Genomic DNA, 461,373 nt, shown 5'->3' on the forward strand with positions numbered 1-461,373 from the left:
CAGCTCCGGCACAGACAGCTCCTGCAAAAGAAGTGAAAGCAACTAAACATCACAAAAACAAAGCCGATAAAAAAATGAAATCGCAAAAAAGCGAAGCTCCAAAAGCAGAAACAACCAAAATGAAATAGGAAAAATTGTTTTCGTTTTGCTTTCAAAGAATTGTAGATGGGGCAAAACAGAAGTAATGATTATGAGAATGCGGTTGAAGAGAGCCGGTAAAGAAATTTACTGGCTTTTTTTATTCGTTAATTTTTTTAATAATGCGCAGCAATACTTTTTATAATTGCTTAAATTTAGTTGCGCTTAAAAGCTATACTATGAATATTTTGATTGTTGAAGATACAAAAGAACTTGCAGCAGAAGTTTATGATTTTCTGTGTAATGCAGGCTACATCTGTAAAATAGTTCACAACTGCAGTGATGCTTTGGAGGAGGTAAACAGTAATGATTATGATGCTATGCTGCTGGATCTTGGTCTGCCAGACGGAGATGGATTTGAAGTATTGAAAACAGTTCGCAAAACGAAATCGAAAATGGCCGTTATTGTACTTACAGCCCGTGGAGAACTGGATGACAGGATAAACGGTTTGCATCTGGGCGCCGATGATTATCTGACCAAACCGTTTGCTCTCACAGAACTTAGTGCGCGATTGTTTGCGGTTATTCGCAGGATGCATGGTTTTACTTTGAATAATTTAAGCATTCATGGTTTTTTATTGCAACTTCAGGATTATAAGGTAAGTTATAATGAAACGCCCATTAATCTAACCAAAAAGGAATTTGATATTTTTCAGTATTTAGTCCTTAATAAAAACAGAGTAATTACAAGGTTGCAATTGACAGAACATATTTGGGGAGACATTCTCGAGGTCAATTCCGACTCTAATTTTATTGACGTCCATGTTAGAAATCTTCGAAAAAAATTAGACAAGCATACAGAAATTGATTGGTTTGAAACCGTTAGAAATGTAGGATATCGTATAAACGAATAAATAATACAGGCTGTGAAGATAAAACATCAATTGGCTATTTTTAATGCGCTGACAAGACTGTTGGTTATTTTTATTTTATGGCTGATGCTGCCTATTTTGGTAGAAAATGTGGTGTACAGACATATCAATAACGGACTGCTCGAAAAGAAACAGAAGTTTATTGAACATCTGAATCAGAATGAAATTGATGACTTTATTGAAAATTCAGGTGATTCGACCGAAACCTATTCACAGTTTTCAACCCTTCATAGTGAGTTTTTGGTGCTCTCAAAATCTTCTCTAAAACACGACCAGAAAAAACCTGTTTTTAGTAATGACTACCGAATTATTGAAGGAGAAGAAAACGAATACAGAATCTTGCAGTATCATTTTACCTTCGGAAATCAGGGATATCAACTCGAAATAGGAAGCAGTTTGGGAGAAGTAAAAGACCTTACTTTTATCATTCGGTTTTTTATTATTATCGTTTTTGTGGTGATATTATTGATTACTTTTTTGGCAGATACTTTTTATATCGAATACTTGTTAAAGCCTTTTTATAAAATTATTGATACCAAGATAAGGCGGGTCAATGAGCCTGAAGCTTTTGATCATACTCCAATCAAAGTCAGGTCTCATGATTTTAGAGAACTCGATTCTGTTTTAAATCAAATGATGGATCGTATTGCGGAGCTTTTTAAAAAGGAAAAACAGTTCATCTCAAATGTTTCCCACGAGCTGCTAACGCCAATTGCATTGCTCAAAAGTAAATTTGAGAACTTATTGCAAAATGAATCTTTAGATGATAATGCCATTGATAAAATTGCAGGATCATTGAAAACATTAGATATGCTCAAAAAAATCATCAATAATTTATTGTTGATTTCCAGAATCGAAAACAACCAGTATGAAGCCAACGAGAATATAAATTTTCATGAAATGGTTACCGATTTGCAGGAAGACTTACAGGATCGTATCGATGACAGAGAAATTCAGTTTTGGAATAAAATGCAGCATCATTATGTTTTTACGGGAAACAAAACGCTGATTCATATTCTAATTTATAATTTGGTGACCAATGCCATAAAATACAATAAGCCTCAGGGCAGTATAATTGTTACGGATGGTTTTGAGGATCATAAGTATTTTATTTCAATAGCCGATTCAGGAGTTGGGATGAATGATTTTCAGATAGAACAGATATTCAACAGATTTGCCAGACTTAGTTCAGATCAGGAAGGGCAGGGGTTAGGGCTTGCTATTGCGGAGAGTATTGCTTCTTTTCATCATATCGAGATTAAGGTCGCGTCTGAGACTGATAAAGGAACCATCTTTACATTATTGTTTCCGGAGGTCGTAAAACATAATTAAAAGTTAAATTTTTCAGATAGGCCTAATCTTCATTTTATCTTCATTTTGTGAGAATATCTTTGGGGTATAATAAATGAAGATAATAATAATCATAAAAACTAAAATCATGAGAAAATTAGTAATGTTAGCTGTAGCTGTTTTAGGAACAGTTGCTATGGTAAACGCTCAAACAACCCCAGCTCAATCAGCCCCTGTAAAAGAAGCAAAAGCTCCTAAAAAAGAGAAAAAAGCGGATAAAAAAGCGAAAAAAGAAGCGGCCGCTAAACCGGAAGCAGCAAAAACACAAAAATAAAAAGGTATAGTTTACTTCGGTAAACACATGTTGTGGATTTTAAAAGGTTTTAAAAATTTGGTAGAAAAAAGCTGATAGAGTAATCTGTCAGCTTTTGTCATTAACAGCGTTAAATTTATGATAATAAAAAGCCATAAGATTTTCATTCTTTGTTACTTTGCTTAAAAACTAAAAAATAATGATCCTTAAGTTTGTAATTGTTTGTGCTCTTCTTTTGTTTATTGAGTTCTATTCTTACCAGGCCTTTCGAGCCTTGATCAAGTTAAGATGGGTTCTGATTAGTTATCAGGTCATAAGTTTATTAATTCTGTTTTTCATCATTTATTCTTTCTCGCAAATTGAACGATCTGTTGGGCAAACCAAACAATTTATGACTGCAACAGGATTAATGCTGTTGGTTTATGTGCCAAAAATTGTTCTTACGCTTTTTATGTTTAGTGAGGATATTTTTAGAATAGGAGCAAGTATCGTCAATTACTTTGTGTATAATGTTCCGAAAAAGGAAATGATGCCCGAAAGAAGAAAATTTGTAAGTCAGATCGCTTTAGGATTGGCTGCAGTTCCTTTTCTATCCTTGATTTATGGAATATTTGAAGGGAAATACAATTTTAAGGTAATCAAACAAACGGTCTTTTTTCCGGATCTTCCGGATGCTTTTGATGGATTTAAAATTACTCAGATATCTGATGTTCACAGCGGAAGCTTTGACAATCCCGATAAAATAAATTATGCTATTGATTTGATTAATGCTCAGGAATCTGATTTGATTTTGTTTACAGGAGATATTGTCAATACACATGCTAAAGAAATGCATCCCTGGCTGGAGACTTTTAAGAGAATAAAAAACTACAAATACGGAAAGTTTTCTGTTTTAGGCAACCATGATTATGGCGAATATGTAACCTGGCCTTCTGAAAAAGAAAAAAAGGAAAATTTCGAAGAAATTAAAAGCCTTTACGGGCAAATTGGATTCGAACTTCTGTTAAACGAACACCGATACATTCAAAAAGGAGATGACAAAATTGCACTGATTGGTGTAGAAAACTGGGGAAAGGATTTTGCGAAGTACGGAGATGTAGATAAAGCCTCTCAGAATGTGTCTCAGGAGGATTTTAAAGTGGTCATGAGCCATGATCCGACGCATTGGGAATATGTCATTAAAAATCATCCGAAAAATTTTCATTTAACCTTGTCAGGTCATACGCATGGCATGCAATTTGGAATAGAAATTCCGGGTTATTTTAAATGGAGCCTGGCACAATATATGTATAAACAATGGGCAGGCTTATATGAAAATGCAAGTCGCTACGTTTATGTAAATCGTGGATTTGGTTTCCACGCATATCCGGGGCGTGTAGGGATTATGCCTGAAATAACCGTGATTGAACTAAAAAAGGGGAACAATGTGGCTTAATTCGTTAAAAATGCTACATTTGTATATAATTACCTCTTTTTAAAAGATTAAAAAAGAATTAAATTTTTGGTTTTATGTCAAAATTTGGAGAACTTATAAATGCACAAGTTCCAGTGTTGATTGATTTTTACACCGATTGGAACGAATCATCTGTATCAATGCATCCTGTAATTAAGGATGTTGCGGCTGCACTTGGCGATAAAGCCAAGGTGATCAAAATTGATGTGGATAAAAATCAGGAATTAGCAGAAGCACTACGTATTAAGGGACTTCCTACTTTAATGATTTATAAAGAAGGGCAGATGATTTGGAGACAATCCGGCGAACTGGATGCGAATACAATTATAGGAATTGTTCAGGAACAATTTAATTTATAGAATACTACTTCTTAAGGATGTTATTTAGTGAATAATATCAAATGTATACCCATTTTCTTTTAAAAAGTGTAAGGTTTTAGGCAAGGCAAATTTTAAATTTGGCGAGGCTTTTATGCTGTCGTGAAATACAATTACGCTTCCTGATTTTACATTTTTAGTTACGTTTTCAAGGCATTTCTCAGGAGTGATACTCTGGTCAAAATCGGCGCTTAAAACGTCCCACATGATAATTTTATACCCTAATTTTCGAAGGATTTTAGACTGTGCCTTTTTGATTTTTCCATAAGGCGGACGAAAGATAAGGTTGCATGTTTTCTCTTCTTCCAAAACAGCGGCACAATTTTGTACGTTTTTAATATAATCATCAGTGTGGCTTTTCCAGCCATTAACGTGATTCATGGTATGGTTACCAATAGAATGTCCTTCTTTGATTAGTTTTTCAAACAAAGAAAGGTTGGCTTTTATGTTTTTTCCAATACAGAAGAAAGTGGCTTTTGCATCAAATTTTTTCAATTCAGACAGGACCCAGTCTGTAATCTCGGGAGTTGGGCCATCATCAAAGGTGAGGTATATTTTCTTTTCGTTGTTTGGAATGTCCCAACAATATTTAGAAAACACCTTCTTGATGAATGAATTTGTTTTTACCCAATAAAAGCTCATTTTGTTTTGGTTTACAGATATGTAAAATTAAAAAATGCAGCGCTACTAATCAAGCGGCGCTGCATTTTTTTAATTGCTATGTTTTTCGTATCTTATTATTCTTTTTCTCTTCCAAAACGTTCGAAAACATTTACATAAGTATTAAACGTTACTTTGTGTTTTTCGTAAAAAGTAAGATCGTTATTTTCTTTCATCACTTGTAATAGGCTTCTGTAGCGTTCGATGTCGGTAATGATGTCAATCGCTAAGTCAGTTTGATCACCAGGAGTCAGAGTGGCATAATAGTTTAGTTCCTCTTTGTATTTCTGAACCAGTTGGTTTAGTAAATTATGCGCTTTGGCAGTTTCTCCAACTTTGTAGTATCCTCCTGCAAAAGGTTCTACCAATGAGTAGTAGCCAAATTTATCTACTGGCATTTTTGTCATTGCCAGTTCGATCACTTTTTTAGCTTTATCTGTTTTGCCTTCAGCAATTAACTGATCCATTAAACGGGATAAATTAGTACGGTAGGTAATGCTGTTTCTTCTGGTTTCAGGATCGTGATAAATATTACCATTGCTATTACCCCAGTCCCATTTCATTACAATATCGTACGATTTGTCAGCGTCCATTTGTCCCATATCCATAGGTCCTCCGTCTTTTGAAGGTACATTTTTAATAGGAACTAATTTGTAAACCATTCCGTCCAATTGCAGATAGTTTTTCAGCCATAAGTAATCTTCGTCGTCAAAAGCTCCTCCGCTAAAATAAATTGGTCTTTTCCAGTTATTGTTGGCCAGAATGTCCAGCATCATTAAGCGATTTTTGTATAAAGCACTTCCTTTGATGTCGATATCCATATAAGGAACAATAGAGTCGTTGTATTTCGGATTAACTACTTTGTTTTTGATAATCACATTTTTGTCAATAGGAACTCTGATTTTGTTCGTAGGATAGAAATGGATCGTTTGTCCGTTTTGTAAGCCTACAGTTGATTTAGGATTTTTAATAAAATCAATAAAATCTTTAATGTTCCAGCGTGTCTCAATTTTAGGGATGTGAGCTACATAATCCAGTTTGTCCCCCACATATTCATCATGGGTAAAGGATATTGGTAACGGATCAGATTCGTAAGCTTTTGCTTTCATTTGATCAATGTACCAGTCGGTCATAAATAAGCTGGTGTTTACGATTTTAACATCGGTTCTGATGCCTTCAATCTCCTGAGCATACCAAAGCGGGAAGGTGTCATTGTCTCCAATAGTAAATAAAATAGCATCTTTATCGCACGAATTTAGATATGCTTTTGCCATTGCCACTGCAGTATATCTTCCGGATCTGTCATGATCGTCCCAGTTTTGAGAAGCCATTAAAACCGGTGCAGCCAATAAACTTGCGGCAATAATAACCGGACCTGCAATTTTAGGGGCAATATATTTTTGAATGCTTTCGTAAAGTGAATAAACACCAAAACCAATCCAGATGGCAAATACATAAAATGATCCTACCAGGGCATAATCTCTTTCGCGAGGCTCAAAAGGTCTTTCGTTTAAGTATATTTTTAAAGCAATTCCGGTAAATAAGAATAAGGCCAATAGTACATAAAAGCTTTTTAAGTCCTTATTAGCATGATACATTAAACCGATAAGGCCAAGAATAAATGGCAGGAAATAATAAACATTTCTTCCTTTATTATTGATAACATCAGAAGGTAAATTATCTTGTGAACCAAGGTGTAAGGAATCAAGTGCTTTGATTCCGCTAATCCAGTTTCCGTCAATATTATCGTATTTTCCCTGAACATCACTCTGGCGTCCAACGAAGTTCCACATCAAATATCTCCAGTACATATATCCGAATTGGTATTCAAACATGAAACTGAAATTGTCTACAGCAGATGGTTTTTCGATAATCAGGTAATCGCCATAGCTTTTTAGGAATTTCACATAACCTTCGTTATCAATTTGTTTTTGAGCATAAGCTTTTCTGAATTCTGAAATTGTTTTTTCAACTTCATTTCGCAATTGAGCTGTAGCTTTGTTGTATTCTTCTTCAGTTAACTGACTGGCGTCAATTCCGTATTTTCCTAAATCCTGCTCGTAGTCATAATTAGGGTTTATTCTGAAGTTAGGCGGAGTTGTAAAGTTGATATAGTTCTGAATGTGCCCCATTTCGGTACTCCACATTCTTGGAAGAATCGTTTTTTGGTTATCGTCAGAGTTTTGCTGAGCGTTTTTGAAATTATTGGTAATGATGTATTTACCTGTTTTGTAATCTCTTTCGTAGTTAGGAGCTTTGTCTGAATAAGGATTTTTTGCATCAAGACCTGCGAAATACTCCGTGTACTGAGGTCCATAAAAAAGAGGATTTACTCCATATTGTTCACGATTGTAGTACGCCAGTACTTCCGCGGCATCCGAAGGTTTGTTTTCGTTGATTACGGTGTTGGCATTGGCACGTACAGGCAGCATGATCCAGGTAGAGAATCCAATAAATATAAAAAGAACACAAAGAATAATAGTGTTGTAAAAAATCAATCCTTTTTGTTTGGTATATTTTAATCCAAAATAGAAGAAGGCAATTAGAAGCAGCGTTACGAAAATCGTTCCCGAGTTAAATGGTAATCCAAAACTATTTACCATAAAAACTTCAGTATCAGCGAAGGCTTCCATTGTTAAAGGTAAAAGCAATTTGAAGATGAAGAGAAGAACACCAATTACAACAACATTGGCAATAAGAAAATTTTTGATGGTAACTTTTTCGTAATGTTTAAAGTAGTACAGAAAACCAATAGAAGGAATGGTTAACAAAGCCATAAAGTGAACTCCAAACGATAGTCCGATAACAAGAGAAATGATCAATAACCATTTGTTTCCTTTTGGTTTGTCCATGTCCTGTTCCCAGCGTAAACCAAGCCAGAAAAGCAAGGCGATTAAAAGAGAGGCCATGGCGTAAACTTCCGCTTCAACGGCATTAAACCAAAAACTGTCTGAGAAAGTATAGGCAAGGGCTCCAACAAAAGAACTTCCTAAAATAACAATTGAATTGTTTTGGTCGATTTCGGCAAAACGTGCTACAATTTTTTTCAAAATCATAGAAGAAGACCAAAACATAAATAGAATAGTAAAGGCACTTGAAAAAACCGACATCATATTAACCATTACCGCTACATGTTGTGCATCTGTCGCAAACATCGCGAAAAAAGCCCCCATCATTTGAAATAAAGGAGCTCCGGGAGGGTGTCCTACTTCCAGTTTAGCGGCTGTAGCTATATATTCTCCACAGTCCCAAAAACTCATTGTAGGTTCAACAGTTAAGGTATAAGTAATTAAAGCGATTGCAAATGCAAACCAACCAATAATAGTATTCCATTTATTGAAATTGAATTGTGCCATATTTAGGTGTTAAAATTTCGTATTTTTTATATCCTACAAAGAAAATGTTTTTTTGCGGAAAGAAACGAGCATTAACAAAAAAATCTGTAAAAGTATTTGGTTGTATTAAGGTGTTGTCTGTGAAATACTTGTGGATTTACTAGTGATTTTGAAGAGAAAAAAACAGTAAAAAATGATTTTTTTTGCTCAAAAAGTTTGCACAAACTAAATAAAGCTCTAAATTTGCACTCGCTTAACAGCACTGCTGGTCTATGGTGTAATGGTAACACAACTGTTTTTGGTGCAGTCTTTCTAGGTTCGAGTCCTAGTAGACCAACATAAGAAGCCTCTCAATCGAGAGGCTTTTTTTATGCGCTGATGTTTCGGTTAGCATAAGATTTTGTTGGGGTTTTAAGATTTTGTTGGATTGACCGGGTAGGGGGTGGTTAAGTGTATTTAGGCTTTAAGGTAAAAAATATAGTACTTACTGAGTGTTATTTGTAGGTTTTTGTGTATATTTGATGGTAGAATAAGTTTTTTGTTATAGCTAATTAATAATTCTAAAAAATTAAAATTATGAAAACTATTAAAGAAATGAATTTTACAGAGTTAGATTCTACTCAAATGAAACAGGTAAAAGGCGGAGGCCTTTTGAGTGATGCTTTAGCCTTGCTGAATGAGGGTAAGACAATATGGGAGGTAGCACGAATTCTAGGTGTAACTGTTCAGCAATTACTTGCTGTACTTGTCTAGTTTTGTGAAAAAAAAGAAACGTTGTTGAATTTTTAAGTTCAAAAATGTTTGAAAATAAAAAGAGAAAGTTTTGCGTTGTGAAACTTTCTCTTTTTTTTGATTTTTTTTGATTTTTGGTCTTTATGAATGGGTGTTGTTCAAATGGGGTATCTGCTGAGAAAAAAAAATACTGGGGTGTGTGAAAAAAAATCAAAAAATTTGTGCTTCGTTTTTTTTGGAGTTAATAACTGGTTTTGTGAGGTTTGTGTGGTGTTTTAGGGTTGGGAAAACGGTTTGAGGGTAGGGAGGCTGGGGGGTTACGATTTATTAATTCTGAAATATTGATATTTTTGTTGAGAAAAAGTTTGTGTAAACTAAAAAAAGTTTTAAATTTGCACTCGCTTAACAGCACTGCTGGTCTATGGTGTAATGGTAACACAACTGTTTTTGGTGCAGTCTTTCTAGGTTCGAGTCCTAGTAGACCAACGTAAAAAGCCTCTCAATCGAGAGGCTTTTTTTATGCGTTTATTTTTTTTAAATTTTAAAAGTAAGTACCGGTCTGATGGCATGATTTACAAGTCCTTCGCTGATACTGCCGTTGAAAAAATGAGCAAAGCCAGTTCTTCCGTGTGTGCACATTCCTATAATGTCGGCATTGATGCTGTTGGAGAAGTTGAGGATTCCTTTTTCGATATTGGTGTCGTTGTAGATGTGGGTAGAGTAATGGGTCAGGTTAAATTCGGTTACAAAAGAGTCTATTGTTTTCTGTAATTCGTGAGTTGGTTTAAAGCTGTTGGGGGTGCAGATGGTGACCAGGTGTATTTTTGAGTCAAAAACCGGGGTTAATTTTAGGAATTTTTTGAAAGGTTTTTTGGCTTCTTCCGAGAAGTCTGAGGCGAAAACAATAGTGGAAGCATTGAAATTTACAGTGTCTTTTTTGATCACTAAAACCGGGATTTCTGAATTTCGAACTACTTTTTCGGTATTGGATCCTATTAATAGTTCTTCTACGCCGGATGATCCGTGTGATCCCATTACGATTAAATCAATTTCATATTCTTTGCTTACCTGAGTGATGCCGTGTATGGGTTTGTCTATTTTTACAATTTCCGTAATTGAAATTCCGTCCAGATAAGGTCTTGATGAAACCTGATCCAGCATTTCGTTGGCTTTTTTCATGAAAAGCATTGTTTCGGGGATGCTTGCGCCTCCTAAAACAGCATCGTTCATTTGGCTGGGTAATTCGAGCATGTGTAAAATGATTATCTCAGAATTGTTTTTCTTTGCAATTTGAGAGGCGACTTTTAAAGCGTTCTCTGCGTGTTCGGAGAAATCAGTAGGTACTAGGATTCTTTTCATGGTGTTTTGGGGCTTGAATAGTTAAAAAATCGATCGTTTTGATGCTATTATAAAGATAAGAAATATTTTTAGGTTAATCTATTTATTTTGATTTATAAAAAAAACACTATATTTGCACCGTTATTTATTAAAATCTAAATAATGAGGGGACTAAGTGTCCCCTCTTTTTATAAAATTATGACATTTAAAGAAAAAGTAAACGGATTAATTACAGAAGCTCTTCTGGAGAAGCCATCGATCTTTTTGATTGATCTGGCTGTGTCAGACTCTTTTAAGATTAGTGTTGGTTTAGATGGTGATAATGGAGTGGCGCTGCAGGATTGTATTGACATAAGTCGTGCAATCGAGAATAATCTGGATCGTGAAGAGCAGGATTTTTCGCTTGAAGTAGCATCTGTTGGAGTAGGGTCACCTTTGAAAATGACAAGACAATACATTAAAAATATTGGTAGAACGTTGATTGTTACTACAAATACTGAAAAAATTGAGGCAGAATTGGTGGAAGCTAACGATGTTTTTATAATTTTGTCTTGGAAAGCAAGAGAACCGAAAAAAGTAGGAAAAGGAAAAGAAACAGTTCAAAAAGAGCAACAAATACCTTATACAGAAATTAAAGAGGCAATTGTTACAGTAACATTTTAATTAAAGAATTCGCATGGAAAATTTAGCATTAATCGATTCATTCTCAGAGTTTAAAGATAATAAACTTATTGATCGTGTAACGCTTATGGCAATTTTAGAGGACGTGTTTAGAAATGCATTAAAGAAAAAATACGGTTCTGATGATAACTTTGACATCATTATAAATCCTGATAAAGGAGATATGGAGATCTGGAGAAGAAGAGTAATTGTTGCTGATGAAGATCTGGATTTTGAAAACGAAGAGATTACTTTGACGGAAGCAAGAATGATTGAAGCTGATTTTGAAATCGGTGAAGAGGTTTCTGAAGAGGTAAAATTGATTGATTTAGGAAGAAGAGCTATTTTGGCTTTGCGTCAAAACTTAATATCTAAAATTCACGAACACGATAATACAAATCTTTACAAACAATTTAAAGATATTATCGGTGATATTTATACTGCCGAAGTGCACCATGTACGTCCAAGAGTTGTAATTTTGGTCGATGATGAAGGAAATGAAATTGTACTTCCAAAAGAAAAACAAATTCCGTCTGACTTTTTCCGTAAAGGAGATAATGTACGCGGAATTATTGAAAGCGTTGAATTAAAAGGAAACAAACCTCAGATCATTATGTCCAGAACTTCTGAGAAGTTTTTGGAGAAATTGTTTGAACAGGAAATTCCTGAGGTGTTCGACGGTTTGATTACTGTTAAAAATGTAGTGCGTATTCCTGGAGAAAAAGCAAAAGTAGCGGTAGATTCTTATGATGACAGAATTGATCCTGTTGGAGCTTGTGTAGGGATGAAAGGATCTCGTATTCACGGAATCGTTCGTGAGTTAGGAAACGAGAATATCGATGTAATTAATTATACAAACAATATTCAATTGTTTATTACAAGAGCTTTAAGCCCCGCAAAAGTTTCGTCTATTAAAATCGACGAAGAAAACAAAAGAGCTGAAGTTTTCTTGAAATTAGAAGAAGTTTCTAAAGCAATTGGTAGAGGGGGTCACAATATTAAATTAGCAGGTCAGTTAACAGGTTACGAGTTAGATGTTATTCGTGAAGGAGATGTTGCTGGAGCAACGGCGGATGAGGATGATGTTGAATTAACAGAATTCTCAGATGAAATCGAAGGCTGGGTAATTGAAGAATTTGCTAAAATTGGTTTGGATACAGCAAAAAGTATTCTGAAGCAAGAAGTAGAAGATTTAGTAAGAAGAACAGATTTAGAAGAGGAAACTATTCTTGATGTTATGAAAATACTAAAAGAAGAGTTTGACAGTTAGTTGTCGGCTCTAACAACACAACGAAAAAGGTAATAATAAAAAGGTTATATGTCTGAAGAGAGAGTAATAAGAATAAACAAGGTTTTAAGGGAATTAAATATTTCGTTAGAAAGAGCTGTTGATTATCTAAAAGATAAGGGTATTGCTATTGATGCAAATCCAAATGCGAAAATTTCTGATAGCGAATTTAATATCCTACAAAGCCAATTTGCGGGCGATAAGGGGAATAAGGAAGCTTCTAAAGAGGTAGGAGAAGAGAAAAGAAAAGAGAAAGAAGCATTACGTGTTGAACGTGAGAAAGAAATTGAAGACAAACGCAGACAAGACGAAGAGCGCCAAAAACAACAAGAAGTTATAAAAGCGAGAGCTGTTGTAACAGGACCTGTTCAAGTAGGTAAAATTGATTTAAACCCGAAGAAGCCTGCAATTGTTTCTACTCCTGTTGAGGAACCAGTGAAAGCTGAAGAACCAAAAGTAGTTGTTACTCCAACTCAGCCAGAAAAACCTGTTCAGAAAGAAATTGTACAGCCAGAGCCGGTAGTTGCTCCTGTAGTTTCTGAAGAGAAAAAGGTAGAAAAACCTATTATTACAGAGAAGAAAGAAGTAAAAGTGGAGTCTCCAAAAGTAGCGCAGGAACCGATTGTTTCGACTGATCCTACAACTGCTGAAGAGATAATTACGACGCAATATCAAAAATTATCAGGAACTACTCTTACCGGGCAGACAATTGACTTATCTCAGTTTAATAAGCCTAAGAAAAAGAAAGAAGATCCAAAGATAACTCCTAATAAACCGGGAGCTCCGGGAGCCGGAAATAACGCTAATAAAAACAAGCGTAAAAGAATCGCTCCTAAACCGGGAACTCCGGGTGCGCCAAAACCTGCAACAGGTAATGCGCCGGGAACTCCAAATCCTAATAAAATTACACCAAATACTGGTGGTGGAGGTTTTAATGCGAACAGAAGTGCAAGACCTGGTTTTGTAAAAGGAAACCGTCCTGCAATTGTTGCAAAAGTAGAGCCTACTGAAGAGGAAGTAAAAAACCAAATTAGAGAGACTCTTGAAAAACTTCAGGGTAAAGGTGGGAAATCTAAAGCTGCTAAATACAGAAGAGATAAAAGAGAAACACACCGTCAGAAATCAGATGACGAGCAAAGAGCGCTTGACGAAGGAAGTAAAACAATTAAAGTTACGGAGTTTGTTACAGTAGGTGAAATTGCAATCATGATGGATGTGCCAATTACAAAAGTAATTGGAACGTGTATGTCGCTTGGTATCATGGTTACCATGAACCAGCGTTTAGATGCTGAAACTTTAACAATTGTAGCGGATGAGTTTGGTTACGAAGTAGAGTTTATCACAGTTGATATCGAAGAAGCTATCGAGGTAGTGGAAGATAAAGAAGAAGACTTAGTGGTTAGAGCACCGATTGTTACGGTAATGGGTCACGTGGATCACGGTAAAACCTCTTTATTGGATTATATCCGTAAGGAAAATGTTATTGCCGGAGAGTCTGGAGGTATTACACAGCACATTGGAGCCTATGGTGTGACTTTAGATAATGGTCAGAAAATAGCATTCTTAGATACTCCGGGTCACGAGGCGTTTACCGCGATGCGTGCACGTGGAGCTCAAGTTACCGATATTGCTATTATTGTAGTTGCGGCGGATGATGATATCATGCCACAAACCAAAGAAGCGATTTCTCACGCACAAGCTGCGGGAGTGCCAATTATATTTGCAATCAATAAAATTGATAAACCAAATGCGAATGTTGAGAAAATCAAAGAGCGTTTGGCTAGCATGAATTTACTTGTTGAAGACTGGGGTGGAAAAATTCAATCTCATGATATTTCTGCAAAAGTAGGAACAGGGGTAAAAGAGTTATTGGAAAAAGTATTATTAGAGGCTGAGATTTTGGATTTAAAATCAAACCCTAATAAAGCAGCGCAGGGAACTGTTGTTGAGGCGTTCTTAGATAAAGGAAAAGGATATGTTTCTACAATCTTAGTTCAACACGGAACTTTAAAAGTTGGAGATTATATGTTGGCTGGTAAACATCATGGTAAAATTAAAGCTATGCATGATGAACGCGGACATATTGTTAAAGAAGCTGGACCTTCGACTCCGGTATCTGTTTTAGGTCTTGACGGAGCTGCAACTGCAGGTGATAAGTTTAATGTTTTTGAAGACGAAAAAGAAGCGAAACAAATTGCCTCTAAACGTTCTCAATTAATGCGTGAACAGTCTGTACGTACACAACGTCATATTACACTTGATGAGATTGGACGTCGTATTGCTCTTGGTCAGTTTAAAGAATTGAACGTAATCCTTAAAGGAGACGTGGATGGATCTGTTGAAGCGTTATCAGATTCGTTCTCTAAATTGTCTACAGAAGAAATTCAAATTAATATCATTCATAAAGGTGTTGGAGCAATTACTGAAACTGACGTTATGTTGGCTTCTGCATCTGATGCGATTATTATCGGATTTAACGTTCGTCCTGCTGGAAATGCAAGACAGCTTGCTGATAAAGAAGAAATTGATATCCGTTACTATTCTATTATCTACGCTGCAATCGATGACTTGAAAGATGCAATGGAAGGAATGTTAGCTCCTGAGATGAAAGAAGAAATTTTAGGAACTGCTGAAATTCGTGAGATTTTCAAAATTTCTAAAGTGGGTTCAATCGCTGGTTGTATGGTGATGGACGGTAAGATTATGAGGTCTTCTAAAATTAGAGTAATCAGAGATGGAGTAGTGGTGCATACGGGAGAGCTTGTGGCATTGAAACGTTTCAAAGACGATGTTAAAGAAGTTTCTAAAGGATACGATTGTGGTATTCAGATCAAAGGTTACAATGATATCGAAGAAAGAGATGTTATTGAGGCTTACCATGAAGTGGCAATCAAAAAGAAATTGAAATAATAGTCAATATTTATATCAAAAGTCCCAACGAGAGTTGGGACTTTTTTTGTGGGAATATTTAAACGAAGATTGTGGTGTTTAAAAAAATGAGGTAAGATTAATATTTTCGTTTATTTCAATTTTAATGCTATTTTTGATTAAAAAATATTTAATTATGAGAAAATTTATATATGCAATCGTTCTTTCTGTGAGTTTTTCTTCAGTGTCTTTTTCGCAGGAAGCAGTTGAAAAGAGTGCTCCTCCGGCAGGAAATGCTGTAGTGGGAGATCATTACGGTGCCGATGTTTCGAAAATTTCAGAAAGCAAAGCGATCACGGTTGAGAAGTTAAAAAGTGAATTAGAAAAGACTAGTAAAGCTGAAAATATTTCGGTAAAAGGAGTAGTGACGGATGTATGTCCAAAAAAGGGATGCTGGGTTACTGTTAAAACAGAAGACGGTTCTCCTTTTTTTGTAAAAATGAAAGATTATGCTTTTTTTGTGCCAACAGCATTAAAAGGTAAAAGTGTGGTGCTGGAAGGTACTGCTGAGAAAAAAATAACGTCTGTAGAAGAGTTGAAGCATTATGCTAAAGATGCTAAAAAATCAAGAGCTGAAATTGATGCAATCACCAAGCCGAAAGAAGAAATACGGTTTATGGCGGATGGAATTAAAGTGGTCAATTAAAAAGTCTTTTCGATTTACAATTCGTATTTAAAATTTAAAGTCTCAGCTAAAGTTGGGACTTTTTTATTGGAGTAATTCTCAAACGGAAATTACAGATCAGGATGAAGTGGTTCGGCAGGAAATTTTAGAGATTAGGTGTTATTTTGTTTTTATTGATAAAATGAAGTAGTATGCTGGAATATTTAGGAGGGTTCTGTTTGGTGGAATTGATTTCTTTGTAGGATTATTTTTTGTTTTAGTGATGTTGAATATAGCTGTATTGATTGTATATTTTGTGTGGGACCGAAACTATTTCATATGATGACTGGTTTTTTGGGTAAAAGATTCAAGTCTGGGAGGGTTATGCACAAGTTTACAAATGTGGAAGGGATGAGAATGGTAATGCCGGATTTGCTGTACGGTTGTCTTTCTGATGAAGAATTACTAAATGGTTTACTGCTGTTGATTCCACCTCGCGAACCGGCTTCTGATATTTTTATGTTTGATTTGGAGTATGCTAGAAGAGTGTCGGAATCTAAAGATCAGGTTCGTTTTTTACAGGCAGTTAGTGATGCTAGTTTGTCTTTTCTGCATGCGGTTCGATCGTTTGAGACTACTTTGGAAATTGAGATCAATGAGGCATTTACGCTTAAGTTGTATACGCTTATGCGTCGGGTGATGACAGGTGCAGGATTGTCAGTGTATACGGCGAAGAATTTTTACAATCATGAACGACCATTTGTGTTTAATAAGAAAAAAAACTGTGCTCCCGAGTAGGAGGAAGTACTGCGTAAAGTTGGCTCTTTTCCGTCTGGACATGCTGCTGTAGGTTGGGCATGGGCTTTGGTGTTTAGTGAAATCTTGCCGGATAGAGAAGAAGTGATTTTTAAGAGAGTACATGATTTTGGTAAAAGCCGGGTGATTTGCAATGCGCGCTGGTATAGTGATGTCGTGAAGGGCAGGGAAATGGGGGGGGGTACTGTTGTGAGTTGTCTTCGCGTCAATTTTGCTTCCAATGCCAGTTTAATGCAGGCTAAGGAGGAGGTATTTTTGCTCTTGAAATCAATTAGTAAAAAGAGCTTGAGTCGACTTGTTTTAGGACGGGACGATCAAAAAAAAGGCAACTTCGATTGTGAAGTTGCCTTTTTTTTGTGTTGTTTTAGGGATTACTTCCCGGGTTTTAATAGAAATACGCTTTTATGTCTCTTTTTAATCTCTGCCAGATTTCTCTCGGCTTCTATTCTGGTCTTAAAATTTCCCACAATCACTTTGTAGTTTGGGGTATTGAAGATTATAGTTCCATCGATGTTGCTGTATTCTCTTTTGAAATCCGATAACGTTTTCTTTGCCTCTTCGCTTTTACCACTGAAGATTTGAATTTTATAGGTATCGTTTGTACTTATTGATGTGTTAATTTTGCGTTTGTCATTCAATAATTGCTCAAATTTTGGATCTTGATTTAGTGTTAAATTTTGATCCTGAGCCTGAATGTTATAAGCTAAAGTAATCATTGTTAGCGTGAAGAAAACTCGTTTAGAAGGGGTTAAAATTCTCATAATGTGGTGGTTTTTGAGCAAAAATACTATTTAAAATTTGTATGCGAAAATTTGATATTATTTAGAATTGATATAAATTGATATTTAAGACTATTTTAAGGTTTTGAGAATAACACATAAGTCGTATTTTTGTGCAAGTTTTAAAAGAAGGTATTAGTTTTTTGTTGATTTACTACAGAAAAAATCATACCAAAAATTAGTAGATAATTATTATACTATATGAAAAAGGTGGGTAACCATAATTCGATCTCAAGAAAATTGCTGCTTAGCTTATCGCTAACGCTGATTTTCTCCCTAACTTCATTTGCTCAAGATCCAGCTGCTCCTGCAGCGCCTGAAGCTGCTGCTGCTCCGGCTGCAACTGCTGGTGGCGATCCGGTAAAAGGGAAAGAACTTTTTAATGCAAATTGCGCTGCATGTCACAAATTAGATGCCAAATCAACAGGTCCTGCTTTAAGAGGAGTTGCTGGAAAGCATGATATTGCTTGGATCTACAAATGGGTTCACAACAGTTCTGACATGATTAAGTCAGGTGATCCTGTAGCAGTAAAACTTTTTGAAGAAAACAACAAGTCAGTAATGACTTCTTTTCCTCAATTATCGACAGGAGATATTGATAATATTATCGCGTATACTTCTGAAGTAAAAGCTGAGCCGGCTGTTGCTGCTGGTGGGGCTGCAACTCCTCCCGGAACTAATGTTGACGGTGGTGGAATTTCAAACAATATTATTTTAGGTGCACTTGCACTTGTAATGGCTATCCTGGTTGTGATGTTGTTCATGGTGAACAAAGTATTGACTAAAGTAGCTAGTAATAACGGAATTGTAGTTGCTCCTAAAGAAGCTACGACTCCTATCTGGAAAGCATTCGCCAGAAACCAGTTCTTGGTATTAGTTACTGCAATATTCTTGCTATTGGCAAGTGGATATTTTGTATACGGATACTTAATGCAAGTTGGTGTGGATCAGAATTATGAGCCAATTCAGCCAATTCACTATTCTCATAAAATTCACGCTGGTGATAACGAAATCAATTGTAAATATTGTCACTCTGCTGCTCGTGTAAGTAAGACTGCTGGTATTCCATCTTTAAATGTTTGTATGAACTGTCATAAAAACATCTCTGAAGTTGCTGAAACTACTGCTACTCCTGAGTACAGCAAAGCATTTTACGACGCTCAGATCCAAAAATTATATGATGCAGTTGGTTGGGATAAGGCAAAACAAGCTTATACCGGAAAAACGCAGCCTGTAAAATGGGTTCGTATTCACAACTTACCTGATTTTGTTTACTTCAACCACTCTCAACACGTTACTGTTGGAGGTATCGAATGTCAAACTTGTCACGGTCCTGTGGAAGAATTTGAAATCATGAAGCAATACTCAAAATTAACAATGGGATGGTGTGTTGATTGCCATAGAAAAACTGATGTTAAGATGGAAGGAAATGCATACTATGATAAAATTCATGCTGAACTTTCTAAAAAATACGGTGTAGAGAAATTAACTGCAGCGCAAATGGGAGGTTTAGAATGCGGTAAATGCCACTATTAATCGAATTATTAAGATTTTAATATTTATATACAATGTCATCAAACAAAAAATACTGGAAAAGTGTTGAAGAACTAGAAAATAGTTCTATTGTTGAGGCGCTTAGAAATAACGAGTTTGTTGAAGAGATTCCTACAGATGAATTCTTAGGGAATGCAGATGCTTTAGCTTCATCTGGAACTTCACGTCGTGACTTTTTAAAGTACGTAGGATTTAGTACTGCGGCAGTTACACTTGCTGCATGTGAAGGTCCTGTGCACAAGTCTATCCCTTATGTTTTACAACCAGAGCAAATCATTCCTGGTGTTGCAGATTATTATGCAACTACTGTATTTGATGGTTTTGATTTTGCTAATCTTTTGGTAAAAACTCGTGAGGGTCGTCCAATTAAAATTGAAAACAATGCAATCGCTGGTGCTAAATTTGCAGCCAATGCAAGAATTCACGCATCTATCTTAGGATTGTATGATAGCGCTCGTTTAAAAGAGCCAAAAGTAGATGGTAAACAAACTACTTGGTCAGCTGTTGATTTAAAAATTAAATCAAGTTTAGCTGAAGCAAAAGCTAAAAACCAACAGGTTGTATTATTAACAAATACACTTGCAAGTCCATCTACTGAAAAATTAATCGCTGAATTTATTGCTAAAAATCCAAATGCTAAGCATGTTGTTTATGATGCAGTTTCTTCATCTGAGGCTTTAGATGCTTTCCAGGCTGTTTACGGTCAAAGAGCTTTAGTTGATTATGATTTTTCAAAATCTAATTTAATTGTATCTGTTGGTGCTGATTTCTTAGGAGACTGGCAAGGTGGTGGGTACGATAGTGGATATGCAAAAGGACGTATTCCTCAAAACGGAACAATGTCTCGTCATTTCCAATTCGAATCAAATATGACATTATCCGGAGCCGCTGCTGATAAGCGTGTTCCAATGACTACTGCTGTTCAAAAACAGGCTTTAGTTCAAATATATAACATTATTGCAGGTGCTTCTGTTCCTGTTACTTTAGATGCTGCTTATAAAGCTGAAGTAGTGAAAGCTGCTCAGCAATTAAAAGCTGCCGGATCTAAAGGGGTTCTGGTATCCGGAATTGAAGATAAAAATGCTCAGTTATTAGTTTTGGCTATCAATCAAATATTGGCGAGTGAAGCTTATACTACCGCAGGAGCAAGACAAATTAGAAAAGGATCGAATGCTGTTGTTTCTCAATTAATTAAAGATCTGAATGCTGGAAGTGTTCATACTTTAATTATGAGTGGAGTTAATCCTGTTTACACTTTAGCTGATTCAGCTGCTTTTGTTTCAGGATTGAAAAAAGTTAAAACATCTGTTGCTTTTTCATTAAAAGAAGATGAAACTGCTTCAATTGTTACTGTTGCTGCTCCGGCTCCTCATTATTTAGAGTCTTGGGGAGATTTAGAAATAACAAGCGGAACTTATAGCTTAACGCAACCAACGATTCGCCCTATTTTTAATACCAAACAATTTCAGGATGTTTTATTGTCATTAAATGGTGCCGGTGGTGCTTTTTATGATTATTTAAAAGTTAATTCTTCAGCATTTACTGCAGGATCTTCTTGGAACAAGGTATTACATGATGGTGTTGCAGTAGTTGGATCTTCTGCATTGTCTGGAGGTGCTGTTGATGCTGCTACCGCTGCAAATGCACTTGCAAAATCTAAAGCTGCCGGTGATTTCGAATTGGTATTATATACTAAAACCGGTTTAGGAGATGGACAACATGCTAATAACCCTTGGTTACAAGAGTTCCCGGATCCAATTACAAGAGTTTCATGGGATAATTACGTTACCGTTTCAAATGCTGATGCTAAAAAATTAGGATTATCAAATGAAATCGTTGCTAACGGTGGTTTGAACGGAAGTTATGCTACTATTACTACTGCTGACGGTGCTAAATTAGAAAATGTACCGGTAATTGTTCAGCCAGGACAAGCTGTTGGTACAGTTGGTTTAGCAGTTGGTTACGGTCGTAAGGCAGCGTTAAAAGAAGAAATGCAGGTAGGTTTAAATGCTTACGCTTTATATAAAAATTTCAATAGTGTTCAGTCTGTTTCTATTGCGAAAGCAAATGGAGAGCATGAGTTTGCTTGTGTTCAGGGACAAAAAACATTAATGGGTAGAGGAGATATCATTAAAGAAACTACCCTTGATGTATTTAACAAAGAAAATGCTGAACATTGGAATCCACAGCCAATGGTATCTTTAGATCACCAAGAGGTTAAAGCTACAACAGTAGATTTATGGGAATCATTTGATCGTTCTACAGGACATCACTTTAACCTTTCTATCGACTTAAATGCTTGTACAGGATGTGGAGCTTGTGTTATTGCTTGTCACGCTGAAAACAACGTTCCTGTTGTTGGTAAAGCAGAGGTAAGAAGAAGCCGTGATATGCACTGGTTACGTATCGACAGATACTATTCTTCTGAAAGCACTTTTGAAGGTGATAACGAAAGAAAAGAGGGAATTGCAGGTTTATCAAGTTCATTATCTACATTTAATGAAATGGAAAAACCAGGAGACAATCCGCAGGTTGCGTTCCAACCAGTAATGTGTCAGCACTGTAACCACGCTCCTTGTGAAACAGTTTGTCCGGTTGCAGCAACATCTCACGGTCGTCAAGGTCAAAACCACATGGCATACAACAGATGTGTTGGTACTCGTTACTGTGCAAACAACTGTCCATACAAAGTACGTCGTTTCAACTGGTTCTTGTACAACAAAAACAGTGAATTCGATTATCACATGAATGATGATTTAGGTCGTATGGTATTAAACCCAGACGTAAACGTTCGTTCTCGTGGAGTTATGGAAAAATGTTCATTCTGTATTCAAAGTACACAAGCTGTTATTCTTCAGGCAAAACGTGAAGGAAGAGTTGTGGCGAAAGATGAATTCAACAATGCTTGCGCGTGTTCTGCAGCTTGTTCTTCTGGAGCTATGGTGTTTGGAGATGTAAATGATAAAGAAAGCGAAGTTGCTAAGTTAGCAGAAAGCGAAAGAATGTATCATTTATTAGAGCATGTTGGTACAAAACCGAACGTTTTCTATCATGTAAAAGTTAGAAATACTTAGTAAAATTATTAATTAGAAACAATATAAAGGATTATGTCGTCTCACTACGAAGCACCCATTAGAAAACCTTTAGTTATAGGTGATAAATCTTATCACGATGTAACAGTAGATGTAGCTGCACCTGTTGAGGGGCCTGCAAACAAACAATGGTGGATTGTATTTTCAATCGCATTAATAGCCTTCCTTTGGGGATTAGGTTGTATAATTTACACTGTATCTACAGGTATCGGAACATGGGGATTAAATAAAACAGTTGGTTGGGCTTGGGATATCACGAACTTCGTTTGGTGGGTTGGTATTGGTCACGCCGGAACATTAATTTCTGCGGTATTATTACTTTTCCGTCAGCGTTGGAGAATGGCTATTAACCGTTCTGCTGAAGCGATGACTATCTTCTCAGTAGTTCAGGCAGGTTTATTTCCAATTATTCACATGGGTCGTCCATGGTTGGCTTACTGGGTTTTACCTATTCCAAATCAATTTGGATCTTTATGGGTAAACTTTAACTCGCCATTACTTTGGGACGTATTTGCAATTTCAACGTATCTTTCGGTATCATTAGTTTTCTGGTGGACTGGTTTATTGCCTGACTTTGCGATGCTACGTGATAGAGCAATAACACCTTTCAATAAAAGAGTATATTCTATCCTAAGTTTTGGATGGAGCGGTAGAGCAAAAGACTGGCAGCGTTTTGAAGAAGTATCTTTAGTACTTGCAGGTTTAGCTACTCCACTTGTACTTTCTGTACACACGATTGTATCGATGGACTTTGCTACTTCTGTAATCCCAGGATGGCATACCACGATTTTCCCTCCTTACTTCGTTGCAGGAGCGGTATTCTCAGGATTTGCAATGGTAAATACCTTGTTGATCGTTATGAGAAAAGTTTCTAACCTTGAAGCTTACATTACACTACAACATATCGAATTGATGAACATTATTATCATGATCACTGGTTCTATCGTAGGTGTTGCTTACATCACTGAGTTATTCGTAGCTTGGTATTCAGGTGTAGAGTATGAGCAATATGCATTCTTAAACAGAGCTACCGGACCTTACTGGTGGGCATATTGGTCGATGATGACTTGTAACGTTTTCTCTCCACAGTTCATGTGGTTCAAAAAACTAAGAACAAGTATCATGTTCTCATTCATTATTTCGATTGTAGTAAACATCGGAATGTGGTTTGAAAGATTCGTAATTATTGTTACTTCTTTACATAGAGATTACCTTCCATCTTCTTGGACAATGTTCTCACCAACATTCGTTGATATTGGAATTTTCATCGGAACAATTGGTTTCTTCTTCGTATTGTTTTTATTATACTCCAGAACATTCCCTGTAATTGCTCAGGCGGAGGTGAAAACAATTTTGAAAGGAACAGGAGATAATTATATTAGAGAAAGAGCAGCAAATAAAGATTCACACCATGAGTAATAAAGTAATATACGCCATTTATAATGACGATGATATTTTGATGGATGCAGTAAAGAAAACCAGAGCTGCTCATCATCATATTGAAGAGGTTTTTACTCCATTCCCAGTTCACGGATTGGATAAAGCTATGGGCTTAGCACCAACAAGATTAGCAATTTGTGCATTTTTATACGGATGTGTTGGTATTTCTGTTGCAACATTCATGATGAGTTATATCATGATTCATGACTGGCCTCAGGATATTGGTGGAAAACCAAGTTTTAGTTTCATTCAGAATATGCCTTCTTTTGTGCCAATTATGTTTGAGATGACTGTATTTTTTGCTGCCCACTTAATGGTGATCACTTTTTACATGAGAAGTAGATTGTGGCCATTCAAACAAGCTGAAAATCCTGATGTAAGAACAACAGACGACCATTTCTTAATGGAAGTTGCTGTAAATGATAACGAAGCAGAATTGGTTTCTTTTTTCGAAGGAACAGGAGCTGTTGAAGTTAAAGTAATTGAAAAGAATTAATTGTAGCTATGAAAAGGATATATAAAATAACACTTTTAGTTGGTATAACTATTTTAGTTTCATCTTGCCACAATAATTCGGCACCAAACTATCAGTATTTCCCAAATATGTATGAATCTGTTGCTTACGAGCCATATACAGAAGCAAAAATATTTAAAGGAGGAAAAGAAGGACAGCTTCCTGTAGAAGGAACTATCAATAGAGGTTTTGAACCTTATGAGTATGAGAATTCAACGGCTGGTTATGAATTAGCGAAAGCAAATTTAAAATCACCTTTGACTGAAGCTGAAAAAAGTTCTGAAAAAGGAAAAGAACTTTTCGAAATTTACTGTATCAGCTGCCATGGTGCAACTGGAAACGGTAAAGGTAAATTGGTTGAAAGAGAAAAATTTCTTGGAGTACCTAGCTATAAAGACAGAGTTATCACTGAAGGAAGTATCTTTCACGTTGAGACTTATGGTTTAAATGCAATGGGTTCACATGCAAATCAATTAAGTGCCCACGAACGTTGGTTAGTTGCTGACTATGTTCTAAAACTAAAAAGCCAATTATAATTGTTGAACAAACTGATCGTAATAGATATGTATACATTTTCAAGTAAATTAAAAACTTTTTCTATCGTCCTAATGGTTCTTGGCCTATTAGGGATTGGGTATGGTTTTTTAAATGCACCTAAAGATATTCAAGAAGTTGAAAAAATACTAGCTGCAGATGCTCATGGTTCTCATGGAGCTGCACATGGTGAAGCTGCTGAAGCTTCTCATGAAACTGCAGGTCATGAAGCTACTGAAGCTTCACATGAAGGTGCTGCACATGCAGAAGCTCCGGCAGCTTCTCATGAAAAAGCAGAAGCTTCACATGATTCACTTAAAGGTGCAGCGCACGAAGAAACTCCAGCAGTTTCTCATGAAGCTGCAAAAGTTTCACATGACTCACACGAAGGTGGTGAGCATGCGAAAGTTGATGCCGCAGGTGAACATGAAAAACATTTAGAACACGTATTACACCAATTGCAAAACAAGCCTTGGTCAGCATTATATGTTGCCTCTATTTTCTTCTTGTTGCTTTCTATGGGAGTATTAGCTTTTTATGCTATTCAACAAGTGGCTCAAGCAGGATGGTCTCCGGTTTTATTCAGAGTAATGCAGGGAATCACAGCTTACTTACCAGCTGGTTCTGTAATATTCTTTATTATTCTGGTACTTTGCGGATTGCATTTTAATCACATATTTGTATGGTTAGGAGAAGGAGTTACAGATCCAAAACATGCAAACTACGATGCAATCATTGCTGGAAAATCAGGTTATTTAAACTTTCCTTTCTGGATCGTTAGAGCAGCAATCTTTTTATTAGGATGGAACATTTACCGTCACTATTCCAGAAAGAACTGTTTAGCTCAGGACGAAGCTAATGATGATCTTTACTACAAAAAGAACTTCAAAATCTCTGCGGGATTCTTAGTATTCTTTATTGTTTCTGAGTCTATCATGGCGTGGGATTGGATTATGTCATTTGACCCACACTGGTTCAGTACTTTATTTGCATGGTATGTTTTTGCTTCTTTCTTTGTAAGCGGTATTACTACAATAGCATTGGTTACTATTTACTTAAAATCTAAAGGATATTTAGAATATGTAAATACAAGTCACATTCACGATTTAGCTAAATTTATGTTTGGTATCAGTGTATTCTGGACATACTTATGGTTCTCACAATTCATGTTGATCTGGTACGCAAACATTCCGGAAGAGGTTACTTATTTTGTAACTAGAATTCAATTATACAACTTGCCATTTTTTGGAGCTGTAGTTATGAACTTTTTGTTCCCATTATTAATATTGATCAATACAGACTTCAAACGTCTTAACTGGGTTATTGTAATGGCTGGTGTAGTGATCTTGTTAGGACACTATGTTGATTTCTTTAATATGATTATGCCTGCTACAGTTGGAGATAAATGGTTTATTGGAGTTTCTGAAATTGCATCTATTCTTTTCTTCTTAGGTTTATTTATTTTTGTTGTATTTACTGCATTAACTAAAGCTCCTTTGTTAGCAAAAAGAAATCCTTTCATTGAAGAAAGTAAACATTTTCATTATTAATATTTAAAGAAGTAAACAGATGACAAGTTTGTTGGTAATTATAGTTTTAGTTTTATTAGCAGTTGCATTGTGGCAATTGACCAAGATATTCGATCTTACGCAAGTGGGATCCGCTTCTTCGGACGATTCGCAAGTGGCATCCGATAATGATAATAATGTTCAGGGGTATATCATGTTTGGCTTCTTAGCTTTCATTTATATCTTTACGATTTACGGTTTATTGAAATGGGGTAATTTAGCACTTCATACACCGGCTTCAGAGCACGGGCTTTTAGTAGATAACTTAATGAACATTACATGGGTATTAATATTCACAGTTCAGGTTATTACACAAGGATTATTATACTGGTTCTCTTTTAAAAACAGAGGACATAAAGATAAAAAAGCTTTATTCTTTGCTGATAGTAATAAATTAGAAGCAATTTGGAGTATCATTCCATCTGTAGTTTTAGCTTGTTTAATCCTTTACGGATTGTACGCTTGGAACAACATTATGTTTGTTGATAAAGACGAGGATGTAATTGAAATTGAATTATACGCTCAACAATTTAAATGGACAGCAAGATATGCTGGTCAGGACAATGTTTTAGGAAAAGCAAACGTTCGTTTAATTGAAGGTGTAAATACTTTAGGAGTAGACATGTCTGATCCTAATGCTCAGGATGATATCGTAGTTAGTGAATTGCATATTCCAAAAGGTAAAAAAGTACATTTCAAAATGCGTTCTCAAGACGTATTACACTCTGCTTACATGCCACACTTTAGAGCACAGATGAACTGTGTTCCTGGAATGGTGACTGAATTTGCTTTTATTCCAACTTACACAACTTCTGAATACAGAGAGTTACCGTTTATGGTGGAGAAAGTTGCACACATCAACAAACTTAGAGCTGAAAAAAGCGTTGAGTTAGTAGCTAAAGGTGGAACAGCTTTAGATCCTTATACATTTGACTATTTATTATTATGTAATAAAATTTGTGGAGCTTCTCACTACAACATGCAAATGAAAGTAGTTGTTGACACTCCGGAAGATTATAAAAAATGGTTAAGCGAAAAAACTACATTAGCTCAGGATATTAAAGCTGCCGCTGCTGCAGATGCTGAAAAAAAGGCTGGTGAAGAAGCAAAAGCGAGCACAGATAGCACTGCTAAAGATACTGTGAAAGCAGTTATCGATACGGTTAAGGCAGTTGTAGCTAAAGTGGCTATGAGATAATATTTATTAAGAAAATTTAAAGTACACATATATGTCAGCAGAAGCGCACGGTCACGATCACGGACACGATCACGAGCACGAACATCATCATAAAGACACGTTCATTACTAAATATATCTTTAGTATTGATCACAAAATGATTGCTAAGCAATACTTACTTACAGGTATTGTAATGGGAGTAATTGGTATTGCAATGTCGTTGCTTTTCAGAATGCAATTGGCTTGGCCAGAAGAGTCTTTTAAAATTTTTAATGTTTTATTAGGAGATAAATTTGCACCTGATGGTGTAATGGCAAATGATATTTATCTGGCTTTGGTTACCATTCACGGTACCATCATGGTATTCTTTGTACTGACGGCCGGTTTGAGCGGAACCTTTAGTAACTTATTGATTCCACTTCAAATTGGAGCGCGAGATATGGCTTCCGGATTTATGAATATGATTTCATACTGGTTGTTCTTCTTATCTGCTGTAGTAATGTTATGTTCCTTATTTGTTGAAGCTGGACCTGCATCTGCAGGTTGGACAATTTACCCTCCATTAAGTGCTTTACCACAAGCAATCCCAGGTTCTGGAACAGGTATGACTTTATGGTTAGTTTCAATGGCTATCTTTATTGCATCTTCTTTGATGGGATCTTTGAACTACATTGTAACGGTTATCAACCTTAGAACAAAAGGAATGTCTATGACAAGACTTCCATTGACAATCTGGACATTTTTTGTAACAGCTATTATTGGTGTTATTTCGTTCCCTGTACTATTGTCAGCTGCTTTATTATTGATCTTTGACAGAAGTTTTGGTACTTCATTCTTCTTATCTGATATCTATATTGCCGGAGAAGTTTTACACTACCAAGGTGGTTCTCCTGTATTGTTCGAACACTTATTCTGGTTTTTAGGACACCCTGAGGTTTACATCGTAATCTTACCAGCAATGGGTCTTGTTTCTGAAATTATGGCTACAAACTCTCGTAAACCAATCTTTGGTTACAGAGCGATGATTATGTCAGTTCTTGCAATTGCATTCTTATCTACAATTGTTTGGGGTCACCATATGTTTATTTCAGGTATGAATCCTTTCTTAGGATCTGTATTTACTTTCACAACTTTATTGATTGCAATTCCATCTGCTGTAAAAGCGTTCAACTGGATCACAACTTTATGGAAAGGTAACTTACAATTCAATCCTGCAATGTTATTCTCTATCGGAATGGTTTCTACTTTCATCACTGGAGGTTTAACAGGAATCATTTTAGGAGACAGTACTTTAGATATTAACGTTCACGATACTTACTTCGTAATTGCTCACTTTCACTTAGTAATGGGTATCTCTGCACTTTACGGAATGTTTGCTGGTATTTACCACTGGTTCCCTAAAATGTACGGTAGAATGTTGAATAAAAACTTAGGTTACATTCACTTTTGGGTAACGGCAGTTTGTGCTTATGGAGTATTCTTCCCAATGCACTTTATTGGATTAGCTGGTTTACCAAGACGTTATTATACAAACACAAACTTCCCATTATTTGATGATTTGCAAAATGTGAATGTTTTAATTACAACATTCGCTCTTGTAGGAGGTGCGTTCCAATTAGTATTCTTATACAATTTCTTCGTTAGTATTTTCTACGGTAAGAAAGCTGTTCAGAATCCATGGAAATCAACAACATTAGAGTGGACTACTCCTGTAGAACATATCCACGGTAACTGGCCAGGTGAAATTCCTCACGTATACCGTTGGCCGTATGACTACAGTAACCCAAATCACGATGTAGATTTTGTACCACAAAATGTACCGATGAAAGAAGGTGAAGAAGTTTTACACCACTAAAAATACTTTAAAAGACTGTCTGCAAAGACAGTCTTTTTTGTTTTTATAAACTGCGCGTTTAGAATGTGAATCGGATTATTTCATTTGCATAGGAAAACATTTGAATCCGGATTTCAATTGTGACAGGAGCACTATTGAAATCCGGATTTGCTTTGAAGGGCTATGGCAAAAGCCTGATCGCAAAGAAAAGTATGCGGCATATTTTGTGTGAGATTCTCTATGAGTGTTATTTTTTTATCAGAATTTGTTGGAGTTGAAAAGTGCTTTTGCCCATTCAGGGTAATTCTACACCTTAATCTAAATTATAGCGCTTCGCACTATGCCCGAGCTTTTCAGGCTTTTAGCCTTTTTCTCGCCAACTTTTGTTCTTGATCTAAAAAAGGTAATTAGATGTAGTCATAATTACCCTTAGTTTGGTATAGTTTGTAAAAGTGAGAAAAATAGCAAACTAAATAATTGACAGATAGATAATTATTGTATATTTATATAGAAACAGGTTTCATTTTTCATAAGTAAATTATTCGCTGGTAATATGAAGACACAAGTGATTTCCAATACAATTTTTAGTTTTTTTAAAGACAGAAAGGGAGTCTCTTTTTTACGTGAGAATGATAAAATTATCAGACAGTTTGTATTTACTATTTTTTTTATCGGAATTGGAATCTGGTTTATCAAACACGAACGTTCGGAATTAGTTGAAGTTAATACTGTAATTACCAATGCCAGCTTTTTTTGGGTTTCGTGCGGAATTGCTCTTGCTTTCTTGTATGTATCTCTTCAGGCGTTAATGTATTTTGCCTCTTTTAAAGCTGTTCAAAGCGGGATATCTTTTAAACAGGCCATTATTTTATTTCTCAAACGAAATTTTGTAAGCGTTTTTTTGCCGGCGGGTGGAATTTCTTCTTTAGCTTTTTTTACAAAATCCATTGAAAAGAGCGGTGTAAAACCAACTCAAATTCATTTTGCTTCTGTAGTTTATGGTTTTGTCGGGATACTCTCGGTTATTATTGTGGCAATACCGGCGTTAATCTACTCTTTATTGGAGGGAACTGCGGGATCTGGTGAAGGATATGCCTTGGGAGCGGTTGTGATCTTGGCTCTATTTCTTTTTCTGATTTATGATTCGATATTAAAAAAAGGGGCTCTGTACCGTCTCATTATAAAACTTCTTCCTTCTGCAGTTGTCTTTTTGGATGATTTACAGCAAAACAGAATCTTAAAAAAGAAATTTCTGCAAGTTGTTTTTTATTCCGTGCTCATCGAGTTTGCCGGAATAGCACATTTGTATATTGCGATGATCGCTTTGGGATTTGAGCCGTCATTGCCTGCCGCTGTAATAGGGTATATTGTTTCGGTTATTTTTTTAATCGTTTCTCCGTTTCTGCGGGGGTTAGGAGCTATAGAAATCTCAATGAGTTTTATATTAATACAATTCGGGTTTGATAATGTTAGTGCTATCGCCATCACTTTTTTGTATCGTTTCTTCGAATTTTGGATTCCATTAGTTGCAGGGGCATTCCTCTTTTTGTTTAATGCGAATACCTTATTGATGCGGGTTGTGCCTTCGTTTTTACTTTTTGTCCTTGGGTTAATAAACATAGTGTCTGTATTAACTCCGGCTATTTCAGAACGATTGCACATCCTGAGAAACATTATTCCCGTCTCGGCTATTAAAGCATCAAATGATTTTGTGATAACCGCGGGTTTATTCATGTTGGTAAATGCGACATTTATGCTCAAAGGTTTGCGAAATGCGTGGTGGTCTGCCATTTTCTTAAGTGGTATTTCTGTGATCGGACACCTCACAAAGGCAATTGATTATGAAGAAGCGGTAATCGCTCTGATTGTTTTTATCAGTTTGATTATTACCAGAAAAGAATATTATATCAAGAGCAATGCGCACCTGCAGAGTATCGGATTAAAAACAGTTTTAATCACTATGGCAGCTGTTTTAATATACAGCATTCTGGGATTCTACTTTTTGGATAAGAAACATTTTGGCATCGATTTTCACTGGCAGCAATCTATTAGATATGGGCTCCAAAATTATTTTTTGGTGGGGAGCTCTGATTTGGTTCCCCTCGACAGATTTGCAAGGCGCTTTTTACTTTCCATCAACATTAGTGGTTTTTTATCCATAGGCTTTTTGATCTTTGCCTTAATCCGTCCCTATACCATAAAAAAGGAAGCAGTAGAAGATGATTTTTTATCTGCTAATGATCTTCTGAATCAGTATGGAACTTCTGCTTTAGATTATTTTAAAACGTATGACGATAAAAATATTTTTATAGCTAAAAGTAAAAAGTCTTTTTTAGCTTATCGTGTGGGGGATAGTTTTGCGGTGGTTTTAGAAAACCCCGTGGCAGCATCGGAGGATGAATTTAAACAGTGCATTATCGAGTTTGACGAGTATTGTTACGAGAATGGCTTGCGAAGTATTTATTATCGTGTTCCCGAAGAAAATTTAGAACTCTTTGTCTCACTGCACAAAAAGAATTTGTTTATAGGGCAGGAAGCTGTTGTGGATTTATCGGTATTTACGATGGAAGGAGGTGCTAAAAAATCATTGCGTAATGCGATAAGCAAAGTCAAAGAAAAGGGTTTTAAGACTACCATTCATACCGCACCGGTTAAGGATGGATTACTGCAAAAAGTTAAAGCGGTAAGTGATGAATGGCTTGCGGGTACCGGAAGAACTGAAATCATTTTTTCGCAAGGTAAATTTGATTGGGAAGAACTCAAACAGCAAACCATCATAACAGTGGAAAATGCTGAAGAGAAAATTGTGGCTTTTTTAAATGTGATTCCGGATTATGCTAAAGGAGAAGGAACATACGATTTGATTCGGAAAACCAATGATGCGCCAAATGGCATCATCGATTTTATCCTTTTAGAACTTTTTGCTTATTTGAAAACTCAGGGCTGTACCTCAGTCAATTTAGGATTAGCTGCGATGAGTGGAATTGAAGAACCGGACACTTTTTCGGAAAAGTCAATGAAGTTTGCGTATGAAAGAATTAAGTATTTTTCACATTATAAAGGATTGCGTGATTTTAAAGAAAAATTTTCCCCGGTTTGGTATAATAAATACTTAGTGTATACACATGATTATGATTTGCTACAGGCCCCGTTAGTTTTAAATAAAGTTGTAAAACCATAATTAAGAAGATGAAGGCCGGGAAAACAGTACCGTTCAATTGGGTTAGAGTCTCAGCAGTAATCTGTATAATTACCTGTATTTCTGATTTTGTAGTACTGTTTGTCTTAGGAAGGTGTTATCAGGAGTATAGTCAGCTGCAGAACACCATTAGTTCTTTGGGAGCAACTATTAGTCCGGTATCCAAATTAATTTCTGCCTGGTGGATTTTAATTGGAATCGTATTTATTTTTTTTGGAGTCCTTTTCAGAAAAGCCTTTGATAAAGACGGGCGATATGTAAAAGTTGCTTCTTTGTTGATTATGATGTATGGATTAGGAGAAGGGATAGGCTCCGGTTTGTTTAAAGCGGATATCATAAACGGTAAAAGGACTTTCTCTTTTCTTTTACATGATATTGCAGGAGGTGTCGGAATTATTGCTGCAGTATTGTTGCCTTTAGTAATGTGCAGAGTGATTTCAAAAGGAAACAATCCCGGGTTTTACCGTTTTTCATGGATCATTTTTATCATTGGCGGTATTACACTGTTGTGCTTTGGGATTCGTTTTCCTTCTGAGGCAGGTGATTTTATTGCTTTATGCAAAGGATTATGGCAAAGGCTTTTTCTGCTGAATCTGTATGTTTATTTTATTGCAATTTCGGTCATAATGTATAATAGGAAAACTATAATTTAAGATTTCGTAATGTTAAAAAACAATCAAGATGAACAAAGTCGTAACACTTCTTCTGTCGGTTTTTATTTTTGGGACTAATGTTTATGCCGTAACAACAGATACTTTAAGGGTTGGAGCATTTGGAAAAATTATGATATACAAGCCTGGTACAGCACCAACAGCAGTTGTTTTGTTCGTTTCGGGTGATGGTGGATGGAACAGCGGTGTGGTCGATATGGCTAAAAATATTGCCGACCAGGGAGCTGTGGTTGCGGGGATTGATATTCAGCATTATTTTAAGGAAATCAAAAAAGAAAAATCTAAATGTTATTATCCTGCCGGAGACTTTGAAGAGCTTAGTCTGCTGCTGCAAAAAAAGATAAAGATGAAGCAATATCTAAAGCCAATATTGGCCGGATATTCTTCGGGTGCAACCCTAATCTATGGTATGCTGGCTCAGGCTCCCGCGAATACTTTTGGCGGAGCCATCGCTTTAGGTTTTTGTCCCGATATAGAAACTGACAGGACTTTATGTGACGGTTCCGGACTGACTTCACATGTTTTGAAAGAAGGAAAAGCTTATTTTCTGGAAAAAACCGAAAAATTATCGGCTCCTTTTATCGTCTTGCAAGGAATCACCGATCAGGTTTGTAATTATGCTGACACTAAAAAATACATGGAAGGCATGAAGCAGGGAAAACTAATAACACTGCCCAAAGTGGGACATGGTTTTTCGGTTACTAAAAACTGGCTGCCACAATTTACAGCTGCCTTCAGGGAGATTTTGAATACCCCAAATTATAGTCAGCAGAAATCAGAACAAAATCTTTTGCTTCAAGAACAGCACCTTGCACCTTTGCCTTTTGAAATGCCTTTAATTTTAATTCCGACAAAAAGTAAAAATGAATCTTTGCCTGTCGCTTTTTTAATTTCAGGTGATGGAGGATGGACCAGTTTTGATCAATCTGTCGGGGAAACTTTGGCAGAGAAAGGAATTGCCGTAATAGGATTGGATTCGCAGAAATATTTTTGGAACGCAAAAACTCCTGTCGAGACTTCGAATGCAATAGTCAAAGCGGTTGAACATTATTTACAGCAATGGAATCGAAAAACATTCCTACTTGCCGGTTATTCATTTGGTGCTTCTGTAATTCCGTTTGTAGCAGGTAATTTTCCGGAATCCCTGAAAGAAAAATTAAAAGGATTGTATTTGCTGTCTCCGGATGCAAAAGCCGATTTTGAAATTCATATTGCAGACATGCTGAGTATGGAAAGTTCGAAGGACACTTTTGATGTGATTTCCGAAATAAAAAAAATCAAGTCCTACAATCCAATTTGTTTTTTTGGAGATGAAGAAGACGCCGCAACCCGCAATCGTTTTTCAGAAGCCGGAATCAAAACTATTGCTTTGCCCGGGTCACATCACTACAACAATGACTATAATAAAATAGCTGAGAGTATTCTGAAAGAGATTAAATAACTAAAATAGCTGCGTTATTCCGTTTTTTTACGCAACAAAAACACGCGTGAAGTACCGCAGATTATGGGTTTATAATTTATTTTGAAAAAAAGTATTTTTTGAGGTAACAAATAGTATGGCACTGCATCAAAAGAGAAACTTTAAAAAATAACATTATGAAAACTAAATCAATTTTACTGATCGCATTGATGCTTCTTATTTCAAAATCTGTTTTTTCGCAAACCGCTTTTAAGGTCGACGTAAAAGGAAAAGGAGCACCTGTTTTATTATTTCCGGGTTTTGGCTGTACTGGAGAAGTGTGGAACGAAACCGTAGCTGAACTTTCTAAAAATTACGAATGCCACATTTTTACTTTTGCAGGGTTTGGAAATGTTCCTCCAATTGAAGGCCCTTGGTTGTCTACAATAAAAAATCAGGTTGTCTCTTATGTAAAGACCAAAAAACTAAAGAAAGCCACATTAATGGGGCACAGTTTAGGAGGAACTCTAAGTTTGTGGCTGGCAGCCGAAGAAACCAATTTGTTCAAAAAAGTAATCCTTGTGGACGCTTTACCTGCAAGTGCAGCTTTAATGATTCCGAACTACAAAGGAGAAGTCATTCCTTATGACAATCCGCAAAGCAAAATGATGCTGGGAATGGACCAAAAGGCTTTCAATGCGATGAATTCTCAGGCAACATCTTATATGTGTCTCAACAAAGAAAAGCAAAAAACAATCAACGAATGGATGAGTGTGGCCGACAGGAAAACCTATGTATACGGTTATATCGATATGCTTAATTTAGATTTGCGCAAAGAAATTGCCAAAATTAAAATCCCGGTAGTAATTTTAGCGGCCACAAATCCCGATCTTGCTACCGTACAAAATACTTATAAAGCGCAATATGAAAATCTGCCATCCGTTAAAATTTATTATGCAGCAAATTCAGCACATTTTGTAATGTACGATCAACCGGAGTGGTTCATGGAAAAAGTAAAATCAGAAATACGTTAAGGTGAATAAAAAAGAACAATTTAACGAGATCTATAACAAACATTATAATAAAGTGTTTCGTTTGTGCAAAGGTTATTTTTGTGGAGATATTGCATTGGCTTCTGATGCAGTTCAGGAAGTTTTCATCAAGGTTTGGGAGCATTTAGATACCTTTCGGAATGAATCGAGCATCAGCACGTGGATTTACAGGATCACCGTTAATACCTGTCTTCTTTATTTACGAAAATCATCTGTGAGAAAAGAAGTCAGAACTGATATACTGCCTAAGGTTGCTTCGGAAACTTATTCGGATGAAAAAGAAGAACAGCTTCAGCAAATGTATCAGTGCATACAAAAGCTCGAAGAAACCAATAAAATGATCATTCTGATGATCTTAGATGGTATCGAATATCCGGAAATATCAGAAGTAATCGGAATCACTGAAGAAGCACTTCGGGTTAGAATTCATCGAATTAAAAAAAGTTTAATGCAATGTGTACAAAATGAAAACATTTGAAGATTTACAAAACATTTGGGATCAGCAAGCAGCATCCAATATAAAACCAGCCGCCAATGATGTCATTGAAAAGGCAGAAGCACATACTAAAAAAATAAAGCGCAATCATCTTTGGACCAGAATAATTCTGAGTCTGACGGCAATCATACTCATCGCCTATTACATTTGGGTGGGAGCCTACAAACAAACGGTATTCAGTTTCGGATTGGGAATTATGATTACCATGCTGGTGGTTCGTATCGCTCTGGAGTGGAGGAGCGCAAGAAAATTTGAGAATTTAAAAACAGATGTTCCCTTAATCGAATACAGTAAGCAGGCTCAACGGTTTTATCAATGGAGAAAAAAAATACATTACATTTTTACGCCCATAATTTATCTGACTTATATTGTCGGATTTACCTTGCTTTTGCCCGTTTTTAAAGAAAATTTCTCCAAAGGGTTTTATCTCTATATCCTTGTCAGCGGATTTGGTTTTTTACTGTTTTTTGGAGTAATGCTGGTAAGAATCATTAAGAGGGAAGTAAAGCTCTTAGACTTCTTAAAAAACATTTCCTAAAAAGAGTATCGCAATTCAAATGGCGGATAACGAAGGGTTGTTCCGCCATTACCCCGCAAAGGAATGATTTAGAACTTGAAACCTGAAACCTGAAACCTGAAACCTGAAACTTGAAACTCGAAACTCGAAACCTGAAACTCGAAACCTGAAACTTGAAACTTGGAATTTGAAATAGAACTGTTTTACAAACTAATTTCTTTGTCTATCTTTGTAAAATGAATGAAAACTTAGATCCCACTACAAAAGGGTACAATCCGGAAGAATTAGATCTTGAAAAAAGATTGCGTCCACTGTCATTTGATGATTTTGCAGGACAAGATCAGGTTTTAGAGAACCTAAAGATTTTCGTTGCTGCCGCTAATCAGCGTGGTGAAGCACTTGATCACGCTCTTTTTCACGGACCTCCGGGATTGGGTAAAACTACTTTGGCGAACATTCTGGCCAATGAGCTTGAAGTGGGGATCAAAATTACTTCAGGTCCTGTTTTGGACAAACCGGGAGATTTGGCAGGTTTATTGACCAATCTTGACGAAAGAGACGTTTTATTCATTGATGAGATTCACCGTTTGAGTCCTATTGTCGAAGAGTATTTGTACTCGGCTATGGAGGATTTCAAAATCGATATTATGATTGAATCCGGACCAAATGCCAGAACGGTACAAATCAATCTGAATCCTTTTACGCTGATAGGAGCTACAACGCGTTCCGGATTGTTGACAGCTCCGATGAGAGCTCGTTTTGGAATCTCATCCCGTTTACAATACTACACCACTGAACTTTTGACCACGATTGTTGAAAGAAGTTCTTCTATACTTAAAATGCCAATTTCATTGGATGCCGCTATCGAAATAGCCGGCAGAAGCCGTGGAACACCTCGTATTGCCAATGCATTATTGCGAAGAGTTCGCGATTTTGCACAAATAAAAGGAAATGGAACCATCGACATCGAAATTGCACGTTATGCCTTAAAAGCATTAAATGTAGACGCGCATGGATTGGATGAAATGGATAATAAAATTTTACTGACCATTATTAATAAATTCAAAGGTGGCCCCGTAGGACTTTCGACTTTGGCAACTGCTGTATCAGAAAGCAGTGAAACCATTGAAGAAGTTTACGAACCCTTTTTGATTCAGGAAGGTTTTATTATGCGTACACCACGTGGACGTGAGGTTACGGATAAGGCCTATAAACATTTAGGAAAAATAAACACCAACATTCAGGGCGGATTGTTTTAATCCTGTTAAGCATGTCTGAAAATAAAAAATACAAGTACCCGAACAAGCTTTCGATCGTAAGGTTCTTTTTAGATGCCGAAGGAGTGCGCAGAAACCCTATTCCTTATCATAAAAGATATTTTGATCAGTTTGGGGATTCTTTTTCGCTTCAGATAGGACGTTCGAAACACTTGATTTTATCGCGTGATAATGAGATTGCCCAGCATATTTTACAGAAAAATCAAAGGAACTATCACAAATCTAAATTTCAGTCCGTTTATCTTTCAAAATACTTGGGAAAAGGACTTTTGACCGTTGACGGTGATTTTTGGCTGAAACAAAGACGACTCATTCAGCCCGCGTTTCATAAACAGAAAATGAATCAGCTGGTTGAGAATATGAATGAGACAATCGTTTCAGAATTAAAGGAATTGGAGGAAGAAAAGTGCATTGATCTCTTTCCGGTTATGAGTCAGCTTGCATTTAATGTAGTGGCGAAATCACTGTTTCATCTTTCGATTTCGGAAGAGAAATTAAATCGGATCAAATACATCATCGAAGAAGTTCAGAATTTTTTGATCAAAGAAATTCGGCTTCCCCATAAAGCATGGTGGTTTTCTGTGAGTGGTCAGGTGGCAAAACATTTGGAACTGGCCGAAGAGAACAACCGAATCATTCAGGAAATTATTGACGAGCGAACCACTTCGGGAGAGCCCGTAAACGATTTGCTTCAGCTGCTTTTAGAAACACGTTACGAAGATACCGGTGAAGGAATGTCGGTCAAACAACTGATCGATGAAATTAAAATTCTTTTTATTGCCGGACATGAAACCAGTGCCAATGCCTTAACTTTTACACTATACCTTTTGGGAAGAAATCCGGAGATACAGCAGAAAGTATTGGATGAAATTCTGGAAATCGAAGCACAAACAGAGAATGTAGTAGAACAATTGCAAAAGATGACCTATTTGAATGCCGTTATCAATGAAACGATGCGACTGTATCCGCCAGCCTGGATTACAGACCGGCAAAATGTTGAAGACGATACCATTGGATCGTATCATTTAAAAAAAGGAACATTAATTGGAGTTTCTTTTTATGAGTTGCATCGAAATCCTAAATACTGGGAAAACCCCGAAGAGTTTATCCCGGAGCGTTTTCTTGGAGAACAAAAGAAACACTCGATGCAATATTTTTATCCTTTCGGAGCCGGACCAAGAATGTGTATCGGAGCCGGATTTGCGATCTATGAAATGTGCCTTACTGTGGCTCATATTGTGAAAAAATATGTAATTAAATCGGAGACTGATACGGTTCAATTCAATCCGTTAATTACTTTAAAACCTGTTGGAATAGAAGTTTTATTCTCTAAAAGATGACAATCAATTCTAAAGAGACCTATTCAAAATTTATAAAAGCTGAAGCCAAGAGGCTTGGTTTTCTTTCTTGTGGAATATCCAAAGCAGGATTTCTGGAAGAGGAGGCGCCGCGTCTTGAAAAATGGTTAAACAACAACCATCATGGGCAGATGGGGTATATGGAGAACTATTTTGACAAACGTCTGGATCCTACTTTATTAGTAGATGATGCCAAGAGTGTAGTGTCGCTTTTACTAAATTATTACCCAACAGAAACCCAGACCGACGAAAGTTTTAAAATTTCGAAATATGCCTACGGTCAGGATTATCATTTTGTGATTAAAGAAAAATTAAAAGAATTTTTACACTCGATTCAGGAAAATATAGGAGAAGTATCAGGCCGCGCTTTTGTAGATTCGGCACCCGTTTTAGATCGGGCCTGGGCAGCAAAAAGCGGACTGGGCTGGATTGGTAAAAGCGGTAACCTGCTAACTCAAAAAGTAGGATCCTTTTATTTCATAGCCGAACTTATTCTGGATTTAGATTTAGAGTACGACCATGCTACAACAGATCATTGCGGATCATGTACCGCCTGTATTGATGCCTGTCCCACACAGGCAATAGTGGCTCCTCACGTAGTCGACGGCAGTAAATGTATTTCGTATTACACGATCGAACTCAAAGAAAACATACCTCATGAAATGAAGGGAAAGTTTGATGAATGGATGTTTGGCTGTGATACCTGTCAGGATGTTTGTCCGTGGAATCGGTTCTCAAAGCCGCATTCCGAACCTTTATTCAATCCTAATCCGGAACTACTTTCCTTTTCTAAAAAGGATTGGATCGAAATTACCGAGGAAACTTTTCGGTTAGTTTTTAAAAATTCCCCTATCAAAAGAACCAAATTTGATGGCTTAAAACGCAATATTCTCTTTCTTGAATAAAACTAAAAACAGGATGTAGTTTGTCTTGTTTTTTTGGTTTTTTAATGATTTTAGGAGCTCTAATTTAATTTTTTCATACAAATAAAATCTTTCGACAAGTGTAATTTGCTGATAATCAGTTAGTTGTGTTTTTTAATTGCTTTTGCTTTGTAACTGCTTAATAATCAGTGTATTTATTGACTTGATAAGCTTTTTTTTATTAAATTTGTGTTAAGCCGCCCCAACGTTTTTACTGTTATTTCTTTGTTTTTAATTCAAAAATTTAAATTTATGAAATTAAATTACTCTGATAAATTACATAAAGGACTAAATAAAACGCTTTTCTTTTTTTTATTTGTACTTCCCGTTTATACTTTTTCGCAGAATTGTACTGTAAATGCAAATGCAGACAGAACAATTTGTCCGGGTGGAGCAACATCTTTACCACCAGATCAGTTTTATTTACTGGGGACAGCCAATACGGCACCGGGGACTAATTTTATGGATGCTCCGAAATGGAGTCAGATAGGAGGACCAGCGTTACAAATCGATGATCCGAATGCATTGCAGACCTTAATTAAGGGAGCGGTTCCCGGAAATAGTTATACTTTTAGATTAACGGCTAAATGTGGTGACGATTCAACCATATTTGATGATGTTGTGGTGACGGTTTCGCCACTTACAAATGCAAATGCAGGGTCGGATCAAACCTATTGTCAGGGGACATATCCACTTAACGGAAACGCAGTAGGAGGAACAGAAACAGGAACCTGGAGTATTGTAGGAAATAATAGTGCCGGAGTTACAATTAACAATCCAAATTCTCCCACTAGTACTATTACCGTTTCCGGAAATAGCTCCGGTTCGACTACGCTAAGATGGACCATAACAAATGCATCCTGTACTTCAACGGATGATGTAGTTATTTCAAGCTTGGGCGGAAGAATGCCTGTTACTGCAGGATCTGACATCACGCTTTCAAACTGTTATTCTGCTACTCAGACCGTTACTCTTAATGGGAGTTTTGGCGGAAATACACCGGGACAGCAGCAAGGTACCTGGACAGTTGTTTCAGGACCAAGTATTCCAACTTTTACGAATGCCAATCAAAACAATACAACCGTAACAGGCCTGCTTGAAGGCACCTATGTTTTTAGATGGACTGTTGCCGGAACCTGTGCCAATGGAGTGGATGAAGTAACGGTAGTAGTTCCGCCGCCAACAGCCGATGTTACTAATGTTAGTGGTTCTACAGCTTTTTTTTGTGACGGACGAACCTCAACAATCCTTCAGGGAACAATACCAAGATACGTAAATGAAAGTGTGCAGTGGACACAAACCGGAGGCCCAACAGCAGTAATTCAAAATCCGACTTCTCCGGCCACAGCAGTATCAGGAATGACCACATTAGGAACCTATACTTTTTTGTACACCCTGACGAACAGCGTAACAAATTGTGTGACGACGGCTAATTATGTGGTAGTCTTAGAAGATATAATATCCATTTCAGGAGGTCCGGATCAGGTTCTGGGCTGTAATGATTCTGAAGCTATAATTCCGGTAACTTTTACAGGTAATGGGCAAATGAGCTGGCAGATCGTATCAGGACCAAGTATCAACCCCATTCTGAATCCGCCCTATCCTTCGTTCCCGACATCTCCGGTGAATTTTTCAGGAAACAGTCTTACAATTAGTCAATTGACTTTTTCAGGAACTTACGTTGTTCGGTTAATTAAGGCGCCAAATCAGGGGAGTCAGTGCGAAACCGTTTATGATAATGTGACATTGGTGGTATCTGCAACTCCTACCACCTCGAGTGCGGGAACGATGCAGATAGTACCTTGTAATTCAACTTCCGGAACATTGGCGGGAAATCTGGTCGTTCGGGGGAAAGGAAAATGGTCACAGATTTCAGGGCCCAGTACTGTCACCTTTTCTGATGTCAATAGCCCCACTACAACAGTATCTCCCTTAATTAACGGGGCATATAAATTTAGATGGACCATTTCCGGTGGAGAAGCCTGTGAAGTATCTCAAAGTACTTCTGAGGTTTTGGTATCCAGTGTCGCCCCTACAGATGCTAATGCGGGACCTGATCAGGCTGTTTGTTTCGGTGCAAAAGTTCAATTACAGGGAAATGCCATACAGAACAGCGAAAATGGTACCTGGACAGTTTCTCCCAGTGCCGGTGTCATTATTAGCGATCCGGGTGATCCAAATACCAAAGTAAGCGGATTGGCTGCCAATACAACTTATACTTTTACCTGGACTATTGCAAACGGCTGCGGTACGTCGGCAGATACAGTTGATGTTGTTACCAATGGTACAGAAGGAGCGGATGCCGATGCAGGAGCTGCTCAATGTTTTCCGACAGGTACCAGCACGATTACCTTAAACGGAAATGATCCTACTCCCGGAACTGGTCTTTGGACTCAGACAGCGGGAACATCGGTAACCATTACAAATCCAACGCAATATAATACTACGGTAACAGGATTAAGTGACGGAGATTATACTTTCAAGTGGACCGTTAGTAATGTGGGCTGTGCTGATGGCGAAGATAGTGTAGGTATAACTATAGCACCCGATATTACTGTAGCTCAGGCAGGTCCTGGTCAAAGACTATGTGCCAATAATACAACAGTAACGGGAAATGCACCAGCTTCCGGAGAAAGCGGCCTATGGGAATTGGTTAGTGGAGGAGACGGACCTGTTATTACAAATCCGACTAGTCCCACTACTACAATCACGGGACTAACTCCAGGTTCATGGGTGTTCAAATGGACCATTTCACGAGGATTCTGTGCGAGTACATCAGATACCGTACAGCTTAATGTTGACGAAGGTCCTTCACCGGCAATCGCAGGAGCAGATCAAACGGTTTGTAATCAAAATTCGGTTACTCTCGGAGCAACTCCTCCGGTGATTGGCAATGGAATATGGTCGTTGGTCAGCGGACCAAATTCACCTGTATTTTCAGATGCAAGAGCTGCCAATTCAACTTTATCCGGACTTATAACGGGAGAATATATTTTAGAATGGAGCACTTCTACAGGAATAAATTGTCCGACAAATCAAGATCAGATGACTGTAAAAGTAACGGAAGTTGCTGCTGCGGGGTCTGATTATGCCACCTGCTTAGAGGGACCATTATATTTAACGGGTAATCCCAACAGTACAGGAACCTGGTCCTATGTTTCCGGAGGAGCAGGAGCGCCAATCATTACAACAACCAGTAACAATAGCGCAGCGGTAACCAATTTAATACCGGGTGTTTACGTGTTTCGATATACTATTGCGGCACAAGGCCTTTGTCCTGAAACGTCAGATGATATTCAGGTAACGGTAAACGGTCAGATTACAACACCTCCAAATGCGGGGCCTAATCAGGAATTTTGCGATGTAGGTGCAGGGGGATTTCAGCTGGCAGCTTCGACACCTGATCCCGGAACAACAGGAAAATGGACGGTATTATTCGGCCCGGGAACAGGATCTTTTGTAAATGATACCGATCCTAATACGATGTTTATAAATCCGGGTTATGGCTTTTATGTGTTTAACTGGACGGTTAGTTCAGGAACCTGTAGTGAGTCGGATCAAATTAGGATTGAGAATTCAGAACCGCCTTCACCGGCAATTGCGGGTGGTGATCAAAGTATTTGCGGATCTGTGACAGATTTAACGGCAATTCCACCACTGGCAGGAGTGGGAAAATGGGCTCAGGTTTCCGGACCAACTACAGCGGTATTTAGTTCAGATATTATGCCTACTACAACGGTTAGCAATCTGACACAAACAGGAGGGGTATATATTTTTAGCTGGACCGTTAGCAATGGAGCACTTTGTCCGTCTACAACAGATTCGGTTCAAATTACGGTGACTGCAGATTTAACAGTTCCTAATGCCGGACCTGATCAGACGATTTGTGAATCTGATAGTGCAACTTTAGCTGCCAATGTCATTACTGTTGGAATGGGACAATGGTCAAAAACCAGTGGACCGGCAGGAGTTTTTTCTGATGCTTCGAGTCCGACTTCTACATTTACACCAAGTACTTCGGGAACTTATGTTTTGAGATGGACGGCCACAAATCTGAGCTGTCAATTTTTTGATGAGATGACTTTAACGGTTAACCCTCTGCCATCCACTTCAAATGCAGGAACTCCAATTAGTATCTGTGAATTTCAAACACTTACTCTGGCAGCAAATACACCAATAATTGGAACGGGTTTATGGACACAAGTTTCAGGGCCGGTAACAGTAGGTTTTACAGATGCCACTTCGCCAACAACAACTGTTCTGGGAACACAGGCAGGTAATTATGTTTTTAGATGGACGATTACAAGTGGAGTTTGTGCATCAAGTTCCAGTACTGTTTCGGTAACCGTAAATGCATTGCCGCCTTTAGCAAATGCAGGAGCCGATCAGACGATTTGTAATACGGGAACCGCAACCTTAAATGGAAACAATCCGATAACGGGAACAGGTGTCTGGACTTTTGTAACGAATCCCGGAGGTACGGCAGTAATCACCAATGCCAATGCTTTTAATACTACGGTAACGAATATATCAGTAGGGACAACTCGATTAAAATGGACAATTAGTAATGGTTCTTGTAATTCGTATGCAGATGAAGTCAATATAATACGACCTTCTGACTTAGCCCTTGCGGCATTAACAAGTGACACTACCATTTGCGAGGGAGGTACCACAACTTTTACGGCTAGCCCAACCGGAAGCATAACTCCTTATACCTATCAATGGCAAACTTCTGCCAATGGCGTAACGGGCTGGGCCAATATTTCAGGACAAACGAATGCTTCTTTTTCCACTAATAATGCTTTAACAAGTGGAGATTATTATTATCGAGTAATTGTTTCGAGTACTTGTACACAGGTTACGAGTAATGTGGCAAAGCTCACGATTATTGCAGACCCTGTTGTCTCCATTCAGCCCATAGGAAGTACAATTTGTTCAGGGAACACCCATACGATGACGGTCACTGCGACAACTACCAATACAGCTGCAGGAACGATTGCGTATCAATGGCAAAGTTCGGTGAATGGAACTTCGGGCTGGACTAATGTTTCAGGAGGAAGCGGAGCCAATACTGCAACTTATACTACAGCAGCCTTAACATCGAATTTGTATTTTAGAGCACAAATTACACAATCGGGAAGTGGCTGTGAAACCTTCTCAAATGCGGCATTGGTTAATGTTGCACGAATTACAACACAACCGGCCACTCCGGCAGCTATTTGCGTAGGCGGAATTGTAAGCATTACTATTGCTGCAACTTTAGACGGAGGAGCAGGAGCATTAAGTTATCAATGGCAAAGTAATTCAGGTGCAGGTTTTGTAAATGAAACCAATGGGACGGCAACAACCGCTAATTTTACGTCTGATGCTTTAAATGTTACCACTCAGTTCAGATGTCTGATAACTTCATCAACAACCAATTGTGTATTGACTTCAAATACGGTTACAGCCACTGTAGTCGCTGATCCTGCCATATCAGTTCCGCCAACAGGAGGAATTGTCTGCTCAGGCGGAGCATTTACCTTATCGGTTACAGGAACAGGCGGAACTCCATCTTTAAATTATCAATGGTACAGCAGTTCGGATAATATAAGTTTTGCGCAAATATCCGGTGCGACTTCCAGTACTTATACCACTCCGGCATTAACACAGGATACTTATTATCGTGTAGATGTTTCGGCTACCGGAAACGGTTGTGGTCTGGTATCTTCCAATAGTGTATTAGTAGATGTAATTCCTGATCCGGTTGTAAACCAGCAGCCTGTTGGAAATACAATCTGTTCCGGTGCGACACATACCATGACAGTTGCAGCTTCGGGAGATCCTTTGGGAGGAGCTTTGCTTTATCAATGGGAAAGATCGGCAAACGGTACAACAGGCTGGGCCAATACAACAGGAGGAAGCGGTGCCACAACAGCCTCTTACACCACCGGAGCATTAACTTCTACTTTTTATTACAGAGTCAGAGTGACACAAACGCCTAATGGCTGCGAAGTTTATTCGAATGCAGTACCGGTATTTGTGGCAACAATCACGACTCAGCCAGCCACTCCGGCAGCTATTTGCGTGGGAGGAATTGTAAGCATCAGTATTTCGGCTTCATTAAACGGAGGCACAGGATCACTTAGTTATCAATGGCAAAGTAATTCGGGTTCAGGTTTTGTGAATGAAACCAACACAACGGCAACTACAGCTAATTTTACTTCAGATGTATTGAATGCTACAACCCAATTCAGATGTTTAGTGACCTCATCGACAACCAATTGTATCTTAACCTCCAATACCGTTACGGCAACAGTGGTTCCGGATCCGTCCATTACCGTTCAGCCAGCAGGAGCGACAATTTGTTCGGGAGGAAATCATACTTTATCGGTAACAGGAGCAAATGGAACTCCGGCCTTAACTTATCAATGGTATAGCAGTACAAACAATGCTACTTTTACAGCCATAGGCGGGGCAACGGCAGCAACTTATGCAACTCCTGCTTTAACACAGACGACTTATTATAAAGTAGATGTTTCGGCCAGCGGAAGCGGATGTAATACCATTACTTCAAACGTAGCGACCGTGACCGTTTTGTCGGCCATTACAATAGTGACACAGCCGGTATTTAAAACAAACATCTGCAGTGGTTCAAACGCAACTTTAAATGTAGTAGTGGCAGGAGGTTCCGGAAATTATGCGTACCAATGGAAAAGCTCTGCTGCTTTAGCGGGTCCCTTTACTGATATTTCGGGTGCAAATTCGGCATCTTATACGACTCCAAACTTAACAGTGACTACTTTTTATCAGGTAGCCATTTCTGATCCTACTCAGGGATGTATACCAATTTTATCGAGTATTGCCTCAGTAATTATTCCAAGTATTACGACTCAGCCTGTTAATCCGAATACCGTTTGTGTGGGAGGAACAGTATTGATGTCAACAGCGGCTTCTGCTAACAATGGGTCGGCTTCGTTTACCTATCAATGGCAGCGTTCTCCTGACGGGGTTAATGGCTGGGCTGATATTACCGGAGAGATCAGGGCGCAAAATCCGAATTATTTGACAGGACCGCTTTCTGTTACAACTTATTATCGTTGTGTAATCACTTCGTCAAATCCAAACTGTACTCTTATTACCAATGTTGTAGTAGCAAATGTTATTCCGGATCCAACGATAGCAGTACAGCCTGTGGGAGGAAACATTTGTGAAGGAGGTGTATTTACAATGACATCCAGTGCACAAAATGGTTCCGGAAACTTTACCTATCAGTGGCAAAAATCCTTGGATGGAACAACAGGGTGGGCAAACGTAACGGATGGTTCGGGAGCTAATACAACAACTTATACGACCGGTTTTGTAAATGCAGATGCGTATTACAGATTGCATGTGACGGATTCTGGTGTTGGATGTGGAACAATAAATTCTAATCCGGCGAAAGTAGATGTTTTTGAGATTCCAATAATTACTACACAACCAAAAGATGGGGAAGCCTGTATTAATGAGACTCATACTTTCACCGTTGTGGCAACAGGAAATATTTCCGGAAGCCCAATATTGTATCAATGGCAAAGTGCTGCTGCTCTGGCAGGGCCTTATACAGACGTAACAGCTGGAGTTGGCGGTACAACAGCTTCTTATACAACACCGGCTTATGCTACAGCAGGAAACCGATATTTCAGAGTGAACATTTCTCAGGCAGAGTCCGGTTGCCGTACCCTTTCCAATCAGGTAACTTTAAAGGTTTTTGATTTGCCTGCGGCCCCGGTTGGTTCAGTAACAGAACAGCCTTCCTGTACCAGTGCTACAGGTACCATTAATATCACGAATCCGGATTTGGGTACGGGATATGAGTACAGCAGTAATGGAACAACCTTTCAGGCTAGCAACGTTTTTGCAGGTTTGCCTTCCGGAAATGTAACCATTTATGTCAGACGTGTAGGGCTGAATACTTGTATCTCATCCGGAACGACCTTTACTATTTCTAACAGAATTTGTGCAGTTTCAGAAAATTTTGCCTCCATATCAGGAGATACAGGAGGTAATACCGGAGCACAAACGATTTTAGACAGTGATACCCTAAACGGGGTCATTTTGAACCCTTCGTCAGTAAATGTTACGATCAACTCTATTTCCAGTTTCTTAACCTTTAATCCTGCGAACAATACTATTTCTGTAGCACCGGGAACTCCTCCGGGAGATTATACCTTAACTTATACGATATGTGAAATTGTAAATCCGGGAACTCCATCAGATCCTGCGAATTTTAAAAATTGTTCGACAGCAACAGAATCCATTAGTGTAACTACTGCGGGAATTGATGCCCGAATCGATATAGTGAAATATCTGGTAAACGGATACACAGGAGCTAACAATGTCATTAATGCTTTAACCAATGACAGACTGGCCAGTGCACAGGCAACCTTGTCTAATGTAACCCTTTCGGTAGTAAATCCGGCACAGCCTATTAATTCGGCCATAACAACCGTTCCGTATCTGGATATCACCACCGGAAATGTAAATGTACCGCCGGGGACCGTTAAAGGACTGTATGAAATTGAATATAGGATTTGCGAAATCGGAGCGCCTACCAATTGTGATACCGCAAGTATTCTGGTTCCGGTTGGAAATGCCGAAATTATTGCAAATGATGATCGAATAGAAAACATAAATGGCTATGTAGGACAGCTGAATGCTGGGAATGCCCTGACCAATGACACCTTAAACGGAGTACCGATAACAGGAGCAAATTTTGATGAAATAACAATTTCTCAAAATATTGCGGCGACACCTTTGTACCCTGGAGCTAATGTTCCGGTTTTTAGTGCGGCCACAGGAAGCATCAGCATTCCCGAAGGAACTCCGGCCGATACCTATTATATAACCTATACGATTTGTGAAAAATTAAACCCGACAAATTGTGCAAACGGAAGCATTGCCATTGTGGTAGATGCCGCTCCGATAATTGCAAATGACGATCAGGTCAATAATATCAATGGTTATGAAGGTGGGGTAGATGTCATTAATGTGTACACCAATGCAGCCGGAGCTGATACTTTTAACGGTCAGATTATTAATATCAATTTGGCAGATGTATTGACTCCGTCAGTGCTAACTCCGGCACAGCCTAAAACTCCGGGAGCTCCGGTTCCGGAATTGGATGTTTCGACAGGTTTTGTGACTGTTCCGTCGGGAACTCCGGCAGGTCAATATCAAATAAAGTATCAGATCTGTGAAGACCTTAATCCGGGTAATTGTGATGATGCGACTGTAATTATTAATGTAGTTGTACCAATTATTGAAGCGATTGACGATACGGTTTTAAATGTAAATGGTTATGAGGGAGCAGATGATATCATCAATATTTATGATAACGATTTACTGAACGGAGGAATGCTGGACCTTCCGGATATTACGACAACCGTTATATCAACTCCAGCCGCTATAAATGGCGGTCCGGTTCCGACACTCGACAGCGTTACCGGTTTAGTAGACGTTCCCCCGGGTACGCCAGCCGGAGAATATAAATTTGTATATAAAATCTGTGAAAATCTAAATCCAACGAATTGTGATCAGGCAGTGGTTACCATCATGGTTGTTCCGGCACCAATTGATGCTGTAGATGATGCTAATTTTGCACCAATTAATGGGTTTGTTGGAGATCCAAATGCTTTAAATGCTTTAAACAACGATACCTTAAATGGTTTGGCTGTAATTCCTTCGGAAGTAACTATTACTAATATTATACCTGCTACACCAATTAACGGAGGTTTGGTTCCGGTACTCAACGCGATAACAGGAAACGTAAGTGTACCACCAGGAACTGCAGCAGGAATTTACCTGATAGGGTATCAGCTGAATGAAAAGCTGAACTTGTCTAATAATGATTTTGCTTTTATAACTGTTGAGGTTTCGGCTCCGTTAATTGTAGCCAATGATGATACAATTGCTAATATAAACGGATATGTAACTACCAACAATGCAATTGATGTTTTATTGAATGACACCCTTAACGGAACTGCTGCTAACATCTCAAAAGTTAATATTACCGTTGATGCTGCCGCAACACCAATAAACGGAGGTCCGGTTCCGGTATTAGAACCGCTAACCGGATTTGTAAGTATTCCGGCTGGAACTCCGGCAGGGAATTATGAAATTAAATACCATATTTGCGAGAAAATAAATCCGCTGAATTGTGATAATGCTACAGTTTTCATTAATGTGACAGGAGCTCAAATAGATGCAGTGAATGATTCCGCAGCCAATATTAATGGATTTACCGGAGCAACGAATGTAGTGAATGCTTTATCAAATGATACTCTAAACGGAGCAGCGGTTATTCCTTCTCAGGTAACCATCAGTAATATAGTTCCGGCAACACCAATTAATGGCGGAGCGGTACCTGTTCTAAATCCTTCAAACGGAAATGTAAATGTACCGGCAGGAACCGCAGCAGGAACTTACACCATTCAATATCGTTTGAGAGAGAACTTAAATCCAGCCAATTTTGATACGGCAACTATAACTATTGAGGTTATAGCGCCAACTATCATCGCCAATGCAGATAATGCAGGTACGATTAATGGCTATACAGGCGGAACGAACATCATAAATGCCATTACAAATGACAGATTGAACGGTTCGGATATTCAATTGGTTAACATTGATATTACTTCCATAAGTGGAATAACTCCGACAGGATATATCTCAGGAAACCCGGTTCCGGTATTGAATACTGTTACAGGAAATGTCGATGTACCGGCAGGAACTTCAGCAGGAGTTTATGTCATTCATTATCGTATTTGCGAAAAATTAAATCCGTTAAATTGCAGTGAGGCAGATATCACCATAAATGTTATTGCCCCAATTATTGATGCTAATAATGATTTTGCCAATGCTATTAACGGATATGTTGGTGCAAACAATGTGGTAAATGCTCTAACCAATGATAGCCTTAACGGAGTAACAGCACAAGCCACTCTGATTAATATCAGTGTTTTGAGTACTACGCCACCACCAACATCAACAAACGGAATTGTTCCCGTATTGAATACCGCTACAGGAAATGTCGATGTACCGCCAGGAACCTCTGCAGGGACTTATTTCATCCAATATCAAATTTGTGAAAAACTAAATCCGACGAATTGTGATCAGGCAACGATTATCATAATTGTAAACGCACCTCCGATAGTTGCGGAAGATGATACCATCACAAACGCAAATGGCTTATCAGGAATAAATAATGTACTGAATGCTTTTACAAACAATGATACGTACAACGGAGTTCTTCTAACAGATGTGAGTTTAATTAACCCAACAATTATCAGTGGGGCAACTTCTATAAATGGCGGACTGGTTCCTACCTTAGATCTGGCGACTGGTTTTGTTAGCATTCCGGCAGGTACACCGGTGGGAACTTATCAGATTAGATATAGAATCTGCGACAAATTAAACCCAACGAATTGTGATGATGCCATTATTACTATTGTAGTAGCCGTTCCGACAATTGTTGCGAATGATGATGCCGCTGACAATATTAATGGATTAACCGGAGCAAGTAATGTTTTAAATGCGTACGCCAACGATACTTTAAACGGAACAACAATTCTGCAGACTAATATTAATAGTACGCTTATTACTGCGGCAAACTCCATAAACGGAGCAGCAGTTCCTGTTTTAAATATTCTTACCGGTGCTGTAGATGTTCCTGCGGGTACGGCTGCGGGAGTATATTCTATTGTATATAAAATTTGTGACAAATTAAATCCGTCAAATTGCGATGAAGCAGTTATCAAAATAACGGTAGCACAACCTTCCATTCAATTGCTTAAACAAGGTGTTTTCGTTGATTCCAATGGTGATGGGTATGCACAGCCGGGAGAGCAGATTCGTTATTCCTTCGTTATTACCAATACCGGAACTTTAGATTTAAATAATGTGGTAGTAACCGATCCAAAAGCAAACATTACAGGCACACCAATCGCAGTATTGGGAGTTGGGCAATCCAATACAACAAGTTATAAAGGAACCTATGTGCTGACTCAGGCAGATATTAATCTGGGGTATGTCGAAAATCAGGCTTTGGTTACAGCGCAGCCGTCTAGCGGATCAGCCATTCAGGATTTGTCAGACAGTAATGATCTTACCTTAATTGGACCTAATGATCCTACGATTACTCCTGTACCACAACATAAAGAATTGACCTTGATAAAAGGAGGAGTATTAACAGGCAATGGCGGAGTAGGTTCGATCATCAATTACAGTTTTAAAGTTAAGAATACCGGAAATGTAGTACTCACCAATTTGGTTGTAACAGATCCGATGTTAACAGCGACAACCATTGCTGTTTCCCCTAATGTACTGGCACCGGGTGCAACAGGAACGGCCACAGCATCCTATACCGTAAATATTGCAGACGTTGCCAAAGGGGTAGTAATCAATTCGGCACTTGCAATTGGAGATGACCCTCAGGGAAATCCGGTTACCGATATCTCTGATAGCGATGATCCTACTTTAACCGGTGATGATGATCCAACAGTTGTTAATTTAAGTCTTAAACCTTCTATTGCACTTATAAAAACGGCTACTTTTAATGATGAAAATAAAAATGGATATGCTGAGGTAGGGGAAACGGTTACGTATCGCTTTAGCATAACCAATACGGGAAATATTATACTTGTAAATGTTGTAGTTAAAGATCCTAAACCAGGCGTAACTATTACCGGTGATCCGGTGATTTTAAAACAAGGAGAGACAAATTCTAATAACTTTGTTGGAACCTATGTTTTAACAGCTGCTGATCTCGAGGCCGGAGCTGTCGTAAATCAGGCTGAGGTGAGTGCTGTCAGCCCGGACGGACAAATTGCAAAAGACTTGTCTGACGGAAACTCGATTTTAGGAGACAATCCTACCGTACTGCCAATAGACGCTTGTAAAATTACAGTTCACAATGCATTTTCACCTAATGGTGACGGGATGAATGAAGTTTTCAAAATCGATGGGGTCGAATGTTATCCTGATGTATATGTAGAAATTTATGACCGTTGGGGAGTTCTGGTTTATGATGCTCATGGTTATAATAATACCTCCGTAGTCTTTACAGGAATTTCAGAAGGAAGGGCAACGCTCAATAAACAAAAAGGATTACCGGTTGGTACTTATTTTTACGTGATTACGTATAAAACGTATTTAAATGAGCCGATAAGTTTAATGGGGTATTTATATTTTTCAAGATAATGTAAAATATTGTTTTTCAGATAATTAAATAAAAAAAGCGCAACATTGTTGCGCTTTTTTTATTGATTTTTTGTCACTATATTCTTTAAAACAGTAATATATGTACAATATACCTGCCAATTTTTACCACTTCGTTATCAAATAGTCATTTTTTTTGTAGTCAAAAGTGTATTATGGTCGATTGAAAAACGTCATTCATCGTTAATCTGGGTAGTTTATCGAAAAATATAGCTGATAGCCAGTTGATTGCATATTTTCGCGGCTCCAAAAACTACTAATTTAACCGAAAGACATTTTGTGTCTTGAACCTATATACCTATGGTCCAAACGCTGCCCTTTTTTGATAAAGCTTTTAAAAAGCACTTTTTAAGACTTCAAAAAACCATTTCCATTATTTTATCGTATCTGTTTTGTGTGCTGAATACCACGGTTGTTTTCTCAGCATCTGATATTTCCATTTCTAAATTCCCCATTGTTTATGTATAACTTTACTTTTAGCAAGTTTAATTTTTTAAAACAAATCTTTTTTGTTTTGTTCTTTGGACTAGTGTCATTACCTGCTTTTTCACAAGTTTGTGGAACACCCGGAGGAGATGGACCTGTTACCGTATCAAGTTCTGTAAATACTTATTTTCCTATTTCGGGAAATATAACACTGAATGCAGGAACTCAATCGATAGTTTTAGGAGGAGTACCTCCTACAGATCAGTATTCTAATAATTTTGGGACAACTGCGATATCAGTAGGAGATCTGATTTTGATTATTCAAATGCAGGATGCTACAATTGACTATACCAATACAACCAGCTATGGTTCAGGAACCTCAAATAGTGGTCCGGATAATTTAGGAGGTACCGGATTTACATCTTTGGGCAACACCGGAGTTTTTGAATATGTTATTGCAACGAATAATGTCCCACTGACTGGTGGGAATTTAACGTTTAAAGGAACGGGTGCCAATGGTGGAACCCTGAATAGTTTTTATAATGCAGATGCTACAACGACAAGAGGAAAAAGAACTTTTCAGATTGTAAGAGTACCCCAATATTCCAATTTAACACTTACTTCTTCTATAACAACACCTCCTTTTAATGGTGTTGCAGGAGGAGTTATTGCTTTTAATGTTTCCGGTACATTCAATTTTGCCGGATTTTCTATTGATGGAAATGCCCGCGGTTTTAGAGGAGGTTATAGTCCAAAAGCGGATTCTAATTTAAATGACTCCAAAACTTATGTAGGACTTTCATCCAACAACACGGTCTCAGGAAAAGGAGAAGGAATAGCGGGAACACCCCGTTATATGTGGGATGGATTTAATCAGGTTGATAATCTGGTAGAAGGAATGCCTGGAGGATCTGCAGGAAGAGGAGCCCCTGCCAACGCTGGTGGAGGTGGTAATGACCACAACTCCGGAGGTGGAGGTGGAGGTAATGGCGGATTTGGTGGCTTAGGTGGTGCCGGATGGCAAGGTGGAGGCGGTGATGTTCTTCCATTAACAGGAGGAGGAAGACCGGGTTTCAGATCTTATCTTACTGCAACTGCCTTTCCACGATTAGTTATGGGAGGTGGTGGTGGTGCCGGAGATGCCAATAATGCCTCATCTGGTGTTAAAGGTGGTGTCGGTGGTGCCATTATTCTTATCAATGCAGGGACCGTTCAGGGAACAGGTAATATTTATGCCAATGGAGGAAAAGGAGCACCAGGTGCTTTCTCAGGTTCACCGGATGGAGCAGGTGGTGGTGGAGCAGGAGGAACTGTATTATTGAATATCTCAAATAGTAGTACCGCTACGATCAGAATAGAAGCAGCAGGAGGAGCAGGAGGAAATACTGAAAACGATAATAATAATTCACACGGACCTGGTGGTGGTGGTGGTGGTGGAATAATCAGACACAACCTTACCGGTACTGTAACCTTAACGACTACTGTAGCAGGAGGTATTTCAGGAAAGTCTAATGCCGGTGCGGGAATCAGAAACGGTGCGGTAGATGGAACAGCAGGTAGTGCGTCAACTTTTACAGCACAGGATGTACCGCCAAATTTGCAGGTAAATTCTAATTGTTTTCCTGTTTTGGAAACAAAAGTAAAAGCACTTTCAACCGCATCAGCTTGTAATTCGATTGGAGAAAAGGTTTCTTATGAAATTCAGATCAAAAATACAGGAGTAGGGAATGCTGCAGGAGTATTTTTAGATTTTCTTTTTCCAACAGGTATCGAGTTCGATTCCGCGACAGCGACTTATTCTGCAGAAGCAACAGGACCTTCAGGGGCATTAACAAACACTGCTACGGCAGGTAATCCTGTATTTGGAGGCTTTAATATTGCACAAAATGGAGTGGTTACGATAACCTTAACAGGAAAGGTAGCGGCGTCTATGGCGGCAGGAACCTACAGTTCTAGTGCACAGGCTCTGTATCTTGATCCAACACGTACAACTGCTAATCCAAATAGAAGAATTACAGCCTTTACGAATGCTTATGGTTCTGCCAATAAAACCTATGAAGGAGCCAGTCAGGCAAATGTTCCCGGCACAAATTTTAAAGGTAGTGCAGAAACGGTAGATGATATTACGATTTTGGCGTTACCGGCAACTCCAACAGCTACTGTAACACAAGGGAATTGTCTTACACCAACAGGAGCAATAACAGTAAACACTCCTGCTCCTGGAGCAGGAATAAGTTATACCTTAAGAGGAACAAATCCGGTAACGGCACCAGTAAACAATACAAATGGTATTTTCTCTGGTTTAGTACCGAACAGCTACGTACTGACTACAACTAATGCTCAGGGATGTACTTCGGCTCCTACTGCAAGTATGACAATCAATCCAGTTGCGGGAGCACCGACAACTACAGGAGTTTCTATTTGTCAGGGAGGTAACGGAGCATTAACGGCTACTTCTACATGTTCAAATTCGGGGACTATACAATGGTACACGTCGTCTACAAGTTTATCACCAATATTTACAGGTTCTTCTTTTAATCCTGTAGGTGTTGCGGGGTCAGGCTTGACAAATACAAATACGCCAGGGACCACAACATATTATGCAGCTTGCTCAGGTATTGGAAGTTGTAGAACAGCTACAAATTTTGTGATCAATGCAATACCAACGATAACAGCAACAACACCTGCTTCGCGATGTGATGCAGGATCGGTAACATTAGGAGCTACAGCTTCTTCAGGAACAATTAACTGGTATGCTGCAGCTACAGGTGGTACATCATTGGCAACCGGAACCAGTTTTATTACACCAAATTTATCAACCGCCACGACGTATTATGTAGATGCAACCGGAAATAGTTGTACTACAGGAACAAGAACGGCAGTTGTAGCAACAATAAATACAAGACCAACAATAGATTCAACAACACAAGACTCCAGATGTGGTGCAGGAACATTAACATTAAATGCAACAGCATCGGCAGGAGCAACTATTAACTGGTATGCGGCTTCAACAGGTGGTACATCATTAAAAACAGGAGCGAGTTATACTACACCAAGTTTATCAACTACCACAACTTATTATGTAGAGGCTACTTCACCAGAAGGTTGTACTTCGGCATCAAGAGTTGCAGTTGCAGCAGTTGTAAACACAGCTTCTACGATTGTATTTACCAGTGGTACACAAAACCCAGCAATTTGTAATGGAACAGCTATTCCAAGTACTGTTTATACTTTTGGAGGAAGTGCAACCAATGCTACAGCATCAAATTTACCGGCTGGTTTATCGGTTTCAGTTGATTCTAGTGCAAAAACAATAACTGTTTCAGGAACACCAACAGCAAGTGGTACTTACACCATAACAACAGTTGGTCACACAGCACCGTGTACGGCGGCTACAATAAATGGGACAGTGACTGTAACTACTGCATCAAATGCAGGTACTTTATCAGGTGCCCAAAACATTTGTGTTGGGGGGACTACTACATTCACTACAAACGGAAATTCAAATGGAAGCTGGTCAAGTGGTGCTGCAGGAGTTGCAACAGTAAATGCTTCAACAGGAGTAATCATTGGAGTTGCAGCAGGTACTGCAACGATATCTTATACAGTAACCGGAACAGGCGGTTGTGGCAATGCTACAGCTACCAGAACGGTAACGGTAACAGCAGCGCCAAATGCTGGCACTTTATCAGGTACACAAAATATTTGTGTTGCTCAAAAAACAACATTTACCTCCAATGGAGCAAGTGGCGGAAGCTGGTCAAGTAATAATACAACAGTTGCTACAGTAGATGCGGCAGGAGAAATTACAGGAGTAGCGGCAGGAACCGCCACGATATCTTATACAGTAACCGGAACAGGCGGTTGTGGCAATGCTACAGCTACCAGAACGATAACGGTAACTGCTGCGCCAAATGCAGGCACTTTATCAGGAACTCAAAATATTTGTGTTGCTCAAAAAACAACATTTACCTCCAATGGAGCAAGTGGCGGAAGCTGGTCAAGCAATAATACAACAGTTGCTACAGTAGATGCGGCAGGAGAAATTACAGGAGTAGCGGCAGGAACCGCAACAATATCTTATACAGTAACCGGAACAGGAGGTTGTGGCAATGTTACAGCTACCAGAACGGTAACGGTAACAGCAGCGCCAAATGCAGGCACTTTATCAGGAACTCAAAATATTTGTGTTGCTCAAAAAACAACATTTACCTCCAATGGAGCAAGTGGCGGAAGCTGGTCAAGTAATAATACAACAGTTGCTACAGTAGATGCGGCAGGAGAAATTACAGGAGTAGCGGCAGGAACCGCCACGATATCTTATACAGTAACCGGAACAGGCGGTTGTGGCAATGCTACAGCTACCAGAACGATAACGGTAACTGCTGCGCCAAATGCAGGCATTTTATCAGGAACTCAAAATATTTGTGTTGCTCAAAAAACAACATTTACCTCTAACGGAGCAAGTGGCGGAAGCTGGTCAAGCAATAATACAACAGTTGCTACAGTAGATGCGGCAGGAGAAATTACAGGACTAGCAGCAGGAACAGCCACGATATCTTATACGGTAACTGGAACAGGCGGTTGTGGCAATGCCACAGCTACCAGAACGATAACGGTAACTGCTGCGCCAAATGCAGGCATTTTATCAGGAACTCAAAATATTTGTGTTGCTCAAAAAACAACATTTACCTCCAATGGAGCAAGTGGCGGAAGCTGGTCAAGCAATAATACAACAGTTGCTACAGTAGATGCGGCAGGAGAAATTACAGGAGTAGTGGCAGGAACCGCGACGATATCTTATACAGTAACCGGAACAGGCGGTTGTGGCAATGCCACAGCTACCAGAACGATAACGGTAACTGCTGCGCCAAATGCAGGCACTTTATCAGGAACTCAAAATATTTGTGTTGCTCAAAAAACAACATTTACCTCCAATGGAGCAAGTGGCGGAAGCTGGTCAAGCAATAATACAACAGTTGCTACAGTAGATGCGGCAGGAGAAATTACAGGAGTAGCGGCAGGAACCGCAACAATATCTTATACAGTAACCGGAACAGGCGGTTGTGGCAATGCCACAGCTACCAGAACGATAACGGTAACTGCTGCGCCAAATGCAGGCACTTTATCAGGAACTCAAAATATTTGTGTTGCTCAAAAAACAACATTTACCTCTAACGGAGCAAGTGGCGGAAGCTGGTCAAGCAATAATACAACAGTTGCTACAGTAGATGCGGCAGGAGAAATTACAGGACTAGCAGCAGGAACAGCCACGATATCTTATACGGTAACTGGAACAGGCGGTTGTGGAAATGCCACAGCTACCAGAACGATAACGGTAACAGCAGCACCAAATGCAGGCACTTTATCAGGAACACAAGAAATCTGTCCTGGAGCTACAACAACATTTACCTCAAACGGAACGAGTGGAGGAAGCTGGTCAAGTAGTGATACCGCAATTGCTACAGTTGATGCCGCTGGAATAATTAAAGGAAAAAAAATTGGAACAGCAACAATAACTTATACCGTAACAGGAGCGGGAGGTTGTGCTGATGCAGTTGCTACAAGAACTGTAACGGTAAAAGACACTCAGAAACCGACCAAACCAGTTCTGGCCGATGTAACAGGCGAGTGCAGTGCTACAGCCACAGCGCCTACTACGACAGATACTTGTTCAGGAACCATTACAGGAACGACTACAGATCCATTAACCTACAACACTCAGGGAACACATACGATCACCTGGAGTTTTGATGATGGAAACGGTAATGTAGAAACAGCCGTTCAAAAAGTTATTGTAAAAGACACTCAGAAACCAACAAAACCAGTTCTGGCCGATGTAACAGGCGAGTGCAGTGCTACAGCCACAGCGCCTACTACGACAGATACTTGTTCAGGAACCATTACAGGAACGACTACAGATCCATTAACCTATAATACTCAGGGAACACATACGATCACCTGGAGTTTTGATGACGGAAACGGTAATGTAGAAACAGCCGTTCAAAAAGTTATCGTAAAAGACACTCAGAAACCAACAAAACCAGTTCTGGCCGATGTAACAGGTGAGTGTAGTGCTACAGCCACAGCGCCTACTACGACAGATACTTGTTCAGGAACCATTACAGGAACGACTACAGATCCATTAACTTACAACACTCAGGGAACACATACGATCACCTGGAGTTTTGACGATGGAAACGGTAATGTAGAAACAGCCGTTCAAAAAGTTATCGTAAAAGACACTCAGAAACCAACAAAGCCAGTTCTGGCCGATGTAACAGGCGAGTGCAGTGCTACAGCCACAGCGCCTACTACGACAGATACTTGTTCAGGAACCATTACAGGAACGACTACAGATCCATTAACCTATAATACTCAGGGAACACATACGATCACCTGGAGTTTTGATGATGGAAACGGTAATGTCGAAACAGCCGTTCAAAAAGTTATCGTAAAAGACACTCAGAAACCAACAAAACCAGTTCTGGCCGATGTAACAGGTGAGTGCAGTGCTACAGCCACAGCGCCTACTACGACAGATACTTGTTCAGGAACCATTACAGGAACGACTACAGATCCATTAACTTACAACACTCAGGGAACACATACGATCACCTGGAGTTTTGACGATGGAAACGGTAATGTAGAAACAGCCGTTCAAAAAGTTATCGTAAAAGACACTCAGAAACCAACAAAGCCAGTTCTGGCCGATGTAACAGGCGAGTGCAGTGCTACAGCCACAGCGCCTACTACGACAGATACTTGTTCAGGAACCATTACAGGAACGACTACAGATCCATTAACCTATAATACTCAGGGAACACATACGATTACCTGGAGTTTTGATGACGGAAACGGTAATGTAGAAACAGCCGTTCAAAAAGTTATTGTAAAAGACACTCAGAAACCAACAAAACCAGTTCTGGCCGATGTAACAGGCGAGTGCAGTGCTACAGCCACAGCGCCTACTACGACAGATACTTGTTCAGGAACCATTACAGGAACGACTACAGATCCTTTAACCTATAATACTCAGGGAACACATACGATTACCTGGAGTTTTGATGACGGAAACGGTAATGTAGAAACAGCCGTTCAAAAAGTTATTGTAAAAGACACTCAGAAACCAACAAAACCAGTTCTGGCCGATGTAACAGGCGAGTGCAGTGCTACAGCCACAGCGCCTATTACGACAGATACTTGTTCAGGAACCATTACAGGAACGACTACAGATCCATTAACCTACAACACTCAGGGAACACATACGATCACCTGGAGTTTTGACGATGGAAACGGTAATGTAGAAACAGCCGTTCAAAAAGTTATTGTAAAAGACACTCAGAAACCAACAAAACCAGTTCTGGCCGATGTAACAGGCGAGTGCAGTGCTACAGCCACAGCGCCTACTACGACAGATACTTGTTCAGGAACCATTACAGGAACGACTACAGATCCATTAACCTACAACACTCAGGGAACACATACGATTACCTGGAGTTTTGATGACGGAAACGGTAATGTAGAAACAGCCGTTCAAAAAGTTATCGTAAAAGACACTCAGAAACCAACAAAACCAGTTCTGGCCGATGTAACAGGCGAGTGCAGTGCTACAGCCACAGCGCCTATTACGACAGATACTTGTTCAGGAACCATTACAGGAACGACTACAGATCCATTAACTTACAACACTCAGGGAACACATACGATCACCTGGAGTTTTGACGATGGAAACGGTAATGTAGAAACAGCCGTTCAAAAAGTTATCGTAAAAGACACTCAGAAACCAACAAAGCCAGTTCTGGCCGATGTAACAGGCGAGTGCAGTGCTACAGCCACAGCGCCTACTACGACAGATACTTGTTCAGGAACCATTACAGGAACGACTACAGATCCATTAACCTATAATACTCAGGGAACACATACGATCACTTGGAGTTTTGACGATGGAAACGGTAATGTAGAAACAGCCGTTCAAAAAGTTATTGTAAAAGACACTCAGAAACCGACTATTACCTGTCCAACTAATGTGACTGTTTTGGCGGATGCTGGTTCATGCATGGCTACCGGAGTTGCTTTAGGAACTCCAACAACAAGTGATAACTGTTCAGTAACGGTCACTAATGACGCGCCATCAAGCTTCCCAATCGGAACCACTATGGTAACCTGGACAGCTACTGATGCTGCCGGAAATACTCAGACGTGTACACAAACGGTGAAAGTAATTGGACCAATCAAAGCTATTGAAGATCGTGTAACATCTTTTAATGGAGTTTTGGGCGGAATCGCAGTTTCAAGTGTTTTGGATAATGACTCTCTGAACTGTAAAAATGTAGTGGCTAATGAAGTTATAATTACTTCGACTACAACTTTACCTTCAAATTTAAGTTTTGATACTAATACAGGAGCTGTTACAGTTCAGCCAAATACACCATCTGGAACTTATACTTTTGATTATCAGATTTGCGAAGTTGCAAATCCAACAGCAAATTGTGCAACTGCTACAGTTACTATTATTGTACAAAACCCAATCGTAGCCAATGATGACAACAGCTATCCAGTACAAACACCGGGTACAACAACAGCGACCACAGTTGGAAACGTAACGATCAACGACACCCTAAACGGACAGCCGGTAACCGCAGCCAATACCAATGTAACCCCAATCAAAACAGGTCCATTGAGCATTGATGCCAACGGAGTATTAACCTTAGATCCAAACACTGTAACAGGAACCTACCAAATCACTTATGAAATCTGTGAAGAAGGAGCAACCCCTGCCAACTGTGCAAGTGCTACGGCTACCGTTGAAGTTAAAAACCCAATCGTAGCCAATGATGACAACAGCTACCCAGTACAAACACCGGGTACAACAACAGCGACCACAGTTGGAAACGTAACGATCAACGACACCCTAAACGGACAGCCGGTAACCGCAGCCAATACCAATGTAACCCCAATCAAAACAGGTCCATTGAGCATTGATGCCAACGGAGTATTAACCTTAGATCCAAACACTGTAACAGGAACCTACCAAATCACTTATGAAATCTGTGAAGAAGGAGCAACCCCTGCCAACTGTGCAAGTGCTACGGCTACCGTTGAAGTTAAAAACCCAATCGTAGCCAATGATGACAACAGCTACCCAGTACAAACACCGGGTACAACAACAGCGACCACAGTTGGAAACGTAACGATCAACGACACCCTAAACGGACAGCCGGTAACCGCAGCCAATACCAATGTAACCCCAATCAAAACAGGTCCATTGAGCATTGATGCCAACGGAGTACTAACCTTAGATCCAAACACCGTATCGGGTACGTATCAAATCACTTATGAAATCTGTGAAGACGGAGCAACGCCTCCAAACTGTACTACTGCTACGGCCACCGTTGAAGTTAAAAAACCAATCGTAGCCAATGATGACAACAGCTACCCAGTTCAAACACCGGGTACAACAACAGCGACCACAATTGGAAACGTAACGATCAACGACACCCTAAACGGACAGCCGGTAACCGCAGCCAATACCAATGTAACCCCAATCAAAACAGGTCCATTGAGCATTGATGCCAACGGAGTACTAACCTTAGATCCAAACACCGTATCGGGTACGTATCAAATCACTTATGAAATCTGTGAAGACGGAGCAACCCCTGCCAACTGTGCAAGTGCTACGGCTACCGTTGAAGTTAAAAACCCAATCGTAGCCAATGATGACAACAGCTACCCAGTACAAACACCGGGTACAACAACAGCGACCACAGTTGGAAACGTAACGATCAACGACACCCTAAACGGACAGCCGGTAACCGCAGCCAATACCAATGTAACCCCAATCAAAACAGGTCCATTGAGCATTGATGCCAACGGAGTATTAACCTTAGATCCAAACACCGTATCGGGTACGTATCAAATCACTTATGAAATCTGTGAAGAAGGAGCAACCCCTGCCAACTGTGCAAGTGCTACGGCTACCGTTGAAGTTAAAAACCCAATCGTAGCCAATGATGACAACAGCTACCCAGTACAAACACCGGGTACAACAACAGCGACCACAGTTGGAAACGTAACGATCAACGACACCCTAAACGGACAGCCGGTAACCGCAGCCAATACCAATGTAACCCCAATCAAAACAGGTCCATTGAGCATTGATGCCAACGGAGTACTAACCTTAGATCCAAACACCGTATCGGGTACGTATCAAATCACTTATGAAATCTGTGAAGACGGAGCAACGCCTCCAAACTGTACTACTGCTACGGCCACCGTTGAAGTTAAAAAACCAATCGTAGCCAATGATGACAACAGCTACCCAGTTCAAACACCGGGTACAACAACAGCGACCACAATTGGAAACGTAACGATCAACGACACCCTAAACGGACAGCCGGTAACCGCAGCCAATACCAATGTAACCCCAATCAAAACAGGTCCATTGAGCATTGATGCCAACGGAGTACTAACCTTAGATCCAAACACCGTATCGGGTACGTATCAAATCACTTATGAAATCTGTGAAGACGGAGCAACCCCTGCCAACTGTGCAAGTGCTACGGCTACCGTTGAAGTTAAAAACCCAATCGTAGCCAATGATGACAACAGCTACCCAGTACAAACACCGGGTACAACAACAGCGACCACAATTGGAAACGTAACGATCAACGACACCCTAAACGGACAGCCGGTAACCGCAGCCAATACCAATGTAACCCCAATCAAAACAGGTCCATTGAGCATTGATGCCAACGGAGTACTAACCTTAGATCCAAACACCGTATCGGGTACGTATCAAATCACTTATGAAATCTGTGAAGACGGAGCAACCCCTGCCAACTGTGCAAGTGCTACGGCTACCGTTGAAGTTAAAAAACCAATCGTAGCCAATGATGATAACAGCTACTCAGTACAAACACCGGGTACAACAACAGCGACCACAGTTGGAAACGTAACGATCAACGACACCCTAAACGGACAGCCGGTAACCGCAGCCAATACCAATGTAACCCCAATCAAAACAGGTCCATTGAGCATTGATGCCAACGGAGTATTAACCTTAGATCCAAACACTGTAACAGGAACCTACCAAATCACTTATGAAATTTGTGAAGAAGGAGCAACCCCTGCCAACTGTGCAAGTGCTACGGCCACCGTTGAAGTTAAAAACCCAATCGTAGCCAACGTTGACAATACCTACCCAGTACAAACACCGGGTACAACAACAGCGACCACAGTTGGAAACGTAACGATCAACGACACCCTAAACGGACAGCCGGTAACCGCAGCCAATACCAATGTAACCCCAATCAAAACAGGTCCATTGAGCATTGATGCCAACGGAGTACTAACCTTAGATCCAAACACCGTATCGGGTACGTATCAAATCACTTATGAAATCTGTGAAGACGGAGCAACGCCTCCAAACTGTACTACTGCTACGGCCACCGTTGAAGTTAAAAAACCAATCGTAGCCAATGATGACAATACGTATCCAGTACAAACACCGGGTACAACAACAGCGACCACAGTTGGAAACGTAACGATCAACGACACCCTAAACGGACAGCCGGTAACCGCAGCCAATACCAATGTAACCCCAATCAAAACAGGACCATTGAGCATTGATGCCAACGGAGTACTAACCTTAGATCCAAACACCGTATCGGGTACGTATCAAATCACTTATGAAATCTGTGAAGAAGGAGCAACCCCTGCCAACTGTACTACTGCTACGGCCACCGTTGAAGTTAAAAACCCAATCGTAGCCAATGATGACAACAGCTACCCAGTACAAACACCGGGTACAACAACAGCAACCACAATTGGAAACGTAACGATCAACGACACCTTAAACGGACAGCCGGTAACCGCAGCCAATACCAATGTAACCCCAATCAAAACAGGACCATTGAGCATTGACGCCAACGGAGTATTAACCTTAGATCCAAACACTGTATCGGGTACGTATCAAATCACTTATGAAATTTGTGAAGAAGGAGCAACCCCTGCCAACTGTGCAAGTGCTACGGCCACCGTTGAAGTTAAAAACCCAATCGTAGCCAACGTTGACAATACCTACCCAGTACAAACACCGGGTACAACAACAGCAACGACAGTTGGAAACGTAACGATCAACGACACCCTAAACGGACAGCCGGTAACCGCAGCCAATACCAATGTAACCCCAATCAAAACAGGACCATTGAGCATTGATGCCAACGGAGTACTAACCTTAGATCCAAACACCGTATCGGGTACGTATCAAATCACTTATGAAATCTGTGAAGAAGGAGCAACCCCTGCCAACTGTACTACTGCTACGGCCACCGTTGAAGTTAAAAACCCAATCGTAGCCAATGATGACAACAGCTACCCAGTACAAACACCGGGTACAACAACAGCAACCACAATTGGAAACGTAACGATCAACGACACCTTAAACGGACAGCCGGTAACCGCAGCCAATACCAATGTAACCCCAATCAAAACAGGACCATTGAGCATTGACGCCAACGGAGTATTAACCTTAGATCCAAACACTGTATCGGGTACGTATCAAATCACTTATGAAATTTGTGAAGAAGGAGCAACCCCTGCCAACTGTGCAAGTGCTACGGCCACCGTTGAAGTTAAAAACCCAATCGTAGCCAACGTTGACAATACCTACCCAGTACAAACACCGGGTACAACAACAGCAACGACAGTTGGAAACGTAACGATCAACGACACCCTAAACGGACAGCCGGTAACCGCAGCCAATACCAATGTAACCCCAATCAAAACAGGTCCATTGAGCATTGATGCCAACGGAGTACTAACCTTAGATCCAAACACTGTATCGGGTACGTACCAAATCACTTATACTATTTGTGAAGACGGAGCAACGCCTCCAAACTGTACTACTGCTACGGCCACCGTTGAAGTTGGAAAAGCGGTGATTAATGCAGTGACAGAAGAAACCCTTTCCATAAACGGAAGTATTGGCGGAACTACAGCTTCATTGATTACTAATGATACTTTGAATGGAAACCCGGCAGTAATTAAAAATAGTGTTGGAGGAGTAATCTTAAAAGCAATAAATGTTCCAACAGGATTGACTTTAAATGCGGACGGAACGGTAACGGTAAAAGCCGGAACACCAATAGGCAGATACGAAGTAGAGTACAGTATTTGTGAATATCTGAATCCTACGAATTGTTCTACTGTAAAAAGTTATGTTCCGGTAACAGGAGCGGTGATAAAAGCGAATAACGATAATGCCGGAACTGTTGACAGTAGTAAAGGACAAAGTTCTCCAACAAGTATTTTCCAGAATGATACTTTAAACGGAGTATTACTGACTCCTTCAAGCGTTATCTTAACGACGATTGTGCCAAATCCGAATTTAACTTTAAAATCTGATGGTAGAATTGAAGTAAAATCGGGAACGCCTTCCGGAACTTATGAATTAACGTATCAAATTTGTGAAGCTTTAAATCCGTCTAATTGCAGTCAGGCAGTAGCGAAGATTACGGTAATCAATATAATAGACCCGGATCCTCCAGTACCTTTAGTGAAAATTGTAGTTACAAATGATGGAATTGTAAATGTAGACGGTATAAATGGTTCTCTTGAATTCATAAATGTTTTCAACAATGATTTACTGAAAGGTTTACCAATTAATCCTTCGGAAGTTATATTTACCGATCTGTCAAAAAGCCCTTATTTTGAGTTTAATTCAGACGGAACCGTAAATGTGAAACCAAACACACCGGGTGGAACTTATGCCTTAAATTATCAGCTGTGTGAAAAAGCTAATCCAACCAATTGTGGTACCGCGACATTAACTGTTTTTGTTGAAGTTCCTGCTATTGCAGTAATTAAAACAGCAGTATTTAATGACGAAAACGGAAGCGGATTTGCCAATGCAGGCGAAACCATTACGTACAGATTTAAAGTAACCAATACCGGAAACGTTCCATTAAAAGGAATCACCATTTCAGATCCTTTACCGGGAGTTGTCGTTTCAGGACAGGCAATTGATTTAGGTGTTAACGAATCTGACGAATATAATTTTAAAGCCATTTATAAAATCACGCAAAGTGATATCAATAAAGGTAGCGTAAGCAATCAGGCAAGCGTTCAGGGACGAAGTGATAAAGGAGTTGTGGTAGATGACATTTCAGATGATGAAAGTGTTCTGGAAGACAAACCAACCGTATTGGATTTAAAGGGCTGTGTTATCAAAGTCTTTAATGCGTTTTCACCAAATGGAGATGATAAAAATAGCAGATTCTATATTCAGGGCTTAGAATGTTATCCAAGTAACACGGTTGAAATATACAATCGTTGGGGAGTTCTGGTTTTCGAAAAAGATAACTACAATAACGAAGATCGTGTTTTTAAAGGTTTCTCAGAAGGACGTACTACTATAAAACAATCCGAAGGATTACCGGTAGGAACTTACTTCTACATCTTAAAGTACAAAGACAACGAATCGAATTCGCATGAACAATCAGGTTATTTATATATCAACAAGTAAAAATTACGGCGGCCTGGTAATCCCGGGCCGCTTCTTAAAAGCCATTCAAATGAAAAAAATAATTGTAATGTTCCTGTTTTTTACGGTGGTGTGTTCGGCGCAGCAAGATGCACAATACACACAATACATGTATAATACCATGGCAATAAATCCGGCTTATGCGGGTTCCCGTGGTGCGCTAAGTGTTTTCGGATTGTACCGTACACAATGGGTCGGACTGGACGGAGCACCCGAAACCAGTACCTTTGCTATAAACACACCTTTAAATAACAGCAATTTAGGATTGGGAGTTTCTTTGGTAAACGATAAAATTGGTCCAACCAACGAGAATACTTTATCAGCCGATTTGTCGTATAGTGTTCCAACCTCTGAAACCTTTAAACTTTCCTTCGGGATAAAAGCCACGGCAAATCTTTTTAATCTGGATGTAAATAAATTGAATCCTGAAAATCAGGGAGACCCGCAGTTTCAGAATCTAAACAATCGAATCACACCCAATATTGGAGCGGGGGTTTATTGGCATTCTGACAAAGCATATTTGGGATTATCAATTCCGAATTTTATCGAAACCAATCGATTCAATGATGATGATACCGCTATTTTTAAGGATAAAATCAACTACTATTTAATGGCAGGTTACGTTTTTGATCTGGATTATTACATCAAATTCAAGCCGGCATTGTTGACCAAGATGGTTCAGGGAGCCCCTTTACAGGTTGATGTTTCAGGGAATTTTATGTTCAATGATAAGTTTGTAATCGGACTGGCTTATCGTTGGAGCGCATCGGTTAGTGCAATGGCAGGTTTTCAGATTACAGATGGTTTATATGTGGGTTATGGTTACGATCATGAAACTACTAATTTAAGAAGATACAATTCGGGGTCGCATGAAGTTTTCCTGCGTTTTGAGTTCCTTAATAATTACAATAGAATTACCTCACCAAGATTCTTCTAAAAAATCCCTCCATGAAAAGCCAAAAACTACACTATACCATATTTTTTTTATTCCTCTTATTTAATGCAATTGCACAAACCGGCAGTATAAAGTATGCCGATACCAAATATGAGAAGTACGCCTATATTGATGCTATAAAAATCTATGAAAATGTAGCTGAGAAAGGATACAAAGATGAAAAAATGTTCCAGCGTCTGGGGAATTCCTATTATTTTAATGGAGAGTTGGTAAAAGCTTTAAAATGGTACGATGAATTGTTTTCCATGAATAAAGAACAAGAGTCTGAGTATTTGTACCGATACGCACAATGTCTTAAAGCTTCTGGAAATTACACCAAAGCAGATGCAATCTTAGAAAAATTCAATCAAAAACAGGCAACAGATAAAAGAGGGATCTTATTCGAATCCAATAAAAATTATTTGAACGAGATAAAAGCAAATTCAGGACGATTTGAAATTGCCGATGCCGGAATAAATTCTAAGTATTCAGATTATGGAAGTACTATTTTTGATAATAAACTAGTTTTTACATCTGCACGAGATACTGGCGGAGTCGCAAAGAAAAATTTCAAGTGGACCAACCGATCCTTTACCAATTTATACACTGCCGAATTGTTACCGGATGGAAGTTTAGGAACACCGCAGCGTTTTCAGAAGAAAGTAAATACAAAATTCAATGAATCGACACCCGTTTTTACAAAAGATGGCCGAACAGTGTATTTTACAAGAAACAATTTCTTAAACGGTAAAAGAGGCAGGGACGAGAATAAAGTCACCTTATTAAAGTTGTACAAAGCAAATTTCGTAGAAGGAGAATGGAAAAATATCGAAGCACTTCCGTTTAACAGTGATCAGTATAGTGTAGCGCATCCTACCTTAAGTGTAGACGAAAAAACGCTCTATTTTGCTTCAGATATGCCGGGAACTTTAGGGCAATCCGACTTGTTTAAAGTAGCCATAAAGGAAGATGGGACCTTTGGAAAACCTCAAAATTTGGGAGCAGCAATCAATACCGAAGGACGAGAAACATTTCCTTTTATTTCCGATGATAATGAACTTTATTTCGCAACAGACGGAAGACCCGGATTGGGCGGACTTGATGTATTTGTGACAAAAATAAAGGATCAGGGCACCTTTGAAGAAATACAAAATATTGGAGAACCAATTAACAGCCCGCAGGACGATTTTGCTTTTATAATCAATAGTAAAGACAGAAACGGATTTTTTTCTTCCAACCGCGATAAGGGACATGGATTTGATGATGTTTATCGATTTACCGAAAGACGAAAGCTAAATTGTGAACAACAATTAATAGGTACTGTCACCGATTCAGAAACCAATGTCATACTTTCAAATGCGAATGTGGCATTGTTTGATGAAAATTTCCAAACCGTTGCAGAAGTCATCACTGATGAGAAGGGGAATTATATTTTTCCGAATGTAAAATGTGGAAGAAACTATTTCGTACGAACGTCGAAAACAGATTATGAGAGCAAGGAAGTACCGGTAGCAATTAAAAGAAATTCCGGAAAAACGACTTTATTGATTCAGCTTGAAAAGAGAATTAAACCCATTGAAGTGGGAACAGATCTGGCAAAAACGCTCGATATTCCGATCATCTATTTTGATCTCGATAAAGCCACTATTAAAAAGGAATCCGCTTATCAGTTAGAGAAAATTGTCGAAATTCTAAAACAATACCCAGCGTTAAAATTGGATATCCGTTCGCATACAGACAGTCGACAAACCCAGCAGTACAATCTGGTTTTATCTGAGAAGAGAGCCAAATCAACCCGAAATTGGCTGATTCAAAAAGGAGTAGCCCCAGCCCGATTAACGGCAAAAGGATACGGCGAAACTCAATTGGTAAACCAATGTTCTGATGGTGTAAAATGTACCGATGAAGAACATGAACGCAACCGAAGAAGCGAATTTGTAATCACCAATTTGTAAATAAAAAGTAATAGTTTAAGGCCCTTTTCTAAATTTTAGAAAAGGGCTTTTTTCGTTGTTATCAAATTATTCGCAATCTTGTCATCCCGAGGAACGAGGGATCACATTAGTAATTCGACAAAGATTGGTGGCATTTGGAATGGAGTTTCGAATGTATTTACTTCGTCAGTCGTTATCGCTCGAGTTTCCTTCATTGCAAGGACAAAACGATGTGTAAAACACACATTGACAGTAACAGTCAACAATAAAAAACTTTGCGCCTTAGCGTCTTTGCGAGTAAAAAAATAGTGATTTATTCATTGGCAGGATGAGAACTAGTAGCAACCATCTGGCTAATTTCACTTAAAAACTCAAATTCATCCACAGGAAATATCTGGAGAACCATTTCTAAAATGAGACCTACATTAATGCCAGTCTCTGAATTTTCATATCAATTCTGATTCAACGCGAGAACGCATAATTTAAGCATGTCGGTAATTACACTGCCTAACTCAGAATAATTTGCAAACTTAATTTGAGTCCTATTGGCTTCTCCATTTTCATTGGCTGATTTTGAAGTGTGGAAATATCGGGCGGTTAGTTTTTGTAGTTGCTCTAGATTTTTAAATTCATTTGTTTCCATGATAGCATCTATGATATATTAAGTTCTGTTTTTTTACTAAATAAATGTATTAAACTAAAGGCGTAAATAGCACGACATTTATGTCGTGTTAATAAAATATTGTACTCTTTCTACTCTTAAGTAAGTTGGGTCTATTATTTGTTTTTTAGGTTTTTTCTTGTAAAAATTAATTAGATTTGCGATTGTAAACAGTTAGAAGTTAAAAAAGGGGCTGAAAGTCCAAAAGCATTAGCATAGTGCGTAGCGCTATGAAATTAGCGTAGTGCGATTAATTAGACAATGAGTGCCGCCCTGAAAGGGCAAAAGCAAAAGACAACAGTAAATAAAAGAACATTATGCCACAATCATTATCAAAAGTATATGTTCATTTGGTATTTAGTACTAAAAGACGTTATCCCTTTATTGACAATGTCATACAAGAGCGTTTATGGGAATATCTTGGCGGAATTTGTAAAGGATTAGAATGCAATCCAATTCAGATAGGTGGCTATCAAGATCATGTACATGTATTATGTTTATTATCTAAAAAAGTCACCCAAATGAAATTGGTCGAAGAAGTAAAAAAGCAATCCTCAAAATGGATAAAAACAATAGACGATCGTTACGCGAAATTCTATTGGCAGGATGGTTATGGTATATTTTCTGTCAATCCATCAGAACTAGAGAGAGTAATACAATACATTAAGAATCAGGAAGAACATCATAAAAAGCGTAGCTTCAGAGAAGAGTTGGTGGCATTTTTAAATAAATATCAGGTAGCTTATGATGAGCGTTTTCTATGGGATTAGTGCTTTCGCCCTTTCAGGGCTTAGGTTACAATCGTTTTTATATTCGTAGTGCGGTTCACTACGCTATTGCTAAAGCTCTTTCAGAGCATGTTCGGAACGCTTATGATTTGAAGTTCCTTTATTATAAAAACAAAATATATTTAATTGATTATTCATAATGATAGATTTATAATAATAAGTACTCAAAGCCTTTAAAAAACAGGACTGAAAGCCAAAAAAAACATTAGCTTTCAGGGCTTAAGGTAGGAGTCATTTTTTATTCGTAATGGTACATTGCGCTGTTACTAAGCCTCGTTTATTATAAAACAAAACACATTTAATTGATTTATTCATAACCATAGAGATTTATAATGATGAGTACTTAAAGTCTGTAAAAAGGGGCTGAAGGCCCAAAAGCATTAACATAGTGCGTAGCGCTATGAAATTAGCATAGTGCACCGCACTACGATTAAATAGACAATGAGTACCGCCCTGAAAGGGCAAAAGCAAATCTTCAACAGATTTTTTTATTTAGAATAAATCTGACAATCAAAAAAAACAATGCGCTTTTCGTAAAAAAAGATTAGAATTCATTCCATTCTTTAAACTAAAATTTATAAAACACAAAATATTAGTTATTTTACTTAAAATGAATGTTTTATGGTTTTAAAAAACTGTTTTTCATTGTGGTGTATCTACATTTTTTTCTAACTTTATAAATCTAAAATTTTTCAGCTATGACGGTAGAACAAATATTAAACACAAAAGGAAAAAATGTTTATTCAGTTCTTTCAACCACAACGGTTTATGAAGCCTTAAAGGTAATGGGAGAGAAAAACATAGGTGCCATTCTGGTTATTGATGGTTCCGATTTAAAAGGAATATTGTCTGAGAGGGATTATGCTCGAAAAATTGTTTTGAAAGATAAATCATCAAAAGAAACTTTTGTGCATGAAATTATGGAAAGCAATATTTTCTCGGTAAAACTTTCAAATAAAATTGAAGATTGTATGGAACTGATGAGTACTAAAAGAATCAGACATTTACCGGTTCTGGAAGATGGAATTGTAGTAGGAATAATATCTATAAGTGATGTAGTTAAGGCCATTATAGAAATTCAGAAAGATACTATTAATCATTTAAACTCTTATATTTCGCAATAAAACAACCAAAAAATAAAACATATCAAAAAAATAGTCCAAATTATTTTGGGCTATTTTTTTTTCGCTCCGAATTTATTTTTAGGAAAAGAAAGTAGCAAAAATAGGCCATTTTAAAACAAGACTTATATCTTTGTAAGCTAGAATAAAAGCTAAAAATAAATGAACAAAGAGAGTAAAAGAAGAGAAGCGTTACTGTATCATTCAGAACCAACTCCAGGAAAAATTCAGGTAGTTCCAACAAAAAAATATGCAACCCAAAGAGATTTATCTTTGGCTTATTCGCCAGGCGTTGCAGAGCCATGTTTAGACATTGCAGCAAACGTAGAAGACGTTTACAAATATACAGCAAAAGGAAATTTAGTTGCCGTGATCTCAAACGGTACAGCAGTTTTAGGACTCGGGGACATTGGTCCGGAGGCTTCTAAGCCAGTAATGGAAGGAAAAGGATTGTTGTTTAAAATATTCTCTGATATTGATGTTTTTGATATCGAAATCGGTACAAAAGATATCGAAGAATTCATTCAGACCGTAAAAAATATTGCTCCAACTTTTGGAGGGATAAATCTGGAAGACATTAAAGCACCAGAATCTTTTGAAATCGAAAGACGATTGGTAGAAGAATTAGACATTCCGGTAATGCACGACGATCAGCACGGTACTGCAATTATCTCGTCGGCAGCTTTAATTAATGCCCTTGAATTAGCAGGAAAAAAAGCAGAAGATGTAAAAGTAGTAGTTTCGGGTGCAGGTTCTGCAGCGATTGCTTGTACTGATTTATATGTTTTGTTAGGAGTTCAGGTTAAGAACATCAAGATGTTTAACAGTAAAGGACTTTTAACAAAAGATAATTCTTCACTATCAGAATTGCAGTTGAAATATGCAGTTGACGGAGCTAAAATTGATTTAGCAGAAGCAGTGAAAGGAGCAGATGTTTTCATCGGATTATCTTCAGGAGGTATTTTGTCACCTGAAATGTTATTGACAATGAACGAGAATCCAATTGTTTTTGCAATGGCAAATCCAAATCCGGAAATCGATTATAACTTAGCAACAGAAACTCGTAAAGACATTATTATGGCTACGGGGCGTTCAGATTTTCCTAATCAGGTAAATAACGTTCTTGGATTTCCATATATTTTTAGAGGAGCATTAGACGTACGTGCTACAAAAATTAACGAAGCGATGAAAATGGCTGCTGTAAAAGCATTAGCTATTTTGGCAAAAGAGCCAGTACCGGAGCAGGTTAACGTAGCATACGGAGCAACAAAATTAGGTTTCGGACAAGAGTATATCATTCCTAAACCATTTGATCCTAGATTGATTACCGTGGTTGCACCTGCAGTTGCAAGAGCAGCAATGGAATCCGGAGTAGCAAAAAATCCTATTACAGACTGGGCAGCATACGAAGATGTGCTTCGCGAGCGTATGGGGAACGACAATAAAATGGTACGTTTGATTACCAACCGTGCTAAAGTAAGTCCAAAAAGAATTGTTTTTGCAGAAGCAGATCAGTTAAACGTACTTAAAGCAGCACAGATTGTACACGAAGATGGAATTGGTCATCCAATTTTATTAGGAAACAAAGAAGTCATTTTAGAACTTAAGGAAGAATTAGGTTTTGATGCTGAACTTGAGATTATTGATCCTAAAACCAATGAAGAAGAAGGAAGACGTAACCGATTTGCTAATTCTTATTGGGAAACAAGAGGAAGAAGAGGAGTTTCGTTATTAGATTCACAAAAATTCATGCGCGAAAGAAACTATTTTGCCGCAATGATGGTGAACGAAGGAGAAGCAGATGCTTTGGTAACAGGTCATACAAGAAGTTATCCGACTGTTGTGAAACCAATGCTACAATTGATTGAAAAGGCACCGGGAGCTTCATTAGTAGCTACAGCCAATATGATGTTGACTTCTCGTGGACCAATGTTCTTGTCAGACACAGCAATCAACATCAATCCTTCAACAGAAGATTTGATTAACATTGCGATCATGACAGCTAAAACGGCTAAAATGTTTGGTGTAGAGCCTGTTATTGCAATGGTTTCTTATTCAAATTTCGGGTCTTCAACAAGTCCAAGTGCTTCAAAAGTGAGAGAAGCAGTAGCTTACTTGCATAAAAACCATCCGGAAATGATTGTTGACGGAGAAATTCAGGCAGATTTTGCTTTAAATCAGGAAATGCTTGCAGAAAAATTCCCTTTCTCAAAATTAGCAGGTAAGAAAGTGAATACCTTGATTTTCCCTAATTTAGATTCAGCTAACATTACTTATAAATTGCTAAAAGAACTTTATAAAGTAAATTCTATTGGACCAATTATGATGGGAATGGGTAAACCGGTTCACATTTTCCAATTAGGAGCAAGCGTTGAAGAAATGGTAAATATGGCTGCAATTGCAGTTATTGACGCTCAGGAAAAAGAAAGTAAAAAGATTAAATTAGCGAAATAGTAGAAATAATTAAGGTCAAATAATAATGTCGTATTTTTAATGCATTTTTGTTATATTTGACCTTAATAAATTATACTATGATAGCACATTTACAGGGGAAATTAGTAGAGAAAAATCCAACAGATGTCGTAATTGAGTGTGGCGGAGTGGGGTACCAGGTAAACATTTCTTTGCATACCTTTTCATTAATTCCCAATGTAGAAAATATAAAATTGTATACGCATCTTCAAATTAAAGAAGATGCGCATACATTATTTGGTTTTGTAGAAAAATCAGAGCGCGAAATATTCAGAATGTTATTGTCGGTTTCAGGAATTGGTGCAAACATTGCCAGAACCATGTTGTCATCAATAGAACCAAGACAAATTATCAATGCTATCGCCTCAGGAGACGTAGGCGTAATCCAGTCCATAAAAGGAATTGGGAACAAAACAGCACAAAGAGTTATACTAGATTTAAAAGAAAAAGTGTTAAAATTGTACGATTTGGACGAAGTTTCGGTTGTTCAAAACAATACAAATCGAGATGAAGCGTTATCTGCTTTGGAGGTTTTAGGTTTTGTTCGTAAAACTTCTGAAAAAGTAGTAGAGAAAATCGTAAAAGAAGACCCGGAAGCTACGGTGGAAACCATCATCAAAAAAGCATTAAAAAGCCTATAAAACCAATTTATTTAAACCAACTAGTATGCGTAAAATTTGTATTTTTTTACTGTTTTTATTTTGCGGTAATGTTTTGCGTGCGCAAGTAAATCCTACAGTTCAAGATACAACTAAAACACAATTCTCCGTTGGTAAAGTAGAAATAGGAAATCCGCCAAGCATACTTTCGGCCTATCGGTATGATCCTATAACCGATCGCTACATTTACACCAGTTCAGTAGACGGTTTTAATATCAATTACCCAATTGTATTAACGCCTAAGGAATACGAAGATTTAGTTTTGAAAGAATCCAGAAGGGATTATTTCAGAAAAAAAGCAGATGCTATTGATGGTAAAAAGTCAGGAAGTGAAGCCGCTAAAAAGAATTTATTACCGCGATATTATATCAATTCAGGACTTTTCGAAAGTATCTTCGGAAGTAATACCATAGACGTAAAGCCAACAGGGTCAGTAGAAATGGACTTGGGGATCCGATATACCAAACAGGATAATCCGGCTTTTTCACCAAGAAACAGATCCAGCCTTACTTTTGATTTCGATCAGCGAATCAGTATGAGTTTGCTGGGGAAAGTAGGAACCAGATTAGAGGTAAATGCTAATTATGATACCCAGTCTACTTTTGCCTTTCAAAATTTATTTAAACTTGCCTATACGCCTTCAGAAGATGATATTGTTCAGAAAGTGGAAGTAGGTAACGTGAGTATGCCTTTAAACAGTACCCTTATTCGAGGTGCCCAAAGTTTGTTCGGAGTTAAAACAGTCTTGCAATTTGGTAAGACAACCGTTACCGGAGTTTTCTCAGAACAGAAATCGCAAACCAAGAGTATAGTTGCAGAAGGTGGCGGTACCGTTCAGAATTTTGATTTGTATGCGCTGGATTATGATAATGACCGACATTTCTTCTTATCACAATACTTTAGAAACATATATGACGAATCATTAAGGGGTTATCCATTAATCAAAAGCCGTGTTCAGGTAACAAGAATAGAAGTTTGGGTAACCAACAAACAAAACAGAGTAGCAACCAACAACAATAACTTACGTAACATTATCGCGCTTCAGGATTTAGGTGAAGCTCAAATTACTGGCATACCTGATAATCAAGTTGTAGTTATAAGCAATTCTGTAGGTTTTTTTAATGCTAGTATTGATGCACCAACAAGAAATGATAACAATAAATACGATCCGGCTACTATTGGAAAACCAGGAGCCTACCTAAACTCTAATATTAGAGAAATCGTAACTGCAAAATCAGGATTTAATAACGCAAATACCAGCGAAGGAACAGATTATTCTGTATTAGAAAACGCCAGAAAATTAACCGCAAACGAATTTACTTTCAATCCACAATTGGGATACATTTCCTTACAGCAGCGTTTGGCCAATGACGAAATTTTAGCAGTAGCATTTGAATACACTGTTGGAGGAAAAGTATATCAGGTCGGAGAGTTTGGAAGTGATGGAGTTGACGGAACCGTAGTGACCGGAAACAACAATGCCAATAAAGCGATCATCACTCAGAGTTTAGTGTTGAAAATGCTGAAGAGTAATTTGACGAACGTTCAGAATCCGGTTTGGAATCTGATGATGAAAAACGTATACCAAATTCCTCAGGCGTATCAAATCAAACAAGACGATTTCAGACTAAACATACTTTATACAGATCCTTCTCCAATCAATTATATTTCACCGGTACCAGGAACAACATTCCCTGCAAATCCTACTGCAGATAATAAAGTAGAGCTGACGCCTTTGTTGAATGTCTTTAATCTGGACCGATTAAATTATAACAATGATCCGCAAGCCGGAGGAGATGGTTTCTTTGATTATATTCCGGGAATTACAGTAGACGTTCAGAATGCTCGAATTATTTTTAGTACCAAAGAGCCTTTTGGAGAGTTGTTATTTAAAAAGTTACAAAATACAGGTTCGGTTGAGAACTACGACGATCCAACGACCTATAATGCCAATCAGAAAAGATATGTGTTCAGAAACATGTACCGAAACACACAGTCCGGAGCTTTGCAGGACAGTGATAAGAATAAATTTTTACTAAGAGGAAAATACAAATCATCAGGAAGCAATGGTATTCCAATCGGAGCGTTTAATGTTCCGCAGGGATCTGTTGTGGTTATGGCTGCCGGAAGAAGACTGGTAGAAGGGATCGATTATAGTGTAGATTACCAATTAGGACGTGTTCAGATTTTAGATCCTTCACTTCAGGCTTCCAATACACCAATTGAGGTGTCATTGGAGAACAACTCAATTTTCGGACAACAGACCCGAAGATTTATAGGTTTCAATGTTGAACATAAAATTTCAGATAAATTTATTGTAGGAGGAACTTATTTGAAAATGAACGAAAGACCGTTTACTCAAAAATCAAGTTACGGTCAGGAATCTGTAAACAATACGATCTTTGGATTCAATGGGAATTACTCCACCGAAGTTCCTTTCTTCACCAGATTAGTTAACAAATTACCAAACATAGATACAGATGTTCCTTCCAATCTTTCGATAAGAGGAGAAGTAGCTTTCTTAAAACCGGATGCTCCAAAAGCCAGTGATTTCGAAGGTGAGGCAACCATTTATATTGATGACTTCGAAGGTTCTCAGTCTACCATCGACATGCGATCAGCGTATGCGTGGAGTTTGGCTTCGACACCATTTGTAAATTCTATCAATGACAATACTTTTAATGCCAATTCAACTACATTAGAATATGGCTTTAAACGTGCAAAATTGTCCTGGTATACTATCGACCCTGTCTTTTACGCTTCAAAACCATCGGGTATTTCAAATGATGATTTGTCATTAAATACCACGAGACGTATTTATAGCCGGGAATTATATCCAAATACAGATATTGCTCAGGGACAGATTCAGGTAGTGAATACACTAGACTTAACGTATTATCCGTCTAACCGCGGACCTTATAACAATAATCCGAATTTTGGTGCAAGTCCCGCCAGTTCTAATTTTGGAGGAATCATGCGTGCTCTAAATTCGACCAACTTCGAACAGGGGAATGTCGAGTACATCCAGTTTTGGGTGATGGACCCTTATGTAGGTAACGGAGAAGCAGCAGTTAATAATACCGGAAAAATTTATTTCAACTTAGGAGAAATCTCAGAAGACGTATTAAAAGACGGAAGAAAACAATATGAAAACGGATTAGGCCCGGATCAGATCATGGTAAACCCTAGACCGCTTTGGGGAGATGTTCCGGCATCACAATCTTTAATTTATGCCTTTGATAACAATGCAGGGAATCGTAGCAATCAGGATGTTGGTTTAGACGGTTTACCCAATGCGAAAGAAGCTCAAATATATACAAATTATGGTGGAGAGACAGATCCGGCCGGAGACGATTATACCTATTATCTAAATACTGATGGAGGCGTTTTAGAACGTTATAAAAATTACAATGGTACAGAAGGAAACTCTCCCGTAAGTATCGATTCCCCAAACCGTGGATCAACAACTTTACCGGATGTTGAAGATATCAACCGTGACAATACCATGAGTACAATTAATGCGTATTATGAATATAGCATCGATGTAAAACCGGGAATGCAGGTAGGGCAGAATTTCGTTACGGACATTCGTGAAGTAAGCAATGTTGAATTGCCAAACGGATCAACGACAACAGCAAGATGGATTCAGTTTAAAATTCCCGTTGCCCAACCGCAAAATACTATCGGAAATATTACCGATTTCAGATCGATTCGTTTCATGCGTATGTTCATGACTGGTTTTAGTAATCAGATGACTGTTCGTTTTGGAGCTTTGGATTTAGTGAGGGGAGAATGGAGAAGATTTACCGGTACACTTGATGCCAACGATACGAATCCGGCTGACGACGGAACGGAGTTTGATGTTGCAGCAGTAAACATTCAGGAGAATGGTACAAAATGCCCTGTGAATTATGTGGTACCGCCGGGTGTTCGTAGAGAGCAGCTGTATAATAACAATACCATTATCAATCAAAATGAGCAAGCCCTAGCGGTTAGAGTTAGCGGTTCAGGATTACAGTATCAGGATTCAAGAGCTGTTTTTAAGAATGTAAGTGTAGACATGCGTCAGTACAAAAAACTGAAAATGTTTTTACATGCTGAATCATTGCCAAACGAAAACACGTTACTCGATGATGAAATGGTAGGTTTTATCCGTTTTGGAAATGACTTTACACAAAACTTCTATCAGGTCGAGGTTCCTTTAAAAGTGACCAGAACCGGAGGGTCCTGTAGCATAAGTCCGGATCAGGTTTGGCTGGAAGAGAACAATATTGATTTAGCACTGGAGTTATTGACCCGAATGAAAATTAAGGGGATGACTATTGATATTAATTCTGATAAAAGAGATGTTAACGGGATTTATTATCCCGACGACGATCTAAGTGTTGGCGGAGGTGATGGAGACGGCAGATTAAGATTAGGAATCAAAGGAAATCCTAATTTTGGTTTAGTCCGAACTTTGATGGTGGGAGTTAAGAGTAGGGCAGATCATAAAACCATTAAAGGAGAGATTTGGTTCAACGAACTTCGAATGGCCGATCTGGAGAACAAAGGCGGTATGGCAGCAATTTTAAATATCGACACCAATATGGCAGATTTTGCTACCGTATCGGCTACCGGTAAAAAGAGTACCATTGGTTTTGGATCTTTAGAACAAGGAGCAAACGAGAGAAGCCGTGAAGATCTACAGCAGTATAATATTGTTACCAATTTGAATTTAGGGAAATTATTGCCACACAGATGGGGAATCAATTTGCCATTTAATTACGCAATTGGAGAAGAAGTTATCACACCGGAATACGACCCGTTCAATCAGGATATAAAATTAAAACAGCTGATTAAAGAAACGACTGATGAGGCAGAGAAAGAAAACATCAGAACCAGAGCTGTTGATTACACCAAAAGAAGAAGTATCAACTTTATCGGCGTAAGAAAAGACAGAGCACCGGAACAGAAACCGCATGTTTATGATGTTGAAAATTTCACCTTTTCACAATCGTACAATCAGGTAGAACGTCACGATTATGAAGTGGCAGATTACGTAGACGAGCAGTCGAATAGTGCCGTGAATTATGCGTACACCTTCCAGCCTAAAGAAGTGGTTCCGTTCAAGAAGACTAAGTTTATGAAGAAAAGTGAGTATTGGAAAATGCTGAGCGATTTTAATTTTAATTATTTGCCTTCAAATGTTTCCTTTAACACAAATATTTTGAGACAAAGTAACCGTCAGCAATTTAGAGAAGTGGAAGTACAGGGAATTGGTCTTGATCCGTTGTACAGACGAAACTTTGCCTTTAATTATCAGTACGGTTTTGGTTTCAATTTAACGAAATCTTTAAAAATTAACTATACAGCTGCATCCAATAATATCGTAAGGAATTTTCTAAATGATGACAATACACCAAAACAGGATTTTAATATCTGGGACGATTATTTTGATATTGGAACGCCAAATCAGCACGTACAGCAGTTAGTGTTGAATTATGATATTCCAATTCACAAAATTCCGGTACTAAGCTTCATCAAAGCAAATTATTCGTATACTGCCGATTATAGCTGGCAGCGTGCGTCGACTGCATTATCTGAATATGTGGATCCTGTCACTGGAAGTACGGTTGATTTAGGAAACACTATTCAGAATGCCAATTCGAATACGCTAACGACAACGCTTAACATGAACATGCTGTACAAGTATTTAGGATTAACTCCGGGGTCAAAAACAGGAGCAAAACCTAAAGCTGCTGCACCGCCAAAACCGGGAGAGAAAATTGTAAATACGGCAAAACCGGCTACCACTAGCAGTCCGTTTTATGACGGTATGATTGGTATTCTGACCAGTATAAAAAACGTTCAGGTCAATTATACCGTGAATAGTGGAACCGTTTTACCAGGGTATACACCGGGTATTGGTTTCTTCGGAACATCGAGGCCTACTCTAGGATTCGTTTTCGGAAGTCAGGACGACATTCGTTTTGAAGCGGCGAAAAGAGGATGGCTAACCACTTATCAGGAATTTAATCAAAGTTTTACTCAGGTAACCAATAAGCTCCTGAAAGTAACGGCGAATATCGATTTATTGCCTGATTTGAAAATTGACCTGAACATGGATCGTAATTATTCTGAGAATAATTCAGAGCAGTATAGTGTTGTTAAAAATAATGTGACAGGAGATTTAGATTATAAGGCTTTGTCACCTTATAATTATGGAATGTTCTCTATTTCGACAGTGCTTATAAAAACAGCATTTTCGACCAGCACCGCAACAGAGTCTGCCGCATTTGATGATTTTAGAAACAACCGTATGATTATAGCAAACCGTTTGGCAGAGGAGCGTTATGGTGCAGGAGCACCAATTCCGAGATACGGCGATGCCAATAATCCAATTCCGGCTCCGACAGATCCGAATTATAAAGTATATACTGCTAACGAAGGGTATCCGATAGGATTTACCAAAAGCAATCAGGCAGTTTTATTGCCAGCATTTTTAGCGGCCTATACGGGAAGTAGTGCATCAAGCAGTTCAACAGATATTTTCAGAAATTTCCCAATTCCAAACTGGAGTGTTAAGTACAACGGTTTAATGCGTTATAAATATTTCAAAGACAAATTCAAGCGTTTTTCTTTACAGCATAATTACAGAGCATCGTATACCATTAACCAGTTCAGATCGAATTTTGACTATATAGAGAAGCCTAACGGACAGGATGTCAATACTAATTTCTTTAACAAAACCATCATGTCTAATATTAACCTCGTAGAGCAGTTCAGTCCGTTAATCCGAATGGATTTTGAATTGAAAAGTTCATTACGTGTATTGACAGAGATTAAAAAAGACAGAGCTTTGTCTATGAGTTTTGATAATAATTTGTTGACCGAAGTAAAAGGAATGGAATATGTTGTGGGTCTGGGCTATCGTTTTAAAGATGTAATTTTCTCCTCAAGACTTGCCGATTCACCAACAGGAATTATAAAAAGTGATATCAATATTAAGTGTGACTTCTCGTATCGAAATAATGAAACCTTAGTGCGCTATTTAGATTATGACAACAACCAATTAGCCGCAGGACAAAATATATGGTCGTTAAAACTTACGGCAGATTATGCATTCAGTAAAAACCTGACTGCAATATTCTACTACGATCATTCGTTTTCGAAAGCTGTAATCTCGACAGCATTCCCTTTAACGAATATTAGATCAGGATTTACACTTCGATATAATTTTGGGAATTAATTTTTAATTTCTAAAGGGGATTTTATTAGAAGATTATTACATTTGTGCCTCAATTATTAAACTATCAATTTTCAAACACACAACTATTATGAGCATACCAGCAAATTTAAAGTACACAAAAGATCACGAATGGGTTAGCATCGAAGGAGATGTTGCAACAGTAGGAATTACTCATTTTGCACAAAAAGAGTTAGGAGATATCGTGTATGTTGAAGTAGAAACTTTAGATCAGAAACTTGACAGAGATGAGGTTTTTGGAACAGTTGAAGCTGTAAAGACAGTATCAGATTTGTTTTTACCATTAACAGGAGAAATCATTGCCTTCAATGAAAACCTTGAAAGCGAACCTGAAACTGTGAATTCTGATCCTTACGGAGATGGATGGATGATTAAAATTAAAATTGCTGATGCATCAGAAATTGATTCTTTATTGTCTGCTGATGCTTATAAAGAACTTATAGGTGCCTAAACAATTGCTCTTAATCTGGGCAATTATCTGCTCAGGAATCATTACTTATTTTTGTTTGACAGATTCCAGTAATATTCCGGCGATAAATTTTCCGAGTATAGATAAGATTGTCCATTTTTGTTTTCATTTTGGATTTACAATTTCCTGGATTTTGTTTTTCAAAAAAGAGCTGAAAGGAAAAGCACCGGACGATTACAAGGCCTATTTAATTTCATTTATATTTTCTGTTTTTTTCGGAATTACAATCGAAATTCTGCAAAGTGTTTTAACGGTTACACGAGCATCAGATGTAACAGATGTTTTAGCCAATGCACTTGGAGCTATTTTTGGCATCTTTGCCGCTATAGTTTTTAAAAAACAAATCGATAAAATTTAAGAATATAAAACCCACTTTGGTGGGTTTTTTTGTGCTCTAATCTTAACGCTTTCAAGGTTGGTCAGAACTTTGTGGCTTCGCGACTTTGCGAGCAATGTTATTTAGTCAGGAAAAAATGGATAAAAAGATTTCAGATTTTTGATTAACGATTTTTGATTTCAGATGTTTGAGAGGGTATAAAATTGATAATTGAACTATTGAGAAGCATTAAATCAAAAATCAGCAATCGTTAATTTTTATTCTAAAATCATCTAATTTAATGATGTTCCTTTGTTTTAGAGGAAACCTTCGTTGGCTTTACGTAAATCTTCTCAGCCTTTGTGGTTCATTCTAATTTTAAATGTATTTTTGCAGAATTCTCAGAACACGCACAAATCATGAATGTTAAGCAATATCTGGACTCTACTTATTTAAAAACAGCCTCCCAGGCAGGACTTTCGGAAGCAGAAAATACCCTTGTGGTTAAAAATGCTATTGAAGAGGCAATTCGCGAAGGTTTTAAACTCATCATGATTCGGCCCGAACAGGTGGTTTTGGCAAAAGAAATGATTCATAAAGCCAATTCGACTTTACTGATAGGTACCGTTATAGACTTTCCTGAAGGAGACTCAGATTTAGAATCTAAATTAAAAGAAGCCAACAAAGCAATAGAAGACGGAGCAGATGATCTGGATTTTGTTTGCAATTATAAGGCATTCAAAGAAGGGGATGTTGACCTGGTTAAACAAGAGATTTTAGTGGGAACACAAATTGGTCTTGCAAGCAATAAAACAGTGAAATGGATTATTGAAGTTGCCGCCTTAAATGATACACAGATAATTCAGCTTTCGGCATTGATTAAAAATGTAGTGATGTCTCATTTTAAAGAAGAAAACTATGGTTCAGTTTTCGTGAAGTCATCCACAGGATTTTATAAAACCGAAAACGATTTACCAAACGGAGCAACCCTTCCAACAATTATAATGATGCTGGAAAACGCATCGCCTTTGCCTGTTAAAGCTGCCGGAGGAGTTCGGTCTTATCAGGATGCCATAGAAATGATTCGATTAGGTGTAAAACGAATCGGAACCTCTGCTGCAAAAACAATTGCGGATGGAGGGAATACCTCAAATCAATATTAAATAAAAACCTAAATTTACGTGAATAAGATTGCCCTGTCTTTTATTTTAACCTTAACCGCTTTGTTTGCTTTTTCGCAGGAAAGTAACAATACTTCAATCAAGCCCGGTTTTACTGCAGAACAGTTTCCGGTTTTTCCAAACTGTGAAAATCTTCAATCCAAACAACTTGAAAATTGTTTTTATAAAGAAGTGCAGGATTTTGTATTTCAGAATTATCAGGTGCCTGAAAATCTAAAACAAGCCAACTATAAAGGAGAAGTAAAAGTGCTATTCGAAGTAGATGCAAATGGCGAGTTCAAAGTAATTTATGTAAACGCGTTAAACGATGCGTTATCAGAAGAAGCTAAACGTGTTTTTAAGAAGTTTCCCAAAATAAAGCCTTCGACCTATAACGGAAAAGCAACTTACTCCAAGTACACCATTTCGATCGATATTCCTTTGAAAAGTGCCGATCAGATTGCTCAGGAAGCATTGGCCGCTGCCCAAATTTTAAAGCCTATCGAAAAACCAATGACAGAATTGGATAGTATTGTGTATAAAAAATACAACAATCCGGAATTTGAAAGTCATTTGAGTATTCCGTTTTCACACAGTTATTATGCACAGTTTGATAAAGCAATGAATCAGGTGGGAAGTAATAATCATACCGCATCAAAGCCTTATACGTATGCTGAAGTTTCAAAATATTATAATTTAAAAGCAGTAAATCAATCCCTTCAAAAAAATGTTTCCACTTGGTTGGGAAGAAAATTCTGGAATGAAAATATGGTTCAGATTCAGGGAGAAGACTATTGGCTGTCCTTAAATCCTATTGTGGATTTACAAATGGGAAAAGCCTCAGATCTGGATGCTTCCTACACCTACGTAAATACACGTGCCTTAAATTTCAGAGGAGGATTAGGAAAACAAATCAATTTTACCACAACGATCTTTGAAAGTCAGGGACGATTTGCGGGTTATTATAATGATTTTGCCGAAAGCTTAAAACCGTCAGGAGGAAATCCGGCCATTCTTCCGGGAATGGGGATTGCGAAACGATTCAAAACAGATGCTTATGATTTCCCTTTAGCAGAAGCAAATATTACCTACGCACCAAGTAAATTTTTTGATCTGCAATTGGGTTATGGAAGGAATTTTATTGGTGATGGATACCGCTCATTACTTGAAAGTGACGGAGCAAGTCCGTATCCGTATTTTAAAATCAATACGACCTTCTGGAAAATAAAATACACGAATACTTACATGTGGCTCAAAGATGTTCGTCCGGATGTGACCTTGGAGAGAACTTATGCCACAAAATTCATGGCCAATCATTACCTAAGCTGGAACGTATCTAACAAACTGAACTTAGGTTTTTTTGAATCAGTAGTCTGGACCGATACAAATAATAGAGGTTTTGATATTAATTTTGTGAATCCAATTATTTTCTACCGTTCTGTTGAGTTTGCATCATCATCAAGAAGTGGAAATGCATTATTGGGAGTAACGTCTAAATACAAGTGGAGCAATAATATTAATTTGTATGCTCAGTTTTTATTGGATGAATTCTCACTAGGAGATATGAAAAGCGGAGACGGTAGTTGGAAAAATAAATTTGGATACCAGTTTGGAGCAAAATATTTCAATGCATTTGAAGTAAAAGATTTGCTGCTGCAGCTGGAATACAATCATGTGCGTCCGTATGTGTATGCACACAGTGCGGTGATCACTAATTACGGGCACAACAATCAGAGTATAGGGCACCAATGGGGAGGTAATTTTTCGGAACTGGTTGCAATCGGACGTTACCATAAAGGACGTTATTTTGCTGATGCGAAATTTACCGTTGGAAAAAGAGGTTTAGACTTTGATACCGCTGAAGATAGTTTTAATTACGGAAGTAACATTTATAAAAATTATGATGAGAAACGACCGTATGATAAAGGTGTAAAAGTAGGGCAGGGAAATAAAACAAACGTTTTTATAGCAGATATACAAGGGGGATACCTGATAAACCCGATGACTAATCTGAAACTGTTCGGAAGTTTTTTATATCGAAATTTTGATCCTACGAAAAATACACCCACAACTTTTAAGCAAAGTACCACCTGGTTTTCTATTGGATTGCGTTCCGATATCTTCAATTGGTATTTTGATTACTAGTGTTTTTAATAAGATTTTTTGATATAATAGTGTTAAAGATTTGCAAGTCCTTATTTTGTAAAGGTTTTATTGAAAAAAATCTAATTTTATAGGTCTAAATTCTACAATCTAATTTGTACATTTGCACCACTCAAAAAAAAACATACAAATAATTACTGTATTGAACACGACTAAAAATACATTTTCACTAAAATCAATATTTACCGATTTCAAAGAGATTACCAAAGCTGGTTTAGCAATCAGTGTATTGTTCTCTTCTGTAGCCGGATATTTATTGGGAGTTAATGAGGAACATCCTTTTAAATGGAGTGTTTTGGCAGTTTTGGCAATCGGTGGATATTGCATGGTTGGAGCTTCGAATGCATTTAATCAGGTGATCGAAAAAGATATCGATGCTTTAATGGACCGAACCAAAAATCGTCCGGTTCCTTCAGGGCGCATGTCTCCAAAAATGGCTTTGTTTGTGGCAAGTTTGCTTACTATTATTGGTATTGCCTTGCTTTACACCATAAATGCTAAGTCGGCTATGTTTGCCGCAATCTCCATATTCTTATACACCAGTATTTATACCCCTTTGAAAACGGTAACTTCATTGTCTGTTTTTGTAGGTGCTTTTCCGGGAGCAATTCCTTTCATGTTAGGGTGGGTTGCAGCTACGGGAGAATTTGGTATAGAAGCCGGAACACTGTTTTTGATTCAGTTTTTCTGGCAATTTCCTCATTTTTGGGCAATTGGCTGGTTTTTGTATGAAGATTATGAGAAAGCCGGAATCTTCATGTTGCCAACAGGAAAAAAAGATAAAGGAACCGCTTTGCAGGTTATTTTATATACAGTTTGGTTGATTGTTGCTTCGTTATTACCGGTTTTAGGATATACAGGGCAATTGTTTATCTCGCCAATAGCAGCAATTTTAGTGTTTTTGTTAGGTTTATGGATGTTGTTTTATGCAGTACGTCTGTATCAGTTAAGAACACCAAAAGCAGCGAGAACTTTAATGCTGGTAAGTGTTTCGTATATCTCGTTACTGCAAATCGTATTTATAGTAGATAAATTTTTAAGATAGTTATGGAAATGACAATGACAAAAACAGAAACGGCGGCTGAAGAGAAGCTAAGGGAAGCCAAATCGGCAAAACTTATCCTCTTGTTTGCAATGGTAAGTATGACCATGATGTTTGCCGGACTTACAAGTGCTTTTGTGGTAAGTAAATCAAGAGCCGACTGGTTGAAGAACTTTGAATTGCCAACGGCATTTTATTATAGTACAGCGGTTATTTTGGCTTGCAGCGTTACTTTTTACCTGGCTAAAAAAGCCATTCAGAAAGACAATAGAAGTGCTGTTACAGCTTTACTTTTGGGAACTTTAGCTTTAGGGATTTTGTTCGTGGTACTGCAATTTGCAGGTTTTGGACAAATCGTTGAAAGCGGGTATTATTTTACAGGAGAAGGTAGCTCAATTACTACAACATTTTTGTATGTAGTAACCGTGACACACTTGTTACACTTGGCTGGAGGATTAATTTCACTTTTAATTATAATTTATAATCATTTTAAACAAAAATACAATTCGACTCAAACTCTTGGTATAGAACTAGGTGCGATGTATTGGCACTTTTTGGATTTATTATGGTTGTATTTATTTTTATTTTTATATTTCTTTAAATAAGAAAAAAACGTAAATTTGGGAACTTTTTAACGAATATCTTTTATGGGAGCGACAGTAACTACTGCAAACAACGACGAAAAAACTTGGGGAGGCGGTCATGAGATCCAGCCATTAGGAGCAAGTTATGGTAAAATGATGATGTGGTTTTTTATCGTATCAGATGCCTTAACATTCTCTGGATTCCTTGCTGCTTATGGTTTTTCAAGATTTAAATTTATTGAAACCTGGCCTTTGGCTGATGAAGTGTTTACTCACTTTCCTTTTATGCATGGCGTTGCGGCACCAATGTATTATGTAGCCTTAATGACTTTTATTTTGATTTTCTCATCTGTAACAATGGTTTTGGCTGTTGATGCAGGTCACCAATTGAAAAAAACAAAGGTTGCAATTTATATGTTCTTAACTATTATTGGAGGTTTAATCTTCGTAGGTTCTCAAGCCTGGGAGTGGAAAAACTTCATTAAAGGAGAGTACGGAGCAGTTGAAACAGCAGGTGGAAGTTTATTACAGTTTGTTGATAAAGATGGTAAAAGAGTTGCTCTTGCTGATTTTGCGGTTAAATTACCGGAACAAAGAGAAGCTTTAACAAGAAGTCATTCAACATGGTTTATGGAAGATGCTCAGGCACAGCCAACCTATACAGTTGCAGAAATTCAGGCAGGTTTTAAAGCTCATCCTGAAGTTTTAATCAGAACAGAGCATCTTACAGACAAAAAGAAAAAAACAGTTTTATCAAGAGAAGAGTCTGAAGCTCGTTTAGCAAGTGCTAAATATGTTGTAGAAGGTGCTAATTTGATTAGAAACGAATACGGAAATAAATTATTTGCTGATTTCTTTTTCTTCATCACAGGATTCCACGGATTCCACGTATTTTCAGGAGTTATCATTAATATCATTATCTTCTTTAATGTATTATTAGGTACTTACGAGAAAAGAAGAAGCTACGAAATGGTAGAGAAAGTTGGTCTATACTGGCACTTTGTCGATTTAGTTTGGGTATTTGTATTTACAGTTTTCTACTTAGTTTAATTTTAGATTTTAATTATTATGTCACACGAGCACGTATCAAATACAAAAAGAATCTGGTTTGTTTTTGCATTACTATCAGTAGTAACTACAGTAGAGGTTATTTTAGGTATCTACAAACCTGCATCATTAGAGTTTAATCATTTTGTTGGCTTGAATTTATTGAACTGGATTTTTTACATCCTTACAATATTCAAAGCATATTATATAGTATGGGCATTTATGCACATGGAAGGTGAAAAAAGCAGCCTTAGATGGTCTGTTGTAGCACCGGTTATTTTCCTGGTATTATATTTATTGTTTATTCTGTTAACAGAAGGACATTATATTTATGGGGTTTTTAAAGATTCTACTATTAAATGGAATTTTTAACATGATATTAATTCGAAAAGAGTCCCGATAACATCGGGATTTTTTTATTTTTGTACCTCAATAACTTGTACAGATATAATGAAAAAAAATATAGTTCTTTTTGCTCTTTTTGTTTTGCCAATTGTAGCCTATTTGTTTTTTGCTTCAGGTGTCAACAGCTTTACTACACTTCCTGTTATAACGCCAAAAATTAAAGATTTCGGTGATTGGAAATCGCTGAACGGTAAGAAAGTTTTGCTGGATAAAAAGATTACGGTTCTTGGTTTTTCAGGATCTGAAATTTTAAGCAATCGGGGGAATTATTTTAACTTAAACGAAAAAATTTACAAACGCTATAACGGTTTTGAAGATCTTCAGTTTGTAATACTTTGCCCGTTGGGAACTGAAGCCGATGCTCAAAAAGTAGTAGATGCTCTTAAACCTTTTACAGACGTGAAAGGCTGGAACTTTGTTTTCGCTTCACCTGAAGAAATTCAAACATTCTACAATCAGCTAAAGTTAAAAGGAAAATTAGATCAGAATCTTGGAACTCCGAATGTTTTTATTGTCGATAAAGAAAGAAATCTTAGAGGAAGAAAAGATGCAGCTGAATATAAAGAAGGGTATGACACTTTTCATCCTTCAGAGTTAAGCAATGAAATGCTGGATGATTTTAAAATCATTTTATACGAATATCGTGCTGCTCTAAAAAAGAATCACAACGCAACAAAACAACTTTAATCTTTCTATCATGTTTAAGAATAAATCATATATCGGTATTTCGTTTATCATTTTAATTTTTGGAATTTATGCCGTTCCTAAAATTGTTGACAGAGTTAAAAACGGCGACATTGTAAAAGGGAACCGTCTGGACAATGTAGGATTGAAAACTTCAAAATCGGATGGTAAATTGATGAAAATTGGACCAGCGCCAAAATTTGAATTAACCAATCAGGACAATGCTAAAGTTTCGAATGATACTTACAAAGGAAAAGTGTATGTGTTAGAATTTTTCTTCACCACTTGCCCGTCAATTTGCCCGAAAATGAATTTAAGCATGCTGGAGATTGAAAAGACTTTTTTCGGAAATCCAAATTTCGGAATCGTATCCATCACAATCGATCCTAAACATGATACACCACAGGTTTTAAAAGAACATGCGAAGTTATTAGGCGTAAAATCTTCTACCTGGAATTTCTTAACGGGGGATAAAAATACGATCATGGAATTGTCTAATAAAGGATTCAATTTATATGCCGGAGAGAATGAAAAAGTGAGCGGTGGTTTTGAACATTCAGGTTTGTTCGCTTTAATTGATAAAGAAGGAAATATTCGTTGCAGAAAAGATGAATTTGGAAACCCAAATATCTATTATGACGGATTAGATAAAAAAGGAGTTAGAGACATACAGGAAGATATTAAAATATTATTAGAAGAGTAGAAATGGAAGATCATTCATTAGAGAAAAAATTCAGTAAGTTTATTGTTGCGGTTTCAATTGTAATTCCACTTGTGGTAGCCATTTTATTTGGAGTAAAATTGAAGGACTTAGGAATTGAAGTAGAACCGCTTTCGTTTCTGCCTCCAATTTACGCAACAACAAATGGTATTACCGCTGTAGTTTTAGTTTGGGCAGTACTGGCGATTAAAAATGGAAAACGTAAGCTTCATGAGCGCCTAATGACTTTTGCGATTGGACTTTCGGTAGCTTTTTTAGTAATGTATGTAGCGTATCACATGACCTCTGATTCTACTAAATTTGGTGGTGAAGGAGCAATTCGTTATATCTATTTCTTTATTTTGGTGACTCATATTTTATTGTCTATAGCCATTATTCCATTGGTATTGATTACGTACGTACGAGCATTAGCGAAACGCTTTGACAGGCATAAAAAAATTGCTAAAATAACATTCCCGCTCTGGTTGTATGTTGCGGTTACCGGTGTTGTAGTTTACTTAATGATTTCTCCTTACTATGCTTAAAATGGAAAATAGATTAAAGAATAAAGAAAATAGAAAAGCAAATAGAAGTAGGTTTGTGAATTTTTTATCAACGAAATACTTCTATATTCTGGTGTCTATTCTCTTTTCTTTGAGCGCAAATGCTCAATGTGCGATGTGTCGTGCAGCGCTTGGTGGAGATTCAAATGTTAAAAAAGCAGAAGCAGTAAATAATGGAATCGTATATTTAATGGTTATTCCGTATTTACTGGTGGCAGTAATAGGTGTTCTGATTTACAGAATGTACCAGTCAAAAAAGAAAAAAACAGATAATTAGTCAATTAGAAAATTAGATAATGTGGCAATTCTTTCATTATCTAATTTTCTAATTATCTCATTACCTAATTATTATTTCAAACCGTTAACTGAGACATTCACTGTACCGTTTATTTTGATAAAGGCAATAATGGCCTGATTGGTCAGCTGAATTTTATCAAACTGGATGTCTTCCATTTTTCCATTGACAAAAACACCCGGCATTGGAGAATAGTTTTTAAGATAAGCCGCCATGTTTTTCTTACCTTCCTCTAGATTGGGTTGTATCGAATAACGGCAACTCTCTTCCATTTTTCTTAAAACATATCCTTGACCCAGCCAGCTTGCAGTGCGCATTAACCTGCTTTTGGTATCTAAAACATAATCCAGTTTTTCAAAGTAAATTTCTTTAGTCTGAGGATTGTATTGAGGAAATCCGTTTAAATAAAGCGTTCCGTTTACAGAGCCTAAAACATCAAGAGCAATAACCATCTTTCCGTTTTTATGCCAGATGGATACATTTTTTACCGTCACTTTTTTGCTGCCCGAACCAAATTCCTGACCTGCAAAATTCTTCGTCATAATCTTTGAAGCATCAACATAGGTAGATATGGCAGCAATGTTTGCTGAAATCTGATTAGGAATTTTAGCGACAGGTTTCAATATGATTTTATTGGCACTGAATTTCGATTCAGGTTGTTTGCCTACGATGGTTTCCATGTTGCATTTCATTCCCATGTCCAGTAAAAACTGATCATTTTTTAATTTGGCATTTGTTGAATACACTTCAACAGGAACAATCCTAAGCCAGCTTTCATAAGTGTCACTCAGTTGAAAGGGAGTGCATATTTTCTCTAAAGCAGTTAAAACATTTGGTTTAAAATCCATCGATTTTTCGATAGCCTCATCTATTTTCTTTTCGATTTTTGATTTAAAAATAGAAATTGCCGGGTTTATCAGATAAGTAATAGGCATGCTTTTGCCAAAAACCTGCATGGTCGGACTTTCGCTCCAGTCTAATGATTTAAACTCCGTTTTAGTGTTTAATTTCCAATTTGTCAGCGCCACTTCACTGGAAAGGGTGATTATACCATTCAGATTAAACTCTCTGGTATCGTAAAGTTCAACACCTAGTCTTTTGGTACCGATTCGATATTTAATAGTGGCTTTTAAAGGCAGGATTGTTTTTATTTTCTTGTCTGGATTTGCGGGGTCATTTTGAATTTTTATAGGAGCCTGCTTCCAGATTTTCATTTCGATATCGTCGTCGTCGATCGTATTGTCTTCATAAATCAATCCGTTTAAAAGGGTATTGGTTTGATTTTCAATATCGCTAAGTTTTACTGTAATTGGTAAATTGATAAAGGAGGGATTTGCTTCGTAAACTAACGGACTTGCGTCATCCGGCTCCGGTTTTAGAGTTTCCAGTTTTTGGGCTGTAGAGCAGCCTGCAAGTACGGCAAGTAGCGTGAATAAGGAGATAATGGAAGAAAACTTCATCGTTATGATTTTTTTTTAGTCTGACAAAATTAAGAAAACAATTATATTATTGTAAAAATGTGTAACAATTAGCAAAGGTGTGAGTCTTATTCAGAGAAGTAGAGATAATTATTAACGTTTTCTTACCATAAAAAAGTTAAGAAAAATGTTATTATTGTTCTAAAATTTAACAAATTTTACCATGATCGAGATTAAAGATTTGCACAAATCCTATAAAATGGGTAGTTCGGAGTTACACGTGTTAAAGGGAATTAATTTTAATATTGAAGAAGGTGAGCTGGTTGCAATTATGGGATCATCAGGATCAGGGAAATCGACACTTTTGAATATTTTAGGAATTCTGGACGAGGCTGATTCCGGTAGTTATATTTTAGATAAAACCCCGATCAAAAAGTTAAACGAAACAATAGCGTCTAAATACCGCAATAAATTTTTGGGATTTGTATTTCAGTCTTTCAATCTGATCAATTATAAAACCGCTCTCGATAACGTTGCAATGCCGTTGTATTATCAGGGAATCAAAAGAAAAGAGCGTTACGACATCGCTATGAAATATTTAGAGAAAGTTGGACTTGGTTCGCATTCTCATCATTTACCCAATGAACTTTCAGGAGGTCAGAAACAGCGTGTTGCCATTGCAAGAGCTCTGGCTTCAAATCCAAAAGTTTTATTGGCAGATGAGCCAACAGGAGCATTAGACACTAAGACGTCTTATGAGGTTATGGAACTGATTCAGGGGATTAACGATGAAGGAAAAACAATCCTGATCGTAACTCACGAACCTGATATTGCCGCAATGTGCAAAAGAAATGTGGTCCTGAAAGATGGATTAATTATCGATGATAAAAAGGTAGAACAAGTTAGAGCTTCATCTTATGTTTAATATTGAGCGTTGGCAGGAAATATTCGAGGCAATCTCTAAAAACCGGTTGAGAACATTTCTTACCGGAGTTTCTGTAGCGTCGGGGATTTTTATTTTGGTGATTTTGCTCGGAGCAGGTAAAGGGCTTCAGAACGGAATCGAGAAACAATTTGAAAATGACGCAAAAGGAATAATTGAAGTCTGGTCTGAAGCAACAACTAAAGAATATAAAGGACTAAACCCGGGAAGGCAAATTCAGTTAAGAAATAGCGATTATGACCTTCCGGTTAAAAAGTTTGGTGATGAGATTGATAAAAAATCACCTGTTCGTAGTACCTGGGGTGGGATTGTGAGTTACGGGAAAGAATCAGGAAATTATCTGTTTAGAGGGATTAGTTCGGATTATGTCTATCTTGAAAATGCAACTATTATTAAAGGACGCTTCATTAATAATAGTGATATGATACATAACGCGAAAGTGGCGGCTATTGGTTTGAAGGTAGAGCAAGATCTGTTTAAAGGGCAAGATGCGATAGGAAAAGAGATTTTAGTCAATAATATTAATTTTAAAGTGATTGGGGTTTTTACAGATCCTTCAGGAGAGCGTGAAGAATCAAGGGTTTATATGCCTATGACGACGAATCAGCGCACTTATGGAGCCGGTGATAAAATAGACGCAATGCAGTTTGTTTTAAATAAAAAAATGAATTACGATGAGGCACTGGCGCAATCAAGAAAATTCACAGCAGATATAAAGGCCTTATTGAAAAGTAAAAATGTTATTGCGCCTGAAGATAATAGCGGCATAGGTGTTTATAATTCAGTGGAAGAGGCGAAACAGTTTTATGATTTAAATCTTTATATCAGATTGTTCTTTTGGTGGGTTGGTATTTGTACCATCATTGCCGGAGTTGTGGGAGTAAGTAACATTATGCTGATCATTGTAAAAGAAAGAACAAAAGAAATTGGAATACGAAAAGCACTTGGAGCCTCTCCGTTTTCAATCATTTCGATGATTCTTCATGAGTCTATTTTTATTACCACTATTGCTGGATTTACAGGCTTACTGGCTAGTTTAGCGTTATTGGAATTTGTTGGACCGCTGGTGCAAAGTGAATATTTTAGAAATCCGGAAGTCGATTTTAGTGTGGCGTTAACTACACTGGCGCTGCTCATATTTGCAGGCGCCCTAGCAGGTTTTTTTCCAGCTTATCATGCAGCCAAAATTAGACCTATTGTAGCACTTAGAGACGAATAATTATGTTTAAGAAAGATAATTGGGACGAGATTTTACAGGCTTTAACAGCCAATGTTTTTAGAACGGTGTTAACGGCGTTTGGTGTATTTTGGGGTATCTTTATTTTGGTGATATTGCTGGCTGCCGGAAACGGTTTAGAGAACGGAGTTAAGAAAGGTTTTGACGGAATTGCCACAAACACCATGTTTATGTGGAGTCAGACCACAACAAAAGCCTACAAAGGTTTGCCTAAAATACGCCGTTATGATTTCAGAAATAGCGATGTTGCAGCATTAAAAGAAGCTTTACCGGATTTAGTGTACGTCTCCCCCCGAAATCAGCTGGGTGATTTTAACGGAACCAATAATGTAGTTCGTGGTACCAAAACTTCAGCATTTACCATTTATGGAGATTATCCGGAGCTGATCAAGCAGCAGCCGATGGATATTCTTAAAGGACGATTTGTCAATCAGCAGGACATTCTCGAAAGACGAAAAGTTGCGGTAATTGGTAAAGGAGTGATCAATGAACTTTATGGAAAAGAAGAAGAAGCGATTGGAACGTATGTGAAAATCAACGGGATCAATTTCATGGTCGTGGGTGTCTATAAATCAAAACAGCAGGGAGGGAATGCAGAGCAGGAGCAGAAAAATATATTTATTCCGTTTACTACTTTTCAGCAGGCTTTTAATTTTGGAGATAAAGTAGGCTGGATGGCACTAACCGCAAAAGACGGAACATCTATTACCGATTTAAAACCAAAAATTTTAGAAAAAATAAAAGCACTTCACTCAATTAATCCTGCTGATGAAAGAGCGGTTGGGAATTTTGATTTATACGAACAGTACAATAAAGTGCAAAGTTTATTTAACATCTTAAAAATCATTGCCTATTTTGTGGGGACATTGGTTTTGATTTCGGGAGTAATTGGTATTTCAAATATCATGCTCATTGTAGTGAAAGAGCGTACCAAAGAAATAGGTATCAGAAGAGCCTTAGGAGCAACTCCTGCAGCGATTCGTGGGCAAATTTTATCGGAATCTATATTTTTAACGATTATTTCGGGAATGCTGGGCATTGCTGTAGCGACCGGAATTATCGCGCTCTTAAACATGGCTTTAGCTTCGATGCCGCCAGATAGTAATACGATGTTTGCTAATCCAAGTGTCGATTTAAGAGTCGTATTTGTAGCTTTAATAATATTAGTAGGATCTGGTTTGCTGGCAGGGTTTATTCCGGCACAAACCGCAATTAATGTGAAGCCTGTAGATGCTTTACGAACAGAATAAATTATCAATCAGAATATAATCGAATTAAACTGAAAACACAATGAAAAAAGGAGTAACCGTAACCATTTTAATCTTTATTGCTATCGTTTTCTTTGGCGCACTATATTACCTGTACGCTAAGAATCAAGAGTCTCCAATTGTATTTAAAACGGAGAAAGCAGAGATTAAAACCATCGTTAAGAATACCATTGCAACCGGTAATATTCAGCCTAATGAAGAGGTCCTAATCAAACCAAACATCTCAGGTATTATCGAAGAAGTGTATATCAAAGCGGGAGAGAAAATTAAAGCCGGCGATATGATTGCCAAAATTAGAGTTGTAGCCAATGTTTCTAACGTAAGCAGTACCCAGAATCAGGTACAGACTGCCAAAATTGCTTTAGACAATCAGGAAAAAATATATCAAAGACAAAAAACATTGTTCGATAAAGACGTAATTTCAGCAAATGATTTTGATGCAGCACAATTAGCCTACAAACAAGCCAAGCAAAACTATCTGGCAGCAAAGCAAAGTTTAGATATTGTTAAAACAGGAACAACAACTTCATTTGGAAATTATGCCAATACGTTAATCCGTGCAACAGTAAGCGGAATGGTACTGGCAGTTCCGGTTAAAGTAGGAAATCAGGTTATTGAGAGTAATAACTTTAATGAAGGAACTACTATTGCGAGCGTAGCAGATGTGGGAAGAATGATTTTTATTGGAAAAATTGACGAATCTGAAGTAGGGAAAATCAAAGTAAAAATGCCAATTGAAATCACCGTTGGAGCGATCGAGAATAAAAAATTTGAAGCTGCTCTGACCGATATTGCGCCTAAAGGAGTTGTAGAAAACGGAGCAATTCAGTTTGAAATTAAAGCAGCTTTAGTGAACAGAGATGCTACTTTTATCAGAGCAGGTTTAAGTGCAAACGCTTCAATTATCTTAGAAAAAGCAGATAAAGTTTTGGCAATAAAAGAAGCATTGGTACAGTTTGATAAAAAGACACAAAAGCCTTATGTTGAGATTGAAACTAACCCTCAGAAATTTCAAAGAAGAGATTTAGTATTAGGAGTAAGCGACGGAATTTACGTTCAGGTGAAAAGCGGAATCAAAGCTTCGGATAAAATTAAAATCTGGAATCAGGGTTTGATCAGTGAAGAAGAAAAGAAGTAATTTGAGCAAATAAAGAATTTTTGGTTTTTAAAAAATGTTAAATTTGCGTAGTAGGGTTACTATGCTTTCATTCAAAATATATGAAGATAAATAAATATAATAGTCTGGTTTTTGCGGTGTTATTCGGGTTTGGCTTGTCTGGTCAGGCGCAAACAAAGAAATGGACTTTGGAAGAATGTGTTCGTTATGCATTAGAAAATAATATCACGATAAAGTTGTCAGAACTGGATGTTCAAAATGCAGCGATTGACAAAAGGGCTGCCTTTGGAAGTTATCTGCCGTCAGTAAGCGGCAATGCATCACATTCCTGGAACATTGGTTTGAATCAGGATCTTACAACCGGTCTTTTGCGTAATCAGACAACACAGTACTCTTCTGTAGGTTTAAGTGCGGGAGTCGATATTTATAAAGGTTTGCAAATTCAAAATACGTATAGAAGAACAAAACTTGCGATCATAGCTTCACAGTATCAATTGCTGAAAATGCAGGAAGATATTTCGTTGAATGTAGCCAACGCGTTTTTGCAGATCCTTTCGAATAAAGAAGATTTAAAAATAAAAAAAGAACAGCTAACGATTGATGAAAAACGTTTGGCTCGTTCAGAAGAAATGGTTAATGCCGGGACTATTCCGAGAGGTGATTTGTTTGATTTAAAAGCAACTGTCGCGACTGATAAACAAAATATCACCGTTTCAGAAAATAATTTCTTAATCTCAAAATTGAGTTTGGCCCAACTTTTACAACTAAAAGAATTTACAGATTTTGATGTGGTAGATGATACTAACGCAAAAGATGAAAATAATATTATGGCTCAAACTCCGGATGAGATTTACAATAAAGCAAAAGAAACAAGAACTGAACTAAAACTGGCGCAAACCAATCTTGAAATTGCACAGAAAAGTGTTACCATTGCAAAAGGAGCTTATCAGCCAACATTAAGAGGATTCTATGGATTCGATACCAGAGCGAGTTACAGTGACCGAACCAGACTGGATGAAAATAATAAACCCTATTCTGTAGGGCCGGATCCGATATTTAAACAGTTCAGTGATAATAAAGGACATAACTTTGGTTTTCGTTTAGATGTGCCAATCTTTAATGGTTTTTCAATTCGAAATAATGTAGAGCGTAGTAAAGTAAGTTTAGAAAAATCTAAAATAGATTTAGAGCAAAAAAGTTTAGATTTGCAACGTAATGTTTATACCGCTTTTACAAATGCAAAAGGAGCTTTAAATACTTACGAATCGTCTACAGTAACATTAGAAGCAAGACAGCAGGCCTATAACTATGCGAAAGAAAAGTATGATGTAGGTTTAATGAATTCTTTTGATTTTACTCAGGCGCAAACATTGTTAACCAATGCGCAGTCCGATGTGATCAGAACAAAATACGATTACATGTTTAAAATAAAAATATTAGAATTCTACTTTGGAATTCCAATTGTTCCAATTGTTACAAAATAATTTATTATGTCTAAAAAAACGATTTATCTTTTAGTAGGTGGCGCAGTAGCACTTATTGCAGTTTTAGTTGGTCTTTCGAAAGCAGGAGTTATTGGGAATAAGGATGAAGGAACAGAAGTAGAAATTTCAAAAGTAATAGCTTCAACAATTGTTGAAACAGTTTCGGCAACAGGAAAAATCCAGCCTGAAATTGAAGTGAAGCTTTCGTCAATGGTTTCGGGAGAAATTATTGCGTTAAATGTAAAAGAAGGCCAGGTGGTTAAAAAAGGAGATTTATTGGTCAAAATAAATCCTGATTTGTACACCTCCGGTTTAGATCGTTCTGTGGCTAATCTGTCAGGAACTAAGGCTGGTTTAACACAGTCTGAGGCCAGTTATAATGAAGCAAAAGCAAATTACGACCGTAACAAAACGTTATACGAAAAAGGAGTAATTTCAAAATCAGATTGGGATAAGGCAATTTCGACTTATGAAGTAGCCAAGGCCACCAAGCAAAATGCATATTACAATGTTAAAAGTGCTTCGGCATCGGTTACAGAGGCCAGAGACAACTTAGGGCGTACGTTAATTTATGCTCCTGCTGACGGAACCATTTCGGTTTTAAATGTAGAACTGGGAGAGCGTGTCTTAGGAACGCAGCAAATGGCGGGAACAGAACTTTTGCGTGTAGCCAACTTAAACAATATGGAAGTGGAAGTTGACGTAAACGAAAATGACATCGTTAAGGTAAAAATTGGTGACGAAGCAAACGTTGAAGTTGATGCTTATCTGAAAAAGAAATTTAAAGGTATTGTAACCAGTATCTCTAATTCGGCCAGTACAGCACTGACTTCTGATCAGGTAACAAATTTTAAAGTTAAAGTACGTATCCTGAAAGAATCTTATCAGGATTTACTGGAAGGACAACCAAGTACTTATTCTCCTTTCAGACCTGGAATGACGGCTACAGTTGATATTCGTACCAAAACTAAAAACAATGTTTTGGCGGTGCCAATCAGTTCAGTTGTGGTTAAGTCAGATACTGCTGCAGTAAAAGACTTTAAGGTAGAAGATCCAAACGAAGATAAAAAAGCAGCTCCGAAAAGCGATAAAAAGTTTGAGTGCGTTTTTGTGAAAGTAGGAAACAAAGCCAAAATTAAAATTATCAAAACAGGTATACAGGACGATACGAATATCGAAGTAATGTCAGGATTGAAAACAGGAGATGTTGTCATCACAGGTCCTTATACCACCGTCTCTAAAGATTTGAATTCCGGAGATAAAGTAAAACTCAAAAAAGCAGATACTTCTAAGAAATAATTTGCGTCATAATAAAAATTTAAAATTACATACATTGTCTTTTATCCTCAATATTGAAACCGCTACCAAAAATTGCTCCGTATCCATTGCTAAAAACGGAGAAACCATTATATGCAGGGAAATTGCCGAAGAAGGTTATTCACATGCCGAAAAACTGCATGTTTTTATCGAAGAGGTAATTGCCGAAGCAGGTATAGCAGTTGAGGATTTAGTGGCTGTTGCCGTGAGTCAGGGACCAGGTTCTTATACGGGTCTGCGCATTGGGGTTTCGGCCGCTAAAGGATTGTGTTTTGCCTTAAATATTCCTTTGATTGCAGTTGATACTTTACAAACATTAGCTTCACAGGCTAAGGTTTCCGGTGGGAAAATTATTCCAATGCTGGATGCCAGAAGAATGGAAGTGTATAGCGAAGTATTTACAGCCGATTTAAAAGTGGAAAGAACGATTCAGGCTGAAATTATTACGGAGGATTCTTTTAAAGAGTATACAGAGACTGTGTATTTTGTAGGGGATTGTGCCGAAAAATGTAAAACAGTTTTAACCCAATCAAATTTTGTGTTTTTGGAAGAGATCAAATATCCTTCGGCTGCTGCAATGAGTACAATCAGTTATGATAAATATCAAAAAAGCGACACTGTTGATGTCGCTTATTTTGAACCTTATTATTTAAAAGATTTTATGATGGCTCCTCCATCAAAAAAAGTATAAATCTTTTTATTTTTGAAGTGTATAGGGTTGAACCGAAATTCCGGCTTCATCTAATGCTGCTTTGCAATTCTCTAAAGTCTCAGAAAAAACAGCTCCATAATTAGCGTTTTTTGCCCATGGACGTACGGCAAACTCGACAGAACTTGCGGTTAAGTTTTTTACAAAAACTTCAGGAGCAGGTTTTTTAAGTACTTTTGGATTGTTGTTTAAAACGTTCAAAAGAATGTCTTTTGCCTTTTTTATATCAGAATCATACGAAACCGCAAAAGTCAGATCGGCTCTTCGTTCTCCCTGCATCGAATAATTGATAATGGTACCGTTTGATAAAGCTCCGTTAGGAACAAAAACAGTTTGATTGTTAGCGGTTAACATCTTCGTTACAAAAATCTGAATTTCTACAACTGTTGCAATAACTCCACCCGCGGTTTCAATCGTATCGCCTACTTTGAAAGGTTTGAAAACGATAATCAGCATTCCTCCTGCAAAATTGGATAGAGACCCTTGTAAAGACAAACCTACGGCAAGACCCATTGCTCCTAATATGGCAACAAAGGATGATGTTTCGATACCCAATTTTGAAATAAAAGTCACAAATAATAAAATTCGGAGCGCCCAAATCAAGATGTCAGAGAGGAATCGGGTCAATGTGGGATCCAGATTTCTTTGAATCATTATTTTTGTGATGATTCTGCTGATTAAACGGATGGCATAGATTCCGACAAATAAAATGATGAATGCCGAGATTAATTTTGGAGAATAATCAATTAATACGTTAATAAATTTAGTAGCATAATTGCTAATCTGTTCTGAATTGTACATATTTTTAGAATAAAAAAACCTTCCCAAAGAGAAGGTATATTAGTTGTGCAAATATAAAAATATTTCCCGGGATAAGAAAAAGGAGTTTTATTCCTTGTCGGTAGTCTCATCAATAACATCATCAGCTTTAGCGACCGTTTTTTCGCTGCTATCAGTTACGGTTTCTGAAACAATTGCTTTAGTTTCTCCGGTTAGTTCGCTGGTTTTTTCTTTTACAGAATCAATTACATCACTTATAGAATCGGATGCTTTTTCAACATATTCGCTAACAATATCTTTCGCCTGATGTGCGTAATCCGTTGCCGTTTCAATCAGCGGTTCTGATGCTTCTTTGGCTTTTGCGAAAGTTTCCTCGGCGAAGGTTTCTGCTTTATCAATATAAGGAGCAGCGGCCTCTTTGGCTTGTTCAAAAGTAGTTTCGGCCTGGTGTGCCAGATCAGTAGCAGAATCTTTGGCTGTGCCAAATAAGTTCTTAAAGAATGAAGATAATCCCATAGTCTTGATATTGATTGGTTTAGAATACAATATTAACTATTTTTAAAATAGTACAACGCTATTTGGTTAATAATTTGCTGATAATTAGTGAGATATGTGTTTAAATTAAAAAAGCGCCTGCCCCAATGGCAGACGCTTTCTGTATTTTATAAAGGATAAAAAATTAAGCGTTTACAGCCTCTACTTTAATGGCTTCGTCGTTTAACATGCTTTTTAGCATATTTTCGATTCCGCTTTTTAAAGTAAAAGTGGAGGATGGGCAACCGCTACAAGCTCCTTGTAGAATTACTTTTACTGTTTTGTCCTCTTCATTATAAGAGTCAAAAGCAATATTTCCACCGTCAGCAGCAACAGCCGGTTTTACGTATTCTTCAAGAATGTTAATGATTTGTTGCGAAGTAACATCCAGTTTGTCAAATGCTTCGTCTTTTGTAATGTCATTTTTAGTAGTTGTTTCAATTAGGCTTTCATCTAAAACAGTTCCTCCGTTTTCAATAAATTGTTTGATAAAAGTTCGTACTTCAAGTGTGATTTCCTGCCAGTCATTGATGTCATATTTGGTTACCGAAATGTAGTTTTCATCAATAAAAACTTCTTTCACATAAGGAAATTTGAATAATTCTTTGGCTAATGGAGAAGAAGCAGTCTGATCGATATTTTTATACTCAACAGCATTTCTTGTCAGCATTCTGCTCACCACAAATTTTAGAGCTGCAGGATTTGGAGTGGTTTCTCCATAAACCGTAATAGGTTGTTTTTTAGCTTGGGTTTCTTCAACTTTAATGATTACGCCTCCATTATCTACAAATGAAGTAATTTGTTCCGCAACCGCATCTTTCACATCATCCCATTCTACAATACTATATCTTTCGATTGCGATAAAGTTTCCTGAAATATAAACGGTTTTTACAAACGGTAAATAGAATAATTGTTGTGCTAATGGAGAGGCTTGTGCTTCGTCAATATTTTTGAATTCGAAACTTTGATTCTGAGTAATGAAATCTTCAAATTCAAACTTTAATATCGTTGGATTTTGAGTTTCTTTTATGGTGATTTTTGTCATGATTTGTAATTTTTTACAAATTTAGTAAAGTTATTTTCTACTAATACCTATATTTGATTTTTTAATAAAATAATTAAGACTCTTTTCAAATTAATCGTATTAAATTAGAGGAGTTTAAAATATAGTCGTTCAATATTGTCTTTATGAAATTTAGAATCAGGGTTTTATTGTTTTTTCTAATTGTATCCGCTTATTCTTATTCACAAGAGGGGATACCGGTTTACTCTGATTATTTGTCTGATAATTATTACCTGATTCATCCATCGATGGCGGGAGCAGCGAATTGTGCCAAGATAAGACTGACTGCCAGAAAACAATGGTTTGGCCAGGAGGATGCTCCGTCTTTGCAAACGTTGACTTTTAATGGCAGAATAGGAGAGCGGTCAGGAGCCGGAATTATTGTTTTTAATGATAAAAACGGTTACCATTCTCAAAAAGGATTGAAACTTACCTATGCACATCATATCTTGTTTTCCAGAGATGAACTCGATTTAAATCAGCTTTCATTTGGTATTAGCGGGGGAGTGATTCAGAGTCAATTGGATGAAACTAAATTTGGAACCACTTTTGATCCTATCGTTTTCGGCTCTATACAAAAAGATTCTTATTTTAATGTTGATGTCGGGGCGTCCTACAATTACCTTGATTTTTATGCCCATGCAACCGTTCAGGGTTTGCTGGAAACCCGAAGAGAATTGTACACCGAATATGAAAGTAATAACTTGAGAAAGTTTCTTTTAAGCGCAGGATATGTTTTTGGAAAAAGAAGTAAAGTTACCTGGGAGCCATCTGTATTGTTTCAGGTGTTTGATAAAACCAAAGAAAAGACTATCGATTTAAACCTTAAAGCGTATAAAAATATGGATTTTGGAAGTCTTTGGGCTGCCTTGTCTTATCGAAAAGGTTTTAATGGTACCCAGTACGGCACTAATAGTGGAGTAGCTGCGCAAAAACTACAGTATATTACGCCAATCGTTGGGGTGAACTATAAAAATTTCATGTTTGCTTATACCTATTCTCAGGTTACGGGTGATGTGAAATTTGATACAGGGGGGTATCACCAAATTACCCTCGGAATTAATTTATTTTGTAAAAAGGAACGTTACGATTGTAACTGTCCTGCCATTAATTAAAAACTTATTATGCTGATTAAATCTGTAAACGGAAAAGCACCTTTGATTCCAGAAGATTGTTATGTGGCCGAAAATGCTACCATTGTGGGCGATGTGACCTTTGGAGATTCCTGCAGTGTTTGGTTCAATGCGGTTATTCGTGGTGATGTTAACTTTATTACTATTGGAAATAAGGTCAACATTCAGGACGGTGCCATCATCCATTGTACGTATCAAAAACACCCTACTATTATAGGCAGCAATGTTTCGATAGGACACAATGCTATTGTTCACGGCTGCACGATTCACGATAATGTTCTGATTGGTATGGGCGCTATTGTTATGGATAATTGTGTGGTTGAAAGCAACTCGATTATTGCAGCAGGTGCTGTTGTTACTCAGAATACGGTCATAACTTCAGGAAGTATTTATGCGGGTGTCCCGGCTAAAAAAGTAAAAGACATTGATCAGTCTGATTTTGCGGGCGAAATTGAGCGTATTTCGAACAATTACGTAATGTATTCCGGCTGGTTTAAAAACGAAGAATAAGCATAAAAAATCAAAAAATAGAAATTCCAAATTCCAAGGTTCGACACTTTTGGAATTTGGAATTTCTATTTTTGAAATTGAATCTAAAGGTTGATTCTTTCGAAGAAAGAAGTCTTATAGCTTTCACTAATAGGAATGCGTTTATCGCTAATTAAAACTTTATTCTTCTGAATGGATTTCACGTGTTTTATATTGATGATATAAGAACGGTGAATTCGGGAGAATCCTTTGTTCGAAAGCAGATTTTCAAGCTTAATTAAACTGATTAGTGTGAGAGTAAATTTGTTATCAATAGTATAAATTTTTACGTAATCTTTTAGTCCTTCAATAAATAGAATATCAGAGAAATTCATTTTTACATTTTCGTACTCCGCTCTTACGAACATAAAATCCTGTTCCAGTTCCGGCGCAGTAGTGTGTTCTGAAATAGCCTGAACCGTTGTGGTCGGATTTAATACCTGTTGTGCCCGTACGACCGATTTCAAAAACCGGTGAAACGGAATGGGTTTAACCAAATAATCAACTGCTCCGAGGTTAAAACCTTCAACGGCATAATCAGAAAAAGCAGTGGTAAAAATAACTAATGGTTTTTTCTCGATCGTATTTAAGAAATCGATTCCTGAGAAATGCGGCATCTGGATGTCCAGAAAAATCAAATCAACATTGTTCTGATTGATGAAAGAAATGGCATCAATGGCATTGTTAAAAGTATGGATCAATTCGAGAGCATCTACTTTTTGAACAAAATCTCCCAGTAATTCAACTGCTAAAGGTTCATCGTCTATAATTACACATTTCATCTGTTGAAGTTTTAATTTTAAAGTTTTGTTTAGCGCCAAAAGTACTTTTAAACCAATAAAATAAGTTTTAAAATTATCATAAAATACGTAGAAGAACTTTTTGGCTTTTATAGTAAAGTAACCTTAGGTAAAGAGGTCTAATCTAGCGCGGTTTGAATTTTATCCAATTCCAAATTCAAATGAACACGAAAGAACTCATCATCTTGTGTGATATCAAGTTTATGCGCATTGGGATAAAGTAAATCCAGTCGGTTTTGAATGTTGACCAGTCCAATTCCTGAGTTATCAGGATCTTTACTATAGTCTTCAATCGTATTTTCAATCCAGAAATCCAGACTGCTGTTTAGAATGAATATCTTAATTTTTACATGAGCGGCACCTTTGTAATCGGTTCCGTACTTGAATGCATTTTCGACAAACGAAATCAATAATAAAGGTTCGATAAACTTATTTCTGGTGTCTCCATGAACATTGATTACGATGTCTTCAATATTGTTTAATCTCAGTTTTTGCAATTCAATATAATTCTGGATGTAATTGATTTCTTTTTCTAAATCGACCGTTTTGTTATCGGTTTCGTACAGCATATAGCGCATCAATTCTGATAAGGTTACGATCGCATCCGGAACTAAATCTGATTTTTTGTGTGCCAGTGAATAAATACTGTTTAAGGAATTGAATAAAAAATGTGGATTGGTTTGTTTGCGCAGATAGATCAGCTCTGTATTGGTTCGGTGTGTTTCGGCGATTAATTTGTTTTGCTGATTGTTGTAAAATTCGGTCAGTGTTCGGATAACCGCACTAATAGTAATGATCAAAATATAAAAAAAAGAGGGGCCGATTTTAAAGAATAATGGCTGTTTTGTAGCCACAAAAGTCTTCAGTCTCCCACCTTTAGGGATCAATTTAAGAACTTCCGGCGGAGGTAAAGCTTTTACTACTCGTGTCTGCGCAAAATCAGGAATAAAATAATTGAGTCTGACAACCATAAAAAGTAAGATCAGGGTAGATACAAACACAAAATACAGCCAGTATTTTTTTTCCAAAAGCAAAACAGGAACCAGATAAAAATAGTTCAGATAAAACAAAACAATTCCGGTACCCCACTGCACATAAAAATCAGGACTAACTTTAAACGGACTTTCATAAAATTGAATTAATGAAGTCAGAATAAAGAAAATCCAAATGATACCGTGAAATAAAATCTTGTTTGAACTGGTATTTTTGATCGTATCTAATGTCATTTATAATTTTATTTTTAATAAAATTAAGTCATTTTTGGTTATTGTGGGCGATCTATTTTGATGGAGTCTGGTTACTACCAGCTGAGCCACTTTTAGAGCGTCATTTTTTGTACTAAAGCTTTTAGAGTCGTTTATGACCGGAATAATAGCCTGCTTGATAATGATTTTGTTCTTTAAAGCAATCGAATAACCCCAACCTGACGTAGTTTTGAAGGCTTCGATCGTAAAGGTTTCATTTTTCGCACAGGCTAAAAATTGTAAAATAAGTACGACAAGCAAGATATTCTTCCGGATGTTAGCCCGGAAGAATGGCTTTTTTATTTTAGTTGTCATTACTTGTTTGTGCTTCTAACGGTTTAAACTCCCACGCATCATCAAAATAGGTTGAACCCGTTCTTCCCAGCATGTAAAAGCCGCGATTGTTGATGGCAAAGCCAACTGCGTCTGTTCTGGTCGCACCTTCCATAGGTGTTTTTTCTGACCATAAATCGGTGGCGGGGTTATATTCCCAGATGGTTTTGATGTTATCTCCTCCCACAACATATCCCAAACCATTCATGGCAAAAGCAGAGGCATTTGAACGAACAACAGCATAATCATCATTGTAGGAGCTGTCGTCTTCGGTATCTTTATCAATGTCTCGTTTTCTCGTCCATACCTCAGTTGCGGGATCAAATTCCCAAAAATCCTCCTGATATACTCCGTTATTAATTCCCGTTCCCAAATAAACTTTATTGGCAATTACAAAAGCAGTGGCATTACGTCTTTTATTTCCGCTAAAACCATTTACAAGGGTCCAGCTATTGGCTTGATCGTTGTACTGATAGAAATCTTTTAGGTAATTTCCATCATAACCGGTTCCAAAATAGGCTTTTCCACCCGCCTGAAAACCTACCGCTGCGTAGCGGCCTGTTCCGGCAAAATCAGTCTTTTGGGCCCAGGTATTGCTGCTCGGATCGTACTGATAAAAATCTTTTAATTTATTAGTTCCATCATAACCCAAACCAATATATCCTTTTTGATTTAAGGCAAAAGCCGAGGCAGAACTTCTTCCGATACCCGGAAGATCAGCTTTTTGCTCCCAGTAATCTCCCGTTGAATTATACGACCATAGATCTTTCAAATAAACATCTCCGGTATAACCTGTTGCGACATAAGCATAATCGCCAATAACAAAACTGGTCGCGCTGGATCTTGCTGGTCCGTCGAATGCCGATTTTTTAACCCAGTTTCCTATTAGCTCCTCGCTGCTGTCATTGCTACAGCTTATAAAAAAGAGACCTGAAAACAGCGTCGCGAATAGTATTCCTTTTTTTAAATTATTCATAATATATTGAGTTTATTTATTGTTTGTATTTGATGTCAATTCCTAAGACATAGCTGTTACCGGTATTAAAATCATAAACTTTATGATTGTTTTGCATCATCCAGATGATAAAAATTACTGTTGAAACTATTGGTCAGATTGAAAGTGTTACGAATATTATTGAAAAACGAAATCAAAAAAACCGAACGAATTAGTATCCTTATTTTCATTACTTATTTATTGGTTCAAAAGTAGGAGGCTAGTGGTTTTAAAAAAAAGAAGATATATGTATGGTGATTTTTGATAGACTAAACAGCCGATTTCAAAGTCGAACGGGGTATTTGATGATGTAGATCTGTCATAGATGTTTTTTGGCTGTTTATAGTGTAAAAATGCATGACGGTATATGTTATGATGTGGCGCGAAAGAGTGCCATTTATATTTGTTCAAAAAATTAGAATATGCACAAGTATATAGGAATGTTATTTTTGGCGATGACCCTGTTTTCATGCGGAACCGACTCAGATGCAGGTGAGTTTGTGGTGGGGTCTGATTATCTGGCCGTGGGTAATAAAGTTATTTTGATTGATACGATGACTGTGGAGATGTCAACCATAAATTTTGACTCTTTGATTACCTCTGGAAAAAACCGTATTTTAATTGGAAATTATGAAGATCCTATTTATGGAAAAGTGAAATCGAAGAGTTATTTTCAGTTGGCTTCCGATTCTTATTCTTTAAAAAATGACGGTTCTGATACAGAAACCACCAATTATGTTTTTGATTCTATTTCGATGATTCTGAAATATGATAAATATTATTACGGAGATACCACGAAAGTTCAGACATTTGATATTCATCGCTTAACAGAGAAAGTAAAACCGAATACTAATGATAAAAACTTCTACAATAATTCGGTTTTAAATTATAGTGATGAGAGCCTGGGTACTATTTCGTACAGCCCCAGGCCGGCCGGGAAGGATTCTGTTACTATTAAGATGAGCCGTACTTTTGGGGCAGCTCTCTTTCAGAAACTCAAAAAAAGAGAGATCACAGATTTTGACAGTTTTAGTGAATATTTAAAAGGGCTTGTTCTGGTTCCTTCTGCTTCAAATTCGGCAAACGTTATTGGTTTTCATGTTGCGTCGAGTAAGGTACGGCTGTATTATTCCAAATATCAGGCAAATACCGAAGAAGTTCCGTATATCATAGATTTCAAGATTTCGGATGCCCAAAAGCAATTTAATTCCATCTCATTGGATAAGACAGGAACCATAATTCAAAATCTGCCCGCTTCGAATAGTAAGCTGCCAAGTGCGTTAACCAATCAGCAGGGGTTTATTCAGTCTGGTACCGGTGTTGCCTGTCGGATTGATTTCCCGAACATCAAACAACTGAAGCGTATTTCAGCTAATGGTGCAATTGTAGACGCGCAATTGTTTTTAAAACCGGTAAACAATACGTACGCAGAAAAGTATCCTCTGGAAGATTCTCTAAAAGTTTATGTAAGCGATAATTTAAACCGAATCAGTACTTCGTTGGTCAATTCGGCCGGAACTGCAGTATTTGGGATTCTCAACAAGAAGAAGGATGAATTCAATGAAAATGTTGGATACTCAGTACCGATTGGTTATTTTTTGCAGAAAGAAATGCTGAAACAATCTAGTTCCAGATCTTCTCTTATCCTCACTTTGCCGGGGATTTCTAAGACAGTTAACCGGATTGTTTTAGGCGATCAGAAACATTTGAACAATAAACTCCAGCTTAAAATTTATTATATCTCTTATTAAATGAAAAGTAAAATTGCCTGTTTAAGCTGCCTCATTTTGATGTCGCTAACGTCGTTTTCTCAAAGCATTTCAAGTTCTCCTTACTCGCTGTATGGTTTAGGAAGTGTGTATGATTCTGATTTTGGAAACATTCCTTCTATTGGATCTTCAGGAATTGCTTTGCCTTCTGCCACTTTTATCAACAATCTGAATCCGGCATCACTGGGATATTTGCCGCAGAATCATTTTATGTTTGATGTTGGAGGAAAATCCATTTCGACTGCATATCAAAGCAGTTCAAGAAGTGAAAACCGTAATAATTTTCAGTTTTCGCATTTAGCATTTGCCTTTCCGGTTACTAAGAATTCAGGATTTAGTATAGCGATTCGCCCTTATTCGAGTGCCACTTTTAAAATCTCGAATTTAAAATTACCTATCGAAAACAGCCAGGATTTTTACTATTTAACGGCGACTGGTTCCGGAGGATTAAATAATCTGGATTTGTCTTACGGCTACCGATTTGGTAAGAAATGGTCTGTTGGAGCTTCAGCATCTGTGTTGTTTGGAAATACAAAAGACAACAGAAGCTTCTTAATTATGAATTCCATTACAAGTATTCAGAAAAAGACACATTACAATGGTCTTCGGGCAACATTGGGTGCGCAGTACCAAGTTGATTCTACTCTTACCGTTGCGACAACATTTAAAGTGCCGACCCGGATTAAAGCATCCAAGGTACAAACCGTTCAAACTATTGCCGATGATGTTGTGACAACTATAGAGTCTGATGTAGCTTCAGATACAGACGATTATTATATGCCTTTAGAGATGGGGATCGGGATTAGTAAACGCTTTAAGAACAATCTAAACATGACACTGGATTACGAAAAAAGCTTGTGGGGTAGTACCAATCAATCTGAATTGTATGGCAATTTCGTAAATCAGGATCGGTTTGCCCTGGGATTTACATACAGAGGAAGGAAAAATATTCGTAAATATTGGGATAGGGTTCAGTATGCCGCAGGTGCAAACTTTGACACCGGTTATCTGGAAATTGATGGTAAAAGAATCCATAATGCCGCAATTTCAATAGGACTTAATTTGCCTCTTGAAAACACCTATTCGTCTTTAAATATTTCCTATTCGTACGGACAAAGAGGAAGGGTTTCGGATAACCTGATCAAAGAGAATTACCATAAAATATCCCTTAATTTATCCTTGGACGGAATTTGGTTCGTCAAGCGAAAATTTGAGTAACGAATTAAAAATCCTTCTCGATAACAGGATATTTATGGTCTAAAATTGATTTTAAAACTTCGGGATTTGAATTGACATAAAATACAGGTTCGCTTTTGGGATTGGCAGTAAAACCAACGGTTTCTCGCAGGATGTTTTGCGTTTGTCTGGCAACCGCTTCTCCTGAATCGATAATATGAATGTGTTCCGGAAGAATCTTTTTGATTTGCGGAATCAGATAAGGGTAATGACTGCATCCCAGAACAAGATAGTCGATATTGGCATCAATCATAGGTCGCAAATAGGATTCCAGTAACTGAGTCATTTCCGGAGAATATAAGTTCCCGTCTTCAATAAGCTGAACGAGCCCGTGACCTACTTGTTCGATAATAGTGGTATGCTGAAACATTTCGGCAGTTTTATTGAACAGTTCACTGTTCAGCGTTCCTTGCGTGGCCAATATTCCAATAACCTGCGTTTTCGAATTGTTGGCAGCCGGTTTAATCGCCGGTTCAATTCCGATAAAGGGAATATCATAATCAGCGCGAAGCTCACGAATCGCATTGGTCGTAGCAGTATTGCAGGCAACCACGATCAGTTTGCAGTTTTGTTCCAGTAAAAAATCTACATTTTTTTTACTTAGAGCAACAATCTCTTCTTTTGTTCTTTGACCGTAAGGCGCATTTTTGCTGTCGGCTAAATAAATAGTCTTCTCGTTAGGAAGCAGATCATGAATGGCGTTCCAGATGGAAGTCCCTCCAATACCGGAATCAAAAACGCCTATAGGATTGTTGTTTGTCATAGGACAAATTTAATGTTTTTTGATATAAATGTATATCCCAATTGAAAGGAAATCTTTGAATGTTTTTGTTTTTTAACGGCATTTTAACTCAGATAAAATTTTAGAGATTTAACCGCAAAGAACGCAAAGATTCCGACAAGGGGCGCTATGTTTTTGTGGATTGGGAGTTAGATATTGGAGTGATTGAAAGAGAAGTTTTCCAGAATCCTTTTTAAAAAGCATTTGGTTTACGGTTTGACTCTCAAATTAAATTATTCGAAACTCATTGCTCTGAAAGAGCCTCAGCAATAGCATAGTGCAACGCACTATCAATAAGAATAATCATTGTAAAGCCCTGAAAGGGCGAAAGTCTGATCTCTAAAGAGAAGTATTTATGCAGTTCTAGTGAAATGCATAAAAAAACGGTCCGTACTTTAAAGTGTATGGACCGTTTTTTTGTGTAAGGAATTTGTTTATTAGAATCCTAAATCTTTTTTTACATCAGCAGTAATGTTTGGACCATCAGCTAATAATAAAGTAGAACCGTCTAAAATGTATTGGAAACCTTTAGCTTTTCCAACTTTTTGGATAGAAGCTTTTACTTTTTCCATTAATGGTTTTACGATGTCAGTTTCTTTTTGTTGTAATTCTTTTTGAGCGTTGTCTCTGTAGTCAACAATTCTTTTTTGCATGTCCTGAACTTCTTTAGAACGTTCTCCGTTTACAGCATCAGTTACAGTTGCAGCTTCACCTTCGTATTTTTTGATTTTTACTTGATATTCGTCAACCATTTTTTTGTATTCAGCATCATATGTACCACTTAATTTTTGCAGTTGGTTTTGAGCGTCTAGCATTGCAGGCATTTTCGACATAATCTCGCTAACATCAACGTGAGCTACTTTAGCTTGCGCGTTCATCGTGTTACTTGCTCCTAAAACTAGTATTGCAGCAATTAGTAAAGTTTTGATTTGTTTCATCATTTTTAAAAATATTAATTAATTATTGGTCGTATTTGTTTTTTGTGTTTCGGCTTCTTTTGCTTTTTTCGCCGCTTCTCTCTCTTCTAAAATTTTCTTTCTTCTGTCTTCTAATTCTTTTTTACGCTGTTCGTAAAGCTTTTGTCTTTCTTCAGCTTTATTTACAGCAGGCTGAGCCGGTGCTGTTCCTTCGGTTGGGCTAACATTGGTAGCCGGTTTTGCTGTTGTGCCATCCGTTTTAGCAGGCTCTGTTTTGGCTCCTTCTGTTTTGACAGGTTCAGAAACCGTGCCATTTTTTTTGGCATCCCTTTCGGCGGCTAATGCTTTTCTTCTGTCTTCGTATTCTTTTTTCTTGGCTTCCTGCTCAAGTCTTCTGTCCTCAATTAATTTTGCTCTGGCGGCTTTTTTATCATCAAGAGCTTTTTGTCGGTCTGCCATGGCTGGATTCTCATCAATAGCATTTTCCAGTTTTTCTTTGGCTTCCTGATCTTTTAATTGTTTTTTAGTCAGTTGTTCACGTTTGTCCGTACGGTTTAAAATTCGGATTACCTGATCGCTGATGTCAAATTTCTTATTGCTAAAAAGCATCGTTAAATCAGATGATTTGTCAAAGACAAAGTCATAATTTTTTGCTTCAGCAATATCCTGAACCGCGGTAAAAACCTGATCTTGTATAGGCTTTGCCAAACCTGCTTTCTGATGCATCAGATTTCCATCGACACCAAATTGCTTTTGCTGATAATCCATCATTTCGGTTTCGAGAAATTTAATCTCGGTTTCTTTCTCGTCAATAAGCTCTTTTGTCAATAAAGCTCTTTCGGCTTTAAGGCTTTCTTTAAGATTATTGATGTCCAGTTTTTTGGTCTCTATTTCCTGTTTCCACTTTTGAGCTTTGAGCTCTAATTGAGCTTTAGCTTCTTTGTAATCGGAAACATTTTCCAAAATATACTCCATATCGATGTAGCCAATCCTTGTCGTTCTTGTTTGAGCCTGACTTGTATTTGCTACAATCAGGGCTAAAAATATAAATAAAAATTGTCTTCTCATAACATTACTTTATTTGAAAATTTTTAACCAACTATTGTTTTTTTAGAATTGTTGTCCGATGATAAAGTGAATTTCTTTACCATGCGCCTTAGTCTCTCCCGGTTGAGGATCGAAACCGTAACCCCAGTCAATACCCAATAATCCAAATGCCGGCATGAATACACGTAAACCAACACCCGCAGAACGGTTCAGGTCAAATGGGTTATAATCTTTAAAAGTTGGAAATGATGAACCTCCTTCTAAAAACGCCAATGCATAAATCGATGCAGAAGCTTTTAATGTAATCGGATAACGTAACTCCATAGAGAATTTGTTATAAATTGTGGCCCCAATTTGTTGGTTAAGTGCATTTGTAGGAGTTAAAGAGTTGTTTTCATAACCTCTCAACTGTACCGTTTCTCTACCATCCATCGAGTAGTTTGCCATTCCGTCTCCACCTAAATAAAAACGCTCAAACGGTACCACTCCTCTTGCCTGATCGTATGCTCCCAGGAATCCAAATTCTGTTAAAGTTCGCAGTACTAATTTACCATAAAGTTTGGTATACCACTCACCTTTGAATTTAATTTTGTAATATTCCAGCCAATTGTATCTTTTTTGATCTACTTTCCCTTGATCAGTATCTGCGCTCGCGTAATCAGAACCAACACTTACGACTGCCGGTGTTCCGTTAATGGTTTCCATTTTGGTGTAATCTCCAGTGTTCAATGGTTTACCATCTGCACCAGAAGTTGGAGCTCCTGTATATTGTGTTTTATATTCTTTTTGATTTTTTAGATCTCCATAATCAATTCCGTTAAACAAGGAATATGGAGGAGTTACTTTTGCAGAAATACTAAAGTCTGAACCATAGGTTGGGAATATTGGGTTAACCCCTTTATTACTTCTTGAAAGACCAATAGTATATGCTAAGTTTCTCGACGCTCCGTTACCAAAGGTAAACAATCCTGTGTTATAATTGTTCAAGTCATAGTGCTGGTAACTAATAGATTGTGATAATACGAAGTAATCGTCCGGCACAGTAAGTCTTTTCGCTAAACCAACTTGTAAAGTCAGGATGTTAAAACTCTTGCTTTTATCTACACGTCTGGTAGCAAAGTCGTTTAAGAATTGTTTACTGTAAGAAATAGAAGAACTAAATTGTACCGGTTTTTTTCCTCCAAACCATGGTTCTGAAAATGACACGCTATAGGTTTGGAAATAAGTACTTCCTTGTAAACGAAGTGCTACTTTTTGACCGTCACCCATTGGTAATGGCTTGTACGATTCTTTATTGAACAGGTTTCTTGCTGAGAAGTTGTTAAATGATAATCCAAGGGTTCCAATGAAACCACCACCACCGTAACCTCCCTGAAGTTCTACCTGGCTGGATCCTTTTTCTACAACATGGTACTCAATGTCAACAGTTCCTGCTGCAGCATCAACATTTTTGAATTTTGGATCAATGGCTTCAGGATCAAAGAATCCTAATTGTCCAATTTCACGAATTGTTCGAACTAACTGCTCTTTACTGTATTTTTCTCCTGGTTTAGTTCTTAATTCACGATAAATTACGTGGTCGTTTGTTTTATCATTTCCAACAACCGATATTTTATTGAAGTATGCTATAGGACCTTCTGTAACTCTGATCTCAAAATCGATGGTGTCGTTTACTGTTTTTACCTCTACAGCATTGATGTTAGAGAATAAATAACCATTGTTTTGGTATAAGTTTGTAATGTCTTCAGCGTCCGGTTTTGTCTTGTCGGCAATACGTTTTTCCAATAAAACTCCGTTGTAAGTTTCACCTTTTTTGATCCCTAAATAACGGTTTAATAGCTGATCTGAGTAGACTGTATTTCCTAAGAATTTAATATTTCCGAAGTAGTATTTGTTTCCTTCTTCTACATTAATTTTGATGGCAAGCATGTTTTTTTTCTTGTCGTATTTAACAGAATCAGAAATAATACGGGCATCACGATATCCTTTTTCTTTATAGGCAGCAACGACTTTCTCTAAGTCGGTTTTGTATTTTTCAGGAATGAATTTAGAAGATTTTAAGATACGGAGTATGTTCTTTTGTTTGGTATCTTTCATAGCAGCTCGCAGCTGATTTCCGCTAAGCTGTTTGTTTCCTGTGAAATCGATACCGCTAATCTTCACCTTATCTCCTTTATCTACCCGTACAAGCATGTTTACATGATTGCCTGCAGTACTGTCGGGAGTATTGGTAATGGTAACTTTAGTGTTGTAAAACCCTTCTTTTTTATATTTATTTTCAATATAATTCTTAGTTGTCGTGATTAAGTTCTCATTGACAATTTTGTTTTTGGTCAGATTGTTGTCTTTAATTAACCCTTCGATTTTATTTTTCTTAATACCAACAAATTTAACTTCGTTTAATTTTGGGAGTTCGACAATGTTCAGATCCAGATAGATACTGTCGTTGTCGATTTTGTTAACATAAAAAGAGATTTCATCAAAAAGGCCAAGTTTGCCTAATTTTTTAATAGCACCACTAATTTCTTCACCCGGAACGGCAATTTCCTGTCCTTTTTGAAGACCGGAAAAAGTAACAACTGTTTGTTCGTTAAAGCTTATTTTACCAACAACAGAAACTTTGGCAAGAATATATTTTTTCCCCTGATCAAAAGGAACTCTTTCTTGCGCTTTAATTTGTGAAAAACTACCCAAAAGAAGCAGGGTAAAGACTATTTGTATTCTTTTTTGCAACACTAAAAAATTATTTAATTTGTTCACTGGTTTTTCCAAATCTACGTTCTCTTTTTTGATAACTAATAATAGCCTCATATAAATCTTGGTCTTTAAAGTCTGGCCATAAGACATTAGTAAAATATAGTTCTGCATAGGCGATCTGCCATAGCAAAAAATTACTTATTCTATGCTCTCCACTTGTTCTTATTAATAAATCTACGTCAGGTAAATTTTGCGTGTAAAGATGCTCATTTATAATTGAATCGTCAATAGAGTCTATTGAAATTATATTATTTTTAACTTTATCACTGATGGTTCTAACTGCTTGTACCAATTCTTCTCTTGATCCGTAACTTAATGCTAAAGTTAAGGTCATTCGAGTATTATTTTTGGTCTTTTCTATTACATCCAACAGCTCTTTTTGAGCCGATTTTGGTAATTTTTCGAGGTTCCCGATAGCATTAAGTTTGATGTTGTTTTTTTGCAGTGTATCAAGTTCTTTTTTTAAGGAATTGATCAAAATTTTCATCAGTGCTTCGACTTCCAGTTTCGGACGATTCCAGTTTTCTGTCGAAAAAGCGTATAGTGTCAGGTATTCAATACCAAGTTTGGCACATGTTTTTATGGTGTTTTTTACAGATTTTGTTCCGTTTTCGTGACCAAATGCTCTTAAAAAACCTTGTTGTTTTGCCCAACGGCCATTCCCGTCCATAATAATGGCCAGGTGTTGAGGTAGGTTTGTATTATCTATTGATTCTAGTAAATTCATTTTTATTATTCTGCGCAATAGCAAGGTTTTTCTCCAAAGGTATAAGTTAAAGTAATACCAGAGAAGACATACCAATCATTATTATTTAAATTTCCAAACTGTAATATGTTTGTGTTTTTTGTATTTGGATTACTGGAATCCATAGCATCTGTAAAAGTATATCGTGCTCCAACTTCGGCTCCTAAAACAATACTTGGAGTTATGTTTGATTTTATTCCTAATATAATTGGTATAGCAAACGAACTTGAACTTAAAGATTGTGTTACGGTTGGACTTGATGTAAAGCGATACAATTTGTCGTACATAAAAAAGTTAAGCCCGGAGAAGATATACGGAGTTACTTTTCTGTGATAATCATGCAGATTAAAGTCGAAAAAATTGAATTCCAGACCAGCCGAAAGTTCTTTTACATTATTTTTAAAGCTATAGCCTCTTCTGTTTCTTCCTGTTTCAGATGAATCGAAATCGTTTCCTGTAACGGTTGATTGTGTATACGAGAAACGATAGGAGTGACGCGGACTTTTATTCCATTTGTACAAGACACCAAAAGCCAGTTTTTCCGGTGCAATATAGGTGGTTTTACCTACATCTCCTACAAAGTTACTTCCACCTAAAAAAACACCAATCTCATTGATTTGAGCATTTAGTGTGATAAAGGGGAAAAAACATAACAATAAATTAAAATTTTTTTTCATTTAATTCAAAATTGCGTGCAAATATAATAATTATCGATTCGAATCAAAGTTTGTTTAGCTAAATGTGCTTTTTTTTCAATTTACAATATGATTTTGAGCTATTTGATGATGATTCGCTATAGGCAGAACGGGAAAATGTAGTATTATCGTATAGTGGTAATTCAGAAAAGCGTTTAATTTCTCTTGTCTTCCCCCCAGAGCAGTTTTTTTCTCAGTGTTTTTAAGAAAGTTTCGCCCGGTATTTCCACCATTTTTATTTTGAAATCGGTTTTTTTAATTTTTAGAACAGAATCATTTTTTACAGAGGTGATTCTGGAATCTAAAGAAACTAAATACTGGTCTTCTCTTCCGGTAACGCGAAGTTTGATTTCGGTATTGTCCGGGATAACCAATGGCCTTGCGTTTAAATTGTGCGGCGCAATAGGAGTGATCACTAAGCTTTCAACATTAGGGGTCAGAATCGGGCCGCCACAGCTTAAGGAGTAGCCCGTCGAGCCTGTTGGCGTTGAAATTATAAGACCGTCTGCCCAGTATGAATTTAAGTATTCGTTGTTTAAATATGTTTCAACTGTAATCATAGACGTGGTGTCTTTTCGGCTGACGGTGACCTCATTCATTGCAAAGTTTAAGTCGTCTTCGATAGCTTCATTTTTAGGATCACAGGTTAAGCTTAATAAAGTTCTTTCGGAGATTGTGTAATTTTTGTCGATGATGTATTGTAAAAAATTATCGATACTTTCTCTGGGAACTGTTGCTAGAAACCCTAATCTTCCGGCATTAATGCCTAGTATTGGAATTCCTGAGTTGCGAACCAGCGTTGCAGCTCTTAAAATAGTTCCGTCACCACCGATACTAATGAGCATTTCATAACTATCGTCCAACGAAGTAGAGGAAGAAAAGGTTTTATATTCCTTTTTAACGAGTTCTTTTTCGTAGAGCATTTTCAGGAAGTCTTCTTCAATTACCATTTCGACATTATTGGAATTGAAAAAAATAAAGATGTCTTTAATAATGGGGCCTGTACTATTTTGATAATACTGTCCGTAAATGGCTACTTTCATTCGTTAATTAGATAATTTGTCAATGTGTTAATCAGATAATTTGTCAATGCGAAGATTATCTAATCAACTAATTTGCTTATTGACACATTAATAATTTATATGTTAAGGTATTTGTCCAGGTAATCAGAACGTTCTTTTAAGCTGTTGATATAAGCGTCTTCCTGGTGTTCGGATATGATTTCGTAATTGTATCGTCTAAAAGTCTGGATGATTTCATTCATAGGTCCTACACCAATTTTTATGGTGATCTGAACATTTTCTAAATCAGCTTCAGAGACAAAACAGCCTAGGATTTTACCGTTATTACTTTCTATAATTTGAGTGACTTGGCCCATAGAGTAGTCCAAAAGTCCTTTTTGGACAATGATAATACCGCCTTGTTCTTTTAAGAAAGGAGTTTCCTGAAAAAATTTCATGATGTCCTCCATTTCATAATAACCAATATAGGTGTTGTTTTCGTCAAGAACCGGGATTATATTGGTATGATTTTTAGCAAATACTTCGAGAACGTCAAGCCAAATCATAGATTTTCGGGCAAAAAAACGCTCCAGAGTATATTTGTAGTCAATGGCTTTTTTGTCTGTATCAAAAGTTTCGACATCATCGACGGCGATACTTCCAATAAAAATTCCATTTTCCAAAACCGGAAAATGTGAAAAGTTCAAATCAGCAAAAAAGTCCTGAACCGATGCTATCGTTTCCTGACTATCAATCGCTCTGAGATCATTGGTGATATAGTTTGTAATTTCTGTCATAAATCTATTGAAGATATTTCATGCAAAATAATCAAAAAATAGCAAAAAACGCTACGTTTTACTTTGTATTTTTGTCGTAACAAATATAGTGTTACCAGAATTAATTATCTATTTATATGACAAAGTTAAGTGTAAATATCAATAAAATTGCAACGTTGCGAAATGCACGCGGTGGAAATGTTCCTGATTTATTAAAAGTTGCGACCGACATTCAGAATTTCGGAGGCCAGGGAATCACAATCCATCCGCGTCCGGATGAGCGCCATATTCGCTATCAGGATGCACGCGATTTAAAAGCAATTGTACATACTGAATATAACATTGAAGGGAATCCGCAGCATAATTTTATCGATTTGGTTTTAGAATGTAAACCAACACAGGTGACCTTAGTTCCGGATGCAATTGGAGCGATTACCTCGTCTGCAGGCTGGGATACTGTAGCCAATCAATCGTATCTGACGGAAGTGATTCAGGAGTTTCAACGAAACGGAATCAGAACATCGATTTTTGTCGATCCGGTGCTGGAAGTTATAGAAGGAGCAAAAAAAACAGGAACAGATCGCATTGAATTGTACACGGAAGCTTTTGCGCATCAATACGGTTTAGGAAATAAAAACGGAATCGATCCTTATGTTGAAGCGGCAAAACTGGCTAATGAGTTGGATTTAGGAATTAATGCAGGTCACGATTTAAGTTTGGATAATATTCAGTTTTTCAAACAAAACATTCCGGGATTGTTAGAAGTGTCTATTGGTCATGCTTTGATTTCGGAAGCTCTATATTTGGGCTTGGATAACGTAGTAAATATGTATCTGAATAAATTGAAGTAATTGAGATTATAATTCGTGACTGATCGTAAATATTAGTCACGAGTTTTAGATAAGAAGACTGCTTGTGAAGGAGCAGGTTGAAAATGAGGGCAAATGATTTAAATTCGACCGAAAAAAAGTAACTCCCAATAGGAAATAAAATCACGCATACTCTCAAAAAACACTTTATAATTGTTTATTTTCGCACTTTTCTTATTAAAATCAAGTGCCAAAACCAATCATCCTCTTTTTTTTACTCTGTTTTTCCAGTGTATTTTCGCAATCTAAAGTCAGTATAAGCGGAAATCTAAAATCTTCTGAACGCGAGAATCTCGTTGGAGCAAGTATCTCTCTAAAAACAGAGATTCAACAGTATTATAAGTTATCTGACTCTGTTGGTAATTTCTCGCAACAGCTGCTGCCTGGGCGTGTAGCAATAACAATCAGCCAATTAGGTTATCTTACGAAAATCATTAATCTTAACTTCGAAAAAGATACGGTGCTTTCAATAGTGCTGGATAAAGATGTTTCTCATCTGAAAGAAGTTATAGTGAATAATGATAAAAAAAGCCCGATAACGACTTTGTCAGGGGGAAAACTAGCCTTTAATTTAAAAGAATTGTCCTTAGTTCCGACCGTTTTAGGGACTACAGATATTATAAAACTTTTGCAGCTGACACCCGGCGTACAAAATTCAGGAGACGCAAACGGATATTTGTATGTTAGAGGTGGAGATCCGGGGCATAATGCCATTTTGTACGATGGAACTCCTGTATATGGAATGTCGCACTTGTTGGGGATTTTTCCTTTTTATAATACCGATCATATTAAAGGTGTCGAGTTTGATAAATCAAGTTCGAATGCAAAATATGGAGGACGTTTGAGTTCAACGACACTTTTGATTCCGAATAAAAAAATACCTTCAGAATTAGGTATTCAGGGGAATGTTGGAATTTTAGCTTCACAGCTGACATTAACTGCTCCTGTGGGTAAAAACTCAGGCTTGTATATTTCAGGAAGGAAAACCTATATTGATGAGATTGTTGCGCCATTATTGCGTTCCGGTTCAAAAAACAATGATGTTCAGAATATGAAATATGGTTTCTCAGATGGAAATTTGACTTTTATTTCTCAGCTTTCTAAAAATAACCTGCTTTCTGTCGATGCTTTTGTTAGTGGTGATGAGTTGAAGATCGAGGACGGAAATCTTGCTTTGAATACTAGTTTAAAGTGGAGTAACGTCACCATTTCTCCTACTTTGGTTACTGCAATTTCTCCAAATGTAAACATGTCAAATGCGCTATATTTTAGTCAATATTCTAATGAACTGAATATGGAACAGGCAACCATTGAGTTTGGAGTTTCGTCATATGTAAAAGATTTTGGATTTAATAATGCTTTTAGATATCAGATAAAAAATGTTCCTGTAGAATCCGGAATACAATATGTACATCATAATTTGCAGCCACAAAAAGTAAATGTCGAGAATTTGACAGATGCTAATAATGCTTTTCAAAATAGCACAATCGATGCCAATGAGGCGGCTGTTTTTACGACTATAAAACCGAGGTTTACGAATCGTTTAAGTGCCGAATTGGGTATTCGGGTTAATTATTATGCTTCAGGTTCTCGTGACTCCTATTTGCATTTTCAGCCTAGAGTTTTATTGAATTATCAGTTAAACGAAAAATATTCTTTTTATGGATCTTATAACAGACAATATCAATACCTAAGTCTGATAACTACTTCAAGTGTTGGAATTCCTACTGATTTTTGGATCGCCAGTTCAGACGGCATAAAACCGCAATCGTCAGACGAGTTTTCGATTGGTTCGAACCAGAATATTTCGAAAAATTTTAGTACTTCTCTGGGAGGTTTTTATCGTTCGATGAAAAATTTGCTTGAATATCCGTACGGAATCACACAGTTTAATGAAGTAACCACATTCAAAAACGATTTGTTAGTAGGAAAAGGAAAAGCATACGGACTAGAAGTAATGCTTCGTAAGAGCAATGGAAAGTTTACCGGTTGGCTGAGCTATACACTAAGCTGGTCAGATCGTAATTTTGAGGAGCTTAACAATGGAAAAACGTATTTTGCCAAGTACGACAGACGACATAATCTGTCGATTGTTGGAATGTACGATCTGAATGCCAAATGGAATTTCGGGGTTACTCAGTTGTTTGGTTCAGGTAATCGCTTTACCATGCCAACATCGTGGTATTTCATTAACAATAATCCGGTCAAAGAGTATTCAGGTTATAACAATGCACAAATGCCCAATTATATCCGAACCGATCTTTCCGTAAATTATTTCTTTGTGAAAACGAATAAAAAAGAAAGTGCACTGAATTTTTCAATTTACAACACATTCAATATCAAAAATCCGATTTATGTGGTACTGAGTGTTAAAGAGAATAAGGATAAAAACAGTGTCACTGTAAAACAGGAAGAAAAGGTTTTGTATCGCATATTGCCTTCTGTGAGCTGGAGGTTTAAATTTTAAAAAAAAGATGAAAAAATATTTATTACTGATTGCTGTCCTGATAGTGACAAGCTGTTCCAAAGATGATTTTGGTCAGTCAGGTACAGAGTCTAAAATTGTAGTAGAAGGCTGGATTGAAGAAGGAGACTACGCTCAGGTTTTGCTATCGAGCAGTATTCCGGTTACCAATACAATTGATTCGACTAATGTGTTAAATCATGTGATACGTTCTGCAAAAATTACCATTTCAGATGGTACGACCTCAGAGGTTTTAAGGGTAAAGAATGATAAAAACAGAGTGCCTCCATTTGTGTATTATGGTACAACTCTAATGGGAGAGGCAGGGAAAGAATATTCGTTGAAAATAGAGTATCTGAACCGGGTGGTTGAAGCGACAACCAAGATTCCAAAAACAGTAGCCATAAAAAGTGCAGAATACATAAAGAAGGTCAGCACTGATACGACAGGTTACGTTTTTGTGAAATTTGATGATCCGGTAAACGAAAAAAACTATTATCAGATTGCAACCAGAATAGAAGGAGAGGAGCCTGTTTTTGTTCCTGCGTTTTATGGCAATTTAGACGATAAAAATTTTACTACCGCCGCCGTATCCGTCCAAATTAACAGAGGTATTTTACTTTTTCCTAAAACCAAGTTCACGCCTTATTTTGCAGATGGAGATTTAATACTGGTAAAATTAAGAACTCAAAATAAAGAAGCCTTAGATTTTTGGAACAGCTGGCAAAACGAAATCGTAAACAGTAGGAATCCTATTTATCCCGCAAACACAAGTTTAAAATCAAATATTAAAGGCGGAATAGGAATCTGGGCAGGCTATGGTCAAAGTATGGTTGTTGTAAAGACCGCGGAAAAAATAAAGCCGTTTTGAAACTAGTTTCAAAACGGCTTTAAGTTTATACTTTAAGATGCTTATTTTCTCTCAAAAGCTTTGATGAAATCTTGAAATTTGGCATCAAGTTTTTCGAATCCTATAGAGAAGTAAGTACTGAAAGAAACTTCAGTATTGTCATTGAATTTTAAATAATATTCTTCTTCATAGTAAGTTCTTGTAAATGATTCTCCTGTACCATTGTGTGACCAGTAAGAATTTTTGGTATCCCAAACAGGTAAAGTAGTAGCGTAATCATAGTCTGATTTTTCTGAACGCTGAACAATATCTGCAATTTTAGTTCCGTCTTTCTTAGAAACTAAAACTAATTTTATGTTTTTATTGAAAATAGTAGCTGTACCTTCAGAGTATTTTTTGTTATATGCATTTACTGCAGTGTAATATTCTTTATAGTTAGCTTTAGGGTCGTTTGAGTTTGGGTAAGTAGGGTATACCATACTTTTCTCTAATGCAGCGTCATCAGCAGCTTCAGTAGCTAAATCAGTTTCAGCAACAATAATAAAATTGTCCATTAATTTTATCAGTCCGTTTGCTTTGCCTCTGTATTGAATAAGTTTATCGTCATTGATAAGAGCATCAATATTAGCAGAGCTTCCTGCGCTGAAGTCAAGTAAAGTTTTCCCGTTGTAGGTAAAAAGGGCTTTTGAAGTATTCTCAGTTCCTTTTTTACCATTCATTTCCCAGGTATAACCATCATTTAAAACCATTTTGTAAGCAAACTCATCCGGAGATTGGTTTTTAGATGAATATTTGGCAGTTTGGGTAAAAGTAGCTGCTGTTGTATTATCGATGGTTAAGATAGCATCTGTAGATGTTGGTAAAAAGAAATAATCATATACAGATGGGCTTTGAATATATTGTTGTTTTACAGCGTCATAAGTCCATTTTCCGTAAGTATCGATACTTTTTACTTTTACATCAGAAGCAACGGCTTTTACTGAAAGAACCGCATTGTTTGTCGTTTGTGTTTTTTTAGCTGGGAAAACAAATTTTAGTTCTGTTGTAGAGGCTGTTTTAACCCAAGTTTTTGCCGTATTGTCCCAAGTATAGATACCGTAAACTCCGGAAACGTTTAAAATGTCTTCTACTTTATTGCTGTTTTTTCCGTTAGTAATGTCAACTTCACTAATCTCTAATAATCTGTTTAAGTTTTGTGTTGCTTCAATAGCACCGGAATTTTTAGATTTGTCTAATTGAACCAGAATTTCATTCGCTTCTGCCTCTAATTTTATCTTTTGATCAGCAGGAGTTAATTTAGAATAAGGCTGTTTTAAAATATCTGCAATTTGTTCATCACGAGTTTGTTCCGTTGGAGTTTCTTCTTTACTGTCATCGCTAGAACATGAAACCATAAGTTGAGAAGCAACTAAGGATACTAAGAATAATTTTTTAATCATGGTTGAGATTTAAATTAAATAAAAATTTTATTTTGATTTTTGAAGGCGCAAGTTACAGTTTGTATTTGTGCTTTCTTTACGGAAAGCCGTAAAGACGCGAAGTTTTTTTAAATAAAGCAGCTTTGTCGAGGTTAATTAGTTTAAGAATTGGTGCATAACTTTTTTTACCTTTGTGAGCAGTTTTTAAAACCCAATACAAATGTTATATTCGAAAATAGAAGGAGAAGGAAAGCCTTTCGTAATCATGCACGGATTTTTAGGAATGTCAGACAACTGGAAAACACTTGCAGGTCAATATGTAGAAGCGGGGTTTCAGGTTCATCTTCTGGATTTAAGAAATCACGGACGTAGCTTTCATTCAGACGAATGGTCCTATGAAGCAATGGTACAGGACGTGTTTGAATATTGTCAGGCCAATCAGTTAAATAAAATAGATCTGTTAGGACATTCGATGGGAGGGAAAGTGGCTATGCTTTTTGCTGCTACACATCCCGAAATAGTCGATAAATTAATTGTAGCCGATATTGGCCCTCGATTTTACAAACAGCACCATCAGGATATTTTGGCAGGATTAAATGCCGTTGATTTTTCGGTAAAACCAAGTCGAAATGATGTTGAAGCAATTGTTGCGCAATATGTTCCCGATTTTGGTACAAGACAATTTTTATTGAAGAATTTATATTGGGCAACACCGGGACAGCTGGCTTTCAGATTTAATCTGGCAGTTTTTAATGACAATCTGGATGCTATCGGAAAAGCGCTGGCAGAAGGTTTGGTTTTTGATAAAGATACCTTGTTTATAAGAGGAGGGGATTCCGGCTATATTTTAGACGCAGATTTTGATGCAATACGCAAGCATTTCCCTAAAGCTAAATTTGAAACCATTCCCAATGCAGGGCACTGGCTTCATGCCGAAAATCCAAAAATGTTTTTTGAACTGACAGCAGGATTTTTAAAAGAGTAAGGTTTGATTTAAAAGGACTAATTCTATTTAGTTTAAAAGATGAAAGTTTTAATAGTATTGGGATCACCAAATTCAGAAACAGGAGATTTAGGGCAAGTAGCTCTGGACAGGTTAAAGTACTGTTTAGATATTTTTGAATCAAAGGACAATTGCATTATTTGTACAGGAGGTTTTGGAGCGCATTTTAATACAGCGCCGCTTCCACATGCCGACTATGCCATGAAATATTTAAAAGAGAATGGACTTAGTGCTGAAAATTTTCTGGAGTCTGCCTTGTCTGCCAATACTGTCGAAGATGCAGTTTTATCAAAAAAGATAGCACGCAATCACAATTTAAACTCTGTTGTGATCATTACGTCTGATTATCATGTTGAAAGAGTGAAACTTATTTTTGATGAAATTTTAGGATTTGATCAGATGGAATATGTCGGAGTAAAACATAATATTTCTGAAGAGGAAATGGAGAAACTACTGGAGCATGAAAAAAAAGCAATCAATGCAATTTTGAGCAAAGGTTTATATTATTAAATTTTAGTACTTTTAAATAAATTTTTAAAACATACCATTATGAATTTACTACTCAGACTTCTTGTTACGGCAGGTTTAGTTTTGTTAATTGCTCACTTTTTACCTGGTGTTCATGTTGCCAGTTTTACGACCGCAGTAATTGTTGCGGTAGTTTTGGGGTTGTTAAATCTTTTTGTAAAACCAATATTGGTAATTTTAACGTTACCGGTTACACTGATTACTTTAGGCTTATTCCTGTTGGTGATTAATGCAATCATTATTTTGTTCTGTACAAATATTGTCGGAGGTTTTAAAGTAGATTCCTTTTGGACAGCATTGTTTTTTAGTGTTATATTGTCTGTTCTGCAGTCCATCACCTATAAAATTATAGGAGACGATAAATAAAACAAATAGAGAAAGCGTGATTAAAACGTATTCAAATACAATAGATTAAAAACTTGGTTGGGTTGCAAAAATTTTATAATTTTGCGACCCAATTTTATTATGTAAATTAAAGAAGAAAATGGATATTAAAAGAGTAGCAATAGACGCTGTGAATGAAACAATTGTAATGACAGTTGTTCACATGGATTATAAAGGTCAGGTAGCAAAAAGGATAAACGAAAAAATGCCATTGGCTACTGTAAAAGGTTTTAGAAAAGGACAGGTTCCTAAAGACCTGGTTGAAAAACAATACGGAAAAGCAATTAAGCAGGAAGAAGTTAAAAAAGTAGTTGATTTGGCTTTAGAGCGTTTTGTTCAAGCTGAAAGATTAAATCTTTTAGGAACTCCACTAGCTAAAGTAAACGAAAACTTTGACTGGGATGCTGAAGAATTGACATTCGAGTACGAAATTGGTTTAGTACCAAACTTCGAAATTGATTTAGAAGCTAAAAACAATATCGTAAAATACATCGTGACTGCTGATGATAAATTAATCGACGGTCAGGTAGAGCGTATCCAAAAACAATTTGGAAAAGCAATTCCACAAGAAGTGGTAGTAGCTGATTCAGATTTGACTGGAACTTTCGCTAACGAAGAAAACGGAATCAACAATACAACTACAATTGCTGTAGGTACTTTCAGCAAAGCTGCCGGAGATAAATTCATCGGTAAAAAAGTTGGAGATGTTGTAACAGTAAGCACAAAAGGTTTATTTGAAGACGATCACCAATTAATGGATTACTTAAAAGTAGGTCATGATAATGTTCACGGTTTAGATATCGAAGTAAACTTTACTATCGAGGCTATCAACGGAGCTGAATTGGCTGAATTGAACCAAGAGTTATTTGATAAACTTTTTGGTGAAGGAAAAGTAGCTTCTTTAGAAGATTTGAAATCTAAAATTAAAGAAGATGCTGAAGCTCAATTCGCGCAGCAAGCAGATCAAAAATTATTGTTAGACGTTCAGGACTTCCTGATCGAAAGCACAAAATTTGATTTACCAGCTGAATTCCTTAAAAAATGGTTGCAAACTGTTGGAGAGAAAAAACTTTCTGCAGAAGAAGCTGAAGTTGAATACGCAAGATCTGAAAAAGGATTACGTTTTCAATTAATCGAAGGAAAAGCTTTAGCTCAAAGCAACATCCAGATTAATTTTGAAGATTTGAAAGCTTTTACAACAAACGCTATCAAACAACAAATGGCTCAATTTGGACAGTTAAATCCTTCTGATGAAGAAGTTCAGACAATTGTAGCAAGAGTTTTATCAAACCAGGAAGAAGTGAAAAGACTTTCTGAGCAGGTAGTAGCGGAGAAGTTATTGGAAATCTTTAAAGAAAAAGCAAATCCAACTACAAAAGAAGTAACTTACGAAGAATTTATTGCCGCTTCATACGGAGAATAATTTCTAAAAAAATAAGTATATTTGAGCGTCAGGAGATTTTTCTGACGCTCTTTTTTGTTTTAAGTTTGTTTTGTTTCAGATTTCAGGTTTACGTTTGATCGGACTATAAGTAATCTGAAACTTGAAACCTGAAACAAAAAAGTAAGACAAATTGACATTATTGTATAAAAAGGTACGAACTTTGTTTTTACCTGCTTAAGTCGCTTAAAGACTTTAGATTTTCAAACTTTAAACTAAAAATATGAACTACGGTAAAGAATTCAAAAAATTTGCTACAAAGCACCAGGGAGTAAATGCCATGTACTATGACAAAATTATAGCGGCAATGAACCCAACGAATATGACTCCATATATTATTGAAGAACGTCAGTTGAATATTTCTCAATTAGATGTTTTTTCCAGATTAATGATGGACAGAATTATCTTTTTAGGAACAGGTATCGACGACCAGATCGCGAACATTGTTCAGGCACAGTTATTATTTTTAGAAAGTGCTGATGCTTCAAAAGACATTCAGATTTATCTGAATTCTCCTGGAGGAAGTGTTTATGCAGGATTAGGAATTTATGATACCATGCAATATATCAAACCGGATGTAGCGACAATTTGTACAGGTATGGCAGCCTCTATGGGAGCGGTACTATTATGTGCAGGAGCAGCAGGAAAACGTTCGGCTTTACCACATTCAAGAGTAATGATTCACCAGCCATCAGGGGGAGCTCAGGGAGTTGCAACAGATATGGAAATCAACTTACGTGAAATGTTGAAATTGAAAGATGAATTGTATCATATTATTTCTCAACATTCAGGACAAACTTTTGATAAAGTGCACAAAGACAGTGAGCGTGATTACTGGATGATTGCAGATGAAGCAAAAGAATACGGAATGATTGACGAAGTATTAAGAAGAAGCTAATTTTTTTTAAAGCTTCTAAGTCGCTAAGACGCTAAGATTTTAAGTGTTCTTTGTGATTTAAAATTTTAAATAAAAAAATAAAAATATTAGAGCCTGTTTAAAATTTAAACAGGCTCTTAAGCTGTAAGGAGTTAAGTTTTAAAGTTTTAGTTGAAAAACTTAGAAACTTAGTATCTTTGCAGCTTAGTAACTTAAATAAAGAATGGCAAAAGTAGTATTAGAATGTTCGTTTTGTGGAAGAAAAAAGCCAGAAACTAATTTATTGATTGCAGGTATCAATGCACATATCTGTGATAAGTGTATCGAACAGGCACATGGAATTGTATTAGAAGAATTAAAATCTAGTGGAAGCGCAAAACTTGTTGGGGATTTAATTTTAAAGAAACCAAAAGAAATCAGAGCTTTCTTAGATCAATATGTTATTGGCCAGGATCAGACTAAAAAAGTAATGTCGGTTGCCGTTTACAATCACTACAAACGTTTAATGCAACAGCAATTAGACGATGAAGTTGAGATTGAAAAAAGTAACATCATCATGGTGGGACAAACCGGAACAGGAAAAACGCTGGTAGCAAAAACAATTGCTAAAATGTTAGATGTTCCTTTGGCTATCGTTGATGCGACCGTACTTACTGAGGCAGGTTATGTAGGAGAAGATGTTGAAAGTATTTTAACACGTTTGTTGCAAGCTGCCGATTATGATGTAACCAAAGCCGAAAGAGGAATCGTTTTTATTGACGAGATTGATAAAATTGCCCGTAAGAGCGATAATCCGTCTATTACGCGTGACGTTTCCGGTGAAGGAGTGCAACAGGCTTTATTGAAACTGCTTGAAGGAACAGTTGTAAACGTGCCGCCAAAAGGAGGACGTAAACACCCAGACCAGAAATTTGTGGAAGTAAATACTCAAAACATCCTGTTTATTGCTGGAGGTGCTTTTGATGGTGTTGAGCGTATCATTTCTAAACGTTTGAACCGTCAGGCAGTTGGATATTCGACTTCTAAAAATGTAGACAATATCGATAAAGACAATTTATTGCAATACATTATTCCAAAAGATATTAAAGATTTTGGATTGATTCCTGAGATTATTGGACGTTTACCGGTTTTAACGCACATGGATCCTTTAGACAAAGAAACCTTGCGTGCAATTTTGACACAGCCTAAAAATGCTTTGGTAAAACAATACCAAAAGTTATTCTTAATGGATGAAGTTGAATTCACCATTACAGATGAGGCATTAGATTTTATTGTAGACAAAGCATTAGAGTACAAATTAGGAGCACGTGGATTGCGTTCGTTATGCGAAGCAATCTTAACTGATGCGATGTACGAATTGCCAAGTTCAGACGATAAAGTTTTAAGTATTGATAAAGATTATGCAAAACATACTTTGAATAAAAATCTATTGAAACGTATGGAAATCGCTTCGTAAGTTTCTGTAATAAGATTTAATAATTTAGAAAAAACCTGCTCGTTAGTTCGAGCAGGTTTTTTTTTGTAAAATAAAACTTATATTTAAAGTCGTTTATAAGTTGTTAATATAATATTTTTCTTATATTTATAGAAATATATTTGTATGAAAAATATTAAAAAAATGGCAATCCTCTTAATGGTTTTAGGAGTTGCAGTGTTAACAGGTTGTTGTGCTTCAGAAGAAGCAGGAAGCGAACAAAAAATAGAGCAATCTATTAAGGTTAGTCAAGCGAGGGTTTGGTTTGAACAGTATCAATCAAAAGTAAAAATTGATTCGTCGTTTAAAAGTCAGGTTTATAATTGGGATAGTGCAATCACGGAAACTTTTGAAAATAGGACTGAGGCAATTGTAGTTCCCGTTAGAGATAATAATCTGAGTGATGCTTATATAGGACAGAAAGTATTGTATTTATACCCTTTAGAAAATAAAAAGGAATTTTCGGCTACATTATATGAGATACTCCCTTTATCAGAATCTTTAGAAAAAATAAAAACTTCAGCGGATTTAGTTAACTTTAATGGGTATATCATTGTCTGGGATTTAGAAAAGGGATTTGTAAATGGGGCAAAATTTGAAAACTCCAATACGACAGCAGCGCTAACAGGACTTAGGGTAATCTCTTCGGAGGAGTCAGAACGGCTCAATAAATCGACTGCTAAGTCAGATTCAGATCCTTTTGAATTGGATGAAGTGATCATTCGCAGAGAAAAATCCGAGAATAAGCAGGAATATGGAGGAGGAGCTTATGGAGGAAGTCTAAAATCAGGATCGAAAGGTAATAGTCCAAAGGGATATGTAAAGTCTCCCGGAGGTGGAGGAAGTAGTAGTTCTACAGGATCAACGGTAACTAAAGTTATTCCGCCTAGCTGTGAGAGTTTTAATTTTACGTCGAAAAAAGGGGCTAATTGGCAAGTAGCGATGGTCAAAAATATTAATTTTAGAGTTATAGGATTGAGCCCAAAAGGAATTGAAATATTGCATGTTCTTAGTTATCCACAAGCAATATATTTTGGTACGCCAACAAATATACAGGTGGGTAATACAGATATGACACCTGGAATTGCGGCAAATGTTTCTGCTCGGGCACTTCAACAATCAATGCAGGACGTAATAGATAAATATGGAGGAACAGACGTGTCAGATTTGATACTTGATCGATATTTTAGAGAGAGATTAGTACACAATTATCCTCTTTACGTTAGTGGAGGCAGGGTAAATTTTAATTCAACTGAAAAACTTCCCGCGACTAATTATAAAACAAATACATGGACTTCAGGAAACTGTAATTAACTATTTAAATCGATTAATATGATTGAAAAGGTTTTAAAAAATGTAGTTTATTTATTCTATCCGCGAAATATATGTGCCTTTACAGAAAAAGACATTTATTTTATTTCCGAGGAGTATAAGAGATTATTTCAAACAATAAATGATTTTAATAGTGAAGAGGGTAAAGTTTTTAGGAAGAGAATTGTTGCAGAGTTTGAACACGATTACACATTAAATAAATTAAATGATCACACCTTGTTTGATTTAGGGGATAGATGCATGACTTTTAATGTGAGTATAATCGAGGATGGTGAGTTATATACAATATCATTATTTATTAGTATTATAGTCCCATATTATGTAATTAAAGTTCAAAAAAATATAATTGACTTGTATTTCTCCAAATCAGAAATAACTAATTTAGAAGAAAAAAATATAGAAAGAAGAACTATAAATGAATTAGTTATGGATATTGAAACAGTAATTGAGGATAAATTTTTGTACAAAAAATTTCCAAAAGAAATACTTAATTCAGTTGTTGAAGATATTAGTTTTCAAGATACAGAGTTTGGCTGTTTTACGATGTTTATTGCTTTTTTTAATAATGTAATTATCAAAGAAAATGAAAAGTGATTTTTTAATATTTCTGACAATTACCGGCTTATTGTTAATTTTTCTTTACTTCTTCGAGTACAATTTTAATTTTTGTATTTCCAATACATTTTATCTTGTAAGTTATTTTTTCCCTGTTTTATTAGTGTTTCTATTAGGGTTTGTATATTATTTGATAAAGTTTATAAAAAAGAAGAGAAAGTAAAAAAACAAATTTAAAAATACGAGAGCATACTTCATTTTTTTGTTTTTCTCTTTATTCGCCAATGTTGCTACTGGTCAAACAAGCAGCAAAGTTGATAACGAAGATTATGAGGTAATAAATCAAATAACAAATAGTTTAATAGAGGGTAGAAAACAGTTATATGTAAAGGATAACGATACAGCTGTAGGTCTTTATGCAAAGAGTCTGGTATTTAAAGATCAAAAAAGATTCTTCACTAAAAAAGCTTTTGAAGAGTACTTTTATACACCAATAGATTCTGTAAAAATAAAAAAGTTAATTAAATCAATGAACTTTGAATACTTAGCCAATCAAAAGAGAAAAGAAGTAAATTGGAATTTAAGTAAATTCAAATATCCTTTTATAAAATATAGTGAATCGACACCTTATGAAACTATTAGGTTTAGTGCCTCACCTCCAATCTATTCCAAAGACAAAAAAGTGGTTTTTATTTTTTTTAGTAGCGCCTGTAATTATGACGGATGTGGCGCCACTACAGTAAAAGTTTATAAGAAAGTCCATAATAAATGGGTTTGGTATCTAAACTTTCCAATTACTTTAAGTTAATATTTTTAAGTATTGGTAAAATTTTTATAAAACATACTTTGAATAAAAATCTATTGAAACGTATGGAAATTGCTTCGTAAGTTTCTATAGTAAGATTTAATAATTTAGAAAAAACCTGTTCGTTAGTTCGAGCAGGTTTTTTTATGCAGGATAACAACTTCATAACTTAGTCTGTCTTGGGTTTTTTCTTACATTTAAAAAAGTATATTTGTATGAAATGGATACGCTGGTTAGATTAATTGGCGATTGTGTTAATTACTAGTTATAATTGAGAACTATTTGATTGACATTGTCCTGAAAATATCATCTTAATTAAACATAACCGACTATGAGTAAAGTACTAATTATTTTAATCGTTTTTTTTACGGTGAGATTTGTATCGCTTGCAATATCTCTTGCAAATGAGAAAAGATTAAAAGCTGAGGGAGCAATACAATTTGGAAGACTAAACTCCTTTTTTCTATCAGTAACCCACTTTCTGTTTTACGTGTTTTCATTTTATGAAGCTTATATACAGAAAATAACGTTCAATACTTATAGTAAATACGGACTTTGTCTTATGATCTTTGGGTATACAATGCTTTTTTTTATTATGTATCAGTTAAGAGCAATATGGACTGTGAAAATATACATTGCTCCTAATCACAAAGTAGTCCGATCATTTTTGTTTCGAACGATACGACATCCAAATTACTTTTTAAACATCATTCCTGAGCTTGTGGGAGTTGCCTTATTGTGTAATGCATGGAAGACATTAACATACATTTTTCCTTTATATCTGGTCATTTTAGTGATTCGGATTATTCAGGAAGAAGCTGCGATGAAAAGAATAAATAAAGACAATTTGTAAATGGATCAGATTTATATCCTTTTTATTTATTCTTATAAAAAGGATTAAAGAGTGTAAAATTTGTTTGTTGTAATAAATGATAACTAAAGGTTTAAAAAAATTTAGCGTATTTACATTGTCCTGTTTTTTTGGTGTTTTGAAAAATGAACCTTCTATAATAGCCCTGATCGAAACAGCATCCTTTTGCTCTGGGGTTTAGAGCAAAAGATACAGTGAAGAGCAGGACTGGAGGTTCTTTTGAAAATGAAAGTTGCTGCTCCTGAAAAAATCACTGCACCCTAAACTTCTCCCGATACTCAATAGGTTTCATGCCTACCATTTTATAAAAAACTTTCCTAAAGGCTTTCGGATCATTATAGCCCGTTTTCTCAATAATTTCAGAAATCGAAAGCTGTGTTTGTTCCAGATATTTCTTTGAGCTTTCGACTCTTATATTTTGCAGGTATTCAATAGGCGGGATGCCGGTGACCTGTTTGAAGCGTCGCGTCATATTACGGGTACTGGTAGGAATGTCTTTGGTGATTTCTTCCAGTTTTTCGATCGTATGGTACTGACTTTCTATTTTTTGCTGCAGCATGGCGACCAAAGTATCATTGTGCAAATGGTTGGGTCTAAAGGTGCTGAAATAACTCTGCTTGTATCGGTTTAGGTCGATCGAAAAAATCTTTGCAATCTGAACTGCAATCTCATTTCCACAGTATTTCTGAACCAAAAGAATCAACAGGTGAAACGTTGAGGTAGAGCCTCCACTTGTATATAAACTACCGTCGGCCGTTAAAGTTTCTTCAGGCTTCAATTTTACGAGCGGGAACGCTTTGGTAAAAGCACTGCAGGCATCGACATGAGTTGTGGCCAACTTTTCGTTAAGCAAACCGGAGGCGGCAAATAAAAAGGCACCCGTACAAAAACTGGCCAGTTCGGCACCGGATTGATGGTGCTTTTTCAGCCAGGGAATAAAGTTTTTGTTTTTTGCGATCATTTCGCTCATATTATCCGTAGTAAAAGCCGGAATCAGAATAAGTTCAAGGGGGACTATAGAATCTTCAATCGGATTTACTTTATAACCGAACAAATTTGCTTCTTTGATCTGTTCTGCCAATTGAAATACCATAATCTCAAAAGGCTTTTCGTCGTCTTTAGCAAGTTTGTTGGCGGTTTCAAAAACTTCTAAAATAGCAGCTATACTTAGTAATTTATAGTCGTGCGGAACAATTAATCCTACTTTCTTAGTCATGATTGCATTGGTTTTTGGAAAAATGATAGGTTACAAAAGTAAGTATTTTGTCTTAAATGACCCTAAAAATGACTTTTAATGTAACTTAAAGCTAATCTTAAAAAATTAAATTTGCTTTAAATAATTTGTAATTTTATAAAGAAAGATCTTTGATTTTAATAAATAAACAATGATAACGGTACAAAACACAATTAACGCAGCTGTAAACAAAGTCTGGGAGTTTTGGACAGCGCCGGAACATATAGTAAAATGGAGTTTTGGTTCTCCGGACTGGTACACTCCTTATGTCGAAAATGATTTGAAGGCTGGAGGTAAATTCAAATATACGATGGCTGCGAAAGACGGAACTGCCTCTTTTGATTTTGAAGGAGTTTATATCCGGGTAGAAACTTTTGAATTAATAGAGTATAAACTATCCGATAACAGAACAGGAAGTGTTCTCTTTGAAGAAAGTGGTGAAAAAGTAATTCTCACAGAAGTATTTCAACCCGAAACAGAAAACCCTGAAAACATGCAGCAGCAATGGTGCCAGGCCGTGATTGACTGTTTTAAAGAGTATGTCGAAAATAACTAGACAAAAAACAAAACAAGAACCAATTTTAAAAATATAATTAAAAACAGAAACAAAATGATAACAGTACAAAACACAATTAACGCATCAGTAGACAAAGTTTGGGAATTTTGGACGGCACCGGAACACATTACAAAATGGAATTTTGCTTCACCGGACTGGCATACGCCTTACGCGGAAAATGATTTAAGAGAAGGAGGAAAATTTACATCGACTATGGCTGCAAAAGACGGCAGTATGAGTTTTGATTTTGGAGGGGAGTACACTTTGGTAGAAAAAAATAAAGCTATTGAATACATTTTAGACGATGGAAGAAAAGTTGAAATTACTTTTAAAGAAACGCCAAGCGGAGTTGAGGTAATTGAAAAATTTGATCCCGAAACAGAAAATCCTGAAGAAATGCAGCGTGGAGGTTGGCAAGCCATCATGGATAATTTTAAAAGTTATGCCGAAAGCAATTAATTTCTTTTAAGGTTTAGAGCAGCAAAGGGAACAGATTTTGGTAATTTTTGAAGGGATGCTATAAACTTAAAGAAACTTTGTATGGCGGTGTCTCTCAGTAAATAATAAGCTTAATTTAAATCACACGGATAGAATTTAATTTTAAAAAAAGTTAGGATGACAAAGCAAGTATGGCTGAATTTGCCGGTAAAAGAGGTGGCAAAATCAAAAGCTTTTTTTTCGGAAATAGGATTCTCTTTTAATGAAGAACACGACACACCAAAGTCAACTTGTATGGTGATTGGAGAAGGAAAATTTGTAGTAATGCTTTTTGAAGAAAAATTGTTTGTCAGTTTTTCTCATAATCAATTGACAGATACTAAAACAAGTACGGAATTTCTGATCTCGATTGATGCTGAAAGTGTTGCGGAAGTAGATGAACTGGCAAGGAAAGTCAAAGAAGCGGGAGGAACTATTTTTGCTCCGCCGTCAGAAAGTCAGGGATGGATGTACGGCTGTGGATTTGCAGATTTAGACGGTCATCGCTGGAATGTTCTATTTATGGATTTTAGTAAACTATCATGAGTATGGAAACATTAGAATTTAAAATCAGAATTAAAGCCCCGGTACAAAAAGTCTGGGCAGTTTTATGGGATGAAGAAACGTATAAGAAGTGGACAGGATCTTTTTGCGAAGGTTCATACGCCGTAAGTGAATGGAAGCAGGGCGATAAAATACATTTCTTGTCTCCAAACGGAGAAGGAATGAATAGTGTCATTGAAACGAAAATTCCAAATGAGTATATGGCTTTTAAGCATATAGGCGAAATCAAAAACTTTAAAGAATTGCCTCTTGACGAAGAAACCAAAAAGTGGACAGGTGCCATGGAAACGTATCGGTTGACTGCCGATGACGAATTTACTGATTTGGTAGCCCAGGTAGATGTAGTCGAAAAATACATCGATTATTTTAAAGAAGCATTTCCTAAAGGATTGGAGACCGCTAAAGAACTTTCAGAAAAATAAAAAACAAACAACAAACAAAAAAACAAATATCATGGCAACAGCAGTAAACCCTTATTTAATTTTTAACGGAAATTGCGAAGAAGCATTTCTGTTTTATCAATCCGTCTTTGGAGGAGAATTTCCGTTTCTTGGAAGATTTAGTGAAATGCCGGAAGGTGAGGAAGGATGCGGTGCTCCGGTATCTGAAAAAGATGCTAACCGAATCATGCACGTCTCCTTGCCAATTGGAAACACCATCCTGATGGGAAGCGATAGCAGTGAGCAATCCGGAGACGTAACCTTTGGCGGGAATTTCTCTATCTCTATAAATGTAGACAGTGCAGCAGAAGGGGACCGTATTTTCAACGGACTCTCAGCAGGAGGAACCGTTTTTATGCCAATGGCGAAAACCTTTTGGGGAGCCTATTTTGGAATGTTCAAAGATAAGTTTGATGTAAGCTGGATGGTAAACTTTGATGAAAACCAGGCAGGCTAAAAACAACTTTTTATATTTTATCACAATACAAAAGATTTCAGGGATTCACCATTTTAATCCTTGAAATCTGTGATAAAAAAAACAATTCAGAGATCGAAAAAGTTAGGTAATTCCGATCCCTGAACATTATTGTTAAATTACTCCAAAAAGCACAGTATTAGGTGCTTTTTCTCTTTAAAAAACAAGCAATATCCTTTTTTATCAACATTAGATTGCCGATTTTTGTCGCTTCGTAAAATCAATAAACATAAAATGGCAACAGAAGATAAAGAGATTATTTTATTAAAAGTTTCAGGACATGATAAAATAGGAGTAACAGCAGGTTTAACCGCTGTATTGGCAACTTATGATGCAAATATTTTAGATATTGGTCAGGCCGATATTCATGATACGCTTTCTCTGGGAATTTTATTCGAAATTCAGGCAGGTTCCTCTTCCGGCCCCGTTTTAAAAGATTTATTGTTCAAAGCTTATGAATTGGAAATTAAAGTGAAATTTATTCCAATTTCTATCGACGATTACGAAAAGTGGGTAAAATCACAATCTAAACAACGTTATATCATCAATATTTTGGGCGAAAAACTAGCTGCTTCTCAATTGGCTGCTGTGACCAAAATAATGTCAGCCCAAAATCTGAATATTGATTCTATTATAAGATTAACAGGAAGAACTTCTATTGTAGATCTGGAAGAATACCCTCGTTCCTGCATACAATTGTCTGTGACCGGAGAGATCGTTAATAAGATTGACATGACGGCAAGTTTTATGGAAATTTCCAGAACGTTAAATGTAGATATATCCTTTCAGGAAGACAATATTTACAGACGAAACAGGCGTTTGGTATGTTTCGATATGGATTCTACTTTAATTCAGACCGAGGTAATCGACGAACTGGCTGAGCTGAACGGAGTAGGAGATCAGGTTAGAGCTATCACAGAATCTGCAATGAATGGTGAGATTGACTTCAACGAAAGTTTCAAACAGCGTATGGCATTGCTCGAAGGATTGAGTGAAGATGTTCTGCAGAATGTAGCAGTCAATTTACCGATTACAAAAGGAGCGCATCGCTTAATGAAAGCCCTGAAATATTATGGATACAAAACCGCAATTTTGTCTGGAGGATTCACCTATTTTGGAGAATATCTGCAAAAAGAATTGGGTATCGATTACGTTCATGCCAATAAATTAGAGATAAAAGACGGTAAACTTACCGGTAAATATATAGGCGATATTGTAGACGGCCAAAAGAAAGCCGAATACCTAAAAGCAATCGCCGACAAAGAAGGAATTCACATCAACCAGACGATTGCGGTTGGAGATGGTGCCAATGATTTGCCAATGATCAATTTAGCAGGTCTGGGAATCGCCTTTCATGCCAAACCAAAAGTAAAGGAAAATGCAGCAACGTCAATTTCAAGTCTGGGTCTTGACGGAGTTTTATACCTTTTAGGATATCACGACAGGTATATCGATATGATGTAAATCTATTGTCGGGCTGAGCGAAGTCGAAGCCCTGTAATGCTAAAAAGAACTTTGATTTCGCTCATTTTAGTCAAGCTGAGTGAAGTCGAAGCTATGGGCATGTCCCGCTGAAAAAGCGGGTCGGGCTATCCGTTGTAATCTTTTGTGTCCGCCACGGCGGACACAAAAGGATTTCCACTTCTATCCCTCATGCAATTCGGCGATAGTATTGGTGCTTATTTTTCTCTGGACTTCAATTCCTCTTTAATGTCTTTTAAAGTTTTGAAATTTAAAAGAAGTAAAGGTAATAGAGCAATAGGGACAATCTGAGAAGCACTAAATCCTTTTTTAAAAACAAGATAGATGTTCACAATGAATAATAAAAGTAAGATTACGGCAAATGCATACGCCGCTGTTTTTGATATTTGTTGGCTTTTAAGCAGCTCTTCGGTGGTCATTTTACTAAATTTTTCGTTTTTCATTTTATTATGGTTTTGGTTAATTTGATGTTTTATGACAAGTTATCAGCTTGTAGATTTGTTTAATTTCCAGCCTTTTTCAATTAAGTATTTTTTGCATTTGAAACAAAAATCAGTTTCTTCGTCCAGATGATTTTTTCCTTCAGCATCCCTCATTAAACAGTTTTTGGTTGCACAATGAGCTAATCCTTCAGTATGGCCTAACTCATGTAAAACAACTTTATAGAATTGTATTTCTTTGTTTCTTTTGCTCAGCCTAAAATCAGAAACAACACAGGATTTACCTGGATGATACCCCAGTCCCATAACGCCCCAATCCCTGATCTTGCCTTTTGTAACGCTAATGTCGCTGTTGGATAAACCCACAATTACAGAATCTTTGCCAACATTATCCTTGATGGTTTTAATAATACTATCAGCCCTATATCTGTTTCTGGGTTTGTAGAAAGAGTTTTTTGGAAAAGGTATATTTTCCCTTAAAACAACATTTGGGTTAATAGCTTTAATTTTAGTGTGAACATTTCTCGCCTGCTCAGCTTTGAAATTTCCCAAAGGCTGAATTACAATAATTCTCTGATACTCCTTTTGTGCGTTTGTGCAGGAAATTAAAATCAAACTTAAGATAAAAAGATATTTGCTCATTTTATAAAAACCGATTGGATTTGAATTCTGCTACATTAAAGGAATAAAATTTTTCAGTAGAAGATGACATGATGCTGAAAATTTAAACTCTACATCTCCTTCAACTGCTCCAAATAATCCCTCTGATTCGAAAGTCTTGGAATTTTATGCTGTCCGCCTAATTTGTCCCGTTCTTTTAACCAATCGTAAAACAGGTTCTCACGAGCCACATTAATCACCAGAGGATTTAAAGTCATATTGTTGTGACGTTTGGCTTCGTAGTCTGAATTCAAAGTCTGTAACGTTTCATCGAGCACTTTTTGAAAAAGTCCCACATCAGCAGGTTTTTTCTTAAACTCAATCATCCATTCGTGAGCTCCTTTTTCCTTGTCCTGCATAAAAATAGGCGCAACGGTATAATCGATCACTTCAGTATGAGTGAGCTGGCAGGCCTTGGCAATCGCCTGATCGGTATTTTCGACCATTAATTCCTCTCCAAACACATTAATATGATGTTTTGTTCTGCCTGTTACTCTGATTCTGTATGGATTTAGAGAAGTAAAACGAACCGTATCCCCAATCAAGTAACGCCATAAACCCGAATTGGTCGTAATGACAATCGCATAGTTTTTGTTTAATTCAACATCAGCCAGACGAATTACTTTTTGGTTTGGAGTGCCAAACGTATCCATCGATATGAATTCATAGAAAATGCCATAATCCAGCATCAGCAATAAATCACTTGAATTGTTTAAATCCTGAATAGCAAAAAAACCTTCAGAAGCATTGTATATTTCGTAGTACCTGAAATCTTTGCTAGGTAAAATATTTTTGTATTGCTCTTTATAAGGAGAGAAGCTTACACCTCCATGGAAATACACTTCCAGATTAGGCCAGATATCAAGAAGACTTTCTTTCCCCGTATTTTCTAAAACTTTATTCATTAAAACCAGCATCCATGACGGAACGCCCGCAAAACTGGTTACATTTTCGTTTTTTGTTTCATTTATAATCGCAGCAATTTTAGATTCCCATTCGCTCATCAGAGAAGTTTTACTGCTCGGAGTACTGCTAAACTCGGCCCAGATAGGCATGTTTTCAATCAGAATAGCAGATAAATCTCCAAAGAACGTATTGTTGTTCTCGTAGATCTGAGAACTTCCGCCCAGACGAAGACTTTTACCCAGAAACAATTCCGAATCCTCATTGTTGTTGAGGTAGAGACAAAGCAAATCTTTACTTCCTTTATAATGACAATCCTCGAGGGCCTCATTACTCACTGGGATGAATTTACTTTTGGCATTCGTAGTTCCGCTTGATTTAGCAAACCATTTTATTGGTGTTTCCCAAAATACATTCTGTTCCCCCTGACGCGTACGTTCAATCAATGGCTGAAGCTCCTCATAAGTAGCAATCGGTACCCTTTCAGCAAAAGTCTGATAAGAATTAATCGATCCAAAATCATACTGTTTCCCTATAATAGTATTTTCTGAAGCGGTCAGCAAATTGTGCAACAGTTCCTCCTGAACTTCATTCGGATATTTTAGAAAAAGTTCTATTTGATGTATCCTTTGTTTTAGGACCCACGAAGCGAAAGAGTTGATTATTGATAAGGGCATGGGTGAAATTTATATTTTAGATTGCTGATTGTAGATTTTAGATTTTACAATTCGCGTAAAATCAGGAACCTTAAAATTTGAATATCGAAAGACAAATAGTAACTTTGCCGTTGTATCAAAAATAGTGTTTTTTTGTAAAAAATAACATGCTATTTTCATTAAACATTCCGGTTCAGCGGAATTTTAACTCTTAAAATTCAGAATTCTGACCGACAAATCTAAAATCTACAATCAGCAATCTAAATTCTAATGACATATCAAGGCGTACTTACAAAAATGCAAACTGAAATAGGGGCTCCGATTCAGTATTATTTGGTATTTGAAGACAGTTTTTTAAACATGAACCAATTACTGAACAAAGAAATTGAGATCAATTTCGTCGGATTTGAATGCTTGAATTGTCATAAAAAGAAAAAGATCTACCGCCAGGGATTTTGTTATGAGTGCTTTTACTCAAGCCCTGCTGTTGGTGATTGGATTATGCGACCGGAACTCAGTACCGCACACTTAGGAATTGCAGACCGTGATTTGGAATACGAACAGAAAGTACAGCTTCAGCCTCATGTTGTATATCTGGCTTTGGCAAGTGAAGTAAAAGTTGGAGTAACGCGTAAAACTCAGGTTCCAACACGTTGGATCGATCAGGGAGCTACACAGGCTATTGCGATTGTTGAGGTTCCAAACCGATATTTAGCCGGAATTACTGAGGTGGCATTAAAAGACCATTATACGGATAAAACAAACTGGAGAAAAATGCTTCAAAATACAGGTGAAAGTTTCGACCTGGTGACAGAAAAGGCAAAAGTGGAAAGTTTGATTCCGGCAGAAGTACAGGAATATTTTTATACCCAAAAAAATGATCTGTATGAATTGCAGTATCCCGTTTTAAATTATCCAACTAAAGTAACCAGTCTGAATCTGGATAAAACCCCATCATTTCAGGGGAAATTAACCGGAATCAAAGGACAATATTTAATCTTTGAGAACGGAACCGTTTTTAATGTCAGAGGTTCGGAAGGTTATGTAGTTAGTATTGCAGTTTAACATCTATAAAAAAATATGTAAGATATTAGCTGTTAATTTTTTTTATTATATTTGTAGCACAATTTTTAGCAAGTTGTATTCTGAATCCTGAAAGATTTGATTACAATTTTATAATAATCATTTGTTAAAAGATTTTAATTTTTAGTCTTAAGAGAACTTAGTTTAGTAAAAAGGTAAACGGAAGTTTTTTTTAATTTCTAAAGATAAATGTTTAATAAATAAATTAGTTAAAAGATGAGTGCTTTAAAAAGAATAAATGTGATCAGGCGCAGCGTAATGCACCGTCTCACTAAGAACATTGGAAAACCAAGATCAGAGCAGCATATTGTTTTAGTGGATAAAACAGAAATTAGGCGGGTCCTGATCTGCAGGCCAAATGCCAGACTCGGAAACTTATTATTGATTACGCCGCTGGTTCAGGAAGTCAACGATATGTTTCCAAATTGTAAAGTCGATTTGTTTGTTAAGGGAGCTTTAGCTCCAGTAATTTTTGGAAATTATCAAAACATCAATAAGGTAATTGGTTTGCCTAAAAAACCGTTCAAAAGCTTGTTGGAATATCTGAATGTCTGGATTTCAATAAAAACACAAAAATACGATGTCGCGATCAACGTAGATCAAAACTCTTCTTCAGGACGTTTAGCAGTCCAATTCTCTAATGCTAAATATAAATTTTACGGAGATTTAAATGATGAATCTCAACTTGTAAAAAAAGACTACGAACATATTGCGAAATATCCCGTTTATAACTTCCGAAATTATTTGACGAAACTTGGATTAGCAAAAAGCAACAAAATAATAGCCCCGATTGACCTTAAACTATCTTCTGCCGAAATAGCTAACGGAAAGAAAATTTTGAAAGACTTAGTGCCTAATTCTAAAAGAACCATCTGTATTTTTACGTATGCGACTGGAGCAAAATGCTTGTCGGAACAATGGTGGGAGAACTTTTATAGGCAACTTAAAGAGGAATATAAAGACTATAATATTATTGAGATTCTGCCTGTAGAAAATGTTTCGCAAATCGCATTTCAGGCACCTACATTTTACAGTAAAGATATCCGCGAAATAGGGTCGGTAATTGCCAATACTGATTTGTTTATTGGTGCTGATAGTGGAATCATGCATTTAGCCAGTGCCGTTCAGACTCCAACGATTGGGCTTTTTTCGGTTTCAAACCTTAAAAAATACGAACCTTACGACAATTGCAGCATCGGAATAGATATTAATTTGCATACTAAAAAGGATTATGTAAAAATCATAAACTCCATCCTGAACAATGGAAAGCTTAATACTATAGGACAAGCAATTTAAATTATAAGAAACAAAAAAAGGCATCCGTAGATGCCCTTTTTTTTGTTTAGTTTTTCTTCTTAAACAAGCCATTGATTAAGTCACTGGCTTTTTTAGTAACCTCCTGAGTTTTTTGCTCTTTTTCAGTAGCAGCAGCTTTAGTGGTATCTTTAGCTTTCGTATTTTTATTGATAAAATCATTAAGAGCCGAAGTTCCTTTTTGAGTCAGTTTATCTCTTTGCTGATTCGCAACCTGCGCAGCCAGACTGGTCACGGCACTTTTCATATCCGTTGATACTTTTGGATGTGAAAAATTACCTGTAAGTACCGCATTTATTGGAATGTTTTGCAGTTTTGCAGCATCTGCCGGAGACATTTTAGCAAGGAAGGCATTGGCTTCATTTCCTAAGTATTTTGCCGGAACATCTAATTTTAAATTATAGTTCATCGTTTGATCGAAACCATGAGTTCCGCCAATTGTAATTTTAATGTCCTGATATTTGATGTCAAATGGTTTTACGCTCACTTTTCCGTTATCAAATGTTAGAGCCGCTTTAATATCATTCAGATTTATTTTATTAGGATCAATAAATTTCAGGTTAGAAGTTAAGGCGTTTATAACAGTTGAATTCTTAGAATTTACAGTAGTTGAAAGCAGCTGTCCTAAAAGATCTCCTGAGATTGATTTTAGATCCGGAGTCAATTCCTTATCGTCTAAGTTTCCGTTTAATTTTATAGTCGAGTTTAATTTTCCGTTGATGATTCCTGCCAAAGGAGCAATTTTTTTCATCATTTCTAATTGCGTAAAAGTTTGCGCAATATCCACCTGATTGAAACCTAAATTCATGTCAAAAGTTGGTACTTTTGTTTTGGTAGAAACAGCTCCGTTAAGGCCAATTGTTCCTCCAAAAATAGAGGTTTTAAAGTTTTCTAAAGTAGCTTTTTCGTCCTTAACGATTAATCTTCCCGAAACGTCTTTTAGTTTCAGATTGTCGTATAAAACGGTAGCAGCCTTAGCATTTAAAGTACAATTTAAGAACGCGGGGATCTTCATCGCTTCAGTAGGTTTTGCAGCTGCTTTTTCTGTAGCAGGAGTTCCTGAAGTCATAAAATCATCCACTGCCAGCTGATTTGAACTCATGTTGAAGTTTCCTCTCAGCTCTTGTTTTTTGAACATGAAACCATAGAAATTTTCCAGTACTCCGTTAATGCTTAAGTCGCTTTTTTCTGTTGTGGCATCAAATTTCTTCAGGTTTATGGTACTCGGATTAAACTCTACCAATGCCGTACTGATGTTCATCGATTTATTGTTTTCGTCTGTATATTTAAATCCGGACAGACTCATGGTTCCGGCATTTTTGATATTCTGGTATTGGCTCTTTTCAACAGAAGCCATATCAAATTGTGTAGTCACATCAGCTTTTAAAATACCGGCAAGAGGTTTGTCCATTTTAATTGGATAAGCCTTAGAAAGATTCGCCAGATTGATGGTTCCTTTCAAAGCGGCATTCACTATAGGATTTTGCGTGATGTTTTTGATATTAGCTTTGGCGTTAAAAACATCCTGATCGATTCGGAAGGAAAGTTTATCCAAATTAACATAAGTGTCATTCAGGATTCCCGTTTCATTGATGATTTTCGTGTCAATCACAATATTTTGAACCGATTTTGGAAGGTTTGGATATTGAAACGAAGCATTGTTAGAAGCAATTGCCACATTAAACTTAGGAACAGTAGTCTCGGTTAATTCACCTTTAGCAAAACCGGCTACAGTAAAATCTCCGGTAGTTTTTACACCTTCCAGACTTGAAGCATAAGCAGAAGGAATCAGTCCTAAGAAATTCGTAAAAGATGAGGTGGGAGTCTTAAACTTCAGGTCATAAATTTGTCCGGCATCCACCATCTGAATAAACCCGTCAAATTCCAAAGGCAATTGATTGATTAAAGCTTTATTCTCTTTAAAGGTATATTTGCTTTTTTCAAGGTCAATTCCCAATACAGCGTCTAAAGTCAGTTTTACATTTTTCATGTAATTAATCTTATCCATATCCAAAGAAACATTAGCAACAGATTTTGTTGTTAAATCTAATTTTGAATTGGTAAAATCGCCCGTTCCTTCATGGTTCAAACTGTCAATGACCATTTTTATTTTAGATCCCTGATCGATGTATCTGAAAGTGAAATTTTCGATTTTATAATTTTGAATTTTCAGTGAAAGCGGTTTGCTTTTGTCGTCTTTCACGTCCTTTTCTTTGTCTTTTAGGGCAATATCAAAATTACCAACACCGTCTTTGTTGAAAATAATATTCACCAGACCATTTGTAGAGCTGATTCCCTGTATGTTTAAAGGCTCTTCTTTTCCTTTGAAAAGTTCCTTAATACTCATTTTTAAATTCAGCTCGCCTAATGAAACCAAAGTATCTCCTTCAAATGGAGCTTTATTGATGATCACCAGTTTTTCGATTCCCACGGTGGCATTTGGAAAGTTTTTAAACAAACTTAAATCGGCATCTGTAAAACTTACCTTGGCATCAACACTTTTGTTGATGGCTTCTGAAATTTTGGCTTTTATTTGATCTTTAAAGAAATACGGAATGGCAAATAAGGCTGCTACAAGGACTACAAGAACTATAGCTGTTATTTTTAAAATTTTCTTTACCATATAAATAAATTTGAGGGGTTAAATTGCTAACTGATTGTTGCAAAAATAGTTTTTTTTGATGGAGTTCATAAATAAAGTTTTTGTTAAACCTAAGAATATACTTCTGTTTGTCCCAAATAAAAATCCGCCTGAATATAAGTTCAAACGGATTTTTAATGTTTTTATGATTGCAGATTATTTTTTAATGAAAGAAATAATCTTATTGACCATGATTTCTGAGATAGGCAGATTCTCTTTTTTATAGCTTTCCAGGTTGGCCTGATGATCTCCGTCGATGATTTTCATGATATGATTCATTTTATCAACGATCAAAAGTTCAGCATTTTTATTGGCCTTCGATAAGAGTTCAGCATCTTTTACGGTCACTTGTAAATCCTGATTTCCCTGAACGATCAAAATAGGAACATTTAGTTTTTTGATTTCGTTTTGCGGATTGTATTTGAACCAGGAAATTAAATACGGCTGAATGCTTGGTCTGAAAAGAGCATTAAGCATTGGGTCTACTTTCTTTACTGTAAATCCGCTTTTCAGGCTATCAATAATCGGGAAGGTTAATTCCTCTACTTGTTTGTTTTGTTTGGAAGCAATTTGCGATTTAATCAATTGGTCGGCAGACTCTCCTGCGCCTGCGATTGAGATAAACTTACTGGCTTTTGCTCCGGCAATCATTCCAATCAGAGAACCTTCGCTATGACCAATTACAACTACTTCAGAGAAACGTCTGTCTTGTTTTAACAGATTGATCCAGCTTTTGGCATCTTCGGTGTAATTCTCAAATACAAGAGTATGTTCTGAAATAGCAGCCGGTTTACTTTCTGCAATTCCTCTTTTGTCGTACCGTAATGATGCAATTCCGTTTTTTGCCAGCGCTTCTGCCAGCATTTTCAGAGAATTGTTTTTCATCATCGGATTATTTCCGTTGCGATCCGTAGGCCCTGAACCTGAAATTAGTAAAGCTACCGGGTACCTTTTTTCTAAATTCGGAGTGGTCAACGTACCAAAAAGCTGATCGATGTTGATTTTTAAAACAATGGGAGTTTCTGTAAAAGCAACTTCGGTTTTATTCTGAGCATTCACAAAACTCAGCAACAGAATAGCAGCAAGGGCAAATAAATTCTTCATTTTTAAAAGGAAACTATTTAATGTTTATTCCAAATGGAAGCATGGCCTGAACTCCTTTTTGTTTTTGAAGTCTTTTTACCTGCTCAATAAGCATATAATTTTCTTCTCCAATTTCTTCTTTAATAAAAGCTTCTTTTGATTGAGCAAAAGGCAGCGTAGAAAGAAGGTCGTTGAATGTTTTTTCGTATTCAGGATAGTTTTGTGTACTGTACGTTTTGATTTTTGCAATTTTTGCAGCTTCAGCAATAGCATCATTCAATCCTCCAATCTGATCTACTAATCCAATTTTTAAGGCTTCGCTTCCTGACCAGACTCTTCCTTGTGCGATCGAATCTACCTGTGTAAAAGTCATTTTTCGGCCTTCCGCAACATGCGTTACAAAGGTTTTGTAAATATGTTCTACCCCTTCTAAAGTAAAGGCTTTAAATTTTTCGTCAACAGGTACAAACGGACTATAATTTGCAGAGTTCTCATGTGTTTTTACCTGCTCAGTGTTGATTCCCAATTTATGGGCTAAAGGAGTGAAGTTAGGCAGTACTCCAAAAACACCTATAGAACCTGTAATCGTATTGCTTTCTGCAAAAATTTTGTTGGCGTTGCAGGCAATGTAGTAACCACCTGATGCGGCATAATTCCCCATAGAAACCACAACCGGTTTTACTTTTTTGGTTATCTCGATTTCTCTCCAGATCAGGTCAGAAGTTAAAGCACTTCCGCCCGGACTGTCTATTCTTAGAACGATTGCTTTTACATCTTCATTTTTGCGCGCCTCTTGTAAAGAACGTCGCATAGAACCTTCACCAATTACAGTAACATCTCCTTCGCCACCTTGTATTTCACCCTGTGCATAAATAATAGCAATTTGGTCAGTAGCAGTATTGGTCAGGGCAGTTGTAATGTTATTTTGAGTATAATCTAAAATCGAAATTTTATTGTAATCGTCATCTCCCGTTACTTTTAGCGCTTTTTTAATCGCGTTATGGTAAACATCTTCATAAGCAATAACATCTACCAGATTTTGTGCTTTTGCCATTTCCGGAGTTCTGGCCAGTAATCCATTGGCGATTTCATTTAGTTTCGGCAGTGGAATATTTCTGCTTTTTGAAATATCAGTCGTAACCGTAGTCCAGATTGAGTTTAAAAGAGCGGTTACCTGCTCTCTGTTGGCATCACTCATTTTATTTTCCAGAAAAGGTTCAACAGCACTTTTGTACTTTCCGTGGCGAATCACTTCCATGTGAATGCCCGATTTTTCCTGAAAATCTTTGAAGAACATCACCTCAGACGAAAGACCTTTAAAATCTAAATCACCAACAGGATTCAAATAAATAGTATTGGCTACAGAATTCAGATAATATTCTTTTTGCGAGTATGTATTGGCATAAGCCCAAACAAACTTTCCTGATTTTTTGAAACTTTCAAGCGCATTTCTCAAATCTTTGTATTGTGCCAGACCTAAAGAAGACTCATCATTTAAAATAGAGATTCCTTTAATGTTGTCATCTGTTTTCGCCGCTTCAATAGCATTGATTACATCTGTTAAACCGATGCCTTTTTTATCCGAAAAAACAGTTACCCACGGGTCTTTGTATTTTCCCGCATAATCGTTTTGAATTTGTTTTAAATTTAATTCAATAACAGAATCACTTTTCACAGAAACAGCATCGTCTCCTCCAAAAATTGCTCCAATAAGAATGACCCCAAAAAAGAAGAGGATAATAAATACAAAAATACCAATAACGGTGGCAATTACATTTCCTAAAAACTTCATAAGTGTATTTTTTTTAATAAGTATCGAAAAAGGTTGGTTTGTTACAAAAGTAATCTAAAAACAAATTAATTCGAATATGAGATTGGATGAAATGGTTATAGCTTTTGCTTTTTTAACGCATTAAATTAAAGATAAGATATTTTGTAAGATAAATATAGTTTGAGTCCCGAATATTTTATATTTGAGGAAACCAAATGCTTAAATATGAAAGATAAAATAATTCTGTGGAGTCTTTTTTTCTTTGGCTTTTATGCCGGGGCTCAAAAAATACAAACTAAAAAAGTGGTAGTCGATAAACTGACAAAGCTTCCGCTGGAAAAAGTAAATATTTACAATCAAAAGGACAATTCACTAACAAATGAGGAAGGTGTTTTTTCTTTTATTTCCGATCAGGATGAGTTGAATTTTAGTTTGATTGGATATGAAAATCTGAAACTCAGCTTTGAAGAAATAAACAAACAGGATACAATCTTTTTGCAAAGTAAAACCATTGAACTTGATGAAGTAGTGGTGGGAGAAGAAATGGCTATAATGAAAAAAGTATATGCCAAAATGAAAGAGAATTATATATTCGAGCCTTACAATGAAAACTTCTTCTTGAGATGTGTCTTGAAACGAAATGATGAATTGGAAAGATTACAGGATATTTATGGTAAAGTATCGCGAAAAAGCATTTTTAAAACCAAAACACAACCCGACAATAAATGTGAAGTTGAGATTTTGAATATGAGGAAAGTTGGGATAAAGGACAAGGTAGATTTTGTGTATTTCGAATTTCAGAGTTTCGAAAAATTATTTGATATAAATGCTATGATCTCTATCAAAATGGAAGATTTCGAACTTACTAAGGAAAAAAATGTAGCAGGTGATTTTTTTAAAATTAGTTTTATCAAAAAGTCAGAAAATACGATTGAACAAAAAACCAGTGGTTATTTTATAATCAATAAGAATGACTATGCTATTGTAGAAACTTATTTTGATCTTTATGATAACGGAGAAAAAGTACCGTTTCAAAAAAAGGACAAAGTAGAATATCGAACCACGAGTTTTAAAACCACTTCAAATTATAAGAAGAGTGCCAGCACCAATAAGTATTATTTGAATAATGCAAAATCGGATGTTAGGGTAGAATTACTTGTAAGTGAAAAAAATATAAAAGCGTTTTACGATTATTCGACCAATTTTTTTGTAACCAATAGTTTTATTGCCGAAAAAGCAAAGTCAAATTTGTCGATGGATAAGGATATTTTTAAAGTGAAATTTCCTTACTCAGAACAATTTTGGAAAAGCCAGAACCAACTCCCTTTAACAAGCGATTTAACTGCATTTTTGAAGAGGGTTTCAGAAAACAAAGAGAAGAAGAAAGAGTTTGAAATAGTTGGAAACTTCTAACTCTTGGATCAAATAATGTAGTTAATTCTAAAATAGTTTTAGTTAATTTGCATTAATTATGAAGTCACAGCATCAAATCGTTTTATCAATAGGCAGCAATCAGGGAAACAGGTTAACAAACATCGAAACGTGTATCGATTTGATACATAAAGAAGTGGGGACTGTAATCAGGGTTTCAAAACTGTATGAAACTCCTGCCTGGGGGTTTGAAAGTGATGCTTTTTATAATTGCGCATTGGTTTTGCATACCTATTTATCGGCGCAAAAAGTATTAAGTCAGGTTCTGAAAGTAGAAAAAAAACTAGGCCGAATCAGATCGGAGCAGCAAGGGTATCAGTCCCGAATTATCGACATTGATCTGATTACTTATGATGATGAAGTTATTGAGTCCGAAAAATTGCAGATCCCACATCCGTTAATGCAAAACAGAAAGTTTGTTCTGCTTCCTATGCAGGATTTAGATTTAGACTGGAAACACCCTGTTTTTCAAAAATCCATTACAGAATTAATTGCAGTCTCGCCAGACGATAGTGTTTGTGAAGTAGTTCAGGAATTGAAAAATCCGATACGGGAAATTGCATTGGAGAACTTCAACTACATTGCTTTTGAAGGAAATATTGGGGCAGGGAAAACCACTTTGGTGCAAAAAATAGCGGAAGATTTTAATGCAAAAATGGTTTTAGAACGTTTTGCCGATAATCCTTTTTTACCAAAATTTTACAAAGATCAGAACAGGTACGCTTTTCCGTTGGAGATGTCTTTTTTGGCAGATCGTTATCAGCAGTTATCAGATGATCTGGCACAATTTGATTTGTTTAAAGATTTTATTGTAGCCGATTATCATATCTTTAAATCTTTGATTTTTGCTAAGATTACCCTTGCCGAAGATGAGTATCGATTGTATCGAAACTTGTTTGATATTATCTATAAAGAAATGCCCAAACCTGATTTGTATGTTTATTTGTATCAGAATTCTGAAAGGCTGCTGCAAAACATCAAGAAACGCGGACGCAACTACGAGCAGAATATTGAGGCAGGTTATCTGGATAAGATCAATAATGGCTATTTAGAATATATTAAATCCCAAACTGATTTAAACGTGCTGATTATTGATGTTTCCGATCGCGATTTCGTGAAAAATCATAAAGATTACCTTTTTATCCTGGACGAAATCCAAAAGAAGATTTTAATTCGATAATTCGATAATTCGTTAATGTGTCAATTAGACAATGTGATAATTACTTAATTGCCTTATTTTCTAATTATCAAATTGCCACATTGTCTATTTTGGCCAGTTTAATTTTTGAAATAAATCCCAAACAACAATTCCGGCGCTTACCGCAATATTTAAAGAGTGTTTGGTGCCTAATTGTGGGATTTCAATACAGCCATCACAAAGCGCAACGGCTTCCTGAGCAACTCCGTAAACCTCATTGCCAAAAACCAATGCATACTTCTGATTTTTCTCCGTTTTAAAATCCTGAAGGAAAATAGAGCTTTCCACCTGTTCGATGGCAAGCGTCATGATATTTTCTTTTTTAAGATTTTCGATTACTTCCAATACATTTTCGTGATGTTCCCAGGCTACAGTTTCAGTAGCGCCAAGAGCTGTTTTGTGGATTTCTTTATTAGGTGGAGTGGCGGTAATACCGCACAGGATTATTTTTTCGATTAAAAATGCATCAGCGGTCCTGAACACAGATCCAATATTGTGCAGACTGCGAATATCGTCTAAGACTAAAATTAAAGGAGTTTTGTCTGATTTTTTAAAATCTTCTATCGATTTACGGTCCAGTTCGCTATTTTCAAGTTTTCTCATAGGTTTGTATTCAGGTCATAAAAAAAGCTTCCAAAGTTAAGGAAGCTTTTTGAATTATTCTATTTTACTTTTCAGATTAGCTTTTTACCGGATCTGGTAAAACAGTACCTTTAATAGTAAGCACTTTTGTTGGTTGTCCTTCAGCATTAGAAGTTACAGTTACAGTTTTTGTAAAAGCACCAACTCTGTCAGTAGCATATTTTACACCAATAATACCTTTAGCACCCGGAGCGATTGGCTCTTTTGGAGTTGTTGGTACAGTACAACCGCAAGATCCGGTTGTGTTTGTGATGATAAGAGGTTTAGTTCCATTGTTGACAAAAACAAACTCACGTTTTCCATCTGCATTATGAGCAATAGTTCCATAATCAATGGTTTCCGTTTCGAAAGCCATTCCTGCACCTTCAACTTTGGCAATTTTACCTTTTTTATTGCTTTGAGCATTAGAAGCTGTAATTCCAACTACAGCTAACATAGCGATTAAAATTATTTTTTTCATCTTTTAGAGTCTTTTTTAATTATGACAAATCTATGTAAAATTCTTATATCTCAGCTTAAAAAAAGCTTAAAATATTTTAATTTTTGCACCACTTCGTTATTCCTTCAAAATGTCATAAATTCGCTGTCTTAATTTTTTCATTTAAAATACAATAATTTGGCAGCGAAAGAGAAAGTGGTTAAAGAGACACCTTTAATGAAACAATACAATGAAATCAAGAGAAAATATCCTGATGCCTGTTTGCTTTTTAGAGTAGGAGACTTTTATGAAACCTTTGGAGAAGATGCTATTAGAGCCTCAAAAATTCTGGGAATAACATTAACCAAAAGAGGCGCCGGTTCTGATACAGAAACTGCTTTGGCCGGTTTTCCACATCACTCTGTAAATACCTATTTGCCAAAATTAGTCAAAGCCGGACTTCGTGTAGCTATCTGTGATCAGCTGGAGGATCCAAAAATGACTAAAACTATTGTGAAACGAGGTGTTACTGAATTGGTAACTCCCGGAGTTTCTTTAAACGACGAAGTTTTACAATCCAAATCAAATAACTTTTTAGCATCAGTTTATTTTGCTAACAAAAATATCGGAGTTTCCTTTCTGGATGTTTCTACAGGAGAGTTTTTAACGGCTCAGGGAAATGCAGAGTACATCGACAAATTGCTGCAAAACTTCAACCCGAGTGAGGTTTTGGTTCCGAAACAGAATAAAAGTGACTTTAAAGATGCTTTTGGAGATGATTTTCATAGCTTTTATTTAGAAGACTGGATTTATAAGGAAGATTATGCTCTGGAAACGCTGACGAAACATTTTCAGACGGTTTCTTTAAAAGGTTTTGGAGTAGAAGAATTAAAAGAAGGAATTATTGCTTCCGGAGCAATTTTGTATTACCTATCGGAAACGCAGCACAATCGTGTGCAGCATATTACAGCGATTCAGCGTATTGCCGAAGATGCTTATGTCTGGATGGATCGTTTTACCATTAGAAACTTAGAATTGTATCACAGTTATAATCCAAATGCGGTTACCCTTTTGGATGTGATTGACAGAACGCTTTCGCCAATGGGAGGGCGTTTGTTGAAACGCTGGCTGGCTTTGCCTTTGAAAGACAGTGCCAGAATAAAAAGCCGTCATGATGTGGTTTCTTATTTAAGGGCCAATTCGGAGGTTTTGCAAAGTATTCAATATCAAATCAAACAAATCTCAGATTTAGAGCGTTTGATTTCTAAAATAGCAACAGGAAAAGTCTCGCCACGTGAGATTGTATATCTGAAAGAATCATTGGATGCGATTATTCCAATTAAAACCCTGGCACTTGAAAGTCCGCAGGAAGCGGTAAAGGTGATAGGAGATAGTCTGCATGCCTGTGATTTGTTAAGAGAAAAGATTAAAAATACTTTAAATCAGGATGCGCCTGTTGCGGTGGCTAAAGGAAATGCTATTGCAAAAGGAATCAGTGAAGAGCTGGATGACTTGCGTGCTATTTCTACTTCCGGAAAAGAATATCTGGAGGGAATTGAAAAAAGAGAATCGGAGCGTACCGGAATCTCTTCGCTTAAGATCTCGTTTAATAATGTTTTTGGTTATTATATTGAAGTTAGAAATACACACAAAGATAAAGTTCCTGAAGAGTGGATTCGCAAACAGACGTTGGTTAATGCAGAGCGATACATTACTGAGGAATTAAAAGAATATGAAACTAAAATTCTGGGAGCAGAAGAGAAGATTTACAAGATAGAAACAGAGCTTTTTGAGCAATTGGTGATCTGGATTGGAACTTATATCAAGCCAGTACAGATGAATGCTAATTTGGTGGCACAGCTGGACTGTTTGTGTTCGTTTACACAATTGGCTATAGAGAATCAATATGTATGTCCTGAAATTGATGAAACGTTTGAGTTAGAGATCAAAAACGGACGTCATCCAGTTATTGAAAAGCAATTACCGGTTGGAACACCTTATATTGCTAATGATGTTTATTTAGACAGAGAGACGCAGCAGCTGATTATGATTACAGGTCCTAACATGTCCGGTAAGTCTGCTATTTTGAGACAAACGGCTTTAATTGTATTGTTAGCTCAAATGGGAAGTTTTGTTCCTGCTGATAGTGTAAGAATGGGAATTGTAGATAAGATTTTTACCAGAGTAGGTGCTTCGGATAATATTTCGATGGGAGAATCTACTTTTATGGTAGAGATGAATGAGACCGCTTCTATTTTGAATAACATCTCAGATCGCAGTTTGGTACTTCTGGATGAAATTGGAAGAGGAACCAGTACATATGACGGGATTTCGATTGCCTGGGCGATTGCCGAATTTTTACACGAACACCCGGGAAGACCTAAAACCTTGTTTGCAACGCATTATCATGAATTGAATGAAATGACAGAATCGTTGCCAAGAATTCAAAATTATAATGTTGCGGTAAAAGAGTTAAAAGACAATGTGCTTTTTATTCGTAAACTGGTAAAAGGAGGAAGTGCTCATAGTTTTGGAATTCATGTGGCGAAAATGGCCGGAATGCCTCAGATTGTAATTTTGAAGGCGCAAAAGATGTTGAAAAAACTGGAGAAAAACCACTCAAGTGAAGCGTTAAATGGTGTGAAGTCTGAAAATGATGAAATGCAGATGAGTTTCTTTAATTTAGACGATCCTTTGCTGGAGGAGATAAAAGAAGAAATTTTGGGGCTTGATATTAATGCGATCACACCGGTTGAAGCGTTGATGAAACTCAATGAGATTAAAAGAATGTTGGTACGAAAATAAATTTCATATTTAAAGTTTAGGTTATCAGAAAGTTATAAAATAAGTAGATTTTTTTTTCAAAAAACGCTTGTGTAATTGAATAAATGTCCTAAATTTGCACTCGCAATACAGAACAAATCAAGTGTTGCAGTTCTTAATTAGAATTTGAAATGCGAAAATAGCTCAGTTGGTAGAGCGCGACCTTGCCAAGGTCGAGGTCGCGGGTTCGAGCCCCGTTTTTCGCTCTATATCATCTAATGCTCGGATGGTGAAATTGGTAGACACGCTGGACTTAAAATCCAGTGAACAGCAATGTTCGTGCGGGTTCAAGTCCCGCTCTGAGTACTAAAGCCTCTTCTTTTGAAGAGGCTTTTTTTATGGTGTAAATCCAGGAGTTCTAAAATAAATTTGCTTCGCAAATTTATTTTAGAGAATCTAAGAATCTAAGAATCTAAGAATCTAAGAATCTAAAATCAGTAATCTAAAATCAGTAATCTAAAATCTAAAATAATAATATGGGTGCCTTTGTAATTAGTAAGCGGTTTAATGATGAATATAAATTCGTATTTACTTCGAGGAAGGGCAAGGTGATATTTACGAGTCTTAGTTATGAGTTGAGGTTTGAGTGTGAAGAGGATATTGAGAAGTTTAAGGTGAATATAGAGATGGCTCGGTTTTTAAAATTTAAAGGGGCTGGGGGGAGGTATTTTTTTAAATTGATGTTGGGAGAGCTTCATTTTGCTACGAGTCGAAAATACACAACGGAATTGCTTTTGCAGAAAGGAATCAAAGAAATTGTTACTTATGCTTCTAGAGCTGAGATTTTGGATTTTTCCTCAAGTGAATCTATTTTTGAAGATGAAGTTGTGGGTGAGGAAGTGGAAGTAGAGGATTAGAAAATAAAAGAGTGTCTTTTGTTTTCTAAGTTTTGGTAATTGTATAAAAGGCCTGGTGAGTTTTGAAGACTTATCAGGTTTTTTTATAGTGTGTGTTGTGGTTAGGAAAGGTATTGTAGTTTTGTTGGGTATAAAGCATAAAAAAAAGCTATCTGCAAAGAGATAGCTTTTTATTTTTTTGAGTAATTTAGAATTACTTTTTAGCAGGAGCAGCAGCTTCTTCAACTTTTGCAGCAGCAGAGTCAACTTTTGCAGCAGCAGAATCAACAGTTGCAGCAGCAGAATCAACTACAGCAGCAGCAGAATCAACAGCAACAGCAGTAGAATCTACAGCTTCAGTAGCTGCAGCGTCAGCTTTTTTACAAGATACAACAGTTAAAACAGCAACAACAGCTAAACTTAAAAATACTTTTTTCATCTTACTTTATTATAAAAGGTTAATTATTAATTCGTGGCAAAGATATAAATTTTTTAATATGTAAAATATTTTTTTATTTTTTTTTTAAAATATTTTCATTGCTCACGATTATCTTGTTTATCAAACAATGTGCCAAATTAATAATAATATGTTAAATTATGGTATATTTTGTCTGAATTATTTTTTATTGAAGATTCAATAAGAGAATTGGGGGTTTTTATGCTCTTAGTTGCAGTTTGTTTTGTCTTTTTTAGAATATTAGGTAGCGCTATGAAAAAACAAAAGAGCTTAAATAAGCCCTTTTGTGTGTAATGTTGTTTCTGAATCACGTGCGATTCGTATAAAAAGGTTACGAGACGATATTCATGATGCTGTTTGTAGCTCCTTTATTGTTCTGAATATACGATTTACAAATCTGACTCTTTTCTTCTAAAAACGCCTTGTCCTGAAGCAAACGGTCAAGATTTTGCTTTAATTCCTGACTGTTTGAGATTGCAAGACATCCTTTGAGTGCTACCAGTTCAACTGCTTCGGCAAAATTCGAGTAGTTGGGACCAATTACAATCGGGATTCCAAAAGTAGCCGGTTCTAATATATTATGGATTCCCGGGTTTCCAAATCCGCCGCCAACATAAGCAATTGTTCCGTAACTGTAAATTTTAGTCAGTAATCCAATAGTATCTATAATAAAGACATTGTAATTAGATAAGTCAGCATTTTCTTTTTCGGAAAATAATATTGTTGATTTAGTAATTTGCGCCTTCAGGCTTGCGATCTGATCACTTTTAATGTTGTGAGGTGCAATGATGAATTTTACATCTTCAGATGCCTGGTTGATGTATTCTGCTAATAATGTTTCATCTTTAGGCCAAGAGCTGCCTATAATGATGGTTGGAGTGTTGTTTTTGAATTTTTCGATAAAATCCAAAGTGTTATCTCTTTCTAAAATAGCATTTACACGATCAAAACGAGTGTCTCCGGAAACAATAACATTGTCAAAGCCAAGACTTTTTATTTTTTCTTTCGAATTTTCGTTCTGAACAAAAAAGTAAGTGAATGCTTTTAATGCTTTTCTGTAAAAACCGCCGTACCATTTAAAAAACATCTGATTGTCTCTGAAAATTCCGGAAATTAAATAGGTCGGGGTTTGGCTTTTTTCTAATTCATTTAAGTAATTCAGCCAAAATTCATATTTTATGAAAAATGCCAATTCAGGATGAGCAAGCTTTAAGAATTTCTTCGCATTACTTTTAGTGTCCAGTGGAAGGTACAGTGTAACATCTGCAGTAGTATTGTTTTTTCGGACTTCGTAGCCTGAGGGAGAGAAAAAGGTAACGATGATTTTGTGCGCAGGATATTTTTCTTTGATTTTTTCGATTACCGGCAGGCCTTGTTCATATTCACCAAGTGAGGCCGAATGAAACCAGATGGTTTTATCTGAAGGTTTTATCTTTTCTTCAAGAATAGCGAAAACATTTTTACGGCCTTCGACAAAAAGCTTAATTTTCGGACTAAAAAGTGCTACAATTTTCAGAAAAAAGCCAGCAATAGAAATAACTAAATTATAGAGAAAAAGCATCTGTTTGTTTTTGTGGCTAAATTACGGTTCTTTCGATTATTTTCATTGGTTTGAAGGTATTAAATAACTATTTTTGTTCCTCCTTTTAGAGACGCTGAATGAAATGCAAGTCTTTAATTTTAAAATATATTGAAAATGAAAAAAATTCAAATGGTTGACCTAAAAAGTCAATACGAAAAAATAAAAACTACAGTTGATGCCTCTATTCAGGAGGTCTTGGATACCAATACTTACATAAACGGCCCTTTAGTACACGAGTTTCAAAAAAATCTGGAAGACTATCTGGGGGCAAAACATGTGATTCCGTGTGCAAACGGAACCGATGCTTTGCAAATTGCAATGATGGGATTGGATTTGAAACCGGGCGATGAGGTAATTACTGCCGATTTTACTTTTGCAGCTACTGTTGAGGTAATTGCTTTGTTGCAATTGACGCCGGTTTTAGTGGATGTTGATGTCGTAAATATGAACATCGATATTGAAGCCCTTAAAAATGCGATTACACCAAAAACAAAAGCAATTGTTCCGGTACATTTATTTGGACGTGCAGCAAACATGGATGCTATTATGGAAATTGCTGCCGAACATAATTTATATGTAATCGAAGACAATGCACAGGCAATTGGAGCAGATTATATTTCTAAATCAGGAGCAAAAAGCAAAGTTGGGGTAATTGGTCATGTAGCGGCAACTTCATTTTTTCCGTCTAAAAATTTAGGCTGTTATGGAGATGGAGGAGCAATTTTTACCAACGATGATAAATTAGCGCACATCATTCGCGGGATCGTAAATCACGGAATGTATGAGCGTTACCACCATGATGTTGTGGGAGTGAATTCACGTTTGGATAGTATTCAGGCCGGAGTTCTAAATGCAAAATTACCATTGTTAGACGAGTACAATGCAGCACGCCGTTTAGCGGCAACAAAGTACAATGCAGCTTTTGCCGGAAATGCACATATTATTACACCGGAATTTGATGCAAGTCAAAATGATCATGTTTTTCATCAATATGTGTTGAGAATTATTGATGCAGATCGTAATGCTTTGATGCAGCATTTATTGGATAAGGGAATTCCGTGTGCGATTTATTATCCGATTCCGTTGCATTCGCAAAAAGCTTATGCTGATTCTCGTTACAAAGAAGAGCAGTTTCCGGCGACCAACCAATTGGTGAAAGAAGTAATTGCTTTGCCAATGCATACAGAACTGGATGATGAGCAAATCAAATTTATAACCGATTCTGTTTTGGAATTTTTGAATAAATAATAAAGATTAAACCAAATAAACAACAGCACAAAATAACCACAAAATGAAAGTATTAGTAACAGGAGGATTAGGATTTATTGGTTCTCACACCGTTGTAGAATTGCAAAATGAAGGTTTTGAAGTAGTCATTATTGACAACCTTTCCAATTCTACGGAAAACGTTTTAAAAGGGATTACGTCCATTACAGGAAAAACACCTTTGTTCGAAAAATTAGATTTAAGAGAAAAAGCGTCGGTTCGGGAATTTTTTAAAAAGCATGACGATGTTACCGGAGTAATTCATTTTGCGGCTTCAAAGGCGGTTGGTGAAAGTGTTGAAAATCCATTGTTGTATTACGAAAACAATATTGCTTCATTGGTGTATTTATTACAGGAATTGCAGCAAAAGCCTGAAGCGAGTTTTATTTTTAGCTCGTCTTGTACCGTTTATGGTCAGGCCGAAAAAATGCCAATTACTGAAGATGCTCCGGTACAGGCGGCGATTTCTCCTTATGGAAATACGAAACAGATAGGTGAAGAAATTATTACGGATACCGCTAAAGTAACTAATATCAGTGCCATTTTATTGCGTTATTTTAACCCGGTTGGAGCTCATGCAACGACTGAAATTGGCGAATTACCAATTGGAGTTCCTCAAAATTTAGTGCCTTTCATTACACAAACTGGAGCAGGATTGCGTCAGGAATTATCGGTTTTCGGAGATGATTATCCAACTCCTGATGGTACGGCAGTTCGTGATTATATTCACGTAGTAGATCTGGCAAAAGCGCACGTAATTGCCTTACAGCGTTTGTTGGCTAAAAAGAATTTACAAAAAGTAGAAACTTTCAATCTAGGAACCGGAAAAGGAAGTTCGGTTTTAGAAGTGATTCATAGTTTTGAAAAAGTAAGCGATAAAAAATTACCTTATAAAATTATGCCGCGTCGTGAAGGCGATATTACAGAAGCTTATGCAAATACAGATAAAGCTAATAATGTTTTAGGCTGGAAAGCAGAATTAAGCTTAGACGAAGCCATGGCAAGTGCCTGGAAATGGGAACAGAAAGTTCGTTCTTAATTTTTTTCAGACGAAAATAAAATATAAGAAAAACCCTAAATAATCTAAGATTTATTTGGGGTTTTTATTTTTGGCTTAATTTATTTTTGTAAATTTGTAAGAATAAATTGTAGGAATTATGAAAAAGAAAAAAGAAGAAGTTAGAGCTAGCAAGGTGGAAGAGCCTGCTGTAGAATATGAAGTTCAAAAATCTAAATTTAAAGGAATTGATCAGGAAACTTTTGATTTTGATGCCGAGTTTGCAAAAGGACTAACTCCAGAGGAATTTAAAGCTGAAATGTTTAAGAGAATTCAAGCTTATCCGTGGAAAAAGTAATTTTTGAAAAAGAAGTTCTTGACTATTTTGATGATTTAGTTTTTGCACTTTTTAAAGAGGAGTATTTTGGTTTTCCTGAATCAGCTCAGAATTATGTAGATAAGATAGTTGTTTTTATTATTTCAGATATTTCGAGTTTTCCTCACAAGAAAACACCAAAATTACTCCAATATTTAGGTTCAAATTATATTTTTTACAAACCCAATGCCAAAACAACCTGGTATATCTTCTTTGAAAAAAGAAATCAAAATTATTTGATAACCGGAATTGTAAATAATTACAGTGCAGAAGCAAAAGGGTTATAAAAAACAAAATCCTCATAAACAATCTTGTTCATGAGGATTTTTTTTATGTAGTGAGTAACTGAAAACTGTTACTGAGACTAAATACTAACTATGCATTCGCAGTAACCGCTTCTTTGTCAATTTTATTGATCAAACCTGCTAACACTTTTCCCGGACCAACTTCAGTGAATAAAGTAGCGCCGTCAGCGATCATTTGCTGAACAGATTGTGTCCATTTTACCGGAGCGGTCAATTGTATGATTAAGTTCTTTTTGATTTCGTTTGCATCCGAAACAGCATTTGCGGTTACGTTTTGGTAAACCGGACAAACAGGAGTTGAGAATGTAGTGGCTTCAATTGCAGCAGCTAATTCCTCTCTTGCTGGTTCCATCATCGGAGAGTGGAATGCTCCTCCAACAGGTAAAATTAAAGCACGTTTTGCACCGGCAGCTTTCATAGCTTCACAAGCTTTTTCAACAGCCGAAGTTTCTCCTGAAATTACCAATTGTCCCGGACAGTTATAGTTTGCCGCAACAACGATTCCGTCAATAGAAGCACAAACTTCTTCTACAATATTATCAGCCAAACCTAAAACCGCAGCCATTGTTGATGGAGTGATTTCGCAAGCTTTTTGCATAGCTAAAGCACGTTGAGAAACTAATTTAAGACCGTCTTCAAAAGACAAAGTTCCATTGGCAACCAAAGCTGAAAATTCTCCTAAAGAATGTCCTGCGACCATTTCTGGTTTAAAATCGTCTCCTAAAGTTTTAGCTAGAATAACGGAGTGTAAAAATACCGCTGGCTGTGTAACTTTAGTTTCTTTTAGTTCTTCGGCAGTACCTTCGAACATGATATCTGTAATTCTAAAACCTAAAATTTCATTGGCTTTTTCGAACAATTCTTTGGCTAAAGCCGATGTTTCATATAAGTCCTTGCCCATTCCTGTAAATTGTGCGCCCTGACCCGGAAATACGTATGCTTTCATTTGTCTAATTTAAAGATTGAATTTTTTTGAATTGAAAATTAGTTTCAATTGAAAGGCAAAAATAACATTTTTTTACTTCGTATAATCCTTAAACATGTAAATCCATGCTAATCTTGAAAATCGAAGATTGAAAGAAGTCAGCAGAGTAATGACGACAGCGATAATCGGAATGATTCTTAAATCGAAATTCTTTTCGAAGAAAAATTGTGCAATACAATAAGTTGCAATCCCTTGAGCTACTGTTAATCCGTAGTTTACATACATAGCGCCAAAGAAATAACCAGGCTCTTTTTGAAATTTATAATTACAGTGACTGCAAAATTCGTTCATCTTTGGAAGGCCAAAAGTGAAAAAAATATTTTTATCTGTAAAAACTTTTCCTTTATGACAAATAGGACATTCGTTCCTTAAAATATGAGTTAATGCACTTGACATGATCTTGTTGTTTTTTATTTATACAAAGGTAATCCAGAGCAGGATTAAAGTCTTTTTTATATCTTCGCTACTTATAGCACAATAAAGACATTTATTGTGACATCGCCTATCTTAAACGAATTTGTAAACGAAAAACAGGATTGGGCGATCGCATATATGATCAGTAAAAAATAAATTCTACTTATATGAAAAAATACCCGGTTTATAGTGTTCAGAATTTTAGCTGTAATGATATTCATCGTGATTTTTATGTCAATACATTCAAAGAACATTTAAAAAGTCACAGTTTTGTAGAAGAACCACACCGGCATGATTCGTATTTGATGGTGTTTTTTACGAAAGGTTCGGGACAGCACGAAGTTGATTTTGATCAGTTTGAAATTAAAAAGGGAAGCTTGTTTGTGCTGCAGCCCGGACAAATGCATCATTGGAATTTATCTGAAGATGTTGAAGGTTTTGTGATTATTTTTTCGCAGGAATTGTATAATCTATATTTTGGACAGAAAAAGATCAACGAATATAATTTTTACCATTCGATTCACAATCGGCCGGAAATGGTTTTTGAAGAAAAAGGAATCACTAAAATCCGACCTTATTTTGATTTATTAATTCAGGAAAGTACTCTGGAGGGGCGATATCAACTAGATAAAATGTTGAATCTGCTGGATTGTATTCATATTGAAATAGCCCGTAAATACAACGAAACTTATTCGCATCAGGCGCATTCGTATAACATAAAAATTGACAAGTTCGAAATGCTTTTGGAGTACTACTTTAAACAAGAAAAATTACCCTCTTTTTATGCTGAAAAGTTAAGTATTACTTTAAAGCATTTGAACCGTATCTGCAATGAAATTCTGCAAAAAACGGCCACAGAAGTGATTACGGACCGAGTGATTCTTGAAATTAAAAGAATGTTGATTGACAAACAATTAGCGGTTAATGAAGTGGCATTTAAAGTGGGCTACGAAGATTATTCGTATTTCTCCAGATTCTTCAAAAAACAAACTGGAATGTCGCCTACAGAATTTCGGAATAAGAAGTAAAAAAGAGGGAGCTTCGACTTCGCTCAGCCTGACATTTGGTAACTTTAAAGCTCAAGTGTCAGGCTGAGCGAAGCCGAAGCCTCGTCCCTACAAACAAAGCCCTGCAGATGCAGGGCTTAATAACCAATCAATTAAATTCTGAGATATTGAATTAAGCTTGTTTTGCAAATTGTAATTCAATGTTCAAACGAACTTCTTCTCCAACCAGAACACCTCCGGTTTCAAGAGCTGAGTTCCAGTTGAGTCCCCAATCTTTACGGTTTATTTTTCCTTCGATATTTAATCCGACTTTCGTATTTCCCCACGGATCAGTCATGGTTCCGCTAAACTCTACCGGAAAAGTTACTGATTTTGAGGTGCCTTTGATGTTTAGATCTCCGGTTAATTCATAGCTCCCTTCATTGATTTTTTTGAAAGAAGAACCTTTGAAAGTTAGTTTTGGATGATTCTCAGCATCAAAAAAATCACCACTTCTTAAGTGATTGTCTCTGTCTGTATTTGCAGTGTCAATAGAAGTAATGTCGCCTGAGAATTCGATTGCAGCATTCTCGAAATTGTCTCCGTCTGTGCTAATGGTTGCATCGTAAGTTCCAAATTTACCTGAAACATTTGTAAACATCATGTGTTTAACTTTAAAACCAATTTCTGAATGTGTTGGGTCAATTGACCATTTTGTAGTTGCCATAATTTTATCTTTTAAATAATTAATTTCATTTTGATAGGACAAAGTTACGGTGGTAGTGAGCGTAAGGGACTTAACCTAGATTAAGAAATAAAAAATGCGATGACTTTTTGAGTATCGCATCTTTTATTGTTGCTCTGAGGCCTCCCGGTTAGAGGGAAGAGTCTTAGTTTTTTGCCACGGATTAAAGGATTTTTATGGATTGGTATGTTTCAATTCAGAAAAAAACTTTTTAATCCAGGTAATCTGCGGCAAGAAAATCAGCTTTTGTCATTCATGTAAAAGCTCAATGCTCCTGAAGGGCATTTGTGAATGGTTGAAATAATTTTTTCTGTTGTAGAGCGTTCAGGAATGATCCATGGTTTTTCTTTTGGGTGAAAAACATCGGGATTGTTTTTTACACAATTGGCAGAATGAATGCATTTTCCGGACTGCCATACAATGGTTACTTCTCCATTGCTATATTCTTTCGTAAGGTCATTTGGATTCATGATTGAAAATTTTAGCAGTTAATTTTAATTTTAAATTCAGACCAATTTTCTATTAATAAATTTAATACTTCTTTTTGGTTTTTTTTGTGATTTGAGAAAAAAAAAGAAACGATAACATACTGTGATTCAGTATGATTATCGTTTCTTTTGAAGTGTATGTGAGGTGTCTTACAAATTAGTAATTCATAGGAATTTCCATTAGCAGGAATTCGGTCTCAGTGTTGGCTTTGATGTTTAAAGTTTCAAAATCAGAGATTCCGATAGCATCACGAGTGTTTAATTCCTGACCGTTAATCGTTACATTTCCTTTTAAGATAAAAACGTAGACTCCGTTTCCTTCTTTTTTTAATTTATAAGTTGTAGCGATTCCGGAATCGAAATTTCCCATATGAAACCAAGCGTCCTGGTGGATCCAGACTCCTTCATCATCAGCATTTGGAGATAAAACCTGAGACAGTTTGTTGTGTCTGTCGGCAACATCTAAAGTGATTTGCTGGTAACGCGGAGTTACATTTCTTTGGTTAGGAAACAACCAGATTTGTAACAACTTAGTTTGCTGATCTGCATTTGGATTGAACTCACTGTGCTGAATTCCGGTTCCGGCACTCATGACCTGAATGTCACCATTTTTAATGATTTCGGTATTCCCCATGCTGTCTTTGTGTGCTAAATCACCTTCTAACGGAATGGTAATGATTTCCATATTATCGTGAGGATGAGTTCCAAAACCCATTCCGCCCGCAATAGTATCGTCATTCAGAACACGAAGCGCTCCAAACTGAATTCTTTCCGGGTTGTACCAGCTCGCAAAGCTAAAACTGTGATAGGCATTAAGCCATCCGTGATTTGCATTTCCTCTTGTTTCTGCTTTGTGTATTACTATATTTTCCATGATGCTAATTGTTTTGTTATTTTTTATAGTACAAATTTACGATCAACATGCCTGAAAAGCACTTAATGTAGATTAAGAAAAGGTTCTGAAGTTCTGAGCTGCTAAGTTTTTTAGGTACAAAGGTTCAGAGGTTCAGAGGTTTTTGCGGCGTCTGATATTGGCTTGATTTTCGTGTTTATGACCTAAACATTCTAAGAATCGAATAGTCCAATAATCCAATAATCTGAGGATCTAACAATCCAAAGATCTAAGGAGTCTAAAAATCTAAGAAGTCTAAGAGAGTCTAACTGTATTGCGTAATAAACTGCTGAACAACGGCATCTGTATTCTCGTGGCGTTTTTTCTTTTCCAATGCGATTGGAGGAGCGGCTCTTTCGAGGCAGTCTTTTACATCGCAGGTTTCGCAGGTGACCCCTACAATTCGTTTGACAAGTGGTTTTCCTTCAATGAATTTGAATTTCTTTTTCATTGTCGGATTGATTAAAATACCAACTGAGATACTTCTGATGTTGTCTTTGATGAAAGGATCTTTTGTGGCCGATGAAAAAACCAGATATTCATTTCCGCTATGAACATAACTCGAAATCTGTGCGTCAAAAAAGTGTGGTTTGTTTTGTTTGATAGCCTCGTCTATGGTTTTTACCGAAACCCATCTCCTGCAATAGTGCTCGTTGGTTTCGTTTGCGTGCGGTTCCTGTTGATTGGTAATGTGTAATTCCTTTTTGATTTGGTAAACGTCAGAACCAATTTTATGCGACATTCTTAAAAAGAATAAATTTTTCAGATGGAAATCTTTAGGGAGTAAATTGGTTAATCTCTGATAAAAAGATTCCGGTGAAACTTCAAAACTTTCGATCAGCGTTACGAATTCTTCCGGATTTGGCTTTTCGTTATTTAAAAAGTCATTGATTCTGTTTACTAACAACTGTCTAGGCAGTAATAAAGCACCTGCGAAATAAGAAGCATAGAAATTATGCAATACCTGGTCAAAGTTTTCAAACTTGATCCAGCTGAAAGTCAGTAAACGATCCGATAAGTTCAGATAATTATAGGCGATTTCTTTGGCCAGAATAAAAGCCTTTTGTGGATCGTCGATTTCTGTTGAAAGTAAGAGGGTTTTACTTTTTGGTACGTAGATGGAACGCAGATCTTCTAAGGCTTCCTGATCAGTGAAGGCGATTTCTTTGATAGTATAGTCAAATTCCTCTTTAAGAATAGCTTCCAGTTCTTTAATAGTGATTTTTGAATCTAAATTAATTTGAAAGGACTTAGAAAAAGCAATGACCTTCTCTTCCAGATCTTCAAAATAATTACTGTGCGCCTCCTGATACGAGCGTAATGCCGCCAGGAAAAAACTCTCCCTGCTCAGATTGTAATGCTGGGCAATTTCGATAATGGTGCTGATAAACGCATTGACTTTGGCAGGTGCGTTGGCAATAATGTCAATCAAATCTGCTTCCTGAATACCAAAAAGCTCCAGAGGAATCTCTTTTAAAATTCCTGATTTTAAGATTTCTCCAATCGGAGCGAGGTTGTTGTCCAGTTTTAAAGAAACCATTTGGTCGTACGTAACATCCAAATGTTCACATAAAAGCAAGATTTTATCTGTTTTTGGATATTTCTTTCCTTTTTCAATCTCGTTCAAATACGATTTTGAAAGATTGGTCAGTTTAGCCAAACCAAAGAGAGAGAGGTTTTTCTGAGTTCGAACTTGCTTGAGTTTTAGCCCAAAAATCAGCTTTATATAGTCTTTTTCGATATCCATAATATCAAATGTAAGTAATCTAAAAATAATCGCCAAAAAAGTTTTTTGTAAATTTAGCGAACGTTCGCTTGTTTTGTAAAAAACTTTTTTCTAATATTGTGGTGTAGAAAATATTAACGGTCAGATTGTTATAATAGAAAATAATTTTTATTAGCAAAAAATGACGAATAATGGAGAACTAATCAAAAGCAACAGCGATGAAAAACCAATTAGAGATTACCGAGACGGCTATGGAGTTTTTGGCCGAAAAGAAGCTTTCTTATCCAAAGATCTGGACAGAAGAGGCAATTGTTTTTATAACCGAACTGCATCGGAAATTCGATTCGCAACGAAAATTATTGTTACTGCAACGCGAACAAAAACAAACCGCTTTTGATCAGGGTGTCATGCCGTCTTTTCCTTCCGAAACCAAAACCGTCAGAGAAAATAATTGGGTGGCAGGAGAAATTCCAAAAGATTTACAGGATCGCAGAGTTGAGATTACGGGACCGGTTGATCGCAAAATGATTATCAATGCGTTGAATTCGGGAGCGAAAACTTTTATGGCGGATTTTGAAGACAGTACTTCTCCGACCTGGAAAAATTTAATGGACGGACAAGTGAATTTGATTGATGCGGTTAACAAGACGATTTCTTATACCGATTTGATTAAGCATAAATCGTATCACCTGAATGAAAAGATTGCGACATTGATTGTGCGTCCACGTGGATTGCATTTACCGGAAAAACATCTTTCGATTGATGGGAATGCGGTTTCAGGTTCTTTGGTAGATTTTGGATTGTATGTTTTTCATAATCATAAGAGACTTTTAGAAAACAACTCAGGACCGTATTTCTATATTCCAAAATTGGAACATTATCTGGAAGCGCGCTGGTGGAATACCGTAATTGATTTTACTGAAGATTATTTGAAGTTAGAAAGAGGGACGATAAAGGTTACTGTTTTAATTGAAACTATCACAGCAAGTTTTCAGCTGGACGAAATTATTTTTGAATTGAAGGAACATATTGTGGGATTGAACTGCGGGCGTTGGGATTATATTTTCTCTTACATTAAAAAATTCCGCAAGCATTCCAAGTTTATTGTTCCGGATCGCGATCAGGTCAATATGACTTCGCCTTTTATGAACGCTTACTCGAATTTGGTAATTCAAAGGTGTCATAAACGAGGTATTCATGCTATCGGAGGGATGGCCGCTCAAATTCCGATTAAAAATAATGAGGAGGCAAATGCAATTGCTTTCGCAAAGGTAAAAACCGATAAAGAACGCGAAGTGAAAAATGGTCACGATGGAACGTGGGTAGCGCATCCGGATTTGGTTGCTCTGGCTAAAAATGTTTTTGATGCCGGAATGCCAACTCCCAATCAAATTCATGTTAAAAAAGAATATCGCAAAATAACAGAAGCAGATTTGATAGAGCCGCCAATTGGAATTATAACAGAAAATGGGGTTCGTAAAAATATTAATGTTGGGGTTTTGTATTTGGCTTCATGGCTGAACGGACAAGGCGCCGCAGCCTTGCACAATCTGATGGAGGATGCTGCTACGGCAGAGATTTCAAGATCGCAATTGTGGCAGTGGCTTCAGAATAAGGTGACTTTGGATAACGGACAAATACTGAATCTGGCGTATTATCATGAGTTGGCTTTAGATGAATTCAAAAAAATTAAAGACGAGCTGGGAGAGGAAAATTACGAAGACCGTCAATTCCCGTTAGCGGAGAAAGTTTTGGAAAGACTGGTTGTAAATCCCGATTTCGTTGATTTTTTAACCCTTCCATGTTACAAATATTTATGAAAAACGCTGCGCTGATCATTAAAAATCTGCGTGAAAAATAAACCTTTTACAAGTCACAGTCAGAACTGTAAACTGCGACTGCAAACTATTTACTTACTAACCAACTTAACTTATATTTTTATGAAAACAACAGAAGACAGAATTCAGGAATTGATTAACGATTGGATCACAAACCCAAGATGGAAAGGTGTTGAACGTCCGTATACCGCTACTGAGGTGGTGACGCTTCAGGGCTCTTATCATATCGAGCATTCTATTGCTAAAATGGGGGCGGAGAAATTATGGAGAAAGTTAAAAAGTCAGGATTATGTTGCTGGTTTAGGTGCTTTAACAGGAAATCAGGCGATTCAGGAAGTTGATGCTGGTTTAGAAGCGATTTATTTGAGTGGCTGGCAAGTGGCCGCCGATGCAAATCTGGCAGGAGAAATGTATCCTGACCAATCGCTTTATCCGGTAAATAGCGTGCCAATGGTGGTAAAAAAAATTAATAGTGCCTTGTTGAGAGCTGATCAGATTCAGGTGGTAAACCAGGTTGAAGATAAAAAAGATTATTTGGTTCCGATTGTAGCCGATGCAGAAGCCGGTTTTGGCGGAAATTTAAACGCTTTCGAATTGATGAAATCGATGATTGAAGCGGGTGCTTCAGGTGTTCATTTTGAAGATCAGTTGAGTTCTGCTAAAAAATGCGGACATTTAGGCGGGAAGGTTTTAGTACCTACCCAGGAAGCGATCAACAAACTGATTGCGGCTCGTTTGGCTGCTGATGTTATGGGAGTTTCGACATTAATTGTAGCCAGAACAGATGCTGATGCAGCTAATTTGCTAACCAGTGATGCAGATCCAAGAGATGCAAAATTTATTACCGGTGAAAAAACCAATGAAGGCTTTTTCTATGTAAACAGCGGAATCGATCAGGGAATTGCAAGAGGTTTGAGTTACGCTCCTTATGCTGATTTGATCTGGATGGAAACCAGTAATCCTGATTTGGTTTATGCTAAGAAGTTTGCAGACGCAATGAAAAAAGAGTTTCCGGGTAAAATGCTGGCGTACAATTGTTCTCCTTCTTTCAACTGGGCTGCAAAATTATCAGTGGCAGAGATGGAAACTTTCAGAGAGGATCTGGCGGCAATGGGGTATAAATTTCAGTTTATTACTCTGGCAGGATTCCATGCTTTGAATACCAGTATGTTCGAATTGTCTAAAGCATATAAAGAACGCGGTATGGCAGGATATTCTGAATTGCAGGAAAGAGAATTTGCTTTGCAGCAAAACGGATTCAGAGCAGTAAAACATCAGGCTTTTGTAGGGACTTCTTATTTTGATGCGGTTCAAAATACAGTAACGATCGGAAGGTCTTCAACTACTGCAATGAAACACTCAACAGAGGTTGAGCAGTTTTAATTCTTTGTTTTTACCATTAAGATATTAAGAAAGTTAAGCTTTATGTTCTTAAAAAATAAGAAAGATTAAGTCTAGCTTAATGTATCTTAATATCTTAATGGTTTAATTTTACTTTTTTAAAAGCCTTGCTTTCATTTTGCTGAAAAATTCAGGAGTAACTCCAATAAAAGAAGCAATTTGTTTTTGAGGTACTTTATGAACTAATGTGCCGTATTTTGCACAAAATTTTTCAAAGCGTTCTTCTGCCGGCAGGCTTAAATTATCCATTAAGCGCTGTTGATTGGCGACCAGAGAATTTTCAATTAAAATTCGGAAAAAACGTTCTAATTTAGGGATGTCAAGATACAATTGCTCCTGATTTTCTTTGGATAAAGAAACGACTTCCGCATCTTCTAAGACTTCTATAAAAAGTTCTCCCGGTTTCTGTGAAAAATAGCTGTACATGTCACTCATCCACCAGCCCTGACAAGCAAATGCGAGAACATGTTCGACAATATTATCATTGATGTTGAAGCTTCTTAGAATTCCCGAATTTACAAAATAAGAATGGGTACACACTTCACCAGCATTTAGTAAAATGGTTTTCGCCTTGTAAAAATGGGTTTCTGTTTTGGATAAAAAATGAGCCTGCTCTTCAGGAGTCAATGAAACGTGTTTGGCTATATTTTCAAGAATTAATGCCATTATTTTTCTTTTATCAGTGTGAAAGAGCTTACTTTAAAGCGATCATTCTCTACTTTTCCGATAACTGAAGCTTTGCGAATAGCATTGCAAAAACCATCTTCTGCATGTGCGTCACCATGCTCGTCAATTGTTGTTCCGTCTACAAAATACGTTTTACCGTCAATGCGAACGGCTAAATCACAGCTTTTGCCTTTCATTCCAAATTGACATTCGCCACAAGCGGTTTCTACAATTACAGGTTTCTCATTTGTTTTCTTATCCTGAGCCTGAGCTGAAATTCCGGCAAGCAGGAACAGTGCAAATAATGCGTTTTTCATTTTTTAAGAGTTTACGGTTATTAGTTTTGAAGTTGTTTTGGCACGTTCTGTAATTTCGTCGATTGGTGTTGTGAGAGTGTCATGACTTAACACAACTCCCATTCGACGATAAGGTCTTGAAGTTGGCTTTCCAAAAATTCTGAAATCAGTTTTAGGTAAAGCAGCTACTTTTTCAATTCCGGTAAAAGTTGGATTTGTCGAGTCTTCTGAGGCCAGAATCACGGCACTCGCACCGGCTTTTTCAAGAGTGATTTCGAAGATTGGCAAGCTTAAAATAGCTCGTAAATGCAATTCGAATTCATTAAAATTTTGTGTTCCGGCAAGAGTTACCATTCCGGTATCGTGTGGGCGTGGGGAGAGTTCTGAGAAATAAACACCGTCGTTGGTTAAGAAAAATTCAACACCAAAAAGACCTGCGCCTCCCAGAGCTTCGGTAATTTTTTCGGCCATGTCCTGCGCTTCGTATAGATCGGCATCAGAAATTTTTGCGGGCTGCCAGCTCTCCTGATAATCCCCGCGTTCCTGGCGGTGTCCGATTGGAGCGCAAAAAAGTGTCGGATTGTTATTTTGAGTAATGGTTAAAAGTGTAATCTCAGAATTGAAATCTACAAAAGCTTCCACGATAACTTCGATGACATCACCACGTGAACCTGCAACGGCATATTGCCAGGCTTTTTCAATATCGCCTTCCGTTTTGATAGTAGATTGTCCTTTTCCGGAAGAAGACATTAAAGGTTTTACTACGCAGGGAATTCCAACTTCCTGAACGGCTTTTTGAAGTTCTTCTGCCGAAGTTGCATATTGGTATTTTGCGGTTTTTAATCCCAGTTCTTTCGAAGCGAGATCGCGAATCGCTTTTCGATTCATGGTAAAGTTGGCTGCTTTCGCAGATGGAACAACGGTAATGCCTTGTTTTTCGTAATCGTAAAAACGTTCTGTTCGGATAGCTTCTATTTCAGGAACGATAAAGTCGGGCTGGTGTTTGGCTACGATTCGGTCCAGTGCTTCGCCGTCGAGCATGTTGATGACTTCAAAGCTGTGTGCTACCTGCATGGCCGGAGCATTTTCGTAATTATCGACAGCAATTACAGTTTGTCCGATTCGTTGAGCGGCAATGACAAATTCTTTGCCCAGTTCACCCGAACCAAGGAGTAGTATTTTCATTTTGGATTAATTGTGTTGTTGGAGAAGTAAAAGTAGCGAAAAAAGAGTTTAACCACAAAGTTCGCAAAGAATTACGCAAAGAGCGCTAAGTTTTTGTCTTTTAGATAAAGTAACCGTGTAGTTTGTCATTTCGATCGAATGGAGAAGTCACACTCGTAATTCGACAAAGATTGACGACAATTGGGATTGAGTTTCTTGTGTGATTTCTTTTTATGTCTGAATGATAAAACGGAGAAATAACGGGTGAATTTAACTACAAAATCCGCAAGGAATTACGATAAGAACGCAATTTTTTTGATGTTCAGTTAAAAGAAAAGGTTCGCAAAGATTAATTAATCTTTGCGAACCTTAGCGTATATCTTTGCACTCTTTGCGGTTAAAATTCTAATGAAAATGATCTTCTTCTATTTCGAATTCAGCATCTTTTTCCCAGATTTCCATTTCACAAGGTTTGCAGTTGAATTTCAGTTTGTATTCTAATTCGCCTTGTTTTAAAACCAGAGGTTCTTTTACCTTAACACCTGCTATATCTTTTTGGTGTATTGGGCATTTCTTCAATTCGTATTTGATGCAATATTTAGTGGTCATCACACGAGATTTTCCCGGATCCCATTGTAGTTCGAATGCTTTTTCAATTTCGGTAACGCCATGACGCTCGTAGAATTTACGGGCCGTTTTGTTGGAAACATTGTACATGAAATCCAATTTAGTTTCCGGATAAGGATGTGATGTTTTAACTAATTGGTGTTCTTCACGTTTGTAATTTGCTAGACGAATTTCAGTCAGCTGATCGTAAACGGTTCTTCGCATTTCGTTGATTTTTGAAATAGGAAGGAACCAGTTTTGAGAGAACATAATATTGATTTCATCGGCTGTGTAAGGTGTGAAACCTGTTTTTGCCAATTGAGTTTTAATATTCTCTTCGATAGATTCACCGGTTTTAGTCTGCTCTTTTGCATGTTCTAAGGTAACAGTGCTTACATTCCCGTCTTCATCAGTAGCGATTAGTTCGAAACCTGTTGCAGTTTCTGTAAGTAATAAAGTGGTGCTCAATTTACGAACAGCACTATCTTCTCTTTCTACAATTTTGATAAAAGCGGCGTCATTATTTCTGTAAATAAAAGTTCCGTCTTTTACTTCTTTTAAAACGTTTGGATAAATTTTCCCATTTTCGGCTTTGTTTACATAAATTCCGTCAGCTTCATTGTTTTCGTTGATGAAACAAAGTCCGTCACCGTTGTTTAGTAATTCGCCATTTTCGATTTCGTAAGCGTTTCCAACCGTTCTGATTAATTTACCAATATATTGACCTTTTGATTTTGGGCTTTCCCAGGAACCAATGGAGCTGTGTCTTTCGTTTACGAAATAATCCGTATAACCACGATTGAAAGTTCTGCTTAAAGAAGAATCAAAAGTATAGGTACATGTTCCTGATGATGCTTTCATATACTTATCACTTCCTGCGCCTTCTAAAAAGCTGTCTAGTTTTTGACGTAAATAAGAAACGTTGTTTTTAACGTAAACGACATCTTTTAAACGGCCTTCGATTTTGAAAGAAACGATTCCGGCTTCAATTAGATTCGGAATCTGATCTGAAATATCTAAATCTTTGATCGAAAGCAAGTGACTGTTTCTAATTAGGGTTTCTCCGTTTCCGTCGATTAAGTTGTAAGGTAAACGGCAGTTTTGTGCACAAGAACCGCGATTGGCGCTGCGTTCTCCGTTAGCTACACTCATGTAACAGTTTCCGCTAAAGGATACACATAATGCACCGGTTACGAAAAATTCTAATTCAACATCAGCTTCGTCGTATATCGTTTTAATTTGATGCAGGTTCAATTCACGGGCTAAAACCACACGTTTGATTCCGGCATCTTTAAGGAATTTAATTTTATCAGCATCACGATTATTGGCTTGTGTGCTGGCGTGAAGTACGATAGGAGGTAAGTCCATTTCCATGATTGCCATATCCTGAATAATCAGGGCATCCACACCAATGTCGTACAATTCCCAGATCATTGAACGGCAAGTTTCGAGTTCGTTGTCGTACAAAATGGTGTTCATAACCACAAAAACCTGTGCATTAAACAGGTGTGCATATTGTACCAGTGCGGCTACATCCTCGATAGAATTGTTGGCGTTTGAACGTGCTCCAAATTGTGGTGCACCAATATAAACGGCATCGGCGCCACTGTTTATGGCTGCCATTCCTCCAATTAAATCTCTGGCAGGAGCTAATATTTCAATCTTCTTCTTCATTTTAAGTACTTTAGGCTTTTGTGATATTCACGGAAAAAAGTTTGCAAAGTTCTTATAAATATTTCGAGTTTGCTAATGCTGAAGTGACTTTTTTTGAAATAGTTAGGTTATATGGAATGATGATAAATGGACTTTTTATTTAACGGGTTCGTAAATAAGCTGTATTACACCCGATTTAAAGATATTGGTGGTCAGTAACTTTAATTCTAATCTTTCTTTTAAGTCTTCAAATAGTGGTTTTCCGCTTCCCAGAGCTATTGGATGAACTGATATTCTATAGGTATCAATAAGATTGAATTGAATAAAAGTTTTAATAAGGCTCGCTCCACCATATAACCAGATATCTTTTCCCGATTGTTTTTTGATTTCGTTTGCCTTAGTTACGATGTCAGAATTGATAAAAGAGGCATTGTCGTCTTCTCTGTTTTGACTGGAAAAAACATATTTGTTTTTTGCATGTAGTGCTTTCCAAAGTGACTTTTCAGCAGGACTTGCATTTTCATCGGGTTGATAATTTCCCCACATATCATAGCTCACTCTGCCATAAAAAATGGTGTCTATACTGGATAAGAATCCATCAAAATTCATATCATCATCCATGATACACCAATCTGTTTCTCCGTTGGGACCTTCAATAAAACCATCTAAAGTTACAGCCAGATCTAAAATTATTTTTTTCATTTGGGAATTTTGTTTAGTATATTTTGACATAAAAATAAAGTTATTCTTGGATGAACCTAATCGTTTGTGTGTTAAAATGCTTTTTATAGTGACAACAGTTTTAAATTTTTATTATTTACCTTTTAGGTTGTTGTTTAATTTTAATGCCCATAGCTAATGACTCGGGTAATTTTCCAGCCTGTAGGGGTGTTTTTCCAGATATGAGTAAATTTATAGGTACCACAGTTGATGAGCTCTCCCTTTTCAAGTCGGCAGAATTTATGCAATCCGGTTTGTATGGCTCCATAATCTTTAATGGGGTAAACTTCAATGCTTCCTTCTACCAGAACTCTTCTTGTATATCCATAATTGGTGAAAATTCGTCGGAAGTTTTCCATTGTTTTTGTATAGTCGTCTAGTCCTCCTGTATCATGAAAGAATTCAAGGTCTTCTGCGAATAAAGTTTTTAATTTTTCTAAATCACCTTTGTTAGCAGCTTCAAAAACAACTCCGTCCATTTTTACAATGGTATCAAATAGTTCTTTAGATATCGGTGTATAGGGATTTGATTCGGTTATGGTTATTTTTTTTGTTACGATACAGGATGTTGCTAATATTCCTATTGTGAGCAGTAATACGATTGTAGCAATTATATTTTTCATGTTTTTTATTTTAAGGTTAACCTTGTAAAAAGCAGATCCAATACTTTTTGTATTGATTTGTTAAAAATACTAATAAAATGATTTAAAAAGACAAGGTCATAGGGAGTTGTAAAATGTAATTTGTTCTGCTACAGCTTTTTGAGGTTAGGGATAAGAGCGACATCCTTTTGCTTTTTTTTTTTAAAGCAAAAGATACAGCGGATAGCCCGGCCGGAGGAAACCCTATAAATTCTAATAATATACCTTCTGTAACCTTTAGCTGATGGAAGTCGTCAAAGCTCTTATCAATCAGACTAAATAATCACAAAATGAAAACCTTGTTAAAATCGTTTATTGTTCTGTTTCTAATTGCCTGTTCGGGGCTGTCGGCTCAGAGTTTAGAAACAAAAATAGATCAATTAATTGCCTCAAAGTTTAAACCTGAAAACCCGGGGGCTGTTTTTCTGTCTGTTAAAAAAGGAAAAGTAGTGTATCGAAAAGCTTTTGGAATGGCCAATTTAGAAATGGATGTTCAAATGAAACCCGAGTCTGTTTTTGAAATCGGATCCATGACCAAGCAATTTACGGCTGTTGCTGTTTTGATGCTTGCAGAGCAGGGAAAGCTTAAACTTGATGATGAAATCACGAAGTTTATTCCCGATTATCCAACCAATGGAAATAAGATTACCCTGCATCATTTGTTAACACATACTTCCGGAATTAAGGATTTTACCGGTATGAAAGCGATAAAAGATATCGCCCGACGAGATTTGTCGCCAAAAGAATTAGTTGATTTCTTTAAGAATGAACCGGTTGATTTTAAACCCGGGGAACAGTATAAGTATTGCAATTCCGGCTATGTTCTTTTGGGGTATATCATTGAAATTGTATCAGGTCAGACGTATGAAGAATTTGTAACGCAACATATTTTTAAGAAAATAGTGATGGAAAATACCTATTACGCGAGCCATGATAAGATTATTAAAAGCAGGGTTTCCGGTTATCGAAATAGGGATGGTTTTATTAATGCCAATTATATCAGTTTCTCTATTCCATATGCTTCGGGATCGATTATGTCAAATGTTGATGATTTATGGAAGTGGCAAAATGCAGTAAGGAGTAATACGTTATTGAGCCCCGCTTTCACGTTAAAAGCTTTTACCAATTATCAGTTGAATAACAAAACGAATATAGATTACGGCTACGGCTGGCATTTAGAAAAAGTAAAAAATAAAATGGTGTATGAACACGGTGGAAGCATTTTTGGCTTTAAATCGATGGGGATTTACGAACCTACAGAACAAATTTATGTAGTAGGATTAAGTAATTGCGATTACAATTCACCAACTGCAATTACAAAAGAGATCGCTTCACTTTTAATCGACTAGATAAAAAAAGGGTATTTTCGGAAAGAAAACACCCTTTTGATTATTGTTTGTATGGCATTATGCAGTCAAAGCTTCTTTGATTCTGCGTAAAGCTTCTTTTAAAATATCGTCGCTTGTAGCATAAGAGAAACGGATACAATTTGGATTTCCAAAAGCATCACCTGTTACCGTTGCTACATTGGCTTCAGCTAACAAATACATAGAAACATCATTTGCATCTTTAATTTCTGTTCCTCTTAATGTTTTTCCAAAGAAAGAAGATACATCAGGGAAAACGTAGAAAGCTCCTTCCGGAACGTTGATTTTTACACCTGGAATTTCTTTAAGCAATCCAACAACTAAATCTCTACGGGTATGGAAAGCCTGAACCATGTGGTTTAATACACTTGGATCGGCTTCTACAGCTGTAATTGTGGCACGCTGTGCTACAGAGTTTGCTCCGGAAGTTACTTGTCCCTGAATTTTTACGCATGCTTTTGCAATGAATTCAGGAGCTCCGATGTAACCAATTCTGTATCCTGTCATAGCGAAGGCCTTTGCAACTCCGTTTACAGTGATCGTTTTTTCTAACATTCCCGGAATTGATCCGATGCTGCAGAAAGTTCCTGAGAAATTAATGTGCTCATAAATTTCGTCTGAAACTACATAAATATTTGGGTGTTTTTCCAGTACTTTTGCAAGCGCTGTTAACTCTTCACGGCTGTATACAGATCCGGATGGGTTGCAAGGAGAAGAGAACCACATCATTTTTGTTTTTGGTGTGATGGCAGCTTCTAATTGCTCAGGCGTCATTTTGAAATCAGTATCTACAGAAGTAGGAACTTCAACAGGAACTCCGCCTGAAAGTTTTACGATTTCAAAGTAAGAAACCCAGTAAGGTGCTGGTAAAATAACCTCGTCACCATCGTTTAACATTACTTGGGCAATATTGTATAAAGATTGTTTTGCACCTGTAGAAACCACAATTTGAGATGGTTTGTATTCTAATGCATTGTCTCTTTTAAATTTTTTGCAGATTGCTTCTCTCAATTCTAAATAACCTTCTACCGGAGAATAAGTACTGTAGTTTTCGTCTACTGCTTTTTTAACTGCTTCTTTAATGAAATCCGGCGTATTGAAATCCGGTTCTCCTAAACTTAAACTGATAATGTCTTTTCCCTGTGCTTTTAATTCGCGTGCTAAAGCAGCCATTGCTAAAGTTTGTGATGTCGCTAAGTTGTTGATTCTGTCTGAAAGAATATGATTCATTATAAAATTTTTGAATGTCTTTAATTTCAACTTTAATTAAAGACGGTTAATGATTAATAGTTTCTTATTTTATGCTAGCTCGGGTTTTATTCCAAGATCTCTTAAGTGTCTGTAGTGTGCTAATACAGCTCCTCTCATCGTTTTGAATTCATGATAAGGCAAGTTGCATTCGATGGCCGTTTGTTTTACGATTTCGGCGATTTTTCCGTAGTGAATATGACTGATATTTGGAAAAATGTGATGCTCGATTTGGTGGTTTAACCCTCCTGTGAACCAGTTGACAACTTTGTTTTTTGGTGCAAAATTAGCGGTTGTGTATAACTGATGAATGGCCCAGGTGTTTTCTATCTCTCCATCTTCATTCGGAACAGGATTTGAAGTTTCTTCTACTACGTGTGCCAATTGAAAAACGATACTTAAAATTAATCCGGCTGTGTAATGCATTACGAAAAACCCGATCACGACTTTCCACCATATTACCCCCAAAATCATTGGTAAAGCGATCCAGATTAAAATGTAGATTATTTTTGTGATTACGAGAACGGTCCATAATTTGGTTGGACTTTGCGGTGCTCCGTAAGATAATTTTCTTTTAATATAGTCTTTCATTTGCTTGAAATCGGTTGTTAAGGCCCAATTAAAAGTTAGTAATCCGTATAAGAAAAAAGAATAGTAATGTTGAAATTTATGAAAACGACGCCATTCTGCGTTTTGTGTAAAGCGGATAATTCTTCCGGCATCCAGGTCTTCATCATGACCGTGAATGTTCGTATACGTATGGTGAAGCACGTTATGCTGAACCTGCCAGTTGTGAACATTTCCGGCTAGAACATAAATACTTCCTCCCATGATTTTATTGATCCATGATTTAGAAGAGTAGGAACCGTGATTTCCATCGTGCATGACATTCATTCCAATTCCGGCCATACCAACTCCCATAAGAATATTTAGGAGTAATTGTGCCCAGAAAGGCATGTTAAGCGTTAGTATTAAAAAGTATGGTGTTAAGAAAACGGCAAAAAGAATAATGGCTTTTAAATGCAGCCTCCAGTTTCCGGTTTTCTGAATATTGTTCTCTTTGAAGTAATTGTTTACTCGTGAGTTAAGCGTTCTGAAGAACTTCAGATTGTCTTGCTTCGCAAATGTAGGCGCAGTGTTATTCATAATTATTTTAAATAGGTTTCAAAGGTAATTATTATAAATTTTCAATTTGCAAAATTGAGTTAAATATTTCAATCGTAAAGTACTACTTTTGTTAAAAAAATTAGAGCAATGGATGAGATATTGAAATATTTTCCGGATTTGACTGAACTTCAAATCGAACAATTTCAAAAGTTAGACTTTTTATACCACGACTGGAATGAAAAAATCAATGTTATTTCGAGAAAAGACATTGATGCCTTATATACAAAACACATTTTACACTCGCTTGGAATTGCTAAAATTATGAAGTTTGAACCGGGTGCAACTGTTTTGGATGTTGGTACCGGAGGTGGATTTCCAGGAATTCCGTTGGCAATTCTTTTTCCTGAAACCCGTTTTTATCTGATTGATGTCATAGCAAAAAAAATTAAGGTGGTTCAGGGAGTTGTGGATGCATTAGAATTGAAAAATGTTAAAGCAGAACAAAAGCGTGCTGAATTGGTAAAAGGTGATTTTGATTTTATTGTAAGTCGTGCCGTAACCAATATGCCGGATTTTGTTTCGTGGGTAAAAGGTAAAATAAAGAAGCAGCATAAGCACACTTTGAAAAACGGAATTCTATATTTAAAGGGAGGAGACTTAACAGAAGAATTGGCAGCTTTTCCAAAAGCTACTTTATATGATTTGTCGACTATTTTTGAAGACGAATTTTTCGAAACTAAAAAAGTGGTCCACTTGCCTTTAAAATTCACTGTTTAGAAGCTATAAAAGACCCAATAATGTTTGTTTGTTTTCAGAGCATTATTGGGTTTTGTATTTAAAATAGTATTAGTAAATCATAATTAGGAAACTTTTTGTGATAGTTGAAGGAACGGATTACTCTTTTGATCTGAATTTTGGATGTATTTATTCACCGCTTTTTCTGATGCCATAATGGTATATCGAAATTTAGGATTAAAGAAAAAATCGCGACAGATTACCGATTCGTTATGAGAATCGTATACCTTTTCATCCGTTTCATCAAGATCTTCATTTGCATATGGACACGGATACAAATAAGTTAATTGTATAATGATATTGTTGAACCAATTGTCAAAAACGTTTTTCTTAGGCGTTATATGACGGGCAAGCAGTACCAGTCCTAAAATTTCATTTTGTAAAAAGTAAGATCCTTTTCTATATCTTACATCGATCATTCTCACGGTCATATGTGCTACCCATAATGGACCGTTTATAGGGCCTGAAGCCGGGATGTCAAAATTAGTATCAAATAATAAAGGGCTTGATAACTCCGGATCTTTAATTGAGTACCAAAGTGCTTCGATGCGTTTTTCGGTATCAGTGATACTTGTATTATGGCCTAAAAAACGCCAGTAGATCCACTCCAGTAAAGCAGCACTAAGTCCTACCGTTGCTTTATGATTAATATTTAACAATTTAGTTTCGAGTTCTTTGTATTCATCCAGAGGATCTAAGAACTTTTCCATTTTCGTTTTATTCCATTTAAAATCAATTGGATGCCCAATATGTTTTGAGTTTAGAATAATTTGCGGAGCATTTTTTAAGCTTTTCATAAGTCAATTGTTGATTTTTTTAGTTGATTTCCTTTGTTGAAACTGGATTGTATAGTAATTGTTTATGAAGTTTATTTCTCGGTTTTTTGTGGTTAAGATTTATGTCGCTTTTTGAGGTTATACTGCAAATTTATGTTGGGTTTTTCTTTTTTCGTGTAACGATAGGACATATAAATAACATGATAAGACAGAATTCTTATTTGTAATGATTCTGAAATTTGTTGAAAGAAAAAACGTACATAATAAAACGTACTCGATTTATTTATGTAAGTAAAAGCGTATTTTTTTTAATTCCTTGCTGAGTTAAAAAAAACAAGATAAAAGTCAGGTTTGATTTAAGATCCGGTTTCTGTGTGTTTTATGTGTTAATTCAGGAAAGAACTTCACTCGTCCGCAGTTATCTTTCGCTTGTGTACTTTTATTTGCTCAATCTCTGTTAGTGGGATATCTTTACTACAGCATAATAATTTTTGGCTTGAGAATAATGGTAAAATTATCTACATATTGGAAAATTCAGCTCATTGGATGGATGGCAACTTCCTTGTATTGGGGAGTTTCGGCTTTTTTTGGCAGTAGTTTTATGTGGACAATTGGCATAGCCGATTTTGTATTAGATGTGTTTATCGGTATTTCATTGACGCATCTTTACAGAAATTTTGCTTTGAAAAGAGGTTGGAATAAGCTCAGTCTGAAAAAACTAGTTCCAAAGATAGTGTTGAGTGTTCTTATACTTTCTGTGCTGTACATGTTTTTGATTGTGGGGAAACTTTACCTTGTGCGGCTATTTGTTTTAAAAAACACTTCAATTTCATTTATTTCGTTTTTACAATCCACGCAGCTGCAGGTTTTTATTACAGGTACCAGACTAATGTCTATTTGGGTGCTGGCTTATCATCTGTATCATTATTCAAGATTAGAGCTTGAAACCGTAAAAGAAAACGCCAGATTGTCTGTTATACTAAAAGAAGCACAATTGAATAATCTGAGCACACAGCTTAATCCGCATTTCTTTTTTAATTCACTGAACAGTATTAAATTTTTGGTCTTAGAAGATCCGCATTCGGCGCGACGGGCGATTGACCTTTTATCTGATCTGCTTCGGAATTCTTTAAATAATAATATAGGGAATTTAGTAACCTTAAACGATGAAATCAGTCTGGTTAGGGATTATTTGGAGTTGGAAAAAATACGATTTGAAGAACGTTTGCAGGTGCAGATTGAAGTAGATAGAAATTTGTCTGACCACTTAGTTTTACCTTTAAGTATTCAGACACTGGTGGAGAATGCGATAAAACATGGAATTGAAAAAAGAAAAGAAGGAGGAGCTGTTACCGTAAAAATAGAGCAGGTAGACAATTTTATAAAAAGCAGTGTTCAAAATTCGGGGAAGCTTAATAAAGAGATTAAAGATTTTTCAGGTATTGGATTGAGTAATCTGAAAGAGAGATTGCTGTTGCAATACAAAGGAAGAGCTTCTTTTGAAATTAAAGAAATGGAGAGCGAAACCGTTTTGGTAACTATTTTATTCCCATCAGAATGAGAAAGATAAAAGTTATAATAGTAGACGATGAACGTTTGTCCAGAGAAGAATTAAAAAGGGCGCTAAAACCGCATGAAGATTTTGTTCTTGTTGGAGAAGCGGGAAATGCTGATGAAGCCAAAGGTCTGATTGAAGCTAAAATGCCAGATCTGATCTTTTTGGACATTCAGATGCCTGAAAAATCCGGTTTCGATTTACTGGAATCTCTCGATAATGCACCGGCAGTACTTTTTACAACAGCTTATAATGAATATGCTGTGCGGGCTTTCGAAGTAAATGCTTTAGATTATTTAATGAAACCGATAAGGGAAGAACGTTTTGCAAAAGCAATTGAAAAAATAAGAAATACTTTATCCGGAAAGTATTCTTTGGGAGATGTTGCAGTAAAAGACCGTAAGATTTTCATTAAAGATGGGGAGAAAAGATTCTTTATTCAGCTGGATGAAATTTATTTGATTGAATCTCTTGAAAATTATACCAGACTTTTTTTTCAGGATAAAAAAGCCCTTCAGAGACGCTCCCTCCGTCAATGGGAAGAAATGCTGGATGTGAATGTTTTTTTTAGAATAAACAGAACCGAAATTATAAACCTTAATCACATCCGCGAAGTTAACAGAACCGCTAGCGGTAAACTGGAAGTAAAGTTAAAAACGGGTGAACTCTTAGAAGTTTCAAACCGTCAGGCCGTGAAATTTAAAAATCTTAATGGGATTTAATTTCAAAAAAAGAAAAACTCATTCTTTTTAAATCGCTATAGCAAAAGAAGAGGTAATACAAATGAAGCCGTTTTTAGAGGTACTGAAAACGGCGGGACGCAGTGTGTTGTTTTTGGATTAAAATTCCGGAAAAATAAAACCCAGATCTGACATGACTGATTTGTTTAAAACTACAATAGAACCACTTAAATCAAACAACTCAATGAGACTAATTTTAAAATTGGTGTTTTTTATTTTTTCAGTAATCAACACCTATGCACAACAGACGAGTGTGACAAGATCGAAGGATCTGGAAAGCGCTTATGACATTCAGGACAGTGTAATGATTAAAACCAGAGATGGTGCTTTAATATCAGCAATGGTTGTTCGGAAAAAAGGAAATTTAACTCCTAAGCCGGTCATCTATCAGCATACCATTTATGCCAGAGAAAAAAGCAGAGATCTCAAATCTTTAAAAACAGCGGCAGATAAGGATTATATAGGAGTCATGTCGTATTCACGCGGGAAACGATTTAGTCCTGATGAAATAACGCCTTATGAAAACGAGACTAATGATACTTATGATGTTATCGACTGGATTAGTAAACAGGAGTGGTGCAACGGAAGTGTTGGGATGTATGGAGGAAGTTATAACGGGTTTACGCAATGGGCAGCGTGTAAAAAAATGCATCCTGCACTTAAAACGATAGTTCCGTATGTTGCTTCCAGACCAGGAATGGGGTTGCCGATGGAGAATAATGTTTTTATAAACCCTAATTACGAATGGGCATTTTACGTTGGAAATAACAAATATCTGGATACGGTTGCGGGAAATGACAGGCAGCGTTTCAGGAATATGCAGTTTAAGTGGTGGGAAACCGGTGCGGCTTATAAAAAAATGGATAGTATTGACGGCAGTCCGAACCAATTCTTTCAAAAGTGGATCAAACACCCGTCATTTGATGAATACTGGCAGAAAATGGCGCCGTACGGAAAAGAATTTTCACAGATAAATATTCCGGTTTTAGCCATTGACGGTTACTATAATGATTCTCAAAATTCAGGATTGTACTATTTGAGAGAATTGGAGAAATACAACCCTAAAGCCGACTCTTATTTAATCATTGGCCCGTACGGTCATTTTGGTGCGCAAGTAGGGGGTGATGCTGTTCTGAATGGTTACAAAGTAGATGAGGTGGCTCTAATTAATACCTATAAAATAACCTATCAATGGTTTGATTATATTTTGAAGGGCAAACCCAAACCGGCAATCTTAAAAGACAGAATCAATTATGAGGTAATGGGAGCTAATGAGTGGAGAAGCGCCCCATCTATTGCTAAAATGAGTAATAGTTTGTTAACGTTGTATCTTACCAATGATCCGTTAGAAAAAGGGAAGTTTTATTCGTTGAATGCTGCAAAACCTAATAAAAAAAGTTATTTGCCACAGGAAGTTGATTTTGCAGACCGACAAACTATTAACAACGATTATTATCCTGATCCCATTATTGATAATGAAGTAGATACGTCTAATGGTTATGTTTTTATAAGCGAACCTTTTAGTCAGCCGATAGTGGTAAATGGAGCATTTTTGGGAGAAATAAAAGCCAGCATCAATAAAAAAGATATGGATATTGGAGTTACTTTGTTTGAAGTAACGCCGGATGGAACGTATTTTGAGCTGTCTTATTTTATAGGCAGAGCAAGTTATGCGAAGGATATTACAAAAAGAAATTTGCTTCAGCCCAATAAAATAGAAAGTATTCCTTTTTCGAATACCCGTTTGGTGAGTAAACAATTGCATAAAGGAAGTAGATTGTTAATCACTTTGAATGTAAATAAAAATGCTTTTTCGGAATTGAATTATGGAACGGGGAAGGAGGTTAGCAGCGAAACAATTAAAGATGCCAAAGTGCCTTTAAAAATAAAATGGTACAACGATAGTTTTGTACAGATTCCGATTTGGAAATAAAAAATCCTGTAAAATGCAAAAGAAGAAGCCATCTCAGAACTCAAAAAACGAAAAAAATCACTGTTAATTTTTCAATAAAAAAAGTTATATTTTCAATTTTAGATATTAGAAAGGAAGTCTCATCGTATTGAGACTTCCTTTTTTCTTTACTTAAAAGAAATAAAATTAGGCCGGTCTTGTTTTTTAAAACAGCTGGCGGTTTTGAAAAAAGTAGGATATTTTGAATATTTTTATATATATTTGTAATATAAATCTTAAAAATAAAAAAAATAAGTTGCTATTTGCAAAGAGCTAAGGTTTTTAGAACAGGGGAAAAGCTTTCCTGAACAATATCAAGGTAACAATGGATAACCCTCAGTGGGTTTATTGATAAAAGTAGTAACAACACCTTAATTTTACAGTTGCTTCAAGTCAAGAAAAGTAATCAATCATAAAAAGTATACGTAGTCAATTTAAACTAAAATGTTTTTTCTAGTGATATTTTTTCAAATAAAATAACCTTTTAAATAAATTTAATATGAGAACAATGAACTTTAAAGAAGAGTTGTTATCGAGAATTGAGAGATACAAAGATCTTAATTTGATCAACAAAAAGCCCGTAGTTAAAGATTCTACAAGTGCGTCAGCTGTTTTGCCTTTTAAACTTCAAAGAGGGGCGATCACAAATAACGGTGCTACACCATGGTATATTCTGGCTATAATTGGAACTAATTCAGTCAGTCCACAAATTTTTAAATTCATGATGGATACTGGAACTATTGACACATGGATTACTGCAAAAACATGTACAACGAATGAATGCAAGGCTCATGCTTCATTTGACGCCACTTCATCCTCCTCATTTGTTTGGGTTGATCAAGCATTAGACACAATTAATTTTGGGCCATGGGGTTCAATGAAGGTTAATCTTGGGATTGATTTTTGGTCATTAACTGATATCAATAATGTTAAATCGTCAGTTAGTTCTGATTTTTGGCTTAGTCAACTATACAGTGGTATTCGATTTGAGGAACTTGTGCAAGATGGATTTATTGCTTGTGGCCCTTCTGGAAATTCATCAAGATCAAATTTATTATTCAACTTAATGTGGGATTCTGGTTTGCTTTTACAACCCTTTATGGCTTATTGGGTAGATTACACTATCGATGGAAAAAATGTAGATTCAGGGGAAATAATATTTGGAGGAGGAAATAGTTCAAAATATGACCCAGCTACGATAATTACCTTAGACATTATTAAAGATATATATTGGACTTCTCCATGTGATTCTATTGTTATTAATTCAAAACCAGTATTGGAAGATGTCTTTCTGATTATGGATACAGGGGCATCTGAAATCAAAGGGGAACAGGCAGAAATTGATATTTTAATAGCGGCAGTAACTCTTAATGGTGCTTTGCCTATTCAGCCTGAAAATGATCCTGATGATTATAATTACCCGGATTTAGTTTTTAATTTTGGAAAAACGAGTAGTGGTGGAGTTGGACAATTAGTTTTTAAACCTAGACAATATTTCAATTATATAGAAAATGGTCCTGATATGGGGACTTGGCAGATTGCTTTTACTGTTTTAGCAGGTTTAGGAGATCGTAATTTAACCTTTGGAACAAATCTGTTAGATACATTGTATTCTGAATGGGAGTATGACACATCAGGAGAATTTCTTTCGGCTAAATCGATAAGACTTGCAAAAAGATTGTAATTTATTTCTCAGATAAAATAAGATTGATTTTAGAATAAAAACAGAAAAAGAGGCTGTCCTTACTTTTTGGACAGCCTCTTTTTTATAGGGACAAAGTTTCTAACTTGAAACTTTGAAACTTGCAACAAATTAACCTAAGAAAGGATATCTGTAATCTTCAGGAGTTACAAACGTTTCTTTGATAGTTCTTGGAGATGCCCAACGCAACAAGTTCAATGCAGAACCCGCTTTATCGTTAGTTCCTGAAGCTCTTGCTCCACCAAACGGCTGCATTCCTACAACGGCTCCTGTTGGTTTGTCATTGATGTAGAAGTTACCGGCAGCATTTTGCAATTTCACTGTAGCTACTTCAATAGCATAACGATCCTGGCTAAATACTGCTCCTGTTAAAGCGTACTCAGAAGTAGTATCTACTAATTCTAAAGTCTCTTCCCATTTAGCATCTTCATAAACATAAATCGTGATTACCGGTCCGAATAATTCGGTTTCCATTGTAGTATATTTTGGGTTTGTAGTTACGATAACCGTCGGCTCAATAAAGTATCCAACTGATTTATCGTAATTTCCTCCAACGATGATTTCAGCATCAGCATCTTTTTTAGCCTGGTCGATGTAGCTCGCCAATTTATCAAAAGAACCTTCGTGGATAACCGCTGTAATAAAGTTTCCAAAATCTTCCGGAGAACCCATTTTCATTGATTTTACATCGGCAACTAATTGTTCTTTTACAGCTGGCCATAAACTTTGCGGAATATAAGCTCTTGAAGCTGCAGAACATTTTTGCCCTTGAAATTCAAATGCACCACGGGCAATTCCTGTAGCCACTTGTTTTACGTTAGCACTTGGGTGTGCAATGATAAAATCTTTACCACCAGTTTCTCCAACGATTCTAGGGTATGTTTTGTAGTGGTGAATGTTAGCACCAATTTTAGCCCAGATGTCTTTAAATACATGAGTTGATCCTGTAAAGTGAACTCCTGCAAAATCACGGCTTGCTAAAACAGTATCGGTAATCATTAAAGCATCACCAAAAACAACATTGATAACTCCATCAGGAACACCTGCTTCTTTGAAAATATCGATAATGATTTTTGCAGAGAAAACCTGACTGTCGCTTGGTTTCCAAACCACAACATTACCCATCATAGCAGCACTTGCAGGAAGATTAGCAGCGATAGCAGTAAAGTTGAAAGGAGTAATAGCGTAAACAAAACCTTCAAGAGGTCTGTATTCTAAACGGTTCCATGTAGAAGAATCTGATTTTGGCTGATCTCCGTAAATCTGAGTCATGAATTCCACGTTGTAACGTAAAAAGTCGATTAGCTCACAAGCAGCATCAATTTCTGCCTGGTGAATATTTTTTGACTGACCGATCATTGTTGCTGCATTAATGCGGGCTCTGTATGGTCCTGCAATAAGCTCAGCTGCTTTTAAAAAAATAGCAGCACGTTGTTCCCATGCCATATTTGCCCATGCTTTTCTTGATTCAAGAGCGTTGGCAATCGCTTTTTCGATATGTTGTTTTTCAGCTAAGTGGTAGGTTCCTACGATATGTTTATGATCGTGAGGAGCTGATATTGTTCTTGTATTTCCGGTTCTGATTTCTTCGCTTCCGATGTATAACGGCACGTCGATTTTAGAGTTCCATAAAGTAGTGTAAGCGGCTTGAACTGCTGCTTTTTCTGGTGAGTTAGGTGCGTATCCTTTTACCGGTTCGTTTACCGCTTTTGGTACGTGAAAGAATCCTTTTAGCATGTTATTTAAAATTAGATAATTAGACAATTTAAGGGTTAGACGATTTGATTGTTACGAATAATCTAAAGCCGTACAAAAGTACAAAGGATAAATTAATAATTTGATAATTTTGTGATTAAGATAACGATAAAATAAGGCATTCATGAAGAAAGTAAGTGAAGATCCGTTAGAAACAGCAATCAGGAGTTGAAATAAGGTGCTGTCATTTTTCGGTTTTAGGATTTCATTTTTAATTGATCCGTAGGTTTAAACAAATAAAAAAAACAACACCTGAGAATCTTCAAGAGTTTCGGTCTCTCTGACTTCTTCCTTATGGATGTAGATTAAATCTCCTGCATTCATTTCTACTTTTGCTCCATTTTGTGTATAAACGAGTAATTTTCCCGATAGTAATAAAGCAAATTCGTGTGAATCCAGGGTTTTAAACGGAAGGATTTCTCCTTTTTTGAGAAACACAGATCCACAAGATGCCTGAACATTATTTTCGCTTTTCTCAAAAATATATTTCAAATAATACTCTCCGGTTTTTGGGAAAGTTAGTTTTTTTACTTCCATAATCAATTGTTTTTATGCCGATTCAATTTTAGTGAATCTGTTCTGTTTTTTACTTGTAATTATAATACGCAGAAGCCTGCTCTTTGGTAATGTATCCGTTTTTTAGATCTTTTTCGATTTTTTGAACCGATCTGTTTTCCGGAGCACCATATCCTCCACCAGTTGCGGTAACCAATTTTACCCTGTCGCCTTTGTTGAGTTTTACGTTGGTCACAATATTGTAATCTTCTATGGTTCCGTCTGTTCTAATTACGGTGAAATAATTGTAACTTCCTTCTTTTCCTCCATTTAAGCCCCAGGTGGGAATAGAATATCCTAAAAAAGCACCGGTTAAAAATGCTTCGTCGGATAAAACTTTAAAGGTAAGATACTGTCCGTTTCCTCCTTGAAATTCACCATAACCACCACCTTCGTTATGAAAAGTATATTCTTCAACCATAATGCCATATTTGCGTTCTCTGGTTTCTGCCGGAATATTATAAGATTCTCCGTGGGCATAAGAAAACTGACCTTTGTTGCCATCATGAAAAGCGCTTGCTCCCCATCCGCCCGAAAGCGACTCGGCTTGTACATAAAATTCATTGGTTACTGGATGAAAACCTGAAATGTAGGTAACACATACCGATCTAAAATGTCCCGCCGGTAGTTTATCGGGAGCTATGGGACCTAATGTTTTTAAAAGTAAATCAATGGCAGCCAGAAATATTTCGTAATAAACCGAAGTTGCGGCCGGAGTACTTGCACTTACCATTGTATCGTCCGGACAGATTAGTTTTACATGCGAAAAAGAACCATTATTTGCCGGTAGAGTAGGTGTTGTAATAGATTTGAATGCTGCTCTGACAGCGGTTTCCAGACCTGTTCGGGACAAATTTAAAGGGCCTTTTAATTGTTTGTGTGAGCCTGTAAAGTCGCAAATCATACAGGAGTCTGTAATTTCTATTTTTAATTTTAGAGGAAAAGGACCATTTCCGAAACCATCATTTTCTATCCAGCCCGTATTTTCATAAATGCCATTCGGAATTTTTTGCAACTCTAGTAAACTTATTCTTTCACCATATTCCATAAATTCAACAGCGGCTTTTTCATAAGCTTCCAGACCATATTTTTCGATAAGCCTGATAATGTTGTTTCCTCCAACATCATTGGCAGCAATACCGGAATAGAGGTCACCCAAAGTGCTTTTTGGAAGTCTGACATTTACTTCTAACATTTTGATTAAACCTTCATTTAGAACCCCTTGGTCTTTTATTTTTACAAAAGGAAAATGTAATCCTTCCTGATAAATTTCGGTAGAAACAGTAGAAACAGATCCCGGGTTTGTGCCTCCAATATCAGTCCAGTGCGATTTGTTTACGGTAAACGCAACCCTTTTTCCCTGATAAAAAATAGGAGTAATGATCGCAATGTCCGACAAATGAGTTCCGCCGCCAACATAGGGAGTATTAGCGATGATAACATCTCCTTCTTTTAAGGGGTTGTCTTTATATTGTTTTAATGTTTCTTCGACAACAAGACTCATGGCAGCAAGGAAAGTAATAACTCCGTTTCCCTGAGCCAAAAGTTTTCCGTCGCCATCTGTAATACCAACAGCATAATCTAAAGCCTCATATATAATTGGGCTCATACTTGTTCTTTGAATCGTTTCAAACATAGATTCGCCAATCGCTATTAAGGAATCCTGAATGATGTCGGATGTGAATTTATCTAAGCTCATTTGTATTTTTTTTAGAGATAATAATATTGGCGTAAGAATCAATTCTGCCTTCACAATTGGGAGGGATTACAGTTGAGGTTGAGCTTTCAACAATAATTGCGGGGCCTTGAATAACCCAATTTGGGTTTAGTTTTTCGCGCTCGTAAAAATGACTTAGGAAGATACCCTGCTGGTCAAAATCTACCTTTTCTGTTGTGATTAAAGCATCTTCAACAGAGGTGTTTTTTGCTTCAACTTTTCCAATGAGAGGTTTGTTTACTTTTACTTCAGCAACCAAATGATAATTTACAATTTCGATAATAGTATCGTCAAGTTTAAAAGTGTATCTTTTTTTATGTAAGAGATGAAAAGCATCCTCGATTTCTTTAAGGTTTAGCTTTTTTACATCATTCAGTTTTAGTTTAACAGAATGCTCCTGACCATTATACCTTAAGTCTAAATAATATTCAAAATGAATGACTTCTTTTTCATATTTATCTTTTTCGTAAGCATGGATAGATTCCTTTTCCATTTCGTCAAAAACCTTTTGAAGCGTGTTCAGGTTGTTTTGTTTTAAATCTAAGACATCTGTACGAATGTAATCTCTTCTCAGGTCGGACATTAACATACCAAATGCTGAAAATACACCTGCATTTAGGGGGATAATTACTTCTGGTATTTGCAATTCTTCGGCTAAGTAAGCGCCATGCATAGGGCCTCCGCCTCCAATAACAACCAAAGAAAAGTCTCTGGGGTCGTATCCTTTATTGACTGAAACGCTCTTTAAAGCATTAACCATATTCGAATTTGCAATACGAATGATACCTCGCGCAATTTCGACAGTAGACATTTCTAATTCTTTTCGAAGCGGTTCTGCTGCTTTTTCTATACTGTCAAAATCGGGTTTTAATTCACCACCAAGGAAATAGTCTTTGTGAATCCTGTTGCAAATCACATTGGCATCTGTTGTAGTTAGCGAAGTTCCTCCTTTTCCATACGAAGAAGGTCCCGGACTTGCACCTGTACTATGAGGGCCAACCCGCATTTTTCCACCAGAATCTATCCAGGCAATACTGCCGCCTCCATTTCCTATTTCGACAATATCGATGACAGGGGTTAGGATAGGAAATCCGGCCTGTGTTTTTGTTTTCTCGATAGTATAAGTCGTTACAATTTTTGGGACCCCATTTTCAATCAAAGAACATTTTGCTGTTGTACCGCCAATGTCCAAAATAATTAAGTTTTGTTTGTTTATTGTTCTTCCTAGTACAACGCCACCTAACATACCGCTTGCAGGACCCGATTCGATAAGGGTTATAGGGTTTGCTTTTACATCATCAACCGTTGTTATGCCACCGTTGGATTGCATGATATACAAGTTATGATGGTATCCTTTTTTTTGAAGGTTATGGGTTAGATTATTCAAATATTTCGTAGCGATAGGTTTAACATAAGCAGATAGCACAGTTGTGCTGGTTCTCTCATATTCCCGCCACTCTCTTGTAACTTCGTGTGATGCAATAACCTGAATTTGCGGGTATTTTTGTTTTATAATTTCGCACAGTTTTTTTTCATGAATAGGGTTTTTGTAGGCATGTAACAAGCAAATTGCTATCGATTCGACACCTTCATCAATAAAATAGTGCAGTAAATCATCCAGGTTGTCTGTGTTTAGCGGAGTTACAATTTCGCCCAGGTAATTAATGCGTTCCTGTATTTCCTGACGCAGGTAACGTTCTACAAAAGGAGCTTCTTTTTTGAAATTGAAGTTGTATAAATCAGGTCGTGTCCCTCTTCCTATTTCCAGAACATCCCTAAATCCTTGTGTTGTAATTAAGGCCGTTTTAGAACCTTTTCGTTCTGTAATGGCATTAATTACCACGGTTGTACCATGAGCAAAAAATTCGATAGTACGTAAATCCAGATCGATTTTTTTGATAGCGTTTAGTATTCCTTTTTCAAACTCGCCAGGAGTTGTGCTTGCTTTTGATACTTTTACAGTGGTAACTTCTTTGTTTGTTTTATCATAGTCAAAGAAAACTAAATCGGTAAAAGTTCCTCCTATGTCTGTTGCAACTCTCATATGTCTGGTATTGGGTTTTTATAAAATGATTTTTGGTTCTGATTAGAATTTATAGGATAGATCTAAGCCCAAAGTACATGGAGTGCTTGGAAATCTTAAATTGTTAAACCCAAACTCGGCCGTAGGAAAAAATTCGGGATTGTATTTAGTATTAAAAATATTATTTGCCCAAAGCGTTAATCCAAAATGACTTAGGTTTAAATTTACTCTGGCGTTGACAAGGGTAAAAGGTTCCTGTTTGTATTGTTCACGAGAATCCCAAAACTGTTCTCCTCTGTGATCTGCATTTACATAAAATCCTAAAGTTGATTTTTCGCTCAGGGCAAAATTCGCATTACCACCAACCTGAAGGGTATTTTTTATAGTATAGGGAGAGGTGTTGCCGCTAATGTCAATTGTTTTATAAGTCTTATAATCAAAAGCGGCGGCATTCGTTAACTGGTTGTAACTTCCTTTTTCAATTTTGCCGTTATTAAAGCCTAAACCGGCAAAAAAGTCTAAATTATTAGTGGCTTTAAATTTTATTTCAGATTCAAATCCGGATATTTTTACTTTGTCCAGATTGTAAATGCCCAGTACAGAAGGGGTAAGGGGAATAAAGGTATATTGTTGCTGATTTTTGAAATCGATTTGATAAAAAGCATTATTAAAAATAATTCGGTTGTTCCAAAAGCTGGTTTTAATACCAATTTCGTAATTATTTGTAAATTCAGGTTGGTACTCTTTCTCAAATTTTATCGTTTTGGCCGAGTTAAATCCGCCACTTCTGTATCCTTTTCCATAATTTACATAGCCTAAAACAGTTTCAGAAAATTGATAAGCTAAGGAAAGTTTAGGCTGCCAAACGGTTATATTAGTTTTTGAAAACGTATGAGAAATATGTGCTTTGTTTTCCAATTGGTCATTATCCGCACGCACTCCGGCTGATGCGGTTAACTTTGAAGTTATTTTGTAATCACCAAAAACAAATGCAGCAATTGTTCTTATCGTATTATCGTCATTGTTGCCAACCAATGGCTTGGTGTCGTACTTGGCATTTGCGGCGGAAGCGTCTGTATAACCGCCTTCGTAAAACGTTTTATTCAAAAAAGTCGACGTGTTTAAGTAGCGTTTGCTGTTTTGGAATAAGGTTCCAACGGTATAATTAAATTTAGAGTCTTTTGAATCTTTAGAAGTAAGCCTGAATTCCTGACTAAAAGTATCAGAGTCAGAGTCCTGAGACACCTTGCTGAAGGCATATTGCGAATAATCATTTTCTCCAATATAGTATCTTTTGGTAGCATTAAAAGAAGTCACAGATTGAAATCTTACTTTACTTAAATTACCTTCAATTTTTAAACTGCTTAAAGAATTGGATAATTGGGAGTCTCCCATAATATCACCAAAAGGTTCATGAGAATAATCATTGTCTGCAAGAGGAGGAATCGAAGCGTTAAAGATGTCTGTTTTGGTAACATAATAATTTCCGCCAGCTTTAATTTTAAAATTGTCCTGAACAAAGGTTGCAGACCATTGCAAGTTGAACACATATTTTAATTTTGCCCGAATATTGTATTCTTTGGAAAAATCTACTTTTTTATTTAAAAAAGTGTTGTTTATTAGTCCGTCAAACGATTTATAACCTCCCGATACACTGTAGTAAAACTTGTTTTTTGCAAGTGGCCCCGAAGAGGAAAATCTGGCACCAAGTAAACCTCCGTTTCCCGTAGAGAGCGTAATTTTATTTTTGTACTTATTTGTAGGGTCTTTGGTTGTGATATTAATAGCGCCGGCGATGGCATTTTTCCCGTATAAAGTTCCTTGCGGACCCTTCACAAATTCCAATAATTCTAAATCATACAGGGACATGTTCATAGCACTTGCATCGGGTAAAGTCATTCCGTCGATCACAACGGCAACAGGAGATTCTCCATTTCGTATTTGCGAAATCCCCCTTACGGTAAGAAAGTTAACTCCGGGCTGTTGCGCCTGATTGAAAGTTACATTCGAAATTTGAGAGGTAAAGGTTTGGATATTATTGATCCCATTGGCTTCAATAGTCTGGGCATTTACGGCAACCGTCGTTTCCGGTAAACTTTGTATCGATTGCAGTCTTACTCTGGCTCTACTTGCCAAAGAGCCAAATCCTTTAATCGTGACTTCCTTCAGTTCATTTTCATTTTGTTCTAAAGAGACATTTACGATAGTGCCTTCTACAGCAACTACTTTGCTCTTGAATCCTGTTGAAGAGATTTCTAATTCTTTTGAGTTTTCGTCTAATTGTAAAATAAAAGACCCATCAAAATCAGTAATGGTTCCATTTTTAGGATTTAATTTCTCCATTACAGAAGCGCCCGAAACAGGAGAACCTAAATCATCGGTTATGCGGCCTCCAATACTTCTTTTCTCTTGGCTCAAAACGATTTGACCACAACATAAAATGATTAATAGTAAAAGTTTCATTTGAATAGCGGGTAAGGTTAGTAAATATTTATTTGTTAAAAGTATTGATATTCCTATTTCAAAATAATTATTCCTGTTTATTTTAGGTTACTTTTTTTAAATTGGAATTAAACTGGAATGTTGTATTTTTGATTTATTAATGTAATTGTCAATAAGAATGAGTGTCAGAGGAATTAATTTGTCGAATGAATTTTTACTAAGCCTTCATAAGGAAATATTAATTTCGTTTTCAGCGTACTATGAAATCGAAATAAAGACACTTAGCGTTTTTCAACTTTATGGGTTTGGAAAATACAATGAGGCAATGCCCAATCTTAAAAAGTTTATAATTGATAAAACGGGAAATTGGATTAATGGAAAATATCTTTATAATAAAATAAAAGATATTGAGAAAGGACATGATAAAGACATTAAATTGAGAAGAGAATACCTGTCGTTACTGATCGCTGCGGCAGGATATAAAAGTTATGAGGATTATTTGAAAAACTCTCCGCACATCACTAATGAATTAAGACAATTAGAAGAAATTAATTATAATAGTATCGCCGTCAAGGACGAAACTTTATATTATGTGGGCTATTATGTAGAAGATAAGCAATACTATATTAAATCGAAGTTTACGATTTATAAAATGAAAACAGCCTCATGGGAGATTCTCTACTGGGAGAAAGAATTTGAACCTTCTTTTTATAATTATTATGGTAAATGTGTTTCAAGCGGAGAAAATGCGCTCTCTTTTTATTTTGGCAAAGAAAATTCGAATTTAAACAAAGAGTGTTTTGTAAATCTGTTTTATGGAAATAACATGATGACAAAACCAGTCTTGTTGGGAGCTTACTGCGGATTTGCAAGGCACAATAATCCTGTAGTTGGGAAAATAATTTTTGAATTGGTTGAGAATCTGGAATCACAAAATGAAAAAGTAAGAAGCAAAGAAATTAACCCGGATTTCTATTACTACCTTCATTCTCAAAGAATGGAAGTAGAAGGGATTTTACCTCAAAAAATGTCCGATCTGTCTGTCTCTTTAAGTAGGGCCAAAATCATTAAGTTTTTAATTGGAGATTATCTCGGTTTTTTTAGGGATCAGAACAATTATCTTGTTTCGATTTCTTTTCAGGTTTTAAATAAATTAGGGGAGCTAAAGCTTAAAGTAAACAATAAAAATTTTAAAGGAATTGGAAGAATCAGCAATGCAGAGAATCACCTGATAGCCGAATTTGTAGAAAAAAACAATTCCTATTCTCAATTCTCCATTCAGATAAAGCCTTTAGAAAAAGACTTGTTTTTAGGAAATATGCTCGTGTATACGGGAGCTGACACTTTAAATGGGAGAGTTTTACTTTGGAAAGAAAATAGCAATCTAAAAGAGTTTATGGCGCATAATAAAGACTTTTATCTAAACACACAAAGTTTAGATACTTCAATAACCGAAAAACTTAAGAAGTATTTTATTCTAACTTAGTTTAAAGCAAAAGGAGCACACATTCTGAAAGTAGGAACAATTACTTTGAATGTTTTGGTAGTGGTAAAGTTGATCATATTAAAATGACCTTTCATCGCACCATAAGGAGATGACAATAAACAGCCTGAACTATAAGTGTGATTTTCGCCGGGTTTTAAAACCGGTTTTTTCCCAATAACACCTTCACCGTCAACAATCTCAAGGTCGTTCAAAGAGTCGAAAATTTCCCAGTGACGGGAAGTTAACTGAACAGAATCTTTGCTGTGATTTTCGATTGTAACGACATAGCTAAAAGCAAAGTGAATCTTATAGTTCTTGAAGTAAGTACCTTCAAAACTAGTCAAAACAGATATTTTTATGCCTCTTGTTATCTGAGAAACCATACTAAAGTAGTATATATGTGTGCGTTATAGGTGCAAAGCTACGAAAAAAAATCTTTCTGCCTAAATCCTTAACAATGTTTTAATTTATGATGTTTATCGAGTTTGCATTTCCTTTGCCAATCACTCTCTGGTATCGATCTGTGCTTTCTCTGTAATACACCAGGATGGTATATTCATTCTCAGTCTGATAAAAGTTTCCGTCTATGGCATTTTCATAATCAATCACTCCTTTTTTATCGGCAACCGTGTATTGAAAAGCAGTAAACCCCTGTTTGATCACAATTGCTTTTTCAAAAATACCTTTCTCTGAATTATAATCCATCTTATATTCTGGAGCTAAGCTGTAATTGTTGAACATCCCACTGATATAAATATCCTTATTCGAGGCTCTGAAAGTTGGAGCGGACAGGCTGAAATATACCCAGGCATAGTCAGCTTCAATTTCATTGTTGGAAGCATTGATATTTTTCACTACGAAATTTCCGTTTACATCCTGATTGTTCGAGTAAATCTGATTGGCTCTTGCCAGATTGGTAAACAAATAAGAGTTATAAATGTCGCCACTGGTTCCTACCTTGGCTACATTGGTGCTAGCTGCGCGGATGTCTTTGTTTTCAAAATACAAAAACTCATTACCACCCCAAAACTGAGTTTCTTTATCGTATTTGTACACCAGCTGATTCCCAATGGTGTATTGCGGCACAATATTTTTAATAGAAGTGTTAAAGTTGCCATTTTGTAACAGTAGTACTTTTATATTTTGCAGCGGAGTCTGAAAAACAATATCATTAGAGCTGATATTAAAATCCAGATTTTGTTTGTGTTCTATGTTAGACAAATCCCGGCTTCTTTTTACCTGAGTCGCTACAGTACAGTGATTTTCGTATAAGATAAACTTTCTGGATAGCACAACTTCTTTGTCCTCATTTAAAATACGAAGCATATAGTTGCCGGAAATACGCAGCTGACTGGTAAACTGATTCGGGAAAGGAAGTCGGTAATGCGAATAGATTTGAAGTGTATTAAACGAATTCGAATAATCGGTAATTCGCTGATTGTCAAAACCGCTGATGTAGTCTGTTTTCGGAATATCAGACGGTTTCCAGTTGTAATCGCAGTGTATCACTTCAAAATAATAATTGGCTTCATTGCCAAATAAATCGTCAAATTGAAATTGAAAAGCTTCCCCCAATTCGAAGATTGGAACGACATTACTACCGTTCTGAATAAAAGAGACCGTTTTAATATTGTAAGGCGGATTTACTTCAGTTTGTATTTCCTGAGCAGTAGCCGAAGCAAAAATGAAAAATATAAAGAGGTTTCTAAACAATTTTTTTGGCATCTTATTAAGTTGTAAGATTGTAAATATAACAATTTTATAGAACCTAATAAGATGCTGTTTTAGAGGTTTTGAAAACAATTTATCAGGAACCCAGCAGGTATTCGAGATTAGCTTCAATTTCGTCGCTGATATGACTTTCTTCCAAAAGTGAATCCGAGAGTAGTTTTTTGTTTTCCTGTAATTTGATGATTTTTTCTTCGACTGTGTTTTTTGAAATGAAACGAACTACGTTTACTTTGTTCAATTGTCCTATACGATGTGCTCTTCCCACTCCCTGTTTCTCTGCAAAAGGATTCCACCATGGATCTAGGAATAAGACATAAGAAGCCATGGTAATGTTGAGACCAACACCACCCGCCTTAAGGGAAATAAAGAATAATAACGGGTTTTCTTTTTCCTGAAATCGTTTTACCTGCTGCTCTCTTTTTTGTGACGGAGTTTCACCAGTAATCTCGCAATATTCTATTTTGTTTTCTTTACACCAATCAGTATAAAAATTCAAATTGGTCACAAAGGAGCTAAAAATGATTACTTTTTGTTTTCCCTTGACTAAGTTTTTCAGGTAATTCGTAACGGCAATGTATTTTCCAGAATCAACTTCAGAATCCTGATCGACCATTTTGGGATGATTGCTCAGCTGTCTCAACTTCATTAAAGTGTTGATAATACTAATTTTATCAGGACCTGATCCATCCGTTTTTAGTAAAAAGTTACGTGCTTTTGATTTCTCTTTTTCGTATAGTTTTTCTTGTTCAGCATCCATATTGCAGTAATAGACCTGCTCTGTCAATTCAGGTAAATCTTTTAAAACCTGTTCTTTGGTTCTTCTTAAAATATAAGGCTGGATCAGGTTTTTTAATTCATTTAAAACTTCTTCGTTCTGTTTTTTCTCAATAGGATTTTTGAAATTTTCCATGAAAAAAGCATAACTCCCCAAAATATCCGGATTTATAAACTGCATCTGCGACCATAAATCGTCAAGTGAATTTTCGATTGGTGTACCACTCAAAGCAATTTTATGTCCCGTACTAATTTTATTGATGGCTTTGAAAATTTTAGAATCTTTGTTTTTAATGTATTGACTTTCATCAAGAATTAAATAGCGGAAATCATATTTTTCTAAAATAGAAATATCACGATGAACAATGCTGTAACTCGTAAAAATTAAATCGGTTGAATTTAATCTGCTTGCCAGCAATTTTCGGTCATTGCCCACATATTGCATTTTCGAAAAATGAGGCGTAAACTTTCCGGCTTCATTGTACCAGTTAAAAACCAAAGAAGAAGGGAGAACGATCAAGGCCTTCAGGGGTTCTCTTTCGATAGTCGTATCGTTTGAGAATAAATCAAAATTGGTCGTTTTGGTCGTAAAGCCCAGTTGCTCCTGTACCGCAACTAAAACCGCTAAAGTCTGCAGCGTTTTTCCAAGTCCCATATCATCGGCCAGACACGCGCCAAGATTGGCATTAAAGTGACCTAAAAGCCATTTTACACCGTCAATCTGATACGGTCTCAGGGTTGCTTTTAGTAAATCTGAAGCTGTAAATTCAGCTTTATGAATCTGGTCCGGATCATTGGCGATTTCTGAAATACTGTCTAAAGCTGTAAAATTGCTTTTACGCAACAAAACAGCTCCGTTTTCTGTCTTTGCCAATTTTGCCAGAGAGCCGTATTTACTAAACCATTCCAGCGGAATCAAAAAGTAATTTCCGTCAGGTAACATAAAGAGTCTTTCTTTGCTTTTTATGTTTGGAATTATTTCGCTGAAATTGATTTTATAAGGACCAATTGTAATGATTATTTTAATGTCGAACCAATCGGCTTTTGTTTCTTTTGCAATTGAAATGGTGTTGCTTTCGGTGATGATTTCTTTGCTTTCGAGTTTGAGATTCTGAATTGTAAAACCCAGACTTTCGAGTGGTTCTTTATGGTCAATAATGAATTGAATATTGACATACGGATCAGAAGTCTCAGCATCTGAACTCAATCCAAACAATTCATTTTTGATTTTTGTTAAACCAAGACTGAGTAATTTGTCTGTATAGGAAATCTCATCAGCGCTTCGTTTGAACTGAATAATTTTAGGTTCGTTTGCAACACTAAAATCCACAAAAGAGTGTGTTTTTTTAGTTTTACCCGCATCAAACGAATAGCCGTTATAGTCAAAAAAAAGGTTGAGGTAATAACAGTTTTTAAAGAAATCAAAAACAGGCTGAACCGTGCAGGAGATGATGGTGTCACGAAGCTCAATTTCAAAGCCGGTAGATTCGATGTCGATTTTTTTTGCTATTTCCGGAATGAAATTCTTGAAGTAATTGTCAACTAGTTTTGATGGTATTTCGATTGATTTCTTCTTTAAAAATGGCAGCAGTTTTTTAGAATTAAGTTCTTTTAACTGCCCAAGTTTTTTGTCGATAATCAACCAGCTTGGTTCGTCCAAAAGAATATCCACACTTTTATCCATTGGTAAAAATGTGGTTTCGCCTTCTTTTAAAGATAAAGTATAAGTAATGCCTTCAGCGTGTTTGTCAAATTGAATCTGAGGTTCAAATTCTAACGGATTTGTATCGACTCTCCAGCGATAAAAATCCTTTTCGGCACTCATGTTAGCAGAGAATGGAAATTGTTCTTTTACAATTAGATTGTAAAAGGATTCTAAGTTAAATTTTAAATGCTGACGAATGGCAAATTCAATTTTGGAATCTTTTTGTAAATCAGCAATTGTTTTAGCCGATTTGATTTTGGCGCTGAATTTCTTGAAAATAAAATCAGGTTTTAAAGAGTCGCAAGCCGTCAGTATTTTTTTTGTATTGGAATCTAAATTTTCAAAAAGAACTCCAAAACTTTCAAGTACATCTGTACTCGCTTTTTTGTCTAGATATTTAATATCATCGGTATTCTCAATGATATAAGCTGTTGGGAGGTAGACATTCAGGTTTTTTTCAAAACTGATGTCAAAGCAAAACTGAAATGATTTTGTAGGTTCCAAGATTTAGGGATTTGGCTGGCTTATAATTTAGAGATTGGGCAAAAAAATAAAGAGTTTTCAAAATATCAATAATTTGAAAACTCTTTTTAAATGAACTTGTATCACTTATATGGTGAAAGAATTAGTTTTCCTGTTTGAAGCAAAGCGGGATGATTTCGCCTTTTGCCAGACAATATTTTTCTACCAGTTCCGGAGCAATTTTATGGGTGTAGTCTTCTTCGATTACGATAAAACCGATGCTTCTTAACTTGTCAAAATAATCACGGCCATAAATACGCACGTGGTCGTACTGACCAAATATTCTGGCACGTTCTTTTTGATCGGTGATGGTATCGTCAGCAAAAGTAACCGCTCTTGATAAGTCCTGCGGGATTTGAAGAATCGCCATTCCGCCTGGTTTTAAAACACGATATAATTCACGCATCGCTTTTGTGTCATCCGGAATATGTTCTAGAACGTGGTTGCATAAAATAACATCGTATTCATTGTCTTTGAAAGGCAAATTACAGATATCTGCTTTTACATCTGCCAAAGGCGAGAACAAATCGGTTGTAGTATAATCCAGGTTTTTCTGCTTGCGGAATCTTTTGTAAAAAGCCTGTTCCGGAGCAAAATGCAATACTTTTTTAGGTGCTGTAAAAAAATCAGTCTGATCGTTTAAATACAGCCACAGCAAACGATGTCTCTCTAATGAAAGTGTACTTGGCGAAAGCACATTGTTACGTTGTTTCCCGTATCCATAAGGTAAAAAACTTCTAAAACTTTTTCCGTCAATCGGATCGGTATATTTGCTTCCTCTTAATGATAAAGCTAAAACAGGACGCGCCACATAACTTAAACGAATTAATATTGGACGGGGAATGGTGTTAAGTACGAGTTTAAAAAGTTTCTTCATGAGTAGTTTCACAGAGTTTCACAAAGGAGGCGCAAAGCTTCACAAAGTGTTTATAAATCTTTTGATGTTGTTTTTTAAAATTTTTGAATGAAAATTAATAAGAAGGCCTAATGGGTAATTGCCAAGTTTTAAATAGGTTAAGATTTGAGCAACATGTACATCTGTAAAAGCTTCAACAGTTTTTAATTCAATTACAATTTTATTTTCAATTAATAAATCAATTCTATAGCCATGATCCAGTTGTATATCTTTATAGATTATGGGCAGTGCTTTTTGCTTTTCGACAATCAAACCGGAATTTACAATTTCATAGTACAAACATTCCTGATAAGCTGATTCCAATAAACCAGGTCCAAGCTGTTTGTGAACTTCAATAGCAAGTCCGATTATTTTATAGCTAATTGCATCTAATTTTTCGCGAGATTCTGTGTTTTCTTCATACATCTTCCAAAGGCTTATAATAAATGAATTTTGTGAATCTTGGCGTATATCTTTGTGAATCTCTGCGGAATAACTGTTACAGAATCAACGGCACTTTTCGGAATTCATCTTCCTCATTGCTTTCGATTCCAAGTGCTTTATAGATGTATTGAAAAGTCGATAAAATTTCTGGTTTACCATCCACTAAAGCGACATCATGTTCGAAATGAGCACTTGCTTTTCCGTCTGCGGTAGTAATGGTCCAGCCGTCTTTGTGTTGTTTGATGTTTCGGGTTCCAAGATTGATCATAGGCTCGATTGCTACAACCATTCCTTCCACAAACAGTTTTCCGCGACCGCGTTTTCCGTAGTTTGGCATTTCAGGTTCTTCGTGCATTTTCTGCCCTAAACCGTGTCCTACCAACTCGCGAACTACTCCGTATCCGTGAGCTTCTGTATATTTTTGGATCGCATTTCCAACATCTTCCACGCGATTTCCGGCTTTAAATTCTCTGATTCCTACGTAAAGAGATTCTTTAGTTACTTTCAAAAGTTTTTTAACTTCAGGAGCAACTTCTCCAATTTCGAAACTATAGGCGTGATCACCGTGATATCCATTTTTGAATGCACCGCAATCTACCGAAATAACGTCACCGTTTTTCAAAGGTGTATTGTTCGGAATTCCGTGTACAACCTGAGAGTTTGGACTCATACAAAGTGAATTCGGGAAATCATACAGACCTAAGAAGCTTGGAACTGCACCGTGATCACGGATAAATTCTTCAGCCAGTTTGTCCAGGTATAATGTAGTTACTCCTTCTTTAATTTCAGAAGCAATCATTCCTAATGTTTTAGATACGATCAAAGCACTTTCGCGCATTAATTCGATTTCTTCACGTGATTTTACAATAATCATAATTTCGGATTTTCAGTTCGCAAAAGTACAAATTTTAATATTATCTTTTTATGTAAAAATTTTTCGCCACGAATTCACGAATTGAGATCAATTAGATTGTACTTGACTATTAAGATTTAACGTATCAATGTTTATACAAAGATTACAAAGAAAAATTCGTGAATTCATGGCAAACGGACAATGAAGAGGAATTATTAGTTCACAGAAAAAACGTAAATTAGTAATCATTGAAATGAATTAAATTATGGAAACGTCTGTAGATCATGAAAATATAGTAAAGAAGAAAGCCCTGAAGCGGATGAAAAATAATGCATTGGGACTCTTAGGTATCGCAGTGCTTTTGTTTGTAATAGCGGTTTATTTTAAGATTCCGATGCTTCAGGCTTTTAGTGAAGCGGCGATGGTGGGTGGTATCGCCGACTGGTTTGCAGTGGTGGCCTTATTTCGTCATCCGTTAGGAATTCCGATTTGGCATACGGCCATTATTCCGACTAAGAAAAATGAAATTGGTGAAAACTTAGGGAATTTTGTTTCGGAAGAATTTCTGAATCGGGAGAAACTGGAAATAAAACTCGAAGAATTTAATTTTGCTACAAAAGCAGCTGATTGGCTTTCGCAGGAGGAGAATGCCAATAAAATTGCCAGTGTTGTGGCGGTTAATATCATTCCCGGAGTTTTAAAAACGATAAAAGATGAAGATGTAAAGCGATTCATTCAGGTTCAGTTCAAAGAAAAACTGGAAGCAATCAACTTTGGCGATTGGGTAGCGTTGGCGTTAGAGCCTTTGCAGAAAGGGAACGTGAAAGAGGAACTGCTGACAAATGTTTTGAATGTCATGAGTGCAGAGCTTGCTAATAATAAAGACCTGATTCGGAAAAAAGTGAAAGCATCGACACCATTTTTAAGTTTTGGTTTGGCAGATAAAAGCATTACAGAGGGGGTTTTTAATGGGCTTGCTGATTTTTTAAACGAAGCAAAACAGCCCGGAAGTGCAATCCGAATTAAGATAGACGAGTATGTGCATAATTTTCTGGACAAAGTAAAGCATTCAGAAGAGATGCGGGAAAAGATTAATACTGTGATACTAAGTTTTGCCGGAAAAAAAGAGGTTCAGGATTATGTCAACGGAATTTGGGATGAAATAAAAAGATCGATTTCAGCTGATTTGGAAAAGGGTGAAGAATCGTCAATTAAGAAAAATATTTCGGGTTTGATTCAGGGGTTCGGAAACGGATTAAAAGAAGATACCGTTATGATCGACAAGATCAATAATTTCATCAAGAACGATTTGCTTTCGATGCTGCTAAACAATAAAAAAGTAATTGGAGATTTGATTTCGTCTACTGTGAAAAGCTGGGATGGGAAGGAGGTTTCGGAAAAATTAGAACTGGAGATCGGAAAAGATCTGCAGTACATCCGAATCAACGGAACTTTGGTAGGAGGTCTCATTGGACTCGTGATTTATGCCGTCGAGTGGACGTATCATTATTTGGCTTAATCCATCAGCAAAAAAACAATTTAACACATAGAGACATAGATTGAATGCGCAAAAAAGAACGCAAAAAGAAATATGTTTCTATGTGTTAAAATAGATTTTAAACTTTAATCCGGATTGGCCATGATTTTGAACAACTCTGAATTTGAGATGTAAAATCGGTTGTCCAGAGCAATTGAGGCTAGTTTTGCGCTAACCAGATTGTTTTCGCGTGTATTGATCAGAAATAATGAGCTTTCTCCGAAAGAGAACAATCGTTCTTCTGAGGTTAACATCGCGGCATTATTTTCTACTAAATTTTTTGCCAGTTTCTTTTGTCTAATCAGCGAATTGATTTCTACTTTCTGTGCACTTATTTTGTTGGTCAGCTGTGTTCGTTCCAGAGCAAGAGCAAATTCATTTTCCTGAAGTTTGTATTTGGCCAGTTTCAGACTTCCACGTTCTTTTCGAAGAAACAAAGGGAAGTAAAATTCTAAACCAATTTTGTAATCGTCAAATTTATAATTGTCAATATATCTCGGATCAGATAAATAAGAATACCCAACGTTTATTTTAGGCAGCAGCATGTTTTGCTTCAGGTCTTTTTCAACCTTGAGTATGTCTATTTTATTTTGCAGAGCATTCAATTTCGGATGTGTTTCTAAGTTGGTATCGCCTTGCAGTAGATCGTTTGTTTTCAGCGTTTCTTGTAAAGTCGATTCAAGCGCTGTTTCCGGCACTAGCTCATCCGAAATTTCCAACGGAATGTTATTCTCCAGCCACATATAATTCGATAATTCGAGTTTGGCTTTGGTTAATTTTAATTTAGAATCTTCCAGGCTTAAGGCTCTGTTTCTTACAATAATTCCGGCTTCAATACTGTCTATTGCCGGTTTGTCGCCCTGTTCGATGAGCGATTTGATTCCTTTCAGACGAATTTCAGCATTGTTGTTGTACATTTCATAAAGCTTCATTTCCTCGAAGTTTTTCTTCCAGTTGAAATAAGCCAGTGAGGCATCATACAAAATGCCAACCGCCTGAAGTTTTCTTTCAGCCTGACTTAGTTTCATCTGAATTTTAGCTTTTCGTACATCTGCCATTCTCTGGTTGATGAACAATCCCTGCCCAATTGGAACACTGATACCAAAAGAAGTTAATCCCTGATTGGGAGTAGTGTTTTCCGGATTAAGGTAAACTCCTTCATTATTGTCGAATCCGGCTTTCAGTTCAATTCCGTACCAGGTCGGGATCTTAAAACTGCTGTTTAGAATCGAATAATATTCTTTGTCTTTAAATTTTTTCTGGCTGAAATCAACTTCAATTTTTGGGTCAAAACCACCACGTGCCATCATCAGATTGGCTTGTGCTTTGCTGACTTCCAAATTGGCATTTTTAACCAATGGATGGTATTTTTTTACATACCCCAAAAACTCATTGTAGGTGAGTTCTTTTGAGAAGGGCTGCTGGCCAAAAACGGTACAGCCCAGAAAAAGAAAAGCGATAAGTATTGGTTTCATTATTTTTTTTCTTTAGTTACTTTTTGGGTACTTTTATAATAATTAGGAGGGAATCCGTTTAGGGTTCTCCAGATTTCAAACCAAATTGGCACCGTGTCTAATAGGGCAATAGTTTGAGCGCCCGATCCAATGCTTAATTGTTTTGGCCATTTCGTCTCATCCGGGTCCGGAGCAATTAAGATTCTGTATTTACCATTATCACTGATAAAGTTTTCTATCGCTACCACCGTTCCTCCAAAAGTTCCGTAAGACATATCCGGCCATCCTGAAAACACAATGGTAGGCCATCCGTCAAACCAAACGCGTACTTTTTCTCCTTTTCTGATCAAAGGGAGGTCAATTGGACTGATATAAGTTTCTACTGCGATATCATAATGAGAAGGCATTATCGTTACAATTGGTGTACCTTCTTTAATTGTTTCACCTAAACCTGCCTGCAAAGCGCGGTTGATGTAACCGTCCTGTACTGCTCTGATGTAGTACATGCCATTACGTAAGCTGTAATTGGCATATTGATTCTCCAATTTGCTCACTTGTGCTTCCGTATCAAATTTATTGCTCAGGGTGGTAAACTGATCACTTCTTGCTTTGGCTACTTTTTCACCGTACTCCGCCGTAATTCTGTTAATCTCTACTCTGGCATTGATGTATTCATTTTTACTGGTGAGGTATTTGTTTTCCTGCGTGATGATTTTAGCATCTACATCTTGCAGTTTCAGACGTTTTTCTTCGACATCGGTAAGTGGTTTCAAACCTTCTTTGTTTAATTGCACCGAACGATTGTACTGTGTATTGGCAATTCGCAACTGTGTTTTTACGGCTACAAGATCGATACTGTCACTTTTTATTTTTAAAAGCGATTGTTTGACTTTATTTCTGGCTTGTTCCAGTTTTAGTTTTCGCTCGTTTTCGATGGCCTGAATCTGACCGGAAAGTGTGGTTACTTTTTCGCCATAAGATTCTAAGGAATTTTTCTTCGCATCGACCTGATTTTTGGTGTTTTCAACTAAATTAGGATCCATATAATCTTCCTTGATCTCAGAAATAAACAGAATCGTGTCTCCTTTTTTAACAAAGTCACCTTCCTGCACGTACCATTTTTCAATACGTCCTGAAATCACACTCTGAATCGATTGTGGCCTTTGGTTGGGTTTTAAAGTGGTTACCGCTCCCGAACCCGAAATATTCTGAGTCCAAGGCAATAAAAGTGCAATAATTCCCAGAATGGAAGATGCGATTATAATTCGGTTTAAAATTTTATAATGTGGCCTGTTGCTTAGGTTTCTTACAGTCTCATAGCGATCAAGCGGCTGTAATTTTGTTTTATTGTCAGAGATATTTAACATGGCTTATTGTTTTTTTTGATCCAGTATAATTTGACCGTTTTGCATTGTAATTTTTCGCGTCGATTTGGTTTTCCAATATGGATTTTTGGAAGAAACGATAATCGTCCATTTGTTCTTATCCGAAGTAATAAAATCTATAATTTCATTCGCCACTTTTTCGTCCATAGTGTCTGTTGGATCTTCGTAAAAGAGCACTTTTGGCTTGTGGATAATACTTCTGGCCAACAGGATTTTTTGAGCATTAGAAGACGATAACTGTTTTCCTTCCGGGTGAATATGAGTATTCAGGCCTTTAGGCAATAATTTAATCAGCGGACTAAGCTGAACTCCGTCCAGTGCCCATTTCAAATCTTCGGTACTGATCATTGGATCATTAAAAGTGATGTTCTCTAAAATAGTGCCCTCAAATGGTGTTTCGTTGTGAATGATGCTGCCAATTTGTGAGCGGTATTGTTTTAGATTTATTTTTCTGAAAGTATCATCGTTGATGTAAAAAGCTCCCGAACTTTGTCTTAATAAGCCTGATAACAATCGAATAAGCGTTGTTTTTCCTGATCCGTTTTCACCTTCAATAACAATTTTTTCACCCTGATCGATTTTTAACGTAATGGAATCTAAGGCGTTGGTTGGAGAATCCGGGAATTTGAATTTTAAATTCTCTGTTTCTAAAGAGATGCTGTTGTAGCAGTGATCGTTTAGGGAATCAGACTCGGAGTTTTCCTCTAAAGCTAAGTCCGTTACCTGTCCGATTTTTTCAACAGAAGTTAAAACATCATAGAAGCTTTCAAGTCCCAGAATGATTTTTTCTACCGATGTAATCACAAGTAAAATGATGATCTCTGCAGCAACAAACTGCCCGATGTTCATTTCCTGGCTTAGTACCAGATACCCTCCGATAGACAATAAACTGGCGGTAATAATGACTTTGAAAATAATCAATTGTGTAAACTGTTTTTTGATTACGCTAAAGTGTTTCTCTCTGTAGTTCAGATAACCCGCTACGATCGAATTGTTTTTTTGAAGCGCAAAATCATAATTCAGTTCATTACGGAAACTAAAATTATTACGGGCCATTTCCTGTAACCATCCCGCCACTTTGTATTTGAATTTGGATTCTTTTAAACTTGTTTCTAAACCTGATTTATACGAAAATTTAAAAATAAAGTACAAAAGAAGGAACAGTAAGAGTCCGAACACAATAAAATAGGGATGATATAAAGACAACAGAATAATTCCGAAAGTAATCTGCAATAATGCAGCAGAAAAATCGGTTAATAATTTTGAAGTTCCTTTTTGAATGGTTAGGGTATCAAAAAATCGGTTCGTTAGTTCCGGTGGGTAAGTGCCATACAATTCTTCTGATTTTATTTTAGGCAGACGGGCTGCAAATTCAAAAGAAGCACGAACAAATATTTTTTGCTGTAAGTTCTCTGTGATGCGCAGCTGCATAAACGAAAGCACTCCAACAAGAGCCACACCACCCACTACAAGTATAATAAGTACAATCCAGGAAACACTAACTCTTCCGGATTGTATAAAAGTAATGATGGCCTGAATTCCCAGTGGAAGCGATAAACTGACTAATCCGGCAAAAATGGCATAGAAAAAAATCTGGTAAATGTCTTTTTTGTCCAGTTCAAGTAAATGGTAAAATCTTTTTAAAGGAGTCATACTGTTTTTGTTATAATTAGCGCAAAACGTTTTCTGCAAGGTTTAGGTAAAATTGAGTTGTCGTAACCGTCTCATTACAATCTGTAATTGTTTTTAAATGATCCGTTAGAAAATGCTGATGTAAACTTCCTTCAACAATGGTTGAAACCAGTGATTTGGCGTAAGGATAATCGGGATTTACTTCTTTTACAATCTCAACAATTCGATTAATCATTCTTTTGTAAATTAAGAAAAAGCCCTCTTTGTTTTCCTGATCCACTTCTTTGGTATGAAGTGTTTTGGTGAACTCGGCAATTATAATCTTATTTAAAATAGACTCATTAATATGATCTGTATAAATATCGTCAGATATTTTTTCGGTTACAATCGTAATGGCTTTTTTAAGCTTTTCTTTTTTATCGGTGATGTTAGTGGTATTAAAAACTAATTTATACTCGATCCAGCTCCAGTACCAGGAAGATAAATAAACCAAAAGCTTGTGCTTGTTTTCGAAATAACGGTAAACGGAACTTTCGTTTGAGCCTATTTTTTCACCTAACTTTTTAAAGGTAAAATTATCAAAACCAATATCGTCAATTAGAAGAATACTCTGCTCAATTATTTTTTTTCCCAACGCAGATGTTTCCGGATCTTTTACATAGATCTTTTCGTTGATCTGCATTTTTATATTTGATAGTATAATTTGCATGAAAAAACATTTTTTTTTGCAAAGATAATAGTAAAGCTATTAATTAAGAAATTTTAACTATTATTTATGTTTGTTTTTTTTATTCCCGGTCCCGTTTTAAAACAGCAAACCCGACAGGTTTTAAAAAAAAACTGTCGGGTTTAATTATTTTGAGGATTTAATACTATCGCGACTCAGACTGAAAACTGCGACCGAATACTGCGACTAAAAAACTAAATACTACAACAACGAATGGCAAGTCATCGCATTTGGCTGAGGCACACCCATTAATTCCAGAATAGTAGGAGCAATGTCACCCAGAACACCATCCTGAATATTTTTCAACTCTTTATCTACTAAAATAATTGGCACCGGATTGGTTGTGTGTGCTGTATTTGGGCTTCCGTCAGGGTTAATCATCGTTTCGCAATTTCCGTGATCTGCAATAACAATCGTGGTGTAGTCGTTGGCAAGAGCCGCTTCGATTACTTCTTTTACGCAGGTATCTACTGCTTCACAGGCTTTAATTGCAGCACTCATGATTCCGGTATGACCCACCATGTCACCATTGGCAAAATTAAGACAGACAAAATCTACTTCGCCTTTGTTTAATTCAGGAACCAAAGCGTCTTTTAATTCATAGGCACTCATTTCCGGCTGTAAATCGTAAGTAGCAACTTTTGGGGAGTTTCTTAAAATACGTGATTCTCCTTCAAATGGAGTTTCTCTTCCTCCGGAAAAGAAAAAGGTCACGTGTGGATATTTCTCTGTTTCGGCAATACGAATTTGTTTTTTACCTGCTTTTTCTAAAACCTCACCTAGAGTTTCAGTAATATTATCTTTGTTGTAAACGACTTTTACATTTTGGTACGTTTCGTCGTAGTTGGTAAGCGTTACATAATACAAGTTTAATTTGTGCATGTTCTGCTCGTGGAAGTCTTGCTGCGAAAGTGCTTCTGTAAGTTCACGGCCTCTGTCGGTTCTGAAGTTGAAAAAGATAACTACATCATCCTCAGTGATGGTTGCCAATGGTTTTTCCTGCTCGTCAACCATTACGATTGGAGCGATAAACTCATCGGTTACATCGTGTGCATAACTGTCAAGAATGCTTGAAACCGCATTTTTAGACGGAGTTCCGATACCGTTTACTACTAAATCATAAGCAAGTTTTACACGCTCCCATCGTTTGTCACGATCCATTGCATAATAGCGCCCAACGATTGAAGCAATTTTTACAGGAGTATTTTTGATGTGCTCTTCTAAATCCTGAATGTATTTTGCTCCCGATTTAGGATCAACATCACGACCGTCTGTAAACGCATGAACAAAAACATTTTCAAGTCCGTATTCCTGAGAAGCATCAATTAATCCGCGTAAGTGCGAAGTATGAGAGTGAACACCTCCATCGGAAACTAACCCTAAAAAGTGAACTTTTTTATTGTTTTCTTTAGCATAAGTAAAAGCATCAATAAGGACTTGTTCTTTGGCAAGTGTTTGATGTGCTACGGCTAAGTTTATTTTGGCTAAATCCTGATATACAATTCTTCCGGCACCAAGATTCATGTGACCCACTTCACTGTTTCCCATCTGACCTTCAGGCAAACCAACGTTTAATCCGTCAGTACGAAGCTGAGCGCTTGGGTAATTTTTGTAAAGGCTGTCTATAAAAGGAACATTTGCATTGTCTATTGCAGATACTTTAGGGTCAGGAGATTTTCCCCAACCGTCTAAAATCATAAGGATTACTTTCTTGTTCATTAGTTTTCGTTTTTTACAAAGATAAGTCATTTCTAAAGTCGACAAAAAAGCGCGGTGACAATTATGTTTAATAAAATGAAGCGTAGTAAAAAATACTAATTTGGTTGCAGAACCCTAAAAATTTTAAAATTAATTCACGCTAGGCTCTCCTTCTGATCTTATTTTTGACCCCATTATAGTCTATAAAATATTTCACACTTACTGAAAAGATATGTTTTAAGGCCTGATTGTTCAGTAAATCGGTGATGTTGTGTTTAAAGTCCTTGTTGATAATGCGTTCAAAATTAACGCCATTATTGCGATATAAAACGGAAAGCTGACTACCCGGAGCAAACCACCAGGAATAAGACAAATCAGTGTTCCAGGAATAAAAGCTTGAGTTTTTATTTTTAGTGTATTGCGAATAAGGCGTTAAAGTTCCGTTTTGCTGAAGCTCGAGGATATCCTTGTTTTCGGCGTAAGACCAATATTGTCTTACAGCCAGATTAATTGTCATCGCACTGTTTATGGCGTATTTTCCGTTTAAAGTGTTCGAATAAGTAATAACATTTCGATTCGCAAAAATGATCGTATCGGGAGTGTTATCATTAGTATCATCGTCAAAATCGTCAATATAACCTTTGTTGTTGTTTCTTCGAAGAAAACTAAAAGCATAGGTTAGTAAAAGCTTATCGCTAAAGCGGTATCGTGGTCCAACATCAACGCCATAGGCCATTCTTCCTGCTTCGTCCGCAAAGATTACAAATGGATTTAAGTCCAAAGCAAATTTCTTGTTGTAATTAGTCGAAACGCTTCCCCAGATTTCTATTTTTCTTGGAATGATAACATAGCGGTTGTCGGCTCTTGGCTCGTAATAATCGTGTGAATTTAGAGGGAAAAGATCAATCCCGGCACCGTAAAAATTGTTTTTCAGAGTAGAAAGATTGACTTCTGTGCTAATTCGGTTGTCCTGTACTTTTCCGGATTCTTTATTGAATTCGGTATACATATCATAGTCAACCCTGAAGGTATTAAAGAGCTTTGTAGGGTTTAGAATGCGGTAATTACCATTTCCGTAAAGATTGTAATAATTGGTGTAAAAATTAATTCCCATATCGTTGGGGGCAAAATCTTTAGAAACAAAATCGGAGCCAATACTATAGCGATAATTTCCGCTGGTTTCTGCAAAACGAATGGTACTGAAAACACCATTTTTGTCTTCAGTATCGTTAATCAAACTGTATTTTACATTACCGGATAAGCTGTAGGTGTTGGCTTTCGTTCTTAAATCCCAGGCCAGTGCCGTTACGTTGGCATCCCTGTAATGCCCATTTCGGGTAACATTGGTGTTGATAAGAGTCACGGAAGAATTTTTGCGAAAGCGCTGATCTAAAATCAATACATTATAATTGGTTAGAGGTTCAGCGACCACACGTCTTGTTTCGCCTGAAAGAGTGTCTTTTATTGTGGCAAACGTTTTTTCAGTAACCGCATTTAAAATCCCGATTCCTAATCCTTTTTGAGTTCTTCCTGAAATTTTTAAAGCGTTGATGAGGTTCACATTCTGAACTTCTTCAATTATTTTTTCATTGTCATTTAAAGTAATGTCTATGGAAGGTTTGCCTCCAATTCTTCTCGAATAAAACAAACCTCCCTTGTTGAATAAATCAGTTCCTTCTGTAAAAAAGGCCCTGTTTTCGTTGAATTGCTGCTCAAACGGACCTAAATTTAAAATCTGATCGTCGTATTTGGTTTGTCCGAAATCAGGAATCAGAATCGCGTCAAGAGTAAAAGCATCGTTAATACCGTACTTAATATCCATACCGCCTTTCAGTGTTCCATATGTTTTTTGACTGTCTGAAGCATTTAAATAATAAGAAGCGTAAGGCATAAAAAACAATCGGGTAGGAGGTTTTATATTGACGATTCCCTCCAGGTTACCATTTTGCTGTGTGAATGTTCCAATTTTGGTGTCGATTAAATTCCAGGTATACTTTTTACGTTCCCTTCTGATCTCTCTGAAAAAATTAATCCCCCAGGTTTGTTTGTCTCCGCCTGAAAAGCGCAAGGCAGCATAGGGAATTTTGATTTCCACGGCCCATCCTTTGTCATTCAACACCGCTTTACTGAGCCATACTGCATCCCAGGAATAATCTTCGCCATTGGCATCTGTCATGATGCAGTCGCCCTGTACATCTGCTGCCGATACAAAAAACTGAAAATTTTGCTGGCCATCGTTAAAGCCGTTGATAAAAACACCAAACATATCAGAAGTTCCGAAATTGTCACGCTGCGAAATTTCTTTTAAAATTTTGGAAGGGTCATCGTGCAACGTTGCGGCAATATAGATCGCATCATTGTTGTATAAAACCCTTACCTCGGTTTTTTGATTGTCCGGAATAGGTTTACCGTTATCAGGCTGATACATTACAAAATCTGTAGCAGGAGAAACATTTTTCCAGGCTGGTTCGTCCAGTTTCCCATCAATTAAAATGTTCTCCTTAGTCAGTTCAGCCTGCAGTGTTTTCTTTTGGGCATGACACCAAAAAGTAAAGAAGAGAAAGCTGATAAAAACTAATTTTTTCATAGTATTTTAAAAAATAGAAGAATGGATATAGCGCTTTGATTAATAGACCTTGCTTTTTTTTAAATGTTACAGTTTTAGTTGAAATAAATGATTTTTCTGTATTTTTTGCAAGAAAAGTACGAAAAATCAATTTTTTCTTCATCATTGAGTAAACCTCTTACAAAAATATTTGTTTTTTGAACTAAATACTAATTTGTTAAGCTGATTCTGTTAAAGTTTCACCAAAAAAGGGCTGATTTACAGTCTTAAATTTTGCCAGGTATATTTTTTTTATACTTTTGCCAAACCCAAACCTCTGTTTAACCTAAAGAAATTCAATGATTTACAAGATTTATCCATTACTGGTGTTTTTGCTGTTATCTTTTGGTAAAGATTCAAACAACACCTCCGAAGTTAAAAAAGCAGCTGTAAGAACTATTGCTAAAATAGAAACGCTTACAGTTGATTCGAAAATTGAGAGTATTTACAATACCTTAAATTCCAATCACTTTTCACTACCTGAGCTTAGAACTTTCTCTGAAGCCTTAAAAGGGTTTTACTTGTTGAAAGAAAGAGGCGTAATCCAAAAAGACATCCTGACACTTATCGATTTTAGCCTGTCGTCAAATACCAAACGTTTGTGGGTAATTGACTTGGCTACCAATACTGTTTTATTTAATTCTTTAGTAGCTCATGGTAGAAATACCGGAGAAGAATTTGCATCTAATTTTTCAAATGCCAATTCCTCTTTCAAAAGCAGTCTGGGATTTTATGCTACAGGCGAAGTATATAAAGGTAAACATGGTGTTTCTTTACGCTTAGACGGACTGGAGAACGGAGTGAATGACAATGCACGAGAACGTGGAGTTGTCATGCATGGAGCTGATTATGTTTCAGAATCGTTTATCAGAAACAACAAACGATTAGGAAGAAGTCAGGGATGTCCGGCAATTCCAATGGGATTAACTAATGAAATTATCGAGATCATAAAAGACAAATCGCTTTTGTATATCTACCATCCATCCAGAAGTTTCGCGATGGAAGAGAGGCTAATTTCTTAATTTAGCATACAAATCCGAATCCAGATTATAAATGTCAGCTCTGAAAATGAGCTGATTTTTTTTGCTCCATGCCGTCCAATACCATTGGTATAAGGCGTATTTTTTTGTGATTCGAATACTCGTTGTCTTTTTGGAAGCGATGATGGTGTCAATTTTATCTTTAGACCAATTTGTTGAATCTCCCAAAATATGTTCAGCCAGTTCCAGCGGATTTTCTACACGCACACAACCTGAACTTAAGGAACGGTTGTTTCTTCCGAAATTATTTCGATGGTTCGTATCGTGCAGGTAAACACTATGATTGTTTGGAAATAAAATTTTCATTAATCCCAAAGCGTTATTGTAACCCGGACTTTGTACATAACGGTAATTTCCCGGTTTATTTTCGTTCCAGGCAGCAGGGGAGACTTCCTTTCCGGCAGTATCATAAATAGTAATATTTTTATTCGCCAGATAATTTCGATTGCGTTTCATTGCCGGAACCACATCTTCCTTTAAAATAGTTGGCGGTACAGTCCAGGTTGGATTAAAAACCACCGTTCTTAATTTTGAAGTAATGATTGGAGTTTTTCTCTTACTTGTTCCTACGACAACATTACGGACCAGGGTTGTATCCTGACTTTCGACAACGTTTAATTTGTAATCAGGGATGTTGATAATAAAGTAGTCTTCGGCCAAATCAGTAGTATACCATCTCCAGCGTTCTAAGTTGGCGATAATTTGATGTTTTCTTTTCTCTTTAGAAAAATTAAGGGCACTTATCGTTCCAACTCCAATAACACCATCGGCAGCTAAGCCATGTCTTTCCTGGAATTTTTTAACCGATTCGAAAGTTTTGTGGTCATAAATAGAAGTAAGACTGTCCTTTCCGGTCATGTCTTTCCAGAACAAGAGTCTTTTTTTGATGTTGATCAAAGCGGTGTTAGTGTCATTCAAGGTGATTTTGGTAGCCGATTCAATAGGTTGGATATCGTCATCCGGAAAAGTATTGATGATTTCCAGTGCTTTTAAAAGTTGTTTGTAAGGAGACGCCTTCGATTGAATGCCGTCTACAATGCTGTCCAGTTTGTTTTTGTTGAATGCTTTTATCAGGACATTGTTTACATCAAATGTTTTTTCTTCAAGATCCCAATCGGTGTATAGTTTTTTAGGGTCTAGTTTTCCTTTGTAAAGATGGTTGAGGTATTTTTCAAAATTATAAGTCAGTAAAACATCGTAGGTGGCCAGATCAGAATCACTTAACGAACTGATTTTACTTTCGAATTTTTGTAGCCTCGAAGCTTTGTAATCCTCAGGATCCAGACCCAATTGCTCGGCATCGGCCAATTGCGACAAAACATAAGTTCTTTTTTTTAGATTTCCCCAAACGGTCATGTTCTCTGATGAGTTGTAGAACAGTTTAAGTGTTTCGCTCTTAAAAGTACCAATCAGAGCGGTATCAATTGAAACCTTTCTTTCGTCAGTAAGTATAATAGCCGGGGCGGCTTTTTTTACCACCGGAATAACTTTTGGTGCTTCTTTTTTGCAGCTAATGAGTAAGCATATTATAAATAAAAAGTAAAAATTCTTCATTCAATATTCTTTTAAATATAAAACAATACACGCTACAGTTTTTAATTCGAACTAAATTACCCGGAGATGGAAGTTTGTTCTTTTCGTAAACGTACAATAGCGTTTTGATGTTAAATCAAATTGGCTTTGTCTACGTTGCAGTAGGTTTTACTGCGTTAGATTGCGGCCTTTTCAGATTCTTTACTCTTTTGAAGCTTTTCTGCAAAGATTTTCCGGATTTAAATTTGATTTTCTCGGCAAATATAGGTCTGATTTTCTCAAATAATGAAATAATTCTTATTAATTTTTCATTATTAAAATAAGACCGGTTAAGTTGGCCGTTTTCTAAACTTTTCCTTCAAAGATACAACTTTCGGCTGATTTTTCCTTTCGAAGCTGGCATTGATAATCGGAATAAATTTCTTTTGCTGTAGTTTCTTTTATACGAACTCCATTTTATGAGAAATAATTGATTTTATAACTTTTTAATTTTAAATAAGTTATCATTAAATGTGATTTTTTATTGAATTTTTTTACCAAAAAGCTTAGATTTAACTGAATTTATGCCTTATCTTTGCACCGCAGTAATGCGAAAGTAGCTCAGTTGGTAGAGCTCCAGCCTTCCAAGCTGGTTGTCGCGAGTTCGAGCCTCGTCTTTCGCTCTAAAAAAAACCGGGATTTAATCGTTTCGGTCTTTTTAGCAAAAATAAAAAATTATTAATTTTTGTTTTTTTAATGATTTAATTTTTTATATTTGCACCCTGTTAATGCGAAAGTAGCTCAGTTGGTAGAGCTCCAGCCTTCCAAGCTGGTTGTCGCGAGTTCGAGCCTCGTCTTTCGCTCTAAAAAAAACTGAGATTTAATTGTTTCGGTCTTTTTAGCAAAAATAAAAAATTATTAATTTTTATTTTTTTAATGATTTAATTTTTTATATTTGCACCCTGTTAATGCGAAAGTAGCTCAGTTGGTAGAGCTCCAGCCTTCCAAGCTGGTTGTCGCGAGTTCGAGCCTCGTCTTTCGCTCTTAAAAAAATCCTCAAACATATTTGTTTGAGGATTTTTTCGTTTTTGCCTGTATTCAAGCGTATTCATGTAAAAAATCCAAATTCCAAATTTGATTGATAAACTGGAATTTGGAATTTAAAAAGATTGGATTTTTATTTCAGATTGCTCAGATCGCTGCCTGTCTCCAGTTCCGTCGGAGTTTCGTTTTGCAGAAACAAACGCGCCTGCAGGTTTCCTTTCAAAGTGATTTTATCGCCTTTTACTTCCAGCCAGCTGCCTTCTCTTAAACCTAAGACCGGGATTGTGTTGAAAGCATGGAATTCTTTAATTCTGGTCTCCCTCGTTTCACCCATATGTTTAGATTGTAAGTCAGGATCCAGATAATGTGGGTTCAGGTTAAAAGGAATCAGCCCTAAGGTTTGAAAACTTGGAGGGTAGATGATTGGCATATCGTTAGTGGTTTGCATAGAAAGACCACAAATGTTACTTCCGGCACTTGTTCCTAAATAGGGAGTTCCGTTTTTTACAGTCTCAGAAAGAAGCTGCATAATATTGTGTTTGTAAAGCTGTGTAACCAGTAAAAAGGTATTTCCGCCTCCGGTAAATATTCCTTCCGCATTTTTTATGGCGTCTGCTGCATTCTCAAATTCGTGAATTCCTTTAACAGAGATATCAATCGAAGCAAAAGCTTCCGAAACCTTTGTAGTGTAATCGTCATGCGAAATGCCTCCGGGTCTGGCAAACGGAATAAATAAAATGCTTTTGCAGTCTTTAAAATGAGATTGTAAAGTAGGGAGTAAATACTCTAAATAGCTGCCTTCGTGAAGAGTAGAAGTGCTGGCAATGATGATGCTTTTCATATAATTTAAACTCAGGTTGAACCGGTTAAAGGTATTAAAAAACTCTCTTTGGAATACTTCTTTATGGGGTTTAATTAACATATTTTTACCAACTCCTTAGTATTAAATTTGGAGAACATTAAGATATTTTTACAGCTTTAAGAAAATCTTTAAAATTTTGTCGTCATGCACAGGTTCGTATGTTTTCTGATTCTTGCTTTAGGGCAGACCGCTTGGTCTCAGGCTCAGGACCAGACCGTTTTAAACGGGCGAATAAGTGCGAATGTCAATGATCTGGAAGGGGTTTATGTGATCAATGCGCGGACAGAGGGAATGACAACAACCAATTCCTCAGGTACATTTTCTATTGGCGCAAAAGCAGGTGATGAGCTTGTTTTTTCTTCGATACAATTCAAAGAAAACAGGGTTGTGTTAACAGCTGAAAATTTCTCAGATATCAACTTTACTGTAAAACTTAATGTCGTAATGCACCAGCTGCAGGAAGTTATTATTAAAAATTACAATAATGTGAATGCTGTTTCTTTGGGGATTATCCCCAGCGGGCAAAAAACATACACAGAAGCCGAACGGAAATTACGTACCGCGACAGATCTAAATGCAAAGGCAAATGCCGGAGGTATGGTTGGTGGTTCTGTTTCTGCTGATCCGTTGTTGAATTTTTTTTCAGGACGCACAGCTATGCTTAAAAAAGAGGCGGTGGTAGAGAAAAAAGAGGCTTTTATGAAGCTGTTAGAAAAAATGTTTACGTTGGAGCATTTTGTAGAGCAATTGAAGATTCCTTTAGAATATGTAAAAGGATTTGAGTATTACGCCGTAGATAATGATAGATTTACAGTGATTTTAAATTCTAAAAATAAGACTTCGACAGAATTTTTGCTGGCGGAATTAGCGGTTAGGTATAAAGAAATAATTGCAAGTGAAAATAAATAGATTTATAAAAACTAGTTTACTGTTGTTGTTAGTCCAGTTGGGATTTACGCAAAATAAGGTTTCAAAAGAAATTTCGGGACAGATTTTTGAGCAGTCTACTTCAGTTGAGTCCGTTAATATAATTAATAATACGACTCAGGTAACGGCTGTTTCAGATGCAAACGGAGGGTTTACGATTGTAGCAAAAGAAGGAGATGTTTTGATGTTTTCGGCTGTAAATCTGGAAGGATATAAGAGACGAATCACAGCTGAAGATATGAATGCAGGTCGGCTTCAGATTAAAATGACAGCCAAAGAAGTGGAGTTGAAAGAAGTGGTGGTGAATGAAAATGCCAATATAACAGCTGAGAATTTAGGGATAATTCCGTACGGACAGAAAAAATATACCCCTGCAGAACGAAAAGTGTATACTGCGACTTCAACCTCGGTAGACAAGTTGCTTAACAAAATTTCCGGAAGAACAGCCATGCTTAAAAAAGAGGTTAATGTAGAGAAGAAAGAGGCGCTCTTTAGAAAAATGGAATATCTTTTTGAGGAAAATTATTACACAGAAAGATTACGGATACCTGTAGCAGATATTAAAGGATTTCAGTTATATTGTGTGGATGATGCTGATTTTGCCGTATCTTTGAATACTAAAAACAAAACAATGAGTATGTTTTTGTTAACCGATCTAGCCAGAAAATATCTAATAATTCTCGAAAATGAAAAATAGCCTAACCTTATTGCTTATAAGCCTGATTTGTCAAATTACACTAGGACAAAATTCAAGAAAACCCCTCCACGGACAAGTTACCAATAAATCGCTCGCCGTTGAAAGCGGTTTTGTAATGAATGTAAATGCCAATGTAAGAACCTTTATTGGTTCAGGCGGATTATTTGATATCATGGCAAAACCTAAGGATACCTTGCTGTTTACAGGATTGGCGTTTCAGTCCAAAAAAATTGTGCTGACAGAAAAAGACTGTGCCGGGGTTCTGTTTTCCGTACCATTAGATTTAATAAGTAACGAGCTGAAAGAAGTTTTGATACATAAAGATCTAAAAGTAAAATCACTTGGCGGAGGTTCACAACAATATGTTGACATGCAGTTTGAAGATGATAAGCAGTCGACAGCTAAAAATATTACAATGTATTCTGATCAGACGATTAAATATGGTATGAACTTTGTCAGAATTTTTAAAGATGTTAAAAAGCTACTTTCTAAAGATGATGATGATGATAAGGAAGAAGTCATTACGGATCTTGCTTTTATTGAATATTCCAGATCCAATTTTAAACCGAATTTCTTTACGGGTACTTTGGGATTAAAAGAAGATGATATAGAATTGTTTCTAATGTATTGTTCGAATGATCCGGAATCCAGAAAGCATCTGGGGCCGGACCAGAAATTTGAATTGATTGATTTCCTGGTTAATAAAAATAAGGAATTTAAAAAAGTGAAAGTTTCTCAGTAATGAAAAATAAGGTAATCTATCCTTTAATAGGAATATTGTTTTTATCGCTTTCTGCTTTCGCATTCCATAAGTTTTATGTGGGTGTTTTTCAGGTCAATTATGCCGCCGAGAAAAAGATGATTCAGATTACTTCCCGAATTTTTATTGATGACCTTAATAATGGTATGGAGAAAAAATACCATAAGAAAACATTCGTAGGAACCGATAAAGAAACCGAAGCAGATGTAGAGTTGTTAAAAAAATACCTTGCAGAAAACTTTATCATTAAAATAAACGGTCAGTCCAAGCCCATCACCTTTTTGTCTAAAGAGATAGAAGCCGCTGATGTTTTGGTTTGTTATTCGCGAATAAAAGACATCGATAAATTTAAAACTATTGAAATCTCTAATACGATTTTAGTAGATTGGAATGCTGAGCAACAGAATATTACACACGTTACAGCATTTGGCAGTAAGAAAAGTATTCTCTTTACTGAATCTTCCAGGAAAGAATTGTTAAAGTACTAAAGAATGAATAAAATTATTGATTTAATTGTTATTTTCACACCCTGACAAAATTACCATTACTATTTTATGAAAAAACTTTCATTATTGTTGATTTTTCCTGCGATGCTTATCGCTCAGGAAAAAACAGTTGCTCCAAAGCAACAAGGGAAGTACGATACAAACAAATTCAGCCAGATGTATGATCTGTTGGCTACTCCAAATATGTTTCGTACAGCTTCGGGAGCACCGGGACCTGCTTATTACCAACAACAGGCCGATTATAAAATCGATATTGAATTAGACGATAAAAAATCAAGAATAGATGGTTCTGAAATCATAACCTATTCGAATAATTCTCCTGATGTTCTGGAGTATTTATGGATACAGTTAGATCAGAATCAGGCCAGAGCCAAAACGCAAACCTCTTTGGCGGAAAGTGAAAAAATAAGCCCTGTTTTGCCTTTGGATGGATTCTCAAGTAAATATTTGAAAAAAGATTTAGAGCGCGGTTTTAATATTGAACAGGTAAAAGACATAAAAGGAAATCCAATGTCGTATACCATCAATGAAACCATGATGCGTATTAATTTGGCAACACCATTAAAACCGGGTGAAAAAATCTCACTGGCCATAAAATGGTGGTACAACATTAACAACTACAGAAAAGAAGGGGGCGGACGTTCCGGTTATGAATCATTTGATAAAGACGGAAATAAATTATACGTAATTGCTCAGTTTTACCCAAGAATGGCCGTATACAATGATGTGGAAGGCTGGCAGAACATGCAGTTTTGGGGAAGTGGAGAGTTTGCATTGCCTTTCGGTAATTTTGATGTAAACATTACAGTTCCTGCAGATCACATCATTGATGCTACCGGAGAACTGACCAACAGAGCCGAAGTTTTTACGCCGGAACAAGTAAAACGTTACGAACAGGCTCAGAAATCATTTGATAAACCAGTTGTAATTGTAACACAAGCTGAGGCAGAAGCAGCAGAAAAAGGATTTTCGGAAAAGAAAAAAACATGGAGATTCAGTGCCAAAAATGTACGTGACTTCGGAATTGCTTCTTCGAGAAAATTCATTTACGATGCAATGGCTGTAAAAATTGGAAACAGAGTAGTGATGGCCGAATCTGTTTATCCGAAAGAATCAAATCCGTTATGGGGAGAAACCTCCACAATGGTAGTAGCACATACTTTAAAAAGCTATTCAGCGCATACTTTTGATTATCCTTATCCAAAAGCAGTATCAGTTTCAGCAGAAGATCAGGGGATGGAATACCCAATGATTTGCTGGAATTATGGCCGTCCGGATGAAAATGGGGTGACCAGTAAAGAGGTTAAAAACGGAATGATCGGTGTGGTAATTCACGAAGTGGGACATACCTTTTTTCCAATGATTGTAAATTCAGACGAACGTCAATGGAGCTGGATGGATGAAGGTTTGAACTCTTTTTTACAATACATGGCAGAGCAGGAACTGGATTCGAACTTTCCTTCAAGACGCGGGCCTGCAAAAAATATTGTTCCGTATATGAGTGGAGATCAGAAGTTTTTAGAGCCTATTATGTCGAACTCTGAAACCATTCACCAATTTGGAAATAATGCATACGGAAAACCGGCTACAGGACTTAATATTCTGAGAGAAGTCGTAATGGGGAGAGAATTGTTTGACTATGCTTTTAAAACCTATGCCAACAGATGGAAATTTAAACATCCAACCCCTGAAGATTTCTTTAGAACGATGGAAGATGCTTCGGCAGTTGATTTAGACTGGTTTTTCAGAGGATGGTTTTATTCTACAGATTTTGTAGATATCGGAATCAAAGAGGTAAAACAATATTATGTTTCCGAAACCCCAACTGCAGATATCAAAGATATTAAAGTTAAAAAAGGACGTTTTGGATTTGAAAAAGGACCTTTCGTGTATTTAGTTGCTGGTGATAATGCCGAGGTAAATGCTTCGACTAAAAAACCATTAAAAGTAGAAGACGTAAAACTATTGTCAGATTACGTGAGTCAAACCTTTACAGCGGAAGAAAAAGCAAGTCTGAAATCACCTAAATATTTCTATGAAGTAGAGTTTAGTAAACCGGGAGGAATGATCATGCCAATTTTGGTTGAGATTACTTACGAAGACGGAACAAAAGAGAATTACAAGTATCCGGCCCAGATCTGGAGAAAGAATAACGATACGGCTAAGAAAGTTTATGCAACCGAAAAAGTAATTAAAAGCATTCAGATAGATCCGAAATTAATGACCGCCGATATTGATGTAACCAATAACAGCTGGCCAAAAGTAGAAGAAAAATCAAAATTTGATTAAAAATAAACCTGAAAATAGGGCTGTCTCAAAAATGAGACAGCCCTATTTTTTTATAAATTGAAATCTTTCGTAAAAGAACTATTTTCTTTTTCTGAAATTGTTCCATCGGAGCAAAATGTTTATAGCAAATACAATTTACCAGTTTTAAGAAGCTCCAGCGGAGCGTAATTCTTTTGAGGCAGTTCCTTTTTTTTAAGTAAATTTTAAAACCGTCCGTTGTAAAATTTAATATCTTTGTCAACACAAAAATAAAAGATATGTTTGGTATAGGAGGAGGAGAATTAGTTTTTATACTGTTTATAGTGCTAATGCTTTTTGGTTCAGATAAAGTGCCTGAAATTGCTCGCACAATGGGTAAAGCCATGGCGCAGTTAAAAAATGCTACTAACGATATTAAAAGTGAAATTCAAAAAGGAGCTGAGGCCAATGGTCTTGACTCAAAATCACTTACAGATATAACGGGTAACATCAATGCACAAATTAATGACGCCAAAAGCAATCTGATGGGAGACTCCGCTAATTTATTAGGAGACACTGCTACAGAAATAGACAAAGTAAAAGAAGATATCGATTCAATCTCAGGACCTGTAAAACGCCAAAGATAATATGCTTGAAAAAATACAAAAATTAGACACCGAGTTATTGGTGTACCTTAACGGTTTAGGTTCTGAAACATACGATAAACTTTGGCTGATTATTACCAGTCAGTTAAATTGGACCCCTCTTTTTCTGTTGTTTTTTTATTTGATGTATAAAAAGATAGGGGGAAAACAAACTTTGTATGTGATCCTTTTTATTGCCGTGCTAATCACATTTACAGATCAGGTTACTAATTTGGTAAAGTATACCGTTCAACGACTACGACCATGTAATAATCCTGATATCAACACCATTATTCGTGTCGTACAGGTCAGAAAATCATTTAGTTTTTTCTCCGGACATGCAGCCAACACTATGGCGGTAGCGACCTTTTTATATTTCGTTTTGAGACGTCGTATTAAGTTTTTAGGATTTATATTCTTATGGCCTTTAATCTTCGCCTATAGCCGAATTTACTTAGGATTGCACTATCCGGGAGACATCCTGACCGGTTATTTTGTAGGAGCACTTTTCGGATCCTTACTTTATTTGGTATATCGCAGATTAAAACCACAATACTTTCCAGGATAGTTTTTGAAGGTTCTGAGGGATTAAGATACTGAGGTTCTAAGTTTTTTTGTTAGAGAAAACTTAGAACCTTATTTGTTTAGTGTTTTAATTATTTTGGAGAACTATATTTTAAGAAATGCAAAGATGCTTTAGCCAAAATATCTTCCGGTTTAATTTGGCTAAAGCCTTTTTTCAATGCTATCCTTCAGCTCAATTCAATCAACCAAAAAAAACTTAGCACCTTAGTACCTCAGAACCTTCCTCAAAACACCCCAAAAGAACTTTGGCACTAACGTCATTCGGATGAACCGGTTCCAGTATTTTTCCACTTCGCAAAACATTATCCGATAAAATAATACCGCCTTTGTTCATTTTTGGAACAATCATTTCCTAATAATTGATGTAGTTTTCTTTATCGGTATGAATGAAAACCAACTAATTCTTCTTTGGTGTCAGTTGTATGAACTTATCCGTTTTTCTGTATTTTTCACACAAACCCAGAGCAGTATAACCGGTATAAGTGCCAATTTCATAAGTATTTAGTTGAAAATTATTTTGTATAATATTTTTTGACGGGATTTTGAAAATACACACTCGTCATTTGTAGGAAAAGAAAGGTTTTTTTGAGGGATTTCTTGATAAATATATGGTAGAGAGAGGGTAATAGGTCTGGTGATGAGGCAAAATTACCTGTTATTTGATCAAAATGATAATGATTTAAAATAGTGGAATTGTTGTGTAACAAGTTGATTTAGTGTTGAATGCTTTTTTTTTTTGATATTGTTTTAGGTGTGGTTATAATTTACAAGATAAAAATTAGTACCGTGTAAGTTAATTTTTGTTAATTTTAATAAAAGTATAAGTTAAAGATTGTTTAACGGATAAAACGATAGACAATTTATAGAAAGATGTTTAATTAAAATTAAGATGATTATGAAAAATGTAAATTATGTATTAGGAAATTGTAAAAAACTGTCAGGGATCAAATTTATTCTTTCCATGATGGTATTGTTATCGGTTAATTTTGGTTACAGCCAGAGTCAATATTATAGCTATTATACATTATTTAGAGATGCTAAAGATGACTATACAAAATCAGATAGCTGGGTTTTCTCGATTGATGATGACGTTTCGAGTCCAAATAAACCCGGAGCTTTTAGCTGGTTTTCAAATGGAGGCAGAAATCTTGATGATTTAATGATGACTCTTACTAAGCGTTGGCCAGAGATAAATAGATTTGAACTAAGGATGCAGGGCTCTGTTGTGGTGCAAAATTTCAATAATAAAGATGCTCATTGGGATAATCTGACTATGTGGGCAGATAACACTAAATCGTATATACAGAGTAATGGAGATGATGACGGTTTATTAATTTCTTCCAATACAGGCAATAAAATATCTCTGGGAGATGGAAATGATGAGGTGGCAATTAATTCTAAGAAGCTCATTCTGGATTACGGCGGAACTAATGATTTGGCACAGGTTGCCATAAATGCTGGTAATCCGGTAAATGGAGCCGCTTTAACAGTGGGGGGAATGACGTACATTGGCAACTCCAAAAGTATTGAATCTAACCCCGGAATATCAAATGATCTTAAAGAGGATTGCTCTTTGTTTGTCGAAAAACAAATTTTGGCATCAGATTTAAATATTATTCCTAAGCAATACTGGATGGACTCTGTTTTTGAAAGTGATTATAAGAAAATGGATTTAGATACTTTGGAGGGTTATGTTAAAGAGAACAAACACCTTCCGGGTATAGTTTCGGAGAAAGAAGTAAATGAAAAAGGATATAAAATACATGATTTTAATGTAGGTCTTCTACAAAATGTTGAAGAGCTGCTACTTCATATCATTGACCAAAATAAAAAAAATGAAGCATTGAGTAAAAAAATTGAAGTATTGACTAGAAAGATAGAAGTTTTGGAAAGCCAGAGTAGTCAGCATAAATAATATACATTTTCTTCACGATTCAATTTTTATCCTGAATAGTGAAAATCTCGTTCAATTCGTATAGATTTTAAAATTTAACAAGAGATAATTATGAAAAAAAAGTATATTATTTTGAATTTTATATCTTGTCTTTCGGGTTTTATGCATGCTCAGCAAACAGAAGGCAGTGGTGTTGTCAGCTATCCTGATAATAACGTAAAGGTAGTTGGAGAAAAAATTTTCTGGTCTGCAAATCCCAAAACAGACAATAGCAGTGAGTCTGATTTACTGACCACATATTACAAAGGACTTTACAACCGTCGTAACAACTATCTGAGCGGTATTAAGGGAACCATAGATAAACCCGGAGGTTACATCAAAATCGAGGTGCATGCTTACGACAGCAAGAGAGCGGGAGGGTTGCAGTTATTGACAGATGATGAGAAGACATTTGTAACCAGGCCTATCTATGGAGTTGAGATTACTCAAAGCTCTCCAAATGCATTTTCGAAAACAACAAAAGAGCTGAATTATGAATATTGGGATCATGGCCTTCAGCGTGGTAAGATTTCTTCTGATGATATAAAAACACTGGGTGCTAAATCATTGAATGCAGTTGCAGTGAATTGTGGAAACTGGGCATGGAACTGGCTCCGGGCTTTCAGCCTAGTAAGTTCTTCCTGTTCTTTGGAAATAGATGAGGATAAACTGATACAGTTAGAAAACCAGCCAGTAGTGGTAAAAATTTCGATGAAAGATGCGACTTTGATAGACACGCGTGTTCCTGCTTTAGCCAATAATGATAACCTAAAGAGAATTGTAAAAAATGAGTTTCCCTATCTTGTTATCAATAAGGTAAATGTAGAGATCTTAGAAGCTCCCGACGATAATAATCCGGTTAGTTTTTACAAGGATATGGTAACAAAATCATTCGATTGGGCTAATAAGGTCTATACAGCCAGGACAGGTAAGACCTTACCGGAAGCAGCGGTAAAAGAAGGAGCAAAAATCGGTAATCCGAGAGTGGTGTTCAAAGATATCAATGTTGTTATCCGCAAAGGGTCACAGAAAGCATATAGAATGCCTTCAATAGAATTTGGAGGAGAAGACGGAGATATAGACCTCAAAGCCGTTCGCGACGATGGTGTACTATACATCAAATATGCACATACATTTTATGGCAATGATCCAGAAGAAGATTATGCAATGGGGAAAACAATTTCAAAATTTAACGTTGAGAGCCGTTTTAAAAAATCTTTGATTTTAATAAGCTACAGAGAATATCTTACTCCTGATTTTGTAAGTAGGAATGTTGGTGTTCCGGCACATGAGTTGGGACATTATTTTAGATTGAAGCATACTTTTGAATACGGATGCAGAGAACCAAATGATGGAATTAGTGATACTCCTCCAGCAGAAATATTATTCAAGATGCCGGATTATAAAAATTGTATTGCTCCCGTTCAATGTGATGGTAAGAGAAGATTAATAGAGAATATTATGGATTATAGTTGGGACTGTTCATTTATGTTCACTCCAGGACAGGCCGAAGTAATGAGAAATTCAATTTGGAAAGACTACCCTAATTTGAATACTACTCAGATATCATCGGATGAGAGGATCAATATAGTCCCTAACATTACCGTGAGTGATTTGAGAGTTGGTCCCATGAAGAGATCTGGTACAGAGAATAAGGAAGATATTACAGAACAAAAAGTAGAAAAATCTCAAAACATTGGTATATATCCCAATCCTGTGAAAGACAAATTAAATGTCGCCAATGTCGAAAACGAAGACTATGTAATTTTCAGCATTAATGGGCAGCAGATATTATCCGGCAGAACTCAGAAAGGACAGATTGATGTTGGAACTTTACCAGAAGGAATGTATATTATCAAAATAAAAAATACTAACAAACGTTTTATTAAAGAGTAATGAAATGACAATGGGGCTATTGCTTATTGCTAAAATAGCCTCATTGTTTTTTAAAAGTTCGCTGTCAACTGTTTTGCCAGAACTAGATCCAAAGCTCAGAGAGCTAAAAAAGTAAACTAAAGAACACGGCTCACAGTCAGTCCATCACGGATAGGCAGTAAAACCGTTTCGACTCTGGGGTCATTTTTCAAGAGTAGATTGTACTCCAAAAGGACTTTGGTGCTAACGTCATTTGGATGAACCGGTTCCAGTATTTTTCCGCTCCACAAAACATTATCCGATAAAATAATACCGCCTTTGTTCATCTTTGGAACGATCATTTCCCAATAATTGATATAATTTTCTTTATCGGCATCGATAAAAACTAAATCAAACTTGACGTCTAAAGTTGGAATGATTTCGACAGCTTCTCCTAAATGCTGGAAAATTTGTTTTCCCCAAGGTGATGCATCAAAATATTTACGTTGAAAATCGACTAATTCTTCTTTAATGTCAATGGTGTGCAGTTGCCCGTTTTCCTGCATTCCCTCACACAGACATAAAGCTGCATAACCGGTATAAGTTCCAATTTCGAGAATGTTCACAGGACGAATCAATTTCGAGAGCATGCTTAAAACACGCCCCTGAAAATGCCCGCTAAGCATTCTTGGCAGTAATATTTTTTGGTATGTTTCCTTATTTAGTTTAGCCAACAATTCCGGTTCGTTTTCAGAATGTTGCTCGATATAATCTTCCAGGTCTTGTGAAATAAAATGCATCTTGTCGTATCTTCTAATTTTGAGTGTAAAAATACTAAAAATTGTGGTTCCTTTTTTGGCATAAAAAAACCATTCGTTGTAACGAATGGTCTTAGTTTCATAAATTGAAGAGACTATTTTTTCAAAGCCTCATTAACTTCCTTAGCTGTTTTCACCGTACCGTCTTTAGCAGCTTTAGCAGCATTTTCTACTTTTTCAGCGCCTTTTTTAGTAGCGTCTTTTACATCTTCTGCTGCTTTTTTGGTAGCTTCTTTTACATCCTCGGCAGCATTTTCAGTTTTGCTCACAGCACTATCCTTTACTTCTTTAATATCAGTAGTTAAAGAGTCAACTTTGTTGCCAAGAGTTAGTTCTTCCTCTGCAGGTTTTGGTTCCTTCTTTTCGCAAGATTGTACAGCGAATGCTAATAGAGCGATAACAGCCAGACTTAAGATTTGTTTTTTCATAAGAAATTGATTTTTTTAGATTGATTAAATTTAAAAGTTATAAAGCTGAAAAATAAAGATACACATTTTAAAATGATTGAGCTCTTTGTAAGATTATTTTCCTTTTGAGTGCAAGACAATTCTCGTGCCAAAGTTTTGAGTTTTGAAATGCTGAGCATTTTTTTTTATTCATTTTTAGAATAGAAAAGTATTTATTGTTCCATATTTTTATTTCGCTGCTTTTAAATCGTTATTTAATCACTAATATATTCTCATTTTTTGCAAAATCAGTCAAAGTGATGTTGAAGATCACTGTTAATTCTTTCCCGGCTCTAACAACTCCAAGTGCTGCTGACGGGGTTGTCATTTCAAAATCACTAAAAGTCATTCGGTTAGAGCCTTGCAGCGCAAAAGTGCCGTCTTTATAGGCTGTTACTCTGATCTGGGTTTTATAATCTTTACTAACACCCGCTATAGTGTAAGTTCCGATAAGATTCCAGGTGTTTTCGTTTACTTTTTCGGCAGATTTTAGAGCGTATTTAATGTTTTTGTAATCTTCGGTTTCCAAAGCTTTATAAGCAACATCGTCCATGCTGCCTTTGCCGCTTTTTAAGCTTTCAGCTGATAAGGAAACGGTCAGGTTTTTTATATCTGTAATTTTCGAATCTGTAACAGTTAAGAAAGCACTTCCCACTCCATCTGAAGATTTCATCGTCCAATCGTGTATATTGGAAGTTCCTGCAACTTCAAAGGCCGATTTTGATAAGCTATATCTCTTTTGTGAGTTTACTTGTAAAGATAACATCAGTACTGCTGCTAATAAAATAGATTGGATCGTTTTCATCTGTATAGGTATTTGTTAAATTTTAAGATCAGTGTGTGGTTCAGTTGGTTTTTGATAATGAGTTACTGTCTTTTTCTTATGTCAAATTTATTACGAACGAATAGTAAAAGACCTGATAAAAATCATGGTTAGGTTTTTATTTAAAGCGTATAATAGAGAGAAAATACATTTTCTGAGAAATGTTTTAAAAAGTGATTAACTTTGCAGCATGCAAATGGAGAAAAAAGATATAAGAGCCTTAACAAAAGATCAGCTTCGCGATTTTTTTGTCGCTAATAATGATAAAGCCTTTCGTGGAAATCAAGTCTACGAATGGTTATGGAGTAAAGGAGCACACAGTTTTGAAGACATGACTAATGTTGCCAAAACAACTCGCACGATGCTGGAGGAAAATTTTGTAATCAATCATATCAAGGTAGATACCATGCAGCGCAGCAGTGACGGAACTGTAAAAAATGCCGTTCGTTTGCATGATGGTTTAGTGGTAGAGTCAGTATTGATTCCAACAGAAACCAGAACAACAGCCTGCGTTTCAAGTCAGGTTGGGTGCAGTCTGGATTGTAATTTCTGTGCTACTTCACGATTGAAGAGAATGCGAAACCTGGAACCTGGAGAAATCTACGATCAGATTATTGCAATAGACAAAGAGAGTCGATTGTATCACAATCATCCGCTTTCGAATATTGTTTTTATGGGAATGGGTGAGCCTTTGATGAATTACAACAACGTCATCAAAGCTATTGATATGGTTACCTCGCCGGAAGGATTAGGGATGTCACCAAAACGTATTATGGTTTCGACTTCCGGAATTCCGAAGATGATTAAAAAAATGGCCGATGATGATGTAAAATTCAAACTGGCAGTTTCTCTGCATTCGGCTATTGATGATGTACGTGCGCGAATCATGCCTTTCAGTAAAAATTTTCCGTTAAAAGATTTGCGTGAAGCTTTGGAATACTGGTACAGAAAAACCAAAAGTAAAATCTCTTACGAATATGTAGTCTGGAAAGGAATCAATGACGACAAAGCTTCGATTGATGCTTTGGTAAAGTTTTGTAAATATGTTCCGTGTAAAGTCAATTTAATTGAATACAATCCAATTGATGACGGCGAGTTTCAACAAGCTTCAGAAGAATCAATTCTGGCTTATATAAAAGCATTGGAAAATATCGGAGTAGTTGTAAAAGTACGCCGAAGCCGAGGAAAGGATATTGATGCTGCTTGCGGACAATTGGCCAATAAAGAAGGATAAATAATGTTTTGCGGTTTTGTACTGCAAACAAACAGCTTAATAATTTTTTAAAGATGCCTTGTTCTTCAAGGCATTTTTTATAGAGCATTGCCTGAGAGCGTACACTTTTGTTGATAACGAATTCAAATTGAGACAGAAGAAAATTTTTGGTTCGTTTTTTTACATTAGCATTTAAATTATTGATATACTAATGTAAAATACACTGTATTTTTTTATTTAAAATAGTATATTTGGGATCGAAATGAATATTACTTCTCAAATAAAACAGCCCATCTTTAACGAGATGGAACTTTTTGAAAAAAAGTTCCATGAATCGATGACCTCAAAGGTGGCTTTATTGAATCGTATTACCTATTATATCGTAAACCGAAAAGGAAAACAAATGCGTCCCATGTTTGTTTTTCTAACCGCTAAAATGGTTTCTGAAGGTATTGTAAACGAAAGAACCTATCGCGGAGCTTCTGTAATTGAACTTATTCATACCGCTACTTTGGTACACGATGACGTGGTAGACGATAGCAATCGCCGTCGTGGATTTTTCTCAATCAATGCACTTTGGAAAAATAAGATTGCCGTTTTGGTAGGAGACTATTTGTTGTCAAAAGGACTCTTGCTCTCTATAGATAATGGCGATTTTGATTTATTGAGAATCATTTCTGTCGCTGTTCGCGAAATGAGCGAAGGTGAATTGCTTCAAATTGAGAAAGCAAGAAGACTGGATATCACCGAAGAAGTATATTACGAAATCATCCGAAAGAAAACAGCGACACTTATTGCCGCCTGCTGCGCGCTTGGTGCAAAATCAGTAATTGAAGATGATGCTCATGTCGAAAACATGAGAAAATTTGGCGAACTTATCGGAATGGCTTTTCAAATCAAAGATGATTTATTTGATTACAGCGAAGAAGCTATCGGTAAACCAACCGGAATCGATATTAAAGAGCAAAAAATGACTTTGCCTTTAATTCATGTTTTAAATACTTGTACCCCGCAAGAAAAAAAGTGGTTGATAAACTCCATCAAAAACCACAATAAAGACAAAAAACGCGTCAAAGAAGTTATTGCTTTCGTAAAAAGTAATAATGGATTGGCTTATGCCGAACAGAAAATGGTACAATTTCAGCAGGAAGCACTTTTGTTACTGGATAATTTTTCAGATTCTGAATTTAAAGATGCCCTTGTTTTAATGGTAAATTACGTTATTGAAAGAAAGAAATAGTTTTTTTTAATTAGATAATTAGAAAATTTTGTTAATTAGATAATTGGTTTACTTTGTTGTAAATGAATGGTTTGATTGTGTGTTTTTGGAATTTGTAATTTTTTTATTGATTTTTTTCCATTCTCATGCAACCATTTCAAAACGTTATGCGTCTATGCTAATAGAAGTCTGTTACTAAACCAAAACTAACCGCTTATTAATGAAAATTATTCATTTACATCAGGAAGAAACCGAAATTATAAAGTTGGCTGTCGAGAATAACCGGCAAGCGCAGCAACAGATTTACAGTCGGTTTTCTTCAAAAATGTTAAGTGTTTGTCGACAGTATATAAAAGACATTCAATTGGCTGAAGATGTGATGATAACTGCCTTTATGAAAGTGTTTACCAATTTAAGCAGATTTGAGCACAAAGGAAGTTTTGAAGGTTGGGTCAGGCGGATTATGGTGAATGAATGTATTTCTTATTTAAGAGTTCATAAAAAAGTAAAGTTTAGTGAAGAAGAAATTTATATCGAAGAGAGTTTCAATGCCATTGACAGTCAGTTTTCGATCGATCAGATTCAGTTCTTAATTGATGCTTTACCGGAAGGTTATAAAATGGTTTTTAATTTATACGCCATAGAAGGATACAAACACAATGAAATTGCCAAGATGTTAGGGATTAACGAAGGAACATCAAAATCGCAATTATCGCATGCCAGAAAAATGCTGCAAACACAAATTAATAGTCTAAAAAAACAAGATAATGGAACCGAATAATTTTGAAAAGGATTTCCGTGAAAAACTAAATCAACGTAAAATTGAACCAAGTGATAAAGCCTGGGATCGATTGGATGCCATGTTGAGCGTTGCTGAAGAAAAGAAAACAACGGTTGCTTTTAGTTCACGAAGAAATGCGGCTAAAAAATGGCTCTATGTTGCTGCAAGTATTGTTGGTTTTTTATTGGTTGGAACGTTCTTTTTTAACCATAAGAAAAATACAGACGTAACATCAAAAGACATCATAGTGGTTAAGGAAGATGTAAAGAAAGATTCGGTTGTAAAGCCAACTTTAGAGACTAATATAGCTGTTAAAGAAGCAGTAGTAGTTTCAGAAGAGAAAACAATTAAAAAGTCAGTTCAACAAGAAAACCATCAGGAATCAAAATCGAATAAAATCATTACAAATAAATCCAATTCAATAGCGGAGTCTTCAATCATCATCAAAAACAATCCTGAAAAACAATCAATCAATCCACAGCCTTTAATGGCTAAAAATCCTGAAAAAGAAACGGTAGATCAGTTGCTGGGAACAGCTGAAAAAGTAATCGTCGCTGAAAATGCTGTTAAGCCAAAATCAAAAGTAAAAATCAATGCCAGTGATTTGCTTCAACAGGTCGATGGTGAATTAGAGCTGTCGTTTCGAGAAAAGGTAATTACAAAAGTCAATAAGAATTACCAAACGGTAAAAGTGGCTTTGGCAAATCGAAATCAGCAGGAATAAAGTTTCAACTCCAATCAGGAACGTGCTGTTGGAGAAAATCAAAAATTAAAGATCAAAAAAATAATTCCGATAGTTGTCGGGCAGACTTTTAGTGCCAATTTTTAATCCAATTAAAAATTGAGAATTAAAAAATAATCGTTTGCCATTCACATCTCACATTTTACAATTAGAAAAAAAACATCAATCAACAATCAAATTTTAAAAAAAAACAGTCATGAAAAATTTTACCATTCACTTCGTTATCCTTGTCTTTTTATTTGTAAGTAAAGTTATGGGACAAGAAATTTTTGAATCAAAAGCGAGAAAAATTGCCAACAAAATAGAGAAAGTTACGAAAGAGGAAAAAGAAGCTTTGAAAGAAGAAATTGAAGCAATTAATGTTCAGTTGTCTGAAGGGACAATCACTCAGGAACAAGCAGACAAGCGTAAAAAAGAATTAGCAGAAGCCAGAGCGATTATTATCGAAGAAAAAGTAACACTGGCGCAAAATGAGTTAAATGATTTAGTACAGCAAAAAGTGGACGGAAAAATCAAGGAAGGAAATTATAAAAGTGGACGTGCTTTGATTGTTCATTGGAATGACATAGAGTGGAAGGATGATAATAAAAAAAGAAAAGATTCTATACGTGGCGAAAGAAGAACCACATCGCAGTTTGTATTTGCGGCAGGTTTGAATAATATGATGGTTGATGGTAAATTGCAGGATTCTAAATATAGGTTTACAGGATCGCATTTTTACGAATGGGGATTTACCTATAACACCAGATTAATGAAAAACGATAATTTATTACATGCTAAATATGGATTGTCTTTAATGTATAATAATATTCGTCCGAGAGATAATAAATATTTTGTAGTCAATGGAAACCAGACAGAATTGCAAACCAATGCGATCCATTTAGATGAATCCCGTTTTAGAAATGTGTACATCGCAGTGCCAATTCATTTAGAGTTTGACTTTTCAAGACCAAAAGTGAGTAACGGAAAAACGTACTTTAGAACACATAATAGTTTTCGCTTTGGAGTTGGAGGTTACGCAGGAGTCAATGTAAAATCCAAACAAATTCTAAAATATGATCAGGATGACTTAGATTATAAAACAACTATAAAAGGAGATTATAATGTAAATAATTTTATTTACGGATTGAGTTCTTACATTGGTTATAAAGAAATGAGTTTGTATTTGAAATACGATTTAAACCCATTGTTTAGGAATAATACTGTAAAAGAAAATAATATTTCATTGGGATTAAGATTCGATTTTAATTAAGAATACATTGATTAGTTAGTGGAAAGAGCGCTTCGAAAGAGGTGCTTTTTTTTATTTAAAATTGCCCGATTTCATGGGGGATTTATGTAATTTTACATCCTTCAAATTTTATAAATATTTTACGTTTTGATTTCACAAAGTACGATTGATGCTGTTTTTGATGCTGCTCGAGTAGAGGAGGTTATTGGTGATTTTGTTAATTTAAAACGAGCCGGAAGTAACTTTAAAGGATTAAGTCCGTTCTCAGATGAACGCTCTCCATCGTTCATGGTTTCGCCTGCAAAGGGAATCTGGAAAGATTTTAGTACGGGAAAAGGAGGTAATTCAGTTAAGTTTCTGATTGAACATTCACAGTTTACCTATCCGGAAGCCATTCGATATCTGGCTAGAAAATACAATATAGAGATCGAAGAAACAGAACAGACGGATGCTGAAAAAGCAATGACAGATGTTCGTGAAAGTATGTATCTGGTCTCGGAATTTGCGAAAGACTATTTTCATAAAACACTTTTAAATTCAGAAGAAGGAAAAGCAATAGGACTTTCTTATTTTAAGGAAAGAGGTTTTACCAATGAAACCATCAAAAAATTTAGTTTAGGATATTCACCTGAAACCTGGGATGCTCTTACCAAAGAAGCCCTGGGTAAAGGATATAAGCTGGAGTTTCTGGAAAGTACCGGTTTGACCATTCCAAGAGAAGATCGTCCGTTTGACCGTTTCAAGGGACGTGTGATGTTTCCCATAGAAAGTATGTCCGGACGTGTTTTGGGTTTTGGAGGACGTATTCTAACCAATGATAAAAAAGCCGCTAAATACTTAAACTCGCCAGAGAGTGATATCTACCATAAAAGTAAAGTGCTTTATGGAATTTTTCAGGCCAAACAAGCGATTGCGAAACAAAACAACTGTTATTTGGTTGAAGGATATACGGATGTGATTCAGTTCCATCAGGCCGGAATCGAGAATGTGGTAGCTTCATCAGGAACCGCTTTAACACCGGATCAGATTCGTCTGATCAACCGATTAACTAGGAATATAACCGTTTTATTTGACGGAGATGCAGCGGGATTACGTGCTTCTGTTCGAGGAATCGATTTGATTCTGGAAGAAGGAATGAATGTAAGAGTTTGTGCTTTTCCTGATGGAGAAGATCCGGACAGTTTTGCACGAAAAAATTCGCACGATGATCTGGTTGCTTATTTAGAAGAAAACAGTAAAGATTTTATACAGTTTAAAGCCTCTCTCTTAATGAAAGAAGCGAAAAACGATCCTATAAAAAAGGCCGACTTGATTCGGGATATGGTCAATAGTATCTCGAAGATTCCGGATCGTATCCAGCGCGAAATTTACACTCAGGAATGTGCCCGAATCATGGATATTTCAGAGCAGGTATTGGTGAGTACTCTGGCGCAATTAATTCAAAAAGATCTTGCAGAAGCAGGCAAAAAGCAAAAGCAGGAGCAAAGACCCTTTGAAGTGCACAGGAATCAGCCTGCAAAACAAACCGGTTATTCAGGAGGCGATCCCGAAGATCCAAGGACAGGTCCGCCTGAGGATTATTATCCGGGAGAACCGGCGTATGCACAAGAGCCGACAGAGAAAGTTGATATTTTATACCGTTTAGAACGAAAAGTAATTGAAATCCTGCTGCTTTATGGTGATAAGCTGGAGGAGTTTGAGGATGTACTTTTAAAAACGAATGAAGAGGGCGAAGTAATAATGGTCTCTGAAATGAGAAATTATAAAGTCTATCAGCGTATTTATTTGAGTTTGCAGGAAGATGAGGTAGAACTTTCTAATAATTTGTTCCGCGATATCTTTACAGACTTAATCGGGTTTTACAATCAGCATGAAAAGTTCAGTCTTGAGCAATATTTAATGCGTCTGCAGCCTGATTTTGCTCAGGAAGTTACGGATATTTTAATGGAAGATGAAAGATTGACTCTTCACGATTGGGAAGGACAGAATATCTTTTCAAAAATGAAGCATGAAACGATTGCGCAATACGTTACTGAAACGATTATGTCAATGCGTTGGTTTCTGGTAGGCAAAATCATTGATGAATTAAAAAGCTCTATAAAACCTGATAATTCAGATAATACAGAGCTTTTGTCTATGGTTGTCGATTACTCAAAATTAGTTAATTCATTCGCGAAAAAACTGGGAAGAGTAATGTCACGATACCATTAAATAATTTCTAAAGTCTTAGCTTTGTTTACTAAGTCAACTAAATTAGTAACATTTAATTTAGTCAATAATCTTAATTTGTAAGTACTGATTGTTTTTTCGTTCAGGTTTAAGATTTTAGAGATTTCATTGTTCTTTTTACCATCGCTTAAATAACGTAAAACTTCGATCTCACGATTTGAAAGTTTTCTGTACAAACGCTCACTTTTGCTTTGTTTAGCAATAAGAGCCATGTTTTTACGTACGGTTTCGTTGATGATAATTTTTCCTTCATGTACCTTAATAATAGAAATACCTAAAGTTTCAAGTTTTTCTGTTTTGTGTACATAACCGGAAACTCCTGCTTTAATAGCATTTGGAGCATACATTTGTTCAGCGAGGTCACTAAAAATTACAATTTTTGTTTTTGGGAAATTCTTCAGGATGGATTTTACTTCGAAGATACTTGAAAGTCCTTCCAGTTCTAGGTCTAGAATCAGGATGTCGATTTCTTTCGTCTGAAGGATATCTCTAACCATTGAAAAATTGCCTACGTTGGCAACAATTGAAATTTGATCGTGGTCTTTAAAATAAGACTTAACGCCAAAGTGAGTCACAGGATGATTGTCTGCAAGACATACTTTAATCATAATTTTTACCTTTTTTAGAATTGTTCATGTTTTTGGAACTGTAAAATTAATAAATAAATTCTGTAATTAATTGCAGACAAATGTTAAAAAGTATTATTTTAACGTTTTTGGTATAATACAAACCGGAATTGGATCCATTTTATGCTTGTTGCTGGTGTTTAAACGGTTATAAATTTCGAAGACAATTTTCTCTCTCTCATTAAAGTCAACCCCCGTATTTCCTGACTCCGAGGCTAGCATTGCCCATTCAAGTTCGTCATAACTGGCGCCTAATTGATCCTCATCGGTACGATTATCGCCAAATAATCCATCTGTAGGTGCAGCGCTTAAAATTGACTCTGGAATTGTTAAAAATGCTCCTAAAGCGTATACATCTGATTTCATTAGGTCGGCAATCGGACTTAAATCGACACCTCCGTCTCCATATTTGGTGTAAAATCCTACTCCAAAATCTTCTACTTTATTTCCTGTTCCCGCTACAAGCAAACCATGAATTCCTGCTAAATAATATAAAGAGGTCATTCTTAAGCGGGCACGTGTATTGGCCAGTGATAAATTTACTTTTGCTTCATCATCCGTTTGTGGTACAGCGCTTTTGAAAGCTTCAAAAGTGGCGGTTAAATCCGTTTCTACGCTTGAAACATTTGGAAAACGTTTCTTTAACTGCTCAATATGTTCTCTTCCTCTTGAAACCTGATTTGCAGCCTGATGAATTGGCATTTCAACACATAAAACGGTTAAGCCGGTTTGTGCACACAAGGTAGAAGTCACTGCAGAGTCAACTCCGCCTGAAATCCCAATTACAAAACCATTAACTTTTGCTCGGGTTGCATAATTTTTTAACCACTCTACAATGTGGGCGTTTACTTTTTCTGTCTGAATAGTGCTTTTTTTAGCCATAATAGTTCAAGATTTAAGATACAGGGATGTATATTTGCACAAATATTTTTAAGCATAGTTTGTTTAAAATATGAGCAACACAAATCTAATTAAAATAAAATGAAAATATATCGCTTAGCAGTGGTTCTGTGCTTGTTTTTTTTGTCTTGTGACCAGAAAACTAAAGTCGAAAAAGCAGTAGAAGAAATTCCGGTCGACATTAAAGTAGAGCGTTTTGATAAGGTGTTTTTTGAGACCAAACCGGAGGATTTGGCCAAAGTAAAAAAACAGTATCCTTTCTTTTTTCCGGCAGGAAATGATGATAATGTCTGGCTTAAGAAAATGCAGGATCCGATCTGGAAAGAAGTCTACACCGAGGTTCAGAAGAAATACAGTAATTTTGAGCCTGTACGTGAAGAATTCAATGCGCTTTTTCAGCATGTAAAATATTACTTCCCTAAAACTAAAACGCCAAAAGTTATCACTGTAATTGGGGAAATGGATTATAATGCCAAGGCTATATATGCAGACACTCTGGTAATTGTAGCATTGGAATTGTATTTGGGGAAAGAGCATAAATTTTATGAATTCCCAAATTATCTAAAACAAAATTTTGAAGAGAAACAAATTATGCCCGACGTGGTTTCGAGTTTCGCTTATCGAAATATCCCGGCATTTCCGGATAAAAACTTAGTTTCTCAAATGATTTTTGAAGGGAAACAATTGTATGCGAAAGATTTGTTGTTGCCCAATTATACCGATGCTGAAAAAATAGGTTATACACCTGAACAGATAAAATGGAGTCAGGAAAATGAAGCCTATATGTGGCGCTATTTTATTGAAAGCGAAATGCTGTACAGCGATGATCCGAAACTAACTACCCGATTTATAGTGCCTGCTCCGTTTTCTAAATTCTACTTAGAAATTGACAACGATTCTCCGGGAAGAATAGGGGCCTGGTTAGGATGGCAAATTGTACGGTCGTATATGAAGAATAATAACGTAACTTTGCCGGAATTATTAAAAACAGAAGCAAAGGTAATCTTTGAAAAGTCAAAATATAAACCTAAGAAATAATGTCAAATACAATAAAATCAGAAATTAAATTCAATATAGAATTAGACGAAAACCGTGTTCCGGAAAGGCTATCATGGACGGCAAAGGATGGTGGAGTGGAAGCAGAAGAAGCAAAAGCAATTATGTTGTCAATTTGGGACAGTAAAGCTAAAGAAAGCATGCGTATTGATTTGTGGACAAAAGATATGCCAGTGGACGAAATGAAAATTTTCTTTCACCAGACTTTGGTGGCTATGGCGGATACTTTTAAACGTGCCACTGACGATGAGAAAATGTCAGATACGATGAAAGACTTTTGCGATTATTTTGCAGAGAAACTGGAGCTGACAAAATAGTAGTTAAAATTCCAATATAAAAAATCCCAAATTACAATTGTAAGATTGTAATTTGGGATTTTTTTATTGTTTATTTTGGAATTTGGAATTCCTCTATTGTTAAAATTCCGAGTTGTTTTTAAAAACCTCCTGATTTACTTCATCAATATAGGCTAAAAGCTCTTCTTTTCCTGTGGCTTCAGTAGAAGAAGTTACAAAGTATTGAGGCATTTCAGACCAGTTATTGGCAAACATTTGTTTTTTGTAAGCTGCGACGTGAGAATCGATTTTTACTTTACTGATTTTATCTGCTTTGGTAAAAATGATGCAAAACGGTATTTCGCTTTCTCCCATGTAAGACATAAATTCAATGTCGATTTTTTGTGCTTCATGGCGAATGTCAATTAAAACAAAAGCGCAGACTAATTGCTCTCGGGTTTCAAAATAATCCGTGATGAATTGCTGAAAGACCGATTTGGTTTTCTTAGATACTTTAGCATAACCATAACCCGGTAAATCGACCAGAAACCAATTGTTATTAATCTTAAAATGATTGATTAACTGTGTTTTTCCAGGTCGTCCTGATGTTTTTGCTAAATTCTTATGATTGGTAAGCATGTTGATCAAAGAGGATTTACCTACGTTTGATCTTCCGATAAAAGCATATTCCGGTAAAAAATCCTTCGGGCATTTTGATACTTCGGAATTACTTACAATGAATTCGGCGGTATTAATTTTCATGTTTTTTATTTTTAAAACCTCCTAAAAGTCGAAAGTTAGATGCTATAAATTCTTTTTAACGAGCCATTCTTCCAGGATTTTGTTGAATTCCTGAGGATGTTCCATCATAGCAGCGTGTCCACATTTGTCTATCCAGTACAAAGTTGAATTAGGCAATAATTTATCAAATTCTTCGGCAACATTTGGGGGAGTAACAGCATCATTTTTACCCCAGATAATACAGGTTTCTGTAGTCATCTTTGGTAAATCTTTGGCCATATTATGACGAATAGCACTTTTGGCAATTGTCAAAGTTTTGATGAGTTTGATACGGTCATTAACGGTCGCGTACACTTCGTCAATAAGCTCCGGTGTAGCAATTGCAGGATCGTAAAAAACATCTTCAGCTTTCTTTTTGATGTATTCGTAATCGCCTCTTTTTGGGTAGCTGTCACCCATTGCGCTTTCATAAAGACCTGAGCTTCCTGTAATTACCAGTCCGGCAACTTTTTCAGGATATAGCTTTGTGTGGTACAGTGCAATGTGGCCGCCTAAAGAGTTACCTAGTAGTATAACCTGATCAAATCCTTTAAAAGTGATAAAGTCTTTTACATACTTGGCAAAGCTTTTTACGTTTGTTTTTAAAATGCTTTGAGTATAGATTGGCAAATCCGGGATCACAACTTTGTATCCTTTTGTTGGAAAATATTCGGCTACAGCATCAAAGTTACTAAGGCCTCCCATTAAGCCATGTAAAATAACGATAGGAGTTCCTTCTCCAGCTTCATAATAGCTGTATTTGCCTTCTTTTTTGTAGTGTTTGTCCATTTAATTTAATGCCAATTTCAATTTGGACAAATATAGGGTTTAATAAATAAAAAAGGATTTTTGCTGTCGTTTTTTAACTAGATAATTTTAGTATAATTTCTAAGTGATTAAAAATCAGAGCGAAGTGGTGTTTTTTGTGGGTTTTTTAAATGTTAAGAAATCGGCAGAATAGCTAAATTTTTAAGAAAAATAGCGCGTAATTTTTTTGAATGATTAGTGTTATTGATAATTCGTTAATAATTAGTTAATGTATTGATATTCTACCGATTATGAGAAGTGGGGCGTAAGTGGTTAAACTTATTAACAAAGTGGTACATTGTGGTAAAATGTGGTAATATTTTTTATATTTTTGTCCTATAACATATTAATGAATTTTCTTGAACACAATTGTCGGAACATATGAGTGTAAAGTCGATGCTAAAGGGAGGCTGATGTTGCCTGCACCTTTGAAAAAGCAATTGACTTCCTCTCTTCAGAACGGATTTGTTTTGAAGCGTTCGGTTTTTCAACAGTGTTTAGAATTGTATCCAATGAGCGAGTGGGATCTGATGATGCAAAAAATCAACAAGCTGAATCGTTTTGTAAAAAAGAACAATGATTTCATTCGAAGGTTTACTGCAGGTGTGAAAGTGGTAGAGATTGATGCATTGGGACGATTACTGGTTCCGAAAGATTTGGTGACCTTTTCGGGTATTTCTAAAGATGTGGTTTTTTCATCTGCGGTTAATATTGTGGAGATTTGGGATAAGGATTTATATGAAAAATCAATAAGCGGCGAAGATATGGATTTTGCAGATTTAGCCGAAGAAGTAATGGGAAATATTAATGACGACGACAATGGAATATCATAATCCGGTTTTGCTTCATCCTACAGTTGATGGTTTAAATATTAAACCTGACGGTATTTATGTAGATGTTACGTTTGGCGGTGGGGGGCATTCAAAAGAAATTTTGAGACGATTAGGACCAAACGGAAAATTATTTGCTTTTGATCAGGACGAAGATGCGCTTGCAAATGCATTGCCGGATGAACGGTTTACCTTAATTAATGAGAATTTCAGATTCATAAAAAGGTTTTTGCGTTTTCATGGTGTTAAAGGAGTAGATGGAATTTTGGCCGACCTGGGTGTTTCATCACATCAGTTTGACGTTCCGGAGAGAGGTTTCTCTACAAGATTTGATGCCGGACTGGATATGCGGATGAGTCAGAAAAATGATTTAAATGCTTATCGGGTGGTTAACGAATATGAAGAACAGGATTTACGTCGTGTTTTTTTTGATTATGGGGAGTTGAAGAACGCACCGGTTTTAGCAAGAACAATTGTAGAAGCTAGACAAGGTTATCCAATCAAAACGACAGACGAACTGAAAGAAGTTCTGGCAAAATATTTACCGGAAAGAGTTCGCAACAAAATATTGGCTCAGATTTATCAGGCGATCCGAATTGAGGTAAATCAGGAAATGGATGTTTTGAAAGAGTTTATCGAACAGTCGTTAGAAATTTTAAATCCGGGTGGAAGATTTTCTGTAATCTCTTACCATTCTTTAGAAGACAGGCTGGTTAAAAGATTTATCAAAAACGGAATGTTTGAAGGAGAGCCAGAAAGAGATTTTTACGGAAACTTTTCAGTTCCGTTTAAAACGATAGGAAAACTGATTGTTCCGGATGAAGCTGAGATTAAAATCAACAACAGAGCAAGAAGTGCTAAATTAAGAATTGCTGAGAAGATATAGTTTGTGAGATGTTGGTTGTGAAATGTGAAATGTGAGTTTGATCATAAGCAGTTAAAGGGGGGGGACGATTCAGCAATTAAACAGACTAGTATAATATATATAGGTAGAAAAAATGAAAAGTGGTGTATTTGATATATTAAAAGCAAGGTTTCTGATCAACGATGATGCAGTAAAAAACTGGCGTTTCATTGTTTTTATTATTCTGCTTGCCATTTTGATGATCGCCAATACACAGCGTTACGAACAGAAGGTTTTTGAAATCGCAAAATTGAACAATGAAGTAAAAGAATTGCGATCTGAATTTGTAGATCGCCGTTCAGATTTAATGAAGTTAAAAATGGAATCGACGATATCGGATAAAATGCTGGAGAAGAAAATTTTCCCATCCACAGTTCCTCCGATTAAAATAGAAGTAAAAAAAGAAGAAGAAAAAAGTTTCTTTAAAAGAATATGGCAGTAGAAGATAAACATATATCCTACAGAATTTACCTCGTAGCAGTTTTCATCTTTGTGATGGCAATTGCTATTGTTGTTAAGTTAACCAATATTCAATGGGTTGAAGGAGATTATTACAGAAAACTGGCGAAACAGCGTACCGTTAGAAATTTTGTAATTCCGGCAAACAAAGGAAATATCTATTCGGCTGATGGAAGTTTATTGGCTACATCGATTCCGAATTATGAAATTCGTTTTGATGCTAAAGCACCGAAAACGGAGACTTTTGAAAAGTACGTAAAAGCGTTATCCGATTCATTGGCTACTGTTTTAGACAGACCGGCAGGTTATTATCAGCAGGAATTAAGAAAAGCCAGAGCTAATAAAAATCGTTATTATCTGATTGCTCGCAATTTGAGTTATACCGAATATGTGAAAATTAAAGGTTTTCCTTTGTTCAGTTTAGGCGCTTTTAAAGGAGGGATAATTGTTGAGCAGGAAACCGTTAGAAAACATCCGATAGGTAAAATTGCAGAACGAACCATTGGTTATGACCGAATTGACCCTGCAACCGGAATCGAAGTTGGTAAAGGAATCGAATGGGCCTATAAAAGTTATCTGAACGGGAAAGACGGAAAAATTTTAAAGCAAAAAATTGCAAAAGGACAATGGAAGCCTATTCGGGATTTAAATGAAGTAGATCCTGTAGACGGTTATGATGTGATTTCGACTATTGATGTTTTTATTCAGGATATTGCGCATCATGCTTTATTAAAGCAATTAGAAGATTACGAAGCCGATCATGGTTGTGTAGTGGTAATGGAGACCGAAACGGGGCATGTAAAAGCGATTTCAAATCTGGGAAGATCAGAAGACGGATCGTACTATGAAACTACAAATTACGCTATAGCCGAGTCTCATGAGCCGGGATCGACTTTTAAATTGGTCGATTTAATGGCAATTTTAGAAGATAAAGTAGCCGATACAAGTACGGTTTTTGACAGTCATGGAGGAGAAATGAGGTATTACGGACGTGCAGTTCGTGATTCGCACAGAGGAGGTTACGGGAAAATTTCGCTGGCTCGTGGTTTCGAACTTTCGTCTAATACCGTAATGGTTCAGGCGGTTTATGACAATTACAAAAGCAATCCGTCAAAGTTTGTAAATCATATTAATTCGTACGGATTAAATAAAACATTGGGATTGCATTTTAAAGGAGAAGGAAGGCCATATATTCCACAACCCGGAGATAAACATTGGTCAGGAGTTTCGCTTCCGTGGATGGCTTTTGGTTATGGGGTTTCGGTGACGCCAATGCAAACGCTGGCGCTTTATAATGCCGTTGCAAACAATGGAGTTATGGTTAAACCACAGTTTGTTTCGGAAATTAAAGAATGGAACAAAACGATTAAGAAGTTTGATGTAGAAGTAATCAATTCAAAAGTATGTTCGCAGGAAACCATCGACAAAGTAAGAGCAGTATTGCTTAATGTGGTAAAAAAGGGAACGGGCTCTAAACTGTATTCGAAAGATTTTTCGATGGCAGGGAAAACCGGAACAGCGCAGGTTAATTATGGTGGAAAAGAAGGGAAATCAGGTTTGTATTATGCCTCTTCATTTGTAGGGTATTTTCCGGCTGAACATCCTAAATATTCTTGTATAGTAGTAGTGCATAAGCCTAATACATCAAAAAACAATTATTACGGAGCAGATGTTGCCGGGCCGGTTTTTAAAAGAATCGCTCAAAAAATATTTACAGATGCACCGTCAACCAATAGAATAAAAAAACTGGACTCAAGAATTCCAAAACAAGATGATAGTTATAATAAATATACGGCAGAAGCCAATAAAAAAATAAATCAGGTTCCTAATTTAAAAGGTATGCCGGGTATGGATGCAGTAGCATTGTTAGAAAACCTTGATTTAAAAGTGAGAGTTATCGGAGTAGGAAAGGTTAAAAAACAATCTATTCAGCCCGGACAAAATATTAGTAAAAACACAATCATAGTATTAGAATTATCGTGAAAATACTGAAAGACATATTATACAAAGTAGCGATTGAGTCTGTAACAGGTTCAACGGAAATCGATATACATAAAATTGATTTTGACTCGAGAAAAATTGAGGAAAATGATGTTTTCGTGGCTATTCGCGGATCACTTTCAGATGGTCATGATTATATTGAAAAAGCAATCAAATTAGGTGCAATTGCGATTATTTGCGATACGTTGCCTGAAAATATTGAAAAAGGAATAACCTACATAAAAGTAAAAGATACTAATGCCGCTCTGGCTTTTATGGCGGCCAATTACTTCGGAAATCCATCTGAAAAGTTAAAATTGGTTGGAGTTACCGGTACAAACGGAAAGACTACAATTGCATCATTGTTGTTTCAGTTGTTTCAAAAAGCAGGTTTTAAAGTTGGTTTATTGTCAACCGTAAAAATTAGGATCGATGAAACTGAATTTCCTGCAACACATACCACTCCGGATTCGATTACGATCAATTATTATCTGAACGAAATGATCGAAGCGGGTGTTACGCATTGTTTTATGGAAGTGAGTTCACACGGAATTCACCAAAAACGAACAGAGGCACTACATTTTGTTGGAGGGATTTTTACGAATTTGTCACACGACCATTTAGATTATCACCCAACTTTTGCGGAATACAGAGATGTGAAAAAATCGTTTTTTGATTCTTTGCCGAAAACGGCCTTCGTTTTATCCAACATCGATGATAAAAACGGATCGGTAATGCTGCAAAATACAGTTGCCAGAAAGTTTACCTACGCTTTAAAAACCTATGCCGATTTTAAAGCACAGATACTGGAGAGTCAGTTGTCGGGTTTGTTATTGAAAGTTAATGACAATGAAGTTTGGGTAAAGCTAATCGGAACGTTTAATGCTTACAATGTTTTAGCGATTTACGGAACGGCTGTAGAGTTAGGAATGGATAGTCTTGAAGCGTTGCGCTTACTGTCTGATTTAGAAAGTGTTTCGGGGCGTTTTCAGTATATTGTTTCAGAAGGAAACATTACAGCAATAGTTGATTATGCACATACTCCGGATGCTTTAGATAATGTTTTAAAAACGATTAATGATATCCGTACCAAAAACGAGCAGCTGTTAACAGTTGTTGGTTGCGGTGGAAACAGAGATAAAACCAAGAGGCCTATAATGGCAAAAATTGCTACAGATTTAAGTGATAAGGCCATTTTAACCTCGGATAATCCAAGAAATGAAGATCCTGAAGTGATTTTAGATGAAATGGAGAAAGGCGTTGAAGCTCATAATTACAAAAAGATATTGAGAATTTCAGATAGAAAACAAGCGATTAAAACGGCTTGTCAATTGGCTCAGCCCAATGATATCATCCTAATTGCAGGGAAAGGGCATGAAACATATCAGGAGATTAATGGAGTACGTCATCATTTTGACGATATGGAAACGGTAAAGGAAATTTTAGAACAATTAGGAAAATAAAAGTTTAACCGGTGAATTGATTATTCGTTTAATCGAATAATTATTAAATCAAGAATAAACGAATAAACAAATCAACGATTAACCAAATAAACAAAGATATATGCTATACTATTTATTTGAATATTTAGACAAAACATTAGATGTACCGGGAACGGGAGTTTTTCAGTACATCACTTTCAGATCGGCTTTGGCATTTATGCTTTCGTTGCTTTTGTCAACGATTTACGGAAAAAGAATTATAAACTTTTTACGCAATCAGCAAGTTGGTGAAACCGTTCGTGAGTTAGGTCTTGCAGGTCAAAATGAAAAAGCAGGAACTCCAACAATGGGAGGACTGATTATCATTTTTGCAACGCTGGTACCGGTTTTGTTATTCGCTCGTTTGCATAACATCTATATTGTACTGCTTATTGTAACGACGCTTTGGATGGGGAGTATTGGTTTTGTGGACGATTATATCAAAATATTCAAAAAGGACAAACAAGGACTTAAAGGAATTTTTAAAGTGATCGGACAGGTTGGTCTTGGAATCATTGTGGGATCTGTACTTTATTTTAATCCTGCGGTAACTGTTCGAACTGATACAGGAAGAACTGATGTTTTTAAAACAGCAACAAACAATTCGACTATAGTTTTGCCGGCACCGGTAGAAGAAAAATCTACAGCAACGACAATTCCTTTCGTAAAAAATAATGAATTTGATTATGCTGAAGTTTTAGCCTGGACAGGTGAAGGGTATGAAAAATGGGCCTGGCTGGTTTTTATTCCGGTGGTTATTTTTATCATCACAGCGGTTTCAAACGGAGCTAATTTAACGGATGGTATTGACGGACTCGCGGCCGGAACTTCGGCGGTTTCTGTACTCGCACTCGGGATATTTACATTCGTTTCCGGGAATATTATTTTCTCAAATTATCTCAATATAATGTACATCCCCAATTCGGGAGAAATGACCGTGTTTATATCCGCATTTGTGGGAGCTTTAATTGGATTTCTTTGGTACAATTCATTTCCTGCTTCTGTATTTATGGGAGATACAGGAAGTTTGACCATTGGTGGAATTATTGCCGTCTTAGCCATTGCCGTTCGTAAAGAAATATTGATTGTTTTATTCTGCGGAATTTTCCTTGCCGAAAGTGCTTCCGTAATTATTCAGGTCACTTATTTTAAATATACGAAAAAGCGTTTCGGAGAGGGACGAAGAATTTTCCTGATGTCACCGCTGCATCATCATTATCAGAAAAAGGGATATCATGAAAGTAAGATTGTGACCCGTTTCTGGATTGTTGCTGTAATGTTAGCCATATTGTCAATTGTTACTTTAAAGCTAAGATAGTTTTGAATTAAAAATTGAGAATTAAAAATTAAAAGTTCTTAGAAATGAAAGAAAATATTATTCAGGATAAATCCTTTCTTTTCGCGGTTAGAATTATCAATTTATATAAATATCTAACGGCTGAAAAAAAAGAGTTTGTTTTGAGTAAGCAGATTCTAAGATGTGGGACTTCTATTGGAGCAAACATCGAAGAATCAATCGGAGGACGTTCTGATAGGGAGTTTCTGTTTAAACTGGAAATCTCATATAAAGAAGCAAGAGAAACAATTTATTGGTTAAAACTCTTGAAAGCAACGGATTATATTTCTGCAGTTGAATTCGAAAGTATTCATAAGGAAGCAGAGGAAATATGTAAAATATTAGCGAAAATTATATTAACCTTAAAAGGGAAAAATGCAAATAATTAGAGGTCTTGAGTATAGCAGATTTTTAATTTTTAATTCTCAATTTTTAATTTTATAAAGTATGAGGTTAGTGGTTTTAGGCGGAGGAGAAAGCGGCGTAGGTACTGCTATTCTCGGAAAGAAAAAAGGATACGATGTTTTTGTGTCAGATTTTGGAAAGATAAAAGAGAGTTACAAAGAAGTTCTTATCATTAATAAAATTCCCTGGGAAGAAGAACAGCATACCGAAGATCTGATCTTAAATGCTGATGTGGTTATGAAGAGTCCGGGGATTCCTGAAAAGTCACCAATTGTAAAGAAATTGGTAGCAGCGGGAGTAAAAGTGATTTCGGAAATAGAATTTGCAAAACCTTTTACAGAAGCATTGACTATTGGAATTACAGGTAGTAACGGAAAAACGACTACCACTATGCTGACACATTATTTATTAAAATCAGCAGGTTTGAATGTAGGTTTGGGAGGGAATATAGGAAAGAGTTTTGCCTGGCAGGTAGCCGAAAATAAATACGATGCATACGTTCTTGAATTAAGCAGTTTTCAGTTAGACGGAATAATAGATTACAGACCCGATATTGCGATCATCACCAATATCAGTCCCGATCACCTCGATAGATATGAATATAAATATGAAAATTATATCGATTCGAAATTTCGAATAACGATGAACCAGACTGAAAGTGATTATCTCATTTACGATGCAGATGATGAAGCAAGTGCAGAATGGTTAAAAAACAACAAAACAAAAGCAAAATTAATTCCTTTCTCATTGACGAAATCATTCGATGAAGGAGCTTCTATAAATAACAACAAAATGGAAATAAAGATCAACCAAGAAGAGTTTACAATGGACACAGAACACATTGCGTTAGAAGGAAAACATAACATGAAAAACGCAATGGCAGCAAGCTCTGTAGCGAAATTGATGCAAATTAGAAATGCAACAATTCGCGAAAGTTTATCTAATTTTCAGGGTGTTGAACACCGTTTAGAAAAAGTACTTAAAATTCAGAATGTACAATATATTAACGATTCAAAAGCAACAAATGTTAATGCGACTTTCTTTGCTTTAGACAGTATGAACGTTCCAACAGTCTGGATTGTTGGTGGAGTGGATAAAGGAAACGATTACAACGAACTGATGTCATTAGTTCGCGAAAAAGTAAAAGCTATTATTTGCCTTGGAATTGATAATCATAAAATAATCAGCGCCTTCGGAAATGTGGTTGATATCATGGTCGAAGTAAATAATATGAACGACGCTGTTAAAACAGCACAGCGTTTAACAGAAAAAGGTGATGCTGTTTTATTGTCTCCGGCCTGCGCAAGTTTCGATTTATTCGAAAGCTACGAAGATAGAGGAAGACAGTTTAAGCAAGCCGTTCATAACTTGTAGAAAATAGTTTAAAGTTTCATGTTTCAAGTTTGAAGCTTGAAACTTGTAACATGAAACCTGAAATAAAAGAAACCTGAAACAAAAGATTATGAAAGAGCTGGTGAACAAATTAAAAGGAGACAGAGTAATATGGTCATTCGTGGCTTTATTGGCATTGTTTTCGTTTATGCCTGTTTTTAGTGCGAGTAGTAATCTGGCCTATATAGGTCATGGAACCGGAAATACATTAGGTTATTTAGTGAAACATTTGGCTCACGTTTGTATTGGTTTCCTAATTATTTACTGGGTACATCGCGTGCCGTATCACTATTTCAGGGCGATTTCGAAAATTGCACTGCCTATTGTGTGGTTTTTGCTGCTTTATACCTTGTTGAAAGGAACTGTTATTGCAGGTGCAAATGCGAGCCGTTGGATTCAGGTTCCTTTTATCGGAATTACGTTTCAAACGTCGACCTTGGCGGCCAGTATATTATTCATATTTGTGGCGCGTTATCTGTCGAAAACGAAAGAAGAAAATGAACCTTTTCAGGTATCGCTGATACAGCTTTGGCTGCCGGTTTTTATAACACTGGCGCTTATTTTACCAGCGAACTTCTCAACCACAGCGTTGATTTTTGCAATGGTAATTATGTTGACGTTTATTGGCAGGTATCCATTAAAATATATTGGTTTTATCATCGGTTCCGGAATTGCAATGTTTGCGTTTTTCCTTTTGGTTGCAAAAGCATTCCCGGATTCCAGATTCTTTAGCAGGGTTAGTACCTGGGGAAGTCGTATAGAAAACTTTACCACCGATAAACCGGATGAAGATGATTATCAGATTGAGAAAGCAAAAATTGCAATCGCATCAGGAAGATTAGGAGGAGTAGGTCCGGGAAAAAGCGTTCAGAAAAACTTTTTGCCACAGTCTTCTTCCGATTTTATTTATGCAATTATTGTAGAAGAATACGGTTTAGTAGGTGGAGTAGCAATATTGATTTTGTACTTATTATTATTGTTCCGATTTGTGATCGCTTCACACAAGGCAAATACCTTATTTGGAAAGCTCGTCGTCGTCGGACTCGGGTTTCCGATGATCTTTCAGGCAATGATCAATATGGCTGTTGCAGTGGAGTTGCTTCCGGTAACTGGGCAAACACTTCCGTTGATCAGTAGTGGAGGTAGTTCGATTTGGATGACTTGTTTCTCCCTTGGAATCATCATCAGTGTGACGAAAAAAGAAGAGGAAGTTGCTGAAGAACAGGAGGAAAAAGAAAGGCGAAGAGAAGCCCTTCAAAGATTAATTGATAAAGAATTAGCAGAAGAAGATCTGCCTGCTGATGAAAAGATATACGAAGAAGAGGGAATGTATTCCATTGAAGACAATTCCAGAAATCCGATGAATGCAGTTTTAAATAAGTAAGTATAGAACTGAGAGAATAGAAGAAAGAGAATAGAAGAAAGAGGGTAGAGAAATAGGCTGATAAGTTATGAGAGAACTCACAATTCATAACTCACAACTCATAACTAAAAAAAACATGGCAAAATATAAATTCATATTAAGTGGTGGTGGTACAGGAGGGCATATCTATCCTGCAATTGCTATTGCAAATGAATTAAAATTACAATTCCCTGATGCTGAATTCCTTTTTGTAGGAGCCAAAGATAAAATGGAAATGCAGAAAGTGCCTCAGGCAGGTTATGAAATCAAAGGACTTTGGATTGCAGGTTTGCAAAGAAAACTTACGTTGCAAAATTTAATGTTTCCGTTAAAATTGGCAAAAAGTTTGCTGGAGTCACGACGAATCATAAAACAATTTAAGCCAAATGTTGTAATTGGTACCGGAGGTTTTGCCAGTGGACCTTTATTACAAGCGGCAGGTTCGGCCGGAATTCCAACAGTGATTCAGGAACAGAATTCGTTTCCGGGAATTACAAATAAATTGCTAAGCAAAAAAGCCAATGCAATTTGTGTAGCTTATGATCATCTGGAGCGTTTTTTTCCAAAAGAGAAAATTGTTTTAACCGGAAATCCGGTTCGCCAAGATCTTATTGATATTGATAGTAAGCATGACGAAGCGGTTGCTTTTTATGGTTTAGATCCAAATAAAAAAACATTGTTGGTTTTAGGAGGGAGTTTAGGAGCGAGAAGAATCAATCAGTTAATCGAAAAAGAATTGCAAAATTTTCTTTCGCAGGACGTTCAGATAATTTGGCAATGTGGGAAGTTGTATTTTGAAGAATATAAAAAATACAATCAGCAAAATGTTAAGGTGGTTGATTTTATTGAAAGAATGGATTTTGTATACGCGGCTGCCAATGTGATTATTTCACGTGCTGGAGCCTCGTCGGTTTCCGAATTGTGTATTGTAGGGAAACCGGTTATATTTATTCCGTCGCCTAATGTTGCTGAAGATCATCAGACTAAAAATGCGCAGGCAATCGTAGATGCAAAAGGAGCTATTTTACTGAAGGAATCAGAATTAGATAATGAATTTAGTATTGTTTTTGAAGCCTTACTTAAAGATGAAGGGAAGCAAAAACAATTAAGTGCAAATATTAAAAAACTGGCAAAACCAAAAGCAACAAAGGATATTGTAGCTGAGATTGTAAAGCTTATTCAGCGATAAGCTGTAAGCTGTAGGCAATAAGCTAATAGCTAAAGCCTAAAGTGAAAGAAAGAATAAATAATAAAGACAAAAGTGGAAGGCTTATAGTCTAAAGCGTAATGCTTAAAGCAAAAAAAAGCAAAAAAAGAAATGAATTTAAATCAAATACATAACGTTTATTTTATTGGTATTGGAGGCATCGGAATGAGTGCCATGGCCCGCTATTTTAAAAATATTGGGAAACAGGTTTCCGGTTACGATAAGACGCCATCTATGCTGACAAGCGAGTTGATTGAAAGCGGTATTGATATTCATTTTGAAGATAATATAGGTTTGATTCCTAAGGACTATTATATTGAGAATACACTGGTGATTATTACACCGGCTGTACCCAAAACACATTCTGAATGGAATTATTTTACAGAAAGAGATTATGTGGTTAAAAAACGTGCTGAAGTTTTAGGGATTATCACTAAAGATACGTTTTGTTTTGCTGTGGCAGGAACACATGGAAAAACCACAACCTCAAGTATTTTGGGGCATATTTTGTATGAAAGCGGAGCAGATGTAACCGCCTTTGTGGGAGGGATTGTGGAGAATTACAATTCGAATTTAATTGGAGAAGGAAAAACAGTTACCGTAGTGGAAGCAGATGAATTTGACCGTTCGTTTTTGCACTTGCATCCTAATATTGCCTGTGTCACTTCAATGGATGCAGATCATCTGGATATTTACGGAACCAGTGATGCAATTGAGGCTTCGTTTGTGGAATTTGCTTCAAAAGTAGAAGACAAAGATAAGTTGTTTATAACCAAAGAATTACCTCTTGAAGGTGTTCAGTGCGCTATAAACGAAGAGGCTGTATATAAGGCTTTTAATGTTCGTATTGACAACGGAAGTTATGTTTTTGATGTGCAGACGCCATCAGAAGTGATGACAGACCTGCGTTTCGGATTGCCTGGAAAACACAATTTAATGAATGGACTGATGGCTATTGCGATGGCTAAAACGTTCGGCACCCCGACCGACTCCATTGCAAAGGCCATTGCTTCATTCAACGGAATCAGAAGACGTTTTTCTTATCAGATTAAATCTGAAAATTTAGTTTATATAGATGATTATGCACATCATCCGACAGAAATAAATGCAGTACATCAGGCGGTTACTGAATTGTATCCCGGACGTAAAGTACTGGCTATTTTTCAGCCGCATTTGTTCAGCAGAACCAGAGATTTTGCTGATGGATTTGCCGAAAGTCTGTCTCAGTTTGATGAAGTGTTTTTAATGGATATTTATCCGGCACGTGAATTACCGATGGAAGGGATTACATCGGAATGGCTGTTGGGAAAAATGACAAATTTGAACAAAAAAATTGTTGCAAAAAATGATTTATTAGCGGAGATCAAAGCCAGTGATGCGCCAATAATTGTAACAATAGGAGCTGGTGATCTTGGTGAGATGGTTCCTTCAATTAAAAAAATGCTGAATGAAAATATTTAATTGGACAAATATTCGTTTGATACTTATTTTAGGGCTGGTTATTTTTTTATATTCCTTTGCTCAACATCGAAATGGAGATCGAAAATTAAAAAAATCCATGGTTGTTTTTGTAGGAGAAAATACGCTTTTTGTGAAGCCTGAAACGGTTAATAAATTGTTGATAGAAAATAAAAGAGACGCTTCCAGTATTAGAAAAGATGAGTTAGATTTGAATAAGATAGAGAAAACCCTCAACGAGCAAGACATGATTGAAAAGTCGGATGTTTTTGTAAGTATCGATGGCGTTCTAAAAGCAGTAGTAAAACAGAAGACACCAATAGCAAGAGTTTATGATGGTGATCGATCTTTTTATATTGACTATGAGGGTAATAAAATGCCTTTGTCGGACAATTATACTGCGAGAGTTCCTCTTGTTTCGGGGGCAATTAATAAAAAAAATAACGAAGATTTAGCTGCTTTATTTCGCACAATTTATGACGATGCGTTTTTGAAAAAAAACATCATTGCAATACAAATTATGCCTAATGGTAGCTTAAAAATGTTTAATAGAAATTATAATTACTTCATCGATTTTGGCAGAACGATGAATGTTGATAAGAAATTTAATAACTATAAAGCCTTTTTTCAAAAAGCGGTTTTAGATAGTTCGTTATACAAATACAATAAAATTGACCTTAGGTTTACGGAACAAGTAGTTTGCACAAAATAATAGAAAATGGAAAAAGATAACATTGCAGTAGGTCTAGATATTGGAACAACCAAAATAGTTGCCATGATAGGCAAGAAAAATGAGTATGGTAAACTGGAAATTTTAGGGATTGGTAAATCCAAAAGTTTAGGAGTTGCGAGAGGAGTTGTAAACAACATTACGCAAACCATTCAGTCCATTCAGCAAGCAATACTTGAGGCAGAAAATAATTCAGGTTATAAAATTAAAGATGTGGTGGTAGGGATTGCCGGACAGCACATCAGAAGTATACAGCATACCGATTACATCAGCCGTAATAATCCGGAAGAAGTAATTGGCGAAAAAGATATTCAGCTTTTGATCGATCAGGTAAATAAACTGGCGATGTTACCGGGAGAAGAAATTATTCATGTTTTGCCACAAGAATTTAAAATCGACGGGCAGTCTGAGATTAAAGAGCCAATCGGAATGTATGGCGGAAGATTAGAATCCAGTTTTCACGTTGTAGTGGGGCAGGCTTCTTCAATCAGAAATGTGGGAAGATGTATTCAGAGTTCAGGAATCGAATTGTCTGGATTAACTTTAGAGCCTTTAGCTTCTGCTGATGCGGTTTTAAGTCAGGAAGAAAAAGAAGCCGGAGTAGCGTTGATTGATATTGGTGGTGGGACAACAGATTTAGCTATTTTTAAAGATGGTATTATCCGTCACACAGCAGTGATTCCTTTTGGAGGAAATGTAATTACAGATGATATTAAGGAAGGCTGTTCGATTATCGAAAAACAAGCAGAGCTTTTAAAAATAAAATTCGGATCGGCCTGGCCGGGAGAAAATAAAGACAATGAAATTGTTTCTATTCCGGGATTAAGAGGAAGAGAGCCAAAAGAAATTTCGCTTAAAAACTTATCTAAAATTATTCATGCCCGTGTGGTGGAGATTGTAGAGCAGGTTTTTGCAGAAATCAAGGCTTACGGACACGAGGATCCGCGTAAAAAATTAATTGCCGGTATCGTGCTTACAGGTGGAGGTGCGCAACTAAAACACATCAAGCAGTTAGTAGAGTACATTACAGGAATGGATACGAGAATTGGATATCCAAACGAGCACCTGGCAGGAAATTCCAGCGAAGAAATCTCCAGTCCGTTATTTGCAACCGCAGTTGGTTTAGTAATGAACAGTATCGAAAATAGTACGCAAAGTGCTGTTAGAATGGAGATTGTAAACGATCAGCCAAAAGTGGTTTACAGAAATGTACCGCCGCCGATACAACAGCCGGTGCAACAGCGATACGAAGTTGAAGAAAACTACGTTGAAAGAGTAGAAACTATCGAAGAAACCAGAGAAGTTAGAAACAGCGTCTCTAAGGAAGAATCTACAGAAACAAAAATCAGAAGATCATTTTTTGACCGATATGTCGATAAAATCAAGGATTTTTTAGACAACGCTGAATAAGATAATAAAAGAAAAGGATTACTTTATTGGCCCCAAGTCAAGAAGTAAAAAATGTATTAAATAAGAATTTCAAAAACCAAAAAGATGATGAGCAACTCAGAATTTGGAAGTATTTCATTTGATTTACCAAAAAACCAATCAAATGTAATCAAAGTAATAGGTGTAGGTGGAGGTGGTAGTAATGCTATCAACCATATGTTTAAACAAGGTATTAAAGGCGTAGATTTTATCGTTTGTAATACCGATTCACAGGCACTGCAGAACAGTTCGGTTCCTAATAAGATTCAGTTAGGGATGAACTTAACGGAAGGTCTTGGTGCAGGAGCAAATCCTGATGTAGGGCAGCAATCCGCTATAGAAAGTATCGCTGATATCGAAAAAATGTTAGACCGTGGTACTAAGATGGTATTTATTACCGCTGGTATGGGGGGTGGAACAGGTACAGGTGCAGCTCCGGTAATTGCACAATTAGCTAAAGAAAGAGAGATTCTGACCGTTGGTATTGTGACTATTCCTTTTCAGTTTGAAGGGAAAGTACGTCAGGAGCAGGCACTTTTAGGAATTGAGAAATTGCGTAAGCAGGTCGATTCATTAATCGTGATCAACAATAATAAGTTAAGAGAAGTATACGGAAATCTTGGCTTTAAAGCCGGATTCTCTAAAGCGGATGAAGTTTTGGCAACGGCCTCAAGAGGTATTGCTGAAGTAATTACGCACCACTATACTCAAAATATCGATTTACGTGACGCTAAAACTGTTCTTTCGAATAGTGGAACAGCGATCATGGGATCTTCTGTTGCAGAAGGCGAGAACAGAGCTAAGGAAGCTATTATTGCTGCATTGGACTCTCCGTTGCTAAATGATAATAAAATTACAGGAGCCAAAAACGTATTGTTGCTTATCGTTTCTGGATCTAATGAAATTACTTTGGATGAAATTGGGGAAATCAACGATCATATTCAGGCTGAAGCAGGTTACAATGCCAATATTATCATGGGAGTTGGTGAAGACGAGACTCTTGGTGAGGCTATTGCCGTAACTATTATTGCGACAGGTTTTGATGTTGAACAGCAAAATGATATCGTTAATACAGAGCCTAAAAAAATCATTCATACCTTAGAAGATGAGCAAAGAAGTGTTCATAATCTAACCAATAAATCGGTTACTTCTTTTGATTTAACAATTGATACACCAACTAGTAAATCAGAAGAAAAAATTGTTTTTGATTTAATGGACGATGAAGACACGGTTGCTCCCGTAACTCCTGCTCCGGTTGTACCAGTTGCAGCTACACCATTTGAAGTTGCTCCGGTGGCAGCTACTCCAACCATGAATCAGGAAGAATTGGTAGTGATGTCTGAGTTTATCAAAAATCTGGATGTTACGTTTGAAATTGTTTCGCCTATAACCGATATCGATTTTACGATTACGACTCCGCAAGCCGAAGCTTTTCAGGATATAAAACCTGTTCAGCAAGTGCAGCAAAGAACATTCGAAAGAGAAGAACAAACGACATTCTCCTTTGATTTACCAATTTTCAGATCTGAGCCAGAAGTTAGGAAAGAGCCGGTTGTTGAAGAAACTAAAGTTTTATTCGAATTAACAAATGAAACTCGTAATATTAAAGTAAATGATCCGGTTTCATTTGTACCGGTAACCGAACTTTCTGATAAAGGAGTTATCAAGTATTCTTTAGAGGAATACATGGAAGTTGAAAACGATTTAATGACGTCAAAACCGGTTGAAAAAGTGGTAGAAGAAGTAATTCCGGCGGAATTAAATATCACCATGAAACCAAGACCTGATTTCGCTGTTGAACCGGATTACTCCACAACGGCAAATGTGTCTCCAATGGAATTGACAATTGAAGAGACTTTACGTTTAAGAGCTGAAGAAAGAAGAAAAAAATTAAAAGAATTTAATTATAAATTCCATAATAATGTGTCCAGAATTGATGAATTGGAGAAAGAACCTGCTTACAAAAGATTAGGTATCGATTTGTCTAATTCGCAAGCAAACAACACAAATTCAAGAATTTCGGTTGGAACAGACAGTAACAACGATTTGCAATTGCGTTCAAACAATTCGTTTTTGCACGACAACGTAGACTAGTTTTAAAATCATAATAATTGGATAACCCGAAAATTGGATTTAATTTTCGGGTTATTTTTTTTATCTTCGCACAGAATTTAAAATTTGACTTCATAAATAGGTTTTTAAAGTGAATCTTATTGGTCAGTTTATGCGAAGGAGAAAATATAATTTTAAATGTAATCGATCAATCTATAAGCCTTGGCTTATTTAAATAAAATTAGAAAATGAGTTTACAAACACTAATCATGGACGAGATTAAAACCGCCATGAAAGCAAAAGATACAGTAAGTTTAGAAGCACTAAGAGCTATTAAGTCTGAAATGTTATTGGCTGCAACGGCTTCAGGTTCTAAAGAAGAATTAACGGAAGACGATGAAATTAAATTGCTTCAGAGATTGGTGAAAACCCGTAAAGAAAGCGCCAGAATTTTTACAGAGCAAAATCGTCCTGATTTAGCAGAGCCTGAATTGGCTCAGGTAGCTGTAATTGAGAAGTTTTTACCGGCTCAGTTAAGTGAAGAAGAAGTAGAAGCAGTAGTAGCAAAAATCATTGCTGAAACTGGAGCTTCGGGAATTGCTTCAATGGGTAAAGTAATGGGATTGGCTTCTGCACAATTGGGCGGAACAGCTGAAGGGAAAACCATTTCTACAATTGTAAAGAAATTATTATCTTAAAAATTCCAATATTTAAATTCCAAATTCCGGCCTTATACCTGGAATTTGGAATTTAAAAAAATGGAATAGTAAACAATATTGACCTCGTAGTTCAACTGGATAGAATATCAGATTTCGGCTCTGAGGGTTGGGGGTTCGAACCCCTCCGGGGTCACTATAAATTTTAAAAGCCTAGGAATGTAGATTCTTAGGCTTTTTTTGTGGTTCGATTTTTTTTTTAGATTTTATTCTAGTTTTATAAATGCCTATACTCTAAGGAGATTTCGGTTCGAACCTTTATCATCCAAATTCGTTGTAGGAGCTGTTATGTGGCGTTTTTTATTAATTCTTCTATTTCAGAATCCGTTTTTATATTTTTTCCTTTTAATGTAAATTGATATAAAAGAGGCTCCATCGAAATATTTTCAATATACCTTTTCTCCAAAAGTAAATTTAGGTATCTAACAACCTCCTTTTTAGAATTACTCGTCATTTTTGACACTTCGAATATTAAATTACTCATATTTTGTATTTGCTCCGAACAATTGTTTGATTGTAACCAAAGCATTTCAAGCAGACTTTTCATTGTTTTAAAACGCAAATGATCACTTTCCAATTCTTCAATCATATTGTAAGTTTCGTCTAAGAATTTTTTATATTCAGACTTTGAAATACCAAATAACCATCCTATTTTAGGTTTGTTTTCAATTCTATAAAATAGAGCCCGTATCTTATAATCATTCTCAAAATTTGGGAAGTTATCAAACAAGTTATATATTGATATTTCTCCGTTAAAATATTTTCGAACAAGAGAAGCTGCTAATTGTCTATCTTCTTTATTGATATAGTCTGTCATAAATAACCTTATACTACTAACCTTTGTCTATTCTCAAATATATATAGGCGCATTATTTTAGTAATACTACAATTGTAAAACCATTTACACACCTACAATTACCTTAAAATCGCTCAATTCTAATTGTATTGGAGTTTCATATCTTTTATTATTCAGGTCTGCGGTAAAAGATTTTTTGGGTTTTAAAGTTATCAAACCCTTTGCAATACTAATTGTATCAATCAAGGTATAAATATCCTCATAGAATTGAAGCTTATAGTTCATTGAACCGCAAAAATTATTCTTCTTGTCTTTGTATTCAATCACAGCCATTGTTCCAATTTCTTTGACTTCAATTTGATAATAAATATCAATTTTAAAGGACTTGGTTTCTTTTGTTTTAAAATGAATTTTTATTTCTGTATCCAACTCAGAAATAAGCTTCTCAGTTTGATCCACTAATGCCAAATTTAAATCATTACTTATTTTTCTCAGCGCTTGGAATGTTATTGATTTAATTAGACTGTTTTTTTCACTATCGGAAAGTGATTGTAATTTTTCAACGTTAATTCCAAAATCTAAATATTTAATTCTTTTGTCAACGTTTCTATTCGAAACTACAATTTCATTTTCCTTTAATACGGTTGTTAAATTGATGTATATATGATCAAATTCTCCATAAGTGAATTTTAGTTCGTTTAATTTTCTGGCAATTCGTTGTCCTATAAAATTTGTATCTTTTGTTGGTACGAAAAGCTTACCTAGTTGTCGAGGAATGCTTTGCCCTTCAATATTTTGCTTTTCACTTTCATAAAAGCGTATGTCTTTTAATATTCTGTCACTCATTTTTTCATCTTTATTGTTGGATAAATGTATTAATAATTTTGCTTCAGAAAAGGACTTTAAAAGAATAAAAAAATGTCTAATACATCCATAACTTTGTCTCAATATTAGTTTGCATTTGTAAATGATATTTAACATATATACTATAGATTAAAAACATGACAAAGGAAGAGTCTATTAAAGAGTATTATTTTAGAATCAATAAAAGTATAGATTACATTAAGGAAAATCTTCATGAAGAGCTTTCTTTAGAAAAACTGGCTGCTCTTTCCAGCTTTTCAAAGTTTCATTTTCATAGAATTTTTAAGTCTGTTACAGGAAAAACAATCAATGAATTTATTAAAAATGCAAAGATAGAGAGGGCTCTGTTTTTCCTGATGAATAATCCGTCAAAGACAATTAGTGAAATAGCTAATGATTGTGGTTTTTTGAGCGTTTCCTCTTTTTCAAGGAGTTTTCGTGAAGTAAAACAGATGACACCAAGCGAATGGCGGGAACAGTATAAAAATAGCAATATTCGTATAATAGATAGCAATATTGGAAAAATGCAGTCTGAAATCGAAAACTACCTTGCACTCAAATTAAATAATTTAAAAAATATTGAAATGAGTGAAATTAAGAAACTTGATTTTGAAGTTAAAAATCTTGAGGCATTTAATGTTATTTACATCAGAAATCTCAATATCCACAGTCATGATAGTGAAACATTTGAAGAGATGTTTAAAAAGCTTTTTAGCTGGGCTACTCCAAGAAATTTAGTAAATTTTCCTGAAACCAAAGCATTAACCGTTTACAGAAGTAATGCAAATTTATCAGGAATGCTTCAGGCTGATGTTTGTTTGTCTGTTCCTGAGAAAATAGTAGGAGAGGGGATAGTGGGTAATACAATAATTAGTGGAGGGTTATATGCTATTTTCCATAAAGAAGGACCAATGTCAGAATGCTTTAAAACCTGGAATTACATATACGAAGTTTGGTTTGAAGAGAATGGTTACCAGCCCGATAATAGAAATTTCTTTTTAAGTCATTTAAATGATCCTAAACTGCATCCCGAAAACCTTCATATTATCGATATCTATATACCAATAAAATTACTATAGGATTAATAACTTCTAAATTCGAATTTATGAAACTGTCATTTATTGTCACATTTTCTGTTACAGGTAATGGTCTTCAATTTAATTTTAGAATAAATTATTTCTAAAAAAGTAAATGAGGGTATTTGAAATAAGGCCTTGCCGGAATAGAATAGAGACATTAAATAAATATTTTATTTTTTTTTGATCTTCTGGCAATTGGTTTAAATTTCATACCGTTATGATGCTATAGAAAAAGCCTGAGAATTTATATTCTCAGGCTTTTTTTTAATAATTCATTCGAAAACGATCTGATATCTGAGGCACGAAATTTTATCTCCGTTATTTTGCAGATCCCTTTTTTGCATTTTTGATCAAAACGAAAATAGAGAATAAAAACACGATGATATAAAGTGCTGCTAAAGTCGGTTTTTCGAAAGTTAGTTTTTCAAAGTCAAATTGTTTGTACAAAGTTGTTCCTATGATGATTGCAATAATTGCAAAAATAAATGATGATGCTTTTTTGTTTTCCATTTTTTTAATGTTTTATAAGTAAGCCAATTAGTGTTCCTATTAAAGTGAGAACTATTTTGCGTTTTTCAATTTATTTTCTGGAAAATAAATTCTCGACTACCCAGGCCGGACCAATCATTAGAAATTGTAAATCTTTCAAAAAAGAAGGTTTTTTTCCTTCAATATTATGTCCGTAGAATTGACCGATCCAGGCAACTGCAAATACGCCAACAGAAAACATCCATAATGGTAAAACTTGTCCGATATAGTAATTTACAATCAAACAAATTGCCGAAAAAACAGCAATTTTCAAAGCCATCGTTACCGACAGACGAATGTAAAAAAGAAGTACAAAAATTAAAACAACAGCAGCCCAGTTTTCCAGAACAGGAGCGTTCAGTTTTAAGGTATTGGAGATGAAATCACTTGGAATACTCATTAACAGTCCAACTATCGAAAAGTAGATCGCTGGTACACAAATATAATGTATCGCCTTATTCTTTGGGTTCTGATGACTCACGGCGTATTCATCAAACCATTGTTCTAATGTTCTCATTGTTTTGGGTTTAGTGTCGTAAATCTACTAAAAAAACATTTAGTTTTATCAGTTTCGACTATTCTTAAAAATATATAATCTTAGTTTTTAAGAAGGCACAGAGATGAAATTTGAATTAAAAACGCTGCAGATCTGCTTTTAATCTGGCACTAAAGAAGTACTTCGTTTTCGAGAAAAAATAATGAAAAAATGATAAATTTTAGATTAAATACGTAAAAAACGGGGGTATTTGTCTTATTATGATAGTTTTAGAGCTTTATTAAGTGTGCCGTCTTTTTTTTCATTTCTAATTTTGTCAATAATTAAATAACTTATTAAACAAATAGTTATGTATCAAATAGAAAACAAAGAAGAGGAGATTGTAAAGATTTATGTAATCAATCATGGAAAAGAAAATGATGGTCAAACAATGGTAGATGGTTTACAGCTATGCAATCATACATGGATTCAAAATGATTTATCAGAAAATCGAGTTGAAATTGCAAAACTAATTTTTAGTATACTTCTTCTCCTTGCTTTTTTCTTCTCATTTATAGCATTGTTGATTATTAAATTCTGTAATTAATTGCATTCAGAAGCTTCTACTTTTTGATTGTAGTCAAAAACATTATCCCATAATGCATCAATGGTTCTCAATGCCTGATTTAATGGCACCACACTCCATTTACCATTCGATTCAGTAGCTAACGCCATAGTTTTTAATTTCAATAAAGCATCCTGTACATCAAAGTCCAGATTTGTATTCAGTGCTGCTGTAAACCAGGACTCAATTTGATTGTCGAGTTCTTCGGCGGTAATGGGATATTCGGTTTTGTATAAAAAGGTATAAGCCAGAATAGTTTCTTTCAGTACTTCTTCTTCAGAGGAATTTAGCAGTGAATAGAAAGCGCCACTATTGTTTCCGAGATTTTTAAAGTAAAGACTGTCCGAAAGGATTTTAGAGTATTTAATTTTTTTATTGACAAAGTTACTGTATTGACGGAACAAATAAAGGGATAAAATACCCAGTGCAATTAAACCCTGATTTAAAGAGGCTTTGCTGTTTAATAAATCAATAGCTTCTCCCGATTGATACGCGCCATACATACCAATCAAAGCAGGAATTACAGTTGTACTTAAAAGTGAAATTCCGCCTCCAATTCCCGGAACCCAAAAGAACAACTTATCTTTGGCAGACATTCTCGGAATAGCATTTGGGAATATAGTTTCGAGATCATTTTTTGTAACACGTTTAAAGATCTTTAAAGCAACCGAACCCGGTTCGATAGGCATTTTCCCCAGTTTTACTTTTTTTTCTTTAATATAGTCGGCTTCGCTGTAATGAAGATAAATCAGAACACGATCGTAATATTCAATTTCAATTTCTTTCTTCCAAAAAAAATATTTTCGAATTTTTTCTTTTGCTTTGTGATGTCCCCGAACGTATAATTCGTAGTCTTTAAAGGCATTGAAATCAATTGAAAGCTTCAAACCGATTAAGTCTGAATCCTCAAAGGCTTTATTCAGTGTTTCCTGATCTATTCTACGATAATTCCCCTGTTCTAATACCGTAAGTAATGTTTCTTTGAAAACGTTGAAATCACTTTTACCTATAAAATTTTCACGTTCTTTCAGACTTAAATCAGGATCAAACAAAGCGTAGTTTTGCTTCAGATTTCGATTAAGATTAAAAGCTTCGTAATGGAAGTAGTGTTCGATGATATCAAATAATTTTCTGAAATCATCCGTTTTCTTCGAGTCTTCGGCAAAGGCAGTTAGCTGTTGTTCCAATAGAAATTCCTTGTTGAAGGGAATATGGTGTTCTCGTGTCATAGAGATATTTAGGGGCTTATTTTTTAAGGCTCAAAGATACAAAGATACAAAGTGATTTTGTTTATTATAACAGGCTTTTAAAATTTGTTCGATGATCATCAAGAAAGAAATCTTTTCGGATGTTTTCGCCAGAAAGTAAGGAGCGTTTTCTTGTCAATTGAAAACTGTGATAAAAAAAAGCGAGACTTTTAATCGTTGGCATCGATTAAAAAGCTCACTTAATTGTTCCAAAAAAAATGACAATATTTTATAATTTTCTCTTAAGAAAACTACAGTTTAAAATAAAAATTATTTGCGGCAAAACTACCACTTAAGAAAGTTTTAGCAACACGTATTTATACCTGTTTTTTGCGTTTTTTGTCTAAAAGAATCAAAGATTAAAAATATATTTCTCTTTAATGTTATTGCTTTAAGGTCATTTTTTTCAATTTGTTTGCTCTGGTGTATTTAAAGCAGCATTTGTTGAGAATTAACTCAGTTTAGAATTTTTTAATTCTATTATTTTTTGAATGTATTGTATCAGATTTTCTTTTTCTACCGAAAATGGTGCTTTTTCATCTTCCGTACTCAGGTACAAATCTGCAATACTTTGCGCATCCATATTTTTATTCACGTAATGGTATTCGGTATATTTAATAATGCTTTCCACAAAAAGTTCTCGCAGTTTGCCTTTTTCAATAGTTTCTTCGTCACCATTTTTTATTTTTTCTATTTCAGATTCCGGTAAATCAATAGTGAGGTAAGTCGTATCTACAGCCACATTCGAAAGCATTTCTGGGGTAGCTTTTCCTGAAGCGTTACAATAAGCACAAGGACCCGGTGCCCATTTTAATTGTTTGTTTAAACGCCGTATGTCTTCCCAGTCTACAAAACCTTTCCCAAGACATCTTGGGCATCCTGAATTTGATTTTTTAAATAGAAAACTAAAAAAAGGCATTTTTCCGAAAATTTAGGTTAAAGTTGTTTGGTCTTGCGAAGATAATTTTTTTATGTAAGAAAATTATTTTTAAAGCAGATTGTTTTTTTGAGAATTTGAGGGAATTTTATAGAGAGAAAACATTTGTTTTTTAGCGTATAAATGTAAAATGCCTTTCTGTATCAGATATTTGACCAGAATCTCGTTTAGCGGCTTTGTTTTTTTATTTTTTTATGAAAAAAGAATAATTTCTTCGGGTGCAGAATCTGATTCAGAAAGTTTTTGCTTACATTTAGGCACCTCAAATCTCAAGAGAATCTACAAGTTAAGGCAATCGGATTTTAAACCTGAAATTGCCTGAAAAGAGAGCATTATGTCTCAGTTATTCGTTTTTTATGCGTTAGAGTTTATAAAATTTAGATCTACGTGTAACAGAAATTAAGAACGAACGTCTAAGTTATTTGTAATTATCAGGAAGCTCCCGAATTATTTAGATTGGGGATTTTCCATGATTCATTTTATAACAGGTTTATAATTCAGCTTGATTCCGTAATTCGTTGATCATTTTATGTGTCATTAAAGTAGAAAGATATGGTTGTTGAAGTTTTTAAAACAAATGTGCAAAAAGAGGCAGATAAAAATTATGTCATTGCCGTTATTCAAAGCCAGTTTCCGGATTATAAAATCAACTTTGACTTAGAAGATTGTGATAAAATATTGCGTATAGAAGGCATTGATTTAGAGCCTGAGAATATTATCGATTATGTGAATTGTTTAGGATATACTTGTGTAAAATTAGAATAATTAGAATATGATAAATTTTATTGTTTTTTGTTTTTTACTGTTGGTAAAACAGTTTTTAAATTAAGTTTTGGTATAGGAAAGCTTTCTTTAAGTATGTGCACATTATTTTTTAAATTTGTGTGCTTATGAAAAAAAGGACTCCTCTTTTTGACTTTACTCAAAAGGTCAATTATAAAAACGAAATTTTAGCGGGATTAACAGTTGCGATGACAATGATTCCAGAATCGTTATCGTTTGCAATTTTGGCTGGTTTTCCACCTTTGGTTGGTTTATATGCTGCTTTTATTGCGGGTTTGATTACCTCGGTTTTTGGAGGCAGACCCGGGATGATTTCGGGTGGAGCGGGAGCCACTGTTATTGTTTTAATTGCTTTAATGAAATCGCACGGTATCGAATATGTTTTTGCAGCCGTGGCGCTTGGAGGCATCGTCCAGATTTGTATCGGACTTTTTAAACTCGGAAAATTTATCAGATTGGTGCCGCAGCCTGTTATGTATGGCTTTGTAAACGGACTCGCTGTGGTTATTTTTATGTCGCAGCTGGAGCAATTTAAAATTGTCCTGAATGGGCAAACCACTTGGTTGCAAGGATCTCAATTGTATATTATGCTGGCCTTAGTTGCGCTTACAATTGGTATTGTATTGCTTTTTTCAAAGATCACAAAAGCTGTTCCGGCCTCTTTGGTCGCAATTATAGTTGTATTTGCCATCGTATTGTTATTTAATATTGACACAAAAACCGTTCAGGATATTGCCTCTGTTCAGGGGGGATTTCCGCCCTTTCATATTCCAAATATCCCGTTGTCTTTTGAAACAATTAAAATCATATTTCCATATTCGGTAATTGTTGCGGCAGTGGGCTTAACAGAAGGTTTACTAACGTTGAATCTTGTTGATGAAATAACGGGCACAAGAGGCAATAGCAACAGAGAATGTATTGCTCAGGGGAGTTCAAATATTTTGAATGGTTTCTTTTTTGGAATGGGGGGATGTCCAATGATTGCACAAACACTGGTTAATCTCTCTGCCGGTTCGAGAGGACGACTTTCGGGAATAATCGCTTCTTTAACGATTTTATTGATTATCCTTTTTGGAGCTCCTGTAATTGGTAAATTGCCAATGGCTGCTTTAGTAGGAGTCATGATGATGGTTGCGATTACGACCTTTGAATGGGCGAGTTTCAGGATTATTAACAAAATGCCGGCGCATGATATTTTTGTGGGTGTTTTGGTGGCAGTTGTTACTATTTTACTGCACAATCTGGCGTTAGCGGTTCTGATTGGAGTAATTATTTCTGCCTTGGTTTTTGCTTGGGAAAGTGCCAAAAGAATTCGTGCCAGACATTATATTGATGAAAAAGGGACAAAACATTACGAAATCTATGGACCATTATTTTTTGGATCTACTGCTGCTTTTATAGAAAAATTCGATCCTGTAAACGATCCCAATCATGTGATTATTGATTTTAAAGAAAGCCGCATCGCAGATATGTCAGCTATCGAAGCATTGAATAATTTGACGAAAAAATACAGTCAGTTAAACAAAGTAATTGAACTGAAACATTTAAGCAAAGACTGTATTGTTTTACTTAAAAATGCGGAAGCTGTTATTGCCGTAAATGTAATTGGAGATCCAACGTACAAAGTTGTTTCTTAGTAGCTTAATTTGTCAATTAGATAATTGCTGTACGTTACGCATAGAAATTATCTAATTATCTAATTGCCACATTATCTAATTATTTAAGCATACTGCTAACCTCGCTAAACTTTCCGTCTACTTCGTCAATTTGCAAGCCAAGAATATGAGCTATTAAAGGGTATACCGAAACATTCTGAAACGATCCGACCGTTTTATTTACTTTAAAAGCGGGGCCTTTAGCATAAAAAATAGCCTGCATGTCTTTTTCTTTGTTGTCGTATCCGTGTGTGCCTCCGCTTACATGTACCGATTTTTCTTTTATTAAACTATATCCTTTTTTGGCCTCAATAACAAAATCATGAACTCTCGGATTAGTTCCGAAGTGTAATCTTTTAGGAACCTCTTTGGATTTCCAGAATTTAATATGCGGTACTTTCTTTAAAGCATTTGCAATCGAATCCTGAAAGCCGGGTTTTGCCTGAAGACTCATGATTGGATTAATTACAGCACTATAACCAAGCCATTCGGGTTTTAGGTAATCCAGAACGGCTACTTTTTTATCATCGCTAATGTTTGCCATTCCATGATCTGAAACGATAATTAAATTGATTTGTTTTCCAATGGATAATTGATTCAGTTTAGAAGATAACCGCCCCATAAGAGTATCCATTCTTCGGATTACTTTTTCGTTTTCAGGAGAAAGGGGACCGAATGAATGACCGGTATGATCAGGCTCATCAAAATAAAGTGTGATAAAATGCGGACGCTGTTTTTCGGGAAGCTGAAGCCATTTGATTACGGTATCAATTCGGGTTTCGTAAGGAATTTTGTTGTCGTACTCTTTATAAATACCAGGTCTTTTTTGATCCGTATCTGATCCGGGCCAGAAAAAAGAAGCGGCTTTTACGCCCTGTTGTTCAGCAACGTTCCAAATAGGATTTCCACCATAAAAACGGGAATCATTTTTGGCATTTGAAGACAAGGAAAAGGATTCGTTTAATGCCGCATCGTAAAAAACATTATTAATGATTCCATGATGATCAGGGTAGAGCCCGGTAACGATGGCATAGTGGTTAGGGAAGGTTTTGCTGGGATAAGAAGGCCGCATTGATTTGGCATGGACACCTTCTTTTGCTATTTGAGCGAGATTTTGAAGTTTGAAATGTTTAGCATAATCCCAACGAAATCCATCCATTGAAACCAGAACCACATAAGCGTCTTTTTGGGTTTGTGCATTGGAAAGAATCGCAAGAAATAAGAATGTAAAAGATAGAAGGTGAATGGTAAATTTTCTCATTTTGAAATTTTAAGCAGAACTGTAAAGATATTAATAACAGTATTTTTAATGAAAAAGAGAATGTTAAACAATTTTAAAATAAAAAGTATTTGCTAAAGATTAAAAGATTTTCACGGATTTTAATTCTTTTCATCTGTGGCTGAAAAATGATAATTCGTGCTCTTTGTAATAAAAAAACCATCTGACAGAATTTTCTGTTAGACGGTTTATGCGTTGAGATAGAGAAGTATTTTGAATGTAATCTATGTCTCTGTATTAGCTTTTGTCTATCTTTTAATAAAACTACTTCGCTAATGCTCTGCCAAGAATTTCTCCTTTGTCAAACATATATGCACAAACTATCATAATAATAAAAATGGCAAGCAGAATATAATAAGAGTTGTTTTTTGAAGATTCCATATTAAATGTTTTGCGGGTTAAAGAATAGTTTGATGCGAATTTAATTAATCCCTGTCAATTATTAGTCATAAAGAATAAGAAAACAGGTGTAAATTCTTTCAATTATTGGTAAAAAAAACCGTCCGGTAGAAAACTCTACCGGACGGTTTATAGTATAAGAAATAAAGAGTGATTACATCATTCCTGGCATACCGCCTCCCATTGGCATACCGCCAGCGTTTTCTTCTTTAATATCGATTAAGGCACACTCAGTAGTTAAGATCATTCCTGAAACCGAAGCAGCATTTTCTAATGCTACACGAGTTACTTTTTTAGGATCGATAATACCTGCTTTAAGCATGTCTACGTATTCGTCAGTTTTAGCATTGTAACCAAAGTCTCCAGAACCTTCACCCACTTTTGCTACTACTACAGAACCTTCAAGACCTGCATTTTCAACAATAGTTCTTAATGGTGATTCAACAGCACGAGATACAATTTGAATTCCGGTTGCTTCGTCAGCATTATCAGCTTTAAGCTCAGCCAAAGCAGCTTTAGCTCTTAATAAAGCAACACCACCACCTGCAACGATTCCTTCTTCAACAGCAGCACGTGTTGCATGTAATGCATCGTCAACTCTGTCTTTTTTCTCTTTCATTTCTACTTCAGAAGCAGCACCAACATAAAGAACAGCAACACCACCGGCTAATTTAGCCAAACGCTCTTGTAATTTTTCTTTATCATAATCAGAAGTTGTAGCTTCCATCTGACCTTTAATTTGGTTTACTCTGTTTTTGATGATATCTGCTTCACCTGCACCGCTTACAATTGTAGTATTGTCTTTGTCGATAGAAACTCTTTTTGCCGTTCCTAACATTTCGATAGTTGTATTTTCTAGTGTATAACCTCTTTCTTCAGAGATTACAGTTCCACCAGTCAAAATAGCGATATCTTCTAACATTGCTTTTCTTCTGTCTCCAAAACCAGGTGCTTTAACGGCAGCGATTTTTAATGCTCCACGTAGTTTGTTCACTACTAATGTAGATAAAGCTTCACCGTCAACATCTTCAGCAATAATCAATAATGGTTTTCCTGATTGAGCAACTGGCTCTAAAACAGGTAGTAACTCTTTTAAAGAAGATACTTTTTTGTCGTATAATAAGATGTATGGAGAGTCTAATTCAACTTCCATTTTCTCAGGGTTTGTTACGAAGTAAGGAGAAAGATATCCTCTGTCAAACTGCATACCTTCAACAACGTCTACGAATGTATCAGTTCCTTTAGCTTCTTCAACAGTAATAACACCTTCTTTACCTACTTTTGCAAATGCAGTAGCGATTAGTTCTCCAATCACTTCGTCATTGTTTGCAGAGATAGAAGCAATTTGTTTGATTTTATCAGAATCACTTCCAACTACTTTTGCTTGTTTCGCAAGGTCAGCAACGATAGCTTCAACCGCTTTGTCGATACCGCGTTTTAAATCCATTGGATTTGCTCCTGCAGCAACGTTTTTCAAACCTTCTTTTACGATTGCCTGAGCTAAAACTGTAGCAGTTGTAGTTCCGTCACCCGCTAAATCATTAGTTTTAGAAGCTACTTCTTTAACCATTTGCGCACCCATATTTTCTAATGGGTCTTTTAATTCGATTTCTTTTGCAACCGAAACACCATCTTTAGTAACCGTTGGTCCACCAAATGATTTTCCGATAATTACGTTACGACCTTTTGGTCCAAGAGTTACTTTTACAGCATTTGCCAATGCATCAACACCACGTTTTAATCCGTCACGTGCTTCAATATCAAATTTTATATCTTTTGCCATTTTTTATTATTGCTTTAGGCAGTAGGCTTTAAGCTTTATGCTCTCTCTACTGACAGGATTAGTATTTATTTTATTATTGCTTTAAGCTTTCTGAAAAGCCTACAGCTTAAAGCTTATAGCCTACGGCTTAATTAGTACTTGCTTCAATTTGTAAATTTTGCTTTTTATATTATTGATTTTCTCGATTAGATTTTCTGCAACTTCATTGTTCAGATATTGCAGGTCTTTAATTAAAATCAAAAGATATTCGGTTTCATTTGCAGAACCCAAAGCTATGTTGAGAAATTGATTGAACTCTTTGTCGCTATTTCTTCCACACCCTTTACTAAATATTAGTTGGAATTGATGAAGAGGCTCTTCTTATTTGACTTGTTAATCCATAAAATTCTTCTTTTGGAAAAGTAGAAGTTATTTTATAAATCTCTAAGGTGAAAGAATGGCTTAGCTGCCAAATGTCATATTTTTTAAAATCTCTCATTTTTTGTAGCTTTAAGCTTTAGGCAATATGCTTTAAGCTTTCTGAAAAGCCTACAGCTTAAAGCTTATAGCTTATAGCCATTTTTAGATAATCGCAAGGATATCATCTTCACGCATGATCAAATAATCGGTCCCTTCCAGTTTTAATTCTGTTCCTGCATATTTACCGTATAGAACAGTGTCGCCCACTTTTACAGTCATAGTATGATCTTTAGATCCGTTTCCTACTGCAACTACAGTTCCTTTTTGTGGTTTCTCTTTGGCAGTATCTGGAATAAAGATTCCTGATGCAGTTTTAGTTTCAGCTGCAACAGGCTCAATAAGTACGCGGTCTGAAAGCGGTTTTATGTTTAAAGCCATGATTTATTATATTATTAGGTTATACGTTTTTTTAATGTTCTTGAAACTTTCAGAAACTGTGCCATGCTGGTAAAACTGACATTATTTCTTAAAAAAAATGCCAGCTTTTGACAGGCTGGCATTTTATATTGATATCGAAATGTATTATTTAGCTGCAGGTGTTGCCGGAGCAGGTGTTTGTTGCGCAGGAGCAGCTGGTGTAGCAGCAGGCGCTTCCGTTTTTTCAATGATTTTAGAGTCACTGTCGCTTAATGATCCTGTAAAGCTTAAGCTTGAAAGTAAAATTAATGCAATTAAAATAGTAGCCAATGTCCAAGTACTTTTGTCTAAAAAGTCAGTTGTTTTTTGTACTCCACCTAACATTTGAGTTCCGCTGATTGTAGAAGACAATCCGCCTCCTTTAGGGTTTTGAACCATGATTACTACGATCAATAGAAAACAAACTATTGTGATTAAAACTAAGAAAATTGAAAATGTACTCATTGTTTAAATATTATTGTTATTTTGTTGTAAAATCTTTATATCCGAAATACGGTCTGCAAAGAAACTAATTTTTTCTGGATATTTCAAAATTAATATTTCATATGCTTGTATTGCTTTGGTGTATTTTTTTTGTTCCAAATATACTCTGGCCAAAGTTTCTGTCATTAAGTAAGAATTATCTTCTTTACTTAGGTCTGATTGTACGGTCTGCGTTATTGCAGTTTGTTTGATAGGAGAGATCTTCGGATTGGTTTCGATGAATTTATCGATCAATTCTGCTTTTTTCTTTTTCTCTTCCTCAATTGATTCCGTTACTGTTGGAGATTCCGTTACTTTTTCGGGCTCTTTTATTTCGGGTGAAGTTTCTTCGCTTCTGTCAATTGGTTCCGTTCTTGCTAATTGCAGCCATTCCTGAAAAGAATGTTTTTCGTTAACAGAAAAATCCAAAGGCTGTCCTATTTCCAGATTTTCTTCTGCTGTTTTTACACTCTCAGAAACTTCGGCTTCTTTTGGTTCCTCGATTAATTCAGGTTGTTCGGAAACAACCGTTGTAGCTTCTTTTATAGAATTTAATATCGATTGCTCAACAGGGGTAACTTTTACTTCTTTAACCTCTGGTTTTATTTCCTGAATTTCTTCCTCAACGATTTCATCAAAGAAAGTTGGTGTCGGCTCTTTGGTTGGAGGTAATACAGGCTGTTGTTCCGTTAACTCAGTTTCCGTCTGTTCGATTTTTGCAGGTTCTTCCAAAATGATCGGAGCAACTTCTACAGGTTCGGCAGCAATAAATTGTTCTGAAACAGATTCAACAGCTTTTTCTATTGTTTTTACCGGCTCTTCAAAAGTTACAGCTGCTGCTTCTTGTGCAGAATCTAGTATTGATTGTTCAATAAATTGATTAACAGGTTTTTCTTCTGCTTTTACAGGTTCTTCAAAAGTTACTGTTGCTGCTTCTTTTATAGAATCCAAAATAGATTGCTCGATTGGATTAACACGTACTTCCGGTGCTTTTTTGACTTCTTCAAAGGATACGATCTCACTGTCAAAAACTTTAATTTCCATAAGGTCCCTAAGTTTCTTATCGTAATATTCGCTTTGAATCGAAGTGAAAGATTCAGAAGTAATAAAATCAAATAAAACGGTACGATCCGTAGTATGAGCTGCTGTGACTTTTAACGCATAATTATACTTAAAACTGTTTTGATCGTAAAGTCCTTTTAAGCGCAAGGCTCTTGCACTTTGAAAATAAGGAAATTCATTCAAAACGCTTCCCAATGCTTCTGCCTGCTTTTCGGTAATAGCATCAGGCTTGTTCATTAAGTAGGTATAATCGGTTACATTCATTTATTCTTTTGTTTAATCGTTTTTATTGGTTTAATCGCTTATTTGTTTCACTGTTTAATCGATTAAACGCTTAAAAGTTTTAATGATTCGACAGAAAAGCAAATTACCATTTTGCTAGTGACTCGTTAAAAATATCTTGTGTGATTCTTTCAAAAATAACCTGAATAGCTGTATTTAGCGTAGCTCCGGTAGGTAGCCCCTGTCCTGGGAAATCATAGTAAAATTCAAATGTTTTTTCGAAATCGTCTTTTTCCTTCTTTTTATTGGTAAATCTCACATGTACACGAATACTCAAACGGTTTTGAAAAGCTCCCTGATCGGCTGTGGCCGTCATTGGTGTGGTTCTGTAATCTACAATTTCTCCTTCGTAAACTAAATCACCACTATTACTTACCAGGTTTAAATTGGTTTGATTTTGAATTAAGTCTTGTAGGGTCAATGTAAAAGTTCGGTCAATTCCCGGTTCAATTAAATCAGCATTATTTTGAAAAAAGTTAACCTGAAAAGTTTTGGCATCGATGTTTCCTGTTCCTGTAAAGTTGTAAACAGAACAACCGCTTAGCAGGAACAAGCTCATTAAGGCTAGTAAAGAATATATTTTTTTCATAATATCAATTGGGGGTAAATTCCAAATCTTAAATTCCAAATTCCAAGTTTTTAGGGAATCCCATTTTTTTTCAAATATAACAATTTGGATTTGAGTGCTGGTGAACCGGCGAATCAATTTGGATTTTATTTTTTTGTCTCAGCTTTTAAATCAGGAATTTAAAATTTGAGAATTATTTATTTTTATAAATCGAATTGTTTAATTTTTCTATATAAAGTTCGTTCGGAGATGCCTAATTCGTCTGCAGCAGCTTTTCGTTTTCCTTTATTTTTTTCTAGTGACTTTTTGATCATCTCGATTTCTTTCTGTTCTAAACGAAGCACCTCTTCTTCTTCAATAGTTTCTGCAAACAGATAATTGTCGTCCTGCATCTGATAATTGTCCTCGCGTGGAGTAGGTGTCATTACAGCAGTTCTTGGTTCTTCTTCAAAGTCTATTTCGCTTTCATTTTCCTGAGAGCCATATATTTTCTGAATTAAATTCGGATTGATGTCCTGCACTTTGGTGCCATTTTTCATCAGTTCTAAAGTGAGTTTTTTCAAATCGTTCAGATCGCTTTTCATATCAAAAAGCACTTTGTATAAGATGTCTCTTTCGGTGCTGAAATCACTTTCTTTTTTACTGTCGTTAATAACAGAAGGCAGACTGCTTCCTTCAGTAGGTAAATACGATTGTAAAGTAGCTGATGAAATATCGCGATTGGTTTCCAGAACCGAGATCTGTTCGGCCACATTTCGCAATTGACGAATGTTTCCGTTCCATCTGAATTTCTGAAGAAGCTGTACCGCATCATCGTCTAATTTTAATGGAGGCATTTTGTATTTGTGCGCAAAGTCGGCTACGAATTTTCGGAACAACAAATGAATGTCGTCGTTTCTTTCACGCAATGGCGGTAAAGTAATTTCGACAGTCGTTAAACGATAATATAAATCTTCACGGAATTTTCCTTTTTCGATTGCATTGAACAGGTTCACGTTGGTAGCTGCCACGATTCTAACATTCGTTTTCTGAACTTGCGACGAACCTACTTTAATAAACTCACCATTTTCAAGTACACGAAGCAAACGAACCTGAGTAGTTAAAGGTAATTCTCCCACTTCATCCAGAAAAATGGTTCCTCCGTCAGCTACTTCAAAATACCCTTCACGAGTGCTTGTTGCTCCTGTAAAGGCCCCTTTTTCGTGTCCGAAAAGTTCACTGTCAATAGTTCCTTCAGGAATGGCTCCGCAGTTTACTGCAATATATTTACCATGCTTTCTGTGTGAAAGCGAATGAATAATTCTTGGAATGTTTTCTTTACCAACACCACTTTCCCCGGTTACCATAACCGAAATATCCGTTGGAGCAACCTGAATGGCTTTTTCAATGGCACGATTTAATTTTGGGTCATTACCAATAATCTCAAATCGTTGTTTTATTGCTTGAACTGTTTCCATGTGTGTTTTTGTTTCAAGTTTTGTTTGTTTCAGGTTTCAGGTTTCAAATTACGCAAAGAACTTGAAACCTGAAACCTGAAACTTGAATAACTCTTTAATTCATTTCAGAATATCCAACAGCTTCGCCTTTCAGCGTTCCGCTAGTACAGCTAGTGATTTTTACGTTTACGAAATCACCAATTTTGTAATTTTCTTTTGGGAAAACTACCGTTATGCTTTGAGAGTTTCTTCCTGAGAATTCTTCTTTTGATTTTTTTGAAACTTTCTCTACCAGAACTTCTACAACCTGTCCAACAAATTCTTCGCTTCTAAACCAGGCATGTTTTTGCTGTAGGTCAACAATTTCCTGTAATCTTCTGGCTTTGGTTTCTTCAGTAACATCATCTTCCATTTTTCTTCCTGCCAAAGTTCCGGGACGCTCAGAGTACGAATACATATAACCGAAATTATATTTCACATATTCCATTAAACTCATAGTATCCTGATGATCTTGTTCGGTTTCTGTTGGAAAACCGGCAATCATATCTTGTGAAATCGATGCATTCGGAATAATTGCTCTGATTTTATCAATCAAAGTCATGTATTCTTCACGAGTGTGCAGACGATTCATTTCTTTTAAAATTCTGTTGCTTCCCGACTGAACCGGTAAGTGAATGTGTTTGCAGATATTAGGATGTTTGGCAATAACGTGCAATACACTCTCATGCATATCCTGTGGATTTGAAGTCGAAAAACGAATGCGCATTTTTGGAAAACCAACGGCAACCATTTCCAGCAACTGATCGAAATCAACGGCTGTTGCTTTTTGCATTTCAGAAGCATTTACAAAATCCTTTTTTAATCCGCCTCCGTACCAAAGGTAACTGTCGACATTTTGACCTAAAAGTGTAATTTCTTTAAAGCCTTTGCTCCATAAATCCTGAATTTCATTCATGATACTTTGTGGCTCACGGCTGCGTTCACGTCCGCGTGTAAAAGGTACAACGCAAAAGGTACACATGTTATCACAGCCTCGGGTAATCGAAACCAGAGCAGTAATACCGTTACTCATCAAACGAACCGGTGAAATATCTCCGTAAGTTTCTTCTTTTGATAAAATTACATTGATGGCATCGCGTCCTTCTTCAACTTCTGCTAATAAATTCGGCAGATCTTTGTAAGCATCAGGTCCAACAACAAGATCGACTATTTTCTCTTCCTCCAAAAACTGACTTTTCAAACGTTCGGCCATACAGCCCAGAACGCCCACTTTCATTTTCGGATTGATGCGCTTTACAGCATTATATTTTTCCAGACGTTTGCGAATAGTCTGTTCTGCCTTGTCTCGAATCGAGCAGGTGTTTACCAGAACTAAATCGGCGTCTTCAAGAGTTTGTGTGGTGTTAAATCCGTTTTCAGATAAAATGGAAGCTACAATTTCGCTGTCCGAAAAATTCATCGCACAACCGTAACTTTCAATAAAAAGTTTTTTAGTATTCTCAGGTTTGTTTTCCAAAACGAGACTTTCGCCTTGTTTACTTTCCTCAATAATCTTTTCCATTGTATAATTTCAAAGTGCAAAGATAATGTAAATGGGGAGAATGTGACAAGATGGCAGAGAAAAGATTTTTGATTTTTGATTTTAGATTTTAGAATAACGGTTGCTGATTTTGTAATTCTGTAAAATGTGATCTGAAATCAAAAATCAGCATCTGCAATCCAAAAAGTTATACCTATATATGTATGAAGAGGGATTACAGATAAATCTGCAATTTTAGGAAACATAATACTAAAATAACTCAAAAATGAGTTCGCGGAGTAGATATTTAAAAAAAATAGATACTTTTGTTGCAGAAAAATAGAGCAATGGCAAAGAATTTAGTAATAGTGGAGTCCCCTGCAAAGGCGAAAACGATCGAGAAATTTTTAGGAAGTGATTTTCAGGTAGAGTCGAGTTACGGTCACATAGCGGACTTACCATCAAAGGAAATAGGAGTAGATGTTGAGAATGGTTTTAAGCCTAAATATGAAGTTTCTTCGGATAAAAAAGCCCTGGTAAGCAAGCTGAAAACACTATCTAAGAATGCCGATATGGTTTGGTTAGCGAGCGATGAGGACCGCGAGGGGGAGGCTATTTCCTGGCACCTGGCGGAAGAATTGAAACTGGATACTAAAAAAACCAAAAGAATTGTTTTTCATGAAATTACAAAGACTGCGATTCTTAAAGCAATTGACAATCCAAGAGAAATAGATTATAATCTGGTAAACGCACAACAGGCACGTCGTGTTCTGGATCGTTTAGTAGGTTACGAATTGTCTCCGGTATTGTGGAGAAAAATTAAAGGAGGTTTGTCTGCCGGTCGTGTACAATCCGTTTCTGTTCGTTTGATTGTAGAACGTGAACGTGAAATTCAGAACTTTAATGCAGTGGCAACTTACTCCATTGTTGCAGAATTTGTAAATGAGGCAGGGAAAGCTTTTAAAGCAAAATTGCCAAAGAATTTTAATACTAAAAAAGAAGCCGAAGATTTTTTAAATAAAAATATCGGATCTCAATATCAGGTAGCCGATTTAGAAACGAAGCCTACCAAGAAATCACCAACAGCACCTTTTACCACTTCGACCCTACAACAGGAAGCGGCGAGAAAATTGTATTTGCCGGTTGGAATCACCATGCAGTTAGCACAACGTTTGTACGAGGCCGGATTGATTACCTATATGAGAACGGATAGTGTGAATCTTTCTGCAGAGGCTATGAGTGCTGCTGAAGCTGAAATTATAAAATCATACGGGAAAGAATTTTCTAAGCCGAGAACTTTTGCCAACAAAAACAAAGGAGCTCAGGAAGCGCACGAGGCAATTCGTCCTACCGATATGTCTCGTCATACGGTGAACATCGACCGCGATCAGGCTCGTTTGTATGATTTGATCTGGAAAAGAACTTTGGCTTCACAAATGAGTGATGCACAATTGGAAAGAACCAATGTAAAAATCGAAGCAAACAATCATGATGAGATTTTTACAGCTTCAGGAGAAGTTTTGCTTTTTGAAGGATTCTTAAAAGTGTACTTAGAAGGACATGATGATGATGAGGAAGAACAAGAGGGAATGTTGCCTGCTTTGAAAGTAAACGAAAAATTAGCAAACAATTATATTACAGCAACCGAAAGGTATTCAAGACCTCCGGCACGATATACAGAGGCATCTCTGGTGAAGAAATTAGAAGAATTAGGAATCGGGCGTCCGTCAACCTATGCGCCAACAATTTCTACTATTATCAACAGAAACTATGTTGAAAAGGGAACTCTGGAAGGACAGGAACGTAATTATACGCAACTGACTTTGCAAAATAGTAAAGTGGGAGAGAAGCTGTTAAAAGAAAATACAGGTTCAGACAAAGGGAAACTGGTTCCGACAGATATCGGAACAATCGTTACTGATTTCTTGGTGAAGAATTTTGGAAATATTCTGGACTATAACTTTACAGCAAAAGTAGAACAGGATTTTGATGAAATTGCCGAAGGAAATATTGACTGGGCAACCATGATGCAGGAATTCTACAATAAATTCCATCCAAATGTAAAAGAAGTTGAGGCAAATGCTGAGCGTGAAAGCGGAGAGAGAATTTTAGGAAAAGATGCTGACGGAAGACAAGTTTCAGTTCGTTTAGGAAAATTTGGACCAATGGCTCAGATTGGAGAAGCGGATGATGAAGATAAAAAATTCGCCAGTTTAATGGCCGATCAGAATATAGGAAGTATTACACTGGAAGATGCTTTGAATTTGTTTTTACTTCCTAAAAGCTTAGGAGAATACAAAGGAGAAGAAGTGGAAGTGAATAACGGTCGTTACGGTCCATACGTACGTCATGGAAGTGTTTTTATTTCGTTGCCAAGAGGAGAAGATCCTTTAAGTGTTTCGAAAGAAAGAGCGCAGGAGCTTATCGATGAAAAAGCACTTGCAGATGCGCCGATTGCTACATATAAAGGCGAACCGGTTCAAAAAGGAGTGGGACGTTTTGGTCCGTTTATTAAATGGAATGGTCTTTTTGTGAACGTAAGCAAGAAGTATAATTTTGATAATTTATCGCAGGCAGATGTTGAGGAATTAATTGAAGATAAATTACAGAAGAACATTGATAAAGTGCTTCACAACTGGGAAGAAGAAGGTATTTTGGTTGAAAAGGCACGTTGGGGCCGTTCTGTAATCACAAAAGGAAAAATCAAAATTGAACTGAGTAAAGAGGTTGATGCTACGAAATTAACATTGGAAGAAGTTCAGGAAATGATTGCCAAAAAAACTCCGGCTAAAAAAGCACCGGCTAAAAAAGCTGCAACCACAAAGAAAGCTACAACTGCAAAAAAAGCACCTGCTAAAAAACCAGCTGCAAAAAAGAAATAAAGAATGGAATTTGATTTTTTAGAGCCACTTAACGACGGGATTTTAAAATTTATTAGTTCCTTGTCTTCGCAGGAGTTAGGAAGTAAGATAGTTTTGCACACAGAGGATCAGTTTCCGGATATCAGTAAAATTAATATTGCGATTATTGGTGTTTTAGAAGATCGTCGTAATGAAGATTCAATCAACACTGTTAATCTGAATGCCGTTCGTAAAAAACTTTACGGTATGTTTCCGGGAAACTGGGATGCTTCGATTGCTGATTTGGGAGATATTCTCGCAGGAAATTCTGTAGAAGATACCTATTTTGCTTTAAAGCGAGTGACATCTACTTTAATTAAGAACAAAGTGATTCCTATAGTTCTTGGGGGTTCGCAGGATTTAACCTATGCGTTATATCGTGCCTATGACGATTTAGAGCAAATGGTGAATATGGTTGCTGTGGATAATAAGTTTGATTTTGGTAAAGAGAATGAAACGGTTTCGGCTAATTCTTATTTGACTAAAATTATTATCGACGAGCCTAATAATCTTTTTAATTACTGCAACATTGGTTATCAGACTTATTACAATTCACAAGAAGAAATTGATCTGATTGAAAAATTGTTTTTTGATGCCTATCGTTTAGGAGAAATCTCCAATAAGATTGCATTGGCGGAACCGGTTTTTAGAGATGCTGATTTGGTTAGTATCGATTTGAACTCGGTAAAATCTTCAGCTTCAGGAAATATGGTTTCGTTTGAGCCAAACGGTTTCAATGGAAAAGAAATATGTTCACTGGCAAGGTATGCCGGAATCAGTGATAAAGTTTCCAGTTTTGGAATTTTTAATCACAATAGCACAGCACCCGAAGCTGGTATCATTGCACAAATCGTATGGTATTTTATCGAAGGATATCATTACAGATCGAAGGAATATCCATTTGGTAGTAGAGCAACGTACTTGAAATATATTGTTCCTCTTGAAGACGAAGAATTGATCTTTTATAAAAGTGATAAAACAGACCGTTGGTGGATTGAAATTCCGTTTGAATCAAACGGTCACAATAAATTAAAGAGAAATACGTTATTACCGTGTTCTTACGACGAGTATTTGAGTGCTTGTAATCAGGAATTGCCTGAAAGATGGTGGAAAGCACAACGAAAAAATGCTTTGTAAAATGAAATTTTAGCAGAAATTTAATTTTTTCTGCGTTTCTGAAATACTGTTAAATAATATTAGTAAGACAAGTCGTACAGTAACTGATAAATAACGTCTTACGTCGATTTTTTGTGTTAGTTTATCGATGAAATATTTTTTTTTTATTTTATTTAACATTATTTTTGACCGATAAAATAAATTTCGCAACTAGTATTGTTTTTTAGATAAATAATAAATACGTTTACGGACTTATAATAATGAATAGATAATCCCAAATTTATATGAAGAAGTTTATTGCATTTGCAACAATGTTAACACTGGTAATTGGCTGTGGTAAGTCAGGTGACAAAGGTGAGTTGGTAGGTGTTACAGGAGGTAAATGGCATCCTGAGAAGCCTTATGGAATGACATTAGTTCCTGGTGGATCTTTTATTATGGGTAAATCAGATGCTGATTTAGCTAATGTGGAGGATGCTCCTACTAGAACGGTGACAGTTCGTTCATTTTATATGGATGAAACAGAGATTACCAATAGTGAGTACCGTCAATTTGTAGAGTGGGTAAAAGACTCTACAATGAGAGTTCGTTTGGCTATTTTAGCTGATGAAACAGGTCAGAAACCTGCCGGTGATTCTAAAGGTAAAAAAGGCGGAAGTATTGCTGATTTTGCATTTAATGATTCAGATCCGGAAAAAATGACTGCATATGATAAGTATATGTATGATAACTACTACAGTGTAGGAACAAAAGATGATCCTTATGCAGGTAGAAAATTAAATAAAAAAGTAAAGTTAATTAAAGATACAAAAGCTTACCCGGATGAGTATTATACTGAGGTAATGGATTCTATGTATTTACCAATCGAAGAGTCTTATAATGGTTTAAGAACAATTGATGTAAACAAATTGAAATTCCGTTATTCTTGGATGGATATTCAGGCTGCAGCGAAAGCTAAAGTTGGAAAAAGAAAAGACTTCGTTAAAACGGAACAAGTAAGTGTTTATCCTGATACAACGGTTTGGATTAAAGATTTTGCTTATTCTTACAATGAGCCAATGCATAACGATTATTTCTGGCATAAAGCTTATGGAGATTATCCTGTAGTGGGTGTAACCTGGAAACAGGCAAAAGCATTCTGTGCATGGAGAACTTTGAACAAAAACGGTTATATCAAATCTAAGAAAAAAGGACGTGACTTAGTAAATGCTTTCAGATTGCCAACAGAGGCAGAGTGGGAGTATGCTGCAAGAGGAGGTCTGGAATCAGCTACTTACCCTTGGGGAGGTCCTTATACGAAAAGCGACAGAGGTTGTTTCTTAGCAAACTTCAAACCAAGCAGAGGAGATTATGCTGCTGACGAAGCATTATACACTGTTGAAGCTAAATCTTATGAAGTTAACGGTTATGGTTTGTATAACATGGCAGGAAACGTTTCTGAGTGGACCGATTCAGCTTATAACCCAAATGCATACGAGTATGTTTCTACAATGAACCCTAACGTAATTGATGGAAACAATCAAAGAAAAGTAGTTCGTGGAGGTTCTTGGAAAGACGTTGCTTATTTCCTACAGGTAAGCACACGTGATCACGAATATGCTGATTCTGCTAGAAGTTATATTGGTTTCAGAACTGTACAAGATTACATGGGAACTCAATCAACTGGAGGCGGTAAGAAGAAAAAGTAAGCATCTAATTAATTAAAATCAAATAAGTAAACCAAATCAACAAATCTATTTTAAATTAAAACCTAAAAAAAAGTATTATGGCATTATTAAGTAAAAAAGCAATGAATTTCGCTTATGGTATGGGAGCGGCAGTAGTAATTATTGGAGCATTATTCAAAATTACTCACTTTGAGATTGGACCATTAACAGGGACTGTTATGTTATCGATTGGATTGGTAACTGAGGCGTTAATCTTTGCTCTTTCTGCTTTCGAACCAGTTGAAGACGAATTAGACTGGACTCTTGTTTACCCTGAATTAGCGAATGGTCAGGCTAGAAAAAAAGCTGACAAAGTTGAGGCACCATCTGACGCCCAAGGATTATTGTCTCAAAAATTAGATGCAATGTTAAAAGATGCTAAAATTGACGGAGAGTTAATGGCAAGCTTAGGAAACAGCATTAAAAACTTCGAAGGAGCTGCTAAAGCTATTTCTCCAACAGTTGATTCAATTGCAGGACAAAAGAAATATGCTGAAGAAATGTCTATGGCTGCTGCACAAATGGAATCATTAAACAGTTTATACAAAGTTCAATTAGAAAGTGCTTCTAGAAACGCACAAGCAAACAGCGAAATTGCTGAAAATGCTTCTAAATTAAAAGAACAAATGCAATCTATGACTGCAAACATTGCTTCATTAAACAGTGTTTACGGTGGTATGCTTTCTGCAATGAGTAACAAAGGATAATTAGTTTTTGACTATTATATTAAATTTATTAATAAGAACTAATTAGAAAAAATGGCAGGAGGAAAATTAACCCCTAGACAGAAGATGATTAACCTGATGTATCTGGTTTTCATCGCAATGTTAGCAATGAACGTATCAAAAGAAGTTATATCTGCTTTTGGTTTGATGAATGAAAAATTTGAAGATGCAAATACTTCTTCAGTTACTACAAATGCTGGTTTATTGACAGCTTTAGATCAGAAAGCTGCTGAAGCAAAAGGAGAATTCGCTATCGCTGCGGGAACTGCTCATAAAGTGGAAGCAATTACAAAAGATTTTTATAGTTTTATTGGAGGTCTGAAAACTCAGGCTGTAAAAGGATTTGAAGTAGATAAAGAAACTGGAAAAATGCCTTACGAGTCTATGGACAGAGGTGATAACATCGACGACTGGTTTACAGGAGACGGTTACACTAAAAAAGGAAATGAAATTATCGCTAAAATCGAGAAATACAAATCAGATATTAAAGCTGCTTTAGGTACAGATAAAAAATATGCTGATATTATTGCAGAGGTAGAGAAAAAATTTAATGTTTCTGATGTAAAAAACAAAGAAGGTATAAAAGAAAAATACTTAGCATACCACTTCAAAGGATTTCCAGCAATTGCTTCAGCTGCAAAACTTTCGGCTTGGCAAAATGATGTTCAAAAACTTGAAGCTGACGTTTACAACCGTGCTTTAGGAAAAGCGGCTGTTGCTGCTGCTTCTTACAGCAATTATCAAGCGATTGTTGTTTTAGACAAAAACGCTTACTTCCAAGGAGAGAAAGTTACTGGTAAGGTAGTTTTAGGTCGTTATGACGAAAACACAAAGCCAACTTCATTCCAAGGTCCTGGACAAATTGTTAACGGACAAGCGGTTATTTCGTTAACTGCAGGAGGTGTTGGAGAGCAAAATATTAATGGACAATTTACATTCTTAGAAGACGGTAAAAACATTCCACTTAAATTTGCCGGAAAATATGTTGTAGTACCAAGACCAAACTCTGCTACAATTTCTGCTGATAAAATGAACGTAGTATATAGAGGAGTTGTGAATCCAATCTCTGTATCGTTCGCTGGTGTTGATGCAAACAAAATTGTTGCAAGTGCTCCAGGATTAGTATCTGCTGGAAAACCTGGAAAATATAACATGAACCCGGGTTCAGGTACTGAAGCTACTATTTCTGTTACTGGTACATTGCCAAACGGAGATAAAGTTACAGATAAGAAAACATTCAGAATTAAAGGTATTCCTGGACCAACTGGTACAATTAGAGGAGAAATGGGTGTTGTTAAAGGACCTAAATCTAACTTAGAAATTGCTACAATTGGTGCTAAATTACTTGATTTTGATTTCGAAGTTGGTTTAGATGTTGTTGGATTTAATTTGAAAATTGCAGGACAACCTACAGTGGTTGTTAATGGTAACAGATTAAATGCACAATGTAAATCAGTTCTTGCAAGAGCTGGTAAAGGAGACCAGGTTACTATTTCTGAAATTAAAACTAAACTTGTTGGAGCTGGTAGTTATTTATTGCCAAGAACTGCTCCGGTAATTTACGAAATACAATAATATAGTAGGTAAAACTACTTCAATATCTTATAATGATATCATGATGAAAGTAAGAAATTTTTTAATAGCTATTGTTTCTATCGCTGGAGGATTTTCTTCCTATGCGCAATCGAATTTGCTTAATGCAAAAACACCGGCTCAGATAGGTCTTAAGACCCCTGCGCAACTTATTTCTGATAACGATAAGCCTTTAGCTTATGGTTATGTAGATGATAGAGATATCTTAATGGGAAAAACTACTTGGGAGATCATTGATTTAAATGAAAAAATCAATTTTCCAATGTACTTTCCGGTTGATACGGCTAATATTGGTTCTGACAGACGTTCACTTTATGATGTTTTGACGAAAGCTGTTAAAAGCGGCAAAATAACTGAAGTATACAGCGACAGTTATTTCAATACTAAAAAATCTTTGAAAGATATTCAGGGTGCATTATCACGTATTGATACAACAGATGCAGGTAGAGAATTAATCAACCAATATCCGGACGACTACAAAACACGTGTTGTGAAGAAAAAAGTTGTAACTGGTACTGGTAAGAAAAAAGTAGTTTCTTATGTTGATGAAACTGTTGGTCCAACAAGAACGGTTCCAGCTGAGTATATTCTGAAACAAGATTTAACTGCTGCAGATGTTACACAATATAAAATTAAAGGATACTGGTATTTTGACAAACGTCAAAGTGAATTGAAATATCGTTTGCTTGGAATTTGTCCAGTAACTCCGGATGTTTACACAATGAATAGTGACGAAAAAGATTATATAGAGTTGTTTTGGGTTTTCTTCCCTAACGCCAGAGAGGCGCTACACGAAGCAAAAGCATTCAACGATAATAATTCTGCGCTTCCAATTTCATTCGATCAGATTTTGAATTCAAGACGTTTTAATGCGGTTGTCTATAAAGAAGAAAACTTGTACGGAGATCGTGAGATTAAAGATTACATGAAAGATAACGCACAAAATCAATTGTTAGAATCTGAAAGAGTAAAAGAGAAGATTCGTAACTTCGAACAAGATATGTGGAACTACTAAGTATCTGAATAACAATATATCAAAAACTCTTACTACATTTGTAGTAAGAGTTTTTTTTTTGCTCATTATCTTGAGAATCAGTTTTATCAGTGAATTTGTTCCGTTTTTTAGGGGTAATTTCGATTAGAGTTGTTGTTATTATAGTGTTTTTAAGATGTGTGAGAAAAAACACAATATATACGGTGTATTTACGTTCAATAGGTTTTAATTGTAGTATCATGAAAGTAAAGATTTTTTTTATTGTTATTATTTTTGTTATTGGTAACCTTAGTATTAAAGCTCAATCTAATTTGCTTAATGCGAAAACAGCAGATCAAATCGGGTTTAAAAATCCTGGTCAGTTGCGTGCTGATAACGATAAGCCTATGGCTTATGGTTATGTAGATGACAGGGATGTTTTGATGGGAAAAACGACCTGGGAAATTATTGATTTGAATGAAAAAATCAATTTTCCGCTGTATTTTCCGGTTGATACTGCCAATATTGGTTCGGATAGACGTTCTCTTTATGATGTTTTGATTAAAGGAATAAAACAGGGAAGAATTACAGAAGTGTATGCTGACAGTTATTTTAATACCAAAAAATCGTTGAAAGACATTCAGGGCGGATTGTCCCGTATTGATACAACAGATGCCGGTAGAGAATTAATTAATCAATATCCGGACGATTATAAAACGCGTGTGGTGAAGAAAAAAGTAGTGACCGGTACAGGCAAGAAAAAAGTGGTTACGTATGTAGATGAAACAGTTGGTCCGACCAGAACGGTGCCAGCTGAGTACATTTTAAAACAAGATTTAACGGCAGCGGATGTTACACAATACAAACTTAAAGGATATTGGTATTTTGATAAGAGAGAGAGTGAACTGAAGTATCGATTGCTCGGAATTTGTCCTGTAACCCCGGATGTTTATACCATGAATAGTGATGAAAAAGATTATATAGAACTCTTTTGGGTGTTTTTCCCCAATGCAAGGGAAGTGCTAAATGAAGCAAAAGCTTTTAATGATGCTAATTCGGCACGTTCTATTTCTTTCGATCAGATATTAAATTCGAGACGTTTTAATTCAATTATTTATAAGGAAGAAAACGTTTATGGAGATCGTGAAATCAAGGACTATATGAAGGACAATGCACAGAAGCAGCTGTTAGAATCTGAAAGAGTAAAAGAGAAGATTCGCGACTTCGAACAAGATATGTGGACCTACTAAGAAATTAGTAACATTATACCAAAAACTCTTATTACATTTGTGGTAAGAGTTTTTTATTTTACCCCTTTACACATGTTGGATTATATAATTGTCGGATCTGGATTGGCCGGAATTTCATTTGCTGAAATTGCGCTAAAAAACAACAAGTCTATATTAGTTATAAATGATGAATCGCAAAATTCATCAAAGGTTGCGGGAGGGTTGTACAATCCCGTAATTTTAAAGCGCTTTAGTGAAGTTTGGAAAGCAGAAGAGCAATTGATTATAATGGATGAATTCTATAAAACAATTGAAAGTAAATTACAAACCAAGGTAAATTTTAGGCTTCCTATTTTAAGAAAATTTTTCTCGATAGAAGAACAGAACAATTGGTTTTCCGCTTCTGATAAACCACTTCTGGCACCATTTCTTTCTACCAAATTAATCTTTAAAAAATACAATGGTATCGATTCTCCGTTTGATTATGGAGAGGTTTTACATACCGGTTATGTTGATACGGCTTTATTGTTGGATAAATACCACGAGTATTTACTTCAAAACAAATTATTGCTTCAGGAGTCGTTTGATTATGCTAAACTGATTATTGATGAAGATTTTGTTCGGTATAAAGAATATCAGGCTAAGCATATTATTTTTGCAGAAGGTTTCGGACTGCATGCCAATCCGTTTTTTCAGGATTTGCCATTGGATGGAACTAAGGGGGAACTTTTTATTATCAAGGCACCTGATCTGGATCTGGATGTGATTGTGAATACAAGCGTGTTCATTTTGCCTTTGGGAAATGATTTGTTTAAAGTGGGAGCAACCTACAATTGGAAAGATAAAACTGATACGCCAACGGAAGAAGGAAGAACAGAGTTAATCGATCGTATAGAGGAAATTATCAATTGTGATTTTGAAGTTGTTTCGCATTTTGGCGGGGTGAGGCCAACCGTACGCGATCGTAGACCAATTATTGGTACGCACAATCGATACCGTTCGCTACATCTTTTAAACGGATTAGGGACGCGTGGTGTAATGCTTGGTCCCGCCATGGCTAAAGATTTATATGAGTATATTGAAGACCAAAAACCTTTAGATCCAACAATTGATATTCATCGTTTCTACAAGAAAAGAAAATAGCTTTATTTCGATCCTGCTTCTGGATCGTAAGAAACAAACATGTTGATGTACAGGTTTCTCGAAAGTCTTAAGACAAATGGGAATAATAGAATCAGCGTTGCAACAATGATCAGAAAAGACTCTTCGACTGACGTTTTGAAAAATACAAACGAAACGATAAAAGCCGCAATTCCAACTGCAACATTTAAACCATAACTAACATACATGGCACCATAAAAAAACGATGGTTCAATCTGGTATTTTAACCCACAGTGACTGCAATTTTCGTTCATTTTAAGAACCTTGGTCAAATGAAGCGGGTTTCGATCAGAGTACATGCTTTCTTTGTGACATCTTGGGCAGCTTCCTGTTAGTATACTGTATAGTTTAGATCCTTTTTTTAACATGGTTGCAATTCAATTAATGGTTGACATTGTAGAGAATCAATTTTCGTTTTAGAGTAAAACATTTTGATTCTGATAAAAATATTTAAAATTTATCTTACGGAGAAGAGTAGAACAAAGATACTATTTTAGTTTGTATTTTTTGTTGAAAGAATATCCGTAGTTCTTGTGTTTTCTCCTTGTTCTTTTAGTTGGTTAGTCGTAATATTGCGCGAAATGAAAATGGACTTCAGAGCAAGGATATATTTTCCGTAAAAGAAGCAGGAAGAGTTGTTATGCTGAAATGAGTCTCTAGAAAAACTAACATAGTAATATTCAAAAATGAATCAGCACCCTATTTTTTCAGAACATCCGGGATTAATAATCGTCTTTGCCATTGCAGTAGTGATCATGCTATTGTTGGATTTGGGAATTTTCAACAAAAAAAGCCATGTCGTAAGTAATAAAGAAGCAGTAACCTGGTCATTAGTATGGATTAGTTTAGCGATGATTTTTAGTGGTTTGGTTTATTATTTCGCCGGGTCGGCAAAATTTTATGAATTTCAATCGGCTTACTGGATTGAAAAAGCACTTTCAGTTGACAATCTTTTTGTATTTATATTGGTATTCAAGTTTTTTGACGTAGCCAATCACAACAAACATAAAGTTTTATTTTGGGGAATTATTGGAGCATTGGTTTTAAGAGCTATTTTTATTTTTTCAGGAGCGTTTCTTATCGAACTGACTTATTTAAACAAGCTTTTAAGTTTGGTTGGAGTAGAAGGTTTCAAATACGATATCAATTTAATCATGACAGCTTTCGGATTATTCCTGGTATATGCAGGAATTAAATCATGGTCTGCTGGTGATGAGGACGATGAAGAAGATTACAATAACACCAGAGGAGCAAGATTAATCAGAAAGTTTTTCAGTGTTAGTGATAAATACGACGGTGATAAATTCTTTACCATCGAAAACGGAAAAAAACTGGCGACACCACTTTTGGTAGTAGTGGCTGTAATTGAGTTTACGGATTTATTATTCGCAGTCGATTCTATACCGGCAATTTTCGCAATTTCTAGTGATCCTTTTATTCTTTATACCTCTAACATTTTTGCAATTTTAGGACTTAGGGCTTTATTTTTCCTATTGGATAACTTCATTCACTTGTTCAGTAAATTACAGTATGGCTTAGCTATTATTCTTTCGTTTATTGGAGTTAAGATGATTATTTCTCCATTTTATCATATTGAATCTATGTATTCATTGCTTGTAATTGGAGGGATTCTGGCAATTTCTGTATTGGCCTCAGTGATGCTTCCGGAGCCAAAAGAAGCATAAAACGTAAAATATAAATTTATTAAAGTGGATAGCAGTCTAAAGATTGCTATCCCTTTTTTTATGATTTTCGTGATTGGAATAAAGAAACTGAAGGACTAAAACTAATTTCTAGTGTAAAAAAGCCTTCTATTATTTGTTTTTAAAACGACAGTCGAAACTTAAATTAATTGTCATACTTTTGCACTTTCAAAAAGTAAAGTAAATAAGGCACTTAAAGCCTTTACTCCTTGTTATAATAGTTACAAATTATGCTTAATATACACAATCTTTCGGTTTCTTTTGGAGGAACATATTTATTTGAAGAAGTTACCTTTCGTTTAGGTGCCGGTGACCGCGTAGGTCTTGTGGGTAAAAACGGAGCGGGTAAATCTACAATGCTTAAAATGTTAGCAAGAGATTTTGCTCCTGATTCCGGGGTTATCTCTCAGGAGAAAGATATCCGAATGGGGTTTTTGCGTCAGGATATTGATTTTGAGCGTGGAAGAACGGTGTTGGAGGAAGCTTATGAGGCTTTTACTGAAATTAAAATTGTTGAGAAAAAACTAGAAGAAATCAATCATCAGCTGGTGACCAGAACCGATTATGAAAGTGAAGAATACGGTCAGATCATTGAAGATTTATCTGATTATACCCATCGTTTTGATCTTCTTGGAGGTTACAATTATGTAGGGGATACAGAAAAGATTCTTTTAGGATTAGGTTTCAAAAGAGAAGTTTTCAATAATCAGACTGAAACATTTTCAGGAGGTTGGAGAATGCGTATCGAGTTAGCAAAACTGTTATTGCAATCTAATGATGTATTACTTCTGGATGAGCCAACGAATCACCTGGATATTGAGAGTATCATTTGGTTAGAAAGTTTCCTTCGTAACTATCCCGGAGTTGTGGTAATCGTTTCGCACGATAAAATGTTTTTGGATAATGTGACCAACCGTACCATCGAAATTTCTTTAGGAAAGGCGTATGACTTTAATAAGCCATATTCTCAGTATTTAGAATTGCGTCACGAGATTCGTGAAAAACAATTGGCGACTCAGAAGAATCAGGCAAAGAAAATAGAAGAGACAGAAAAATTAATTGAAAAGTTCCGTGCAAAAGCTTCAAAAGCTTCGATGGCGCAATCGTTAATTAAAAAGTTAGATAAAGTAGAAAGAATCGAAGTAGATGAAGACGATAATTCTGTTATGAATATTTCGTTTCCGGTTTCAAAAGAACCTGGAAAAGTAGTAATCGAAGCTGAAAACGTTACCAAAGCTTACGGAGATAAAACGATTCTGAAAGATATTAGTTTATTGGTAGAAAGAGGAAGTAAAATTGCCTTTGTGGGACAAAACGGACAAGGAAAATCGACTTTCATTAAAGCTCTTGTAAACGAATTTGAGTACCAGGGGAACATCAAATTAGGACATAATGTTCAGTTAGGATATTTTGCTCAAAATCAGGCTGAATATTTAGATGGAGAAATTACGTTGCTTCAAACTATGGAAGATGCTGCTACAGACACAAACCGTATGAAAGTTCGTGATATGTTAGGATCATTTTTGTTTCGTGGAGACGATGTTGAGAAAAAGGTAAAAGTACTTTCAGGAGGTGAACGTAACCGTTTGGCACTTTGTAAACTGTTGCTACAGCCAATCAATGTTTTGCTGATGGATGAGCCTACAAATCACCTGGATATTAAATCGAAGAACGTCTTAAAAGCTGCCCTTCAAAAATTTGGCGGCACTTTATTGTTGGTTTCTCACGATAGAGATTTCCTTCAGGGAATGTCAAATATCGTTTATGAGTTCAAAGACCAAAAGATCAGAGAGTATTTAGGAGATATTAACTACTTTTTAGAGCAGCGTAATCTTGAAAACATGCGTGAGGTAGAGAAAAAAGATGTCGTAAAAGAAGCCGCTCCAAAAGAATCTAAGAAAACGTCATACGAAGATCAGAAAAAAGGAAAAGCACTTCAAAACCGATTGAGTAAAGTAGAGAGTCAAATCAAACAATTGGAAAAAGACATTCAGCACGATGATAAAATGCTGGCTTCTAATTACGATAAACATATCGAAGATGCTTCGTTTTTTACCGCATACAACAAAAAGAAAGAAGATTTAGACCAATTGTTGCTGGACTGGGAAATTGTTCAGGAAGAGATTGATAATTTTAATGCTTAGATAGTTTTCAGTTGCTGTCACAGTCTTCGGTCTCAGTGTCAGTTTTGAAATGAATATAAAACTTTGTCAAAGGCTTGAACTTTGGCAAAGTTTTTTTTTATCTATGAAGTTTACCATCCCTTGTAAAAAATAGAAGACACACTACATTTACTCCATGCATTTCACAAGTCACATTTCACGAGATAAGACCAATAGATTTAGAGTGCATAATGGCTTCGCTGCTGTCTTTATAATAACAAACGGAAACTTCTAAATTTTCAAGGTTTTTCATAATCTTTTTAGTGGCTTCTTTTTTGTGTTTGCCAGTCTGTCTGATGTAAACTGCCTTTACCGTAACCGGAAAGATTTTACAGATTCGCTCGTACAAAATGGGGTCGTGTTGCGAATCGTCTCCTAGCAAAACATACTTAAGATTGGGATAAAATTCTAAAACGTGTTTTATTTTGTCGAACTTATGATCGTGATTTCCACGTCCGCTCATGAAAAAATCAGGGATTCCTCTTTTGATGTCTTTCAATAGAATTACGGCTCTTGGCAGATGATGTATTTTGGTAAATTTGACGATGAATCGATACAAATTCCATTCGCTGCTCGACACATAAAAAAAGGCATTTTCTTCTTCCTTATTATTTCGTCCGGCTGAACTTAAAGCTTGGTAATGCGGTACAACACCTTTAAAAACTTTACGGTCGTTGACATTTTTAAATAAAAGGACATATATTTTCCGGAAGAAATTTCCGGTATGCGAAATCAAAAAAGTATCGTCAATATCGGAGATGATGCCTAGTTTGCCTTTATGAGGTCTTATGAAACTGCCTTTTTCAGTTATTGTTTCAGTCTTATGCTTTATGCTGACTTCATATTCAATCCATCCAAAGGGAGTTTCTTTTTCCAGTGGAATACAAAATTTGAAATAGCCGTCGTCCAGAGTTTTGGTGTGAATTTCCTGGTTTCCGCATTTTAGATAAACATCAAAATTTTTAATCGTTTTTATTCTGAACTGATTGATGATCGAAGTGGCATTTTTGAAGTTTTTTTTCTGATAATCATATTCATACGTTCTTCTGAAAACATGTCCCATTACAATCAATTCTTCTTCATTGGCATAACCTCGATATAATTGTAAAATTGGTTTCATTAATTGTGTATATTTATGGATGATGTAAATTAATTATTTTAATTGATTTTAAAAATAAAACTTTGAAAAAGAATATCTTATTTGTTGTAAATCCTATTTCGGGAGATCTGGATAAATCCGATTTAATAGAGGCTGTACAGGAGTTTTCTGTTGCTCATCATTTTGATCTGGAAGTTTATGAAACCACCGGGCAGCATGATCAAAAAGAAATACAGGCCATTTACAATCAGTATCATCCTGAGCGTATTGTGGTAGCCGGTGGAGACGGAACCATAAAAATGGTTGCTGAAGCGATGGAGCAGTTTGATATCGTTATTGGTATTTTGCCTGCCGGTTCAGCCAATGGATTGTCGGTCGATCTAAATTTGCCGAATACACTCGAGGAGAATCTGAAAATTGCTTTTTTGAATCATTATATCGAAATGGATATGATTTCTATCAATGGTAAAAAAAGTATTCATTTGAGTGATATTGGCGTAAACGCAAATCTGGTAAAAAATTATGAAGAGAGTAATTTACGCGGTTTGTGGGGATATGCCGTACAAGCGTATTCGGCTTTAAAAGAATCGGAAGAACCTTTTGTGGCTACAATCTCGGCTAATAACGAAACGGTGGAGCATACCGCAAGAATGATTGTGATTGCTAATTCTCAGAAATACGGAACCGGTGTTGTAATAAATCCAAATGGCGCAATGAACGACGGGAAGTTCGAATTGGTTATTTTAAAAAGCCTTGATTTACTGCTGATCGGCAAAATTATCACCGGAAACATGCCTATTGATTCTGATGATATTGTAATTATTTCCACAGATAAAGCGATGATAAAAACAGACTATCCTGTAAATTTTCAAATTGATGGGGAGTATTGTGGGGCACAAACGGATTTGGAAATCCATATTCTGCACAAACAGATGAAAATTGCAATTCCGTAGTTGGTAGGAGGTATGAATCCGATTGTGAAATGTCATTGAGTTAAGGAAAAACAGCTAAAAGGATTGCTGATTTTTGATTAACGATTTTCGATTTCAGATTTTGAGGGCTGGGTAAAACGGATTGTGAAATGTATCGCCCCGATGGGGCTAAAACCGATGTTTGAATTTATTTCTATAGATATTCCACTCCTAGCGGAGTTGCCTTCAAAATTCCGTAGGAATGTATATGTTGTAGCAACGGATTTTAATCCGTTGAAAATAGCGGTGGTGTTTTAATGAGTTCCATAGGAACGATCTGTATAATCGCTTTCGATTTTTGATTTCAGATGTATAAGACCTGTAAAAAATAGATGGTGTTTACTATCGACCAATAGCAAATCAGAAATCTGCAGTCGGTAATCTTCAATCTAAAATCAGTATTTATTTAAACGGATTTCGCTCTTGCCAGTCGGTTTTGGGTTCCAGATAGCTAAATAGTCGGCCAATATTGTGGTTGATCAGAGTATTGCTGTGCGTTATTAATCCATACATTTTGACCGGTTTTGCTCCGACAGAGCTTTTGATTTCAAGAGCGGTTCTGGCAAATACCACTTCTTTAAAACCATGATTGATAGAGTAGGCAATCATGTCGTAAAGCATATTTAAATACAGCATTTTTTCACGTTGAATGGTCTCGTCGTACCCTAAAAAGTACGTGTCCATCGCACTTCCGTTTTTAATTAAGGTATTGAATCCGATTAGTTTTTCTTCTAAAAAATAGCCGTAAAACAGAAAATCATCTTTCATAATTTCTTTGAAAAAACTAAAGTGATTTCGGGCTAAGAAAAAAGTATTAAAAGGGGCGTTTTTAGCCACATGAAAATACAAATCATAAATAACATCTTCATATTTTTTAATGTCGGGCAAGGACATTTTTTGCTTTACAATTCCGTCTGCTTTTTTTCGTGCCCGTTTGTACTGATCCCGATATTTTTTTGATAAAGCGTCAATATAATCCTGTTCAGATGCCCAGTCTTTATGGATTTCAAAAACCATATTAGGCTGAGTTGAAAACGTGTAATTGTTTTTAAACTCGTTTTGTAAAGGAATAATTTCGGTAGCTGTAAAATCTTTTATACTGGTAATGTGAACTTTTTTTCCGCTTGCTTTCAGGTTTTTTTTAAGCTGATTAATAGCTTTGTGCAGTGTTTTTAGAGCAATTGATTGTTTGATGTCGGAGGCAAGTATAAATGCATTTTGTCCGGTAAGCATATTGTTTCCGACAAATAATACATGAGAGGCAAAATTCTTAAAAGCAAAATTTCGCACCGAAGTTTTCAAACATTGATCGCGTTCACCGAATGATTCCAGTTTCTCTGTAAATAGAAATTGGGTCAGAACAATTCCGACCAGTTTACTATCGTTGAAAATTCCAATAAAATGGCATATCATATTTACCGGACAGGAGTTTTCGAGGACTTCCAGATATTCTTTGGTTAAAAAAATATTAGCTGCCGCCAGAGAATTCCATTCCAAGGGCAGTAGTGATGCGCTATTGTATATTTCGAAAGAATAAGTTGTAGTCAAAAGAGGGAGCTAATTTCTTCAAAATTAGAGAATATTTATAAGAACTCAACTGGTTTAAGTTATTATTAAGAAAACCCGTTTGAGATTTAATTTCAAACGGGTTTGTATTTTTTGGAGTTAGGCAAATGCACAGATAATTCCGCCCATCAAAGTAAGGCAAACCGCCCAGTAACCCGCATGAATAAAGATATATTTCCATGATTTTCTTTCGAATAGGCCGTTGATTCCAATTATAGGAAAGACAAAAAAGAGTGCTGACATAAATCCGTGAAGAGTTCCGTGTTTGAATGTGCGGTATGCTGTTCCATAGTCATTCATAAAAGCAGCAAATGATGGTTTAGCACTGGCTACTAAAGGAGGTCCGCCCACCATTCCCAAAGCACCTGTTTGATGAATGGTAAGTGACATTAAAATTACGGTAATCATTAACGAGAAAAGATACGTGAGACCGAATATTTTCAGCATATTTCCTTTTTGTAAGTCTTCCGGAGTGAGATTGTTCTCTCTCATCCAGATGGTTCCGAACACTTTAGGGTTGTACCAGATAAAACCAACAGCCAGTGTTACGATTGCTGATAAGAATAATGCAACAGGGTTAAATTCCATAATATGAGGTTTTTAGGATTAGTTACTCAAATTTAAACAAAAAATCTCACAAATTGCATTTTTGAATAAAGTAGTAAAATTTTGATTAAATTAAATTTTATCAACACTTTATCGACATTATGCGCTTTATAACTATGAAATGTATAATTTTATGGCATCAATAAATCCCCAATCTTGTAATGAAAAGCTTAGTCCTATTTTTTCTGGCTTTTATTTTCTCGCCTGCTATTTTTGCTGATACCGTTTCAGATAAAGAGAAAGAGGCGCTTATCAAATTGTATGAGGCAACAAACGGATCGGAATGGAAGGTAAAGTGGGATTTATCACTTTCGGTAGCTACCTGGTATGGCGTAAAAGTTGAAAATGGTAAAGTCGTCGGACTTCATTTGGCAAATAATAATTTGCAGGGAAATCTGCCAGTAGAATTGTTGACTTTGGTTAATTTGATTACCATCGATTTACACGACAATAAAATTCAGGGACAGCTTCCTTTGGAGATTGGAAAATTAAGCCAATTAGAAACTCTCGCTTTGTTTAATAATGAAATTCAGGGGCAGTTGCCGGGGTCAATTTATAAGATAAAAACTTTGAAAGTTTTGCTTTTAAATCAGAACAAATTGTCAGGGAGTTTGAGTAAAGAAGTAAGCAACTTTAGTGCTTTGGAAAACCTGAGTTTGTTTGATAATAATTTTGAAGGGGAAATTCCAAATGAATTAGAAAAACTAGGTCATTTGTCTGAGTTAAACCTCTCTTATAATAAATTTAAAGGAGGCGTTTCGAAAAATCTGATTTTGTTGGACGCTCTAAATATGACGATGTTTGATGAAGGAGGAAATCCTTTTTTATTAGAAATTGCCGCTAGAAAAGAAACCACAATGGTCACCAGAAATTAATCGTGCTTATGAATGAATTTTACACTCGTTAAAAAGTTGATTAAATATATTTAGTTAATTGTTTAAAAACCGTAATCCGTTACGGTTTTTTTACGTCCGGTTTTTACTTTTTTGGAATGAAAAGGAACATTTTTTTTAGTCCATTACTTTTTTTTCATAACTTTAATTCTTCAATTTGCAGAAGAAAAAAAATCAGAGTACAATAAGATAATCTAACCTCTTTAATTATAAAATTATGGTAGTACAGTATCAAGGAGAACAATACGGAAAAGCAACAATATTTACAATAAGAATTATAGGAAACAATCTGTCTAAAAGCAGTTCAAATTACCAGATTGATTTATTAGTTGGAGATAAAAAACTGCCAACTTTTACTACGGGAATTCACCAGAGTTTGTCAAACTGTTTAAAAGAGATTTATTTATTCAGAAAGCACCATGGAATTACATTTGAAGCTTCGTCAGAAAAAGTAGCACCGCTTTTAGTTCCGTATGATCTGGTTTTATACAATTACAATAAATATGCATTGTTTATGGCATAGGCCGGACTTTGCTTATCGCAACAATTTAGAAAGACTGCTTTTATAGGCAGTCTTTTTTTTTGTACGACTAAACTTTATCTTTTTTGTTCAAGTCATTAGTTTTTTCGGTTTTTTCAATTAAAGTTTTATATTTTTTTCTTTCAGGTATTTCTGTTTCATAAATTTTATTATGTTTGCTAAATCGATTTAGCAATACTCAGAACCCTTTTGTTTATGAAGAAAATTCTTTTTACCTGCTTTTTTATTATTGTTTCGAATGCATGGATCAATGCTCAGGAACTGAAGTCTCCCGATGGGAACTTGGTATTGACATTCAATTTAAATGCAGAGGGGGCTCCGATTTATGCTTTGGCCTACAAGAAAAAAGGAGTCATCAAAGAAAGCAAATTGGGCTTTATTTTAAAGTCGGATATCAAAATGAATAAAGGTTTTCAGATTGTTGGTACACAAAAACAATCAGAAGACAATTTTTGGGAACCGGTATTGGGAGAGCAGAAAAAAATCAGAAATCAGTACAATGAATTGAAGGCTGATTTGATACAGGAAAAAAGCAAGCGAAAAATAACGATTTATTTCCGTCTGTTTAATGATGGTTTGGGATTTCGATATGAGTTTCCGGTACAGGATAATCTGCGTCATTTTGTGATTCAGGAAGAAACTACCGAGTTTAATTTAACGGGGGATCATAAACTTTTTTGGATTCCGGGGGATTATGATACAAACGAGTACAGCTATACCACTTCAAAAATTTCAGAGATGCAGTCTTTGATGTATAATGCTGCTCACGTTTCGATGGCAGCACAAACCACGATTAAAAATCTGGCTGCGCAAACGCCTTTGATGATGAAGACTAATGACGGATTGTATATTAATATTCACGAAGCAGCTTTAAAAAATTATCCGGCAATGTGTCTTAATGTTGATGATAAGACTTATTCGCTGAGTTCGCATTTGGTTCCTGATGCTGTTGGAAATAAAGGATACATTCAAACCGGAAGTCTTACGCCCTGGAGAACGATTGTGGTGAGTGATGATGCGCGAAATATTCTGGCTTCAAAAATGATTTTAAATCTGAATGAACCCTGTGCTTTCGAAGATACTTCATGGATTAAACCGGTTAAATATATTGGGGTTTGGTGGGAATACTTTACAGGAGGAGGATCTACCTGGGCGTATTCAGATAATCAGGATGTAGTAATTGGAGCTACTGATTTTTCTAAACTGAAACCTAATGCAACACATGGAGCCAATACTAAACACGTAAAAGAATATATTGATTTTGCTTCGGTAAATGGTTTCGACGCTGTTCTGGTGGAGGGATGGAATGAAGGCTGGGAAGATAATACCGCTTTTAAAAAAGAACGTATTTATAGTTTTACCAAACCTTATCCGGATTTTGATGTGAAAGATTTAAGTGTGTATGCCAAGCAGAAAGGAGTGAAAATCATCATGCACCATGAAACGACATCTTCAGCTTCAGAATATGAAAGACAACTTCCAGATGCCTTAAAGTTTATGGTCGATAATAACTATAATGCTGTAAAAACGGGCTATGTAGGACCAATTATTCCAAGAGGAGAACACCATGACGGACAGCAAATGGTCAATCATTATACGTATGTAGCCAAAGAGGCAGCAAAGCATAAAATCATGGTAGATTCTCATGAAGCAGTTCGCCCGACCGGATTGCATCGTACCTATCCCAACTGGTTTGCTCAGGAATCGGCCAGAGGAACTGAGTTTGAAGCTATGGAAGGAATTCATCCCGACCACACTACGATTTTACCATTTACACGTCTTATGGGTGGGCCGATGGATTATACACCGGGAATTTTTCAGGGAGACTTATCAGTATACGGCTCAAAGAAAAACAAGTTGAGTACAACACTGGCGAAGCAATTGGCGCTTTATGTAACGATGTACAGTCCGTTGCAAATGGCTGCCGATTTGCCTGAAAACTATATGCGTTTCAAAGATGCTTTTCAGTTTATAAAAGATGTTGCACTGGACTGGGATGACAGTTATATTCTCGAAGCAGAGCCGGGAGATTATATCACAATAGCCAGAAAAACTAAAGGAAAACAAGAATGGTTTGTAGGTGGAATTACGGATGAAAATCCACGTACAGCTCTTATTGATTTTAGTTTTTTGCCTGAAGGGAAAACCTATAGTGCAACAATTTATGAAGACGGAAAAACAGCCGATTATAAGAGTAATCCACAATCGTACAACATAAGAAAAATGACCGTAAACAGTAAAACGAAGCTAAAACAAAAACTGGCTGCAAGTGGCGGTTTTGCCATTTCTGTAAAGTAGAAAAGTGTTAGAAATGAGGCACAGATGAGGCCGATTTTTTTTCGGATATTTGCGAATAAGAAAACGGTCTAACCTGCGCGCGAAAAAGATTAGTCACAGATGAAAAGGATTTTAACGATTTAAAAAAAAAGAGGCATAAACTAATCTTTTTTTAATCCTTTTCATTTGTAGCAAAAAATAACCGGAGTGCGAGATTAATTCGTTCTTCTCAAAGACATAAAATAATGAGCATGAAAATTTATCCATTACAATTTGATCCAATCTTAAAAGAAAGAATCTGGGGAGGTGAAAAGCTAAAAACAATTCTGAATAAACCAATTACATCAAAAATTACCGGAGAAAGCTGGGAATTGTCTACTGTAGAAGGAGATGTAAGTGTTGTTGCAAACGGAGTATTAAAAGGACAATCCTTAACAGATTTAATAGATCAATCGCCAAATGAGATTTTAGGAACAGCAGTTTACGAACGATTTGGGAATCAGTTTCCTTTGCTTTTTAAATATTTGGATGCAAGAGAAGATCTATCGATACAAGTTCATCCAAACGATGAGTTAGCCAGAGAACGTCATAATTCTTTTGGTAAAACTGAAATGTGGTACGTGATGCAGGCAGATGCAGATGCGAGAATTATTGTTGGTTTTAAAGAAAATTCCAGTAAAGAAGAATATTTAGAGAACTTAAGTAATAACACCTTAGTTTCAATATTGGATGATGTAAAAGCCAAAGCGGGGGATGTTTTCTTTTTAGAAACCGGAACAGTTCATGCGATAGGTGCCGGTTTGGTTGTGGCAGAAATTCAGCAGACATCAGACATTACCTATCGTTTGTATGATTTTGACAGAGTCGATGCTCAGGGCAACAAAAGGGAACTGCATGTTGATTTAGCATTGGATGCTATCAATTATAAGAAAGTTGATACACAGAAAAAGTACGAAACGGCTTTAAATCAATCAAATGTGGTGGTCAATTGTCCTTATTTTACCACTAATTTCCTTCCGCTTGACGGAATTCTTGAAGTAAGTAAAAAAGGAGAAAGCTTTACGGTTTATATGTGCACGGAAGGTAATTTTGAAATTGCCTATCAAAACGTAAATTATCAATACAAACAAGGTGATACTGTATTGATTCCTGCAGGAATGCACAGTTATAGCTTAAAAGGAACTGCTTCAATTTTAGAAGTTTATATCTCATAAAGAAAGTGATGGAGACTATTTTAGTCACGTTACAGGTATTTAATTAGAATTCATGAAAATTTTATCGCTTTGAAAAATGGAGAATTGAAGAGAATTCATATTAAAAACAATAGCGATGATCAGGAACAGAAAAAATGATTAATAGAGAAAATACCTGTAAATACTGATAATTATATGTTTAATTAACTTTAAAATAATGATTTGTATAAAAAAAAGAATTACAAAATCGTTTTAGTAACTGTTTTTATATATATTTGTGATATAATTAATAACTGCTTAATAAAAAATTAACTCATTGATGAAAAAGATTACTATTAAGGATATTGCTACAGAGGCTCAGGTATCCATATCTACTGTATCTTTTGTTATCAATGGTAAAGGGGAGAAAATGGGCATTAGTCCGGCAGTGATCAAAAAGGTACAGGAAGTGGCCGAAAAGCTTAACTACAGACCTAGTATGATTGCTACCAGTCTTAGAACCGGGAAAACCAGGTCTATCGGGCTTATTGTTGAAGATATTTCGAATCAGTTTTTTGCTGATCTTGCCAGAGTTATTGAAGATGAAGCGAAGAGTATTGATTACAGGGTTTTTTACTGCAGTACAGGAGGAGATGATGAACGTTCTGAAGAGTTAATACATAGTTTATTACAGGCCAATGTGGATGGTTTTATTGTAACGCCAACTCAGAATCTGGAAAACAGTATTGATCTTCTTTTAAAGTTAAAAAAGCCAGTTGTATTGATCGACAGGTATTTTCCGGGACAAAGAGTGAGTCATGTGGTAATGGACAATTATGAAGCCTCGAATTCGGCTGCAAAATTCCTGATCAGTAAAGGGCGCAAAAATATTGCAGTGGTAAACAATACATCCGAGATGATTCAGATGAAGCTGCGTGAAGATGGATACAGAGATGCATTGAAGGAAGCAGAAATGTACAATCCGTCACTTGTTCTTCACATGGATTACCATACTAATGAAGAGGCGAGAATTTCGGGTATAATAGATTTTTTTAAAAGAATCCTGATATTGATGCCGTTTTGTTTTTGGCCAATTATATGGGACTTGCGGGACTTCAGGCTTTCCGAAGAATGGGAATCAAAATTCCTGAAGATATTTCGGTAATTAGTTTTGATGATCATGACAGTTTTAAACTCCATACGCCAACCATTAGTGTTATTGAACAGCCAATAGAAGATATTGCTGTAAAATCCATACAATTGTTAATGAGTCAGATGACTGATATGGAGAAGTTTGAAGTAGAAAAAAGTCTTAAAAAAGGAAAATTGATTATTAGAGAATCGGTTTAAAATTTTGAGAAAAAGATAAAAATAAAAAAGAAACGGTTCGTTTTTTTTTAACCGTTTTACTAAATCGTTTTAGTAAATTTTAGATCCATTAAATTGAAAATGAGTTATGTTTCTGATCAGTTTACGATATCGATTTCTTAGTGGAGTGCTTATAAACATGACTATAAATAAGGCCGGGATATTTATAAGGTGAAAGCCTTATAAGTATCCTAATTAAAAAGAAGTTCAAAATTTTTATTAATTATTTAAAACAATCAAATTAGAAACAATCACAAAAATCAAAACAAACAAATAACCAAAAAAAAATGCTTATGAAACGAATATTGGCAGTGTTAGGAATGGTGCTGTTAAGCAGCTTAGGAGCTGTGGCGCAAAACCGATTGATAACAGGCATAGTAGCTGATGCAGAGAACAAGGGAATTGTTGCTGCATCGATTGAGGTTCAGGGAAAACCGTATAGTGCAATCACTGATGCGGAAGGCCGATTTAAAATGAATGTGCCCGAAGGGCCGGTTACTTTAAAGGTGTCCTCTATAGGTTTTAATCCGCAATCAGTAGTGTTGCAGCAAAACCAAAACAAAATTTCAGTGGTATTAGTTGGAAATACTCAGGAATTAAAAGATGTGGTAGTAACTTCATTTGGAGTTAAGAAACAAAAGAGAAGTTTAGGTTATGCGGTTGGAGAGTTAAAAGGCGAAGACCTGACTAAAAATAAAGAAATTAATTTAGGAAACGCCCTTCAGGGAAAAATTGCCGGAGTTAACGTTTCTGCACCCGTTTCCGGACCATCCGGTTCCAGTCGTGTAATTATTCGCGGGGCAACTTCTGCCAATGGTAATAACCAGCCACTATATGTAGTAGACGGTATTCCAATTGATAATACGCAGCAGGGAAATTCTAATATGTGGGGAGGAGCAGATTTAGGAGACGGTATGTCTTCTTTTAATCCTGAAGATATTGCTTCTATGTCTGTGCTAAAAGGGAGTGCAGCATCTGCACTTTATGGTTTCAGAGGGTCAAACGGGGTAATCCTGATAACGACTAAAAAAGGAAAAGGAGGTACAGGACTTGGAGTAGATTTTAGTACAAATGCTACTTTCAATACGCCTATCAATCTCCTAAAATGGCAGACAGAATACGGTCATGGAGAACCAGCAGCTAACAGCAATTTTAATGGCGCTCCTACAAGATATACAACTCTGGATCAAATGAAGAATCGTGGAGTTCATTGGGCTTGGGGAGAGCGATACGACGGAGTACCTTCTATGTCTTTAGACGGACAAATCAGACCTTATCAGGCCTATGGAAAGAACAATATAAACAATTTTTACAGAACAGGATTTTCTACCAATAATACTTTGGCAATATCAGGAGGTAGTGAGACTACAAATTTCAGATTGTCGTTCGGAAACACCAAAGACGAATCGATCCTGCCGGGAACCAATTTTGGAAGAGACAATATTGCTTTGAGTTTGAATACTAAGCCAAACGAAAAAATAACTATAGAAGCCAATGCACAGTATATGTCTGAGAAAAGCCATAACAGACCTTATCTAAATGATGGTCCCAGAAACGCAGCTTTTCTTGTTTCGTATTTAAGTCCATCAACAGACATCAGATGGTTGAAAAATGGTTATGATACAGAGGGCGGAGAGGCAGATTATTATAACAATGTCTATACTACTAATCCGTACTTTGCCACAGAGGAGACCCTGAATGAAGATTCAAGAAAACGTTTTATAGGTTCTACTAAAGTTACCTATAATTTTACGGACAAAATATACGCCAAAGGAGTTATTGGTATAGATGATATTAACTATGAATATACTGAAATCGAACCTACCGGAATTAATTATAACAGAGGAGGATCGTTTAAAAACATAATGGAAAGCCGTTCAGAGGTGAATGCTTCTGGTTATCTGGGATACAGAGGAAATCTGACTCAGGATTTTTCGCTGGATGCTTTTGTGGGTGCAAACCGTCAGCATAACAAGAGAAGTGCCAACAGACTAGGAGGCAGTGGTTTTATTATTCCTTTCGAATATTTCTTCGGAAACCTTGCGACGCCTGGTGATTTAAGAAAAGAATATGCAGAAAGTGAGGTAAACTCTCTTTTCTATTCGGCTGATTTAGACTATAAAAACTTTTTATATGTTACTCTGACAGGGCGTCAAGACTGGTTTTCAACCCTGGATCCAAAACACAATACTATTTTTTATCCGTCTGTAAGTACCAGTTTGGTATATTCTGAAATTATAAAATTACCGGAATGGATGTCTTACGGTAAATTGAGAGCCGGTTGGGGTAATGTAGGAGGAGGTTTGACAGACCCTTATAAGCTGGTGTTAGATTACGGTACACCAAGCGGTCTCCCAACAATAGGAGGACAACCAATTTTAGGGATTAATGGAGAAACAGTTCCAAACAGAACCTTGCAGCCTTATAATGTAAGTACAATTGAATTTGGTTTTGAAAATACCTTTTTTAACAACAGGCTAAGCACTGATCTTACTTTCTATAGCAAAAGAACTACTAACGATATTGCCGATGCAAATATTTCAATAGGTTCGGGATATAAAAATACTAGAATTAATGTGGGGGAGATTCTAAACAAAGGAGTTGAGTTTGCTGTAAATTTAAAAGCTGTAAACACGGCTAACTTTAGTTGGGGAGTAGGATACAATTTTGCTTACAACGATAGTAAAGTAGTTCGTTTGTCTGATGGTATGCCTGAAAAAATTCTGGAGCAAGGTAGAGATATGAGTGCGTGGGTGATTTTACAGGAAGGACAGCCTTTTGGGATGATTAAAGCCTATGACTATAAGAGAGACGCCAATGGAAATGCGATTCTAGGTACTAATGGCAGATTTCAAAGAGGAGACCTCGTTCTTGCCGGACGTGGGGTAGCTCCTACCACCATGGGATTATCAAATGATTTTACGTACAAAAATTTTAAGCTGTCTGTACTTGTGGACGGTAAGTTCGGAGGGAATATCTATTCTGCAACAAATGCAATAGGAACATCTTACGGACTGACAGAGCAGACTCTTGAAGGACGTGAAGGAGGTGTTGCGGTAAATAATGTAGTAGATAGTAATGGAAATCCGGTAAACAATTTATCCGTTTTCAATTATTGGTACGGTCACAGTCAGATATCGAAAAATTATGTTTATAAATCTGATTTTGTCAAATTGAGAGCAGTTTCTTTAGCTTACAATTTTCCGAAAAGCTATCTTAAAAGTTCACCGTTCCAGGCTATTAATTTAGTGTTCTCTGCTCATAATTTGGTGACACTTTACAGTCTGACTCCTAATGTGGATCCGGAATCTAATTATACTAACGGTAACGAACAGGGACTTGAGAGAGCATCGTTGCCTTTGACGAGAAGTTATGCTTTGACGCTTAATGTTAAATTCTAATTACGAAACGAAAGATGAAAAATAAATATATAAAACTGTTTTGTACCGCAATTTTTGCGGCCGTAACTCTAACTTCCTGTGATAAAGGATTCGAAGAGTTGAACCAGAATCCGAATACGACTACAGTTCCACAATTAAAATCGATGTTTACGCTGGCAGAGGTTTATACCAATGGACAGGACTATTCTAATACCAGAGGGAATATTATCTATGCCGAACAAATGATACAACATTTTGTTTCTCCGGGATCATCAGGTACTATTTACAGTCTCAACAATGCAGCTTCAGGAGCTTTATTTGACGAAGCATACGGTAAATTCGGTTTGGGTCATATTTTTCAGTTGATGTCTGTTATGCCAAATACTCCGGAAAACAGCAACATGATTCAGGCATGCAGAATTATGAAGGTAATTTTGTTTCAGAAATTGACTGATACTTATGGAGACGTTCCCTATTTTGATGCCGGTAAAGGATATACAGATAAGCTCTTTTTCCCTAAATACGATACCCAGCAAGCCATTTACAACGATATGTTAAAAGAACTGGATGAAGCAGGAGATGCGTTGGATGCTGCTAAGCCTTTTGTAGGTAATGCCGATTTGTATTACAAGAGCGATGTGACAAAATGGAAAAAATTTGCCAACTCTCTGATGTTAAGAGTAGCAATGCGTTTGTCTAAGATCGATCCGGCGAAAGCAAAGCAATTTGTAGAAAAGGCTTATGCCAAAGGAGTTTTTAGTGCAAATGATGACAGTGCGGTATTGAATTATGACTTGGCTGCCAGTAGTAATGTTACAACAAATCCTATTACGTCTACCTGGGTTGTGACTAATTTAGATGCTGGTAAAGGATTGACTAAATTCAGTAAAACGTTTATCGATTTATTGCAAAACACAAACGATCCGCGTTTAAGAATTTATGCAAAAATCGAAGCTACAGGAAATAATAATCCTGCGAGTCAGAAAGGGGTTGCTCCTGATGCAACCGGATTTGGAACCGGTGGAGCTACGAGTTTCTCAGATCCTAATACCTCTACAGTATTACGTATAAATGCCCCGGCTATCATTATGTCTTATGCTGAGATACAATTTATATTGGCAGAAGCAGCTGCAAAAGGCTGGAATGTTGGAGGAACAGCACAAAAATATTATGAAGGCGGAGTAAAAGCGGCTATGGATATTCTGAAAATTTTCGGAGACAAAGTACCTGCGGTAACAACTACTGAATACGATGCTTATATGGCAGCAAATCCATTTAAAGTTGCGGGAACAGAAGCCCAAAAAATAGAACAGATTATTACTCAGAAATGGATTGTATTGTTATTTAACGGTTTTGAAGCTTTTGCTGAATATAGAAGAACAGGGTATCCTGCTTTGGTACCGGTGAATGCAGTTGGAGGAGAAACCCAGGGTACTATACCAAGAAGATTTATTTACAGCATGTCAGAACCAATTAGCAATACGGTTAATTATCAGGAAGCGGTAAAACGCCAGGGACCTGATTTGTTGACAACCAGAATCTGGTGGGACAAGCAATAATTTTATGCGTTAGGTGAGTTAGTTGAGTTAAGCCGGGTAGGGATACCTGTACCTCCCGGCTTATTTTTAATTTCTGATTGATTTTCATTACATTAGAGGAACTGTATCCAAAAAAGTTCGATAAATTTTAATCCCTTTTTTTCGCAAAAGAAAATAGCTTCTGCTGAAAAAGATGGAATTATCATCCAAAGAACATCACAATTAGGACAGACTTTTAAGAAATCGAAAATCAGAAATCGGGAGTTTAAAATCAACGATCTAAAATGAATTAAAGCTTGGCAGCCGTAAAAAAAAGGAAATGATTTCAGAATATTTTGTTAGTTGCTTTTATTCCGTAATAAAAACCTAAAGCGAGAAGGAAATAATTGAAAAAGATTTATCCTTCTCCAACTGCCGGCGACAGCATTGAAAAAATATAATAATTTATTATTCAGCTAATACCGATTATGTATTCAAGATAGTCTCATAAAAATTCGACTATTTTCATACTATATCGGCATTATACCAGAAACCAGAAGACTAGATACATAATTATAATTGGTATAAAATGGAGTATAAAAAAAGATTTTATTGGTTTGTCGGCGTTTGTCTCGCCAATTTTTCGTTGGCGGCAAATGCCCAAAATAAAGATTTAAAAACCGGCTGGCAGTATCGGGAGACTAAAACCGAAAAATGGTATCCTGCGACAGTTCCGGGAGAAATACATACCGATTTGCTGAACAATAAAACCATACCGGATCCATTTTACCGGGACAATGAAAAAAAACTGACCTGGATCGAAAAGAAAGACTGGGAGTATAAAACCACTTTTCAGGTAAGCCCGGCAACACTCGCTAAAAAACATACAGAACTGGTTTTTGACGGACTGGATACATATGCCACCGTTTATTTGAACAATCAGGTAGTTTTGAAAGCCGACAATATGTTCCTGCAATGGCGTGTAGATGTAAAAAAAGTACTGAAATCAGGAAATAACGATTTGGTTATTGTGTTTAAATCGGCGCAAAATGTAGTGGATTCCCTGGCCAAGAAAGATTTACCTTTTGTAATTCCGGACAATCCACGTGCGTATGTACGTAAAGCACAATACCATTTTGGATGGGACTGGGGACCCAAATTCACCACTTGCGGAATTTGGAAAACCCCGCGTTTAGAAGCTTACGACAAAAAAGAAGCTGAGAAACCTTATGTGTTAGACCGTAAAATTGAATTGGTTCAGGAACCGGATAAGGTGGGTAAAACATTCTATTTTAAAATCGATGGAAAACCGGTTTATATGAAAGGAGCCAATTATATTCCGTCGGATGCGTTTCTTTCCAGAGTGACCAAAAAAGAATATGAAAAAGTAATTGGTATGGCCAAAGATGCCAATATGAATATGCTTCGCGTATGGGGAGGTGGTATTTATGAAGACGATTATTTCTACGATTTATGCGATAAAAACGGCATCTATGTCTGGCAGGATTTCATGTTTGCTGGAACAATGGTACCGGGAGATGATGCTTTTTTCGCCAATGTAAAAAAAGAAGTTCAGTATCAGGTAAAACGTTTACGTCATCACAAGAGTATTGTTTTATGGTGTGGCAATAACGAAATCGACGAAGCTTTTAAAGATTGGGGATGGCAAAAAAGTATGAAAATGCCCAAACAGGATTCTATTCGTTTATGGAAAGATTACGTTCGTTTGTTTCAGGACAGTATCCCAAAATGGGTAAAAGAAGTAGATGATAAACGACCATATATTAGTTCTTCACCATCATTTCATTGGTCGAAAGCAAAAAGTTTAACCGAAGGCGACAGCCATTATTGGGGAACCTGGTGGGGATTGGAAGATGTTGAAGCTGTGCAAAATAAAACAGGACGTTTTGTGAGCGAATACGGTATGCAGGCGATGCCCAATTATTCTTCAATCGAAAGATTTACAAATCCTGAAGATCGATATTTATATTCCGATATTTTACAGGCACATCAAAAAGCCGGAAAAGGATTTATGAAATTAGATTCGTACCTGAACCGATATTTTATTGATTCGACCAAAATTAAGAAAATGAATGTCGAGGATTATACGTATCTCACACAGTGTTTACAATATTATTCCCTTAAAAATATTATTGGCATCCATCGTTCAAAAGCACCGTACAATATGGGAACATTGGTTTGGCAGCTTAACGATTGCTGGCCGGTAGCAAGCTGGAGCGTTACCGATTATTACGACAGACAGCCCAAAGCTGCATGGTACGCCATGAAAGAAGCCTATCGTGATGATAAAACACCGGAAATTGATTTAACCCGTCCGATCAATCTAAAATTGGAAGACCCAAAAATCACCTGGCAGGTAAAAGGAAATAAGGTGATTCTCAAAGCTTCAAAATTTGCCAAATATGTCAACGTTTCTATAAAAGGTTATACCGGAAAATGGAGCGACAACTATTTCGATTTGAAAGTCGGAGAAGAGAAAACCATTACGTTTGAAGGTGCGATAGCAAAGCCGATTATTAGAGTTTACTCCCTATATGATGTTCTTAGTAGGTACTAAGGTACTGAGAGGCTGAGGTTCTGAGTTTTTTTTAGTTACAAAGGTTCAAAGGTTCAAAGGTTCAAAGCGACAAAGGTTTTTAACAGAGATGGAGTGCTTTTGCTTGGCGGACTTTGCGTAAAACCTTGCGCACTTTGCGGTTAAATTTTTAGGTTCAAAATTAAAAAATATATGTTTAATCAGTGTCATCCGTGGCCTGTTACGCAAGTCAAATAAAATAATGTATGTTTACAAAATATAACAAAATAGCTTTTAGCGGCATCTTAGCTTTAAATCTATTTTTTGCCAATCCGGTTGTCTCACAGCAAAAGAAGGCAAAACAAACCAATTTAGATTATACACAATATGTGAATCCATTTATAGGTTCTGCGGGTCACGGACATGTATTTGTGGGGGCTAATGTTCCTTTTGGAGCAGTGCAATTAGGCCCGGTAAATGTTTTTGAAGGCTGGGATTGGTGCAGTGGATACAACTACGCCAGCAACACCATTTTAGGTTTCACACATACCCATTTGAGCGGAACGGGAATTGGAGATCTTAACGATATCCTTTTATTGCCTGTATCCGGAAAAGTGCCGCTTACCAAAGGAACAAAAGAAGACATGACAACAGGTTACGGCTCTTATTTCTCACACCAGAATGAAGTGAGTAAAGCAGGATATTACAGCGTTTTCTTAGACAAATATAAAATTAAAGCAGAACTGACAGCCAGCGAAAGAGTTGGTTTTCATAAGTATACTTTTAATTCCACTACTGATAATCATATTTTACTGGATCTTGCAGACGGAATTGGCTGGGACAAACCGGTAAAAACGTTTATCAAAAAAATTAATGAAACCACTCTTGTAGGCTATCGTTATTCTGCAGGTTGGGCTGCCGATCAGCGTATTTTTTTCACAATGGAATTTTCCGAGCCAATATCTAATATGGCATTGTATGACAGCACCACTGCGGTTGCAGGAAACGAAGGAGAAGCACTAAAAATGAAAGCTGTTTTGGATTTTAAAACATTAAAAAACAAACAGATTTTAGTAAAAGTCGGAATATCTCCGGTAAGTTATGAGAATGCTTCAGCAAATATCAAAGCCGAGATTCCGGGTTGGAATTTTGAGGCTGTAGCCAAAGAAGCAACTTCAAAATGGAACAAAGAACTGAACAAAATTCAGATCAAAGCAGATGATAAAACCATGAAGGTTTTTTACACTGCGATGTACCACACCATGTTTGCGCCTTCCATCTTTAATGATGTCAACGGAGATTATAGAGGTACCGACAAAAAAGTGTACGAAAAAGCAAATTTTACCAACTATACCACCTTCTCACTTTGGGATACGTATCGCGGACTGCATCCACTGTACACCCTTACACAGCCCGATAAAATCAATGATATTGTGAAGTCGTTCCTGGCCATTTACGAGCAGCAGGGAAGATTACCGGTTTGGCATTTAATGGGGAACGAAACCAATACCATGAACGGAAATCACTCCATAGCGGTTATCGTAGATGCCTACATGAAAGGATACCGGGGATATGATGTTGCCTTGGCTTATGAAGCCATCAAAAAAACGGCAATGCAGACCCGTGAAGGAATGGATTATGTACAAAAACTGCAATACATCCCTGCAGATAAAATGCTCGAATCTGTTGGAAACGCTTTAGAATATGCTATCGATGATTACTGCGTAGCCCTAATGGCAAAAGACCTGAACAAAACCGACGATTATAACTATTTCTCGAAAAGAGCCAATTTATACAAGCTTTACTTTGATAAAGAAACTACTTTTATGAGAGGTAAGTTGACGGATGGAAATTGGAGAACACCATTCAATCCGCTTTCATCAGCACACCGAAAAGATGATTATGTAGAAGGAAATGCCTGGCAGTACACCTGGTTAGTGCCACAGGATCCTTATGGTTTGATTGATTTGTTTGGAAGTGAAGATAAATTTCTGGCCAAATTAGATTCTCTTTTCTTAATCACAGACAAAGTAGAAGGCGAGGAAATCTCTCCGGATATTAGCGGTTTAATTGGTCAGTACGCACAAGGGAACGAACCGAATCACCATATTCCATACCTGTACGCTTACGCAGGACAGCCTTGGAAAACGGCAAAAATAATCCGTGAAATCGATGAGAAATTCTATTCGACGAAACCGGATGGATTATGCGGAAATGAAGATTTGGGACAAATGTCGGCTTGGTATGTTTTCTCTTCCATGGGATTCTACTCGGTTAATCCGGCCAACGGAATTTATGTATTAGGAAGTCCGTTAGTCAATACGGCAACGATACATCACAAGGAAGGCATTTCGTTTACCCTGAAAGCTGTCGATAATAACAAAACAAATATTTATATCCAAAAAGCGGAGTACAACGGGAAACCTTACACAAAATCATACATTACACACGATATGATCGTAAAAGGAGGAGAGCTTAAATTGTTTATGGGAAGCAAACCGTCGATAACTTTTGGAGTGAAAAAAGAGGATAGACCGCTTTAGAATTGCAGATTTTAGAACAAAGAACAAAGAATAAAGAATAAAGAATAAAGAATAAAGAATAAAGAATAAAGAGTATAGATTTTAGATTTTTGGAAGAGATCAGTTACCGTTTTTAGCTTATAGCCTATCGCTTAAAGCCTAAAGCAAAAAAATAAAAACATGAAAATAAAGAGTTTACTTTTTTTAGGACTATTGCAATGCTTCGGTTTTGTCAATGCACAGATCAAAGCAGTAGATGCTGTAGAGTATGTAAATCCGTTAATGGGAACACAATCTTTACACAGTCTTTCGAATGGAAATACTTATCCGGCGATTTGCAGACCCTGGGGAATGAATTTCTGGACACCACAAACCGGAAAAATGGGTGACGGCTGGGCTTATATTTATACTGCCGAGAAGATCAGAGGATTCAAACAAACGCATCAGCCTTCACCTTGGATGAACGATTACGGACAGTTTTCGATCATGCCGGTAACCGGTAAATTGGCTTTTACCGAAGACGAAAGAGCAAGCTGGTTCAGTCACAAAGCAGAAGTTTCAAAACCCTATTATTACAGTGTTTACCTAGCCGATTACGATGTAACAACAGAAATCACCACTACCGAAAGAGCGGCGCATTTTCAGATTACATTTCCGGAAAACGAACAGTCTTCTATCGTAATCGATGCTTTTGACAAAGGATCTTACATCAAAATAATTCCGTCAGAAAATAAAATTATCGGTTATACCACACGCAATAGTGGTGGAGTTCCGGAGAATTTCAAAAACTATTTTGTACTGCAATTCGATAAGCCTTTTGCCACTACTGCTGCCTGGCACGGGAAGGTTTTGGAAAAAGACAAACTCGAATTAAAAGACAATCATGTAGGTGCTGTTATTGGATTTAAAACTAAAAAAGGAGAAATCGTAAACGTAAAAGTTTCCTCTTCATTTATTAGTTTCGAACAGGCCGAATTGAATTTAAAGAACGAATTAGGTACAGCATCATTTACCGAAACCGTAGCACAATCCAAACAGGAATGGAATAAAGTTTTAGGAAAATTAAATGCCGAAGGCGGAAGCGAAGAACAATTAAAAACGTTTTACTCCTGCCTGTACCGCACCGTTTGTTTTCCGCAAAAACAGTATGAGATCAACGCAAAAGGAGAGACTGTGCATTATAGTCCATATAATGGTAAAGTATTGCCGGGTTATATGTACGCAGGAACAGGTTTTTGGGATACGTTCCGTGCCTTGTATCCTTTGTTGAATTTAGTTTATCCTTCGGTTAATAAAGAAATGCAGGAAGGATTAATCAACGATTATAAAGAAGGAGGCTTTTTGCCGGAATGGTCAAGCCCGGGATTCAGAGATGTGATGGTAGGAAACAACTCCGCTTCGGTAGTTTCAGATGCTTATATGAAAGGATTACGCGGTTATGACATCAATAAATTGTACGAAGCCTTAGTACACGGAGCGAATAACGAAGGACCTTTAGAAGCAGTAGGTCGAAAAGGAGTATCGTATTACAATACTTTAGGATACGTTCCTTATGATGTGAAAATTAATGAAAATGCAGCAAGAACCTTAGAATATGCCTACGATGATTTTGCGATTTGGAAATTAGCGAAAGCATTAAACCGTCCGAAAAAAGAAATCGATTTGTTTGAAAAAAGAATGATGAATTATAAGAATCTTTATAACCCTGAAATCGGATGGATGAGTGGCAGAAATAAAGATGGAAGCTTTCCGAAAAACTTTAATCCGCTTAAATGGGGAGATGCCTTTACAGAAGGAAATGCTTTGCATTACAGCTGGAGTGTATTTCATGATGTACACGGTTTGATTGATTTAATGGGAGGGGAGAAAAAATTCACCGCCAAGTTAGATGCAGTTTTTACAACTCCTCCGGTTTTTGATGACAGTTATTACGGAGCTGTTATTCATGAAATTCGCGAAATGCAAATTATGAATATGGGGCAATATGCCCATGGGAATCAGCCGATTCAGCACATGATTTACTTGTATAATTATGCCGGAGAGCCCTGGAAAACGCAATATTGGTCAAGAGAAGTGATGAACCGTTTGTACAAATCCACTCCTGACGGTTATTGCGGAGACGAGGATAACGGACAAACTTCGGCCTGGTATATTTTCTCGGCTATGGGATTCTATCCGGTTTGCCCGGGAACGGACGAGTATGTGCTTGGAGCGCCTTTGTTCAAAAAAATTACGCTCGAACTTGAAAATGGAAAACAATTGGTCATCAATGCTCCAAACAATTCAGCAGACAACAAATATGTTCAGGAATTAAAATGGAACAACACCATCCATACCAAAAACTTCATCAATCATTTTGAGGTATTAAAAGGTGGGGAATTCAATTTCGACATGAGCAGTAAACCAAATTTACAAAGAGGAACTTCTTCAAGTGCCTATCCATATTCTTATTCAACTTCAAAATAATACTATGCAGTCACGTAGAAAATTTATAAAAAATGCAGGGATTTTTTCAGCAGGATTATTGGCGCTTCAAACGGATGTTTTCGGAATGCAGTCGGATGCATTTCATTTTTCGGTCAAAGATTTTGTGAGCAAAAGACCTCCGTTGGCCGAGCGAAAATTTACCAGTAAAGCAATTGAAGCTGCCATTGTAAGAATCAAAAAACAAATCGCCAATCCCGAACTCGCCTGGTTGTTTGAAAACTGTTTTCCAAACACCTTAGATACCACTGTCGATTTTGAAATTATCGATGGAAAACCAGATACTTATGTCATTACAGGAGATATCGATGCTATGTGGCTGCGTGACAGTACAGCACAGATCTGGCCTTATATTCCATTTGTAAAAGAGGATAAAAAACTGGCTGAACTGGTAAAAGGAGTCATCAACCGTCAGACGAAATGCATTTTGCTTGATCCGTATGCGAACGCTTTCTACAAAGATTTTGCGCAAGTGAGCGAGTGGAAAAATGACATGACCAAGATGCAGCCCGGTATTCACGAGCGTAAATGGGAGATCGACAGTTTATGTTACCCCATACGACTGGCACATGGCTACTGGAAGGAAACAGGAGATATTAGTTTATTCGACAGCAAGTGGAAAGAAGCGATGCTTTTAGTATTGCAGACTTTCAAAGAACAACAAAGAATGCACGATAAAGGGCCTTACAATTTTCAGAGAGTTACAGCCTGGGCCACAGACGGAGTGCCTTTAAGCGGTTACGGTTATCCGGTAAAACCATGCGGATTAATCGTTTCGACTTTCAGACCTAGCGACGACAGTACTTTATTTGGTTATTTAATTCCGAGTAATATGTTCGCCATCGAAGTACTGGGTTATCTGATTGAAATTTTCTCTTTACCGGCTTTAAAAGACAATAATTTGGTTGGAAAAGCCAAAGAATTGCGCGGACAAGTTCAAAAAGGACTGGAAGAAAACGGAATCATCGAACATCCGAAATTCGGAAAAATTATCGCTTTTGAAGTCAACGGTTACGGCAGTTTCCACATGATGGACGATGCGAATGTTCCTTCTTTATTGTCGTTACCGTATTTAGGCGCAATAGCACCCGACAGTCCGTTATATCTGAATACCCGAAAAGTAGTACTTTCAGAAAACAATCCGTTTTTCTACAAAGGAAAAGCAGGAGAAGGAATTGGCGGCCCGCATACCGGGACAGACACCATTTGGCCAATGAGTATTGTTTTGAGAGCCATTACCAGCGTAGACGAGCAGGAAATAAAACAATGTATCAGCAACCTGATCAGAACAAATGCCGATACCGGTTTCATGCACGAGTCTTTCCATAAAGATGATGTAGCCAAATTTACCCGAAAATGGTTTGCATGGGCCAATACCCTATTTGGAGAAATGATTGTACATACCAGCATTCATTATCCTCAAATCTTAAAAGACAAAAACATTTAAACTAAAATATTTACCATTAAGGAATTCGTAAAACTAGAGATAAGAATATTCATGATTAAGAAATTGAGAAAAATTAAGCAGTTAGACTTAATAAACTTAATTTCTTAATGGTGAAAAAAATAAAACTAAATTTTTCTAATCCCGATATTGGTTCAAATCCAAAATACAAAAGAATGAATAAAGAATATGCCGTTGGATTAGACATTGGAGGTACACATATCACCGCAGCGATTATTGATATTGTAGACATGAAAGTGATCGATTTTTCACTGCACAAAGAATCTTTCGATTCGAATTTGCCTGTAGAAGAAGTAATGACCATCTGGGAAAAAGCAATTCGCACCGCGATAGAAAATTCAAAAGTAGAAAATACTACAGGATTGGCCGTTTGCATGCCAGGGCCGTTTGACTATACGAATGGTGTTTGTTGGATAAAAGGGCAATCGAAATACGAGCATTTTTACGGACTCAATGTTCGTGATCTGTTTCAGAATCAATTGAAGCTGTCGGGTGATTTTCCGATATTGTTTGAAAACGATGCCGTTTGTTTTGGTAAAGGAGAAGTATTTAAAGATGCCGAAAATCTTTCTAAAAAAGTAATGGCTATCACATTAGGTACCGGACTTGGTGCCTGTTTTATAGACAAAGGAACATCTGTAAATACAGGAAATGCGGTACCAAAAGACGGTGAAATCTATGACCTTCCCTACAAAGAAGGTATAGCGGAAGACTATGTTTCAGTACGCGGACTTTTGGGAGGGTATTTCGCTTTAAGCGGAAAAAAACTCAATAATGGACTGGAACTTTTTAATCTGGCAACAGCAGGAGATGCAATGGCCGTAAAAGCATTTGAGCAGTTAGGAGAAGATTTGGCTGCCATTGTAGCGCCATGGTTAGAAAAATTCGACGCGGATAGTTTCATCATTGGTGGGAAAATTGCCAATGCAAGTGAATTTTTTCTTCCGGTTTTCAACAAAAAAATAAAAGAAGCAGGAAGTACTATCAGTGTTGCTGTTTCTACAGACAACGAAAAAGCAGCTTTATTAGGAGCAACAAGTTTGCTTTACACAGCATAGTTTTGATTATATTAGATGCCACAGATTAAAAAGATTTACACAGAATAAGAAATCCTTTAATCTGTGGCAAAAAAATGATCAGTGGTTCATAAAACATTAGATATGACAAATTCAAATCGCAGGAATTTTATAAAAACGGCAGCTATTGCTTCAGTAGCGGTAGCCTTGCAGTCTTTTCAATCCAATTCGGAAGAAGAAGAAAAAAGCATAGTTTCTAAAAAAGGAAAAAAGCCGATTGTGCTTTCCACCTGGAGATTTGGTATTCAGGCCAATGAAGCCGCCTGGGAAGTTTTAAAAAGTAAGGGAACCGCTTTAGACGCTGTCGAAGCCGGAGTTAAAATTCCCGAAGGCGATCCTAAAGAAAGAAGTGTAGGCTACGGCGGACGCCCGGACAGAGATGGACGTGTAACGTTAGATGCCTGTATTATGGACGAAAATGCCAATATAGGATCGGTTGCTGCTTTAGAATATATCAAACATCCCATATCGGTTGCAAGAGCAGTCATGGAAAAAACACCTCATGTAATGCTGGTAGGTGATGGAGCCTTGCAATTTGCAGTAGCACAAGGTTTCAAAAAAGAAAACCTGCTGACAGAAGAATCTGAAAAAGAATGGAAAGAATGGCTCAAAGACAGCAAATACAAACCCATTGCCAATATCGAGAACCACGACACCATTGGAATGATCGCTTTGGACGCCAATGGTAATCTTTCCGGAGCCTGTACCACAAGCGGAATGGCATTTAAAATGCACGGACGTGTTGGCGATTCCCCAATTATCGGAGCCGGTTTATATGTCGACAATGAAATAGGAGCTGCGACTGCTACCGGACATGGTGAAGAAGTCATCCGGATTTCAGGCTGTCATCTTGTGGTGGAATTAATGCGACAAGGCAAATCACCTCAAAAAGCCTGTGAAGAAGCTGTTGCCCGCATCGTAAAATTAACCAAAAACAGAAACAAAGATTTAAAAGACATTCAGGTAGGTTTTATCGCTCTCAACAAAGCTGGAGAATACGGTTCCTATTGCATTCAGGGAGGTTTTAACTATGCCGTTTATGACGACACCGGAAACCGTTTAATCGATGCCGATTTTTTTCTGAAGTAGGATGCCGCTTTGTATATAAAAGTAAGAGACAGATTATCTTTAACATAAAAAGCAAAAGCTTCGGATTTCTCCGAAGCTTTTGCTTTTTATAATTTTAAAGAGAAATCTTAAAAAAGGAACCCGTCTAAATCTGCGTCTTTGCTTTAGCGAATCTGTCAGATCCGTGTATAATACTCACAGCTTTTTAGGCTGGTCCCAAATTAATTTTAGAATTTATTCCTCTAATGCAGTTTCAAACTCCATATGGTCAATAACTTCTGCGGCTGCTTGTGCAGGTTTAGATGCTTTTAGTCTATTGAATCTTTCCAATTGCTCCGCTTCTCCTTCTTCACCGCTGAAATAAGGGAAAACATCCATAATAGGTGACTCAGAAACGGCCGGGATAGAATATTCTCCCATAGTGCTTTGCATCACATGCAGTGTGTTGTCGTAAGCTTCTCTCACATCATTGGCCTGAACCAGCATGTACATATTTGACTTTCTTTCTTTACCGCTTTCTTCATCATAAGCCAATAAAGAGACTTTGGATTTAAACCAACGGTCTGTATTTTCAAAAGGGTGGATTTCGGCGTAATTGGCCACTTTTATATTGGTGATTTTAAATTCTTCACTGATATAAGCCGACATCTCTTCATTAATTCTTCTTTCGGCTTCTGTATAAGACAAAGCATCTACCAAATAAGGCTCTGTTAAAACTTTTTGCCCTCCGGTTTCGTCCGTTTTTCTATATTTTACCTTGCATTCGTACCAAGTTGCGCTCATCTTTATTATTTTTTAAGGATGCCAAAGATAGATTTTACCGAAAAAAAATCTCCTAAAATTGTGAAATAGATATTCACAATTTTAGGAGATTTTAGTTAAGTTTTTGATTGTTAGTGTTTAATCTTAAAAGTTGGAATTGATCCGAATCGTTGCTTTTATTAAAGCTAATCCTTCAACATTTTTAAGGAGAACATCCTTCGATTCATATCGACTGTTTTCACTGACCAGTTTAATCCAATCCTCTCCTTTGTCTGATTTTTGTACCCGTCGGATCAGGAGAAATTCTTCCGGTTCATCGGTTATTACAGAAATCAAATACATTTCTCCCCAGATAATATGTTCGATCCTGCTGCTCATTTTTTTATAAATGATAAGATCACCGCTCTTTAAAAAAGGATACATTCGATCTCCACTTACGTAAATAGCACCATCGCATTTGGGTAAGTTCGGAACCGAGACATAGTCAATTGGTTTTTCTTCAGATTCTTTAAATAGAGAAACCACTCCGTCGACAGTTTCAACATCATAGACCGGTACAAATTGCTTCTTAAGTGTTTTTGTAGTAGTGACTTCGTAAACAGTAGAAGGTTCTTCAATTTCACTCATTTTAATTCCCCATTCATACTCAAAAAAGGCAGCGTTTTCAAGCATATGCCCTTTTCCTGTCAGGAGCCACTCCGGATTAATTTCAGGATAGATGCGAAGTATCTGCTCTATTTTTGATGCACCAACATCTTTAACCTTATCCAAAAAGCCGTTAGAAAGTCCCGTTTCGATATAAAATTTTCTTCTATTAATTCCTTTATATTCAATAATTTGTAAGATTCTGTTTACGATCATTGCAATTATCTTTAGATTATAACATATTTTTATTGCTGTTTATAGAATAAAATCTATATATTTGTAAGTAAAAAAGCACAAAATCATGTTTTGAACAAACGTACGAAAAAAAACATAAAATACACTACTTAAGAGTAAGGTAGTTAAAATTTCAGAAGAAAAATAAAGCTATTATTCTCAGGCGTTCTTTAAGTTATAAAATGAAAGTAAAGGGGAGATAGGTCGGTGAGGTTTAACATAAAAAGAATAAAAGATGAATTATATACTCAGAATAGATCCGAAAAACCCATATAAAGAACGATTAGAAAAGGCCATTGTAAATTTATTTCCGTTTGTTGGTGCAGAAGCCGTTTATCTGTCTTTTAATAAAAGCAATAAAGTAACGGTCATCACTTTTATCCTAAAAAAAGAGACCGATAAGGATGAAAAGATTTTAGAGGAGGTACAGGAGAAAGTAGTAAGTATCTATCCCGAGTTTATTTTTAAGTTTATAGATTCTGACTGTGCTAAAAAGGGTTTTAAAAATGGAAAACCTTACTTTGTTCAGCATTGTACCTTAAAAGAATTAATTTATTTTGAACCGGGAGCTAAAGTTTTTTACCCTCGGGAAGACACCTCTAAAAAGCTGCTTAAAAAAGCAAAAAAAAGATTCTCTCTTGATATGGAAGCTGCAGTGGTATCTTTTAGAAATGTATCTGTTTACAACGGAAAAAATAAAAATGAAGAAGCTGTATTTGCCTTGTATCAGACCTTAAGGTACATTTATATCTGTGCCTCAGAATTTTTCACCGCTGTATTTATTAGTAGTACTTGTTTGTTTCAGCAATATGATTACATCATCAAATATGCGCCTTCACTTAAAAGAGTACTCAATAAGAATACGGCACTTCATAATGAGATAGTTACAATGCTTAATAAAGCTTATTCCTGTGCCATGAAAAACGAGGGGATGGGTGATATAGATCCGGAGCTGATAATTAAGGCAAAAACAAAAGTGGAGTTAATGCAGAAAGAATTGAACAGATTGTTTTTGGAATATAAAGTATTATGCAAGGAAAAGATGCAGAAACTGAGCAGGCAGGAATGTACCGGGAAGTATATTTTTAATGAAAAGATTCCATCCAATTATTTTGTTGAAGATGCTTTAAAAAGTATTAACGATTTGATGGTAACTAATTCAAACATAAGATGTGTCTACTGTTTTGGTTACACCATACTTCACAATCAGGAAAGTAAGTCCCAAAATTACTCTGCAAAACTTCCTGAGTATCATTTTTATTTGCTGATCATCAATCTGGATCAAACTCAATATGAAATCGCCCCAATGGAGGAACTTATTCTGGAAAAATTTGAGGGCAGGTATCAGGTAACCATTCTTAGCCATTCGGCAGAATTGATCCGTAAGAAAAAGACATACAAGAAGTATTTTTTCGATTATGTCAAAACCCATGGGCTCTTAATTTACAATGCCGCTTATTATTTTGTTTATCTTAAAAAATATCTTCCCAACTGGGAGCGTGAATTCAAAGAAAAATATGAGAAAGAAAAGGTTTTAACAGCAGAACAGTTTTTTGTTGATGCAGAGTATTATTTGAGTGATAATCATGTTACCGTTAAAAGGATGCTCTTTAGAAAAGTGATTGAGCAAGTTGGTTTAGGACTTATCTATTTGCATTTGGGATATCTTTCAGATAAATTATCAATAAACAGTTTGTTCTCATTATTAAAATACATTCAGGAAGTCGAACTTCCTTTTGATCCTGAAAATGAAAAAGATGCTAAGATTTTGCAATATTTGTTTGAAACAGCCGTAGTATCTATAAATAAAGAAGCGCAAGATAACAATAACGATTATGATAAATTGATCGAAAACAGATGTATTTTATTTTTAAAACATGCAAAAGATCAGGTTGCGAAAGAAGCCGGAAAGTTAGATTTTAAGAAATCAAGATATTTTTAGTTGATTACTGAACTTGGTAAAGAGTTCGATTAAAAATTGCACAAAGTCTTTTTGACTTGGTGCAATTTTTTTGTTTTATAAAAAGGAACTTTTTGATGGTATCCTATGCTTTTTGAAATAAGTAGGAGATAAAAATATATAATTTGAGAATCAGATAACTTTTAAAATCTGACTCATATTATCCCGGCCTGATAGTATCTTATCCGATACGCTTCTTGTGGTACTTTTTTTATAAAAATAGTTGAATTGAGCTTTTTTATTTTGTTTTATTTGCGCCAAATTTTGCCTTTCTAAGGTGAGAATTTAACCGCTATCATTACTTATTATCAGAATGAAAAAAATATTAATTCTATTATTCATTATAAATTCATTTTTGGTTTTTTCTCAGGAAATAGTTAAAAATGAATGGGTCGACTCTTCAAAAGTTGAAACCCTTAAAGAGATAAAAATTATTAAAAATAAGAGAAAAGCAGGAGTTTATAAACTTTATATGCCCAAAGAAATTTTGAAAAATGAAAACATGGGTAAAACCTTGCGACGACTGGAGAATATTACTTTGGATAATAGCAAGACAGTTTATTTTAAAGGCAAAAAAATCAAAAACTATATTTATAATGATAAAGTAATCACTCAGGAAGAATTTTTCAAGTTATTGTCTGAGAACATTGTTTCTTTTCAAATTGTCGAGAATTATTTTAATTTGTCCAATGGCGAGACCGAACTTGTTATAAAAGTAAAGGACAATAATGGAAATGTGGATAATATAAAAGGTACGGTTGATGGAACGGTTGGTCTCTTGCAGGAGTTCAATTTTTTAGGGTTGAATTTGTTTTATAAAAAGAATAAATTTTCAACAATTTTGAATATTTCTAATCTTAAAAATGTTTCCGATAACAGTTCAGAAGAAACTTTCAATGACAGAACTTTAAACTATTCCAATCATAGGGTTTTGTATCAGCCAAATTTTTCAATGCTTACTATTTTTGAGATCGATAAGTCAAGCAGTCTTTCATTGCGAAACAAATACGCCATAGTAGATGAAAACAGAAGGAGTATTTTTCCGGATTTATCAGAGGTATCTTATTTTTTTCTTATTCGGGATTATAATACAAATTTGAGGTACGAGAAGAAGACAGAAAATAATTTAGAGTATAAACTCAATTTAGATTATGTAAGTAATAATAATAAAATTGAGAATAAGTCCAATAAGTCGAATCAAAAATTTACAGAATGGACGTTTAGTTCTTCGGTCTCAAAGTCAATGGATAAACTTTATATTCAATCGGCATTGGTATTGACCTATCGCAATTATCTTTTTGACAATGTGGCGGACAGGAGTGAGGTGAAGCAAAATATTGTTACCCCTTTTATCAGTTTTAGTTATGATTTAAACCCTAATAATTCATTATTATTTGGGAATAGATTTCAGTTCTCTCAGGATAAAGTAAACAATAAAGCTGTTTTTGATCATAATTTTTACCTGCCCAATATCACTTATTTTTCGAAATTTGATTCGATAGTAGATTTGGAGTTCAATTATAAGCGGTACGTTGTCAGACCAAGTATAAGATCAATTTCTAATTTCACGTATCAGGATTTTAATAATAATTCAGTTGTCAATCCTTCTTACATAAAGCCGGAAATCAATAATTCATTTTCTCTCGATTTGGTCAGGAATATAAAGAAAGTAGATTTAACTCTAAACTTCGGTTACTTAACATCGTCTAACAATATTTCTGTTGTTAATGAACTAAATGACTACAAAATGATCTCTGAAAATACAAATCTGGATGCTTATAGCAGTAGTTCTGTTGGTACTTCAGTCTCATTTAAATTCTATAAAGAATCCAGATTTAATTTGAACTATAGTTATACCAAATTAAAAATGAAGAAAGAGAATGAGATGTATGAAGGTTTTGTAAATTATCTTGATTTATCGGTTAGCGGAAATATAGATAAAAGAACGATGTATACTATTAACTCCTATTATATTGACAGGTTTTACGATTTTAATTTGTATCGTTCAGTGAAGCCGGATATCTCGTTCAGTGTATCCCGAAATTTTTTAAAAGACAGATTAAATATCAATCTGGAGTATAGAAATATCTTGAATACTGATGCAAACAGAATGTTGCGATTTACAAATAATACCAATTATTATAGGTTAGACAACAGAAATACATCTCATATGATTTTAATAAATGCATCCTATAATTTCGGAAAAACATTTAAAGTAAATCGCAAATACATTCGGAATATTAGCTCGGATATGAAGCTATAAACTAGTGTAGAGCTTCATATTTCTTTTAATTTTTTAGGTGTTTTAAAAAAAAAAGCTTCAGAGAAATCTGAAGCTTTTTTTGATGATGAGGTTCTTAAAAATTGGTATTTACTTTTTTAGAACGGTCCTCAATATAAGGAGATAAGTTGTGTGTATTACTATTTCAGGGTGGATAATAAGAAAACCAATCTGGAAAATATGATCGATTAGTATAAAAATATTGTTAGTAAAACTATCATCCTACTTTTGGAAATGCATTTTTACAAGAAAAATATTTCAATAAAAATGATTTATATTGTTTTTTGTAGTAAATTTACTTCAATTTAAAAAAAAAACAATATGCTTAAAGCAAGTGTAAAATTAGGACTATGTTCTTTTATTTTTTTATTGTTTAGTTGCTCTAACGATAGTGATTATATGAATATTGAGCATCAGGAATCAAAAGTATTGACAAGAACGAAAAGTTGGTTAACTTTAGAGTACCATATTCAGGAAAATGATTTAAATTGGTCTTCTGCTGTAGTTTATCAGAAGGATTTAGCAGAATCTTATACGGCGTTAATTCCTGTGAGAACAGTAAATGATTTTAATCTTCAGAGAATTATTGTCGAAATAAATCCGTATAATATAACCGCTAAATTATGGGATTTTAAATTTAGAGAATCTCAGCCTATTAATGAGTTACAAAAATTACCGACGCATAAAATAATGGAAAATTTTACAGGGGATTTAAAAATTCTAAATTTAGAAAGTGGGGAAGTAAAAAAAACATTATACATTGCAGGACATACAGATAATATGTTTCTAACATCAAAAGCATCCGGAATGGGAGTTTGTGATAACTGTCATGGTATAGCAGGAGCAATTAATTTGGATCCGGTTGTTGTCACAGGTCCTGCTGGAGATCCATGGCCAAATCCTGTTACAATTTCGAAAGCGCCTATTTTAGTAAGTAGTGGTGGAGCCGATTCAATATCAAGTAGCGGCTTAACAATGCCTCCTCCTCCTGATAATGCAATTAATAATATAAAAAAATTCTTAGAATGCTTTAGTATATCCAATTCGGCAAATCTTACTATTTATGCAGAAAGAATGGGAGGAGGTAATGGTGTAGGGCATGCATTTATAGGTATATCACAAGGTAATAATTCTGCTGTTTATGGTTATTATCCTAAAACTTCTTTAGGTTCATTAAGCGGGCAAGGAATTATGGGAGAAAATGGGGGACATCATTACGATGTATCAGCTAGTATGACAATTACTGGTGCACAATTGAATCAAATCATAGCTTTGTCGCAAGTTTATCAGTCAAACTGGTACGACTTAAGCTTTAACAATTGTTCTGATTTTGCTACCGATGTATTAAATATTGCTGGTGTTTCTACTTCAGGATGGATTGATACTCCGAATACCGTTGCAAATATATTAAGCGGTCTTGTAAATCATACTACGGGATCAAATAACGCTCCTAAATCAAACAAATCATGTCAATAGATATACGATCTACAAAATTAATCGCAGTGCTGTCTTTTCTATTAATTAGTGGCGTCCAGCAGAATGGAGTTCCGAACTTTGCCTTACTCTTAATATATTTATTTCAATTTTTAAATGATGTATTTAGCAGTATTTCTAAAGTATTCTGGGAAGGGCTAATAGCAATTCCAATATTCAGTTTACTTATTTTGTTTTTGATAAGTAAAAATTACAGAGTTTTGTTGATCTGCTTTTTTATGCTGTTTGTTGCTCTTACTTATATTACAGGGATTATAGGCAATCTTCATAGAATAGGTTTTACTTTTGTGATTCCAACTTTAATTTTTCTTGTGTCATCCATTTATGTAATATTATCACTAAAAAGAAGAAACAATTTACTTTAAACGGATTAAAAAAAGTGCTCCTTTCGCTGGCCTGACGTGAGTGTCTTGTTCATGAACACAAAGTTGTTTTAAAGGAGCCTAAAAACAAAAAAAGCTTCAGATTTCTCTGAAGCTTTTTTTGATGATGAGGTTCTTAAAAATTGGTATTTACTTTTTTAGAACGGTCTGCAATGTAAGAGATAAGCCAGGTTATCGGGCCTTCTTTTACAAAATATATTTTTTTCTTCTCTAAATTAGGAATACTCTCTACGCAGGCCTGTAGTATGTTATTTGCCGAAATAAGGTATTTCTGGTCGTATATGTTTAATACTCTCGCAGCTTCAGTGTTGGTTTTAGCAAGGGTGTTAAACTTGTTGAAATTATTCTTTAAAACCGCATCGTAATCGATAACATCTTCCAATTTTATTGGCAGATAATGGTCTTTGGTATTTTCATTGTAATACAATGTTGTAAAAGCCCATACAGCTCCACCGGATAGATAGATTTTTTCCTTTTTTAATAAAAGCGGATTTGCATCAAGCATATCTTTTATCTTTTTACGAACAATCGGATTAAAATCAAAAGATTTTTCCTGATATACAGACATATCGCTGGCCTGACTTTGGTTTGCAACCGTTTTTTTTACGGCATCAGTAAGTGACATTGTACCAAAATCAAGTTCTAAAGGAATAAACTCTAATTTACCATCCTGCAGTTCGTCAATGTATCCGCCTTTAGTACTTGCAGCACCAATATCAAGATGCAGAGCATTAGAATAATCAACAGGTGGTATAGAACCTTTAACGAGTATTTTAGCTTCCTCATCAACATTGATAATATCAAGCTCTTTGTTGGTTAACGTACTAATTTTGTTTTTTAAAGCATCAACATTACGTGCAGATCCAAAAACTGAAGAAGCTACTAAAAAGATGTTTTCTTCCGGAATCTTAAATTGTGCTCTTATTTTTGTCAATTGAGTAAAAACGATAAGACCGGCTTTATTGATATCTTCCTGAGTAAGTTCGCCGGTAGCAGTGATATGTTTGGCGAAACTCAAACCTTCGTCATTCGAATAGTAGATAATTTTGTAATCAGCTTTTTTAATATTACTTACATCGAGAACAGAAACTTTTATCGTTCTGCGGCCGATTTCAATTCCGGCGTAAATATTTTTTTGAGCAAGAGAACTAATGGAGAAAAATAAACTGAAAAGTATGAAAATTAGAACTTTGGGGCTGTGTTTTTTAAGCATTGTATTTAGTTATGATTGTAATATAATTTATTGTTGATAAAGACTGTAGGTTGTTGTTGTTGTTGTTGTTGTTGTTGTTGTTGTTGTTGTTGTTGTTGTTGTTGTTGTTGTTGTTGTTGTTGTTGTTTGAAAATTAAATAGTTAAGTCGTAAATAACGGTTTTGATGTAAAAAAGAAAAACCGAAAAATGAATTTTTAAGAGTGATTAAGAGGTTTTTGGAATCACTTTAAAAAGTAAAAGGGGCTTCATAATTGTTAATGTGTAAATGACTAAATTAATGGGTAATTGTTTATCAGGCCTGAAATACAGCGAGCTAAAAAAACTACTAAATATTTTAGGACGCAAATTTATAAAAACAATTACGAATACAAACCCAGTTATTAAGAAAACATATTATTTAATTGTTAAGCGGTATGGGCATTTTGAGCGGGTATGCATAATTTTCTTAAGTTTTGTACTTTTGTGTATTCCACTTTTAGTACAAAATGATGAGATTGATAGAGATAAGATATTCGTTGTTGTATTATTTAGGTTTAATAAAAAAGAGTAAGAGATGAAACAAAATATTTACGATGATATTGATTTTTTTGAGAACTATGGTAAAATGCCACGTTCGATAGAAGGTCTAAACGCAGCAGGAGAGTGGCATGTTTTAAAAAATATGCTGCCTGATTTTCGGGGCAAAAATGTTCTGGATCTGGGTTGCGGTTATGGCTGGCATTGTATTTATGCAAAAGAACAAGGAGCAGAGAATGTAATTGGAGTTGATTTGTCAAAAAAAATGATTGATAAAGCAAAGGAAAATTCGAAAGGGCTATCAATAGAATATTATCAAAAACCAGTTGAAGATATTGAATTTGAAAAGGAGCAGTTTGATATTATTTTCAGTTCGCTTACGTTTCATTACATACAAGATTTGGAGGTTCTTTTCGGTAAAATAAATCAATATTTAAAGAGAGGAGGGAGCTTCGTTTTTTCTATGGAACATCCCGTTTTTACAGCAAAAGCGGAGCAGGATTGGTATAAAGATGAAAATGAAAACCGACTGCATTGGCCAGTTGACGATTACCAGAACGAAGGAGTGCGGCAAACCAATTTCTTAGGTCATAAAGTAGTGAAATATCATCGAACTGTAGCAAGTATTCTAAATACTGTCGTTAATTCAGGTTTTAACATCACACAAATATCCGAGCCTAAGCCGTCAGAAGAAATCATTGAAAAATATCCGGAAATGACAGACGAATTAAGAAGGCCTATTTTTATTATGATTGCTGCCGGTAAATCATAAACGAATGATTCTATAGTAACGATAAAGAGCGACTTATAATTCTGATTTTTTTAAGGAGTAATTCAAATAAGAGCTTTAGAATTAAAAACTGAATTCGTATATTGTTCTGCTAAAATTAAATATGTCAGTCCTATACATTTTAGAATACCTGCATTCAAACGTTTTTCAGTTCATTTTAATAGAAATTATTTAGATTATGAAAAAAACAGTAGCGCTTTTCGTTGCGTTCTTAGCTTTTACAGCATGCTCCAAACATCAAGGGAAAAAAAATATTGCGATCACTGGAATAGATTCCACATTGCGGCCTGGAGATGACTTTTTTAAATATGTAAATGGCAAATGGTATGATTCGGTATCAATACCAGCATCTCAAGCCGGAGTTGGTGTTTATATGTTTATGAATTATCCACAGCGAATGCGTCTGCAGGGAATATTGGACAGTATTTCAAAAAGCAAGAATTCAGCAGGAAGTATAGCGCAGAAAGTAGGAGATTTTTATGCATCCGGTATGGATACGGTAACCATTGACAAACGTGGTTATACGCCTATCAAACCCCTGCTTGCTAAAATTGAAGCCATTAGCGATTTACCGTCTTTAATGAACTTTGTAGTGAACGAAGTAAAAGTAGGCAATTCTTCTATTATAGCTTTTGGAGTGTCAACGGATGATAAAAACAGCAGTATGAACATTGCTCAAATCTATCAAACGGGTATCGGTTTGCCTGACAGGGACTATTATTTCAAATCAGATGCACCAACTGTTGCCATACAGGAAGCGTACAAAAAATATCTTGTTACATTATTTCAACAAACAGGCAGCAATGCCGATGAGGCCAAAAAGAATGCTGATTTGGTTTATGATATTGACAAACAGCTAGCAGGTTCGCATAAAACAAAAGTTGAACTTCGCGATGTGCAGGCCAATTATAATAAAATGGCTGTGACAGATCTTGTAAAAAGACATCCCAACATCGACTGGACTACTTTCTTAAATAATTTAGGAGCTAAAACCGATTTCATTAATGTAGGCCAACCTGCCTATTATGATGCTCTAAATAAGCTTTTAAAAACCATCCCTATTAATAATTGGAAAATTTACCTGAAAGCAAATTCTTTAGAAAGATATGCCGATGATTTAAGCAAACCTTTTGTTGATGCTTCATTTGAGTATACCAAAGTGCTTTCTGGTCAGGCGGTTCAAAAATCACGCGGCGAAAAAATGGCGAGTGTTCTGGATACTTACTTAGGCGATGCGTTGGGCGAATTGTATGTAAAGAAATATTTTTCGGAAGAGGCTAAAAAACGGATGTTGATCCTCGTAAATAATTTGCAAAAAGCCTATGCCATAAGAATTGATAAATTGGAATGGATGAGTCCGGTTACAAAGCAAAAAGCGAAAGAAAAATTGGCTGCCATGACTAAGAAAATAGGCTATCCGGATAAATGGAGAGACTATAGCAAAGTACATATTGCCAGAGATGCTTATTTTGAGAACATGGTTTCGGCCGCTACAGTTGCCTATCAATTTCAATTGGCAAAATTGGGTAAACCGGTTGATAAATCAGAATGGTATACGACAGTTCCAACTGTTACGGCCTATAATAACCCTACAGCAAACGAAATTGTTTTTCCTGCAGGTATTTTACAAGCGCCTTATTTTGATAATAATGCTGATGATGCCCTTAATTATGGAGGTATCGGGATGGTGATTGGTCACGAAATAACCCATACTTTTGACGATCAGGGTGCTCAATATGACAAGGATGGTAACTTGAAAAACTGGTGGACAAAAGAGGATTATGCACAGTTCAAGTCAAGAATACAACAGGTGATCAATTTGTACAGCACCTATACCGTTTTGGGTGATCTACACGTTAATGGCGCCATGACAGTTGGCGAAAATACAGCAGATATTGCAGGATTAGCAGTTGCCTATGATGCTTTTAAAATGACCGAACAAGGAAAAGGGAACACAAAAATAGACGGTTTTACTCCGGACCAACGTTTCTTTATTTCTTTAGCCAAAATATGGAGAGTAAAAATGAAAGACGAGTTCCTGCGTTTGTGGATTAATAATAACCCACATTCTCCACCAATTTGGCGTGTGAATGGTACCTTAATGAATACTACACCTTTTTACGAAGCATTCAATGTACAGCCTAAAGATAAAATGTTTTTACCGAAGAAAGACAGAATAACAATTTGGTAATATCCTTGTTTTCTGAAGTATTTTTATAAAAAGCTGCGCAAAGGTCTCTGTGAACTTTGCGCAGTTTTTTTTTGCTTTTTAGAGATTGTAAAATTTATAAAAGTTTCCTAACTTATTACATTTTGACTTAAAACAAAAAAGCTTCAGATTTCTCCGAAGTTTTTTCTTAGTAGTAGGAAGCATTCAGATATCTAACTATTTTATGGAAGATTATTTTTTGGTTATAGAATATGAATCGTAATATAACTTGATGTTTTCTACAACTTTTCTGAATATTTGTATATTATTTCAAAACTACGCAAAATAACTGCGTAGTGCATCAGTACCTTTGAATGACTAATAAGTAAAATTCTTCCTTAATAAATAATCAAGCATGAATATTAATAAATTACTCAGAAAGAATATTGAATTTAGAATTGAATCTTTATTTGAATACAACTTATTTATAGAATCAAATATTGAAAGGGAATTATCAAATATTCAAAAAAATTATGATGAAATTGAAAAGAAATATGAAGAATTTAAAAAGAAAAAAACAGAAATAAATGAAGAGGAAAATGATTACTACATTGATGTCTATGATGATTTAAGTGACAGTCATCGAAAAATTCAAGATGATATACTATTAAAACACCGAAACTCTTTTGTCTTTCTGATCTTCGGTTTTATTGAAAATGAGTTCTATTCTTTTGCGAAAAACAGTCTCCTTGTAACAAATATATCTTCCATAGATGATTTAAAAGGAAATTCAACTTTTCAAAAATTTAAAAATTACATCTCTAAAACAGACCCTCCTTTATATGAATCAATTAAAGACGAATTACTTTTTTTTGACAATTTAAGACTTGTTCGTAATTTTATTACTCATCATAATAATGTTATAAGATCAAACAGCGCTCATTATAGAAGAGTAAAAGAATTCTCAAATGAGCTTTTTGAGTTGAGACAACTAGGATATGTTTATAATACTGAGATCATTGCTTTTTACATAATATTAAACAATAAAAAAATTATTGATATAATATTAGAAAAACTAAATGTTATATTCGACAAAATGTATCTTAGAAATTGACGCTTTAAGGTAGTTAGTAATTATTAAATTGAATTTTATGCCTACATTCAAAAATAGACAAATTGCAATTGAAAAAACACTTTTTGTAGAGTCGTTAACCTCCAAGCTTATCAAACATATGATGGGTCTTGATTTAGATGGCAATACAAAAGCACTTGATAATAAATCTTCATCTCTCAGTTTGCGTGCTAAGATTGATTTGCTTACCGATTGCGGTAAAATTGATAAATTGACATATACTAATTTGTTGCATATTATTAGTATTAGAAATCAGTTTGCACACAATTTTGAGTGCGATAATTTTGAAGATTTGCCTAAATTCATTGATGGAATTGACAAGCCATTACTCAAATGTTGTCCAAACTTAAGTACCTCGAAGGAAGAAAATTTAAAAATGGGATTTTTAAATATGGTTGATCAAGCATTTAAATTTCTTTTAAATGAGTTCAGAGGAGTTAATAATGAATATCAAATTGATGCAGAGAAATTAAAAATACGTATCACAAAGGATGAGCAAAAATTATTAGATCAATTTGGAATAGAAGGATCAAAAAATAGAGCGCTAGTTTTAAATAAAATCAGAGAACTTCTCAAAGAAGATGGTCACGAAGAATTGGATTCGAAAATAAATAATGAAATTCTCAAATTTAGAAGAGAAAATCCTGATCCGCTCCGTAAGAGTTCCTCATGAAAAGCTACGCAAATGTCTCTGACTTTGCGTAATTTTTTATAATTTTAAATGCAAAACACCTCAAAAGTCTCTGACTTTTTTCGAGATATCTTTGAATGTATTTATTTGAAGGAGTGAAGTTTATGCTTACAGATTTCAGAATTGAATTGAGGAAATAGTTTTGAAATTACTTATTGATTAATTTCTCTAAAACCTTAATCTGCTCATCTTTTGCTTTCAAAAGTTCTAAATTTAACCTCTTAATTTCTTCCAAAGCTTCTAACCATTTTTCTATTGGATTTACATTAAAAGTTGGATAATAATTGTATCCGTTAGATTGATCATTAAAAGTATTGGATATAAAATTTATTGCTTGTTCTTCATCAAAATTCTGAAAAGCTTCCACTGGAATTCTTAATGAGTTTGAGATTTGTTTCAATAGGTTATCTTCAATAACATCTTTCTGCTCCAGCATTGAAATTTTCTTCTGGTTCCAGTCTTCTCCCAGATCATAAGCAAGTGCTTCCTGTTTGATACCAAGCATTTCTCTAAAACGTTTTACGTTTCTTCCCTGATGAATTTTCTGTTCCAGAATGAATGTTATTTTTCTGAAGGTTCAAAGATAAAGTTATCCGGACTAAAAGCCTTAATTTCAAAGATAAAAAAACATCTCATAGAAATGTCTTTTTTGTCAGATATTATATTCAAATTAGAAAGGGATTTCAAGTTTATATCCTTTGCCGCGTACAACAACTATTTTGATGTTCGGATCATTTTCCAGTTTTTTTCTAAGTTTTGATATGAACATATCCAGACTACGGCCCACAATAACGCCTTCATCTTCCCATATCTCTTTTTGCAGTCGGCTTCTCTCTATGGTTTTGTTGGGTGACAATGCAAAAATGAGCAATACACGAGTTTCTGTAACGGTCAGGTCTATTGTCTTTTCATTGATGATAAGCTTGCGATCATTTGCATTGAACAACACTGAACCTAAAGTGAATATAGTGCTGTGCTGACTTTCGGGTATATGTTTTCGAGGTTTAACTGATTTCAAAAAAATAAATCCAACAAATGTTAAAAATGAAAGTCCCCCGATAAGATATCCGTTTTTTGCCGTAATAATGCCTGTTGGTTTAAATTTAATATTAATCCTGTAACAGGCTTTGGGTTGTTTTCTCCCGATGCAGGCTACAATATCATCTTTCTTATTTTTTGAGATAGCGTATCCATAAGTTACGCTACCATTGTCACAATTAAGAACATTAACAATATAATTACTTGAGCCGGGAGCTTTGTCTAAAAAACGGCTGGTAATATTTAGTAGAGAATCTGGCTGAAAAGTAAAGTCATTTTCAAAATTGATTTGATATTCATTTTCGGCAATCTTTTTTACGGGAAGCACCCTTGATGTATTGTCACCCGATTGTAAAAGTAGTTCATGACCGATCCTGCGGAGTAAAACTTCTCTTCTGGAAATATCAAAATCATTACCATCTCCCATATCCAAAGCCACACAGATTACAGAGATAGACAAGAATACTATTAGTGTAAACAGGTATCTGCGTTTTCCATAAAGAAGTTTTTGGCTATTAAGCATATTGTCAATGTTTTATTTACAAAGTTTACATTTTTATTTACAATTTAAATCTATTAAACCGAAAAATGTCAAAGTAATTTAGCCGTATAAACTTTAAAGAGAGAGATAACTATGTTATTAATTAAACCAAAAAGAACATGAAAAAAATCATTTATGCGCTGATCTTATCGCTGGTTGTGGTAAGCGGACTGGTATTTGCGAATCGTGAAAACAAAAGTGAAACTTCTAAAGAATTAACTCAAAAACCAATCTCTATTGCTGAGAGACAAATTGCATTGGAGAAATGGAAGACTACCCCAGATGGTATTGTATTTAAAAAATGGGAAGAGTCTCCCGCAGGTAAAAAAGTGTATGCTAGTGAAGCTAAAATAAGAAAGTCCATTAATGATTATACCAAAATGGATGGAATTATAACCTCACTTTCTCTTCCGCCTGACTCAAAATTAGGTTTCGGGATAATGGTAAGGATTAAAGGGGATGATTATATACTTAGTTTTGGGCCAGAAAACTTTAATGACGATGGATTTTGGCAATTACATGGTCTAAAAGTTAACGACAGAATAATTATAAAAAGCCATAGCGTATCGCATGCTCCTAAGTATTCTTACCCAATACTATCGGGGGATTATGTAGAACGAGATGGTAAGGTAATTTATAAACGTGTAATTTCTAAAGACGGTTGCTAGTAAATAAATTACGAAAGACATTCAAAATTTACGCTTTGTTGTGAGGGTCAATTTGAGAAATAAAAGCTTCAGAGAACTCTGAAGCTTTTGTCTTAGTACTTGAAAGCATTCAAATAACTATCCAGCTTATAGGTGATTTTTATAGAGTTGTTTGTGTTTCTTTTGTCAATCGGTCTAATTCTTTTAATAAGGTAGGGAATCTAAATTCTCCAGCCATACTTTCAACTTTTGTAAATGCATCGTTTAAGTCAATACCAATTGAAGTAATAAAAAGTGGTTTTTTACTATCGCCTCTAAATAAGCTTTTTTTGTCTTTGTTTAGCGATGCGAAATTAGTTTTGGCTACACCAATTATTGGAATTTTCTCGTTTAGTTTTTCATATAGATATCCTCCTAAACCATATTTTTTATCATCATCCAGATAAATATATCCATCAACAATAATAGCGTCAATATTTTCCAGATTCATCTTTTGTAGAAGACTTAAAATACATGGTAATTCTCTTCGATAAAATTCCCCTGGGATATAGTCTTCGATATTGTCAATTATTTCTGAATGTACTTTATAATCTTTGTCTTGATTCCATTGATTAAATTCAATACAAACGGTTTTGGCTTTTCCGTCATAATAATAAGTGTCAAATGCTAAAAGCACAAAATTTTCTATCATAATTCTATTGGTTTTATTGTATCAAAGGTATTTAATATGTGCGGTAATATTGGACTAATAAAATTTAAGCTATTGTTTTCTTGTATTTCTAAAGTGTAAAATTCCCCCGTTGGCGTGAGTGTTCCGCTTGTGAACACAACGAGATGTTGACAAAGAGGGCTTAATTTAGTCTCAAAAAAAAAACCTGTAGTACCGGAACGTTGGGTACAGGTCATAAATATTTATTGAGGTTTTGAGAATAGGGGTATTCGTAAATTGAAAAGCACTAATCATTACAATACACTGCTCCCTTGTTTTTATATCATTTTAGGATAATATGATATACATTAAAGATAATACAATATTACAACAAGAGATAAAAACATGAGATATTTGCTACATTAATAGTTATAAAAAACATTTAAATTATGAAAAAATTAAGTTTAAAAAATGCTAAAAGTATGCTTTCTAGAAGTGAGATGAAAGCTATTAATGGTGGAGGACCTATTGGTCAGAAAGGTTGTGGCGCCTGTTATAGTGCATATGATTGTGGATCAGGTTGTGATGCGTGCGATGGACGTTCCTGTTTTACCTTTAAATAGTTTTTAGTACTTCTTATGCAATAAATTAGACTTAAAAGCAGGGAATCTTATTGAATTAAGATTTCTTGTTTTTTTATTAAAATTTTAAAATTAGTGCACATGAAATTAAAACTTTCAATTTTCTTTTTAGTTCTTCCATTTATAATGCTAGCACAGCATAGTTTTGTGCTAAATGGCGTCTGCTTCAAAAAAGCTAACAAGAAAAAAATTTATTTAACATATAAGATCAACGGCAAGAGTATTACTAAATCTTCAGAGATCTATAACAATAAATTTTTATTTAAAGGAGAAATTGATTTACCAGTTAAAGCAATTATTTGTACTGATTCTAGATTTTATATGACAAACTTAAATTCAAAAATATTTTATTTGGAGCCGTCTTCAATGAATGTTAAACTCGATATTGATGATTTGAATACTATAGTAATAAATGGTTCTAAAACGAACGATGAATTTTATGCATTACAAAATACAACGGAAAAGGAAAAAATTCGCAAAAAAATTGATTCTATCAGAGAATTGAGTAGATTTTATTCTGTTAAAATGACTGCAACAAATGATAATTCTTTAAAAATTCAATCTCAAAAGAGTTTAGATTCGCTGGATCAACAGTTGGATCAGTGGGTGGATCAAAATATAAAAATAAATAGGCAATCGGATTTTGAATTTATAAAAAAAAAGCCAAATTCATTTATAACACCTGACTTATTAGAGCACATATTAGCAGAAGAGGATAATCAAATTCCATATGATACAATTAAAAATTTATACGATAAATTAGGACCGGAAGTAAAAAAATCTTACAGCGGAAAACAATTGGCTGAAAAATTAAATTATTTTAAAAATAGTAGAATTGGAAGCTTAGCCCCTGATTTTAAAGTAAATGATCTGAATGATAACTTGTTGCAACTTAGCTCATATAAAAACAACAAATATGTGCTTCTTGATTTTTGGGCAAGTTGGTGTGGCCCTTGCAGAGAAGATTTTCCTTTTCTAAAAGAAATGTACTCTAAATATCAAGACAAAGGCTTTGAAATTATAAGTGTTGCAAAGGATGAAAAACTAGATTTGTGGAGAGCTACAATACAAAAAGAAAATGTTGAAAAATGGAAACATTTTTCAATCAAAGAAAACAAAAGTACAATTGAAAATACCTATGCAGTAACTGGAATTCCAGTAAAAATCTTAATCAATAAAGATGGGAATATCATCGGCAGATGGACAGGTAGCAGTGTAGAAATCAAAGCAGAAATTGAAAATATGATTACTGAAATATTTCACAATTAATAGATAGTATATACCAGATAATACCTTAAGATAATAAACAGTCACAAGCAAACTCTATTCATTTCTTATGCAAGAAATGATTTATTGAGAATTAAAACAATGTTCAAATATTCTTTATCAAACCTTAGTTAAATTATAAGATTTTTTATAAAGAAAACAATGAATGCAGAAGCTGTATAATAAGAGGAAATGTCGATGAGGACAATGTTCTTCAGCTTTTCTTTTAGTTATCCTCATATTTTGTACTTGACAGGAATAAAAAAATCATCGAAAAATTTAATAGTTGAGATAAATACCTTTATTTAAAATTTTAATAAAAAAATGACCAACAAATTTAACTACCTATTCCAATACCTCGAAAAAGAAAACATCAATATTGACAAAGAAGAGTTTTTGTTTCAAAATCAATCGCATCCTGATTATCCTTCGGCTTTGGCAATTGTCGATACATTGAGTTTTTTTAATATTCAAAACGGTATGATTCGGGTTGAATTTGAAGATTTAGAATTGCTTCCAGAGCGTTTTATTGCCGAATTAATAGTAGAAAACAATAAGCCAACTCTAGAAACTACTTTTGTGCTTTTTGAGAAAAAAGAAACCGATTATTATTATACTGCTGAGAAAAAAGCTGTACCAATTACACAATCAGAATTAGAAAAAAGATGGAGAGGCATTGTACTTCTAGCTGAAAAATCAGAAACTACAGAAAAATCAAGAACTAAAAAGAAAAAGCTAACTTGGCTACTGCCTTTGTTTACCGCCATTTTGTTTCTAGTGTTTGTTTTTCGCACTCAAAATAGTTGGTTTGAATCGATGTTTTTCATTTTCCCTGTTTTAGGTATCTTGTTTTCGGTTGCCGCACTTAAAGACTTGTTTGGTACAAAAAGCGAAATGCTCAATAATTTTTGCAATCTTACCGCAACCACCAGTTGTAGCAGTGTAATCGATTCGAAAAAATGGAATTTGTTCAGCTATATCGATTTAAGTAGTTTGAGTATTGTTTTCTATACAACTCAACTGGTCGCCTTTTTTAGTTTTGTTTTGACCAATGCTACAGTTTCCTTTTTCAGTATCCAAAAAATCTTACTTTTCTGTGCTATTCCTGTAATTGTAATTTCCGTTTACTATCAAAAACAAATTGAGAAAAAATGGTGTCCAGTTTGTCTTGCCATCAGTACTATTTTGATGGCGGAATTGGGTTATTTGCATTTGTTTGTAGCAACTAATTTTAATTTTACATTATCATCAATTTTACTTTTGGGGTTTATTTTTACTTTGATAGCATTTGTTTGGGTACAATTAAAAAACACATTGTTAAAACATAAAGAGTTGAAAGAATTCCAGCTAAAAGGGAATCGGTTTATGAGAAACTATACCATTTTCAAAAACTCATTGGTTTCGAAAGCGAGTGTTTCTTTGCCAGATACCCCAATCATTTTAGGAAATAAAGACAGCAAAACCGAGATTTCAATAATCAGCAGTCCCTTTTGTGGTCATTGCGAAAAAGCGCATGATTTATTAGAAGAAATAATTGCAACAAATTTAAATGATTTGAAAGTGAAAGTGTATTTCAATGCCGATTTTGAATGGATGGACGAAGAACGGAAAAGGTTTCTTAGACGATTAATGACAATATATCTACAAGATGGTTCACAATCATTTGTAATAGCATTAGATACTTGGTTTAAAACAAAAGATTTACAGTCTTGGTTTCAATTGTATGGAAAAGATAGCGATGCTATTAAACTTGACCCAATATTCAACTTAAAAAATCAATGGTGCAAAGCCAATGCTTACACTTTTACCCCAAATATTTTTGTTAACGGTTTTGAATTTCCAAAATCATACGACCGAGAAAGTTTGCCCTATTTTATAAATGAATTAATTGAAGATGAAGAATTTGTGTTTGATTAATTGTGGTTTAAACGGATTCCCTGCTGGCTTGAGCGTCCCGCTCATGAACACTACGAGATGTTGACAAAGAGGGGTGAAACAAAAAAGCTTCAGATTTCTCTGAAGCTTTGTCTTAGTAGCGGGAACAGGACTCGAACCTGTGTCCGCCACGGCGGATATGAGTCCGACGAGTTATAAGTTTAAGATAATATTTTTAATGAATTCTCTCCCTATTCCAGTTTTTAAATATTTCTCTCTTTTCATTGCCTCCGATTTAGAATTAAAAAAATCTGTTTTTGAAAACAAATAAACACTGACATTTCCCAGAAATATATACAAGTTAGTGGTTATTGTAGCGCTACACTCCAAAACAAACATACAAATGAGCCAAAAGTTGATTCTAAAAATTTTGTCATAAAATTTGGTTTGTATTGCAAACTACATTATATTTACAGAGTAAATTAATATCTTTTTTATGGAAAAGGAAATCAAGTTGACACCACAACAGAGTTTGAAACTTATTACAGAAGTAATTAATCAAACAAAAGAAAACATCAAATCACATAGCTTTATATTTTTGCTTTGGGGTTGGACTTTGGCTACGGCAAGTATTCTTCAATTTTTGATTCAAACGAAAACTGATTTTGAATACTATTTTTTGCCATTCCCTATTTTGGTTGCTATTGCGTTACTAGTAACAATTAATTACAACCGAAATAAAACATCAGAAACTCATTTGAGTTTTTTCCTTAAAAAACTTTGGATGGCTTTGGCTTTTGGATTTATTACCATAGTATTTGTAAGTGTATATCAAAAAATTGAACCCTTTACTTATACATTGATATTAGCTGCAATTGGCACAATAGTTTCGGGAATGGCAATGAAATTTAAACCGTTAATGTTTGGTGGTGTTTGTTTTCTTATTGCATCTGTTTGTTGTGTTTTTATTACAGACGAATTCAAAGTTTTGCTTCACGGTTTTGCAATTATTGCAGGTTATTTAATTCCGGGATACATACTTAAAAATTCAAAATCATAATCGAATGGCGGAGACTTTTGAGGAACTAGATCCTGTTTTGAATGCACCTGTACGTTTGGCTATTGTTTCTGCTCTTGTAAAAATGAAACAAGCTGATTTTGGTTATCTTCAAGAGATAACTAAAACAACACAAGGCAATTTAAGCCATCAGATAAAGAAACTAAATGAAGCAAAATATATTGAAGTAGAAAAAACATTTAAAGGAAACTATCCGCAAACAATTTGTAAACTAACAAAAACAGGGAAAAATGCCTTTGAAAATTACGTAGAAACAATAAAAAAATATTTGCATCTCTAATTTTTTTGCTTTTTTAGTTTGTGTTGCAAACTAAAATTATTTACAAACTAAAAATGTTTAATTATTATGAAAACAATAAATAAAGTATTTCTCACGCTGCTCTTTTTAAATGGTATAGGAAACGTAAACGCACAAGAAAAAATAACTAATAAAATGGAAACAAAAAAAATAGCATACGCAGATAAAATATTGCTTCATATGCACCCGGAAAAGTTCTTGAATTTTTTGCCAAACTTAAAGGATGAGCAAATTGCACAGCTATACGGTATGTCAATAGAAGAATATCAATTAGCTAAAAAAGTTTATGATGACCAGGCTCAAAATACAGCATCAGAACTTTTGACAAATTCAGACTTTACATTTAAAATTGATAAACTCCCTTTCAAGAAAAATCAGACTGTTTTAGTAATTGGCGAAAGTACAGCAGATGCTTTAAACTCCTGGGTTTATATTTTGCAATATCTTTTAAATCAAAGACGGCCACAAGACAATATTCGCATAATTAATGCTGCGGTTTCAGGACAAACTACAACGGAAGCACTTCGTAAAATAACAGCACAAGTAAAATTAAGCCCCGATTGGGTAATTTGTCATTTGGGTACAAATGATTGTATCCGTTATGGAAACCAAAAAACATGCGTTTCTTTAACAGAGACGATTGCAAACCTCAATGCTATAAAGGAAATAATTAATAAAGACACAAAAGCAAATATTGTTTGGCTTACACCAGCATCAATTGACGAGAAAAAATCGGAAAATTTTCAGCCATTCAAAACGCAACAATTGAGCTTGAAAAATTCAGATTTAAATGAAATTAGTAAATATTTGAAAGCCCAGCCAGAACCTGTAATTGATTTAACAGAAGAATTCGGAAATCCTGTAAATCCAGAATTTGTTCAGTATGATGGTATACATCTTACAATTGATGGACAAAAAGCAATAGCAAAATCTTTAATCAATAAATTATCAAACACAAAATAGTATGAAAACGAAATTGACGAACCCGATTTTAATTGCCTGCATTATCTTTTTAAGTATAAGTGCATCTGCAGGGCTTTATGAACATTTATTTGGCATTCCGGAAATGCTAAAAAGTCCATCAACAATGATAACCAGAAGTAATAATAACTTGGGGCAAGCCATAAAATTTTGGATACCCGTTCATCTTTTGATCTTATTTACAATCGTGTTATCATTAATTTTTAATTGGAAAATTCCAACTCGAAAAAAATTAGTCCTATCGGCATTCATCTGTTATATGTATATCACAGTAATAAGCATATTCTTTGCGAAAAAATTGGAAATATTTAAAAGTATGACAGATAGTATTGACTTTCAACAGCAGACTAGTCTTTGGATAACAGTTTCTTGGCATAGACCAATTTTGATGATAATAATTGAAATACTATTGCTTATAGCACTTTCACGTCCTGTATTATACAGACAAATATGAGAGGGAAACAAAAAGCAACGAACCGCTAACGAGGGTTTTGTAAAATGGGGACACAAGTACTAAATTTGAACATTAGTAATTCTAATTCACATTGGTAGTTTATTGAAAATTTTTTACCTGAAAGGCTACTTTTCTAAGAGTTATTAAGGAAAACTGTGCGAATGTCTCCTGACTTCGCATCCGTAATTTTTAATAGCTTAACACTATAATAAACAAAAAAAAGCTTCAGATTTCTCTAAGGCTTTTGTTTTAGTAGCTCACCGTGGCGAAGACTAGAACCTGTGTCCGCCGCGGCGGATATGAGTCCGACAGCTTGATTTTTGAAACAAAAAAAAACACCACTTGTTGAAGTGGTTTTTACTTAGTAGCGGGAACAGGACTCGAACCTGTGTCCGCCGCGGCGGATGTGAGTCCGACCGCTTAATTTTTGAAACAAAAAAAAACACCACTTGTTGAAGTGGTGTTTACTTAGTAGCGGGAACAGGACTCGAACCTGTGACCTTCGGGTTATGAGCCCGACGAGCTGCCTACTGCTCTATCCCGCGATGTTTCGGGTGCAAAGATACACAGTAAATACGGTTATGCAAGCAAAAAATGAAAATATTTTTAAATACTTTAGTTTTTGATGTAAATTATTGATGTATAGCTTGTTGTGTTTTGTTGAAAAAAGGTTTAAATTTTATATTTCAGTAATTCAGCATATGGATCTCCATTTAGACCTAATAAAAATGCAAAAGCAGGCTCGGTTTTGTACCCCTTTTGTTTCAGTTTGATGATCTCAGATCGGAAAGTTTCACCTTTCGATTGCAGAATTTCATACTCGATAACCATGTGGCGATAAGCGTTCTGCTCTTTGGTTGGAATATTTTGTCCAAAGATTTCAAATTCAAAAAGGTCTATTTTAAAATTCGCTATAATTGATTCTCTGTTATCAATTACTGTTTCCCGAATGGTATAATTGTCTTTGTCTCCGAAAGTAACGTGGAGTTTCTCGATAAATTCAGTTTTGTTTTTCCAGTAACAAATAATGTCCAGATCACTATTTTCAATATCGATCGCAATGGGGATTGTGCCTGCTAAAATAGGTTCAAATTCAATAATATCAGACAAAATATGATGCTGAGTCAGGATTTTATAAGCCTGAATTTGTCTGTTGTTTCCGTTTTTCAGATAGCCGATAGTGGTAAAATCAATCATTTACTATAATCCGTTTCTTCTTTAATTTCAGCTTTGAGTCTTTTGTTGATGTCGATTTTGGCATTGATAAAAACAAAAATAGTGGCTCCATACTCTCTTGCATATTTGTTGGTGATTTCACCTGCAATACGGGAAGATTGAAAGAAAGGACTGGTTTCCTCAAGTTCGGCAGTTCTTTCCCAAGAGTTTTTAACTCTGATGACGTTTTTGTAGGGTGCATCAAGAACAAACCAATTGAGATAATCGGCATTAAAAGACACCGCTTTGATTCCTTTTTTAGAGTAATAGTTTATGGCTCCGGCCTGTCCGTAATTATCGCAGAGTACCAGAGTGGTTTCGGGATTTGGAATTTGGGCATAAACAGAATCTGTTTTTTGGGCGAGTTCTTTCCAACCCAGCATATCGGTAAAATCCTGTGGCAGTTCGTGGTCTTTTCCATCTTCCCAACGCAGCATGCCAAGTTTTTTATAAGCCTCCGGATTTTTTACGATGTACTCCGGACTTTTATTAGGGAAGGCTAAGTTGTACATGGGAATAAAAAATAACAACGGAAGGATGATGAAAACAGGTTTTAGATAACGTTTCCAGCCTGTTTGGAGTATTTGAGAAAGAAAAACAGCTCCAAAAGCAATATAAACAGGGTACAAACCGATGGCATAATAAGCTTTGGCTTTGAAATACAGAAAAACGGCCAGTGTAAAAACCATCGAAGCAAAAAAGAATCGGTATTTTTCGAAGGGCTTGTAGAAAAGCAATGCATACAAAGCCGCCAGTAGAACAAAGAACGAACCGATAAAAAATAACAATTGCTTTTTCAAAAATTCCATTCGATCTACATTAACAAGCTGCGTTTCGGCCAATTCTTTCATGTGATGTACAATGGGGAAATGATTGTTGTATTGCCATAAAATATTTGGTAAAATCAGAACTAGCCCTAAAAGCAATGCCCAATAGAGTTTTTTTTCTGTAAATATCTTCCTTTGATCCGATAGGAGAAGAGCAGGCAAGAGTCCAATGATTAGAAACAGGATATTGTATTTGTTCAGAAAGCCAAAAGCAAAGACAACGGCACCAATGTAAAACCATTTTTTATTTTCGGTGGTCATGTACTGCACAATCACATAATAAAAAGAGGTCCAGCATAAGATGTCCAACGAGTTAGGCTGATATAAGATATTGATTCGTAACAAGGTCGAAAATAAGATACAGGTTGCACCTAAAATCAGAGCGTATAAGTTTCCTTTTAAAGCTTCAATCGTTTTCCAAACCATCAAAAGCGTTAGGGCTCCAAAAAGGGCAGGGAAAAACTTTACCCAGAAAACGGAATTTCCAAGTAAAAGGATAAGGTAAGAAATCCAGGAAGTAACTGGTGGAACCGATAAATATCCCCATGCCAAATGATGCGCCTGATCCAGATGCAGGTATTCGTCGCGCTGCAAATCATATTCGGGGCTTATTAAAAGGTACTGTAAAAGAAATTTTAAAGCGATAAATCCTAGTAGAATGGCAGTTTTTTTGGACATGGTGTTTTTTGGTTTTGGAGCGGTCGTTTTTGGTAATAGTTTAAATTTAAAGCTAATATAAGTTTATTTTGGGTTTTGTGATAAGATTTGTTTTATTATAGTCTTTCTGAAGTTGAATAAAATTACCCGATAATGGTATAAGATTACACTTACAAATAAGTTAACTTGCATCAATCAATTATTTATAAACTAAAATGCTATTAATTATGGAACTGGAAAGTTTGAAACTAGACAAGTTTAAGGACTGTACTTTAAAAAGAGAACAGTTGTTTGTGCTAAATGGTGATGGCGTTAAAAGCCCTGCAGGAACTATTTGTGACTGGCATGGCGGTAAGCTACAAAAATTCGATTATGGTTATGATAGTGAGAGAGGGGGATATCTTACATTTCATAACAGAAGTAATGTACGTGAATGTGATCCAGTTCTTACAAAGACCGGAGAGGATTTTTATGCATTGCCATGATTTTCTTTCGATAAAATGAATTCTGTATCTGAACAAGTCTGAATCTTTTAAGTACAATTCAGGCTCGTTTTGATACGTGCAAAATGGTTTAATTTAGTAAAGTATTATTTTGAGAAAAGCAGTTTTAGTATCCTTAATTATTCTGATAAATATTGTTTTTATCAATGTGACGTTGGGACAAAACCAGATAAAATATAAAACGTATAATCAAGGCAATTTTGAAAAGAATAAAGTATTTGAGGAAGTCTATAACTTATGTAATTATAAAGATTATAGATGTTTTTCAAACGTAAAAGATACTGTTACTTATTTTGTAGATGACCGAAATTATAAAGGGATTATCAATTATGGAGTAACCTTTCGCAGCAAGAATTATAGAAATTTTAATTTTGTAGAACATTTGTCCATGTGTTTTTTAAAGGTGGAGGTGATGAAGTGTGATTATAATCCAAAAGATAATGTATTAAGTATTGAAGGTTTTGTCAGTGGGAATGATGATTGGGGTTGGAATGTATTCCTAAAAGGTAAAAAAGAAAAAAAGTATGTCGATATATTTCTTGGAGAAAAATCAGATACGATAAATACTCGTTATTTGGGAAAACTGGTTAATAAGGACTCTATAGAAGTAAAACTGAACAACAAAGAAACAAATGAATTTACAGTTCTGGACAAGTTTCCTGCTTTTTATTTTAAAAAATATTCACATGATCGAACGATTCTCGGAAACAGATTTCCTTTTAAAATAAGTGGGAAAGTTACATCCAAGACACTGCTCGTTTTTGGTTCAGGTGAAACTTATTCTGAGATTTTTGATCTGGGAGCTATGATTTTTGATCCGAAAAAGAATGATTGGAGAAAAATATTAAAAAAAGAAGAATTGGATTGCAGACCTTTAATTCATGCTAATAAATTGATAGCTGACATTGAGAGGGAAAAAGTCCAAAAGCAAGAAATTAACTATTATACTTATACGCAGAATGCGGAGAATTTTATTTTGGCTAGGCAGTATGGTAGAGCCAAAGAACAGTACAATTTGCTCGCTCAAAAATATCCCGTACTATTTGCGAGAGATATTCATAATGCAATTCGTTGTGCCATACTGTCAAGAGATTATAAAAATGCCTTTTGGTGGGGTGAAAAACTGGCTTTGAAAGGTATTGAATTGCCGTATTTTAATTCTAAAATTTTTGCTGTTATGAGGAAAAATCCGGAATGGAAAAGTTTTAGTGTCAAATACGATTCCGTTTCTAAAAACACGCAGCATAAATGGAACTTAAATCTAAAAAAGGAATTAACAAATTTACTTAACGAAGATCAGGCGGAGTATGGATTGGAGAACCGAAAAAGTGCAAGAATATTGCATGAAACCACTGAAAGGGTTACCGGTAAGTTGATCGATTTATTAAAAAAAGAGGGCTACCCTTCCGAAGAAAAGATTGGCAGTCTTGTAGTAAGGGATACTGTTTTAGTCCCTTTTCCTTCTTTTAATGTTTTGATTATACATGCTTTACAACAAAAGCCGGATAATCTTTCCATCTTAAATGAACTCCTTGATAAAAGCAGTAATGCTCTTGAATATGATGGTAAGAGGCGTGTTAAGAATATGCTTGGAGAGGGTTCTTGCCTTCGTATCTACAAAGGCAATCTTTATAATTCGAAATCGTGTGGGGGTAATGAGTTGGAAATTAGAAAAATAAGTTTCATGTTTAGTAATCCAAAGGGTTTTATCATGGATTATGGAAATTTTGTAATTGAAGCACACGATTCAAAATATCCAAAGGAAGTAGATGATTATTACGAACAGAAATACAATTTAATCATGAAACTTACGGATGACTGGGAGTTTTATGAGAAATATTAATATTTATGATTTTGATATACAGTAAAGATGTAGATGATTTTGTAAACAATGTAATTGATTGTTTGGATCAGAATTTTGTAAGAATAGGAGAATCTGATAAAACTGTAATTGAAAGCATGAATTTTAGTAATGAAAAAAGTTCTTATACTTTAAAAACGCCTTATTTAGAAAGTATAGAATTAGAAGAAGTTCAAAGCATCTGGTTTAATGGTGGATGCATTATTTCCGGGGAGAGCGACTACGAAAATAAATGTTATGAAGTTCTCAATGATGCTTTCGTTTTGCAAAAGCCGGTTAAAAAAATTGGAAAAAGAATAGCTGATTTTGAAACCAATCGTCTTGATATCATGCTCGAAGCGAAAGGACAAGGGCTTAGAATTCCGCATACTTTGATAACCGGAAACAAAGAAAAACTAAAAGACTTTTATGTTGTATTTAACGTTAAAAATGGTATAATTTCGAAAAGAATTCTAGACACACTTTATTATCAGGACGAAGAGTTTTTGTATAATTTTAATCTAACCTTTCAAATAACAGCTGAAATTCTGGACAAAACACCTGATGAATTTGCGATCTCATTTTTTCAGGAAAGGATTATGGCCGATTTTGAAATCAGAGTCATTTACATAGATGGAAACTTTTATTCTACAGCAATTCACAATTTTGATTACGCTATAGACATCAGGACTAAATTTGTAGAAATGGATAATATTAGAATGGTTCCATTTAAATTGCCTGCGGACATTGAAGAAAAACTTGCAAAGGTTTTTGAAAAATTCAATCTAAATTATGGTTCTGCCGATCTGATGTATTGTAAAGATGAATACTATTTTCTTGAAATAAACCCAACAGGACAGGTAAGTTTTATCAATAATGCCTGTAACTATTACTTAGAAAACAAACTAGCAGATATTTTGAAGAATGAAAAATAAAAAGCCTATCAATATTTTTAACGGTTTAAAATCGAAAGTCGAGAGAGAAACTCAACCTCCAACGGAGCCTAAAAACAATCTGATTATTATTCAGACTTACCAAAACTCCAAAAATATCTCTAAACCTTTTGTCAAGCCGATCTCTAAAATAATCTAATTTGAAACCCATTAATTTTGTTCTTTTTGCAGATTGTATTCCTGTCAAAGGAAGTAGCAGAAGCATTATTTGTGACACTAAGAATAATAACTTTTATTTTATTCCAAATGGTTTATATGATATTTTGGAAACCTATAATGGTAAAACGATTGAAGAGATAAAAAACGATTTTAAACATCAATATGATGAAATAATTGACGATTATTTTGATTTTTTGATTGCTAACAAACTTATCTTTTTTAGTTCAAATCCGGACTTATTTCCTAAAATGAGTACCTGTTGGGATTCTCCTTCTCTTATAACCAATATCATTATAGATTATGATGACATTATTCATGACTTTAATACTCTGGTTCCTCAATTTGAAACTTTAAAATGTTCTTATATTCAGCTGCGATTCTATAAAAATATAGGTCTTGCGTATATAAAAAGTATCGCGGAAATCTTAAAAAAGGAAAAATCTCGAATTGTTTCAATTGACTTCATATTGCCCTATTGTGAAAGTTTTGATTTCAGTGAAGTAAACAAAATACTATTAGAAAATAGAAGAATACATTCTATTATCATTTTTAATTCACCATACAATAAAAGTTATAATTCTCTGAATCAAAAAATGGGTTATTTAACGCTGGTAAAAAGAAATGTGATAGATGAAAAACATTGCGGAATAATAAATAAAGAATATTTCTATTCAAACATTAAACTTTTTAGCGAATCACAACACTATAACACCTGCTTAAACAGAAAACTTTCTATCGATAAAGATGGTAACATAAAAAATTGTCCCTCAATGTTATTAAGCTTTGGTAATATAAAAGACACAATGTTAGAGAAAGCATTAAGTCATGAAAATTTTAAAAAATACTGGAATATTACCAAAGACCAAATAACAGTTTGTAAAGATTGTGAATTTAGGCATATTTGTACAGATTGTCGTGCCTATATCGAAGAACCTGATGATATGTACTCAAAACCTTTAAAGTGTGGTTATGATCCTTACAGCAATAAATGGTCGGAGTGGAGTACCAATCCTTTAAAACGAAAAGGGATTGAATTTTATGGTATGGAAGTAATCCGTTAGCCTAAGTGTATTTTTAGTTTGCAAACTATAATACAAAGCCTCAGATTGCTCCGAAGCTTTGTATTCAATTAAAAAGACCGATTAGTTTGCTCTGCTTCTTTCTTCTTCATTACCAAAATCGCGTTGTTTTGATTTGATACTTTGGTTTCCGAATTTATAACTCAATGAAATTCTGAAACCTCTTGTGTCGGAATAGCTTTTTACATTGGTTTTAATATGGTTGGAATCATAAGAAATTAATGGTTTTTGTGCGTTCAGTAAATCCTCGCCAATGATGGTAACCGAAAGATTTTTATTGAACGTTAACAGCTTAACAGAAATGTCAAGAATATTCAAAGTCGAGATATTAAAAATTTGATAACGGCCAGGCAGTTGTAAACCATAATTTAAACCAAGAAATAAGGTTTTGTTGCTGTTGATGGTAAAATCATTATTGCTGTAAAGGTATCCGTTGTACCCATCGATTGACTGAATAAAAGCAGTTTTTGATTTTACATTCTGATAGTTTAAATTGAATCCGGTAAAGCTGTTCCACCATGACCATTTGTTGAAATTATAAGAAGTCGAAAGTCCAATTTGGTAAGTGTTAGCATAGTTTAAAGGCGTGTTTCTGGTAATGTTTGTACTCGGATCAATAATCGATAACTCCTGTCCAAAATCGGAAACCTGAGAGAAATAAACGGAACTTACCCATTTTTGATTTCGGATAAATGAAAACTCAAAATTATCAATCAATGAAGGCTTTAAATATGGATTGCCTTCGGAATAATAATACGGACTTGTTTTAATGACAAAAGGATTCAAATAATCAAAATCTGGTCTGCGGATTCTTCTGCTGTAGTTTAAGGAGAAAGAATTACTTTCATTAGGAACATAAGTCAGGTAAGCTGTTGGGAATAATTTGATGTAATTGTTAGTGTTGGTTTGATTCAGATTTTCAGAATACCCTTTGGTTTGTGTTGCTTCGATTCGTAATCCAATTTGAGTTTCCCATTTTGAATTTATTTTTTTACTTCCTGAGAAATATAAAGCCTGATTGTACTCTTTATAATTAAAAACATTGGACTGATTGGTGTTGAAAACGGGAGTTCCGGTTTCGTTATCGTACACGATCAGATTGTTGTTTGTATTGGTATGGAACGTTTTGGCTCCAAAACTAAGATTTGCCCAGTCGTAGGGTAAAGAAACATCAATATTGGCGGAGTAATTTTTGATGGTATTGACATTGGAATTCGTTGAAGAGAAAAAACCTCCGGGAATCTTATTTTTACTACTGTCTAATTCATTCCCTGAAAAGAAACGGAAGTCATTTTTGTTATAAGCAAAATAATCCAGATCCATTGAGATGTTTTTTCCTAAGCTGTCTATTGCAATCGAATTATGAAAGTTAACGGCATTCATTTTTGGGTTATTTTTAGCATTGGCATTCGAAGTGATATAGGAATCCGCCATTCCGTTTGCATTATCATAAATAGTGGTAAAAGGATTGTTTGCATTTACTTTATTCGTAAAACTGCCAAGGTATTTAAGTCCGGTACTCCATTTTTCGGTTACTTTATAATCAAGACCAAGGCCTAAACTTAAAACATCGGCTGTCGATTTGTTTTTAACTTCCTGTTTCCAGGTTTCGTCTTTGTAAAAAATAGTACTTTCAGAAGTCGTCAGTAATTTTTGTTTTCCTTTGCTTACCGAAGCCTGAGCAGAGAGTTTATCATGATTGTACGTAAACAACCCGTTTGCATTTCCGCCTGCGTATGTTTTTTGGGTGTAAGAGGTTCCAAGATTAGCATTCCATGAGTTTGCTTTTGCTGTTTTCAGTTTAATATTAATAAGACCGCTATTGCCTTCTGCATCATATTTTGCAGGGGGAGTAGTAATTACTTCAATGCTTTTAATATTATCAGACGGAATTGATTTCAGGAATGCTGCCAGATCTTCCTGAGGCATTCTTTGCAAACGATCGTCAATCATTACTAGGATCTCACCTTTGCCCACAATCGAAACAACCTCATTTTGAACCCTTACGGTAGGTGTTGCTTTTAAAGCATCTAAAGCGGTTCCTCCGGTGGCTGTTACAGAATTTTCGACGTTAAAAACAAGTCGGTCCACTTTTTGTTCGATTAGTTTTTTTCTTGATTTCAGCGTTACACCTTCCAGTTGCACCGATTCTTTAATTTCAATGATACCCAGATCCGTATTGTGATCAATTGTAATTTCGCGGTTCATATATTCTGTGCCAAATTGTTCCAATATCAAACGGTAATTTCCCTTTGGAATTTTCAGAACAAAACTCCCCAAACTGTCGGTTGAAGCCTGAGCGGTCAAAGTTTTTTGAGGATTGAACAAACTGCCGATGATAAACTCAACAGCTGCTTTATTTTGATTGATCACTTTTCCCTTAAGTTCATATTGCTGAGCAAAAGAATACGTTTGAAATAAAAAGGCAAATATTAAAAGACTACTATTTTTCATGGTTTTTAGATTAATTACGCTGCAAAACTGCGCTGAAAAAATGCCTAAAACTACTTTTATCGACAAACCCCCGCGATTAATCTACAAACCCTATTTTGGACTTTTTTATGAATGCATATCTTTGAAAAAAACAAAAAGATGTATAAAGGAACACTATCAAAAAAAGTAGAAGTATTCATTCACCTCATATATTGGCTTTTGATGGGGTATTTCACCTTTGTTAAAAATCTAATCCAGGCCAAAAATTACACTCCGGATCTGTTCCTGTCTACGTATATGATTGTGTTTGTATCAACCTTCTATTTTCATTATTTTGTGGTGATGAGATTGGTTTTTAAATCCTTTCAGTGGAAGAGATTTTTTGCCGGAGTATTGGTTTCGTACCTGTTTTTTACGGCCTTGCGATGGCTGTTGGAGCAGGAGATAAGTAACGTTTTATTTCATAGAATCAATTATACCAATCCAACCTTTTTTAATTATATGGAAGACAATCTGCATTACAGCAGCATGACTGTTATTCTTAGTTCATTGCTTTGGTTTGTTATTTATTTTATCCGTTTGCTGGAGTACAATCAGATTATTCTGGAAGAAAGCAAAAACACCGAAATCAAATTTTTGAAAGCACAAATCAATCCGCATTTTATCTTTAATACCCTGAACAACATCTATTCGATGGTGTATTTTCAATCCGACAAATCGTTGATGGCAATCGAAAAATTAAGTCAGATCATGCGTTTTACCACTTATGAATCTCAAAAAGAAAAGATAAAACTGGCCGATGAAATCGATTATATAAAAGCCTATATTGAGCTCGAAGAATTAAGACATCAGGACAGTGCTTTTATTGATTTCAGAATTGAAACTCAAAATATTTCTGAAGAAATTCCGCCTTATATTCTGTCGCCTTTAATTGAAAATGCTTTAAAACATGGAGTAACCTCCAATGAAAAACCAATTGTAATTGATTTACGCTTAAAAGATAAGAAGCTCAATTTTAAAGTAGTCAATGATATTGCGGTGCAAAAGAAAGACAAGCTGGGGGGTATTGGATTAAGTAATTTGAAAATGAGACTGGAAATTCATTATCCGCAGAAACATCAGATAAAAGTAGTCAATCAAAACAACCAGTTTACAGCTGAACTTGAAATAGAATTAAAATGAAAAAAATAAATTGTATCATATTAGACGATGAACCTTTTGCAGTAAAACTAATGGCAGACTATGCTTCTAAGGTCCCGAGATTAAATGTTTTATACGCTGATTCAGATGTTTTTAAAGCCATTGAAATCTTAAATAATGAAGTGGTTGATTTGGTGTTTATCGACATTCAGATGCCACAATTAACGGGAATTGAATTGATGCAGATGTTCAATCAGAAACATAATTTCATCATCACCTCTGCGTATCCGGATTATGCTTTAGATGTTTTTCAGTTTCATGTTATAGATTATTTACTCAAGCCAATTGTTTTTAATCGTTTTTATCAAAGTGTTGAGAAATTTATCCGTTGGCAGGAAACCATGCAAAACCAGCAAACCGATGATTTTCTGTTTGTAAAAGCCGACAGAAAGCATCATAAAATAGCTACCGAAAATATTCTTTACATTGAAGGACTTAAAGACTACATCAGGATTCACACCAAAGGCGAAAAAATTATGGTTTTGGAAAACATGAAAGATATACTCGAAAAACTTCCCCTAAATCAATTTGTTCGTATTCATCGTTCGTACATTATTCCAAAAAGTAAAATAAAAGTGATCGAAGGCAATCAGATACAATTGACTGGAGGAGAACAGCTTCCTATTGGTGAAACTTATCGAAAACTGGTGAGTGACTGGCTGAGTTAACCGCTTAAAATTGAAAATAAATAAGAAAGCTTCGGAGAAATCTGAAGTTTTTTTGTGATTGAAATTGTTGAAGGTGAAAATGAAGTGATGTGATGTTTTAATAAAGTGGTTTGGATTGTCAGAAGGATTCGAATTGCAGTCTGAAAGTTTAAGGCGATCATTTGACAGAGACATGTTAAGCTCATGTTTTACTGTAATGTTTTGTTTATTAACGGGTTTTATATAGTTTAAGACCGTTGTTTTTTTAGACCTGTTAAAAAAGTTAAAATTTGATTTTTATAAATATTTTTTTTCTTAGATAAATAATCATTGATACTAGAGATAAAGTGTTATTTTTGCATTTTTTAACATGGAAATAACTACACATATTAATGCCGGTAAATAAATTTTTTCTTTTCTTCTTGTTCTTTATATCAATTTGTAATTCTCAAAGTAAAAAAGTTCTGGTGATGGTCAACGCTAGAGCTCAAAAAGATAAAATTTTGATTCGCTGGGCCGTTAATTCGCCATCTGAATGGCAGAAAGCAAATAAAAAAGGCTTTATAATTACCAGAACTACTGTATTACGAGACGGCAATGTCCTGTTAAAACCGGAAAAAACATATCTGACTCCTAAGCCATTAACACCGGAACCTGTTGATTCCTGGATTGATTTGGCACAAAAAGATAATAACGCAGCTATTATTGCGCAAGCTATTTATGGTGAAAGCTTTGAAGTTACCGATGCTAAAGAAGGAGCTTTGTCTAAAATAGTAAATATGGCAGATGAACTCAATCAGCGTTTTACTTTTGCATTATATGCAGCCGATATGAGTTTTGCCGGAGCAGTCAAAGCCGGTTGGGGATTTGTGGATACCAATGTAAAGGAAAACGAGGTTTATGCCTATCAGGTTAAAGTTTTTGAAAGTTCAAATGTCAAAGAATCCTCTTATATGATTGGATTGAAGGACTATAGTGTGCTTCCTGCTCCAACTGATTTTACTGCCGTTCCTGATGATAAAAAAGTAATGCTTTCGTGGGATTATGAGAGCTTCAAGAGAATTTATACCTCTTATATGGTAGAGAAATCTTCTGACGGAATCAATTTTGCTCCCATAACCACCACGCCAATAGTCAACCTGAATGATAAAGAAGAGCATCCTTCTAAAAGCATTTATTATATTGATACCCTTAGCGTAAACGATAAAACCTATCAGTACAGATTATATGGTATAACCCCATTTGGAGAAAAAGGCGAATTTACAAAACCAATTACAGCAACAGGAGTTGAAGCCCTAGTTACCCCGGCCAGACTTGTGGATTATAACATTATAAATTCAAACGAAGTCCTTTTGGAATGGGACTATCCAAAAGAAGCGGAAGGCTTTATTCAGGGGTACGAAATTAATCTGGCCGATAACGATAAAGGCCCGTATAAAGTGGTCTCTAAAATTATTCCCCCATCGGAAAGAAAGCTCAATTATAAAGAAAATTTATTTCCGTCTAATTATTTTACCATTTCGGTAGTAGGTAAAAACAATCAAAAACTAACTTCTCAAAGTATGCTGGTACAACCGGTAGATTCTATCCCGCCAGCTAAACCAATAGGGCTTGAAGGGGTGATTGACAGTCTCGGAGTCGTTCGGTTGAAATGGAAATCCAATCTGGAAAAAGACCTGCGCGGTTATAGAATTTTAAAAGCGAATAACAAAGGGGAAGAGTTTGTAGACATTTACCATCAATCGTACGTAGGGAATGAGTATAAGGACAGTGTGAGTCTGAAAATGACTAATAGTAAGGTGTATTATAGAATTGCTGCCGAAGATATGCGTTTTAATATCTCGGAACCTTCTGATATATTAGTTTTAGACAAACCCGATAAGATTCCGCCGGCTGCGCCTATTTTTAAAGATTATGACAATAAAGAGGGTAAAGTGTATCTAAAATGGATACGCAGTTACAGTGAAGATGTAGTAGGATATAGTCTTAGAAGGAGAGAGAAAGGACAGGAGACCTGGATGGAGATTAAACAAATAAATGATACCATTCAGGAATTTACGGACGATAAGGTAGAGAACAGGAAAATTTATCAATATGCCATTCTGGCTAAGGATAAAAGCAATCTCTGGTCGTCATTGGATCATTCTGTCATAACGGTTAATGTGTTGAATTTTACACCGGTTAAAGTAATTACCTTTTTGCAGGGAACAGCAGACAGAGAAAATAAAAAAATTATGCTCTCTTGGGATTATACAAAAAACAAAGGTAAGGTTACCGGACTTAGTATTTATAAAAATGTAAAAGGAACTCCGCCAACTTTATGGAAAGAGCTGGATGGTACCATTTTTAGCTTAGAAGATAAAAATTTAAAAATTAATCAGGAATACGAGTATCATTTTATTCCCAGTTTAGAAAATGACAGCCCGGCAAAAACCGAAAATGTAACAGTTGTGTATTAAGAGTATGAAAAAGATTTATTTGTTATTGATTTTATTGGTGTCCGGATTTGGATTTGGACAGGTTAATTTAACCGGAAGTGCTAATTATCACGCAATAGTGACTGCTACTATTGGAGATGCTACAGGAGATGGATGCTGCTGCGGAGGTTTAGGATCTTTAAATCTGGATGGAATTGGGAGTGCGAGTGTTTTAAAAAAAAGTGATGACTCCTTTTGGGAAAATACATCTAATAGTTTTGAAAGGGATTATACCGATAGTAATTTGGCAACGAGTATTTCTTTGTATTCAAGAAGAAGAACAAGAAGTAACGGGTGTAGGGTTACGCAAGAAAAAGATGTTACAGTTTTAGTAGGGAGAAATCAGGATATTACTTATAAAGACTGGGATGACGCCAATGTTACGGGGGTTTTTGCTCCTTATGTTTATGGTACACTAAGAGTTCAAACTTATCCTGTAATTAATTTAGTGAATCCGAATGTCCTGAACAATATGATTGGTAGCGATAGCAAGATTAATATACCTGAAATTACAGGTGTTAAGGAAGAATATTTCAATTGGATGTATCATATTGAAGGTGAGCAGGAGCGTGTTAGACGTGGCTTGTCATGGCGGTGGGTAGACAAGTGGAGAAGTTTGCCGGCGGCATATCAGGCTATAAATAAATTAAATATCCAATGTAAAGATTTTTTGCCTTATGAAGCAATTGGTAAAAAGATTACATTGAGAGCGAATGTGATCGGAAGCAGAGTCGAATTACTTTATGTAAAATCTGCTCCACATATTTTATCAGTAGAAACTATTAAGACAAGTTGTTTTGATACCAATGATGGAAAAGTAAAGATAAATTTTAGCAGACCTTTGGATGTTGGGGAAACCTTATCACTTGATTTTGATGGAATGAATGGTGATGATGTCTATAATATTACCAAAGATGGAATTTTTGATGGAAAAAAGTTAGATAATGATAATTCATTTACAGTTAAAAAATTAAACAAAGGTTTAACAACCCTTAAATTAATAGGATTTTTTAACCAAGGTGTTTTTAAGGCTAATACGTATGTAATGGATCCGCAACATCAAACGAGTTTTACTATTACTTCACCTGAGCCGGTAGATTTTAGCTTAAGTTCTACAAATGTTAATTGTTACAATGGTAAAGACGGTACGCTAACCATCAATGTATCCGGAGGAACCGAAGAAGGCTACGAATATTCATTAGATAGTGGAGTTAATTGGACTCCTTTTAAGGATCCAAAAAGTTCAAAAGAAATTTTAACAGGCCTGTTTCCTGTTACAAAACCATCAATTACTTATAGTATAATAGTGAGGGACAAGAATGGCTGTGTAGCAAAAGTTAAAGATAAAGTCAAAGTTTTAACCGAAACGATATCAGAACCTTTAGCGCCATTATCATTAATTTATACCTACAAACAAGATCCCACATTTTCAGGAGCTTTCAACGGTAAAATTACAGCCTCTATAAGCGGTGGAACTATAAAAGACGATAAATCGTATGATTACAAATGGCTAAAAAAAACGGGAGAAGAGTTCAAAGTAACTGCTCAATATAATTCGACAAATAAAAGTTATACTATTTCACTGGAAAATGCACCTGCAGGAGCATATAAGTTAACCGTAACAGATAAAAATTATACGGATGGTATCAATAAAGCAGGATGTTCAATTATAGAATCAGTAAATACACTGGTTGAGCCTAAACCAATAAAAATAAAGTTAAAAGTAAGGCGAAACATATCCTGTAATTCGGCAAACTTAGGCGATGAAGGAAATTTAAACGAAAAATTAAGAGCAGACGGAGCTTTAGTAGCTTTAGTAGAAGGAGGAAAAGTATTAGAGCCGAACAAAAATATCGGTTTGCCGTATTATTTTTATTGGAAGAAATTAAATGCTAAAGGGGAATGGGATGATTTAGCCATAAACGATTCTATAGCACCTGACCTATCAAAGGGGACTTATTCTGTAAATGTTAAAGATGCTAACGGAATAATGCACGGCACGTATACTCCAACGGAGGAAACACCCAAAGCAGTCGAACAGGCAATTGCAGAACCTGGTGCAATGAAAGTGGTATTCAGTTCAGGAAATGTTTCTTGTTTTCAAGGGAAAAATGGCTGGGCAAAAGCCAGTATTAAAGACGGAAAATCTACCTATGCTTATACATGGTATGGACCAGATCATAATGGAATTAAAACGGATGAGTTATCCAATTTAGTTGCCGGAACGTATTATATTGAAGTTACGGATAAAGTTAAAGGTTGTTTTGTAAAAGGGAGTGTTGTAATAACAGAGCCAACTGAAGAAGTAAAAATTGAATACAAAGAAATTGAGACACCCACTTTTTCGGGGGCAACCAATGGAAGAATAGTAGCAAAAATTACCGGAGGAACCCCACTTGATGCCCCATTAAATAACGGTAATTTATATCATTATGAGTGGAAGAATTCGAAAGGCACAGTACAAAATGCAACAGCTCAGATTGTTGACGGAGTTTACACCATCACCTTAAAGAATGTACCGGCAGATTCTTATTTTCTAACGATAAAAGATAAAAATTATAATGAGGCTACAGGTCAAACGGTTAATTGCTCGGTAGTAGAATCGGAAGTAAAACTAACAGAACCGGATCCTTTAAAAGTAGTTTTTGAAATCGTTCGTACGATTTCATGTAATGCAAATAATGAGTTTGGAGATGCTACGGATACTACTCCGAAAGACGGTCGTCGTGACGAATCGCAAGATGGGATTTTAGTGGCTCATGTTACGGGAGGAACCCCTTTAGAACCGTCTGTAAATAATGGACTGCCTTATTATTACTATTGGAAAAAACAGCAGGCAGATGGCTCATGGCTTGCTTTAACAGATAGCAAGGGAGAAACGGCATCCAATCTTTCTCATGGGAATTATGCCTTAAACATAGAAGATAAAAAAGGAATCAGACTTGGTACTTATGTAAACAACATACTTACACAGGAAATAGATGTTACCCAATTTATGCAGGAACCTCCAAAACTGGCGGTAACCATAACGAAAGGGGATGTTTTTTGCAATGGAGGAAATGACGGCTGGGCTGCAGCAAACGTTACAGGCGGGACACCTCCATACCAATACAAATGGTCTAATGACGTTGAAAGCGATAAAAATACCGTTTTAAAAGCGGGTGAATATTGGGTGTTTGTTACAGATGCGAAAGGCTGTACGACACAGGAGAGTGTTACAATTTTAGAACCCAAAGCACCTTTGGCAGTGAAATTTACAGAGGTTTTAAATCCTACCTTTTATAAAGCGACCAACGGAAAAATTGTAACAGAGGTTACAGGAGGAACTATTGCAAATAACAATTCATACGGATACGAATGGAAAAATAGTAAAGGAATTGTACAAACGACCACAACGGCCAGTTTTAATAATGGCGTTTATACCATTACATTGTACGGACTTCCTGAAGAATTGTATAGTTTGACTGTTCGTGATGCCAATTATGATGCGGCAACAAATAAAAAAGGCTGTACGGTAGTAAATGCTCTCACAGCATTAGACGATCCGGAACCGCTTGAAGTTTCTTTTGAAGTAATCCGTACTATTTCCTGTAATGTAAGCAATGAATTTGGAAATGAAACAAACAATAATCCGTTGGACAATCAAAGAGACGAATCTCAGGACGGGATTTTGAAAGTTCACGCCAAAGGCGGAATTCAGCTAAAAGCAGATAAGAATAACGGATTACCCTATTTTTATACTTGGAAGAAAAAACAAAAAGACGGTTCGTGGGTGCTTTGGAACGACCAGGATGAAACCGCAGAAAATTTATCCGAAGGAACTTATGCTCTTAACATAGAAGATGCCAACGGTATAAAACTGGGAACATACAGCAATACTGCTCTTATAAGTGAAGAGGATGCAAAACAATATGTGCCTCAGCCAACGCAGCTCAAACTGGAATTAACCAAGTTGAATGCCAGCTGTAATAATGGAAGTGATGGCTGGGCCGAAGCGTACGTAACAGGCGGAACTCCCCCTTATACTTATGCATGGACGAATGGAGAAACGACCTCAAAAATAGAAAACATTACTACAAATAATTATTTTGTAATTGTAACTGATGCCAAAGGATGTATCGTTCAGGGAAGTATTTTTGTGGGTGATCCTAAAGGAATCCTTACTACCGAAACAGTCAAAGACCCGATTTGTTACAAAGGAAACGATGGTTCAATAGTACTTAATGTCACAGGTGGAAATTTACCGTACAGTTACATTTGGAATACCGGTGCAACTACTAAGGACTTAGGCAATCTTACGGCAGGAAATTACGAAGTAACCATCAATTGTCTGGACTGTTGTGTGTATAAAAAGAGATTTGTTTTAAAAGACCCGCAGCCGGTTGTTGTGAATATAGGTCCGGACAGAACATTATGTATAGATCAAAATTTAGATTTAGAGGCTACAATTGCAGATCAAAAGGCACAATACCACTGGACTTCGACAAACGGATTTAGTTCCAACGAAGCAAAAATAAACGTATCAAAAGCCGGAACCTATAAGGTAAAAGTAACGTCCGGTCTAGGCTGTATTGGCGAGGATGAAGTGGTGATAAAAACAAGTCAGACCCCAATTGGTGCTGAGTTTTTGCTAAGTTCGCAAGCCTATTTAGACGAAGAAGTAATTTTAGTCAACACCAGTAATCCTTTTGGTGACAGTACCAAATGGGTAATTCCGAGTGGCGTAAAAGTGGTAGAACAAAAAGAAAAATACATCACCTTAAAGTTTGACGCAGCAGGTTTTTACACCATTGGTTTGCAGCAGACTCAAGGAGAATGTTTTGCTACATTCAATAAAAATATTGCAGTAGAGAAAAGAAGTACCTTGCCCAATGGAGTAACTGCTTCACAATTTATTGTCGATTTTATCGTAACGCCAAACCCTACCAATGGAAACTTCAAAGCCATTGTAAGTTTAGAAAACACCGGCGCCATCAATTTAAGGCTGTTCTCGACAAGCGGACAAAACACGATCATCCAGAAAAAAGAATCCGGTAAAAAGAAGTATGAAATAGATTTCGAAACTTCATTAGAATCCGGAATGTATGTTTTAGTCTTAGAAACAGGACAGCAGACATTGGTTAAAAAAATTATCATCTATTAAGAAAATGAAGAATCTTTTTCGTCACCTTTATTTATTTGTTCTATTGCTGCTTTTTAGCACAATTGGACACGCACAATTATATCCCGTTCAGTTAACTTCTGTTTTTACTAGTCCGTATAGTGTCAAAATATCCGATTATGCTACCAGCATGGATACTAAATTACAACTGTTCGTCAATCCTACAGATGTTACCATGTCGCAGAGACAGGTACGATTGAAACTGTACATACAAGGTAACGGACTCCATGTACAAAGCAGCGATTTTATACAAGGACAGCGCCCCATTTTTATAAACGGAGGCGAATTACAAACCCTTACCAATGTAGATATTGCCCCACTTTTTAGGTTAGAAAATCTACAAGGAATTTCACCACAGCAATACGCTAATGGACTACCGGAAGGAATGTACAATTTCTGTTTTGAGATGTACGATTTGGTGACCAATCAAAAAATATCGCAAAAAAGCTGTACGAGTTTGTATCTGATATTAAACGATCCACCAATCTTAAATACACCACAGCGCAACGAACAAATTGCTTCGACAGAATTTCCGAATATATTATTTACCTGGACTCCGCGCCAGAGAAATGCCACAAACGTTTCGTATAAATTTGAGTTAAAACAGCTTCTGGATCCAACCTTAGATCCTCAGATAGCGTTTCAAATGTCGCCTGTTTTGTATGAGGAAACACTTTTTGGAACCGCTTTGCTGTACAATTTAAGCATGCCCATTCTGACACCAGGCCTGCGTTATGCCTGGCGGGTAAAAGCTATTTCAACTACAGGACTTTCAGAGAATGCCATTTTTAAAAATGACGGATACAGCGAAATATATTCCTTTAAATATACTGCTGCCTGTGCCGCTCCAACCTTTTTATTGAGTGAAACCCAAAGTTCGAAAAGTGTAAAAATAACCTGGGAAGGAGTACCCGAACATACCCGTTATCAGGTACAGTACAAAAAACAAGGCGTTCGTAATGCACAGTGGTTTTCGTCGAACAGTTTAAACAAACAAAGTTTAATCACCAATTTAGAACCCGGACTTACCTACGAGTTTAGAGTAGGTTCGAGCTGTGATCCCGCCGAAGATGGGGTGCAGTCGTTTACCTATTCCGGAATAAACACCTTTACAACAGCTGCCCAAACCAACAGTGTAGCGGCTTATAATTGCGGAATTGTTCCCCAAATTAATATTCAGAACCAAAAACCGCTGACCAATTTAATACAAAGCGAAACCTTTAAAGCAGGCGATTTTCCAGTCACGATTCTGGAACTCAAAGGCGAAAACAGTCCTTACTCAGGGCGAGGGTATATCGTAGTACCTTATTTAGCCGATACTAAAATAGCAGTTGAATTCAACAATATCGTTATCAATACCGATTATCAGCTGATCAGTGGTGTGGTGGAGACGAGTTACAATCCGGATTGGAAAAATGTAACAGGTTCAAATCAAAAAACACCCGTTGAAGAAATTTTAGAGACACAGGGGGAAACAGACATTATAGATAATAATGATAAGATAATTACTGGGATTGAGAATAAGCCTACATTAAGCGAAGATGGAACGGATTTAGAGACAAGATCTGATAAAGATATAGTAACAGTACCTATAACTAATTCTGATTCCAGTAATCTTGAAGATTCCAATGCGAAAGTAGATACGCCATCTGAAAATCCTATAGTAAATGATTCAGATCACAATAAAGGCAATTCAGAGATAACTAATAATAGTTATTTTATAGAATTTAAGGGGAAAAAATATAAGGATGGTGAAAAAATACAGATTCCTTATAATAGAAATTATCTAGGTCATAATAGGTTTAAAATGAGTGAACTGGACAAAGGGGTAAATGTAAAATATGAATTAGCATATCAAAGTGAAAATGGTGTTAAACTTGAAAAAATAGGAGGAAATAATTATTTGAAGAAAATGGAATCAAAGACAGAAGCAGATTTTGATTTTAGTTTTGATAGTACTTTAAAGTATCAATTAAAATCTGTTGCAGATATTGATAAAAAACCTAGTTTATCAAATGAAATTATTTTAATTGTTAAACCTGTTAAATTAAATTCTTTAAAAGCAATTGATAATTCTAATAAAGATAATGATAAAAGAGTTGCTAATGCGACACAAACCCTATATTATGTCGATAAAGATCCGAGCTCTAAGGATAATAAAAGAACTAAATTCTTAATTGGTTTGAGTATTCCAACAGACGAGATTGGGAAACAAAATATAAAATGGAAATTTAATGAAGTTAATCAATTAGATTATGAGGGACTAGATGTGCTTAATAACGTTTATATATATGATTATGTAAAGAATTTCAAGGTAACATCAATAGTAGGGGGTGCAACTGAAAGTACTAAAAATGTTGATATTAAGTGGATTGACAAACATGCAGTTGCTTGGTCTTTTGTGCCTCCAGGAATTAGTCAGGCTATTAATAGCACTTTTAAAGAAGTAGATGGAAATTTAACGAAATTAGATAGATTTGTAAAAATTAGTAAATTTTTAAAACTTAAAGTTGATAAAGTTAAGATAAATGGGTCAAAATATAATGAGGAAGATACAGAATCAAGACTCTATAAAAAAATGGAAGTAGGATCTGTTTCAGGTGGATTTGGAGTTGAAACTCCTGAAAAGGTAATTCCAATACCTGCATTAGCGATGCTGTCAAGAGCTGGAATAGTTGATGTTGGGTTATATTTTAAGGCGTCGTTTGGAGTTGAGGTTGAGGGAGGGGTTGAAAGATATATATTAGCAGAACAAACAAAATATATAAACAAAAAAAAGGCATTTTTTAAGATTGGTCCAAAGGGTAGTATTACCGCAGGTGTAAAAGCAGAATTACTAGTAGCAAAAGATCAGGTAATTTTTGATGTGCGTGGTGGAACCGAAGTAAGTTTAAAAGGGGAAATAAATTATAATTTTGCGGATAAAAAATTGACAGGAGAAATTTACTTTCCTCCTGTAATTTTCTTTGCAAATATTCAAATAGAAACAAAAGGGTTTATAGAGTTTGAGTTGGTTGATTATCAAGGTTCTATAGAAGTAACGGATAAATTTACACTTTATGAGTACAACAAACAGTTTTAGCGATAGTTTTAAAGGAATTATTTTATTAGCCTTTATATCTTTTTCAACATTTTTTATTTTCTTGGTTTCATTTGAATTTTATGATAATTACAAAATTTTGTGGCATAAAAGTGAGATGAAAAAAATAAAAGTTAAAATAGATTCATTAGAAGTTTCGAGTACAAGAAGTGGGAAATCATCATCAAGTTCAATATCAAGGAATTATTATTTTAATAAGGGGGTAATTTTTCCAGTACCGGAAACGAAAGGATTTTTACTTAAATATGAAAATCCTACAGAACAAATAAACGACTATATGCAACATCATAATGATTCTTTGAATTTATGGGTTTTAGAAAAGACTCCAATAAAATATGCTAATGAGAATGAAAAAGATATTGATGTGTCGTTAGAGAAAAGTAATAATAGGATGATTATTTTTTATTTTGTCCTTTATATAATTTCAATGTTAATTATAAAATTTAAATTCTAAAATGAATAAGCAAATTGTAGTACTTATTATATTGATTGTTTTTTGCAAAAGAGCATATGCACAAAATGATTCAAATCTTATCCTTGGAATTGAAGAAAAGTCAGAACTTTCTTTTCAAGTGTACGACTCCTTAATTATAAAAAGAGATTATGTTAAACTTGAAGAGGTTAAAAATGATACTCCCGAAAATTTAATGAAATCAATACTTTCAGCAAATAGCCAAGAATGGATTGATTATAATACATTAGGAGGGAGCTTCAAATCTACCAAAAGAAAGGAGGATTATTTTGTAAAAATTAAGCAGATGAATATTGATAAGAACTACATTAAATTAGTCCATAAAATCTCTTTTTTTATTAATAATAGACCAACTGAAATAATTAAGTTTTACTTTAAACAGGAAAATACTAAAGAAGTATCTGGCTGCTATGTTTTACAAAAAATGGATAATCGTTGGTATAAAGCTTCGAATAGTACAACATCAAATCTTTCGATAATTATAATGAGATTAAAAACAGATGTACTTACTGAGCTGTTTTCAGGGAAAGCATCGAATGTTTTAACTAAAGAATTATATAATGAAGTTAGCTCAAATGGATATATAGACCTAAGTAAGCTAGAAAGTACTTTTTTTTCATGGTACAGTCCAATTAAAAAAAATGAAAAACTTAATTTATTCATAGATTCTAAAACCTGGTAAAATGAAAAATATTCTAGTCTTAATTATTCTACTAATTTTTGAAAAATCAATTAGCCAAAATAAAGTTGTAACAAAAGCGAAATTTTTAAATGTTTTTGACCTTACAAATGCTTATGATTACACAAAAGAAGAAAATGATACATTGATGGATAGCAAATTAATAGATAAGTTACCTGAAAAGCTATTACAATCAGGAAAGCAAGTTTCAATAAAACTATTGACAAAAATTAAGATAGTTTATAATAATGAGGAACACATTTATATTAAATATTACGAAAAAACTGGAAATGTATCTAATTTAAAAATAGTTGATATTCTATCGCGTAATGGTGCATTCACAAGGAATGAAGCTAGTAATACAATTTTAGATCCGATAAAAAGAATAATGAATTCGGTAAATGCGAATATCATGTTTGAATTTTATAACAAGGAGGATGATATTCTATATCCTGAAATAAATAAACTCAAGCCCTTTGTGAAATCATCAAATGGAATTCTTGATGTTAATAAACTTGCAGATGTAGTTGACAAGAACAAAATAGTTTTATCTAAGTATCTATCTAAATAGGGTAAAAAAAATTTTTTCTATGATGACTTTTTCAAAAATACAATTCGATTGTGAAGAGATAATCTTGAAATCTTTGCTTCCTATTTTACCACTTATCCCCAGCTCTGTAAAGTATCGCGACTTCGTAGCGATATCGATGGCAAAGAATACGAATAGATTCTTAAATATATTGAAGCGATAAGAAGTTGAGAGAATTTGTACAGTATAAATGTCAAAAGATACTATTTCCAGTTAAATGGGAATACGTTCATTGAAATAAAAAGTAAATAGCAGTTTGAAATTTTCCGATTTTGTAGAAATAACAATGGAAAAGTACGCTTAAAGTATATTGAAGTGGGTACGAAGTCGGTAGACTTCACACAGCGGGGGACTTCGCGCAGCAGGGTGCAAAAAAATTGGCAGAAGAAATGTTAGTTAGTGGGAAGTTGCCTGAAAGAATAATGGGCGTAACTAGAGCAAACCAAATTGTCGATGGTTTACCAAAAACAAGTTTAGAATTGTCGCAAAAATTTTATGAAAAAGCTTTAAAATACAATTTAAAAAAATGAAATCTATAGATACTGACGAAGTTTGGGCTAGTAGGATACTATATGAAAAGCCTTACACCATTTTATACGATGAAACAGATGAAAGAGGTTTAAATAAAATATTAACAGTTAACCCTCTTTTTAAAATTCCTGAAAATACAATTCTATTAGATATTACTGGATGTTATCAAGATATACCAATAAATTATTCCTACGATTTTATTTTTAGAAGTGATAATATTGAAGATTGTGATAGTACAATAGCAATCATTAAGAAAGTATATGCGTTTGGAGCTAAAGAAATTGACCAAATACCATCAAAATGGAGTGTTATAGCACTAATTGAGTTTCCAAACGGGATTCCTTCACTAATTAAAAACAAAAAAATAAATGATCCTTTATATCTCTGTTCAAAAAATTTATGGAAAGATTTGGTAAAAATTATTCCATAATATAAAAAAAAATATTCCTCTGGGTAATTCAGCAAAGGAAATCACGAAAATTATGACACATTTTACTTTTGAACAATCTTACGAGTTCTATAAAAGAGCAATTAAGTATAATGGACTATGAAAAAATTTGGAGATATTGAAACGAAACTCTATTCTAATGGGTATTTAAAAAAATATCCTACTTTATTTTTGCAAGATATTCCTAGAGAGAAAGATTTACAAAAAGGCAATTTACCTAAGGTTGAAAATACCAATCAGATCTTTTTATTCGCAAGAGCTTATGATTTAGATATAAAAGTCAATGAAACATTTGATCTTATATTGACATATAATAATATTGATCAATGGCTAAAAACAAAATGTATTCTAAAGTATGTTTCTGTTAATCCTAGTTATGAAATAGATTATATACCAATGAACTATTCAGCCCTTTGTTTATTTGAGTTCGAAAACGGTAAACCTGAGATAATAAATAAGCTTAAATATTATATGGAAGAAAAGGGGCCTGATCATGATAGTTTAATCATAAGTCAAATGCCTTTATATTTTAAGGTACTAGAAATATTAAATAATGATAAATAGTTTGTCTGCCTCTTGTATTCCCAATCATCTTAACCGTGAACATAAAGAGTGATATTTAAACTCCAGCTACAAGTTTAGAAAAATCATTTCAGTTTTATCAAAAGGCTCTAAAATATAATTTAAAATATTAAAATAATGATAGTTAGACAAAGGGTATATGCACCGGCAGCAGTTAGACAGTTAATTTATAAATTTAATGTCCAAAATTCTACTTTTATAGAACAAAAAACAGAATACTTGGATGGTACTTCATTTAGCATTATTAATTTTAAGGATACGGAACCTAGCTTAATTTTTGATTTTGCTTATAAATTAGGAGGTATTCAAGAGTATTTATCAAAAGTGAATCAGAGCTGGTTACCCATAGCAGATTATCCATTTCCTCCTAGTGAAAAATAATTGATAATTCGTATTTCGAAGCAATTATCTCCTCTGCCAGCGTGAGCATCTTGTTCGTGAACGCAAAGGTGATAAAAGATATACAAGGTTTATTGAAGTAAAATAAATACAGTTTTGCAATAGATCGGAGAGAGTTCGAAGTCGGGAGACTTTGCACTGCAGGGTAAATATGTCTCGTCCTGAAAAAAAATTACAAGAATCCAAATTTTAAAACCATGCAGGGTAAAAATATAAAAACAAATAAGTTTAAATAGTTGCTAAACACAGTAATTATTAATAGTTTTTTACTTACTTTCGCGACCTGGTTTCAGCAAACTGAAATGTAAGTAATGTCCCATTGAGAAATAACAGAATGAATAGGTTGAAAATGAGTTTTTTAACTCCCCATATCCCCACGAATCCTTTAGTGTGGAAACACACAAATCAAAATCTGGTTTTTTTAAGTTCAATATCCTAAAAATGAATTGATGATATAAAATTCATAACAAAAAGGATTCATACAGGAAGTTATAGGCTCACAGTAAGGTCTGCTTGAAAAAACAATAATACCACACTTTAAAAACAAAGAAGTAAGTAACTGGCTATCGATAAAGACAGCTAGGGTTATTTTCTATGATAATAATTAATTAAAATAAAGTATTTACACATGAAGCAAAAGTTCTTAATCCTGTTATTAATATTATTTACTGTTGGTAGTTTTGCCCAAAAAATAAAAATTGATAAAGGAGAACTAAAATTAGACGATAAAACAATAGGTTTCATAGAAGGTAAAAAACCAGTTTTTAAAATATATGGTTTAGATAAAAGTTCTTCTATTACGGCAGAATTAAAAAGTGTTCCTAATGCTGATTCAATGACGCTTCCGTGGATAGAAATTAAAAACGAAACGACAGGGAAAACGAATGAGTTAGAATTTAAGAATAAGAGCAGAAAATTTAGTGCCTTTAATTATGACAGAAGTATTATCTATGAATTAATGGATAGAGGTTACTTCTCTGTTGATGGTTTAAATGTGGAAGCAATAGAAAGTTTTCTAAACGGAGAATCGGCCGGTATTTCTGCAAAACGTTTGGGGGCTCAGGGTGAGATCGATAACGCTAATAAAGTTGCAGATACCTACCAATTAGCAATTGATGATGCCGGAGTTATTTACAGTATAAAAGCGCAAAACCAGGATCCTCAGGACAAAAGAATTGGATATATCAGGATGACATCGCCATCTAATAATGGGGAACTAAAATACGAAGTGATGGATTTAGATAATTATCTAATAGCGACCTGGTTTGCAAAAGCAGGAATGATTTCAGGATATGATAAATTCCTGAATCAAGAGCTTATTACTTTTGATAAAAAGGTTTTTAAAGCTGCTTTTGATAATAGAGGTAATCCAACAGGATATAAAATGAGCAAAGATATAACAGCAATGAATATTGTGAGAACCTTAGTAGGTAATGGCTATGTTTTAGGGAGCAAGATTTTAAGAAATAAATAATAATTGCAGAGTAATATATATAAAATTAGAATGAAAAAGAGAATTTTGGCAGTAGCTGTATTGCAGTTTTTTATGGTGTTAGGTGGTTGTAGTTCAGATTCAGGAAACGATTCAATTCCGGAACCGCCTGTTGTGGTGGTAAAAACACCAAAAATAACATCGTATTCTAAAAATTCCGGTGAAAGCGGGGAAACAATTAGTATATATGGTGAAAATTTTTCAGAAACAGTAAACGATATTAAAATTACGTTTGATGGTGTTGCTGCTACGATTGTTTCGACTTCGGCTACCGAAATTAAAGTTGTTTTACCGCAAACAGAAAGTGTGCTCCCTAAAGTTGTTTTTACTATTTCGGGTAAAAAGATCAATAATGAAGTTCGTAATAATTATTCTGGAAGTATAGGGATTGTACCAACATCATCTAAGACGGCTTGGTTTACTATGGAAAATGTTTTAAAATCAGATAAAGCTATAAAACGTGCCCGTATGTTAAGCAGTGAAATTTCTTATATTACTTATGGTAGCTATGTTTACAGAACTTTAGACGGGGGAATAACATGGAATTATTGGGCCTATAATTATAACAGCGAAGGAGATTTCTACGCTACTAAAAAAGGAGAAGGATTGTGTTATACAAGTTTTGGTGCTTCAAGTCCGTATGTTCGTGGTTTAATTGTAATACCGGAAAATGGCGATACACATTCTGAAACTACCTTATGGAAAGAAATGGGAGGAGCTTATCCGGGTATTCCATTGGTTTATATTGATGAAAACATGCAAAATGGTACTATAGTTTCGCAAAGAGGAGTTGTTTATACGAATACTAAAGGGGGAATGTTTGAAATGGTTTATGACTCTCAAGTTCAAAATAGTGATTCTAATATGAGTAGAATATTTATGGGAGCACAAATAGATAATGATCATATTTGGGCTGTTGGTGAAAAGAAAGAAGGAGAGGCAACTTATCCAGTTATCTTATTTAAGAATAATGAGACAGACGGCTGGAAACAGAACTTATTAAAAAAAGAACCAGGTACGTATGTTAGTGAAGTGTCTTTTCCGGATAAAGAAAATGGTTTTCTTTTAATTAAAAATGCAGCTAATACGATCTTTTATAAAAGTATAAATGGTGGAGATACTTGGACTAAGGTTTATACTGGAGAAAAATTTACAAAATTTGCGTTTAAAGATGGTAATACGGGCTGGGCAATTTTAGAAAACAAAATCTATAAAACTGCTGATGGAGGAGTTACATGGACACTTGACTATACTCATGACCAGGTTATTAGAACTATTATTTGTAAAGACAATGTTGTTTGGGCGATTTCTACCGATAAGATCATCAAACGCTATTTGTAATTTTTAAGCAGCAGAAAATTCTATATAATGAAAAAAGACTGTAGCTTTTTACAAACTACAGTGTTTTAAAATAAACTGAATGAAGAAAACTTTACTCTTACTTTTATTCTTCGCCATTGCTTCTTGTTATCAGGAAACTGTGATAGCTGTAGAAGGTGATTTTGTAACCTCGTATGTAAAAGATGATGAATCAATCCCCGTTATCATTAAAATAGATAATAAAATTACGGGAGCGGACAAATATGAATGGACATTTGAGGGAGGAAATCCTGCAAGTTCCTCTCAAAAAAATCCAGGTGAAATATTATACAATAAACAAGGTACTTATACCATCAAAGTGGTCGCTACAAATGTAGATGGGGAGAGTAAAGAATTTAGTAAAACAGTCATAATAAAAGAAGGTATTGATATTGAGTTTACGCATGAAATTATAAAAAGCAATTATTCTCCGATAGAAGTAGTTCTAAAAAACACCACTATTGGAGAAGGATTGACTTTTAAATGGGATTTTCAGGACGGAGCGCCTGCAGCTTTTACAGGTAAAACACCGCCAAATGTGGTTTTTACAACTCCGGGAGATCACACCATAACCTTAACTGTTTCTAATGGTTTTGAATCAGAGAAACAAACCAAAACTATAACGGTTGCACCTTATTTAGTGAGCTTGTTTTCGTATGAACCCAATTTCGAAGATGACGATTATCAGGCACCGATAACGATTAATTTTACCAATAAATCGATTAGTGCGAAGAACTATAAATGGACGTTCGAAGGAGGAAACCCTGCCGTTTCAACAGAAGAAAACCCAAAAGTTACTTTTGCAGCCGCGGGCAGTCATGAAGTAACTCTTGAAGCTTTTAATGATAAAACTAGTCAGGTTTTTAAATCAACTGTTACGGTATTACCGGATACAAACTTACGCATCTTGACTAATGTTAAACTAGGGATCAATTCAGCGCATAATGGGAACAATATTGGAGCAATGTTTTCCACTGCAACAAGACAGGTATACAAAGCAAATGAAATTAATGATCAGAATAGCCGCTTAATAGATATTGTTTTTCAGGGCCTGAACAGCAATTTCACCAATAACAGATTTATAGCACCGGATCAATCTAATAATTATGGTTTTTCAGTATTGAAAAATGCGCAGAGTACTATTTTTATAAACTCTCAAAATATGTGCAATTGCGGGTTAAACTTCACAGAAGCACAATTTGATGCCATGACCGATGATAGCCTGATAAAATCTTTAAATATAAACTACAGCTCATCCGGATCACAGGAATTTGGTTTTACTTATCCGAGAATCATTTTGTTTAAAACACAGGACGGGAGAAAAGGAGTGATCAAGATTAGAGACATGATAAAGAATGGATCAGGTTCATATATCGTATGCGATATCAAAGTGCAAAAGCAATAAACAATAAATGAAGATAGAAAATAAGAAGATCTTATTTTGGTTCTGTATCGTTTTGGTCTGTTGTATGTGCAGGAAAGGATATGCCCAGGATGTTGATTTAGAGAATTTTTACAAGCCAAATTTTAAAGTTACAGGTAATGTTAATGCAAACATGATGTATTATAATTCTAATAGTAATACTAATGCTCCAAATGCAAGAGAACCTTTTACCTATTTGCTTTCGGGAAATTTGAATATTAGTGCTTTCAATTTTAGTGTTCCGCTGTTTTACAGTATTACGAATCAAGGAAAAAATTTAGGTTATACAGCTCCATTTGATTTTAACCGCTTAAGTATTATGCCTAAATATAAATGGGTAAAAGCTTATATTGGTAATGTAAGCATGACATTTTCTCCCTATACTTTAAGTGGTTTTCCGTTTAAAGGAGTTGGTTTAGAGCTCACCCCAAGAAGTCCGTTTAAAATAAGTTTAATGGGAGGACAATTACTTAAAGCTGTTTCAGCAGAGGAAGCAATGGGAGGAATTCCGGTATATCAACGTGTTGGTTACGGAGCAAAAATAAGCTTCGAGCAGCCGCAGTATAAACTTGGGTGGATTGGTTTTTATGCCAAAGACAATGTTAATTCGCTAAAAATCGGTGATGATAAAGGCGTAACTCCAAAACAGAATTTTGTAAATAGTTTGATTTTTAATACTTCTCTGGTGAAGAATTTAAATTTTAATGTAGAGTATGCGCTATCGGTTCTTACTGATGATATTCGCAGCAGAAGTTTTTCAGGAAGGAACTTTAGAGATAAATTATTTTCAGGCAGAGAAAGTACAAGTTACAGGAATGCTTTAAACGTAAATTTTGATTATAACATTCAGAAAAGCATTATTGGATTAACCTATGAACGTATTGATCCGAATTACAATACATTGGGAGCATTATATTTTAATAATGATTTAGAGAATATCGCATTGCGTTTTTCCCGACCCTTCTATCACGATAAAATCACAGTATCTACCAGTTTAGGATATCAGAAAGATGATTTGGCAAAAGTAAAAAAACAAGATACTAAAAGAGTTGTGGGCTCCATAAACATGAACTACAGAGCTACAGATCAACTTAATATTACGGGTAGTTATTCGAATTTTGCGACTTATACCAATAAAAAACTGGATCAGTTTGAACTAATAAACAATCCGAATACTGTGCAGTCTGATACTTTAGATTACAGACAGTTATCGCAAAATGCCAATGTGAATATGTCATACGTTTTTGGAAAAAAGAAAAATCAAAATTTAAATTTTAATTATAGTATTGCGGGTCAGGCTAATGAACAGGGCGGAGTAATACGAAAAGGCCAGGCAAGCCTTGTTCAGAATTATAATTTGTCGCATTCGATAGGCTTTATAGGGACTAAAATGGCCTTAAACAGTTCCCTTAACTATACCAGTAATGAAGTAGGGAGGACGGATAATTCTTCGGTTGGAGCTTCGATTGGAGCTTCTAAAAAGTTATTAAAAGATAAGCTAAATACCAATTTCGGAATCTTGTACAATAATTCCACCTCAAGTATGAATTCATCTTCTGTATTTGGAGTGAAATTCAACAATACTTATATGCTGATGGAAAGACACAATTTTAATATGAGCATTATTTCAATGTTTCGAAGTAGTTCTAATGCCAGAAAATTTAATGATTTAACAGCTACAATAAACTATTCTTATTCGCTGGATAAAATAAAATTACCGGCTCAAAAAGAATCAAAATCGGAAGCAAAAATAACCTCAGATCCTATTTTGAAGATAAAACATAAAGACAAAACTTACGAAGGGACCCGAAATGAAATTATCAAACAGCTGCAGGACCTTCAACTGGCATTACGCTCAATGCCAAAAGAAGATTCAGATGAATTACAGCACTTGCTTACCCTGACAACTTTGACTCCTGATGAGGACAGTTTTAAAGAAAAAGCACTGAATTATCTAAAAGCATTTGATTTAAACAACGATATTTTAGACCGATATAACAAATACATTCTTGAAACGGTAAAAAGTTTAAAAGAAGAAATGATTCGTAAAGATGAAGGGTTTGAGAGCGATTATGTTATGGCATTAGGAAGAGTGAATAAACATAAGTTGCATGGCGTAAACGAACAAGATGTAACCAATAAAACAAGCTACAAATCGTATTTAAAATTAGTCGAACGAAAGAATAAAAAGCTACAGCCTTTATTAGTTCATCGATGGATGATAAATGAGATTTCGATACTTGCGAGTACTTCTGCAGATGAAGTTCACCAAAACCAGAACCTATCAAGTTTTAATAAACAAGAGTTAAGTCACTTCTTTAAAATGATGAAAGAGAAAAAAGCAGAAGTAGAAATAATAGAAGAATTAAAGATCAAATTAATTCCTTTTTATCATGATTTAGCGCTTAAGAATGTTAAAGATGATGAAATTGAGTTTAAACATCTGAAAAACAATTAACGATCATAAAAGATAAAATCTTTGAAATAGAAGGGGGTATAGAGATCATTAGAAAAGATTTGGATAGAATATTAAAGAAGTTACAATGCTTTATTTTACAAAAAAACAGGATTATTTGCTCATGGAAAAGTTTTGCAAAATACATTTATCAGTATTATTTATCATGCTTTCGGTTGTTTTTTCTTATGGACAGGAATTTACTCCTCCAAAAGAAATAAGCGCAGCTTCGGGGTCGATTCAAAAAATAGAAGCCGCAGACCGTTGGGTAGATAAATTCTCAAATCAGGATTTGGTAGAATTGCCTGTAGGAATTCGAAATACAGTCAATAACGTTCAGTATTCTATCGGAATTACAAAGGCTGTTTTTTCGCCGGAGTACACGACTTTAACTGTTTTTTGTCGTGTGGATATTCCGCAGAAGGATAAGAACGGACAGCCTATGCAATTGTTTTTTGGTGCCGATAATGTAAAATTATCGCATCAGGGAGGTATAATAGGAGAAGCAAAATTGGTATTGCTGGGTAATGTTGATATTCCGTTTAGTGATAATAAGTGGCAGGTATCATTGTATGGTGGTTTTGATATGGCAACAGGAGCTGTTAAAGATTTAACCTATGTAACAATTGACTGCGACGGTTTTAAAGAAATGAAAATTTTCGGAGCAGTAGAGTTTTCAAGAAATTTAATACTGCCAATTGATCCGATAAGTCAAACTGTAGATGAAGCTAGAACAACCATTCCTAAAACCTATTACAATGGAAAAACGGTTCAGATACCCAATAGAGTAAGAGGCGAATTTAGTTTTTTAGCCAGCAGCTGGAATGATATTTTGGTCAACGTAAGTTTGCAGCCTTTTACCCTAAAAGACAAACGAAACGGAAAAGATTTTGATGGTAATTTTCAGTTTTTGGTCAGTAATGCAGTTTTGGATTTAAGTGATTTGAAAAATGATCCAACAGTTGTATTTCCGGAGTATTATGCGAAGAATGCTCTTTTGATGCCAAGTCGGGAGGCCTGGAAAGGAGTATTCATTCAGACTTTCGATGTGGGATTACCAAAAGAGTTCCAAACCACAGATACAGCATCAGGTAAAGAGAGGCTTTATGTAGGAGCTCAAAATCTTATTGTGGACAAATATGGAGTTTCGGGAACTTTCTATGCAGATAATGTTTTTCCATTAGACAGAGGTATCACCAGTAAAGAGAAGTCATGGGCCTATTCTCTGGATCATATTGATGTTACGATTGCTGCCAATACATTTGTAAAAGCAAATTTAAATGGTCAGATACTTTTACCGATCAGTAAAGCGGCGGCAAAGAAAAAGGAAGAAGCTGCTACACCTGCTGCATCCGCTAAATCATCTCAAACCTCTAAAGCAGGTTTATTTTACAGCGGTTTTATATCGATGCAGGAGCAACAGCTCGTAGTCGTTACCAAAGATTCTATTGCCTTTGATATCTGGAAAGCCAAAGCCTTGTTGTTACCCAATAGTTCTGTTGAGTTAAAACTGGTTAATGGACGATTTCTGCCGAAGGCAAATTTAAACGGTACCATTTCTTTCGGTACCAATAAAGGAGCGACAGATGATAAGGAGGTAGAAGGAAAACGTACCGTTGATTTTAAAGGTATTTCTTTTGAAAATTTACAGCTGCAGACCGTTTCTCCTGTCATTTCTGTTCGAAATATGGGCTATAAAGGTACAGTTGCTTTTGGTAATTTTCCTGTTTCAATTGGCAATATAAATGTTGGTATTAATGGAGATAATTCCCGAATTGATTTTGATTTAGGGATTAATCTAATGGATGCTGTTGGAGCCGGGGCTACAGCCAGAATCGGAATAAAGGGGAAAATGTACGATGATGGCTATCGACAGCGAAGTCGATACGATGGCTTAGATTTATCAGCTATAAGCATCGATTGTAAATTTAGTTCCCTAACAATAAAAGGGAGTCTTATTTTAATGGAGAAGGATCCTGTTTACGGTAATGGATTTAATGCAGATTTAGAAGTAGATGTAGCCGGAAAAGTTAATGTAAAAGCAAAAGCTATTTTTGGGCGTACGACTTTTAGATATTGGTATTTTGATGCAGCTGTTAAATGGCCACCTACACCATCCCCCTTCATGATTAATGGTTTTGGAGGAGGAGCCTATTATAAAATGCGCCGGAATCAGGATATAGCCATTGGAGAGTTTTCTCCTTCAGGGCTGAGTTATACACCGGATGAAAAAATAAATCTGGGTGTTAAAGCTTTAATTTATTTCCATATCGGATCTGAAACGATATGCGATGGTGAAGCCGGATTTGAAATAGCCTTTAACTCAAAAGGAGGAGTAAACAGATTAGCTATTTTTGGGAAAGCCAATGTTATGGCAAAAATACCAGGAATGAAAAAAATCAATGATTTGATTGCAAAGGTAGCTGCAGATGCTACAGCAAAAACAAGCTTTTTAGGTATTAGTGAGTCAGATCTTAAAGGATCTTTCGCCAGTAAATATATCCCGGAAGCTACTAAAGCTGTTCCTGGGCCATTATCAGCTGAAGTTGGGATAAGAATGGCTGCCGCAATAGAGTTCGATTTTCAGAATAATTCGATGCATGCTACAACAGACGTTTACATTAATACACCTGGAAATTTCCTCTCAGGAACAGGACCGGGAGGACGAGCCGTTTGGGGAGTTTTTCATAAAGATCCAAAAGACTGGTACATGTACATGGGAACACCCAAAGACAGATGTGGGATCAAAATTGGAGTTGCCGGAATATATTTGACGACAACAAGTTATTTTATGGCAGGAACATTGCTTCCGGGAAGTCCACCGCCGCCACAGCAAGTCGCCGATATTTTAGGTGTAGATGCAAAAGAATTAGATTATATGCGTGACGAAAATGCATTGTCAAATGGAGGAGGTATGGCTTTTGGTGCCAGTTTAGATTTTGATACGGGCGACTTAAGCTTCTTACTCTTTTATGCCCGTTTTCAGGCAGGAATGGGCTTTGATATTATGCTAAAAGATTATCAGGAAGCCAGATGTTCCAACACAGGAAAACCGGTTGGTATAAACGGCTGGTATGCTAACGGGCAGTCGTATGCTTACTTACAAGGAGAATTGGGAATAAGAATTAAATTATCCTTTTTAAGATTAAAAGTTCCAATTATCTCAGGAGGAGCGGCCGTTTTATTACAGGCAAAATTACCAAATCCGGTGTGGATGCGTGGTTATGTAGCCGGGAATATGAATGTTTTGGGAGGATTGATCAAAGGAAAATTCCGCTTTAAGTTTGAGATAGGAGAAGAATGTCAATTTGAGAATGCATCACCATTAGGAGGAATTAAATTAATAACTGATGTAACTCCAAAACAAAGTACATCAGACGTAGATGTTTTTGCTGTACCACAGGCAGCTTTCTCTATGAAAGTCAATGAAGCTTTTGTAATTCCCGAAGATGCAGGCGATGTAACCTATAAAGTGATATTAGAAAAGTTTAAAGTACTGGATGGAGCAAAAGAAATACCCGGAGTTTTAGAATGGAGTTCGATGAAAGACAGAGCAAGTTTTGTTTCAACAGACATTCTGCCTCCGCATAAAGAACTTAAAGTTCAGGTAGAAGTTAGTTTTCAAAAGATGATCAATGGTTCGTTCCAACCTATAAAAGTTGACGGAAAAGTGGCTACTGAATTTGAGGAAAGGTCATTTACGACAGGAGGAGCTCCCAATTATATTCCGCTTGTTAACATAAAATATTCTTATCCGGTTGTAGATCAGAAGTACTTCTTTGAAAAAGAGTATCCAAAAGGATATATTCAGCTTAGACGCGGTCAGGATTATTTGTTTGAGGATTCCAGTTGGGAGACCAGTATTAAAATGGATCAGGAAGGAGCTTCTAATTCAAAGGCGGTAGCATTTAATTATGATACCACTGCGAATGAAGTATACTATGATTTGCCCAACGTTAATCAGGAAAAGAAATATAATTTTTCAATAGTCAGCAGCCTGAAACAAAATTTATCAAAAAAATCAGAATCAAATACACGTACAAGTACGATTGGTAATGAAGGGAATGATATACAAATTAAGGAAAACCAGGCAGACGCGCTTTCAAAAGCAGAAGGTAGTATTGATCGTTTAAATTACTCGTTCTCTACAAGTAAATACAAAGACTTTACCTCTAAAATGAATGCGATAAATGTCCGAAGTTATAATTTTGGAGTTTTATACTCTGACGTTATATTTTTAACCAATACTATTTCAAGCGAGGAAGCATTTGATATAGTTGATCTGAGAGGAGTGACTTATAGTGATAACAAAGCAATCATAAGCGCAGAATCTAAATTAAATGACAGATATTTCGTTGAAGATATTTTCCCATATCTCTATAAAGACTATCCTTTAGCTGGTATTTTTTCTATAGATAACAGAGATACAAATGAATTAGGAATTGTTCCTGCTAAAGCGATTCCACTCAATGCACAATACATGGCCAGCATCGAAAATGATGTTGATCAATCGTGGACTAAAGCAAATTTTCCATTTAAATATAACATGCCATTATTGTATAAACAGGATTGGGTTGATTTAAATAATCAAATAATAAATTCTTATGTTAATGGGGAAACTGCTGTGACTTCAATAGTCCAACGTTTTAAAAAGAGTTACTTCCAGTTTATGAGATATGGAGATTATGAAGTAGTGCTAAAGTATAATTTACCAGGAAACAAACAGTCTAAGGAGTATACATATAAATACAGAAATAACAATAATTTCAGATAAGCATTTGTTAAAGAATGTGTCTTTAAACAGCATAAGACAGAGGCGGCCAATTTGGCCGCCTCTTCTGTTTTTAGGAGAAATTAAGGATCTCAGAAATACTTTGTAGAAGCTCGCTTGTAGAGAATGGAATAATAATTAGTTTAAAAAATTGTTTTGATTACAATAAAAATAAAGCATTTCCTTAGAATTCCATTATCAATGTATTAAAAGCAATGTTGTTGTTTTATACTATTATTTGTAGGAATACACCGGTTGTTTCTTAAAGAATACCAGTTGTTGATTTCGTAGTTGAGAAGTGGATTTCGTGCTATAAATTTGGAATAGTCTCAAAATAAATAGTTATGAAAAGAAGATTACACTAGCCTTATTTTTACCCGTTTTCCCTCATAAATAGAACATTCTTATATGGTTGTTAAATAGTGTTCTATAAGATAATCAGTTGTGATATTATAACGGTACATCAATACTTCAAATGTAATTTTCTTGTAGTTTTTGTTTTAGGATAATGAGAAGAAAGAACTTAAATCGTCTTTTATTCTTATACGATCGATTTTTCCGGATAACCGAAACCATTAACTGTAAATAGTATGAAGAAAATGACCATAATGAAAGCCCGAGCGGCATCTCTTTTTTATTTAAAACGATCTTTGAAGGTTCAACTAACTGCATTTTTTATTGTAGTTTCAATACTTGATGCTCACTCTGAAAATTATGATCAAAAGCGTAAAAATTCAAAAGAATCTCTTCTTAACCTTACAGTTAAAAGTACAGATCAGAAGAAAGTTCAGGGTGTAGTAAAAGACGATAAAGGCATGCCTTTGACTGGAGTGACAATTTCAGTAAATGGCGGTAAACAGGGAACAGTTACTAATTTTGACGGTAAATATGAAATTGCTGTAAATGAAGGCGATGTAGTGAGTTTTAGTTTTATAGGTTTTGAAACTAAAATCATTAAAATTACCAATCAGGTTTTACTTAACGTTACGCTTGTGGCCAGCATTAATAAACTGGACGACTTGGTTTTGGTAGGGTATGGAAAAATGTCCCGCGACAAAATTACAGGAGCAGTAACAAAATTGGATACCAAAGTACTACAAAACACACAAAATGTCTCTTTTGCAGATGCTTTGATCGGAGTGGTCCCGGGTTTATTTGTTCAGGAGAGCTTTACGTCTCCAGATGCACCTCCTTCTATTTTACTTAGAGGTATTGGCTCCATAAGTGCCAGTACAGATCCTCTGATAGTCGTGGATGGTGTGCAAATGCCCCGATCAGGATTAGGCGCTTTCGCTTTAAATGCTGCCGATATTCAGGATATCAGTGTCTTAAAAGATGCCGCATCAACCTCTATTTACGGATCCAAAGGAACCAACGGAGTAATAATGATTACTACCAAAAGAGGAAACCGAAATACAAAAATGAAGGTGACCTTTAACACCAGACTTGGAATGAAAATGGCAGATCAATCATTCACTAACGATTTAATGAAAGGTTCTCAAAAATTAGATTTTGAAGAATCATTAGGATTCTACAAATCTAACCCGGCATTACTTCAAAGCAGAAGAGCAGCAGGTAATAATGTAAATTGGGCAGATTTGCTTTTAAAGAATGAAATAAATCGCGAAAATGACATTTCTTTTTCTGGAGGTTCAGACAAAGCAAACTATTACACTTCTATAACGTACAATAATGTCAATAATATTTTTGATGGTCAGTATAAAAGATATACGGTAGCAACACGTGTTGACTTTGATTTAGGAAAAAAAATAAAAGTGGGATTTTCAGGAAACTTTAGTAATGTAAATGAACAAGACGGACGTACTGTTGGGTCTCCTTTTATAAATTCATTCTTATTAAACCCGTGGTTAACTGTTTTTGACGATAAAGGAAATCCATTAAGACTTCTGGATATTGCCAGTTCTTCGGGAGCTCCTTACAACCCTCTGTTTATAAGAGAAAATACAAATGCAAACGCCAATCGAAAAAATATTGGCGGAAGTGTAAATTTAACTTATACACCTTTCAAATGGCTGAGTCTGAATGGGGTTTTAGGGGCTAACTATAACAACTCAAAGAACAGCAATTATGAAAATGTAATTGTAAAAGGAGGAACATTAACGGTTAATAATAGTGATAATAACAATTATACAGGAACGTTAACGGCTACTATAGCAAAGAAGTTTCAAAAGCATAATTTTGATTTGGTATTGGGTAATGAAGTTAATGAATATGAAACGAATAGCCTTAATGTACTGGCAAATACTTTTAACTCAGATGCCATACAAATAGTAAGTGCAGCAAAAACGATCACTTCAGTTACGCAACAAAAATCACAGGCGGGTTCATTATCTTATTTTTCACGATTGAATTATAACTTTGATAACACTTATAACCTGTCATTATCCTTTAGAAGAGACGGTTCTTCCCGTTTTGGAGATAATAACAAATATGCTAATTTCTGGTCTGTAGGAACTTCATGGAATGTTCATAGAGATTTGTTTAAAGATAATAAAACGATAAGTTCTTTAAAATTCCGTGCCAGTATTGGTACTTCCGGAAATGACTTTATTGGGGATTTTGCTTCTCAATCCTTATATGGGTACAAGAGTCAAATGACTTATGCAGGGAGTACGGTGCCTTATCTGACAAGGGGAGAAAATCCAAATTTAACGTGGGAGAAGAATTATAATAAAAATTTTGGGATAGATTACGGATTCTTTAATAATCGTATTTCAGGAACTGTTGATTATTACATTAGAGATACTAAAGATTTACTGAACAATAAACCGATTCCTTTAACTTCCGGTTTTTCAGAGCTGATTTCTAACATTGGAAATTTTAGAAATGAAGGTGTTGAGATTGGTCTTCATACTGTAAATTTAAAAGGTAAAGATTTTAACTGGACTACTGATTTTAATATTGCTTTCAACAAGGGAACAGTTATAGCCTTATCAGACAAAAAGGATATTCTTTTTAATTCGGGATCTACCGTGTTCCAGGAAGGAAGTGCAATACGATCTTTTTATATTGCAGATTGGGCTGGTGTTAATCCGGTCACAGGTTTTAACCAGTACAGAAAACAGGATGGAACGCTAGTAGATTATAATACCAATAAAACGACAACCAATGCAACTGAAATTAGTAATCTGAGACAGGTTAGCAACAAAACCGCTATGCCTAAATATTATGGAGGTTTAACCAATACGTTCAGATACAAACAACTTGACCTGTCGGTTTTGGTATCTTATGCAGGAGGTCATTATGTTTTGAATGAAGGAATCTATAACTTATATAACAATCCGGGCTACAATCAAAGTACAGCTGTGCTTAAAGCGTGGAAAAATCCCGGTGATCAGTCAAATTTAGCTGTAAGACAGGTGAATACAACTAACCCCAATGCATTTCTGGAGTCAGATTACAAATCCTCTACTCAGTTTTTAGAGAATGCCAGTTATATTAAATTGAAGAACGTTGCCCTGGGATATACACTTCAGAGAAGTATTTTAGAGAAAACGGGAATTGAAAGCCTTAGAATTTATGTTCAGGGACAAAATCTTTTTACCAAAACAGCTGTTAGCTATATTGATCCGGAATATGCTACTGCAGCCGGAGGCATTGGACTTTCTTCATCTATTGTCAGAGCGTATTCTTTAGGCCTGAATGCCAGCTTTTAATATACAACAAATTACAAAATTCTACTTGTTAATGGGATATCAATTAATAAGGGACATAAAAGAGTTTTATTCGACAGAAAAAATAAAGAGCGACATATGAAAACAAATATAAAATTATTCTTTACGGCAGTAGTGGTTACTTTATTTAGCAGCTGCTCTGATGATATTATCAACAAAGAACCTTTGGATCAATTGGCTCCCGAAACACTCTTTCAGACAGAAGGCGGTTTCAGAAGTGCTTTGGATGGTGTTTATGCTGTTATGAAACAAGATTTTTACGGGTATTACTTTGGAATTTACACCATTCCGGAAGCTATTAGTGATGATCTTTTAAGTTCAACAAATTCAAAAGACTTTTCTTTCGATAACAGCTCTGGAAACATATATCCACTGGGCTACAGTAGCGCAACCGGTAATGTAGAGGGATTCTGGAGGATTTCGTATCAGGCGATTAATCATGTGAATACGATTATTAAGATGGCAAGGATAAGTTCTTTACCCAATAAAGATGCTTTTTTGGGAGAAGCCTTAGGTATAAGAGCACTGCTATATTATAATTTATACCGCTTTTATTCACCTGCTTATATTATTGATAAAAAAGCGTTATCGGTCCCCTATCGATTCGAAACAGACAAGTTGTTAGATATAAAACAAAGAAATACGACAGCTGAAGTGATTCAGTTTATTCAGGCAGATTTGAATGAAGCAGCAGCTTTAGCCACCAATACGGTTAATTCGTACAGGATTTCTAAGACGGCTATTTATGCATTGTCAGCCCGTGTATGTCATGAGACAGCCGATTACAAAAATGCAATTGTATACAGTAATTTAGCCTTAACAGATGCCAGATATAAATTAGATAATACGCTGGCTGCTCTGCAAAAGGAATGGGATAAGGATGATTCTGGTGAAATTATTTTCAGAATACGTTTTGAAAATACCGAAATGGGACAGAATGCAGCACTTTTGGCTATACCTGTGCTTTCGAGTTATCCCTATTTGGTATCGACTGATTTAATCAATCTTTACGATAAGACGAAAGATTTTAGATTTACAGTATATTTTAAAAATCATCCTACTATCGCAAACAGTTATTATCCTAAAAAACAAGCAGGTACCCGAACTACAAACGCTTCGGCATCAGATCCAGGTAATATAGATTTAAAATTAATGAGAGTACCTGAATTGTATTTAATACTGGCAGAATCTTACTTCCAGGGAAGTGATAATGCCTCAGCATTAATTAACCTCAATAAATTAAGAAATGCCAGAGGTATAGGGAATTATACAGGGACCGATCTGGGTAAAGAAATTTTAAATGAGAGAAGAAGAGAATTGGCCTTTGAAGGCTTTAGATTTACCGATCTTAAAAGACTTGGATTAGGTTTTAACAGGGCAGATGGTACTGGTTTGACAGCGAATGCCAATCGATTTGCCTTACCTATTCCACAGACTGAAATTGATCGTTCTGGCATTGCACAAAATCCGGGATATTAAATCTGTTTTCAAATACTATAAAACGCTCTGATATGAAAAAAAAATTGGCTCTAATCTTTTTGTTTTCGCTATTTAACCTAATAACCGGATACTCACAAAAGAAGGTAGACATAAAAGTAACCATACTAAAGAACGGATTTATTTTTGATGATACATTTGATTTAAAGACAGGCAGTATCATCATTAAGGGCAATCAAATTGCTGATATTTTGTATACTGATAATTTTAGTGCGTATCCGGGAGCAGCAGTAATCGATATCACCGGAAAATATGTTTTACCCGGATTGATAGACACACATGTTCATCTGGCAACAGTTCCGAATCTCAATAGAGAGGAAAATAATAAATATATGGAGGACCAGCTTTCTAAAATGATCTATGCCGGGATAACAACAGTCAGAGACATGGTAGGAAATGCTATTATTCTTGCAGATTATAAACGAGCAAGCAAACTGAATCAATTGCCGGCTCCTTCCATTTTTTACGCAGCTCAATTTGCAGGACCAGAATATTTTAATGAAGTGAGAAAGTATACTAAAGAAAAAGATACTCCCTGGGAACGTACTATTACAGACACGACAAATATTAAAATGGTTGTAGCTGAAGCAAAAGGAGCTGGTGTAACCGGAATAAAAATATACTCAGATTTAAGTGTTAAGCTGATCAAAAAAATTGTGAAAGAAGCAAAGAAGCAAGGATTACAGAGTTGGAGCCATGCGGCAGTATTTCCTGCTACACCAACGGATGCTGCTGATGCGAAAGTAAATTCTATGTCGCATGCGTTCGATATTCCATATGATTTTTCAGTAGGAAAGATGGATCATCACAAAAGACCACCAGCCATCGACAATATAAAAATGGACAAGTTGTTACTCCTGATGAAAGCAAACAATGTGATACTGGATGCAACCAATTACATGGGAAACAACAATAAACTTTTTGATGGGATGAAAATAACTAAAAGAGCCCATGAGCTTGGTGTTAAGGTGTCTACAGGGACAGATTGGCCTTATTTATTCGAAAAAGATAATGTTGTTCCATTATTCAAAGAGATAAAAATATTGACTGACAACTGTGGCTTTACCAACAAAGATGTTCTGATAAGTGCTACACGAATTGGGGCAGAAAGTATTGGAATACAAGACAGAGGGATTATAGCTATTGGCAAACGCGCAGATCTTTATATAACCAATTCAGATCCTGTACAAAATATTGAAAATCTAAAAGACGGTTTTATGACCGTGAAGTCCGGAATTATTTATAAGAAAGAATAATTTCCGGAACTCCGCAAAAAAAGTAATGCATAATAAAATTTAAAAGAGAAATCTAATGAAGAAATGGTATTGTTTAAGAATTATAGTTCTTATTCTTAGTTTAAATTGCTTTGCACAGAAAAGCACAAAAGACTATGTACGTTTGTCCGGAAAAATTACAGATAAAAATTCAGATTCTTTGCTCGTTTTTATAAATAGAAAACCGCTTAAAAGAATTAACATTAAGACAGATGGGACCTTTTCTGATACACTTCGTGTAAAAGAAGGAGTTTATGGCATATTTGATGGAAAAGAACAAGGCTTTTTTTACCTTAAAAATGGTTATAATCTTAAAATTACTTTCGATACGAAACAATGGGATGAGACAATGGCTTTTACAGGTGAGGGCGCTATACCTAACAAATATTTATTTAAGAAAGCCTTGTATACTGAAAAAGCAACTTCAGATAAATCAATTTTTCAACTGGGGAAAGATGAATTTCTGGCAAGAATAGATAAAATTGTAGCAGGTTATCAAAAGCTGCTTTCCGAAACAAAAGGTCTGGAAATGCCTTTTGTTCAATCTGAAAATAAAAATTTTGATGATTTTAAGAAAAGCTGCGTGGCCCGATATGATAAAACTACAGGATTAAAAAAACATCAGGAAGAAGTTTTGCCTAAAGGAAAAGTTTCACCAAAATTTTCTAATTACGAGAATTTTGATGGTAGCAAAACCTCTTTAGATGACTTTAAGGGTAAGTTTGTTTATATTGATTTATGGGCAACCTGGTGCGGACCGTGTAAAAAAGAAATTCCATTTCTTAAAGCCTGTGAGAAAGAATTTCATGATAAAAATATTGTTTTTGTGAGCATCTCTACAGATCGTGTAAAAGATCATGACAAATGGAAAAAAATGGTGACGGATCTTGGATTGACAGGAGTTCAATTATTTGCTAATGGAGATACTTCCTTTGAGACTGCTTATGAAGTGATCGGTATTCCACGATTCATTTTAATCGATCCGCAAGGTAATATTGTGGATCCGAATGCACCCAGACCATCTGAAGATCGATTAAAAGTGTTGTTTAAAGAATCTGGTGTTCAGTAGTTTATTTTGTAAATAGAGAAGGTTAGGTTACATCATTTTGCCCTCTTTTGCATACTCTTTTTTAATTCCTTGAAGAAGATGATGAAGTTTGATACTTTCGTTTTCGTCTTCGAGTGTTTTCAGACAGGCATATTGAATGATGTTCACAATATTGGCTCCGGTAATGTCGTATTTTTTTGAAAGTTCGTTAAGATTTACATCTTCAGCGATTCTAATTCCTTTGGGCAGGTTGTTCTCCCAAAGCTGTAAGCGTTCACGGGAAGAAGGTACCTCAAATTCAATTATGGATTGAAATCTTCGGGTAAAAGCGGTGTCAATATTTGCTTTAAAATTAGAAGCCAGTATAACCAGTCCGGGATGATTCTCGATACGCTGCAGCAGGTAGGACACTTCCTGATTGGCGTATTTATCATGAGCATCTCTTACGTTAGTTCTTTTTCCGAAAATGGCATCAGCTTCATCGAAAAAAAGAATCCAGTCTTTATCGGCGGCTTTGTCAAAAAGAGCTGACAGATTTTTTTCGGTTTCGCCAATGTATTTCGAAATTACCATAGACAAGTCAATTCGGTAAACATCTCTTTGCGTATATTTTCCAAGAAGTGAGGCCGTAAGGGTTTTTCCGGTTCCCGGCGCACCATAAAACATCACTCTGAAACCTGGTTTAATTTTAGCTTTCATGTTCCATTCGTGAAGCAGAATCTCATTAAATTTAAGCCAGGTTTCTATTTCTTTAATCTGATTTAAAGTTGAAGAATTGAGCACCAGATCGTCCCAGTCTAATGCGGTCTCAATTAGCTGAGCAGGGAAAATACTGCTAAGCTGAGGTTTTAAGATTTTTCCGGTGATGAATTTTTCGATGTATTCGTCTTCAAGAATCAGTAAACCACTCAGTTTAGGTTCACCATTTGGAACAGATTCTATTTTAATGATTCTTTTTTGATACAAAAAAGATTGATTGTGCAGGTAATTATAGAATGAAATCCGGTTATCGAGATCATTCCCTGCAACTAAAAATTGAGCCGTTTCGCCTGTTGGTAAAATGCCGCGGTGGTTCTTTGATTTCACACCTCCAAATTCAGGTAATTCTCCTCCGTTAGGTAAATATTCTGCAATAATTGAACTTAAAAAGTCAGGTTTGATATGATGCACAAGAGCTAATCCCAATAAGAGAGTATCTGTTTCGGTGAGGTTATTTTCAATGATAAATTCGTTAATAAACCCGCTGGAATCCAGTTGATTTAAAACAGGTTTTCCGGTTGGGTTTTCGGCTTGAAAAAGTCTGTCAAGCTGAAAGATAAATTGGCTTTTCAGGTAAGTGAATATATTTTCCATTTTGTTATATCATTTTTATCCGGGTTCTTATTGTTGCATTATTTGAATTCTTAATCCTTCAACATTTGACCATAAAGAAAGGCTGTATTTTTCTCTGGTGTAGGTGACTTGTTCTTTTCCTTGTCGTAGTGATTTTTTATCGGGTTTGCCTAACTTCTCAATAATAGACAAGAACAGTTCATGAATAAAATTAGTATAGGAAACGGTAAATCGGCCCATTTTATAATAATCAAAATGAATACGGATTGTTTCTAACGGTTCATAATGAAAAAACCAAAAAAGAGCATTCAATTTATGATGGTCTCTTTTTCCTTCTGTCGGATGATCTACCATGGCATTGTAAATTATTGTTTGCTGTTGTTCACTTTTTGAATTGAGCGTATCAGGTTCTCCAAGTATATCGGTTACTTTTTTAAAATCGGTTTTTAAGGCAATCTGCATGAACGAAAAACCATTACTTTCATCGTAATTAATTTGATCGATCAAAAAAGCTTTAATTTCATCCAAATCTTTAAATTCATTAATCCACATGATCTTTCTTTTTAATTAAACTATTTATCATTTGAAAAGCCATATCTGCATAGTCATTTTCAGATTGTGTTAAATCGGTCAGGATTTTTTCTCCTTCAGCGGATGTACTCTTTTCTTCCAGATAGAGCAATGCTTTGTAATAGAGTGCTTTTGCGTTTTTTGAATCAAAATGGAGTACGTATGCAAGTTCGTTTATCGCTTGTTCGAGTTCTTTTTTGCTAATGAGAAGCAGGCTCTTGTTGATTCTTACAATATGATTCATTGGGTTGATTTCCAGTATTCTATTCCAATAGTTTACAGCTGTTTCATTATCAGATAAACTCAGGGCTATTGTTGCTCCGAGCTCAAGAGATAATTCCCGGAAAGGATTATAACGTAAACTGCTTTCGACAGCTGTTTTTGCCAGACCTAAATTTTGATTTTTGAAATGTGTAAATGCGATGTAATATAAAACTTCAGACTCGGTGCCTTTTTCATCCAGTGAGTTGTGCAATAGGTCCAGCGCTTCCTTATATTTTTCAGTTTTGATTAAGATTTTTGAAAGTCTTATTTTATAGGTGACGTGATGATTCAGAGTAAGAATTATGGTTTGTAAAGTATCTGTTGCTTTTTGAAATTGTCCGGTATATTCATAAAGTGAAACCAAACTTTCCCAGGACTGTAAATTGGTTTTTTTGATATCGATACTTTTTAGATAGTATTTCTCGGCTTCTTCAAACTGATTTTGATTGGTCAGGCTGTGTCCAAGATTTAAGGCATAGGTTTCATTCTCTGAGACCGTAAATGCTTTTCGGAACAAGGCTTCTGCTTCTTTATTCTTTTTTTCATGAAGATATAAAAGACCTAAATTATTTAAAGCAGTCGTATTGTTGGCATCTAAAGAGAGTGCTTCCATATATTTATTTTTCGCCTCGGCAAAATTGTTATTCAGAAAGTATGCGACTCCTTGATTGTTGATTTCTTTAGGGTCTGTTTTCATAATAAATCATTTTAAGCGTTAATCAAAAATATCATCTTTGACATCGGAAGCCAGGTCTTTAGCCATATCAATTACATCCAGTTCAGGATAAATTACTTCAATATCATCGAAAGAGATGTCAAAAGGTTCGCCTTCTCTATAATGAATTGGGAATACCAAACCAAACTGAATGTCCGGCCCCCAACTAAAAGATGCCAGATTATATCGCCAGGTTTCAGAAATAGAGAACCATCCGATTCCGAGACTTGCACGGGCAAAGGCATTGATGTCAAATGTAAATTTGGGATTTACCGTTATATGACCTTCGGCGTCTAATGCGAGTCCGGTTTGAGGACTCCAGTTCACATCGACAGAAGCTCCGGCTTCCCCTTCAAGTCCTAATGTTCCGGCGAGTTCAATTCCACCCGATAAACTGGCAATTCCGATACTTAGGCCTAATCCTAAATCACCGTGTAGGGTTAAACCGGCATCGGCAGGAATTGCAAATTCGCCATGTCCGGCCACTGTTGTCAATTCTTCGTGTTCCGGATTGTATGTAATTTCGGCAGACAAGTTTCGTAACTGGCCCGGACCAAATCCTGCAGTGAAATCGAGACCACCACTGGCCTGGGCAACCAATCCAAGACTTCTCGGACCCAGTGGTATGGCAAACAGTGGAATTTCAATTGTTGGAACGGTGAATAAATTTCGGTCAAATTGTTTGCGGGGGAATACATCATAAGTGTCGGTTGCCAATCTGGCGGTCACTTCCATTTCGCCATTTGGTAAAAATTTAACGCCAGCGGTGGCGGCAAGCCATGGAGTTAACTGAAGCGTTAAGGTTCCTCCTCCGTAAACTCGCATGGTATCATCAGGTTCACCAGTGGGTTGGCCATCTTCGCCGATCGTTCGGTTGGTCGCTCCTACGGTCACAGAACCGCTTAGCATTCCTCTTGAGTAATCGGCAGATCCGGTAAGTGTTAGCGCGCCATTCTCATAGGTAACGGTTAAAGAAGAATTGATCCCCGGGATCTTAGGCTGTGCCGTACCTGAAACGCTTACATTGTACTCTTCCGCTCCGTTTTGTTTGGCAATGGAAGCCGAAACACTTCCTCCTCTAATTCCCGGAATGTCATCTCTTAATTGAAACTGACCACCAATTGAGAATCCGTCATCGCTGTAGGTCGCCTGCATGGTTCCGCTTCTGATTCCCGGAATGTCAAGTTCCGCTTCTCCTGATGCCGTAAAGGTATTTTCGCTGTATCGGGCTTCTATTGTGGCACTTTTTACCCCTCTGATAGTTCCTTGTGTAATACCAATTCTTCCGCCTATAGTCCAAATATTATCTTTATATTCCACATTGATCTCGGCAGGATTAAATAAGGTACTGTCAAAATTAAAGGCTCCTTCGAGGGCAAATCCGTTGGCCATGGAAGCTGCTGCCTGTATGTGTCCGCTTCCTACGTTATTGATTCCAAAATCGACCCTTCCGGCAATTCCCAATCCGTTTGTTCCGAACGAGACTTCGAGTGAAGCATTTTCGATAACGAATGGGGAAGGGAAATGAAATTCATCTGCCGTGAATAATTTTCTTAAGCGAACACCATCTCCATCGATTACAATATCAATATCGGCATCGCTTATTAAAGGAACGGTAGGTAATACTTTTCCGCTTCCGGCAAATCCGGCAGGAGTAAGGTCCATCTGGTCGATTTGAATCGGACTCATTCCGGGTAAACGCAAACTTTGGAAAACACCTCCGGTACCGGTTACGGCATTATCTATAGTGGATTGTTTGTCTACATAAAAGATATAGGTATTTGGAATTTTCTTTAAATTCCAGGTCATATCCGGATAAGAGGCCGATATTTTGTTGGTATTTCTCAGGTCTGCTGATTTGTAGGCATCGACTTTCAGAGTCAGATTTTGAAAATCGGGACGCTCTTTTAAATCGACTCTTGGAAGCCACCCTTCGACAGGATATCGGTTACCTTGAGGAATTGTTAGCCGCTCGCCTCCATTTGGAGAGATGAATAAGGCAGGATCGTCTTCAGTACCCATTCTCCTCATTTCATCTCCTGTTAGCGACTCAATTTCATTCAAATGAAGTCCTCGATTAATCTCATCGAAAGACCAGTATCGATCGGGCATTCCGGTTTGTGTGCGTAGTGCAAAATTAAAATCTAAAAAGGAAATGTTATAGCCGATGTCTTTGAAAAGATTGACATATTGATTTCCTCTGCCTGGCCGTGCGGGTAAAACGGGTTTGTCTGTTTTAGTCTGATAATAAGGCGACATAAACACATCATAGGCATCTTTTATTTTACGGTTCATTTCCCAGGCAATAGAAGAACCTGAACTTCCATTTGCTGAAGCTTCCAATAATTCGTAATTGGCAACAGTGTCATTACCTCCTAATTGATGTTCGACAATATGGTCGATTTGAAAAGTAGTTGCGTTTTTCTCTCTATCCCATATTGGTAATTTCGCCAGTGGCAGTAATTCTGCTCGTGTTCCGAAAATATTTAATTCAGGTTTATTTTTTCCTTTAAAGAAATAGACCCGTTCGTTTTCATTTTCGGCCCTGCTATAACCTCCGCTTTGAGTTGCTTCGGTTATTTTAGTGTCTAAATTATGGTTTGCCTGTACCGCTGTTCCTGCATCCCAGTTTTGGGGCTGCTGTGTATTACGTCCGGGAGGCGGCATGACCAGAGGTCTTGTGAACAGGCTTGTATTTCTAACTTTGAAATCAGAAATGCTTATCAGGGGAAGTGTCAAAGCCAGTGATGAGCTTGTACTAATGCGATAGGTAAGACCACCTTTTTCATAACTGAATTGACCATTTGCCTCGTCGCGGGGTGTAACGCCAGTTGGAGGTGTTACAGCACTGCCGCCGGTAGATGGAGTTGTCGTTTTCTGGATCATTTTAGGCTGAACAGCACTGGCTCCTTGTTGAACGGTATGAGTTAGTTCATGTGCCAGAAGGTGTTTTCCTCCCTGTGACCCCGGATTGTATTTGCCTTCGTTAAAGTAGATGTCGTTGCCGCTGGCAAAGGCCTGTGAACCCAGCTCTTTGTTCATTTGAACGGCGTTTGAATCGTTATGAATTCTTACATTGCTAAAATCAGCCCCAAAACCGGATTCCATCTCCGTTTTAGTGTTTTTAGAAAGTGGAGCACCACCACCTCTGCTATGGTTTAAATTGCTTTCCAGATTAGAATCATCGGAAGGATTTGCATTGGCACCGGCACTCATTTGAAGCTCTTTTTCGTCTTCTTTGGATTGGATTTCTTCTTCCTCTTTAGTTTGAACCTCTTCTTCTGTTTTCTTTTGCTGAACAATTGGTTTTGGAACAGAAATGGTTTCAGTGGTTTTGACCGTTTCGTTTTGAGGAACTTCGGTTTTATTCTGAGGAGTTTCTTCGACAGTTGCTTTTTCAGGAACAATGGTTTCCTTTTCTTCTTTTTCTGATTTTAACTGAACAATGGGAGAGAGGTTTTCCGCTATTGATTTTTGAGGAGCGGCTTCCTCCTTTTTCTGTACCTCCTCTAATTTATTTTGAACGATGGGTGATGGACTAAAAAACGGTTCAGAATTATTTTTAGGAGTCTTAGCGACTATCTGATCTGCAGTTTTGTCGGCTTCCGCTTCATATTTATCGTTTGATTTGCCGATGCTGAGTTTTGCCTGTAAACCAAAAAAAGGGCTGCTGCCTCGCTCATTCGTTGAGGTAGTCTGATTGGAGGAATGAGCTGTTTTTTTAGCAAGAGCACCCATAATTAAGTCATATTTTACCGTTTTAAAATTTAAAAAGAACTATTGATCTCCATTAGAACAATTTCTTTAGGCCCAACCAGGGATATCAGTAACTTATCGTAGTTCGGAATATTGAAATAACGGCTTTGTCCAATTTTCCATCGATAAGGCAATATGGTTTTTTCGTACACTTTTTCATCAATATGGTTTGTTTCTTGTGCCTTTTTATCTTTTTTACTGAATTCACCAGAGCTGTTCAAATGATAACCGAAATAGGAATCTCCTTTTTCAAAAACAATGGGTAGAATGTAACTTTTAGCATCTTCGGGAACATCCCATTCTTTTGATATAGTATTGGTTTTTAAGTAGGTTTTTTTGTTTTCGGTATAAGAAATAAATACCTCTCCATTATTTAAAACACCCGCAGACTGAAGTGCTATTTTTCTTTTCAGAACAGATTTCTCATACCATCTGAAAGTAGAACCTTCAAGGGTAATATATTTACTGCCCCAGAAGCCGGCGAGCTTTTCAAAGGGACCGAAATTTTGTACGGTTTTCTCATTGGTAACCATACCTTTTGTATCCAAAGAAACAATTGCGCTTTTAGAATTATCGATGCAATAGAGCGCATTTTGATAAGAAACAGTATGAATACCGCCGAACCATTCAAGGACTTTGATTTTTGTATAATCACCCTCAATCAGCCACGCATTACTGATCCCAATTACCCAAATGTCTTTGTTTTCTGAAAGAATAATTTTCATTCCTTTTAAAGGATGCTGAATTTTGACATTATCTTTTTTTACGATATACAGGATGTCAGAAGTTAACTTCAGAAAATCACCATTTGCAGTAACAGCCACATCAATAACATCCGAATCGGAATGGTAGTCAAAGGAATCATTGAGGATGGAGAAAAAATGATTGTCCCGTGTGCCATTCTCAGAAACATATCGACCAATTAATGCCTCTGAAGTTCCATACAATTCCATATATTTTCCAGGAAATGAAAGTTCAGGGTTTGGGATGTCTATACGGGAATATTCGTGTCCGTTTTTACCGATTGTAGGATACTTTGATAAAGCAGGTACGGAATCTATCGATTGTTTATAGACAATTTTAAAAGTAAGGTCATGTTTGTTTTCGGGATTCATTTTAGAAACGTTTTGACAATTGGTAAATACTAAAATTAATAATAAAGATAAAGCCTTTTTCATATCGGATTGCATAATTTACCAAGGAGGATTAGAAATTTGAATTACTCCCGAAAACACGTTAATATTGACACGCTGTATAAAAAAGTCATTATTAGGCTGCGACCAAAGACTGATGGCATGCGTTCCGTCGATTGCCATCGCAACGTGCCCCGGATAAGGTCTGCCAGATTCGGTATAAAAAATTAACTGTCCGACCGTTGGCGTCGTACCCGGATAGACAGGCAAACCGCTGTTCCATCCCAATTGACTCCATATCAAAATATTTGGATCTCCGCCGGAACTAAATGCATTATTATAGAAGGTCTGAATCCAGGAAGCATTAATTTTGTTAGACAGATAAGCGGCGTACATGATACTTTCCCAGCAATTCATAGTGGCAGCAGCCGGAAGTGTTCCGGAACCGCCATTGGTCACAAAATAGGCAAAGAAATCATTATTAGGAGGGTTTCTCCAATACATTGAACCCAATAACAGATGAGAGAAAATAGCAACAGAAACCGGAGCCGTCAGTTTTGAATTGATTAAGCTTCTGATGCTTGTATCTGCCAATGCAGCTTGTCTGTCGCCGGGAGAGGCACTTAAGATTTCATTTCGAATGACATCATAATCGGTACTGTGATTCAGAAGCCAGGTAAGTTTCGGAATGAAATCTGAACCTTCATAATTAATCCATTCTAATTGTGTTACAATGTCAAAATTGAGATCGGTTACAGCTTCGACCATGGTCGTATTATCACAAACCGCGCTAAAAAAATCTTTCCAGAGAGGTGTTTTTAAAGCGTCTTTTTGTGCCTGGTCTGTACTGGAATGTATGATCCATGGTTTTATAGTAGCATAATCGAGTTCGAATCTCGTTACGAACATTTCGGCGTTCAGCCAGGTCAATTTAGTAGTTAAATCAAACTGCAGATCGTTTAAGGCTTCAATCATAGTGATGTTGTCGCAAACGTCTACAAAGAAATTCATGCCTACATCGGTATGTACTTTTAGGGCATCTCTTTCAGTTTGATTGGTGCTGGCACTTGTAATCCAGGGTTTTATCTCTGAATAGCTGATTGACCAACTGGCTGAATAGACCTCTGCTTTAAGCCATATTAATTTTGTTATTAAATCAAATTGTAAATCGTCGAGAGCTTCAATCATATTGGCATTCGTACAAACGCCAACAAAAAAGCTTTTCCAGACATCGGTTTTTAAAACATCTCTTTGCGGTTGATCGGCAGCGGTCACCATTCCTTTGATTTCGCTGTACGCCATGAAAAATGTTCCAAAGGTAGCGGCGGCATTTACCCATTCCAGTTTTGTATTTAGAGGAGCTCCCAAATTATTAACTGCTCTGATCATTTCGGCTACATTAAGTGCTGCAGCCATTCTGGTTTTGTAGCTGCTATTGCCTAAAACAGTTGCTTTTTCAGTATCGTTAAGCTGAGAACACATTAAAATGACTTCATCTTCAGGAACATTCCAGCTGTCGAGCATTTCGTTTAGACTGTCTAAATTGCTTGGCGTATCTTGTTTTTGAATGTTGGGTTTATTGCCTTGCTGTATCGTGTGCGTAAGTTCGTGTGCTAACAGATGTTTTCCGTCCTGAGAATCGGGATTGTATTTTCCTTCGTTAAAATAGACGTCATTGCCATTGGCAAAAGCCTGAGAACCCAGTTCCTTGTTCATCTGAACAGCATTAGAATCATTGTGGATTCTCACCTTGCTGAAATTGGCTCCAAAACCGGATTCCATTTGGTTTTGAGTGGCATTGGCCATAGGAGAACCACCACCTTTACTGCTCTGAAGTTTGCTTTCCAGCGATGCTGTATTTGTTGGACTTGTTTCAGTGTCAGCACTTTTTTGAATTTCCTGTTCCTCTTCTTTGGTCTGAACTTCCTCTTCGGTTTTTTTCTGCTGAATCAGTGGTTTTGAAATCGGATTTTTTTCGACTGTCTTAGGAGCTTCAATGGCAGCCGTTTCCGTTTTGTTTTGAAGTGTTTCTTCCTGTTCCGTTTTTAATTGCGTAACAGGCGTACTTCGTTCTGCTAATGATTTTTTTTGAACTACAGGAGACGGACTAAAAAAAGATTCCGATTTGGCATTTTGTTTTTGAGAAACGATTTGATCAGCTGCTTTGTCGGCTTCAACTTCATATTTGTCATTCGATTTTCCGATACTGAGTTTTGTCTGTACGCCAAAAAAATCCTCACCCTGCCTTGAATTAAAGGCGGATGGTCCGGAAGGATTGGATTTTGATTTTTGGTTAAAGGCTCCCATGTGTCGTTAACGGTACTTGATTTTATTAATGTCTGTGTTTTGATCCCACACCTTTAAAAGCATTCTCTCCACAGGAAGCCGGAGTTCCAATGATCAAGCTGAACTTGCCTGCAGTTGGGGCGGTGAAATTAATCGGAACTGTACCGCCAATTTTGAACGAGGTTGGTTTCATTAAACTTTTCCCTGTGGAATCGATAATTTCGACGCTGTAACTTGAACAGGGGTTCTCATTTTTATTTCTTGTCGTTGTTAATGAGATAGAAAATGATTTACAATCACCATTTGTTTCTAATGTTTCAATATGAACCGGATCTGAGGAGAAGTGAAATATATTCGTTATATCGCAGGTCTTTTTGTCTTTTTTCTTTGGTGGTTTTTTCTTTTTGTCTTTGCCCGGGCCTGGGCCTTTTCCAACATAAATATCATCTAAACGGCCAATCGTTTGTACGCCAACAACACCATCGTAGCTCAGACCGTTATCGGATTGAAATTTGAATACAGCTGCTCGTGTTTCACTGCCAAAATCACCATCGGCACCGAATTTAGGAAGTTGATAACCCAAATCCATTAAACCCGATTGTACTTTTTGTACCGGCTCTCCCTTACATCCGGTAGCGAGATAATCTAAATCATCGTGCGTTTGCTCTAATTTGTAATCTCCTTTAAAACGAGGAGATTCTAAATCTTCAGCTGCAGTTGCAGAAGGATCGACTGATTTTTGCACCGCTCCGGTTTGCTGAATGGTATGGGTTAACTCATGTGCCAGCAAATGTTTCCCTTCCCGGGAATCCGGATTGTATTTTCCTTTGTTAAAATAGACATCGTTGCCATTGGTGAAAGCTTGTGCTCCCAATTCCTGACTCATTTGAACAGCATTAGTATCCGTGTGAATTTTTACATCGCTGAAATCTGCACCAAAACCCGATTCCATCTCTTTTTTGGTTTTTTTGTCTAGGCCGTTTCCACCACCTTTTGAGTGGTCCAGTTTTCCTTCGAGCTCATTATTCTCGATTTCGGCATCGGGATTTTGCTCTTTCTTTTGTACGGCCTTGTCTTCTTCTTTTTGATCTTTAGACTGTACTTTTTCTTCTTTTTCACAATCGGCGCATTTCTTTTGTACCGGTTTCTCTTCTTCCTTCTGGTCTGATTTTTTCTGTACCGGTTTTTCCTCTTCTTTTTTATCGGATTTCTTCTGAACTGGCTTTTCTTCTTCTTTGTCGGATTTTTTCTGAACAGGTTTCTCTTCCTCTTTCTTGTCCGATTTCTTTTGTACCGGTTTTTCCTCTTCTTTCTTATCGGATTTTTTCTGTACGGGCTCCTCTTGTTTGATTTCCTTACTCTGAACAGAAGAGATAGTCTTTGCAATTTGTTTTTGTTGTACGTTTTCTTTCGACTGCAGAAGACTTCCTCCGGATGAATTATTATTTACTACTTTATCAGCAACCCGTTCTGCCTCAACCTCAAACTGGTCACCGACTGTTCCGGTTTTCAGTTTTTTCTGGATTTTAGGTCCAAAAAAAGCAGAAGAGGAGGAGTGCGTAATTGGTTTTTTATTTTCTAGCGTTCTCATCACTTCATTGTTTTATTATTTGAAATAAAAAAAATATTTCTTTACCCTTTACGGGATCAATTTTCCGGAATAAAGGGGGCTACGATGCGAGCATCGTTGGAGAGCTGATTTCTTCTTTTGGTATGATCTGATGCTTTTCCAGCTCGATCTTTATTTGTGCGTACCAGTACGGAAATATTTTAAACAATCGAAATTCAATTTCTTCCGTAATGTCTTTTTTGTACTTTTTAATACCAAAGAGATGACTGTAGCTTATTTCATTGGCATATTTACTCTGTTCTGTTATATTTTTTCCTTTAAGAAGCAGGGTAGGCGTAATATTGTTATAGTCTAATACAGAAGCCAGATTGTATTGTTCTATGACAATACAGGGCTCAAACCCCTGTTGTTTTAATGGCTCGAATTCCTTACGGTTTGTGGTATAGATTTTTTCCAGATCATAATAGGCATTTATAAATTTATCGCGCAGTGTCAGGTCATTAAATCCCAGTATGCCACAGCTGTAGGAAAGTCCTAAATCAGGATGCCAGTAAGGTAAATTTTGTGTGTATTGATTAAAAAAATCGATTTGCTTTTTATAGTGCGCTTCATAACCGCATTCTCTGCGTTCGAGAATAATGGAGTCGAAATTGAAATTGATTTTCTTTTTTATAAATACATCTGTATCGAGGTGAACAAACGGTTTAGTTTGCTTTTCGATGGCATGAATTTTTGATTTCATCCACAATTCTTTATTGTGTTCCTGATCCATTTTTGTGATTCTGCAGGGCAGCATATACAAAAAGTTATAGGCAGTTTCGTCTGCATAAAGCTCAATGTCTTTGTACCAAAGATGACTGTACAAAATACTCAAAGCGGTCATGTAAACGGTTTCCTTAAGTTTATTGCCCATTTGCCAACGATTATTGATCAGAGGAAAAGCGTTCAGGCTGTATATTATTCTTGGTTCTTCCATAAAATATCGCTTAAGGTTTGCAGCTGTTGTTTTTCATCCAGATAGCAGACGTTGTTGTATAACGAAGCTTTTTTACTGTGTTTATAGAGCCTTTTCCATTCGTATTTTTCACCCGTTGCGTCTGAGGTCAATTTCGGAATCTGGTCATTATGAAATGTTTTCATTTCATCAAAGGTGGCGTGCCATACCATTTCACCTAATAAATAGGACTGTGTCAAGCCTATTTTAGAGAAATCTCTTTTGTAATAATCCGTATGGACATTTTTATCGTTGATCAGGTATTCTGAAACCAAAACTTCCCCCTGCAGATCATAAAAGCGGTTGAAAAAACGGGTGATCCCTTCATTTTTTTTAATGAGTGATAAATCGTCTTCATTTTCATAAATAATATCAATATCATTTATGGGCATATCATAATAAGCACGGAGGTTAATGTAATCCGCAATTCCGCCTACAAAGGCAATCTTTGTGATATCGAGGTTTTCAAAAATATTTTTGAGAGCTTGTTTTTGCTCGTAGAAAATATTTTGTTCATCCTCTTTTAGAAATGTGTTTTTTTCGGTTTCCATGTTTTATATCGTATTACCAGTCCACAAAAATGATCTTGTCTTTCCATGCGAGTTTTACAATTCCCAGATTCCAGTTAATTTTATCTAATAGGATGTCCTGTGTTTTTCTTTCGACAATGACTTTGGGATTGTCTTCGTTAAGAATTATTTTGCCGGGTCTTTGTAAATACTCATTTTGTAATAGGGCTATAGAAGAGTTTTTCATAATCGGCCAGTTGTCTAAAACGGCTTGCAGCATTTCTTTGCCTTGATCTTTTAACTCTTCCGAGAGTATAATGTTTCGGTTTATAGGTCGGTTTATGGGGATGTTGCACAACACTTTTTCGAACAGCATTTGAGATTCGTAATCCTGCTCCCGCTCTGTCGCGATATAATGTAGCAGATGGGCGGCAGTTTCAGGATCGTTTATCGTATGGTCTTTACGGAGTAAACCGCAATTTCTAAAAAGATGTTTCAAAAAAGGATGCACCAGTATTAGTCCCGCATTGTTTACATAGTGTGAAGAAGGAACATCCGAAGTTGCTCCGTCAGCAGGGAATAATGCCGAATGCCAGTCTTCCAGATCTTTGGTTTCTTCATTTTTACCTTCGATTTCCTTGTTACGATTCAAAAGAGCATTGATCTCTGCCGTTTCTTTAGCATCGGTTTCCGGGGATTTTGAAGAAAGATTCCGATTTTCTTCGGTTTTCTTCTTTTTATCAGGATCACCAACGGTATGATTTTTTTTCTCTTCCTTATTTCCAGATTCTAGATCTCGAGCTTCCATTTTAGTATCAGGCTGAGGTTCGTTAGCAACTTCAGGAGATCTGTCAGTTTCTGAAAATTTTAATTTTAAGAATTCTTCTTTATCGCTTTCCGGAAGAACGTCGGAAGCGATTTGTTCAGAAAGAGTTTTTATAGCCGCTATTTCGGGAGTAAGATTGCTTAGTATCAAGAGGACTGATTTATCGGATACATTTTGCCTGATTTGTTCCAAAATGATTTTCAGGTTTTCCTGAGTTATAGAAACAAAAGAAGCAATTAACTGCACTAATTTTTCTTTTATCAGAGCCTCATCATGCTGTAATAATTGCGAAAAGACGATCTCCCAAATTAAATTGCGCTGATGTAAGCCCTGTTTCGATTTCGAAACAAGTTTGCGCATATTGCGATGGATCTTCTCAATTATTTTGGTAGCTGTTTCTTTATCATCGGCGGCTAAAAGAAGTGTTTTTTTAAGGATATCATAAATCTGTGCGTCTGATAATTGTTTGATGAAACGGGTTCTGATTTGGGAGTTTTTCAATGCATTTCGCAATTTTGAACCGAAAGTTTTGTCTCCAATATTTTTTTGTAATTGAGGGTCCTCTTCCGGACCAAGGGGAGTATTACCATTAACATTGCTCTTACCATATTTATTGTCACTGGTAATCACCCACCAGGGACTGGTTCCCGTTTCCAGAAAAACGAAGAATTCATCACTATTTTTTTCTTCGCGGTTCATTAATTTGTAACGCTCCGTATCGGGAAAACCTTTTTGAATCTGATCGTCAATCTGTTTTTGAATCTGATTTAAAATTTCCAGCTTTAGGGCATTAAAATTAAGTTCAGGAGCGACAGAAAGGTTCAGGTCTAATTTTTCGATCTGAATACTGTACAGTGGTATTTGGGTATGGAGCGTATCAAAATAGGTTTCTAAAAGAGGAAGGAGTTCTTCTTTTAGAAACGTATCGAGATGATCTTTGAGGTAATACGCCTTCTCTTTAGATTGGGTATTGACCTCCAGAAACAGCTTGTTGATGATATGGCTCCCAAGGTGCTGCACTTAGTTTAAACTTTTTAGTTGTGATTCGATGGCTTCCAGAATAAATTTGATGTCCTTAAACGGAATCTTCTGATCGGTTAAGAAAGCTTTTAAGGTTCCTTTAGGATCGGTCTTATACTGATTTTTTACAAAACCTTGTAACAAGCTGTCTATACGTGCCGTAATGGTTGTAAATGGTTTTTCGAATTTGTTTATGAGTTCTGCGGGCTGACATTTTATGATGGTATAGAAAAGCGAGATATGACTTTCGGTAAGGAAACTCAGTACCGTTTTTTCCTCTTCCATTCTTGCATTTTTTGAACCCAGTAATAAATTACTGTAAATGCTGTCTGTAAACATCTCGATTAATGCAGTATTAAAATCACCATTGATATAAGCACTGGTTTCTTTTTCAACACTTGCAAATTGTTTCTGAATTTCAGTAATCAGCGAAAGAGTTTCTTTACTGAATTTTTGTAATTCAGGCTGTTGGTTGATTTTTTCAAAAGTCAGGTTCGTTTTTTTGACGAATTCTACTGCATTAGTCAGACAGGGGTTTTCAGTCGGTTTTTCACGAATTCGGATATCTCTTGGTCCGTCGACAGATTCGCCGCATCTTTTGTTGAGTGCAGAAAGCGACACTTTGATCACGTCGTTTTTGTACAGCGAAGTTGGTCGTATGATGGCTTCTGTAGCATCGGTTTCGATTACCTCTTCTTCGATGTTCCAGATGTATTTTAAAGCATCCGTAGATTTGTTGCTAAAGGCAATCTGATTATTTCTGATTGCATAGCTAAACAAAGCTACAGGCGGATTCTGCATTATAATGGTGAGGTTCGAAGGTTTACCGTTTATTAGTACAACCACCTGATCTACATCTTTAGGAACATTATTGCCGATAAAAATGTATTGACCTGCATCATTTTGGGAAACTCCGGGACCAGATAAAACCGTTTTTTTGCTATTTGGTTCAATAGTTAAAACATGCGGTTTAAGGTCGTTTCTGCAGATATTTCTGGTGTCGATACCTACGACTACAGGCACTTCAAAAGTCACTGGATGCTGTGCCTGAGCATTACAGTTTCCGTTTTCACCTGTAACTTTTACCTGAAAGCTATAGCTTTCTTTAGCGGGTACTTCATAGGCATAAATATGCTGAATTTTTGTTTCTGTAGTGGCAACAGGCTCACTGCCATCTCCAAAATCCCAAGCATATTTCATGTCTTTCTGATTCTCACCGCTAATACTAAAATCAACCACAACTCCATCTTTATTAAGTGATTTCGGGAAGACAAAAGTGAAATCAAATTTTGGTTTTCTGAAAATGGTTATTTGACAGTTGGTTTCAAAATTATTCACTGTAAAAGTTATCGGTTTTCCGATGAGTTCTTCACTGACCAATTTTGGATCAAAAACAAATTCTCCATACTGATTTTTGGTGACTCCGCCATTCAAATCTTCGTCTACATCGGCTTTTACAAAGCCTCCGGTTGGTGTTACGTGAAAGGGGAAGTAAGGCGTTGTTTCATCAAAGCAGATATGGTTTACAGGTAAGGACAACGTGATGAAATTATCATCGCAGCATAAATACGGCAAGGTAAAATCGGCTATTACCGGATTTATCACAATAGATTCTCCGGGTTCTTTTTTATCGCCTTCTTTTTCAAAATCACCTGCGAGAGAATTTCCACGCGGATATTCGTACGGATAACCATAACCGTAATAATAAGGATATTGACTGTACTCACCTTCAATATAAATCATGACAAATGTGCCGCCGGGTGCTACACCGGATTTGTGTTCGTATCCGTGATTTTTGTTCAGATAGTAAGAGGTATAATTTTCAACTATTTTTTTGGCTTCAGAGGCTTTTACTCCAAGTACAACAACATTGAATCCTAAACCATACTGACGTCTGATGGCCTGAATCGTTTTTAGTGCTTTTTTGTAGTCTGTACCCTGATGGCCTTCGATTCTGTAGAAGTTGTGATCTGAGACCATTTCGTTAGGCCATTTTGTATTCAATAAGTTATCGTGATAACTTCTGTTATTGCGCTGCTGTCCGATAGTGGTTTTTTCGTAATCCCAAAGTTCAATAAGATGATCGCCCACGTTATTGTAAAATGGAATTGCTTTTTTACCAAGTGAACCCAATTCAAAACTGGGAGTGATTTTGATATAAGTATAGTTTACATTGTAATTCGCTAATAATTGTACGCAGCGTTTTATCAGACTGTACAATTGCTGTAAATCTGTATTTTTCCCATAACAGATTGTAATTTCTTTACCTTCTAAATCGACAATAAATTCGTTAATGGTGTCTTTCTTCCCGGGTTCGTTAAGCGTGTCAAAAGGCAGACAATCGTTACAGGTACTAAGGTTTTGTCCTGTGAGCAGCGGTGATTTGTAAAAAGAATGTCGGTATTCAAAACAAGGACCGCTTTTTTGCACTTCTCCCAGCATTAAGTGTTTGGGAAATGATTTGATGTCGGGAAAGCAAAAATCATAGTCCATATTTGATAATAAAAGTCTGATCTCATTGTAAGTATCAATTAAATCATTGAGCAGATCGTATCGATACTGAAAATCAGGAGGGACATTTTTTTCGTCAAAACTGTACAGAGCGGCCAGATTCTTTTTTATAGAATCCAGTATCGTTGGCATTTTTAATGGGGTCAATAGGATCTCAAAAGCGTCTTGCAATCTGGCCACTACATTGTTTCGGAACAGACCATTGGTGAATTTTCTCTTGATTTCATAATAACTGCTAAAATCTTCGGGCTGTAATACAATGCGGTTAGAAACCAGTTCCGGAAGTTTGTAATACAGGTTAGAGAATTTGATTTTGCTAATAATCTTATCATGAGTGTTTATCTGCGCTGCAACGGTTTTGCTTACCAATAAGGCTTTATGATTGCCGATGATTTCCAGTCCCTGATTGTCGCAGGAGAGACTGACACAGAGATCGGAATCTTTTTCATAAGATTCGATATACAAAAGAACGACAGCATCGGTTACCTCTAATCCGGTATTTTTTTTAAGATAATGTATCGGATAAGTATTGGCACTTTCGGTAAGCTGCTGTTCGGCAGTTAAAAGTTCGAAGATCTCAAGCTGTTTTGAACCATCGTAAAAATAAGGTTTATAAGCCGCTTTTTTGTTGTCGTATACTTTATAATGCGTGTATTGTTTACTTTCAAAATCAATAATTTTTCCGCCGTTTGGAGTAGACTTGTACAACTGTATAAGGTCACCGTCGGTTGTGATACCGCTGCCTTGTGTTATGGTAATGTCTTTTGAAACGGGGCTGTATGAAACCTTAAATCCGCAAATGATGCCGACACCACTAAGACCAATTCTGGAAATACGATCCTGATCATCAAAATAATCTACAATCTCGTTAAGATGTCCTTCTGTTAGTACCTGATTTTTAGTGAATCTTCGGTACAGCGTTGTTATGGTTGAAAGTTTTACTAACATTTTGAATGGTATTTATAGTGATCCTAAATTTGTTTTTCCCAGTATTATTTTCTCGAATTGATTTTCGTTTTCGTCGTTGCAGTCAAATAATCTTCCTGTAGGATATAAATTGCTGAGGTTCGATAGAGAGGTGATAAGCTTTATGAGTTCTGTCTCCGGCTGATCCTGATTCAATAGAGTTTTGGCAAATAAATAATCCTTGTAAGAGTTCTCAAACCGCAAAAGTTCGTTTTCTGCCGGATTTTGAATTTCATTTTTCCGATGTCCGATCCAGCAGATTTTTGCCAGCACATGCGCCGGTAATTCTTCCTTAATTACTTTTTCGATATAATTTCTGAAATCGATGTTGGCAAAACGTAAAGTATATCCAGGCAGAATAATACTTACGCGATAGGAGTAAGGGTCGAGAGGCTCACAGCTCTTGCACTCATCGGTGCAGACCGGTAAAAATGTTGCCGGATTTACAATAGTTTGATTCACATCCGGGCGAAGCATCATGTGTTCTACAATAAACAAACCTTCCTCTGTAAACACTTCTTTCATAAAATGTATCAAGTCGAGAATAGACTGCTTCACTTTAGCCAAAGAACTGTAATACGTATATCGTTTGGCAATGATTCTGTCCTTATGGTGTACGTCTTCAATCAACGGATTAATGATGTCATACGAATACTTTCCGGAAGGAGACCGGTGTATCTGAATGTTATCGATGACCTGCGGATCTGTGATTCCTTTTTTAAAAGCCTCTTCGACATTGTATTCGCGGGTTTGAATGATTTGTAAAATAGCAAAATACATTTCCCGATTGGCAATAGAGGTGTCGTAATACTCTGTTGTGGCAGAGAGCACGATTTTGTTTTTATCATCCCTGATTCTCCATCGGTATACCAGCTGATTGTCGGAATCAATAAAATGATAGAGATCAACAAATGAATCCGAAAGATGTCTTCTGTTGTAGTTTTTAATCCCCAAAAGCCTTGCAATTCTCTTTTTTACCCCCGAGACATTATCAGTATCCCACAGATTGCTATTGGGTTGTCGGTAATAGTTAAAAGAACTGCCGCGGTTTTTGCTTACGATTTTATAATCTTTCAAAAAGTCTTCTTTGTTTTTCAGTACCACCTCATCCGTAGCACTGCCGTAGATACTTTTGTTAATGAAAACATATTCAGAGAAACGTTCTGCGAACCGTCCTAAAAGATGGTCCAGAATAGAATTTCGTCTTTCAATATTATTGTCCAGCTCTTTAAAAAGAATTTCGGTCAGATAATCATCATTGTTTTCAGGATAGTCCTCTACCAGTTCGCTAAAGCCCTTAATGTCTTTTACCGCCTGAGTAAAAAATGTTTTAGTGAGATTGCCGCTTACCGAAAGTATTTCGTTAACCTTTCCCAAATGTTTAAAATAACTGGCCAGAATCTGATCAAAGAATAAAAGATAGGCTTTAAGCTGTTTGGCCTGCGATTGTCGGGCTACTGTGGCTCCTGACGGTAAACCGACTTCTCCGATTCCGTACGTATCTGGAAAATCGTTCTGTATGGTGGTATAACTGTTTGGGTTTAAGTAAGTGCCTTTTGGTATTTTCAGTTCTTTGTGCTGGCTGGAATAATTGGTCGCTTTATCTTTTACGTCATTAATTTCCTTCAGATAAAGATCCACCTGGGTTTTATTGATGTTCAGAGGCAGTACTCCTTTATTGTAGTTGAAAACACTTTTATTACAGATTACCGGTTTTTGGTATTCTTTGAGGCAAAGCAGCCACTGATTCGCCACCGCTTCATCATCGCCGCAATTCCCAAGAGAGATATCTTTAATGGTCAGTACTCCGGGCACATTCATAATCAGTTTGATAATATCCGATAATCGCACCTCACTGGTCAGTTCGGCTTCGATTAATTCTTTGGTATCAATAAAACCATGTTCCAAAACCGGCCCGTCGAAAATTTCTAAGGAAGTGTACCCCTTATCAAGCATTTGTTTAACGGAATAAAAATTAACGGTGGTTGATAAATAACCATCCAATGCGGTTAACACCAGGGCATGAACCATTTCTTCGTCGGCCTGAGTATCGATCTCAATACTGGCGCATATTTTTATAGGATATTCATCGACTTTTATAATGTTAATCAGATCTTCACACAGATTTCTGTTGGCATGGAATTTTTTTCTGATGAGGTCTTTGACGCTGTTAATGTCAGAAAGTTTATTACTCTCGAAATCTACATAAAGATCGTACAAGCCTTTGAGCTGAAATTGCTTTTTAAGGCGGCTTGGGAGTTCGCTAAAATCCTGATAATTATAGGATAGTTGTTCGTCTTTGCAATTTATGTAAACGGTTTTGTAGTGCTTTGCCGGCCAGCAGTTTTTAACGCCGTCGATATCGATAAACAGTTTTCTGTAATCCAGTGCGGTAACCGGACTTGTAGTCAATACTTCCGAAGCCTTAAAAAATTGGTTGGGAATATCTTTTTCTTTTACGTCAGAAGCAAGGAGGTTTTCGATCGGCAAATCGGTTCTCATGCCGAGGTCGGTTATAGCATAACAAAGCATCTCCAGCATCGTGATACCGGGATCATGCGAATTAAAATCAGTCCATAATTTGCCACCCAGCTGTTCGATATACTCAATGCCTTTTTTTCTGAGATAGAAAAAATCCAGGTCATCTTCGGTCGCAACCTTTTTAGGAATTGTATTATGTGGATTTAGTATTGACATGACTCTTCGGATTGGAAATTAGGTGTTGTACAACTGTTGATTTTTGTAGAAATGATATGATTTTTTACTGATACCAGTATGCGTTTTGGGTTAGACGGTGACAGTACCGGCAAGAAATCCAGTGTTGCCTGATAAGTAATATCGTTCGGATTTTCTGATTCGGTATTGTCTTTGAGTTTCGCCATTTCTAACTCTGCTAAATAGTCGACATAGTATAATTTTTCGATATAGTCAATGATCGTACTCCGGTGTAATTCAATTCCGAAAAGAATGTCCTGAGTGGTGTCAAATGCCCATGGCGACAAGAATTTGGTGATATCTTCATTGAGCTGTTTTTTATAGAAGTTCTCATCGTATTGGGCATAAAACCGCACATTGAGTTTGATGATCACTTTCTCGTATTCCGGATTAATTACAGCGACTTCGACATGCATACTGTTGAGATTGCTGATGTAATTTCGAATTTTATTTAAGGTAGCCGTATTTACTCTTGGCTCATAAAGATCAAATACATTTTTGTTTATGATATCCGGAACTACTATAAGAGTAATATCTCCGGGTGAAAGAAAGGATTCCTTTTCATTATTGGTATGGTTCAGGCATTTTACTCTGAAAACTTCCGGAAATTCCTGAAGAATAAGATGCTCATAATCCCATAGCGTTATCGCTCTGTTTTTGTGACGAAGACGTTCACTTACCCGTTTGTAATAGGTCTCGTCTGATTCCTGTGCTTTTCCGTTAAAAGAATTAAAAGGCTGTGCTACACTTTTCACCTGTGTGATGCGGGTAATGAGCTTAGAAATCGTTTCAGCAGGCAATCCTTTTTCTAAATGAGACAATTCGTTATTGTGGTTGTAAAATTCGGCTGTAACCACTTGTGTTTTTATATCGATTACTTTGCAGACAGCATCATAAGCTTTATGCATTTTTGCTCTTACCCAGATGAGGTTGTCCGGAAATAAGGTGTTTGTTTTGGTAGCCTGTTTTGGAATCGCAAATTTCAGAATCCCCGACTTTAAAAAATTATCGGTTGAATTGGCTAAAATTTCATTCTCGATATTTTTCCATTGATTGTCACAAAGAATAAACCATTCTATTTTTTGTCTTCCGACGAAAGAGTCCACCTGTGGATTTTCGCTTCCTTCGAGTATCTGAACCAATAAAGCAACCTGCTGTAAAGTTTCGGCTTCCTCAAGACCGATGTAAAATTCGCCTCCTTTGCAATAATCAGGAACAAGACGGCTTGTAAGCGCGCTATTAGCATCCAAAACCCCTTTTTGTCTGGCAACATTTTTTAAATAAGAATGTTCTTCGCTCTGTCCAAATGGAGCTTCATGAAATAATCGGATTCGTTCTGCCTGGTATTCGACTTCGGTTTGATGGGTAAAATTGACAGTTTCCTCCACCGTATAATCTAAACTAATGGTTTCGACAAATGGCGTATAAGCTTCATTCGGAATCAGGGTATCCGCAATTTTACTCATAATGGCAAGCGTATAAATTTTTGGGTACAAAGAGTGCAGCAACGATTGGTTTAGAGTCAATCGGATCGGGCCGCTCTTGTCAATGTCGTAACCGTCTCCTGTTAAAGGAAATTCGGTTACATAAACCCCGTCTTTTAGCGTAAACAAAGTAGTGTCTGTAATTTTGGTTTCCCAGTTTTCTTTATTTAAGAGGGATACATTACCTTTAAAATAAGCATCTGATTCTACAATAAGATCGGTGTCGACTGTGTTCAGAACCAAATTACTTTTTTCCGGAATATTTATGGCAACAGCATCTATTTTAGGCTGAGGATCTTCCGGCTGATTTACAGCTTTGTCTTTTATAATTTCTTCCAGAAACATTCCGTTAAAGAAAAGAGTCTGACTTATGGTGGTATCCTGATATTTCTTTTTGTAGGCCTGATAATGCGTTTTAAAAGATTTGGGCGTGTTTTTCCATTTTATAGAGACGTTGATATTCTTCCATTTTTTTGAAAACATTTCCGGATAATCAATAAGAAATGACGAGCCGCTGGTAGGCTGTGTGGTAAAAGGATAGAAAGGTTTTTCGGCATTTAGTAAACCCGTGTCGCTTTCCAGTAATAGTGATTTTACATCTTTTACGTCTACTTTAACACCGATGCTGCTGATGGTTTTGGTAACCAGATTTCTAAATAAATAATGCCCTTTTTTGTCTTCTGTACGAATTAAGAATCGGATAACAGGTTCTGTAGTTGAGAAATGTTCACCTAGTTTCTTTTGATTATAGTTTACAATAGAGGGGGTATCTTTTGAAATTTGAAACATCAATCGCAATTGCTTTCCCGCAATACCGGAAGTAGCAGCTGTTCCTATAAGTTTAAAAGGACCAAGCCATTCTTTTTCACCACTGCAGAAAATGCTGATATTATCAACAAGATCATTGACGGTAATTGGTTCCTTAAATGGTTCGTTATCAAAAGTAAAGGCCTCATTGAAGGCAATGGTAATATCGATATTTCTTTCGCCTTCTTTTAATTGCAATAAGGGTGAAGCGATGGTAAAGCCAAGTCTGGCGGCTTCCAGTTCAGTATATTTTTCTTCATCAGAAGTATATCCAAATGGCAACCAGTACTTTGATCCTTCTTTAAGACTTTCTCCTTTTCCATCGAGAGAGTTGGCCACCTGACTGCATTTTATTTCCCCTAGGGTAGTATCGTTATAAACACTTTTAAGCGCCGTAATTTGAGCTTTGTTGGCAACTAATTCTTCAGTTGTTTTATAGATAAGTTTGTTGCCTAAAGCATCTTTTCCGGCATCTAATTGTGTTTGCGCTTCGATTCGTTCTTCGGTACTTTTTTTAGCCAGCTCGAAAATAACATGTACCTGATCCGGTTTTGCAGCAAGTTTTTCGATTTGTAAAATATCTTTATAAAAGAAATCGAGATGTTTTTTGGTAATTTTATTAAAGCGCTCTTTAGACAGTTCCAATAATTTCAGGAAACAGATAAAAAGGGTCATGTGAGGCGTTAACGTGCCTTCGAATTCAATATCCCGAAGTGTTTCCGAAATATTTTGTTTCAGAAGCGTATAATCTTTGTCTTTTCTGTTTGGAATGTCTTTTTTCGAATAGCCAAAATGATCAAAAATTTCCTGCCAGTTTCCGGAAGCTTTTTTGCTGTTGGTGGTGTCAAAAAAGTTAACCTGTTTAGCAAAATTATAGGTAAAAAGAAACCAGTCTTCCCTATCAAAGTCATGGAGCTCCAAATTGTGGGGATCGAGAATACTATTCACACGGTCGCCCTGATCTGTGCCATTTCTTTTAAATAAGGTATCGTTGGTATGGTCGCTGTTGTTACACATAATGCTTTTTATATCAATTTTACTTATCTTTTAGTCCAATGCTTTCTGATATAATGCCGATGTAATTTGAAAATAGTACAATGCAATTGGACTATATTGAATATACAATCGGTATTAAATATTAGTTCCTTCTTGTTTGTAGAAAGGATATACCACATTAGTTCTGGAATTGGTCGCTCTGATTCTGTAATCTAAAGCCACTAACAATTCCCCATTTAAATCATCTCCCTGGCTGATGTCGATTTTCTCCACATCAATTCGTGGTTCATGGTATAAAATGGCGGTTCTGATGAGTTCAGACACATACGTTTTTAAGGTTCTGGTTAACGGTTCAAAAAGAAGTTCGTCTACATTACAGCCGTATTTAGGGACCATAATACGTTCTCCTATTTTGGTTGACAATAGAATCTCCAGACTGCTTTTAATGTCTTCTTCATCAGAAATCATTACAGTAGCTCTGGTTGTTTTCTTAAATTCGGGAGGAAAACTCCATCCGGTTCCTAAAAAAGCTTGTTCTGTTTCCATAATTAACCAATTAAAACGGTTGCTAATCCGGCTACTATTGTGCCTCCATGTGCGGTGGAATCCCCCATACGTGCTGCGGGTTTTCCTCCAATTAAAACGGTTGCCGAACCTGCGGCGATGGTATCAGGAGGTCCCGTGCAGGTAGCCATATCTCCAACACATGCGGCTGGAACTCCTCCAATTAATACGGTTGGCGAACCGGCAGGTAAAATTGGCCCTCCCACATGCGGAACGGTTGCAGTAACCATTGGGCAAACGTGCATATCTGTAATTCTGGCGGCTGGTGCTCCCATAATTTTAATTTATTTGTACGATACTTCCTTTTACAATAGCCACTGCGCTTGAGGACATTTCAGCCCCCGCACTTCCTTCGGCTTTAAACTGCGCTTTGGCTTTTAAGGATACGTTGGTTCCTTCAATTTTAACGTCACCTGATGCGACTATCTCAATGTTTCCGGCGCTTTCCATTTTTATACCATTACTGTCTATGGTAATGACATTCGAATTTTCATCTTCAATAACAATTACCCCCTGGTCTTCGTCGAGTGTTATTTTCTTGCCCGCCGGAGTTTCAATTCCTATCGATTTTTTCTCGTCGTCAAACATGACCTTCATTTCACTTCGGGTTACGATTCCTTTTTGATGATTATCGTCTGAAGCTGTAATAGGAGCAGGCTTCCCACTGCTGTGAAGCATGCCTAAAACAATGGCGTTGTTAGGGTCTTCGTTGACAAAGCCAATAATTACTTCATCTTCTATTTCAGGTCTGAAAAAAATGCCTCTGTTTTCTCCTGCATCGGGCGAAGCGACACGGCACCAAATACCCTGTTCTTCATTGTTGATGATGGGGATTTTGACCAGAATGCGGTCTTCACCATTAGGGTCGCCTTCCAGTTGTGTTACGATTCCGGCATGAAGCCCTTTTATGGCAGGAATGATTCCGGAACCTGTTGGCGTGTGAATGTCATAGGTTTCAGAGAACCACTCAGGATTTAATCCGAATTGGGCATCGATGGTCCAATTTCCCTCTGTTAGTTCGTGAAAAACTCCCGTGATGTAAGCACTTCCGTTGAATCGGTCGCCTACGCCTTCCAGTGTAATGATGGTGTTGGGCTTTACGGCAGGGATTCCTTGAAATTTTACTTTTCCGCGAACTTTGGATAATTGCTGAAACAGTAATTTGGCGTCGGCCCAATCCTGTAATTCTGTTTCGGTAATGGTACCACCGTGACGCAGTTCCAAATTTTCGAGTTCGATAGTTTCAGACAAATCAGAAGCCGATAAATTTCCATTGAGACTTACACCGGGATCACTGGCTTCAATTTCCACTAATTCCTGATTGGTATAATCCCAGCTGTACGAAGACACTTTGGCAAATTGATTTCGTGCATCAATTTCGGCATCAAAATCGAGCAAAGTTGCTCCGAAAGTAATGGTTTCAACAGATGCTGAACTCAGATCCGGTTTGCTGATGGTAATTTTACCATTTTCTACAAAGCAGAGTTTTCCGTTAGCCTGTGCTCTTGAAACGATAAAATCCCAGTCGGAAGTATTGTACTGAACCAGTTCTTTATGACTAAAATTAGTGGCTTCAACGTCTTTTTCCAATCCGTATGTGCCTATAATTTCCTCAAAAGCATCACTGTCTTTTACATCATAAAAATACTTGCTCTTTCTGCCGATCGTTAGTTTTACTGCTTCGTCTTTACATTCAATAATCAACAAAGAAGCACCGCTCTTTATTTTAATCGAATGTTTGATAATGATTCCTTTGTAAATGGCTTCCTCATCATTGTGATAACCGGCATTGATTTCAAGTTTTTTCCCCGGAATCAATAAATCCTCATTACTCAGTTTAAAATCTCTTTCAGAAGCTTCTCCGTCTGTGAGAACAATTTGAGCCATAGGAATCCGGTTCACCTCATTTTGCACTACAATACTTTTTACCTGATAGGTTTTAGACAATTCTTCCCCTTCAATTAAAATTTTGTACGTTACTAAATCGGCACTTTGACTGGTTTGTATGACTCCGCTGTTGTTCATCAGGATTGTTTTTGTAAGGGTGGGAAAAATAGTTTTTGCCCTGTTTTTAATTTTCTGAAATTGATAATGTTATTGACTTTTGCAACTTCGAGATAATACTTAGAATCACCGTAAATATGATAGGTCATCAAGGGTAAAGTATCGCCTTCTTTTACAATTCTGTAATGCGTTAAATCCGGCGATTTATTATTTTCTCTGGCTGCTCTGAGGTTGTCTTCAACAAAACCCTGAAATTTCGCTTTTGCAATAGCTCTGATCGGAGTTCCGTCCGGATTAAAGAGTTTGAATTCGATATCCATTTCGGTTAGAGCCCCTTTAAAAAGCAAGGTTCCCCATGAAATCATGAGATAGTTGGGTTTGTGTTCGTCACCGTTGTAATCCAGAATGACCTTTTTAAACTTCTCAATGTCGTCTATAATACCATTACTCGAACTTTTGTAGCCGTTGATCACTCCCGATCGGTCGAAAACAAAATCAAGTTCCAGATTCTCCGGTAGTTTTTTGTTGAACTTGGGAGATACCGTACTCGTTCCTGAGGCCTGAGTGTCATCAGTCTCAATTTTATAGTGATAGGTATATTTCTCCGGATTCATAAGCGTAGAAAACTTACCATCGGCAATTTTGTTATTAAACTGCGGGTCACTATAAGCTACGATTTTCAGTTTTTCTAATTCTCCAGCCATGATTAACGTTCTTTTTTACGTTCGATAATTTTCATTACCTGGTCTACGCATTCGGCAACGGGCTCTTCTCCTTTACTTTTCGGAGAATTTGGAGAAGCAGCCGGTTTCGATCCTTCGCTCACATTTATTTTAATGTGAAGCTCTTTTATTTCTATTGGCATAACTAACTTTTCATTAGGGTGAAATAATTATAAGTAAGCTCAATGTTTTCGACGACGAGCTTGCTTTCTTCGGCATTAAAGTCTTCAACCGACCATTTTACAGGGTAGGCGTGAACCACATTCCAGGAAACCAAAGGCTGATGCTCCTGGTTGAGTAGTTTGACAGTCAGGTTTACAGGTTCAAAAGAAAAATTTTCAATAGCTTTTCTGCACCAGTCAATAACATCAGAATCAATCAGTATTCCTCTCTTTAAAGTCAGGTTTGGATATTTTGTCTTTACCGGGAGTTTGTGTTTGAATCTGTTTTCTCCACCCTCGGCAATTTCTTCTGTCTCGATATCAACAGACAGGCCGGAAACCGATTGGAACTGATGGTCTTTTTCTTTCGTACCAAGACCTTGAAATTCTACTAAAAAGTGAAATCCGACAGGTGGATAATAATTAGCCATGATTAGTCATTTTGGATCGATAAACCTTCGTGAACCAATTCCATAGATTCGATAGCGACTTCGTTTCCGTCAGCTTTTAAATCAGTGGATTGAATTTTGGTAGGCCATGCATTTTTTACTTTCCAGATGGCCACAGGATTGTGTTCTTCGTCCAATAACTTGATGGTAATATCCCTTCTTTCTATGGTATTTAATTTTACCGTATTCCACCAGGCATAATACTCATTATCACTTTTAAAAGTTCCTCTTTTCAGTGTGATGTTAGAGAATTTTTGCATGCCCGGCATTTTGATCTTGCTGTATTCAGGACTTGCTCCGTGACGGTATTCAATAACCTCAGTTTCGACATCCAATCCCGAAACTTCTGTAAAACCTATTTTTGTTCCACCCCAGTCAACTGAGAAATGAAACTTTGATAGCGGATAGCTCATGATCTGTATTTTTTAATGTTAGTGTTTTAGTTAAGATTCCTGCATTTTGTGAGAGAAGCGAAGTATGATAAATTCCGCCGGACGAACTACTGCCATTCCAATTTCGACAATTAAGCGGCCTTCGAGAATGTCTATAGCCGACATGGTTTGCCCCAATCCGATTCTGACATAAAAAGCCTGTTCGGGTTTAGCTCCTGCCAATGCTCCGGCTCTCCATTGCAGAATCAGGAAATTTTCTATCATGGCTCGCACACGTATCCAGGTGTTGGCATCGTTAGGTTCAAATACAAATTGTTCAGTCGCTTTTTTGATGGATTCTTCGGCCATATTAAAGAAACGTCTCACTGGTACATAGCGCCATTCGTTATCGTTTCCGGCTAATGTTCGGGAGCCCCAAACCAAAGTTCCTTTACCGGTGAAACTTCTGATGGCATTGATCGATTTACCGGCAACTGTATCAACATTTAAACCGTCCTGAATGTTGTTGGTAATTTTTACGGTAGGTTTTATGACATAGTTCAGACTTACATTTGCAGGCGCTTTCCAAACCCCTCTGTCTTTGTCAACTCTGGCGTAGATTCCTGCAATAGCAGAGCTCGGCGGAAGTGTTATAGGAAGGTTGTAAATTTCGGTAAGGATTTTATTGTAAGTAGCATTGTCAACTGCTTCCAGAGCACTTAATTTTCTTCCGTTTAATTCTCCATTATTTAAATCTTTTCCGCTAACCGATTTAATAGCATTTAAAAGCGCGGTAAGGGCAGCGGCGATACCTGAAAAATTATTCACCAGTCCGGTAATTCCTGTTTGAGCATTCAGGGGAGTATAAGTTACCAGTTTTTTTATTTCTGTGTCAAAATTTAAAGTGTCGGTTAGTAGAATTTTTTTCAGTTTAGGATCTGTGTTTTCATCCTGTATTTTTTTCTTTAACGCTTTTAAATTTTTATAGACAGCATCGATTTTACCCGGAGCCGTAAATATTAAATTGAAAGTATTCAGAGTGGAGGTGATTGTGTTTGCAATTCCCGGATCTTCGTCTGAGATGGTACTGATGGCAGCATTGGCTTCGTCGTTTAACGAACTCTTTAATATGGACAAAGTTTCCAAAGTAGTCAGTAAAGGGTTCAGTTTATTTAAGAAAGCCGTTTTTTTGGCAGGGCTGCTTGCAAAGGTTCCGCCTAAATCAAAACCAGTGGCATTATTACTATACATCTGTAACAACAGATCACTAATCTGTCCGGCAATATCGCCAGCTACTGGTTCGTTTACCAATTTGGTTACCGTAGCAGCTATTCCGGTTGCAGGGTCTTCAATAGGTACTAATCCCACCGCAATTTGATCATAAGCTTTTGCCGTATAAGAATAGTGTTTTAAGACAATTTTACTCGCATCAAAAGCATAATCAAGTATGGTTTCTAAATGTGGATAATAAGCGGCTCCGTATTTAATAGTATCTTTTTCAGAACTCACTTTATTTCTTAAATCGTCTATATTTGTATCTGTAGGGCTTGATCCATCATAATTCAGTGTATCGATCAGCGTAAATCTGTCCTGAAGATTTTGGCATTGGGTCAGCGCATCGTTGTACAATCCATAGTAATCCGTAATCGTGATTCCTGATACTTTTGTGGCGTCCGGAAACAATAACAAAGTCGGTTCATCTACTTTTTCTATTTCTGCTAATCCGCTTTTTAGTGCATTACTGTTGTTGATCGCAGTAACAGCAGAATCTGCGTCATCTAAATCATTGCCATAACGGCCTACTGAAACAATGTAGCATGGACCACCGCCATTTGCAAAAAACAATTGCAGCGAATAATACATCAAAAAGGGCTGCTTTGAAGTAGGCTGATCTACAATAATAGATCTAACGTCACCATTATCAGTAGAAACATCATTGATGGTAACACTAATGGTTGTTTCCGGTTTTGCGAAGCCGAAAAAACGTTCGTACTCTAAGAGAGAGGTTATTCGGGTTGGCTTTAATTTCAAATCTCCATTAATCTTGTTTGTAGCTTTTTCAGTATAGCCAATAAAAGCCGGAATTGCTGTTTCTACCTGGGCAACAGAAGGAGGGAATTTTACGATTTCCTCAACATATACCCCGGGTGTTTTGTAAGTTGTTGCCATGATTAATTGTTTTTAATTATTAAATAAATATTTCAGAATAGTAATCACCATTGTCTCTTGTTATTGCTTTTACAGATGGATTAGGATAGCTGCTGCTCACCGGCTGCGGTACATCAAAATCGGTTAGCGGGTCAATTTCAACAAAGCCGGAACGTGTTAAGGGTTTTGTTGTATTGGTTTCAATTTCGGTGGCAGCTTTCCGGTTGATGTATTTCCAAAGCGTTTTTCGATTGTCAAAATGAATTTTGAAGTTTGGACTGTTTATTTTACCATCATCGTCTATACTGTTTTCAGGACTATTATCGCCTTGCAGCGTCAGTGAAATAATCCCAAAGATGTCTTGTGTTTCTGACGAATGTAGTGTTGAAATTAGATCAGTTGTGGTTTCTTCAGATACTAAATATGCACTTGATATTAACTTGTTGTCATTAATTTTAGGCAGGTATTTGAAGGTAACCGGTTCTTTAGGAGGTTTCACATTACTGAACAGAAAGACCCGGTTAGGCGTAAATTCTAAATTGGTATAATTTTCAAATTGATAGTCATGGATAGTGATTAGAAAGTTCAGGTTCAAATCGGCAGGAACTTTGATAAACGGATCTGTTTCGTCATCTTCTTTGACTTTAATGTAAATCCTGAAACCTGTTTTACTTTCTTTGAACACCATTTTATAGTTTTGGAGTATTGTGCGGGTCTCCAGAGTTGGTGTGATCGTGGTGAAAACATCAGTATTGAACTTTTGCAGCATCTTTTCTTTATCGTCATTCGACATACTTGCAAAGGTTTCTTCGCCATTATTCAGGAAATAATTATGCAAAATGGTTACCTCCAATAACAATCCGTATGTGATACTGTAACTCATGATTGTTTTCTTGTTTTCGTTATACCTTTAATTCTGCTGATAAGTGGTCCTTCGCTTTGAGCAATATTGCGTTCAATTTGTATCATGCTCACCTTGTACAAAGCCGATGGAAGCTGTTTACCACCCAGAGTTCCCCAGATATAGTTCAATTCTTCAAAAGTGGGCGTGTAAAGCTCAATGGTAAATCTGAAGTTGTCGATATTGGCCATGGCCACATTATTTCGGTCGTAAATAGTATCAGATTGCGTAAAAAGTTTTTTCCCCTGAAAAAAAGTAATGATTTTCGAAATATCATTTAAAGAGTTGATGTATATGGTTCTGTTGGCGCTAAAGAGCAGGTACAGATTTAAGTTGATGACACTGTTTTTATAGATCGTTTTATTGCCCTGAACAATGTGATTGGGAAAGTTTTTCAAAGTCGCCTCTTCATCCAGATTGATAAGAGTAAGTGCTACCTTATCTTCCAGATTTCCGGATACCGTTTCATTTTGCGACTCCAGAAAAGCAATGTTTTCAGGCACAACAGTTTTTTCTAACCCAATTTCATCGAGGTAGTTGTTGACTTGTTCTGTAATTATCTGAATAACTTCAAAAATCATCTGATGAAAAGTTTTAATATTCTGATATTCTTTAAGAAAAGGCAATTCAAATCTCTGCCTTTTTTAAAGCAGTGGGTGTATTTTAGGCTTGTTTTTGTGATATTCTGCTTGTAGCAATACGATGTAAATAGGCTAAAAAGAAGTAGCTCTAAGGCGCAGATTCAAAAATAAAAAGAAGTATTTCCAGGCTTAAATTTGGATTTGTAATAAAAACTTGGGCTTATAGAATATCTAAATTAGAAAAACTTAGGGATATCAGGACAGCGTAAAAATACCCTTTTTTAAATAATCTTCAAGTTTGTAAATTATTAATTTTCAGTTACTTAAGTGTTAATTGGTATTTTTAGTTTTTATTTTTAGAAAAAAATAACGTCAGAATTTCCGCATAACATCAAAATTCTAATACGGAAAAGCGTAAAATGGTTGTTTTTTTAGGTCTATTTAATTGTTATACAGATTAGTATGTTTTTGTTTGTCAATTGTGGAGTCATTTTTGGCCTTAAAAAAAGAAAAGGACCATGATAAAGAGACCAACCTTTGTTTTAAATGTGAAAACTGATCTCATGCTGTTATTTGGGTTTCTCATGGATAAAAATTCGGCACTCATGTCTTTTTTTTAATTTGTGTTTTGGCAGACTGGTAATTTTATAATGAAATACAAATCAGAAGATTACTTTAAAAGAATACTTGCTGAAGAGATCTGCTGTCCAAAACAAACAAGACTCCTAATTTAGAACCACCAAACAATGAAACCTACAAAAGAATTTACAGTTGCAGATTATCTGCTCACCCGACTCAAACAATTAAATGTTACCGAGGTCTTTCAGATCCCGGGCGATTATGTAAAACATTTTACACAAGCTCTCGAAGACTTTAACGGAATTAAAACCATTGGAACATCAAATGAATTAGATGCTTCGTATGCAGCAGACGCCTATGCCCGTACCCGAGGTTTAGGAGCGGTATCTTTGCAATATGGTGTAAGTACTTACAGCGCATTGAATGCTATTGCCGGAGCTTATGTAGAACGCAGTCCTGTGGTTGTAATTAGTGCTACACCAGGAGCTGACGCAAGGCAAATTGGAAATATGTACAATGTACTTTATCACCATTCTATAGGCAATCTCAATGCAGATCAGGAAATTTTTGAAAGAGTAACCGTTGCGGCCGAAACCCTAAGCAGTTCTGTAGATGCTCCCGAAAAAATTGATAACTTAATTATTGCAGCACTAACACATCAGCGTCCGGTTTATATAGCCTGTTACAAAGAGGTGTGGGGGGAACCTTGCCCTAAACCTTCCAATAAAAAATTAGAACCTCAGATCATAAAAAGCGAAGCAGCGGAATTGGAGAATGCAGTTTCGCAAGCCTGGACACAAATCAGTCAGTCAAAAAAACCGTTGATTTTTGCAGGAGTAGAGCTTTTACGACACAATTTATCAAAGCAGTTAGAAGAGCTTATTAAAGTAAGTGGAATGTTGTACACTACAACGTCACTCGGAAAAACAGTTCTTGATGAGAAAGGAGATAAGTTTATAGGAACTTATTCTGACCAGGCTTCGATACCCGAAGTGATTAAAATAGTGGAAGCTTCAGACTGTATTTTATCTTTAGGAACGATTATTACCGATGATTATTTATGGCTGGTAGAAAATAAATTTTCAGCTATGATTCAGGCAACCACGCAGGAAATGCGTGTAGGTTATTTTACTTATGAAAATGTAACCTTAAAAGATTTCATCGAAGCCCTGATCGAACGTTTCAAAAAAGCTGCAGGATATCCCTTAAAAGCAGTAGCTCCCGCTCAGCCGAAATTTCCCGAGCCATGGCGATCCAACTCCGATCCGAAATATGATAAATTTCCCGAAATAATAACCTTTAACCGCTTTTTTGAGAGAGCCACTTATTTTCTGGAAAAACAAAAAATGCTGGACGATATCGTGTTCACTTTTGGAGTCAGTTCGTCCATGTACGTAGCCACCAATATGTACGGATTAGCGAAGAATGCCTTTATTTCTTCCGCTGCCTGGCAGTGTATCGGTTTTGAAACCGGTGCTACTTCCGGAGCTCAGTTAGGAAGTGGTAAACAAGCCTGGACTATTGCGGGTGACGGTGGTTTTATGATGGTGGCACAATCACTTTCGACCCTGGTAAAATACAACATCAACTCTGTAATGTTTGTGATGAGCAATGGGGTATATGCCATAGAACAGGTATATGTAGACATGGACTCGTTTAAAGCAGGTCCGTCTCATAAGTTTGATGAATTTGATATTCTGCCAAAATGGGATTATCAGGCACTTGCCAAAGCATTCGGAGCAAAGAGCTACCGTGCTGAAACCGTTAAAGAATTAGACGAAGTACTTCTTAAACTAAAAGAAAAAACAGATCTGCCCACTTTGGTAGAAATTGTAATCCCTCAAAAAGATCTGGCACAGCAGATGGAAAGACTGGGAAATGAGTAAAACAACTACTAAAAAGCAATAAAAAAAGTAAAAACATAAAATCATGAGCAAGAAAACATACTCTATTTTTGGAGCCGGTGCAGCCGGACTCTATACCGCGTGGAGACTACTTGATGGAAAATCCAAACGCGACAAAAATGAAAAAATGCTGGTTAAAGGTGATGTATTAGAACTCTACGACTGGGGGAAATATGATTTTTCTAAAAAAAATCAAGGAACCAGAGAAGCGGGAGCACGCGTTTGTACGTGGCATTATAAAGACAACAAAGACAATTCGTATCTGGAATTGGGTGGTATGCGATATTCATATTGGGACGGCACTCCACAAGGAGCAGGACATCGTGTAGTCACAAAAACGATAGAGAAACTTGATTTGAAGAAAGATTCAGTTGAATTTAACGAATCTGCGGATCCTTTAATGTCTTTGCGTACCAAGAACATGTATGTCTCAGATGTTAATTCGAATCAGCCGGCTCCTTATTTTACTAATAATTATGGCGAAGATGCTCCGCCGGATGATGGATTCACCACCATACAATCTGTAGCAATCACAGCCACATCAGGTCCTGTTACCCGTAGAGAGTGGTGTAAGTTTTATGAAGAAGGAAAAATCAATATTGACATGCCGGACAGTTCCATCTTTCAAAGAGGAGACCTACTAAAGGATATTGGATATTGGAATCTTGCCTATGACAGACTTGGACAAGAAGGATTTGGTTATCTGGCAGATGGTAACGGCTATAGCTCCAATGTAGTAAACAGTCATAGTGCCCAGTCGTTTAATGTTAACGACGAGTTTACGCCGGGAACAGAATATAAAACGCTGGTAAAAGGATACTCCAGCTTATTTGTTGCCTTATTCGATGAAGTTGAAAAACTGGCCAAGCAAAAAGGAATTACGCTGAATTATTTTCCGGATACCCGATTGCGTTCGATTCTGCATACTAAGGCAGGGATTCGTTTTACTACTGCAAAACGCGAAACTCCGGATAAACTTGACGAAAGTAAAATATGTGATGCTGCATTTTTGGCTATGCCTCGCGCATCTATTGAACTGGTAGCTCAGGCAACACGTTATACAGATGATGAGGGGCAGGACATATTAAACCACGAAGAAGTACAGCTCTATCTGGAATCTGTAATTATGGAACCTTCCTATAAAATTGGGATGTTTTTCACTACACCATGGTGGAGAACAACCGAAGCCGGAGGTCCAACTTATCCTGCCAAACTAACCAGTTACTTTTTAACGCAGGAAGGAATTGCTAAACTGAAAAAAGAAAAATTTCCTTCTAATTATCTGAAAGCAATAGAATCAGCAAAAAATCCGGTTATTATCGCTACATCGTTTAACGATAAGGCCAGTTTTATAGCTGCGGTAGAAAATGCGATTCAGGAACGTCTGACTTTTAAAGAAGAAAAGCAAATCTCAGCTATAGCCGAATTAGATACCATTGGTCCAAGTATTACCGATATGCCAATCCGACAAGTGGTATATTTTGGTGATAACGCCCTTAATCAGAAAGGGGAAAAAGTGTATGGTATTTTGGCCAGTTATGACGATATCCAGTATACCACATTTTGGAAAGCTTTAGAACTTGGCCCTCATGGAACACGTGAAATTCCGGAGTCCAGAGATTGCCAGACGCTCGAAGGGCCTCGTTTAGCCACTCCGGTGATGGTCAAAATGCTTCGCTCGCAACTGGCAGCATTACATTTCGGACCACAAACTGATTATTCGGCCGTACCAGAACCTTTAGAAACGAGATATATGGACTGGTCATTGCCTCCTTTTAATGCAGGATATCATGCCTATAAATCCCACTATAATCTGGGTGATGTACAACGAAAAATTAGAAAACCTTCACAACTCGTTCCAAAAGCAGACTGCGATATTTTTATTGTTGGTGAAACCTATTCAAACGATCAGGCCTGGGTAGAAGGCGCCTTCTGTACAGCCGAATCGGTTTTGAATGATTTCTTTGGAATCGAACCTATTATAGACGAAAAATATTATCCGTTCATTAGTCCGGAATAATAGTTTTTGTGCTGTTTTTTAACCGCTAAGATCGCAAAGGTTTACGCAAAGTAGGCAGGAATCGTAACCGGAAGGCTGCATAAAAAATCTGCCAATCAATGTGTTAAAGAGGGTACAATTAAGATAAACAACAAAACAGGCGATTGTATTGGAGTGGCGAACTCCAATACAATCGCCTGTTTACTTATTCGAATAAATCAGCACTTTTAACAATGAGTATTGCTATTGAAAAAACGATATGCTTATCTACTAAAAATAAAAAAAATCTGTATTAATCCGCGTTTTGGCCCTAGTGAATCCGTCTCATCTGCGTACGATATCAAGCTTCTATTTATTTTGCAATCAACTTAAGAACAAATTCCATTTGAGTGTCCTTTTGCTGAAAAAAGTCGTCTAAAGTAGGCCATACTTCATAGTCCGGCATAATACCATGACCTTCAGGCTGGTTCGCTTTTTTAGGAGCATCCTGTACAACATTTACAATTGAAAATTGTGTTTTTACTTTTGAGTTCGGAAGTTCGTAAACCAATGGTGAATGTCCGTTGTGAACATAATAGCCTCCAACGGTTTCCACGCCTACTATGGTAACATTATTTACATACGCTTTTACCAAAGAAGCAAAATGGGAAGCAGCCGATGCCACATTTTCATTAATCAAAAGATAAAGTTTACCTTTAAAGAGCGGCGATTTAGGATGATAAACCGGATTGTATTTCTGATCCTGAATACTGATGTTGTTTTTGAATACCGGATACAGTGATTTCAGGTATTCTTTTCCCGCTTTTAGAGCAGTACTATCCATTCGTTCTGAAGTCGAAGTACCCCAGAAATACTTTTCGAGAGGTAAAACACTAGGATCGAATAGGATGACAGCCTTTTCATTTTCCTTGAAGGGTTTATCGGTAAGGTACATTACAGGCTGTTCGAAGTTAGGATCACTTCCTCCCGGATTATTTCTAACATCAATGATCAGATTAGCAACCTTGTTTTTGTCCAGTTGGGTAAAAATGCTATCCAAAAAACGAACATACGGTTTAAACTTAGGATCGTCTGATCCATAGGCCATACCAAAAAATCTTAGATTCAACAAACCAGTAGCAGAGTTAATCATACGAAAGCTATACGGAGACTGTTTTTTATAATCCAGTAAATCAGTAACCGGAGCACTAAATCTGTTTTTAAGGTTGGCTGTTCTTTCCTTCAGCGTTACTGCACGAAGCACTGTTTTTTGAAGAGCCTCCGATTTTGGTACGCTGTATTCTACAATAAATTCATCACAAAGACCATATTCGAGCAGGTAGTTTAATCCAAACGATTTATTGACACTGGCCGATAATTTTTGGGTAACATGATGACCATCTGTTGTATAATATTTGTAGAAAGAGCGCATTAATTGTGCATCATTTATACCGTTTATACTTTTTATTCTTGAGCCGGGAGGTATATCCGATGATTGACCGTCAAAAATAATTTGTCCGTTAATATACACCAGAGGAAAAGGGAAAAAGGACTTTTGTCTGTTCAGAAAATTGATTAAACCGGTATCAGGAATGGTGTAATTGTGTAAACTTCCTTCATAATCGGACAGACGAAGCATTATTTTGTAAAAGTCGATAACCCTCATCGGTTTTTGAATGCTCTTAAAAGCACTGTTGTAAATACTGTCTACCTGTTTTTTAGAATGATATTGGTACAAACCCGAATTTGCTTTATCATTTATTGTCCGAAGTATTTTAAGATCCTCCTGTAACTCTTTTTTCGAAAGCATTTTATTGTAAAACGCTAAACTATCCTTCATAGTTTTCTGAAGGCTTTGCGCCTGAACTGTAGCAGAAAAAAGAATCAGGAATAAGAACGTAAAGATCGATGACAGGGTTTTGTTATTCATAAATTAGGTTGGTTATGGTTGATAAAAACAGAATTACAGGGTATTAATAGAGGTGTAATGAATACTTCTGTTATTTTTAGACGATTAACAGTTTATGATGTTATGAAGCTAGTATTAGAGGATACTATTCAAAACAACATTTTGCAATTAAACCGGTGTATTTAAGACAGTCGTTGTTTATTGTTTTTACTACTTAGAAAAAAGAGTACTTGGTCTACTTTTTTAGAGTTTTGTCCAAAGTCCGTCAAATTGTTAAAATCTATTTTTAAGAACTCATCGTTGTTAAAGTATAGTTTTAACCTGTCGGCTCCGCGACCATTGAAAAACTTCCAACTTTTAATCTCGGATAAAAAAATGACCTGATTTTCAATTTTAGTATAGATTGGTTTTTTATCCCACTCTAATGTAAGTGTGTCTTTGTCGCTGTTGCAATCGATAATTAATGTACCGGTGAATAGGTATATTAAAAAAATGAAGAAAATAAAATGAGAAAACAAGAGGAGAAGATAGTGTGTTTTAACTCCTATAATTGCCCAGAAAAATGCTTGAAGTGGGATAGAAATTAAATATGCGATTACCATAAAGGTAACATTTAAGGTTTTAATTTTCATAATGTAAAATTTGATGATTTTACCGGTGTCAGTCTTTAAAAAAATCTTTAATTTTTATTTTTCGAATATAGTAATATATCACAGAAATTCCTTTCAAATAAGATGTTTTTCTCAAACTTAGGGGATGCGTTTGTTTTGGGCGGTAATAATTATCTTTGCAATAGTTATTTACAGACTTCTTGCTTTTGTGAAAGACACAATGTTGCCATTGTAAATATCAGAATAATGCGTTTGAATTTTTTAAAGAACACTCAGGTGAACTGAAAACTAAATAATTATTGATTTATGTATGAGAGAAAAATAGAAAAAGAGTACTCCTGTGGTTTAGAGATTACAAGCGAAATTATTGGCGGGAAATGGAAACCTACTTTGATCAATCTTATTCATGAAGGTGTTATTAGACCAAGTGACCTGCAACGAGCCATGCCGGCGGCATCAAGACGTGCGCTCAATATTCAATTAAATGAACTTCAGGAACATGGTATTATAGAGAAAAAAATATACCCAGTTTTACCGCTTAAGGTCGAATACTCCCTTACAAAATTTGGAACCTGTTTGCTTCCAATAACCCTCGCAATGGAAGAATGGGGAAATAAATATCGCGAGCATTTCCAAAAACTTCTTGAGTTAAAAAAAGAAACAGCTAATAAATAAATAGCACAGTTGTAGGGAATAAGTATGCCGTATTTGAATCGTTATGCCGTTATTGTGGCAGCTTTTTTTTGGTGCTAAATTTGCAAAAAAAAAAGTTATGATTCATTTAAGCATATTAGATTATTCTCCTATTGATGAGAAGAGTAATTCAAGAGAAGCCTTAATTGCAACCACAAAACTAGCTCAATTTGCGGATAAATTAGGTTTCAGACGATTTTGGGTTTCTGAGCATCATGGAATGCAGACTTTAGCCGGAAGTAATCCTGAAATGTTAATGATGCACCTTGCAGCCAATACACAAAATATACGTATCGGTTCAGGAGGAGTAATGCTGCAACATTATAGTGCATACAAAGTAGCAGAAGGTATAAAGATTATGGAAGCTTTGTATCCCGGCAGGATTGATCTTGGTATAGGAAGAGCTCCGGGAGGAGATAAAATCACGCATTCAGCATTAAACATTGGAAAGACTAGAATTTCATCCTATGAACAGCAGGTTAAGGATTTGAAGGCTTATCTAAGTGGTCAGGAAGAAATAAATTCTTCGTTTCCGGGTTTAGTTCCATCACCTGTTGTAGCTACAGTACCGCAATTGTGGTCTTTGGGAGCAGGAAGTAACGGAGGATTACTCGCTGCCAAGGAAGGGACGTCTTATATATTTGCACATTTCATTAATCCCGCTGGAACAGGACTACAGGCTACAGAAGATTATTTCGCTAATTTCAGTCCTTCGGTAATAACCCCTAAACCTCAAAATATGGTTGCAGTTTTCGCAGCAGTTGCCGAAACAGAAGAAACTGCCGAAGAGCTTGCTAAAGGATTTGATCACTGGATGTTAATGATAGAGTCAGGACGTGAAACTCCTTATTATATGAACTTTGAAAGTATTAAAGATTATCCTTATACGCTAGAAGAAAAAGAAATTATCAGGAACAACAGAAGAAGGATTATTGTTGGAAATTCTGATAATGCAAAGCAACAAATGGAGCAGCTCGCCGCCGAATACCAAACGAATGAAATCATGGTATTACCTCAGGTTTTTGGTAAAGAAAACAGGATGAAAGCCATCGCATTATTGTCGGAAGTATTCAAGCTGAATTAGTTACGTCACTTAATAGAGAAGCAACAAAAAATTAGCAGGCTTCTTACCCTCTAAACAACACTGAAAAAGAGACATGAAAGGGAATTTTTCCTCTTTCATGAAGGGATTCTATTGCTTGCTATTTAATTAAAAAATTCAAATAACTGCGATAAGCATAAAACGAAAAAGTCATGCCATTCATAAAAATTGAGATTACGCGAGAAAGCGTAACCAAAGAACAAAAACAAATCCTTATAAAAGGAGTAACCGATTTAATTACAGAGACTTTAAACAAAGACCCACATTTAACCCATGTCGTAATTCAGGAAGTAGATCTTGATAATTGGGGATATGCAGGAGAACAAGGATCAGTAATAAGAGAAAGAGCTTTACAGTCAATAGAAAAATAATAAATTCAATAAATAATAAAAACAATGAAAAAACAAACAATAGTAGTTACTGGTGCAGCATCAGGAATAGGAAAAGGAATTGCAAAATATTTTTTAGACCGAGGCGATAATGTAGTCATTAATTCATTGCTGCCAAGCACACTTGAAGATACATTCAATGAATTAGGAGCAGGGAATAATCTCGCAATGGTTGCCGGAGATGTAAGCGATAAACAAACCGGTGAACAATTAGTAAGTGTAGCACTTGAAAAGTTTGGGGCAATAGATGTATTGATTAATAATGCAGGGATTTTTGACAGCAAGCCTTTTTTAGAAGTAGATGAAGCTTATCTGGATAAATTTTTGAATACCAATTTTAAAGGTACTTATTTCACCACACAAGCCGTAATTCCTCAAATGTTGCAACAACAGGATGGGGTTGTTATTAATATTGGGACACCGCTAGTTAATCATGGTTTTGGAGGGTTGCCTGCTACTGCACCTATTTCAAGCAAAGGAGCTATCCATGCCTTAACGATTCAATTAGCAGCCGAATTTGGGAAACAAAATATTCGCTTCAATACCATTGCGCCTGGTATCATACGTACCCCAATGCATGGAGGTCATGCAGATCAAAGTGCCGGGTTACATTTACTAAACCGCGTAGGAGAGATTGATGATATTGCCGAAATGGCGTATACGGTTGCAAAAAGCAGTTTTATTACAGGGTCAATTATCAATGTTGATGGAGGTAAAGGAGCCGGACGCAACTTAAACTAAGGATTAAATCATTCTAATTTGTTTTTATGCGCTATACATTTCAAGACATCTAAAAACAAAAAAAGATGGAATTAGCGGATCAAGAACAAAAGTTGGGGAGAAAAGGCTGAAAGCCAGAAAAGCAGGAGTATAGTGCGAAGCGCTATAAATTAGATTAAGGTGTAAGATTGCCCTGAAAGGGCAAAAGCAATTTTTCTCCCTACAGAATCCCAATAAAAAAAGCTTCAGATTTCTCTGAAGCTTTTGTCTTGATAAGTAGTCCGTGGGGGAATCGAACCCCCCTTACCAGGATGAAAACCTGGCGTCCTAACCGATAGACGAACGGACCTGCTTTGTTCTTGCGGGTGCAAAAATACAACTGTTTTTAGAATACACAATAGCTTTTTTGATTTTTTTTTTCGGGCTTCTTTTGATAATAATGCCTTTAGAAATAACCAATCACAAAGGAATTAAAGTTAGTGTAATTGTACTTAATTGATTCAGAATTGGTTGTTTTTGTTGTAGAAAATATAAAATAAGATTTTTCTTTTGTTTTATTGAAATGATGCCTTTCAAAAAAAATGAAAATTATTTTTGGAATTATTTATTTTGAAAGAAAATTCATGTGTTTTATTCGGAGGTTTTAGGGGGTTTTTCAAGAAAAGTCGGTATCAGATAAAACTTAAAAGTATATTGTGAGGATGTATTTTGGTTTCGCACTTGCAATCTGAATCAAATCATAAATTAATGCAGAACATAAAAACAAAAATATTACCAGCTTTTTTAGGAATGAATTGGAATTATATTAGGGATAAGTTTCTTAAAAAAAAACGTTAGAGGAAATCAATAAAAATGGATAAAAAATATATTTTTAGTGCTTGGAAAAATTAACAATTTAAACTTCAACTACCACCATGAAAATTATATTTAAGATAGTATTAATTTGCTTTTTATTATTCTCCTGCAAGGAAAGGAAAAAAGAGTTAAACGAAAGATTAAATAAGAAAGAGGTTTTAGTAGAACAGGAAGAAGATTTAGTAACAGCTAAAAAAGAGAATGTAGATAATAATATGAAAGTTAAATTTTCCGACTTAACCATTTTAGTAAAAGATTTGATAAAAGAGGTTGAAATGGATTGGCGTAAGGAATCAGATCAGGATGATTATACTTATAGAGCAGAAAAAGATACTGTTTATTTTAATCTTATTCCTGGTGAGTGGATGTTTGACAAAGCATTTAAGATTGAACAAACTGAGTTTGAAGAGATAGAATTGTATGGACAAATTGAAGTAAAAATAGGAATTGATACAGAACGAGAAATTGAAGTTCCATTTTGTGTTATTGACAATTGGAAAAGTTACAGGTCAGAATGGAGAAAGTTTAAAATCAATCAAGAAGATTTAAAATTTATATATTTTGATGAAAGTAAGGATCCTCCAATAAAATTTACGATTGACGAACTCAAACTTGCAGTAGAAAAAAATTGTGGAGCTGAATGGTTTGATGATATCAAGAATATTAAATCTCTTGAAAAAATACACACTAGTTTTTTTACAACTAAATACATTTACAAAATAAGAGCAAAGAATAGTAAAACAAATCAAATAGTAGAAAAGTATTTTATATTTAATACACCTACAAGCTGCTAAAATTAGTAAATAGTATAGCTCTTCGAAATCTTCATAAACGTTGCACAGATGCTCTCACTTACAGGAGAGTGCTACTTTTGGTGTCTAAAGTTAGAATTATCAAGTTTGTGAGTTGCAACTAACGTTAAAGATTATCTTGTTCTTTAATTTTAACATATTTGTTTACTGTGTAAAAAGAAAATTGTTTGAGATATGACAAGAGTAGAACGGCGAAGATTGTTGTTATAGGTGTTTTTTTTACTGTAGAATGGATTCAAAAGCTATTAAATCTGGTTGTTATGATGAGTAGGATAAGACGGTAATAGAGTTTTACAACTACTCTACTAAAGTGCCTAATTGAACATTTGTATGTATATTTGATGTCGGTGTTTTTAATTTAGCATTTGAGCTTCTAACTCCAAAACATTTTGTCCCATTTCAGAGAGAACGTATGCACATTGAACAAATAATAGAGACTATAAGCAGGAACTACGTTACGTTAACAGATGAGTGCAAAGAGGATCTTAAAAAAGGATCAAAGATCTTGACACTTGACAAAGACACTATCCTTGTAAAAGAAGGTCAATTTGCCGATAAACTTTATTTTATAATTAATGGCAGTGCAAGAGCTTATTACACAAAAAACGGTAAGGATATTACAGATTGGTTTGCGTTTGAGAATGATTTTGTAAGTGCCATTGATAGCTTTTTCCGAGGCGGTCCAACGATGTACAATATCGAATTGCTTGAACCCACAACTTTATTGCAAATTTCAAGAGAAACAGTATTAGCCTTGAGCGATAAACATCATTGTTTTGAGAAATTAGGAAGAATGGCAGTAACCAAAACAATGCTTAAATTGCGGGAAAGAGTTGTTTCGATACAATTTGAGAGTGCTTCGCAGAAATATAAAAGTCTATTAGATACGCGCCCCGATATTATTCAACGCGTTCAGTTAACACACATTGCTTCCTATATTGGTGTGACGCTTGAAACTTTGAGCCGGATTCGCAACCCAAAATATCGAATTTGATTTAGATCAAATGGATTTTGAATAAGTTGATTGAACTTTGCAGAAATCAAATGAGATGATACGAATTCATTATATCTCCGGACTAACCATCACAGTTTTTATAGGTCTGCATCTATTCAATCATTTTTGCAGCATTTTTGGTATGGCGACCCACATTGCAATAATGGATACTTTACGATTGTTTTATCGCAATACTTTTGTTGAGACAATTTTATTAGTTTCAGTTTTTATTCAAATCGTATCAGGAATCAATCTTTTTAAGAAAAGCAGAAAAACAGCAACATCCCACTTTGAGAAACTACATATTTGGACGGGACTTTACCTGGCTTTTTTTCTAATTGTTCATGTGAGTGCTGTTTTCATCGCCCGCCTCTTTTTACATCTCGATACCAATTTTTATTTTGGAGTGGCAGGGCTTAATACCTTTCCTTTTTATTGGTTTTTTGTTCCGTATTATGGACTTGCAATTCTTTCTTTCTTCGGGCACATTGCTTCGGTTCATAATAAAAAGATGAAAAGCAATGTTCTGAGTTTAACTCCGAAGCAACAAGCAGAATCAATTCTTATATTCGGATTTGTGTTAACAGTCATCCTATTTTATGGACTAACCAACCATTTTGAGGGAGTAATATTACCACATGAATACAAAATAATAATAGAAAAAATAAAGAAAGTATGATTGAGAAAAGAAATAGGTTCTGGGTATTTGCCGGAATAATCAATTTGTTTAGGAACTAAAAAAAAAATAAAATTATGCTAAAACTAGGAGGATATATCAATATTGTAATTGCAATAGGGCACATTCTTGGATTAATTTGGGCCGACCAAATGTTTGAAATTACAGGGATTGGAAAAGAAATGGCAACACTTGCTCAAAAGCATAGTACTTTGCCTTATTTGCTGACCATTGTTGTGGCTATTGTGTTTTTTATTTTCGGTCTTTACGGTCTTTCGGCAGCTAATAAGTTTAGAAAGCTGCCATTACTAAAGACTGTTATCTTTTTAATTGCCGGAATATATCTGCTGCGTGGAGCTGGAGAGTTAATTGCCGATACAATACAGGGAACAAACTCAATAGCAGAAACAATATATTCTTTAGTGGCTATAATAATCGGGCTTTTGTTTTTAATTGGCGGGTTGCAAAAATGGAGAGCAGAAAACACCATTTCGTTATGAAAGTAATCAATCTGCATACAAGAATAATTAATCAGCCTAAACACAAAATCGAAGAATTGTTTAGAACCTTATCGTCTGGAAACGACATGATGCTGGCAACAGACAAATGGCCGCCAATGCGATTAGATAACGGATTAAGTATAGGTTCAAAGGGTGGACACGGGCCAATACGATATACCGTTCAGGATTATGAGCCGGACCATTATATTCAATTTCAATTTACAACACCAAAAGGATTTAATGGATTTCATAAGTTTGAAATTACGGAATTAGATGTTCATGTAACCGAGCTCAAACATTCTATTGATATGAATACAACAGGTTTGGCCACCTTAAAATGGGTGTTTGCAATTCGCTGGCTCCACGATTCCTATATTGAAGATGCATTTGACAAGGTTGAAAACCATTTTACAAATGGGACAAAAAACAGTAAATGGACCATTTGGGTAAAGTTTTTAAGAAGAATTTTAAAGCCCAAAAAGAAAAAAAATTAAGAAGATTCCATTTTGCTCTAAGAAGGATTTCCTATGAAAAGCGGTATGAAAATCCAATTTTATAAATTAAAGGCGAAATCATTCTTTATTTCTTCCATCACAAAAGAACTTTGCACATTTGAAATCCCTTTGATAACCGATAATTTATCGATCACAAATTTTTGGTATTCGTTCATATCATTGACAGCCACTTTCAGCAGAAAATCATAATTCCCGGATACGTGAAAACAGCCTGTTATTTCGGGTAATACCAGAATATGCTGTTTAAAGTCATCAATCAATTCGCGTGAGTGCACCGCCAAAGTAACCTGACAGTATACACTGATTGATTTTCCAATTTTTTCGGCATCCAGCAAAGCAACATAATTCTTGATGTACTGCTTTTGTTCCAGTTTTTTGATTCTCTCAAAAGTGGGAGAGACTGATAAACCTATTTTTTCGGCAATTTCTTTCGTATTTTGCTTCGCATCTTGCTGTAAAAGCATCAATATTTTTTTGTCTATGGCATCCATTTCAGAATAATTATATGGTTTCAGAAAAAAGAAATAGTAAATTCAATAGTAAAAAACTTAATTATAGGGCAAATTTAGAATTATATTTCAAGTTTTATTGTTAATGAAGAATATTAAACCATAAAAAGTACATTTACAGAAAAAATAAATGTTATGACACTGATCTCAGAATCATTATCCATACAAGACAATCAACGTTTAGTCGATTTGAACCAATACATCGAAAATGCCAGAGATAATTTCTTAGGCTATCCTGTATCCAAAGATTTTGATTATTCGGAAATCAATCATTTTTTAAAATATCCGATCAATAATCTTGGGGATCCTTTTGAAGATTGTACCTACAAAGTGCAAACACACGAACTGGAAAGAGAAGTGGTTGGCTTTTTTGCCAAATTATTCCGCGCCAATCCAAAAGATTATTGGGGTTATGTAACCAATGGCGGTTCCGAAAGTAATTTATACGGATTGTATCTCGCAAGAGAATTATATCCAAAAGCAATGGTTTATTATTCGGAATCAACCCATTACAGTGTGCGTAAAAACATTCACTTGCTCAACATTCCGAGTATTGTTATTCGTTCGCAGGAAAATGGTGAAATCGATTATGAAGATTTTGAAAACACGTTAAAACTGAATCGTCATAAACCGGCTATTGTACTGACTACTTTTGGTACCACCATGAAAGAAGCCAAAGACGACGTATCAAAAATTAAGAATATTCTAAAAACATTGGCCATACAAGATAGCTACATCCATTGTGATGCTGCCTTATCCGGAAGTTATGGTGCTTTTATGGAGCCACGGTTTCCCTTTGATTTTATGGATGGCGCGGACAGCATTTCCATCAGCGGACACAAATTTATTGGTTCGCCTATTCCAACCGGTGTTATTATCACGAAGCGTTCTAATAGAGACAGAATCTCGAAAGGAATCTCGTATATTGGTTCCTTAGACACCACAATCACGGGGTCCAGAAATGGACATTCTCCGTTGTTTTTATGGTTTACCCTGAAAAAACTAGGTATTGAAGGTTTAAAAAAACGTTATTTACACAGCTTAGAAGTCGCGGAATATTGTGAGCAGAGACTGAAAAACATGGGAATTGCGGCCTGGAGAAATCCAAATTCGATTACCGTTGTTTTTCCAAAAATAGCCGAAGAAGTGAAGTCAAAATGGCAACTAGCCACGGAGGGCGATATCTCCCATATTATCTGTATGCCAAACGTGACCAAAGGACAAATCGATCTGTTTATCAACGACGTAGAAAATTGCATTGAAGTCCCGGAAGAAATGGCAGAATTTAGTTGGTAGTGTTTTGGAATAGTATTGATAATTCTGTTCTGTAAAGGAGCTTATGAAAAAAGCGCAAATGTCTCTGACTTTGCGCTTTTTTTTATGATATTGTAAATAGTAGGTTTTTTAAAAATTTCAATTATAAATGTTTTGAATGCTAAATTATTTGATCAATAGAATCTATATTAAACTTGAGGTAAAGTTAGAGGCTTTATGATGTTTTCGTTTTTTTGTGCTAGATTTGTTTTTTAGAGGAGACGCAAAGGCAGAGACATTTGCGTAGCACTCATGAGAACACTTCGAAGAGTGGAGGGACTTGGCCAAGCGCGGGATATACTATTGACAGAGCAACACTTTAAAAAAAATAACATTATGAATGATGGTTATAATTTGATTCAGCTCAAGTTGTTGATAAATGAAGTCTTTGGGGTAGATAATATCAATTTGGACATGGAAGTAAATAAGCTCCAAACAGTATCCGAAGATAATGATCGTTTTATGGGTTTATTTAAAACAAAATTTAACATAGATATGAATGCTTTTGATTATTATGAATATTTTGATGAAGATGAATTTATATTGATTTCAATTTTTAGAAGAGTCTTTCGAACTAAAAAAGAAAAGAAATTATTAACTGTGGGACATTTGTTATCAATTATAAATAAGAGGGAATGGTTTGAGCCTGATCCTGATCCCCGATCTGCAAAGAGCCTCTTGTGAAAAGCTGCGGAAATGTCTCTAACTTTACTCCCTGCGTAATCTACAATAAAAAAAAGCTCCAGATTTCTCTGAAGCTTTTTTTTATTGTAGTTCGCCGCGGCGAAAACTCGAACCTGTATAATGTTATTTTAATTGAGTAGTATTGACTCTTGTAGGGGTATCTTTTCCACTAATAATCGAAGAAGAACTTAATGCAATTGATTTTATGATTTGGGTCATGTTATCAATATCTAAGGTTTCAAATTCATCATCGGCAGTGTGATACGTAGGCTCATTATCCATTTTTGAAGTAGAAATGGTGTGAGCAGGAACTCCAAGTCTGGCTAAAGTAGCGTTGTCTGAGCGGTAAAATAATTGTTGGTCCGGATAAGGGTCTGCATAAAAGTTAAAGCTAGTTCCGGTTAAATTAGTTTGTAAAATCTGTCCCATGTTCGACTTTTCGAAGCCTGTAATGTAAGCAGAGTTTTTACCCCATTTAGATTCTGTTCCTATCATTTCAATATTGAACATCGCAATCACTTGTTCTGGCGCAAGCTGTTTAGAAAAATATTTGGCTCCATAACCACCTAATTCTTCCGCTGTAAATGTGGTAAAAATAATAGTACGCTCGTTGTTGTTTTGTTTTTTAAAATATTTTGCAAGCATAATTACTGCTGTTGTTCCGGCGGCATCATCATTAGCACCATTGTAAATAGAATCTGTTGCAGGATGTGGAGCGCCTTCTTCAGGAGTGCCTGTTCCTATGTGATCATAATGCCCTGAAAAAATTACATATTCATTTGGTTTGGTTTTTCCGGGTAATATTCCAACAATATTATTCAATGCTTTTTTGGAGATTGTATTCGTCAATTCAACAGAAAAAGTGGTTGCTTCTGTAGTGCCAAAAACAAACATAACTGTATTGTTTCCAGGATTAGAAGTTATTCGATCAATATGTTGAATATTTGGTAAAATCTTATCAAATGAAGGGTCAACCAGTACCAAAATATTTTTTGGACTTTTATAATATTCATTAAATTTCTCGCCAAAGTTGTCCCCTTTATTGATTTTTACAATAGAAGCATCGCTTTTTTCGGTTAAAGAAACCTGAGGAAGGTAGGAGAAGGTTACAACCTGATTGTTATTGATCTCTTTACCGTCAATGGTGATTTTTGAAGAAACGGCTTTAGAGGCAGTCATTGAGAATTCTTGTCTGTAATTCGCTGCTGCATTGAAAGTTTGCAAGCCAATTTTTTTAAACTCTGATTCTATAAAAGCGGATGCTTTTTCAATACCGGGAGTAAAAGTTCTTCTGCCCTGCATATCATCAGCCGAAAGTATTTTCTCTATGCGAGTTACTTCCTTATTCGTAATAATTTTATCTATCGATTGTCCATGTACATTAAAACATTGACTTAGAACAAACATACTTACAATAATTTTTCTCATACTTTAGTTTTATAAATAAGGTTTTAGTTAATTCAAAAGTATGTTATTTATTTGCAAAACTTAGCGCTGGTAAGAATTTTTAATTAAAAAAAACTGACAACATTACTAAATTAGATTAGTGAAAATGGAGATCATAAAGCCACAATATAATTTTTGCTTAAAATTTGATTGACAGCATTTTTAATTGTTTTCTGGTTGTCCCACTATACGAAGTATTCATCTGTAACGCTGTGCAAATGTCTCTGACTTTGCCCCCGCAAAGTGATTGAGTTTTCTTCCAGAAGATATAATTTGGAAACGACTATTAATGTAAAGAGAATTCCGCCACAGCGGATATGAGTTTGAGGAGTATTACATAGGTATATATTTGTAAAATTAATAGGAATATGGGTTGCTATGAAATTTATTTTAAAAGAGGACTGTTGATTTTGTAAGGAATAATCTATTTTTGGTAAAAAAACTTTTTCAATAAATTAAAAACCTCAAGAAGAATGATTAAACTAGGAATGTTAACTTTTTTGATAACCTTTTTTTTAGCACCAAGTGGTTTTGCCCAAAATTGTTTTCCATCGGGAATTACATTCCGTAATCAGTCTCAAATAGACAATTTTTCCAAAAATTATCCAGGTTGTACTATTATTGATGGGAATGTATCAATAGAAAACGTTTCTAATCTTTTGGGGTTATCACAAATCAAATATATAGCAGGAAGTCTTGTTCTTAGATCGTCAATTAAAGATCTAAACGGACTAAATAATTTAACTTCTGTAGGTGGTGACTTAACCATTACTAATAATTTTTTGATAACTGATTTTAATGGACTAAATGGATTAAATTCGATTGGGGGAAATTTATTGATAAAAACTAATAATATTTTAGATAATGTTAATGGACTTGAAAGCCTTAAATCAATTGGAGGAGATTTAATTATAAATGATAATTATGTATTAAATAATATCGATGGTATTAAAAATGTTGCAACTATTGGAAAAAACCTAGTAATCAGTGCGAATAATAAACTTCTAAATATTAATGGCTTACTAAGCGTTACTGAATTAAATAATGATCTAGTAATCGAGTCAAATCCAATTTTGACTTCTTTGGGTGGTTTAAATAATTTAAAGACCGTAAAAAGAGATTTGAAAGTTAGGTTGAATAATAGTTTAAAAGATTTTCAAGGTCTAAATGGGTTGTCGTCAACAGGGCGTTTTTTTGATATCGAACTAAATAATAATCTTTCTACTCTAGCTGGTTTGGAGAATCTAAATACTATATATAGGTTATTTGTTTTTGATAATGATAATTTAATCAATTTTGAGGGGTTGAATAATCTTAAATTTATAAACGAAAATTTAACTTTATTTGGAAATGATAAATTGGTTTCATTAAATGGTTTAGAAAATGTTACATCAATAGAGGGAATGCTACAGATAAAAGCCTGCAATGAATTAGTAAATTTAACAGGATTGGCTGCTTTATCCAAAGTAGGAATTGCTTTTGAAATTTCAAATAACTTTGGTATGACAAGTCTGCAGGGTGTAAATAGTTTAGTTTCAACGGGAAATATTTCTATATCTGGTTGTAGATATCTTGAAAATTTAATGGGGCTGGAAAGTGTTAAGAATATGAACAATCGTTCTTTTGCAGTTAGTTATTGTGATAAGTTAACAAGCTTAAAAGGTGTTGAAAATATTGATCACAAGACAATTGGATTTGTAACTATTGAGTTAAATCCATTATTGTCAACTTGCGCAATCGAAAGTATTTGTAATTATTTGGCAAACATAGAGAAAAGCGTAACTATACGTTCAAATAAGTCAGGTTGTAATAGTAGAGATCAAGTTACAGCAATGTGTAAATCGATTCTTTCTGTTGATAAAAATGACCCATTATTATCGACAACATTATATCCTAATCCTACAGTTGACAAAGTAAATATAGATACAAAATCTGAATGTAAAATGTACATTTATAATAATATTGGACAGCAATTAAAAGAGTTAAATTTAGTCGTTGGGTATAATGAAGTAAATCTTGATTTTTTGCCATCTGGAACATATTTTTTAAGAACAGAAAATGGAAGCACTCTAAAAATTTTAAAAAAATAAATCGCTATGCGAAGTGTTCATCTGCAACGCTGTGCGAATGTCTCTGACTTCGCACCCGCAAAATGATTAAGTTTTCTTGTAGAAGATGTAATTTGGAAATAACTATTAATATAAATAGAATTCAGAAAAGTCGGGAGACTTATACAGGTTTAAGGTTTATGAGAACTAAAGGTTAAAAACGCAAAGTCAGGAGACTTTGCGTAGCGGGAAGAAATTTACACCGATGTTAGTACGAGAAGTATTCAACAGGTAAAAAGCCCATTTGATTATTTATGAAATAAAAAGCCTATTTTTGAGAACAAATAAGAACTGATATTTATCAGACATTGGCCTAATTTAGGGTAGATAAGATGGATATCGTAAGAGATATATACAAGTTAGTGGTAGGTTACAGAAGAATAAATAATCAAACACAATTTTTTTAACACAGGAATGAAAACAATAAAATTCAGAAATTGGGAACTTATTGTAAATAACGAATTGACTAAATCAACTTATGAAAAGGTTGAAATTGGCAATGCTGACAGCTGTGTTTGTAATGAATGTAAAAACTATTCAAATTATCGTAAAAATGTCTTTCCCGAAGAAATTAAAAATCTGTTTATAGAAATTGGAATTGACTATAGAAAAGAAAGTGAAGTAACTAGATATTGTAAGCAGAATAACGGATTACATCTTTATGGTGGTTGGTTTCATTTTAAAGGAGAATTTATCGGTAAAAACTGCAAAGTTCCTGTACGAGAAAATAGCTTTACATTTGAGTTAACTAAAATTGAAGAAAATTTTAGTATTGGATTTCGCAACGATAATGCTTTGTCATTTTTTGAAGATGGAAAAAATCTTGTGCAAATTGAATTTGAAACTGAAATTCCTTGGACAATTGATAAAGAATTAGAAACGGATTTAATGTGAATAGAAAGCCCAGCCACTAACAGCTACTATAACAGATTTGGGCAATAGGCTTAATGGAAAGTTGGTTTTGTATTTGAAATGATTTGGCAAATCTGAAAATAGGACTTAATTTAGTTCCAACCCCCCTGTAGTAGTGGGACGTTAGGCGACATTCACACGTATTCACTTAAGAAAGAAATTGGACAATTCAAACAAAAAATTAGTAACTCCAGAAGAAGTTGAAGTAAATCAAGTTTTCTTTGAGAAATGTGCTTTAGAGCATCGAGAACTTGCGACCCAATTAATCTTTGAGTTAGCAGGGCTTTTAAAGATTGACATTTCGAATGAACTTCCCTATTTAGCTTTTGTCAAATATTGGCAGAAAAATGGACAAAGTGGAAAAATGAATAACTGGAAATTCTTTTTTCATGGTTTTCACTGTAGCTTTGAAAATGTTGTTACAAATCAATATATTGAAGTTCCTATTGTCTTTGGATTAGAATTTGGTGACCTAGATCCTTATTTCTTCACTCAATATATAAAATCAACTTCTGGATATTTTCCAATGCCACTAGTGATAAATGATAACTACAAAGATGGTAAAACAATACTAGAGACAATGTTATCCCTTGGTAAGTTTGAGAAAATTAATTCAAATTGGCCAAATCATTACGGAACTGTAGTAAAAAATAGACCCGATAAAGTTGAAATAATCACATTTGAAAACCCATTAGAAAAGTCAAACGACAAAATAAAAGTTGAAAAAAAGGGAAAGTTTGATCTCTGGAAACTTTTAAAATTAAAATAAAACGCCCCTCTATGCGAAGTTTTCATCTGCAACGCTGTGCATGTCTCTGACTTCACACCCGCAAAGTGATTGAGTTTTCTTCCAGAAGATGTAATTTTGAAACGACTATTAATGTAAAGAGAATTCAGGAAAGTCGGGAGATTTTGCGTAGCGGAGATTATAATCTTTCTATCTTAAAATAGGCCAGCTCTTCTTCATTTCTTATCAGATTATTTAATCGCTCAAATCCGGCTTTTTGCAGTACATTTTGTGATCCGGTGTTATGGAGATCTGTTACGGCTACAACTTCTTTTGTATTTGTATTTGCAAAACTATATTGTGTTATTGCTTTGCACACTTCTGTAGCAATGCCTTTCCCCCAATACTCCCTACTGAGTACATACCCAATTTCTATTTGGTTTGTGTTATGTATAAAAACACGAGCAACACACATTCCTATGAAATTATTATTTGTAGTATCAAATATTGCCCATCGACTAAGATTTTTCTTTTCATAATTTTCAAGCAATTCATTAAACATTTCTACATATCTTTCTGGTGAAGTATCAGGAAGGTATTGTGTAACTTGATTGTCTTTAAAAAGATTTAAAAATGTTTGTTGCTCTTGAGATAAAAATTCGCGAATAATGATTCTTGGGCTTTGATAAAGAGTAGACATTGGTTATAGTAAGAGAATTAATTTAGAAGTTGTTTGCTAAAAGTATTAGCAGATTTGTTTTTGTACATACAGTCAAATTTACAGAAAATAAATAGAGAAAACTTCTCGCTTTTTAAAATGTTTTGAATGCTAAATCATTTACCAATAGAATGGATATTAAATTTGAGACAAAGTCAGAGATTTTATGGTGTTTTCGTTTTTTGTACTAGATTTGTTTTTAGAGGAGACACTGAGTCGGAGGTATTGGTATAACATTCATAAGAGTACCTTAGAGAGCGAGGTGAAATAGTATAAAAACGATGAAAAATATAATAATTTTATTGATGACTCTTTTTTTAGGAGCTTGCTCATCTGAAGAAAGTTATATTTACTACAGTTATAAGAAAACTACAATAACCAGGGTGGATAGAGGGAATAGGATTTCTTTTTATTATGGTAAATATAAAAAAGAGGAAGCTTTGCCACAATCATACATTGAGGAGACCTATTCGGGTTTTGATGGAGGTATGGATGCTTTTTTAATTGTTAAAGATGATGGGAAGGTGGAGATAGTGCCTGTAGGAGGGCTTTTTAAAACGATAAATTCAAAAGACAATTTATTCTTAAATGAGTTTAAAAGTAATCTAGGCTATATTAATTGGGAAAAGAGTATTAAGGGGAATTATTTAAATGTTTGTAGGGTGTCAAATGTATTAAAGGTTGAAATTCGGCTGAATAGAGAAAATAATTCAAAAGTGAAAGCTGTCTATCCTTAGCCCTCTGCTACGATGAGATTTCGACTCCCGCTCTCCGAAAAGTTCCTTATGAGAAGCTGTGCGAATGTCTCTGACTTCGCACCCGCAAAGTGATTAAGTTTTCTTGTAGAAGATGTAATTTGGAAATAACTATTAATATAAATAGAATTCAGAAAAGTCGGGAGACTTATATAGATTTAAGGTTTATGAGAACTAAAGGTTAAAAACGCAAAGTCAGGAGACTTTGCGTAGAGGGGAAAAATAAATAGACCTTTCTATAATAAACTTCAATACTGGTGAAGAAATAAAATCATTTAGTCTTACTTTAGATAAAAATAACTGGATTTTGAATTAGTCCTGTCATATCAAAATCAATTAAAATGAAACAAATCCTTTACATAATATATTGCTTTTCATTAATCTTTGTGTCGTGCTCTTCTCCGAAAGAATCAAAATTTAGCACTAAAATAGTGAAAGGTATTGTAATTGACGAAGATGGCATTCCGCTTCCCGGCGCTAACATAGTAGTAAAAGGTGCAAAACAAGGAACAATGTCAGATATTGATGGCAAATTTGAAATTGAACTAAGGAAAAAAGAAATTATGATTGTCAGTTTTGTAGGTTTAGAAAATACAGAAACCAAGATTGACTCCAAAGATTTTTATAAAATTATTATGCAAAAATATAATCCGCCGATGAGTAGGAAAATGAAGCGATATGTTAGAAAGCACGGTGGTGTAGTTCCCGAATTTTAAAAAAAAAACAGCACACAACAGCCGTTACACGAGATTTGGGCGTCTGGCTGAATTTAAAGATGGTTTTGTACTTGAGAAATTTGTGCATAAAAATCTCATATCTTTAATCCTAAACCCCACGCTCTGCGAAGTGTTCATCTGGAACGCTGTGCGAATGTCTCTGACTTCGCACCCGCAAAGTGATTAAGTTTTCTTGTAGAAGATGTAATTTGGAAATAACTATTAATATAAATAGAACTCAGAAAAGTCGGGAGACTTATACGGGTTTAAGGTTTATGAGAACTAAAGGTTAAAAACGTAAAGTCAGGAGACTTTGCGTAGCGGGTATTGTAAACAAAATGTTATCTGCTTTTAAAATTTAAATAATTCAATATAATCAATTTGTAATGCGTCACATACTTTTTCTAGAGTAGAAAGTGTCGCATTAGAATTTCCGTTTTCCAATCTGGACATATTACTTTTCTCAAAATTGCATTTTGAGGCTAATTCCTGTTGAGAAATATTTTTCTCAATTCTAATTTCCTGAATTCGTTTTCCGACTTTTTGTTGTAAAGAATGTTTCAAAGTAAATTATCTTTTATGATAATTCAAATTTTGTTATATATTTGCGTAAACAGGTTATCATATATGATAACTTTGGAAACTTAACAAAAAAATGTACGATGAAAACAAATGAAAATAAAGATTTAGAGTATATCAAAAGATTAGCAGATGGTTATTTAAATACATTAAAACCAACGAATGGCAAAACAGGGTATTATACTGCTGAAATTAAAGTGCTGAATTACTCTGAATTGGGTTGTGTTATTGCAAACATGCTTAAATTATGCGTTTTGGCACTGAATCAGGATGAGTGTAAAATTTCAGAAACGGTTAAACCATCGGCTATAGATGTGGGTATTGTTTTAGAAGTGGCTTTGCAACTTTTTCCTAATGATGAATTTGATTTGTTGAGTGAAATCAATGAAGTTTTTATTTCTGAATAAGATTAAAGCGTAAAAGTGTAATAAAAGTTACGGAATGAAAAGATGAGTAAGTGTGTAAAACAAAAAAAGCTTCAGAGAAATCTGAAGCTTTTTCTTAGTAGCGGGAACAGGACTCGAACCTGTGACCTTCGGGTTATGAGCCCGACGAGCTGCCTACTGCTCTATCCCGCGATGTTTCGGGTGCAAAGATACGCCGTTTTTTGAGAAATCCAACGAAAACATTAAAAAATGTTTTATTTTCTGTATTGAGTTGATATGACTACCTTTGCACCCGAGACCCTTGGGTCAAATGGTCCTCAGTACAATTAAATCATACACAAATGTCACATAAAGCAGGTTTTGTAAACATCATCGGGAATCCAAACGTTGGAAAATCAACATTGATGAACGCCTTCGTTGGAGAAAGATTATCGATCATTACTTCAAAAGCACAAACAACACGTCATAGAATCTTAGGAATTGTAAATGGTGAAGATTTTCAGTTGGTACTTTCAGATACGCCCGGAATTATAAAACCGGCTTATGAAATGCAGGAGTCGATGATGAACTTTGTAAAATCGGCTTTTGAAGATGCAGATATTTTGATTTATATGGTCGAAATAGGAGAGCAGGACTTAAAAGACGAAGCTTTCTTTAATAAAATCATCTATGCTAAAATTCCGGTTTTGTTATTGTTGAATAAAATCGACAATTCCAATCAGGAACAATTAGAAGAGCAGGTTGCTTTTTGGAAAGAGAAAGTGCCAAACGCTGAAATTTTCCCAATCTCGGCTTTACAGAATTTTAATGTACCGGAAGTTTTTAGCCGAATCATCGAATTGTTACCGGAATCACCTGCCTATTATCCGAAAGATCAATTGACAGACAAACCGGAACGTTTTTTCGTGAACGAGACTATTCGTGAGAAAATCTTATTGAACTATAGCAAAGAGATTCCGTATGCGGTTGAAATCGTAACAGAAGAATTTTTTGAAGATGAAAAAATTATCCGTATCCGTTCGGTAATTATGGTAGAGCGTGATACACAAAAAGGAATCATCATTGGACATAAAGGAGCCGCTTTGAAAAAAGTGGGAATGGATGCCAGAATAGATTTAGAGAAATTCTTCGGAAAACAAATTCATATCGAACTTTACGTGAAAGTGAACAAAAACTGGAGAAGTAATGCCAATATGCTGAAACGATTCGGGTATAATCAGTAAATGTTTAATCGGTTAATTGTTTAATCGTTGATTTGTTTCAGGTTTCAAGTTCCGATATAGAACCTGAAACTTGAAACCTGAAACAAAGAGTATAAAAAGAACAAAAAACTTAGGTACTTAGAAACTTAGCCTCTTAGCAACTTTTTTTAACTACCTTTGCAAAAAATTAAAATAAAGCATTTTGTATTTATAAGGGATAGCATTTTAGGAAACTAAAAAGCTAAAATCTAAAGTCCAAAATCTAAAATTCAAAAAAAATGAATAACATTGTTGCGATAGTAGGAAGACCTAATGTAGGGAAATCAACCCTGTTTAATAGGCTGATACAAAGAAGAGAAGCTATTGTAGATTCAGTATCTGGGGTTACCCGTGATAGAAACTATGGTAAAAGCGAGTGGAACGGAAAAGAGTTTTCTGTAATTGATACGGGTGGATACGTTCGCGGATCTGATGACGTATTTGAAGGTGAAATCCGTAAACAAGTAGAACTGGCTATCGACGAAGCCGATGTTATTATTTTTGTTGTGGATGTTGAAGAAGGTATTACACCAATGGATGAAACGGTGGCTAAATTGTTGCGTAAAGTAACAAAGCCTGTTTTATTGGCTGTAAATAAGGTTGATAATGCCATGCGTGAAAAAGATGCAGTTGAGTTTTATAACCTTGGTTTAGGTGAATATTTTACTTTCGCCAGTATTTCTGGAAGTGGAACAGGAGATCTTTTAGATGCTTTAATTGATGCTTTTCCAGAGAAACCGGAAGTTGAGGTTAAAGAAGATTTGCCTCGTTTTGCTGTTGTAGGACGTCCAAATGCTGGAAAATCCAGTTTTATCAACGCTTTAATTGGTAAAGACCGTTATATTGTTACAGATATTGCAGGAACTACCCGTGATGCCATTGATACTAAATTTGACCGTTTTGGTTTTGAATTTAACTTAGTTGATACTGCGGGAATCCGTCGTAAAGCTAAAGTAAAGGAAGATTTAGAATTTTATTCTGTAATGCGTTCGGTTCGTGCTATCGAGCATGCAGATATCTGTATATTGGTTATCGACGCAACCCGTGGATTTGAAGGGCAGGATCAGAGTATTTTCTGGCTGGCTGAGAAAAACCGTAAAGGAGTTGTAATCTTAGTAAACAAGTGGGATTTGGTAGAAAAAGATACCATGTCGACACGTGATTACGAAGAGAAAATCAAAAAAGAATTAATGCCTTTTACTGATGTGCCAATCTTATTCGTTTCGGCTTTAACGAAACAACGTTTATTGAAAGCATTGGAGGCTACAGTTCAGGTTTTTGAAAACAGAAAACAAAGAATTGCTACTTCAAAATTTAACGAATACATGCTGAAAGTAATTGAAGCTTATCCGCCACCAGCAACAAAAGGGAAGTATGTGAAAATTAAATACTGTATGCAGTTGCCAACTCAAACGCCTCAGTTTGTATTTTTTGCTAACATGCCACAATACGTTAAAGAACCTTACAAACGTTACCTGGAAAATAAGATCAGAGAAAATTGGGATTTCGCAGGAGTGCCAATTGATATTTATATCAGAGAGAAGTAAAAGTAAAAGTCCTCCAAAAGAGGACTTTTTTTATGCCTTGTTGTTAATTCAAACTATTTTTGCAATCATACTGTTTGACCGAATGTTTCGTTCACAATAAACCTTTTAGCTCTTATGGAGTCTTACTGTCTCAAACGAACCATTTTCATGACCAAATATTTATATTTCCTGATTACTTTTCTTTTTTGTTATACGGCCAACGCGCAGAATGATATTGTTATTAAAGGAACCATACTAGATATCAATACGCAATTGCCGCTTGAGCTGGCAACGGTTTATTTTACCACGGTTAAAGATTCTACCGTAATCGAATATGCAACAACTGATAAAAATGGAGCTTTTAGCATTACCACTAAAAAGTATGATAAACCTGTTTTTCTGAAGGTTAATTATATGGGATATCAGCCTTATTTTGAAGAAGAAAAGAGCATTCAGGAGAGTAAGGATTTCGGGAAGTTGTATTTGCTTGAAAATGTAAACGCCTTAAAAAATGTGGTGATAAAAAGTGAAGCACCACCAATTACCATTAAAAAAGACACTTTAGAATTTAATGCGGCTTCCTATAAAGTCCGTCCGGACTCCAATGTAGAGACTTTATTGAAACAGTTACCAGGTTTTGATGTAGGAACCGACGGAAAAGTGACCGTAAATGGAAGAGAGGTTAATCAGGTCTTAGTTAACGGGAAAACTTTTTTTGGTAAAGACGGCGCGATTGCCTTAAAAAATCTGCCCGCAGAAATAATCAAAAAAGTTCAGGTGTCTGATTTTAAAACGAAGAAAGAAGAGCTCTCCAAACAGGAATCGACTTCAGATTTTTCAAGCATCAACATTACGATCGACGAAAAGAAAAACAAAGGGTACTTTGGGAAAATATTGGGAGGTTATGGTTCCGACGATCGCTATGAAAGCAGTCTGATTCTGAATTTTTTCAATAACAAACAGAAAATAAGTCTTTTGGCCTCTTCCAACAATATTAATTCCACGAGTTTTGCAATGGACGAGGTTTTTGATACGATGGGAGGCGGACGAAACAGTAAGGGAAACACTAGTTCAGGTAGTGGTAAAGGAATCACACAGTCGAATTTAGTCGGACTTAATTACTCCGATGACTGGTCGAAAAGCTGGTCGGGAATGGGAAGTTATAATTTCTCGAATTCGGTTAATACTAATGATAGCAAGTCAGATCAGGTGAGTTTTTTGCCCACCGGAAATATTGCCACTTCGGCCGATTCTAAAACCAGAAATGAAAATACCGGAAACAATGCGAATTTTGAACTGGAATATAAAATTGATCCCACAAGCCGATTGGTCATAACGCCAAAAGTGAATCAATCCCGTTCGAATAATAACTCGTCTTCATCAAGTTTTTCGGAAGATGAAAATGGAAATCCTTTAAATGAAAGTAGCGCTAAATCCTACTCGGAAAGTACCAATACGAGTTTGGGGAATACCATCAATTTTAATAAAGCTTTCAAGAAGGATTATCGTAATTTTAATCTTTCTTTTGACAGTAATAACACCAGTACAGATAGCGAGGCTCGAAATCTTTCGCAAACTATTTTTTATCAGGACAACAAACCTAATGACGATAGAAATCAAAAAAGCCTAAACAACAACAAAAGTGATGTTTATTCGCTTGAACTTGAGTATACCGAACCGGTGACAGATTCACTAAGGTTAAGATTTGGATCTAATTTTGACTGGAATAAAGAGATCAAAGATGCAAAAACATTCGATTTCGATAACGCAACACAATCGTATTCGGATTTGAATGAGTCTTTAACCAATTATACCACTTCAAAGCAAAATTCCTTCAGTCCGAAAGTTGGATTAACCTGGCAAAAGCGAAAATTTACGGTTAATTTAAACAGTAGAACTGCAATTGTAACGTTCGACAATCATTCTTTATACCTGAACAATGCTACCGATTTGAACAAACGATATGCTTTGCCTTATGGTGATTTTCAGGTTCGATACAAATTTAGCCGTTCGAAAAATTTGTCATTCAAATACGATTATTCCAATGCGCTTCCTACGGCCGTTCAATTGATGCCGGTTTTAAATTTAACGAATCCGTTGAATACGATTACCGGAAATCCTGATTTGAATCCTATTGAGAAAAACAGTGCTAATATTAGCTTTAGAAACTATGATTTCCGCACGCGTTCCGGTTACAGTTTGTTTGTAAAAGGAGATTATTATAACAACGATGTGGTTTCGACTTCAATTTATGATGATAGTGGAAAGAGAACCACTACTTATGTCAATATTTCGGGAACCTACACGACCTCGATTGGTGGAAACTGGAATCAGTCGGTAAAAAGAGATGCTCACCTTTTTAGATATGGTTTGGGATTAAATGGAAGTTATTCTTTTGATAAAGGATTTACCAATGCTGTATTGTACAATGCAAAATCAACAGCAATTACTCCAAAGCTTAATTTTACCTATGAATATGGTGAGCTGTTAATCATTTCTCCATCCTACAGTTTGTCTTATAATGAAACCAGGTACGAGAATTCTTCAAGAGATGCGAGTTCAAATGTGGTGCACAGGATCAATTTGCAGACCACAAGTTATTGGCCAGAAAATCTGATTTTTGGAAATGATTTTGGCTACACTTATAATTCGAGCATTTCGGGTAATTTCAAAAAAGATTTTTATTTGTGGAATACCAGTTTGTCTTACGGTTTCTTTGATAAAAAAGTATATGCCAAAGTAAAAGTTTACGACGTTCTAAATCAGAATCAAAGTGCGACGACGTCGATTTCGGCGACATCAATCCGTGATGAAGAAAATACTGTTTTAAAGCGTTATATCATGTTCTCAGTAAGTTACAAGATAGGGAATTTTGCTGCTGAAAAAGGGAAAAAGAAGAGGCAAAGAGAAGAGTTTTAATTTTCAGACGGAACAAGATAATAGTGGTTTTTATTTGAAAAACAGCTAGGATACTGGATTTTTGGAATTTAGATTTTTAAATTTTAGAAATAAAAAAAAACGAGGCAAGTTTAAAAAACCGACCTCGTTTAGAGTATAAAATTAACTAACTGGTTATAATGAATATTTTAAAGTGATACCATAAGTTCTTTGATCACCAAGTACAGCGGCATATTGTCCGGCATTTCCACCGGCAGGCAGCAATTGCTCATAGTAATCTTTGTTTAATAGGTTACGACCCCAGAACTGAACAGATAGTCCGTCTGATGCGCGGAATCCTAAACGAGCGTTAAAAATAGCATATCCCGGAACCACTAGGTATTTTGAAGCAGAAGGACTTGATGAAAATTCAGAACGTGCATAAGAATCAACCGCTAAGAAGATTTTTCCTTTGTTTCCGAAGAATTTTGCATGGTCAGAAAGCTCACCTCCTAAAGATCCTGCCCATTTTGAAGCACCCGGTAATTCTGTTCCGGAAACATCTTTAAAAGCTACAGGAGCTCCTGTTTCTTCTAATGGAAGTGGTGCATTGGTAAACTTAACATATTTTGCATCTGTATAAGTAGCGGCTGCATTTACAGTCAAGTGCTGGCTAAAAACAAAACTGGCATCAAGTTCAGCACCTCTTACACGTACTTTATCCGCATTGGCAAGATAACCACGGTTTACACCAAGTTCGGCAGCCTGAACATTGGTTTGAAAATCTTTGATTTCCGTATTAAAGAAAGTCAGATTAAATATGGAATTTTTGAACGGAGAAGTTTTTACCCCAACTTCATAATGATTTACTTTTTCAGGTTTGATTACCGCTAGATCCAATAATGGTAGTCCTTTTGAATCTGTTGGAAGTCCTGCAACATTCACACCCACGGGTTTGTAACTTTTAGCGTAAGTCGCGTAAGCATTGATTTTGTCAGATGCTTTATAAGATACCGTTATGTTTCCTGAGAAATCGGTATTGTCTGTATTCGATGCAAAAGACTGATCTGAGTAAACCGATTTTTTAAGCGCCAGTAATGCCGGATCAGTAGTTTGAAGACCACCGTAAGTAGTACGGCTGTATTGAGCATCTTTTTTGTCGAAGTTATATCTCACACCCGGTAATACATGTAAACGATCGGTAATTGCCCAGTCAACCTGACCAAAAACAGCAGCACTCGAAGCTCTAATTCTGGCATCTGTTTTAATTCCGTATCCTTCAAAAAGTCCAGGAGTTTTCCATAGCGGACTGGTACTGCTTTGAGAGAATCTCCATTGAGCATTACCGGATTCTTCCGTTCCGTCTGTTTGCGAAGTTTGATCAATAAAGAAGGCACCAACAACACCACTAAGTTTAGAAGTTAGCTGACCTGCGTAACGCACTTCTTGTGTAAATTGAGTCTGTCTGGTTGGGTTTTGAGACTTAGCCAAAACTTGTAATCCTGTAAAGTCCCTGTCATTTGATGGATCCCAGTTCCAAAAACGCCATGCAGTAGTGGAAGTAAGTGTTCCTGTTCCAATTTTAGTATCAATGTTAAGAGAAATACCTCCCATGTCCTGTCCTGAACGCCATGGTGTATCATGATCGATTTTTCGATCAAAAGCATTTTGGCTTGGTAGCTGATAGTTTAAATCTTTAATGATAGCATTAAACTGTCTGTAACCAGCTCTTTGCGTAGGTGCGACACCTGCCACAACCTGTGCGTATCCATCCGGACGCTGCGTTGTGATATCGGCTGCCAGAATAATGTTAGTATTTTCTGACGGAGTAAAAAGCAATTGCCCTCTAATTCCCTGATTGTTTAAGCTGTTTGTAGGTCTTCCTGTGGCCACATTGTCGATCAAACCATCGCGTTGTGTACCTGAAAAGGAGATACGACCGGCTACTTTTTTACCCAATGCTCCTGTAACTGATGCTTTTGCCTGAAGAAAAGCATAATTACCATAACTCACTTCAAAATCAGCACCAGAAGTAAAACTTGGTTTACGGGTTGTAATGTTAAAGGCTCCGGAGGTAGTATTTTTACCAAACAAAGATCCTTGTGGTCCGCGTAATACTTCAATTTGTTCTACGTCAATAAAATCAAGAGTAGTGGCTGCCGGACGGGCATAATAAACCCCATCTACATAAAAACCAACACCCGGATCGATACCATCGTTAGTAAGTCCGAAAGGAGAACCAAGGCTACGAATGTTGATTCCTGTATTTCTTGGATTTGAAGAGTATAATTGTACAGAAGGAACAAGTTCTTTAATTCGGTTTACATTAAATGCTCCGGTTTGTTCTGCCTGTTTACCGGTAATTACCGATACGGCGATTGGTACGTCCTGAACTTTTTCGATTCTGCGTCGTGAAGAAACCACTACTTCAATAAGTTCGTTTTCTTCTTTAATGGTTATTTGTAGCGGAGCTATAGGCAAATCGGTAAGTTCAATTTCAGTGGTTTTATAGCCTACATATTGAACTAATAAGGTTAGCGGAAGTTTTCCTCTGCTGTCGATGCTGAATTTACCATTTTGATCGGAAGTAGTATTTGAGGTTGTCCCTTTTATAACAATGTTTGCTGCTTCTAAAGGGATGTTTTCGCTTGTTTTAACAACACCTTCAATGTTTTGTGCAAATGATATAGAGAAGGTTAAAAAAGATAAGATTGTAAGTATATTTTTTGTCGAATTTTTCATTTTTACATTAAGTATATGTGATTAGTAGAATTTAAAATAAATTTTTTTTACCAACACATACACATTGTAGAAGAATAGTTTTTCACAGTTGTGAATGGAATAATATAATTTCTTTGCAAAAGATTTTTCGATACATCGATTGATTGTGAATGTACTCTCATAGTTAAAACTTTAGTAAATGATTTGTTAATTATTTTTTGCAAATATATATATAAATTCTATCGATTTACTAGGAATTAGGAAATATTTTTTTATTTCTTGATGAGAGAGGCTATTGTGATGCCTTGCATGGCCTTAAGAGTCTCATCACGAATGATCATTAAACCATGTCTTAAGCTGCATTCTTCCTCGGTTTTACAATCAGAGCATGGTTCGTAAAAGTTTAATGATGCACAAGGCAATAAGG

General features: G+C 36.0%; 359 protein-coding genes, 11 tRNA genes and 2 pseudogenes (2 of these 372 running past the window's edge). 235 read left to right on the forward strand and 137 right to left on the reverse strand.

All coding sequences use genetic code 11. The annotated features are described in order from the left end of the window. The 6 genes from OLM58_RS10320 to OLM58_RS10345 form a co-directional block, all read left to right on the forward strand. Positions 1–128 carry the 3' portion of a hypothetical protein gene (locus tag OLM58_RS10320; protein ID WP_026110151.1) on the forward strand. Its footprint begins 64 nt before the window's first position, so 128 of the gene's 192 nt are visible here — the last part of the coding sequence; its start codon lies beyond the left edge, outside the window; its stop codon occupies positions 126–128. A gap of 189 nt (positions 129–317) precedes the next feature. Continuing rightward, complete coding sequence (locus OLM58_RS10325; protein ID WP_264532216.1) at positions 318–992, forward strand: response regulator transcription factor; 675 nt, start codon at positions 318–320, stop codon at positions 990–992. Between the two features lie 12 nt (positions 993–1,004). Then, positions 1,005–2,342 (forward strand): sensor histidine kinase, encoded by a 1,338-nt coding sequence (locus OLM58_RS10330; RefSeq protein ID WP_264532217.1) that lies wholly within the window; start codon positions 1,005–1,007, stop codon positions 2,340–2,342. A gap of 106 nt (positions 2,343–2,448) precedes the next feature. Then, on the forward strand, positions 2,449–2,634 hold the full coding sequence (locus tag OLM58_RS10335) for a hypothetical protein (RefSeq protein ID WP_264532218.1): 186 nt from the start codon (positions 2,449–2,451) through the stop codon (positions 2,632–2,634). A 178-nt stretch (positions 2,635–2,812) separates the two neighbouring features. Beyond that, positions 2,813–4,048, forward strand: coding sequence for a metallophosphoesterase (locus OLM58_RS10340; RefSeq protein ID WP_264532219.1), 1,236 nt, complete (start codon positions 2,813–2,815; stop codon positions 4,046–4,048). A 74-nt stretch (positions 4,049–4,122) separates the two neighbouring features. Next, complete coding sequence (locus OLM58_RS10345) at positions 4,123–4,425, forward strand: thioredoxin family protein (RefSeq protein WP_068844990.1); 303 nt, start codon at positions 4,123–4,125, stop codon at positions 4,423–4,425. A 24-nt stretch (positions 4,426–4,449) separates the two neighbouring features. On the opposite strand, the gene OLM58_RS10350 is transcribed toward OLM58_RS10345, so the two are convergent. Together OLM58_RS10350 and OLM58_RS10355 are read right to left on the reverse strand one after the other, a co-directional pair. Then, entirely contained in the window at positions 4,450–5,085 is a 636-nt protein-coding gene (locus OLM58_RS10350) for a polysaccharide deacetylase family protein (protein WP_017498140.1), read from the reverse strand. Positions 5,086–5,180: 95 nt separating this feature from the next. Next, on the reverse strand, positions 5,181–8,459 hold the full coding sequence (locus OLM58_RS10355; RefSeq protein ID WP_264532220.1) for a DUF2723 domain-containing protein: 3,279 nt from the start codon (positions 8,457–8,459) through the stop codon (positions 5,181–5,183). A gap of 245 nt (positions 8,460–8,704) precedes the next feature. Here OLM58_RS10355 and OLM58_RS10360 point away from each other — a divergent pair. From OLM58_RS10360 to OLM58_RS10370, 3 genes are all read left to right on the forward strand, one after another. Next, positions 8,705–8,775 (forward strand) — tRNA-Gln (locus tag OLM58_RS10360). A gap of 239 nt (positions 8,776–9,014) precedes the next feature. Beyond that, entirely contained in the window at positions 9,015–9,191 is a 177-nt protein-coding gene (locus OLM58_RS10365) for a hypothetical protein (protein WP_017498143.1), read from the forward strand. A 394-nt stretch (positions 9,192–9,585) separates the two neighbouring features. Beyond that, positions 9,586–9,656, forward strand: a tRNA-Gln gene (locus OLM58_RS10370). A 48-nt stretch (positions 9,657–9,704) separates the two neighbouring features. Here the strand turns inward: OLM58_RS10370 and OLM58_RS10375 are convergent. Next, the gene (locus tag OLM58_RS10375; protein ID WP_264532221.1) at positions 9,705–10,529 is read right to left on the reverse strand and encodes a universal stress protein; all 825 of its coding nucleotides are present in this window, start codon (positions 10,527–10,529) and stop codon (positions 9,705–9,707) included. A gap of 177 nt (positions 10,530–10,706) precedes the next feature. On the opposite strand from OLM58_RS10375, the gene rimP reads away from it, so the two are divergent. The 6 genes from rimP to OLM58_RS22130 all read left to right on the forward strand — a co-directional run bounded on the left by rimP (position 10,707) and on the right by OLM58_RS22130 (position 17,284). Continuing rightward, positions 10,707–11,171 (forward strand): ribosome assembly cofactor RimP, encoded by a 465-nt coding sequence (rimP, locus tag OLM58_RS10380; protein WP_017498146.1) that lies wholly within the window; start codon positions 10,707–10,709, stop codon positions 11,169–11,171. A 13-nt stretch (positions 11,172–11,184) separates the two neighbouring features. Further along, positions 11,185–12,438 carry a transcription termination factor NusA gene (nusA, locus tag OLM58_RS10385; protein ID WP_017498147.1) on the forward strand — a complete coding sequence of 418 codons (1,254 nt, stop codon included), beginning with the start codon at positions 11,185–11,187 and terminating at the stop codon, positions 12,436–12,438. A gap of 48 nt (positions 12,439–12,486) precedes the next feature. Continuing rightward, complete coding sequence (infB, locus tag OLM58_RS10390; protein ID WP_264532222.1) at positions 12,487–15,366, forward strand: translation initiation factor IF-2; 2,880 nt, start codon at positions 12,487–12,489, stop codon at positions 15,364–15,366. Between the two features lie 154 nt (positions 15,367–15,520). Next, positions 15,521–16,030 carry a DUF4920 domain-containing protein gene (locus OLM58_RS10395; RefSeq protein WP_264532223.1) on the forward strand — a complete coding sequence of 170 codons (510 nt, stop codon included), beginning with the start codon at positions 15,521–15,523 and terminating at the stop codon, positions 16,028–16,030. Between the two features lie 342 nt (positions 16,031–16,372). Continuing rightward, positions 16,373–16,786, forward strand: coding sequence for a hypothetical protein (locus OLM58_RS10400; RefSeq protein WP_264532224.1), 414 nt, complete (start codon positions 16,373–16,375; stop codon positions 16,784–16,786). A 9-nt stretch (positions 16,787–16,795) separates the two neighbouring features. Next, positions 16,796–17,284, forward strand: coding sequence for a phosphatase PAP2 family protein (locus tag OLM58_RS22130; protein WP_413614496.1), 489 nt, complete (start codon positions 16,796–16,798; stop codon positions 17,282–17,284). Here OLM58_RS22130 and OLM58_RS10405 read toward each other — a convergent pair. Continuing rightward, complete coding sequence (locus OLM58_RS10405; RefSeq protein ID WP_264532225.1) at positions 17,176–17,565, reverse strand: SPOR domain-containing protein; 390 nt, start codon at positions 17,563–17,565, stop codon at positions 17,176–17,178. The genes OLM58_RS22130 and OLM58_RS10405 overlap by 109 nt on opposite strands. 219 nt (positions 17,566–17,784) lie before the next feature. Between OLM58_RS10405 and OLM58_RS10410 the strand changes: the two genes are divergently transcribed. The 38 genes from OLM58_RS10410 (at position 17,785) to OLM58_RS10600 (ending at position 93,623) form a co-directional block, all read left to right on the forward strand. Then, the gene (locus OLM58_RS10410) at positions 17,785–19,119 is read left to right on the forward strand and encodes a c-type cytochrome (protein ID WP_264532226.1); all 1,335 of its coding nucleotides are present in this window, start codon (positions 17,785–17,787) and stop codon (positions 19,117–19,119) included. Between the two features lie 32 nt (positions 19,120–19,151). After that, complete coding sequence (locus OLM58_RS10415) at positions 19,152–22,211, forward strand: TAT-variant-translocated molybdopterin oxidoreductase (RefSeq protein ID WP_264532227.1); 3,060 nt, start codon at positions 19,152–19,154, stop codon at positions 22,209–22,211. Between the two features lie 33 nt (positions 22,212–22,244). After that, on the forward strand, positions 22,245–23,648 hold the full coding sequence (nrfD, locus tag OLM58_RS10420) for an NrfD/PsrC family molybdoenzyme membrane anchor subunit (RefSeq protein ID WP_017498154.1): 1,404 nt from the start codon (positions 22,245–22,247) through the stop codon (positions 23,646–23,648). Then, the gene (locus OLM58_RS10425; protein WP_017498155.1) at positions 23,641–24,165 is read left to right on the forward strand and encodes a DUF3341 domain-containing protein; all 525 of its coding nucleotides are present in this window, start codon (positions 23,641–23,643) and stop codon (positions 24,163–24,165) included. Before nrfD ends, OLM58_RS10425 begins: the two co-directional genes overlap by 8 nt. A gap of 8 nt (positions 24,166–24,173) precedes the next feature. Next, positions 24,174–24,719 carry a c-type cytochrome gene (locus tag OLM58_RS10430; protein ID WP_026110155.1) on the forward strand — a complete coding sequence of 182 codons (546 nt, stop codon included), beginning with the start codon at positions 24,174–24,176 and terminating at the stop codon, positions 24,717–24,719. 27 nt (positions 24,720–24,746) lie between these two features. Next, a complete protein-coding gene (locus OLM58_RS10435; protein WP_264532228.1) occupies positions 24,747–26,267 on the forward strand; it encodes a quinol:cytochrome C oxidoreductase in 1,521 nt (506 codons plus the stop codon). Positions 26,268–26,286: 19 nt separating this feature from the next. Then, a complete protein-coding gene (locus OLM58_RS10440) occupies positions 26,287–27,483 on the forward strand; it encodes a cytochrome c oxidase subunit II (protein WP_017498158.1) in 1,197 nt (398 codons plus the stop codon). 31 nt (positions 27,484–27,514) lie between these two features. Continuing rightward, positions 27,515–29,317, forward strand: coding sequence for a cbb3-type cytochrome c oxidase subunit I (locus OLM58_RS10445; RefSeq protein WP_017498159.1), 1,803 nt, complete (start codon positions 27,515–27,517; stop codon positions 29,315–29,317). A 532-nt stretch (positions 29,318–29,849) separates the two neighbouring features. Next, entirely contained in the window at positions 29,850–32,477 is a 2,628-nt protein-coding gene (gene mprF, locus OLM58_RS10450) for a bifunctional lysylphosphatidylglycerol flippase/synthetase MprF (protein ID WP_264532229.1), read from the forward strand. Positions 32,478–32,485: 8 nt separating this feature from the next. Next, positions 32,486–33,148, forward strand: a complete 663-nt coding sequence (locus OLM58_RS10455) for a DUF998 domain-containing protein (RefSeq protein WP_264532230.1) — start codon at positions 32,486–32,488, stop codon at positions 33,146–33,148. A 28-nt stretch (positions 33,149–33,176) separates the two neighbouring features. Next, on the forward strand, positions 33,177–34,607 hold the full coding sequence (locus OLM58_RS10460; protein WP_264532231.1) for an AcvB/VirJ family lysyl-phosphatidylglycerol hydrolase: 1,431 nt from the start codon (positions 33,177–33,179) through the stop codon (positions 34,605–34,607). 155 nt (positions 34,608–34,762) lie between these two features. Continuing rightward, positions 34,763–35,599 (forward strand): alpha/beta fold hydrolase, encoded by an 837-nt coding sequence (locus OLM58_RS10465; RefSeq protein ID WP_249967005.1) that lies wholly within the window; start codon positions 34,763–34,765, stop codon positions 35,597–35,599. A gap of 1 nt (position 35,600) precedes the next feature. Next, positions 35,601–36,095: an RNA polymerase sigma factor gene (locus tag OLM58_RS10470; RefSeq protein ID WP_264532232.1), complete on the forward strand. Its 495-nt coding sequence runs from the start codon at positions 35,601–35,603 to the stop codon at positions 36,093–36,095. Then, positions 36,082–36,651 carry a hypothetical protein gene (locus tag OLM58_RS10475; protein ID WP_264532233.1) on the forward strand — a complete coding sequence of 190 codons (570 nt, stop codon included), beginning with the start codon at positions 36,082–36,084 and terminating at the stop codon, positions 36,649–36,651. Before OLM58_RS10470 ends, OLM58_RS10475 begins: the two co-directional genes overlap by 14 nt. Before the next feature lie 215 nt (positions 36,652–36,866). After that, positions 36,867–37,889 carry a Holliday junction branch migration DNA helicase RuvB gene (gene ruvB / locus OLM58_RS10480; protein ID WP_017498167.1) on the forward strand — a complete coding sequence of 341 codons (1,023 nt, stop codon included), beginning with the start codon at positions 36,867–36,869 and terminating at the stop codon, positions 37,887–37,889. 11 nt (positions 37,890–37,900) lie between these two features. After that, positions 37,901–39,247: a cytochrome P450 gene (locus tag OLM58_RS10485; RefSeq protein WP_264532234.1), complete on the forward strand. Its 1,347-nt coding sequence runs from the start codon at positions 37,901–37,903 to the stop codon at positions 39,245–39,247. Continuing rightward, positions 39,244–40,170, forward strand: coding sequence for a tRNA epoxyqueuosine(34) reductase QueG (gene queG, locus OLM58_RS10490; protein WP_017498169.1), 927 nt, complete (start codon positions 39,244–39,246; stop codon positions 40,168–40,170). The genes OLM58_RS10485 and queG overlap by 4 nt, the downstream gene beginning before the upstream one ends. A 270-nt stretch (positions 40,171–40,440) precedes the next feature. Then, positions 40,441–53,406: a PKD domain-containing protein gene (locus OLM58_RS10495; RefSeq protein ID WP_264532235.1), complete on the forward strand. Its 12,966-nt coding sequence runs from the start codon at positions 40,441–40,443 to the stop codon at positions 53,404–53,406. 478 nt (positions 53,407–53,884) lie between these two features. Further along, positions 53,885–68,377, forward strand: coding sequence for a gliding motility-associated C-terminal domain-containing protein (locus OLM58_RS10500; RefSeq protein ID WP_264532236.1), 14,493 nt, complete (start codon positions 53,885–53,887; stop codon positions 68,375–68,377). A 49-nt stretch (positions 68,378–68,426) separates the two neighbouring features. Then, complete coding sequence (locus tag OLM58_RS10505; RefSeq protein ID WP_026110131.1) at positions 68,427–69,332, forward strand: type IX secretion system membrane protein PorP/SprF; 906 nt, start codon at positions 68,427–68,429, stop codon at positions 69,330–69,332. A gap of 11 nt (positions 69,333–69,343) precedes the next feature. After that, the gene (locus tag OLM58_RS10510; protein WP_264532237.1) at positions 69,344–71,284 is read left to right on the forward strand and encodes an OmpA family protein; all 1,941 of its coding nucleotides are present in this window, start codon (positions 69,344–69,346) and stop codon (positions 71,282–71,284) included. Positions 71,285–72,241: 957 nt separating this feature from the next. Further along, positions 72,242–72,694, forward strand: coding sequence for an IS200/IS605 family transposase (gene tnpA, locus OLM58_RS10520; RefSeq protein WP_264532238.1), 453 nt, complete (start codon positions 72,242–72,244; stop codon positions 72,692–72,694). A gap of 716 nt (positions 72,695–73,410) precedes the next feature. Then, positions 73,411–73,836 (forward strand): CBS domain-containing protein, encoded by a 426-nt coding sequence (locus tag OLM58_RS10525; protein ID WP_264532239.1) that lies wholly within the window; start codon positions 73,411–73,413, stop codon positions 73,834–73,836. Positions 73,837–73,995: 159 nt separating this feature from the next. Beyond that, positions 73,996–76,287, forward strand: coding sequence for an NADP-dependent malic enzyme (locus OLM58_RS10530; protein ID WP_017497882.1), 2,292 nt, complete (start codon positions 73,996–73,998; stop codon positions 76,285–76,287). Positions 76,288–76,364: 77 nt separating this feature from the next. After that, positions 76,365–76,946, forward strand: a complete 582-nt coding sequence (gene ruvA / locus OLM58_RS10535) for a Holliday junction branch migration protein RuvA (protein WP_264526340.1) — start codon at positions 76,365–76,367, stop codon at positions 76,944–76,946. A gap of 25 nt (positions 76,947–76,971) precedes the next feature. After that, a complete protein-coding gene (gene sprA / locus OLM58_RS10540) occupies positions 76,972–84,195 on the forward strand; it encodes a cell surface protein SprA (protein ID WP_264532240.1) in 7,224 nt (2,407 codons plus the stop codon). A gap of 88 nt (positions 84,196–84,283) precedes the next feature. After that, positions 84,284–84,664, forward strand: coding sequence for a glycine cleavage system protein GcvH (gene gcvH, locus OLM58_RS10545; RefSeq protein ID WP_026110132.1), 381 nt, complete (start codon positions 84,284–84,286; stop codon positions 84,662–84,664). After that, the gene (locus OLM58_RS10550; protein WP_264532241.1) at positions 84,657–85,040 is read left to right on the forward strand and encodes a VanZ family protein; all 384 of its coding nucleotides are present in this window, start codon (positions 84,657–84,659) and stop codon (positions 85,038–85,040) included. Before gcvH ends, OLM58_RS10550 begins: the two co-directional genes overlap by 8 nt. Before the next feature lie 377 nt (positions 85,041–85,417). Next, positions 85,418–86,161, forward strand: a complete 744-nt coding sequence (gene deoC, locus OLM58_RS10555) for a deoxyribose-phosphate aldolase (protein WP_264532242.1) — start codon at positions 85,418–85,420, stop codon at positions 86,159–86,161. An 18-nt stretch (positions 86,162–86,179) separates the two neighbouring features. Beyond that, complete coding sequence (locus OLM58_RS10560; protein WP_264532243.1) at positions 86,180–88,303, forward strand: energy transducer TonB; 2,124 nt, start codon at positions 86,180–86,182, stop codon at positions 88,301–88,303. Between the two features lie 160 nt (positions 88,304–88,463). Then, the gene (cyoE, locus tag OLM58_RS10565) at positions 88,464–89,366 is read left to right on the forward strand and encodes a heme o synthase (protein WP_264532244.1); all 903 of its coding nucleotides are present in this window, start codon (positions 88,464–88,466) and stop codon (positions 89,364–89,366) included. 2 nt (positions 89,367–89,368) lie between these two features. After that, a complete protein-coding gene (locus OLM58_RS10570; RefSeq protein ID WP_264532245.1) occupies positions 89,369–89,968 on the forward strand; it encodes a heme-copper oxidase subunit III in 600 nt (199 codons plus the stop codon). A gap of 42 nt (positions 89,969–90,010) precedes the next feature. Continuing rightward, on the forward strand, positions 90,011–90,997 hold the full coding sequence (locus OLM58_RS10575) for a cytochrome c oxidase subunit 3 (protein ID WP_017497891.1): 987 nt from the start codon (positions 90,011–90,013) through the stop codon (positions 90,995–90,997). Between the two features lie 18 nt (positions 90,998–91,015). Continuing rightward, positions 91,016–91,366 carry a cytochrome C oxidase subunit IV family protein gene (locus OLM58_RS10580; protein WP_017497892.1) on the forward strand — a complete coding sequence of 117 codons (351 nt, stop codon included), beginning with the start codon at positions 91,016–91,018 and terminating at the stop codon, positions 91,364–91,366. A gap of 78 nt (positions 91,367–91,444) precedes the next feature. Then, positions 91,445–92,086 carry a hypothetical protein gene (locus OLM58_RS10585; RefSeq protein ID WP_017497893.1) on the forward strand — a complete coding sequence of 214 codons (642 nt, stop codon included), beginning with the start codon at positions 91,445–91,447 and terminating at the stop codon, positions 92,084–92,086. Positions 92,087–92,096: 10 nt separating this feature from the next. Further along, positions 92,097–92,786: an SCO family protein gene (locus tag OLM58_RS10590; protein ID WP_017497894.1), complete on the forward strand. Its 690-nt coding sequence runs from the start codon at positions 92,097–92,099 to the stop codon at positions 92,784–92,786. Positions 92,787–92,788: 2 nt separating this feature from the next. After that, positions 92,789–93,328, forward strand: a complete 540-nt coding sequence (locus tag OLM58_RS10595) for a DUF420 domain-containing protein (protein WP_264532246.1) — start codon at positions 92,789–92,791, stop codon at positions 93,326–93,328. Then, the gene (locus OLM58_RS10600; protein ID WP_264532247.1) at positions 93,321–93,623 is read left to right on the forward strand and encodes a hypothetical protein; all 303 of its coding nucleotides are present in this window, start codon (positions 93,321–93,323) and stop codon (positions 93,621–93,623) included. The genes OLM58_RS10595 and OLM58_RS10600 overlap by 8 nt, the downstream gene beginning before the upstream one ends. Before the next feature lie 71 nt (positions 93,624–93,694). Here the strand turns inward: OLM58_RS10600 and OLM58_RS10605 are convergent, their stop codons facing one another. After that, complete coding sequence (locus tag OLM58_RS10605; RefSeq protein ID WP_264532248.1) at positions 93,695–95,101, reverse strand: DUF4403 family protein; 1,407 nt, start codon at positions 95,099–95,101, stop codon at positions 93,695–93,697. 181 nt (positions 95,102–95,282) lie between these two features. Between OLM58_RS10605 and OLM58_RS10610 the strand changes: the two genes are divergently transcribed. The 7 genes from OLM58_RS10610 (at position 95,283) to tsaB (ending at position 103,116) form a co-directional block, all read left to right on the forward strand. Beyond that, positions 95,283–95,984 carry an ABC transporter ATP-binding protein gene (locus OLM58_RS10610; protein WP_017497898.1) on the forward strand — a complete coding sequence of 234 codons (702 nt, stop codon included), beginning with the start codon at positions 95,283–95,285 and terminating at the stop codon, positions 95,982–95,984. Next, positions 95,977–97,221, forward strand: a complete 1,245-nt coding sequence (locus tag OLM58_RS10615; RefSeq protein ID WP_264532249.1) for an ABC transporter permease — start codon at positions 95,977–95,979, stop codon at positions 97,219–97,221. Before OLM58_RS10610 ends, OLM58_RS10615 begins: the two co-directional genes overlap by 8 nt. Before the next feature lie 2 nt (positions 97,222–97,223). After that, positions 97,224–98,489 (forward strand): ABC transporter permease, encoded by a 1,266-nt coding sequence (locus tag OLM58_RS10620; protein WP_264532250.1) that lies wholly within the window; start codon positions 97,224–97,226, stop codon positions 98,487–98,489. A 40-nt stretch (positions 98,490–98,529) separates the two neighbouring features. Next, positions 98,530–99,645: an efflux RND transporter periplasmic adaptor subunit gene (locus OLM58_RS10625; RefSeq protein ID WP_264532251.1), complete on the forward strand. Its 1,116-nt coding sequence runs from the start codon at positions 98,530–98,532 to the stop codon at positions 99,643–99,645. A gap of 80 nt (positions 99,646–99,725) precedes the next feature. Next, positions 99,726–101,108 carry a TolC family protein gene (locus OLM58_RS10630; protein WP_264532252.1) on the forward strand — a complete coding sequence of 461 codons (1,383 nt, stop codon included), beginning with the start codon at positions 99,726–99,728 and terminating at the stop codon, positions 101,106–101,108. A gap of 6 nt (positions 101,109–101,114) precedes the next feature. Further along, a complete protein-coding gene (locus OLM58_RS10635) occupies positions 101,115–102,407 on the forward strand; it encodes an efflux RND transporter periplasmic adaptor subunit (RefSeq protein ID WP_264532253.1) in 1,293 nt (430 codons plus the stop codon). Positions 102,408–102,441: 34 nt separating this feature from the next. Next, positions 102,442–103,116 carry a tRNA (adenosine(37)-N6)-threonylcarbamoyltransferase complex dimerization subunit type 1 TsaB gene (tsaB, locus tag OLM58_RS10640; protein WP_264532254.1) on the forward strand — a complete coding sequence of 225 codons (675 nt, stop codon included), beginning with the start codon at positions 102,442–102,444 and terminating at the stop codon, positions 103,114–103,116. A gap of 6 nt (positions 103,117–103,122) precedes the next feature. Here the strand turns inward: tsaB and OLM58_RS10645 are convergent, their stop codons facing one another. From OLM58_RS10645 to OLM58_RS10655, 3 genes are all read right to left on the reverse strand, one after another. Continuing rightward, positions 103,123–103,935: a mechanosensitive ion channel family protein gene (locus OLM58_RS10645; RefSeq protein ID WP_035746896.1), complete on the reverse strand. Its 813-nt coding sequence runs from the start codon at positions 103,933–103,935 to the stop codon at positions 103,123–103,125. An 87-nt stretch (positions 103,936–104,022) separates the two neighbouring features. After that, positions 104,023–104,430, reverse strand: a complete 408-nt coding sequence (locus OLM58_RS10650) for a YtxH domain-containing protein (RefSeq protein WP_264532255.1) — start codon at positions 104,428–104,430, stop codon at positions 104,023–104,025. A 163-nt stretch (positions 104,431–104,593) separates the two neighbouring features. Beyond that, positions 104,594–105,493: a NifU N-terminal domain-containing protein gene (locus tag OLM58_RS10655; RefSeq protein WP_264532256.1), complete on the reverse strand. Its 900-nt coding sequence runs from the start codon at positions 105,491–105,493 to the stop codon at positions 104,594–104,596. A gap of 143 nt (positions 105,494–105,636) precedes the next feature. Here OLM58_RS10655 and OLM58_RS10660 point away from each other — a divergent pair, with 143 nt between their 5' ends. Together OLM58_RS10660 and OLM58_RS10665 are read left to right on the forward strand one after the other, a co-directional pair. Beyond that, positions 105,637–106,626 carry a type IX secretion system membrane protein PorP/SprF gene (locus tag OLM58_RS10660; protein WP_264532257.1) on the forward strand — a complete coding sequence of 330 codons (990 nt, stop codon included), beginning with the start codon at positions 105,637–105,639 and terminating at the stop codon, positions 106,624–106,626. Between the two features lie 9 nt (positions 106,627–106,635). Beyond that, positions 106,636–107,154, forward strand: coding sequence for a gamma carbonic anhydrase family protein (locus tag OLM58_RS10665; protein ID WP_264532258.1), 519 nt, complete (start codon positions 106,636–106,638; stop codon positions 107,152–107,154). An 83-nt stretch (positions 107,155–107,237) separates the two neighbouring features. On the opposite strand, the gene OLM58_RS10670 is transcribed toward OLM58_RS10665, so the two are convergent. From OLM58_RS10670 to OLM58_RS10690, 5 genes are all read right to left on the reverse strand, one after another. Continuing rightward, positions 107,238–107,954 carry a LytR/AlgR family response regulator transcription factor gene (locus tag OLM58_RS10670; protein ID WP_264532259.1) on the reverse strand — a complete coding sequence of 239 codons (717 nt, stop codon included), beginning with the start codon at positions 107,952–107,954 and terminating at the stop codon, positions 107,238–107,240. A gap of 137 nt (positions 107,955–108,091) precedes the next feature. Beyond that, positions 108,092–109,198, reverse strand: coding sequence for a sensor histidine kinase (locus OLM58_RS10675; protein ID WP_264532260.1), 1,107 nt, complete (start codon positions 109,196–109,198; stop codon positions 108,092–108,094). Beyond that, on the reverse strand, positions 109,199–109,531 hold the full coding sequence (locus tag OLM58_RS10680; protein ID WP_264532261.1) for a DUF4907 domain-containing protein: 333 nt from the start codon (positions 109,529–109,531) through the stop codon (positions 109,199–109,201). Beyond that, positions 109,521–110,525, reverse strand: coding sequence for a Kelch repeat-containing protein (locus OLM58_RS10685; protein ID WP_264532262.1), 1,005 nt, complete (start codon positions 110,523–110,525; stop codon positions 109,521–109,523). Before OLM58_RS10685 ends, OLM58_RS10680 begins: the two co-directional genes overlap by 11 nt. Before the next feature lie 80 nt (positions 110,526–110,605). Beyond that, the gene (locus OLM58_RS10690) at positions 110,606–110,734 is read right to left on the reverse strand and encodes a hypothetical protein (RefSeq protein ID WP_264532263.1); all 129 of its coding nucleotides are present in this window, start codon (positions 110,732–110,734) and stop codon (positions 110,606–110,608) included. 231 nt (positions 110,735–110,965) lie between these two features. Here OLM58_RS10690 and OLM58_RS10695 point away from each other — a divergent pair, with 231 nt between their 5' ends. Beyond that, positions 110,966–112,294 carry a DUF4270 domain-containing protein gene (locus tag OLM58_RS10695; protein ID WP_264532264.1) on the forward strand — a complete coding sequence of 443 codons (1,329 nt, stop codon included), beginning with the start codon at positions 110,966–110,968 and terminating at the stop codon, positions 112,292–112,294. Continuing rightward, positions 112,295–113,530 carry an aromatic hydrocarbon degradation protein gene (locus OLM58_RS10700; protein WP_264532265.1) on the forward strand — a complete coding sequence of 412 codons (1,236 nt, stop codon included), beginning with the start codon at positions 112,295–112,297 and terminating at the stop codon, positions 113,528–113,530. Positions 113,531–113,534: 4 nt separating this feature from the next. On the opposite strand, the gene murI is transcribed toward OLM58_RS10700, so the two are convergent. From murI to OLM58_RS10740, 8 genes are all read right to left on the reverse strand, one after another. After that, positions 113,535–114,311 carry a glutamate racemase gene (murI, locus tag OLM58_RS10705; RefSeq protein WP_202702082.1) on the reverse strand — a complete coding sequence of 259 codons (777 nt, stop codon included), beginning with the start codon at positions 114,309–114,311 and terminating at the stop codon, positions 113,535–113,537. Positions 114,312–114,766: 455 nt separating this feature from the next. Then, positions 114,767–115,270 (reverse strand): OmpH family outer membrane protein, encoded by a 504-nt coding sequence (locus OLM58_RS10710; protein WP_017497918.1) that lies wholly within the window; start codon positions 115,268–115,270, stop codon positions 114,767–114,769. 15 nt (positions 115,271–115,285) lie between these two features. Next, complete coding sequence (locus tag OLM58_RS10715; RefSeq protein ID WP_264532266.1) at positions 115,286–116,314, reverse strand: OmpH family outer membrane protein; 1,029 nt, start codon at positions 116,312–116,314, stop codon at positions 115,286–115,288. A gap of 42 nt (positions 116,315–116,356) precedes the next feature. Then, complete coding sequence (locus OLM58_RS10720) at positions 116,357–119,104, reverse strand: outer membrane protein assembly factor (RefSeq protein WP_264532267.1); 2,748 nt, start codon at positions 119,102–119,104, stop codon at positions 116,357–116,359. Next, entirely contained in the window at positions 119,037–119,777 is a 741-nt protein-coding gene (locus OLM58_RS10725) for an isoprenyl transferase (protein ID WP_264532268.1), read from the reverse strand. Before OLM58_RS10725 ends, OLM58_RS10720 begins: the two co-directional genes overlap by 68 nt. 5 nt (positions 119,778–119,782) lie before the next feature. Next, complete coding sequence (locus tag OLM58_RS10730; RefSeq protein WP_264532269.1) at positions 119,783–120,472, reverse strand: DUF6089 family protein; 690 nt, start codon at positions 120,470–120,472, stop codon at positions 119,783–119,785. A gap of 173 nt (positions 120,473–120,645) precedes the next feature. Further along, positions 120,646–121,533 (reverse strand): NAD kinase, encoded by an 888-nt coding sequence (locus tag OLM58_RS10735; protein ID WP_017497923.1) that lies wholly within the window; start codon positions 121,531–121,533, stop codon positions 120,646–120,648. Positions 121,534–121,628: 95 nt separating this feature from the next. Then, positions 121,629–122,288 carry a CBS domain-containing protein gene (locus OLM58_RS10740; protein ID WP_264532270.1) on the reverse strand — a complete coding sequence of 220 codons (660 nt, stop codon included), beginning with the start codon at positions 122,286–122,288 and terminating at the stop codon, positions 121,629–121,631. A gap of 116 nt (positions 122,289–122,404) precedes the next feature. Between OLM58_RS10740 and OLM58_RS10745 the strand changes: the two genes are divergently transcribed. The 3 genes from OLM58_RS10745 (at position 122,405) to OLM58_RS10755 (ending at position 126,471) form a co-directional block, all read left to right on the forward strand. After that, positions 122,405–123,118, forward strand: coding sequence for a pyridoxine 5'-phosphate synthase (locus OLM58_RS10745; protein WP_264532271.1), 714 nt, complete (start codon positions 122,405–122,407; stop codon positions 123,116–123,118). Positions 123,119–123,323: 205 nt separating this feature from the next. After that, positions 123,324–125,603: a TonB-dependent receptor gene (locus OLM58_RS10750; RefSeq protein ID WP_264532272.1), complete on the forward strand. Its 2,280-nt coding sequence runs from the start codon at positions 123,324–123,326 to the stop codon at positions 125,601–125,603. 7 nt (positions 125,604–125,610) lie between these two features. Further along, entirely contained in the window at positions 125,611–126,471 is an 861-nt protein-coding gene (locus tag OLM58_RS10755; protein ID WP_264532273.1) for a DUF4249 domain-containing protein, read from the forward strand. Between the two features lie 41 nt (positions 126,472–126,512). Here the strand turns inward: OLM58_RS10755 and OLM58_RS10760 are convergent, their stop codons facing one another. Further along, the gene (locus OLM58_RS10760) at positions 126,513–127,889 is read right to left on the reverse strand and encodes a hypothetical protein (protein ID WP_264532274.1); all 1,377 of its coding nucleotides are present in this window, start codon (positions 127,887–127,889) and stop codon (positions 126,513–126,515) included. A 199-nt stretch (positions 127,890–128,088) separates the two neighbouring features. On the opposite strand from OLM58_RS10760, the gene OLM58_RS10765 reads away from it, so the two are divergent. The 10 genes from OLM58_RS10765 (at position 128,089) to OLM58_RS10810 (ending at position 137,120) form a co-directional block, all read left to right on the forward strand. After that, positions 128,089–128,853 carry an alpha/beta fold hydrolase gene (locus OLM58_RS10765; RefSeq protein WP_264532275.1) on the forward strand — a complete coding sequence of 255 codons (765 nt, stop codon included), beginning with the start codon at positions 128,089–128,091 and terminating at the stop codon, positions 128,851–128,853. A gap of 39 nt (positions 128,854–128,892) precedes the next feature. After that, positions 128,893–129,381: a YdcF family protein gene (locus OLM58_RS10770; RefSeq protein WP_264532276.1), complete on the forward strand. Its 489-nt coding sequence runs from the start codon at positions 128,893–128,895 to the stop codon at positions 129,379–129,381. Positions 129,382–129,420: 39 nt separating this feature from the next. Next, the gene (locus OLM58_RS10775) at positions 129,421–129,765 is read left to right on the forward strand and encodes a phage holin family protein (protein ID WP_264532277.1); all 345 of its coding nucleotides are present in this window, start codon (positions 129,421–129,423) and stop codon (positions 129,763–129,765) included. A gap of 118 nt (positions 129,766–129,883) precedes the next feature. Continuing rightward, complete coding sequence (locus tag OLM58_RS10780; protein ID WP_264532278.1) at positions 129,884–131,206, forward strand: trigger factor; 1,323 nt, start codon at positions 129,884–129,886, stop codon at positions 131,204–131,206. A gap of 241 nt (positions 131,207–131,447) precedes the next feature. Further along, entirely contained in the window at positions 131,448–132,122 is a 675-nt protein-coding gene (gene clpP / locus OLM58_RS10785) for an ATP-dependent Clp endopeptidase proteolytic subunit ClpP (protein WP_017497934.1), read from the forward strand. Positions 132,123–132,324: 202 nt separating this feature from the next. Next, the gene (gene clpX / locus OLM58_RS10790; protein WP_202702068.1) at positions 132,325–133,557 is read left to right on the forward strand and encodes an ATP-dependent Clp protease ATP-binding subunit ClpX; all 1,233 of its coding nucleotides are present in this window, start codon (positions 132,325–132,327) and stop codon (positions 133,555–133,557) included. Positions 133,558–133,701: 144 nt separating this feature from the next. After that, positions 133,702–134,889 carry a hypothetical protein gene (locus OLM58_RS10795; RefSeq protein WP_264532279.1) on the forward strand — a complete coding sequence of 396 codons (1,188 nt, stop codon included), beginning with the start codon at positions 133,702–133,704 and terminating at the stop codon, positions 134,887–134,889. 18 nt (positions 134,890–134,907) lie between these two features. Then, entirely contained in the window at positions 134,908–135,501 is a 594-nt protein-coding gene (locus OLM58_RS10800) for a hypothetical protein (protein WP_264532280.1), read from the forward strand. A gap of 223 nt (positions 135,502–135,724) precedes the next feature. Beyond that, complete coding sequence (locus tag OLM58_RS10805) at positions 135,725–136,270, forward strand: hypothetical protein (protein ID WP_264532281.1); 546 nt, start codon at positions 135,725–135,727, stop codon at positions 136,268–136,270. A gap of 328 nt (positions 136,271–136,598) precedes the next feature. After that, complete coding sequence (locus tag OLM58_RS10810; RefSeq protein ID WP_264532282.1) at positions 136,599–137,120, forward strand: isoprenylcysteine carboxyl methyltransferase family protein; 522 nt, start codon at positions 136,599–136,601, stop codon at positions 137,118–137,120. A 268-nt stretch (positions 137,121–137,388) separates the two neighbouring features. Here the strand turns inward: OLM58_RS10810 and OLM58_RS10815 are convergent, their stop codons facing one another. Next, the gene (locus tag OLM58_RS10815) at positions 137,389–138,354 is read right to left on the reverse strand and encodes a GlxA family transcriptional regulator (protein WP_264532283.1); all 966 of its coding nucleotides are present in this window, start codon (positions 138,352–138,354) and stop codon (positions 137,389–137,391) included. 169 nt (positions 138,355–138,523) lie between these two features. On the opposite strand from OLM58_RS10815, the gene OLM58_RS10820 reads away from it, so the two are divergent. The 6 genes from OLM58_RS10820 (at position 138,524) to serB (ending at position 142,348) form a co-directional block, all read left to right on the forward strand. Then, a complete protein-coding gene (locus tag OLM58_RS10820; protein ID WP_264532284.1) occupies positions 138,524–138,928 on the forward strand; it encodes an SRPBCC domain-containing protein in 405 nt (134 codons plus the stop codon). Between the two features lie 54 nt (positions 138,929–138,982). Then, entirely contained in the window at positions 138,983–139,387 is a 405-nt protein-coding gene (locus OLM58_RS10825) for an SRPBCC family protein (RefSeq protein ID WP_264532285.1), read from the forward strand. A 156-nt stretch (positions 139,388–139,543) separates the two neighbouring features. Beyond that, positions 139,544–139,951, forward strand: a complete 408-nt coding sequence (locus tag OLM58_RS10830; protein ID WP_264532286.1) for a VOC family protein — start codon at positions 139,544–139,546, stop codon at positions 139,949–139,951. 2 nt (positions 139,952–139,953) lie between these two features. Further along, positions 139,954–140,391 (forward strand): SRPBCC domain-containing protein, encoded by a 438-nt coding sequence (locus OLM58_RS10835; RefSeq protein WP_264532287.1) that lies wholly within the window; start codon positions 139,954–139,956, stop codon positions 140,389–140,391. A gap of 31 nt (positions 140,392–140,422) precedes the next feature. Next, positions 140,423–140,866 carry a VOC family protein gene (locus OLM58_RS10840; protein ID WP_264532288.1) on the forward strand — a complete coding sequence of 148 codons (444 nt, stop codon included), beginning with the start codon at positions 140,423–140,425 and terminating at the stop codon, positions 140,864–140,866. Between the two features lie 252 nt (positions 140,867–141,118). Further along, complete coding sequence (gene serB / locus OLM58_RS10845; protein WP_264532289.1) at positions 141,119–142,348, forward strand: phosphoserine phosphatase SerB; 1,230 nt, start codon at positions 141,119–141,121, stop codon at positions 142,346–142,348. 215 nt (positions 142,349–142,563) lie between these two features. Here the strand turns inward: serB and OLM58_RS10850 are convergent, their stop codons facing one another. From OLM58_RS10850 to OLM58_RS10860, 3 genes are all read right to left on the reverse strand, one after another. Next, on the reverse strand, positions 142,564–142,809 hold the full coding sequence (locus OLM58_RS10850; protein WP_249967037.1) for a redox-active disulfide protein 2: 246 nt from the start codon (positions 142,807–142,809) through the stop codon (positions 142,564–142,566). A gap of 42 nt (positions 142,810–142,851) precedes the next feature. Further along, positions 142,852–143,358 carry a matrixin family metalloprotease gene (locus OLM58_RS10855; protein WP_264532290.1) on the reverse strand — a complete coding sequence of 169 codons (507 nt, stop codon included), beginning with the start codon at positions 143,356–143,358 and terminating at the stop codon, positions 142,852–142,854. 179 nt (positions 143,359–143,537) lie between these two features. Further along, on the reverse strand, positions 143,538–145,046 hold the full coding sequence (locus OLM58_RS10860) for a GH3 auxin-responsive promoter family protein (RefSeq protein WP_264532291.1): 1,509 nt from the start codon (positions 145,044–145,046) through the stop codon (positions 143,538–143,540). A 249-nt stretch (positions 145,047–145,295) separates the two neighbouring features. Here OLM58_RS10860 and OLM58_RS10865 point away from each other — a divergent pair, with 249 nt between their 5' ends. Next, positions 145,296–146,090: a DUF2797 domain-containing protein gene (locus tag OLM58_RS10865; RefSeq protein WP_264532292.1), complete on the forward strand. Its 795-nt coding sequence runs from the start codon at positions 145,296–145,298 to the stop codon at positions 146,088–146,090. A 234-nt stretch (positions 146,091–146,324) separates the two neighbouring features. Then, complete coding sequence (locus tag OLM58_RS10870; RefSeq protein ID WP_264532293.1) at positions 146,325–147,404, forward strand: glycosyltransferase family 9 protein; 1,080 nt, start codon at positions 146,325–146,327, stop codon at positions 147,402–147,404. A gap of 46 nt (positions 147,405–147,450) precedes the next feature. Here the strand turns inward: OLM58_RS10870 and OLM58_RS10875 are convergent, their stop codons facing one another. From OLM58_RS10875 to sppA, 3 genes are all read right to left on the reverse strand, one after another. Then, on the reverse strand, positions 147,451–150,045 hold the full coding sequence (locus OLM58_RS10875) for an AsmA family protein (protein WP_264532294.1): 2,595 nt from the start codon (positions 150,043–150,045) through the stop codon (positions 147,451–147,453). Between the two features lie 174 nt (positions 150,046–150,219). Then, positions 150,220–151,167 carry an alpha/beta hydrolase family protein gene (locus OLM58_RS10880; RefSeq protein ID WP_264532295.1) on the reverse strand — a complete coding sequence of 316 codons (948 nt, stop codon included), beginning with the start codon at positions 151,165–151,167 and terminating at the stop codon, positions 150,220–150,222. A 13-nt stretch (positions 151,168–151,180) separates the two neighbouring features. Next, positions 151,181–152,938 (reverse strand): signal peptide peptidase SppA, encoded by a 1,758-nt coding sequence (sppA, locus tag OLM58_RS10885; protein ID WP_264532296.1) that lies wholly within the window; start codon positions 152,936–152,938, stop codon positions 151,181–151,183. 204 nt (positions 152,939–153,142) lie between these two features. Between sppA and OLM58_RS10890 the strand changes: the two genes are divergently transcribed. Together OLM58_RS10890 and folK are read left to right on the forward strand one after the other, a co-directional pair. Beyond that, the gene (locus OLM58_RS10890; protein WP_264532297.1) at positions 153,143–154,330 is read left to right on the forward strand and encodes a carboxypeptidase-like regulatory domain-containing protein; all 1,188 of its coding nucleotides are present in this window, start codon (positions 153,143–153,145) and stop codon (positions 154,328–154,330) included. A 58-nt stretch (positions 154,331–154,388) separates the two neighbouring features. Continuing rightward, positions 154,389–155,528 (forward strand): 2-amino-4-hydroxy-6-hydroxymethyldihydropteridine diphosphokinase, encoded by a 1,140-nt coding sequence (gene folK, locus OLM58_RS10895; protein WP_264532298.1) that lies wholly within the window; start codon positions 154,389–154,391, stop codon positions 155,526–155,528. Between the two features lie 84 nt (positions 155,529–155,612). Here folK and OLM58_RS10900 read toward each other — a convergent pair whose 3' ends face one another. Continuing rightward, positions 155,613–156,149 carry an RNA methyltransferase gene (locus tag OLM58_RS10900; protein WP_264532299.1) on the reverse strand — a complete coding sequence of 179 codons (537 nt, stop codon included), beginning with the start codon at positions 156,147–156,149 and terminating at the stop codon, positions 155,613–155,615. Positions 156,150–156,225: 76 nt separating this feature from the next. Continuing rightward, the gene (locus OLM58_RS10905; RefSeq protein WP_017497760.1) at positions 156,226–156,648 is read right to left on the reverse strand and encodes a DUF1573 domain-containing protein; all 423 of its coding nucleotides are present in this window, start codon (positions 156,646–156,648) and stop codon (positions 156,226–156,228) included. A 156-nt stretch (positions 156,649–156,804) separates the two neighbouring features. On the opposite strand from OLM58_RS10905, the gene mutS reads away from it, so the two are divergent. From mutS to OLM58_RS10925, 4 genes are all read left to right on the forward strand, one after another. After that, positions 156,805–159,411 carry a DNA mismatch repair protein MutS gene (gene mutS, locus OLM58_RS10910; RefSeq protein ID WP_264532300.1) on the forward strand — a complete coding sequence of 869 codons (2,607 nt, stop codon included), beginning with the start codon at positions 156,805–156,807 and terminating at the stop codon, positions 159,409–159,411. 151 nt (positions 159,412–159,562) lie between these two features. Beyond that, positions 159,563–159,635 (forward strand) — tRNA-Gly (locus OLM58_RS10915). Positions 159,636–159,649: 14 nt separating this feature from the next. Then, positions 159,650–159,735 (forward strand) — tRNA-Leu (locus tag OLM58_RS10920). Positions 159,736–159,905: 170 nt separating this feature from the next. Next, positions 159,906–160,286, forward strand: coding sequence for a DUF1508 domain-containing protein (locus OLM58_RS10925; RefSeq protein WP_070908668.1), 381 nt, complete (start codon positions 159,906–159,908; stop codon positions 160,284–160,286). 193 nt (positions 160,287–160,479) lie between these two features. Here the strand turns inward: OLM58_RS10925 and OLM58_RS10930 are convergent, their stop codons facing one another. Next, positions 160,480–160,704: a hypothetical protein gene (locus tag OLM58_RS10930; RefSeq protein WP_017497763.1), complete on the reverse strand. Its 225-nt coding sequence runs from the start codon at positions 160,702–160,704 to the stop codon at positions 160,480–160,482. 349 nt (positions 160,705–161,053) lie between these two features. After that, a complete protein-coding gene (locus OLM58_RS10935; protein WP_264532301.1) occupies positions 161,054–162,283 on the reverse strand; it encodes a 3-deoxy-D-manno-octulosonic acid transferase in 1,230 nt (409 codons plus the stop codon). A 135-nt stretch (positions 162,284–162,418) separates the two neighbouring features. On the opposite strand from OLM58_RS10935, the gene OLM58_RS10940 reads away from it, so the two are divergent. The 4 genes from OLM58_RS10940 (at position 162,419) to OLM58_RS10955 (ending at position 165,230) form a co-directional block, all read left to right on the forward strand. Then, complete coding sequence (locus tag OLM58_RS10940) at positions 162,419–163,552, forward strand: DegT/DnrJ/EryC1/StrS family aminotransferase (protein ID WP_264532302.1); 1,134 nt, start codon at positions 162,419–162,421, stop codon at positions 163,550–163,552. Positions 163,553–163,595: 43 nt separating this feature from the next. Then, entirely contained in the window at positions 163,596–164,609 is a 1,014-nt protein-coding gene (gene galE, locus OLM58_RS10945) for a UDP-glucose 4-epimerase GalE (RefSeq protein ID WP_264532303.1), read from the forward strand. A 118-nt stretch (positions 164,610–164,727) separates the two neighbouring features. Continuing rightward, the gene (locus OLM58_RS10950) at positions 164,728–164,925 is read left to right on the forward strand and encodes a hypothetical protein (RefSeq protein WP_070908671.1); all 198 of its coding nucleotides are present in this window, start codon (positions 164,728–164,730) and stop codon (positions 164,923–164,925) included. After that, entirely contained in the window at positions 164,913–165,230 is a 318-nt protein-coding gene (locus OLM58_RS10955) for a hypothetical protein (RefSeq protein ID WP_264532304.1), read from the forward strand. Before OLM58_RS10950 ends, OLM58_RS10955 begins: the two co-directional genes overlap by 13 nt. Positions 165,231–165,318: 88 nt before the next feature. Here the strand turns inward: OLM58_RS10955 and fabD are convergent, their stop codons facing one another. Next, positions 165,319–166,194, reverse strand: a complete 876-nt coding sequence (gene fabD, locus OLM58_RS10960) for an ACP S-malonyltransferase (RefSeq protein ID WP_017497769.1) — start codon at positions 166,192–166,194, stop codon at positions 165,319–165,321. Between the two features lie 72 nt (positions 166,195–166,266). After that, entirely contained in the window at positions 166,267–166,629 is a 363-nt protein-coding gene (locus OLM58_RS10965; RefSeq protein WP_264532305.1) for a DUF983 domain-containing protein, read from the reverse strand. Positions 166,630–166,814: 185 nt separating this feature from the next. Here OLM58_RS10965 and OLM58_RS10970 point away from each other — a divergent pair, with 185 nt between their 5' ends. Continuing rightward, positions 166,815–167,675: a helix-turn-helix transcriptional regulator gene (locus OLM58_RS10970; RefSeq protein ID WP_264532306.1), complete on the forward strand. Its 861-nt coding sequence runs from the start codon at positions 166,815–166,817 to the stop codon at positions 167,673–167,675. 151 nt (positions 167,676–167,826) lie between these two features. Here the strand turns inward: OLM58_RS10970 and OLM58_RS10975 are convergent, their stop codons facing one another. The 4 genes from OLM58_RS10975 to OLM58_RS10990 all read right to left on the reverse strand — a co-directional run bounded on the left by OLM58_RS10975 (position 167,827) and on the right by OLM58_RS10990 (position 171,505). Next, positions 167,827–168,360, reverse strand: a complete 534-nt coding sequence (locus OLM58_RS10975) for a YceI family protein (protein ID WP_264532307.1) — start codon at positions 168,358–168,360, stop codon at positions 167,827–167,829. 257 nt (positions 168,361–168,617) lie between these two features. Then, positions 168,618–168,848, reverse strand: a complete 231-nt coding sequence (locus tag OLM58_RS10980) for a (4Fe-4S)-binding protein (protein WP_070908673.1) — start codon at positions 168,846–168,848, stop codon at positions 168,618–168,620. Between the two features lie 175 nt (positions 168,849–169,023). Then, positions 169,024–169,740, reverse strand: coding sequence for a pirin family protein (locus OLM58_RS10985; protein WP_264532308.1), 717 nt, complete (start codon positions 169,738–169,740; stop codon positions 169,024–169,026). Positions 169,741–170,023: 283 nt separating this feature from the next. After that, complete coding sequence (locus tag OLM58_RS10990) at positions 170,024–171,505, reverse strand: helix-turn-helix domain-containing protein (protein WP_264532309.1); 1,482 nt, start codon at positions 171,503–171,505, stop codon at positions 170,024–170,026. A gap of 197 nt (positions 171,506–171,702) precedes the next feature. Between OLM58_RS10990 and aceB the strand changes: the two genes are divergently transcribed. Together aceB and aceA are read left to right on the forward strand one after the other, a co-directional pair. Next, a complete protein-coding gene (gene aceB, locus OLM58_RS10995) occupies positions 171,703–173,304 on the forward strand; it encodes a malate synthase A (RefSeq protein ID WP_264532310.1) in 1,602 nt (533 codons plus the stop codon). 120 nt (positions 173,305–173,424) lie between these two features. Beyond that, a complete protein-coding gene (gene aceA, locus OLM58_RS11000) occupies positions 173,425–174,705 on the forward strand; it encodes an isocitrate lyase (RefSeq protein WP_017497777.1) in 1,281 nt (426 codons plus the stop codon). Positions 174,706–174,813: 108 nt separating this feature from the next. On the opposite strand, the gene OLM58_RS11005 is transcribed toward aceA, so the two are convergent. The 6 genes from OLM58_RS11005 to OLM58_RS11030 all read right to left on the reverse strand — a co-directional run bounded on the left by OLM58_RS11005 (position 174,814) and on the right by OLM58_RS11030 (position 180,451). Next, positions 174,814–175,389: a Crp/Fnr family transcriptional regulator gene (locus OLM58_RS11005; protein ID WP_264532311.1), complete on the reverse strand. Its 576-nt coding sequence runs from the start codon at positions 175,387–175,389 to the stop codon at positions 174,814–174,816. Beyond that, positions 175,389–175,706 (reverse strand): DUF6370 family protein, encoded by a 318-nt coding sequence (locus OLM58_RS11010; protein ID WP_264532312.1) that lies wholly within the window; start codon positions 175,704–175,706, stop codon positions 175,389–175,391. Before OLM58_RS11010 ends, OLM58_RS11005 begins: the two co-directional genes overlap by 1 nt. Positions 175,707–175,709: 3 nt before the next feature. Beyond that, positions 175,710–176,870 carry a formate-dependent phosphoribosylglycinamide formyltransferase gene (purT, locus tag OLM58_RS11015; RefSeq protein ID WP_264532313.1) on the reverse strand — a complete coding sequence of 387 codons (1,161 nt, stop codon included), beginning with the start codon at positions 176,868–176,870 and terminating at the stop codon, positions 175,710–175,712. A 384-nt stretch (positions 176,871–177,254) separates the two neighbouring features. Beyond that, positions 177,255–179,129, reverse strand: a complete 1,875-nt coding sequence (locus tag OLM58_RS11020) for a peptidase U32 family protein (RefSeq protein ID WP_264532314.1) — start codon at positions 179,127–179,129, stop codon at positions 177,255–177,257. A 135-nt stretch (positions 179,130–179,264) separates the two neighbouring features. Further along, positions 179,265–179,810 (reverse strand): dihydrofolate reductase family protein, encoded by a 546-nt coding sequence (locus tag OLM58_RS11025; RefSeq protein WP_264532315.1) that lies wholly within the window; start codon positions 179,808–179,810, stop codon positions 179,265–179,267. 140 nt (positions 179,811–179,950) lie between these two features. Beyond that, positions 179,951–180,451 carry a nuclear transport factor 2 family protein gene (locus OLM58_RS11030; protein ID WP_264532316.1) on the reverse strand — a complete coding sequence of 167 codons (501 nt, stop codon included), beginning with the start codon at positions 180,449–180,451 and terminating at the stop codon, positions 179,951–179,953. Positions 180,452–180,759: 308 nt separating this feature from the next. On the opposite strand from OLM58_RS11030, the gene OLM58_RS11035 reads away from it, so the two are divergent. Then, the gene (locus OLM58_RS11035) at positions 180,760–181,818 is read left to right on the forward strand and encodes a serine hydrolase domain-containing protein (RefSeq protein WP_264532317.1); all 1,059 of its coding nucleotides are present in this window, start codon (positions 180,760–180,762) and stop codon (positions 181,816–181,818) included. A gap of 57 nt (positions 181,819–181,875) precedes the next feature. Here OLM58_RS11035 and OLM58_RS11040 read toward each other — a convergent pair whose 3' ends face one another. Beyond that, on the reverse strand, positions 181,876–183,066 hold the full coding sequence (locus tag OLM58_RS11040) for a pyridoxal phosphate-dependent aminotransferase (protein ID WP_017497784.1): 1,191 nt from the start codon (positions 183,064–183,066) through the stop codon (positions 181,876–181,878). A 69-nt stretch (positions 183,067–183,135) separates the two neighbouring features. After that, positions 183,136–184,230, reverse strand: a complete 1,095-nt coding sequence (locus OLM58_RS11045; RefSeq protein WP_264532318.1) for a fatty acid desaturase family protein — start codon at positions 184,228–184,230, stop codon at positions 183,136–183,138. Positions 184,231–184,338: 108 nt separating this feature from the next. Here OLM58_RS11045 and rsmG point away from each other — a divergent pair, with 108 nt between their 5' ends. Beyond that, complete coding sequence (gene rsmG / locus OLM58_RS11050; RefSeq protein ID WP_264532319.1) at positions 184,339–184,968, forward strand: 16S rRNA (guanine(527)-N(7))-methyltransferase RsmG; 630 nt, start codon at positions 184,339–184,341, stop codon at positions 184,966–184,968. Between the two features lie 83 nt (positions 184,969–185,051). Here the strand turns inward: rsmG and OLM58_RS11055 are convergent, their stop codons facing one another. Further along, on the reverse strand, positions 185,052–185,783 hold the full coding sequence (locus tag OLM58_RS11055; RefSeq protein ID WP_264532320.1) for a hypothetical protein: 732 nt from the start codon (positions 185,781–185,783) through the stop codon (positions 185,052–185,054). A gap of 484 nt (positions 185,784–186,267) precedes the next feature. Between OLM58_RS11055 and OLM58_RS11060 the strand changes: the two genes are divergently transcribed. The 4 genes from OLM58_RS11060 to OLM58_RS11075 all read left to right on the forward strand — a co-directional run bounded on the left by OLM58_RS11060 (position 186,268) and on the right by OLM58_RS11075 (position 191,692). Then, positions 186,268–187,323: a sensor histidine kinase gene (locus OLM58_RS11060; protein ID WP_264532321.1), complete on the forward strand. Its 1,056-nt coding sequence runs from the start codon at positions 186,268–186,270 to the stop codon at positions 187,321–187,323. After that, positions 187,320–188,039 carry a LytR/AlgR family response regulator transcription factor gene (locus OLM58_RS11065; protein ID WP_264532322.1) on the forward strand — a complete coding sequence of 240 codons (720 nt, stop codon included), beginning with the start codon at positions 187,320–187,322 and terminating at the stop codon, positions 188,037–188,039. Before OLM58_RS11060 ends, OLM58_RS11065 begins: the two co-directional genes overlap by 4 nt. 202 nt (positions 188,040–188,241) lie before the next feature. Further along, complete coding sequence (locus tag OLM58_RS11070) at positions 188,242–189,990, forward strand: CocE/NonD family hydrolase (RefSeq protein WP_264532323.1); 1,749 nt, start codon at positions 188,242–188,244, stop codon at positions 189,988–189,990. Positions 189,991–190,507: 517 nt separating this feature from the next. Next, the gene (locus tag OLM58_RS11075; RefSeq protein WP_264532324.1) at positions 190,508–191,692 is read left to right on the forward strand and encodes a pepsin-like aspartic protease; all 1,185 of its coding nucleotides are present in this window, start codon (positions 190,508–190,510) and stop codon (positions 191,690–191,692) included. A gap of 129 nt (positions 191,693–191,821) precedes the next feature. Here OLM58_RS11075 and pruA read toward each other — a convergent pair whose 3' ends face one another. The 5 genes from pruA to OLM58_RS11100 form a co-directional block, all read right to left on the reverse strand. Then, positions 191,822–193,447: an L-glutamate gamma-semialdehyde dehydrogenase gene (gene pruA, locus OLM58_RS11080; protein ID WP_017497795.1), complete on the reverse strand. Its 1,626-nt coding sequence runs from the start codon at positions 193,445–193,447 to the stop codon at positions 191,822–191,824. Between the two features lie 246 nt (positions 193,448–193,693). Next, positions 193,694–194,002, reverse strand: a complete 309-nt coding sequence (locus OLM58_RS11085) for a cupin domain-containing protein (protein WP_264532325.1) — start codon at positions 194,000–194,002, stop codon at positions 193,694–193,696. A gap of 49 nt (positions 194,003–194,051) precedes the next feature. Then, complete coding sequence (locus OLM58_RS11090) at positions 194,052–195,719, reverse strand: hydantoinase B/oxoprolinase family protein (RefSeq protein WP_264532326.1); 1,668 nt, start codon at positions 195,717–195,719, stop codon at positions 194,052–194,054. Beyond that, positions 195,706–197,781 carry a hydantoinase/oxoprolinase family protein gene (locus tag OLM58_RS11095; protein ID WP_264532327.1) on the reverse strand — a complete coding sequence of 692 codons (2,076 nt, stop codon included), beginning with the start codon at positions 197,779–197,781 and terminating at the stop codon, positions 195,706–195,708. Before OLM58_RS11095 ends, OLM58_RS11090 begins: the two co-directional genes overlap by 14 nt. A gap of 42 nt (positions 197,782–197,823) precedes the next feature. Next, positions 197,824–200,223 (reverse strand): TonB-dependent receptor, encoded by a 2,400-nt coding sequence (locus tag OLM58_RS11100; protein WP_264532328.1) that lies wholly within the window; start codon positions 200,221–200,223, stop codon positions 197,824–197,826. 157 nt (positions 200,224–200,380) lie between these two features. Between OLM58_RS11100 and OLM58_RS11105 the strand changes: the two genes are divergently transcribed. Continuing rightward, complete coding sequence (locus OLM58_RS11105; RefSeq protein ID WP_264532329.1) at positions 200,381–201,688, forward strand: hypothetical protein; 1,308 nt, start codon at positions 200,381–200,383, stop codon at positions 201,686–201,688. On the opposite strand, the gene apaG is transcribed toward OLM58_RS11105, so the two are convergent. The 6 genes from apaG to map form a co-directional block, all read right to left on the reverse strand. Next, complete coding sequence (gene apaG / locus OLM58_RS11110) at positions 201,685–202,071, reverse strand: Co2+/Mg2+ efflux protein ApaG (RefSeq protein WP_041517556.1); 387 nt, start codon at positions 202,069–202,071, stop codon at positions 201,685–201,687. The two genes, OLM58_RS11105 and apaG, sit on opposite strands and share 4 nt — an antisense overlap. A 79-nt stretch (positions 202,072–202,150) precedes the next feature. After that, complete coding sequence (locus OLM58_RS11115; RefSeq protein WP_264532330.1) at positions 202,151–203,413, reverse strand: DUF5103 domain-containing protein; 1,263 nt, start codon at positions 203,411–203,413, stop codon at positions 202,151–202,153. A gap of 82 nt (positions 203,414–203,495) precedes the next feature. After that, the gene (locus OLM58_RS11120; protein WP_264532331.1) at positions 203,496–206,402 is read right to left on the reverse strand and encodes a DEAD/DEAH box helicase; all 2,907 of its coding nucleotides are present in this window, start codon (positions 206,400–206,402) and stop codon (positions 203,496–203,498) included. Positions 206,403–206,523: 121 nt separating this feature from the next. Next, positions 206,524–207,297, reverse strand: a complete 774-nt coding sequence (locus OLM58_RS11125; RefSeq protein WP_264532332.1) for a class I SAM-dependent methyltransferase — start codon at positions 207,295–207,297, stop codon at positions 206,524–206,526. 39 nt (positions 207,298–207,336) lie between these two features. Next, on the reverse strand, positions 207,337–207,741 hold the full coding sequence (locus OLM58_RS11130; protein ID WP_089077281.1) for a GxxExxY protein: 405 nt from the start codon (positions 207,739–207,741) through the stop codon (positions 207,337–207,339). 73 nt (positions 207,742–207,814) lie between these two features. Further along, entirely contained in the window at positions 207,815–208,633 is an 819-nt protein-coding gene (gene map, locus OLM58_RS11135; RefSeq protein WP_089077280.1) for a type I methionyl aminopeptidase, read from the reverse strand. Between the two features lie 244 nt (positions 208,634–208,877). On the opposite strand from map, the gene OLM58_RS11140 reads away from it, so the two are divergent. Then, positions 208,878–210,131: a DUF445 domain-containing protein gene (locus OLM58_RS11140; RefSeq protein WP_264532333.1), complete on the forward strand. Its 1,254-nt coding sequence runs from the start codon at positions 208,878–208,880 to the stop codon at positions 210,129–210,131. Positions 210,132–210,235: 104 nt separating this feature from the next. Here the strand turns inward: OLM58_RS11140 and OLM58_RS11145 are convergent, their stop codons facing one another. The 6 genes from OLM58_RS11145 to OLM58_RS11170 form a co-directional block, all read right to left on the reverse strand. After that, positions 210,236–211,624, reverse strand: a complete 1,389-nt coding sequence (locus tag OLM58_RS11145) for a TolC family protein (protein WP_264532334.1) — start codon at positions 211,622–211,624, stop codon at positions 210,236–210,238. Further along, positions 211,624–212,970, reverse strand: coding sequence for an HlyD family secretion protein (locus OLM58_RS11150; protein WP_202701281.1), 1,347 nt, complete (start codon positions 212,968–212,970; stop codon positions 211,624–211,626). Before OLM58_RS11150 ends, OLM58_RS11145 begins: the two co-directional genes overlap by 1 nt. Before the next feature lie 3 nt (positions 212,971–212,973). Beyond that, positions 212,974–214,641, reverse strand: a complete 1,668-nt coding sequence (locus tag OLM58_RS11155) for a peptidase domain-containing ABC transporter (RefSeq protein ID WP_017497805.1) — start codon at positions 214,639–214,641, stop codon at positions 212,974–212,976. Between the two features lie 16 nt (positions 214,642–214,657). Continuing rightward, positions 214,658–215,329: a TetR/AcrR family transcriptional regulator gene (locus OLM58_RS11160; protein WP_264532335.1), complete on the reverse strand. Its 672-nt coding sequence runs from the start codon at positions 215,327–215,329 to the stop codon at positions 214,658–214,660. Positions 215,330–215,548: 219 nt separating this feature from the next. Next, a complete protein-coding gene (gene gpmI / locus OLM58_RS11165) occupies positions 215,549–217,066 on the reverse strand; it encodes a 2,3-bisphosphoglycerate-independent phosphoglycerate mutase (protein ID WP_264532336.1) in 1,518 nt (505 codons plus the stop codon). A 139-nt stretch (positions 217,067–217,205) separates the two neighbouring features. Beyond that, a complete protein-coding gene (locus tag OLM58_RS11170) occupies positions 217,206–219,632 on the reverse strand; it encodes a carbohydrate binding family 9 domain-containing protein (RefSeq protein ID WP_264532337.1) in 2,427 nt (808 codons plus the stop codon). A 317-nt stretch (positions 219,633–219,949) separates the two neighbouring features. On the opposite strand from OLM58_RS11170, the gene OLM58_RS11175 reads away from it, so the two are divergent. Further along, positions 219,950–220,672: a murein L,D-transpeptidase catalytic domain family protein gene (locus tag OLM58_RS11175; RefSeq protein WP_264532338.1), complete on the forward strand. Its 723-nt coding sequence runs from the start codon at positions 219,950–219,952 to the stop codon at positions 220,670–220,672. Here OLM58_RS11175 and OLM58_RS11180 read toward each other — a convergent pair. Continuing rightward, positions 220,661–222,244, reverse strand: coding sequence for a L,D-transpeptidase family protein (locus OLM58_RS11180; protein WP_264532339.1), 1,584 nt, complete (start codon positions 222,242–222,244; stop codon positions 220,661–220,663). The two genes, OLM58_RS11175 and OLM58_RS11180, sit on opposite strands and share 12 nt — an antisense overlap. A gap of 568 nt (positions 222,245–222,812) precedes the next feature. On the opposite strand from OLM58_RS11180, the gene OLM58_RS11185 reads away from it, so the two are divergent. From OLM58_RS11185 to OLM58_RS11195, 3 genes are all read left to right on the forward strand, one after another. Beyond that, positions 222,813–222,885 (forward strand) — tRNA-Gly (locus OLM58_RS11185). 107 nt (positions 222,886–222,992) lie between these two features. Further along, positions 222,993–223,065: transfer RNA gene (locus OLM58_RS11190), tRNA-Gly, on the forward strand. A 107-nt stretch (positions 223,066–223,172) separates the two neighbouring features. Further along, positions 223,173–223,245, forward strand: a tRNA-Gly gene (locus OLM58_RS11195). 134 nt (positions 223,246–223,379) lie between these two features. On the opposite strand, the gene pepE is transcribed toward OLM58_RS11195, so the two are convergent. Then, positions 223,380–224,087, reverse strand: coding sequence for a dipeptidase PepE (gene pepE / locus OLM58_RS11200; RefSeq protein WP_264532340.1), 708 nt, complete (start codon positions 224,085–224,087; stop codon positions 223,380–223,382). A 165-nt stretch (positions 224,088–224,252) separates the two neighbouring features. On the opposite strand from pepE, the gene OLM58_RS11205 reads away from it, so the two are divergent. From OLM58_RS11205 to OLM58_RS11235, 7 genes are all read left to right on the forward strand, one after another. Then, entirely contained in the window at positions 224,253–225,017 is a 765-nt protein-coding gene (locus OLM58_RS11205) for a hypothetical protein (protein ID WP_264532341.1), read from the forward strand. Beyond that, the gene (locus tag OLM58_RS11210) at positions 225,004–225,732 is read left to right on the forward strand and encodes a carboxypeptidase-like regulatory domain-containing protein (RefSeq protein WP_264532342.1); all 729 of its coding nucleotides are present in this window, start codon (positions 225,004–225,006) and stop codon (positions 225,730–225,732) included. The genes OLM58_RS11205 and OLM58_RS11210 overlap by 14 nt, the downstream gene beginning before the upstream one ends. Then, a complete protein-coding gene (locus tag OLM58_RS11215) occupies positions 225,722–226,474 on the forward strand; it encodes a hypothetical protein (RefSeq protein WP_264532343.1) in 753 nt (250 codons plus the stop codon). Before OLM58_RS11210 ends, OLM58_RS11215 begins: the two co-directional genes overlap by 11 nt. After that, positions 226,474–226,980, forward strand: a complete 507-nt coding sequence (locus OLM58_RS11220) for a DUF6702 family protein (RefSeq protein ID WP_264532344.1) — start codon at positions 226,474–226,476, stop codon at positions 226,978–226,980. Before OLM58_RS11215 ends, OLM58_RS11220 begins: the two co-directional genes overlap by 1 nt. Before the next feature lie 66 nt (positions 226,981–227,046). Next, on the forward strand, positions 227,047–229,287 hold the full coding sequence (locus tag OLM58_RS11225) for a M1 family metallopeptidase (RefSeq protein WP_264532345.1): 2,241 nt from the start codon (positions 227,047–227,049) through the stop codon (positions 229,285–229,287). Positions 229,288–229,544: 257 nt separating this feature from the next. Further along, positions 229,545–229,892 carry a twin-arginine translocase TatA/TatE family subunit gene (locus OLM58_RS11230; protein WP_264532346.1) on the forward strand — a complete coding sequence of 116 codons (348 nt, stop codon included), beginning with the start codon at positions 229,545–229,547 and terminating at the stop codon, positions 229,890–229,892. Position 229,893: 1 nt separating this feature from the next. Next, positions 229,894–230,457: a phosphatase PAP2 family protein gene (locus OLM58_RS11235; protein ID WP_264532347.1), complete on the forward strand. Its 564-nt coding sequence runs from the start codon at positions 229,894–229,896 to the stop codon at positions 230,455–230,457. 252 nt (positions 230,458–230,709) lie between these two features. Here the strand turns inward: OLM58_RS11235 and OLM58_RS22135 are convergent. Next, positions 230,710–230,979, reverse strand: a pseudogene (locus OLM58_RS22135) (O-methyltransferase); the annotation flags it as partial. A 390-nt stretch (positions 230,980–231,369) separates the two neighbouring features. Here OLM58_RS22135 and OLM58_RS11245 point away from each other — a divergent pair. Then, entirely contained in the window at positions 231,370–232,389 is a 1,020-nt protein-coding gene (locus tag OLM58_RS11245) for a hypothetical protein (protein ID WP_264532349.1), read from the forward strand. Positions 232,390–232,479: 90 nt separating this feature from the next. Then, on the forward strand, positions 232,480–234,303 hold the full coding sequence (locus OLM58_RS11250) for a zinc-dependent metalloprotease (protein ID WP_264532350.1): 1,824 nt from the start codon (positions 232,480–232,482) through the stop codon (positions 234,301–234,303). A 116-nt stretch (positions 234,304–234,419) separates the two neighbouring features. On the opposite strand, the gene OLM58_RS11255 is transcribed toward OLM58_RS11250, so the two are convergent. The 3 genes from OLM58_RS11255 to OLM58_RS11265 all read right to left on the reverse strand — a co-directional run bounded on the left by OLM58_RS11255 (position 234,420) and on the right by OLM58_RS11265 (position 236,330). Beyond that, positions 234,420–235,061, reverse strand: coding sequence for an O-methyltransferase (locus OLM58_RS11255; RefSeq protein WP_264532351.1), 642 nt, complete (start codon positions 235,059–235,061; stop codon positions 234,420–234,422). 113 nt (positions 235,062–235,174) lie between these two features. After that, on the reverse strand, positions 235,175–235,507 hold the full coding sequence (locus OLM58_RS11260; protein ID WP_229999977.1) for a hypothetical protein: 333 nt from the start codon (positions 235,505–235,507) through the stop codon (positions 235,175–235,177). A 229-nt stretch (positions 235,508–235,736) separates the two neighbouring features. Beyond that, positions 235,737–236,330 (reverse strand): YceI family protein, encoded by a 594-nt coding sequence (locus OLM58_RS11265; protein WP_264532352.1) that lies wholly within the window; start codon positions 236,328–236,330, stop codon positions 235,737–235,739. A gap of 208 nt (positions 236,331–236,538) precedes the next feature. Here OLM58_RS11265 and rlmN point away from each other — a divergent pair, with 208 nt between their 5' ends. The 6 genes from rlmN to dnaG all read left to right on the forward strand — a co-directional run bounded on the left by rlmN (position 236,539) and on the right by dnaG (position 243,745). Further along, on the forward strand, positions 236,539–237,582 hold the full coding sequence (gene rlmN, locus OLM58_RS11270) for a 23S rRNA (adenine(2503)-C(2))-methyltransferase RlmN (RefSeq protein ID WP_017497037.1): 1,044 nt from the start codon (positions 236,539–236,541) through the stop codon (positions 237,580–237,582). 241 nt (positions 237,583–237,823) lie between these two features. Next, a complete protein-coding gene (locus OLM58_RS11275) occupies positions 237,824–238,801 on the forward strand; it encodes a polyprenyl synthetase family protein (RefSeq protein ID WP_264532353.1) in 978 nt (325 codons plus the stop codon). Positions 238,802–239,000: 199 nt separating this feature from the next. Then, positions 239,001–239,561 carry an RNA polymerase sigma factor gene (locus OLM58_RS11280; RefSeq protein ID WP_202703043.1) on the forward strand — a complete coding sequence of 187 codons (561 nt, stop codon included), beginning with the start codon at positions 239,001–239,003 and terminating at the stop codon, positions 239,559–239,561. Then, positions 239,548–240,285, forward strand: a complete 738-nt coding sequence (locus tag OLM58_RS11285) for a hypothetical protein (RefSeq protein ID WP_264532354.1) — start codon at positions 239,548–239,550, stop codon at positions 240,283–240,285. Before OLM58_RS11280 ends, OLM58_RS11285 begins: the two co-directional genes overlap by 14 nt. Positions 240,286–240,499: 214 nt before the next feature. Beyond that, positions 240,500–241,555 (forward strand): hypothetical protein, encoded by a 1,056-nt coding sequence (locus tag OLM58_RS11290; protein WP_264532355.1) that lies wholly within the window; start codon positions 240,500–240,502, stop codon positions 241,553–241,555. 126 nt (positions 241,556–241,681) lie between these two features. Continuing rightward, positions 241,682–243,745 (forward strand): DNA primase, encoded by a 2,064-nt coding sequence (gene dnaG, locus OLM58_RS11295; RefSeq protein ID WP_264532356.1) that lies wholly within the window; start codon positions 241,682–241,684, stop codon positions 243,743–243,745. On the opposite strand, the gene OLM58_RS11300 is transcribed toward dnaG, so the two are convergent. Next, the gene (locus OLM58_RS11300) at positions 243,742–244,371 is read right to left on the reverse strand and encodes a response regulator transcription factor (protein WP_017497031.1); all 630 of its coding nucleotides are present in this window, start codon (positions 244,369–244,371) and stop codon (positions 243,742–243,744) included. The genes dnaG and OLM58_RS11300 overlap by 4 nt on opposite strands. Before the next feature lie 93 nt (positions 244,372–244,464). Beyond that, positions 244,465–245,271 carry an NAD(+) synthase gene (gene nadE / locus OLM58_RS11305; protein ID WP_264532357.1) on the reverse strand — a complete coding sequence of 269 codons (807 nt, stop codon included), beginning with the start codon at positions 245,269–245,271 and terminating at the stop codon, positions 244,465–244,467. A 99-nt stretch (positions 245,272–245,370) separates the two neighbouring features. Here nadE and gldB point away from each other — a divergent pair, with 99 nt between their 5' ends. After that, the gene (gene gldB / locus OLM58_RS11310; RefSeq protein ID WP_264532358.1) at positions 245,371–246,327 is read left to right on the forward strand and encodes a gliding motility lipoprotein GldB; all 957 of its coding nucleotides are present in this window, start codon (positions 245,371–245,373) and stop codon (positions 246,325–246,327) included. Further along, entirely contained in the window at positions 246,327–246,662 is a 336-nt protein-coding gene (gene gldC / locus OLM58_RS11315; protein WP_017497028.1) for a gliding motility protein GldC, read from the forward strand. The genes gldB and gldC overlap by 1 nt, the downstream gene beginning before the upstream one ends. A gap of 99 nt (positions 246,663–246,761) precedes the next feature. Here the strand turns inward: gldC and yihA are convergent, their stop codons facing one another. Both yihA and OLM58_RS11325 read right to left on the reverse strand, forming a co-directional pair. Further along, on the reverse strand, positions 246,762–247,382 hold the full coding sequence (yihA, locus tag OLM58_RS11320; protein ID WP_264532359.1) for a ribosome biogenesis GTP-binding protein YihA/YsxC: 621 nt from the start codon (positions 247,380–247,382) through the stop codon (positions 246,762–246,764). A 42-nt stretch (positions 247,383–247,424) separates the two neighbouring features. Beyond that, positions 247,425–248,189: an alpha/beta fold hydrolase gene (locus OLM58_RS11325; protein WP_017497026.1), complete on the reverse strand. Its 765-nt coding sequence runs from the start codon at positions 248,187–248,189 to the stop codon at positions 247,425–247,427. Positions 248,190–248,566: 377 nt separating this feature from the next. On the opposite strand from OLM58_RS11325, the gene mraZ reads away from it, so the two are divergent. The 16 genes from mraZ to OLM58_RS11405 all read left to right on the forward strand — a co-directional run bounded on the left by mraZ (position 248,567) and on the right by OLM58_RS11405 (position 266,123). After that, complete coding sequence (mraZ, locus tag OLM58_RS11330) at positions 248,567–249,040, forward strand: division/cell wall cluster transcriptional repressor MraZ (RefSeq protein WP_017497025.1); 474 nt, start codon at positions 248,567–248,569, stop codon at positions 249,038–249,040. Then, positions 249,015–249,923 (forward strand): 16S rRNA (cytosine(1402)-N(4))-methyltransferase RsmH, encoded by a 909-nt coding sequence (gene rsmH, locus OLM58_RS11335; RefSeq protein WP_207544137.1) that lies wholly within the window; start codon positions 249,015–249,017, stop codon positions 249,921–249,923. The genes mraZ and rsmH overlap by 26 nt, the downstream gene beginning before the upstream one ends. Positions 249,924–250,035: 112 nt before the next feature. Next, positions 250,036–250,383, forward strand: a complete 348-nt coding sequence (locus tag OLM58_RS11340; protein ID WP_264532360.1) for an FtsL-like putative cell division protein — start codon at positions 250,036–250,038, stop codon at positions 250,381–250,383. Further along, a complete protein-coding gene (locus OLM58_RS11345; RefSeq protein ID WP_264532361.1) occupies positions 250,374–252,383 on the forward strand; it encodes a penicillin-binding protein in 2,010 nt (669 codons plus the stop codon). The genes OLM58_RS11340 and OLM58_RS11345 overlap by 10 nt, the downstream gene beginning before the upstream one ends. Further along, the gene (locus tag OLM58_RS11350) at positions 252,380–253,843 is read left to right on the forward strand and encodes a UDP-N-acetylmuramoyl-L-alanyl-D-glutamate--2,6-diaminopimelate ligase (protein WP_264532362.1); all 1,464 of its coding nucleotides are present in this window, start codon (positions 252,380–252,382) and stop codon (positions 253,841–253,843) included. Before OLM58_RS11345 ends, OLM58_RS11350 begins: the two co-directional genes overlap by 4 nt. A 100-nt stretch (positions 253,844–253,943) precedes the next feature. After that, complete coding sequence (mraY, locus tag OLM58_RS11355) at positions 253,944–255,179, forward strand: phospho-N-acetylmuramoyl-pentapeptide-transferase (protein ID WP_264532363.1); 1,236 nt, start codon at positions 253,944–253,946, stop codon at positions 255,177–255,179. Positions 255,180–255,223: 44 nt separating this feature from the next. Beyond that, positions 255,224–255,586, forward strand: a complete 363-nt coding sequence (locus OLM58_RS11360; RefSeq protein WP_264532364.1) for a four helix bundle protein — start codon at positions 255,224–255,226, stop codon at positions 255,584–255,586. Positions 255,587–255,644: 58 nt separating this feature from the next. Beyond that, positions 255,645–256,976 carry a UDP-N-acetylmuramoyl-L-alanine--D-glutamate ligase gene (gene murD / locus OLM58_RS11365; RefSeq protein WP_264532365.1) on the forward strand — a complete coding sequence of 444 codons (1,332 nt, stop codon included), beginning with the start codon at positions 255,645–255,647 and terminating at the stop codon, positions 256,974–256,976. A gap of 88 nt (positions 256,977–257,064) precedes the next feature. Then, on the forward strand, positions 257,065–258,378 hold the full coding sequence (locus OLM58_RS11370; protein ID WP_264532366.1) for an FtsW/RodA/SpoVE family cell cycle protein: 1,314 nt from the start codon (positions 257,065–257,067) through the stop codon (positions 258,376–258,378). 115 nt (positions 258,379–258,493) lie between these two features. Then, positions 258,494–259,585, forward strand: coding sequence for an undecaprenyldiphospho-muramoylpentapeptide beta-N-acetylglucosaminyltransferase (gene murG / locus OLM58_RS11375; RefSeq protein WP_264532367.1), 1,092 nt, complete (start codon positions 258,494–258,496; stop codon positions 259,583–259,585). Between the two features lie 129 nt (positions 259,586–259,714). Next, positions 259,715–261,064 carry a UDP-N-acetylmuramate--L-alanine ligase gene (murC, locus tag OLM58_RS11380; RefSeq protein WP_264532368.1) on the forward strand — a complete coding sequence of 450 codons (1,350 nt, stop codon included), beginning with the start codon at positions 259,715–259,717 and terminating at the stop codon, positions 261,062–261,064. Continuing rightward, entirely contained in the window at positions 261,051–261,773 is a 723-nt protein-coding gene (locus tag OLM58_RS11385; RefSeq protein WP_264532369.1) for a cell division protein FtsQ/DivIB, read from the forward strand. The genes murC and OLM58_RS11385 overlap by 14 nt, the downstream gene beginning before the upstream one ends. Before the next feature lie 6 nt (positions 261,774–261,779). Next, the gene (ftsA, locus tag OLM58_RS11390; RefSeq protein ID WP_017497013.1) at positions 261,780–263,201 is read left to right on the forward strand and encodes a cell division protein FtsA; all 1,422 of its coding nucleotides are present in this window, start codon (positions 261,780–261,782) and stop codon (positions 263,199–263,201) included. 84 nt (positions 263,202–263,285) lie between these two features. Beyond that, positions 263,286–265,313, forward strand: coding sequence for a cell division protein FtsZ (gene ftsZ / locus OLM58_RS11395; protein WP_026110047.1), 2,028 nt, complete (start codon positions 263,286–263,288; stop codon positions 265,311–265,313). 206 nt (positions 265,314–265,519) lie between these two features. Next, the gene (locus OLM58_RS11400; RefSeq protein WP_089077735.1) at positions 265,520–265,969 is read left to right on the forward strand and encodes a GatB/YqeY domain-containing protein; all 450 of its coding nucleotides are present in this window, start codon (positions 265,520–265,522) and stop codon (positions 265,967–265,969) included. An 80-nt stretch (positions 265,970–266,049) separates the two neighbouring features. Continuing rightward, positions 266,050–266,123 (forward strand) — tRNA-Arg (locus tag OLM58_RS11405). A gap of 150 nt (positions 266,124–266,273) precedes the next feature. Here OLM58_RS11405 and OLM58_RS11410 read toward each other — a convergent pair. Together OLM58_RS11410 and OLM58_RS11415 are read right to left on the reverse strand one after the other, a co-directional pair. After that, positions 266,274–266,804 carry a hypothetical protein gene (locus OLM58_RS11410; protein WP_264532370.1) on the reverse strand — a complete coding sequence of 177 codons (531 nt, stop codon included), beginning with the start codon at positions 266,802–266,804 and terminating at the stop codon, positions 266,274–266,276. A gap of 84 nt (positions 266,805–266,888) precedes the next feature. Then, complete coding sequence (locus tag OLM58_RS11415) at positions 266,889–267,629, reverse strand: hypothetical protein (RefSeq protein ID WP_264532371.1); 741 nt, start codon at positions 267,627–267,629, stop codon at positions 266,889–266,891. 155 nt (positions 267,630–267,784) lie between these two features. On the opposite strand from OLM58_RS11415, the gene OLM58_RS11420 reads away from it, so the two are divergent. Further along, positions 267,785–268,726, forward strand: coding sequence for an AraC family transcriptional regulator (locus tag OLM58_RS11420; protein WP_264532372.1), 942 nt, complete (start codon positions 267,785–267,787; stop codon positions 268,724–268,726). 318 nt (positions 268,727–269,044) lie between these two features. Here the strand turns inward: OLM58_RS11420 and OLM58_RS11425 are convergent, their stop codons facing one another. Together OLM58_RS11425 and OLM58_RS11430 are read right to left on the reverse strand one after the other, a co-directional pair. Beyond that, complete coding sequence (locus OLM58_RS11425) at positions 269,045–269,236, reverse strand: hypothetical protein (RefSeq protein ID WP_264532373.1); 192 nt, start codon at positions 269,234–269,236, stop codon at positions 269,045–269,047. 70 nt (positions 269,237–269,306) lie between these two features. Then, positions 269,307–269,771, reverse strand: a complete 465-nt coding sequence (locus tag OLM58_RS11430; RefSeq protein WP_264532374.1) for a DUF962 domain-containing protein — start codon at positions 269,769–269,771, stop codon at positions 269,307–269,309. A 328-nt stretch (positions 269,772–270,099) separates the two neighbouring features. Here OLM58_RS11430 and OLM58_RS11435 point away from each other — a divergent pair, with 328 nt between their 5' ends. Further along, on the forward strand, positions 270,100–270,336 hold the full coding sequence (locus OLM58_RS11435) for a hypothetical protein (RefSeq protein ID WP_264532375.1): 237 nt from the start codon (positions 270,100–270,102) through the stop codon (positions 270,334–270,336). On the opposite strand, the gene OLM58_RS11440 is transcribed toward OLM58_RS11435, so the two are convergent. Together OLM58_RS11440 and OLM58_RS11445 are read right to left on the reverse strand one after the other, a co-directional pair. Continuing rightward, on the reverse strand, positions 270,333–271,583 hold the full coding sequence (locus OLM58_RS11440) for a TMEM143 family protein (RefSeq protein ID WP_264532376.1): 1,251 nt from the start codon (positions 271,581–271,583) through the stop codon (positions 270,333–270,335). The two genes, OLM58_RS11435 and OLM58_RS11440, sit on opposite strands and share 4 nt — an antisense overlap. Positions 271,584–272,052: 469 nt before the next feature. After that, positions 272,053–272,520, reverse strand: a complete 468-nt coding sequence (locus tag OLM58_RS11445; protein ID WP_264532377.1) for a hypothetical protein — start codon at positions 272,518–272,520, stop codon at positions 272,053–272,055. A gap of 570 nt (positions 272,521–273,090) precedes the next feature. On the opposite strand from OLM58_RS11445, the gene OLM58_RS11450 reads away from it, so the two are divergent. Next, positions 273,091–273,303 carry a hypothetical protein gene (locus tag OLM58_RS11450; protein ID WP_017497003.1) on the forward strand — a complete coding sequence of 71 codons (213 nt, stop codon included), beginning with the start codon at positions 273,091–273,093 and terminating at the stop codon, positions 273,301–273,303. A gap of 125 nt (positions 273,304–273,428) precedes the next feature. Continuing rightward, positions 273,429–274,958 (forward strand): SulP family inorganic anion transporter, encoded by a 1,530-nt coding sequence (locus tag OLM58_RS11455; protein ID WP_264532378.1) that lies wholly within the window; start codon positions 273,429–273,431, stop codon positions 274,956–274,958. A gap of 79 nt (positions 274,959–275,037) precedes the next feature. Here the strand turns inward: OLM58_RS11455 and OLM58_RS11460 are convergent, their stop codons facing one another. The 9 genes and pseudogenes from OLM58_RS11460 to miaB form a co-directional block, all read right to left on the reverse strand. Then, a complete protein-coding gene (locus tag OLM58_RS11460) occupies positions 275,038–276,237 on the reverse strand; it encodes an ectonucleotide pyrophosphatase/phosphodiesterase (protein ID WP_264532379.1) in 1,200 nt (399 codons plus the stop codon). A 571-nt stretch (positions 276,238–276,808) separates the two neighbouring features. Further along, entirely contained in the window at positions 276,809–278,437 is a 1,629-nt protein-coding gene (gene groL / locus OLM58_RS11465; protein ID WP_264532380.1) for a chaperonin GroEL, read from the reverse strand. Positions 278,438–278,557: 120 nt separating this feature from the next. Beyond that, positions 278,558–278,915, reverse strand: a pseudogene (locus OLM58_RS11470) (four helix bundle protein). An 83-nt stretch (positions 278,916–278,998) separates the two neighbouring features. Then, positions 278,999–279,274, reverse strand: coding sequence for a co-chaperone GroES (gene groES / locus OLM58_RS11475; RefSeq protein ID WP_012023920.1), 276 nt, complete (start codon positions 279,272–279,274; stop codon positions 278,999–279,001). A gap of 144 nt (positions 279,275–279,418) precedes the next feature. Continuing rightward, on the reverse strand, positions 279,419–279,757 hold the full coding sequence (secG, locus tag OLM58_RS11480; protein ID WP_026110045.1) for a preprotein translocase subunit SecG: 339 nt from the start codon (positions 279,755–279,757) through the stop codon (positions 279,419–279,421). A 3-nt stretch (positions 279,758–279,760) separates the two neighbouring features. After that, a complete protein-coding gene (locus OLM58_RS11485) occupies positions 279,761–281,101 on the reverse strand; it encodes a tetratricopeptide repeat protein (RefSeq protein WP_264532381.1) in 1,341 nt (446 codons plus the stop codon). 103 nt (positions 281,102–281,204) lie between these two features. Next, positions 281,205–281,708 (reverse strand): LptE family protein, encoded by a 504-nt coding sequence (locus tag OLM58_RS11490; RefSeq protein WP_202703443.1) that lies wholly within the window; start codon positions 281,706–281,708, stop codon positions 281,205–281,207. A 182-nt stretch (positions 281,709–281,890) separates the two neighbouring features. Further along, positions 281,891–283,144, reverse strand: coding sequence for a sigma-54 interaction domain-containing protein (locus OLM58_RS11495; protein ID WP_017496996.1), 1,254 nt, complete (start codon positions 283,142–283,144; stop codon positions 281,891–281,893). A gap of 94 nt (positions 283,145–283,238) precedes the next feature. Beyond that, positions 283,239–284,684 (reverse strand): tRNA (N6-isopentenyl adenosine(37)-C2)-methylthiotransferase MiaB, encoded by a 1,446-nt coding sequence (miaB, locus tag OLM58_RS11500; protein ID WP_264532382.1) that lies wholly within the window; start codon positions 284,682–284,684, stop codon positions 283,239–283,241. A gap of 305 nt (positions 284,685–284,989) precedes the next feature. Here miaB and topA point away from each other — a divergent pair, with 305 nt between their 5' ends. The 8 genes from topA (at position 284,990) to OLM58_RS11540 (ending at position 296,027) form a co-directional block, all read left to right on the forward strand. After that, positions 284,990–287,524: a type I DNA topoisomerase gene (gene topA, locus OLM58_RS11505; protein ID WP_264532383.1), complete on the forward strand. Its 2,535-nt coding sequence runs from the start codon at positions 284,990–284,992 to the stop codon at positions 287,522–287,524. A gap of 3 nt (positions 287,525–287,527) precedes the next feature. Further along, on the forward strand, positions 287,528–288,679 hold the full coding sequence (locus OLM58_RS11510; RefSeq protein WP_264532384.1) for a formimidoylglutamase: 1,152 nt from the start codon (positions 287,528–287,530) through the stop codon (positions 288,677–288,679). A gap of 263 nt (positions 288,680–288,942) precedes the next feature. Beyond that, the gene (gene gldK, locus OLM58_RS11515) at positions 288,943–290,346 is read left to right on the forward strand and encodes a gliding motility lipoprotein GldK (protein WP_026110043.1); all 1,404 of its coding nucleotides are present in this window, start codon (positions 288,943–288,945) and stop codon (positions 290,344–290,346) included. A 77-nt stretch (positions 290,347–290,423) separates the two neighbouring features. After that, positions 290,424–291,071, forward strand: a complete 648-nt coding sequence (gldL, locus tag OLM58_RS11520) for a gliding motility protein GldL (protein WP_070908728.1) — start codon at positions 290,424–290,426, stop codon at positions 291,069–291,071. 51 nt (positions 291,072–291,122) lie between these two features. Further along, positions 291,123–292,664, forward strand: coding sequence for a gliding motility protein GldM (gene gldM / locus OLM58_RS11525; protein ID WP_017496990.1), 1,542 nt, complete (start codon positions 291,123–291,125; stop codon positions 292,662–292,664). 43 nt (positions 292,665–292,707) lie between these two features. Continuing rightward, a complete protein-coding gene (gene gldN, locus OLM58_RS11530) occupies positions 292,708–293,697 on the forward strand; it encodes a gliding motility protein GldN (RefSeq protein ID WP_017496989.1) in 990 nt (329 codons plus the stop codon). Between the two features lie 218 nt (positions 293,698–293,915). Next, the gene (gldN, locus tag OLM58_RS11535; protein WP_264532385.1) at positions 293,916–294,905 is read left to right on the forward strand and encodes a gliding motility protein GldN; all 990 of its coding nucleotides are present in this window, start codon (positions 293,916–293,918) and stop codon (positions 294,903–294,905) included. Between the two features lie 72 nt (positions 294,906–294,977). Then, positions 294,978–296,027, forward strand: a complete 1,050-nt coding sequence (locus tag OLM58_RS11540; protein ID WP_264532386.1) for an NAD(P)/FAD-dependent oxidoreductase — start codon at positions 294,978–294,980, stop codon at positions 296,025–296,027. Positions 296,028–296,029: 2 nt separating this feature from the next. Here the strand turns inward: OLM58_RS11540 and OLM58_RS11545 are convergent, their stop codons facing one another. Next, complete coding sequence (locus tag OLM58_RS11545; protein ID WP_264532387.1) at positions 296,030–296,413, reverse strand: DUF983 domain-containing protein; 384 nt, start codon at positions 296,411–296,413, stop codon at positions 296,030–296,032. A 318-nt stretch (positions 296,414–296,731) separates the two neighbouring features. Between OLM58_RS11545 and OLM58_RS11550 the strand changes: the two genes are divergently transcribed. Both OLM58_RS11550 and abc-f read left to right on the forward strand, forming a co-directional pair. Then, positions 296,732–297,730 (forward strand): TerC/Alx family metal homeostasis membrane protein, encoded by a 999-nt coding sequence (locus OLM58_RS11550; protein ID WP_264532388.1) that lies wholly within the window; start codon positions 296,732–296,734, stop codon positions 297,728–297,730. Positions 297,731–297,978: 248 nt separating this feature from the next. Beyond that, complete coding sequence (gene abc-f / locus OLM58_RS11555; RefSeq protein WP_070908733.1) at positions 297,979–299,892, forward strand: ribosomal protection-like ABC-F family protein; 1,914 nt, start codon at positions 297,979–297,981, stop codon at positions 299,890–299,892. 175 nt (positions 299,893–300,067) lie between these two features. Here abc-f and OLM58_RS11560 read toward each other — a convergent pair whose 3' ends face one another. Continuing rightward, positions 300,068–301,030 carry an App1 family protein gene (locus tag OLM58_RS11560; protein ID WP_264532389.1) on the reverse strand — a complete coding sequence of 321 codons (963 nt, stop codon included), beginning with the start codon at positions 301,028–301,030 and terminating at the stop codon, positions 300,068–300,070. 62 nt (positions 301,031–301,092) lie between these two features. Between OLM58_RS11560 and OLM58_RS11565 the strand changes: the two genes are divergently transcribed. Continuing rightward, positions 301,093–301,962 carry a diacylglycerol/lipid kinase family protein gene (locus OLM58_RS11565; RefSeq protein WP_264532390.1) on the forward strand — a complete coding sequence of 290 codons (870 nt, stop codon included), beginning with the start codon at positions 301,093–301,095 and terminating at the stop codon, positions 301,960–301,962. Between the two features lie 420 nt (positions 301,963–302,382). Here OLM58_RS11565 and OLM58_RS11570 read toward each other — a convergent pair whose 3' ends face one another. Both OLM58_RS11570 and OLM58_RS11575 read right to left on the reverse strand, forming a co-directional pair. After that, entirely contained in the window at positions 302,383–303,528 is a 1,146-nt protein-coding gene (locus OLM58_RS11570) for a GNAT family N-acetyltransferase (protein WP_264532391.1), read from the reverse strand. A 117-nt stretch (positions 303,529–303,645) separates the two neighbouring features. Further along, on the reverse strand, positions 303,646–304,134 hold the full coding sequence (locus tag OLM58_RS11575; protein ID WP_230000036.1) for a DUF1761 domain-containing protein: 489 nt from the start codon (positions 304,132–304,134) through the stop codon (positions 303,646–303,648). A gap of 179 nt (positions 304,135–304,313) precedes the next feature. Between OLM58_RS11575 and OLM58_RS11580 the strand changes: the two genes are divergently transcribed. The 14 genes from OLM58_RS11580 (at position 304,314) to OLM58_RS11645 (ending at position 326,472) form a co-directional block, all read left to right on the forward strand. Beyond that, the gene (locus tag OLM58_RS11580; RefSeq protein ID WP_264532392.1) at positions 304,314–305,027 is read left to right on the forward strand and encodes a Two component regulator three Y domain protein; all 714 of its coding nucleotides are present in this window, start codon (positions 304,314–304,316) and stop codon (positions 305,025–305,027) included. 235 nt (positions 305,028–305,262) lie between these two features. Continuing rightward, positions 305,263–305,568 (forward strand): hypothetical protein, encoded by a 306-nt coding sequence (locus OLM58_RS11585; RefSeq protein ID WP_264532393.1) that lies wholly within the window; start codon positions 305,263–305,265, stop codon positions 305,566–305,568. Between the two features lie 213 nt (positions 305,569–305,781). Next, entirely contained in the window at positions 305,782–307,884 is a 2,103-nt protein-coding gene (locus OLM58_RS11590) for a glycoside hydrolase family 97 protein (protein WP_264532394.1), read from the forward strand. Positions 307,885–308,108: 224 nt separating this feature from the next. Then, positions 308,109–309,077, forward strand: a complete 969-nt coding sequence (locus tag OLM58_RS11595) for a type I phosphomannose isomerase catalytic subunit (RefSeq protein ID WP_264532395.1) — start codon at positions 308,109–308,111, stop codon at positions 309,075–309,077. A 298-nt stretch (positions 309,078–309,375) separates the two neighbouring features. Further along, entirely contained in the window at positions 309,376–310,200 is an 825-nt protein-coding gene (locus OLM58_RS11600) for a LacI family DNA-binding transcriptional regulator (protein WP_264532396.1), read from the forward strand. After that, the gene (locus tag OLM58_RS11605; RefSeq protein WP_264532397.1) at positions 310,167–310,385 is read left to right on the forward strand and encodes a substrate-binding domain-containing protein; all 219 of its coding nucleotides are present in this window, start codon (positions 310,167–310,169) and stop codon (positions 310,383–310,385) included. The genes OLM58_RS11600 and OLM58_RS11605 overlap by 34 nt, the downstream gene beginning before the upstream one ends. 311 nt (positions 310,386–310,696) lie before the next feature. Then, positions 310,697–313,804, forward strand: a complete 3,108-nt coding sequence (locus OLM58_RS11610; RefSeq protein ID WP_264532398.1) for a SusC/RagA family TonB-linked outer membrane protein — start codon at positions 310,697–310,699, stop codon at positions 313,802–313,804. A gap of 14 nt (positions 313,805–313,818) precedes the next feature. Beyond that, entirely contained in the window at positions 313,819–315,342 is a 1,524-nt protein-coding gene (locus tag OLM58_RS11615; protein WP_264532399.1) for a SusD/RagB family nutrient-binding outer membrane lipoprotein, read from the forward strand. Positions 315,343–315,889: 547 nt separating this feature from the next. Beyond that, positions 315,890–317,878 carry a beta-mannosidase gene (locus OLM58_RS11620; protein WP_264532400.1) on the forward strand — a complete coding sequence of 663 codons (1,989 nt, stop codon included), beginning with the start codon at positions 315,890–315,892 and terminating at the stop codon, positions 317,876–317,878. A 224-nt stretch (positions 317,879–318,102) separates the two neighbouring features. After that, positions 318,103–320,379 carry a GH92 family glycosyl hydrolase gene (locus tag OLM58_RS11625; protein WP_264532401.1) on the forward strand — a complete coding sequence of 759 codons (2,277 nt, stop codon included), beginning with the start codon at positions 318,103–318,105 and terminating at the stop codon, positions 320,377–320,379. A gap of 159 nt (positions 320,380–320,538) precedes the next feature. Continuing rightward, positions 320,539–322,824 carry a GH92 family glycosyl hydrolase gene (locus OLM58_RS11630; RefSeq protein ID WP_264532402.1) on the forward strand — a complete coding sequence of 762 codons (2,286 nt, stop codon included), beginning with the start codon at positions 320,539–320,541 and terminating at the stop codon, positions 322,822–322,824. 4 nt (positions 322,825–322,828) lie between these two features. Beyond that, entirely contained in the window at positions 322,829–324,289 is a 1,461-nt protein-coding gene (locus OLM58_RS11635; RefSeq protein ID WP_264532403.1) for a glycoside hydrolase family 125 protein, read from the forward strand. Between the two features lie 107 nt (positions 324,290–324,396). After that, positions 324,397–325,365, forward strand: coding sequence for an ROK family protein (locus OLM58_RS11640; RefSeq protein WP_264532404.1), 969 nt, complete (start codon positions 324,397–324,399; stop codon positions 325,363–325,365). Positions 325,366–325,467: 102 nt separating this feature from the next. After that, positions 325,468–326,472 (forward strand): isoaspartyl peptidase/L-asparaginase family protein, encoded by a 1,005-nt coding sequence (locus OLM58_RS11645; RefSeq protein WP_264532405.1) that lies wholly within the window; start codon positions 325,468–325,470, stop codon positions 326,470–326,472. A 213-nt stretch (positions 326,473–326,685) separates the two neighbouring features. On the opposite strand, the gene OLM58_RS11650 is transcribed toward OLM58_RS11645, so the two are convergent. Together OLM58_RS11650 and OLM58_RS11655 are read right to left on the reverse strand one after the other, a co-directional pair. Further along, positions 326,686–327,234: a DUF4494 domain-containing protein gene (locus OLM58_RS11650; protein ID WP_264532406.1), complete on the reverse strand. Its 549-nt coding sequence runs from the start codon at positions 327,232–327,234 to the stop codon at positions 326,686–326,688. Positions 327,235–327,357: 123 nt separating this feature from the next. Then, a complete protein-coding gene (locus OLM58_RS11655) occupies positions 327,358–328,074 on the reverse strand; it encodes a helix-turn-helix transcriptional regulator (protein WP_264532407.1) in 717 nt (238 codons plus the stop codon). Between the two features lie 253 nt (positions 328,075–328,327). On the opposite strand from OLM58_RS11655, the gene OLM58_RS11660 reads away from it, so the two are divergent. The 3 genes from OLM58_RS11660 to OLM58_RS11670 all read left to right on the forward strand — a co-directional run bounded on the left by OLM58_RS11660 (position 328,328) and on the right by OLM58_RS11670 (position 333,809). Then, positions 328,328–330,034, forward strand: coding sequence for a hypothetical protein (locus OLM58_RS11660; RefSeq protein WP_264532408.1), 1,707 nt, complete (start codon positions 328,328–328,330; stop codon positions 330,032–330,034). A 331-nt stretch (positions 330,035–330,365) separates the two neighbouring features. Beyond that, positions 330,366–332,315: an outer membrane beta-barrel family protein gene (locus tag OLM58_RS11665; protein WP_264532409.1), complete on the forward strand. Its 1,950-nt coding sequence runs from the start codon at positions 330,366–330,368 to the stop codon at positions 332,313–332,315. A 339-nt stretch (positions 332,316–332,654) separates the two neighbouring features. Next, on the forward strand, positions 332,655–333,809 hold the full coding sequence (locus OLM58_RS11670) for a hypothetical protein (protein ID WP_264532410.1): 1,155 nt from the start codon (positions 332,655–332,657) through the stop codon (positions 333,807–333,809). 516 nt (positions 333,810–334,325) lie between these two features. Here the strand turns inward: OLM58_RS11670 and OLM58_RS11675 are convergent. Next, the gene (locus OLM58_RS11675; RefSeq protein WP_249967121.1) at positions 334,326–335,423 is read right to left on the reverse strand and encodes an exopolyphosphatase; all 1,098 of its coding nucleotides are present in this window, start codon (positions 335,421–335,423) and stop codon (positions 334,326–334,328) included. Positions 335,424–335,977: 554 nt separating this feature from the next. On the opposite strand from OLM58_RS11675, the gene OLM58_RS11680 reads away from it, so the two are divergent. The 4 genes from OLM58_RS11680 (at position 335,978) to OLM58_RS11695 (ending at position 340,684) form a co-directional block, all read left to right on the forward strand. Beyond that, positions 335,978–336,712: a class I SAM-dependent methyltransferase gene (locus OLM58_RS11680; RefSeq protein WP_264532411.1), complete on the forward strand. Its 735-nt coding sequence runs from the start codon at positions 335,978–335,980 to the stop codon at positions 336,710–336,712. Between the two features lie 196 nt (positions 336,713–336,908). Further along, positions 336,909–338,921 (forward strand): M13 family metallopeptidase, encoded by a 2,013-nt coding sequence (locus tag OLM58_RS11685; RefSeq protein ID WP_264532412.1) that lies wholly within the window; start codon positions 336,909–336,911, stop codon positions 338,919–338,921. A gap of 373 nt (positions 338,922–339,294) precedes the next feature. Beyond that, positions 339,295–339,993, forward strand: a complete 699-nt coding sequence (locus OLM58_RS11690; protein WP_264532413.1) for a hypothetical protein — start codon at positions 339,295–339,297, stop codon at positions 339,991–339,993. Positions 339,994–340,030: 37 nt separating this feature from the next. Further along, positions 340,031–340,684, forward strand: coding sequence for a hypothetical protein (locus OLM58_RS11695; RefSeq protein WP_264532414.1), 654 nt, complete (start codon positions 340,031–340,033; stop codon positions 340,682–340,684). Between the two features lie 166 nt (positions 340,685–340,850). On the opposite strand, the gene OLM58_RS11700 is transcribed toward OLM58_RS11695, so the two are convergent. Together OLM58_RS11700 and OLM58_RS11705 are read right to left on the reverse strand one after the other, a co-directional pair. Next, a complete protein-coding gene (locus OLM58_RS11700; protein ID WP_070908752.1) occupies positions 340,851–341,255 on the reverse strand; it encodes a helix-turn-helix domain-containing protein in 405 nt (134 codons plus the stop codon). Between the two features lie 117 nt (positions 341,256–341,372). Next, positions 341,373–342,263, reverse strand: a complete 891-nt coding sequence (locus OLM58_RS11705; protein ID WP_264529035.1) for a winged helix-turn-helix domain-containing protein — start codon at positions 342,261–342,263, stop codon at positions 341,373–341,375. Between the two features lie 137 nt (positions 342,264–342,400). Here OLM58_RS11705 and OLM58_RS11710 point away from each other — a divergent pair, with 137 nt between their 5' ends. Further along, a complete protein-coding gene (locus tag OLM58_RS11710) occupies positions 342,401–342,949 on the forward strand; it encodes a hypothetical protein (RefSeq protein WP_264529036.1) in 549 nt (182 codons plus the stop codon). 139 nt (positions 342,950–343,088) lie between these two features. Here the strand turns inward: OLM58_RS11710 and OLM58_RS11715 are convergent, their stop codons facing one another. Next, positions 343,089–343,619: an endonuclease V gene (locus OLM58_RS11715; RefSeq protein ID WP_264529037.1), complete on the reverse strand. Its 531-nt coding sequence runs from the start codon at positions 343,617–343,619 to the stop codon at positions 343,089–343,091. A gap of 440 nt (positions 343,620–344,059) precedes the next feature. Between OLM58_RS11715 and OLM58_RS11720 the strand changes: the two genes are divergently transcribed. The 7 genes from OLM58_RS11720 (at position 344,060) to OLM58_RS11750 (ending at position 350,170) form a co-directional block, all read left to right on the forward strand. Then, the gene (locus tag OLM58_RS11720) at positions 344,060–344,200 is read left to right on the forward strand and encodes a hypothetical protein (protein WP_264529038.1); all 141 of its coding nucleotides are present in this window, start codon (positions 344,060–344,062) and stop codon (positions 344,198–344,200) included. A gap of 99 nt (positions 344,201–344,299) precedes the next feature. Further along, on the forward strand, positions 344,300–345,487 hold the full coding sequence (locus OLM58_RS11725) for a TlpA disulfide reductase family protein (protein WP_264529039.1): 1,188 nt from the start codon (positions 344,300–344,302) through the stop codon (positions 345,485–345,487). A 321-nt stretch (positions 345,488–345,808) separates the two neighbouring features. Then, on the forward strand, positions 345,809–347,401 hold the full coding sequence (locus OLM58_RS11730) for a vitamin K epoxide reductase family protein (protein ID WP_264529040.1): 1,593 nt from the start codon (positions 345,809–345,811) through the stop codon (positions 347,399–347,401). A 454-nt stretch (positions 347,402–347,855) separates the two neighbouring features. Then, positions 347,856–348,419 (forward strand): hypothetical protein, encoded by a 564-nt coding sequence (locus tag OLM58_RS11735; protein WP_264529041.1) that lies wholly within the window; start codon positions 347,856–347,858, stop codon positions 348,417–348,419. Positions 348,420–348,423: 4 nt separating this feature from the next. Further along, entirely contained in the window at positions 348,424–348,717 is a 294-nt protein-coding gene (locus tag OLM58_RS11740) for a winged helix-turn-helix domain-containing protein (RefSeq protein ID WP_264529042.1), read from the forward strand. 66 nt (positions 348,718–348,783) lie between these two features. Further along, on the forward strand, positions 348,784–349,698 hold the full coding sequence (locus OLM58_RS11745) for an SGNH/GDSL hydrolase family protein (protein WP_264529043.1): 915 nt from the start codon (positions 348,784–348,786) through the stop codon (positions 349,696–349,698). Between the two features lies 1 nt (position 349,699). Further along, positions 349,700–350,170, forward strand: a complete 471-nt coding sequence (locus OLM58_RS11750) for a hypothetical protein (protein WP_264529044.1) — start codon at positions 349,700–349,702, stop codon at positions 350,168–350,170. A gap of 472 nt (positions 350,171–350,642) precedes the next feature. Here the strand turns inward: OLM58_RS11750 and OLM58_RS11755 are convergent. The 3 genes from OLM58_RS11755 to OLM58_RS11765 form a co-directional block, all read right to left on the reverse strand. Further along, a tRNA-Met gene (locus tag OLM58_RS11755) sits at positions 350,643–350,715 on the reverse strand. Positions 350,716–350,842: 127 nt separating this feature from the next. Beyond that, positions 350,843–351,367, reverse strand: a complete 525-nt coding sequence (locus OLM58_RS11760; RefSeq protein WP_264529045.1) for a DUF4269 domain-containing protein — start codon at positions 351,365–351,367, stop codon at positions 350,843–350,845. Continuing rightward, positions 351,364–352,890 carry an ArnT family glycosyltransferase gene (locus OLM58_RS11765; RefSeq protein ID WP_264529046.1) on the reverse strand — a complete coding sequence of 509 codons (1,527 nt, stop codon included), beginning with the start codon at positions 352,888–352,890 and terminating at the stop codon, positions 351,364–351,366. Before OLM58_RS11765 ends, OLM58_RS11760 begins: the two co-directional genes overlap by 4 nt. A 194-nt stretch (positions 352,891–353,084) precedes the next feature. On the opposite strand from OLM58_RS11765, the gene OLM58_RS11770 reads away from it, so the two are divergent. The 5 genes from OLM58_RS11770 (at position 353,085) to gwsS (ending at position 357,385) form a co-directional block, all read left to right on the forward strand. After that, the gene (locus tag OLM58_RS11770; protein WP_264529047.1) at positions 353,085–353,354 is read left to right on the forward strand and encodes a hypothetical protein; all 270 of its coding nucleotides are present in this window, start codon (positions 353,085–353,087) and stop codon (positions 353,352–353,354) included. A gap of 109 nt (positions 353,355–353,463) precedes the next feature. Further along, positions 353,464–355,215 (forward strand): hypothetical protein, encoded by a 1,752-nt coding sequence (locus tag OLM58_RS11775; protein WP_264529048.1) that lies wholly within the window; start codon positions 353,464–353,466, stop codon positions 355,213–355,215. Between the two features lie 5 nt (positions 355,216–355,220). After that, positions 355,221–356,147, forward strand: a complete 927-nt coding sequence (locus tag OLM58_RS11780) for a hypothetical protein (RefSeq protein ID WP_264529049.1) — start codon at positions 355,221–355,223, stop codon at positions 356,145–356,147. Next, complete coding sequence (locus OLM58_RS11785) at positions 356,137–356,304, forward strand: hypothetical protein (protein ID WP_264529050.1); 168 nt, start codon at positions 356,137–356,139, stop codon at positions 356,302–356,304. Before OLM58_RS11780 ends, OLM58_RS11785 begins: the two co-directional genes overlap by 11 nt. Before the next feature lies 1 nt (position 356,305). Next, on the forward strand, positions 356,306–357,385 hold the full coding sequence (gene gwsS, locus OLM58_RS11790) for a grasp-with-spasm system SPASM domain peptide maturase (protein WP_264529051.1): 1,080 nt from the start codon (positions 356,306–356,308) through the stop codon (positions 357,383–357,385). Positions 357,386–357,466: 81 nt separating this feature from the next. On the opposite strand, the gene OLM58_RS11795 is transcribed toward gwsS, so the two are convergent. Next, positions 357,467–359,857, reverse strand: coding sequence for an outer membrane beta-barrel family protein (locus tag OLM58_RS11795; protein WP_264529052.1), 2,391 nt, complete (start codon positions 359,855–359,857; stop codon positions 357,467–357,469). Between the two features lie 138 nt (positions 359,858–359,995). On the opposite strand from OLM58_RS11795, the gene OLM58_RS11800 reads away from it, so the two are divergent. The 21 genes from OLM58_RS11800 (at position 359,996) to OLM58_RS11900 (ending at position 395,156) form a co-directional block, all read left to right on the forward strand. Beyond that, the gene (locus tag OLM58_RS11800) at positions 359,996–361,018 is read left to right on the forward strand and encodes a sensor histidine kinase (RefSeq protein ID WP_264529053.1); all 1,023 of its coding nucleotides are present in this window, start codon (positions 359,996–359,998) and stop codon (positions 361,016–361,018) included. After that, positions 361,015–361,704, forward strand: a complete 690-nt coding sequence (locus OLM58_RS11805; protein WP_264529054.1) for a LytR/AlgR family response regulator transcription factor — start codon at positions 361,015–361,017, stop codon at positions 361,702–361,704. Before OLM58_RS11800 ends, OLM58_RS11805 begins: the two co-directional genes overlap by 4 nt. A 449-nt stretch (positions 361,705–362,153) precedes the next feature. Beyond that, a complete protein-coding gene (locus OLM58_RS11810; RefSeq protein ID WP_264529055.1) occupies positions 362,154–364,142 on the forward strand; it encodes a fibronectin type III domain-containing protein in 1,989 nt (662 codons plus the stop codon). A gap of 4 nt (positions 364,143–364,146) precedes the next feature. Beyond that, positions 364,147–369,303 (forward strand): T9SS type A sorting domain-containing protein, encoded by a 5,157-nt coding sequence (locus tag OLM58_RS11815; RefSeq protein WP_264529056.1) that lies wholly within the window; start codon positions 364,147–364,149, stop codon positions 369,301–369,303. 4 nt (positions 369,304–369,307) lie between these two features. Continuing rightward, positions 369,308–372,403: a fibronectin type III domain-containing protein gene (locus OLM58_RS11820; RefSeq protein ID WP_264529057.1), complete on the forward strand. Its 3,096-nt coding sequence runs from the start codon at positions 369,308–369,310 to the stop codon at positions 372,401–372,403. Continuing rightward, on the forward strand, positions 372,381–372,875 hold the full coding sequence (locus OLM58_RS11825) for a hypothetical protein (RefSeq protein WP_264529058.1): 495 nt from the start codon (positions 372,381–372,383) through the stop codon (positions 372,873–372,875). The genes OLM58_RS11820 and OLM58_RS11825 overlap by 23 nt, the downstream gene beginning before the upstream one ends. Before the next feature lies 1 nt (position 372,876). Then, positions 372,877–373,575, forward strand: coding sequence for a hypothetical protein (locus OLM58_RS11830; RefSeq protein WP_264529059.1), 699 nt, complete (start codon positions 372,877–372,879; stop codon positions 373,573–373,575). Position 373,576: 1 nt separating this feature from the next. Then, positions 373,577–374,143 carry a hypothetical protein gene (locus tag OLM58_RS11835; RefSeq protein ID WP_264529060.1) on the forward strand — a complete coding sequence of 189 codons (567 nt, stop codon included), beginning with the start codon at positions 373,577–373,579 and terminating at the stop codon, positions 374,141–374,143. Positions 374,144–374,538: 395 nt separating this feature from the next. Further along, positions 374,539–374,691, forward strand: coding sequence for a hypothetical protein (locus OLM58_RS11840; protein WP_264529061.1), 153 nt, complete (start codon positions 374,539–374,541; stop codon positions 374,689–374,691). Next, positions 374,688–375,122 carry a hypothetical protein gene (locus OLM58_RS11845; RefSeq protein ID WP_264529062.1) on the forward strand — a complete coding sequence of 145 codons (435 nt, stop codon included), beginning with the start codon at positions 374,688–374,690 and terminating at the stop codon, positions 375,120–375,122. The genes OLM58_RS11840 and OLM58_RS11845 overlap by 4 nt, the downstream gene beginning before the upstream one ends. 117 nt (positions 375,123–375,239) lie before the next feature. Continuing rightward, positions 375,240–375,704 (forward strand): hypothetical protein, encoded by a 465-nt coding sequence (locus OLM58_RS11850; protein ID WP_264529063.1) that lies wholly within the window; start codon positions 375,240–375,242, stop codon positions 375,702–375,704. Between the two features lie 135 nt (positions 375,705–375,839). Beyond that, a complete protein-coding gene (locus tag OLM58_RS11855) occupies positions 375,840–376,103 on the forward strand; it encodes a hypothetical protein (RefSeq protein ID WP_264529064.1) in 264 nt (87 codons plus the stop codon). Positions 376,104–376,749: 646 nt separating this feature from the next. After that, positions 376,750–377,595, forward strand: a complete 846-nt coding sequence (locus OLM58_RS11860) for a hypothetical protein (RefSeq protein WP_264529065.1) — start codon at positions 376,750–376,752, stop codon at positions 377,593–377,595. Between the two features lie 30 nt (positions 377,596–377,625). Further along, the gene (locus OLM58_RS11865) at positions 377,626–378,954 is read left to right on the forward strand and encodes an IPT/TIG domain-containing protein (protein WP_264529066.1); all 1,329 of its coding nucleotides are present in this window, start codon (positions 377,626–377,628) and stop codon (positions 378,952–378,954) included. 79 nt (positions 378,955–379,033) lie between these two features. Next, positions 379,034–380,377: a PKD domain-containing protein gene (locus OLM58_RS11870; protein WP_264529067.1), complete on the forward strand. Its 1,344-nt coding sequence runs from the start codon at positions 379,034–379,036 to the stop codon at positions 380,375–380,377. Positions 380,378–380,384: 7 nt separating this feature from the next. Beyond that, positions 380,385–382,853, forward strand: coding sequence for a hypothetical protein (locus OLM58_RS11875; protein WP_264529068.1), 2,469 nt, complete (start codon positions 380,385–380,387; stop codon positions 382,851–382,853). A 121-nt stretch (positions 382,854–382,974) separates the two neighbouring features. Next, positions 382,975–387,624, forward strand: a complete 4,650-nt coding sequence (locus OLM58_RS11880; RefSeq protein WP_264529069.1) for a hypothetical protein — start codon at positions 382,975–382,977, stop codon at positions 387,622–387,624. 587 nt (positions 387,625–388,211) lie between these two features. Next, positions 388,212–391,298: a SusC/RagA family TonB-linked outer membrane protein gene (locus OLM58_RS11885; protein WP_264529070.1), complete on the forward strand. Its 3,087-nt coding sequence runs from the start codon at positions 388,212–388,214 to the stop codon at positions 391,296–391,298. A gap of 96 nt (positions 391,299–391,394) precedes the next feature. Then, complete coding sequence (locus tag OLM58_RS11890) at positions 391,395–392,795, forward strand: RagB/SusD family nutrient uptake outer membrane protein (RefSeq protein WP_264529071.1); 1,401 nt, start codon at positions 391,395–391,397, stop codon at positions 392,793–392,795. Positions 392,796–392,827: 32 nt separating this feature from the next. Then, positions 392,828–394,069: an amidohydrolase family protein gene (locus OLM58_RS11895; protein WP_264529072.1), complete on the forward strand. Its 1,242-nt coding sequence runs from the start codon at positions 392,828–392,830 to the stop codon at positions 394,067–394,069. 55 nt (positions 394,070–394,124) lie between these two features. Continuing rightward, positions 394,125–395,156 carry a TlpA family protein disulfide reductase gene (locus tag OLM58_RS11900; RefSeq protein WP_264529073.1) on the forward strand — a complete coding sequence of 344 codons (1,032 nt, stop codon included), beginning with the start codon at positions 394,125–394,127 and terminating at the stop codon, positions 395,154–395,156. Between the two features lie 27 nt (positions 395,157–395,183). On the opposite strand, the gene OLM58_RS11905 is transcribed toward OLM58_RS11900, so the two are convergent. The 23 genes from OLM58_RS11905 to OLM58_RS12015 all read right to left on the reverse strand — a co-directional run bounded on the left by OLM58_RS11905 (position 395,184) and on the right by OLM58_RS12015 (position 427,490). Further along, the gene (locus OLM58_RS11905) at positions 395,184–396,488 is read right to left on the reverse strand and encodes an ATP-binding protein (protein WP_264529074.1); all 1,305 of its coding nucleotides are present in this window, start codon (positions 396,486–396,488) and stop codon (positions 395,184–395,186) included. Positions 396,489–396,515: 27 nt separating this feature from the next. Then, positions 396,516–397,019 carry a hypothetical protein gene (locus OLM58_RS11910; protein WP_264529075.1) on the reverse strand — a complete coding sequence of 168 codons (504 nt, stop codon included), beginning with the start codon at positions 397,017–397,019 and terminating at the stop codon, positions 396,516–396,518. Further along, complete coding sequence (locus OLM58_RS11915; protein WP_264529076.1) at positions 397,009–397,998, reverse strand: tetratricopeptide repeat protein; 990 nt, start codon at positions 397,996–397,998, stop codon at positions 397,009–397,011. Before OLM58_RS11915 ends, OLM58_RS11910 begins: the two co-directional genes overlap by 11 nt. Positions 397,999–398,016: 18 nt before the next feature. Next, on the reverse strand, positions 398,017–401,754 hold the full coding sequence (locus tag OLM58_RS11920) for a DUF4157 domain-containing protein (RefSeq protein ID WP_264529077.1): 3,738 nt from the start codon (positions 401,752–401,754) through the stop codon (positions 398,017–398,019). Between the two features lie 29 nt (positions 401,755–401,783). Further along, entirely contained in the window at positions 401,784–402,887 is a 1,104-nt protein-coding gene (locus OLM58_RS11925; protein ID WP_264529078.1) for a hypothetical protein, read from the reverse strand. Between the two features lie 78 nt (positions 402,888–402,965). Next, on the reverse strand, positions 402,966–405,212 hold the full coding sequence (locus OLM58_RS11930) for a DUF4157 domain-containing protein (protein WP_264529079.1): 2,247 nt from the start codon (positions 405,210–405,212) through the stop codon (positions 402,966–402,968). A gap of 25 nt (positions 405,213–405,237) precedes the next feature. Beyond that, the gene (locus OLM58_RS11935; protein ID WP_264529080.1) at positions 405,238–406,782 is read right to left on the reverse strand and encodes a DUF4157 domain-containing protein; all 1,545 of its coding nucleotides are present in this window, start codon (positions 406,780–406,782) and stop codon (positions 405,238–405,240) included. Positions 406,783–406,861: 79 nt separating this feature from the next. After that, complete coding sequence (locus OLM58_RS11940) at positions 406,862–407,737, reverse strand: DUF6734 family protein (RefSeq protein ID WP_264529081.1); 876 nt, start codon at positions 407,735–407,737, stop codon at positions 406,862–406,864. After that, positions 407,719–408,306, reverse strand: a complete 588-nt coding sequence (locus OLM58_RS11945; RefSeq protein ID WP_264529082.1) for a hypothetical protein — start codon at positions 408,304–408,306, stop codon at positions 407,719–407,721. The genes OLM58_RS11940 and OLM58_RS11945 overlap by 19 nt, the downstream gene beginning before the upstream one ends. A gap of 13 nt (positions 408,307–408,319) precedes the next feature. After that, on the reverse strand, positions 408,320–410,110 hold the full coding sequence (locus OLM58_RS11950) for a contractile injection system tape measure protein (protein ID WP_264529083.1): 1,791 nt from the start codon (positions 410,108–410,110) through the stop codon (positions 408,320–408,322). Continuing rightward, positions 410,111–413,569, reverse strand: coding sequence for a PKD domain-containing protein (locus OLM58_RS11955; RefSeq protein WP_264529084.1), 3,459 nt, complete (start codon positions 413,567–413,569; stop codon positions 410,111–410,113). A 12-nt stretch (positions 413,570–413,581) separates the two neighbouring features. Next, positions 413,582–416,284 (reverse strand): hypothetical protein, encoded by a 2,703-nt coding sequence (locus OLM58_RS11960; protein ID WP_264529085.1) that lies wholly within the window; start codon positions 416,282–416,284, stop codon positions 413,582–413,584. Next, on the reverse strand, positions 416,272–419,610 hold the full coding sequence (locus tag OLM58_RS11965; RefSeq protein WP_264529086.1) for a baseplate J/gp47 family protein: 3,339 nt from the start codon (positions 419,608–419,610) through the stop codon (positions 416,272–416,274). Before OLM58_RS11965 ends, OLM58_RS11960 begins: the two co-directional genes overlap by 13 nt. A gap of 114 nt (positions 419,611–419,724) precedes the next feature. After that, a complete protein-coding gene (locus OLM58_RS11970; RefSeq protein ID WP_264529087.1) occupies positions 419,725–420,135 on the reverse strand; it encodes a GPW/gp25 family protein in 411 nt (136 codons plus the stop codon). Between the two features lie 2 nt (positions 420,136–420,137). Then, complete coding sequence (locus OLM58_RS11975) at positions 420,138–420,428, reverse strand: PAAR domain-containing protein (RefSeq protein ID WP_264529088.1); 291 nt, start codon at positions 420,426–420,428, stop codon at positions 420,138–420,140. 4 nt (positions 420,429–420,432) lie between these two features. Further along, positions 420,433–422,178, reverse strand: coding sequence for a type VI secretion system tip protein VgrG (vgrG, locus tag OLM58_RS11980; protein WP_264529089.1), 1,746 nt, complete (start codon positions 422,176–422,178; stop codon positions 420,433–420,435). Continuing rightward, positions 422,178–422,861, reverse strand: coding sequence for a CIS tube protein (locus OLM58_RS11985; protein WP_264529090.1), 684 nt, complete (start codon positions 422,859–422,861; stop codon positions 422,178–422,180). The genes vgrG and OLM58_RS11985 overlap by 1 nt, the downstream gene beginning before the upstream one ends. Before the next feature lie 2 nt (positions 422,862–422,863). Continuing rightward, entirely contained in the window at positions 422,864–423,022 is a 159-nt protein-coding gene (locus OLM58_RS11990; RefSeq protein WP_165607941.1) for a DUF5908 family protein, read from the reverse strand. Positions 423,023–423,024: 2 nt separating this feature from the next. Next, positions 423,025–423,471: a phage tail protein gene (locus OLM58_RS11995; RefSeq protein WP_017497867.1), complete on the reverse strand. Its 447-nt coding sequence runs from the start codon at positions 423,469–423,471 to the stop codon at positions 423,025–423,027. A 2-nt stretch (positions 423,472–423,473) separates the two neighbouring features. Then, entirely contained in the window at positions 423,474–423,902 is a 429-nt protein-coding gene (locus tag OLM58_RS12000) for a phage tail protein (RefSeq protein WP_017497868.1), read from the reverse strand. 30 nt (positions 423,903–423,932) lie between these two features. After that, a complete protein-coding gene (locus tag OLM58_RS12005) occupies positions 423,933–426,029 on the reverse strand; it encodes a phage tail sheath C-terminal domain-containing protein (RefSeq protein ID WP_264529091.1) in 2,097 nt (698 codons plus the stop codon). Between the two features lie 19 nt (positions 426,030–426,048). After that, complete coding sequence (locus tag OLM58_RS12010) at positions 426,049–426,891, reverse strand: hypothetical protein (protein WP_264529092.1); 843 nt, start codon at positions 426,889–426,891, stop codon at positions 426,049–426,051. After that, a complete protein-coding gene (locus OLM58_RS12015) occupies positions 426,888–427,490 on the reverse strand; it encodes a DUF4255 domain-containing protein (protein ID WP_264529093.1) in 603 nt (200 codons plus the stop codon). Before OLM58_RS12015 ends, OLM58_RS12010 begins: the two co-directional genes overlap by 4 nt. A gap of 746 nt (positions 427,491–428,236) precedes the next feature. On the opposite strand from OLM58_RS12015, the gene OLM58_RS12020 reads away from it, so the two are divergent. Together OLM58_RS12020 and OLM58_RS12025 are read left to right on the forward strand one after the other, a co-directional pair. Then, positions 428,237–429,955 carry an alpha-keto acid decarboxylase family protein gene (locus OLM58_RS12020; protein WP_264529094.1) on the forward strand — a complete coding sequence of 573 codons (1,719 nt, stop codon included), beginning with the start codon at positions 428,237–428,239 and terminating at the stop codon, positions 429,953–429,955. A 43-nt stretch (positions 429,956–429,998) separates the two neighbouring features. Beyond that, positions 429,999–431,993 carry a hypothetical protein gene (locus OLM58_RS12025; RefSeq protein WP_264529095.1) on the forward strand — a complete coding sequence of 665 codons (1,995 nt, stop codon included), beginning with the start codon at positions 429,999–430,001 and terminating at the stop codon, positions 431,991–431,993. A gap of 331 nt (positions 431,994–432,324) precedes the next feature. Here the strand turns inward: OLM58_RS12025 and OLM58_RS12030 are convergent, their stop codons facing one another. Then, complete coding sequence (locus OLM58_RS12030; RefSeq protein ID WP_264529096.1) at positions 432,325–433,881, reverse strand: S41 family peptidase; 1,557 nt, start codon at positions 433,879–433,881, stop codon at positions 432,325–432,327. Between the two features lie 161 nt (positions 433,882–434,042). Next, positions 434,043–434,492, reverse strand: a complete 450-nt coding sequence (locus tag OLM58_RS12035) for a hypothetical protein (RefSeq protein ID WP_264529097.1) — start codon at positions 434,490–434,492, stop codon at positions 434,043–434,045. Positions 434,493–434,777: 285 nt separating this feature from the next. Between OLM58_RS12035 and OLM58_RS12040 the strand changes: the two genes are divergently transcribed. The 4 genes from OLM58_RS12040 (at position 434,778) to OLM58_RS12055 (ending at position 437,396) form a co-directional block, all read left to right on the forward strand. Continuing rightward, the gene (locus OLM58_RS12040; RefSeq protein WP_264529098.1) at positions 434,778–435,146 is read left to right on the forward strand and encodes a winged helix-turn-helix transcriptional regulator; all 369 of its coding nucleotides are present in this window, start codon (positions 434,778–434,780) and stop codon (positions 435,144–435,146) included. Positions 435,147–435,243: 97 nt separating this feature from the next. Further along, on the forward strand, positions 435,244–436,248 hold the full coding sequence (locus OLM58_RS12045) for an MsnO8 family LLM class oxidoreductase (protein ID WP_264529099.1): 1,005 nt from the start codon (positions 435,244–435,246) through the stop codon (positions 436,246–436,248). A gap of 170 nt (positions 436,249–436,418) precedes the next feature. Next, complete coding sequence (locus tag OLM58_RS12050; protein ID WP_264529100.1) at positions 436,419–436,637, forward strand: tautomerase family protein; 219 nt, start codon at positions 436,419–436,421, stop codon at positions 436,635–436,637. 24 nt (positions 436,638–436,661) lie between these two features. After that, positions 436,662–437,396 carry an SDR family NAD(P)-dependent oxidoreductase gene (locus OLM58_RS12055; RefSeq protein WP_264529101.1) on the forward strand — a complete coding sequence of 245 codons (735 nt, stop codon included), beginning with the start codon at positions 436,662–436,664 and terminating at the stop codon, positions 437,394–437,396. A gap of 256 nt (positions 437,397–437,652) precedes the next feature. Here the strand turns inward: OLM58_RS12055 and OLM58_RS12060 are convergent. Continuing rightward, positions 437,653–437,724, reverse strand: a tRNA-Glu gene (locus OLM58_RS12060). 565 nt (positions 437,725–438,289) lie between these two features. On the opposite strand from OLM58_RS12060, the gene OLM58_RS12065 reads away from it, so the two are divergent. The 5 genes from OLM58_RS12065 to OLM58_RS12085 all read left to right on the forward strand — a co-directional run bounded on the left by OLM58_RS12065 (position 438,290) and on the right by OLM58_RS12085 (position 441,706). Beyond that, positions 438,290–439,024, forward strand: coding sequence for a hypothetical protein (locus OLM58_RS12065; RefSeq protein WP_264529102.1), 735 nt, complete (start codon positions 438,290–438,292; stop codon positions 439,022–439,024). Between the two features lie 523 nt (positions 439,025–439,547). Continuing rightward, positions 439,548–440,036 carry a Crp/Fnr family transcriptional regulator gene (locus tag OLM58_RS12070; RefSeq protein WP_264529103.1) on the forward strand — a complete coding sequence of 163 codons (489 nt, stop codon included), beginning with the start codon at positions 439,548–439,550 and terminating at the stop codon, positions 440,034–440,036. 55 nt (positions 440,037–440,091) lie between these two features. Further along, entirely contained in the window at positions 440,092–440,715 is a 624-nt protein-coding gene (locus tag OLM58_RS12075) for a hypothetical protein (protein ID WP_264529104.1), read from the forward strand. A 74-nt stretch (positions 440,716–440,789) separates the two neighbouring features. Then, complete coding sequence (locus tag OLM58_RS12080) at positions 440,790–441,212, forward strand: hypothetical protein (RefSeq protein WP_264529105.1); 423 nt, start codon at positions 440,790–440,792, stop codon at positions 441,210–441,212. Then, positions 441,209–441,706 (forward strand): hypothetical protein, encoded by a 498-nt coding sequence (locus OLM58_RS12085; RefSeq protein ID WP_264529106.1) that lies wholly within the window; start codon positions 441,209–441,211, stop codon positions 441,704–441,706. The genes OLM58_RS12080 and OLM58_RS12085 overlap by 4 nt, the downstream gene beginning before the upstream one ends. 59 nt (positions 441,707–441,765) lie before the next feature. On the opposite strand, the gene OLM58_RS12090 is transcribed toward OLM58_RS12085, so the two are convergent. Beyond that, positions 441,766–442,218, reverse strand: a complete 453-nt coding sequence (locus tag OLM58_RS12090; RefSeq protein ID WP_070908787.1) for an Lrp/AsnC family transcriptional regulator — start codon at positions 442,216–442,218, stop codon at positions 441,766–441,768. A 153-nt stretch (positions 442,219–442,371) separates the two neighbouring features. Here OLM58_RS12090 and OLM58_RS12095 point away from each other — a divergent pair, with 153 nt between their 5' ends. Further along, positions 442,372–443,532, forward strand: a complete 1,161-nt coding sequence (locus OLM58_RS12095; RefSeq protein WP_264529107.1) for a histidine decarboxylase — start codon at positions 442,372–442,374, stop codon at positions 443,530–443,532. Positions 443,533–443,886: 354 nt separating this feature from the next. Further along, complete coding sequence (locus tag OLM58_RS12100; RefSeq protein WP_264529108.1) at positions 443,887–444,234, forward strand: DUF1493 family protein; 348 nt, start codon at positions 443,887–443,889, stop codon at positions 444,232–444,234. 123 nt (positions 444,235–444,357) lie between these two features. Here the strand turns inward: OLM58_RS12100 and OLM58_RS12105 are convergent, their stop codons facing one another. Beyond that, on the reverse strand, positions 444,358–445,662 hold the full coding sequence (locus tag OLM58_RS12105; RefSeq protein WP_264529109.1) for a M20/M25/M40 family metallo-hydrolase: 1,305 nt from the start codon (positions 445,660–445,662) through the stop codon (positions 444,358–444,360). 491 nt (positions 445,663–446,153) lie between these two features. Between OLM58_RS12105 and OLM58_RS12110 the strand changes: the two genes are divergently transcribed. The 3 genes from OLM58_RS12110 (at position 446,154) to OLM58_RS12120 (ending at position 449,469) form a co-directional block, all read left to right on the forward strand. Continuing rightward, on the forward strand, positions 446,154–447,770 hold the full coding sequence (locus tag OLM58_RS12110) for a T9SS type A sorting domain-containing protein (protein ID WP_264529110.1): 1,617 nt from the start codon (positions 446,154–446,156) through the stop codon (positions 447,768–447,770). A gap of 432 nt (positions 447,771–448,202) precedes the next feature. Next, on the forward strand, positions 448,203–448,682 hold the full coding sequence (locus OLM58_RS12115) for a hypothetical protein (RefSeq protein WP_264529111.1): 480 nt from the start codon (positions 448,203–448,205) through the stop codon (positions 448,680–448,682). A gap of 178 nt (positions 448,683–448,860) precedes the next feature. Continuing rightward, positions 448,861–449,469: a DUF6896 domain-containing protein gene (locus tag OLM58_RS12120; RefSeq protein WP_264529112.1), complete on the forward strand. Its 609-nt coding sequence runs from the start codon at positions 448,861–448,863 to the stop codon at positions 449,467–449,469. Between the two features lie 157 nt (positions 449,470–449,626). Here the strand turns inward: OLM58_RS12120 and OLM58_RS12125 are convergent, their stop codons facing one another. Beyond that, positions 449,627–450,127 carry a GNAT family N-acetyltransferase gene (locus OLM58_RS12125; RefSeq protein WP_264529113.1) on the reverse strand — a complete coding sequence of 167 codons (501 nt, stop codon included), beginning with the start codon at positions 450,125–450,127 and terminating at the stop codon, positions 449,627–449,629. A gap of 299 nt (positions 450,128–450,426) precedes the next feature. On the opposite strand from OLM58_RS12125, the gene OLM58_RS12130 reads away from it, so the two are divergent. Both OLM58_RS12130 and OLM58_RS12135 read left to right on the forward strand, forming a co-directional pair. Beyond that, the gene (locus OLM58_RS12130; RefSeq protein WP_264529114.1) at positions 450,427–450,882 is read left to right on the forward strand and encodes a hypothetical protein; all 456 of its coding nucleotides are present in this window, start codon (positions 450,427–450,429) and stop codon (positions 450,880–450,882) included. Positions 450,883–451,241: 359 nt separating this feature from the next. Then, positions 451,242–451,616 (forward strand): carboxypeptidase-like regulatory domain-containing protein, encoded by a 375-nt coding sequence (locus OLM58_RS12135; RefSeq protein WP_264529115.1) that lies wholly within the window; start codon positions 451,242–451,244, stop codon positions 451,614–451,616. Between the two features lie 351 nt (positions 451,617–451,967). Here the strand turns inward: OLM58_RS12135 and OLM58_RS12140 are convergent, their stop codons facing one another. Then, positions 451,968–452,180, reverse strand: coding sequence for a helix-turn-helix domain-containing protein (locus tag OLM58_RS12140; protein WP_017498802.1), 213 nt, complete (start codon positions 452,178–452,180; stop codon positions 451,968–451,970). Between the two features lie 98 nt (positions 452,181–452,278). On the opposite strand from OLM58_RS12140, the gene OLM58_RS12145 reads away from it, so the two are divergent. Beyond that, a complete protein-coding gene (locus tag OLM58_RS12145; RefSeq protein ID WP_264529116.1) occupies positions 452,279–452,602 on the forward strand; it encodes a hypothetical protein in 324 nt (107 codons plus the stop codon). Positions 452,603–452,700: 98 nt separating this feature from the next. Here OLM58_RS12145 and OLM58_RS12150 read toward each other — a convergent pair. After that, positions 452,701–452,773, reverse strand: a tRNA-Met gene (locus OLM58_RS12150). A gap of 149 nt (positions 452,774–452,922) precedes the next feature. On the opposite strand from OLM58_RS12150, the gene era reads away from it, so the two are divergent. The 3 genes from era to OLM58_RS12165 all read left to right on the forward strand — a co-directional run bounded on the left by era (position 452,923) and on the right by OLM58_RS12165 (position 458,267). Next, complete coding sequence (era, locus tag OLM58_RS12155) at positions 452,923–453,804, forward strand: GTPase Era (RefSeq protein ID WP_017498804.1); 882 nt, start codon at positions 452,923–452,925, stop codon at positions 453,802–453,804. A gap of 257 nt (positions 453,805–454,061) precedes the next feature. Continuing rightward, positions 454,062–455,369 (forward strand): ribosome biogenesis GTPase Der, encoded by a 1,308-nt coding sequence (gene der, locus OLM58_RS12160; protein ID WP_264529117.1) that lies wholly within the window; start codon positions 454,062–454,064, stop codon positions 455,367–455,369. Between the two features lie 147 nt (positions 455,370–455,516). After that, positions 455,517–458,267: an outer membrane beta-barrel protein gene (locus OLM58_RS12165; RefSeq protein ID WP_264529118.1), complete on the forward strand. Its 2,751-nt coding sequence runs from the start codon at positions 455,517–455,519 to the stop codon at positions 458,265–458,267. Positions 458,268–458,420: 153 nt separating this feature from the next. Here the strand turns inward: OLM58_RS12165 and OLM58_RS12170 are convergent, their stop codons facing one another. Beyond that, the gene (locus OLM58_RS12170) at positions 458,421–460,967 is read right to left on the reverse strand and encodes a TonB-dependent receptor (protein ID WP_264529119.1); all 2,547 of its coding nucleotides are present in this window, start codon (positions 460,965–460,967) and stop codon (positions 458,421–458,423) included. Positions 460,968–461,218: 251 nt separating this feature from the next. Beyond that, positions 461,219–461,373 carry the final stretch of an RrF2 family transcriptional regulator gene (locus OLM58_RS12175; RefSeq protein ID WP_070908800.1) on the reverse strand. The gene runs 259 nt beyond the window's last position, so 155 of the gene's 414 nt are visible here — the last part of the coding sequence; its start codon lies off the right edge, out of view; the stop codon is at positions 461,219–461,221.

This window comes from Flavobacterium sp. N502540 (assembly GCF_025947365.1).
Taxonomy (GTDB): domain Bacteria; phylum Bacteroidota; class Bacteroidia; order Flavobacteriales; family Flavobacteriaceae; genus Flavobacterium.

What these genes read in the sequence shown, in the direction of transcription:
- OLM58_RS12080 (WP_264529105.1), top strand. Translation starts at nt 440,790, where the DNA reads ATGCTAAAACTAGGAGGATATATCAATATTGTAATTGCAATAGGGCAC.
- OLM58_RS11415 (WP_264532371.1), bottom strand. Translation starts at nt 267,629, where the DNA reads ATGAGTGACAGAATATTAAAAGACATACGCTTTTATGAAAGTGAAAAG.
- OLM58_RS11910 (WP_264529075.1), bottom strand. Translation starts at nt 397,019, where the DNA reads ATGTGGATTAATGAATTTAAAGATTTGGATGAAATTAAAGCTTTTTTG.
- queG (WP_017498169.1), top strand. Translation starts at nt 39,244, where the DNA reads ATGACAATCAATTCTAAAGAGACCTATTCAAAATTTATAAAAGCTGAA.
- OLM58_RS11955 (WP_264529084.1), bottom strand. Translation starts at nt 413,569, where the DNA reads ATGTTAGTAAAACTTTCAACCATAACAACGCTGTACCGAAGATTCACT.
- OLM58_RS11870 (WP_264529067.1), top strand. Translation starts at nt 379,034, where the DNA reads ATGAAGAAAACTTTACTCTTACTTTTATTCTTCGCCATTGCTTCTTGT.
- OLM58_RS11425 (WP_264532373.1), bottom strand. Translation starts at nt 269,236, where the DNA reads ATGGAAAACAAAAAAGCATCATCATTTATTTTTGCAATTATTGCAATC.
- OLM58_RS11300 (WP_017497031.1), bottom strand. Translation starts at nt 244,371, where the DNA reads ATGATTAAAGTATGTCTTGCAGACAATCATCCTGTGACTCACTTTGGC.
- OLM58_RS11785 (WP_264529050.1), top strand. Translation starts at nt 356,137, where the DNA reads ATGAAAAATAAAAAGCCTATCAATATTTTTAACGGTTTAAAATCGAAA.
- OLM58_RS11890 (WP_264529071.1), top strand. Translation starts at nt 391,395, where the DNA reads ATGAAAACAAATATAAAATTATTCTTTACGGCAGTAGTGGTTACTTTA.
- OLM58_RS10975 (WP_264532307.1), bottom strand. Translation starts at nt 168,360, where the DNA reads ATGGCAACTACAAAATGGTCAATTGACCCAACACATTCAGAAATTGGT.
- OLM58_RS10445 (WP_017498159.1), top strand. Translation starts at nt 27,515, where the DNA reads ATGTCAGCAGAAGCGCACGGTCACGATCACGGACACGATCACGAGCAC.
- OLM58_RS11970 (WP_264529087.1), bottom strand. Translation starts at nt 420,135, where the DNA reads ATGGAAACAGAACAAGCTTTTTTAGGAACCGGATGGAGTTTTCCTCCC.
- OLM58_RS11410 (WP_264532370.1), bottom strand. Translation starts at nt 266,804, where the DNA reads ATGACAGACTATATCAATAAAGAAGATAGACAATTAGCAGCTTCTCTT.
- OLM58_RS11770 (WP_264529047.1), top strand. Translation starts at nt 353,085, where the DNA reads ATGCTATTAATTATGGAACTGGAAAGTTTGAAACTAGACAAGTTTAAG.
- OLM58_RS11230 (WP_264532346.1), top strand. Translation starts at nt 229,545, where the DNA reads ATGTTTGGTATAGGAGGAGGAGAATTAGTTTTTATACTGTTTATAGTG.
- OLM58_RS10930 (WP_017497763.1), bottom strand. Translation starts at nt 160,704, where the DNA reads ATGAAAAAAGTATTTTTAAGTTTAGCTGTTGTTGCTGTTTTAACTGTT.
- OLM58_RS10900 (WP_264532299.1), bottom strand. Translation starts at nt 156,149, where the DNA reads ATGAGAAAACTTGAAAATAGCGAACTGGACCGTAAATCGATAGAAGAT.
- ruvA (WP_264526340.1), top strand. Translation starts at nt 76,365, where the DNA reads ATGATAGCACATTTACAGGGGAAATTAGTAGAGAAAAATCCAACAGAT.
- OLM58_RS12030 (WP_264529096.1), bottom strand. Translation starts at nt 433,881, where the DNA reads ATGAATAACAAAACCCTGTCATCGATCTTTACGTTCTTATTCCTGATT.
- OLM58_RS11635 (WP_264532403.1), top strand. Translation starts at nt 322,829, where the DNA reads ATGCAGTCACGTAGAAAATTTATAAAAAATGCAGGGATTTTTTCAGCA.
- OLM58_RS11750 (WP_264529044.1), top strand. Translation starts at nt 349,700, where the DNA reads ATGAAAACGAAATTGACGAACCCGATTTTAATTGCCTGCATTATCTTT.
- gldB (WP_264532358.1), top strand. Translation starts at nt 245,371, where the DNA reads ATGAAAATATATCGCTTAGCAGTGGTTCTGTGCTTGTTTTTTTTGTCT.
- OLM58_RS11690 (WP_264532413.1), top strand. Translation starts at nt 339,295, where the DNA reads ATGAATATTAATAAATTACTCAGAAAGAATATTGAATTTAGAATTGAA.
- OLM58_RS10505 (WP_026110131.1), top strand. Translation starts at nt 68,427, where the DNA reads ATGAAAAAAATAATTGTAATGTTCCTGTTTTTTACGGTGGTGTGTTCG.
- OLM58_RS10680 (WP_264532261.1), bottom strand. Translation starts at nt 109,531, where the DNA reads ATGACAACTAAAATAAAAAAGCCATTCTTCCGGGCTAACATCCGGAAG.
- OLM58_RS11255 (WP_264532351.1), bottom strand. Translation starts at nt 235,061, where the DNA reads ATGCATTTTATTTCACAAGACCTGGAAGATTATATCGAGCAACATTCT.
- OLM58_RS11095 (WP_264532327.1), bottom strand. Translation starts at nt 197,781, where the DNA reads ATGAGAGTTGCAACAGACATAGGAGGAACTTTTACCGATTTAGTTTTC.
- galE (WP_264532303.1), top strand. Translation starts at nt 163,596, where the DNA reads ATGAAAGTATTAGTAACAGGAGGATTAGGATTTATTGGTTCTCACACC.
- OLM58_RS12100 (WP_264529108.1), top strand. Translation starts at nt 443,887, where the DNA reads ATGAATGATGGTTATAATTTGATTCAGCTCAAGTTGTTGATAAATGAA.
- OLM58_RS10590 (WP_017497894.1), top strand. Translation starts at nt 92,097, where the DNA reads ATGTTTAAGAATAAATCATATATCGGTATTTCGTTTATCATTTTAATT.
- OLM58_RS10325 (WP_264532216.1), top strand. Translation starts at nt 318, where the DNA reads ATGAATATTTTGATTGTTGAAGATACAAAAGAACTTGCAGCAGAAGTT.
- OLM58_RS10695 (WP_264532264.1), top strand. Translation starts at nt 110,966, where the DNA reads ATGCACAAGTATATAGGAATGTTATTTTTGGCGATGACCCTGTTTTCA.
- OLM58_RS11735 (WP_264529041.1), top strand. Translation starts at nt 347,856, where the DNA reads ATGGAAAAGGAAATCAAGTTGACACCACAACAGAGTTTGAAACTTATT.
- OLM58_RS11655 (WP_264532407.1), bottom strand. Translation starts at nt 328,074, where the DNA reads ATGATCGTAAACAGAATCTTACAAATTATTGAATATAAAGGAATTAAT.
- OLM58_RS11180 (WP_264532339.1), bottom strand. Translation starts at nt 222,244, where the DNA reads ATGAAGAATTTTTACTTTTTATTTATAATATGCTTACTCATTAGCTGC.
- OLM58_RS11765 (WP_264529046.1), bottom strand. Translation starts at nt 352,890, where the DNA reads ATGTCCAAAAAAACTGCCATTCTACTAGGATTTATCGCTTTAAAATTT.
- OLM58_RS11560 (WP_264532389.1), bottom strand. Translation starts at nt 301,030, where the DNA reads ATGAAACCAATTTTACAATTATATCGAGGTTATGCCAATGAAGAAGAA.
- OLM58_RS11155 (WP_017497805.1), bottom strand. Translation starts at nt 214,641, where the DNA reads ATGACTCCTTTAAAAAGATTTTACCATTTACTTGAACTGGACAAAAAA.
- OLM58_RS11730 (WP_264529040.1), top strand. Translation starts at nt 345,809, where the DNA reads ATGACCAACAAATTTAACTACCTATTCCAATACCTCGAAAAAGAAAAC.
- OLM58_RS11250 (WP_264532350.1), top strand. Translation starts at nt 232,480, where the DNA reads ATGAAAAAAAAGTATATTATTTTGAATTTTATATCTTGTCTTTCGGGT.
- OLM58_RS11670 (WP_264532410.1), top strand. Translation starts at nt 332,655, where the DNA reads ATGCTTAAAGCAAGTGTAAAATTAGGACTATGTTCTTTTATTTTTTTA.
- OLM58_RS11340 (WP_264532360.1), top strand. Translation starts at nt 250,036, where the DNA reads ATGAAAAGTGGTGTATTTGATATATTAAAAGCAAGGTTTCTGATCAAC.
- OLM58_RS12135 (WP_264529115.1), top strand. Translation starts at nt 451,242, where the DNA reads ATGAAACAAATCCTTTACATAATATATTGCTTTTCATTAATCTTTGTG.
- OLM58_RS12130 (WP_264529114.1), top strand. Translation starts at nt 450,427, where the DNA reads ATGAAAAATATAATAATTTTATTGATGACTCTTTTTTTAGGAGCTTGC.
- pepE (WP_264532340.1), bottom strand. Translation starts at nt 224,087, where the DNA reads ATGAAAAGCATCATCATTGCCAGCACTTCTACTCTTCACGAAGGCAGC.
- OLM58_RS11615 (WP_264532399.1), top strand. Translation starts at nt 313,819, where the DNA reads ATGAAAAATAAATATATAAAACTGTTTTGTACCGCAATTTTTGCGGCC.
- OLM58_RS10610 (WP_017497898.1), top strand. Translation starts at nt 95,283, where the DNA reads ATGATCGAGATTAAAGATTTGCACAAATCCTATAAAATGGGTAGTTCG.
- OLM58_RS11895 (WP_264529072.1), top strand. Translation starts at nt 392,828, where the DNA reads ATGAAAAAAAAATTGGCTCTAATCTTTTTGTTTTCGCTATTTAACCTA.
- OLM58_RS10440 (WP_017498158.1), top strand. Translation starts at nt 26,287, where the DNA reads ATGACAAGTTTGTTGGTAATTATAGTTTTAGTTTTATTAGCAGTTGCA.
- OLM58_RS11880 (WP_264529069.1), top strand. Translation starts at nt 382,975, where the DNA reads ATGGAAAAGTTTTGCAAAATACATTTATCAGTATTATTTATCATGCTT.
- OLM58_RS10605 (WP_264532248.1), bottom strand. Translation starts at nt 95,101, where the DNA reads ATGAAGTTTTCTTCCATTATCTCCTTATTCACGCTACTTGCCGTACTT.
- OLM58_RS11740 (WP_264529042.1), top strand. Translation starts at nt 348,424, where the DNA reads ATGGCGGAGACTTTTGAGGAACTAGATCCTGTTTTGAATGCACCTGTA.
- OLM58_RS10775 (WP_264532277.1), top strand. Translation starts at nt 129,421, where the DNA reads ATGAATTTACTACTCAGACTTCTTGTTACGGCAGGTTTAGTTTTGTTA.
- OLM58_RS11385 (WP_264532369.1), top strand. Translation starts at nt 261,051, where the DNA reads ATGAAAATATTTAATTGGACAAATATTCGTTTGATACTTATTTTAGGG.
- OLM58_RS10770 (WP_264532276.1), top strand. Translation starts at nt 128,893, where the DNA reads ATGAAAGTTTTAATAGTATTGGGATCACCAAATTCAGAAACAGGAGAT.
- OLM58_RS10935 (WP_264532301.1), bottom strand. Translation starts at nt 162,283, where the DNA reads ATGCTTTTTCTCTATAATTTAGTTATTTCTATTGCTGGCTTTTTTCTG.
- OLM58_RS10575 (WP_017497891.1), top strand. Translation starts at nt 90,011, where the DNA reads ATGGGAGCGACAGTAACTACTGCAAACAACGACGAAAAAACTTGGGGA.
- OLM58_RS12010 (WP_264529092.1), bottom strand. Translation starts at nt 426,891, where the DNA reads ATGAGTTACAGTATCACATACGGATTGTTATTGGAGGTAACCATTTTG.
- OLM58_RS11440 (WP_264532376.1), bottom strand. Translation starts at nt 271,583, where the DNA reads ATGACACGAGAACACCATATTCCCTTCAACAAGGAATTTCTATTGGAA.
- ftsA (WP_017497013.1), top strand. Translation starts at nt 261,780, where the DNA reads ATGGAAAAAGATAACATTGCAGTAGGTCTAGATATTGGAACAACCAAA.
- OLM58_RS11705 (WP_264529035.1), bottom strand. Translation starts at nt 342,263, where the DNA reads ATGCTTAATAGCCAAAAACTTCTTTATGGAAAACGCAGATACCTGTTT.
- OLM58_RS11115 (WP_264532330.1), bottom strand. Translation starts at nt 203,413, where the DNA reads ATGCCAAAAAAATTGTTTAGAAACCTCTTTATATTTTTCATTTTTGCT.
- OLM58_RS11280 (WP_202703043.1), top strand. Translation starts at nt 239,001, where the DNA reads ATGAAAATTATTCATTTACATCAGGAAGAAACCGAAATTATAAAGTTG.
- OLM58_RS11975 (WP_264529088.1), bottom strand. Translation starts at nt 420,428, where the DNA reads ATGGGAGCACCAGCCGCCAGAATTACAGATATGCACGTTTGCCCAATG.
- OLM58_RS11600 (WP_264532396.1), top strand. Translation starts at nt 309,376, where the DNA reads ATGAAAAAGATTACTATTAAGGATATTGCTACAGAGGCTCAGGTATCC.
- OLM58_RS10375 (WP_264532221.1), bottom strand. Translation starts at nt 10,529, where the DNA reads ATGAAAAGAATCCTAGTACCTACTGATTTCTCCGAACACGCAGAGAAC.
- OLM58_RS12050 (WP_264529100.1), top strand. Translation starts at nt 436,419, where the DNA reads ATGCCATTCATAAAAATTGAGATTACGCGAGAAAGCGTAACCAAAGAA.
- OLM58_RS11710 (WP_264529036.1), top strand. Translation starts at nt 342,401, where the DNA reads ATGAAAAAAATCATTTATGCGCTGATCTTATCGCTGGTTGTGGTAAGC.
- OLM58_RS10425 (WP_017498155.1), top strand. Translation starts at nt 23,641, where the DNA reads ATGAGTAATAAAGTAATATACGCCATTTATAATGACGATGATATTTTG.
- murI (WP_202702082.1), bottom strand. Translation starts at nt 114,311, where the DNA reads ATGACAAACAACAATCCTATAGGCGTTTTTGATTCCGGTATTGGAGGG.
- OLM58_RS11935 (WP_264529080.1), bottom strand. Translation starts at nt 406,782, where the DNA reads ATGAGAACGCTAGAAAATAAAAAACCAATTACGCACTCCTCCTCTTCT.
- OLM58_RS12025 (WP_264529095.1), top strand. Translation starts at nt 429,999, where the DNA reads ATGAGCAAGAAAACATACTCTATTTTTGGAGCCGGTGCAGCCGGACTC.
- OLM58_RS11260 (WP_229999977.1), bottom strand. Translation starts at nt 235,507, where the DNA reads ATGAAAAAACAAATCTTAAGTCTGGCTGTTATCGCTCTATTAGCATTC.
- OLM58_RS12115 (WP_264529111.1), top strand. Translation starts at nt 448,203, where the DNA reads ATGAAAACAATAAAATTCAGAAATTGGGAACTTATTGTAAATAACGAA.
- OLM58_RS11660 (WP_264532408.1), top strand. Translation starts at nt 328,328, where the DNA reads ATGAATTATATACTCAGAATAGATCCGAAAAACCCATATAAAGAACGA.
- OLM58_RS11325 (WP_017497026.1), bottom strand. Translation starts at nt 248,189, where the DNA reads ATGGACAAACACTACAAAAAAGAAGGCAAATACAGCTATTATGAAGCT.
- OLM58_RS12020 (WP_264529094.1), top strand. Translation starts at nt 428,237, where the DNA reads ATGAAACCTACAAAAGAATTTACAGTTGCAGATTATCTGCTCACCCGA.
- fabD (WP_017497769.1), bottom strand. Translation starts at nt 166,194, where the DNA reads ATGAAAGCATACGTATTTCCGGGTCAGGGCGCACAATTTACAGGAATG.
- OLM58_RS10760 (WP_264532274.1), bottom strand. Translation starts at nt 127,889, where the DNA reads ATGATTAAAAAATTATTCTTAGTATCCTTAGTTGCTTCTCAACTTATG.
- gldL (WP_070908728.1), top strand. Translation starts at nt 290,424, where the DNA reads ATGGCATTATTAAGTAAAAAAGCAATGAATTTCGCTTATGGTATGGGA.
- OLM58_RS10950 (WP_070908671.1), top strand. Translation starts at nt 164,728, where the DNA reads ATGAAAAAGAAAAAAGAAGAAGTTAGAGCTAGCAAGGTGGAAGAGCCT.
- OLM58_RS11900 (WP_264529073.1), top strand. Translation starts at nt 394,125, where the DNA reads ATGAAGAAATGGTATTGTTTAAGAATTATAGTTCTTATTCTTAGTTTA.
- OLM58_RS11965 (WP_264529086.1), bottom strand. Translation starts at nt 419,610, where the DNA reads ATGTGTAACAACAGCGACCATACCAACGATACCTTATTTAAAAGAAAT.
- OLM58_RS10510 (WP_264532237.1), top strand. Translation starts at nt 69,344, where the DNA reads ATGAAAAGCCAAAAACTACACTATACCATATTTTTTTTATTCCTCTTA.
- OLM58_RS10660 (WP_264532257.1), top strand. Translation starts at nt 105,637, where the DNA reads ATGAAATTTAGAATCAGGGTTTTATTGTTTTTTCTAATTGTATCCGCT.
- OLM58_RS11835 (WP_264529060.1), top strand. Translation starts at nt 373,577, where the DNA reads ATGAAAAATATTCTAGTCTTAATTATTCTACTAATTTTTGAAAAATCA.
- serB (WP_264532289.1), top strand. Translation starts at nt 141,119, where the DNA reads ATGGCAACAGAAGATAAAGAGATTATTTTATTAAAAGTTTCAGGACAT.
- OLM58_RS11860 (WP_264529065.1), top strand. Translation starts at nt 376,750, where the DNA reads ATGAAGCAAAAGTTCTTAATCCTGTTATTAATATTATTTACTGTTGGT.
- OLM58_RS12085 (WP_264529106.1), top strand. Translation starts at nt 441,209, where the DNA reads ATGAAAGTAATCAATCTGCATACAAGAATAATTAATCAGCCTAAACAC.
- OLM58_RS10865 (WP_264532292.1), top strand. Translation starts at nt 145,296, where the DNA reads ATGACATATCAAGGCGTACTTACAAAAATGCAAACTGAAATAGGGGCT.
- vgrG (WP_264529089.1), bottom strand. Translation starts at nt 422,178, where the DNA reads ATGAACAACAGCGGAGTCATACAAACCAGTCAAAGTGCCGATTTAGTA.
- OLM58_RS10850 (WP_249967037.1), bottom strand. Translation starts at nt 142,809, where the DNA reads ATGAAAAACGAAAAATTTAGTAAAATGACCACCGAAGAGCTGCTTAAA.
- OLM58_RS10905 (WP_017497760.1), bottom strand. Translation starts at nt 156,648, where the DNA reads ATGAAAAAAATAATTTTAATCGCTATGTTAGCTGTAGTTGGAATTACA.
- OLM58_RS10430 (WP_026110155.1), top strand. Translation starts at nt 24,174, where the DNA reads ATGAAAAGGATATATAAAATAACACTTTTAGTTGGTATAACTATTTTA.
- mprF (WP_264532229.1), top strand. Translation starts at nt 29,850, where the DNA reads ATGAAGACACAAGTGATTTCCAATACAATTTTTAGTTTTTTTAAAGAC.
- OLM58_RS10800 (WP_264532280.1), top strand. Translation starts at nt 134,908, where the DNA reads ATGATTGAAAAGGTTTTAAAAAATGTAGTTTATTTATTCTATCCGCGA.
- murC (WP_264532368.1), top strand. Translation starts at nt 259,715, where the DNA reads ATGAATTTAAATCAAATACATAACGTTTATTTTATTGGTATTGGAGGC.
- OLM58_RS11800 (WP_264529053.1), top strand. Translation starts at nt 359,996, where the DNA reads ATGTATAAAGGAACACTATCAAAAAAAGTAGAAGTATTCATTCACCTC.
- OLM58_RS11610 (WP_264532398.1), top strand. Translation starts at nt 310,697, where the DNA reads ATGAAACGAATATTGGCAGTGTTAGGAATGGTGCTGTTAAGCAGCTTA.
- gldK (WP_026110043.1), top strand. Translation starts at nt 288,943, where the DNA reads ATGAAGAAGTTTATTGCATTTGCAACAATGTTAACACTGGTAATTGGC.
- OLM58_RS10700 (WP_264532265.1), top strand. Translation starts at nt 112,295, where the DNA reads ATGAAAAGTAAAATTGCCTGTTTAAGCTGCCTCATTTTGATGTCGCTA.
- folK (WP_264532298.1), top strand. Translation starts at nt 154,389, where the DNA reads ATGAAGTCACAGCATCAAATCGTTTTATCAATAGGCAGCAATCAGGGA.
- OLM58_RS11235 (WP_264532347.1), top strand. Translation starts at nt 229,894, where the DNA reads ATGCTTGAAAAAATACAAAAATTAGACACCGAGTTATTGGTGTACCTT.
- OLM58_RS10475 (WP_264532233.1), top strand. Translation starts at nt 36,082, where the DNA reads ATGAAAACATTTGAAGATTTACAAAACATTTGGGATCAGCAAGCAGCA.
- OLM58_RS11005 (WP_264532311.1), bottom strand. Translation starts at nt 175,389, where the DNA reads ATGGCATTAATTCTTGAAAATATAGCCAAACACGTTTCATTGACTCCT.
- OLM58_RS10485 (WP_264532234.1), top strand. Translation starts at nt 37,901, where the DNA reads ATGTCTGAAAATAAAAAATACAAGTACCCGAACAAGCTTTCGATCGTA.
- OLM58_RS10600 (WP_264532247.1), top strand. Translation starts at nt 93,321, where the DNA reads ATGCTTAAAATGGAAAATAGATTAAAGAATAAAGAAAATAGAAAAGCA.
- OLM58_RS11030 (WP_264532316.1), bottom strand. Translation starts at nt 180,451, where the DNA reads ATGAAAAATATAATTGCTACAATCGTATTACTGCTCACAATAGGAATA.
- OLM58_RS11370 (WP_264532366.1), top strand. Translation starts at nt 257,065, where the DNA reads ATGAAAGAGCTGGTGAACAAATTAAAAGGAGACAGAGTAATATGGTCA.
- OLM58_RS11645 (WP_264532405.1), top strand. Translation starts at nt 325,468, where the DNA reads ATGACAAATTCAAATCGCAGGAATTTTATAAAAACGGCAGCTATTGCT.
- OLM58_RS11285 (WP_264532354.1), top strand. Translation starts at nt 239,548, where the DNA reads ATGGAACCGAATAATTTTGAAAAGGATTTCCGTGAAAAACTAAATCAA.
- OLM58_RS10965 (WP_264532305.1), bottom strand. Translation starts at nt 166,629, where the DNA reads ATGTCAAGTGCATTAACTCATATTTTAAGGAACGAATGTCCTATTTGT.
- OLM58_RS11090 (WP_264532326.1), bottom strand. Translation starts at nt 195,719, where the DNA reads ATGAGCTTAGATAAATTCACATCCGACATCATTCAGGATTCCTTAATA.
- OLM58_RS10620 (WP_264532250.1), top strand. Translation starts at nt 97,224, where the DNA reads ATGTTTAAGAAAGATAATTGGGACGAGATTTTACAGGCTTTAACAGCC.
- OLM58_RS10765 (WP_264532275.1), top strand. Translation starts at nt 128,089, where the DNA reads ATGTTATATTCGAAAATAGAAGGAGAAGGAAAGCCTTTCGTAATCATG.
- OLM58_RS11745 (WP_264529043.1), top strand. Translation starts at nt 348,784, where the DNA reads ATGAAAACAATAAATAAAGTATTTCTCACGCTGCTCTTTTTAAATGGT.
- OLM58_RS10815 (WP_264532283.1), bottom strand. Translation starts at nt 138,354, where the DNA reads ATGACTAAGAAAGTAGGATTAATTGTTCCGCACGACTATAAATTACTA.
- OLM58_RS10465 (WP_249967005.1), top strand. Translation starts at nt 34,763, where the DNA reads ATGAAAACTAAATCAATTTTACTGATCGCATTGATGCTTCTTATTTCA.
- OLM58_RS10875 (WP_264532294.1), bottom strand. Translation starts at nt 150,045, where the DNA reads ATGGTAAAGAAAATTTTAAAAATAACAGCTATAGTTCTTGTAGTCCTT.
- OLM58_RS11170 (WP_264532337.1), bottom strand. Translation starts at nt 219,632, where the DNA reads ATGAAAAAATTAGTTTTTATCAGCTTTCTCTTCTTTACTTTTTGGTGT.
- OLM58_RS10580 (WP_017497892.1), top strand. Translation starts at nt 91,016, where the DNA reads ATGTCACACGAGCACGTATCAAATACAAAAAGAATCTGGTTTGTTTTT.
- OLM58_RS10665 (WP_264532258.1), top strand. Translation starts at nt 106,636, where the DNA reads ATGCTGATTAAATCTGTAAACGGAAAAGCACCTTTGATTCCAGAAGAT.
- OLM58_RS11455 (WP_264532378.1), top strand. Translation starts at nt 273,429, where the DNA reads ATGAAAAAAAGGACTCCTCTTTTTGACTTTACTCAAAAGGTCAATTAT.
- OLM58_RS11290 (WP_264532355.1), top strand. Translation starts at nt 240,500, where the DNA reads ATGAAAAATTTTACCATTCACTTCGTTATCCTTGTCTTTTTATTTGTA.
- OLM58_RS11265 (WP_264532352.1), bottom strand. Translation starts at nt 236,330, where the DNA reads ATGAAAACGATCCAATCTATTTTATTAGCAGCAGTACTGATGTTATCT.
- topA (WP_264532383.1), top strand. Translation starts at nt 284,990, where the DNA reads ATGGCAAAGAATTTAGTAATAGTGGAGTCCCCTGCAAAGGCGAAAACG.
- OLM58_RS11275 (WP_264532353.1), top strand. Translation starts at nt 237,824, where the DNA reads ATGAATATTACTTCTCAAATAAAACAGCCCATCTTTAACGAGATGGAA.
- OLM58_RS11695 (WP_264532414.1), top strand. Translation starts at nt 340,031, where the DNA reads ATGCCTACATTCAAAAATAGACAAATTGCAATTGAAAAAACACTTTTT.
- OLM58_RS10400 (WP_264532224.1), top strand. Translation starts at nt 16,373, where the DNA reads ATGCACAAGTTTACAAATGTGGAAGGGATGAGAATGGTAATGCCGGAT.
- nrfD (WP_017498154.1), top strand. Translation starts at nt 22,245, where the DNA reads ATGTCGTCTCACTACGAAGCACCCATTAGAAAACCTTTAGTTATAGGT.
- OLM58_RS10435 (WP_264532228.1), top strand. Translation starts at nt 24,747, where the DNA reads ATGTATACATTTTCAAGTAAATTAAAAACTTTTTCTATCGTCCTAATG.
- OLM58_RS11010 (WP_264532312.1), bottom strand. Translation starts at nt 175,706, where the DNA reads ATGAAAAACGCATTATTTGCACTGTTCCTGCTTGCCGGAATTTCAGCT.
- OLM58_RS10870 (WP_264532293.1), top strand. Translation starts at nt 146,325, where the DNA reads ATGAGTGCTTTAAAAAGAATAAATGTGATCAGGCGCAGCGTAATGCAC.
- aceB (WP_264532310.1), top strand. Translation starts at nt 171,703, where the DNA reads ATGAAAAACCAATTAGAGATTACCGAGACGGCTATGGAGTTTTTGGCC.
- aceA (WP_017497777.1), top strand. Translation starts at nt 173,425, where the DNA reads ATGAAAACAACAGAAGACAGAATTCAGGAATTGATTAACGATTGGATC.
- OLM58_RS11995 (WP_017497867.1), bottom strand. Translation starts at nt 423,471, where the DNA reads ATGGCTAATTATTATCCACCTGTCGGATTTCACTTTTTAGTAGAATTT.
- OLM58_RS11140 (WP_264532333.1), top strand. Translation starts at nt 208,878, where the DNA reads ATGGAAACGTCTGTAGATCATGAAAATATAGTAAAGAAGAAAGCCCTG.
- OLM58_RS11060 (WP_264532321.1), top strand. Translation starts at nt 186,268, where the DNA reads ATGGTAAAATTATCTACATATTGGAAAATTCAGCTCATTGGATGGATG.
- OLM58_RS10730 (WP_264532269.1), bottom strand. Translation starts at nt 120,472, where the DNA reads ATGAAAAAAAATTTTAATTTATTGTTATGTTTTTTCCCCTTTATCACA.
- OLM58_RS12170 (WP_264529119.1), bottom strand. Translation starts at nt 460,967, where the DNA reads ATGAAAAATTCGACAAAAAATATACTTACAATCTTATCTTTTTTAACC.
- OLM58_RS11540 (WP_264532386.1), top strand. Translation starts at nt 294,978, where the DNA reads ATGTTGGATTATATAATTGTCGGATCTGGATTGGCCGGAATTTCATTT.
- OLM58_RS10860 (WP_264532291.1), bottom strand. Translation starts at nt 145,046, where the DNA reads ATGCCCTTATCAATAATCAACTCTTTCGCTTCGTGGGTCCTAAAACAA.
- OLM58_RS10350 (WP_017498140.1), bottom strand. Translation starts at nt 5,085, where the DNA reads ATGAGCTTTTATTGGGTAAAAACAAATTCATTCATCAAGAAGGTGTTT.
- OLM58_RS11205 (WP_264532341.1), top strand. Translation starts at nt 224,253, where the DNA reads ATGCACAGGTTCGTATGTTTTCTGATTCTTGCTTTAGGGCAGACCGCT.
- deoC (WP_264532242.1), top strand. Translation starts at nt 85,418, where the DNA reads ATGAATGTTAAGCAATATCTGGACTCTACTTATTTAAAAACAGCCTCC.
- OLM58_RS10355 (WP_264532220.1), bottom strand. Translation starts at nt 8,459, where the DNA reads ATGGCACAATTCAATTTCAATAAATGGAATACTATTATTGGTTGGTTT.
- OLM58_RS11780 (WP_264529049.1), top strand. Translation starts at nt 355,221, where the DNA reads ATGATTTTGATATACAGTAAAGATGTAGATGATTTTGTAAACAATGTA.
- abc-f (WP_070908733.1), top strand. Translation starts at nt 297,979, where the DNA reads ATGCTTAATATACACAATCTTTCGGTTTCTTTTGGAGGAACATATTTA.
- OLM58_RS11855 (WP_264529064.1), top strand. Translation starts at nt 375,840, where the DNA reads ATGATAGTTAGACAAAGGGTATATGCACCGGCAGCAGTTAGACAGTTA.
- OLM58_RS10890 (WP_264532297.1), top strand. Translation starts at nt 153,143, where the DNA reads ATGAAAGATAAAATAATTCTGTGGAGTCTTTTTTTCTTTGGCTTTTAT.
- OLM58_RS10880 (WP_264532295.1), bottom strand. Translation starts at nt 151,167, where the DNA reads ATGAAGAATTTATTTGCCCTTGCTGCTATTCTGTTGCTGAGTTTTGTG.
- OLM58_RS11925 (WP_264529078.1), bottom strand. Translation starts at nt 402,887, where the DNA reads ATGAATCCCGAAAACAAACATGACCTTACTTTTAAAATTGTCTATAAA.
- OLM58_RS10365 (WP_017498143.1), top strand. Translation starts at nt 9,015, where the DNA reads ATGAAAACTATTAAAGAAATGAATTTTACAGAGTTAGATTCTACTCAA.
- OLM58_RS11065 (WP_264532322.1), top strand. Translation starts at nt 187,320, where the DNA reads ATGAGAAAGATAAAAGTTATAATAGTAGACGATGAACGTTTGTCCAGA.
- OLM58_RS11245 (WP_264532349.1), top strand. Translation starts at nt 231,370, where the DNA reads ATGAAAAATGTAAATTATGTATTAGGAAATTGTAAAAAACTGTCAGGG.
- OLM58_RS11715 (WP_264529037.1), bottom strand. Translation starts at nt 343,619, where the DNA reads ATGATAGAAAATTTTGTGCTTTTAGCATTTGACACTTATTATTATGAC.
- nusA (WP_017498147.1), top strand. Translation starts at nt 11,185, where the DNA reads ATGGAAAATTTAGCATTAATCGATTCATTCTCAGAGTTTAAAGATAAT.
- OLM58_RS11035 (WP_264532317.1), top strand. Translation starts at nt 180,760, where the DNA reads ATGAAAACCTTGTTAAAATCGTTTATTGTTCTGTTTCTAATTGCCTGT.
- murG (WP_264532367.1), top strand. Translation starts at nt 258,494, where the DNA reads ATGGCAAAATATAAATTCATATTAAGTGGTGGTGGTACAGGAGGGCAT.
- OLM58_RS11675 (WP_249967121.1), bottom strand. Translation starts at nt 335,423, where the DNA reads ATGCTTAAAAAACACAGCCCCAAAGTTCTAATTTTCATACTTTTCAGT.
- OLM58_RS11725 (WP_264529039.1), top strand. Translation starts at nt 344,300, where the DNA reads ATGAAATTAAAACTTTCAATTTTCTTTTTAGTTCTTCCATTTATAATG.
- OLM58_RS11055 (WP_264532320.1), bottom strand. Translation starts at nt 185,783, where the DNA reads ATGAAAAGCTTAAAAAATGCTCCGCAAATTATTCTAAACTCAAAACAT.
- OLM58_RS11100 (WP_264532328.1), bottom strand. Translation starts at nt 200,223, where the DNA reads ATGAAACTTTTACTATTAATCATTTTATGTTGTGGTCAAATCGTTTTG.
- OLM58_RS11940 (WP_264529081.1), bottom strand. Translation starts at nt 407,737, where the DNA reads ATGGAAGAACCAAGAATAATATACAGCCTGAACGCTTTTCCTCTGATC.
- OLM58_RS11460 (WP_264532379.1), bottom strand. Translation starts at nt 276,237, where the DNA reads ATGAGAAAATTTACCATTCACCTTCTATCTTTTACATTCTTATTTCTT.
- OLM58_RS10830 (WP_264532286.1), top strand. Translation starts at nt 139,544, where the DNA reads ATGACAAAGCAAGTATGGCTGAATTTGCCGGTAAAAGAGGTGGCAAAA.
- OLM58_RS10615 (WP_264532249.1), top strand. Translation starts at nt 95,977, where the DNA reads ATGTTTAATATTGAGCGTTGGCAGGAAATATTCGAGGCAATCTCTAAA.
- OLM58_RS10335 (WP_264532218.1), top strand. Translation starts at nt 2,449, where the DNA reads ATGAGAAAATTAGTAATGTTAGCTGTAGCTGTTTTAGGAACAGTTGCT.
- OLM58_RS10755 (WP_264532273.1), top strand. Translation starts at nt 125,611, where the DNA reads ATGAAAAAATATTTATTACTGATTGCTGTCCTGATAGTGACAAGCTGT.
- mraY (WP_264532363.1), top strand. Translation starts at nt 253,944, where the DNA reads ATGCTATACTATTTATTTGAATATTTAGACAAAACATTAGATGTACCG.
- OLM58_RS10455 (WP_264532230.1), top strand. Translation starts at nt 32,486, where the DNA reads ATGAAGGCCGGGAAAACAGTACCGTTCAATTGGGTTAGAGTCTCAGCA.
- OLM58_RS11545 (WP_264532387.1), bottom strand. Translation starts at nt 296,413, where the DNA reads ATGTTAAAAAAAGGATCTAAACTATACAGTATACTAACAGGAAGCTGC.
- OLM58_RS11225 (WP_264532345.1), top strand. Translation starts at nt 227,047, where the DNA reads ATGAAAAAACTTTCATTATTGTTGATTTTTCCTGCGATGCTTATCGCT.
- OLM58_RS11130 (WP_089077281.1), bottom strand. Translation starts at nt 207,741, where the DNA reads ATGTATGAAGAAAACACAGAATCTCGCGAAAAATTAGATGCAATTAGC.
- OLM58_RS10410 (WP_264532226.1), top strand. Translation starts at nt 17,785, where the DNA reads ATGAAAAAGGTGGGTAACCATAATTCGATCTCAAGAAAATTGCTGCTT.
- OLM58_RS11650 (WP_264532406.1), bottom strand. Translation starts at nt 327,234, where the DNA reads ATGAGCGCAACTTGGTACGAATGCAAGGTAAAATATAGAAAAACGGAC.
- OLM58_RS10570 (WP_264532245.1), top strand. Translation starts at nt 89,369, where the DNA reads ATGGAAATGACAATGACAAAAACAGAAACGGCGGCTGAAGAGAAGCTA.
- OLM58_RS11360 (WP_264532364.1), top strand. Translation starts at nt 255,224, where the DNA reads ATGAAAGAAAATATTATTCAGGATAAATCCTTTCTTTTCGCGGTTAGA.
- OLM58_RS10655 (WP_264532256.1), bottom strand. Translation starts at nt 105,493, where the DNA reads ATGACAAAAATCACCATAAAAGAAACTCAAAATCCAACGATATTAAAG.
- OLM58_RS12145 (WP_264529116.1), top strand. Translation starts at nt 452,279, where the DNA reads ATGAAAACAAATGAAAATAAAGATTTAGAGTATATCAAAAGATTAGCA.
- groL (WP_264532380.1), bottom strand. Translation starts at nt 278,437, where the DNA reads ATGGCAAAAGATATAAAATTTGATATTGAAGCACGTGACGGATTAAAA.
- OLM58_RS12075 (WP_264529104.1), top strand. Translation starts at nt 440,092, where the DNA reads ATGATACGAATTCATTATATCTCCGGACTAACCATCACAGTTTTTATA.
- OLM58_RS11605 (WP_264532397.1), top strand. Translation starts at nt 310,167, where the DNA reads ATGGGAATCAAAATTCCTGAAGATATTTCGGTAATTAGTTTTGATGAT.
- OLM58_RS10795 (WP_264532279.1), top strand. Translation starts at nt 133,702, where the DNA reads ATGAAAAATATTAAAAAAATGGCAATCCTCTTAATGGTTTTAGGAGTT.
- OLM58_RS11850 (WP_264529063.1), top strand. Translation starts at nt 375,240, where the DNA reads ATGAAAAAATTTGGAGATATTGAAACGAAACTCTATTCTAATGGGTAT.
- OLM58_RS11930 (WP_264529079.1), bottom strand. Translation starts at nt 405,212, where the DNA reads ATGGGAGCCTTTAACCAAAAATCAAAATCCAATCCTTCCGGACCATCC.
- OLM58_RS11400 (WP_089077735.1), top strand. Translation starts at nt 265,520, where the DNA reads ATGAGTTTACAAACACTAATCATGGACGAGATTAAAACCGCCATGAAA.
- OLM58_RS11495 (WP_017496996.1), bottom strand. Translation starts at nt 283,144, where the DNA reads ATGGAAACAGTTCAAGCAATAAAACAACGATTTGAGATTATTGGTAAT.
- OLM58_RS11945 (WP_264529082.1), bottom strand. Translation starts at nt 408,306, where the DNA reads ATGGAAACCGAAAAAAACACATTTCTAAAAGAGGATGAACAAAATATT.
- OLM58_RS12165 (WP_264529118.1), top strand. Translation starts at nt 455,517, where the DNA reads ATGACCAAATATTTATATTTCCTGATTACTTTTCTTTTTTGTTATACG.
- ruvB (WP_017498167.1), top strand. Translation starts at nt 36,867, where the DNA reads ATGAATGAAAACTTAGATCCCACTACAAAAGGGTACAATCCGGAAGAA.
- OLM58_RS11685 (WP_264532412.1), top strand. Translation starts at nt 336,909, where the DNA reads ATGAAAAAAACAGTAGCGCTTTTCGTTGCGTTCTTAGCTTTTACAGCA.
- infB (WP_264532222.1), top strand. Translation starts at nt 12,487, where the DNA reads ATGTCTGAAGAGAGAGTAATAAGAATAAACAAGGTTTTAAGGGAATTA.
- sppA (WP_264532296.1), bottom strand. Translation starts at nt 152,938, where the DNA reads ATGAAGTTTTTAGGAAATGTAATTGCCACCGTTATTGGTATTTTTGTA.
- OLM58_RS11575 (WP_230000036.1), bottom strand. Translation starts at nt 304,134, where the DNA reads ATGGAATTTAACCCTGTTGCATTATTCTTATCAGCAATCGTAACACTG.
- OLM58_RS10725 (WP_264532268.1), bottom strand. Translation starts at nt 119,777, where the DNA reads ATGAATTTACTAGAATCAATAGATAATACAAACCTACCTCAACACCTG.
- OLM58_RS11510 (WP_264532384.1), top strand. Translation starts at nt 287,528, where the DNA reads ATGGAATTTGATTTTTTAGAGCCACTTAACGACGGGATTTTAAAATTT.
- OLM58_RS10495 (WP_264532235.1), top strand. Translation starts at nt 40,441, where the DNA reads ATGAAATTAAATTACTCTGATAAATTACATAAAGGACTAAATAAAACG.
- der (WP_264529117.1), top strand. Translation starts at nt 454,062, where the DNA reads ATGAATAACATTGTTGCGATAGTAGGAAGACCTAATGTAGGGAAATCA.
- OLM58_RS11420 (WP_264532372.1), top strand. Translation starts at nt 267,785, where the DNA reads ATGACAAAGGAAGAGTCTATTAAAGAGTATTATTTTAGAATCAATAAA.
- OLM58_RS12110 (WP_264529110.1), top strand. Translation starts at nt 446,154, where the DNA reads ATGATTAAACTAGGAATGTTAACTTTTTTGATAACCTTTTTTTTAGCA.
- OLM58_RS10745 (WP_264532271.1), top strand. Translation starts at nt 122,405, where the DNA reads ATGACAAAGTTAAGTGTAAATATCAATAAAATTGCAACGTTGCGAAAT.
- OLM58_RS10940 (WP_264532302.1), top strand. Translation starts at nt 162,419, where the DNA reads ATGAAAAAAATTCAAATGGTTGACCTAAAAAGTCAATACGAAAAAATA.
- OLM58_RS10925 (WP_070908668.1), top strand. Translation starts at nt 159,906, where the DNA reads ATGGGTGCCTTTGTAATTAGTAAGCGGTTTAATGATGAATATAAATTC.
- OLM58_RS10630 (WP_264532252.1), top strand. Translation starts at nt 99,726, where the DNA reads ATGAAGATAAATAAATATAATAGTCTGGTTTTTGCGGTGTTATTCGGG.
- OLM58_RS11920 (WP_264529077.1), bottom strand. Translation starts at nt 401,754, where the DNA reads ATGGGTGCTCTTGCTAAAAAAACAGCTCATTCCTCCAATCAGACTACC.
- OLM58_RS11445 (WP_264532377.1), bottom strand. Translation starts at nt 272,520, where the DNA reads ATGCCTTTTTTTAGTTTTCTATTTAAAAAATCAAATTCAGGATGCCCA.
- OLM58_RS10720 (WP_264532267.1), bottom strand. Translation starts at nt 119,104, where the DNA reads ATGAGGCTATTATTAGTTATCAAAAAAGAGAACGTAGATTTGGAAAAA.
- gldM (WP_017496990.1), top strand. Translation starts at nt 291,123, where the DNA reads ATGGCAGGAGGAAAATTAACCCCTAGACAGAAGATGATTAACCTGATG.
- OLM58_RS11960 (WP_264529085.1), bottom strand. Translation starts at nt 416,284, where the DNA reads ATGTCAATACTAAATCCACATAATACAATTCCTAAAAAGGTTGCGACC.
- OLM58_RS11915 (WP_264529076.1), bottom strand. Translation starts at nt 397,998, where the DNA reads ATGAAAACAGACCCTAAAGAAATCAACAATCAAGGAGTCGCATACTTT.
- OLM58_RS10990 (WP_264532309.1), bottom strand. Translation starts at nt 171,505, where the DNA reads ATGGATATCGAAAAAGACTATATAAAGCTGATTTTTGGGCTAAAACTC.
- map (WP_089077280.1), bottom strand. Translation starts at nt 208,633, where the DNA reads ATGATTATTGTAAAATCACGTGAAGAAATCGAATTAATGCGCGAAAGT.
- OLM58_RS11905 (WP_264529074.1), bottom strand. Translation starts at nt 396,488, where the DNA reads ATGGAAAATATATTCACTTACCTGAAAAGCCAATTTATCTTTCAGCTT.
- OLM58_RS11020 (WP_264532314.1), bottom strand. Translation starts at nt 179,129, where the DNA reads ATGAAGAAGAAGATTGAAATATTAGCTCCTGCCAGAGATTTAATTGGA.
- OLM58_RS11990 (WP_165607941.1), bottom strand. Translation starts at nt 423,022, where the DNA reads ATGCCAATAGAAATAAAAGAGCTTCACATTAAAATAAATGTGAGCGAA.
- OLM58_RS11680 (WP_264532411.1), top strand. Translation starts at nt 335,978, where the DNA reads ATGAAACAAAATATTTACGATGATATTGATTTTTTTGAGAACTATGGT.
- OLM58_RS10835 (WP_264532287.1), top strand. Translation starts at nt 139,954, where the DNA reads ATGGAAACATTAGAATTTAAAATCAGAATTAAAGCCCCGGTACAAAAA.
- OLM58_RS10650 (WP_264532255.1), bottom strand. Translation starts at nt 104,430, where the DNA reads ATGGGATTATCTTCATTCTTTAAGAACTTATTTGGCACAGCCAAAGAT.
- OLM58_RS11795 (WP_264529052.1), bottom strand. Translation starts at nt 359,857, where the DNA reads ATGAAAAATAGTAGTCTTTTAATATTTGCCTTTTTATTTCAAACGTAT.
- OLM58_RS11145 (WP_264532334.1), bottom strand. Translation starts at nt 211,624, where the DNA reads ATGAAACCAATACTTATCGCTTTTCTTTTTCTGGGCTGTACCGTTTTT.
- gldC (WP_017497028.1), top strand. Translation starts at nt 246,327, where the DNA reads ATGTCAAATACAATAAAATCAGAAATTAAATTCAATATAGAATTAGAC.
- OLM58_RS10715 (WP_264532266.1), bottom strand. Translation starts at nt 116,314, where the DNA reads ATGAGAAGACAATTTTTATTTATATTTTTAGCCCTGATTGTAGCAAAT.
- OLM58_RS10460 (WP_264532231.1), top strand. Translation starts at nt 33,177, where the DNA reads ATGAACAAAGTCGTAACACTTCTTCTGTCGGTTTTTATTTTTGGGACT.
- OLM58_RS11590 (WP_264532394.1), top strand. Translation starts at nt 305,782, where the DNA reads ATGAAGAAAATTCTTTTTACCTGCTTTTTTATTATTGTTTCGAATGCA.
- OLM58_RS11025 (WP_264532315.1), bottom strand. Translation starts at nt 179,810, where the DNA reads ATGAAAAAAATAATTTTAGATCTGGCTGTAACTTTAGATGGTTTTATT.
- OLM58_RS11085 (WP_264532325.1), bottom strand. Translation starts at nt 194,002, where the DNA reads ATGGAAGTAAAAAAACTAACTTTCCCAAAAACCGGAGAGTATTATTTG.
- rimP (WP_017498146.1), top strand. Translation starts at nt 10,707, where the DNA reads ATGACATTTAAAGAAAAAGTAAACGGATTAATTACAGAAGCTCTTCTG.
- OLM58_RS12005 (WP_264529091.1), bottom strand. Translation starts at nt 426,029, where the DNA reads ATGGCAACAACTTACAAAACACCCGGGGTATATGTTGAGGAAATCGTA.
- OLM58_RS11665 (WP_264532409.1), top strand. Translation starts at nt 330,366, where the DNA reads ATGAAAAAAATATTAATTCTATTATTCATTATAAATTCATTTTTGGTT.
- OLM58_RS10685 (WP_264532262.1), bottom strand. Translation starts at nt 110,525, where the DNA reads ATGAATAATTTAAAAAAAGGAATACTATTCGCGACGCTGTTTTCAGGT.
- OLM58_RS11490 (WP_202703443.1), bottom strand. Translation starts at nt 281,708, where the DNA reads ATGAAAAAAATATATTCTTTACTAGCCTTAATGAGCTTGTTCCTGCTA.
- gldN (WP_264532385.1), top strand. Translation starts at nt 293,916, where the DNA reads ATGAAAGTAAAGATTTTTTTTATTGTTATTATTTTTGTTATTGGTAAC.
- OLM58_RS11485 (WP_264532381.1), bottom strand. Translation starts at nt 281,101, where the DNA reads ATGAATGTAACCGATTATACCTACTTAATGAACAAGCCTGATGCTATT.
- OLM58_RS11865 (WP_264529066.1), top strand. Translation starts at nt 377,626, where the DNA reads ATGAAAAAGAGAATTTTGGCAGTAGCTGTATTGCAGTTTTTTATGGTG.
- OLM58_RS11045 (WP_264532318.1), bottom strand. Translation starts at nt 184,230, where the DNA reads ATGAATAACACTGCGCCTACATTTGCGAAGCAAGACAATCTGAAGTTC.
- OLM58_RS11160 (WP_264532335.1), bottom strand. Translation starts at nt 215,329, where the DNA reads ATGCAAATTATACTATCAAATATAAAAATGCAGATCAACGAAAAGATC.
- OLM58_RS10735 (WP_017497923.1), bottom strand. Translation starts at nt 121,533, where the DNA reads ATGAAAGTAGCCATTTACGGACAGTATTATCAAAATAGTACAGGCCCC.
- OLM58_RS10395 (WP_264532223.1), top strand. Translation starts at nt 15,521, where the DNA reads ATGAGAAAATTTATATATGCAATCGTTCTTTCTGTGAGTTTTTCTTCA.
- gpmI (WP_264532336.1), bottom strand. Translation starts at nt 217,066, where the DNA reads ATGAACAAGAAAGTAATCCTTATGATTTTAGACGGTTGGGGAAAATCT.
- OLM58_RS11215 (WP_264532343.1), top strand. Translation starts at nt 225,722, where the DNA reads ATGAAAAATAGCCTAACCTTATTGCTTATAAGCCTGATTTGTCAAATT.
- OLM58_RS12065 (WP_264529102.1), top strand. Translation starts at nt 438,290, where the DNA reads ATGAAAATTATATTTAAGATAGTATTAATTTGCTTTTTATTATTCTCC.
- OLM58_RS10625 (WP_264532251.1), top strand. Translation starts at nt 98,530, where the DNA reads ATGAAAAAAGGAGTAACCGTAACCATTTTAATCTTTATTGCTATCGTT.
- OLM58_RS10710 (WP_017497918.1), bottom strand. Translation starts at nt 115,270, where the DNA reads ATGATGAAACAAATCAAAACTTTACTAATTGCTGCAATACTAGTTTTA.
- apaG (WP_041517556.1), bottom strand. Translation starts at nt 202,071, where the DNA reads ATGGTTTCTCAGATAACAAGAGGCATAAAAATATCTGTTTTGACTAGT.
- clpP (WP_017497934.1), top strand. Translation starts at nt 131,448, where the DNA reads ATGAACTACGGTAAAGAATTCAAAAAATTTGCTACAAAGCACCAGGGA.
- gcvH (WP_026110132.1), top strand. Translation starts at nt 84,284, where the DNA reads ATGAGCATACCAGCAAATTTAAAGTACACAAAAGATCACGAATGGGTT.
- OLM58_RS11625 (WP_264532401.1), top strand. Translation starts at nt 318,103, where the DNA reads ATGTTTACAAAATATAACAAAATAGCTTTTAGCGGCATCTTAGCTTTA.
- nadE (WP_264532357.1), bottom strand. Translation starts at nt 245,271, where the DNA reads ATGGCTAAAAAAAGCACTATTCAGACAGAAAAAGTAAACGCCCACATT.
- OLM58_RS11825 (WP_264529058.1), top strand. Translation starts at nt 372,381, where the DNA reads ATGAGTACAACAAACAGTTTTAGCGATAGTTTTAAAGGAATTATTTTA.
- OLM58_RS10740 (WP_264532270.1), bottom strand. Translation starts at nt 122,288, where the DNA reads ATGACAGAAATTACAAACTATATCACCAATGATCTCAGAGCGATTGAT.
- rlmN (WP_017497037.1), top strand. Translation starts at nt 236,539, where the DNA reads ATGCAAATGGAGAAAAAAGATATAAGAGCCTTAACAAAAGATCAGCTT.
- OLM58_RS10780 (WP_264532278.1), top strand. Translation starts at nt 129,884, where the DNA reads ATGGATATTAAAAGAGTAGCAATAGACGCTGTGAATGAAACAATTGTA.
- OLM58_RS10345 (WP_068844990.1), top strand. Translation starts at nt 4,123, where the DNA reads ATGTCAAAATTTGGAGAACTTATAAATGCACAAGTTCCAGTGTTGATT.
- era (WP_017498804.1), top strand. Translation starts at nt 452,923, where the DNA reads ATGTCACATAAAGCAGGTTTTGTAAACATCATCGGGAATCCAAACGTT.
- OLM58_RS11220 (WP_264532344.1), top strand. Translation starts at nt 226,474, where the DNA reads ATGAAAAATAAGGTAATCTATCCTTTAATAGGAATATTGTTTTTATCG.
- OLM58_RS10985 (WP_264532308.1), bottom strand. Translation starts at nt 169,740, where the DNA reads ATGGAAAATATAGTAATACACAAAGCAGAAACAAGAGGAAATGCAAAT.
- OLM58_RS12000 (WP_017497868.1), bottom strand. Translation starts at nt 423,902, where the DNA reads ATGAGCTATCCGCTATCAAAGTTTCATTTCTCAGTTGACTGGGGTGGA.
- sprA (WP_264532240.1), top strand. Translation starts at nt 76,972, where the DNA reads ATGCGTAAAATTTGTATTTTTTTACTGTTTTTATTTTGCGGTAATGTT.
- OLM58_RS11805 (WP_264529054.1), top strand. Translation starts at nt 361,015, where the DNA reads ATGAAAAAAATAAATTGTATCATATTAGACGATGAACCTTTTGCAGTA.
- OLM58_RS10825 (WP_264532285.1), top strand. Translation starts at nt 138,983, where the DNA reads ATGATAACAGTACAAAACACAATTAACGCATCAGTAGACAAAGTTTGG.
- OLM58_RS12125 (WP_264529113.1), bottom strand. Translation starts at nt 450,127, where the DNA reads ATGTCTACTCTTTATCAAAGCCCAAGAATCATTATTCGCGAATTTTTA.
- OLM58_RS11435 (WP_264532375.1), top strand. Translation starts at nt 270,100, where the DNA reads ATGTATCAAATAGAAAACAAAGAAGAGGAGATTGTAAAGATTTATGTA.
- OLM58_RS11585 (WP_264532393.1), top strand. Translation starts at nt 305,263, where the DNA reads ATGGTAGTACAGTATCAAGGAGAACAATACGGAAAAGCAACAATATTT.
- OLM58_RS12045 (WP_264529099.1), top strand. Translation starts at nt 435,244, where the DNA reads ATGATTCATTTAAGCATATTAGATTATTCTCCTATTGATGAGAAGAGT.
- OLM58_RS10525 (WP_264532239.1), top strand. Translation starts at nt 73,411, where the DNA reads ATGACGGTAGAACAAATATTAAACACAAAAGGAAAAAATGTTTATTCA.
- OLM58_RS11450 (WP_017497003.1), top strand. Translation starts at nt 273,091, where the DNA reads ATGGTTGTTGAAGTTTTTAAAACAAATGTGCAAAAAGAGGCAGATAAA.
- OLM58_RS11810 (WP_264529055.1), top strand. Translation starts at nt 362,154, where the DNA reads ATGGTCAACGCTAGAGCTCAAAAAGATAAAATTTTGATTCGCTGGGCC.
- OLM58_RS11815 (WP_264529056.1), top strand. Translation starts at nt 364,147, where the DNA reads ATGAAAAAGATTTATTTGTTATTGATTTTATTGGTGTCCGGATTTGGA.
- OLM58_RS11150 (WP_202701281.1), bottom strand. Translation starts at nt 212,970, where the DNA reads ATGTTAAATATCTCTGACAATAAAACAAAATTACAGCCGCTTGATCGC.
- OLM58_RS10690 (WP_264532263.1), bottom strand. Translation starts at nt 110,734, where the DNA reads ATGAAAATAAGGATACTAATTCGTTCGGTTTTTTTGATTTCGTTTTTC.
- OLM58_RS11430 (WP_264532374.1), bottom strand. Translation starts at nt 269,771, where the DNA reads ATGAGAACATTAGAACAATGGTTTGATGAATACGCCGTGAGTCATCAG.
- OLM58_RS12015 (WP_264529093.1), bottom strand. Translation starts at nt 427,490, where the DNA reads ATGATTTTTGAAGTTATTCAGATAATTACAGAACAAGTCAACAACTAC.
- OLM58_RS12040 (WP_264529098.1), top strand. Translation starts at nt 434,778, where the DNA reads ATGTATGAGAGAAAAATAGAAAAAGAGTACTCCTGTGGTTTAGAGATT.
- secG (WP_026110045.1), bottom strand. Translation starts at nt 279,757, where the DNA reads ATGAGTACATTTTCAATTTTCTTAGTTTTAATCACAATAGTTTGTTTT.
- OLM58_RS11075 (WP_264532324.1), top strand. Translation starts at nt 190,508, where the DNA reads ATGAGAACAATGAACTTTAAAGAAGAGTTGTTATCGAGAATTGAGAGA.
- OLM58_RS11345 (WP_264532361.1), top strand. Translation starts at nt 250,374, where the DNA reads ATGGCAGTAGAAGATAAACATATATCCTACAGAATTTACCTCGTAGCA.
- OLM58_RS10810 (WP_264532282.1), top strand. Translation starts at nt 136,599, where the DNA reads ATGAGTAAAGTACTAATTATTTTAATCGTTTTTTTTACGGTGAGATTT.
- OLM58_RS11820 (WP_264529057.1), top strand. Translation starts at nt 369,308, where the DNA reads ATGAAGAATCTTTTTCGTCACCTTTATTTATTTGTTCTATTGCTGCTT.
- OLM58_RS11720 (WP_264529038.1), top strand. Translation starts at nt 344,060, where the DNA reads ATGCTTTCTAGAAGTGAGATGAAAGCTATTAATGGTGGAGGACCTATT.
- OLM58_RS12055 (WP_264529101.1), top strand. Translation starts at nt 436,662, where the DNA reads ATGAAAAAACAAACAATAGTAGTTACTGGTGCAGCATCAGGAATAGGA.
- OLM58_RS11640 (WP_264532404.1), top strand. Translation starts at nt 324,397, where the DNA reads ATGGTGAAAAAAATAAAACTAAATTTTTCTAATCCCGATATTGGTTCA.
- rsmG (WP_264532319.1), top strand. Translation starts at nt 184,339, where the DNA reads ATGGATGAGATATTGAAATATTTTCCGGATTTGACTGAACTTCAAATC.
- OLM58_RS11175 (WP_264532338.1), top strand. Translation starts at nt 219,950, where the DNA reads ATGATTTACAAGATTTATCCATTACTGGTGTTTTTGCTGTTATCTTTT.
- OLM58_RS11595 (WP_264532395.1), top strand. Translation starts at nt 308,109, where the DNA reads ATGAGCATGAAAATTTATCCATTACAATTTGATCCAATCTTAAAAGAA.
- OLM58_RS10970 (WP_264532306.1), top strand. Translation starts at nt 166,815, where the DNA reads ATGAAAAAATACCCGGTTTATAGTGTTCAGAATTTTAGCTGTAATGAT.
- OLM58_RS11760 (WP_264529045.1), bottom strand. Translation starts at nt 351,367, where the DNA reads ATGATTGATTTTACCACTATCGGCTATCTGAAAAACGGAAACAACAGA.
- ftsZ (WP_026110047.1), top strand. Translation starts at nt 263,286, where the DNA reads ATGATGAGCAACTCAGAATTTGGAAGTATTTCATTTGATTTACCAAAA.
- OLM58_RS12105 (WP_264529109.1), bottom strand. Translation starts at nt 445,662, where the DNA reads ATGAGAAAAATTATTGTAAGTATGTTTGTTCTAAGTCAATGTTTTAAT.
- OLM58_RS11125 (WP_264532332.1), bottom strand. Translation starts at nt 207,297, where the DNA reads ATGAAGAAACTTTTTAAACTCGTACTTAACACCATTCCCCGTCCAATA.
- OLM58_RS12035 (WP_264529097.1), bottom strand. Translation starts at nt 434,492, where the DNA reads ATGAAAATTAAAACCTTAAATGTTACCTTTATGGTAATCGCATATTTA.
- purT (WP_264532313.1), bottom strand. Translation starts at nt 176,870, where the DNA reads ATGAAAATACTACTCCTTGGTTCGGGTGAACTGGGCAAAGAATTTGTC.
- pruA (WP_017497795.1), bottom strand. Translation starts at nt 193,447, where the DNA reads ATGCTAAAAGGATTCTTTCACGTACCAAAAGCGGTAAACGAACCGGTA.
- OLM58_RS11630 (WP_264532402.1), top strand. Translation starts at nt 320,539, where the DNA reads ATGAAAATAAAGAGTTTACTTTTTTTAGGACTATTGCAATGCTTCGGT.
- murD (WP_264532365.1), top strand. Translation starts at nt 255,645, where the DNA reads ATGAGGTTAGTGGTTTTAGGCGGAGGAGAAAGCGGCGTAGGTACTGCT.
- OLM58_RS11845 (WP_264529062.1), top strand. Translation starts at nt 374,688, where the DNA reads ATGAAATCTATAGATACTGACGAAGTTTGGGCTAGTAGGATACTATAT.
- OLM58_RS10635 (WP_264532253.1), top strand. Translation starts at nt 101,115, where the DNA reads ATGTCTAAAAAAACGATTTATCTTTTAGTAGGTGGCGCAGTAGCACTT.
- OLM58_RS10340 (WP_264532219.1), top strand. Translation starts at nt 2,813, where the DNA reads ATGATCCTTAAGTTTGTAATTGTTTGTGCTCTTCTTTTGTTTATTGAG.
- OLM58_RS11830 (WP_264529059.1), top strand. Translation starts at nt 372,877, where the DNA reads ATGAATAAGCAAATTGTAGTACTTATTATATTGATTGTTTTTTGCAAA.
- OLM58_RS10500 (WP_264532236.1), top strand. Translation starts at nt 53,885, where the DNA reads ATGTATAACTTTACTTTTAGCAAGTTTAATTTTTTAAAACAAATCTTT.
- OLM58_RS11875 (WP_264529068.1), top strand. Translation starts at nt 380,385, where the DNA reads ATGAAGATAGAAAATAAGAAGATCTTATTTTGGTTCTGTATCGTTTTG.
- OLM58_RS11985 (WP_264529090.1), bottom strand. Translation starts at nt 422,861, where the DNA reads ATGGCTGGAGAATTAGAAAAACTGAAAATCGTAGCTTATAGTGACCCG.
- OLM58_RS11550 (WP_264532388.1), top strand. Translation starts at nt 296,732, where the DNA reads ATGAATCAGCACCCTATTTTTTCAGAACATCCGGGATTAATAATCGTC.
- tnpA (WP_264532238.1), top strand. Translation starts at nt 72,242, where the DNA reads ATGCCACAATCATTATCAAAAGTATATGTTCATTTGGTATTTAGTACT.
- OLM58_RS11580 (WP_264532392.1), top strand. Translation starts at nt 304,314, where the DNA reads ATGAAAAGCTTAGTCCTATTTTTTCTGGCTTTTATTTTCTCGCCTGCT.
- miaB (WP_264532382.1), bottom strand. Translation starts at nt 284,684, where the DNA reads ATGGAAAAGATTATTGAGGAAAGTAAACAAGGCGAAAGTCTCGTTTTG.
- OLM58_RS10670 (WP_264532259.1), bottom strand. Translation starts at nt 107,954, where the DNA reads ATGAAATGTGTAATTATAGACGATGAACCTTTAGCAGTTGAATTACTG.
- OLM58_RS10415 (WP_264532227.1), top strand. Translation starts at nt 19,152, where the DNA reads ATGTCATCAAACAAAAAATACTGGAAAAGTGTTGAAGAACTAGAAAAT.
- groES (WP_012023920.1), bottom strand. Translation starts at nt 279,274, where the DNA reads ATGGCTTTAAACATAAAACCGCTTTCAGACCGCGTACTTATTGAGCCT.
- OLM58_RS10405 (WP_264532225.1), bottom strand. Translation starts at nt 17,565, where the DNA reads ATGAGAATTTTAACCCCTTCTAAACGAGTTTTCTTCACGCTAACAATG.
- OLM58_RS10530 (WP_017497882.1), top strand. Translation starts at nt 73,996, where the DNA reads ATGAACAAAGAGAGTAAAAGAAGAGAAGCGTTACTGTATCATTCAGAA.
- OLM58_RS11620 (WP_264532400.1), top strand. Translation starts at nt 315,890, where the DNA reads ATGGAGTATAAAAAAAGATTTTATTGGTTTGTCGGCGTTTGTCTCGCC.
- OLM58_RS10980 (WP_070908673.1), bottom strand. Translation starts at nt 168,848, where the DNA reads ATGAATCCAAATGACCTTACGAAAGAATATAGCAATGGAGAAGTAACC.
- OLM58_RS11885 (WP_264529070.1), top strand. Translation starts at nt 388,212, where the DNA reads ATGAAGAAAATGACCATAATGAAAGCCCGAGCGGCATCTCTTTTTTAT.
- OLM58_RS10595 (WP_264532246.1), top strand. Translation starts at nt 92,789, where the DNA reads ATGGAAGATCATTCATTAGAGAAAAAATTCAGTAAGTTTATTGTTGCG.
- OLM58_RS10840 (WP_264532288.1), top strand. Translation starts at nt 140,423, where the DNA reads ATGGCAACAGCAGTAAACCCTTATTTAATTTTTAACGGAAATTGCGAA.
- OLM58_RS11070 (WP_264532323.1), top strand. Translation starts at nt 188,242, where the DNA reads ATGAGACTAATTTTAAAATTGGTGTTTTTTATTTTTTCAGTAATCAAC.
- OLM58_RS10585 (WP_017497893.1), top strand. Translation starts at nt 91,445, where the DNA reads ATGAAAAAAAATATAGTTCTTTTTGCTCTTTTTGTTTTGCCAATTGTA.
- gldN (WP_017496989.1), top strand. Translation starts at nt 292,708, where the DNA reads ATGAAAGTAAGAAATTTTTTAATAGCTATTGTTTCTATCGCTGGAGGA.
- clpX (WP_202702068.1), top strand. Translation starts at nt 132,325, where the DNA reads ATGGCAAAAGTAGTATTAGAATGTTCGTTTTGTGGAAGAAAAAAGCCA.
- OLM58_RS10820 (WP_264532284.1), top strand. Translation starts at nt 138,524, where the DNA reads ATGATAACGGTACAAAACACAATTAACGCAGCTGTAAACAAAGTCTGG.
- OLM58_RS12090 (WP_070908787.1), bottom strand. Translation starts at nt 442,218, where the DNA reads ATGGATGCCATAGACAAAAAAATATTGATGCTTTTACAGCAAGATGCG.
- OLM58_RS11040 (WP_017497784.1), bottom strand. Translation starts at nt 183,066, where the DNA reads ATGAATCATATTCTTTCAGACAGAATCAACAACTTAGCGACATCACAA.
- OLM58_RS10645 (WP_035746896.1), bottom strand. Translation starts at nt 103,935, where the DNA reads ATGTACAATTCAGAACAGATTAGCAATTATGCTACTAAATTTATTAAC.
- rsmH (WP_207544137.1), top strand. Translation starts at nt 249,015, where the DNA reads ATGACGACGACAATGGAATATCATAATCCGGTTTTGCTTCATCCTACA.
- OLM58_RS10675 (WP_264532260.1), bottom strand. Translation starts at nt 109,198, where the DNA reads ATGACATTAGATACGATCAAAAATACCAGTTCAAACAAGATTTTATTT.
- OLM58_RS11105 (WP_264532329.1), top strand. Translation starts at nt 200,381, where the DNA reads ATGAGTGTCAGAGGAATTAATTTGTCGAATGAATTTTTACTAAGCCTT.
- OLM58_RS12095 (WP_264529107.1), top strand. Translation starts at nt 442,372, where the DNA reads ATGACACTGATCTCAGAATCATTATCCATACAAGACAATCAACGTTTA.
- yihA (WP_264532359.1), bottom strand. Translation starts at nt 247,382, where the DNA reads ATGAAAATTAATACCGCCGAATTCATTGTAAGTAATTCCGAAGTATCA.